Annotated in this window: 400 protein-coding genes, 1 tRNA gene, 6 pseudogenes and 2 riboswitches (2 of these 409 running past the window's edge); of the genes and pseudogenes, 205 read left to right on the top strand and 202 right to left on the bottom strand. The window is 58.9% G+C overall.

Features of this window, described 5'->3' with window-relative positions:
* The 3 genes from AABC73_RS23335 to AABC73_RS23325 form a co-directional block, all read left to right on the top strand.
* A protein-coding gene (locus AABC73_RS23335; RefSeq protein ID WP_341524314.1) for a CoA-transferase subunit beta crosses the window boundary here: on the top strand, window positions 1–108 show its 3' portion. Its footprint begins 675 nt before the window's first position; only the last 108 of its 783 coding nucleotides appear in the window; its start codon lies off the left edge, out of view; the stop codon is at window positions 106–108.
* Window positions 105–1,307 (top strand): 3-oxoadipyl-CoA thiolase, encoded by a 1,203-nt coding sequence (gene pcaF / locus AABC73_RS23330; RefSeq protein WP_341521156.1) that lies wholly within the window; start codon window positions 105–107, stop codon window positions 1,305–1,307. The genes AABC73_RS23335 and pcaF overlap by 4 nt, the downstream gene beginning before the upstream one ends.
* A 311-nt stretch (window positions 1,308–1,618) precedes the next feature.
* Window positions 1,619–2,908 (top strand): MFS family transporter, encoded by a 1,290-nt coding sequence (locus AABC73_RS23325; protein WP_341521155.1) that lies wholly within the window; start codon window positions 1,619–1,621, stop codon window positions 2,906–2,908.
* 83 nt (window positions 2,909–2,991) lie between these two features.
* On the opposite strand, the gene adeC is transcribed toward AABC73_RS23325, so the two are convergent.
* From adeC to AABC73_RS23310, 3 genes are read right to left on the bottom strand one after another with little or no spacing between them, the layout of a single operon-like run.
* A complete protein-coding gene (gene adeC, locus AABC73_RS23320; protein WP_341521154.1) occupies window positions 2,992–4,452 on the bottom strand; it encodes an AdeC/AdeK/OprM family multidrug efflux complex outer membrane factor in 1,461 nt (486 codons plus the stop codon).
* A complete protein-coding gene (locus AABC73_RS23315) occupies window positions 4,449–7,583 on the bottom strand; it encodes an efflux RND transporter permease subunit (protein WP_341521153.1) in 3,135 nt (1,044 codons plus the stop codon). The genes adeC and AABC73_RS23315 overlap by 4 nt, the downstream gene beginning before the upstream one ends.
* Before the next feature lie 3 nt (window positions 7,584–7,586).
* On the bottom strand, window positions 7,587–8,747 hold the full coding sequence (locus tag AABC73_RS23310; RefSeq protein WP_341521152.1) for an efflux RND transporter periplasmic adaptor subunit: 1,161 nt from the start codon (window positions 8,745–8,747) through the stop codon (window positions 7,587–7,589).
* Window positions 8,748–8,994: 247 nt separating this feature from the next.
* On the opposite strand from AABC73_RS23310, the gene AABC73_RS23305 reads away from it, so the two are divergent.
* The 3 genes from AABC73_RS23305 (at window position 8,995) to AABC73_RS23295 (ending at window position 12,158) form a co-directional block, all read left to right on the top strand.
* A complete protein-coding gene (locus AABC73_RS23305; RefSeq protein WP_341521151.1) occupies window positions 8,995–9,627 on the top strand; it encodes a TetR family transcriptional regulator in 633 nt (210 codons plus the stop codon).
* Between the two features lie 448 nt (window positions 9,628–10,075).
* Window positions 10,076–11,200 carry a DUF3396 domain-containing protein gene (locus tag AABC73_RS23300; protein ID WP_341521150.1) on the top strand — a complete coding sequence of 375 codons (1,125 nt, stop codon included), beginning with the start codon at window positions 10,076–10,078 and terminating at the stop codon, window positions 11,198–11,200.
* A gap of 154 nt (window positions 11,201–11,354) precedes the next feature.
* Window positions 11,355–12,158: a cache domain-containing protein gene (locus AABC73_RS23295; protein ID WP_341521149.1), complete on the top strand. Its 804-nt coding sequence runs from the start codon at window positions 11,355–11,357 to the stop codon at window positions 12,156–12,158.
* Between the two features lie 71 nt (window positions 12,159–12,229).
* Here AABC73_RS23295 and AABC73_RS23290 read toward each other — a convergent pair whose 3' ends face one another.
* From AABC73_RS23290 to AABC73_RS23280, 3 genes are all read right to left on the bottom strand, one after another.
* On the bottom strand, window positions 12,230–13,738 hold the full coding sequence (locus AABC73_RS23290; protein ID WP_341521148.1) for an MDR family MFS transporter: 1,509 nt from the start codon (window positions 13,736–13,738) through the stop codon (window positions 12,230–12,232).
* 261 nt (window positions 13,739–13,999) lie between these two features.
* A complete protein-coding gene (locus AABC73_RS23285) occupies window positions 14,000–14,170 on the bottom strand; it encodes a hypothetical protein (RefSeq protein ID WP_170826353.1) in 171 nt (56 codons plus the stop codon).
* Between the two features lie 120 nt (window positions 14,171–14,290).
* Window positions 14,291–15,181 carry a LysR substrate-binding domain-containing protein gene (locus AABC73_RS23280; RefSeq protein ID WP_331151481.1) on the bottom strand — a complete coding sequence of 297 codons (891 nt, stop codon included), beginning with the start codon at window positions 15,179–15,181 and terminating at the stop codon, window positions 14,291–14,293.
* Window positions 15,182–15,344: 163 nt separating this feature from the next.
* Here AABC73_RS23280 and AABC73_RS23275 point away from each other — a divergent pair, with 163 nt between their 5' ends.
* From AABC73_RS23275 to AABC73_RS23250, 6 genes are all read left to right on the top strand, one after another.
* Entirely contained in the window at window positions 15,345–16,979 is a 1,635-nt protein-coding gene (locus tag AABC73_RS23275; protein WP_341521147.1) for a 5-guanidino-2-oxopentanoate decarboxylase, read from the top strand.
* Window positions 16,979–18,427 (top strand): aldehyde dehydrogenase family protein, encoded by a 1,449-nt coding sequence (locus AABC73_RS23270; RefSeq protein WP_341521146.1) that lies wholly within the window; start codon window positions 16,979–16,981, stop codon window positions 18,425–18,427. The genes AABC73_RS23275 and AABC73_RS23270 overlap by 1 nt, the downstream gene beginning before the upstream one ends.
* Before the next feature lie 226 nt (window positions 18,428–18,653).
* Window positions 18,654–19,757, top strand: a complete 1,104-nt coding sequence (locus AABC73_RS23265; RefSeq protein ID WP_341521145.1) for an ABC transporter substrate-binding protein — start codon at window positions 18,654–18,656, stop codon at window positions 19,755–19,757.
* 169 nt (window positions 19,758–19,926) lie between these two features.
* Window positions 19,927–20,835 (top strand): ABC transporter permease, encoded by a 909-nt coding sequence (locus AABC73_RS23260; RefSeq protein WP_341521144.1) that lies wholly within the window; start codon window positions 19,927–19,929, stop codon window positions 20,833–20,835.
* Window positions 20,832–21,689 carry an ABC transporter permease gene (locus tag AABC73_RS23255; protein ID WP_065834437.1) on the top strand — a complete coding sequence of 286 codons (858 nt, stop codon included), beginning with the start codon at window positions 20,832–20,834 and terminating at the stop codon, window positions 21,687–21,689. Before AABC73_RS23260 ends, AABC73_RS23255 begins: the two co-directional genes overlap by 4 nt.
* Window positions 21,690–21,712: 23 nt before the next feature.
* Window positions 21,713–22,768, top strand: a complete 1,056-nt coding sequence (locus AABC73_RS23250; protein ID WP_341521143.1) for an ABC transporter ATP-binding protein — start codon at window positions 21,713–21,715, stop codon at window positions 22,766–22,768.
* A gap of 11 nt (window positions 22,769–22,779) precedes the next feature.
* Here the strand turns inward: AABC73_RS23250 and AABC73_RS23245 are convergent, their stop codons facing one another.
* Window positions 22,780–23,709, bottom strand: a complete 930-nt coding sequence (locus AABC73_RS23245; protein ID WP_341521142.1) for an AraC family transcriptional regulator — start codon at window positions 23,707–23,709, stop codon at window positions 22,780–22,782.
* 323 nt (window positions 23,710–24,032) lie between these two features.
* On the opposite strand from AABC73_RS23245, the gene AABC73_RS23240 reads away from it, so the two are divergent.
* Complete coding sequence (locus AABC73_RS23240; protein WP_341521141.1) at window positions 24,033–24,374, top strand: putative quinol monooxygenase; 342 nt, start codon at window positions 24,033–24,035, stop codon at window positions 24,372–24,374.
* A gap of 64 nt (window positions 24,375–24,438) precedes the next feature.
* Window positions 24,439–24,678 carry a hypothetical protein gene (locus AABC73_RS23235; protein WP_341521140.1) on the top strand — a complete coding sequence of 80 codons (240 nt, stop codon included), beginning with the start codon at window positions 24,439–24,441 and terminating at the stop codon, window positions 24,676–24,678.
* 14 nt (window positions 24,679–24,692) lie between these two features.
* Here AABC73_RS23235 and AABC73_RS23230 read toward each other — a convergent pair whose 3' ends face one another.
* The 6 genes from AABC73_RS23230 to bglX all read right to left on the bottom strand — a co-directional run bounded on the left by AABC73_RS23230 (window position 24,693) and on the right by bglX (window position 33,415).
* Window positions 24,693–25,316, bottom strand: coding sequence for a flavin reductase family protein (locus AABC73_RS23230; RefSeq protein WP_341521139.1), 624 nt, complete (start codon window positions 25,314–25,316; stop codon window positions 24,693–24,695).
* A gap of 148 nt (window positions 25,317–25,464) precedes the next feature.
* Window positions 25,465–25,857, bottom strand: a complete 393-nt coding sequence (locus tag AABC73_RS23225; RefSeq protein WP_080482199.1) for a hypothetical protein — start codon at window positions 25,855–25,857, stop codon at window positions 25,465–25,467.
* A 355-nt stretch (window positions 25,858–26,212) separates the two neighbouring features.
* Window positions 26,213–27,538, bottom strand: a complete 1,326-nt coding sequence (locus AABC73_RS23220; protein ID WP_341521138.1) for an MFS transporter — start codon at window positions 27,536–27,538, stop codon at window positions 26,213–26,215.
* 321 nt (window positions 27,539–27,859) lie between these two features.
* A complete protein-coding gene (locus AABC73_RS23215) occupies window positions 27,860–29,185 on the bottom strand; it encodes a sigma-54 dependent transcriptional regulator (protein ID WP_341521137.1) in 1,326 nt (441 codons plus the stop codon).
* Window positions 29,179–30,948 carry an ATP-binding protein gene (locus AABC73_RS23210; RefSeq protein ID WP_341521136.1) on the bottom strand — a complete coding sequence of 590 codons (1,770 nt, stop codon included), beginning with the start codon at window positions 30,946–30,948 and terminating at the stop codon, window positions 29,179–29,181. Before AABC73_RS23210 ends, AABC73_RS23215 begins: the two co-directional genes overlap by 7 nt.
* A gap of 157 nt (window positions 30,949–31,105) precedes the next feature.
* Window positions 31,106–33,415: a beta-glucosidase BglX gene (gene bglX / locus AABC73_RS23205; protein ID WP_341521135.1), complete on the bottom strand. Its 2,310-nt coding sequence runs from the start codon at window positions 33,413–33,415 to the stop codon at window positions 31,106–31,108.
* A gap of 259 nt (window positions 33,416–33,674) precedes the next feature.
* Here bglX and AABC73_RS23200 point away from each other — a divergent pair, with 259 nt between their 5' ends.
* The 13 genes from AABC73_RS23200 to AABC73_RS23140 all read left to right on the top strand — a co-directional run bounded on the left by AABC73_RS23200 (window position 33,675) and on the right by AABC73_RS23140 (window position 47,765).
* Window positions 33,675–34,301, top strand: a complete 627-nt coding sequence (locus tag AABC73_RS23200) for a LemA family protein (protein ID WP_341521134.1) — start codon at window positions 33,675–33,677, stop codon at window positions 34,299–34,301.
* Window positions 34,301–35,062 carry a TPM domain-containing protein gene (locus AABC73_RS23195; RefSeq protein ID WP_341521133.1) on the top strand — a complete coding sequence of 254 codons (762 nt, stop codon included), beginning with the start codon at window positions 34,301–34,303 and terminating at the stop codon, window positions 35,060–35,062. The genes AABC73_RS23200 and AABC73_RS23195 overlap by 1 nt, the downstream gene beginning before the upstream one ends.
* A 26-nt stretch (window positions 35,063–35,088) precedes the next feature.
* Entirely contained in the window at window positions 35,089–35,706 is a 618-nt protein-coding gene (locus AABC73_RS23190) for a TPM domain-containing protein (protein WP_341521132.1), read from the top strand.
* A 263-nt stretch (window positions 35,707–35,969) separates the two neighbouring features.
* Entirely contained in the window at window positions 35,970–39,692 is a 3,723-nt protein-coding gene (locus tag AABC73_RS23185) for a hypothetical protein (protein ID WP_341520541.1), read from the top strand.
* On the top strand, window positions 39,689–40,759 hold the full coding sequence (locus tag AABC73_RS23180; RefSeq protein ID WP_341521131.1) for a hypothetical protein: 1,071 nt from the start codon (window positions 39,689–39,691) through the stop codon (window positions 40,757–40,759). Before AABC73_RS23185 ends, AABC73_RS23180 begins: the two co-directional genes overlap by 4 nt.
* 2 nt (window positions 40,760–40,761) lie before the next feature.
* Window positions 40,762–41,217, top strand: coding sequence for a hypothetical protein (locus AABC73_RS23175; RefSeq protein WP_341521130.1), 456 nt, complete (start codon window positions 40,762–40,764; stop codon window positions 41,215–41,217).
* Window positions 41,218–41,276: 59 nt separating this feature from the next.
* Window positions 41,277–42,266, top strand: a complete 990-nt coding sequence (locus tag AABC73_RS23170) for an IS5 family transposase (RefSeq protein ID WP_341521129.1) — start codon at window positions 41,277–41,279, stop codon at window positions 42,264–42,266.
* Between the two features lie 294 nt (window positions 42,267–42,560).
* Entirely contained in the window at window positions 42,561–43,037 is a 477-nt protein-coding gene (locus tag AABC73_RS23165; RefSeq protein ID WP_341521128.1) for a hypothetical protein, read from the top strand.
* Window positions 43,038–43,151: 114 nt separating this feature from the next.
* On the top strand, window positions 43,152–44,369 hold the full coding sequence (locus AABC73_RS23160) for an SAM-dependent methyltransferase (protein ID WP_341521127.1): 1,218 nt from the start codon (window positions 43,152–43,154) through the stop codon (window positions 44,367–44,369).
* Window positions 44,370–44,554: 185 nt separating this feature from the next.
* Window positions 44,555–45,052 carry a hypothetical protein gene (locus AABC73_RS23155; RefSeq protein ID WP_341521126.1) on the top strand — a complete coding sequence of 166 codons (498 nt, stop codon included), beginning with the start codon at window positions 44,555–44,557 and terminating at the stop codon, window positions 45,050–45,052.
* Between the two features lie 134 nt (window positions 45,053–45,186).
* Window positions 45,187–46,335 carry an L-threonine dehydrogenase gene (gene yiaY, locus AABC73_RS23150; protein ID WP_341521125.1) on the top strand — a complete coding sequence of 383 codons (1,149 nt, stop codon included), beginning with the start codon at window positions 45,187–45,189 and terminating at the stop codon, window positions 46,333–46,335.
* Window positions 46,336–46,391: 56 nt separating this feature from the next.
* Complete coding sequence (locus tag AABC73_RS23145) at window positions 46,392–46,715, top strand: DUF2025 family protein (RefSeq protein ID WP_341521124.1); 324 nt, start codon at window positions 46,392–46,394, stop codon at window positions 46,713–46,715.
* A 534-nt stretch (window positions 46,716–47,249) separates the two neighbouring features.
* Window positions 47,250–47,765, top strand: coding sequence for a Bro-N domain-containing protein (locus AABC73_RS23140; RefSeq protein WP_341521123.1), 516 nt, complete (start codon window positions 47,250–47,252; stop codon window positions 47,763–47,765).
* Window positions 47,766–47,875: 110 nt separating this feature from the next.
* On the opposite strand, the gene AABC73_RS23135 is transcribed toward AABC73_RS23140, so the two are convergent.
* From AABC73_RS23135 to AABC73_RS23075, 13 genes are all read right to left on the bottom strand, one after another.
* A tRNA-Gly gene (locus AABC73_RS23135) sits at window positions 47,876–47,949 on the bottom strand.
* 154 nt (window positions 47,950–48,103) lie between these two features.
* Window positions 48,104–48,997, bottom strand: a complete 894-nt coding sequence (locus AABC73_RS23130) for an alpha/beta hydrolase (RefSeq protein ID WP_341521122.1) — start codon at window positions 48,995–48,997, stop codon at window positions 48,104–48,106.
* A gap of 297 nt (window positions 48,998–49,294) precedes the next feature.
* The gene (locus AABC73_RS23125) at window positions 49,295–49,990 is read right to left on the bottom strand and encodes a pseudouridine synthase (RefSeq protein ID WP_341521121.1); all 696 of its coding nucleotides are present in this window, start codon (window positions 49,988–49,990) and stop codon (window positions 49,295–49,297) included.
* Between the two features lie 43 nt (window positions 49,991–50,033).
* Entirely contained in the window at window positions 50,034–50,258 is a 225-nt protein-coding gene (locus tag AABC73_RS23120; RefSeq protein WP_341521120.1) for a cysteine-rich CWC family protein, read from the bottom strand.
* A complete protein-coding gene (locus tag AABC73_RS23115; RefSeq protein ID WP_341521119.1) occupies window positions 50,255–51,736 on the bottom strand; it encodes a sensor domain-containing diguanylate cyclase in 1,482 nt (493 codons plus the stop codon). The genes AABC73_RS23120 and AABC73_RS23115 overlap by 4 nt, the downstream gene beginning before the upstream one ends.
* 117 nt (window positions 51,737–51,853) lie before the next feature.
* On the bottom strand, window positions 51,854–55,015 hold the full coding sequence (locus tag AABC73_RS23110; protein ID WP_341521118.1) for a DUF6543 domain-containing protein: 3,162 nt from the start codon (window positions 55,013–55,015) through the stop codon (window positions 51,854–51,856).
* 62 nt (window positions 55,016–55,077) lie between these two features.
* Window positions 55,078–56,901, bottom strand: a complete 1,824-nt coding sequence (gene atzF / locus AABC73_RS23105) for an allophanate hydrolase (RefSeq protein WP_341521117.1) — start codon at window positions 56,899–56,901, stop codon at window positions 55,078–55,080.
* 36 nt (window positions 56,902–56,937) lie between these two features.
* Entirely contained in the window at window positions 56,938–60,603 is a 3,666-nt protein-coding gene (gene uca / locus AABC73_RS23100) for an urea carboxylase (protein ID WP_341521116.1), read from the bottom strand.
* A 285-nt stretch (window positions 60,604–60,888) separates the two neighbouring features.
* Window positions 60,889–61,509: an urea amidolyase associated protein UAAP2 gene (locus AABC73_RS23095; protein WP_341521115.1), complete on the bottom strand. Its 621-nt coding sequence runs from the start codon at window positions 61,507–61,509 to the stop codon at window positions 60,889–60,891.
* An 11-nt stretch (window positions 61,510–61,520) separates the two neighbouring features.
* The gene (locus AABC73_RS23090) at window positions 61,521–62,246 is read right to left on the bottom strand and encodes an urea amidolyase associated protein UAAP1 (protein ID WP_341521114.1); all 726 of its coding nucleotides are present in this window, start codon (window positions 62,244–62,246) and stop codon (window positions 61,521–61,523) included.
* Between the two features lie 12 nt (window positions 62,247–62,258).
* Window positions 62,259–63,023, bottom strand: coding sequence for an ABC transporter ATP-binding protein (locus AABC73_RS23085; protein WP_341521113.1), 765 nt, complete (start codon window positions 63,021–63,023; stop codon window positions 62,259–62,261).
* Window positions 63,020–63,835, bottom strand: a complete 816-nt coding sequence (locus tag AABC73_RS23080; protein ID WP_341521112.1) for an ABC transporter permease — start codon at window positions 63,833–63,835, stop codon at window positions 63,020–63,022. The genes AABC73_RS23085 and AABC73_RS23080 overlap by 4 nt, the downstream gene beginning before the upstream one ends.
* 27 nt (window positions 63,836–63,862) lie before the next feature.
* A complete protein-coding gene (locus AABC73_RS23075; RefSeq protein ID WP_341521111.1) occupies window positions 63,863–64,933 on the bottom strand; it encodes a putative urea ABC transporter substrate-binding protein in 1,071 nt (356 codons plus the stop codon).
* A gap of 60 nt (window positions 64,934–64,993) precedes the next feature.
* Window positions 64,994–65,099, bottom strand: a riboswitch (guanidine-I (ykkC/yxkD leader).
* Window positions 65,100–65,482: 383 nt separating this feature from the next.
* Between AABC73_RS23075 and AABC73_RS23070 the strand changes: the two genes are divergently transcribed.
* Entirely contained in the window at window positions 65,483–65,863 is a 381-nt protein-coding gene (locus AABC73_RS23070) for a hypothetical protein (RefSeq protein ID WP_341524313.1), read from the top strand.
* A 519-nt stretch (window positions 65,864–66,382) separates the two neighbouring features.
* Here AABC73_RS23070 and AABC73_RS23065 read toward each other — a convergent pair.
* Window positions 66,383–67,342: a phytanoyl-CoA dioxygenase family protein gene (locus AABC73_RS23065; RefSeq protein WP_341521110.1), complete on the bottom strand. Its 960-nt coding sequence runs from the start codon at window positions 67,340–67,342 to the stop codon at window positions 66,383–66,385.
* A gap of 483 nt (window positions 67,343–67,825) precedes the next feature.
* Here AABC73_RS23065 and AABC73_RS23060 point away from each other — a divergent pair, with 483 nt between their 5' ends.
* A complete protein-coding gene (locus AABC73_RS23060; protein WP_341521109.1) occupies window positions 67,826–67,990 on the top strand; it encodes a BrnA antitoxin family protein in 165 nt (54 codons plus the stop codon).
* A gap of 118 nt (window positions 67,991–68,108) precedes the next feature.
* Here the strand turns inward: AABC73_RS23060 and AABC73_RS23055 are convergent, their stop codons facing one another.
* On the bottom strand, window positions 68,109–69,221 hold the full coding sequence (locus tag AABC73_RS23055; RefSeq protein ID WP_341521108.1) for an enoyl-CoA hydratase/isomerase family protein: 1,113 nt from the start codon (window positions 69,219–69,221) through the stop codon (window positions 68,109–68,111).
* Between the two features lie 184 nt (window positions 69,222–69,405).
* On the opposite strand from AABC73_RS23055, the gene ung reads away from it, so the two are divergent.
* A complete protein-coding gene (gene ung, locus AABC73_RS23050; RefSeq protein WP_341521107.1) occupies window positions 69,406–70,098 on the top strand; it encodes a uracil-DNA glycosylase in 693 nt (230 codons plus the stop codon).
* A gap of 114 nt (window positions 70,099–70,212) precedes the next feature.
* On the opposite strand, the gene AABC73_RS23045 is transcribed toward ung, so the two are convergent.
* The 4 genes from AABC73_RS23045 to AABC73_RS23030 all read right to left on the bottom strand — a co-directional run bounded on the left by AABC73_RS23045 (window position 70,213) and on the right by AABC73_RS23030 (window position 74,282).
* Complete coding sequence (locus AABC73_RS23045; protein ID WP_341521106.1) at window positions 70,213–71,247, bottom strand: AbrB family transcriptional regulator; 1,035 nt, start codon at window positions 71,245–71,247, stop codon at window positions 70,213–70,215.
* On the bottom strand, window positions 71,240–72,754 hold the full coding sequence (locus AABC73_RS23040) for a tripartite tricarboxylate transporter permease (RefSeq protein ID WP_341521105.1): 1,515 nt from the start codon (window positions 72,752–72,754) through the stop codon (window positions 71,240–71,242). Before AABC73_RS23040 ends, AABC73_RS23045 begins: the two co-directional genes overlap by 8 nt.
* A gap of 3 nt (window positions 72,755–72,757) precedes the next feature.
* Window positions 72,758–73,216 carry a tripartite tricarboxylate transporter TctB family protein gene (locus AABC73_RS23035; RefSeq protein WP_341521104.1) on the bottom strand — a complete coding sequence of 153 codons (459 nt, stop codon included), beginning with the start codon at window positions 73,214–73,216 and terminating at the stop codon, window positions 72,758–72,760.
* Window positions 73,217–73,277: 61 nt separating this feature from the next.
* Window positions 73,278–74,282, bottom strand: coding sequence for a tripartite tricarboxylate transporter substrate binding protein (locus AABC73_RS23030; protein ID WP_341524312.1), 1,005 nt, complete (start codon window positions 74,280–74,282; stop codon window positions 73,278–73,280).
* A gap of 473 nt (window positions 74,283–74,755) precedes the next feature.
* On the opposite strand from AABC73_RS23030, the gene AABC73_RS23025 reads away from it, so the two are divergent.
* Both AABC73_RS23025 and AABC73_RS23020 read left to right on the top strand, forming a co-directional pair.
* A complete protein-coding gene (locus tag AABC73_RS23025; protein WP_341521103.1) occupies window positions 74,756–75,433 on the top strand; it encodes a response regulator in 678 nt (225 codons plus the stop codon).
* Window positions 75,420–76,808 carry a sensor histidine kinase gene (locus AABC73_RS23020; protein WP_341521102.1) on the top strand — a complete coding sequence of 463 codons (1,389 nt, stop codon included), beginning with the start codon at window positions 75,420–75,422 and terminating at the stop codon, window positions 76,806–76,808. Before AABC73_RS23025 ends, AABC73_RS23020 begins: the two co-directional genes overlap by 14 nt.
* A 75-nt stretch (window positions 76,809–76,883) precedes the next feature.
* Here the strand turns inward: AABC73_RS23020 and AABC73_RS23015 are convergent, their stop codons facing one another.
* Window positions 76,884–77,705: an HDOD domain-containing protein gene (locus AABC73_RS23015; RefSeq protein WP_341521101.1), complete on the bottom strand. Its 822-nt coding sequence runs from the start codon at window positions 77,703–77,705 to the stop codon at window positions 76,884–76,886.
* Between the two features lie 103 nt (window positions 77,706–77,808).
* Entirely contained in the window at window positions 77,809–78,750 is a 942-nt protein-coding gene (locus AABC73_RS23010; RefSeq protein ID WP_341521100.1) for a folate-binding protein YgfZ, read from the bottom strand.
* 143 nt (window positions 78,751–78,893) lie between these two features.
* On the opposite strand from AABC73_RS23010, the gene AABC73_RS23005 reads away from it, so the two are divergent.
* Both AABC73_RS23005 and AABC73_RS23000 read left to right on the top strand, forming a co-directional pair.
* On the top strand, window positions 78,894–79,148 hold the full coding sequence (locus AABC73_RS23005) for a succinate dehydrogenase assembly factor 2 (RefSeq protein ID WP_341521099.1): 255 nt from the start codon (window positions 78,894–78,896) through the stop codon (window positions 79,146–79,148).
* Window positions 79,132–79,599, top strand: coding sequence for a protein YgfX (locus AABC73_RS23000; RefSeq protein ID WP_341521098.1), 468 nt, complete (start codon window positions 79,132–79,134; stop codon window positions 79,597–79,599). Before AABC73_RS23005 ends, AABC73_RS23000 begins: the two co-directional genes overlap by 17 nt.
* On the opposite strand, the gene nadB is transcribed toward AABC73_RS23000, so the two are convergent.
* Complete coding sequence (nadB, locus tag AABC73_RS22995) at window positions 79,568–81,184, bottom strand: L-aspartate oxidase (protein ID WP_341521097.1); 1,617 nt, start codon at window positions 81,182–81,184, stop codon at window positions 79,568–79,570. The two genes, AABC73_RS23000 and nadB, sit on opposite strands and share 32 nt — an antisense overlap.
* Window positions 81,185–81,682: 498 nt before the next feature.
* Here nadB and rpoE point away from each other — a divergent pair, with 498 nt between their 5' ends.
* From rpoE to pdxJ, 11 genes are all read left to right on the top strand, one after another.
* Window positions 81,683–82,264, top strand: coding sequence for an RNA polymerase sigma factor RpoE (gene rpoE / locus AABC73_RS22990; protein WP_020288878.1), 582 nt, complete (start codon window positions 81,683–81,685; stop codon window positions 82,262–82,264).
* Between the two features lie 31 nt (window positions 82,265–82,295).
* On the top strand, window positions 82,296–82,889 hold the full coding sequence (locus AABC73_RS22985) for an anti sigma-E factor RseA C-terminal domain-containing protein (RefSeq protein WP_341521096.1): 594 nt from the start codon (window positions 82,296–82,298) through the stop codon (window positions 82,887–82,889).
* 8 nt (window positions 82,890–82,897) lie between these two features.
* The gene (locus tag AABC73_RS22980; protein WP_341521095.1) at window positions 82,898–83,860 is read left to right on the top strand and encodes a MucB/RseB C-terminal domain-containing protein; all 963 of its coding nucleotides are present in this window, start codon (window positions 82,898–82,900) and stop codon (window positions 83,858–83,860) included.
* A 332-nt stretch (window positions 83,861–84,192) separates the two neighbouring features.
* Entirely contained in the window at window positions 84,193–85,596 is a 1,404-nt protein-coding gene (locus AABC73_RS22975) for a DegQ family serine endoprotease (protein WP_341524311.1), read from the top strand.
* A 171-nt stretch (window positions 85,597–85,767) separates the two neighbouring features.
* Window positions 85,768–87,564 (top strand): translation elongation factor 4, encoded by a 1,797-nt coding sequence (gene lepA / locus AABC73_RS22970; protein WP_065835464.1) that lies wholly within the window; start codon window positions 85,768–85,770, stop codon window positions 87,562–87,564.
* 9 nt (window positions 87,565–87,573) lie between these two features.
* The gene (gene lepB, locus AABC73_RS22965; protein WP_341521094.1) at window positions 87,574–88,428 is read left to right on the top strand and encodes a signal peptidase I; all 855 of its coding nucleotides are present in this window, start codon (window positions 87,574–87,576) and stop codon (window positions 88,426–88,428) included.
* A gap of 113 nt (window positions 88,429–88,541) precedes the next feature.
* The gene (locus AABC73_RS22960; protein ID WP_341521093.1) at window positions 88,542–88,919 is read left to right on the top strand and encodes a DUF4845 domain-containing protein; all 378 of its coding nucleotides are present in this window, start codon (window positions 88,542–88,544) and stop codon (window positions 88,917–88,919) included.
* Complete coding sequence (gene rnc, locus AABC73_RS22955) at window positions 88,916–89,605, top strand: ribonuclease III (RefSeq protein ID WP_020288886.1); 690 nt, start codon at window positions 88,916–88,918, stop codon at window positions 89,603–89,605. The genes AABC73_RS22960 and rnc overlap by 4 nt, the downstream gene beginning before the upstream one ends.
* Window positions 89,598–90,500 carry a GTPase Era gene (era, locus tag AABC73_RS22950; RefSeq protein ID WP_020288887.1) on the top strand — a complete coding sequence of 301 codons (903 nt, stop codon included), beginning with the start codon at window positions 89,598–89,600 and terminating at the stop codon, window positions 90,498–90,500. Before rnc ends, era begins: the two co-directional genes overlap by 8 nt.
* Before the next feature lie 92 nt (window positions 90,501–90,592).
* Complete coding sequence (gene recO / locus AABC73_RS22945) at window positions 90,593–91,276, top strand: DNA repair protein RecO (protein ID WP_341521092.1); 684 nt, start codon at window positions 90,593–90,595, stop codon at window positions 91,274–91,276.
* A 50-nt stretch (window positions 91,277–91,326) separates the two neighbouring features.
* Window positions 91,327–92,073, top strand: coding sequence for a pyridoxine 5'-phosphate synthase (gene pdxJ / locus AABC73_RS22940; RefSeq protein ID WP_341521091.1), 747 nt, complete (start codon window positions 91,327–91,329; stop codon window positions 92,071–92,073).
* A gap of 114 nt (window positions 92,074–92,187) precedes the next feature.
* Here pdxJ and cmoB read toward each other — a convergent pair whose 3' ends face one another.
* The 4 genes from cmoB to lon form a co-directional block, all read right to left on the bottom strand.
* Window positions 92,188–93,147 carry a tRNA 5-methoxyuridine(34)/uridine 5-oxyacetic acid(34) synthase CmoB gene (cmoB, locus tag AABC73_RS22935; protein ID WP_341521090.1) on the bottom strand — a complete coding sequence of 320 codons (960 nt, stop codon included), beginning with the start codon at window positions 93,145–93,147 and terminating at the stop codon, window positions 92,188–92,190.
* A complete protein-coding gene (cmoA, locus tag AABC73_RS22930; protein ID WP_341521089.1) occupies window positions 93,144–93,887 on the bottom strand; it encodes a carboxy-S-adenosyl-L-methionine synthase CmoA in 744 nt (247 codons plus the stop codon). Before cmoA ends, cmoB begins: the two co-directional genes overlap by 4 nt.
* An 89-nt stretch (window positions 93,888–93,976) precedes the next feature.
* A complete protein-coding gene (locus AABC73_RS22925) occupies window positions 93,977–94,372 on the bottom strand; it encodes a protease inhibitor I42 family protein (protein WP_065835457.1) in 396 nt (131 codons plus the stop codon).
* A 152-nt stretch (window positions 94,373–94,524) separates the two neighbouring features.
* Window positions 94,525–96,945: an endopeptidase La gene (lon, locus tag AABC73_RS22920; protein WP_341521088.1), complete on the bottom strand. Its 2,421-nt coding sequence runs from the start codon at window positions 96,943–96,945 to the stop codon at window positions 94,525–94,527.
* 265 nt (window positions 96,946–97,210) lie between these two features.
* Between lon and AABC73_RS22915 the strand changes: the two genes are divergently transcribed.
* The 4 genes from AABC73_RS22915 to AABC73_RS22900 are packed head-to-tail and all read left to right on the top strand — an operon-like array spanning window position 97,211 to window position 101,533.
* Window positions 97,211–97,882: a methylamine utilization protein gene (locus AABC73_RS22915; RefSeq protein ID WP_341521087.1), complete on the top strand. Its 672-nt coding sequence runs from the start codon at window positions 97,211–97,213 to the stop codon at window positions 97,880–97,882.
* Window positions 97,879–100,233, top strand: a complete 2,355-nt coding sequence (locus AABC73_RS22910) for an EAL domain-containing protein (protein WP_341521086.1) — start codon at window positions 97,879–97,881, stop codon at window positions 100,231–100,233. Before AABC73_RS22915 ends, AABC73_RS22910 begins: the two co-directional genes overlap by 4 nt.
* 3 nt (window positions 100,234–100,236) lie before the next feature.
* Window positions 100,237–101,112, top strand: a complete 876-nt coding sequence (locus AABC73_RS22905; RefSeq protein ID WP_341521085.1) for a DUF3034 family protein — start codon at window positions 100,237–100,239, stop codon at window positions 101,110–101,112.
* Between the two features lies 1 nt (window position 101,113).
* The gene (locus AABC73_RS22900; RefSeq protein ID WP_341521084.1) at window positions 101,114–101,533 is read left to right on the top strand and encodes a group 1 truncated hemoglobin; all 420 of its coding nucleotides are present in this window, start codon (window positions 101,114–101,116) and stop codon (window positions 101,531–101,533) included.
* A 156-nt stretch (window positions 101,534–101,689) separates the two neighbouring features.
* Here AABC73_RS22900 and AABC73_RS22895 read toward each other — a convergent pair whose 3' ends face one another.
* From AABC73_RS22895 to AABC73_RS22885, 3 genes are all read right to left on the bottom strand, one after another.
* Entirely contained in the window at window positions 101,690–104,104 is a 2,415-nt protein-coding gene (locus AABC73_RS22895) for a glucose/quinate/shikimate family membrane-bound PQQ-dependent dehydrogenase (protein ID WP_341521083.1), read from the bottom strand.
* 132 nt (window positions 104,105–104,236) lie between these two features.
* A complete protein-coding gene (locus AABC73_RS22890; protein WP_341521082.1) occupies window positions 104,237–105,619 on the bottom strand; it encodes a carbohydrate porin in 1,383 nt (460 codons plus the stop codon).
* 356 nt (window positions 105,620–105,975) lie between these two features.
* Window positions 105,976–108,012: a TonB-dependent receptor gene (locus AABC73_RS22885; protein WP_341521081.1), complete on the bottom strand. Its 2,037-nt coding sequence runs from the start codon at window positions 108,010–108,012 to the stop codon at window positions 105,976–105,978.
* Window positions 108,013–108,307: 295 nt separating this feature from the next.
* Here AABC73_RS22885 and AABC73_RS22880 point away from each other — a divergent pair, with 295 nt between their 5' ends.
* The gene (locus AABC73_RS22880) at window positions 108,308–108,535 is read left to right on the top strand and encodes a VF530 family protein (RefSeq protein WP_020288901.1); all 228 of its coding nucleotides are present in this window, start codon (window positions 108,308–108,310) and stop codon (window positions 108,533–108,535) included.
* Between the two features lie 41 nt (window positions 108,536–108,576).
* Window positions 108,577–109,272, top strand: a complete 696-nt coding sequence (locus tag AABC73_RS22875) for a Pr6Pr family membrane protein (protein ID WP_341521080.1) — start codon at window positions 108,577–108,579, stop codon at window positions 109,270–109,272.
* Here the strand turns inward: AABC73_RS22875 and AABC73_RS22870 are convergent.
* The 3 genes from AABC73_RS22870 to AABC73_RS22860 form a co-directional block, all read right to left on the bottom strand.
* Window positions 109,239–110,009: a siderophore-interacting protein gene (locus AABC73_RS22870; protein ID WP_341521079.1), complete on the bottom strand. Its 771-nt coding sequence runs from the start codon at window positions 110,007–110,009 to the stop codon at window positions 109,239–109,241. The two genes, AABC73_RS22875 and AABC73_RS22870, sit on opposite strands and share 34 nt — an antisense overlap.
* Window positions 110,006–110,590, bottom strand: coding sequence for a PadR family transcriptional regulator (locus tag AABC73_RS22865; RefSeq protein ID WP_341521078.1), 585 nt, complete (start codon window positions 110,588–110,590; stop codon window positions 110,006–110,008). The genes AABC73_RS22870 and AABC73_RS22865 overlap by 4 nt, the downstream gene beginning before the upstream one ends.
* Window positions 110,591–110,794: 204 nt before the next feature.
* Window positions 110,795–113,905 (bottom strand): transglycosylase domain-containing protein, encoded by a 3,111-nt coding sequence (locus AABC73_RS22860; protein WP_341524310.1) that lies wholly within the window; start codon window positions 113,903–113,905, stop codon window positions 110,795–110,797.
* A 248-nt stretch (window positions 113,906–114,153) separates the two neighbouring features.
* Here AABC73_RS22860 and AABC73_RS22855 point away from each other — a divergent pair, with 248 nt between their 5' ends.
* Window positions 114,154–115,047 (top strand): hypothetical protein, encoded by an 894-nt coding sequence (locus AABC73_RS22855; protein ID WP_341521077.1) that lies wholly within the window; start codon window positions 114,154–114,156, stop codon window positions 115,045–115,047.
* Between the two features lie 53 nt (window positions 115,048–115,100).
* On the opposite strand, the gene AABC73_RS22850 is transcribed toward AABC73_RS22855, so the two are convergent.
* The 5 genes from AABC73_RS22850 to AABC73_RS22830 all read right to left on the bottom strand — a co-directional run bounded on the left by AABC73_RS22850 (window position 115,101) and on the right by AABC73_RS22830 (window position 120,198).
* Entirely contained in the window at window positions 115,101–115,853 is a 753-nt protein-coding gene (locus AABC73_RS22850; RefSeq protein WP_341521076.1) for a hypothetical protein, read from the bottom strand.
* Between the two features lie 48 nt (window positions 115,854–115,901).
* Window positions 115,902–116,600 (bottom strand): hypothetical protein, encoded by a 699-nt coding sequence (locus AABC73_RS22845; RefSeq protein WP_341521075.1) that lies wholly within the window; start codon window positions 116,598–116,600, stop codon window positions 115,902–115,904.
* 115 nt (window positions 116,601–116,715) lie between these two features.
* Complete coding sequence (locus tag AABC73_RS22840) at window positions 116,716–117,858, bottom strand: OpgC domain-containing protein (protein ID WP_341521074.1); 1,143 nt, start codon at window positions 117,856–117,858, stop codon at window positions 116,716–116,718.
* A gap of 179 nt (window positions 117,859–118,037) precedes the next feature.
* Window positions 118,038–119,651 carry an FMN-binding glutamate synthase family protein gene (locus tag AABC73_RS22835; RefSeq protein ID WP_331150800.1) on the bottom strand — a complete coding sequence of 538 codons (1,614 nt, stop codon included), beginning with the start codon at window positions 119,649–119,651 and terminating at the stop codon, window positions 118,038–118,040.
* 181 nt (window positions 119,652–119,832) lie between these two features.
* Entirely contained in the window at window positions 119,833–120,198 is a 366-nt protein-coding gene (locus AABC73_RS22830) for a hypothetical protein (RefSeq protein ID WP_341521073.1), read from the bottom strand.
* Between the two features lie 196 nt (window positions 120,199–120,394).
* Between AABC73_RS22830 and AABC73_RS22825 the strand changes: the two genes are divergently transcribed.
* The 3 genes from AABC73_RS22825 (at window position 120,395) to AABC73_RS22815 (ending at window position 122,334) form a co-directional block, all read left to right on the top strand.
* Window positions 120,395–120,676, top strand: a complete 282-nt coding sequence (locus AABC73_RS22825) for a type B 50S ribosomal protein L31 (protein WP_341521072.1) — start codon at window positions 120,395–120,397, stop codon at window positions 120,674–120,676.
* A 162-nt stretch (window positions 120,677–120,838) separates the two neighbouring features.
* Window positions 120,839–121,930, top strand: coding sequence for a D-alanine--D-alanine ligase (ddlA, locus tag AABC73_RS22820; RefSeq protein ID WP_341521071.1), 1,092 nt, complete (start codon window positions 120,839–120,841; stop codon window positions 121,928–121,930).
* On the top strand, window positions 121,927–122,334 hold the full coding sequence (locus tag AABC73_RS22815; RefSeq protein ID WP_341521070.1) for an NUDIX domain-containing protein: 408 nt from the start codon (window positions 121,927–121,929) through the stop codon (window positions 122,332–122,334). The genes ddlA and AABC73_RS22815 overlap by 4 nt, the downstream gene beginning before the upstream one ends.
* Before the next feature lie 139 nt (window positions 122,335–122,473).
* Here AABC73_RS22815 and metR read toward each other — a convergent pair whose 3' ends face one another.
* Window positions 122,474–123,391 carry a transcriptional regulator MetR gene (metR, locus tag AABC73_RS22810; RefSeq protein WP_065835433.1) on the bottom strand — a complete coding sequence of 306 codons (918 nt, stop codon included), beginning with the start codon at window positions 123,389–123,391 and terminating at the stop codon, window positions 122,474–122,476.
* A 107-nt stretch (window positions 123,392–123,498) separates the two neighbouring features.
* On the opposite strand from metR, the gene metE reads away from it, so the two are divergent.
* The 3 genes from metE (at window position 123,499) to AABC73_RS22795 (ending at window position 127,650) form a co-directional block, all read left to right on the top strand.
* Window positions 123,499–125,808 (top strand): 5-methyltetrahydropteroyltriglutamate--homocysteine S-methyltransferase, encoded by a 2,310-nt coding sequence (gene metE, locus AABC73_RS22805; protein ID WP_341521069.1) that lies wholly within the window; start codon window positions 123,499–123,501, stop codon window positions 125,806–125,808.
* 145 nt (window positions 125,809–125,953) lie between these two features.
* Window positions 125,954–126,946: an alpha/beta hydrolase gene (locus AABC73_RS22800; protein ID WP_341521068.1), complete on the top strand. Its 993-nt coding sequence runs from the start codon at window positions 125,954–125,956 to the stop codon at window positions 126,944–126,946.
* Between the two features lie 56 nt (window positions 126,947–127,002).
* Window positions 127,003–127,650 (top strand): DsbA family oxidoreductase, encoded by a 648-nt coding sequence (locus AABC73_RS22795; protein WP_341521067.1) that lies wholly within the window; start codon window positions 127,003–127,005, stop codon window positions 127,648–127,650.
* A 130-nt stretch (window positions 127,651–127,780) separates the two neighbouring features.
* Here the strand turns inward: AABC73_RS22795 and AABC73_RS22790 are convergent, their stop codons facing one another.
* The 10 genes from AABC73_RS22790 to AABC73_RS22745 form a co-directional block, all read right to left on the bottom strand.
* On the bottom strand, window positions 127,781–129,106 hold the full coding sequence (locus AABC73_RS22790) for a sigma-54 dependent transcriptional regulator (protein WP_341521066.1): 1,326 nt from the start codon (window positions 129,104–129,106) through the stop codon (window positions 127,781–127,783).
* Between the two features lie 131 nt (window positions 129,107–129,237).
* Complete coding sequence (locus tag AABC73_RS22785; RefSeq protein WP_065835429.1) at window positions 129,238–131,121, bottom strand: ATP-binding protein; 1,884 nt, start codon at window positions 131,119–131,121, stop codon at window positions 129,238–129,240.
* 66 nt (window positions 131,122–131,187) lie between these two features.
* Entirely contained in the window at window positions 131,188–131,922 is a 735-nt protein-coding gene (locus AABC73_RS22780) for an amino acid ABC transporter ATP-binding protein (RefSeq protein WP_065835428.1), read from the bottom strand.
* Complete coding sequence (locus AABC73_RS22775; RefSeq protein ID WP_341524309.1) at window positions 131,919–132,587, bottom strand: ABC transporter permease subunit; 669 nt, start codon at window positions 132,585–132,587, stop codon at window positions 131,919–131,921. Before AABC73_RS22775 ends, AABC73_RS22780 begins: the two co-directional genes overlap by 4 nt.
* Window positions 132,584–133,330: an amino acid ABC transporter permease gene (locus AABC73_RS22770; RefSeq protein ID WP_341521065.1), complete on the bottom strand. Its 747-nt coding sequence runs from the start codon at window positions 133,328–133,330 to the stop codon at window positions 132,584–132,586. The genes AABC73_RS22775 and AABC73_RS22770 overlap by 4 nt, the downstream gene beginning before the upstream one ends.
* Before the next feature lie 89 nt (window positions 133,331–133,419).
* Entirely contained in the window at window positions 133,420–134,334 is a 915-nt protein-coding gene (locus AABC73_RS22765; protein ID WP_341521064.1) for a glutamate/aspartate ABC transporter substrate-binding protein, read from the bottom strand.
* 342 nt (window positions 134,335–134,676) lie between these two features.
* Complete coding sequence (gene glpD / locus AABC73_RS22760) at window positions 134,677–136,215, bottom strand: glycerol-3-phosphate dehydrogenase (protein ID WP_341521063.1); 1,539 nt, start codon at window positions 136,213–136,215, stop codon at window positions 134,677–134,679.
* Window positions 136,216–136,489: 274 nt separating this feature from the next.
* On the bottom strand, window positions 136,490–137,245 hold the full coding sequence (locus AABC73_RS22755; RefSeq protein WP_331150334.1) for a DeoR/GlpR family transcriptional regulator: 756 nt from the start codon (window positions 137,243–137,245) through the stop codon (window positions 136,490–136,492).
* Window positions 137,246–137,358: 113 nt separating this feature from the next.
* Entirely contained in the window at window positions 137,359–138,864 is a 1,506-nt protein-coding gene (gene glpK, locus AABC73_RS22750; protein WP_331150335.1) for a glycerol kinase GlpK, read from the bottom strand.
* 54 nt (window positions 138,865–138,918) lie between these two features.
* Window positions 138,919–139,782 (bottom strand): MIP/aquaporin family protein, encoded by an 864-nt coding sequence (locus tag AABC73_RS22745; protein ID WP_331150336.1) that lies wholly within the window; start codon window positions 139,780–139,782, stop codon window positions 138,919–138,921.
* 352 nt (window positions 139,783–140,134) lie between these two features.
* Here AABC73_RS22745 and ybaK point away from each other — a divergent pair, with 352 nt between their 5' ends.
* The gene (gene ybaK / locus AABC73_RS22740) at window positions 140,135–140,605 is read left to right on the top strand and encodes a Cys-tRNA(Pro) deacylase (protein WP_331150337.1); all 471 of its coding nucleotides are present in this window, start codon (window positions 140,135–140,137) and stop codon (window positions 140,603–140,605) included.
* A gap of 123 nt (window positions 140,606–140,728) precedes the next feature.
* Here the strand turns inward: ybaK and AABC73_RS22735 are convergent, their stop codons facing one another.
* Both AABC73_RS22735 and argF read right to left on the bottom strand, forming a co-directional pair.
* Window positions 140,729–141,808, bottom strand: a complete 1,080-nt coding sequence (locus AABC73_RS22735; protein WP_341521062.1) for an ABC transporter ATP-binding protein — start codon at window positions 141,806–141,808, stop codon at window positions 140,729–140,731.
* Window positions 141,805–142,725 carry an ornithine carbamoyltransferase gene (argF, locus tag AABC73_RS22730; RefSeq protein ID WP_341521061.1) on the bottom strand — a complete coding sequence of 307 codons (921 nt, stop codon included), beginning with the start codon at window positions 142,723–142,725 and terminating at the stop codon, window positions 141,805–141,807. The genes AABC73_RS22735 and argF overlap by 4 nt, the downstream gene beginning before the upstream one ends.
* Window positions 142,726–143,174: 449 nt before the next feature.
* On the opposite strand from argF, the gene AABC73_RS22725 reads away from it, so the two are divergent.
* From AABC73_RS22725 to grxD, 3 genes are all read left to right on the top strand, one after another.
* Window positions 143,175–143,465, top strand: coding sequence for a hypothetical protein (locus AABC73_RS22725; protein WP_065835418.1), 291 nt, complete (start codon window positions 143,175–143,177; stop codon window positions 143,463–143,465).
* Window positions 143,466–143,599: 134 nt separating this feature from the next.
* On the top strand, window positions 143,600–145,708 hold the full coding sequence (locus tag AABC73_RS22720; RefSeq protein WP_341521060.1) for a molybdopterin oxidoreductase family protein: 2,109 nt from the start codon (window positions 143,600–143,602) through the stop codon (window positions 145,706–145,708).
* Window positions 145,709–145,801: 93 nt separating this feature from the next.
* Complete coding sequence (gene grxD, locus AABC73_RS22715; protein WP_341521059.1) at window positions 145,802–146,143, top strand: Grx4 family monothiol glutaredoxin; 342 nt, start codon at window positions 145,802–145,804, stop codon at window positions 146,141–146,143.
* 147 nt (window positions 146,144–146,290) lie between these two features.
* Here the strand turns inward: grxD and bfr are convergent, their stop codons facing one another.
* The 4 genes from bfr to pyrC form a co-directional block, all read right to left on the bottom strand.
* Entirely contained in the window at window positions 146,291–146,761 is a 471-nt protein-coding gene (gene bfr / locus AABC73_RS22710; RefSeq protein ID WP_020288938.1) for a bacterioferritin, read from the bottom strand.
* A gap of 200 nt (window positions 146,762–146,961) precedes the next feature.
* The gene (locus AABC73_RS22705) at window positions 146,962–147,180 is read right to left on the bottom strand and encodes a bacterioferritin-associated ferredoxin (RefSeq protein ID WP_341521058.1); all 219 of its coding nucleotides are present in this window, start codon (window positions 147,178–147,180) and stop codon (window positions 146,962–146,964) included.
* Window positions 147,181–147,386: 206 nt separating this feature from the next.
* A complete protein-coding gene (rnt, locus tag AABC73_RS22700; protein ID WP_065835415.1) occupies window positions 147,387–148,061 on the bottom strand; it encodes a ribonuclease T in 675 nt (224 codons plus the stop codon).
* Window positions 148,058–149,104, bottom strand: a complete 1,047-nt coding sequence (gene pyrC, locus AABC73_RS22695) for a dihydroorotase (protein ID WP_341521057.1) — start codon at window positions 149,102–149,104, stop codon at window positions 148,058–148,060. The genes rnt and pyrC overlap by 4 nt, the downstream gene beginning before the upstream one ends.
* A 148-nt stretch (window positions 149,105–149,252) precedes the next feature.
* Here pyrC and AABC73_RS22690 point away from each other — a divergent pair, with 148 nt between their 5' ends.
* Both AABC73_RS22690 and AABC73_RS22685 read left to right on the top strand, forming a co-directional pair.
* A complete protein-coding gene (locus AABC73_RS22690) occupies window positions 149,253–150,158 on the top strand; it encodes an OmpA family protein (protein ID WP_341521056.1) in 906 nt (301 codons plus the stop codon).
* Between the two features lie 129 nt (window positions 150,159–150,287).
* Window positions 150,288–151,505, top strand: coding sequence for an argininosuccinate synthase (locus AABC73_RS22685; protein WP_020288943.1), 1,218 nt, complete (start codon window positions 150,288–150,290; stop codon window positions 151,503–151,505).
* A 102-nt stretch (window positions 151,506–151,607) separates the two neighbouring features.
* Here AABC73_RS22685 and AABC73_RS22680 read toward each other — a convergent pair whose 3' ends face one another.
* The 3 genes from AABC73_RS22680 to AABC73_RS22670 form a co-directional block, all read right to left on the bottom strand.
* Window positions 151,608–151,862, bottom strand: coding sequence for a hypothetical protein (locus tag AABC73_RS22680; RefSeq protein ID WP_341521055.1), 255 nt, complete (start codon window positions 151,860–151,862; stop codon window positions 151,608–151,610).
* Window positions 151,863–152,121: 259 nt separating this feature from the next.
* Window positions 152,122–152,502 (bottom strand): hypothetical protein, encoded by a 381-nt coding sequence (locus tag AABC73_RS22675; protein ID WP_341521054.1) that lies wholly within the window; start codon window positions 152,500–152,502, stop codon window positions 152,122–152,124.
* A gap of 274 nt (window positions 152,503–152,776) precedes the next feature.
* On the bottom strand, window positions 152,777–153,298 hold the full coding sequence (locus tag AABC73_RS22670) for a hypothetical protein (protein ID WP_341521053.1): 522 nt from the start codon (window positions 153,296–153,298) through the stop codon (window positions 152,777–152,779).
* 1,354 nt (window positions 153,299–154,652) lie between these two features.
* On the opposite strand from AABC73_RS22670, the gene AABC73_RS22665 reads away from it, so the two are divergent.
* Window positions 154,653–155,279 (top strand): response regulator transcription factor, encoded by a 627-nt coding sequence (locus AABC73_RS22665; RefSeq protein ID WP_020288947.1) that lies wholly within the window; start codon window positions 154,653–154,655, stop codon window positions 155,277–155,279.
* A gap of 80 nt (window positions 155,280–155,359) precedes the next feature.
* On the opposite strand, the gene AABC73_RS22660 is transcribed toward AABC73_RS22665, so the two are convergent.
* The 8 genes from AABC73_RS22660 to metG all read right to left on the bottom strand — a co-directional run bounded on the left by AABC73_RS22660 (window position 155,360) and on the right by metG (window position 162,497).
* Window positions 155,360–155,542, bottom strand: coding sequence for a hypothetical protein (locus tag AABC73_RS22660; protein ID WP_341521052.1), 183 nt, complete (start codon window positions 155,540–155,542; stop codon window positions 155,360–155,362).
* 106 nt (window positions 155,543–155,648) lie between these two features.
* The gene (nth, locus tag AABC73_RS22655; protein ID WP_341521051.1) at window positions 155,649–156,287 is read right to left on the bottom strand and encodes an endonuclease III; all 639 of its coding nucleotides are present in this window, start codon (window positions 156,285–156,287) and stop codon (window positions 155,649–155,651) included.
* A 33-nt stretch (window positions 156,288–156,320) separates the two neighbouring features.
* Entirely contained in the window at window positions 156,321–156,902 is a 582-nt protein-coding gene (locus AABC73_RS22650) for an Rnf-Nqr domain containing protein (protein WP_341521050.1), read from the bottom strand.
* A gap of 26 nt (window positions 156,903–156,928) precedes the next feature.
* Window positions 156,929–157,549, bottom strand: a complete 621-nt coding sequence (locus AABC73_RS22645; protein ID WP_341521049.1) for an RnfABCDGE type electron transport complex subunit G — start codon at window positions 157,547–157,549, stop codon at window positions 156,929–156,931.
* Window positions 157,546–158,565 (bottom strand): RnfABCDGE type electron transport complex subunit D, encoded by a 1,020-nt coding sequence (locus tag AABC73_RS22640; protein WP_341521048.1) that lies wholly within the window; start codon window positions 158,563–158,565, stop codon window positions 157,546–157,548. Before AABC73_RS22640 ends, AABC73_RS22645 begins: the two co-directional genes overlap by 4 nt.
* The gene (gene rsxB, locus AABC73_RS22635) at window positions 158,552–159,595 is read right to left on the bottom strand and encodes an electron transport complex subunit RsxB (protein WP_341521047.1); all 1,044 of its coding nucleotides are present in this window, start codon (window positions 159,593–159,595) and stop codon (window positions 158,552–158,554) included. Before rsxB ends, AABC73_RS22640 begins: the two co-directional genes overlap by 14 nt.
* Window positions 159,592–160,179 carry an Rnf-Nqr domain containing protein gene (locus AABC73_RS22630; RefSeq protein ID WP_341521046.1) on the bottom strand — a complete coding sequence of 196 codons (588 nt, stop codon included), beginning with the start codon at window positions 160,177–160,179 and terminating at the stop codon, window positions 159,592–159,594. Before AABC73_RS22630 ends, rsxB begins: the two co-directional genes overlap by 4 nt.
* A gap of 269 nt (window positions 160,180–160,448) precedes the next feature.
* Window positions 160,449–162,497 carry a methionine--tRNA ligase gene (gene metG, locus AABC73_RS22625; protein ID WP_341521045.1) on the bottom strand — a complete coding sequence of 683 codons (2,049 nt, stop codon included), beginning with the start codon at window positions 162,495–162,497 and terminating at the stop codon, window positions 160,449–160,451.
* 175 nt (window positions 162,498–162,672) lie between these two features.
* Between metG and apbC the strand changes: the two genes are divergently transcribed.
* The gene (gene apbC / locus AABC73_RS22620) at window positions 162,673–163,767 is read left to right on the top strand and encodes an iron-sulfur cluster carrier protein ApbC (protein WP_065835403.1); all 1,095 of its coding nucleotides are present in this window, start codon (window positions 162,673–162,675) and stop codon (window positions 163,765–163,767) included.
* A gap of 205 nt (window positions 163,768–163,972) precedes the next feature.
* Here the strand turns inward: apbC and AABC73_RS22615 are convergent, their stop codons facing one another.
* The gene (locus AABC73_RS22615; RefSeq protein WP_002554837.1) at window positions 163,973–164,182 is read right to left on the bottom strand and encodes a cold-shock protein; all 210 of its coding nucleotides are present in this window, start codon (window positions 164,180–164,182) and stop codon (window positions 163,973–163,975) included.
* Between the two features lie 309 nt (window positions 164,183–164,491).
* On the opposite strand from AABC73_RS22615, the gene dcd reads away from it, so the two are divergent.
* Window positions 164,492–165,058 carry a dCTP deaminase gene (gene dcd / locus AABC73_RS22610; RefSeq protein ID WP_020288957.1) on the top strand — a complete coding sequence of 189 codons (567 nt, stop codon included), beginning with the start codon at window positions 164,492–164,494 and terminating at the stop codon, window positions 165,056–165,058.
* A gap of 123 nt (window positions 165,059–165,181) precedes the next feature.
* Window positions 165,182–165,397, top strand: coding sequence for a hypothetical protein (locus tag AABC73_RS22605; RefSeq protein WP_065835402.1), 216 nt, complete (start codon window positions 165,182–165,184; stop codon window positions 165,395–165,397).
* A 113-nt stretch (window positions 165,398–165,510) separates the two neighbouring features.
* Here AABC73_RS22605 and pdeM read toward each other — a convergent pair whose 3' ends face one another.
* From pdeM to AABC73_RS22535, 14 genes and pseudogenes are all read right to left on the bottom strand, one after another.
* Window positions 165,511–166,167: a ligase-associated DNA damage response endonuclease PdeM gene (gene pdeM, locus AABC73_RS22600; RefSeq protein ID WP_341521044.1), complete on the bottom strand. Its 657-nt coding sequence runs from the start codon at window positions 166,165–166,167 to the stop codon at window positions 165,511–165,513.
* Window positions 166,164–168,656 (bottom strand): ligase-associated DNA damage response DEXH box helicase, encoded by a 2,493-nt coding sequence (locus AABC73_RS22595; RefSeq protein ID WP_341521043.1) that lies wholly within the window; start codon window positions 168,654–168,656, stop codon window positions 166,164–166,166. Before AABC73_RS22595 ends, pdeM begins: the two co-directional genes overlap by 4 nt.
* A gap of 213 nt (window positions 168,657–168,869) precedes the next feature.
* Window positions 168,870–169,634, bottom strand: coding sequence for an ATP-binding cassette domain-containing protein (locus AABC73_RS22590; protein ID WP_341521042.1), 765 nt, complete (start codon window positions 169,632–169,634; stop codon window positions 168,870–168,872).
* A gap of 12 nt (window positions 169,635–169,646) precedes the next feature.
* Window positions 169,647–170,765: a succinylglutamate desuccinylase/aspartoacylase family protein gene (locus tag AABC73_RS22585; RefSeq protein ID WP_341521041.1), complete on the bottom strand. Its 1,119-nt coding sequence runs from the start codon at window positions 170,763–170,765 to the stop codon at window positions 169,647–169,649.
* 9 nt (window positions 170,766–170,774) lie between these two features.
* A complete protein-coding gene (locus tag AABC73_RS22580) occupies window positions 170,775–171,485 on the bottom strand; it encodes an ABC transporter permease (RefSeq protein WP_341521040.1) in 711 nt (236 codons plus the stop codon).
* Window positions 171,482–172,210 carry an ABC transporter permease gene (locus tag AABC73_RS22575; protein ID WP_331152029.1) on the bottom strand — a complete coding sequence of 243 codons (729 nt, stop codon included), beginning with the start codon at window positions 172,208–172,210 and terminating at the stop codon, window positions 171,482–171,484. Before AABC73_RS22575 ends, AABC73_RS22580 begins: the two co-directional genes overlap by 4 nt.
* A gap of 84 nt (window positions 172,211–172,294) precedes the next feature.
* The gene (locus tag AABC73_RS22570; RefSeq protein ID WP_341521039.1) at window positions 172,295–173,077 is read right to left on the bottom strand and encodes a transporter substrate-binding domain-containing protein; all 783 of its coding nucleotides are present in this window, start codon (window positions 173,075–173,077) and stop codon (window positions 172,295–172,297) included.
* 389 nt (window positions 173,078–173,466) lie between these two features.
* Window positions 173,467–175,182 (bottom strand): annotated as a pseudogene (locus AABC73_RS22565) (ATP-dependent DNA ligase).
* Complete coding sequence (locus AABC73_RS22560; protein ID WP_341521038.1) at window positions 175,179–176,228, bottom strand: ligase-associated DNA damage response exonuclease; 1,050 nt, start codon at window positions 176,226–176,228, stop codon at window positions 175,179–175,181. Before AABC73_RS22560 ends, AABC73_RS22565 begins: the two are co-directional and overlap by 4 nt.
* Window positions 176,229–176,393: 165 nt before the next feature.
* Window positions 176,394–177,642: pseudogene (locus AABC73_RS22555) on the bottom strand (IS256 family transposase).
* A gap of 136 nt (window positions 177,643–177,778) precedes the next feature.
* Window positions 177,779–180,241 carry a penicillin acylase family protein gene (locus tag AABC73_RS22550; protein WP_341521037.1) on the bottom strand — a complete coding sequence of 821 codons (2,463 nt, stop codon included), beginning with the start codon at window positions 180,239–180,241 and terminating at the stop codon, window positions 177,779–177,781.
* Window positions 180,242–180,449: 208 nt separating this feature from the next.
* Window positions 180,450–181,094, bottom strand: coding sequence for a glutathione binding-like protein (locus AABC73_RS22545; RefSeq protein WP_341521036.1), 645 nt, complete (start codon window positions 181,092–181,094; stop codon window positions 180,450–180,452).
* 113 nt (window positions 181,095–181,207) lie between these two features.
* Entirely contained in the window at window positions 181,208–181,423 is a 216-nt protein-coding gene (locus AABC73_RS22540; RefSeq protein ID WP_020288970.1) for an SEC-C metal-binding domain-containing protein, read from the bottom strand.
* 5 nt (window positions 181,424–181,428) lie between these two features.
* Entirely contained in the window at window positions 181,429–181,917 is a 489-nt protein-coding gene (locus tag AABC73_RS22535) for an LEA type 2 family protein (protein ID WP_065835385.1), read from the bottom strand.
* 99 nt (window positions 181,918–182,016) lie between these two features.
* Here AABC73_RS22535 and AABC73_RS22530 point away from each other — a divergent pair, with 99 nt between their 5' ends.
* The gene (locus AABC73_RS22530; RefSeq protein WP_341521035.1) at window positions 182,017–182,556 is read left to right on the top strand and encodes a hypothetical protein; all 540 of its coding nucleotides are present in this window, start codon (window positions 182,017–182,019) and stop codon (window positions 182,554–182,556) included.
* Window position 182,557: 1 nt separating this feature from the next.
* Here the strand turns inward: AABC73_RS22530 and AABC73_RS22525 are convergent, their stop codons facing one another.
* Both AABC73_RS22525 and AABC73_RS22520 read right to left on the bottom strand, forming a co-directional pair.
* A complete protein-coding gene (locus tag AABC73_RS22525) occupies window positions 182,558–183,031 on the bottom strand; it encodes a YchJ family protein (protein ID WP_341521034.1) in 474 nt (157 codons plus the stop codon).
* Between the two features lie 3 nt (window positions 183,032–183,034).
* A complete protein-coding gene (locus AABC73_RS22520; protein ID WP_331152043.1) occupies window positions 183,035–183,532 on the bottom strand; it encodes a DUF6231 family protein in 498 nt (165 codons plus the stop codon).
* A gap of 301 nt (window positions 183,533–183,833) precedes the next feature.
* Between AABC73_RS22520 and AABC73_RS22515 the strand changes: the two genes are divergently transcribed.
* The 3 genes from AABC73_RS22515 to AABC73_RS22505 all read left to right on the top strand — a co-directional run bounded on the left by AABC73_RS22515 (window position 183,834) and on the right by AABC73_RS22505 (window position 185,757).
* Complete coding sequence (locus AABC73_RS22515; protein ID WP_341521033.1) at window positions 183,834–184,535, top strand: OmpA family protein; 702 nt, start codon at window positions 183,834–183,836, stop codon at window positions 184,533–184,535.
* 195 nt (window positions 184,536–184,730) lie between these two features.
* On the top strand, window positions 184,731–185,006 hold the full coding sequence (locus AABC73_RS22510; RefSeq protein ID WP_341521032.1) for a DUF1145 domain-containing protein: 276 nt from the start codon (window positions 184,731–184,733) through the stop codon (window positions 185,004–185,006).
* A complete protein-coding gene (locus tag AABC73_RS22505; RefSeq protein ID WP_341521031.1) occupies window positions 184,999–185,757 on the top strand; it encodes a collagen-like protein in 759 nt (252 codons plus the stop codon). The genes AABC73_RS22510 and AABC73_RS22505 overlap by 8 nt, the downstream gene beginning before the upstream one ends.
* A 116-nt stretch (window positions 185,758–185,873) precedes the next feature.
* On the opposite strand, the gene AABC73_RS22500 is transcribed toward AABC73_RS22505, so the two are convergent.
* Window positions 185,874–186,338 (bottom strand): DUF2269 family protein, encoded by a 465-nt coding sequence (locus AABC73_RS22500; protein WP_020288978.1) that lies wholly within the window; start codon window positions 186,336–186,338, stop codon window positions 185,874–185,876.
* Window positions 186,339–186,471: 133 nt separating this feature from the next.
* Between AABC73_RS22500 and dinG the strand changes: the two genes are divergently transcribed.
* From dinG to AABC73_RS22465, 7 genes are all read left to right on the top strand, one after another.
* Window positions 186,472–188,616, top strand: a complete 2,145-nt coding sequence (gene dinG / locus AABC73_RS22495) for an ATP-dependent DNA helicase DinG (RefSeq protein WP_341521030.1) — start codon at window positions 186,472–186,474, stop codon at window positions 188,614–188,616.
* A gap of 195 nt (window positions 188,617–188,811) precedes the next feature.
* Entirely contained in the window at window positions 188,812–191,109 is a 2,298-nt protein-coding gene (locus AABC73_RS22490) for a beta-galactosidase (RefSeq protein ID WP_341521029.1), read from the top strand.
* A gap of 80 nt (window positions 191,110–191,189) precedes the next feature.
* Window positions 191,190–192,338 carry a serine hydrolase domain-containing protein gene (locus AABC73_RS22485; RefSeq protein WP_341521028.1) on the top strand — a complete coding sequence of 383 codons (1,149 nt, stop codon included), beginning with the start codon at window positions 191,190–191,192 and terminating at the stop codon, window positions 192,336–192,338.
* Between the two features lie 153 nt (window positions 192,339–192,491).
* On the top strand, window positions 192,492–193,604 hold the full coding sequence (locus tag AABC73_RS22480; RefSeq protein WP_341521027.1) for an OmpA family protein: 1,113 nt from the start codon (window positions 192,492–192,494) through the stop codon (window positions 193,602–193,604).
* Window positions 193,605–193,673: 69 nt separating this feature from the next.
* Entirely contained in the window at window positions 193,674–194,321 is a 648-nt protein-coding gene (gene pdxH / locus AABC73_RS22475; protein WP_341521026.1) for a pyridoxamine 5'-phosphate oxidase, read from the top strand.
* A 155-nt stretch (window positions 194,322–194,476) separates the two neighbouring features.
* Window positions 194,477–194,941 carry a glycine zipper 2TM domain-containing protein gene (locus tag AABC73_RS22470; RefSeq protein ID WP_341521025.1) on the top strand — a complete coding sequence of 155 codons (465 nt, stop codon included), beginning with the start codon at window positions 194,477–194,479 and terminating at the stop codon, window positions 194,939–194,941.
* 399 nt (window positions 194,942–195,340) lie between these two features.
* Window positions 195,341–196,204, top strand: coding sequence for a hypothetical protein (locus AABC73_RS22465; RefSeq protein WP_341521024.1), 864 nt, complete (start codon window positions 195,341–195,343; stop codon window positions 196,202–196,204).
* 56 nt (window positions 196,205–196,260) lie between these two features.
* Here the strand turns inward: AABC73_RS22465 and AABC73_RS22460 are convergent, their stop codons facing one another.
* From AABC73_RS22460 to AABC73_RS22440, 5 genes are all read right to left on the bottom strand, one after another.
* The gene (locus AABC73_RS22460) at window positions 196,261–197,037 is read right to left on the bottom strand and encodes a hypothetical protein (RefSeq protein WP_341521023.1); all 777 of its coding nucleotides are present in this window, start codon (window positions 197,035–197,037) and stop codon (window positions 196,261–196,263) included.
* A gap of 180 nt (window positions 197,038–197,217) precedes the next feature.
* Window positions 197,218–198,399 (bottom strand): Na+/H+ antiporter NhaA, encoded by a 1,182-nt coding sequence (nhaA, locus tag AABC73_RS22455; protein WP_341521022.1) that lies wholly within the window; start codon window positions 198,397–198,399, stop codon window positions 197,218–197,220.
* A gap of 198 nt (window positions 198,400–198,597) precedes the next feature.
* Window positions 198,598–200,208 (bottom strand): NAD(P)/FAD-dependent oxidoreductase, encoded by a 1,611-nt coding sequence (locus AABC73_RS22450; protein ID WP_341521021.1) that lies wholly within the window; start codon window positions 200,206–200,208, stop codon window positions 198,598–198,600.
* Window positions 200,209–200,573: 365 nt separating this feature from the next.
* Window positions 200,574–201,251 (bottom strand): hypothetical protein, encoded by a 678-nt coding sequence (locus tag AABC73_RS22445; protein ID WP_341521020.1) that lies wholly within the window; start codon window positions 201,249–201,251, stop codon window positions 200,574–200,576.
* Between the two features lie 62 nt (window positions 201,252–201,313).
* Window positions 201,314–201,913: a short chain dehydrogenase gene (locus AABC73_RS22440; RefSeq protein WP_341521019.1), complete on the bottom strand. Its 600-nt coding sequence runs from the start codon at window positions 201,911–201,913 to the stop codon at window positions 201,314–201,316.
* Window positions 201,914–202,025: 112 nt separating this feature from the next.
* Here AABC73_RS22440 and AABC73_RS22435 point away from each other — a divergent pair, with 112 nt between their 5' ends.
* Window positions 202,026–202,961, top strand: coding sequence for a LysR family transcriptional regulator (locus AABC73_RS22435; RefSeq protein ID WP_341521018.1), 936 nt, complete (start codon window positions 202,026–202,028; stop codon window positions 202,959–202,961).
* 33 nt (window positions 202,962–202,994) lie between these two features.
* Here AABC73_RS22435 and AABC73_RS22430 read toward each other — a convergent pair whose 3' ends face one another.
* The 5 genes from AABC73_RS22430 to AABC73_RS22410 all read right to left on the bottom strand — a co-directional run bounded on the left by AABC73_RS22430 (window position 202,995) and on the right by AABC73_RS22410 (window position 207,987).
* The gene (locus AABC73_RS22430; protein WP_065831684.1) at window positions 202,995–203,696 is read right to left on the bottom strand and encodes an ABC transporter ATP-binding protein; all 702 of its coding nucleotides are present in this window, start codon (window positions 203,694–203,696) and stop codon (window positions 202,995–202,997) included.
* The gene (livG, locus tag AABC73_RS22425) at window positions 203,697–204,464 is read right to left on the bottom strand and encodes a high-affinity branched-chain amino acid ABC transporter ATP-binding protein LivG (RefSeq protein ID WP_341521017.1); all 768 of its coding nucleotides are present in this window, start codon (window positions 204,462–204,464) and stop codon (window positions 203,697–203,699) included.
* Window positions 204,461–205,717 (bottom strand): high-affinity branched-chain amino acid ABC transporter permease LivM, encoded by a 1,257-nt coding sequence (locus tag AABC73_RS22420; RefSeq protein WP_341521016.1) that lies wholly within the window; start codon window positions 205,715–205,717, stop codon window positions 204,461–204,463. The genes livG and AABC73_RS22420 overlap by 4 nt, the downstream gene beginning before the upstream one ends.
* Window positions 205,714–206,643, bottom strand: coding sequence for a high-affinity branched-chain amino acid ABC transporter permease LivH (livH, locus tag AABC73_RS22415; RefSeq protein WP_020288995.1), 930 nt, complete (start codon window positions 206,641–206,643; stop codon window positions 205,714–205,716). The genes AABC73_RS22420 and livH overlap by 4 nt, the downstream gene beginning before the upstream one ends.
* A gap of 216 nt (window positions 206,644–206,859) precedes the next feature.
* Complete coding sequence (locus AABC73_RS22410; protein WP_341521015.1) at window positions 206,860–207,987, bottom strand: branched-chain amino acid ABC transporter substrate-binding protein; 1,128 nt, start codon at window positions 207,985–207,987, stop codon at window positions 206,860–206,862.
* Window positions 207,988–208,313: 326 nt separating this feature from the next.
* Here AABC73_RS22410 and AABC73_RS22405 point away from each other — a divergent pair, with 326 nt between their 5' ends.
* Window positions 208,314–208,622 carry a DUF2288 domain-containing protein gene (locus AABC73_RS22405; protein ID WP_341521014.1) on the top strand — a complete coding sequence of 103 codons (309 nt, stop codon included), beginning with the start codon at window positions 208,314–208,316 and terminating at the stop codon, window positions 208,620–208,622.
* 206 nt (window positions 208,623–208,828) lie between these two features.
* Here the strand turns inward: AABC73_RS22405 and AABC73_RS22400 are convergent, their stop codons facing one another.
* Both AABC73_RS22400 and AABC73_RS22395 read right to left on the bottom strand, forming a co-directional pair.
* A complete protein-coding gene (locus tag AABC73_RS22400) occupies window positions 208,829–211,018 on the bottom strand; it encodes a hypothetical protein (protein ID WP_341521013.1) in 2,190 nt (729 codons plus the stop codon).
* A 330-nt stretch (window positions 211,019–211,348) separates the two neighbouring features.
* Complete coding sequence (locus AABC73_RS22395) at window positions 211,349–213,577, bottom strand: EAL domain-containing protein (protein ID WP_341524308.1); 2,229 nt, start codon at window positions 213,575–213,577, stop codon at window positions 211,349–211,351.
* 387 nt (window positions 213,578–213,964) lie between these two features.
* Here AABC73_RS22395 and AABC73_RS22390 point away from each other — a divergent pair.
* A pseudogene (locus AABC73_RS22390) lies at window positions 213,965–214,717 on the top strand (MFS transporter); the annotation flags it as partial.
* A 101-nt stretch (window positions 214,718–214,818) separates the two neighbouring features.
* On the opposite strand, the gene rapA reads toward AABC73_RS22390, so the two are convergent.
* Window positions 214,819–217,665, bottom strand: a complete 2,847-nt coding sequence (gene rapA, locus AABC73_RS22385) for an RNA polymerase-associated protein RapA (RefSeq protein WP_341521012.1) — start codon at window positions 217,663–217,665, stop codon at window positions 214,819–214,821.
* Between the two features lie 215 nt (window positions 217,666–217,880).
* Between rapA and AABC73_RS22380 the strand changes: the two genes are divergently transcribed.
* The 3 genes from AABC73_RS22380 (at window position 217,881) to ccoM (ending at window position 218,737) form a co-directional block, all read left to right on the top strand.
* Window positions 217,881–218,219 carry an aspartate-semialdehyde dehydrogenase gene (locus tag AABC73_RS22380; RefSeq protein WP_341521011.1) on the top strand — a complete coding sequence of 113 codons (339 nt, stop codon included), beginning with the start codon at window positions 217,881–217,883 and terminating at the stop codon, window positions 218,217–218,219.
* 100 nt (window positions 218,220–218,319) lie between these two features.
* On the top strand, window positions 218,320–218,481 hold the full coding sequence (locus tag AABC73_RS22375) for a hypothetical protein (RefSeq protein ID WP_341521010.1): 162 nt from the start codon (window positions 218,320–218,322) through the stop codon (window positions 218,479–218,481).
* 145 nt (window positions 218,482–218,626) lie between these two features.
* The gene (ccoM, locus tag AABC73_RS22370) at window positions 218,627–218,737 is read left to right on the top strand and encodes a cytochrome c oxidase subunit CcoM (protein WP_020289004.1); all 111 of its coding nucleotides are present in this window, start codon (window positions 218,627–218,629) and stop codon (window positions 218,735–218,737) included.
* Window positions 218,738–218,939: 202 nt separating this feature from the next.
* On the opposite strand, the gene AABC73_RS22365 is transcribed toward ccoM, so the two are convergent.
* The gene (locus AABC73_RS22365; RefSeq protein ID WP_020289005.1) at window positions 218,940–219,410 is read right to left on the bottom strand and encodes a MaoC family dehydratase; all 471 of its coding nucleotides are present in this window, start codon (window positions 219,408–219,410) and stop codon (window positions 218,940–218,942) included.
* 55 nt (window positions 219,411–219,465) lie between these two features.
* Window positions 219,466–220,410, bottom strand: a complete 945-nt coding sequence (locus AABC73_RS22360; RefSeq protein WP_341521009.1) for a lysophospholipase — start codon at window positions 220,408–220,410, stop codon at window positions 219,466–219,468.
* 209 nt (window positions 220,411–220,619) lie between these two features.
* Here AABC73_RS22360 and fadD2 point away from each other — a divergent pair, with 209 nt between their 5' ends.
* Together fadD2 and fadD1 are read left to right on the top strand one after the other, a co-directional pair.
* Window positions 220,620–222,308: a long-chain-fatty-acid--CoA ligase FadD2 gene (gene fadD2, locus AABC73_RS22355; RefSeq protein WP_341521008.1), complete on the top strand. Its 1,689-nt coding sequence runs from the start codon at window positions 220,620–220,622 to the stop codon at window positions 222,306–222,308.
* Between the two features lie 415 nt (window positions 222,309–222,723).
* The gene (fadD1, locus tag AABC73_RS22350) at window positions 222,724–224,415 is read left to right on the top strand and encodes a long-chain-fatty-acid--CoA ligase FadD1 (RefSeq protein ID WP_341521007.1); all 1,692 of its coding nucleotides are present in this window, start codon (window positions 222,724–222,726) and stop codon (window positions 224,413–224,415) included.
* Window positions 224,416–224,461: 46 nt separating this feature from the next.
* Here the strand turns inward: fadD1 and AABC73_RS22345 are convergent, their stop codons facing one another.
* Window positions 224,462–224,752: a type II toxin-antitoxin system RelE/ParE family toxin gene (locus AABC73_RS22345; protein WP_341521006.1), complete on the bottom strand. Its 291-nt coding sequence runs from the start codon at window positions 224,750–224,752 to the stop codon at window positions 224,462–224,464.
* The gene (locus AABC73_RS22340; RefSeq protein ID WP_341521005.1) at window positions 224,742–224,987 is read right to left on the bottom strand and encodes a type II toxin-antitoxin system Phd/YefM family antitoxin; all 246 of its coding nucleotides are present in this window, start codon (window positions 224,985–224,987) and stop codon (window positions 224,742–224,744) included. Before AABC73_RS22340 ends, AABC73_RS22345 begins: the two co-directional genes overlap by 11 nt.
* Before the next feature lie 182 nt (window positions 224,988–225,169).
* Between AABC73_RS22340 and hrpA the strand changes: the two genes are divergently transcribed.
* The 4 genes from hrpA to AABC73_RS22320 all read left to right on the top strand — a co-directional run bounded on the left by hrpA (window position 225,170) and on the right by AABC73_RS22320 (window position 240,766).
* Window positions 225,170–229,081, top strand: a complete 3,912-nt coding sequence (gene hrpA / locus AABC73_RS22335) for an ATP-dependent RNA helicase HrpA (protein WP_341521004.1) — start codon at window positions 225,170–225,172, stop codon at window positions 229,079–229,081.
* A 324-nt stretch (window positions 229,082–229,405) separates the two neighbouring features.
* Window positions 229,406–230,527, top strand: coding sequence for a beta-ketoacyl-ACP synthase III (locus AABC73_RS22330; protein ID WP_341521003.1), 1,122 nt, complete (start codon window positions 229,406–229,408; stop codon window positions 230,525–230,527).
* 123 nt (window positions 230,528–230,650) lie between these two features.
* Window positions 230,651–235,654 (top strand): NEL-type E3 ubiquitin ligase domain-containing protein, encoded by a 5,004-nt coding sequence (locus AABC73_RS22325; protein ID WP_341521002.1) that lies wholly within the window; start codon window positions 230,651–230,653, stop codon window positions 235,652–235,654.
* A gap of 135 nt (window positions 235,655–235,789) precedes the next feature.
* A complete protein-coding gene (locus AABC73_RS22320) occupies window positions 235,790–240,766 on the top strand; it encodes an NEL-type E3 ubiquitin ligase domain-containing protein (RefSeq protein WP_341521001.1) in 4,977 nt (1,658 codons plus the stop codon).
* Window positions 240,767–240,908: 142 nt separating this feature from the next.
* On the opposite strand, the gene AABC73_RS22315 is transcribed toward AABC73_RS22320, so the two are convergent.
* The gene (locus tag AABC73_RS22315) at window positions 240,909–242,171 is read right to left on the bottom strand and encodes a putative porin (RefSeq protein WP_341521000.1); all 1,263 of its coding nucleotides are present in this window, start codon (window positions 242,169–242,171) and stop codon (window positions 240,909–240,911) included.
* A gap of 341 nt (window positions 242,172–242,512) precedes the next feature.
* On the opposite strand from AABC73_RS22315, the gene AABC73_RS22310 reads away from it, so the two are divergent.
* Together AABC73_RS22310 and AABC73_RS22305 are read left to right on the top strand one after the other, a co-directional pair.
* Window positions 242,513–247,591, top strand: coding sequence for an NEL-type E3 ubiquitin ligase domain-containing protein (locus AABC73_RS22310; RefSeq protein WP_341520999.1), 5,079 nt, complete (start codon window positions 242,513–242,515; stop codon window positions 247,589–247,591).
* A gap of 79 nt (window positions 247,592–247,670) precedes the next feature.
* Complete coding sequence (locus tag AABC73_RS22305; protein WP_341520998.1) at window positions 247,671–248,801, top strand: GNAT family N-acetyltransferase; 1,131 nt, start codon at window positions 247,671–247,673, stop codon at window positions 248,799–248,801.
* Window positions 248,802–249,088: 287 nt separating this feature from the next.
* Here the strand turns inward: AABC73_RS22305 and AABC73_RS22300 are convergent, their stop codons facing one another.
* The 4 genes from AABC73_RS22300 to AABC73_RS22285 all read right to left on the bottom strand — a co-directional run bounded on the left by AABC73_RS22300 (window position 249,089) and on the right by AABC73_RS22285 (window position 253,464).
* The gene (locus AABC73_RS22300) at window positions 249,089–250,921 is read right to left on the bottom strand and encodes an ABC transporter ATP-binding protein (RefSeq protein ID WP_341520997.1); all 1,833 of its coding nucleotides are present in this window, start codon (window positions 250,919–250,921) and stop codon (window positions 249,089–249,091) included.
* A gap of 114 nt (window positions 250,922–251,035) precedes the next feature.
* On the bottom strand, window positions 251,036–251,605 hold the full coding sequence (locus tag AABC73_RS22295) for a peptidylprolyl isomerase (RefSeq protein WP_341520996.1): 570 nt from the start codon (window positions 251,603–251,605) through the stop codon (window positions 251,036–251,038).
* 133 nt (window positions 251,606–251,738) lie between these two features.
* On the bottom strand, window positions 251,739–252,527 hold the full coding sequence (locus AABC73_RS22290; RefSeq protein ID WP_341520995.1) for an alpha/beta hydrolase: 789 nt from the start codon (window positions 252,525–252,527) through the stop codon (window positions 251,739–251,741).
* 13 nt (window positions 252,528–252,540) lie between these two features.
* Window positions 252,541–253,464: a LysR family transcriptional regulator gene (locus AABC73_RS22285; protein WP_065831760.1), complete on the bottom strand. Its 924-nt coding sequence runs from the start codon at window positions 253,462–253,464 to the stop codon at window positions 252,541–252,543.
* Window positions 253,465–253,522: 58 nt separating this feature from the next.
* Here AABC73_RS22285 and AABC73_RS22280 point away from each other — a divergent pair, with 58 nt between their 5' ends.
* The 6 genes from AABC73_RS22280 (at window position 253,523) to AABC73_RS22255 (ending at window position 257,698) form a co-directional block, all read left to right on the top strand.
* A complete protein-coding gene (locus AABC73_RS22280) occupies window positions 253,523–253,837 on the top strand; it encodes a 3-phosphoglycerate kinase (RefSeq protein ID WP_065831759.1) in 315 nt (104 codons plus the stop codon).
* Between the two features lie 162 nt (window positions 253,838–253,999).
* Window positions 254,000–254,599, top strand: a complete 600-nt coding sequence (locus AABC73_RS22275; RefSeq protein ID WP_341520994.1) for an FMN-dependent NADH-azoreductase — start codon at window positions 254,000–254,002, stop codon at window positions 254,597–254,599.
* Between the two features lie 206 nt (window positions 254,600–254,805).
* Entirely contained in the window at window positions 254,806–256,020 is a 1,215-nt protein-coding gene (locus AABC73_RS22270) for an aldose 1-epimerase family protein (RefSeq protein ID WP_341520993.1), read from the top strand.
* A gap of 183 nt (window positions 256,021–256,203) precedes the next feature.
* Window positions 256,204–257,067 carry a carboxylate/amino acid/amine transporter gene (locus AABC73_RS22265; RefSeq protein WP_341520992.1) on the top strand — a complete coding sequence of 288 codons (864 nt, stop codon included), beginning with the start codon at window positions 256,204–256,206 and terminating at the stop codon, window positions 257,065–257,067.
* Between the two features lie 41 nt (window positions 257,068–257,108).
* Window positions 257,109–257,408, top strand: a complete 300-nt coding sequence (locus AABC73_RS22260; RefSeq protein ID WP_341520991.1) for a type II toxin-antitoxin system RelE/ParE family toxin — start codon at window positions 257,109–257,111, stop codon at window positions 257,406–257,408.
* A complete protein-coding gene (locus tag AABC73_RS22255; RefSeq protein WP_341520990.1) occupies window positions 257,405–257,698 on the top strand; it encodes an addiction module antidote protein in 294 nt (97 codons plus the stop codon). The genes AABC73_RS22260 and AABC73_RS22255 overlap by 4 nt, the downstream gene beginning before the upstream one ends.
* On the opposite strand, the gene AABC73_RS22250 is transcribed toward AABC73_RS22255, so the two are convergent.
* Window positions 257,670–258,944, bottom strand: coding sequence for a mechanosensitive ion channel family protein (locus AABC73_RS22250; protein WP_341520989.1), 1,275 nt, complete (start codon window positions 258,942–258,944; stop codon window positions 257,670–257,672). The genes AABC73_RS22255 and AABC73_RS22250 overlap by 29 nt on opposite strands.
* Before the next feature lie 181 nt (window positions 258,945–259,125).
* Between AABC73_RS22250 and AABC73_RS22245 the strand changes: the two genes are divergently transcribed.
* Window positions 259,126–260,472, top strand: a complete 1,347-nt coding sequence (locus AABC73_RS22245) for a DEAD/DEAH box helicase (protein ID WP_065831754.1) — start codon at window positions 259,126–259,128, stop codon at window positions 260,470–260,472.
* A 61-nt stretch (window positions 260,473–260,533) separates the two neighbouring features.
* Here AABC73_RS22245 and AABC73_RS22240 read toward each other — a convergent pair whose 3' ends face one another.
* Window positions 260,534–260,806 (bottom strand): hypothetical protein, encoded by a 273-nt coding sequence (locus tag AABC73_RS22240; RefSeq protein ID WP_341520988.1) that lies wholly within the window; start codon window positions 260,804–260,806, stop codon window positions 260,534–260,536.
* 182 nt (window positions 260,807–260,988) lie between these two features.
* On the opposite strand from AABC73_RS22240, the gene AABC73_RS22235 reads away from it, so the two are divergent.
* Window positions 260,989–261,384: a transcriptional regulator gene (locus AABC73_RS22235; protein WP_341520987.1), complete on the top strand. Its 396-nt coding sequence runs from the start codon at window positions 260,989–260,991 to the stop codon at window positions 261,382–261,384.
* A gap of 69 nt (window positions 261,385–261,453) precedes the next feature.
* On the opposite strand, the gene AABC73_RS22230 is transcribed toward AABC73_RS22235, so the two are convergent.
* The 4 genes from AABC73_RS22230 to AABC73_RS22215 all read right to left on the bottom strand — a co-directional run bounded on the left by AABC73_RS22230 (window position 261,454) and on the right by AABC73_RS22215 (window position 264,165).
* Window positions 261,454–262,323 carry a DUF6279 family lipoprotein gene (locus AABC73_RS22230; RefSeq protein ID WP_341520986.1) on the bottom strand — a complete coding sequence of 290 codons (870 nt, stop codon included), beginning with the start codon at window positions 262,321–262,323 and terminating at the stop codon, window positions 261,454–261,456.
* A 62-nt stretch (window positions 262,324–262,385) separates the two neighbouring features.
* Complete coding sequence (locus AABC73_RS22225; protein ID WP_341520985.1) at window positions 262,386–263,111, bottom strand: TorF family putative porin; 726 nt, start codon at window positions 263,109–263,111, stop codon at window positions 262,386–262,388.
* A 158-nt stretch (window positions 263,112–263,269) separates the two neighbouring features.
* A complete protein-coding gene (locus AABC73_RS22220) occupies window positions 263,270–263,782 on the bottom strand; it encodes a hypothetical protein (protein ID WP_341520984.1) in 513 nt (170 codons plus the stop codon).
* 194 nt (window positions 263,783–263,976) lie between these two features.
* On the bottom strand, window positions 263,977–264,165 hold the full coding sequence (locus AABC73_RS22215) for a hypothetical protein (protein WP_341520983.1): 189 nt from the start codon (window positions 264,163–264,165) through the stop codon (window positions 263,977–263,979).
* 339 nt (window positions 264,166–264,504) lie between these two features.
* Here AABC73_RS22215 and AABC73_RS22210 point away from each other — a divergent pair, with 339 nt between their 5' ends.
* Complete coding sequence (locus tag AABC73_RS22210; protein ID WP_341524307.1) at window positions 264,505–265,341, top strand: S1-like domain-containing RNA-binding protein; 837 nt, start codon at window positions 264,505–264,507, stop codon at window positions 265,339–265,341.
* Between the two features lie 218 nt (window positions 265,342–265,559).
* The gene (locus AABC73_RS22205) at window positions 265,560–265,961 is read left to right on the top strand and encodes a DUF2177 family protein (protein WP_341520982.1); all 402 of its coding nucleotides are present in this window, start codon (window positions 265,560–265,562) and stop codon (window positions 265,959–265,961) included.
* 50 nt (window positions 265,962–266,011) lie between these two features.
* Here AABC73_RS22205 and AABC73_RS22200 read toward each other — a convergent pair whose 3' ends face one another.
* Window positions 266,012–266,392, bottom strand: a complete 381-nt coding sequence (locus AABC73_RS22200; protein WP_341520981.1) for a hypothetical protein — start codon at window positions 266,390–266,392, stop codon at window positions 266,012–266,014.
* A gap of 260 nt (window positions 266,393–266,652) precedes the next feature.
* Between AABC73_RS22200 and AABC73_RS22195 the strand changes: the two genes are divergently transcribed.
* From AABC73_RS22195 to def, 3 genes are all read left to right on the top strand, one after another.
* Window positions 266,653–266,844 carry a CsbD family protein gene (locus AABC73_RS22195; protein ID WP_020289037.1) on the top strand — a complete coding sequence of 64 codons (192 nt, stop codon included), beginning with the start codon at window positions 266,653–266,655 and terminating at the stop codon, window positions 266,842–266,844.
* Window positions 266,845–267,076: 232 nt separating this feature from the next.
* Window positions 267,077–268,039 carry a YihY/virulence factor BrkB family protein gene (locus tag AABC73_RS22190; protein WP_331149351.1) on the top strand — a complete coding sequence of 321 codons (963 nt, stop codon included), beginning with the start codon at window positions 267,077–267,079 and terminating at the stop codon, window positions 268,037–268,039.
* Between the two features lie 45 nt (window positions 268,040–268,084).
* Entirely contained in the window at window positions 268,085–268,624 is a 540-nt protein-coding gene (gene def, locus AABC73_RS22185) for a peptide deformylase (protein WP_341520980.1), read from the top strand.
* 1 nt (window position 268,625) lies between these two features.
* Here the strand turns inward: def and AABC73_RS22180 are convergent, their stop codons facing one another.
* Both AABC73_RS22180 and AABC73_RS22175 read right to left on the bottom strand, forming a co-directional pair.
* Window positions 268,626–269,453, bottom strand: a complete 828-nt coding sequence (locus tag AABC73_RS22180) for a methyltransferase domain-containing protein (RefSeq protein ID WP_341520979.1) — start codon at window positions 269,451–269,453, stop codon at window positions 268,626–268,628.
* Window positions 269,454–269,677: 224 nt separating this feature from the next.
* Complete coding sequence (locus AABC73_RS22175; protein ID WP_341520978.1) at window positions 269,678–270,091, bottom strand: GNAT family N-acetyltransferase; 414 nt, start codon at window positions 270,089–270,091, stop codon at window positions 269,678–269,680.
* Between the two features lie 332 nt (window positions 270,092–270,423).
* Here AABC73_RS22175 and AABC73_RS22170 point away from each other — a divergent pair, with 332 nt between their 5' ends.
* From AABC73_RS22170 to AABC73_RS22150, 5 genes are all read left to right on the top strand, one after another.
* Window positions 270,424–271,215, top strand: coding sequence for a PhnD/SsuA/transferrin family substrate-binding protein (locus tag AABC73_RS22170; protein ID WP_341520977.1), 792 nt, complete (start codon window positions 270,424–270,426; stop codon window positions 271,213–271,215).
* A gap of 119 nt (window positions 271,216–271,334) precedes the next feature.
* On the top strand, window positions 271,335–272,348 hold the full coding sequence (locus tag AABC73_RS22165; RefSeq protein ID WP_341520976.1) for an ABC transporter substrate-binding protein: 1,014 nt from the start codon (window positions 271,335–271,337) through the stop codon (window positions 272,346–272,348).
* 22 nt (window positions 272,349–272,370) lie between these two features.
* Window positions 272,371–272,913, top strand: a complete 543-nt coding sequence (locus AABC73_RS22160; protein ID WP_341520975.1) for a GNAT family N-acetyltransferase — start codon at window positions 272,371–272,373, stop codon at window positions 272,911–272,913.
* 128 nt (window positions 272,914–273,041) lie between these two features.
* On the top strand, window positions 273,042–273,503 hold the full coding sequence (locus tag AABC73_RS22155; RefSeq protein WP_341524306.1) for a hypothetical protein: 462 nt from the start codon (window positions 273,042–273,044) through the stop codon (window positions 273,501–273,503).
* A gap of 29 nt (window positions 273,504–273,532) precedes the next feature.
* Window positions 273,533–273,970 carry a nucleoside deaminase gene (locus AABC73_RS22150; RefSeq protein ID WP_341520974.1) on the top strand — a complete coding sequence of 146 codons (438 nt, stop codon included), beginning with the start codon at window positions 273,533–273,535 and terminating at the stop codon, window positions 273,968–273,970.
* 125 nt (window positions 273,971–274,095) lie between these two features.
* Here the strand turns inward: AABC73_RS22150 and AABC73_RS22145 are convergent, their stop codons facing one another.
* The 4 genes from AABC73_RS22145 to AABC73_RS22130 form a co-directional block, all read right to left on the bottom strand.
* Complete coding sequence (locus AABC73_RS22145; protein ID WP_341520973.1) at window positions 274,096–275,094, bottom strand: diaminopimelate epimerase; 999 nt, start codon at window positions 275,092–275,094, stop codon at window positions 274,096–274,098.
* A gap of 104 nt (window positions 275,095–275,198) precedes the next feature.
* On the bottom strand, window positions 275,199–275,804 hold the full coding sequence (locus tag AABC73_RS22140; RefSeq protein WP_341520972.1) for a LysE family translocator: 606 nt from the start codon (window positions 275,802–275,804) through the stop codon (window positions 275,199–275,201).
* 50 nt (window positions 275,805–275,854) lie between these two features.
* Window positions 275,855–276,691 (bottom strand): AraC family transcriptional regulator, encoded by an 837-nt coding sequence (locus AABC73_RS22135; protein ID WP_341520971.1) that lies wholly within the window; start codon window positions 276,689–276,691, stop codon window positions 275,855–275,857.
* A gap of 136 nt (window positions 276,692–276,827) precedes the next feature.
* A complete protein-coding gene (locus tag AABC73_RS22130; protein WP_341520970.1) occupies window positions 276,828–277,931 on the bottom strand; it encodes a DNA alkylation repair protein in 1,104 nt (367 codons plus the stop codon).
* A gap of 326 nt (window positions 277,932–278,257) precedes the next feature.
* Here AABC73_RS22130 and AABC73_RS22125 point away from each other — a divergent pair, with 326 nt between their 5' ends.
* Window positions 278,258–278,584 carry a hypothetical protein gene (locus AABC73_RS22125; protein WP_341520969.1) on the top strand — a complete coding sequence of 109 codons (327 nt, stop codon included), beginning with the start codon at window positions 278,258–278,260 and terminating at the stop codon, window positions 278,582–278,584.
* Between the two features lie 23 nt (window positions 278,585–278,607).
* Window positions 278,608–279,756 carry a PQQ-dependent sugar dehydrogenase gene (locus AABC73_RS22120; protein WP_341520968.1) on the top strand — a complete coding sequence of 383 codons (1,149 nt, stop codon included), beginning with the start codon at window positions 278,608–278,610 and terminating at the stop codon, window positions 279,754–279,756.
* 678 nt (window positions 279,757–280,434) lie between these two features.
* On the opposite strand, the gene AABC73_RS22115 is transcribed toward AABC73_RS22120, so the two are convergent.
* Window positions 280,435–280,740: a PepSY domain-containing protein gene (locus tag AABC73_RS22115; RefSeq protein WP_341520967.1), complete on the bottom strand. Its 306-nt coding sequence runs from the start codon at window positions 280,738–280,740 to the stop codon at window positions 280,435–280,437.
* A gap of 115 nt (window positions 280,741–280,855) precedes the next feature.
* A complete protein-coding gene (locus AABC73_RS22110) occupies window positions 280,856–281,302 on the bottom strand; it encodes a PACE efflux transporter (RefSeq protein WP_341520966.1) in 447 nt (148 codons plus the stop codon).
* A gap of 112 nt (window positions 281,303–281,414) precedes the next feature.
* On the opposite strand from AABC73_RS22110, the gene AABC73_RS22105 reads away from it, so the two are divergent.
* From AABC73_RS22105 to AABC73_RS22065, 9 genes are all read left to right on the top strand, one after another.
* Window positions 281,415–282,299 (top strand): LysR substrate-binding domain-containing protein, encoded by an 885-nt coding sequence (locus tag AABC73_RS22105; protein ID WP_341520965.1) that lies wholly within the window; start codon window positions 281,415–281,417, stop codon window positions 282,297–282,299.
* A gap of 261 nt (window positions 282,300–282,560) precedes the next feature.
* Entirely contained in the window at window positions 282,561–283,436 is an 876-nt protein-coding gene (locus AABC73_RS22100) for an NAD(P)-dependent oxidoreductase (protein ID WP_341520964.1), read from the top strand.
* A 137-nt stretch (window positions 283,437–283,573) separates the two neighbouring features.
* Window positions 283,574–284,884, top strand: coding sequence for an MFS transporter (locus AABC73_RS22095; RefSeq protein ID WP_341520963.1), 1,311 nt, complete (start codon window positions 283,574–283,576; stop codon window positions 284,882–284,884).
* A gap of 86 nt (window positions 284,885–284,970) precedes the next feature.
* The gene (locus AABC73_RS22090; RefSeq protein ID WP_341520962.1) at window positions 284,971–286,239 is read left to right on the top strand and encodes an RNA polymerase sigma factor; all 1,269 of its coding nucleotides are present in this window, start codon (window positions 284,971–284,973) and stop codon (window positions 286,237–286,239) included.
* Between the two features lie 115 nt (window positions 286,240–286,354).
* The gene (locus tag AABC73_RS22085; protein ID WP_341520961.1) at window positions 286,355–286,726 is read left to right on the top strand and encodes a YciI family protein; all 372 of its coding nucleotides are present in this window, start codon (window positions 286,355–286,357) and stop codon (window positions 286,724–286,726) included.
* Window positions 286,727–286,750: 24 nt separating this feature from the next.
* Window positions 286,751–287,203, top strand: coding sequence for a nuclear transport factor 2 family protein (locus tag AABC73_RS22080; protein WP_341520960.1), 453 nt, complete (start codon window positions 286,751–286,753; stop codon window positions 287,201–287,203).
* A 33-nt stretch (window positions 287,204–287,236) separates the two neighbouring features.
* Window positions 287,237–287,701: a VOC family protein gene (locus tag AABC73_RS22075; protein ID WP_341520959.1), complete on the top strand. Its 465-nt coding sequence runs from the start codon at window positions 287,237–287,239 to the stop codon at window positions 287,699–287,701.
* Between the two features lie 311 nt (window positions 287,702–288,012).
* Entirely contained in the window at window positions 288,013–288,183 is a 171-nt protein-coding gene (locus AABC73_RS22070; protein ID WP_341520958.1) for a LuxR C-terminal-related transcriptional regulator, read from the top strand.
* A 131-nt stretch (window positions 288,184–288,314) separates the two neighbouring features.
* On the top strand, window positions 288,315–289,025 hold the full coding sequence (locus AABC73_RS22065) for a hypothetical protein (protein ID WP_341520957.1): 711 nt from the start codon (window positions 288,315–288,317) through the stop codon (window positions 289,023–289,025).
* 120 nt (window positions 289,026–289,145) lie between these two features.
* Here the strand turns inward: AABC73_RS22065 and AABC73_RS22060 are convergent, their stop codons facing one another.
* Window positions 289,146–290,237: a diguanylate cyclase gene (locus tag AABC73_RS22060; protein WP_341520956.1), complete on the bottom strand. Its 1,092-nt coding sequence runs from the start codon at window positions 290,235–290,237 to the stop codon at window positions 289,146–289,148.
* A gap of 165 nt (window positions 290,238–290,402) precedes the next feature.
* Window positions 290,403–291,599 (bottom strand): MFS transporter, encoded by a 1,197-nt coding sequence (locus AABC73_RS22055; RefSeq protein WP_341520955.1) that lies wholly within the window; start codon window positions 291,597–291,599, stop codon window positions 290,403–290,405.
* 110 nt (window positions 291,600–291,709) lie between these two features.
* Between AABC73_RS22055 and AABC73_RS22050 the strand changes: the two genes are divergently transcribed.
* The 4 genes from AABC73_RS22050 to AABC73_RS22035 all read left to right on the top strand — a co-directional run bounded on the left by AABC73_RS22050 (window position 291,710) and on the right by AABC73_RS22035 (window position 294,484).
* Window positions 291,710–292,618: a LysR family transcriptional regulator gene (locus tag AABC73_RS22050; protein ID WP_341520954.1), complete on the top strand. Its 909-nt coding sequence runs from the start codon at window positions 291,710–291,712 to the stop codon at window positions 292,616–292,618.
* 96 nt (window positions 292,619–292,714) lie between these two features.
* Entirely contained in the window at window positions 292,715–293,353 is a 639-nt protein-coding gene (locus AABC73_RS22045) for a LysE family translocator (protein WP_331149388.1), read from the top strand.
* A 105-nt stretch (window positions 293,354–293,458) separates the two neighbouring features.
* Window positions 293,459–294,052, top strand: coding sequence for a nucleotidyltransferase domain-containing protein (locus AABC73_RS22040; RefSeq protein ID WP_341520953.1), 594 nt, complete (start codon window positions 293,459–293,461; stop codon window positions 294,050–294,052).
* 3 nt (window positions 294,053–294,055) lie between these two features.
* Window positions 294,056–294,484, top strand: a complete 429-nt coding sequence (locus AABC73_RS22035; protein WP_341520952.1) for a HEPN domain-containing protein — start codon at window positions 294,056–294,058, stop codon at window positions 294,482–294,484.
* Window positions 294,485–294,657: 173 nt separating this feature from the next.
* Here AABC73_RS22035 and AABC73_RS22030 read toward each other — a convergent pair whose 3' ends face one another.
* On the bottom strand, window positions 294,658–295,257 hold the full coding sequence (locus AABC73_RS22030) for a polyribonucleotide nucleotidyltransferase (protein WP_341520951.1): 600 nt from the start codon (window positions 295,255–295,257) through the stop codon (window positions 294,658–294,660).
* A gap of 231 nt (window positions 295,258–295,488) precedes the next feature.
* On the opposite strand from AABC73_RS22030, the gene AABC73_RS22025 reads away from it, so the two are divergent.
* Both AABC73_RS22025 and AABC73_RS22020 read left to right on the top strand, forming a co-directional pair.
* Window positions 295,489–296,661: a hypothetical protein gene (locus tag AABC73_RS22025; RefSeq protein ID WP_341520950.1), complete on the top strand. Its 1,173-nt coding sequence runs from the start codon at window positions 295,489–295,491 to the stop codon at window positions 296,659–296,661.
* Complete coding sequence (locus AABC73_RS22020; RefSeq protein ID WP_341520949.1) at window positions 296,661–297,044, top strand: hypothetical protein; 384 nt, start codon at window positions 296,661–296,663, stop codon at window positions 297,042–297,044. Before AABC73_RS22025 ends, AABC73_RS22020 begins: the two co-directional genes overlap by 1 nt.
* Before the next feature lie 368 nt (window positions 297,045–297,412).
* On the opposite strand, the gene AABC73_RS22015 is transcribed toward AABC73_RS22020, so the two are convergent.
* The 9 genes and pseudogenes from AABC73_RS22015 to AABC73_RS21975 form a co-directional block, all read right to left on the bottom strand.
* Window positions 297,413–298,336: a restriction endonuclease gene (locus AABC73_RS22015; RefSeq protein ID WP_341520948.1), complete on the bottom strand. Its 924-nt coding sequence runs from the start codon at window positions 298,334–298,336 to the stop codon at window positions 297,413–297,415.
* A 241-nt stretch (window positions 298,337–298,577) separates the two neighbouring features.
* Window positions 298,578–299,103, bottom strand: a pseudogene (locus tag AABC73_RS22010) (Bro-N domain-containing protein).
* Window positions 299,104–299,161: 58 nt separating this feature from the next.
* On the bottom strand, window positions 299,162–300,058 hold the full coding sequence (locus tag AABC73_RS22005) for an HNH endonuclease (protein ID WP_341520947.1): 897 nt from the start codon (window positions 300,056–300,058) through the stop codon (window positions 299,162–299,164).
* Window positions 300,059–300,293: 235 nt separating this feature from the next.
* Window positions 300,294–300,617: pseudogene (locus AABC73_RS22000) on the bottom strand (ribonucleotide-diphosphate reductase subunit beta); the annotation flags it as partial.
* 7 nt (window positions 300,618–300,624) lie between these two features.
* Window positions 300,625–301,086, bottom strand: a complete 462-nt coding sequence (aac(6'), locus tag AABC73_RS21995) for an aminoglycoside 6'-N-acetyltransferase (RefSeq protein ID WP_341520946.1) — start codon at window positions 301,084–301,086, stop codon at window positions 300,625–300,627.
* A gap of 211 nt (window positions 301,087–301,297) precedes the next feature.
* Window positions 301,298–302,545, bottom strand: a complete 1,248-nt coding sequence (locus AABC73_RS21990; protein ID WP_065835089.1) for a ribonucleotide-diphosphate reductase subunit beta — start codon at window positions 302,543–302,545, stop codon at window positions 301,298–301,300.
* 612 nt (window positions 302,546–303,157) lie between these two features.
* On the bottom strand, window positions 303,158–303,757 hold the full coding sequence (locus AABC73_RS21985; RefSeq protein WP_341520945.1) for a putative adenosine monophosphate-protein transferase Fic: 600 nt from the start codon (window positions 303,755–303,757) through the stop codon (window positions 303,158–303,160).
* Window positions 303,757–303,927 carry a YhfG family protein gene (locus tag AABC73_RS21980; protein ID WP_139110554.1) on the bottom strand — a complete coding sequence of 57 codons (171 nt, stop codon included), beginning with the start codon at window positions 303,925–303,927 and terminating at the stop codon, window positions 303,757–303,759. The genes AABC73_RS21985 and AABC73_RS21980 overlap by 1 nt, the downstream gene beginning before the upstream one ends.
* A gap of 219 nt (window positions 303,928–304,146) precedes the next feature.
* Window positions 304,147–307,059, bottom strand: coding sequence for a ribonucleoside-diphosphate reductase subunit alpha (locus AABC73_RS21975; protein ID WP_341520944.1), 2,913 nt, complete (start codon window positions 307,057–307,059; stop codon window positions 304,147–304,149).
* A 730-nt stretch (window positions 307,060–307,789) separates the two neighbouring features.
* Here AABC73_RS21975 and AABC73_RS21970 point away from each other — a divergent pair.
* From AABC73_RS21970 to fhuF, 3 genes are all read left to right on the top strand, one after another.
* Window positions 307,790–308,515: a response regulator transcription factor gene (locus AABC73_RS21970; RefSeq protein WP_341520943.1), complete on the top strand. Its 726-nt coding sequence runs from the start codon at window positions 307,790–307,792 to the stop codon at window positions 308,513–308,515.
* A gap of 227 nt (window positions 308,516–308,742) precedes the next feature.
* The gene (locus AABC73_RS21965) at window positions 308,743–310,353 is read left to right on the top strand and encodes an ATP-binding protein (protein WP_341520942.1); all 1,611 of its coding nucleotides are present in this window, start codon (window positions 308,743–308,745) and stop codon (window positions 310,351–310,353) included.
* A complete protein-coding gene (gene fhuF / locus AABC73_RS21960; protein WP_341520941.1) occupies window positions 310,311–311,033 on the top strand; it encodes a siderophore-iron reductase FhuF in 723 nt (240 codons plus the stop codon). Before AABC73_RS21965 ends, fhuF begins: the two co-directional genes overlap by 43 nt.
* A gap of 153 nt (window positions 311,034–311,186) precedes the next feature.
* Here fhuF and AABC73_RS21955 read toward each other — a convergent pair whose 3' ends face one another.
* Window positions 311,187–311,912 (bottom strand): 4'-phosphopantetheinyl transferase superfamily protein, encoded by a 726-nt coding sequence (locus tag AABC73_RS21955; RefSeq protein WP_341520940.1) that lies wholly within the window; start codon window positions 311,910–311,912, stop codon window positions 311,187–311,189.
* Window positions 311,913–312,106: 194 nt separating this feature from the next.
* Window positions 312,107–312,901 carry a dienelactone hydrolase family protein gene (locus tag AABC73_RS21950; protein WP_341520939.1) on the bottom strand — a complete coding sequence of 265 codons (795 nt, stop codon included), beginning with the start codon at window positions 312,899–312,901 and terminating at the stop codon, window positions 312,107–312,109.
* 205 nt (window positions 312,902–313,106) lie between these two features.
* On the opposite strand from AABC73_RS21950, the gene AABC73_RS21945 reads away from it, so the two are divergent.
* From AABC73_RS21945 to AABC73_RS21925, 5 genes are all read left to right on the top strand, one after another.
* Window positions 313,107–313,541, top strand: coding sequence for a hypothetical protein (locus AABC73_RS21945; protein ID WP_341520938.1), 435 nt, complete (start codon window positions 313,107–313,109; stop codon window positions 313,539–313,541).
* An 82-nt stretch (window positions 313,542–313,623) separates the two neighbouring features.
* A complete protein-coding gene (locus tag AABC73_RS21940) occupies window positions 313,624–314,301 on the top strand; it encodes a response regulator transcription factor (RefSeq protein ID WP_331150307.1) in 678 nt (225 codons plus the stop codon).
* Window positions 314,298–315,635, top strand: coding sequence for an ATP-binding protein (locus AABC73_RS21935; protein WP_341520937.1), 1,338 nt, complete (start codon window positions 314,298–314,300; stop codon window positions 315,633–315,635). The genes AABC73_RS21940 and AABC73_RS21935 overlap by 4 nt, the downstream gene beginning before the upstream one ends.
* Window positions 315,636–316,288: 653 nt before the next feature.
* Entirely contained in the window at window positions 316,289–317,647 is a 1,359-nt protein-coding gene (locus tag AABC73_RS21930; protein WP_341520936.1) for a dicarboxylate/amino acid:cation symporter, read from the top strand.
* Between the two features lie 117 nt (window positions 317,648–317,764).
* On the top strand, window positions 317,765–318,946 hold the full coding sequence (locus AABC73_RS21925) for a CaiB/BaiF CoA-transferase family protein (RefSeq protein WP_341520935.1): 1,182 nt from the start codon (window positions 317,765–317,767) through the stop codon (window positions 318,944–318,946).
* Between the two features lie 114 nt (window positions 318,947–319,060).
* Here the strand turns inward: AABC73_RS21925 and AABC73_RS21920 are convergent, their stop codons facing one another.
* Window positions 319,061–319,555 carry a SprT family zinc-dependent metalloprotease gene (locus AABC73_RS21920; RefSeq protein WP_341520934.1) on the bottom strand — a complete coding sequence of 165 codons (495 nt, stop codon included), beginning with the start codon at window positions 319,553–319,555 and terminating at the stop codon, window positions 319,061–319,063.
* 218 nt (window positions 319,556–319,773) lie between these two features.
* The gene (locus AABC73_RS21915) at window positions 319,774–320,376 is read right to left on the bottom strand and encodes a Yip1 family protein (RefSeq protein ID WP_341520933.1); all 603 of its coding nucleotides are present in this window, start codon (window positions 320,374–320,376) and stop codon (window positions 319,774–319,776) included.
* 336 nt (window positions 320,377–320,712) lie between these two features.
* On the opposite strand from AABC73_RS21915, the gene ttcA reads away from it, so the two are divergent.
* From ttcA to AABC73_RS21900, 3 genes are all read left to right on the top strand, one after another.
* Window positions 320,713–321,537, top strand: coding sequence for a tRNA 2-thiocytidine(32) synthetase TtcA (ttcA, locus tag AABC73_RS21910; RefSeq protein ID WP_341520932.1), 825 nt, complete (start codon window positions 320,713–320,715; stop codon window positions 321,535–321,537).
* 100 nt (window positions 321,538–321,637) lie between these two features.
* On the top strand, window positions 321,638–321,928 hold the full coding sequence (locus AABC73_RS21905) for a type II toxin-antitoxin system ParD family antitoxin (RefSeq protein ID WP_341520931.1): 291 nt from the start codon (window positions 321,638–321,640) through the stop codon (window positions 321,926–321,928).
* A gap of 2 nt (window positions 321,929–321,930) precedes the next feature.
* Complete coding sequence (locus AABC73_RS21900; RefSeq protein WP_341520930.1) at window positions 321,931–322,287, top strand: type II toxin-antitoxin system RelE/ParE family toxin; 357 nt, start codon at window positions 321,931–321,933, stop codon at window positions 322,285–322,287.
* Between the two features lie 74 nt (window positions 322,288–322,361).
* Here the strand turns inward: AABC73_RS21900 and AABC73_RS21895 are convergent, their stop codons facing one another.
* The 17 genes from AABC73_RS21895 to arsC all read right to left on the bottom strand — a co-directional run bounded on the left by AABC73_RS21895 (window position 322,362) and on the right by arsC (window position 337,073).
* On the bottom strand, window positions 322,362–323,279 hold the full coding sequence (locus AABC73_RS21895) for a dihydrodipicolinate synthase family protein (protein WP_341520929.1): 918 nt from the start codon (window positions 323,277–323,279) through the stop codon (window positions 322,362–322,364).
* A 213-nt stretch (window positions 323,280–323,492) separates the two neighbouring features.
* Window positions 323,493–324,530, bottom strand: coding sequence for a proline racemase family protein (locus AABC73_RS21890; RefSeq protein WP_341520928.1), 1,038 nt, complete (start codon window positions 324,528–324,530; stop codon window positions 323,493–323,495).
* A 15-nt stretch (window positions 324,531–324,545) separates the two neighbouring features.
* The gene (locus AABC73_RS21885; protein ID WP_341520927.1) at window positions 324,546–325,268 is read right to left on the bottom strand and encodes an amino acid ABC transporter ATP-binding protein; all 723 of its coding nucleotides are present in this window, start codon (window positions 325,266–325,268) and stop codon (window positions 324,546–324,548) included.
* Complete coding sequence (locus AABC73_RS21880) at window positions 325,261–325,911, bottom strand: amino acid ABC transporter permease (RefSeq protein ID WP_341520926.1); 651 nt, start codon at window positions 325,909–325,911, stop codon at window positions 325,261–325,263. Before AABC73_RS21880 ends, AABC73_RS21885 begins: the two co-directional genes overlap by 8 nt.
* Window positions 325,912–325,923: 12 nt before the next feature.
* Window positions 325,924–326,589, bottom strand: a complete 666-nt coding sequence (locus AABC73_RS21875) for an amino acid ABC transporter permease (protein WP_341520925.1) — start codon at window positions 326,587–326,589, stop codon at window positions 325,924–325,926.
* Window positions 326,582–328,354 carry an aconitase family protein gene (locus AABC73_RS21870; protein WP_341520924.1) on the bottom strand — a complete coding sequence of 591 codons (1,773 nt, stop codon included), beginning with the start codon at window positions 328,352–328,354 and terminating at the stop codon, window positions 326,582–326,584. The genes AABC73_RS21875 and AABC73_RS21870 overlap by 8 nt, the downstream gene beginning before the upstream one ends.
* A 319-nt stretch (window positions 328,355–328,673) precedes the next feature.
* A complete protein-coding gene (locus AABC73_RS21865) occupies window positions 328,674–329,447 on the bottom strand; it encodes a transporter substrate-binding domain-containing protein (protein ID WP_341524305.1) in 774 nt (257 codons plus the stop codon).
* A 216-nt stretch (window positions 329,448–329,663) separates the two neighbouring features.
* Window positions 329,664–330,443 carry an AraC family transcriptional regulator gene (locus AABC73_RS21860; RefSeq protein ID WP_341520923.1) on the bottom strand — a complete coding sequence of 260 codons (780 nt, stop codon included), beginning with the start codon at window positions 330,441–330,443 and terminating at the stop codon, window positions 329,664–329,666.
* A gap of 174 nt (window positions 330,444–330,617) precedes the next feature.
* Window positions 330,618–331,859 carry an FAD/NAD(P)-binding oxidoreductase gene (locus AABC73_RS21855; protein ID WP_341520922.1) on the bottom strand — a complete coding sequence of 414 codons (1,242 nt, stop codon included), beginning with the start codon at window positions 331,857–331,859 and terminating at the stop codon, window positions 330,618–330,620.
* Window positions 331,856–332,092: a (2Fe-2S)-binding protein gene (locus tag AABC73_RS21850; RefSeq protein WP_341520921.1), complete on the bottom strand. Its 237-nt coding sequence runs from the start codon at window positions 332,090–332,092 to the stop codon at window positions 331,856–331,858. The genes AABC73_RS21855 and AABC73_RS21850 overlap by 4 nt, the downstream gene beginning before the upstream one ends.
* Window positions 332,085–333,206: an FAD-binding oxidoreductase gene (locus AABC73_RS21845; RefSeq protein WP_341520920.1), complete on the bottom strand. Its 1,122-nt coding sequence runs from the start codon at window positions 333,204–333,206 to the stop codon at window positions 332,085–332,087. The genes AABC73_RS21850 and AABC73_RS21845 overlap by 8 nt, the downstream gene beginning before the upstream one ends.
* Window positions 333,203–334,135, bottom strand: coding sequence for a 4-hydroxyproline epimerase (locus AABC73_RS21840; RefSeq protein ID WP_341520919.1), 933 nt, complete (start codon window positions 334,133–334,135; stop codon window positions 333,203–333,205). Before AABC73_RS21840 ends, AABC73_RS21845 begins: the two co-directional genes overlap by 4 nt.
* A gap of 98 nt (window positions 334,136–334,233) precedes the next feature.
* Window positions 334,234–334,905, bottom strand: coding sequence for a GntR family transcriptional regulator (locus tag AABC73_RS21835; protein ID WP_341524304.1), 672 nt, complete (start codon window positions 334,903–334,905; stop codon window positions 334,234–334,236).
* Between the two features lie 100 nt (window positions 334,906–335,005).
* A complete protein-coding gene (locus tag AABC73_RS21830; protein WP_341520918.1) occupies window positions 335,006–335,677 on the bottom strand; it encodes a DNA-3-methyladenine glycosylase I in 672 nt (223 codons plus the stop codon).
* Between the two features lie 31 nt (window positions 335,678–335,708).
* The gene (locus AABC73_RS21825; protein WP_341520917.1) at window positions 335,709–336,125 is read right to left on the bottom strand and encodes a DUF2069 domain-containing protein; all 417 of its coding nucleotides are present in this window, start codon (window positions 336,123–336,125) and stop codon (window positions 335,709–335,711) included.
* On the bottom strand, window positions 336,118–336,723 hold the full coding sequence (gene wrbA, locus AABC73_RS21820) for an NAD(P)H:quinone oxidoreductase (protein ID WP_341520916.1): 606 nt from the start codon (window positions 336,721–336,723) through the stop codon (window positions 336,118–336,120). Before wrbA ends, AABC73_RS21825 begins: the two co-directional genes overlap by 8 nt.
* Window positions 336,720–337,073 carry an arsenate reductase (glutaredoxin) gene (gene arsC, locus AABC73_RS21815; RefSeq protein ID WP_341520915.1) on the bottom strand — a complete coding sequence of 118 codons (354 nt, stop codon included), beginning with the start codon at window positions 337,071–337,073 and terminating at the stop codon, window positions 336,720–336,722. Before arsC ends, wrbA begins: the two co-directional genes overlap by 4 nt.
* A gap of 118 nt (window positions 337,074–337,191) precedes the next feature.
* Between arsC and AABC73_RS21810 the strand changes: the two genes are divergently transcribed.
* Complete coding sequence (locus AABC73_RS21810) at window positions 337,192–337,659, top strand: TlpA disulfide reductase family protein (RefSeq protein WP_341520914.1); 468 nt, start codon at window positions 337,192–337,194, stop codon at window positions 337,657–337,659.
* A 181-nt stretch (window positions 337,660–337,840) separates the two neighbouring features.
* On the opposite strand, the gene AABC73_RS21805 is transcribed toward AABC73_RS21810, so the two are convergent.
* From AABC73_RS21805 to AABC73_RS21790, 4 genes are all read right to left on the bottom strand, one after another.
* Window positions 337,841–338,245: an META domain-containing protein gene (locus AABC73_RS21805; RefSeq protein ID WP_341520913.1), complete on the bottom strand. Its 405-nt coding sequence runs from the start codon at window positions 338,243–338,245 to the stop codon at window positions 337,841–337,843.
* Window positions 338,242–338,679: a hypothetical protein gene (locus AABC73_RS21800; RefSeq protein ID WP_331150278.1), complete on the bottom strand. Its 438-nt coding sequence runs from the start codon at window positions 338,677–338,679 to the stop codon at window positions 338,242–338,244. The genes AABC73_RS21805 and AABC73_RS21800 overlap by 4 nt, the downstream gene beginning before the upstream one ends.
* 54 nt (window positions 338,680–338,733) lie before the next feature.
* Complete coding sequence (locus AABC73_RS21795) at window positions 338,734–339,723, bottom strand: 2-hydroxyacid dehydrogenase (RefSeq protein WP_341520912.1); 990 nt, start codon at window positions 339,721–339,723, stop codon at window positions 338,734–338,736.
* A 132-nt stretch (window positions 339,724–339,855) separates the two neighbouring features.
* Entirely contained in the window at window positions 339,856–342,609 is a 2,754-nt protein-coding gene (locus tag AABC73_RS21790) for a response regulator (RefSeq protein ID WP_341520911.1), read from the bottom strand.
* Between the two features lie 216 nt (window positions 342,610–342,825).
* Between AABC73_RS21790 and AABC73_RS21785 the strand changes: the two genes are divergently transcribed.
* The 7 genes from AABC73_RS21785 to AABC73_RS21755 all read left to right on the top strand — a co-directional run bounded on the left by AABC73_RS21785 (window position 342,826) and on the right by AABC73_RS21755 (window position 351,805).
* Window positions 342,826–343,557 carry a response regulator transcription factor gene (locus AABC73_RS21785; protein ID WP_341520910.1) on the top strand — a complete coding sequence of 244 codons (732 nt, stop codon included), beginning with the start codon at window positions 342,826–342,828 and terminating at the stop codon, window positions 343,555–343,557.
* The gene (locus tag AABC73_RS21780) at window positions 343,550–344,914 is read left to right on the top strand and encodes a sensor histidine kinase (RefSeq protein ID WP_341520909.1); all 1,365 of its coding nucleotides are present in this window, start codon (window positions 343,550–343,552) and stop codon (window positions 344,912–344,914) included. Before AABC73_RS21785 ends, AABC73_RS21780 begins: the two co-directional genes overlap by 8 nt.
* Window positions 344,915–345,483: 569 nt before the next feature.
* Window positions 345,484–346,386, top strand: coding sequence for a cysteine synthase CysM (gene cysM, locus AABC73_RS21775; protein ID WP_341520908.1), 903 nt, complete (start codon window positions 345,484–345,486; stop codon window positions 346,384–346,386).
* On the top strand, window positions 346,386–347,741 hold the full coding sequence (rlmD, locus tag AABC73_RS21770) for a 23S rRNA (uracil(1939)-C(5))-methyltransferase RlmD (RefSeq protein ID WP_341520907.1): 1,356 nt from the start codon (window positions 346,386–346,388) through the stop codon (window positions 347,739–347,741). Before cysM ends, rlmD begins: the two co-directional genes overlap by 1 nt.
* Before the next feature lie 158 nt (window positions 347,742–347,899).
* On the top strand, window positions 347,900–350,143 hold the full coding sequence (gene relA, locus AABC73_RS21765) for a GTP diphosphokinase (protein WP_341520906.1): 2,244 nt from the start codon (window positions 347,900–347,902) through the stop codon (window positions 350,141–350,143).
* A 258-nt stretch (window positions 350,144–350,401) separates the two neighbouring features.
* Window positions 350,402–351,235: a nucleoside triphosphate pyrophosphohydrolase gene (gene mazG, locus AABC73_RS21760; protein WP_341520905.1), complete on the top strand. Its 834-nt coding sequence runs from the start codon at window positions 350,402–350,404 to the stop codon at window positions 351,233–351,235.
* Window positions 351,236–351,265: 30 nt separating this feature from the next.
* Entirely contained in the window at window positions 351,266–351,805 is a 540-nt protein-coding gene (locus AABC73_RS21755; RefSeq protein WP_341520904.1) for a DUF2058 domain-containing protein, read from the top strand.
* Window positions 351,806–351,868: 63 nt separating this feature from the next.
* Here the strand turns inward: AABC73_RS21755 and AABC73_RS21750 are convergent, their stop codons facing one another.
* The 4 genes from AABC73_RS21750 to purM form a co-directional block, all read right to left on the bottom strand.
* Window positions 351,869–352,048, bottom strand: coding sequence for a hypothetical protein (locus AABC73_RS21750; RefSeq protein ID WP_020289123.1), 180 nt, complete (start codon window positions 352,046–352,048; stop codon window positions 351,869–351,871).
* A gap of 557 nt (window positions 352,049–352,605) precedes the next feature.
* Window positions 352,606–353,319, bottom strand: coding sequence for a DUF3108 domain-containing protein (locus AABC73_RS21745; RefSeq protein ID WP_065832064.1), 714 nt, complete (start codon window positions 353,317–353,319; stop codon window positions 352,606–352,608).
* 8 nt (window positions 353,320–353,327) lie between these two features.
* A complete protein-coding gene (gene purN, locus AABC73_RS21740; protein WP_341520903.1) occupies window positions 353,328–353,978 on the bottom strand; it encodes a phosphoribosylglycinamide formyltransferase in 651 nt (216 codons plus the stop codon).
* Complete coding sequence (purM, locus tag AABC73_RS21735; RefSeq protein WP_341520902.1) at window positions 353,978–355,036, bottom strand: phosphoribosylformylglycinamidine cyclo-ligase; 1,059 nt, start codon at window positions 355,034–355,036, stop codon at window positions 353,978–353,980. The genes purN and purM overlap by 1 nt, the downstream gene beginning before the upstream one ends.
* Before the next feature lie 346 nt (window positions 355,037–355,382).
* On the opposite strand from purM, the gene AABC73_RS21730 reads away from it, so the two are divergent.
* The 6 genes from AABC73_RS21730 to AABC73_RS21705 all read left to right on the top strand — a co-directional run bounded on the left by AABC73_RS21730 (window position 355,383) and on the right by AABC73_RS21705 (window position 360,645).
* A complete protein-coding gene (locus AABC73_RS21730; RefSeq protein ID WP_341520901.1) occupies window positions 355,383–356,450 on the top strand; it encodes a DUF2066 domain-containing protein in 1,068 nt (355 codons plus the stop codon).
* A gap of 51 nt (window positions 356,451–356,501) precedes the next feature.
* Window positions 356,502–357,575, top strand: coding sequence for an AI-2E family transporter (locus AABC73_RS21725; RefSeq protein ID WP_341520900.1), 1,074 nt, complete (start codon window positions 356,502–356,504; stop codon window positions 357,573–357,575).
* Between the two features lie 218 nt (window positions 357,576–357,793).
* Window positions 357,794–358,498 carry a DnaA regulatory inactivator Hda gene (gene hda / locus AABC73_RS21720; protein WP_065832059.1) on the top strand — a complete coding sequence of 235 codons (705 nt, stop codon included), beginning with the start codon at window positions 357,794–357,796 and terminating at the stop codon, window positions 358,496–358,498.
* Window positions 358,492–359,256, top strand: coding sequence for an NAD-dependent deacylase (locus AABC73_RS21715; RefSeq protein ID WP_341520899.1), 765 nt, complete (start codon window positions 358,492–358,494; stop codon window positions 359,254–359,256). Before hda ends, AABC73_RS21715 begins: the two co-directional genes overlap by 7 nt.
* Window positions 359,257–359,330: 74 nt before the next feature.
* Window positions 359,331–360,011, top strand: a complete 681-nt coding sequence (locus AABC73_RS21710) for a C40 family peptidase (RefSeq protein WP_341520898.1) — start codon at window positions 359,331–359,333, stop codon at window positions 360,009–360,011.
* A gap of 94 nt (window positions 360,012–360,105) precedes the next feature.
* Complete coding sequence (locus AABC73_RS21705; RefSeq protein ID WP_331150263.1) at window positions 360,106–360,645, top strand: C40 family peptidase; 540 nt, start codon at window positions 360,106–360,108, stop codon at window positions 360,643–360,645.
* Window positions 360,646–360,781: 136 nt separating this feature from the next.
* Here AABC73_RS21705 and AABC73_RS21700 read toward each other — a convergent pair whose 3' ends face one another.
* Window positions 360,782–362,107 (bottom strand): sorbosone dehydrogenase family protein, encoded by a 1,326-nt coding sequence (locus AABC73_RS21700; protein WP_341520897.1) that lies wholly within the window; start codon window positions 362,105–362,107, stop codon window positions 360,782–360,784.
* A gap of 107 nt (window positions 362,108–362,214) precedes the next feature.
* Window positions 362,215–362,436: riboswitch (cobalamin riboswitch) on the top strand.
* Between the two features lie 98 nt (window positions 362,437–362,534).
* Between AABC73_RS21700 and cobO the strand changes: the two genes are divergently transcribed.
* The 12 genes from cobO to AABC73_RS21640 all read left to right on the top strand — a co-directional run bounded on the left by cobO (window position 362,535) and on the right by AABC73_RS21640 (window position 373,696).
* Complete coding sequence (cobO, locus tag AABC73_RS21695; RefSeq protein ID WP_331150261.1) at window positions 362,535–363,146, top strand: cob(I)yrinic acid a,c-diamide adenosyltransferase; 612 nt, start codon at window positions 362,535–362,537, stop codon at window positions 363,144–363,146.
* Complete coding sequence (locus AABC73_RS21690; RefSeq protein WP_341520896.1) at window positions 363,143–364,438, top strand: cobyrinate a,c-diamide synthase; 1,296 nt, start codon at window positions 363,143–363,145, stop codon at window positions 364,436–364,438. The genes cobO and AABC73_RS21690 overlap by 4 nt, the downstream gene beginning before the upstream one ends.
* Window positions 364,435–365,085: a 5,6-dimethylbenzimidazole synthase gene (gene bluB, locus AABC73_RS21685; RefSeq protein ID WP_341520895.1), complete on the top strand. Its 651-nt coding sequence runs from the start codon at window positions 364,435–364,437 to the stop codon at window positions 365,083–365,085. The genes AABC73_RS21690 and bluB overlap by 4 nt, the downstream gene beginning before the upstream one ends.
* On the top strand, window positions 365,082–365,990 hold the full coding sequence (gene cbiB, locus AABC73_RS21680) for an adenosylcobinamide-phosphate synthase CbiB (protein ID WP_341520894.1): 909 nt from the start codon (window positions 365,082–365,084) through the stop codon (window positions 365,988–365,990). Before bluB ends, cbiB begins: the two co-directional genes overlap by 4 nt.
* Entirely contained in the window at window positions 365,983–366,987 is a 1,005-nt protein-coding gene (cobD, locus tag AABC73_RS21675) for a threonine-phosphate decarboxylase CobD (protein ID WP_341520893.1), read from the top strand. The genes cbiB and cobD overlap by 8 nt, the downstream gene beginning before the upstream one ends.
* Window positions 366,984–368,444, top strand: coding sequence for a cobyric acid synthase (locus AABC73_RS21670; protein WP_341520892.1), 1,461 nt, complete (start codon window positions 366,984–366,986; stop codon window positions 368,442–368,444). The genes cobD and AABC73_RS21670 overlap by 4 nt, the downstream gene beginning before the upstream one ends.
* Window positions 368,445–368,621: 177 nt before the next feature.
* Window positions 368,622–369,143, top strand: a complete 522-nt coding sequence (cobU, locus tag AABC73_RS21665; protein ID WP_341520891.1) for a bifunctional adenosylcobinamide kinase/adenosylcobinamide-phosphate guanylyltransferase — start codon at window positions 368,622–368,624, stop codon at window positions 369,141–369,143.
* A complete protein-coding gene (cobT, locus tag AABC73_RS21660) occupies window positions 369,140–370,192 on the top strand; it encodes a nicotinate-nucleotide--dimethylbenzimidazole phosphoribosyltransferase (protein ID WP_341520890.1) in 1,053 nt (350 codons plus the stop codon). The genes cobU and cobT overlap by 4 nt, the downstream gene beginning before the upstream one ends.
* Complete coding sequence (gene cobC / locus AABC73_RS21655; RefSeq protein ID WP_341520889.1) at window positions 370,189–370,761, top strand: alpha-ribazole phosphatase family protein; 573 nt, start codon at window positions 370,189–370,191, stop codon at window positions 370,759–370,761. Before cobT ends, cobC begins: the two co-directional genes overlap by 4 nt.
* Before the next feature lies 1 nt (window position 370,762).
* A complete protein-coding gene (locus AABC73_RS21650) occupies window positions 370,763–371,491 on the top strand; it encodes an adenosylcobinamide-GDP ribazoletransferase (RefSeq protein ID WP_341520888.1) in 729 nt (242 codons plus the stop codon).
* Window positions 371,492–371,701: 210 nt separating this feature from the next.
* Window positions 371,702–372,910, top strand: coding sequence for an MFS transporter (locus tag AABC73_RS21645; protein WP_341520887.1), 1,209 nt, complete (start codon window positions 371,702–371,704; stop codon window positions 372,908–372,910).
* A 234-nt stretch (window positions 372,911–373,144) separates the two neighbouring features.
* Window positions 373,145–373,696 carry a glutathione peroxidase gene (locus tag AABC73_RS21640; protein WP_341520886.1) on the top strand — a complete coding sequence of 184 codons (552 nt, stop codon included), beginning with the start codon at window positions 373,145–373,147 and terminating at the stop codon, window positions 373,694–373,696.
* An 88-nt stretch (window positions 373,697–373,784) separates the two neighbouring features.
* Here AABC73_RS21640 and AABC73_RS21635 read toward each other — a convergent pair whose 3' ends face one another.
* From AABC73_RS21635 to AABC73_RS21625, 3 genes are all read right to left on the bottom strand, one after another.
* Window positions 373,785–375,059: an outer membrane protein transport protein gene (locus AABC73_RS21635; protein WP_341520885.1), complete on the bottom strand. Its 1,275-nt coding sequence runs from the start codon at window positions 375,057–375,059 to the stop codon at window positions 373,785–373,787.
* 151 nt (window positions 375,060–375,210) lie between these two features.
* A complete protein-coding gene (locus tag AABC73_RS21630; RefSeq protein WP_341520884.1) occupies window positions 375,211–375,690 on the bottom strand; it encodes a hypothetical protein in 480 nt (159 codons plus the stop codon).
* Between the two features lie 294 nt (window positions 375,691–375,984).
* A complete protein-coding gene (locus AABC73_RS21625; RefSeq protein WP_020289155.1) occupies window positions 375,985–376,209 on the bottom strand; it encodes a hypothetical protein in 225 nt (74 codons plus the stop codon).
* A 912-nt stretch (window positions 376,210–377,121) separates the two neighbouring features.
* Between AABC73_RS21625 and AABC73_RS21620 the strand changes: the two genes are divergently transcribed.
* The 4 genes from AABC73_RS21620 (at window position 377,122) to AABC73_RS21605 (ending at window position 380,431) form a co-directional block, all read left to right on the top strand.
* The gene (locus tag AABC73_RS21620; protein ID WP_341520883.1) at window positions 377,122–377,544 is read left to right on the top strand and encodes a tetratricopeptide repeat protein; all 423 of its coding nucleotides are present in this window, start codon (window positions 377,122–377,124) and stop codon (window positions 377,542–377,544) included.
* Window positions 377,545–377,759: 215 nt separating this feature from the next.
* Window positions 377,760–379,124: a DNA recombination protein RmuC gene (rmuC, locus tag AABC73_RS21615; protein WP_341524303.1), complete on the top strand. Its 1,365-nt coding sequence runs from the start codon at window positions 377,760–377,762 to the stop codon at window positions 379,122–379,124.
* A 50-nt stretch (window positions 379,125–379,174) separates the two neighbouring features.
* Window positions 379,175–380,104 (top strand): DMT family transporter, encoded by a 930-nt coding sequence (locus tag AABC73_RS21610; protein ID WP_341520882.1) that lies wholly within the window; start codon window positions 379,175–379,177, stop codon window positions 380,102–380,104.
* 195 nt (window positions 380,105–380,299) lie between these two features.
* Window positions 380,300–380,431, top strand: coding sequence for a PA1414 family protein (locus AABC73_RS21605; protein ID WP_341520881.1), 132 nt, complete (start codon window positions 380,300–380,302; stop codon window positions 380,429–380,431).
* A gap of 80 nt (window positions 380,432–380,511) precedes the next feature.
* On the opposite strand, the gene AABC73_RS21600 is transcribed toward AABC73_RS21605, so the two are convergent.
* From AABC73_RS21600 to speB, 4 genes are all read right to left on the bottom strand, one after another.
* Window positions 380,512–380,814 (bottom strand): hypothetical protein, encoded by a 303-nt coding sequence (locus AABC73_RS21600; RefSeq protein ID WP_341520880.1) that lies wholly within the window; start codon window positions 380,812–380,814, stop codon window positions 380,512–380,514.
* Window positions 380,815–381,033: 219 nt separating this feature from the next.
* Window positions 381,034–382,557, bottom strand: coding sequence for a cytosine permease (locus tag AABC73_RS21595; protein ID WP_341520879.1), 1,524 nt, complete (start codon window positions 382,555–382,557; stop codon window positions 381,034–381,036).
* Window positions 382,558–382,601: 44 nt separating this feature from the next.
* The gene (locus AABC73_RS21590) at window positions 382,602–382,988 is read right to left on the bottom strand and encodes a nuclear transport factor 2 family protein (protein ID WP_341520878.1); all 387 of its coding nucleotides are present in this window, start codon (window positions 382,986–382,988) and stop codon (window positions 382,602–382,604) included.
* 131 nt (window positions 382,989–383,119) lie between these two features.
* A complete protein-coding gene (speB, locus tag AABC73_RS21585) occupies window positions 383,120–384,070 on the bottom strand; it encodes an agmatinase (protein ID WP_341520877.1) in 951 nt (316 codons plus the stop codon).
* A gap of 283 nt (window positions 384,071–384,353) precedes the next feature.
* Between speB and AABC73_RS21580 the strand changes: the two genes are divergently transcribed.
* Both AABC73_RS21580 and AABC73_RS21575 read left to right on the top strand, forming a co-directional pair.
* The gene (locus AABC73_RS21580) at window positions 384,354–385,247 is read left to right on the top strand and encodes a LysR family transcriptional regulator (RefSeq protein WP_065832034.1); all 894 of its coding nucleotides are present in this window, start codon (window positions 384,354–384,356) and stop codon (window positions 385,245–385,247) included.
* A gap of 24 nt (window positions 385,248–385,271) precedes the next feature.
* Window positions 385,272–385,862 (top strand): DTW domain-containing protein, encoded by a 591-nt coding sequence (locus AABC73_RS21575; protein ID WP_341520876.1) that lies wholly within the window; start codon window positions 385,272–385,274, stop codon window positions 385,860–385,862.
* Window positions 385,863–385,865: 3 nt separating this feature from the next.
* Here the strand turns inward: AABC73_RS21575 and AABC73_RS21570 are convergent, their stop codons facing one another.
* Window positions 385,866–386,078, bottom strand: coding sequence for a DUF6316 family protein (locus tag AABC73_RS21570; RefSeq protein ID WP_341524302.1), 213 nt, complete (start codon window positions 386,076–386,078; stop codon window positions 385,866–385,868).
* A 158-nt stretch (window positions 386,079–386,236) separates the two neighbouring features.
* Between AABC73_RS21570 and AABC73_RS21565 the strand changes: the two genes are divergently transcribed.
* Window positions 386,237–387,196, top strand: coding sequence for a DMT family transporter (locus AABC73_RS21565; protein ID WP_341520875.1), 960 nt, complete (start codon window positions 386,237–386,239; stop codon window positions 387,194–387,196).
* Window positions 387,197–387,203: 7 nt separating this feature from the next.
* On the opposite strand, the gene AABC73_RS21560 is transcribed toward AABC73_RS21565, so the two are convergent.
* Together AABC73_RS21560 and AABC73_RS21555 are read right to left on the bottom strand one after the other, a co-directional pair.
* Window positions 387,204–387,818, bottom strand: a complete 615-nt coding sequence (locus tag AABC73_RS21560; RefSeq protein WP_065832030.1) for an NAD(P)H-dependent oxidoreductase — start codon at window positions 387,816–387,818, stop codon at window positions 387,204–387,206.
* Window positions 387,811–389,205, bottom strand: a complete 1,395-nt coding sequence (locus AABC73_RS21555; protein WP_341520874.1) for a class II fumarate hydratase — start codon at window positions 389,203–389,205, stop codon at window positions 387,811–387,813. The genes AABC73_RS21560 and AABC73_RS21555 overlap by 8 nt, the downstream gene beginning before the upstream one ends.
* 178 nt (window positions 389,206–389,383) lie before the next feature.
* On the opposite strand from AABC73_RS21555, the gene AABC73_RS21550 reads away from it, so the two are divergent.
* The 7 genes from AABC73_RS21550 to AABC73_RS21520 all read left to right on the top strand — a co-directional run bounded on the left by AABC73_RS21550 (window position 389,384) and on the right by AABC73_RS21520 (window position 397,287).
* Entirely contained in the window at window positions 389,384–389,908 is a 525-nt protein-coding gene (locus AABC73_RS21550; RefSeq protein WP_341520873.1) for a DUF2059 domain-containing protein, read from the top strand.
* Window positions 389,909–389,932: 24 nt separating this feature from the next.
* Entirely contained in the window at window positions 389,933–390,226 is a 294-nt protein-coding gene (locus AABC73_RS21545) for a BolA family protein (protein WP_341520872.1), read from the top strand.
* A gap of 149 nt (window positions 390,227–390,375) precedes the next feature.
* Complete coding sequence (locus AABC73_RS21540) at window positions 390,376–391,314, top strand: rhodanese-related sulfurtransferase (protein WP_341524301.1); 939 nt, start codon at window positions 390,376–390,378, stop codon at window positions 391,312–391,314.
* A gap of 36 nt (window positions 391,315–391,350) precedes the next feature.
* Window positions 391,351–391,953: a DsbA family protein gene (locus tag AABC73_RS21535; RefSeq protein WP_331150317.1), complete on the top strand. Its 603-nt coding sequence runs from the start codon at window positions 391,351–391,353 to the stop codon at window positions 391,951–391,953.
* Entirely contained in the window at window positions 391,883–393,766 is a 1,884-nt protein-coding gene (locus AABC73_RS21530; RefSeq protein WP_341520871.1) for an ABC transporter ATP-binding protein, read from the top strand. Before AABC73_RS21535 ends, AABC73_RS21530 begins: the two co-directional genes overlap by 71 nt.
* A 238-nt stretch (window positions 393,767–394,004) precedes the next feature.
* Window positions 394,005–396,467, top strand: coding sequence for an EAL domain-containing protein (locus tag AABC73_RS21525; protein WP_341520870.1), 2,463 nt, complete (start codon window positions 394,005–394,007; stop codon window positions 396,465–396,467).
* Window positions 396,468–396,504: 37 nt separating this feature from the next.
* Entirely contained in the window at window positions 396,505–397,287 is a 783-nt protein-coding gene (locus tag AABC73_RS21520) for an iron-containing redox enzyme family protein (protein WP_341520869.1), read from the top strand.
* A 3-nt stretch (window positions 397,288–397,290) separates the two neighbouring features.
* On the opposite strand, the gene AABC73_RS21515 is transcribed toward AABC73_RS21520, so the two are convergent.
* The 5 genes from AABC73_RS21515 to AABC73_RS21495 all read right to left on the bottom strand — a co-directional run bounded on the left by AABC73_RS21515 (window position 397,291) and on the right by AABC73_RS21495 (window position 402,150).
* A complete protein-coding gene (locus AABC73_RS21515) occupies window positions 397,291–398,232 on the bottom strand; it encodes a GGDEF domain-containing protein (protein ID WP_341520868.1) in 942 nt (313 codons plus the stop codon).
* 233 nt (window positions 398,233–398,465) lie between these two features.
* Entirely contained in the window at window positions 398,466–399,206 is a 741-nt protein-coding gene (locus AABC73_RS21510; RefSeq protein WP_341520867.1) for a YciK family oxidoreductase, read from the bottom strand.
* A gap of 166 nt (window positions 399,207–399,372) precedes the next feature.
* Window positions 399,373–400,044, bottom strand: coding sequence for an N-acetylmuramic acid 6-phosphate phosphatase MupP (gene mupP, locus AABC73_RS21505; RefSeq protein WP_331150233.1), 672 nt, complete (start codon window positions 400,042–400,044; stop codon window positions 399,373–399,375).
* Window positions 400,045–400,047: 3 nt separating this feature from the next.
* Window positions 400,048–400,746 (bottom strand): bifunctional 2-polyprenyl-6-hydroxyphenol methylase/3-demethylubiquinol 3-O-methyltransferase UbiG, encoded by a 699-nt coding sequence (gene ubiG / locus AABC73_RS21500; RefSeq protein WP_065832019.1) that lies wholly within the window; start codon window positions 400,744–400,746, stop codon window positions 400,048–400,050.
* A gap of 63 nt (window positions 400,747–400,809) precedes the next feature.
* Window positions 400,810–402,150, bottom strand: coding sequence for a TRZ/ATZ family hydrolase (locus tag AABC73_RS21495; protein WP_341520866.1), 1,341 nt, complete (start codon window positions 402,148–402,150; stop codon window positions 400,810–400,812).
* A gap of 119 nt (window positions 402,151–402,269) precedes the next feature.
* Here AABC73_RS21495 and mtnA point away from each other — a divergent pair, with 119 nt between their 5' ends.
* The 10 genes from mtnA (at window position 402,270) to AABC73_RS21445 (ending at window position 415,528) form a co-directional block, all read left to right on the top strand.
* Window positions 402,270–403,346, top strand: a complete 1,077-nt coding sequence (mtnA, locus tag AABC73_RS21490; protein WP_341520865.1) for an S-methyl-5-thioribose-1-phosphate isomerase — start codon at window positions 402,270–402,272, stop codon at window positions 403,344–403,346.
* Window positions 403,347–403,651: 305 nt separating this feature from the next.
* Window positions 403,652–406,471, top strand: coding sequence for a DNA gyrase subunit A (gyrA, locus tag AABC73_RS21485; protein ID WP_341520864.1), 2,820 nt, complete (start codon window positions 403,652–403,654; stop codon window positions 406,469–406,471).
* Window positions 406,472–406,615: 144 nt separating this feature from the next.
* Window positions 406,616–407,701, top strand: a complete 1,086-nt coding sequence (serC, locus tag AABC73_RS21480) for a 3-phosphoserine/phosphohydroxythreonine transaminase (RefSeq protein ID WP_341520863.1) — start codon at window positions 406,616–406,618, stop codon at window positions 407,699–407,701.
* The gene (gene pheA / locus AABC73_RS21475; protein WP_047572351.1) at window positions 407,701–408,795 is read left to right on the top strand and encodes a prephenate dehydratase; all 1,095 of its coding nucleotides are present in this window, start codon (window positions 407,701–407,703) and stop codon (window positions 408,793–408,795) included. The genes serC and pheA overlap by 1 nt, the downstream gene beginning before the upstream one ends.
* Before the next feature lie 11 nt (window positions 408,796–408,806).
* Window positions 408,807–409,919, top strand: a complete 1,113-nt coding sequence (gene hisC / locus AABC73_RS21470) for a histidinol-phosphate transaminase (RefSeq protein ID WP_341520862.1) — start codon at window positions 408,807–408,809, stop codon at window positions 409,917–409,919.
* A 28-nt stretch (window positions 409,920–409,947) separates the two neighbouring features.
* The gene (locus AABC73_RS21465; protein ID WP_341524300.1) at window positions 409,948–412,155 is read left to right on the top strand and encodes a bifunctional prephenate dehydrogenase/3-phosphoshikimate 1-carboxyvinyltransferase; all 2,208 of its coding nucleotides are present in this window, start codon (window positions 409,948–409,950) and stop codon (window positions 412,153–412,155) included.
* A complete protein-coding gene (gene cmk, locus AABC73_RS21460; protein ID WP_065832011.1) occupies window positions 412,152–412,841 on the top strand; it encodes a (d)CMP kinase in 690 nt (229 codons plus the stop codon). Before AABC73_RS21465 ends, cmk begins: the two co-directional genes overlap by 4 nt.
* Window positions 412,842–412,961: 120 nt before the next feature.
* Window positions 412,962–414,653, top strand: coding sequence for a 30S ribosomal protein S1 (gene rpsA, locus AABC73_RS21455; protein WP_020289191.1), 1,692 nt, complete (start codon window positions 412,962–412,964; stop codon window positions 414,651–414,653).
* 317 nt (window positions 414,654–414,970) lie between these two features.
* Complete coding sequence (gene ihfB, locus AABC73_RS21450) at window positions 414,971–415,267, top strand: integration host factor subunit beta (RefSeq protein ID WP_020289192.1); 297 nt, start codon at window positions 414,971–414,973, stop codon at window positions 415,265–415,267.
* 24 nt (window positions 415,268–415,291) lie between these two features.
* The gene (locus AABC73_RS21445; protein WP_341520861.1) at window positions 415,292–415,528 is read left to right on the top strand and encodes a LapA family protein; all 237 of its coding nucleotides are present in this window, start codon (window positions 415,292–415,294) and stop codon (window positions 415,526–415,528) included.
* Between the two features lie 395 nt (window positions 415,529–415,923).
* On the opposite strand, the gene AABC73_RS21440 is transcribed toward AABC73_RS21445, so the two are convergent.
* Window positions 415,924–417,027, bottom strand: a complete 1,104-nt coding sequence (locus AABC73_RS21440) for an IS5 family transposase (RefSeq protein WP_341520860.1) — start codon at window positions 417,025–417,027, stop codon at window positions 415,924–415,926.
* Window positions 417,028–417,158: 131 nt separating this feature from the next.
* Between AABC73_RS21440 and AABC73_RS21435 the strand changes: the two genes are divergently transcribed.
* The 7 genes from AABC73_RS21435 to fabF all read left to right on the top strand — a co-directional run bounded on the left by AABC73_RS21435 (window position 417,159) and on the right by fabF (window position 426,707).
* On the top strand, window positions 417,159–418,136 hold the full coding sequence (locus tag AABC73_RS21435) for an IS5 family transposase (RefSeq protein WP_341520859.1): 978 nt from the start codon (window positions 417,159–417,161) through the stop codon (window positions 418,134–418,136).
* Between the two features lie 277 nt (window positions 418,137–418,413).
* Entirely contained in the window at window positions 418,414–419,859 is a 1,446-nt protein-coding gene (locus tag AABC73_RS21430) for an MBL fold metallo-hydrolase (protein WP_341520858.1), read from the top strand.
* A gap of 685 nt (window positions 419,860–420,544) precedes the next feature.
* The gene (locus AABC73_RS21425) at window positions 420,545–421,525 is read left to right on the top strand and encodes an SDR family oxidoreductase (protein WP_341524299.1); all 981 of its coding nucleotides are present in this window, start codon (window positions 420,545–420,547) and stop codon (window positions 421,523–421,525) included.
* Window positions 421,518–422,534 (top strand): glycosyltransferase family 4 protein, encoded by a 1,017-nt coding sequence (locus AABC73_RS21420; protein WP_341520857.1) that lies wholly within the window; start codon window positions 421,518–421,520, stop codon window positions 422,532–422,534. Before AABC73_RS21425 ends, AABC73_RS21420 begins: the two co-directional genes overlap by 8 nt.
* 111 nt (window positions 422,535–422,645) lie before the next feature.
* Window positions 422,646–424,640 (top strand): nucleoside-diphosphate sugar epimerase/dehydratase, encoded by a 1,995-nt coding sequence (locus tag AABC73_RS21415; protein WP_341520856.1) that lies wholly within the window; start codon window positions 422,646–422,648, stop codon window positions 424,638–424,640.
* 168 nt (window positions 424,641–424,808) lie between these two features.
* Window positions 424,809–425,138, top strand: a complete 330-nt coding sequence (locus tag AABC73_RS21410; RefSeq protein ID WP_341520855.1) for a helix-hairpin-helix domain-containing protein — start codon at window positions 424,809–424,811, stop codon at window positions 425,136–425,138.
* Window positions 425,139–425,432: 294 nt separating this feature from the next.
* A complete protein-coding gene (fabF, locus tag AABC73_RS21405) occupies window positions 425,433–426,707 on the top strand; it encodes a beta-ketoacyl-ACP synthase II (protein WP_341520854.1) in 1,275 nt (424 codons plus the stop codon).
* Here the strand turns inward: fabF and AABC73_RS21400 are convergent, their stop codons facing one another.
* Window positions 426,708–427,271: a TetR/AcrR family transcriptional regulator gene (locus AABC73_RS21400; RefSeq protein WP_341520853.1), complete on the bottom strand. Its 564-nt coding sequence runs from the start codon at window positions 427,269–427,271 to the stop codon at window positions 426,708–426,710. It abuts the gene before it with no gap.
* A gap of 207 nt (window positions 427,272–427,478) precedes the next feature.
* Here AABC73_RS21400 and AABC73_RS21395 point away from each other — a divergent pair.
* Window positions 427,479–428,066: pseudogene (locus AABC73_RS21395) on the top strand (GNAT family N-acetyltransferase); the annotation flags it as partial.
* Between the two features lie 54 nt (window positions 428,067–428,120).
* On the opposite strand, the gene AABC73_RS21390 reads toward AABC73_RS21395, so the two are convergent.
* On the bottom strand, window positions 428,121–428,666 hold the full coding sequence (locus tag AABC73_RS21390; RefSeq protein WP_341520852.1) for an RNA polymerase factor sigma-70: 546 nt from the start codon (window positions 428,664–428,666) through the stop codon (window positions 428,121–428,123).
* Window positions 428,667–428,926: 260 nt separating this feature from the next.
* Between AABC73_RS21390 and AABC73_RS21385 the strand changes: the two genes are divergently transcribed.
* From AABC73_RS21385 to AABC73_RS21375, 3 genes are all read left to right on the top strand, one after another.
* The gene (locus AABC73_RS21385) at window positions 428,927–429,145 is read left to right on the top strand and encodes an MbtH family protein (RefSeq protein ID WP_341520851.1); all 219 of its coding nucleotides are present in this window, start codon (window positions 428,927–428,929) and stop codon (window positions 429,143–429,145) included.
* 1 nt (window position 429,146) lies between these two features.
* Window positions 429,147–429,911 (top strand): alpha/beta fold hydrolase, encoded by a 765-nt coding sequence (locus tag AABC73_RS21380; protein ID WP_341520850.1) that lies wholly within the window; start codon window positions 429,147–429,149, stop codon window positions 429,909–429,911.
* Between the two features lie 83 nt (window positions 429,912–429,994).
* Window positions 429,995–444,031 (top strand): non-ribosomal peptide synthase/polyketide synthase, encoded by a 14,037-nt coding sequence (locus tag AABC73_RS21375; RefSeq protein ID WP_341520849.1) that lies wholly within the window; start codon window positions 429,995–429,997, stop codon window positions 444,029–444,031.
* 52 nt (window positions 444,032–444,083) lie between these two features.
* Here AABC73_RS21375 and dsbG read toward each other — a convergent pair whose 3' ends face one another.
* The 3 genes from dsbG to dsbD are packed head-to-tail and all read right to left on the bottom strand — an operon-like array spanning window position 444,084 to window position 447,420.
* Entirely contained in the window at window positions 444,084–444,854 is a 771-nt protein-coding gene (dsbG, locus tag AABC73_RS21370; RefSeq protein ID WP_341520848.1) for a thiol:disulfide interchange protein DsbG, read from the bottom strand.
* Window positions 444,851–445,684 carry a TlpA disulfide reductase family protein gene (locus AABC73_RS21365; protein WP_341520847.1) on the bottom strand — a complete coding sequence of 278 codons (834 nt, stop codon included), beginning with the start codon at window positions 445,682–445,684 and terminating at the stop codon, window positions 444,851–444,853. The genes dsbG and AABC73_RS21365 overlap by 4 nt, the downstream gene beginning before the upstream one ends.
* Window positions 445,684–447,420, bottom strand: a complete 1,737-nt coding sequence (gene dsbD / locus AABC73_RS21360; RefSeq protein ID WP_341520846.1) for a protein-disulfide reductase DsbD — start codon at window positions 447,418–447,420, stop codon at window positions 445,684–445,686. The genes AABC73_RS21365 and dsbD overlap by 1 nt, the downstream gene beginning before the upstream one ends.
* A gap of 251 nt (window positions 447,421–447,671) precedes the next feature.
* Here dsbD and AABC73_RS21355 point away from each other — a divergent pair, with 251 nt between their 5' ends.
* From AABC73_RS21355 to AABC73_RS21335, 5 genes are all read left to right on the top strand, one after another.
* The gene (locus AABC73_RS21355; RefSeq protein WP_341520845.1) at window positions 447,672–448,361 is read left to right on the top strand and encodes a response regulator; all 690 of its coding nucleotides are present in this window, start codon (window positions 447,672–447,674) and stop codon (window positions 448,359–448,361) included.
* Window positions 448,358–449,689 carry an ATP-binding protein gene (locus AABC73_RS21350; protein ID WP_341520844.1) on the top strand — a complete coding sequence of 444 codons (1,332 nt, stop codon included), beginning with the start codon at window positions 448,358–448,360 and terminating at the stop codon, window positions 449,687–449,689. Before AABC73_RS21355 ends, AABC73_RS21350 begins: the two co-directional genes overlap by 4 nt.
* Before the next feature lie 142 nt (window positions 449,690–449,831).
* On the top strand, window positions 449,832–451,322 hold the full coding sequence (locus tag AABC73_RS21345) for a DASS family sodium-coupled anion symporter (RefSeq protein WP_341520843.1): 1,491 nt from the start codon (window positions 449,832–449,834) through the stop codon (window positions 451,320–451,322).
* Between the two features lie 114 nt (window positions 451,323–451,436).
* Complete coding sequence (locus AABC73_RS21340; protein WP_341520842.1) at window positions 451,437–452,849, top strand: aspartate aminotransferase family protein; 1,413 nt, start codon at window positions 451,437–451,439, stop codon at window positions 452,847–452,849.
* Window positions 452,850–453,142: 293 nt separating this feature from the next.
* Window positions 453,143–454,417, top strand: coding sequence for an aromatic amino acid transport family protein (locus tag AABC73_RS21335; protein ID WP_341520841.1), 1,275 nt, complete (start codon window positions 453,143–453,145; stop codon window positions 454,415–454,417).
* A gap of 126 nt (window positions 454,418–454,543) precedes the next feature.
* Here the strand turns inward: AABC73_RS21335 and AABC73_RS21330 are convergent, their stop codons facing one another.
* The 6 genes in view from AABC73_RS21330 to AABC73_RS21305 are tightly spaced (at most 37 nt apart) and all read right to left on the bottom strand, a layout consistent with a single transcriptional unit that may run on beyond the window.
* The gene (locus AABC73_RS21330; protein ID WP_341520840.1) at window positions 454,544–456,139 is read right to left on the bottom strand and encodes a gamma-glutamyltransferase family protein; all 1,596 of its coding nucleotides are present in this window, start codon (window positions 456,137–456,139) and stop codon (window positions 454,544–454,546) included.
* 37 nt (window positions 456,140–456,176) lie between these two features.
* Complete coding sequence (locus AABC73_RS21325) at window positions 456,177–457,049, bottom strand: ABC transporter permease (RefSeq protein WP_341520839.1); 873 nt, start codon at window positions 457,047–457,049, stop codon at window positions 456,177–456,179.
* On the bottom strand, window positions 457,046–457,993 hold the full coding sequence (locus AABC73_RS21320) for an ABC transporter permease (RefSeq protein ID WP_020289224.1): 948 nt from the start codon (window positions 457,991–457,993) through the stop codon (window positions 457,046–457,048). Before AABC73_RS21320 ends, AABC73_RS21325 begins: the two co-directional genes overlap by 4 nt.
* Window positions 457,994–458,021: 28 nt before the next feature.
* Complete coding sequence (locus AABC73_RS21315; RefSeq protein ID WP_341520838.1) at window positions 458,022–459,524, bottom strand: ABC transporter substrate-binding protein; 1,503 nt, start codon at window positions 459,522–459,524, stop codon at window positions 458,022–458,024.
* Window positions 459,521–460,669, bottom strand: coding sequence for an oligopeptide/dipeptide ABC transporter ATP-binding protein (locus AABC73_RS21310; RefSeq protein ID WP_341520837.1), 1,149 nt, complete (start codon window positions 460,667–460,669; stop codon window positions 459,521–459,523). Before AABC73_RS21310 ends, AABC73_RS21315 begins: the two co-directional genes overlap by 4 nt.
* Window positions 460,666–461,373 carry the 3' portion of an ABC transporter ATP-binding protein gene (locus AABC73_RS21305; protein ID WP_341520836.1) on the bottom strand. It continues 297 nt past the right edge of the window, so the window shows 708 of its 1,005 coding nt (coding positions 298–1,005); its start codon lies off the right edge, out of view; the stop codon is at window positions 460,666–460,668. The genes AABC73_RS21310 and AABC73_RS21305 overlap by 4 nt, the downstream gene beginning before the upstream one ends.

The raw sequence follows: 461,373 nt of genomic DNA, 5'->3' as shown, positions 1-461,373 counted from the left end.
GAGAAGGTCGAGTTTTCCGCTGACCCGACTGATATTGAATTGACTGCCCTGCGTGATCTGGAAGCGCGAACCGCTGCCGCTCACGGCCAGGCGCCGGGAGAAGCGTGATGCGTGATGTCTTTATCTGTGATGCGATTCGAACCCCGATTGGTCGCTTCGGCGGCGGCTTGGCCAGCGTGCGCGCCGACGATCTGGCCGCCGTGCCGATCAAGGCGCTGATGGAGCGCAATCCTTCGGTGAACTGGAACGAAGTCGACGAAGTGTTCTTCGGCTGCGCCAACCAGGCGGGCGAAGACAACCGCAACGTCGCGCGCATGGCGGCGTTATTGGCGGGCTTGCCCGAGACGATTCCCGGCGTGACCCTCAACCGGCTCTGCGCTTCGGGGATGGATGCCATCGGTACGGCGTTTCGCGCCATTGCGGCTGGCGAGATGGAGCTGGCGATTGCTGGCGGCGTCGAATCCATGTCCCGCGCGCCCTTTGTCATGGGCAAGGCCGATGCGGCGTATTCGCGCAACATGAAGCTGGAAGACACCACCATCGGCTGGCGCTTCGTCAATCCGCTGATGAAGGCGCAGTACGGTGTCGATTCGATGCCACAAACCGGCGATAACGTCGCCGATGATTTCAAGATTTCTCGAGCCGATCAGGACGCTTTCGCCCTGCGCAGCCAGCAGCGCACTGCCGCTGCCCAGGCTGCGGGCTTTTTCAAAGAGGAAATCGTTGCGGTACGCGTGGCGCACAAGAAGGGCGAAACGGTGGTCGAGCAGGATGAACATCCTCGTGCTGACACCAGCCTGGAAACCCTGAGCAAGCTCAAGCCGGTCAATGGTCCTGACAAGACCGTCACCGCTGGCAACGCTTCAGGCGTCAACGATGGCGCCGCAGCGCTGATTCTGGCTTCCGCCGATGCGGTCAAAAAACACGGGCTAACCCCGCGCGCACGGATTCTTGGCATGGCCAGCGCCGGTGTTGCGCCACGCGTCATGGGTATCGGCCCGGTGCCAGCAGTACGCAAACTGGTGGAGCGCCTGGGTCTGGCAGTGGCGGATTTCGATGTGATCGAACTCAACGAAGCCTTCGCCAGCCAGGGTTTGGCGGTGTTGCGCGAGTTGGGTCTGGCCGACGATGCGCCGCAGGTCAATCCTAACGGCGGCGCCATTGCCCTGGGCCATCCGCTGGGCATGAGCGGTGCGCGCCTGGTGCTGACAGCCTTGCATCAATTGGAAAAAAGCGGCGGCCGCCGAGCCTTGGCGACCATGTGTGTCGGAGTAGGGCAGGGCCTTGCACTGGCGATCGAGCGGTAACGCTACACCCGTAAATCACACTCACCCGAGTCGTCGACTGCCTCCACGAAAAGGCAAATCGACGGCTTGGGTGATTGTTTTTGTGCAGCGCTTACTACGACCGTAGGAGCGAATTCATTCGCGAGGGCGTCAGGCCTGACATCGAATGGTGCCAAACAGAGACTTGGCGACACGCCTGGCCCTCCCGGATAAATCCGGTCCTACAGGTAATCAGGCAGCCGGCTAATTCTTTTCAAATTGTTGCGCGCGCTTCGGTGACAATGTTACAGGTTATGTCTTGAAATGCTGTTTAACACTTATGGGGAAAAATAATGACAACGACGCATTACACAGGTGAAGAACGCAGCAAGAGGATATTCGCGATTGTCGGTGCTTCTTCCGGTAACCTCGTCGAATGGTTCGACTTTTATGTCTATGCCTTCTGCGCAATCTACTTTGCGCCAGCTTTTTTTCCGTCAGACGATCCAACCGTGCAATTGCTCAATACCGCTGGCGTGTTTGCCGCCGGGTTTTTGATGCGGCCTGTCGGTGGCTGGCTATTTGGCCGAGTGGCGGACAAGCATGGCCGCAAGAACTCGATGATGATTGCGGTGCTGATGATGTGCGGCGGCTCGCTGATCATCGCCTGCCTGCCGACTTATGCGTCGATTGGCGCCTGGGCACCGGCGCTGCTGTTGCTGGCGCGGCTGATTCAGGGCTTGTCGGTCGGCGGCGAATACGGCACGACCGCGACCTACATGAGCGAAGTGGCCTTGAGCGGGCAGCGCGGTTTTTTCGCCTCGTTCCAGTACGTGACCCTGATCGGCGGCCAGTTGCTGGCGGTGCTGACGGTGGTAATCATGCAGCAGTTCCTCAGCACTGAAGAATTGCGCGACTACGGCTGGCGGATTCCGTTTGTCATCGGCGCCATAGCAGCGGTGATTTCACTGTTTCTGCGTCGCAGCCTGGAAGAAACCACCACCGCTGAAAGCCGCAAGGATAAAGACGCTGGCAGCATCAGCGCGTTGTTCCGCGATCACAAGGCAGCCTTTATTACGGTGTTGGGTTACACCGCTGGCGGCTCGCTGATTTTCTACACCTTCACCACCTACATGCAGAAATACCTGGTGAACACCGGCGGCATGCATCCCAAGACCGCCAGTTACATCATGACCGGCGCGCTGTTCCTTTATATGTGCATGCAACCGTTGTTCGGCATGCTGGCGGACAAGATTGGTCGTCGTAATTCGATGCTGTGGTTCGGCGCGCTGGGCACGCTGTGCACCGTGCCGATTCTGATGACCCTGAAAACCACCACCAACCCGTTCATGGCGTTTGTCCTGATCACCCTGGCGCTGGCGATTGTCAGCTTCTATACCTCGATCAGCGGCCTGGTCAAAGCCGAGATGTTCCCGCCACAGGTACGCGCTTTGGGTGTTGGTCTGGCCTATGCGGTGGCCAACGCAGTGTTCGGCGGATCCGCCGAGTACGTGGCTTTGAACCTGAAGAACATGGGCATGGAGAGCAACTTCTACTGGTACGTAACGGTGATGATGGCCATCGCGTTCCTGTTCAGCCTGCGTCTGCCGAAACAGCCGGCGTATCTGCACGAAGATCATTGATGAGTCGCGTGGCTGCTTGAGGCGTACTTTTAAAGATCAAAAAAAACCCACCTGAATTGGTGGGTTTTTTTACGGCGCGGCGATCAGAACAACTGAACGCTCGGCTTCTCTTGCGAGATTGGCTTGGCCTGTCCGGTCTGCTCGTACCAGCCACCGCCCAAGGCCTTGTACAGATTGACCTCGCTGGTGAGTTGGGACAAACGGTCGGTGATCAACGACTGCTGCGCGCTGAACAACGAGCGTTGGGCGTCGAGGAAGGTCAGGTTGCTGTCGATACCGATGCGATAACGACGCTCGGCCAGACGGTAGTAGTCCTGGTTGGCGGCAACGAAATCACTTTGCGCCTGCAACTGCTCGTTGAAGGTTTTACGTGCGGTGAGACCGTCGGAGACTTCCTGGAACGCCGTCTGAATCGCCTTCTCGTAGTTGGCGACGCTGATTTCTTTCTGGATTTTCGAGTAATCCAGGCTGGCGCGCAGGCTACCGGCGTTGAAGATCGGGATGTTGATGCTCGGCTGGAACAACCAGGTACCCGAACCGCCGTTGAACAGGCCGGACAAGTCCGGGCTGATCGTGCCGGCATTGGCCGTCAGGCTGATGCTCGGGAAGAACGCCGCACGTGCCGCGCCGATATTAGCGTTGGCAGCCTTGAGCTCATGCTCGGCCTGCAGAATGTCGGGACGACGCTGCAACAGCTCCGAAGGCATGCCGGCTGGTACCAGACTCAGCAGGTCCGCGCTCAGAGGCTGAGCGTGTGGCAGGTTGTTCGGCAGACCGGAACCGAGCAACAGCGTCAAGCTGTTGAGGTCCTGGGCAACCTGACGCTGGTAGCGCGCCAGGGAAACCCGCGCACTTTCCACCGAGGTCCGCGACTGGCTCAGGTCCAGTGCCGACGACACGCCGACTTCATTGCTGCGCGAAGTCAGGCGATAGCTTTCTTCGAACGCCTTGAGGGTGTTCTGGGTCAGCTTGAGCAGTTCCTGGTCGGCTTGCCACGTCAGATAAGCATTGGCAACGTTGGCCACCAGGCTGATCTGTGTGCTGCGGCGCGCTTCTTCGCTGGAGAAGTAAGTCTCCAGCGCTTGTTCGCTAAGGCTGCGTACGCGACCGAACAGGTCCAGCTCGTAGGCGCTGACGCCCAGTGTCGCCGAATACTGGCTGGTAATGCGCGATTCGCCGCTGGTGGACAGGTTCGCCGGAACCCGCTGACGGCTGCCACTGCCGGTAGCGGAAACCGCCGGGAACAGATCGGCCCGCTGGATGCGGTATTGCGCACGGTAGGCGTCGATGTTCAGCGCCGCAACACGCAGGTCACGGTTGTTGACCAGTGCCGTCTGGATCAGCTGTTGCAGGGCCGGGTCATGGAAAAACTGACGCCAGCCTTGTTCCGCCGCCGCAACGTTGGCCGCGTCGGCCGGCGAGTACGCCGGGCCTTGCGGATACTGCGCCGCGACCGGCGCTGCAGGTTGATTGTACTCAGGGATCAACGAGCAGCCGCCGAGAATGAACGCGGTAACCGCCAGAGAGATCAGGGACTTGCTCATTGGCCAGCCTCGTCATGTGAAGTTTCTTTCTGTTTGCCCTTGAACAACGAGGATACCGAGACGAAGAACAATGGTACCCAGAAGATCGCCAGGACAACGGCCGTGATCATACCGCCGATTACGCCGGTACCGATCGAATGTTGACTGCCCGAACCTGCGCCGGTGGAAATCGCCAGCGGCACAACGCCGAGGATGAACGCCATGGACGTCATCACAATCGGTCGCAGACGCATCCGGCAGGCTTCAATGGCTGCATCCACAAGGCTCTTGCCCTGTTCATGCAGTTCCTTGGCGAATTCCACGATGAGGATCGCGTTCTTCGCCGCCAAACCTACCGTCACCAACAGGCCCACCTGGAAGAACACGTCGTTGGACAAACCACGCAGGCTGGTTGCCATCAACGCACCGATAACCCCGAGCGGAACCACCAGCAACACGGCGATCGGAATCGACCAGCTTTCATACAAGGCCGCCAGACAGAGGAACACCACCAGCAGCGACAGCGCATACAACGCAGGCGCTTGCGAGCCGGACAGACGTTCTTCGTATGACAGGCCAGTCCACGAATAACCGATACCCGGAGGCAGTTTCTTCGCCAGGGCTTCGACTTCAGCCATCGCTTCACCCGAGCTATAACCCGGCGCCGGAGTACCCAGCACTTCCTCTGCGGTCACACCGTTATAACGCGACAGTTTGGGTGAACCGTAGACCCAGGTACCGGAAGCGAACGATGCGAACGGCACCATTTCACCCTTGGCGTTACGCACGTACCATTTCTTCAGGTCTTCGGGACTCATGCGGGCACTTGCTTCACCCTGCACATACACCTTCTTGACTCGACCACGGTCGATGAAGTCGTTGACGTAGTTACCGCCCAGCGCGATGGACAGCGTGGTGTTGATGTCCGACAACGTCACGCCCAAGGCACTGGCGCGTTCGTCGTCGATGGTCAGCTGATACTGCGGCTCGTCATTCAAACCGTTGGGACGTACGCCCGCCAGAATCTTGCTTTGCGCCGCCATGCCGAGGAACTGGTTGCGAGCTTCCATCAACTTGGCATGGCCGACACCGCCCTGATCCTGCAGGAAGACGTCGAAGCCCGTGGCGTTACCCAGCTCCAGAACCGCTGGAGGAACCACGGCGAACACCATTGCATCGCGGAAGCCGAAGAAGTGCGCCTGCGCCCGCTTGGCCAGCGCAAACACGCTGTTTTCTGCGGAACGATCGCCCCATGGCTTGAGCATGATGAAGGCCAGACCCGAACTTTGACCGCGACCCGCGAAGTTGAAGCCGTTTACGGTGAATACCGAGGCAACGGCGCCGCTTTCTTCTTCAAGCAAGTACTTGCGCATGTTGTCGATCACGCCCTGCGTACGCTCGGACGAGGAACCCGCAGGCGTCTGCACCTGAGCAAAGATCACGCCTTGGTCTTCTTCCGGCAGGAATGCCGCTGGAATGCGGGTAAACATCCAGATCATGCCGGCAAAAATCAGGATGTAGACCAGGAACGCCGGAATGCGGTGCTTGAGCATATTGCCCACGCCACGCTCGTAGCTTTGCACGCTGCGGTCGAAGGTCCGGTTGAACCAGCCGAAGAAACCGCGTTTTGGCTGACCGTGTTTCTCATGGTCGATGGGCTTGAGCATGGTGGCGCACAAGGCCGGGGTGAAGATCAAGGCAACCACGACCGAGAGGGCCATGGCCGAAACAATCGTGATCGAGAACTGCTTGTAGATCACACCGGTGGAACCGCCGAAGAACGCCATTGGCAACAGAACCGCCGACAGCACCAAAGCGATACCGATCAGCGCGCCCTGGATCTGCTCCATGGACTTGATGGTGGCATCTCGAGGCGAAAGTTTCTCCTCTGCCATCACCCGCTCGACGTTCTCCACCACCACAATCGCATCGTCCACCAGCAAGCCGATGGCCAGGATCATGCCGAACATGGTCAAGGTGTTGATGGTAAAGCCGAAGGCCGCGAGGATGCCGAACGTACCCAGCAATACTACTGGCACGGTCATCGTGGTGATGATCGTGGCGCGGAAGTTTTGCAGGAACAGGTACATCACCAGGAACACCAGCACAATCGCTTCGCCCAGCGTGTGAACCACGCCGGAAATCGATTCACTGACCACTGGCGTGGTGTCATACGGATAAACGACTTTCATGCCCGGCGGAAAAAACGGTTCAAGCTTGGCAACTGTGGCGCGAATCGCCTTGGCGGTGTCCAGTGCGTTGGCACCGGTCGCCAGCTTGATTGCCAGACCGGAAGCGGCCTTGCCGTTGAACTGCGCGTCGATACTGTAGTTTTCGCCACCCAGACCAACACGGGCGACATCACGCAAACGAACCTGCGAGCCATCCTGATTCACTTTCAGGAAGATGTTGCCGAACTGCTCGGCGGTCTGCAGCCGCGTCTTGCCGATGATGGTTGCGTTGAGCTGCTGGCCCGGCATTGCTGGCAAACCGCCCAGTTGGCCGGAAGATACCTGCACGTTCTGCGCGGCAACGGCGGTTTTTACGTCCACTGGCGTCAGCTGGAAGTTGTTCAGCTTGGCCGGATCGAGCCAGATACGCATGGCGTACTGGGCACCGAACACCTGGAAGTCGCCCACACCGGAGGTACGGGAGATCGGGTCCTGCATGTTCGAGACGATGTAGTTGGCCAAGTCTTCCTTGCCCATGCTGCCGTCTTCAGACACCAGACCGATAACCATCAGGAAGTTTTTCACTGCCTTGGTTACCCGGATGCCCTGCTGCTGAACTTCCTGCGGCAAGAGTGGCGTCGCCAGGTTCAGTTTGTTCTGGACCTGAACCTGCGCCGTATCCGGGTTGGTGCCCTGGTTGAAGGTTGCAGTGATGGTCATGCTGCCGTCGGAGTTACTTTCCGAGCCAACATAACGCAGGTTGTCGATACCGTTGAGCTGCTGCTCGATCACCTGAACCACGGTGTCCTGCACGGTCTGTGCAGAAGCGCCCGGGTAAGTCACCTGAATCGCAATGGCCGGTGGCGCAATGCTCGGGTACTGGTTGATCGGCAACTTGAGGATCGATAAAGCCCCGACCAGCATAATCACGAGGGCAATTACCCACGCGAAAATCGGGCGGTCGATAAAAAATTTCGACATGAATTACTCCCCTTTACTGCCTGCGGCTTTTTCAGTTGCCGGGGCAGGTGCCGGGTTTGCCGACTTGACGTTGGTGGCTTCCGCGACCTTCACTTCTGCGCCCGGCTTAACGTACTGCAGACCTTCAGTGATGATCCGGTCTCCGGCTTGCAGGCCACTTTCGATCAACCAGTCGCTACCCACGGTGCGATTAGCCACCAAGGTGCGCAATTCGACCTTGTTGTCCTTGTTGACGATCAAAGCGGTCGGCGTGCCTTTCAGGTCACGCGTTACGCCTTGTTGTGGCGCCAGGATCGCGGTGGCGTTGACGCCGGTTTGCAAGCGAGCGTGCACAAACATGCCCGGCAGCAAACGGTGGTCCGGGTTAGGGAACACGGCGCGCAGGGTCACCGAGCCGGTGGTTTGATCCACGGAGACTTCAGAGAATTCCAGTTTGCCTTCAAGGGCGTACTTGCTGTTGTCTTCCAGGGTCAGATTGACCTTGGCCGCGTTCTCGCCAGCTTTCTGCAACTTGCCGCTGTCGAGTTCGGCGCGCAGCTTGAGCATGTCCACCGAAGACTGCACCACATCGACGTAGATCGGGTCGAGTTGCTGAATCGTCGCCATGGCATCGGCCTGAGCGCTGCTGACCAGCGCGCCTTCAGTGACCGACGAACGACCGATACGGCCGGAAATCGGCGACAGCACTTTGGTGTAGCGCAGGTTGATCTGAGCGGTTTGATACGTGGCTTGCGCAGTCAGGCTGTCGGCCAGGGCCGTGTCGTATTCCTGACGGCTGACGGCTTGTTCGCTGACCAGTTGCTTGTAGCGATCGGCCAACGACTTGGCTGATTGCAAGGCGGCCTTGGCGCTGTTGGCAGTGGCTTCGTAAAGGGCCGGATCAATCTGATAGAGCTGCTGACCGACCTTGACCTCGGACCCTTCAGTGAACATGCGCTTGAGAATGATGCCGTTGACCTGCGGGCGAACTTCCGCGATGCGGAACGCCGTGGTTCTGCCAGGCAACTCAGAGGTCAGCGTGTACGGCTGGGTTTTCAGAGTGACCACACCAACCTGAGGTGGCGGCGGAGCAGGGGCCGCCTCTTCTTTTTTACTGCAACCGCCGAGCAGGGTGGCCAGGGCGACGGCAGTGACCAGAACGGTAACAGCTGGCTTGAATTGCATGAAGATCCTCGGGTCAGGAGCCTGAGTGCTCAAGAAGGTTAAAGGTTAAAAATGTATTCCGGCTGGATAAGTAGGAAGCTAATGAATATACTTACATTCACGGTTGTTTGTAAATACCCATCCCTGCATCAATACGCCGCAGGAATCGGGAATTGTAGGTTCGGGACAAGGCAATACAAATGCCGCCCGGTTCTGCTTGGGAGCTGTCAATTCGCAGCTCCAGGCAATTTGATGAGGTTTTACTGCCATGGTCCGTCGTACCAAAGAAGAAGCTCAAGTTACCCGCAGCCAGATTCTGGAGGCTGCCGAGCAGGCATTCTATGAGCGAGGCGTGGCGCGTACGACCCTGGCGGACATTGCCTCGATTGCCGGCGTGACGCGCGGCGCGATCTATTGGCACTTCAGCAACAAGGCCGATCTGGTGCAAGCGATGCTCGACAGCCTGCAGGAGCCGCTTGAAGAAATGGCCAGGGCCAGCGAGAGCGAGCACGAAGAAGACCCGCTGGGCTGCATGAAAAAACTTCTGATTCATTTGTTTCATCAAGTTGCACTGGACCCGAAAACCCGTCGCATCAATGAGATTCTGTTTCATAAATGCGAGTTTACCGATGAAATGTGTGACTTTCGCCGTCAGCGTCAGGCCAATGCCCTGGAATGCAACGATCGAATCGGCGTTGCCCTGAATAACGCGGTTCGCAAGGGACAGCTTCCCGCCAACCTGGACAGCGTGCGAGCATCGATCACCTTGCATGCCTATATCGATGGCATGCTTGGCCAGTGGTTGCTGATTCCTGACAGCTATTCGCTCAACAAACATGCTGAACAGTGGGTAGAAGCAGGCCTGGACATGTTGCGCCTGAGTCCTGCGTTGCGAAACTGATCGGCTGTCGCAGGTTTTACCACCGTATATGCAGCGCATCTATCGCGAACTCCACGCGCATGGACAGAGAGTTTACCCTCCGTGCGCCAGCTTCTGGCGCAATGCCAGTATGAAACTTCATGACATTTGTGAGTGATGTAGTCCCGCCTTGTAGGACGTCAGTAGGACATTTCTTGAAACGTGTGGCTGATTTCCCAAACTAATTCCTACGTATTGCTCCTGCGTACAACTCTCTTCATTCTTTGCTGCAAGCAAACATGAACGGGAAGAAATTGCATGTTTTCGGGCACCCTTGCGCTTATATGCCCTGTCGTTGGCGACAAATTCCTCGCAACCTCACACAGCCTCGAAGTCGCTCCTGATACCCGAAGCCCTGCATGGGCATTGTGGGAAGTGTCCAGTGAAGGTCTTTCACGCCGCACCACCGGGATGAAGAGGGGGATCGTTCGTGTCGGAAACTCTTTCTGAAGCTGTGCGTTTGTTGGGGCGGCTCAGGGACGGAGCCGCGCGTGTGAGAATTGACTCTGCACGAGCCGTGCCCATTGTCCGTATGGGCCTGATCACCACCCTTTATTTCAGGCAGGGCCATACGCTGGATGCCAGGTCCCGGATTGACGCCTGCTTCGTGCGTTTCTATAAGGCATTCCGGCCTTTACTAAAATGGCAGCATTACCAGCATCTGCGCAAACTGGCGCCGAGCAGCTTCGCCAGGTGTCGACGGCAGATTCTCGACAGCTCGCCTCACGAGCCATTGTCGTGGTCGTTATCCAGCGCCGACGCTTCGCAAGTGGCCAGCTATCAGCTTTTACTGACCTGCACGCCCCAGGAGCAGGCGGATACCGATCTCTGCTGCTTGAAAATGGTCCTGCCGTGGACGTACCTGACCGAGAACGGTGGCGTCGGCCTTTACGAGGGCTGGATCAAATTCCTCTGCAGCCAGCTCCATGCGGAGCACGGCTATGGTGGTCTGGGGTGCATTCTTCCGTCGGATGCTCATTGTCATCTGTCGCTGGAATACCGCCTGGCGCTCAGTCATAACGGGCTGATGGTCGACTCGGGGCCGCATATGGAAAGCCTGCGTCTGCTCAATCGCATCAAAGGCGTCAGTTGGTACACCGTGCTTGGGCAGCGCTTTGTCCGGCAGTTGGGCGGCAACGACCGTTTGCGAGGCACGCTGAGTCCGCACAGCGATATCACCTTTCACGCCTACGACGGCGGATTGTTGATCCGTACCGGAATCCTCCCGGACGTGCTCCCCGCGACCGAAACGCCACCATTGGCCTACAGGGCGCTAAACAAAGTGCTCAAACCGATCCGTTTACAGGACACCGGTTGCCTGCATCCTTATGCGATTCCCGGTCCCTGCTTCACTAAAGAAACGACCGCGCAGTGGTATGCGCGCTATGACGACAAACCCAAGCCCGCCGTCAACGCGGGTCAGCCTTGCCCCGAAACCGGTAACTGGTTCAGCAATGCCCAGGCGCGCTCGCGACGGTTTTTCCACCAGGGCGAAGTCATGCCCACCTTCGAGCATCTCAAGCCAGAGCGCACGCAATGGTTCTGGGCTGACTGACCGCACAACCGCTCTGGCAGCGTCCTGTGAATAGTTCGTCATCGTCTGATTATTGGCTAAGCTCTGTCCAAACCAATATAAAGAGGGATCGGCAATGCCGTCGTCGCCACGCAGTATCGGGCTCGGAAAAGTGCTCTTGGGGTGGGTGTGTCTAATGTGGTTGGGGCAAGTCTGGGCCGGGGCAGAAAGTCCCGATCAAGGGCCAGCGGCCAAAGCGCTGCTGGAAAAAGCCGTGCAGCGCTATCAGCGGGAAGGCGACAAAGCCTTCGCCGAATTCAGCCGTCAGGGTGAGTTTGTCGACGGGGAGCGTTACGTATTCGTGGTCGATACCAAGGGTGTGATGCTCGCCAGTGGCGGGCCATCCGTGGTGCTGATCGGCCGGGACGTTTCCAAGGTGCTGGAACCGGATATGCAAAAGGCTTTCAAGCAAGTGCTGCAAACGCCCGAAACCAAGAGTGTGCAGCAGGCGGAATACCGCTGGAACAACTGGGCTGACGGCAAGGTAGAACGCAAACGCGTGTACTTTCAGCGAATCGGCGAGCGCATCCTGGCGGTGGGCTATTACGTACCGCGCGCGTCACCCGAGCAGGCAAGGGCGTTGCTGGACAAGGCCGTCAGCGAACTGGCCCGCGACCAAAAGGGCACGCTGACTGCGATAAACAGCCTTCAGGGCGGATTCCTCCAGGACGATCTGTATGTGTTCGTGGTCGATCTGAGTAACGACCGCTACGTCGCTCACGGCACCAATCTGCGCCTGATCAATACCGACTTCAGAAAGGTCAAGGATCCCGAAGGCAAGCCCGTGGGCGAGCCAATCCTGACGCTGATCGCCCGGCAGGACGCAGGCGAATACGAGTACCGCTGGCGTAACCCGGTCACCAATAACGTGGAAAACAAGCACGCCTATGTGCGCAAAGCGGGTAACTATCTGGTGGCTGTGGGTTACTACAGCAAATAGTCGGCGGCGCAGGAGCGAACTTGTGTGGGAGCGAGCTTGCTCGCGAATAGGCGCGACGCCTCGCCAACAAGTCACCGCTCCTGATGCTCTCTACCGCGCAATAAATTATTGGGCATCGCCAACGCGGCAGCCAGGCCGAACAGGGACACCGCCGCGCTGATCATCATCAGGTGTTCGAACGTCAGCGCCAGTTCACTGCGCAGGTTTTGCAGCGCGGGGCCGCTGGCGGCGTTGAGGCTGTCCATCAACACATTGCCGGAACCGCCTTCAACACCTGCCACCGCGCCGCCGACATGAGCCAGTTCTGTGCCTTGCAACATGGCCAGCAACAACGCGGACATCACCGCCACGCCCACGGCGCCGCCCAATGAACGAAACAGGTTGGTGGTGCTGGTGGCGACGCCCATGTCTCGTATCGCGACGGAGTTCTGCGTGCCGACCAGCGACGTGGGAAATTGCATGCCGCTGGCAAAACCGGTCAGCACCATGAACAGACCGGTCAGCAGCACCGACTGCGGCGAGGTGAACGCCATGCCGAGGATCGCCAGCGGCATCAGCAGCGCACCGGTCAGGATCAAGGGTTTGTAGCGTCCGGTCAGGGACGTGCGGCGGCCGGCGAAATAAGCACCCATCGGCATGCCAATCGCCAGCGGCAGCAAGTGCAGGGCGGCGCTGTCGGCACCGCCGCCGGTGACTGTCTGAAAACGCAGCGGCACCAGCACGATCAGCGAGATCGCCTGGAAACTGGTGAAGAACACCGTGCACCAGCACAGCACCGCGCTGCGATTGGCGAACAGGTGCATGGGCAGCAACGGCTCTGGCGCGCGCCGTTCGTAGAGCACAAACACCACCAGCGCCAACAGCGCGATGCCCAGCAGGGCGACGACTTGATCATCGCGCCAGCTGCGACCCTGGCCAATCTCGGTGATGCCCAGCAACAACGAGCTGAGGCCGACGATCATCAGCACGGTGCCGAGGTAATCAATGATGGGTTTGCGTTGCGGGACGGGCAGGCCGATCAGCGTGCGTTTCGCGACCCACCAGGCGAGCAGGCCAAGTGGCAGGTTGATCAGGAACACCCAGCGCCACGACAGGTATTCGGTCATGAACCCGCCCAGCACCGGGCCGGCAACGCTGGCGGCGGCATACATCCCGCTGAAATAACCCTGATAACGCCCGCGTTCGCGTGGCGGAACTATGTCACCGATGATCGCCTGGCTCACCGAAACCATGCCGCCCGCGCCAATACCCTGAATAATCCGTGCCAGCACCAGCTGTTCCATGCTTTGCGCCATGCCGCAAAACAGCGAAGCCAGGGTAAACAGCCCAAGCCCGAACAGCATCAGATTGCGCCGCCCGTACAAATCGCCGAGCTTGCCGTAGATCGGCACCGCGACAGTCAGCGCCACCATGTAGCCTGAAATCACCCAGGCCAGCAGGTCGAAATCCATGAATTGCGCGGAGATCGCCGGCATCGAGACGGCGACGATGGTTTGGTCCAGCGCACTGAGAAATACCGCCATCATCAACGCAAACAAGACGCTGCGGATGGACGGCGTGGTTTGATTAAGGTTGGTCAAGGCAGAACCTGATCGACAGTGTTTACCCGCCGCAATTGCGGCAGAAGAAAGCCGTCAGTCTAATCCGATAGCTTGCTAATCGATAGCTGCCTTATGCATGGTCTGTGGAGAAACCCTGGAGGGACTCTCGATCACAAACACCGGCCCGTTGGAGCGAGGCTTGCCCGCGAAGCAGACGCCTCGGTAGAACAGACGTTAATCGCGTTAACGTTCTTCGCGGGCAAGTCGGAGCGCCGCCCGCTCGCTCCAACGGTTCGCGTTTCATCGCAACGCGCTGAAGGTCGCATCAGTGGGGACGCAATGGCCGAAGCTGCAACTGGCCACGCGGGGTGCTTCGCGGATCAGCTCGATCCGGTATGCGCCAGCTGCGTAAAGGGCGACGATGGCGCTGGCGCCCAGTACAGCCAGGCACTTTCTTGTTGTTATGTTCATGACGCTTTCCTCATTCCGACCACAGAGCAGTTCTGAAAGGGACTGAGGAAATTGTAGGACACGTTCTGCGGCGGCGTAGGAAATAAAAGGTCTAGGAAATGGCCAGTTCGCCGCCAACGGTTATAGGTCCGCCCGTTGCGCCGCTTGCGCCAGCAGCCAGTCAATCAGTTCGCGCAACTGTGGCGAAGCGCCTGGTCGGGTAGGGAACACAAAATAATAGGCCGCGCCGGTGCGGACTTTCAGGTCGAAGGGCATGACCAGGCGGCCGGTGCTGAGGTCTTCCTCAATCAGCGCCCAGTCACCAATCGCGACGCCAGTGCCTTGCGACGCCACCGACATCGCCAGGTCCAAGGTGTCGAAATGCTGCCCTTTGCTGATATTGCTGACGGTCGCGCCTGCGGCTTTCAACCACTGCTCCCAGTCGCGCTGATCCCGGGTTGGATGCAACAGCATGTGCTGTTCCAGGTCCGCATAGGTTTTGAGCGGCACCGGCCCGGCCAACAATTGTTGGGAGCAAACCGGCGTTAGTTGCTCATCGAAAATGTGATGGACCTGCATCGAGCTGTCCGGGCGGGCGCCATAAACCACGGCGGCGTCGAATTCCTCGCGACGAAAATCCACCGCATGTTGCACCGTGGTGGTCAGCTCGACGGGCACATCCGGGCGTTCCTTCTGCCATTGCAGCAGGCGGGGAAGAAGCCAGCGCATCAGGCAAGTCGGCGCCTTGAGTTGCAACGCGTCGCGCTTTACGCCCACTTGTTCCACGGCTTCGTCGATCAGCGCGAAGACCTGCTGAATGCGCGGAAACAATTCCCGGCCCTGCGCAGTGAGGCTCAAGCCGCGTGCCTGGCGCTGAAATAACGAATAACCCAGATGACTTTCCAGCCCGGAAATCTGTCGGCTGACCGCGCCCTGAGTGATGTGCAACAGTTCGGCGGCGCGAGTGAAATTGCAGCACTGGGCCGTGATCAGGAAGGTGTGAAGCGCAGGAAGTGGCGGCAAACGTTTCATGGGATTTCAGGCATGCATGAGGAACATGCCTAAGCATGACATTTTATGCGTTGTCACAACCATGCCTGGCAGTTCCAATTACCCTCACAAACTGTGCCCACTCGCGCCTGGCCTGATGCGCGAACGTCGGACAGTTCTCGAACCGATGAAGGATAAATGGCAAATGGCGACTTGCGGCGAAGTGTTGGTGAAGTTACTGGAAGGTTATGGCGTCGAGCAGGTGTTCGGTATTCCGGGGGTGCACACGGTCGAGTTGTACCGTGGCCTGGCGGGTTCGACGATCAACCACGTCACGCCCCGCCACGAGCAGGGCGCGGGGTTCATGGCAGACGGCTATGCCCGCACCAGCGGCAAACCCGGCGTGTGTTTCATCATTACCGGCCCCGGCATGACCAATATCACCACGGCGATGGGCCAGGCGTATGCCGACTCGATCCCGATGCTGGTCATTTCCAGCGTGCAGTCGCGCAATCAACTGGGCGGCGGGCGCGGCAAGCTGCACGAGCTGCCTTCGCAAAGTGCGCTGGTGGCGGGCGTCGCGGCGTTTTCCCATACATTGATGTCGGCGAGTGAATTGCCAGGTGTGCTGGCGCGAGCGTTTGCCTTGTTCCAGGCCGGTCGCCCGCGCCCGGTGCATATTGAAATTCCGCTGGATGTCCTGGTCGAGGAGGCCGATGAGCTGCTGCAAAGCAAACCGGTCAGCGTTTATCGCTCCGGCGCGGCACCTGCGGCCGTGACGCAAATGGCCAGTTTGCTGGCCAAGGCCAAGCGCCCGTTGATACTTGCTGGCGGCGGGGCCATCGATGCGGCACAAGCGTTGATGAAACTGGCGGAGCAGCTGGACGCGCCGGTTGCGCTGACCATCAATGCCAAAGGCATGCTGCCATCGCGGCATCCGCTGCTGATCGGTTCGACACAATCCCTGGCGCCGACACGGGCGCTGGTCATGGATGCCGACGTGGTCCTGGCCATCGGCACCGAGCTGGCGGAAACCGATTACGACATCACCTTCACCGACAGCTTCAAGATTCCCGGCACGCTGCTGCGTATCGATATCGATCCGGATCAGACCGTGCGCAATTTCCCACCTGCGGTCGCGCTGGTTTCTGACGCTGACATCGCAATCAACGCCTTGCTTGCCGAGCTGGTCGGCCAGCATCGGGAAGAGCGCCTTGAAGATTGGGGTCGCACCCGCGCCGCAGCGTTGCGTGAAACCCTCGAAGCATCCTGGGACAGCGCAACACGCGGGCAAACCCGATTCCTGCAAACCGTGCTCGACGTCCTGCCTGACGTGGTGCTGGTCGGCGACTCCACGCAGCCGGTGTATACCGGCAACCTGACCCTGAATCTGGAGCACCCGCGCCGCTGGTTCAACTCCTCTACGGGTTACGGCACTTTGGGCTACGCCTTGCCCGCAGCCATCGGTGCCTGGCTGGGTTGCGCCGATTCCGGGGCGCGCAATCCGGTCGTCTGCCTGATTGGCGATGGCGGTTTGCAATTTACCCTCGCGGAACTGGCCAGCGCGGTGGAAGCCCGCACGCCGGTCATCGTGCTGCTGTGGAATAACCAGGGCTACGAAGAGATCAAGAAATACATGCTCAACCGCGCCATCGAGCCGGTTGGCGTGGACATCTACACGCCGGATTTCGTCGGTGTGGCCAAGGCCCTGGGCTGCGCGGCTCAGGCGGTGTCCGGTGTTGAAGAATTGAAGGTCGCGTTGCAGGCCGCCCATGAGCGTCCGGGACCGACTTTGATTGAAATCGACCAGCAGGTCTGGATGAACGGGATGCAAGACTGATGAGCATGATGACTGTGCAACACGGCCTTTATATCAACGGACAATGGCGTTCGGGCAGCGAATTGCTGACCGTGATCAACCCGGCGACCGAAGCGCAGCTGGCGACGGTTGCCGGCGGCGATGCCTGGGCGGTGGATCAGGCGGTGCAGGCCGCGAGCGTGGCTTTTGCCTCGTGGTCACAGACCTCCGGCGCGGCGCGGGGCAGAATTCTGCGCGCAATCGCCGCTGGCGTCGCCGAACAGCGCGCGACCTTGATGCAGCTGCAATCGAGCAACAATGGCAAGCCCGAGTTTGAAGCGGCCATCGACGTCGATGATGTCATCGCCACGTTTGAATATTACGCGGGCCTCGCCGAAGCGCTGGATGAGCAGCAGGATCGGCCCGTCGCGTTGCCCGGCGACGATTTCACTGCGCGCTTGCGGCGTGAACCGTGTGGTGTGGTCGGGCTGATCGTGCCGTGGAATTTCCCCATGGTGACCACCGCCTGGAAACTCGCCCCGGCGTTGGCAGCCGGTTGCTGCGTGGTCCTCAAACCTTCCGAAGTCACGCCGTTGGCCGAACTGCAACTGGCGAAGATCATTGCCGCCAGCGGCCTGCCGGACGGCGTGTTCAATCTGGTCTGCGGGACTGGCCTTGCCGTTGGCGCGCCCATGGCCGCCGATCCGCGCATCGCGAAAATTTCCTTCACCGGCAGTAATGCCGTTGGCGTGCAGGTCATGCAGCGCGCCGCCGAAACCGTCAAGGGTGTGAGCCTGGAGCTGGGCGGCAAGTCGTCGTTATTGGTACTGGCCGATGCGGATCTGGATCTGGCGGTCGAACTGGCCAGTGGCGGCGGCTATTTCAATGCCGGGCAAATGTGTTCGGCCACCAGCCGGGTACTGGTCGCCGAGGCATTGTTGCCGGAGTTCCTGCAACGCCTGACAGCTCGGGCCGAGGCGATTCAAGTGGGCGAGCCGTCGCAAGAGGGCGTGGAAATGGGCCCGCTGGTCAACAAGGCGCAATACCTGCGCGTGATTGCCCATATCGAAGCCGGAAAACAGGCCGGTGCGCGGCTGTTATGCGGCGGCGAACGCCCGGCTGATCGTCCGTTGGGCTATTTTTTGCGGCCCACGGTGTTCACTGACGTGCCCCTGGACAGTGCATTGTGGCGCGCGGAGATTTTCGGACCGGTGCTCTGTGTGCGGGGTTTTGCCTCGGAAGCCGAAGCCATCGCCCTGGCCAATGACAGCGAATACGGGCTGGTGGCCAGCGTGGTCGGCGCCGATCCGCAGGCCACCGAACGGGTCGCCAATGCCCTGCAAGCCGGACTGGTGTGGATCAACGCGCCACAGGTGATTTTCCCGCAGGCGGCCTGGGGCGGTTACAAACAAAGCAGTCTGGGCCGCGAGTTGGGGCCTTGGGGCATGCAGGCTTTTCAGGAAATAAAGCACGTCATTCGCGCCGCCTGATCGGGCACGAACGGCTCACGCATGCCTCTTGGCGAGGCATGCGTCGGACACATGGCTTCAATGACAAATTTTCGATTGTTGAGGGTTCGGCGGGCACTCAGGATGACCTCGCCGACTCAGCTGATGCGCCCGGATCACGGGCCTTTGGTGAGAGCTTCGGGAACGCGGTTCGCCTGTCGCGACGATGCGTCACCTTCAACATGCAGCAACGAAAATGGAGTCCAGAATGGGCCAGCATGATCTGAACAGAAGACAGTTCATCAAGACAGTGGGCGTCGCATCGGTAGCCGCGGCAGCCATGTCGATGCCGTTCATCCGCGCCAACGCCAGCGACACCAGATTCCAGGGCAAGACCCTGCGTCTGCTGACCTGGTCCGATGACACCGGCCTGGCCGCGTTGCGCAACATTGCGGCGACCTTTGAAGCCAAGACCGGCGCCAAGGTCATTGCTGACCGCACCGGCAGCACCTCGGAAATGGTCGCCAAGCTCAAGGCTGGCGGTGATCGCCCGCAATACGACGTGATTACCCTGGCGGGCGTCGGCGCTGAAGGCCTGGCCGCCGCCGGTCTGCTGGAAAAACCCGATCTCAACCGCATCCCGAACATTGTCGACGTCCCGGAGAAATACCGCACCGGCGCCAATGGCCACGGCATCGGTTACCTGTTGTGGTGCAACAGCCTGATCTACAGCACACGCACCGTAAAGGAAGCGCCGGACAGCTACGCCGCATTGTGGGACAAGGACCTGGCGCCGAGCATCTTCCTGCCGCCGCCGAACTGGACCGAGGCCATGGACCTGATCATCATCGCCGCCAAACTGGCCGGTGGTGACGAACACAATATCGAACCGGGCTTCAAGAAGCTCGCCGAGCTCAAGGATCGCGTGGTGACCTTGGGCGAGAACCCGAACCAGATCGCCGAACTGTTCCGCACCGGCTCGCTGGACATGGGCGGCCTGTACGCACCCGCGTTTTTTCCGAATCAGATCCGCGACCCAGCCTACGGTCTGGGCGCTACTTTCGGCATGAAAGAAGGCTTCTATACCGACTTGATGCAGTCGGTCCTGCCGAAAAATCGTCCGGGCGATACCGATCTGGCCTACGCCTTCATCAACCACTCTCTGGACCCACTGGTGCAGGGCAAGATGGCTGAAGATATTTACAACGGCCCGGTCAACGCCAAGGCGATCATTTCCGCCGAAGCGCGCAAGAGCCCGTACATCCTCACCCCCGAGCAAATCGCCGACAAAGCGATCATGCACGACAACGCTTTCCTGGCTTCAGTGCATGACCAGTGGATTCGCCGTTACACCGAGATTTTCTCTTCCTGAGAAAAAGACGCGATCTGTGGGAGCGAGCTTGCTCGCGAAGAGGGCAGGTACATCAGACGCTTTACTGCGTCTGAAACATCGTTTTCGCAAGCGAGCTTGCTCCCACAATCCCGGGTTTCATTGCAGAGCGTCGGGTGATCCCTCGGTTACTAATAAAGAGAACACCACCATGGAACACCAACCCTTGATCCGCCCGGTAGACGTGGTTGTTGCACGCAAACCGAGGACATTTTCTCCCACCGCCCGCGCCTGGCTGTTCCTCACGCCATCGATGCTGTTCATGGCGGTCTTGATTGCCGCCAGCCTGTTGGTCCTGCGCATGAGTGTTGGCACCAAGGGCGCGGAGTGGACCGGTTTCAGCCTGGACAGTTATGCCCAACTGCTGGAACCCTATTACTTGAAGTCGCTGCTGCTGACCTTGCGCCTGGCACTGATCAGCGCCGTGATTGCCGTGATCCTGGCGATTCCGGTCGGCTACACCATGTCGCGGCTGCAATCGCCCTTCATCCGACGCCTGTTTCTCGCTGCCGTATTGCTGCCGTTGCTGGTCAACCTGCTGCTGCAAAGCTATGGCTGGCTGGTGATTCTCGGTCCGGGCGGCATGCTTAATCAGGCGCTCAAAGGCATGGGCCTGATCACGCGGCCGATCATGATGCTCTACAACCAGAACGGCGTGTTGATGGGCCTGGTGCAGACCGCGTTCCCCCTTGCAGTGCTGCCGATTGCCAGCGCCATGCGCGGCGTTTCCCGCAGCTACGAAGAAGCGGCCGCGACCCTTGGCGCCAGCCGCTTTCAGGTGTTTCGTCAGGTTGTCCTGCCCATGAGTCTGCCGGGGATTATTACCGGTGCCACCTTGGTGTTCGCCTACAACGCCAGCAGCTTTGTCGTACCGCTGCTGCTGGGTGGCAGGCGTGTACCGATGCTGGCAGTCATGGTTCACGACCAGATCGCGCCGTTGATGAACTGGCCTGCGGCCTCGGCAGCAGGTGTGGTGCTGATTGTCACCACGCTGGCGATCATGACCCTTTCGGAATACATCACCGGGCGTCGACGCCGCATGCTGGAGGCTTCGCAATGAGTCTTTCGACGAAAAAACGCTTTCGCCTGCAACCGGTTTTACCGGGCGATACCGGCCGTTTCGCCGCGATTCTTTCCGGTTTCATCCTGCTGCTGGCGGTCATGCCGATCCTGACCATGATCGTCATGTCATTCAGCGGCGCATCGAACCTGGATTTCCCGCCTTCCAGTTACAGCCTCAAATGGTATGAAGCGGCCTGGCGCACCTTTGTGTCGCCGGACTCCAGCGATGTCCTGAGCCTGGGCAAAGCCATGACCACCAGCCTGTTGGTGGCCTGCCTGACCATGGTTTTTGCGACGATTATCGCCGTGCCTGCTTCCTACGCGCTGACCCGCTGCGAATTTCGCGGCAAGGCCGTGGCCATGCAATTGATGTCGCTGCCGCTGGTGTTTCCCATGGTGGTGTTGGGCCTGGCGCTGTTGCTGATATTCGACAGCCTGCCATTCCACATGGACACCTCGCGACTGGTGATTGCCCATGTGATTCTGGCGCTGCCCTTTGTGGTGAAAAACTGCACGGCGGCGATGATGTCCATCGGCAGCGAAGTCGAGGAGGCCGCGCAAATGCTCGGCGCCTCGCCGCTGCGGGCGATTGTCGATGTGGTGGTGCCGCTGATGAAATCGGGGATTCTCGCCGGCATGCTGCTGGCGTTCATCGTCTCGTTCAACGAATTCACCGTGACCTACTTCCTCTACAACATTGACGTGATGACCGTGCCGATCTGGATGTACAGCCGCACCGTGTCGTCGCTGGATCCCACTGTTTTTTCCTTCGCCGTGCTGATCGTGCTCATCGACTTCGTCCTGATCTGGGCGCTGGAGAAGCTGGTTGGCGAAGGTGGCGTCTCGTTCTGATTGCCCATTGAGGTTTACAAAAAATGACCGGATTGATTCTGGAAAACGTAGAGAAATACTACGGCTCGGCGTGTGCGGTAACCGACGTCAATCTGCACCTGCCGGAAGGCAAACTGGTGTGCTTTCTCGGCCCGTCGGGCTGCGGCAAGACCACCTTGCTGCGCATGATCGCCGGGCTGGAAACCCTGACCAGCGGCGAAATCCGCCTGGACGGTGAAGACATCAGCCATACGCCAGCGCATCAGCGCAATTTCGGCATGGTGTTCCAGTCGCTGGCGCTGTTCCCGCACATGACCGTCGGCGAAAACATCGCTTACCCGCTCAAGCTGCGCGGCGTCGGCAAACCCGAGCAAAAAGCGCGGGTCAGCGAGTTGCTGGAGTTGATCCAGCTGCAGCAAATGGTTGATCGCCCAGTGGCGAAATTGTCTGGGGGCCAGCGTCAGCGGGTCGCGATTGCCCGGGCCATCGCTTCACATCCCAAGCTGCTGTTGCTCGACGAGCCTTTGTCGGCGCTGGACGCCAAGCTGCGCGAGTCCATGCAAGTGGAAATCCGCCAGTTGCAGAAGCGCCTGAATATCACCACGATTCTGGTCACCCATGACCAGCGCGAGGCCATGACCATGGCCGATATCGTCGTGGTGCTGGGCGAACATCGTGTGCAACAGGTGGGCACGCCTATCGAGATCTACCGCAATCCGGCTAACGAATTTGTGGCGGACTTTATCGGCTCCGGCAATATCTTTGCGGCGACGGCGCTGGGCAACGGAAAGGTCGGCATGCCAGGCGGGGAAGCGCTGAATGTGCCGATCAGCGACAGCATCGTCGTGGGCTCTAACATCAAAATGCTGGTCCGCCCGGAAGACTTGCAGCTGTCACTGCCGCGAACCGGAGCGGCCAATCAGCTGGCGGGCACCGTGACCTTCATTCGTGACATTGGCGCGACTATTGAAACCACGGTCGATTGCTCAGGCGTGTCGTTGACTGCGCTGAGCACGCCGAATCAGTGTGTGGGGTTGAGCATTGGCAATCTGGTATCGGTAACGATTCCAGCCGAAGCCTGCCGGGTGTTGAGCGCCTGACTCCAAACCGGTCAAACGATCTTGCGCAGGCGCGCCAAATCCCGAAGCGGCGGCGCGCCGAACTGTCGGCTGTATTCGCGGCTGAACTGCGACGCGCTCTCATAGCCCACTTTGTAACCGGCGGCGGACGCGTCCAGGCCGTCGGCCAGCATCAAGCGTCGGGCTTCCTGCAGGCGCAGCTGCTTCTGGTATTGCAGCGGGCTCATGGCCGTCACCGCTTTGAAACGGTGATGCAGGGTCGAGACACTCAAATTGACTTCCCGCGCCAACTCCTCGATGCGCAACGGCTCGCCGAAGTGCGCATTCAGCCAAGTGATTGCCTGGGTTACGCGATGAGTCTGGCAGTTGGCGATGGCAATTTCGTACAAGCGATGCCCTTGCTGACTGCGCAGCAGGCGATAAAGGATTTCACGCTTGATCAGCGGCGCGAGCATGGCGATGTCTTTCGGGCTGTCCAGCAAGCGCGACAGGCGCAGCACCGCATCTAACAATTGCGTGTCGATGCGCTCGATATACAGGCCGCGCCCGCTTGGGCGGGTTGGCACGCTCATGGGGCCGGCTTCGGCAATCAGCGCATTGATTTCAACGGGGTCGATATCCAGGCGCAAGGCCAGGTTGGGGTTATCCACCGTTGCGTTGACGATCTTGCCGCTCAATGGCATCGCCACCGACACCACCAGATAATTCAGCGGATCATAGGTGTAGGTTTCATCGCCGAGACGCACTTGCTTGCTGCCGTGGGCGAAGATACATAAAGCCGGTTGGGCTACGGCTGGCAGGCTTTCCGATGGATTTTCATAGCGGGCCATGAACAGTGGCGCGATAGCGGTCTGGAACGAACCTTCCTTCGGCGCATAGCGGCGAATAAGGTCAGCCAGCTCGGCGCGCTGCTTTTCCATGTCTTCGCTTAGCGTCTCAACGTGGCGTTCGAGCTGCGACATTATCGAGTCCTTTGATCCTTGGTGAATGCGCCCAGCTTATTTTTGTGCAAGCCAAAGCGCTACGCGATTCCTGCCGGATGATTGCCTGATCCTGCCGGGCGGCGTCGCGCGAGGCGATGCGACGGCCGGTTTGCCAGCATTTACGGTAAATCATGGGTTGCCTGATAGCCCAAAGACTTAGTGCAGAAAACTGCCTCCGTGCAGAATCAGGCAAGAACCTGGCAGGAACTGTCTACCGGGTAGTTGCAAGCAACCTTTAATCTCGGTTCCTGTCGCAGCACTGCGAATTTTTCACGCGGCACGTAAAACAAGGAGCCAGAACCATGCCTCAATCAACTTCGGTGAGCCATCTCGTTTTCGCCCGTGCCCGGATCGGTCAGAGTGACCAGCTCGGTGCACGCCTGGACAGTCTGATCGCGCCTTCGCTCAACGCTCCTGGATGCCTGGAGTTTGCCTTGCAGCATTCGGCGCGGGATCCCGACGTGTGGCTGATTTCCGGTTCATGGGCGGACGAACAGGCCATGAGCGCCTGGTTCAATACCCCGCATTTGCAGGTGTTTTCCGAGATCGTTCAGGAACTCATCGTCAGCAGCCTGGATTTTCATACCTTCGCTACCGACGACGGTGCCGATGCCAATGTGCAACAGATGCTGCGCGCAATCTAGGTAACCCAGCGCAGCCCCGAGCGTTTAGAATCCCCTGCTTTCCACGCACAGCAGGATCGCATTCATGGCCCGTAAAGAATTTCAGGATTTCGAAGCTGTTACCGCAATGGTCCCAGGCGAAGGCGGTTACGACGCAGCGATTGCCGTCAAAGCCCTGCACGCTGTCGGAGCGCCTGTGTTTCATCGGGTGCTGGACGGGCAGAAGTTCAAGACCGCTCACGACTCCGACCTTGCCGCCACCGCAGAACTGGAGCGGCTGACCGATATCGACGCCGAGGGCAATCTGGTTTTCGCTCCGCAGTGAGCAACCTGCCTTGATCAGGCTTTCGGGCGGAACATCTGGAACAGCGCTTCCGGCCCGAGCTGGAAATAATCCGCAGGACCGCCGCCACGCAGGATCGGCTCGCCCGCCGCTGTGTCGTAAACACCGTCCTTGAGCAGCCGCTTGGCGATGTGTACCGCAACCACTTCGCCCAGAATCAGCCAGCTGGGCACCCGTTCCTTGTCGGCGCGTTGCAGCTGGATGATCTGGGTAACCTTGCACTCGAATGACACCGGCGTCTCCTTGACCCGAGGTACCGCAACGATCTGCGATGCCAGCGGCGTCAGGTTGGCCAGTTCAAATTCGTTCACCTCCGGTGATACCGGCGCGCAGCTCTGATTCATGGCTTCGGCCAGCGGCCGCGTGGCCAGGTTCCAGACGAACTCGCCGGTCTGTTCGATGTTATTCAGGCTGTCTTTGCGGCCGATACTGCAAAAGCCGATGATCGGCGGAATGTAGTTGAAGGCATTGAAGAAACTGTACGGCGCCAGATTCAATTTGCCGTTGGCGTCCTGCGACGAGATCCAGCCGATAGGACGTGGGCCAACAATGGCATTGAATGGGTCGTGAGGCAGGCGATGGCCTTGGGAAGGTTCGTACGAGTGGATGTCATCTGACATTGGCGCAATTCCTGTTACCGCGAAGAGAGGGCAGAGTTGCGTCATAGTGCAAGGCTGGCGCTGGACATTCCAGAGTTGCCGGCAGATTTTCGGGCCCGGAAACGATTAAGCCCGGCATTAAGCCGGGCTGGGTGTAGCCGTTGAGCGATTAGCTCAGACGGTTTGCACCAACATGATCGGCGCCGTCAGCCGCCAGACGATTTGCACCGACGTGATCAGCACCATCGGCAGCCTGTCGATTTGCACCAACATGGTCGGCACCGTCAGCAGCCAGACGATTAGCACCGACGTGGTCTGCACCATCAGCAGCCTGGCGATTTTGACCTACTCGGTCAGCACCATCAGCGGCCAGACGATTTGCACCGACGTGATCAGCGCCATCAGCAGCTTGAGGGTTGTGGGTCGCGTTGGTGTGCGACGAACCGCCTTCAGCAACAACGGTGGAATTGAGCAGGTTGCTGGTATCGACGGCAGGAAGGGCGAAAGCGCTTGATGCCAGTACAGAGAAGGCCAGGCCAAAAATCAGTTTGTTGGTTTTCATGATGAGTTACTCCACATCGAATTTGTTTGCGACTCGGTATGAAGCTAATGCTACGCGCCTGACTTTTATTAAGAAGTTAATAGGGTTGCTAGCGATCATCGCCAAAAATGATAGTAGGCCGCAGGGCGCGGTTTTCGGGCATGTTGCGGGTTATTGCGCGGTGGTGGTGCATTTCTCTGAAAACTCTTGCGATAAGCTGACTTGACAAAATAAATAGTTAACTCTGATTGCGGTATTTTCTGATTTTTCAGTGAAAAATTGCACCAGAATATCTGCGTCCTTGCTAAAGCCACTCGCAGAAAAAAGGGCAACCCCATCAAATGGGGCTGCCCTTGATCAATCAGGCTGATATGACTCAGTCAGTTTCGATGCGCGAATGCTTGCGCGTGTCCTTCATGAACACATAAACCAGCAGCGAAACGGCGATGCAGGCGGTGACATACCAGTAATACCCTGTCTCCATACCGATGCTCTTGAACCACAGCGCGATGTATTCAGCGGTGCCGCCAAAGATCGATACCGTCAATGCGTACGGCAAGCCAACACCCAGGGCGCGGATTTCAGTTGGGAACAACTCAGCCTTGACCACGGCGTTGATCGACGTGTAACCACTGACGATGATCAGCGCCGCCATGATCAGGAAGAACGCGCCCCACCAGCTTTGCACGGTGTGCAGCGTGGTCAGGATCGGCACGGTACACAGCGTACCCATGACCCCGAAGGCGATCAGGATGGGACGGCGACCGATCTTGTCGGACAGCGCGCCGACTAAGGGTTGCAGGCACATGAACAGAAACAGCGTTGCCGCCGAGATGGTCGTCGAGTCGGTGATGCTCATGCCGACCGTGTTCACCAGGTATTTCTGCATGTACGTGGTGTAGGTATAGAAGGCCAGGGTGCCGCCCATGGTCAGGCCGACCACGGTCATCAGTTCCTTGGGATGGCGCATCAGCGTGCGCATCAGGCTTTCTTTCGGCTTCTCTTTCTTCTTGCGTGTGAACGACTCGGTTTCTTCCATGCCACGACGCAGGAACAGCGCAACCACTGCGCACAGCGCGCCGATCACGAACGGCACACGCCAGCCCCACGCGTACAGCTGTTCGGTGGTCAGGGTTTGCTGCAGCACGATCAACACGGCCAGAGCGATGAGCTGCCCGGAAATCAGCGTCACGTACTGGAAGCTGGAGAAGAACCCGCGACGCTCCTTGGTCGCCATCTCGCTGAGATAGGTTGCCGAGGTGCCGTATTCGCCACCCACCGACAGACCCTGCAACAGACGGGCGAAAACCAGCAGGATCGGGGCACCGACGCCGATCATTTCATAGCTCGGTGTCAGGGCGATGATCAGCGAACCGAAGCACATCAACAGCACCGAAGCCATCAAGGCAGCCTTGCGCCCTTTGCGGTCGGCGTACAAACCCATGAGCCAGCCACCAATCGGGCGCATCAAAAAGCCCACGGCGAAGATCGCTGCGGTGTTGAGCAGTTGCGCAGTGGTGTCGCCCTTGGGGAAGAAGGATTTGGCGAAATACAACGAGAAGGCGGCGTAGACGTACCAGTCATACCACTCGACCATGTTGCCGACCGAACCGCTGAAGATTGATTTGAGACGACTTGAGGTGGTCTTCACAGCGGCAGGCGCGCTGGTCGACCCTTGCGACAGGGAGGTAGGGATTTCCATCATGTTCCTTACATTCATTGTTTTTAGAAGGGCACGTCAAAATGCGGCCGTGCTTTCCTATAGCAGGAGCTGTGCCAGCGGACAGAGGCCCGGTTTAGAAGGGTTTGCGGAGATTTATGAGCGGGAATCCGCTTATGGTGCGGATGTCAGTGAGCGGAAAGTTGCCGAGGGCTGCGTTCGGCACCCCTTCCGTGGGAGCGAGCTTGCTCGCGAAAACATTCTTCCACGCGCGGGAGATGTCAGGAAAATTGGAATTTGGGTCTTTGGTATTCGCGAGCAAGCTCGCTCCCACACAATTTCGCTCCAACAGAATGCGAGGTTTTACACAAACATCTCGCGCAACAAGCCATGCCGCTGCATCTTTTCGTTCAAGGTGCGGCGTGGCAGTTGCAGTTCGTGGAGCACAGCCTTGATCTCGCCTTTGTGCCGGGTGAGGGCGGCGCGCAGGCAGTGGGCTTCGAACGCTTCCTGCTGCGCCGCGAGCGATGGTCCGGCGTCCAGCGCGACCGGTTCCGGCGTGCTCAGGCCCAGTGTCTGGCGTTCAGCGGCGTTGGCCAGTTCGCGTACGTTGCCGGGCCAGTCGTGGGTCAGCAACTGGCTTAACTGCGCAGCGCTGAGTTCCGGCGCCTTGCGGCCCAGGCGTTGCGCAGCCGCCTGCGCAAAATGGTTAAACAGCTGCGGAATGTCTTCGCGGCGCTCGCGTAATGGCGGCAGGCGTAGTTCAGCGACATTCAGCCGGTAGGCCAGATCCTCGCGGAAACGTCCGGCGCGGGCTTCTTCGAGCAAATCGGGCTTGGTGGCCGCGATGATCCGCAGATCCACCTTGATCGGCTTGTTGGAGCCCAGGCGTTCCAGCTGTTTGTCCTGCAAGACGCGCAGCAACTTGACCTGTTGGGCCAGCGGCATGCTTTCGATTTCATCGAGAAACAAGGTGCCGCCATCGGCGTATTCCAGCTTGCCGATGCGCTTGCCCTGGGCGCCGGTAAACGCTCCGGTTTCATGGCCGAACAGTTCGGCTTCGAACAACTGTTCGGGGATCGCCGCGCAGTTCAAGGCGACGAAGGGCTTGTTGGCGCGCGGACCAAAGTCATGCAGGCAGCGCGCAACCAGCTCTTTGCCGCTGCCGGTTTCACCCCGAATGATCACGTTGACTGGCAGTTGCGACAGATCCAGCACCTGTCGGCGCAAGGTCTGCAAGCCAGGCGAAACGCCGAGCAGCGTCGCGTCCAGTTGCGAGCGGGCATCGGCCTGTTCGTGCAGACGACGGTTTTCCAGAACCAGTTGGCGCTTTTCCAGTGCCCGACGCAGATTGCTCAGCAGGGTTTCCGGGCTAAAGGGTTTTTCCAGAAAGTCATAGGCGCCGTCGCGCATCGCATCCACCGCCATCGGCACATCGCCATGCCCGGTCAGCAGGATGACCGGCAGGTCGGCGTCCAGCGCTTGCAACCTTGCCAGCAACGCCAGGCCGCCCATGCCCGGCATGCGCACGTCACTGAGAACCACCCCCGGAAAATGTTCCGGCAGATTCGCCAGACAATCCTCGGCGCGGCTATGAACCTGCACCTGGAATCCGGACAGCGTCAGCCATTGCTCCACGGCCTCACGGATCGGCGCTTCGTCGTCGACGACAATGACGGAATTCAGCATGCGGGTTCAGCCTCCAGGAAGTCGTTGGGCAGACTGAACGAGAAGCGCGCGCCATGACCATGGTTTTGCGCCGCAAGTCGTCCGCCCAGTTCATGCACGATGGCGTAGGACACCGCCAAGCCCAGTCCAAGGCCGTCGCCGACCGGTTTGGTGGTAAAGAAAGGGTCGAACAGGCTGACCATATGCTCATCGGCGATACCTCCGCCGCTGTCGATGACGCTCAGGCACCAGCGATTCTCCTGCGCGCTGATCACGATTTCCAGACGCTTGAGCGGTTTGTCGCTCATGGCATCCAGGGCATTGCGCAGCAGGTTGATCAGCACCTGTTCCAGGCGAATGGCATCGCCGCGAACCCACGCGGGCCGGGTCAGGTGCAGCACGCACTGGATGTGTTCGTCACGGATGCGCGAATCCAGCAGCAGCAAGGCTTGATCGACCACTGCGGCCAGATCCAGGCGCTCGCGCAGGCCTCCAGGGCTTTTGCGGGCGAAGGTTTTCAAGTGCCCGGTCAGCGCCGCCATGCGCGTCAGTTGCTGGTCCAGCGGCGCCAGAGCTTTATAGGCATCATCGATGCGCCCGTGATCGAGCAACAAGCGCAAGGTGGCGAGTTGCATGCGCTGGGCCGTCAGCGGTTGATTGATTTCGTGCGCCAGTGCTGCGGACATCTGCCCCAGCGCCGCGAGTTTGGTTGATTGCACCAGGCCGTCTTGAGCCGTGCGCAGTTCCACAGTGCGCTCCAGCACCTGACGCTCCAGTTCGTCGCGGCTGCGTTCGCGCATGCGCGCCAGACGCCAGCGCTGATAAAGAAATAACCCAAGGAACACCAGCGTCAGCCAGGCACCGGCGGCGGCAATGCCTGCATTGCGAATGTCTTCGCTGGCCATCTGCGGTTTGCGCAGCAGATGCAAGGTCCAGTCTTCGGCAGGCAAGGGCATTGATTGCCAGAGGTAATCCGCCGTTTCGTCAGGGCCGTCAATACGGGTCAAATGGCTGTTTTCGCCAAACTCGCGCAGTTCACGGCGGCGCAATGGGGATAGCGGTTGCCGGTCGTATTGCCGGGTACTGAGCAGCTGCGCGCGGTCCTCAACCGAAATCGGCTGCAACTCGCGATAACGCCAGCCAGGCTGGTTGGCGATGAACACGATGCCCTTGGCATCGCTGATCAACAATAGATCGTCGCCCTGCGCCCATTGATGCTCGAGGTCGGGAAACTCCAGCTTGACCACCATTGCACCGAGAAACCCGCCTTTATCGTTCACCACTGCGTTGGACAAAAAATAACCAGGAATGCCGCTGGTAACACCTACCGCGTAAAAGCGGCCGACGCCCTTGGCCCTGGTTTGCTGAAAGTAAGGACGAAAGCCGTAGTTATGGCCGACGTAACTGCTGGGTAAACGCCAGTTGCTGGCGCCGACGGCGAGGCCATCACGGTCCAGCAGCTCAAGGGTCGAGGATTGCGCCGCACCGTTGATACGCTCCAGCTTGCGATTCAGCGCATCCTGGGACAGCGCCGTGATCGGGCCGTTGAGTGCCGCGCGTATTTCCGGGTCCAGCGCCAACACCGCAGGCAGCGCCCGATAGCGTTCAATCCAGGTGTGCAGCGTGTTGGCGTAAAGGGACAGCTGAACGCCAGCCCTTGCGGCATCGTCCGACAACGCATGTCGCTGCGCCTGACGCATCGCCAAGCCCGCCGACACGCCTGCACCGGCGAGAATCAGCAGTGCATAAAGGACGATGCGTAAGGTGCGGGAGGTGAATGGCATAAGGGGCTTGCCTGATTTATGGCGGGCAGAAGACACAAAACTTGTGGGAGCAAGCTTGCTTGCGAAGGCAATATTTCAGACGCAGAAAAATGCGCTGTTCCTACTGCCTTCTTCGCGAGCAAGCTCGCTCCCACAGAATTACTCTGCAGTTGCAGCCTTACAACAAATTGAAACTGGCCTGCTTCAACGCTTCCGAATCAAGGCCGATCATGACCTTGAATTCGCCGGCTTCTGCGGCGTATTTCAGGCTCGGATCATAGAACTTCAAATCGTCTTCGCTGAGGGTGAAGCTCACGACTTTCTCTTCACCGGGCTGCAGCATGACTTTCTCGAAGTTCTTCAGCTCCTTGACCGGACGACTGATGGACGCGGCAACGTCGCGCAGATACAGCTGAACCACCGTCGCGCCAGCAACCTTGCCGGTATTCTTCACCGTCACGCTAGCGGTCAACTTGCCTTTGCGGGGCATGTCCTTAGCCGACAGGATGATGTCCGATACGTCGAACTGCGTGTAGCTCAAGCCGTAACCGAACGGGAACAGCGGGCCGTTGGTTTCCTCGAAGTAGTGCGACGTGTAGTTGCCGACCTTGTCCGGAGAGTAAGGGCGACCGGTGTTCAAGTGCGCGTAGTAAGTAGGAAGCTGGCCAATTGAACGTGGGAACGACATGGCCAGTTTGCCGGACGGGTTGTAGTCGCCGAACAGCACGTCTGCCACGGCGTTGCCGCCTTCGGTGCCGGGGAACCAGGTTTCCAGCATCGCGTCGGCCTGAGCCAGTTCGTCGACCAGCACCAGCGGGCGACCGTTCATCAACACCAGGACCAGCGGCTTGCCGGTTGCCTTCAGCGCCTTGATCAGGTCGCGTTGTTTGCCGGGAATGTTCAGGCTGCTGCGGCTGGCCGCTTCATGCGACATGCCACGGGACTCGCCAACCACGGCAACGATTACATCGGCCTGCTCGGCGGTCTTGACCGCTTCGTCGATCATTTCCTGGGCAGGACGTGGATCGACATCGACTTCGTGCTCGATGAAGTTCAGGTATTCGTTGATATGGTCGTTGTCACTGACGTTGGCGCCACGGGCATAAACCAGTTTGGCCTTGTCGCCTACGGCATTGGCCAGACCGTCATACACAGTGACCGACTGATTCGGCCGGCCGGCGGCAGACCAGCTGCCGAGCATGTCCAGCTGACTCTTGGCCAGGCTGCCGATCACGGCGATGGTGCCCTGTTTTTTCAGCGGCAGGGTTTCGTCCTTGTTTTTCAGCAAAACCAGGGTCTTGCGCGCAACATCCCGTGCTTCAGTGCGGTGCAGGCGGTCGTCGGAATAGGTATCGGCCGGGTCCTGTGCTGCTTTGCCGATGCGCAGGTACGGGTCGGCGAACAAGCCCATGTCGTATTTGGCGCCCAGCACTTCACGTACGGCGTTGTCGATTTCCTTGACGGAAACTTCGCCATCTTTCACCAGCCCTGGCAGTTCTTCGCCGTAGGCCTTGTCGTTCATGCTCAAGTCGACGCCAGCCTTGATGGCCAGCTTGGCGGCTTCGCGGAAATCTTTCGCCACGCCGTGTTCGATCAGTTCCTTGATCGCGCCGTGATCACTGATGGTGACGCCCTTGAAGCCCCAATCCTTGCGCAACAGGTCTTGCAGCAACCATTTGTTGGAGGTCGCAGGCACGCCGTTGATCGAGTTGAGGGCAATCATCACGCCGCCCGCGCCGGCATTAACCGCTGCGCGATAAGGCGGTAGGTAATCCTGGTACATACGCGTAGGACTCATGTCCACGGTGTTGTAATCCCGGCCACCTTCAACTGCGCCGTACAAGGCGAAGTGCTTGACGCTGGCCATGATGTTGTCCGAGGCGGCTGTGCTCTTGCCCTGGAAGGCTTTGACCATCACGTCGGAGATTCGCGACACCAGATAGGTGTCTTCACCGAAACCTTCGGAGGACCGGCCCCAGCGCGGATCGCGGGAAATATCCACCATTGGCGCGAAGGTCATGTCCAGGCTGTCGGTACTGGCCTCGATGGCTGAAATGCGACCGCTCAAGGCGATGGCGTCCATGTCCCAGCTGGCAGCGAGGCCCAGGCTGATCGGGAAAATCGTGCGATGGCCGTGGACCACGTCGTAGGCGAAGAACATCGGAATCTTCAGACGACTCTTGGCGACAGCGGCTTCCTGCAACGGGCGGTTTTCCGAGCGTGTGATGGAATTGAACGTACCGCCAATCCTGCCTGCGGCGATCTCCTTGAGAATCATCGGCTGTGGCATTTCCGAACTGATACTGATCAGCCGCAATTGCCCGATTTTTTCATCGAGGGTCATTTGCTTGAGCAGATTGGAAATGAACGCGTTTTTCGCCTGCAACGTGGCCTGATTAGGGGCGACCGGCGCACTGACATTGCTTGCAGCCAACACTGGCTGGCTGGCCAGACTGACCAGAAGACCGAGTAAACACAGCTTATTCATGAATAATTTCTCAAGGCTTTTGCCTGCAACTTACGTTAAATGTCAGGCAGCCATATTTTGGGTTTTAGACCTTTGGCGCTTATTGTCGGTCAGGGGCGATGGGATGCCGCTGAACTCTTTGTCATTACCGGCATCTTTGTAGCGCAGCCACTTTTTATCCGATGATCCGGCGTTGGCGACGGATTATGCCGGGGAACTTCTGTTTTGGCTAAAATCACTTGAGCCATACGGAATAAATAGCCATTACAGGAGTTACATAATGATTCTTTTACAGCGTTGCCAGCCTCACAGCGGACGTCGCTATACCTGGGCAACCGGCGTTTTACTGCTGCTCACCAGCCTGTTAAGCGGCTGCGGCATCAACAACATCCCCACTTACGACGAACAGGTGAAAGCGGCCTGGGCTCAGGTGCAGAACCAGTATCAGCGTCGCGCCGACCTGATCCCCAATCTGGTGGAAACCGTCAAAGGCTACGCCAAACACGAGCAAGACACGCTGACGGCGGTCATCGAAGCCCGGGCCAAGGCGACGTCGATCCAGGTCGATGCCAATACCTTGAACGATCCGGCCAAACTCAAGCAGTTCCAGGACGCCCAAGGTCAGCTGACGGGTGCATTGAGCCGCTTGATGGTGGTTTCCGAACGCTATCCGGACCTCAAGGCTAACCAGAACTTCCTGTCATTGCAGTCGCAACTGGAGGGCACGGAGAACCGCATCGCCGTTGCGCGTCGTGACTTCATCGCCTCGGTCGAGCGCTATAACACTGAGATTCGCACCTTTCCGGGTCGTCTCTGGCACACCGTGATGTACAGCGACTTGCCGATTCGCCCGAACTTCGAGGCGACAACGCCAGGTTCCGAGAAAGCCCCGGAAGTGAAGTTCTGATGAAGGCGTTGCGGCTCGCGCTGCCGGTCCTTCTACTGTGGGCCTGCGCCTTGTCGGCGCAGGCCGCGCTGGTATTTCCGCCGCTGACCGGGCGCGTGGTCGATAACGCGCAGTTGCTCGACGCGCAGAGTTCAGCGCAGTTGACGCAGATGCTTGAGGCCCACCAACAGGCGTCCGGCGAGCAAGTGGTGGTGGTCACGCTGCCGGATTTGCAAGGCACCAGCATCGAGGATTTCGGCTATCAGCTGGGCCGGGCGTGGGGGATTGGCGAGAAGGGCAAGGACAGCGGCGCGCTGCTGATCGTCGCCCGTGATGATCGCAAGGTGCGAATCGAAGTGGGCTACGGCCTGGAAGAGCGCCTGACTGATGCGCAGTCTTCGGTGATCATCAATCAGGTGATCACGCCCGCCTTCAAAACCGGCAACTTCGCCGGCGGCATTACTCAGGGTGCGCAGGCGATCATTCAGGTGCTGGGCGGCAATCCACTGGCGCAACCGCAAGCGGCGACCGACGCTGAACAGCAGGGCACGGGTTTCGACAATGTGCCAGTGCTGATCATCGTGGTGGTTTTCCTGATCCTGATTTTCCTGAGGTCCGGGCGTGGCGGCGGTGGTCGGGGCGGCAGAGGAGGCTTTATTACTGCCGGTGGGCTGGGCGGTCTGGGTGGACTCGGTTCCGGTGGCTCAAGTGGCGGTGGCGGCGGTGGATTCAGTGGCGGCGGTGGCAGCTTCGGCGGCGGCGGTGCGTCGGGCAGTTGGTAATCGATGGATCAATGAGTGACGCAACCATGGCTTTACTGAATCAAGACCAACAGCGCCAGGTCGCCGAGGCAATCGCGCGGGTCGAACTGCGCACTGATGCTGAACTGGTGACGGTGCTGGCCCGCCAGGCCGACGATTACACCTATGTCCCGCTGATCTGGGCCGGGCTGGTGGCTTTGCTGGTGCCAGGCCTGCTCAATTATTTTTCCGGCTGGTTGAGCGCCAACGAACTGCTCTTGACGCAAATCGTGACCTTTATCGTCGTGGCACTGATCTGCCGTTTCGGCCCGCTGACCATGTATCTGGTTCCCGCCTCGGTTCGCCATTGGCGCGCGGGCAATCTGGCCCGTCGCCAGTTCCTGGAGCAAAACCTGCACCACACGGCAGGCGGCACCGGCATCCTGATCTTCGTCTGCGAAGCCGAACGCTACGTAGAAATCCTCGTCGATCACGGCATTTCCAGCCGCCTGCATGACGACACCTGGCAAGCCCTGATCGACGTTTTCACCCAGCACGTGCGCAACGGTCAGACCTTGCAGGGCTTTCTCGACTGTATTGAAGGCTGCGGGGAAGTGCTGGCGAAACATGTGCCGGTTACCCAGGTCAGGAATGAGTTGCCGAATCGGTTGGTGGTGTTGGGGTGAGCCGATTGATTGGTACAAAGATGGGAGTCTCAAGTTCGACGATGCGGCGGTGCGTGTTAGCTGGGGTTCCAGCGTTCTAACGACGTCGCAATCCAGCCGGAAATGACGTCACAAATCTCGGAAATTTCCCACGGTTTTACCCGTTCCTTGCTGACTTACTCTTCAGCCATCAAGACGCAAAGTTCTGTGCTTTTACGGCCAGGACTTGACCATGCCTATCGCATCTCGCTGCTCGCATTTCGTGACAGGACAGGAGTCCTGACATGCCTAATCCCGTTGGCACCCTGAGCCGTGGCCCGTGCTGCGAAATCAACAAACTCATCGTTCAGGTGGTTGGCACGCATCATCCTTCGACCCAACGCCTGGCTTTCTACGAGAAAGACGCCAGCAAACGGCTGGATGCAGTTACCGCGCAAGACCGTCCCGAAATCGTCACCGCTTACATGTGCGCGCCCAGCGCCTTGCATGTCTGGGACTGGTCCGGCGAGCCCAAGCATCGCCTGATGCTGGAAATCGAGACCACACAGGGCAAGCCGATCCTGTTGCCGCTTCCGGAAACCCGCATTACGAAGAGGCAACTCGATCAACAGTGGAACCAGATCGTCCCGGTGCTGCCCTTTGTGGCCCTGCCCGGCGTCAACAGCGCTCACGATCATGGCACTCCCGTGTTGTGCCGCGCCGGGTTTATTTATGTCTTCGTCGACGGCAGGCTGTGGCGTGAACTGGAAGTCCGGATCAGCGACGAGCGCACCACCTATCACGATATCGAACTGGAGAAATTTCGCGAGGGTGAGGGATTCGGCGACGAAGCGCGCCTCGCTACCGGCAAGGCTTTGGACGACATCTGGTTACCATCCAACTGGAATGATCGACCGGTAGACGCGCAACTGTGTTTCAGCGAAGTGCAGCTGAGCGGGGCTCGATTGCAGCGTCTGGAAAGCGACTCGGCGTTGCGTCGTCAGCGCTGTCAAAGCCCGGACCTGCGGGTCTCGAAAGAACGCTCCAAAACGGTCTTTGCCAACCGACCGGATGGCGTGGCCATGCTGGACGCTTTCAGCAATTTTGATGTGCGTGACAAGGAGAATCAGGCTGCGGCCAGTAGAGCCCATATCACCTGGTTGAACCTCAATCGCGGCGCTTTTCCGCTGTCAGTCCCGGCCCCGCAACGCGCGCGCCAGACCGGTTTTGAGTGGATGATCGACCAGCCAGCGCGCTACCTGTGCGACCTGAGCGGAGAGTTTCTGGCAAATGCATTCAGCGCTGCCCGCAAACATGTGCGGCTATGTGAAGCGGGGACCGCGCCTTACGTGCCATTGCCGCTGGAAATCGGCGCCTGGGCACAATGCCTTGAGCACATCGTCGACCCGAATACCCAAGGCGATGCGGGCCTGTGGACGGCTCAACCGCCTGCGGCAGACGTGTTGCAAACGGCGCGATCCCGCGCGCTCTACGGCGTGATGCTGCTCGACACCCAGTACCGCCTGCGGCATCTGAGCACCCGGATTTATGACCAGCGTCACCTGCTGGAACTGTGCGGCGAGCGGGCGCAGCGCTATCCGCATCACGCCAGCGCCTTGCTGGTGCAACAACTGATTGTTCCGCAATCCATCGGCGGCAAGAAGAACCCGCTGCATCAGCAACTCGACATGCTCAAGGAAAAGAGCCGGCTGGATATCAACCGCTTCACCGCCAGCAGCGAACGCGCCCAGCTGTGGCGTCAGCAGGAAATGAGCCAATCGCTGCTCAGCGAGTGCCTGCAACAACGGCAGACTGAACAATGCCTCGCCGACCACCTGAGCCTCGATGGCTTCAAATACGCGGCGGCTTTTCATTTTGTCAGCCAACTGTTCGTCACCCTGGCGCTGGGCCCGTCGGGCTACGACCCGTTGGCCGCCAGCGGCGACATCACCGACGCCATGACCGGCCTCAGCCTCTACAGCCCCGACGCCAGCGTCGGCCAACAGTGGATCGCCCACGTCAGCAATGACCCGCAACATCCAATGCACCGCATGCTCTGGCCGGATGCCGGGCAACAGGATCTCGACGCGCCATATCAGGCACCCGCCAACCCGGAGGTCAATCAAGGCGACGGCACTTTTCGGGCGACGGAACTGGCCAGTACCGAACAGGACAGTGTTGCTCCCGCTGGTGCGTACTCGACGATCGATGCAATGTTTTTGGCGAGTTTGCTGAAAAGCGGGGGCCTCAATACTACCCTGACCCTTGAAGCGAAGGCCGGCGCGGCTGCGCTGGTCGCGATCAATGAAAACCTGCAAGGCGCCCTCGAAGCCGCCGAACGAGCGGTCCATGGCGCGCAACACATTGCACTGCAAGACCCTGCTGCCAAACGCTTTCGACTGAACGAAGCGGCGCATCGACGCAGCCTCGCCCAACTGCGCGGCATGTTGCCGCAAACCTTTGGCGACCTGCACTTCCTGTCTCACGCTGACGCCCGGAGAAAGGCCTATTACGTTTTCGGCCTGGACGACATGCCCGAGAACATCGGCCGCTCTGCACAGGCATACGGGGTTTATCGCAACCAGAATGGCGTCATGAAATCCCCCGCCGAGGATCACGGTTTTGCTCGGCCGCAGCCGGATCTGCCCCCAGAACGAATCGTGCTCGGCATCCCGCGCAACCACCGTACGGCCATGACAGTTAGCCGACTCAATCAACGGTTTAACGACGCTTGGCAACAAGACGTGGCCAAGCGCGCGGCGGACAAGGCAGACAAGCTGAGTGGGCTGGAGAGTGCGATCAAGCTGCGGGATTCGATGCGGGACAGTACGGCTTTTCGCGTGTTGGATTCGGTGATCGTGGCGGGTCTGATTGTGGGGTTGGAGATTTACAATCTGAGTAATGAGTTTGACGGATGGGAACAGACGGTTAGGGAGAAGGAGGGGCTTCGTGGCTTTGTCGGGGTTGCGGGCGCGGGACTTGATTTGGCTATCGCATTCGAGGCGCTGACTGTGAAGCTGGCTGGTAGTAATTCTGTCTTGGCAGCTGGACGCAAAACTGTGCTTACCATTCCGGAAGCATTCGCGGAGCGGCTTCTGGGTCCCTTAAGCGAGTATCTAGTTAAGGAGTACAGCGCTCGCTTGTTCAGCCAGATTGGAGCAGGTTTGCTTTTTACCGGGATCAGTATTTACGACGCGTGGCATTCCTACAGGTGGGGTGATGATGCCTATATAGGCCAACTAGTCATGGCTTCCGGCGGGTTGACGGCGGCTTTGGGTAGTGTTGTCGCTGGGGGCAGCACCTTCCTTGGTTTGAGTCCTATGGGTTGGGCTGCGCTGTTATTGATTGCCACTGGCGCAGGATTGTCGTACTGGCTGAGCAGCAAGCCCATCGACGACTGGCTAAAAAAAGGGCCCTTTGGCGACGATCAGCATAATGTCGCGCCACACCTGCAAGACCCTCAGAATGCCTTCTACTATCTGGTCAGTCTGTTCGCCGATATCCGAATCAGTATCGACCGCAACCCTGAATACGTTGCTGACGGCCTGCTGGATTTTCGCGCCACGGTACCTTTTCCGGTGCGCAGCGCCAATACGCGAATTCGTATTGAAAGTAATTTGAGCGGGTTATTGAATGGACCGGGCGAGTTCGGGACTCAGGCTTTCCTCAATCTGAAAAGCTTTGAAGTCTTTTTCGATCAATACAGCGACCGCAGCAAGACCAGCAGCTCGCAGATAGCTGTAACGCCAGTTGCCTATCGGCTATTGCCGGGCGCCCTGGAGCTGTTCGTCAAAACACCTTTCTCCTATAAGGCGGAACCTGCGCAAAACTTGCCCGAGGTCTATCACGTATGGCGCGTGCGCGCTCAATTGTCGCTCAATGACGGGCAGCGTACCTGGGTCTTTCCGGCGCCACCGCCCAAAGATCCAACCCCCTTCGGGTCGACTTACGCCAGACCCGATTTTGAAGTTACCAAACGGCTGTTCTGGGCCGACGAAACCGAGAATCGGGCGAAGACCGCGAAATGAGTACCCAGAAGACGCCTTACTATGCAGATACCGCTTATCGTTCAGACGGCATTCCTAAGCAACAAGCTTCAACGGAGCGGTCATGGCTCAGGCGTTTTAGCAAAAAGCGCTTACCGTGGGGGCGGGCGCTGAGCCTTGCACCGGACGCATTTATGCGACGGCGCTCGCCGAACAACCTACGTTTTCGTGAAGATATGCGTAAAGAACGCCAAGAGAAAATTGCGGCCGGTACTTACGTTCCTGCGCCTTACGAACATGTAGATTTTCATGATCGGCACGACCATGAGCGGTTCAGGTTTTCGCTCTGGTCTTCACGCTCCCAATTTTGGTCGTACTTGTATATTTTTGGGAAAGGGTGGTCTCTGATATTTACTCCCATATACATTCTTACTGCGCTTGCATTAGCAGCAAAGTCTCGCGAGCCTTATTTCGAGGCATTATGGGGTTTGTTCGATGAAACGTTTTACGTGACGATGCTTCCGTTATATGTAGCATGGGCCGCAGCCTCATTAATCTTGAGGAAATTCCCCAAGCTCTGGGTAAAACCCTCCCGAGGCCCCATCTGGGAGCTAAACCGCCGCACCGGTCTGGTCACGCTATTCGATTACAACAATAACGGCGAATACAAAAAGAACGGCACTATTGGCGAAATTACTGCGCCGTTTTACGAGTTCGATGCTTATCTGGAGTCGGGGCCGGATCGGCAGGGTTCGATGAATCATGTGTTGTGTATTGCCCATCGTTATCGGGATATCGTCATCAATTTCTCTTCGCTGGTGAACGTCGATAACCGCTGGCAAATGCCCTGCGCGTTGTGGGACTTCCTGCAGAACTACATGGACACCAGTCGCCCGCTGCCGGATCTGCCGCGCTATGAAGAGTTTCGCCACCTGGACCCGACCACCGCCGCCCACGACCTGAAAACCGGCCGCAACCCGCGCTTCTGGATTGATATGGACGATGAAACCTACAAGCAGCAGCTCAGCCAGTTGCTGGAAAACATCGATAACATCGACACCTTCAAACGCCCAAACTTGATGGCGCGGCATGTGCGGTATATGGATTGATAATGACAAGTTTGAATAACGGTAACATGTATTTCTACGCCGCTACGGCTTATCGTTCAGACAGCATTCCCAATCAAGCGCCCTCCACGGAGCGCTCTTGGCTAAAACGGTTTGCCAAGAAACGTCTGCCTTGGGGGGAATCTCAAAACGTTGCCCCAGATGATTTTCTGCGTGAACGTGCGCCTGAGAAGTTACGTTTGCAAGCAGATATGCGGAAAGAGCGCGAGGAGAAACTTGCGTTGGGTACCTACGTTGCCGCGCCTTACGAACATGTAGATTTCCATGACAGACACGACCATGAGCGGTTCAGATTTTCGCTTTGGGCAGCGCGTGCGCAATTCTGGTTGTATATGAATATGTTTGGGAAGTGGTGGGCTTTATTGTTTAGTCCTGTCGTAGTTTTGGTCGGTGTTATTTTTGAGTTTGATGCTCCTACTCCCTCTCTAAGGAAACTCTGAAAAAGACTTCCAAATCTGGTGAAATACGCCAGTCCCAAACACTGAACGGTTGAGCCCCGATGAAGCAAATCTCCTTCGCTGACGCCGAATATGCTGGCAAACGCAAACAAACCCGCCGTGAGCGCTTCCTGAACGAGATGGATCAGGTCGTGCCCTGGAATGGCTTGATCAAACTGATCGAACCGCACTATCCGAAGGGCGAAGGTGGTCGTCCGGCCTATCCGTTGATGGCGATGTTGCGGGTTCATTTGATGCAAAACTGGTTCGGTTATAGCGACCCGGCCATGGAAGAATCGCTCTACGAAACCACAATTTTGCGCCAGTTTGCCGGGCTGCATCTGGATCGGATTCCGGACGAAACCACGATCCTCAATTTCCGCCGACTGCTGGAAAAACATGAGTTGGCCGGCGGGATTTTGCAGGTGATCAATGGCTATTTGGGCGACCGTGGTTTGTTGCTGCGCCAAGGCACCGTGGTCGATGCGACGATCATTCATGCGCCGAGTTCGACCAAGAACAAGGACGGAAAACGTGACCCTGAGATGCACCAGACGAAGAAAGGAAATCAATATTTCTTCGGGATGAAATCGCACATCGGTGTCGATGCCGAATCCGGTTTGGTGCATAGCGTAGTGGGCACTGCGGCGAATGTGGCGGACGTAACCCAGGTCGATCAGTTACTGCACGGAGAAGAAACTTACGTCTCTGGCGATGCCGGTTACACCGGCGTCGAAAAGCGTCCCGAGCATCAAGATCGCCAAATGATCTGGTCGATTGCGGCGCGGCCCAGCAGCTATAAAAAGCATGCAAAGAAGAGCCTGATCGGGCGCATGCGTCGCAAAATCGAATACGCGAAAGCTCAGCTGCGTGCCAAGGTTGAGCATCCGTTTCGAGTGATCAAGCGTCAGTTTGGTTATACGAAAGTGCGCTTCCGGGGCCTTGTTAAAAACACCGCACAGCAGACCACGCTGTTTGCGCTGTCGAACCTGTGGATGATGCGAAAACGATTGCTGAATGCAGGAGAGGTGCGTCTGTATTGCGGACAATGAGCGCTGAAAAGCGCTCATACGCAGAAAAAAGGGGAATTAATAGAGGAAAAGGTCTGATTTTCGATTGAGTCGACATTTTTTGAGCCTCAAGCAACGGGGCCGTTGAAAACGTCTGCCTATTTCAGACCTTCCCTAATGGGGTTTCTCTACGGCATGCTAGACACGGCTTATTTAACTATTCTCCCTTGTTCGGCGGCTTGGGCATTAAGTAGCCTCGTCATCTACAAATTCCCCAAACTCTGGGTAAAACCCTCCCGAGGCCCCATATGGGAACTAAACCGCCGCACCGGACTTGTGACATTGTTCGATTACAACAATAACGGCGAATACAAAAAGAACGGCACCATCGGCGAAATAACCGCGCCGTTTTATGAGTTCGACGCCTACCTCGAATCCGGGCCGGATCGGCAGGGTTCGATGAATCATGTGTTGTGTATTGCCCATCGTTATCGGGATATCGTCATCAATTTCTCTTCGCTGGTGAACGTCGATAACCGCTGGCAAATGCCCTGCGCGTTGTGGGACTTCCTGCAGAACTACATGGACACCAGTCGCCCGCTGCCGGATTTACCGCGCTATGAAGAGTTTCGCCACCTGGACCCAACCACTGCGGCCCACGACCTGAAAACCGGCCGTAATCCACGCTTCTGGATCGATATGGACGACGAAACCTACAAACAGCAGCTCAGCCAGTTGCTGGAAAACATCGATAACATTGACACCTTCAAACGCCCAAACTTGATGGCAAGGCATGTGCGGTATGTGGATTAGGAATGACGACGCTGAGTGATTTACACAGAATTAAATTAACCCCCACCCCACAACCCGCCTAAAATACCCGGCTTCGCTGCTTTCCAGCTTCAGCCCGCCCCGAGGCGTTTTTCGATGTCAGTCACTGCAACTCCCGCCCAGTCTGCCCAGGACCACCATGCCCAGTTTCTCGGTTTGCTGGAGAACAGCCTGTCGCAGAACTCATTTATCAAGCTGGTCCTGGCCAAATACGTCGGTGACGAAGCCGAGTTGCAGCGGGTGATTATCAAGCAGCTGACCGTCAAGGATCAGCCGTGTCTGTCGTTCGTCTATCGCTACAAGACTCGCGATATCACCAAGAATCTGCCGCTGGCCGAGGCTGTTCAGCTGATCGGTGGCTTGCTGCCGGAGTCATTCAAGAACGCGCATTTGCTGTCGCTGACCGACGAAGTGCAGTTCGAATACGGCAAGAAAGGTAAAAGCACGCTGTTCAAGAGCAAGGCCCAGCAAGAGCGTGAAGCGCCAACGGCCGGGCATGATCGGGAGAAGAAGCGCTATCTGGAGCTGACCCGGCCATTCCTGACGGATCTGGGCGTGACCAATAAACAGCATGAACTGATCCCTTCCATGTCGCGCAAGTGGAAGCAGATCAACAAGTTCATCGAGGTGTTCTCCCACGCGCTGACGTCTTCGCCGCTCAAACTCGATCAGCCGATAAAGGTCGCGGACTTCGGTTCGGGAAAGGGTTACCTGACGTTCGCCATTCATGACTATCTGCGCAATACCTTGCAGGCCGAAGGGCAGGTGACTGGCGTCGAACTGCGCGAAGACATGGTCACGCTGTGCAACAACGCCGCTGCTCGCCTTGATCATCCGGGCCTGGTGTTCGAGTGCGGCGATGTGCGCAGCGTGGCGCCGAGTGCGCTGGACGTGATGATTGCCCTGCATGCCTGTGACATCGCCACCGATTACGCCATTCATATGGGCATTCGTTCCGGGGCGTCGATCATCATGTGTTCGCCGTGCTGCCACAAACAGATTCGTCTGCAAATCCAGAGCCCGGCGCTGCTCAAACCCATGCTGCAATACGGCCTGCACATGGGCCAGCAAGCGGAAATGGTCACCGACAGCCTGCGCGCGCTGCTGCTCGAGGCCTGCGGTTACGAGACCAAAGTGTTCGAGTTCATCTCGCTGGAACACACCAACAAAAACAAGATGATCCTCGCGGTAAAACGCGCCGAACCGCTCAAGTCCAGCGACATCCTGGCCCGCATCCAGGAGCTGAAAACCTTCTACGGGATTCAGGAACAATGCCTGGAAACCTTGCTGGTGGCAGACGGTTTCATCAGCTGACTGTCAGCACAGTCTCGGGTTGTCGAGGTACGGGTCTTACGAGCGTGTAGGACTCGGCTGAAAATCATCCACCCCCGACATCTGTCGGATTCTCGCCGAGCCCGCCGGCGGGCAAAGTCCTGCGTTACGAAGCTGGCGCAGGGGATGAATATTCAAGCGCTGGCGCCCTTTGCGCAGGTTCCAGCATGTCCATTCAGATCAGAAAAGCCCATCGCCCCTTGTTGCTCGCAGTGATTGCCGCGTCGCTGCCGGCTTGCACCGTCAGCACTGCCTCGCAACACGATTATTCAGGCTTGCCCGATGACCCGTTCGCGGAGGTCGTGATGCAGGTTCGAGGCGGCGGCCGCGATCTTTTCAACAATATCGAGCGCGGGCAGATCATCTCGCAACAATTTGTTCGCGGTAAGAACCCGGAGCAAATCCGGGCCCTGTTCGCGGCGGCGCAGGGTGTCTGCATGACTGAGGCAGATGCCCCGCAACTCGTTTGCGTGGTTGATCGCTGGTGGAAATACGCGATGTCTCGCTCGGCCGCCGATTCGAGGACCCGCTGCAATCCGGGGATTCAGCTGAGGTACCGCTTCAGTTTCGATGAGCCGAGCCCGCCGGCTGCGACCTGGTCCAGGTATGACTTCGATGTCATTCACCTGGCGCACTGCAACCGTACGCGCACCATTCCCGAGTAAACGCCGGTCGAGAACCTGTCGGTTCCTTGAGCTGGATCAACCTCATGCTCGTTGCCAGCGCTCATGCTGCAAGCATTCCCCCCGCCGGGTTGTTGTGCAATCGCTCGGCTGATCGTTAGCAATGAGGATCCGTCATGAGCAGCACTTTTTTCATACCCTCCGTGAACATCATGGGCCTGGGTTGCCTCGATGAGGCCATGCAAGCCATCCGCAATTACGGCTTTCTCAAGGCGTTGATCGTTACCGACGCCGGCTTGGCCAAAGCCGGACTGGCCGCGCAGATCGCCGGTTTGCTGGTGGAGCAGGGCATCGACTCGGTGGTCTACGATGGCGCCAGGCCCAACCCGACCGTCAGCAATGTTGAAAATGGCCTGGCCATGCTGCGCGAACGTGAATGCGATTTCGTGATTTCCCTGGGAGGCGGTTCGCCCCATGACTGCGCCAAAGGGATCGCGTTGTGCGCCACCAATGGCGGGCACATCAGTGATTACGAAGGTGTGGACCGTTCCACCAAGCCGCAATTGCCGCTGATCGCCATCAACACCACCGCCGGCACCGCCAGCGAAATGACCCGTTTCTGCATCATTACCGATGAAGTGCGCCACGTGAAAATGGCCATCGTTGATCGCAACGTCACGCCGCTGTTGTCGGTCAACGACCCGGCGATGATGGCCAAGATGCCGAAGTCACTGACTGCGGCTACCGGCATGGACGCCCTGACTCACGCCATCGAAGCCTATGTCTCGACTGCCGCAACGCCGATCACCGACGCCTGCGCACTCAAGGCCATGGCGCTGATCGCCGAAAACCTGCACAAGGCCGTGGTGGATGGTTCGGATTTGACCGCACGGGAAAACATGGCCTACGCACAATTCCTCGCGGGCATGGCTTTCAACAACGCGTCCCTGGGTTTCGTGCATGCCATGGCGCACCAGTTGGGCGGCTTCTATGATCTGCCGCACGGCGTGTGTAACGCGGTTTTGCTGCCCCACGTGCAAAGCTTCAACGCCAGCGTTTGCCCGGCCCGCCTGAGCGACGTTGCCCACGCCATGGGCGCAGACACCCGCGGCCTGTCCCCTGAAGAGGGCGCCCGTGCGGCGATTGCGGCAATCCGCAGCCTGTCGAGCTCCATCGACATTCCACCGGGCCTCACCGCGCTGGGCGTCAAGGAAGAAGACTTCCCGATTCTGGCCGCCAATGCCCTCAAAGACGCCTGCGGCCTGACCAACCCGCGACCTGCCGATCAACTGCAGATCGAAGACATCTTTCGTCGCGCACTCTGATCGCCATTGCCCGCGATTCGGCGAATCGCGGGCTCGAACTTCTCCAGAGGTCATCGATGAAAACCACCTCCAGCGCTATCTGTGAAGCAGCCGACCGACTCGCCGGGTTCGTCGGCTACCACCACAAGGCCCATCGCCATATCGTGCGCTTCAGCGAAGACTCCTTCGGCATGGACGTCGCCGACGACAGCATCACGCCCACCTGCGAATTCGTCTGGTCGCCGGCAGACAACGAACTCATGACCCTGAGCCGGGAACGCCTGCAACTGCTGCTCGAACAAAACATTGACGACCGCCTGCGCATCACCGAACCGCTGCGCGTCTACATGCGCCGGCTCGACCTGCCGGAAATCGTGGTGGAGCGGCGGGTGAAGGTTTAATCCCGGCTGTTGACCTTGCCCGCGCGCGTTTGGCGGTGTCTGCGAAATCGCATTTCACTGAGCGAACTTATTCGCGAGGTGATATGCCAGATTTGAACACGACTCCGTTGGAGCGAGGCTTGCCCGCGAAGAACCATAACGCGATCGTCTCGCCTACCGCGGTGCCTGGTTCGCGGGCAAGCCTCCAACGGGTTCAGCGAACGGGTGGTTTGATTTGCCAAAACATAGAATGCAGTCGGCAACTCCCACACCTTGCGGCGGCGCGTCCTACATTTGTCAGCTTGTTCCGGCAGGGCGGGGGATTTAACCTCGTCGACTGCTGAAAACTCAGCACCGGATTTGGCGATCTGGTTACGGAACCTGTACATCAACCTGCATTCGCGGCATGTTTGTGCCTGCGTTTTGTTATGGCTGTTGTGTGTGGGAGACCTTCGGGTCTGCCGGGTGTCCGTACCGGTTCGCCAACCCGCACACAGCTGCCACCTTTGTTTGGCGACGAGGGTACTGGCCTTAGGCTGATACGGAAATATTCAAATGGATTACACGACGTCCCATCCTCACATCCCAACCCTATTCACCCGCCACCATATCCAACTGCACGCGCTGCTCCTGGAAAACCAGGTCTGGTTCTGCGCTCGGGATCTGGGGCATCTAATGGGCCTGTTCCTCGACGAACGCAAGACGCGCAAGCTCGACCATGATCAACGCCGCACCCTGGTCCTGCATCGTCACGGCCTGACTCAGGATGCGCTGATGATCAGCGAATCGGGCGCTTATGCCTTGCTGGTCTACCACCATGGCCCACAAAACCGCGAGCTGCGTGAATGGCTGACGCTACAGGTCGTCCCGGCGCTGCGTGACGCCAATCACCTCGGCCACCCTGAACGCCCGACCATCGGCCTGCTGGACTGGGCTGGCGTTTCCTTGAACTTGCTGCATTGGCAAGACGAACCCTGGATCCGCCTGCGCGACATGCCCAACGTGCTGCTGCACGAAGCCCGCACCAAACGTCCCTGGTGGAAAAAAGCGACGCGTTTTCTGTCGATGTGAATAGCGCGGCGGTGGCAGGGTACGGATGGTTTGCTTCGGGGACCAAGGCCCGTAACGGCTGGGCTGTAGGTCATTTCAAACGATAGGGGATGGTGCGGGGAAGAGTGATATGGAGCGGGTGAAGGGAATCGAACCCTCGTTATCAGCTTGGGAAGCTGGAGTAATGCCATTATACGACACCCGCTCTGAGCGGCTGACTTTGTACCAGAATGGGCGGCTGAATTGAAGCGCTAATTTCTTGTCGGCCGTTAAACCCGACTTAGATCCACGGAGCCCATTCGCCGATTACGGCGTTGTCGCGCTGGCGAATGGTTTCCCGGCTCGGTCGAGCGTTGGGTTCAGAGGGCGAAGGCATGTTGTGTCTGGGCCTGTCTGTAGTGGAAGGTCTGACGGTTGCGTGTTGGCGTTGGGGGTGTGAGGTAGTCCAGCAACGCGAAACGCGAGTCGCGGCAAGCGGCTTTGTGTTCCATGTCGAGGAAATGCCCCGTGGCGCGTATCGTCGTGAAGGTGCTGTCTTTCACTACCTGGTCAAAGAGCCTGGCATCGGCGGGGGCGGTGTATTCGTCCCATTCGCCGTTCATGAACAGCACCGGCACATTGATGTTTTTCGCCGCGTTCAGGTACTCGTTCTGATCCAGGTTCAGGACGTGGCTGATGTGAAAGTGCATCTGGTCATACTCATGGGTTTCCAGGCTGCTGACATGCCGATAGTTGAAACGCTTGAACAATGGCGGCAAGTGCTTGCCGATCGTGTCGTTGACCAGGTTGCCCACTTCATAACGCGCGTGAGCACCCAGGTGCAGGACGCCGCGCTCCAGATAATCTCGCATGTGCTCGTTGACGACCGGCGAGAACGAACTGATCACAGCCTTCTCGATCCGTTGTGGTCGGAGCGAAAGCGCAATCAGCGCCGCCGCGCCTCCCCACGAGAACGACATGATGTGTTCGGCGTTGAAATGGTCGATCAGCTCCAGCAGGATCTGGCCTTCTGCTTCTTTGGTCAACGGCGTTGCGTTGACGTTGTGGGGCTTGGATTTGCCCGCGTAGGGCTGATCGTAAAGCACCACGTTGAATTGGGGATGAAGGTTACGCACGGTCTGCGCAAATGACGCAGTGGTGGCCAGTGAGCCGTTGACCAGGATGATGGTCTTCTCTGCGGCATCTGCCCGATAAAACTCCGTGTAAACCCGAAACTGTCCCTGTATATCAAGCACAGCGATTTCTGGCCTCATATCGTATGTCTCCTGGCGTAAACAGTTTTGCGCGCAATCGAAATTGCACGAGTTTCGTGACAGGTTGGCATTCGCCTTAAGGGGCCCAGGTCGATCCGAAACTATCTGTTCGACAGGTATTGTTATTGGCGGGCGATTTGTCGGGAGCCGGGGCTCTGGTCGACAAAAGGATTTCTTAGAATGCGTTCATGACTCATCGGTCACATGTGGACCGACGATTGGATTCAAGCAGGGGAGAGGCAAACCCGCAAGTGCCGTTCGTACATTGAACTGCGTGTTCTGCCCGGCGGTAGTCGTTTAGCCGATAGCCGCGATTTCCGCGGGATGCAGCGCGCGGTACTGGCCTGGCTCCAGGCCGGGGTCCAGGCTCAGGCTGGCGATGCTTTCACGATGCAGGCGCAGCACTTTGTTATCGAAGTGGCCGAACATGCGCTTGACCTGATGGTAGCGCCCCTCGACGATTTCCAGTCTGGCCGAGTGCGTGCCGAGCAGGGTCAATCGGGCCGGCTGAGTGGTGATGTCCTCGAAGGCGAAGTAAAAACCGGCAGCGAATTTCTCGACGTAGCGGTCGTTGATAAGCTGCTCGGTTTCAACATAGTAGATCTTCGGCAACCTGGTCTGGGGCAGCGTCAGCCGACGCGACCATTGCCCGTCATTGGTGATCAGCATCAGACCGGTGGTGTTGAAGTCCAGCCGGCCGGCAATGTGCAAGTCGTGTTTGTCCGGCTCGTCCAGCAGGTCGATAACGGTCGGATGCTGCGGGTCGACGGTGGCGCTGACGCAGCCCTGGGGCTTGTGCAGCATGAAGTAGCGGGCCGGTTTGCCAGCCTGCAGGATTTCGCCATCAAACTCGACACAGCTGAACTCACGCACATCATGGTGCGCGTCGCTGATCACGTGACCATCAACCTTTACCCGTCGGCCTGCCAGGGCGAGGCGTACGTCCTTGCGATTGAAGCGCGGCAGGTTGCTGAGGAAACGATCAAGACGCATGGGTTTGGCAATATGAGTGGGGAAGGGCGACAGGGTACGCGATCTACGAAGCCGATTTGTCAGCGCCCGCGTTTTCGATGCCGGCGCAGCGTGGGCACAGGCACGCTTTGGCGCGCACCTCCGGCGGCAGCGCCTCGATGATTGCCGGATCGATGTCCACCGAAAAACACCAGCAGGCCTGATCGGCGGTGCGTGGGTCGGCCAGAGAGCAGCGGTTGCTGGATCCGCAGGCAGGGCAGCGGTCCGGATCGACGCTTGAAGTGCTCATGCGCTCGCCGTTTCCTCGGTAAACACCTGATTGCGCCCATTTTGCTTGGCGGCGTACAGCGCGCGGTCGGCCCGGGCGATCAGGGTTGGCAATGTGTCGTCGTCTTGCAGTTCGGCCAGACCGACGCTGACGGTGACCTGCAAGGGTGTGCCGGAGAAGACATAGGTGTGTTGTTCAGCCAGCAGACGAATTTTCTCGGCAATGCGTTGGGCGCTTCGGGTGTCGCTGCCCTTGAGCAGAATGATGAACTCTTCACCGCCCCAACGACAAATGATGTCCGACTGGCGCAGGCAGCTTTTCAGATCCTCCGCGAATCCGGCCAGCACCTCATCGCCGGCCAGATGCCCATGGCTGTCGTTGAGTTGCTTGAAGTGATCCAGGTCCAGCAGCATCGCTGTGAGCGGCTTGGTCTCGCGCTGGGTGTCCTTGAGGGTTTTCGACGCCAGCAGGTCGAAGCCGCGCCGATTGGGCAGGCCGGTCAGGCTGTCGAGGGTGGCCTGGGTTTCTATCTTGTATTTGAAACGGTTGATCAGGCGATGCAGCAGCAACACGACCACCAGCGTGACCATCAGGCAGATCAGCAGGTTCAGGTACAGCGATTGGCGAATATCGGTGAGTGCTGTGTCTTCGCGCTTGTCGACGAACAGGTACCAGTTCAGTTCGGGAATGAAGCGCACGTTAAGAAAGTGCTCGTGACCTTCGGAGCGGTATTCATAAGTGCCACTGTGCGGTTTGGGCAGTTGCTTGTGCAACTCGCTCATGCTGGGCAACTTGTTCAGTGACTGGCCGATGACAGCGCCATTCGGACCGCCCTCGGCACCGGTCAGGACGATGCGCCCGAAGGTGTCGACGAAGTACACGCTGCGCTGATAACGCTGTTGATAGCGGTCGATCAATTTGATGACGGCATCAACCGTCAGCCCGACACCGGTCGCGCCGATGAAGCGGTTGTCGTAATCAAACACTTTGTAGTTGATGAAGAAGGTCAGGCTGTCTTTGTTGGCCATGTCCGGGTCGACATTGATCTCGTACGGCGCGGCCATGTCCCGGACCCGGTAATACCAGACGTCCCGGGGTTCGCGGGCGTCGATTTTCTTCAGCACGCCTTTGGCCTGGTAATACGTCAGGCTGCTGTTGGAAACAAAGAACGAAGTGTAGGCGCCGTAATGATCCATGACCTCTTTCAAATAACGGGTCATTTGGTCCGGGTTGCGTTCGCCTTCCACAATCCAGTCGCGCATGAAGGTGTCGCGGGCCATCATCGACGAGATCAGTACCGGGCGCACCAGGTCTTTCTGGATCTCGGAATAGACGGTGTCGGACGTCAGCGGCAGTTCGGTGTTGATGATGTTGTCGCGAATAGACGCCCGCGACGCGTAGTAACTGAGCATTGAAGTCAAGAGAAAGCCGCTCCCTAAAAGAATCACTAACGTCACCAGCAACGACCGTTGTGAAGTAATAGCGGAGCGAAAAGGCATGGAGTGTCCGGAGAAGATAATGTTCAGGGCTACATGCTAGCTTGCCGCCACTACTCACGCTATCGAGAATTTGTTCCGCCCGACAGTGGTCCGGATTTACATGGGCAACACCCTAGGTCAAGGCGCCGGGTAAACATGCGCGGTACCAGTGATTGATTGAAACGCCGAGCATCGGCAGTGCAGCAGCAGGATCTTGTCGTAGTGAATACCGTGATCGAACAAACCCTTGAACAGTTCTTCCAGCGTTGGATCAGCCATGCCCAAGCGCTTTCTCACCGTCAGTACATCCATGGGTGTACGCAGTAGTTGCCCGCTGAACGGCGACAGATTGGAATCGCGAACCACATGGCTGATGTACTGGTAACTCTCGTCGTCGGGGGACTGGAATTTAGAGAGTTTGTAATTCTTGATTTTCCCCGTCTGCGATGTGCCCGCCAGCAACTTGTCGGTGAGGGTGTAAGCGCGTGTGGTGTTTGATGCAGCAACCAGCGTGTTGGCCTGGTTATCCAGAATGCCAAAGGGTTTTACCTGTTGTTGAATCACGCGATGCAGCGAGGGATCGATCAATGCATGCCCATGAGGTGCATAGACGCGCAGTTCGGTGCCGTTGGGGATCGGCGTGTTCTTGCTCCACGGCAAGTAATAGCCGTGCGTGCTGACCACCAGCGTGCGCGCCTTGCCTCGGTCTGATGTCCACAGCAGAAACTTGTGTGTCAGTTTCCATACTTTGACCGGCACTGTTGCGAATCGCGGATCGCCGGGGATATTCCAGGTTTTAAGCAGGCTGTCGGTCTCGAAGAATTTTTCCAGACGGGTATGCCGAGTCTGCATTGACCGATTGAGCAGCGAACTGAAGCCACGGGTCTTGCTGATCGCTGCGGCTGAAGTTTTCAAGGCTTTGCTGGCGCTCACAAGTTTGCCAAATGAGCGCAGCAACAGCGGCGTGTAAGGCGCCAATTGGAGAAAACCCAACGATAAGGCCACGAGCATCGCCTGCCGCTTTTCTTCATAGCGTGCGCCCGGCAAGTTCGCCGAGGCGATGTTCAATGATACGACACCGATTTCCGTAGCCAGCGTTGCAATCAACGCCGGGGTCAGCAAAAAGGACATGGGCGCCAGCAGGATCTGGAGATGAGTGAGTTGCCGGGTCCAGTATTTAAGCAGCACCTCATTGGACGTCACGATAACGTCCTGCGCGTCCATGAACCCGTTCTGCCTGAGGGTTTCAGCCATGTAGCGAAACGGCGAAATGGTCAGGTGTCTGATGCAGAGTTTATGGGTCGCAGCGATATGAGCATCCTGGTTGTACAGCGTGTCGGTCCAGGGGCGCAGTATGGATACCGGTTCTTCGGGATCTCGCTGGCCAGCCCATATCTGCAGAATATAGGTCAGCCGTCGGTGGTGGCGCAGCGGAACATGGTTCAGGACAGACTTGCGCCACTGCTGGTTTTTCGCAGCGTTTTTCAGGTAGCGATCGATGGCCTCATCGCTGTCGAACTCAATGAGGGCTTTATGTATGCCAGCCTGGTACAGCACCTTTTGCGGTCGGCCAGGTTCCGACAGGATCAGCAGACCTGGACAGTAGACTTCCTGCACGCCTTCAAATACCGAATGTTGCAGGTAAAAGCCCAGCACTGTGCGCTCGATGGTCTCGCTGCGGGGTTTAATGTAAAGCTGTTCGAGGGTTCTTATGACCATGTCGAATCCGCTTTGCAATAGCAGCCGTGATTTGAGGCACAGCACGGCTTGCATCATGAAGTTGGTTTTTAAACATTGCTCGACACTGTCCTGATGCCGGTTCCAGAAGCGTTCGACGCGGCGGGTCATAAGTGGCAGGAAGTCAATTTTCCGGATGTGATTTTCGATGGCCTGTGGGGTGATCGGCAACTCCTGGATATTGGCGGCGTGACCTTTTTCAGTGGGGTCGATATACACCATCGTGCGTGCGTCATGATCCAGATAACCCTCGGCATGCTCGACCCGGTAATTGCCTATCAGTGCCTGGCTCAGGCTGATGGGTAAACCGTCAGGCGTATTGAATTGGGTAACCGGAACGCGAGCGCTACCCAATGGCGTAAAAGATTTACCCCGGATATAACGAATGAATACCTGGTCCGGGTTTATATCCAGCCCATGTTCATCTTTCATTACTGAGCGCATGAGCCGTGCGGCGGTTTTGTTCGGCGATGGTATGCGCGGGAGGATGTTCGGGCGTGTTTGCCAAAGATCGACCGCGCTGATCAGTTTCAACGCAGGCTGGATTGGCTTGAGCCAATCAGTACTGACTGAGTTGTCCAGCAGATAACCCAGGGATAACTGCTTTTGCACAGTCGTGATCGCGGCAAAAATATCGCCTTCGATACTGCTCAATTCAACCTGCAAAACGTTGTCGTCTTCGGCTGCGTCGGGTGCCCGCGGCCCGCCGAGTTCGTTCAGCGCATTGAGCAGCATATGAGTCATTCGTTGCGCGTCATCGCTGATGTATTCGATGGGCTCGGCGGCGCTCCCCGGTTGGTGGATAAAACAGTGTGAGGTGTTGTGCGATTTGAGCTGAAAGGCCCCCGCAACCCGGCGCCCGTTGAGGGACAACATGCTGGCGCTGGACAGCGTGCCGGTTGCGGGTGATTCAAGGCATTCGGCATTCTCGGGAAACGCCGTCAGGCCCAGGATGTCTAGCCCCAGACGATAACCGTCCAGACTGATTCTTCTGCGCGAAAAGTACGTGTTCAGGTCATGCAGGAACGACAGCTTGGCCAAGGCGCAGTAGGTCTGTTCGTGTCTGGCCCAGAAAGCCCTGGTCAGAGCTGCGTAATCGCTTGCCAACGGCGCGTTGAGAATCATGTCCATGGCGCTGCTGGCGGTAAATTCTGGAAATGATTCATCCAGAATCCTGTCGTCCAGGGTTGAACCCATCAGTGCCAGCATGGCCGGAACATCGAACGAAATAATCGCCAGTTCCGTCAGGGAGAGTTTTTTTACATAGCGTTCCCGTCCATCACCTTCAACAGCGGGCTGATCATCATGGGTGAAGCGGATAAACAGCTGGTCAGGCTCCAGTGCCCTGGCGGTACGTCGGCGTAACAGTCGGACCAACTGTTCGCGAACATACTCATCCAGCTTCGGCGGGCAATCCATGTCCTGTTGATAAGCCTTGAGCAGCAAAGGCGAGCTGACGACCAGTTTCATCGCAGGGCTTCTGCGCAATGCCTTGAGTTTTTTCAGGTCGATTGCCGGGCTGCTGTTGGTCGAGTTCGGAGAGGGGGTTTCAGTTACGTTCATAGTGGCGGGTCACGATAAATGACCCGCTACTATGTCATTTGGAAGTTGCTTGTTTCGGGTAACTATTTATTGGCTCCGGCGTTTAGATACGCGCGCCAGCCGCCCAAATGGCTGATGTTGGTTGCCCCTGCAAGACCATAGGGTTCGCAGATGAATCCGCATTCCCAACTCCCGTCAGCCAGTTGCACTTTGCCCAGGCCCAACGGTGCCGGAATGCCGGTCAGGAAAGAGCCCAGTTCGCGACTCGGCAGCTCCCAGACTTCCACCGCGATCGCCACGCCGTCCTGCTCGACCCGAACCATCCCTGGGCGAAACGGCGGACCACCGGCCAACGCATAGAGCTGATAATCCGATGAGCTTTGGGTCGCTTCCACCAGGCGCGCGCCGCGTTGCTTGAGCTGCCAGTTCAACGGCAACCCGTCCAGATGCGCGCCGCACACCACGATTCTGGCCATGTCATTGCGCGCGCTGCCGGCCGGTTTTGCCAGCTGTCCGGCCAGCCCGCCAATCAAGGGCAATTCGGTGTGGCGTTGCAGTGCGTCGGCGATGCTCAGCAAATACTGATCGGTGAACACTCGGCCGAACACCGTTACGCCCCACGGCATGCCGTTGTCCATGAACGCGCTGGGCACGGCGACGGCGGCGTAGTCCAGCAGGTTGACGAAGTTGGTGTAGTAACCCAGTTCCGAGTTGCGCAGCACGGGTTCGGCTTGCAGCTCTGCCGACGTGACGGGGCGGCCGATGCTCGGCGTGACGACGAAATCCACGCCATCCATGACGCGGTCGCAGACGGCCTTGAGTGCTTGCAGACGGTACTGCGCCTTGAACGTTTCGACACCCGTCACCAGCGGCGCTTTGCCCAGCACTGCGCGGATGACCGGCAGCACCGCTTCCGGGTTGCTCTGCATCAGTTCGCCAGCAACGCTGTAGCGCTCGGCCACCCAGGGGCCGTTATAAAGCAGGCCTGCGGCTTCGAGAAATGGCGACAGGTCGATGGTCACGGCTTCGCCGCCCATGGCGGTCAGGCGGTCGATGGCATCACCGAACAACAGCGGTCCTTGTGGGCAACCGAAGTATTCGAGGTCCTGAGCACGCGGTACGCCGAAGCGGAACGGTCGCGGCGCACCGAAGGCCGAGGCATCGTTCCATGACGGATTGCTGCGGCTGTATTCGTCGCGCGGATCAAGTTTCGCGACCAGGCCCAGCAACTGGCTGGCTTCCCGTGCGGTGGCGGTGAAAGTCGTGACGCAATCCAGCGTCCGGCAGGCCGGAACCACGCCTGCGGTGGAGATCAAGCCCTTGCTGGCCTTCATGCCCAGCAAGTTGTTCAGCGCGGCGGGCACGCGTCCGGAGCCCGCCGTGTCGGTGCCCAGCGCAAAGCTGCTGACGCCAAGGGCGACTGCCAGGGACGAGCCGGAACTTGACCCGCCGGACGGATATTCCTTGAGCACACTGTTGGGGCAGGCGCCAAACGGCGAGCGACTGCCATTCAAACCGGTGGCGAACTGATCCAGATTGGTCTTGCCCAGGGGAATCGCGCCCAGGGCGATCAGTTGCTCGACGATGGTCGCCGAGCGCTCGGGCTCATAGGTATAAGCAACGCAGGCAGCAGTGGTCGGAATGCCGACCAGATCGATGTTGTCCTTGATCGAAAACGGCACGCCATACAGCGGCAGGTCGTTGATGTCCCGGCCTTCCAGCGCGGCGAAGTAGGGCTCCAGTTCGGTCGGATCAAGCAGGTAGATGAACAGATGATATTCAGGGTTCAGCGCAGCGGCTTTTTCTCGCAGCGCAAGAATCAGCTCGCGGGGCGTGAGGTTGCCGGACTGGTAGGCGGCGCGGACCGACTCCAGGCGCAGGTCGCTCAAGGTGATTTCAAGGCTCATGGCGAAATTCCATAAAATTGATAAGAGCAGACCACATCAAACGGCTTCTATGACTACGACTCGCTGTCCCGCACGCACGGCCGAACCCGGTTGTACGCGCACGTCCCGCACCACGCCGGCGAGTGTCGCCAGCAGCGGGATTTCCATTTTCATCGACTCCAGAATCACCAACACATCGCCAGCGGCGACCTGTTGGCCCACCTCCACCTGCACTTGCCAGAGATTCCCGGCAATGTGACTGTCGATACTGTGTTCACCGGCACTGAGCGGTGCTTCATCGGTCAGCGGCGCCACCGCTTCATCGCTTTCGAAGTTGGCCTGACCGCTGGCAATCCAGCGCTCACGCTCGGCCTGAAATGCGCTTTGCTGCTGGCTGCGGAAGGCCGCGATACCTTCGGCTTCACTGCTTAAGAACGCCTGGTAGTCCGCCAGGTTCAAGGTGCTGTGTTCAATGTGCAGCGGATAGCGGCCCAGCGGGAAATCCCGACGAATGCGCAGCAACTCTTCGGCGCTGACCGGGTAGAAGCGAATCTGATCGAAAAAGCGTAGCAGCCAAGGCTTGCCATCGAAGGCCGCCACTTCCCGATAGCGGTTCCACATCTGCAACGTACGCCCGACAAACTGATAACCCCCCGGACCTTCCATGCCGTACACGCACATGTAGGCGCCGCCGATGCCGACCGAGTTCTCCGCCGTCCAGGTGCGCGCCGGGTTGTACTTGGTGGTCACCAGCCGATGGCGCGGGTCCAGCGGCGTGGCGACCGGCGCGCCAAGGTAGACATCGCCCAGGCCCATGACCAGATAACTGGCTTCGAACACCGTGCGCTGCACTTCGTCGAGGTTGGGCAGGTCGTTGATGCGGCGGATGAACTCCAGATTACTCGGGCACCACGGCGCGTCCTTGCGCACGGTGGTCATGTATTTCTCGATAGCCAGCTGACAGGCCGGATCGTCCCAGGAGAGCGGCAGATGCACGATGCGCGACGGGACTTGCAGGTCCTTGGCCGCGCAGACGGCATCCCATTCCCCAGCGACGATCTCCAGCAACTGTTGCAGCGGCAATTGCTCAGGCTGGTAATGCACTTGCAGCGAACGAATGCCCGGCGTCAGGTCGATCACGCCGTGCAGGTTTTTGGCCTCCAGCGCCTGCATCAGCGCATGGCCGCGAAAGCGCAGCACCAGATCCAGCTCCGGCGCACCGATTTCCAGCAGCAGATGGGTGTCGCCGGAAAGCCGCGCCACCAGGCGCGTGTCGTCGCGGCCGATGTCGAGCATGATGGGTGAGGTAAGCTCAACCCCCTTTAGAAGCGAATTCATTCGCGAAGCCAGTGTTTCAGCCCCCTGTGGGAGCGAGCTTGCTCGCGAAGGCGTCAGATTCTGCACCGCGTCGCCTGCTTCGCGAGCAAGCTCGCTCCCACAGATCAACTGTCGGGCAGCCTGGATGCTGACCGCTTCAAACATCACCTTATCGCCGGCCTTGAGCTGCCCCAACTGCCACAGATCCGCTTCGATAATGGTTACCGGACAGACGAAACCGCCGAGGCTCGGGCCGTCGGGGCCGAGGATGACGGGCATGTCGCCAGTGAAATCCACGGCACCGATGGCGTACGGATTGTCGTGAATGTTCGACGGATGCAAACCCGCTTCACCGCCATCCGCCCGCACCCATTCCGGTTTCGGGCCGATCAGGCGCACGCCGGTGCGGCTGGAATTGAAATGCACTTCCCACGCCGTGGCGAAGAACGTCTGCATGTAATTTTCGGTGAAATACTCCGGCGCGCCGTGCGGGCCGTAAATCACGCGAATTTGCCGAACGTCCGCCAACTTATCGAGCTGATCCGTTGCGATGTGCTGCCCGACGCTGCGCTCAACCAGTGGCGAAATGTGCAGCACATCCCCCGCGCGCAAAGCCCGGCCGCCATGACCGCCAAACTGGCCCAGGGTGAAGGTGCTTTTGCTGCCCAGATAATCCGGCACATCCAGCCCACCGCGTACGCATAGATAGCTGCGCGCACCCGCTCCAGCGATGGTGCCCAGCGCCAGACTGGAACCCGCCGCGATAAACAACGCGGTATTCATCGGCTGCGCCTGGCCATCCAGCGTCAGGGGAATTACCGCGCCGGTCACCGCAATCACCGCATCTGTGTTGAAACGCAGCAACGGCCCGCTCATGGTGATTTCCAGCGCGGCGCAGCCTTCGGCGTTGCCCAGCAGGCGATTGCCCTGACGCAAGGCGCGGCTGTCCATCGGCCCGGACGGCGGTACACCGACTGCCCAATAACCCAGACGTCCCGGATAATCCTGAATGCTGGTTTGCGTACCGCCGCTGAGCACTTCGAAGGTGTCGGCGTGATAGACCAGACCTTCCAGGCAGCGGGTCCAGGGCTGGCCGCTGGCAAACGGCGCGTCGGCGATGATCTGCCGCAGGTAATCGCGGTTGGTCTCGACGCCGTACAGTCGCGTGTCGCTCAAGGCTTTGGCCAGGCCAGCGCTGGCCCGCTCGCGGTTCGGCGCCCAGCTGATGACCTTGGCGATCATCGGATCGAAGAACGGTGGAATCTCACAACCGGCTTCAACCCAGGTATCAATGCGCAGGCTTTTGCCATCGACGGCAGGGAAGTTCACCGCCGTCAGCAAACCGGGACTTGGCTGGAAATCCCGACCGGGATCTTCTGCGTACAGACGCGCTTGAATGGCATGGCCGCTCGGCCTCAGCGCTGCCTGTAATTCGCTCAACGGCGGCAGGTCGCCAGCGGCCAGTTGCACCATCCAACTGACCAGATCGACGCCCCAGACTTGCTCGGTCACACCGTGCTCGACCTGCAAGCGGGTGTTCACTTCGAGGAAATAAAAGCGCTGATCCTCGCTGTCAAAGACAAACTCCACGGTGCCGGCGCTGCGATAATTCACGGCCTTGGCCAGCTTGATCGCCGCCATGCACAGCGCTTCGCCCATGCCTTCTGGCAGGTTTGGCGCAGGGGTTTCTTCGAGGACTTTCTGATTGCGGCGCTGCACTGAGCAATCGCGCACGCCCAGCGCAAGCACTTCGCCACGCCCATCACCGAACACCTGAACTTCAAGGTGCCGGGCGCGCTGGATGTACTTCTCGATGAACACCCCAGCGTCGCTGAAGTTGTTCTGGCCGAGGCGTTTCACCGCGTCGAACGACTCGCTCAACTCGGCAGCGCTGCGGCACACGCGCATGCCGATCCCGCCGCCACCGGCGGTGCTTTTGAGCATCACCGGATAACCAATGATTTCTGCGGCGCCCAGCGCGGTGTCGAGGCTGTCGAGCAATTCGGTGCCTTCGAGCATCGGCACGCCGTGCTGTTTGGCTAAGGCGCGGGCGGTGTGCTTGAGGCCGAATACCCGCAGTTGCTCTGGCGTCGGGCCGACAAAGGCAATGCCCGCGTCTTCGCAGGTTTGCGCGAAGGCAGCGTTTTCGGAAAGAAAGCCGTAGCCGGGATGAATCGCTTGCGCGCCGCTGGCTTTGGCGATGGCGAGGATTTTATCCACAGCCAGATAAGTCCCGGCCGCGCCGCCTTCACCCAGGCTGTGGGCTTCGTCGGCTTGCAGCAAATGCAGGCTGGCGGCATCGGCTTCGGAGTACACGGCAACGCCTTTGACGTGCAGGGCACGCAAGGTGCGCAGGATGCGGCAGGCAATGGCGCCACGGTTGGCGATCAGCAGTGTGTCAAACATGGCTTGAACCCCGGAAGTCGATGGTGTCGACCTCAAACTTGGGAAGCGGGCCGTCCCGCTATTGATGTGTCTGCACGAGGGTCGTCCGTCGTGGTCAGGTTGCTAGTCCGCTCGCGGCTGAAGCCGCTCCTACGAAACGCCGTCCGTAGGAAACCGCCGAAGCCGTTCCCACGAAACACCGTCCGCAGGAGCCGCCGAAGCCGTCCCCCGAAACACCGCCCGCAGGAGCCGCCGAAGCCGTTCCCACGAAACACCGTCCGTAGGAGCGGCTTCAGCCGCGAGGGCTTAATTCCAGACGTGCAATTCAGCCGGCGTCGGGTTGTAGCCATTGCACGGGTTATTCAACTGCGGACAGTTGGAAATCAGCACGATCACGTCCATTTCGGCGCGCAGTTCCACGTATTTGCCCGGCGCGGAAATGCCGTCCTCGAAGGTCAGTCCGCCGTCAGCGGTAACCGGCACGTTCATGAAAAAGTTGATGTTCGGCCCGATGTCGCCTTTGCCCAGGCGCCCGTCATGCACGCAAGCGCGCAGATAGTTGTCGCGGCAGCTGTGCATGTGGCGCTTTTCCAGGGCGTAACGCACGGTGTTGCTCTCTTGGGCGCAGGCACCGCCGAGGGTGTCATGGCGTCCGCAGGTGTCAGCGACGATGGTCAGCATCGGTTTACCCAGGTTGGAATACAGCACGCTGCCGGTGGTCAGGTAAACGCTGCCTTGGCGGCGCAAGGTGCGCTGCACGTCGTAACGCTCACGGGGGTTGGCGAGGCTGAAGAACAGCGTGTCGACCGCCTGATTGCCTTCCAGATCGAGGATGCGCAGGGTTTGCCCGGCCTTGAGTTCCGTCAGCGACGGTTCGCCGGCCGCAATGAAGGTGGTGGATGCAGCAGTAGCGGAAGTCGGATTCATGGACGTGCTCCTCAGGCGAACAGGCGATCGGTATTGATAAAGCCGCGCTGGTTTTCCGGGCGGGACGTGCGGCAATGCTCAGCGACGCTGGCGTCGGCTTTCATCCAGCTCAGTTGCAGCGGCTGCGGGGCGTATTCAGGATTCGGGTCCATGGGATGTTGCAGCGCGGTGAGGACGACCAGGGTATCCATCGGCGCGTACAGCTCGATGTAATCCCCGGCTTGCGAGTTGCCCGGCACAAAATGCAGGCGGCCCCCGTCGTCAACGTTGACGCGGCTGAACAGGTTCAAGGTCATCAGCAGGTCCGACAGGCCCAGGCCCCATTTGCCCAGTTCCACCAGCAGGTTGTCGGTGCCGTTGCGAAAGAAGCCGTTGCGCAATTCCTGATAGCGGCCCTGGCCGTATTTCTCGGCGACTTCTTCAGCGCAGAGCACGCCGCCGAGGCTGTCGCTCCAGCCGCAGGTGTCAGCGGTAATTGCTGCCAGAACACGGCCCATGTCCGAATACAGGCAATGGCCGCTGGTGAGTTTGGCGGTGTGCTGGCATTTGAGGCTGTCCGGCAGGTTCAAACGCTCGGTTTTTTCGTGGGCGTTGAGCAGCGTCAGGCTGACGTTGGCGTTGCCGTTGAGATCAGTCAGGCGCAGCAGTTCGCCGCGTTTGAGTACGAACGAACGGTGGCCGCCGCCGGGCAGCAGCTCTTCGGCGAAGACGGGGAATAGCGTGTTGGATGGTGTCATGAGCAGAATCCTCTAAGCCTGTTGCAGCGAGTCAAGCGCGGCGCGTGCTGCGCGGCGGTCGCTGTTCAGGGGAATGTCATAAGTGATACGCGCGCCATAAGCGCCGGGGGCGTGGGGGTCGATGCGGACTTTGTCGAAGACCAGCAAGCGGGTGCCGAGGTTGAAACCTTCGGACAAGTCATGGGTAACCATGAACACCGTCAGCTGCGTCTCGCGCCACAGTTCCAGCAGCAAGGCGTGCATGTCTTTGCGGATGCCCGGATCCAGGGCGCCGAAGGGTTCGTCGAGCAGCAACACCCGAGGTTTCATGATCAGCGCCTGGGCAATCGCCAGCCGCTGTTGCATGCCGCCGGACAGCTGCGTCGGGTATTTATCCAGCGAATGACCCAGGCCGACTTTCTTCAGCAATACCGCCGCCTGTTCGCGCGCTTCGCGTTTGGCATTGCCGAACAATCGCCCGAGCAGCGCCGAGCGCGGCAGTTCCAGGCCCAAGGCAACGTTGTCCAGCACTGACAGGTGCGGGAACACCGAATAGCGCTGAAACACCACGCCACGGCTGGCATCCGGCTCGCTGGCCAGGGCCTTGCCGTCGAGCAGAATCTTGCCCTTGCTCGGCACTTCCTGACCCAGCAACAAGCGCAGGAAGGTGGATTTGCCGCAACCCGAGGCACCGACCAGCGTGCAGAATTCACCCTCGGCGACGCTCAGGTTCAGGCCGTCGAGCACCACTTGATCGTCATATTGTTGCCAGACGTTTTGCACGGAAATAAAACTCATCCTCGCACCCCCTCATACCAAGGGAAAGCTTTGCGGGTCAGCGCCTTGAGGCCCCAATCCATCAGCCACGCCAGCAACGTGATCCAGACCACATAGGGCAGAATCACGTCCATTGCCAGATAGCGCCGCACCAGAAAAATCCGGTAACCGAGGCCATCGGTCGAAGCAATGGCCTCGGCAGCGATCAGGAACAACCACGCCGAACCCAGCACCAGTCGCAAGGCAATCAGCAAACGTGGCAGCAATTGCGGCAGGATCACCCGCAGGATCAGCGTCCAGGTTGAAGCGCCCAAGGTCTGCGCCTTGATCAGCAGCTCTACCGGAATTTCCCGGGCGCGCTGCTCCAGATCACGGGCCAGGATCGGCGTGATGCCGATCACGATGAGCATGACTTTCGACAGCTCGCCCAAACCGAAGACGATGAACAGAATCGGCAGGATTGCCAGCGGCGGCACCATTGACAGCACCGTCAACAAGGGCGACAACGGCGCGCCGAACAACGGCAGGATTCCCGAGGCAATCCCCAGGCATAAACCCAGCAACGCACTGATGCCCAGGCCAATCGCCAGCCGTTTCAGGCTGGAACCGGTGTCCTGCCAGAGCAGATATTCGCCAGTGCGGCTGTCGGCTTTGAACGCCATACGATTGACTGCATCAGCCATCTGCACGGCGCTGGGCAGCAGCTTGTCGTTGGGATTTTCCGTCAACCGGGTCGCCGAGCCGGTGAAATAGGCGAACAGCAGCAGGGCAAACGGCAGGATCACCAGAATCAGGCGGCTGGCGCGATCCGGGCGGCGATTTATCAAGCGCATGGCAATGACCTTTGTGCGAAACGCGGATTACAACGTGCCGTCGGCGGCCATTTGCACGTAGCTCGGGTCGAAATGCAGCTTGAGATTGGTCTTGTCGCCAGACATCACGCCGTTGGCGAACGACATGCCTACGGCGCTGGAATCCTTGGCACCTTCACCCAGCAAGCCATGCTCGAAGGAGAAGTTGGCAACCTTGCGCATGGTGTCCGGCAGCTGTTTGCTGTTAGCGAATTCCAGGGCTTCTTTAGGCGTGGCGAACAGCTTGGTGGTGTCCAGTTGCGCCTGGAAACCGGCCAGATCCGTGCCCGAGGCCTTGGCCATGTGCTCCAGCGCGACCTTGCTTGCGGCGGACTTGGCGTTCATCAGCGCAACCACTTCAAACCAGGCACCGGTCAACGCTTTGCCCAGCGCCGGGTTGTCTTTCAGGGTCTGGGTGTTGACCACCATCATGTCCATGATTTCGCCGGGGATCTTGCTGGAGTCGAACACCTGGGTAACGCCGGGCTTGGCCTTGATATCTGCCAGCATCGGGTTCCAGGTGGTCACCGCCTGAACGTCGTCGGTGTTGAAGGCCGCGGAGATGTCGGCATCGGACGTATTGACCACTTTCAGGTCTTTCTCGGACAGGTCAGCCGTATCCAGCGCGCGGGCCAGCAGATAGTGGGAGACAGAGAGCTCCACCAGATTGACGTTCATGCCCTTGAGGTCGGCGACTTTCTTGCCCGCACCTTTGATGACGATGCCGTCGTTGCCGTTGGAGAAGTCGCTGACGATCAACGCGGTGCTGTCGACGCCGCCCGCCGCCGGGATGGTCAGCGCATCCATGTTGGTCATGGTGCAGCCATCGAACTGGCCAGCGGTGTATTGGTTGATGGATTCGACGTAATCGTTGAGCTGGGTGACATCGATCTTGATGCCGTATTTTTTCGCCCACTTGTCGACAATGCCTTGGGTTCCTGCGTATTCCCAGGGCATCCAGCCGGCATAAATGGTCCAGCACACGTTGAATTCTTTTTTGACGGCGGCTTGCGCCGAAGAAAGGCTCAATGCAGCGACGAGACCTGCAGCGAGCAGGCCGAACAGACGGGATTTTTGCATATAACAACCTCCAGTAGCGAAAAGGGGCGGCCAGGAGCAACGCGACACCACTGGTGTCCTGTCTCCCGGGCTTTTATCCCGCCGTGTAACCTCTACTGGAGGTCGCCAACTCTCGGACCAGCCACTCGTCATTTATTGACGAGCCGGAACCCTAGTCGGCTATTGCAAATTGTGGTGCCGCGAACCTGTTTTGACTCCTGCACGGGTTTGTTAAAGCGAGAGTTGTGCCAACTTGCCACAACGCCCGATACAGAGGGGCTACATCGTGGAGGGAGGTTTCGTGCTGGCCTGTATCGGCTGATCATGGTGCGCGGATGCACCGGCTTGGGGCGTGGCGGCACAAATATAGTTCGCCCCACGGGGCACTTGAAGGGGGTTTTCGTGTCTTATTTTCTGTCCGCCAGCTATTGGCGAACGCCGACCAGCGTCGCTGGTTTGTGCCCTATCGCGGTCCGGGAGGCCGCCATGTATCGACGACCCTTACTGCTTGTTTTACTGGCTCTGACTCTTGCTGGTTGCTATGGAGGTCCCGGTTACTACGAATCCGATGTGTATACCCAGCCCGCAACCGTCGTTGGAGGTGGATATGCTTATGACAATGGCTACCGTTCAAATTATTACCAGGAGCGGCGAATCTATGTAGCGCCGCAGCCACGCTACTATGCCCCGGCGCCGCGCTATTACGCGCCGCCGCCCGTTCCACGTTATTACCAGCCCGGCAGACCGCCCGGCTATGGCTGGGGTGACAACCGCTATCGCGGCGGCAATCCCGGTTATCGCAACGATCCACGTCGCGACTACCGCGGTGGCTCTTCGTGGGGGGATCATGGCGGCAACCGAGGCCATGACGGACGAGGTCCGGGTCGAGGCGACGGACGCGGCGATGGCCGTGGCGGTCGCGGAGGGGATGGCCGAGGCGGGAATCGCTGATCGGTAGTTGAAATAAGAACGGTACTCCATGGAGTGCCGTTTTTTTATGTCCGGGGTTTTCTCAATGGATGCTGGCAATCCTCCTTCAGATATTTCTGATAGGGGCGTGGGAGCATTCCTGAAATACATATCTAGCCTCAGAAACGGGTTCGACATTGATAGGGTTTCGTACCCAAAAATGGAGATTGCCCATGCGTTTAGTTTTGCTTGCCCCCGTTGTTTTGAGTGTTTCTGGCTGCGCCATGACTAACGATATGCACAACAACAATTTCCCTGCAGTGATAGCCGTCCCTGCTCCACCAAACCTGGTCGGCACCTCGGCACACTTCCCTGATTTTGCTCATCGGCCTGTGCGTCCGACCCAATCGAAAGTGCGTCTACCCAGATAATGCTTTTATGGGCTCTATACTTGGTTTCTCCCAGTGCTTCAGACCATCGCCGACCTCTGAGTATACGGCCGGAGCCTGGCATGACCAAACTCAGGAGGTCGGACCTCTGTGGTCCGACCGCGAACATCGGTTAGCGATTGGCTGTCGTTTTGAAGTCTCTTACTGGAATTAATTCGACGTGAGCGAAATCTACTTCCGTGTGTTTCACAAAGTAACTATCACGGTGCCTTCCGTAAGAGCGATCAGAGTCTAATTCAGCCGGAGCCTCTGGATTGAAAAATTTGTCATGATGATAAACGGGAGTTCCAGCCGGCGTTGTGTGCATCACAAAACTGAATCTGCTTTTCGTGATGTCCTGTATCGCTCCCCCGCCATGCGGGAGCTGTGGATGCCAGATGATAGTGTCGCCTGCTTGCACAGATAATTGTTCCTTTTGCACGCAAGCTTCAGCGCAAAGGCGCTGAACCTCACTTTGAAAGCCATCCCATAGCGCAGCAGAACTACTCGGAACTGCGTCGAGGCTGTCGAAGTATTTCAATGCAATCGCGGCACGGTCGGGCTCAGGGATATTGTGCCCCCCGCGCATTACATCCAAAGCGCCGTTTTGCTCGTTCGCATCTTCAAGTGCAACCCATACGCCCAAGTAAAACATCTCAGGTTTCGTGGTGAAGTATGGCGTGTCGCGATGGATAGGCTGAGCTGAACCGCGTTCATAAAAAAGCGATGTATAAAGGCTGGGTGGTGCACCGAACATTGCTTCTTGAACGTCATAGGCCGTTTTATTCATATCAAACAGGTCGATCAATTCAGGAAAGGCAGCGTGCAGGTTAACGATACGCGGGTAGTGTCCGTCGCGATCAAGGAATTTTGCAAATTTGTCATTATTAAGATTGGCAAATTTCTTAAAGTTTTCGATCACCGAGACACATTTGTCCTTATGCAACGATCCCTTGATGACAGTGAATCCGTCACGTATCAGATCTTCAACATGCGTTCGTATAGGACTGGGTAGGGTGGGCAGCCTGCGAGCTGACTCAGCGGAGTTCATGAACCAAGGGGCTAAATTTTTGACGGGGTTCTCAAATTTCATACTTCTATCCATCTTTGATATAGATATATGTTTATGTTCAGGGGCTGGCAGTGGTTTTCTGTCGGAAAAAAACAATTTTAGTTTCCGGTACTTAATTTCGGCAAACAACTATTTGTATCTGATTGAAACAGCAGTCCTTCCACAAATGTATTTTTATTAGCTGCGAAGATAAGCGTAATAAATAAACATGGGGGAAATGTGCTGCACTCAATCTCGGCACTATGGCGTCTGCCGGTCGATAATATCTGCAGCGGTTGTTGACGAGAGCGGGGATCTTGTTGTTTCTCTATATATTTGATCGGCCCTATGGCGGTGCTTTCATGGGAGCAAATGCTGAGGAAACGCTATGCCGACTTCCAGCAAGACTGACTGGGATCGCATCAAACGCGAAGCCCACGCAGAAACGCCGGTTGCGCATGATGCCGAGTCTCATACGACCCTAATGATCCAGCGGCGGTAGACGATTTTTGGGATACGGCCACTGTGCGCCGACAAGGTGAGCGAGGCCCGCAGAAAGCGCCCATCACAGAGCGTGTGACACTGCGTTTGTCGCCTGATGTCGTGGATTATTTCAAAGCCGGCGGCAGTGGTTGGCAAACCCGGGCGAATCAAGCCCTCAAGGACTATATTCACGAACATCAGCGTTAGATGAACCTGCAGGCAAACTCATACCCAACCAAACGCCGGTTTTTTGCATCTGACGACACTTCCACTGCCGCGCATTCGGAATCCCTCCGTTCGCCTCTTGATCAGTCCAATTTATTGCTCAATACCCCGACAAATCCGCCAACGGATGCCGGCCTTCCCACGCCTTGGCGAAGTGTGCGTCGATCACTGGCTGCGGGACGTTGGCCACATCCTGCCAGTGCCAATGGGGTTTGCTGTCCTTGTCGATCAGTCGCGCGCGGACGCCCTCGCTGAATTCGGGATGGCGGCAGCAGTTGAGGCTCATGGTGTATTCCATCTGGAATACTTCGGCCAACGACAGGTGGCGGGCGCGCTGGATTTGTTCCCAGATCAGGTGCGCAGTCAGCGGGCTGCCTGCGGTCAGGGTCTTGGCGGCGCGGGCCAGCAGGGCGTCGTCTTTGTGTTGCAGGTGGCTGATGGCACTCCATGCGCAGGGCAGGTTGCCGACATCGAGCAATTCATCGATCTGCTTGCGACGCGGCAGCCACTGCGCGGCCGGCAGCTGGCCGATGGCTTCCTGTTGCAGCGCCTTGAGCAGACTGTTGAGCTGGATCGAGGTCTGTTCTTGCCAGTTGAGCTGTTGCAGGCCGTCGATCAACTCGTCCTGCTGTTCATCAAGCAGGAAGCGGTCGGCGAGGTCCAGGTCCAGCGCGTCGTGGCCGTTGATGTGCGAGCCGGTCAGGCCCAGAAACAGACCGAGCTTGCCCGGCAGACGTGAAAGGAACCAGCTGGCGCCCACATCCGGGTACAGGCCGATGCTGATTTCCGGCATCGCCAGGCGGCTGCTCGGCGTGACGATGCGAATGCTGGCCCCTTGCAGCAGGCCCATCCCGCCACCGAGCACGTAGCCGTGGCCCCAGCAGATCAACGGTTTTGGATAGGTGTGCAAGCTGTAGTCGAGGCGGTATTCAGCGGAAAAGAAATGCGCCGCCAATGGCGGCACTTCGCCGGGATGCTCACGGCAGGTTTCCACCAGGGTACGTACATCTCCGCCTGCGCAGAACGCTTTGGGTCCGTTGCCGCGCAGTAATACGCAAACAATGCTGTCGTCGCTGGCCCAGGTGTCCAGCTTGTCTTGCAGCGCGAGAATCATCGGCAGCGACAAGGCATTCAATGACTTCTCCGCGTCCAGCGTGGCCACGCCAATTCGGGCGCCGTCCTGAGCAGGGAGTTCTTCAAAGAGCAGATTCATCGTGACCTCTCGAGGGCAATACATTTATCCAACAGGGTTTTGATTGCCTCATGTCGGGTTAAGTTGCGATCAAGTGTAGGAAACGGCAGCGCGGGGCGCGCTGTATTTGACATTGACGACGCGCTTTCATAGGGTCTGTTCCCGTTTCAGCAAAGCCGCGCCCATTGTTTTGCAAGGTATGACCATGACATCCGACGACCGCATCAAACTCGAACCCAGCTGGAAACACGCGCTGCGTGACGAGTTCGAAAAACCTTATATGGACCAGCTGCGGGAGTTTCTGCGCCAGGAGCATGCGGCCGGCAAGGAAATTTACCCGCCGGGGCCGCTGATCTTCAACGCGTTGAATTCCACACCGCTGGATCAGGTCAAGGTGGTCATCCTCGGCCAGGACCCTTATCACGGCCCCGGCCAGGCCCATGGTTTGTGTTTCTCGGTGCAACCCGGCGTGCCCGCGCCGCCGTCGCTGGTCAACATCTATAAAGAGCTCAAGCGCGACCTGAATATCGACATTCCGGCCCACGGCCATTTGCAGTCCTGGGCCGATCAGGGTGTGTTGATGCTCAACACGACCCTGACCGTCGAACGCGCCAATGCTGCGTCCCACGCAGGCAAGGGCTGGCAGCATTTCACCGACAAGGTGATCGAAACGGTCAGCGCCCATCAGCCGCATCTGGTGTTCATGCTGTGGGGCGCCCATGCGCAGAGCAAACAGAAGCTGGTCGATGCCACCAAGCATCTGGTGCTGACCTCAGTGCATCCTTCGCCGTTGTCGGCTTATAAAGGCTTTCTGGGCTGCGGGCATTTCAGTCGGGCCAACAAGTATCTGGAACAGAACGGCATGGCGCCGATTGAGTGGCGATTGCCTGCGGTTTGAGTGTGGGCAAGCTTGCTTGCGAAAGCGATAGTTCAGTCAACGAAGATGTTGGGCGTTCTGGCGTTTTCGCGAGCACGCTCGCTCCCACGCAGTCTGCACGGGGTCTGGTGTTATTCAGGATTGCTCTCGCCGATCCCAATACCGAAACACCGGTTCCGCCAGAAACAACACAAACAACAACCGCATCACCTGCATCGCCGTCACCAGCGGCACAGACAGTTGCAGCACTTGCGCCGTCAGGCTCATTTCGGCGATGCCGCCGGGCATCATGCCCAGGGTCAGTGAGCGCAGGTCCAGATGGGTTGCGGCGCTCAGCCCCAACGCGGCGAGGGCGGCGATGAGCATGGTCAGCGCGGTGGCGAGCAGCGTCTTGCCGATAAACGCAGGTGCGCGGCGGAAAAACTGACGATTGAAATGACAGCCCAAACCGCTGCCGATCAGCCATTGGCCAATCTGACTGCCGCCGTCCGGTAAACCGATGTGCAGATCCCAGACAATGCTGACCGTCGCGCTCACCAGTAAAGGGCCGAACAGCCATGGATTGGGTTGCTTCAAGCGTTGCCAAAGCCAGGCCACCGCCGCGCCCAGGGGAAATAAAACCGCAAGCCACCGCCAGTCAACGGAACCCGCATGGAAGGTCGGCGTGCCATCGCCCAACAAGTATTTGAAGATGGCCGGAACGCAGAGCACCACCGCCAGTACGCGCAAGCTTTGCCCGGCGGCGACGCTGCTGAGAATGGCGCCGTTACGCGCGCCGAGGTTGACCATTTCGCCGGAGCCGCCGGGCATGCTCGAGAAGAACGCGGTAGCACGATCTTCCCCGCTGCGCCGCATCAACCAGACCCCGACGACGCTGGAAACACTGGTGACCAGTGCGCCGAAAAAGATCAGGCCGAAATGCGCCATGACCTGGGCAATCACCAGCGGGGTGAAGTGCAGGCCAATGCCGATGCCGACCACCCATTGCCCGCATTTACGGCCTCCGGGGATTTCCGCCAGTTGCCATGGGGTCAGGCAACGCACCAGGATGATCGCCAGTAACGAGCCGACCATCCAGGGCAAAGGCCAGCCGACCTGGCTGGCGAGGTAACCGCCAAGCAGACCGACCAGCGGGGTTGCCCACCAGGTTTTGAAGGGTCGATCAGACACTGGTCGCTGCACTGCGCTGCAATGCACGTTTGCGCCAGATACGGATCAGCGGGAACACCAGCATCAGGATGGTCAGTACCCAGACGCCGATGGTGATCGGGCTTGACCAGAGAATCTCCATCGCGCCATTGGAAATCGACAGCGCGCGACGCAGGTTCTGTTCCATCAGGCCGCCTAGGATGAAGCCCAACAGGATGGGCGACAATGGGAAGTCCAGCTTGCGCAGGATGTAACCGAAGATACCGATGCCGACCATCAGGAACAGGTCGAAGGTCGTGGCGTGCACCGCGTAGACGCCGATCCCGGTGATGATCGCGATAACCGGCACCAGCGCCCAATTTGGCACATTGAGGATGCGGGTGAAGATGCGGATCATCGGAATGTTGAGGATCACCAGCATGACGTTGGCGACAAACAACGAGGCGATCAGGCCCCAGACGAGGTCCGGTTGCTGCTGGAACAGCATCGGGCCAGGGGTAATGTTATAGAGCGACAAGGCACCGATCATTACCGCAGTTGTGCCCGATCCGGGAACCCCCAGTGTCAACATTGGCACCAGAGCGCCGCAGGCCGCGCCGCCAATGGCGGTTTCCGGTGCTGCCAGACCACGCATGTCGCCCTGACCAAACTTGCCGGTTTTGCCCGCGATGCTTTTTTCTGTCATGTAAGCGACAGCGCTTGCCAGCGTCGCACCGGCACCCGGCAGCACTCCCATGATAAAACCCAATACGCCGCAGCGCAGGTTCACCACGAATACCGAACTGGCTTCCTTGAAGTTGAACATCATGCGCCCGGTGGCTTTCACCGCTTCCTGGCCGCGATGGGTTTTTTCCAGCAGCAACAGAATCTCACTGACGGAGAACAGACCCAGCACCAGCACCACAAACTGAATGCCGTCGGTCAGGTGAATATTGTCGCCGGTGAAGCGATACACGCCGCTGTTGGCGTCGATGCCGACGGTCGACAAAAACAAGCCTATCAACGCGGCAATGAATGTCTTTAACGGCCGATCACCGGCCATGCCGCCGAGACAGACGATGGCAAACACCATCAGCACGAAATATTCCGCCGGGCCGAAGGCGATCGCCCATTTCGCCAGCAGCGGGGCGAACAGCACCATGCCGCACGTGGCAATCAGCGCACCGATGAACGAACTCCATGCCGACAACGACAGCGCTACACCCGCCAGACCCTGGCGAGCCATTGGGTAGCCGTCGAGGGTGGTCATGACTGTAGATGCTTCGCCCGGAATGTTCAGCAGGATCGAACTGATCCGGCCGCCATATTCACAGCCCAGGTAAACCGCCGCCAGCAGGATCAATGCCGACTCCGGAGGCAGACCCAGCGCGAAGGCAATCGGGATCAGCAGCGCAACGCCGTTGATCGGGCCCAGACCCGGCAGCAGGCCGACGACGGTGCCGATCAAGGTGCCGCAAAAGGCGGTGACCAGGTTGTAAGGCGTCAGCGCAACGCCGAAGCCCTGGCCGAGATAGCTGAAAGTATCCATTGATCAGTTCTCCAGAACGTCAAGCAAGCCCAGGGGCAACGGAACGTCCATGGCTTTATCGAATAGAAGGTAAAGGCCGATGCTCATCAAGATCACCACGATCACGCTTGGCACCCAGCGCCCGCCATACAGGCGCGCCATGGGAATGCCGATCAGGATGCTGCTGATAATGAAGCCCAGCGGTTCGAACAGGCCGGCGAAAATCAGCAGCAAGATCACGCAAGCGGTGATCTTGATAATGGTTTCGCGGTCCAGCTTCGGGTCTTCTTCGGTGTGAATGATGGGCGTCGGGCGGAACAGCATGTAGACCAGCGCCAGGCCCATCAGGCCCAGCATCAGCAGGGGAAACGCCCGTGGGCCGACCGGCTCGTAGGAAAACGGTGCTTTATAGGGCCAGGCCATCAACGCCAGACCGGCGCAGACCAGCAGCAGAAAAGCGGCAAAAATTCGTTGGATCAACATGGTGCAAGCTCCTGGGTTGCGCCGCCTCGCTGGCGAGCGCAACCGCTAGTCAGTCAGGCGATCACTGAATCAGGCCGAATTCCTTGGCCAGGGTCTTGTAGTCGGCGACTTGCTTTTTCACGTAGGTGTCCAGTTCCTGGCCGGTCATGGCAAACGGGAACAGTTCACGCTGGCCGCGCAGCTTGGCGAAGTCTTCCGAGGCCAGCAGCTTGTCGAAAGCGTCTTTCCACCAGTTGTATTCGGCGTCGGTCACTTTTGGCCCGAGGTAGAAACCACGTACTACCGGCCAGACGATGTCGTAGCCTTGCTCTTTGGCGGTCGGGATGTTTTTCATTTCCGGATCGTCCAGGCGCTTGTCGGCGAATACGGCAAGCAGGCGCATGTCACCGCTGAGGATGTGCGGCATGGAGTCGGAAATGTCGGTGCTGCCCACCTGAATGTGGCCGCCGAGCAGAGCGGTGGCAATTTCACCGCCGCCTTCAAGGGCGACATAACGCAGGTCACGCGGGTTGATACCGGCGGCCTTGGCGATCAGTGCGGTCTGCATCCAGTCCTGGCTGCCGACGGTGCCGCCAGAGCCGATCACGACTTTGCTCGGGTCAGCCTTGAGAGCCTTGACCAGATCATCGAGGTTTTTGTACGGCGAATCGGCTTTCACCGCGATGGCGCCATAGCTGGTACCCACCGCCGCCAGCCAGCGCACGGCGTTTTCATCGAAACGACCGAATTTGCCTTGGGCCAGGTTCAGCAGCGAGCCGCTGGACCACGCCACCAGCGTGCCGGCATCAGTAGGGCGCTGAGCGACCACCGCGTTGTAGGCCACTGCGCCAACGCCGCCGGGCATGTAGGTCACGCGCATTGGCTTGGAAAGAATTTTCTCGTCCATCAGCGCGCTCTGCGCCAGTTTGCACGTCAGGTCGAAACCACCGCCCGGCGAGGCGGGCGCAATGCATTCAGGGCGCTTGGGTTCCTTGGCTTCCTTGGGTTCATCGGCGAACAGCTGGGTAGCGAGCATCATGCAACCAGCGGCTACAGCGAAACGACGCAAAGACAAGTTCATGGTCAGTCTCCAGAAGAGTTGTTGTTTTTGGATGTTGCTTTTTAGACGTTGAAGCAGTGACGCAGTGCAGCAACCGACGGTTCAGGCGAAACGCTTCATCGGAGGCGATCAGACGAACTCGCAGTCGGGCGAGCGGACGCAGAAAGTCCACGCTGCAAGCTAACGCTGGCAAAGGTCGAGGAGGAACGAGAAGAGGGGGGTGAATTCGAAACAGCTGACAACCCAGGCTTGGTCATGGGTTTGCTCATGGGTAACTCCGTTTTTCATTTTTTGTTCTTATTGTGAAAGCGCATCGTGGCGCTTTGCTTTCGGTCCCGACTTGCGGGCCTTTTTGCGATGCTAAACAGCGAAGCTTTCACAAACCTTTCAGCTACCTTTCAAGTGCCAACTAAAATGAGTTCGCAGGCGGTTCGTGCTTCACAGGTCGCGGCGCGCCTGTAAACTCCGCGCTCTTAATGTCACGCAATCAGGAGAAGTCGATGCGTGTTCTGCTCGTCGAAGATCATCCGCAACTGGCTGAAAGTGTGGCACAGGCGCTCAAAAGCGCGGGCTTGACCGTGGATGTCCTGCACGATGGTGTTGCCGCCGATCTGGCGCTGAGCAGCGAGGAATATGCCGTCGCCATCCTTGATGTCGGCTTGCCGCGACTCAATGGTTTTGAAGTGCTGGCGCGTTTGCGCGGGCGAGGCAAAAACCTGCCGGTGTTGATGCTGACTGCACGCAGCGATGTGAAGGATCGCGTCCATGGCCTCAATCTGGGCGCCGATGACTATCTGGCCAAGCCGTTCGAGCTTTCCGAGCTGGAAGCGCGGGTCAAGGCGCTGCTGCGCCGCAGTGTATTGGGCGGCGAGCGCCAGCAACGTTGCGGCGTATTGGTCTACGACCTCGATACCCGGCGTTTCACCCTCGGCGAAGAACTACTGACCCTGACTTCCCGGGAGCAGGCCGTGCTGGAGGCACTGATTGCGCGGCCCGGTCGAGTGATGAGCAAGGAACAGCTGGCTTCCCAGGTGTTCGGCCTGGATGAAGAAGCCAGCGCCGACGCCATCGAAATCTACGTGCATCGCCTGCGCAAGAAACTCGACGGCCAACCGGTGGGCATCGTGACTTTCCGCGGCCTGGGCTATCTGCTGGAAAGTCGCGATGAGCCGGTATAACAGTCTTCGCTGGCGCTTACTGTGGAATCTCGGGCTGTTGTTGACGGTGTTAATGCTGGCCAGCGGCCTGAGCGCTTACTGGAATGGCCGGGAAGCCGCTGACACCGCTTACGACCGGACGCTGCTGGCGTCGGCGCGAACCATCGCTGCCGGGGTTTCCCAGCGCGATGGCACGCTGAGCGCCGATGTGCCCTATATCGCCCTGGACACCTTTGCTTACGACAGCGTCGGGCGCATTTATTACCAGGTCAATGACATCAATAAACAGTTGATCTCGGGCTACGAAAATCTGCCGCCGCCGCCTCCCGGCACTTTGCGCACCGATGACTACCCGGCGCTGGCCAGTTTCTACAGCGCCCGCTATCAGGGCCAGGATGTGCGGGTGGTCAGCCTGCTCAAGCCGGTCAGCGAGCCGAACATGAACGGCATGGCGGAGATACGTGTCGCAGAAACCGAGGAAGCTCGGGTCAGAATGGCGCGTGGTCTGATGGCTGATACCTTGTTGCGTCTGGGGATGCTTGGCGCGGGGGCGTTGTTGCTGGTCTGGTTCACTGTCAGTGCGGCATTGCGCCCGCTAGAGCGGTTGCGCACCGAGGTTGAAGAGCGTCAGCCGGATGATTTGCGGTCATTGCCTCTGGTCGAAGTCCAGCACGAGCTGCGCCCGCTGGTCAGCGCGCTCAACCACTTCACCGAGCGTCTACGGCAGCAGTTCGAGCGTCAGGCGCAGTTCATAGCCGATGCCGCTCACGAACTACGCACGCCGCTGGCCGCACTCAAGGCTCGGGTCGAGTTGGGTCTGCGCTCGCAAGAGCCCGCCGATTGGCGCACGACCCTCGAAAGCGCGGCCCAAGGCACGGATCGACTGACCCATCTGGCCAATCAATTGCTGTCGCTGGCACGTATTGAAAACGGCGCCCGAGCCATTGCCGAAGGTGGCGCACAACTGTTGGACCTGAGCCAGCTGGCCCGCGAACTCGGCATGGCCATGGCGCCGTTGGCACACGCGCATGGTGTTGCATTGGCGCTGGAGGCTGATGATCCGGTCTGGCTGCGGGGCGAACCCACCCTGCTCAACGAATTGCTGAGCAACCTCATCGACAATGCCCTGGCGCATACGCCGTCGGGTGGCAATGTGATTCTGCGGGTCAGCGCTCCGGGCATTCTCGAGGTTGAAGATGACGGCCCCGGCATACCTGAAACCGAGCGCGACCGTGTTTTCGAGCGCTTCTATCGCAGCCGCCAGCAGGGCAGCGGATCGGGGTTGGGGCTGGCCATCGTTGGCGAGATTTGCCGGGCGCACCTGGCGCAGATCAGTTTGCATGACGGCGCCCAGCAGGGTTTGAAAGTGCGGGTCAGCTTTGTAGCGGCCCAGTAAAACCAGCCTCAAACACCAGCTCCAACAGGTCGCTTTTCAATCAGAAGGTGTGTGTTGTTCGACGAGAGATGCAGCTCAATAAAGCATGAGCTTGGCTTCATCCATTTCGGCGCTCAGGTGACCGCCGCTCAGGTTCAGCCCCAGCTGATGAAACGCCGGCAGGCTGTTCAACTCGATCTGGCTGTACGGATGCCCGGTTCCTTGATGCAGATGCACCGTAGCGACCTGCACCAGGTCGATGTAGTCGGCACGTTGCGAGACGCGGGTGAAGTCCTGGAATCTGGCGGGCACCAAAGCCAACGGCTCGGGGAAGTCCCATGAGCGCAGCAATCGTTCGCCAATCACTGGATGAATCTGCTCGATCACATGATTGAGGCTGACCTCGTCGGACAGCAGCTCATTGTGGTCTTCGGCATAGGTCAGGATCGGCAGCACGCCGATCAAATGTATCAGACCGGCCAGCGTCGCCTGATCAGGTCGGAGGTGCGCGCGTCGACTGCTGAGCGCGTAGCTGATGCCCGCCACTTGCAGGCTTTGCTGCCAGATTTCCCGCATTTTGCGTTCGACCACGGACGACTTGGCGTGGAACATTTGCTCGACCACCAGGCCGATGGCCAGATTGCAGCTGTAAATCACGCCCAGCCGAGTGATGGCAGTGTTGACGTCACTGACTTCAAAGTTGGGGCGCAGCAAGGGGCTGTTGACCACCTTGATCAGTCGCGCGGAAAGCGCCGTATCGCTGCCGATGACTTTGCTCAGGGCAGCAATACTTATCTCCGTGTCCTCTGCGGCGAGACGAATTTTCAGTGCTACTTCCGGCAGGGTAGGCAGAAACAAGGCATCTCGATCGATGGCCTTGATCAAGTTCCTCTGCACTTCGTCAGCCATTTCACTCATGTCGCATCTCGTTGGCGAAGGGGAGTCTGGGGCCTCCAGACCCGGAGGGGCGGAGGCGGGGCAGATAAGCAGACATTGACCGAACCCAGGCGTTCGTTTGGTTTCAGCGCTGGGTTTCGAGTTTGCTGTCCAGGGTATAAGGCAGTTCGGCCAGTTGCAGCGTCGGGCCTTCAACCGATCCCAGATGGATATCGCCACTTTCAGCCGCATCGGCCTGCAAAACAGCCAGTAATTCGACGCCTTCCTGCGTCCGGGCAGCGAGCACGACGTTACCCACGGCGCTGGCATGAACCGGAGAAAACAGCGCGGTGCCTGGCTCTGGAGCGCTCTGTTCCGAGAGTGTCAGCCGGTACAGGCGTCGCTTGAGCTTGCCCAGGTATTGCATGCGCGCAACGATTTCCTGGCCGGTGTAGCAGCCCTTTTTGAAGCTCACGCCACCGACCGCTTGCAGGTTCAACATTTGCGGAATGAACTCCTCCCGCGTGCTCCCTACCACTTGTCCGATACCTGCACGAATCTGCCCCAACAACCAGTCGTTGAGCGTGCCTTCGGGCAATTGTGCTGCCAGACGCGAGCGGATATCGGCGGCTTGCTCGGCGCGAACCCAGAGTTCGGCTCTGGCCGGTGAGACGCGGATGGCGATCAGGTCGTTGTCGCGAACAACCGAGTCGGTGTCCTGCGGCAGATCCAGGCCCAGGCTGACCAGAGCGCCGTCACCGTCCTGCAGGCCAAAGCGCAGCCAGGAAGCGCTCTCGTCGCTCAGTTTCGACTTGGAGAACACCGCGTATTTCTTCAGGTCGGCCAGCTGTGGCTCGATCAGCTCACTGGCCATCGCCAGGAGGCACCCGTCACCTTCAAGCAGGATGCGGAAGCTCGACTGCATGCGGCCTTTTTGCGTGCAGCGCGCACCCAGGGTCGCTTTTGCGTCGCTCAGGTAATCGAGGTTGCAGGTCAGTTGTCCTTGCAGGAATTTGCTGGCGTCCACGCCGCGTACGGCAAGGACCCCTTCGTGGGAAAGCGGGCAGAAGAAAGCTGAATCGGACATGGGTCTTCGCGGGCCTTAAAAGTCTGGGGCACATGATAGTGCCCAGTGTTCATTATGTGTACATGAAAACTACTGCGACCATTGTGCGGTTCGCGCCGCTGGCCTGCGGTTGTATACTCGCCGCCTATTTTGAGGAGCGCTCCATGGTCGAAGACGTCGAACTCAACCGCCTTTACTGGCACAGTCGCCGCGGCATGCTTGAACTGGATGTGCTGCTGGTGCCCTTTGTCCGGGAAGTCTACCCAACGCTTGATGATGTGGACCGCGATCTGTATCGCCGCCTGCTGACGTGTGAGGACCAGGATATGTTCGGCTGGTTCATGCAGCGCGCGGAGTCCGAAGACGCCGAGCTGCAGCGCATGGTTCGCATGATTCTGGATCGTGTCCAGCCTGCATGATCGTTTCGAATGCCGCTGGCAGCCGTCCCGTTGGCTGCTTGCGGCTTATCTTGGCGCCCAGTTGCTGGCTTTGATTGCACTTTATTTACTGGATATCCCGACGTGGGCTTTGCTCGGCGGTGTCTTGCTGTGCGTCGCTCATGCGTGCTGGATCATTCCGCGCCGGATCTCGCTTGGCAGTTCTTCGGCATTTACCGCGCTGCGGCGTAATGCCGAAGGGTGGCAGCTGTGGAATCGCCGTGATGGCTGGCAAGCTGTGCAGTTGCGCCGTGACAGCATGGCGCTGCCGCTGCTCGTGGTGCTGCGTTTTCGGCTGGCGGGCAAGGGCGGTTCAGGTTCGCGATGGGTGCGCGGGCTGTGCATTCCCCGCGATGCAATGGCGCCGGACGAGCACCGGCGCCTGCGTGTGCGCTTGAAGTTCAGCCGACGTAGGTGGGCGGCACCAGAATAGTGTCCAGCGCCTCGGGCAGCATGTCCGGGTAATCCAGGGTGTAATGCAAGCCACGGCTTTCCTTGCGTGCCATGGCTGAATTGATCATCAACTCGGCTACTTGCGCCAGATTGCGCAACTCAATCAGATCGCGGCTGACCCTGTAATTGCTATAGAACTCGTCGATTTCATCCAACAGCATGCGCACCCGATGGTGGGCGCGTTGCAGGCGCTTGTTGGTGCGGACGATCCCGACGTAGTCCCACATGAAGCGCCGCAGTTCATCCCAGTTGTGAGCAATGATCACGTCTTCATCCGAGTCGGTCACCTGGCTGGCGTCCCAGCTGGGCAGGCTTTGCGGGTCCGAGCTTTCGGGCAATTGCCGCAGAATATCGGCCGCTGCGGACCGCGCGTAGACAAAGCATTCCAGTAGCGAATTGCTGGCCATGCGGTTTGCGCCATGCAGGCCGGTGAAGCTGGTTTCGCCGATGGCGTACAAGCCCGGTACATCGGTGCGCCCATGCTCGTCGACCATTACGCCGCCGCAGGTGTAGTGCGCAGCCGGAACCACCGGGATCGGCTGGCGGGTGATATCGATGGAAAATTCCAGGCAGCGTTCGTAAACCGTCGGAAAGTGGCTCTTGATGAAGTCTGCCGGCTTGTGACTGATATCCAGATAGACGCAATCGATACCCAGGCGCTTCATTTCATGGTCGATGGCCCGGGCCACGATGTCGCGCGGCGCCAGTTCGGCGCGAGGATCGAAGCGCTGCATGAAGCGTTCGCCATTGGGCAGCTTGAGGTAGGCGCCTTCGCCACGCAGCGCTTCGGTCACCAGAAAGCTCTTGGCCAGCGGATGGTAGAGGCACGTTGGATGGAACTGGTTGAACTCCAGATTCGCCACCCGACAACCCGAGCGCCAGGCCATGGCAATGCCGTCGCCACAGGCGCCGTCAGGGTTGCTGGTATAGAGATAGACCTTGGCCGCGCCACCGGTCGCCAGGATTGTGAAGCGAGCGCCATAGGTGTCGACTTCGCCGCTGCTGCGGTTGAGGACATAGGCGCCGAGGCAGCGTTTACCATCCAGGCCCAGACGTCGTTCGGTGATCAGATCGACCGCGACACGTTGCTCCAGCAGCTCGATGTTCGGCCGCTCCTTCGCCCTTGCCAGCAATGTCTTGAATATCGCGGCACCGGTCGCATCCGCCGCGTGGATGATGCGTCGATGGCTGTGACCGCCTTCGCGGGTCAGGTGAAATTCAAATCCGCCGTCTTCCGTGCTGGTCTGGTCGTCACGAGTGAACGGCACGCCTTGATCGATCAGCCACTGAATCGATTCACGACTATGCTCAACGGTGAATCGCACGGCGTCTTCGTTGCACAAGCCGCCGCCCGCATCGAGGGTATCTTCGACGTGGGATTGCACGGTGTCAGTGTCGTCCAGCACGGCAGCAATGCCGCCCTGAGCCCAGAATGTGGAGCCATTGGCCAGCTCACCTTTGCTCAAAACCGCAACGCTCAGATGAGCGGGCAATGTCAATGCAAGGCTCAAGCCTGCCGCGCCGCTGCCGATCACCAGTACATCGTGTTGGAAATGTTGGCTCATGTCTGAATTCCGCATCAAGCGGCCACTAGTATAAGTATGGGTGGATCGGCACAATGGCCGCACTTTTATGGCATTGTGAAACCATAGCGGCTTGGGATTGTGCGCCAGTCCAAAGCGTCGTGCATACCCATTTCCTGTTGGTTGTGACGCCGAGTAATACGGCGTTAGGTAGTTTTTCCTACAGGAAAGGTAAAGTGGGTCTTACACCTGATTGTTAAATCTGGGAACTTTTTGATATGGCCCGGGCTCAATAGCAGGTTGCCTTTAAAAGGACAGCGTCGGCTTAATGCGGGGCTATTTACAGCCACTGCCAGCGATTTCGACGACAAGATTATTCGCGCAGCCGACCTAGTTCGAGCTGCGTTTTTCGTGCAGGCCTAGAGTGTCAGCCGGAAACTTGCTTGGAGGGGGAGAACTTTTGCGAGAAGCCCGAGTCTATATATGCAAGCCGATACAATGGCCGCTGCAATGCTCCTTTAAGCTCAATGAGGAGTGTTCATGCTAACCCAGGAAGAGGATCAGCAGCTGGTCGAGCGCGTACAACGCGGCGATAAGCGAGCTTTTGATCTGTTGGTGCTGAAATATCAGCACAAGATTCTCGGGTTGATCGTGCGGTTTGTGCACGACACCCATGAAGCCCAGGACGTTGCGCAAGAAGCCTTTATCAAGGCTTACCGCGCGCTTGGAAACTTTCGCGGAGACAGCGCCTTTTACACTTGGCTGTACCGCATCGCCATTAACACGGCGAAAAACTATTTGGTGTCCAGAGGTCGGAGGCCACCAGATAGCGATGTAAGGTCTGAAGATGCGGAGTTCTACGACGGCGATCATGGCCTCAAGGACATCGAGTCCCCAGAGCGAGCATTGCTGCGGGATGAAATCGAAGGAACTGTCCATCGAACCATCCAGCTGCTGCCAGAAGATTTGCGTACGGCTCTAACTTTACGTGAATTCGATGGTCTGAGTTACGAGGACATTGCCAGCGTCATGCAATGTCCGGTGGGTACCGTGCGATCTCGGATTTTCCGCGCTCGGGAAGCCATCGATAAAGCCCTGCAGCCTTTGTTGCAGGAATCCTGAGACAGCGGCGATAGCCAAGAGAGGAACCGCCATGAGTCGTGAAGCCCTGCAGGAATCGCTGTCCGCGGTGATGGATAACGAAGCGGACGAATTGGAATTACGTCGGGTATTAAATGCCATTGACGATGCGGACACACGTGCCACATGGTCTCGTTATCAGATTGCCCGTGCAGCCATGCATAAAGAGCTTTTGATCCCTCATCTGGACATTACGGCTGCTGTATCCGCCGCAATCGCCGATGAAGTCAGCCCACTCAAGGCCGGTCGTGGTCCTTGGCGTAGCCTGGGTCGTTTGGCAGTCGCTGCCTCCGTCACCGTTGCGGTATTGGCTGGCGTTCGCTTGTACAACCAGGACGAGATTGCCGGTGCGCAACTTGCACAGCAGACTCAACAACCTGCTGCCCTGTCTACCCCGCAAGTGAAGGGTCCGGCAGTGTTGGCTGGGTACACGGAAAGCTCTGAGCAGGCACCTGGCCCGATGGCTAACGGTGTATTGCAGAACCAGGCTGGCTGGCATGATCAGCGTTTGCCGGGTTACCTGCGTCAACACGCTCAGCAAGCTGCGTTGAAGGGGACTGAAAGCGCTCTGCCTTACGCTCGCGCCGCCAGCCTGGAAAACCGTTAAGGAGGATCATGCGCGCCGTCCCTCTACTGCCGTTGCTGTTGGGTGGGTGGCTTGTCCTCCCCGCTCATGCCGATGATGCGCAAGATATGCTCAAGCGTCTTGCGCAGGCGCAGCAACAACAAAGTTTTCAAGGTACTTTCGTTTACGAGCGCAATGGTAGTTTTTCTACCCATCGGATCTGGCACCGCGTCGTCGGTGGCAAGGTCAGGGAGCATCTGCTTCAGCTGGATGGCTCCGCGCAGGAAGTGTTGCGCGTCGACGGTTTGACCCAATGCGTCAGCGGTACTCTTGAAGCGGGCGTCAGCAATCTGCCTGATTCCCCGGCAAGAACATTCGATCTCAAGAAGCTTTCGGCCTTGTACGACATGAAAACTGTCGGCAAGTCGAGAGTGGCTGGCCGTCCGGCGACAATTATCGCCATGACGCCCAAGGATCAGCATCGATTCGGTATCGAATTGCATCTGGATAACGAAACCGGATTGCCACTCAAATCGCTGCTGTTAAGCGAAAAGGGGCAGTTGCTGGAGCGTTTTCAGTTTACCGAACTCGACACAGCCGATATCCCGACCGATCAGGTCTTGCAGCCAAGCGCAGATTGCAAGCCAGTCGATTTGGCCAAGGCCAAGCCTGAAGTACCCGGCAAACCCGGTCCGTGGCGTTCCGAATGGACACCGCCCGGCTTCGAGCTGACCAGCAATACATCTCGTATGGACCCGACCTCAAAAGTGCTGGTCTCCAGCCTTATGTATGACGACGGTCTTTCGCGGTTCTCGGTGTTTATCGAGCCGGTAAGTGCCGCGACGGTCACCGACATCCGCACGCAGCTCGGTCCAACCGTGGCAGTATCACGACGCCTGACGACGCCCAAGGGCGATGCCATGGTGACGGTTGTCGGCGAAATACCGATTGGTACTGCCGAGCGTATTGCGCTTTCCATGCGCAGCGCCGACGTCCCGCCGAGCAAAAAGTAGTCTGCGTGACGATGATCCAGGCCCAAGATGTAAAAGCTTTCATCTTGGGCTCGATACGCCGTATAGACTGGCTTTTCGAGGCCTTTGAGTCACTCGCTGAAACGTTTGGTGAGGTATGCAAGTTGCAAAAATCTTCGTTTTTTTCTATAGGTCACAGCTTCGCAGCTCTGGCCTTTGTTGTTTCCGAGCCAAAAAATGCTGACTGATGGTCGCGCGCTTTTTCCGAGTGCTTCATGCGGGCCATTGTGTCGTTCGATCTGTATTGCTTAACCATGCTCGTCGTTAACGGGAGCCGTATGTTAATACCAAGCTTTAAGTCCTACCTTTCACTGATGGCCGCCGTGCTGATGTTGGGGCAGGTTGCTACTGCCCAGGCCGAGGCGTTGCCGGATTTCACCACGCTCGTCGAGCAAGCGTCGCCCGCGGTGGTGAACATCAGTACCCGTCAGAAATTGCCGGATCGTGCGGTCGCCGGACAGATGCCGGATCTCGAAGGTCTGCCGCCGATGTTGCGCGAATTCCTTGAGCGCAGCATGCCTAACCAAGGCCCACGCGCGCCGGGCTCGCCAAAAGGGGATCGCCAGCGTGAAGCACAATCCCTCGGTTCAGGTTTCATCATTTCCGCTGACGGCTATGTCCTGACCAACAATCACGTGGTGGAAGGCGCTGACGAAATTCTGGTTCGCCTGTCCGACCGCAGTGAGCTGAAAGCCAAGCTGGTCGGCACTGATCCACGTACCGACGTGGCAGTGCTGAAGATCGAAGGCAAGGATTTGCCAACGGTGAAACTGGGCGACTCCGAGAAGCTGAAGGTAGGCGAGTGGGTACTGGCTATCGGTTCGCCGTTTGGTTTTGATCACTCGGCGACCAAAGGGATCGTCAGTGCCAAAGGGCGCAGCCTGCCCAACGACACATACGTGCCGTTCATCCAGACTGACGTTGCGATCAATCCGGGCAACTCCGGTGGTCCACTGTTCAACATGTCGGGTGAGGTGGTCGGGATCAACTCCCAGATATTCACGCGCTCCGGCGGCTTCATGGGTCTTTCGTTCGCCATTCCGATCAACGTCGCGATGGACGTAGCCAATCAGCTCAAGGCTGGCGGCAAGGTGAATCGCGGATGGCTGGGCGTCGTCATTCAGGAGGTCAACAAGGACCTGGCTGAATCGTTTGGTCTGGACAAGCCGGCCGGTGCACTGGTTGCCCAGGTACTTGAAGACGGCCCTGCTGCGAAAGGCGGCCTGCAAGTGGGCGACGTGATTCTCAACGCCAATGGTCATCCGATTGTGATGTCGGCTGACTTGCCGCAAATCGTCGGTAATCTCAAGGACGGCAGCAAGGTCCAGTTGGACGTGATCCGTGAAGGCAAGCGCAAGATGCTGGACATAACGGTCGGCGCCCTGCCGGATGAAGGTCAGGAGATGGCTGCGGCAGACGGTGCAGGCGCGGAGCGCAGCAGCAATCGTCTGGGCGTTTCCGTAGCTGATTTGACCGCCGAGCAGCAGAAAAGCCTCGACCTGAAGGGCGGCGTCATCATCAAGGAAGTGCAGGAAGGTCCTGCTTCCCTGATCGGCCTGCAACCTGGCGATGTGATCACTCACCTGAACAATCAGGCGATCTCCTCGGCCAAGAACTTTACCGAGGTGGCAAAAGGCCTGCCGAAGAATCGTTCGGTTTCCCTGCGTGTACTGCGTCAGGGTCGCGCCAGCTTCATTACCTTCAAGCTTGCGGAGTAGCCGCTTGCGTTAGCCAGAGAGGGCGGTCATTACCGCCCTTTCTTATGCGCGCCACCAAGGCTAATGCCGATCCGCTCGCCTGTGAACGTGACGCCCCGGCGTTACTTCAGGTACAATTCCCGGCTATTTTTCGGCGGGTAAACTGCCTGCAACCTTTTTGAGTGTTGATCCGTGAGTGATTTGAGTCATATCCGCAATTTCTCCATCATCGCCCACATTGACCATGGCAAGTCGACGCTGGCCGACCGTTTCATTCAGATGTGCGGCGGCTTGTCCGAGCGCGAAATGGAAGCCCAGGTACTTGACTCCATGGATCTCGAGCGCGAGCGCGGGATCACCATCAAGGCCCATAGCGTCACGCTGCACTACAAGGCCAACGACGGCAAAACCTACCAGCTGAACTTCATCGACACCCCGGGCCACGTGGACTTCACCTATGAAGTCAGCCGTTCCCTGGCCGCGTGTGAAGGCGCGCTGCTGGTGGTCGATGCGGGCCAGGGCGTTGAAGCCCAGTCGGTAGCCAACTGCTATACCGCCATCGAGCAGGGCCTTGAGGTCATGCCGGTGCTGAACAAGATGGACTTGCCGCAGGCCGATCCGGACCGCGTCAAGGAAGAAATCGAGAAGATCATCGGCATCGATGCCACTGACGCCGTGGCCTGTAGCGCCAAGAGCGGCATGGGCGTCGACGAAGTGCTGGAGCGTCTGGTTCATACCATTCCGGCGCCTACCGGTAATATCGAAGCGCCATTGCAAGCCTTGATCATCGACTCCTGGTTCGACAACTACCTGGGCGTTGTTTCCCTGGTACGTGTGCGTCACGGTCGGGTCCGCAAGGGCGACAAGATTCTGGTCAAATCCACCGGCAAGATGCACCTGGTCGACAGCGTGGGCGTGTTTACCCCCAAGCACACGGCCACGGTTGACCTGAAAGCCGGTGAAGTAGGCTTCATCATCGCCGGTATCAAGGACATTCACGGCGCGCCGGTCGGCGACACCCTGACCTTGAGCACCACGCCTGATGTCGAAGTGCTACCTGGCTTCAAGCGCATTCAGCCGCAGGTTTACGCCGGTCTGTTCCCGGTCAGCTCCGACGACTTCGAAGACTTCCGTGAAGCCCTGCAGAAGCTGACGCTGAACGACTCGTCGCTGCAGTATTCGCCGGAAAGCTCCGACGCACTGGGCTTCGGCTTCCGTTGCGGCTTCCTCGGCATGCTGCACATGGAGATCATCCAGGAGCGTCTGGAACGCGAATACGACCTGGACCTGATCACCACCGCGCCGACGGTAATTTTCGAGCTGCTGCTCAAGACCGGGGAAACGATCTACGTCGATAACCCGTCCAAGCTGCCGGATCTGTCGACCATCGAAGATACGCGCGAGCCGATCGTGCGGGCCAATATTCTTGTGCCCCAGGAGCACCTCGGGAACGTCATTACGCTGTGCATTGAAAAGCGCGGCGTTCAGCACGACATGCTGTTCCTCGGTACTCAGGTGCAAGTGAGCTACGACCTGCCGATGAACGAAGTGGTCCTGGACTTCTTCGATCGTCTCAAGTCGGTCAGCCGTGGTTATGCGTCGCTGGACTATCATTTCGATCGTTACCAGTCCGCAAACCTGGTCAAGCTCGATGTGCTGATCAACGGTGAGAAAGTCGATGCCCTGGCATTGATCGTTCACCGCGACAACGCGAACTACAAAGGTCGCGCGTTGACCGAGAAGATGAAAGAGTTGATTCCTCGGCAGATGTTCGATGTGGCAATCCAGGCCGCCATTGGCGGGCAGGTTGTGGCGCGTACCACTGTCAAGGCGCTGAGAAAGAACGTACTGGCCAAATGTTATGGCGGCGACGTCAGCCGTAAGCGTAAATTGCTGGAGAAGCAAAAGGCCGGTAAGAAACGCATGAAGCAGGTCGGCAACGTGGAAATTCCACAGGAAGCTTTCCTTGCAGTGCTCAGGTTGGAATAGTCAGGTCCTATGTCACTAAATTTCCCGCTGTTGTTAGTCATCGCTGTTTTTGTCTGCGGTCTGCTGGCATTACTCGATCTGATCGTCCTGGCGCCTCGTCGCCGGACGGCCATCTCGACGTATCAAGGCAGTGTCACCCAGCCGGACATTGAGGTTGTCGAGCGCCTGAACAAAGAGCCTTTGCTGGTTGAATACGGCAAATCGTTCTTTCCGGTGCTGTTCATCGTTCTCGTCCTGCGTTCGTTTCTGGTTGAGCCGTTCCAGATTCCGTCGGGCTCGATGATCCCGACGCTGCGAGTGGGTGATTTTATTCTGGTGAACAAGTTCTCCTACGGCATTCGTTTGCCGGTGCTGGACCAGAAAGTCATTCAGATTGGCGATCCACAGCGTGGCGATGTGATGGTGTTTCGCTTCCCGAGCGATCCGAGCGTCAACTACATCAAGCGCGTCGTCGGCTTGCCGGGCGACCAGATCCGTTACACCAGTGACAAGAAGCTGTACGTCAATGGTGAGCTGGTGGCCAAGCAGTTGATCGGCACCGAGCCGGGCACCCTGGGCAGCGCAGAGTTGTATAACGAGCAACTGGGCGCCATCGAGCATCAGATCCGCCAGGAAATGACCCGTTATCGGGCACCACCTGATCGGGAGTGGACGGTTCCGGCCGCGCATTACTTCATGATGGGCGACAACCGGGACAACTCCAACGACAGCCGTTACTGGGATGATCCGAGTATTCCCAAGGACGAACTGGGCATGGTCCCGGACAAGAACATTGTTGGCAAGGCGTTCGCCGTATGGATGAGCTGGCCTGAGCCTAAACTGAGTCACCTGCCCAACTTCTCGCGGGTAGGGTTGATCAAGTAATCGATGCGGCGCTGTGTGATACAGCGCCGTATGTCATTTGGGCTGGCTCGAATCGGTGTCGCATTGGAGCAATCCTGTCGACCGCTTTCGACGGGCTATCCTTGAGGTTTTATATGAAAGTCGCCGGTTCGCAGAAAGGGTTGTCGTTTGTGGGATGGCTATTGGCGCTGGCGCTGTTAGCGTTTGTCGTCAATGTGACATTCAAGTTGATCCCGCATTATCTCGACCACCGGTCGCTCAAAAGCGCCATTGAGGCGGTCGAGACCAACCCTTCCCTGGATATCAGTACGGTCAGCGATTTCTACAGTTATGTCGGTAAAAGCATGCAGGTCAACAGTATTCGGGATTTGGATTTGAACAAGGTGTTAAGTGTGACGGTGGAAAACAACAAGTTTCTCGCCCATTTGAAATACGAGAAGCGTGAAGCACTGATCCAGAATATCGATCTGGTGGTCAAGTTCGACGACACATTCAGCGTGGGTAAACCGTGAGCGTTTCGTTGAGTCGCCTGGAGCGTCAGCTCGGCTATACCTTCAAGGATCAGGAGTTGATGGTCCTGGCCCTCACTCACCGCAGCTTCGCCGGGCGCAACAACGAGCGTCTGGAGTTCCTCGGTGATGCCATTCTCAACTTCGTGGCCGGCGAAGCCTTGTTCGACCGCTTCCCTCAGGCTCGCGAAGGCCAGTTGTCACGCCTGCGGGCGCGGCTGGTCAAAGGCGAGACCCTGGCCGTGCTGGCCCGTGGTTTCGATCTGGGCGAATACCTGCGTCTGGGTTCCGGCGAACTGAAGAGCGGCGGTTTTCGTCGCGAGTCGATTCTTGCCGATGCACTTGAGGCGCTGATCGGTGCGATCTACCTCGATGCCGGCATGGACGCGGCGCGTGAGCGGGTTCTGGACTGGCTCACCACCGAGTTCGACAGCCTGACGCTGGTCGACACCAACAAAGATCCAAAGACCCGGCTGCAGGAGTTTCTCCAGTCGCGTGCCTGTGACCTGCCGCGTTACGAAGTGGTGGATATCCAGGGCGAACCGCATTGCCGAACCTTTTTCGTCGAATGCGAGATCACCTTATTGAATGAAAAAAGCCGGGGTCAGGGTGTCAGCCGTCGTATTGCCGAACAGGTAGCAGCGGCCGCAGCACTCATTGCCCTTGGCGTGGAGAACGGCCATGAATGATTCAATCGCAACACGCTGTGGCTATGTCGCCATTGTCGGCCGCCCGAACGTGGGCAAATCCACGCTGCTCAACCATATTCTGGGTCAGAAGCTGGCGATCACTTCGCGCAAGCCGCAGACCACCCGTCACAACATGCTGGGCATCAAGACCGAAGGCGCCATCCAGGCGGTCTACGTCGATACCCCTGGCATGCACAAGAACGGTGAAAAAGCGCTCAACCGCTACATGAACAAGACCGCGTCAGCAGCGTTGAAAGACGTCGATGTGGTGATTTTCGTGGTTGACCGTACGCGCTGGACCGACGAAGACCAGATGGTGCTGGAGCGCGTGCAGTACGTGCAGGGCCCGGTGATCCTCGCGATCAACAAGACCGACCGCCTGGAAGACAAGACCGAACTGATGCCGCACCTGGAATGGCTGCAGGGTCAGCTGCCCAATGCGTCGATCATGCCGATTTCCGCGCAGCACGGGCACAACCTCGAAGCGCTGGAAACCCTGATCGCCAAGCATTTGCCGGAAAACGAGCACTTCTTCCCGGAAGACCAGATCACCGACCGCAGCAGCCGCTTCCTGGCCGCCGAGCTGGTTCGCGAGAAGATCATGCGTCAGTTGGGTGCCGAGCTGCCGTACCAGATCACCGTTGAAATCGAAGAGTTCAAGCAGCAGGGCAAAACCCTGCATATTCACGCCTTGATCCTCGTCGAACGTGACGGTCAGAAGAAAATCATCATTGGCGACAAGGGCGAGCGCATCAAGCGTATCGGCACCGACGCGCGCCGCGACATGGAGCTGCTGTTCGACTCCAAGGTCATGCTCAATCTCTGGGTCAAGGTCAAAGGCGGCTGGTCCGACGACGAGCGCGCCCTGCGTTCGTTGGGCTACGGCGACCTGTAAGCTCAATGCCCAATGGTGGAGCCTTTGCTGCGCTCTGCCATTGGCAGTCACAATCCTGCGTTGTCTTCGTCTCTTTCGAGCCTGCCTGAACAATGAGCGCGCCCATCGGCCAACTTGCCTACGTGTTGCACAGCCGGGCGTACCGTGAGAACAGCGCACTCGTCGACTTCCTCACGCCGCAAGGTCGCTTGCGGGCCGTGCTGCGCAGTGCGCGTGGCAAGGCTGGCACGCTGGCGCGCCCGTTTGTGCCGCTGGAAATCGAGTTTCGTGGCCGTGGCGAACTGAAGAATGTCGGGCGTATGGAAGCCTCGGGCGTTGCCAGCTGGCTGGTGGGCGAGGCGCTGTTCAGCGGCCTTTACCTCAATGAGCTGATCATCCGCCTGCTGCCCGCTGAAGATCCTCATCCCGCCGTTTTTGCTCACTACGCTGCAACTTTGCTGGCTCTGGCCGAAGGTCGTCCGTTGGAACCGCTGTTGCGTTCTTTCGAATGGCGCCTGCTCGACGATCTGGGCTACGGTTTTGCGCTGGATATGGATATCAATGGCGAACCGCTGGCCAGCGACGGCATGTACCGTCTGCAAGTGGACGCCGGGCTGGAGCGGGTGTATCTGTTGCAGCCCGGTCTGTTCCAGGGCGTCGAGCTGCTGGCCATGGCCGAAGCCGACTGGAGCGCGCCGGGTGCGTTGTCCGCCGCCAAGCGGCTGATGCGTCAGGCATTGGCCGTGCACCTGGGCGGCCGTCCATTAGTCAGTCGCGAACTGTTTCGCAAGCCGTAAACAGGCTTTATGCTCACCGACCTGTTCCGCCCATCTTTCAGGAGACACCCGTGACTCACAGCACTCGCATCCTACTTGGCGTAAACATCGATCACGTCGCCACGTTGCGTCAGGCCCGGGGCACGCGTTACCCGGACCCGGTCAAGGCCGCGCTGGATGCCGAAGAGGCGGGTGCCGATGGCATCACCGTGCATTTGCGTGAAGACCGCCGCCATATCCAGGAGCGTGATGTGCTGCTGCTCAAGGATGTGCTGCAAACCCGCATGAATTTCGAAATGGGCGTGACCGAGGAAATGCTGGCTTTCGCCGAGCGCCTGCGACCGGCGCATGTCTGCCTGGTTCCGGAAACACGTCAGGAATTGACCACCGAAGGCGGCCTTGACGTCGCAGGGCAGGAAGCGCGCATTCAGGCGGCGGTTGAACGCTTGAGCAGAATCGGTTGTGAAGTGTCGCTGTTCATCGATGCCGATGAGCGGCAGATCGCCGCGTCAAAGCGTGTTGGCGCGCCTGCCGTCGAGCTGCACACCGGCCGTTACGCCGACGCGCAAACCCCGACGGAAGTCGCCGACGAGCTGCAACGCATTGTTGATGGCGTCGCCTTTGGTCTGGCTGAAGGTTTGATCGTCAACGCCGGGCACGGCCTGCATTACCACAACGTCGAAGCAGTTGCGGCGATCAAGGGCGTGAATGAGCTGAACATCGGCCACGCACTGGTTGCTCACGCGCTGTTCGTGGGCTTCAAGTCGGCGGTGGCGGAGATGAAAGCGTTGATTTTGGCAGCGGCTTATAGAGGTTAACCTAGCCTGTGGGACCGGCTTTAGCCGGGAAAGCGTCAGGTATGCCGAGGAAGATCTTCAGCGCTTGCACTGGCGTCTTCGGGGACAAGTCCCCTCCTACCGGATCTGCAGAGATCAAGGCTTACGCCCCACAATCACTGCCCGCATCGGCGCGGGCAGGCCTTCCACGGTTTTGCTGTGATCATCCGGATCAAGAAAGTCGCTCAGGGACTGGAAACGCATCCATTCCGTGCCGCGCTGTTCCTCGACCGTGGTCACGCTGACGTCCACGCAGCGCACATCGACGAAGCCGGCACGGCGCAGCCACAGCTCCAGCGCGGGCACCGAAGGCAGGAACCAGACGTTGCGCATCTGCGAGTAGCGGTCCTCCGGGACCAGCACTTGATGCACGTCGCCCTCGATCACCATGGTTTCCAGCACCAATTCGCCGCCTTTGACCAGGCAGTCCTTGAGGGCCAGCAAGTGATCGATGGGTGACTTGCGGTGATACAGCACGCCCATGGAAAATACCGTGTCGAAGCCTTCGAGCCGTGCTGGCAGATCCTCAAGCGTGAATGGCAAATGCCAGGCTGGAAGGTCGGGCAGAAAGCGCTGCATGGCCTGGAACTGACAGAAGAACAGCCAGTTCGGATCGACACCAATCACGCTGTCAGCCCCGGCGCCGAGCATGCGCCACTGGTAATAACCATTGCCGCAGCCGACGTCCAGGACGCGCTTGCCCTTGAGGTCCAGGTGCGGGGAAACCCGCGACCACTTCCAGTCCGAGCGCCATTCGGTATCCACATGCACGCCGAACACATCGAACGGCCCTTTGCGCCACGGCGACAGGCCCAACAGCGCCTTGCGCACCTGAGTGCGGGTTTCGCCGTCGCATTCGGCGTCCAAGGTAAAGCTGTCCGCCAGATCGACGCGGGTCGGCATCAAGTCGGGCAGGGCATTGAGCGCACCTTGCCAGCGTTCCAGATCGCCGTGGCCCTTGGTCATCTTGGTATCGAGCTGCGCTTGCAGGCCATTGGCCCATTCAGCCAGAGGAGTGCCCGCCAGGCGGCGGACCAGAGGAGCGAGATCAATCATGGCAGGGCAATCAACGAGGCAAAGTTAAGGCATTGGAACCAGGGCACTACCTTGGAAAAACCTGCATCAAGCAGGCGCTGGCGGTGTTCGTCGAGGCTGTCGGGCTTCATCACGTTTTCGATGGCGCTGCGTTTCTGGGCAATTTCCAGTTCGCTATAGCCGTTGGCGCGCTTGAAGGCGACGTGAAGATCAGTGAGCAGAACGTGTTCCTGTTCGTCATTGAAGCGCAGCTTCTCCGACAGAATCAGCGCGCCGCCCGGTACCAGCGCCTGGCGGATGCGGCTTAACAGGGTAAGACGCAGCTCGGGGGCGATGAATTGCAGGGTGAAATTGAGCGCCACCACCGAGGCTGGCTGGAACTCAAGGGCCAGAATGTCGCCTTCGATGACCTGCACCGGCAGCAACTCCTGAAACATCGAGTCCTGCCCATTGAGGTATTCACGGCAGCGCTCAACCATGGCCGCCGAGTTATCCACAGCAATGACCTTGCAGCCTTCGGTTCGCACATGGCGGCGCAAGGCTTGAGTCACGGCACCCAACGAGCTGCCCAGGTCGTACAGCACGCTATTGGGTTGCGCGAATTGCGCGGCGAGCACGCCGAGGTTCTCGACAATCGTCGGATAACCCGGCACCGAGCGCTTGATCATGTCCGGGAACACCCGCACCACGTCCTCGTTGAAGGCGAAGTCCGGCACCTGGGCAAGGGGCTGGGCGAATAGGCGGTCGGGTTCTTTGCTCACGGCAGTTCCGGCGTAGGGCTGAAAAGTGCGGCATTTTAGCCAATTCCACGGCCAGGCCGAAACCTCATCTGCGCGAAGTGGGCTAAAACTCACTCATTGACGGTAATCACGCAGTCGAAAGTGCGTTCTGGTGCGACTTCCGGAGCCCACGGCTGTTGATAGACCATCATCAGGTGACCGCTGCCAGCGTCCGCCGCCCGATAACGCCATACCGACTGACCGGCACTGCCGACCATGTTTTTGTCCTCGGGGTTGCTGTACACCTCGGGGCCCATGCTGCGCAAGATGCCCTGCGCCGGGTTCTGGATCTGCCAGCGGTAGCCAGTGGTTGGCGTGCTGGGCAGGGTCAACAGCAGGATCTGCCCGGTTTTCAAGGTCAGCGGGCATTCGCTTTGTTTTTCGAGGGTGACGATATGGCGCGGTTGCTGTGCACAGGCAGCGAGCAGGCAAAGGCTTAGCGGGGCGAGTAGACGGGCGGGGGTCATGGAGGCTCCAGTCTCGTTTGACGAGACTGGAGGATAGCCGATTCCGTTGGAGCGAGGCTTGCCCGCGAACCAATCGACGCGGTGCGGCAGGTATACCGCGTTATCGGCATTCGCGGGCAAGCCTCGCTCCAACAGATGTAGGGCAGCTCTTTTTAGAACAACACCTTCGCCACATCCGCAAAGCGCTTGGCGAAGTGCACGGTGATGCCTTCTTTCAGGTAATCCGGCAGTTCTTCGAAGTTGCCACGGTTGGGTTCCGGCAGGATCAACTCGTTGATCTTCTGCCGACGGGCCGCAATCACCTTCTCCCGCACGCCGCCAATTGGCAGGACATGCCCGGTCAGCGTCAGCTCGCCGGTCATGGCCACGCCTTTTTTCGGTGCCTGATTGCGCGCCAGAGACAACAAGGCGCTGGCCATGGTCACGCCAGCACTTGGACCATCCTTGGGCGTCGCGCCTTCGGGTACGTGCAGGTGGACAAAGGCTTCGTCGAAGAAACGCGGGTCGCCGCCAAATTGCTCAAGGTTCGAGCTGACATAGCTGTAGGCGATTTCTGCGGATTCCTTCATCACATCACCCAACTGGCCGGTGAGTTTGAAGCCACGGTTGAGCGTGTGAATTCGCGTCGCCTCGATCGGCAAGGTCGCGCCGCCCATGCTGGTCCAGGCCAGACCGGTAATCACGCCGGTCCCGGACAGCACCTGCTCGTTGCGAAATACCGGCATGCCCAACGATGCTTCGAGGTCTTTCGGACCGATCTTGATGACTGACTTCGGTTCATCCAGCAGTTTGACCACGGCTTTACGCACCACTTTGCTCAGCTGTTTCTCCAGCTGCCGCACACCGGCTTCTCGGGCATAACCGTCGATTACCGCGCGCAATGCGTTGTCGCTGATCGCCAGGCTGCCTTTGGAAACGCCGGCTTTGGCCAGCTGTTTAGGCCACAGGTGACGCTTGGCGATGGCCAGTTTCTCTTCGGTGATGTAACCGGAGAGGCGAATCACTTCCATCCGGTCGAGCAGCGGGCCAGGGATCGAGTCCAGGGTGTTGGCGGTGCAGATGAACAGCACTTTGGACAGGTCCAGACGCAGGTCCAGATAATGGTCGAGGAATTCGACGTTCTGTTCCGGGTCCAGGGTTTCCAGCAATGCCGAGGCCGGATCGCCCTGGTAGCTTTGGCCCATCTTGTCGATTTCATCGAGCATGATGACCGGGTTCATCACTTCCATATCTTTGAGCGCCTGCACCAGCTTGCCCGGTTGGGCGCCGATGTAGGTGCGACGATGGCCCTTGATCTCGGCTTCATCGCGCATGCCGCCGACGCTGAAGCGATAGAACGGCCGACCCAGGGATTCGGCAATGGAACGGCCGACACTGGTTTTACCGACGCCCGGCGGACCGACCAGCAGCACAATCGAGCCGCTGATCTCGCCTTTATAGGCGCCGACTGCGAGGAATTCGAGGATCCGCGCCTTGATGTCGTCCAGACCGGCGTGATGCTGGTCGAGCACTTTGCGCGCGTGCTTGAGGTCCAGCTTGTCCTTGCCGAACACGCCCCAGGGCACCGAACTCGCCCAGTCCAGGTAATTACGGGTGACGGCATATTCCGGCGAGCCGGTTTCCAGAACCTTGAGCTTGCCGATCTCTTCGTCGATGCGCTTGCGCGCCTGCGGTGGCAGGGTCTTGCCTTCCAGGCGGGCTTCGAACTGTTCGATGTCGGCGCTGCGGTCGTCCTTGCTCAGGCCCAGCTCTTGCTGAATGACCTTGAGTTGCTCCTTGAGGAAGAACTCGCGCTGGTGCTCACCGATCTTGCGGTTCACCTCGGCGGAGATTTCCTTTTGCAGGCGCGCAACTTCGACTTCCTTGCGCAGCATCGGCAGGACTTTTTCCATGCGCTTGAGCATGGGGACGCAATCGAGCACTTGTTGCAGCTCGACGCCGGTCGCCGAGGTCAGCGCAGCGGCGAAATCGGTCAGCGGCGACGGATCGTTGGGGCTGAAGCGATTGAGATAGTTCTTCAACTCTTCGCTGTACAGCGGGTTGAGCGGCAGCAGCTCCTTGATCGCATTGATCAGGGCCATGCCATACGCCTTGACCTCGTCGGTCGGCTCATTGGGCTGATGCGGGTACTCGACTTCCACCAGGTACGGCGGGCGATGGTGTTTGAGCCAGTTTTTGATGCGCACCCGGCTCAGGCCCTGGGCGACGAATTGCAGCTTGCCGTTTTCGCGACTGGCGTGGTGCACCTTCACCAACGTGCCATATTCGGGCAACGCATCGGTATTGAAGTGGCGCGGGTCTTCCGGCGGGGTGTCCATAAAGAACAGCGCCAGGGAGTGGTGCTCGGACTTGCTCACCAATTCCAGCGTTTCGGCCCACGGTTCTTCATTGACGATGACCGGCAGCACCTGGGCCGGGAAGAAAGGGCGGTTGTGAATCGGGATGATATAGACCTTGTCCGGCAGGTTCTGCCCAGGCAAGGCGAGCGAGGTGCTGGTGGAACTCAGGGTTACTTCGTGCTCAGCGTCTACTTCATCTGGCAAATCGTGTGAGTCTGCTTGCTGGTCGCTCATGGGGCACCTGCACAATTGAACATGGCTCTTAGATGGGGCGGTCTCCCTTAGGTTTCAATGGCTGCGGTCGATAGCATTCGTGAGAGGGTTAAAAACGAGGCGTTCGGCCCTCGAAAAATCTGCTTCTCGTTGAGACGCGGGCGTTGATGACGCCTGACATTTTTCACCTGTGAACCCGCGTGCCAACGCATTCAACCTGCGACGAGCACCTTGATGCCAAGGCTGGCGCTCTATTTACCGGCTCGCCGTTGCGGAATGACACTGCATGAATAAATTTTCTGCTTCACTGATCCTGTCGGCACTGTGCGCATGTTGCGCTGCTTCGGCGGTCGCCGCGACCTTGACGGGCCAGCTCGTCAACCAAACCGGCAAACCGTTGGTCGGGGCGGTGCTGACCCTGCAAGGACCGGCGGGCAAGAACGTATTGGCACTCAAGGCCGACATGGACCAGCGTGACAAGGAATTCGTCCCGCATGTCCTCGCCGTACACACCGGCACCGAGGTCAAATTCCCCAACAGCGACAACATCCGGCATCAGGTTTATTCCTTTTCGGCCGCCAGGCGCTTTGAACTGCGATTGTATGGCGGTACGCCGTCCGAGCCGCTGCTGTTCGATAAACCTGGCGTCGTGGTGTTGGGCTGCAATATTCATGACTGGATGCTCGGTTACATCTATGTCACCGACGATCCGTGGTTTGTCGTTAGCGACAGCAATGGCAGCGTAATCCTGGATCAACTTCCGCCTGGCCATTACGTGGCAACGCTCTGGCACCCGAAGACCCCTGACATGCGCCCGGTATCCGGGGGCGAATTCAATATTCCGGCCTCCGGCCTGACCCAACGCTTCAGCCTCAAGGTTGAGAGCAGCGATGAAGAACCGGCCAGCCCCGCGTCGACAGCGTTTGGTGATGCTTTCCATAAGGCGACCCATGAATGAACCTGCGCACCAGTTTTCAGGCGCGCATTGCTTTCGTCTTGATCGCGCTGTTGGTCATTGTCTTGGGTGCGGTGTTCCTCGCGGTCAAAGCCGCGACCGGCGATGCGGTTCGCTCCCAGGCCCGGGTCCAGCTTGAGGTCGGTCGACGGGTCTTCGATGGCTTGATGGACATGCGTGGCAAGCAATTGCGCGGCGGTGTGCAGCTGCTTTCGGCCGATTTCGGTTTTCGCGACGCCGTGGCCAGTGACGATGCATCGACCATTCGCTCTGTGCTGCTTAATCATGGCGGCCGAATCAATGCCTCGGACATGTTCTTGCTGGGCATGGACGGCAAGGTGATTGCCAGCACTGTGCCGGCAGTCGTCGAAGGCACGCCGTTCCCCTTCGATCAGGCACTGCGTGAGGCCAAGCGCAACAAACAGTCGATGGTCATCGTTCCCGGTGGCGGGCAGCCCCATTTACTGGTGGAGAGCTCGGTTCTCGCGCCGTTGCCCATCGGCCGGGTCGTCATGGGCTTTGTGATGGATGAAGCCTTCGCTCAGCAATTGCGTTCGCTGAGTGACCTGGAAGTCTCGTTTCTGGCCGTGGAGCACGGCGTGCCGGGCAGGCTGATCAGCACCCAACCGGCCGAAATGCGGCAGAGCCTTGTGGATTTGATGCTCACGGCTTCGGTCGAACAGGTGCGCAAGACCGAGCATTCCGGGCAGAGCTTTCTCAGCCAGACGATTGTGGTCGACAACGTGACCGATGGCCGCGGCGAGCAGGTCATCGCGTTGCTGCAAAGCCCAATTGACAAGGCCATGCTGGCGTTCGCGCCGCTGGATCAGAAAATTTTCTGGATCTCCATCATCGCGCTGTTGGCGTCGTTGATCGGTACGTTGATTCTGGCCCGCAGCGTCTCAATGCCGGTGCAGATCCTGGCACTGGCGGCCAGACGCATCGGCAACGGCGATTACAAGACGCCAGTCAGCATGGCGCGCAGCGACGAGCTGGGCATGCTGGCCGGGGCAATCAACGCCATGCAGCAAGGCATTGCCGTGCGCGAGCACCAATTGGCGCATAACGCGCTGCATGATTCGCTGACAGGTTTGCCCAACCGGGCGCTGGCCATGGAGCGTCTGGGCAGTTCCATTGCCGCGCAGCGTTCCATGGCGCTGTTGTATCTGGGCATCGATAACTTTCTGGCGATCAACCAGAGTTGCGGCGCGGCAGGTGTAGACGAGTTATTGCAGCAGGTCGGCCAGCGTCTGCAAGCCAGCCTGAACCCCGGCGATACGGTCGCCCGCCTGACCGCCAACGAATTTCTGCTGTTGCTGGACCACAAGGCCAGCGACGGCGCCGTGGCCACCGCCGACCAACTGCAACGTCTGCTGAGCCAGGCACAACGCATCGACAGCCACGACGTGACACTGGAATGCAGCATTGGCATCGCGGTGTACCCGGATCACGGTGACTCAGCGCTGGAGTTGCTCAAGCGCGCGGCCATCGCCCGCCAGGATGCGGCAGGCATGCAGGGACGTTTGCAGGTTTATCAGGACGGCAGCGATCTGGCTCACCAGCGCCAGATCAATCTGATTCGGGATTTACGCCACGCGGCCCGCAACGGTGAGCTGGCTTTGCATTACCAGCCCAAACTGGACATTCGCCAAGGCCACGTGCGCCAGGCCGAAGCGCTGTTGCGTTGGCAGCATCCGCAGTTCGGCAACGTGTCGCCGGCCGAATTCATCGTTCTGGCCGAGCGCACCGGCAGCATCCAGCTACTGACCAGTTGGGTGATCGAAGAGACCATGCGCCAGTTGGCCGATTGGGCCAGACGCGGCCTGCACGTGCAGGTTTCGGTGAATATCTCCGCCGACGACCTGCTTGGCGCGGACTTACCGAGCCGAGTCGTCAGCTTGCTGCGCTTGTACAAGGTTGCGGCGCAACAGCTGGTTTTTGAAATCACCGAAAGCGCGATCATGCGCGAGCCAGAGCATGCACTGACGGTACTCAACAAGCTGCGCGAGTGCGGTATCAGCCTGTCAGTGGATGATTTCGGCACCGGTTATTCGTCCCTCGCGCATCTCAAGCGGCTGCCGGTGCAGGAACTGAAAATCGACCAATCCTTCGTGCGTAACCTGGATGAAACCAGTGAAGACGCAGTCATCGTGCGCTCCACCATTGAGATGAGCCACAACCTGGGCCTCAAGGTGGTCGCCGAAGGCGTCGAATACGAGCACAGCCTGCGTCTGCTTGAGCGCTGGCATTGCGACACGGCGCAAGGCTATCTGATCAGTCGTCCGTTGACGGCTGTGGCCTTTGAAGCATGGATGAGCGCCTCTACTTATTCACCCAGCCTGATGGTTCATTGAGACATGTCGTACAAAAACTCGGTTGTGCTGAGCTCTGTGTTGAGCTGTGTTCTGGGCGCCGTTGTGCAAATAGCCGAGGCCGACAATGGCCGTCTGATTGCCACCGGCGGTGCCTCCAGCATTGAAGGCGCGGCAGGCGGCGGGATTATTCCGTGGGCGGTGTTGACCGGCTACGGGGAGCAGGGCGAATGGGGCACCAGCGCGTTCGCCACCCACATTGATCTGCCGGATTACACCCTCGACGTCGCAGGTATGTCGGTCGCGTATGGCAATCGTGTGGAGTTGTCCTACGCCCATCAGCGATTTGATCTGGGCACATTGCAGCGCAGGCTCAGCCTGCCGGAAGACAACCTCACTCAGGACATCTTCGGCCTCAAGGTCCGGCTGTTCGGTGACTTGATCTACGACAGCTTGCCGCAAGTGGCCCTGGGCCTCGAATACAAGCACCAGAATGATTTCCTGATTCCCAGTCTGATCGGCGCCAGGCGTGACTCAGACGTCGAGGGTTATCTGACCGCCAGTCGCTTGTTCATGGGCGCTGCCTTTGGTTACAACGTGGTGCTCAACGGCGGTTTGCGTTACAGCCGCGCCAACGAAACCGGGTTGCTCGGTTTTGGCGGCGACCGCCGGGATACTCGCAGCGTATTGAAGGAAGGTTCGGTGGCCGTGCTGTTCAATCCGCGCTGGGCGATGGGCGTGGAGTATCGGGAAAAGCCTGACAACCTTTCCTTTGCGGGCGAAAGCGATTGGGCTGACTTGTTCGTAGGTTATTTCCCCAGCAAGCATTTGTCAGTGGTGCTGGCCTACGCCCGCTTGGGCGAAATCGCCACGCTGGATAACCAGAACGGGACGTATCTGTCGATTCAGGGGAGTTTCTGAGATGCGTCTGCTGAGCTGGTTTTTGATTGCATTGCTGGCCGGTTGTGCGCAACAGCCGCCTGAAGATGACAGCCTGTACCTGGCACTCGGCGAGCGGCCGGGCATCCAGCGCATTGTCGAAGGCATGTTGCTCAATGTCGCCAGGGACCAACGCATCGTCGAACACTTCAGGAAAGTCGATATCGTGCGTCTGCGGGACAAACTGGTCGAACAGTTATGCGTTGAAGCGGGCGGCCCTTGTCGTTATACCGGCGACAGCATGGCTGAATCCCACAAGGGCCAGAACCTGACCCGCAGCGACTTCAACGCTTTGGTGGAAGACCTGATCGACGCCATGGACGCCGAAGGCATTTGCGTGCCCAACCAGAATCGCCTGATCGCGCGTCTGGCGCCGATGCGTGGGGAAGTGATCGAGAAGTAGTCTGTACAGGCCAGGTTCGGCGCGGACTTTGTGGGAGCGAACTTGTTCGCGAAGCGATGTTCCAGGTGCTGAATCTGCTGGGATCAGCGTTTATTGCAGGCACAAAAAAAGCGGCCATCTCTCGATAGCCGCTTTTTTCATTGCCTCAGCGAATCATCAATCCGGCAGTTTGAACGCCATCACGTAGTCGCCTTGCTTGGTGCCCAGCGAGCCATGACCGCCAGCCACGACCAGCACGTATTGCTTGCCGTCCTTGCCGGTGTAGGTCATCGGCGTGGTTTGCGCGCCTGCTGGCAGGCGGCCTTCCCACAACTGCTTGCCGTTACGCACGTCGTAGGCGCGCAGGTATTGATCAAGCGTGCCGCTCAGGAAGCCGACGCCACCGGCTGTGGTGAACGTCCCGCCCAGGCTTGGCACGCCCATGGACAGCGGGACTGGAACCGGCGAGCTGTCACGCACGGTACCGTTTTTGTGCATCCAGATGGTTTTGTGGCTGGTCAGGTCGACAGCCGCGACATAACCCCAGGCCGGAGCCTGGCAAGGCAAGCCCATTGGCGACAGCAGTGCTTCGAGGATCACGCCATATGGCGCGCCCTTGTTCGGCTGCACGCCTTCGGTTTCGCTTTTGCGACCCGGGCCACCTTCGACTTCGACCGCTGGGACCAGTTTCGAACGGAAGGCCATGTAGCTCGGATTCACGAACGCAATCTGGCGCACCGGATCGACCGAAATGCCGCCCCAGTCGAATACACCGAAGTTACCTGGATAAACCAGCGAGCCTTGCAGCGACGGCGGGGTGAACGGGCCGTCGTAACGCAGGGATTTGAAGTCGATCCGGCACAGCATCTGGTCGAACGGCGTCACGCCCCACATGTCGCGCTCCTTGAGGGGCGGTGGCATGAAGTTCAGGTCGGATTTCGGTTGCGTCGGCGATGTGTGATCGCCGGCCACTGCGCCCTGAGGGACCGGGATTTCGTTGATCGGGATGATCGGCTGACCGGTGCTGCGGTCCAGCACATAGATGCTGCCCTGCTTGGTCGATACCAGCACGGCTGGTTTGACGCCATCCGCCGTTTTCATGTCCAGCAAGGTCGGCTGACCACCCACGTCCATGTCCCACAGGTCATGGTGAGTGAGCTGCATGTTCCAGCGCACTTTGCCGGATGCGATGTCCAGCGCGACGATACTTGCGCTGTACTTCTCCGACTCCGGCGTGCGATTGCCACCCCATTGATCCGGGGTCTGGTTGCCCATCGGCAGGTAAAGCATGCCCAGCTTTTCATCGACCGCGAACATCGACCACATATTGGGCGAGTTGCGGGTGTACTTCTGGCCTTCTGCCAGGGGCGTGGTGTTGTCCGGATTGCCGCTGTCCCAGTTCCACACCAGACGGCCCGTGTGTACGTCGAATGCGCGGATTACGCCGGAAGGCTCGTCCAGCGAAACGTTATCGGTGACGTGGCCGCCGATCACGACCAGATCTTTGGTCACCGCCGGTGGCGAGGTGGAGTAGTAACCGCCCGGCGCGAAGGTGCCAATGTTGGCGCTCAGGTCGATGGCGCCTTTGTTGCCGAAGTCTTCACAGACCTTGCCGGTGTCGGCGTTCAGCGCGATCAGGCGAGTGTCGGCAGTCGGCAGGAAGATGCGACGTGGGCATGCATTGCTGCCGGTAGTCGCAACAGCCGGAGTGGCCGGGCTTTGCGCTGGCGCGGCGGCATAGGCGGCATCATCGTGATACGAGACGCCACGGCAGGTCATGTGCGCCCAACCTTTGAAGTTGGCGGCATTCTGGGTACTGATCTTTGGATCGTAGCGCCAGATTTCCTTGCCGGTATCCGGGTCCAGTGCGATCACCTGGCTGTGCGGCGTGCACACATACAGCATGCCGTTGACCTTGAGCGGGGTGTTTTCCGCCGTGGTTTCACCTGGATCGTTCGGGCCAGGGATATCGCCGGTGCGATAGGTCCAGGCCGGAACCAGCTTGTTGGCGTTTTCCGGAGTGATCTGCGCCAGCGGCGAATAGCGGTCGCCGAAAGCGGTGCGACCATAAGACTGCCAGTCACCGTCGGGCATGGCCGGCGCGGTGTTGCTGGTGCCTGCAGTGTCGCGGTCCAGTTGACCCTTGATTTCGCCAGGGCTGGTGAACTGGCTGGCCAGCGCGGCAACGCCGGCCAGAACCACGGCCACGCTCAACGCGCCGGTCGCCAGGCCGCCGGGTTGGTCACGCAGCACAGGGCGGCGGAACCAGGGCAGCAACAAGACGATACCGAGGGCAAACCACAATGCCAGACGCGGCACCAGTTGCCACCAGTCCAGACCGACTTCCCACAAGGCCCAGACCGTGCTCGCGAACAGAATCACCGCATACAGACCCAGCGCAGCGCGGCGTCCGGTGATGAGCAGCAGGCCCGTCACGGCGAAACCGATACCGGCCAGCAGGTAATACAACGAACCGCCCAGTTGCAGGAGTTTGACCCCCCCCGCCAACATGATCAGGCCCATCAACAAGATCACCAGCCCGAGCAATGTCGGTAGCAAGCGATATCGACTGAAAGCACCATCAGTGCTCATAGTGTGAATCTCCGTGACAGATTAAGTGATTGAAACCTTGATATTCGTGACGCCGATTCCTGGCGAATCGTGTGGCGATACTTTGACGCTAGTTGCTGAAACGTATTACCGACAGTTCAAATCAACCGTTGGTCAGAACGATGACTGGATTTTCAAGCCCGCGACCAGCGCGTCGTCGACCTTGTCCACACCGCCCGGATGACGGATGAACTGCAGGTTGGGACGTACGGTCAGCCAGTTGGTCAGGTGCACGCCGTAATACAGCTCGGCGTTGTATTCGGTGTCTTGCAACGGCATGAAGGCCGGGTCGCTATAGTCGTAGACCGCCGCTGCCCGATTTTGTGCGTCAGAATTTTTGCGATAGGCCGGGTTGACGTGGATGCGCGCGACGGCCAGACCGATGTCGTCCTGAGGGCGGGCATCGAGCGGGCCTTTATAGAAGCCGCCCAGCGCCACATAGTTGTCGACCCTGTTGGTTTTCTTGTCGTGCATCGTGCCGTTGACGAACAGGCTCAGGCCGCGGCTCGAATCTCCGTCGACGGCCGTGACTTGCTGGCGCAGGTTGAGCCACATGCCGTGTTTGCTCGAAGCGCTGCGATAGGCGCCATCGGTGGCGGCAGCAGATTGACCGTTGCTGTTCTTGTACACGTCCTGGCTGTCGGCGGTGCTGTAGTAGTAACCGGCGCGATACTCGCCCGGCAGCCCGGCAACTTTTGGCGCCCACACCAGTTCAACCGGCAATACCGCGCCTTGAGTACCGCTGCCGCTGAGCTTGAAGCCGTTGTCGTTTTCCAGGTTCGACGGGTTCTGTTCGAACACGCCGATCTGCGCAAACACTTCAGGCGTCAGCTGGTACTTCACGCGCATGGCCCATTGGCTGATCGGCCAGTTGTAGACGATACCGCCGTCCCAGTTGCCGACCTGGGAACCGCATAACGCCAGGTTCTGGAAGTCGCACGGGAAGGTGCCGAAGTCTTCGCCCTGGTTAAAGCGGCCGAGTTTGAGGCTCAAGGCCTGATCGAGGAATTTCTGCTGGTACCACATCTGCGTCAGACGGGTGACGCTGCCCCGGCCCCAGACTTCCTGGGACGAAGAAAGCGTGCCGGTGCGCGGATCGCCGACGCGGTCGTTGCTGATGTTGTCGCCATTGCGATTGCTCACCGTCAGCTGAAACTCGGCATCGTGCCAGCCGAGAATCTTCTGCAGATCAAGGTGCGCGCCCAATGCCCATTGATCGCTGTAACGAACGGCTTTGTCATGGTTGTAACCGCCGTGCAGGTTGGAGCCTGTCTCGGAGGTGTAGTCCAGCTTGAAGTCATACCCTTGCTGCGCAAGCTCGCTGCGCTTGCCATTCCAGTCGCCCAGCATCCACGGCGAGTCGGCGTCGAATGCGGGGGCTGCCTGCGCGCAAGTCGCAAGGCCCAGTGCCAGCAGGCCGCATACGCCATTGATGGTTTGCAGGCGCGGCAGCACAGGCACAGCGATGGCGGCAGATCGTCTCGGGTAATCGGACATTAGGAGCGTTCTTTTTAAGTTATTGAGTGAGGGTCGAAAGCGGCATCTCGCGCTTGAAGAAACGAGAGAAGGGATCGAAAAAACAGGATTAATCGATTCAGCCGTTGAAGGTGGCAATGATAGGGGGCTAACGACTCAGCAAACAGCGGGGAAATTGACATGGATCATTGCAAAGGCTGCAACAGTGAGGCAAAGCGTCGCACCTGAAGCAACCCAAGACTTTTAGGAGAATCTCCAGGGGCCGTTGGAGCGAGGCTTGCCCGCGAAGAACGATGGCGCGGAGGATCTGGGGCCACCGAAGCGTCTGATTCGCGGGCAAGGTGGATCGCCACCCCGGTCGCTCCAACAGAAAAGCTTTAGAAGGCTGTGCGCAACCCCACCTCAACACTTCGCCCCTGAGCCGGAGCGATGTCGCGCAGGATCGAACTGGCGTAACGCACGGTCTGGTTGGTCAGGTTCTCGGCATTGACGAACGCCAGCCACTGGCTGCTGCCCATGTCGAATCGGTACCCGGCGCTCGCTCCCAGCGTAGTGTAGCCGTCGGTGCCGGTTTCGTTATCCGGGACTTTGCGTTGCGCGCTGGCGTGTTCGATGTCGATCCGCGCCTGCCATTTATCCAGTTCCCACAACAAACCGCTGTTCAGGCGTAACGGTGCAATGCGCGGCAAGGCTTCGCCGGTATCGAGGTTTTTGGCGCGGGTGTAATCACCCGACAATTCCAGCGCGAGGCTGCCGTAACGGTTTTGCCCCAGCTTCCAGTGATCCTGCGCCTCGAAGCCGCTGAAGCGGGCGCGCACGCCTGAATAGTTATATTCCGGGATGCCATCGGCGGCGTCTTCACCGTCATCGTTCAGCGTACGACCACTGCCGAGCAAACCGATGTAATTGGAAAAGTGGCTGTAGAACACGCCCACGCTGCCTTTATGCGTGCCGTTATCGAAGCGCAACGCCAGATCGCTGGACACGGCTTTTTCCTTCGACAGGCCTGCATCGCCGCGCTCGTAGGTGCCGGTGGCGACGTGTGCGCCGTTGGCGTAAAGCTCATAGAAGGTCGGCGCGCGCTCGGTATAACCCAGGGTTGCAGCCAAGGACCAGATCGGCGTCAGGCTGTAAATTGCCCCGGAAGAAAGGCTGTCTGCGGTAAAGCTGCTGGAGTTTTCGGCATTAGAGAAACGCTCGTTGCCCTTGGCGTCCGGATCGACGCGGGTGTGTTCGACGCGCCCGCCAAGGCTCAACTTGAGGCGCTCAGTGGCTTGCAGTTCTTCAAGGATGAACAAGGCGCCAGCGTTCGTATCGGTCTGTGGTACGAACGCTTCTTCGCCCAAGGCGGAAAATTCGCCACGGGTCACTTGCGCGCCGACCACGCCTTGCACAGGGCCGATCGACTGATGACGCGCTTCGATTCGAGCTTCGTAGCCCTTGTTTTTGAACGTGGTGCCGACTTCGCCGCCTTCGATTTCACGGTGCTCGTAATCGGTGTAACCCGCGTCCAGTTTGACCGAGGTAAACGGCCCGGCCAGATTGCGAATTTCCGAAGCGAACGCGTAATGCTCCTGTTGCATACGAATTCGCACGTCCTGCTCGGCGGGCGAGCCGTAGTTGGCGTCGTAATTGCTGTAGGACACACCGGCGTAACCGTCATCCCAAGTGTAGGAACCGCCGACCGCACCACCGTCCTGACGACCGTCGCTGTTGCTCAGCCGGTGTTTCTTGTCATCGCCTTCTTCGCTGGCGCGCTGATCATGGGTGCGCGCATAACCGGGAATCCGCAGGTCATTGAACTCCCGGGCGTTGGCGTCGATGTGCAGCGCGAACTGCCCATTGCCAGCCTCCAGTTTGCCTGCGCTGCTGCGCGTGGTATCTGCGCCGCCGTAACGCAATTCGCCTGCGCCATGGATGCCTTCGATGGCTTCGGTAGGAATGCGGTTGTCGAAGGTGTTGACCACGCCGCCAATGGCGCTGCCGCCGTACAAAAGCGCTGCGGGGCCGCGAACGATTTCGATGCGTTCGACATTGACCGGATCCAGCGGCACCGCGTGATCGTAGGACAGCGACGAAGCATCCAAGGCGCCGACGCCGTTGCGCAGAATACGAATACGATCGCCGTCCTGACCGCGAATGATCGGGCGGCTGGCGCCAGGGCCGAAGTAGGACGAAGACACGCCAGGCTGCTTGTTGAGTGTTTCGCCGAGGCTGCCTTTTTGCAGAAAGGTCAGCTCATCGCCCTCGATTATGGTCGCTGGCGAAGCGAGCTGGCTGCTGCCCAGCGGGTTTGCGGTGATCACCTGCGGTTGCAGATCCACCACGTTTGCCGCGTGGGACGGGGAAGCGAGCAGCATGGTGGTTGCCAGTGGCGACAGACGCCAGAGCAGTTTGCTGGAAGGGCGAGACATGTTGATTTCCTTGGCAGTGCGGATGCGCGAAGCAACGCAGGGGTCGAGCGATGGGATGTTATTTGTTGTTATAACATAACATTTATCGCATCAAGCGATCCATCGCCAATTTGCCGTGCTGCCTCGGTCAGGTGCTTATCCGTCCTGTGTTCAGGATGCGTCCTACACTTTTAATGGCCATTAGCAGTGCGACAATCCGAAGCCTTCGCACGCTAAGCTCTTCCCGCTGTCAGAAGGCTCGGCTAAGGTGCGCAGCTCTTTGAACGCCATTGATCATTCAACTCGAAGGTTCCGCATGACAACACAGCATTCCAACCCTCTGCATGGCGTGACGCTGGAACAGATCCTCAACGCTCTGGTTGAGCATTACGAGTGGTCCGGCCTGGCTGAACGCATTGATATTCGCTGCTTCAAGAGCGACCCGAGCATCAAGTCCAGCCTGACTTTTCTGCGCAAGACCCCTTGGGCTCGGGAAAAGGTCGAAGCGTTGTATGTGAAGTTGCACCGCAGCAAGGGTTGGTAACACCGTCCGGCCTGGAGTCAGGGCCTCAAGGATTAACACTGATGTACGCCGAGCACACGCAACCCGCGCAAGGACAGCGCCGCTACACGATCATTGCCGCGAGCCTGGGCTGGTCGGGACTGGTCATTCAGCTGTATCTGATTCTCTTCGCGCGCTGGGCAGACGACGCCAGTCTGGTCGGCGGCCTGGTGCGGTTTTTCAGCTTCTTCACGGTATTGAGTAACACGCTGGCGGCAGTTGCCCTGACTTGTGCGCTGAGCCGCAGCACCGCAGCGGCGCAGCGTTTTTTTCGCCATCCAGTGGTATGCAGCGGTATTGCGACCAGCATTGTCCTGGTCGGCCTGGCCTACAACATTCTGTTGCGCCATTTGTGGCAGCCCGAAGGCTGGCAATGGGTCGCGGACGAATTGCTCCATGACGTGATGCCGCTGCTGTTCCTGCTTTATTGGTGGCTGTACGTGCCCAAGGGCGTGTTGCAACTCAGACATGTGCTGCTGTGGATTCTTTACCCAATTGTCTACTTTGCCTACGTGCTGCTACGCGGCAATTCCCTCGGCGATTACATGTACCCCTTCGTTGATGCGGGAACCATCGGCTTTGCCAGGGCCTTCATCAATGCAGGCGGAGTGTTGGCGGGGTTTGTGGGGGTTGGTTTGTTGCTGGTGGGCGTGGATCGATTCAAGGGGCCTCGCTCCAACGGAGATTACCCCTCATCCCGTTCATCAAGCCGCCAGTAACCCGAACACTTGACCAGGGCTTCATCCAGGCCGAATTCACCGAGCAACACGCGCCGAATCCTGCGCGACAATGCCGCTTCGGTGGCGACCCAGGTGTACAGCTGGCCTTCGGGCATTTCCAGGCGCCGGGTGACGTCCACCAGATCCTGCTCGCCGCGCACGATCCAGATCACATCCACTTGCGCCTGACTCTGGAACACCTGCTGCTCGCCCATATCCGCAACTTCGACCACCACCAGCGCGCAGCGATTGGCCGGCAGGCCTTCAAGGCGCCGAGCGATGGCGGGCAGGGCGGTTTCATCGCCGATCAGCAAGTAGCTGTCGAACATATCCGGCACGATCATCGAACCACGCGGGCCACCGATGTACAGGAACTGCCCCGGCTCAGCCTGTGCTGCCCAGGTTGCGGCCGGGCCTTCGCCGTGCAGCACGAAATCGATGTCCAGTTCGCCGCTTTCGGCGTCATAACGACGCGGCGTGTAATCGCGCATGGCCGGGCGCGGGCCGTCATCCGGCGCGCCGAGCTTCATGGTTTCCATCGCTTGTTGTTCTTGCGGGGTGCGCGGAAAAATCAGCTTTACGTGATCGTCGGTTCCCAGGCTGATAAAGCCCGTCAGCTCCGGCCCGTGCAGCGTAATCCGACGCATCTTCGGGGTGATGTCTGTTACGCGCAGCACCTGCAACTTACGCCGTTTGATTTCATGGCTGACGCGATGGATCGATTGTTGCGAATTCATACGGACTTCTCCGACGCTTGGGGGCCATCGACGATGGCTTTGGCAGTGTTGTTGAGCAGGTCGCAAACCCGCAGGATTTCTTCCGGGCTCCAGCGGCCGTCATGCAGATGCATGGCGTGACGCAGGTTGTTGACGGCTTCATGGATTTCCGGCGGCCGTTCGTGACCGCGCAAGGAACGCTTGCTGACGTCGATGCGCATACGCACGCCGTCCAGCGCCACGGCTTGTTCGGTCAATGAGGCGCGACCCGCTTCGGTGATGGCGTAGTGTTTTTTGCCGCCGTGGGCGCTGCCTTCGATCAATTCGCTTTCTTCAAGAAAGGTCAGGGTCGGATAAATCACGCCGGGGCTTGGGCTGTAGGCGCCATCGAACATGCTTTCGATCTGGCGGATCAGGTCGTAGCCGTGGCAAGGCTGTTCGGCGATCAACGCCAGCAACAGCAACTTCAGATCCCCCGGCGCAAACACCCGAGGCCCACGGCCACCGCGTTCGCCGCGAGGACGCTTCTCAAAACCGTCACGACCTTCGCCATGGTCGCGGTGATGGGGGCGGTGTTCATTGTGGTGATGGTCATCACGCATTTCGCTATCTCCTGTGCAAGTTAGATATACCTTAAGATATATCTTAGCCATTAAGCAAGAGATAAAGACGAACGGTTCTCATCTGCCACACATCAGCATTTGTGTGGGAGCGAGCTTGCTCGCGAAGGAGTCTTACATCCGACACATTTTTGAACCTGAAATATTCGCAAGCAAGCTTGCTCCCACCAAATCTCTGGTGGAGGCCTACAAAGATTGGGTATTAATCACACTGCACTGCGTATGCATCCCAGGCTCAAGATAAGGACTCAGGATCGGTGCCATGCCCTTGAGCACCTGCACCGGCAGCGCCGAGGTGAAACGAAACCCTTCTGCTGCCTTGCCTGGCACGAAGGCGGTAAGCGTGCCGAAGTGGTTGTCGCCCAGATAGAACACGAAGGTCGCCGTGCGGTTTATCGCCCTGGAGCTGAGGATGCGACCACCCGCGCCGATGCTTTCGATGCGGTTGTCGCCGGTGCCGGTTTTGCCGCCCATCGGCAGCGGGCTGCCATCCGGCAATTTGAAACTGCCTAGCACGCGCTTGGCCGTGCCGCCTTCTACCACTTGCGACAAGGCTTCGCGCATGGCCGTCGCCACTTCGGATGGCAATACGCGCTTGCCGAGTTCCGGATTATTGGCGAAGCGCGTTTCGTAGGGTGTGTCGGCGGCAAAATGCAGGCTGTCGATGCGCAAGGTCGGCAAGCGAATACCATCGTTCTGGATGATACCGATCAACTCCGCCAACGCCGCAGGACGGTCGCCCGAGCTGCCGATTGCTGTCGCCAGGGAAGGCACCAGATGGTCGAACGGGTAGCCGACCCGCTGCCAGCGTTGATGAATATCGAGGAACGCTTCGATCTCCAGCATGGTGCGGATGCGGCTGTCGCGGGCGCTTTTATGCCGGCTTTTGAACAACCAGCCGTAGACTTCCTGACGCTCGAAATGGCTGGCCGCAACCGCATCCTTGAACTGCGCCTCCGGGTTTTTCAGCAGATAACCCACCAGCCACAGATCCAGCGGGTGAACCCTGGCGATATAGCCCTGATCCGGCAAATCGTAGGCGCCAGGGCCGTAGCTCTGATACAGCTCGGCCAGGCGCTTTTCGTTCAATTTCGGGCCAATTTTTGCTTCCGCCATATGTGCCCGAACAAACAAGTTGAATGCCGTCTGATCGGCTTCCGGCAGCAAGTAGCGATGAACTGCCGCCAGTCGCGGCGCTGTGGGATGCACGCCGTCGAGGAAGGTGTCCAGCCGCTCCTGGGTGGTCTTGTCCTTGTAGCGTTTCCAGAATCGCAGCAGAAAAACCGTGCCTTCCCGATCCGCGAAGCGTGCGAGGTATTCCTGGCGACGCGGGTTGTCATCGTCCTTGAGCAACTCGGCGCTGTTGCTGGGCGCCTGGTACGTGCTGTAACGCACCAGATCGCGCATCAAACGAATGAACGGCAAGTTGATCGACTCACGCAACGCCTCGCGAAGCGTTGGATTGCGCCCGTTATCCTCTTTGCGGAAGTTGTTGAAATGATGCAGGCCTCCGCCGGTGAAAAAGCTTTCCCCGGGGCTCGCCGAGTAATGCCGATCCAGGGCCGCAGAAAGCATCTTCGGCAAACTGCGGTCCTTGTTCTGCGCCAGATAATCCACCGCCCAGCGAGTCAGGCGATCCTGTTCTTCTACCGGGGTTTTGCTCAGTTGCGCCGAGGTCAGCCCCGAGTAGCGCTCGTGCAACTCGGCGATCATTTCCAGATAAGTCGTCAGCACCCGCATCTTCGCCGTGGAACCCAGTTCCAGCTTGCTGCCTTCGTTGATATCGAACGGCTGGTCGGTGCTGTCGGTTTGCACCCGCACCCGCGAACCGTCCGGGCCCCGCTCGAACAGGGTGAAGCTGTAACGCACTTGCGCGGTACTGGCGGGTGTCAGCAAACGCTCGCCCAGCAGCCCGACGTTCGCTGCAAAAGCCGGGTCAGCCAAATCGCGCAGGTACTGGCCGACACGCGTCTGCAACTCGCTTTGCAAGGTGGTGGTGGCTGACAGGTCCAGGCGATCCAGATCGTAGAGCGGGCGATTGAGCATCCCCGACAGGCGACTGCGCGCCACACTGATGCCCTTGTTGGTTTCAATCGGCTGGATGGTCGGCTGCTGAATCCAGTTGCGGTAAGTGACCGTGCTGTTCAGCGCCGCATCCGCCAGGCTCTGATCAATGACTTTATTCTGCGCCAGCAGGCGGATATGGCTATCGGTCAGGTCAGCCAGTTCCGTGCGGCCCTTGGCCAGATAGTGCGACGGGCGCCGCTGGGCAATCACCAGTGACAGCACTTCACGCAAAGCCAGGCCTCGCGCGGCCAGGCTTTGCGGGTCGCTGGCGGTGGACGCCAGCAACTGGTTGGTGCGCAAGAAATCCGCCCCATACCAGACCCGCAAACCTTCGGCCAACCCATGCACTTCGCCATGGCCCGGCACGGCCGACAACGGCACGCTATTCAAATAGTCGCGCACCACCCGTTGCCGGGCCTCCAGGGTTTGTTCGCCGGGTTGATAAGCGCGCACGCTGGCGGAAACCATCTGCCGCAGCTTCTCGGAGCCCGATTGAGTCAAGCCATCGGGCGAGTGACGGTATTTTTCCAGCTGCGTGGCCAGCGTGCTGCCGCCTGCCGATTGACCGGGCAACCCGATCATTTTCGTCAGCTGCGACACGGCGGCCTTGGCAAACCGTGGCCAGTCCACCGCCGGGTTGGCCATAGGCTGTTGCGCGTCCAGCAAGTCACGGTTCTCGATGAACAACAGGCTGTGCACCACTAACGGCGGAATCGAGGCATAGCTCGGATAGAACTGCTGCGGATAGCGGAACTGGTAGAGATCAGTACCCCGACAGTCGGTGATCGACAGCCCTGCCTGAATTTTCTCTTCGTAAGGCACGAAAAATCCGCGCCGACCGTAAGCGAGAAGTTCGGGAGAGAAACGGGTCTGTTCAGTGATCAGGTAATCGCGCTTGAGCAGGCGCGGCAGAAACTCATCCAGCGACGAATAACCCAGGCGCTTATCAAACGGTCCGTCCCCCGGATACAACACCGCATCGCTGGGGCCAGGTTGCAGCGAGTAGCTCAGGCTTGCCGCAAAACGGCTGAATTCCCGGGCTTGCAGCCGTGAACTGCGCGACTCGGTAGCAACGGCAAAACCCAACGCCACCAGCCCCATGACCAACAACACCCAGAACACGCGCCACGCATAACGCCTGTGGCGAGGGCTTTTCGGCATTGATGGCTGATCCTGACTGTCGACGTTCAGCGCAGTCTGCTTCGTATCGGAATGCCGTAATACACCCATATCCATTGGCCCGGTTAAACCTGTTAATCGCACCTGACACAAGCTTAGTCGCTGGCAGACGTGGCAGCAGAAATCTTTGCTGAAGGCTGGGGTAGGGCATTGGCGGAAGCGTTTGTAGGAACAGTCTGTTTATAAACGTCGGTGGTTGACGATGGGTAGGTCGGGTGGTTACGTCCGGTTTTGTCAGTGGCCTAAACGCTCTGTGTAAGTGAATTTATATATTGATTGAATCTCATCAAGGATTTGTGATGAACAAAAATAAAAAGATCATTCTCGGTACGCTTGCGTCTGCTGTTTTGTTGGCGGGGTCGTGCGGGGTGAATGCGCAAGGGGATGTAGCAGGTGTTGTGGGGAATGGATCTGATGTGCCCGTATGTCAGGCTTTGTCGGATCAGGTTCATTTGTTGACTAATGCTTTAACAAATAAATATGACGTGCATTGTTACAGCTTCCAGGCGATACGTGGGCAAAAGGTATTATTGGTAAATCAAATGCCCGATACGGAAAGATTTATGAAAATTGAATACTCTGTTGACGGACAGTGGAGGACGAGAAGCCAAAATGAAACCACTGTGGTCTCTGATTTGAATCCTGGTGACAGTGTGAAGGTCAGGGTCACGCACCGGCATGATCAGCCTTACCAAGCCGCTAGTTATAAACTAAGCTTTGGGTCGTACCCCATCATGTCGGATGTAACGCTGATAGGCCCGCCCGTTGTAAACCGCGTGCCAGTGGCAGATACCGGATGGGTGGTTGGCCTGCAAACCCATGGAGAACTGACGTATCAGCTCCAGTATTCGGACTCAGTGGGTGCACCTCTGAAAGGAAGTCAGGCTGTCTTGACGATGTATTCAAATCTAAAAGCAGAAGAGCCTGACTTATATAAAGTTGCCCCGGCAGACGATGCGGGAAAGGCTCGCCTGACATTCAAACTAGACAAATGCTACAGCGGAGAGCACTTTTCGGAACGAAATGACATTCGCGGCACTCATTATTGGTTATCCAATTACAATGTTGTTCGCTGGTTTGTGTATGACGGTTATATCGGCCCGGAGGACTTGAAAGAGAAGTCCAAGGTGCCGGCCGCATTTGCGCATATCTGCAGTCAGCAGTTGAATCGGGGGCGTGCGGGCCGCTGGTGAATTAATGAGGGCAGGCGCTCTCGCCTGCCTTCATTAAAAAAGCGTGGCATTTTTCACGCTTTGATATCGACGAAATTTGGCGGGTAGACTGATTTCTTCATCGCGCTACCGTTTCCGTACATGTCCATAAAATTGGTTGGATTCGAGAGCAGTGCTCCATAATCAACGCGCCTGCTGAAGTTTTTTAAAGTCAGTGGTTCCTCATCTGCTTCGGGTTTGAAGTAGCTTGAGTACTGGATAAGAATTTTAGCGTGGTACTGGATGGCCGAACTCAGAGATTTATAGTCGCGTATCGCTTGGGTCAGTATTGCTTTTTCGATTGGATTTAGCTCATTGGAGTCAACAATGCATACCTCCCCATCCCCGTCGACTGTGAAGAGAAATGGTTTTTCCGAAAGGTCTGATTGGCTTAGAGCCAGAAACGCTTTAAAGTTGACCAGTTCGGACTTGATGTCCTCAAGAGCAACTTGCGCAATGGTTCTCACCACCATCGCTTCAATTGTTCGACACGTCCAACAGCATTCGCTATCCATAAGATCAACCATTCGTCCATATCGGTCCTCACGCGATAAATTTTCCTCTGCCGTCATTCCGGTAATCGCCCCGAACAGGCAGTTCGGACGCCGGAATATTACAGCGTCGCTTATCACTGAAGCAGGTTTGCTCGATAGTGCTCCGGAAGCTCTCACTGCTTTGGAATCTATCGATTCAGGTGGTTCATTGCGCGTGGCCTCTTTTTGTAACTTACCTGACTGGGTTGATGATTCTAAGCCAGGGGATCTATAGCTGGGGCTGGAAATGTTCATAGACTTCTCACCAGAATTAGTTTTGCAACAGACACTACTGATGGGCGGCTACACAGTTGCCTCGAACAACGGTTCTGTCCGCGCGCTGCATCGCCTGATAACCTGGTCCTCCAGCCCCCACATGAAGTTGCCTCTGGGATTGCGTGCTAGCAACTCGACGTAGTCAATCGTTGCTTCGTAGTTCTCCAGTCGGAGCATGAACCGGTTGTCAAATGTTTTGCTGTTGTGATCAACGTACGCCATGACAGCGCGTGCATGGTTGTGCATCTTGTCTTTCAGGGTGGCACGTTGGCTGAATATCTCCTGAAGGTAATCTAGGTCGCTGGGCGTCAACACCTTATCGGGGTCAGTGACTTTGATATTGCCTTCTGCATCCAGCGTAAAACTGAAATATTTTTCTGCCAGTTCCGGGTTTAGAAACTTAAGATCATGTTTTATTTCAAAGTATTCTTTGAAGATGCCGTCTAGTGCTGTCTCGGCGGATCCACGAAGCGTGTTTAGGTACTCTTCCTTTATATTGTCCCGCTCTTGGTCCGTCTTGCTCTCCCAGAGTTCACGACCGGCAGCTGATTGATAAGGCTTCATCCAGGGAGCGTGCTCATAGACGTAGAACGGCTTGTCGATTATGTATCGGCCAGAAATTTGCGCTGTGCGCTCGCTGGTTATGACCTTTTCGTCTGGATCAGCCTTTTGTGGCGTCGGAAGCGGATAGATTACGCTTGGGTGGGCGGTCGGATTGATATTCACACTATCTCCCTCTCTAATTAATCCATTCCCCTTCCATAACGGCCAACTGCAAAAAAACTTGGCCTGATAAAGTTGTGGGAAACTTCCGAGAAGGAGTTTCAGTGCGACGCCGTTCTCAAACAGCAACCACCTGGGCAGGTTTGGATTTGCCCAGGCGTTTGTTGAGATCAAGCCAGGCGGCCATGAGTACCATCAGCGCCAGACCGATGAGGGCGGTGCAGACTTGCATCGGCCAAGTGTCGCCCGCCAGGGCGTTGGCCATGTCGGCGAGCGGGGCGAGGAGTACGCCGAGGCAGAAGATTTCCAGCGAGTAGCGCCCCATTCGACAGGTCTGTTGCGCCGGCCAGTTGTCGAGCCAGTTCTGGCCGACGGGCAGCAGTTTTGCCACGCAGTAAGTCAGGGCCAGGAAGTGCAGCAGGCGCACGGGGGCAAGGTCGGTCTTGCTGATGGGGTAGAGCATATCGGCGATGATCTGCGGCACCAACTCGGCGTGCAGCTCAGGGAATTTCCAGAGGACGGTCAGCACGCCCGCCAGCAACACGCAGGCGGCGCAGAGCATGAACAGCGGTTGGCGCAGCAGCGCAACCGGCTCGGCGCTGGTGGCCGATTTCGCTTGTGACTTCAGCGCACACGCGCCGCCGAGAACGAACAACAATTGCCAGGCCACCGGATTGAAATACCAGACGCCGCCACCTTCGTAGGCTGAAAGGTTCCAGCCGTACAGCGGCACCATCATGTACAGCGCCAAAGACAAGCCGACTGCCAGTGCAACACTGCGCAGCATCAACGGCAGGATCAGCGGCAGGGCGAGCAGCAGCAGAATGTACAGCGGCAGCGGGTCAGTCAGGTTGGGTTTGAAGCGCAGCAGTAATTCATCGGCCAGCGCTTGCTGTGGATTGCCGACAAAGTATTCCAGACCCATTTCCCGGACCATGTCCCGGGTTTCGACGTGATTGTTGGCGACGAACACGATACCCATCAATAAAGTCAGCAAGAAGATATGCACCACGTACAGCACCCAGGTGCGGCGCAGGATGCGGATGCAGGCGACGACAAAACCGTCGCGTTGGGCGATGCGGCCGTAGGCCAGGATCGCGGCGTAGCCGGCCAGGAATACGAAAATTTCCGCAGCGTCGCTGAAGCCGAAATTACGTACGGTCAATTGGGCGAAGGGATTGTCCGGCACGTGATCCCAAAAAATGAAGATCAGCGCCAGGCCTCGAAAGAAGTCGATGCGCAGGTCGCGTCCGTTGGTCATAACGGTGGGCTCTTGAAGTCGTAAAAAGTAGAGGTCAATACACGGGCATGGTTCACGCCGCCGGTCCAGCAGAGCGGCGGCGCGGAAGGTTGGCGGGTTATAGGTGCAAATGCAAAACGGGGCTATTACAGAATGTCTCAATGGGCACCTTGCATGCCCATCGAGGTTTTTGCGGGCAATCAGGCAATCGCGTTGGGCTCGAAACTGTCTGCCCGAGCCATTTGCCACATATTCGAATAGAAGCTGCCATCAATGGGGCCGGTGAGTAACTGGCCGGGCTGCAGGAATACATGGGACTGCGAGAACAGCTTCACTTCCGTCGCCGACATGCGCCGCACCAGGTGCCGAGCGCCCAGTTGCGAGGGGTGATCCAGCCCGGCTGCTGCGATCATTTCTGCCAGGGCCTTGAGCGTGTTGCGGTGAAAGTTGAAGACGCGTTGGGCCTTGTCCGGTACCACCAGCGCACGCTGGCGCAGAGTGTCCTGAGTCGCGACGCCGGTCGGGCATTTGTTGGTGTGGCAACTTTGCGACTGGATGCAGCCGATGGCGAACATGAAGCCACGCGCCGAGTTGGCCCAGTCGGCGCCGATGGCCAGCACGCTGGCGATGTCGAACGCACTGACGATCTTGCCGCTGGCGCCGAGCTTGATCTTGTCCCGCAGGTTCAAGCCCACCAGCGTGTTATGCACGAACAACAGGCCTTCGCGCATCGGCACGCCCATGTGATCGGTGAATTCCACGGGAGCAGCGCCGGTGCCGCCTTCGGTGCCGTCAACCACGATGAAGTCGGGCAGGATGCCGGTTTCCAGCATGGCCTTGGCGATACCCATGAATTCCCACGGATGGCCCAGGCAAAACTTGAAACCCACCGGCTTGCCGCCGGACAACTCGCGCAACTGTGCGATGAACTGCATCATTTCGTTGGGTGTGGAGAATGCGCTGTGCCGTGATGGCGAGACGCAATCCTCGCCCATCATGATGCCTCGGGTTTCCGCGATTTCCTTGGTCACCTTGTCCTTGGGCAGGATGCCGCCATGGCCGGGTTTGGCGCCCTGGCTCATCTTGATTTCGATCATTCGCACTTGTGGATCCTGCGCCTGTTTGGCGAAGCGCTCGGGATCGAATCGTCCGTCGGCGGTGCGACAGCCAAAATAGCCGCTGCCCAGTTCCCAGGTCAGGTCGCCGCCGTTTTCCCGGTGATATGGGCTGATGCTGCCTTCGCCGGTGTCATGGGCGAAGTTGCCGAGTTTGGCGCCCTGATTCAAGGCGCGGATAGCATTGGCGCTGAGCGAGCCGAAACTCATCGCGGAAATATTGAACAACGAAGCCGAGTACGGCTGCGTGCACTGCGGGCCGCCGACGATGACGCGAAATGAGTTCGGATCGCTCAACGGCGCGGGGCGCATGGAATGGCTGATGAATTCGAAGCCGGTCTGGTAGACATCGATCAGCGTACCGAAAGGCCGGTCTGCCGACTCATTCTTCGCTCGCGAATACACCAGCGAACGCTGCGCCCGGGAAAAGGGCAAGGCGTCGCTGTCGGATTCCAGCAGGTATTGGCGAATTTCCGGGCGGATGGCCTCCACGGCGTAGCGAATGTTGCCCAGGATTGGATAATTGCGCCGCACCGAATGCGGTGATTGCAGCAGATCGAAAATGCCGACTATCGAAAGCAATCCGGTGACCAGGGTAAATGGCCATAACCATTCGTGATGCAAGAACGGCAAGCTGAACAGCGTGAACAACACACAACCTACAAAGAAAGCGTAACGACTGAGAAGGGACAGGCTCATACGTATTCCTGGGCTAATAACGGTGATTTATTGGCGCGCTCGATCTTTGTCGCTGCGGGCTCATAACGGTGATGCGCATACTGCTCGCTGAGCCAATGAGCAGGCCAGCATTTGTTGCGCTAACGGTCGAGCGATGAGCGTTTATCGCTCACTCCAACTAATCTGCATCGGCCTATAAAGATCAGCTCTCCAGTACCCAGGGTTTCACGCGGCGGGTTTGTAGCGCCATTTGATGGATATCTTCCCGTCCTTCGAGGCTGGTCCAGCGCAGATGCTCGATCAGCTTCATTTCCATGGGGTTGAGCGCCACGAAGCCGAGTTCGTCGGCCTTGCGCATGAACGTGTCACGAGGTTCAGCAGCTTGACTGGCGGCGATCACTTCCTGCAAGGCGCCTTGCAGCATCGAGACGTAGCTCACCAACATTGAGGGGTTGCACAGCACATCGGTTTTATTGACATAGCCATCCAGCAGACGCAGCGAGTCGCGGGCTTCAATCAGGCGGTTGTACGCGTAGGAGGGGAGTTGAAAATGATCGGGTTGAGACATGGCTTGTTTCCATCCGGCCTGTACGCCAGGAGACCAATCCCGGGTCATTGATTGAGCAGCAGCGGCTCGAACCTTAGCGACTAGCGCCTGCCTAATCAAGTTCGCGAATGATGCAAGTCACGACAATCGATGGTGGTTCACATTGAATGTTATGTTACTGTATAACACATCGTTTACGTACTCATCTGGAGGCAACATGAAACCTGATATCCACCCTACGTACCGCACCGTACTGTTCCACGACACCGCTGCCGATGTCTTTTTCCTGATCGGCTCCACAGTTGATACGGAGCGTACGCAACAACACACCGACGGCAAGACCTACCCTTACGTAGCCCTCGATGTTTCCAGCGCTTCGCACCCGATGTACACCGGGCAGCAGCGTAAAACCACGACCGAAGGCCGTATCGCGGGCTTCAACAAACGCTTTGCAACGTTCGGCTCCGGTGGCAAGAAAGACGCTGAAGCCGCGCAATGAAGCCGCGTGGTCCCGCGCGTTGGACGATCAGGTTCTGTTCGTCCGGCGCGCGGGATTTTTTTGCCTGGATTTCAGCCCGGATGACAACCGGCATGCTTCGTCGCTGGACTAACGCTTCAATTTGCTTTTGACTCTGCGGCCTGAAAACCTGGAGTTGTCGTTTTGAAAACATCAGTCGCCATCCTCTTCGGCGGTCAATCCAGCGAACACGAAGTCTCGCTGCAGTCAGCCAGGAACGTGATCAACGCGATCGATCGCGGCAGTTATGACCTGACCTTGATCGGCATCGACAAGCAAGGTCGCTGGCTGCGTTTCGATGAGCGTGATTACCTGCTCAACGCCGATAACCCTGCGCAGATCAAACTCAGCGAGTCGGGCAAGCTTTTGTCATTACTGCCGGGAAGTCTGGCCGGGCAGTTTGTCGACGTCGCGTCAGGCGTCGAGTTGCCGAGAATCGATGTGGTGTTCCCGCTGATTCACGGCGCGTTCGGCGAAGACGGTTCATTGCAGGGCTTGCTGCGCCTGCTGGCGATCCCCTTTGTCGGACCGGACGTGCTCTCCTCGGCGGCCTGCATGGACAAGGACGTCACCAAACGTTTGCTGCGCGATGCCGGGATCGCCGTCGCCCCTTCAGTGGTGCTGGTTCGCGGGCAATCGGTGCGCTTCGAAGAAGTGGCGGCGAAGCTGGGCCTGCCGATGTTCGTCAAACCGGCCAGCCAGGGTTCGTCCGTGGGCGTCAGTAAAGTCAGCGACGAAGCGGGCTTTATCGCGGCGCTGGCGCTGGCTTTCGAGTTCGATCACAAGGTGTTGATCGAGCGGGGCATCGTCGGTCGCGAAGTGGAATGTGCGGTGCTGGGTAATCGCCAGCCACAGGTCAGCGTATGCGGCGAAGTCATCGCCAATGACGAATTTTATGCCTACGACACCAAATACCTGAACGGCGATCAGGCGCGGATCGCCATTCCCGCCGAGCTGGCGCCGGAACTCAGTGATCAGGTGCGGGAAGTGGCTCTGCAGGCTTACCTAGTACTGGAATGCGCGGGGCTGGCCCGGGTGGATTTCTTCGTCACCGAGGCGCGGGACATCATCATTAACGAGGTCAATACCCTTCCGGGCTTCACCTCCATCAGCATGTATCCCAAGCTCTGGCAGGCCAGCGGCTTGACCTATGCAGGCCTGATTGACCGGTTGATCATCCTGGCGCTGGAGCGCGCCGATGAAGCGCGCCAGCTGAAGGTCGAGATATTTTCATGAAGGTCATTCAGATCGCCGCAGCACTGTTGATCGGTACGGATGGCCGCACGTTATTGGTCCGCAAGCGCGGGACCACGGCCTTCATGCAACCGGGCGGCAAGATCGAGCCCGGCGAGCCGCCTGCGGTGGCCTTGGCGCGAGAGCTTGAGGAAGAACTGGGTTTGGTGATTGATCCCGTCCAGGCCGCGTATCTCGGCTCGTTCGCCGCACCGGCTGCCAATGAGCCTGGCTTCGAAGTGCGCTGCGAGCTTTTTGAAGTACGCATCGACGGTGATGTGATACCGGCGGCAGAGATCGAGGAGGTGGTCTGGATCAGCGCCCACAGCCATCCCGAACTGCCATTGGCCCCACTGACCCGGGACTCGATATTGCCGATTTATCGGGGGATGCTGGCGGCATATTGAAGCTCGGCCCTGCTTGCTGGCTCAAATATGAAGTGCATTGTGTAGGAGCTGTAGCCGGGAGGAGGCCAGACCATACGCCGCACCTGTATCGTCAGAACGCTCGCCCTCCCGGCTGAAGCCGGTCCTACGAATCCCATATTTACCGCACTGCACTGACCCCATCCAGCGTCGAGAACGAGGTGTCCTTGGCGGTCAGCAGGAAGTCGCGCATGTACGGCGCGTCGAGCATGTCGGCGCGCACGGCGGCGTACAGCGTAGCGAACAACCCTTTCTCGCCCAGGCGCTTGGCTTTCACATAACCCCGCGAACTGTATTCATGCAGCGCCCAGTGCGGCATGCCGCACACGCCACGACCGCTGGCGACCAGCTGCATCATCATCACCGTGAGTTCCGACGTTCGCACCTGCGCCGGTTCGATGTCGGCGGGCTCCAGAAAGCGCGTGAAGATATCCAGCCGGTCGCGTTCCACCGGATAGGTAATCAGCGTTTCCTTGAGCAGATCCTCGGGCACGATGTAAGGCTTGTTCGCCAGCGGGTGCTGGTTGGCAACGGCTAACATCGCTTCGTAAGTGAACAGCGGTACATAAGTAATACCCGCCAGTTCCAGTGGATCGGAAGTCACCACCAGATCCAGATCACCACGGGCCAGGGCAGGCAGCGGCGCGAACGCGAAGCCCGACGCCAGATCCAGCTCCACTTCCGGCCAGGCATCGCGAAACTGATCGATGGTCGGCATCAGCCACTGAAAACAGCTGTGGCATTCGATCGCCATGTGCAGGCGCCCAGCTGTGCCGCCCGCCAATCGGGCGATGTCTCGCTCGGCACTGCGCAATTGCGGCAGTACCGAGTCAGCCAGTTGCAGCAGGCGCAGGCCGGCGCTGGTGAAGCGCACCGGCTTGGTCTTGCGCACGAACAGCTGCATGGCCAGACGCTCTTCCAGTTCCTTGAACTGGTGGGACAGAGCCGATTGCGTCAGGTGCAGGCGCTCGGCGGCCTCCACGAGGCTGTCGGCTTCGCGCAAGGCGTGCAGGGTTTTCAGGTGGCGTATCTCAAGCACCGCAGACGCTCCATGAATGGATTTTGTGATCAACACGAAAACAATGAGTTTGTCTCATGTTGCCTTCGCTGTCGACAATAGCGCCATCTTTTATGGAGGGACGCATCATGGCCTTGGCCCACACACTTGGTTTTCCGCGCATCGGCGCTGATCGCGAATTGAAAAAAGTTCTGGAAGCCCACTGGAAGGGCGATCTGGACGAGCAAGGCCTGCGCGACGCCGGTCGCGAACTGCGCGCCGCTCATTGGCAGCTGCAAAAGGATGCGGGTATCGAGCTGCTGCCGGTGGGTGACTTCGCCTGGTACGACCAGGTTCTGACCCATTCGCTGACCTTCGGCGTGATCCCCCAGCGTTTCGCCGACACCACCGACGCCCGGGGCTTGCCAACTTTGAACACGCTGTTCGCCATGGCGCGGGGCGCGACCACGTGTTGCGATGGCGCTCACGGCAAAGGGCAATACGCGCAGGAACTGACCAAGTGGTTTGATACCAACTATCACTATCTGGTCCCGGAATTCACTCAGGATCAGCGTTTCAAGTTGAGCTGGGAACAGCTGTTCGAAGAAGTCGACGAAGCCCGCACGCTGGGCCATAAGGTCAAGCCGGTGGTGATCGGCCCATTGACTTACCTGTGGCTGGGCAAGGCCAAGGGTGACAGCTTCGACAAGCTTGATCTGCTGGAGCGCCTGTTGCCGCTGTACGGCGAAATCCTTGGGCGTCTGGCTGCCCAGGGCGTCGAATGGGTGCAGATCGATGAGCCGATTCTGGCGCTGGATCTGCCGCAGGACTGGAAGAACGCCTTCGAACGTACCTATCACAGCCTGCAATATTCGCCGCTGAAAAAACTGGTGGCGACCTATTTTGGCGGTCTGGAAGACAACCTCGGCCTGGCGGTTTCCCTGCCAGTCGACGGTTTGCACATCGATCTGGTGCGCGCGCCGGAACAATTGGCTGCGGTGCTCGACCGTCTGCCGACTTATAAAGTGTTGTCCCTGGGCGTGGTCAATGGCCGTAACGTCTGGCGTTGTGATCTTGACCAGGCGCTGGCGCAATTGCGTGAGGCGCAGCTGCGCTTTGGCGATAACTTGTGGGTTTCCGGCTCCTGCTCACTGCTGCACAGCCCGGTGGATGTGCAGCGCGAAGATAAACTCGATGCCGAGCTCAAGAGCTGGCTGGCGTTTGCCGTACAGAAGTGCGAAGAAATCTCGCTGCTCAGCGCGGCCTTGAACGCGCCGGAATCTTCCGAAGTGCACGCCGCCCTGGCTGAAAGTCGCGCGATACAGATCAGCCGCGGGCAATCGCCGCGCATCCATAAACCTGAAGTGCAGGCACGTCTGGCGGCAATCACCGCTGCCGACAGCCAGCGTCAATCGGCCTTTGCCGCGCGTATCGAACAACAGCGGACGCGCTTGAATCTGCCGGCATTTCCGACAACGACTATCGGCTCATTCCCACAAACGCCGTCCATTCGTCTGGCGCGTCAGTCCTGGAAACAGGGCCGCCTGTCGGCCAACGATTACACCGATGCGATGCGCCACGAGATCCGCCACGCGGTGCAAACCCAGGAACGCCTGGGGCTGGACGTGCTGGTGCATGGCGAGGCCGAACGCAATGACATGGTTGAATACTTCGCCGAGCAGCTGGACGGCTACGCCTTCACGCGCTTTGGCTGGGTGCAGAGTTATGGCTCACGCTGCGTCAAGCCGGCGGTGATCTTCGGCGATTTGAGCCGTCCGCAGGCCATGACCGTGGACTGGATCAGCTACGCCCAAAGCCTGACCGACAAGGTTATGAAAGGCATGTTGACCGGGCCGGTGACCATGCTGATGTGGTCTTTCCCTCGCGAAGACGTGTCGCGCAAGGTGCAGGCGCAGCAACTGGCCCTGGCGATTCGCGACGAAGTGGTGGATCTGGAAACCGCCGGTATCAAAATCGTACAGATCGACGAAGCAGCATTCCGCGAAGGACTGCCGTTGCGTCGGGCGAACTGGCAGGAATATCTGGACTGGGCGGTGGAAGCATTCCGCCTGTGCGCGTCGGGCGTGCGCGACGAAACGCAGATCCATACCCACATGTGCTACAGCGAATTCAACGACGTGATCGAGTCAATCGCCGCCATGGACGCCGACGTCATCACCATCGAAACCTCGCGCTCGGACATGGAATTGCTGCAAGCCTTCAAGGCGTTCGATTATCCGAACGACATCGGTCCCGGCGTCTACGACATCCATTCGCCACGGGTGCCAGACACTGAAGAAATGGTCCGCTTGATGTCCAAGGCCGTACAGCGCATTCCGGCCGAGCGCTTGTGGATCAACCCGGATTGCGGCCTGAAAACCCGCGCCTGGCCGGAGACCGAAGCGGCATTGGTGAACATGGTGGCGGCGGCGCGGCAGTTGCGCAGTCAGCTCGCCTGATAGTTGTCCCACGAGGCCGATGTTTGTTGATCCAGAATGACCGCTCAGCCCTCTTCATCAAACTGTCACGTAACTGTGGCAGCGCGCTTTGAAAAACATCATCAAACTCGTTGCCTACTGGGGATCTGTTTTTTGGTGTTTTTTCATGCGCGTGTTTCTCTTCCTGGCCGCATTTTTGTGCGGCTTGCCGTCTTTTGCGGCCTCTCGATGCGACGTCAACGTTCCTACGCAGATAGCTGAACTCCAGCAAGTGCGCCTGGCTTACCAAAGTATCGGCCGGGAATCCGACCCTGCATTGCTGCTGGTCATGGGCCTGGGTGGGCAGTTGATTCACTGGCCGGACGAAGTGGTGGTCGCCCTGTGCGAACAAGGCTATCGGGTCATCCGCTACGACAATCGCGATGTCGGCCTGTCGAGCTGGGTCCAACCGCCCGCCAATGCCAACCTGACCTACGAAGTGCTGCGCTTCAAGCTGGGCTTGCAGGTTTCGGCGCCGTATTCGTTGACCGACATGGCCGATGACGCGCTGGGTCTGATGGATGCGTTGCACGTCCGGCAATTTCATGTGCTGGGCGCGAGCATGGGCGGCATGATTGCTCAGCATCTGGCGGATCTCGCACCGCAGCGGATCGAAAGCCTGACCTTGATCATGACCAGCTCCGGCGCCCAAGGCTTGCCGATGCCCAATCCGGCGTTACTGCAACTGCTCGCCAAACGTGGCGCGCCGAACCGCGAGGCGGCGCTGGAACAGCAGGCGGATTTGCTCGCCGCGTTGGGCAGCCCGCAAGTGAAAGATGATCGTGCGCTGCTGCTGCAACAGGCTGCGACTTCCTACGACCGGGCGTTCAATCCGGAAGGTGTGAAGCGGCAGATCCTGGCGATCCTGGCTGAGCCGAGTCGCGTCGAACTGCTGGATCGCCTGCGCTTGCCGGTGCTGGTGGTGCACGGCACGGCGGACCCGTTGTTGCCGGTGATGCACGGCGTGCATGTGGCCGCGCATATTCAGGGCAGCCAGCTGCGGTTGATTCCCGGCCTGGCCCATCGTTTCCAGGAAGCCTTCAAGGCGCCGCTGCTGGGCGCGGTGTTGCCCTACCTGCGCGCGCAGCATGAAGACGGTCGGCATATGGCGCAGCTTTGAATATCACCGGGAGTTAGGCGTATCGTGGCAGCCTGTTTCCTTAGAGTGAGCCTGCCATGACGACTCCCCTGAAAATCGATTTTGTCTCGGACGTTTCTTGCCCCTGGTGCGTGGTCGGTCTGCGCGCCTTAAACGAGGCGCTGGCTGAGCTGGGCGATGAAGTCCGGGCGCAGATCCATTTCCAGCCGTTCGAACTGAACCCGAACATGCCCGCTGAAGGTCAGGATATCGACGAGCATATCCAGCAGAAATACGGCTCCACCCCAGAGCAATCGAAAGCCAATCGGGAAAACATACGCCTGCGTGGGGAAGAATTGGGCTTTACGTTTTCCCAGGGTAATCGGCGCATTTACAACACTTTCGATGCGCATCGGTTGCTGCACTGGGCCGAGCTGGAAGGTAAGCAGCAGGCGCTGAAAGAGGCGCTGTTCACGGCCTATTTCACCGATCTGGCCGACCCGTCCAGCCATAAGGTTTTGGCGGATGTGGCGCAGAAAGTCGGGCTGGATCGACTGCGCGCCGAAGCCGTGCTGAGCGGCAACGAATACGCCACCGAAGTTCGCGAGCTGGAGCAGTTGTGGGTTTCCCGAGGTATCAGTTCGGTGCCGACCATCGTGTTCAATGATCAATACGCCGTTTCAGGCGGCCAGCCGGTGGATGTGTTTGTGGGGGCGATTCGGCAGATTCTGGCAGGGGATGCGTAACTACCGCCCTGGTCCCCATCACACAACCCATATAGGACCGGCTTTAGCCGGGAGCAGGCCGGTACATTAACAGCAGTTGCGTCGTCAGACCTTCCGCCCTCCCGGCTAAAGCCGGTCCTACGGATCCTGGCTAACCAAGCCCATACTTCTTGACCTTGTCGAACAGCGTGGTCTTGGCCATGCCCAGTTCCTGGCTGGCCTGGCTCAGGTTGCCGCCGCTGCGTTGTAGCGCCTCGCTAAGCAGGTTTTTCTCGAAGGCTTCCACGGCTTCGGTAAAGCCCAGGCTCTGGCTGTCGATGTGGGTGCTTGCGGTCTTGAAGGCTGGCAAGCCGAGGGCGAAGCGCTCGGCGACGTTGCGCAGTTCGCGCACGTTGCCGGGCCAGTCATGGCTCATCAGGCTGGAAACGGTTTGCGGGTCCAGTTGCGGCGGTTCCCGGTCGAAGCGTAATGACGACAACTGCAAAAAGTGCTCGAACAGCTGCAAGATGTCCTCGCGGCGTTCGCGCAGCGGCGGCAACTCCAGGGTCACGACGTTCAGGCGGTAATACAAGTCGCTGCGAAACTGTCCGGCCTTACCCATCTCATTCAGGTCTGATTTGGTTGCCGCGATCACCCGGCAATCCACCGCCACGCTCTGGTTGGAGCCCAGACGTTCCAGGGTGCGTTCCTGCAAGACCCGCAACAATTTGATTTGCAGGTTGATCGGCATGCTTTCCACTTCATCGAGGAACAGCGTGCCGTTGTGCGCGTGTTCGATCTTGCCGATGCGCCGTTTGCCCGCGCCGGTAAAGGCGTTGGATTCATGGCCGAAAATCTCGGTTTCAAACAGGCTTTCCGGCAATCCGCCGCAGTTCAGCGCGACGAACTGCTGGGCATGACGACGACTGAAATCGTGCAGGCAACGGGCAACCAGTTCCTTGCCGGTGCCGGTCTCGCCTTCGATAAGCACGTTGGCCGATGTGTCGGCGACGTTGGCGATCAAGGCGCGCAGGTTTTGCATGGCTGGCGAGCGACCGATGATCTTGCCTTCCAGTGAATCACGCTCGGCCAGCTGCTTGCGCAGCGACCAGACTTCCCGGGCCAGCCCGCGTTGCTCCAGGGCACGACGCGTGACTTCCACCAGACGTTCGGGGGAGAAGGGTTTTTCCATGAAGTCATAGGCGCCGTCGCGCATGGCATTCACCGCCATGGAGATATCGCCATGGCCGGTAATCAGCACCACCGGCAGGCTGCGGTCGCGGGCCTTGAGCCGGGTCAGCAGTTCCAGACCGTCGATGCCGGGCAGGCGAATATCGCTGATGACGATCCCGGCAAAGTTGTCGCCGATACGCGCCAGGGCTTCTTCGGCACTGCCGACGCCTTCGCTGGGAATGTCCTCCAGCGCCAGCGCCTGCTGGCAGCCGAGCAGGACATGCGGGTCGTCTTCGACGATGAGTACGGTCAGGTCAGTGTTCATTTGGGGTTCTCATCAAGCGACGCAAATTCTGATTCGAGCTGTACAGACTGTGTAGGAGCCAACTTGTTGGCGATGCGTCGGGCCTGCGCAGTGAACGAAATCGCCTTCGCGAGCAAGCTCGCTCCCACCGGTCACACCGGCACCAATGGCAAACACAACACAAACGCCGTGCCGCCCGTTGTGGGATGCTCGGCGCCCAGGCTTCCGCCGGCGGCTGCGGCGAGGCTCGCCGACAAGGTCAAGCCGAGCCCCAGCCCTTGTTCACCGGGCTTGGTGGTAAAGAACGGTTCGAACAGGTGCTTGCGCGCTTCGTCGTCGATGCCATGGCCGTTATCCCGCACCAGCAGGCGATAGCGACCGTCTACCAGCGAACCTTCAAGCCACAATTCAGGCAGCGGTTGCGCGCTCATGGCATCCAGCGCATTGCCGATCAGGTTGACCAGAATCTGTTCGAGACGCGTCTGGTCGATCATCAGTTGCGCGTCGACAAAATCCTGATGCAGATCCAGCGAAAAGTTTTCCAGGCGTCCGGCCAGCAATTGCAACGCGGCCTCGACCGCTTTGCTCAGCAAGGCCTGGCCCTTGTCATCGCCGCGTCGGGCGAAGGCGCGCAGGCTGGCGGTGATGCGGCCCATGCGGTCGACCAGATCATTGATGGTGCGCAGGTTAGCGCTGGCCGTATCCAGCGCGCCGCGTTCAAGGAAGCGCACGGTATTGCCCGACAAGGTGCGCAAGGCCGCGAGCGGCTGATTCAGTTCGTGGGCGATGCTGGTGGACATCTGGCCGATGGCCGCCAACTTGCCAGCCTGCACCAGTTCATCCTGGGCCCGTCGCAGTGTGTCTTCCGCCTGGCGTCGTTCGCGAATCTGGCCTTTGAGCCGTTCGTTGCTGGCGCGCAAGTGCTCGGTACGTTCGGCAATCTTGCGTTCCAGTTCGTTATTGGCTTGTTGCAAGGCTTCCCGCGCGGCAAGCCGTGTCGAGAGCACTTTGCGCCGCTCATTCCAGGCGATCAGCAAGAAGGCCACCAGCGCGCAGATCACTGCCACCAGCATGCCCTGGCTGCCCGCTTCCCGGCGCAGGTCTTCCAGCGGGGTCAGCAAGGTCAAATGCCAGGGCGTGTCGCTCAGTTGCCGGGTCTGGGCCAGATAACTCACTTGTTTGTGTTCGTGATCGACGCTGACGTTGGCCGGAAAGGTCAGTTTCTCCACGCCTTCGGCCAGGGATTCGCGCTCCAGCGGCACCAGCTCGTTCAGCGGGAACCAATAATATTGCAGGCTGCGCGCCAGGCGTTCCTTGATTTCCGGCGTCAACGGACGCACCGATTTCAAGCGTCGGGCCGGATCGCTGGAAAGAATGATGATGCCGTTCTCGTCACTGACGAATGCCTCCAGACGCGCCCGTTGCCAGCGCTGTTCAAGGGCTTCGAGCTGAACCTTGATCACGGCGACGCCGATGATCTTGCCTTGCTCTTCCAGGCCATGGGCCAGGTAGTAGCCGGGTTCGCCGGTGGTGCTGCCGATGCCATAGAAACGGCCGGGCAAGCCACGCACGGCGTCCTGATAATAGGCACGGAACGACAAGTCTTCGCCCAGATAACTGTCGGCGTCGCGCCAGTTGCTGGTGGCCAGTACGCGACCGGTGGTGTCCAGCACATAAATGGCGCGGCTGCGGCTGCGGCGGTTCAAACCTTCGAGGTAGTCGTTGACCTTCTGCCGCAGCTCGGGCGTCGGGTCTTTGAGCAGCGCCGAAACGTTGGACTCAAGCTCCAGCACGCTGGGCAAATAGGTGTATTTGTTGATTTCACTTTCAACGGTGCGCGCGTGCAGCTCCAGCTGACGTTCGCCATTCTCCTTGAGCGCCTTGATACCGTTGTGTTCACTGAACAGATAGGCGATGTAGCCCAGGCCGATCATCAACGCAATGATCAGCGGCGGCAAAAACAGGTGGCGTATCAGGCGGGGTTTCACGGCGAGTGATGGCGGCGCGGCGCGATAAAGATTGGGGTCGCATTTCATCACAGTCGTCCTGAGCCGAACAGCGGCCTGACTCGCTAAAGAGCCAGGCCGCCGCCGGGGTATCGCTTAGTGCTGAAGGATCTTGGCGAGGAAGTGCTGCGCACGCTCGGAGCGGGCGCTGACATCACCGAAGAATTCTTCTTTCTCGCAGTCTTCGACGATCTGTCCCTGATCCATGAAGATCACGCGGTTCGCCACTTTGCGGGCGAAGCCCATTTCGTGGGTTACGCACATCATGGTCATGCCTTCGTGGGCCAGTTGCACCATCACGTCGAGCACTTCGTTGACCATTTCCGGGTCCAGCGCGGAGGTCGGTTCGTCGAACAGCATGACAATCGGGTCCATGGCCAGGGCGCGGGCAATGGCCACACGTTGTTGCTGACCACCGGAAAGCTGACCCGGATGCTTGTTGGCGTGGGCGGACAGGCCGACACGCTCCAACAGTTTCAGGCCTTTCTCGGTGGCTTCGGCCTTGCTGCGGCCCAGCACCTTGATCTGCGCGATGGTCAGGTTTTCCACGATGGTCAGGTGCGGGAACAGCTCGAAGTGCTGAAACACCATGCCGACCCGCGAGCGCAGCTTGGGCAGATTGGTCTTGGGATCGGCGATCGAAGTGCCATCAACGGTGATGTCGCCTTTCTGGAACGGTTCCAGCGCGTTGACGCATTTGATCAGGGTCGATTTGCCGGAGCCGGACGGTCCGCAGACCACCACCACTTCGCCTTTCTTGACCTCGGTGCTGCAATCAGTCAGTACCTGGAAGTCCCCATACCACTTGTTGATGCTTTTGATGGAAATCATACGGCGAACCTTTTTTGCAGACGCTTCACCAGCAGCGAGGCGGCAAAGCTGATCGTGAAATACACCAGACCGGCGATGATCAGGAACTCATTGGAGCGGCCGATGATGTCGCCACTGGAGCGCGAGGCATTGAGGAAATCCACCAGGCCGACGGTGTAGACCAGGGAGGTGTCCTGAAACAGGATGATGCTTTGCTGCAGCAGCAGCGGGGTCATCTTGCGAAACGCCTGAGGCAGAATGATCAACCGCATCATTTGCCCGTAGGTCATGCCCAGCGCTTGCGCGGCGCCCATTTGCCCCTTGGAAATCGACTGCACACCGGCACGGACGATTTCGCAGAAGTACGCAGCCTCGAACATCATGAAAGCCACGACGCAGGAGGTGAACGCACCAATAGGCGTGTCTTCGCCGGTGATCCAGCGCAGCACGAACGGCACCGCCAGATAGAACCAGGTGATGACCAGCAGCAGCGGGATCGAGCGGAAATAGTTGACGTAAGCGCCCGCCACCCGGGACATCAGCTTGCTCGACGACAAACGCATCAGCGCCAGCAAGGTACCGAGGATGACGCCGCCGACAACGCCCATGACCATCAACTGCAAGGTCATGACCATGCCGTTCCACAGGCCGGGTATGGCCGGGATGATTCCTGAGAAGTCCATTATTTACCCCCCACGGAAATCAAACCGGGCACCGCGACTTTCTTCTCGATCACGCGCATCAGCAACATCAGGCTCATGTTCAAGGTGAAGTAGATCACCGTCGCCAGAGTGAAGGCTTCGAACAGGTTCGCAGAAAACTCGGCGGTCTGTTTGGTCTGGGCGAGCAATTCCATCAAGCCGATCAGCGAGGCCACCGATGAGTTCTTGAACACGTTGAGGAATTCGGAGGTAAGCGGCGGAATAATGATCCGGTACGCCTGCGGCAGCAGCACGTTCCAGTAGATCTGCGGCAGCTTGAAACCCATGGCGCGCGCGGCGGACTCCTGCCCACGCGGCAACGCCTGAATACCAGTACGCACCTGTTCGCAAACCCGGGCAGCGGTAAACAGACCCAGACAGACCACCACGCTCAGGAACGCTGAAGTCGTCGGGTTGAGGTCTTGTTTGTACCACTCCTGAATGTGTTCAGGCAGCAGGTCCGGTACCAGGAAGTACCAGATGAACAGCTGCACCAGCAGCGGCACATTACGGAAGATTTCCACGTATACCGTGGCGATGCCCGATACCCAACGGCTCGGTACGGTGCGCATGACGCCGAGCACGGAGCCCAGCAGCAAGGCGATGATCCAGGCGGCAACGGCAATCGCGATAGTCCAGCCCAGACCGGAGATATACCAGTCCAGATAGGTTTCGCTGCCAACGCCGGTGGACTTGAAGAATACGCCCCAGTCCCAGTTGTAATTCATCAGGGTCTCCCCTCTGATCGATCCAAATGCTTGCAACGACATCCTGAGAGGACCGATTGGCCCCTCAGGAAAACAGTTTGATCAGGCCATCAAGCCTTTTTGTCGTCAGCTGCTTTGTCGGTCGGATTGGCGATCAGCTTTTTCAGCTCGTCGCTCATCGGGAAGTTCAGGTTCAGGCCTTTTGGTGGAATCGGCGACTGGAACCACTTCTGGTAGATGGTGTTGATTTCGCCCGACTTGTAGGTCGCCACGATTGCGTCGTCGACCGCTTTCTTGAACGGTTCATCGCCTTTGCGGACCATGCAGCCGTAGATTTCATAGGATTGTGCGGTGCCGGTCACAGCCCAGTCATCCGGCTTCTTGGCCTTGGCCATTTCGCCTGCCAGCAGCGCGTCGTCCATCATGAACGCAACGGCACGGCCGGATTCCAGCATCTGGAAGGATTCGCCGTGGTCTTTGGCGGAGATGACGTTCATGCCCATTTGCTTGTCGGCGTTCATCGACTTGATGATGCGCTCGGACGTGGTGCCCGCAGTGGTCACGACGTTCTTGCCTTTCAGGTCAGCGAAGTCCTTGTAGGCGGAATCTTTCTTGGCCAGCAAACGGGTGCCGATTTCGAAGATGCCTACCGAGAAGTCAACCTGCTGCTGACGCTCAACGTTGTTGGTGGTCGAACCACATTCAACGTCAACGGTGCCGTTCTGTACCAGCGGGATACGTGTCTGGGAAGTGACCAGGTTGTACTTGACCTTCAGGTCCGGCATGTCCAGGTCTTTCTTGATGGCTTCGACGATTTTCAGCTGGATATCGTGGGAGTAGCCAACCGGAACGCCGGAAGCATCAGCGATATAGGAAAACGGAATCGAAGCATCGCGGTGCCCGAGGGTGATGGTGCCGGACTCTTTGATTTTCTTCAGTGTGCCGGTGAGTTCGGCGGCGAAAACTGGAGTGGTAATCAGAGCAGCAGCGATTGCTGCGCCCAAAAGATGGGGGACGATGCGCATCTGTAATTCCTCGACTTTGTTTTTTTTATGGGGCCCAAACAGGTGTGGCCCTCTTGTTCGGCGAATGCTTCAACGGCGGCCGACAGGGGCACACGTTACTGTCGAAGCGATCGACAAGTAGTGTAGAGCAGGAGCCGTGCCAAGCACGCGACATAGAGTTAAGTCGTTGGTTTTAAAGGGTTTAAAATTTTATCGAAGGAGATGCGGGGTGTTCGGACGTCCGGGATGCCGAACCCTGCGTCGAGGAGTGTTCGGAAAACCGAATGGATTGGCGGCTGTTGAAATGCAAAACCCGTGGGAGCAAATTTATTCGCTCCCACGGGTTAGTCCTGCTCAGCGCAATTACGCTGCTTCGATAGCGCCTTTTCTACGCGCCACAACATCCAGGTATTGCTGAACGCCAGCACGCTCTTCAGCGGTCATGAACAGGCCCAGTTTGCTGCGACGCCACAGAATGTCTTCAGCGGTGGTCGCCCATTCGGTGCTGCACAGGTAATCGACCTCGCGGGTGTACAGGCCGGCACCAAGGCTGTCGCCCATGTCCGCAAGGCTTTGCACGCCTTCCAGCAGGCGCCAGCTGCGACTGCCGTAGGTGCGCGCCCAACGTTGGGCGATGTCTGCCGGCAACCAGGCGCAGCGCTGAGTCAGTTCGGCGCTCAACGCGGCCGGGGTGCTCATGTCTTCACCGCCGGGCAGGCTGGCCTTGGCGGTCCAGCTTGGCTTCATGTCCTTGAAGAACGGTGCAAGCTGCGCCAGCGCCGATTCCGCCAGCTTGCGATAAGTCGTCAGCTTGCCGCCGAATACCGACAGAATCGGTGCTTCATCGCCGCCACCGGACAGCGCCAGGGTGTAGTCGCGGGTAATCGCCGACGGGTTGTCCGACTCGTCGTTGCACAGCGGGCGCACGCCGGAATAGGTGTTGAACACATCGTCGCGGGTCAGCTGCTTCTTGAAGTGATCGTTGGCGACTTTGAGCATGTAGTCCATTTCGCCATCGGTGATTTCAACCTTGCTCGGATCGCCCTGATATTCGCGGTCTGTGGTGCCGATGATCGTGAAGCGTTCCAGATACGGAATCGCAAACACGATGCGCTGATCTTCGTTTTGCAGGATGAACGCGTTTTCGCCTTCATACAGCTTTGGCACGATCAAGTGACTGCCTTGAATCAGGCGGATGCCATACGGCGAAGTCAGTTTCAGATCATCGCGAATGAACTTGGCGACCCACGGGCCGGCGGCATTGACCAACGCCTTGGCGCGAATCGAAAACAGCGTGCCGTCGGCGCGTTCCATGTGCAGATGCCACAGGCCATTGCTGCGCCGGGCATTCAGGCAGCGGGTCTGGGTGTGGATATGCGCGCCGTGTTCCCGCGCAGCCATGGCGTTGAGCACCACGAGGCGAGCGTCGTCGACCCAGCAATCGGAATATTCAAAACCGCGGGTGATAGTTGTTTTCAGCGGGCTATCGCTGCCGAAACGCAAGCTGCGTGAGCCGGGCAGTTTCTCGCGCTTGCCCAGGTGGTCATACAGAAACAAACCGGCACGAATCATCCACGCCGGGCGCAAGTGCGGGCGATGGGGCAACACAAAGCGCATCGGTTTGACGATGTGCGGTGCCTTGGCCAACAGCACTTCACGCTCGGCGAGGGCTTCACGGACCAGACGGAATTCGTAATGTTCGAGGTAGCGCAGCCCGCCGTGGATCAGCTTGCTGCTGGCAGAAGAGGTGTGACTGGCAAGGTCGTCCTTTTCACAAAGGAACACTGAAAGACCACGACCGGAGGCATCTGCGGCAATTCCGACACCATTGATACCACCACCAATGACGGCGATGTCGTAGACCTCGGAAAGGGGCGGTACAGGCAAGACGGAATGGGGCATCGGATGGCCTCCTGATATTTGTTCGAACAACAAATTCGAACATTTATGTTCATTTCCGAAAATCATAGCTCAATAATGAAGGTCTAGCCAGTCAAGACTGATTGAAAATACTGATCATGGGGAGGGAAAAGGAACAAAAGTGAACATGGGGCCAGCCAGGCGGCTCTAGCTCGTGGGAGCAAGCTTGCTTGCGAAGGCCATTTGTTCGGCGCAAAACAGGTGCCGGATGAAATTGCCTCTTCGCGAGCAAGCTCGCTCCCGCAGCGGGCTGGTCTTAAACCACTTCCAGTCGGATCTTGTTCTGCGCCAGCAACTGCATCAACGCCGGTACCGGTGCCTGATCAGTCACCAGACAATCGATCAAACTGATAGGTCCGAGGCGCACCATGGCGTTGCGGCCGAATTTGCTCGAATCCGCCGCCAGCAAGACTTGCCGCGCATTGGCGATGATCGCCTGGGAGACCCGCACTTCCTGATAATCGAAATCCAGCAGGCTACCGTCTTCGTCGATACCGCTGATGCCGACCAGGGCGAAGTCGACCTTGAACTGATTGATGAAGTCGACGCTGGCCTGACCAACGACGCCGCCATCACGGCGTACGTTGCCGCCCGCCAGCAACACCTCGAAATCATCCTTGGCGCTGAGAATCGACGCCACATGGAGGTTGTTGGTGATGATTTTCAGGTTGTTGTGATTGAGCAGGGCGCGGGCAATGGACTCGGTGGTGGTACCGATATTGATGAACAGCGAGGCGTGATCGGGGATTTGCGCGGCGATGGCCTCGGCAATCCGTTGTTTCTCATCGCGCATCTGATCCGCACGCATGGCGTAGGCGGTGTTTTCGATGCTCGAATCATAGGCCGCGCCGCCGTGGTAGCGGCGCAACAGGTTCATTTCCGCCAGCTGATTGATATCGCGGCGGATGGTTTGCGGGGTCACGACGAACAGCGTGGCCATTTCCTCGATGCTGACATAGCCGCGCTCACGGACCAGTTCGAGGATCTGCTGCTGACGGGGGGGCAGATTCATTATTGTTGAGTGTCCTTTCAGGCTGCCAAATGCGGCCCATGATGCCGCAGGCACAGGCTGCCTGTCAGCCGGAAACTCATGTAACTCAATACTGCCCCCCGATCAGGCGCTGCTTATTCTTCGTTTTCGTGGGGTTCCCAGTCACGGGTGCGCGCCACGGCCTTCTGCCAGCCTGCGTAGAGTTTCTCGCGCTTCTCGGGGTCACACTGTGGTTCGAACTCGCGCTCGATCACCGCCTTGTTGCGCAACTCATCCAGGCTGCTCCAGAAACCAATGGCCAGGCCGGCAAGGAACGCTGCGCCCAGGGCCGTGGTTTCGCGCATTTGCGGACGTTCCACGTGGGTGCCGAGGATGTCCGCCTGGAACTGCATGAGGAAGTTGTTGGCCACGGCGCCGCCGTCGACACGCAGAGATTTCAGGCGCTCGCCGGAATCCTGTTGCATGGCGTCGAGTACGTCGCGGGTCTGGTAGGCGATGGATTCCAGCGCAGCACGAATGATGTGATCGACTTTCACGCCACGGGTCAGGCCGAACAGTGCGCCACGGGCATACGGGTCCCAGTACGGCGCGCCCAGTCCGGTGAAGGCCGGGACCAGGTAAACGCCGTTGCTGTCCTTGACCTTGGTGGCGAAGTACTCGGTATCCACCGCATCGGTGATGATCTTCAGTTCGTCACGCAGCCACTGCACGGTAGAGCCGCCGTTGAAAACTGCGCCTTCCAGTGCATAGGCGACTTCGCCGCGCGGGCCGCAACCGATGGTGGTCAGCATGCCGTGCGCAGATTTCACTGCCTTCTTGCCGGTGTTCATCAGCAGGAAACAGCCGGTGCCGTAGGTGTTCTTGGCCTGGCCTGGCTCGACGCACATCTGGCCGAACAGCGCAGCTTGCTGGTCGCCTGCGATGCCGGCGATAGGAATGCCGCTTTTGCTGTGGCCGTAGACTTCCGACGAAGACTTCACTTCCGGGAGCATTTCACGCGGGATATCCAGCACGTCCAGCATGCGCTGGTCCCATTCCAGCTTGTGAATGTTGAACAGCATGGTCCGCGAGGCGTTGGTGTAATCGGTGACGTGAACCTTGCCGCCGGTGAATTTCCAGATCAACCAGCTATCGATGGTGCCGAACATCAGCTCGCCGTTGCGCGCGCGTTCGCGGCTGCCTTCGACGTTATCCAGAATCCACTTGATCTTGGATCCGGAGAAGTACGGGTCGATGACCAGACCAGTGGTGTCCCTGATGTAATCTTCCAGGCCATCACGCTTGAGCTGCTGACAGATTTCCGTGCTGCGGCGGCACTGCCAGACGATGGCGTTGTAGATCGGCCGGCCGGTTTCCTTCTCCCAGATCACCGTGGTTTCACGCTGGTTGGTGATGCCGATGGCGGCGATCTGGTTGTGATGCAAATCTGCCTGGGCCAGCGCCTTGGTCATGCAGGCCGTCTGGGTGGCGAAGATTTCCATCGGATCGTGTTCGACCCAGCCTGCTTGCGGGTAATGCTGGACGAATTCGCTTTGGGCGGTGCTCACCACATTGGCGTCGCGGTCGAAGATGATCGCCCGTGAGCTGGTCGTGCCCTGGTCAAGCGCAATGATGTAGTTCTTGTTCTGTGAGTCAGTCATGTCGATTGCCTTGCAATAATGGGTGAGTTTCAAGAGAGCGGGTGAGGTTCAAGCTCAAGCCCGGACTTTCAGGGCAGCAACATCAGCATCCTTTTTTACAACGGGTGCGGCACTGGCAGGGGTGGCGTTGGGCAGATGGCGCGCGATCAACGCACGATAGCTGGCAGCGCCGAGGCAGGCACCAAGAATTGGTGCAAAAATCGGAACCAGGAAGTAGGGAATATCGCGTCCGCCGGTGAAAGCCATTTCACCCCAGCCCGCAATGAACGTCATCAGTTTAGGGCCGAAGTCCCGTGCAGGATTCATGGCAAAGCCGGTCAGCGGGGCGGTGGAGGCGCCGATCAATGCAACCAGCAAGCCAATCAACAAGGGTGCCAGGGCGCCGCGTGGCAGGCCGTTGTTGTCGTCGGTCAGCGACATGATCACCGCCATCAGGATCGCGGTAATCACAAATTCCACCAATGCCGCCTGACCGATTGAAATCGCCGGATTAGGGTAGGTGGTGAACGCCGAGGCCAGCTCGAGGCTTTCAAGCGTGCCGCGCACCATGTGGTGAGTTTGTTCGAATTCGAAGAAAAGACTCACATACAGCAAATACACCAGACCGGCACCGCAAAAGGCTCCAGCCGTTTGCGCGGCGATATAAAACGGCAGTTTGCGCTTTTCAAAACCGGCAAACAGACTCAGCGCGATGCTGACCGCCGGATTGAGGTGAGCTCCGGAAACTCCGGCGCTGAAATAGATCGCCATGCTGACCGCCAGGCCCCAGATGATGCTGATTTCCCATAAGCCGAACGTGGCACCCGCGACCTTGAGCGCCGCAACACATCCTGTGCCGAAAAAAATCATCAGGGCTGTGCCCAGAAATTCGGCCACGCATTGGCCTTTCAGCGTCGGTTGTTGTAGAGCGATTGTCATGAAGTACCTCGTTTTTTGTTTTTGTGCAGCGCCGTGTGCAATTCACCGGTGCTATCTTTTTCATCGTGTTGGCGAAACCCCATCGCCGACCGAGATTCGACCGTGGCTAGAAATATAGTTCCGATGATATTCGTAAACGAAAAAATATAGACAAGAATGAATACTGTCAAAGGTCGAATGTGAACCATAGGCCATATTGTGACCAAAGGGCTGAAGCGGGTTGCGATTTGTGGCGCATGAGGCGTCCTTGAGCAGTCATCACCCAGGATTCAGGCGCTGATCAAGACGCGCTGACGGCGGATCGCTTAAAGTAGCGGCCTGAATCGATCTGCCCGCCACCCTGGAGTGCTGCATGACCCCCGCACTGGATCTGCTGAAAAAAGTTCGCGCCGAACATCGTGTCCACAGTTACGAACATGACCCGAAAGCGGCATCGTATGGCCTGGAGGCCGCAGAAAAGCTTGGGCTGAATCCGCAGCAGGTCTTCAAGACGCTGCTGGCGAGTACGGAAAAGGGCGAGTTGCTGGTGGCGGTGGTCCCGGTGGTCGGAACGCTGGATCTCAAGGCGCTGGCCCATGCGGCGGGTGCCAAGAAGGCGGAAATGGCCGATCCTGCCGCCGCTCAGCGTTCGACCGGCTACTTGCTTGGCGGGATCAGCCCGTTAGGCCAGAAGAAGCGTTTGCGCACATTCATCGACCAAAGCGCCGAGGCATTCGCAACGATTTACGTCAGCGCCGGACGGCGCGGGCTGGAGGTCGAGCTGGCGCCAGCGGTGCTTGCCGAGCAGACCAAGGCGATTTTCGCGCCGGTTGGGCGTAGCTGACTGGTGGTGCGAGCTTGCTCGCGAAGGCAATTCCTGACGCGCTAACCTGCTGGTGATGTAACTACCTCTTCGCGAGCAAGCTCGCTCCCACACAGTCTGCACAGGTAGTGCGTCTCCAGTCTGTCAGCTCAAGCCAGCGCTCTGCGCGGAAATACTCCCCGCCGCCGGAAACACCACCAGGTGTTCAGCCGCGACGCGAATCCCGACTTCTTCACCTGCGAGGTAATCAGCATGGCTCGGAAAGATCGCCTCCAACTGGCTGCCGGTGGAAAGTTGCAAGCGGTAGAGCGTTGATGCGCCCTGGAATGTCTTGCTGGTTACCCGCGCCTTGAGCGCACTGTCCCGGTCATAAACGATATCGTCCGGGCGCAGCAATACATCGACGGCGCTGCCTTTGATTGAGGGATACGCACGGTTGCCTTGCAACACGCCCAGTTCGGTTTGCACCGATTGTGGGTCGACCATCAGGCCACGAATGAAATAGCCCTGGCCAATGAAGCTGGCAACGAACGGCGTAAGGGGTTCGTGATACAGGTTGTAGGGCGTATCCCACTGCTCAAGACGACCTTCCTTGAAGACCCCGACATGATCGCTGACCGCAAACGCCTCTTCCTGATCGTGCGTGACCAGAATCGCACTGGTGCCGCGCGCCTTGAGGATGTCGCGAACTTCATGGCTCAACCGGCGCCGCAATTCCCCATCCAGGTTGGAGAACGGTTCATCGAGCAATAACAACTGCGGCTCGGGCGCCAATGCACGCGCGAGGGCGACGCGCTGTTGCTGGCCGCCGGACAACTCATGGGGATGACGCTTGCCCAGTGCGCCGAGGTTGACCAGTTCCAGCAGTTCTTCGGTTACCTGCTTGAGACGCGGATGTTTGCGAATGCCAAACGCGATGTTCTCGGCGACGCTCAGGTGTGGGAACAACGCGTAGTCCTGGAAGACCATGCCGATGCGGCGCTTCTCCGGCGCAAGGGTAAAACCCGGTCGGGAAATGGCTTCCCCGGCGAGGGTGATTTCCCCTTCATGCACCGGTTCAAAGCCGGCAATGGCGCGCAGGGTCGTGGTCTTGCCACAGCCGGAAGAACCCAACAGGCAGCCGATATCGCCGGCGTTCAGGTGCAGATTGAGATTCTGCACCACCCGTTGATCCTGATAGCCGCATGCCAGATTGCGCAGATTCAGCAGAAGCGGCTGGCTCATTCTGGCTGGCAGGATGGCGCGACAAGAAATTCGAGCAAGGCTTTCTGCGCGTGCAGACGATTTTCCGCCTGATCCCACGCCACGGCGCGCGGATCGTCGAGCAAATCGACGCTGATTTCTTCGCCTCGGTGTGCGGGCAGGCAATGCATGAACAGTACGTCTTCGGCAGCCAGGTCCAGCAGTTCCCGGGTCACCTGGAATGGACGGAACTGCGCGATGCGCTTGGCGGTTTCTTCTTCCTGGCCCATGGAGGTCCAGACGTCCGTGCTGACCAGATGCGCGCCAGCGACGGCTTCGCGAGGATCGCGCACCACCGTTACCCGCTCGCCGGCCAGGGCCAGGAATTCAGCGTTGGGTTCATAACCGGCGGGGCAGGCAACCCGCAGCTGAAAGTCGAACTGAATCGCCGCTTCTATATAGCTGTTGCACATGTTGTTGCCATCGCCGATCCAGGCGACTGTCTTGCCTTTGATCGAGCCGCGATGCTCCAGGAAGGTCTGCATATCGGCCAGCAATTGGCACGGGTGTAAATCGTCAGACAAACCGTTGATGACCGGGACGCGAGAGTTGGCTGCGAACTCGAGCAGATTGCTGTGGGCAAACGTACGAATCATCACCACGTCGAGCATGCTCGAAAGCACGCGTGCGGCGTCGCCAATGGGTTCACCACGGCCCAATTGAGTGTCACGAGGCGACAAAAAGATCGCCTGGCCACCCAACTGGATCATGCCGGCTTCAAAGGAAACACGGGTACGTGTCGATGATTTTTCGAAAACCATCCCCAGCACCCGGCTTTTCAGTGGCTCGTAAAGCACGCTGCGATTTCGCAGCTCCTTGAGCTCCACGCCGCGTCGAATCAGGCGCACGAGCTCTTCCGGCTGGTAGTCCATCATCGAGAGAAAGTGCCTGGCGTTCATCATTAACTACCTTTTTGCAACAGACCGCAGATGCTCAAAGCCGGGTTTTATCGGGAAAACGGGCGAGATCTACGGCGGAGGCCGCACGAGGCGGCGAATAGGAAAGGCGCGATGGTATAAAAAAATGTCGCCTCTTACCAATAGCGGCATTGATTTATAAGCCTTTAGCAATGTTTTGAAACATGCTTGGGCCGATCGTGAGCCGTTGTGGGATTGTCAGCGTCGGCTAGACTCTTTACATCCTCACGAGGATTTCACCCTGCTGGAAGCGGGGAAGCACATTTGTACACCGACCTCACGAGCCAATGCAATTGCTGCCGACCCCAGCGTTGTTATGCGTAGCATATGCGACCTGCTTCACGTGGCTGACACGTCGCCCGTTTCATTACGTTTCATAAAATGCCGCGCTGAGTTATAAATGGCTGGCGCGCAATCAAGAGGCTCGGGGAATGGATTCAAAAGAACATCAACTGACGGAGTTGCTCGGTCTCACGGCCCGCACCCTCACACATCTCACAGCTTCCATGACTTCAATGTCATTCGAGCTGCTGCGCAGCGAAGACGAAGTGACCCGCTCTGCCGGTCGTCGCATGATCGACCGTATGGCGACCATCAGCTCCGGTCTGGATGAACACTGGCGCCTGATCGGCGAACTGACCGGCGTTCATGTGGCTCAGGAACAGATCGAAACCGTTCACGAAATCCAGCTGCAACGCAAGATCACGCCCATCGGCGGCTGATCCTCCGTCCCATCGGCGCGCCTGATGCCCGCCGATTCACGGGATGAACGACTCTGGCGAACTCGCCTGCCACGCCCCATAGTTTGGTTTGCTCGATCAGTTCAGATCGCGACGACAAAAATATGAGGCTGGCGATGACCAAGACCCTCCACCACCGTGCCTGTCACCTGTGTGAAGCCATTTGCGGCCTCACCATCGAAACCACTTCGACTGCGGAGTCTGGAACGCAAATCACCTCGATCAAGGGTGATGCGCTGGACACATTCAGTCGCGGGCATATCTGCCCCAAAGCGGTGGCATTGCAGGATATCCAGAATGACCCGGACCGACTGCGCCAGCCGATGCAGCGCATTGGCGATCAATGGCAGCCGATCAGCTGGCACGACGCGTTCGAGCTGGTGGCCGAGCGTCTGCTGTCCATTCAGCAGCGGCATGGGCAAAACGCCGTGGCGGTGTATCAGGGCAATCCCAGCGTGCATAACTATGGGTTGATGACGCACAGTAATTATTTTCTCGGCCTGCTCAAGACCCGCAATCGTTACTCCGCGACTTCCGTGGATCAACTGCCGCATCACCTCACCAGTTTCCTGATGTACGGCCACGGGTTGCTGCTGCCGATCCCCGACATCGATCACACCGATTTCATGCTGATCCTGGGTGGCAATCCACTGGCTTCCAACGGCAGCATCATGACCGTTCCGGATGTGGAAAAACGTCTGAAAGCGATCCAGGCTCGCGGCGGCAAAGTGGTGGTGGTCGATCCCCGGCGCAGCGAAACGGCGGCGATTGCCGATCAACATATGTTCGTTCGGCCTGGCGGCGACGCGGCCTTGCTGTTCGGTCTGCTCAATACACTGTTCGAGGAAGGTCTGACCCGCGTCAGCCATCTTCCAGTGGACGGCCTGGATGAAGTACGCCAGGCGATTGCTGCGATGACGGCCGAAGCGATGAGCCCGCGTTGTGGTGTCCCTGCGCAGCAAATCCGGCAACTGGCGCGGGATTTTGCCGCAGCCGACAAAGCCGTGTGTTACGGGCGCATGGGCATATCCACGCAAGTGTTCGGCACCTTGTGCCATTGGCTGGTGCAGTTGATCAATCTGGTCAGCGGCAATCTTGATCAAACCGGCGGCGCCTTGTGCACCGAACCGGCAGTGGATCTGGTCAGTACGACGTCCGGTGGGCATTTCAATCAGTGGCAGAGCCGGGTTTCCGGTCTTCCTGAATACGCTGGCGAGTTGCCGGTATCGGCGCTGGCCGAAGAAATCCTCAGCGAAGGGGAAGGGCAGGTCAAAGCGTTGATCACCGTGGCGGGCAATCCGGTGCTGTCGACACCCAATGGCCGCCAGCTGGATCAGGCGCTGGACGGGCTTGAGTTCATGCTCAGCATCGATTTGTACATCAACGAAACCACGCGCCACGCCGACTTGATCCTGCCTTCAACGTCGGCGCTGGAAAACGATCATTACGACACGACGTTCAACATGTTCGCCGTGCGCAACGTGACCCGTTTCAATCGGGCGATTCTCGAAAAACCGGCAGGCGCCTTGCATGACTGGGAAATCTTTGTCGGCCTGGCCAAGGCTTTTGCTGCCAGGGCCGGACGCGAGTTGAAACCGACCATGGCTCCGGCACAGATGATCGATCGGGGTTTGCGTGGCGGATTGTATGGCGACGCGTCGCAATACCAGCTGTCCGTGGATCGCCTGCTTGATCATCCCCATGGCGTGGACCTTGGCGCGCTGAAGCCGAACCTGGCGTCACGCTTGAAAACTGCGAATGGGCACATTCAGGCCGCGCCCGAGGTGATCATGGCTGATCTTGCGCGTTTCGCCGCCGCCAGCGCCCCAGTCGTCGGCGAATTGTTGCTGATCGGTCGCCGTCATGTGCGCAGTAATAATTCCTGGATGCACAACTATCACCGGCTGGTGAAAGGCAAGCCGCGCCATCAGTTGTTCATGCATCCCGACGACCTTGCCAGTCGTGGGCTGAGCGATGGACAGCAAGTGCGCGTCAGTTCCCGGGTGGGTGTCATTGAAGTGCAGGTGCTGGCCAGTCTCGACATGATGCCGGGCGTGGTCAGCCTGCCTCACGGTTGGGGTCATGCACGGCCTGGCGTACAAATGGGCATCGCGCAAAGCCAGCCTGGCGTCAGCGCCAACGACTTGACCGATGAGCGGCAGCTCGACAGCCTGTCCGGCAATGCGGTGTTGAACGGGGTTTGTGTGCAGGTTGCTGCTGCCTGAGGGCAGGGAAGGCTGAGCGTCCTGCTCGGGATTCCGTTACAATGCGCCACCGTGTCGACAACTGAGTCGGAAAAAGTTAAGCCGAGGTGCTCCATGGATATCATCGAAACGATTAAAGAGCAGATTGCCAACAACACCGTTCTGCTTTACATGAAAGGCTCTCCGAATGCCCCGCAGTGCGGTTTTTCGTCGAAGGCTTCCCAGGCATTAATGGCATGCGGCGAGAAATTCGCGTATGTCGATATCCTGCAGAACCCGGAAATCCGCGCCAACCTGCCAAAGTACGCCAACTGGCCGACTTTCCCACAACTGTGGGTAGCAGGCGAACTGGTTGGTGGTAGCGACATCATCACCGAAATGATGGCTGATGGCTCGCTGCCAACGCTGGTCAAGGAAGCAACCACCAAAGCTGCGGCCAGCAAGACCGAAGCTTGATAGAACCTGTTGGCGGGTATTTCACTCGCCAACCGCAGGACCGGCTTCAGCCAGGAGTGGGTTCTCCCGGCTGAAGCCGGTCCTGCAACAAAAAGCCCCGCTCTCGTTAGAGACGCGGGGCTTTTTTGTATCGGTCGATCAGGCTGTTCAGTCGCCCATTTGCGACTGCAGGTAGTTTTCAATCCCTACCTTGTCGATCAGACCGAGCTGGGTTTCGAGCCAGTCAATGTGCTCTTCCTCGGATTCGAGAATGTCTTCCAGCAGTTCGCGGCTGCCGAAGTCGCCAACCACTTCAAAGTGCGCAATGGCAGCCTTGAGGTCGGCCAAGCCTTTTTGCTCTATCTTCAGATCGCACTCAAGCATTTCCTTGGTGTGTTCGCCGATCAGGATCTTGCCCAGCTCTTGCAGATTAGGCAGGCCTTCAAGGAACAGGATGCGCTTGATCAGCTTGTCAGCGTGTTTCATCTCGTCGATGGATTCGTGATACTCGTGCGCACCCAGCTTTTTCAGACCCCAATCTTCGTACATGCGGGCATGCAGGAAGTATTGATTGATCGCGACCAGCTCGTTTCCGAGGATCCTGTTGAGATGCTGGATGACTGTAATGTCGCCTTTCATGTTCGAGGTCCTGCCAATGGCTTGTGTCTATAAAAAGCAAGTTTGAGCCGCAGTTATAACTCTGTCAAACCTAAGTTATTGAATACTAAGTGAAAATAAATAGTAATAAGAATGTTTGTGTTCCGCATCTTGGTCCTAAGCGTTTGAATTACAGGCATAAAAAAACCGGACACTGGGTCCGGTTCTTTGAATTCGTTTGATCAGGCGACTGAAAATTCTGCGGGGTAAGCCAGCGAGGGCTTGCTGATTTGCAGTTCGCTGAGCGTATTACGCACGACTTCCTTGGCGAGGCACGCGCATTTCCCACATTGGCTGGCTACGCCCAGGGTTTGGCGGACGTCGCGATAACTGCAGCAGCCCTCGAGAATTGCATCCCGGATTTGACCGTCAGTAACACCTTGGCAGAGGCAGACATACATAAGTGAGAACCGTCGCTGTTCATTGCTCGATGCGGAGGATACTAATGTTAATGAGAATGCTTGTCAAAACTCTTTGAGAGACTTTCGCGCACCACCGATGAATGGTAAATCACGGAATATGCTTAGCGTTGAATGGCCTAAGGCTTATATCGCGGCGAAAAAAAACCGGCCTGTAAAAGGCCGGTTTTTCTCAAGCAGACAACGACTCAGTCGTTGAAGTCTTCCCAGCCGCCCATCTGTTTCCAGCGATTGACGATGCCGCAGAACAAGTCAGCGGTCTTCTCGGTGTCGTAGCGAGCCGAGTGCGCCTCGCGGCCGTCAAAGTCGATGCCGGCCGCCTGACAGGCCTTGGCGAGCACGGTCTGGCCGTAGGCAAGTCCGGCCAGTGTCGCGGTATCAAAACTGGAAAACGGGTGGAACGGATTGCGCTTCATGTCCAGCCGCGCCACGGCGGCATTGAGGAAGCCCAGGTCAAAGCTGGCATTGTGTCCGACCAGCACCGCGCGCTTGCAGCCATTGGCCTTGAGCGCCTTGCGCACGCCACGGAAAATGTCGGTCAGGGCAGTTTCTTCACTGACGGCCATGCGCAGCGGATGGTCGAGTTTGATTCCGGTGAATTCCAGCGCTGCCGCTTCGATGTTCGCGCCCACGAAAGGCTCGACCCGAAAGAAGTAGGTGTGCTCCGGGAAGACAAAGCCCTTTTCGTCCATGCCGATGGTGACCGCTGCGATTTCCAGCAGGGCATCGGTGGCGCAGTTGAAACCACCGGTTTCAACGTCGATGACGACAGGCAGATAGCCACGGAAACGGGCAGCCATCGGGTGACGCGAGCCGCCTCCGCCGTGACCTTCCTGTTCGTCGTCGAAATGATCTTCACTCACGTGTGTGTCTCCAGCAGGCGCCAGCGCAGTTTTTCACCGGCACGCAGGGGTATTACGGACAGCTCGCCAAACGGCAGACTGGTGGGCGCGGTCCATTCATCACGGACCAGCGTTATGGTGTCTTGGTGAACCGGCAGGCCGTAGAAGGCCGGGCCGTGGAGGCTGGCAAATCCCTCCAGTTTGTCCAGGGCATTGCGCTGCTCGAAGGCCTCGGCGTACATCTCGATCGCCGCGTAAGCGGTGTAGCAACCGGCGCAACCGCAGGCAGCTTCCTTGGCATGCTGGGCATGAGGTGCGGAGTCGGTGCCCAGGAAGAACTTGGTGCTGCCGCTTGTTGCGGCATCCAGCAAAGCACTCTGGTGCGTGTTGCGCTTGAGAATCGGCAGGCAATAGAAGTGCGGACGGATGCCGCCGACCAGCATGTGGTTGCGGTTGTAGAGCAAGTGGTGGGCAGTGATCGTCGCCCCGACATTCTCGGAAGCCTGATTGACGAACTGCACGGCCTCGGCGGTGGTGATGTGTTCGAACACCACTTTGAGCGTCGGGAAACGCTCGACGACGCGGGTCAGTTGTTCATCAATGAACATCTTCTCGCGGTCGAACACGTCGATTTCGCCCCGGGTCACTTCGCCATGCACTAACAGTGGCATGCCGACTTCGGCCATGGCCTCAAGCGCCGGGAAGATCTTGTCGATGCTGGTCACGCCGGAATCGGAGTTGGTGGTCGCGCCGGCCGGGTACAGCTTGGCCGCGTGAACGAAGCCACACGCCTTGGCCGAGCGGATATCTTCCGGCTGGGTCAGGTCGGTGAGGTACAGCACCATCAAAGGCTCGAAACGGCTGCCGGCCGGACGTGCCGCGAGGATGCGCTGGCGATAAGCGTCAGCTTCCTGTGCATTGCGTACGGGTGGCACGAGGTTCGGCATGATGATTGCGCGACCAAAAGTGCGCGCAACGTCGGCAACGGTGTGAGGCAAAACAGCTCCATCGCGGAGGTGAATGTGCCAGTCGTCGGGACGCAGGAGGGTCAGGCGGTCAGACATTGGGGATTCCAGGCGGGTCAAACTCGCTGGGAATGCTACCGGAAAAGACTCTCTCAGGCACTCGCTATCAAGTTTTGTAGGAAGTTACCGATAGCCAGTTGTAGGAAGCCATTTTTTGGTAACGCCGTATTTTTTTGTGGAGCCTCCCGTGCGCCAGCGATATTTAGCCTTGCTCAGCCTTTTCGCCAGCCTGCCGGCGATGGCTATTACTTTCCAGACGCGTCTGGAAAGTATCGAGTGGAAGGTCGAAGGCGATCAGTTCGAGTGTCGTCTGAGCCAACCCATCACCGATTTCGGTGCGGGCGAGTTCGTGCGCCGGGCGGGTGAGCAAGCGATCTTCCGCATCAAGGCGTCCGGGGCAATGATGGGCCCAGGCTCCGCGACTCTGCTGGCTGCCGCTGCGCCCTGGCAGCCGGGACGCGGCGATATCAATCTGGGCTCGGTTCGGGTCAGCAACGGCGGCTTTCCCTTCAACAGCTCTCAGGTGCAGGCCGGGCGGTTGATCAATGGTTTGATGGACGGCCGCAGCCCGGTCATCCGGCATTATTCCCGTGACGGCGGCACCATGGAAGTGCGCTTGCTGCCGGTCAAGTTCAACAAAGCGTTCAGTGACTATCAAATGTGTGTCACCAAGCTGTTGCCGATGAACTTCGACCAGGTCAAGCAGGCCGAGGTCGGCTTCCCCGGTGGCGGTATCGAACTCGACACCCGTGCCAAGTCACAGCTGCAAACGGTAGTGGCTTATCTGAAGGCTGACCCAACGGTCAATCACATCGAGCTAGACGGACACTCCGACAACAGTGGCAATCGCCTGACCAACCGTGACCTTTCCCGACGTCGCGCATTGGCGGTGATGGATTTCCTCAAGGCCCAGGGCGTTCCAGAAGAGCAGATCACCTTGCGCTTCCATGGCGAGCGTTACCCGCTGGCGCCGAACACCAATAACGCCAACCGCGCCCGCAATCGCCGGGTGAACATTCATCTGGAGCGGGTTACTCCCGACGAGAAGCCCGCGCCCGTTGCCTCGGCAGGCAGCGCAGCCAGCACTTCCTGATCGAGCGAGATTCGTCGCGCCCTCGACATAAACTGTCGCTTCATCGTCAGAAGCTGTCGCGCCACTGTAAAACGCTGCCCATGAGCGGTAGAATCCCGGGTTTTCCGTACAACCCGGTGGAGTGATGGCATGGCGGACGTAAACAAGGTAGTTCTCGCGTATTCCGGTGGCCTGGATACTTCGGTAATCCTCAAGTGGCTGCAAGATACGTACAACTGCGAAGTGGTGACTTTTACCGCTGACCTGGGTCAGGGCGAAGAAGTCGAACCCGCACGTGCCAAGGCTAAAGCCATGGGCGTGAAAGAAATCTACATCGACGATCTGCGCGAAGAGTTCGTGCGTGATTTCGTATTCCCGATGTTCCGTGCCAACACCGTCTACGAAGGCGAGTACCTGCTGGGTACTTCCATCGCTCGCCCGCTGATCGCCAAGCGCTTGATTGAAATCGCCAACGAAACCGGCGCTGACGCCATTTCCCACGGCGCGACGGGCAAAGGTAACGATCAGGTTCGCTTCGAACTGGGTGCTTACGCGCTCAAACCAGGCGTCAAAGTGATTGCCCCTTGGCGTGAATGGGATTTGCTGTCCCGTGAAAAGCTGATGGACTACGCCGAGAAGCACTCGATCCCGATCGAACGTCACGGCAAGAAGAAATCACCGTACTCCATGGACGCCAACCTGCTGCACATTTCCTATGAAGGCGGCGTTCTGGAAGACACCTGGACCGAGCACGAAGAAGACATGTGGCGGTGGACCAAGTCCCCGGAGGACGCACCGAATGTTGCGACCTACCTGGAACTGACCTATCGCAATGGCGACATCGTCGCGCTCGACGGCGTTGAAATGACACCTGCCACCGTGCTGGCTACGCTAAACCGCATCGGCGGCGAAAACGGCATTGGTCGTCTGGATATCGTTGAAAACCGCTATGTGGGCATGAAATCCCGTGGCTGCTACGAGACGCCAGGCGGCACCATCATGCTGCGCGCTCACCGCGCCATCGAGTCGATCACCCTGGATCGCGAAGTCGCTCACTTGAAAGACGAGCTGATGCCCAAGTACGCCAGCCTGATCTACACCGGCTACTGGTGGAGCCCTGAGCGTCTGATGCTGCAACAGATGATCGATGCCTCCCAGGCTCATGTGAACGGTGTCGTGCGTCTGAAGCTGTATAAGGGCAACGTGATCGTGACCGGTCGCAAGTCCGACGAGTCGCTGTTCGATGCCAATATCGCGACATTCGAAGATGATGCCGGTGCCTACGACCAGGCTGACGCAGCAGGCTTCATCAAGCTCAACGCCCTGCGCATGCGTATCGCGGCCAACAAAGGCAGAAAGCTGTTCTGACCTGACGTAAAAAATGCAGCACCTTGAACGGGTGCTGCATTTGAAATTCTTACTGAGCGGCATCGTATTCCTCAGGCTAGCGTGTTGTTACCAAGGCGCTGACTATCCGGTTTTTTTGCTTGAGGCCTTTCCATAAGGTCGTCTGTTCTCCTGTGCTTGCAGGCTGGCCCCGAGCGCCGGTTTGACGAACGCGAGCAAATCCTCCGTTCTCTTGCTATAGCGCTTTAACAGCGTCATCAGTCTTTTTTCGAATTCCAGCTCCTTGATAAGCTCAGGATTATTCTTGAGGTCTTCAAGGCGTTGCAGGTTTTCGTCCAGCGCACGCTCTGCGTCGCGGTAATCTTTTAGTTTTGACATGATATTTTCCGTCGTCTGTCCTTGGGCTGGATTGAGTCATGTAAAAAGCAGTTTTCATAAACGTTTTGTCCTTTGTTGATTTCGTTAAACATTAGCTCTTTTTTTTTGGAGCGTATTTGTTGCGTCTGCAACATTTGAAGGTTGGGCCAGTACAGTAGATTGATTGAAGTGCTTGATTACACAGTGTTTAAATGCTTTCGCTTTTCTGGCATGGATCAAGCTGTCAGCTTAATTGTATTATTCCTACAAAATCCATCGCTTAAGTCTGTTGGTTTTTGTCCGTCTGCGGCGGGCTACATGACGTTTTCCTACAGCTATATTCTTCTTTGCTGAAACTCAGGTTCAACGCCATTGCCTCTTTCGAAGTGTTGCTTTGAGAGGGCGGCGGTTCAGGATTGTTCTCGTCTTCAAGGCGCAAGTGTTTCAGTTCCGTGGGCGTGTATAGCACTTTATTGTTAAAATTCAATGTCAGAAAAAATAACACTACCAAGGTTGAAGGGAAGGCGATCAGAAACCAGATATATATCTGGCGGTTTTCGTCATCCAGGTAAGGCAGTACCGTGGTCGCTGATGCTTCAGATAAAGCTGCAAATGCCGCAATGACGCTGATGGGGTTTACAATCCGGTTTAAACGTTTCATTTTTGTTCCTTTCAGGTACGGGGATAAGTACGCCGATAGGCGATAGAGAACGTTTAATCAGATTGAATTTTTTTTCGCAATATCCGAAAAGGGGTCAAGAGTCGAGAGCTATCCCTTTCGATCCGGGCGAAGGTAAAAGCGGGGAGGCGTGCGGCGGCGCAAGAGCCGCTTGCCGGGGAGCTGGGTTGTTCAGGGCGTAAGGCCGGTACTGACGGGGTGTCGGCTGTCATTGCGATCAGATGGGTACCGGCCATAGGTTGGGCGCGAGCGAGGCTCAGGGAATGTCGCCGTCTTCCCTCTGCTGAAACTCGAATCGATAAGCCTTGCCTATATCCCAAACCTGCCGCACGGTCAGATCAAGCAAGCGAGCGATTTCCACCGCCGTATAACCCAGGCTGGAGTAATGCATGGCATGACCCGCGACCAGATCATCTATCTCCATGGGGTCTTGTAATGCTTCGCGCTTGATTTCGCAGATAGGTCGGCTGAACGCTATTTTTATACCGTGTTCGAATGCCAGCTGTTTTATGTCTTTCCTGTTCATCCTCAGTGAATATTGAAGCGCAGACATTCCTGCGCCTTTGGCGACCAGATCTTTGAGGAGATGAACTTTGCTGTTTTGCTCCTGAGCCTCATCCGGGGTGTCGGCGGAGGCAGGGGTAGATCGCGGCGGCGAAACATTCCCTTCCTTTATGACATCAATCACACCGCCTTCAGCGACGAATCGTTCGACGGCTGCGGTCAGGTCCATGGTACTTCGCTGATCGGGAGAGCGGTGGGTAGTCTTGTTATTCATGGTATATCCTTTTTTGAACATGGTTATACACATGGCCAATTCAAAATGAATCTACAGGCCGGACCCAGGTCTGTCAGTGTTGAGCAGTGTCTGATTGACCTTGCCTGCACTGTTCGAGTCCCTTCAGTTACTTTTGAATGGGATCCATACAATAAAAAATCTAATAATAGGGAGTCAAAGTGACATTGCCTCATAGGCGGTTACTCAATTAATTCAGCATGCTTCACGCTAAGATTAGTGAGTTGGTTGTTAAAAAAGTAACGACTGGTAATAGATTTTGCAAGTAAAAATGGACGCTTTACATGAATTGATTTGGCTTGGGGCACGGTGTCTTACATGCTTTTATTTGGCGTCTGTGAGTTTTGTAGTACATTTCCTCTTTAAGTAGAGGAGTATGGCGTCAGGTAGCAATATAGTATTAGCTATATGTCGGATGAGCGGTTTTAAACCCTTTGAGAGCGCTGCGTAGTGATGCTTTGGGTGATTAGATAGTTTGGCAATAAATAGTTATGCATCTGTCGCGCTGTGTATTTGATAACAGCAGAGCTCCGTTGTCGGGTGATAGCCGGTTCAGGACGGGCGAAGCCAAGGTGCTCCCGTTGATTGGGATTTGTCCGAAATGTTTGTAGGAAATCTCCTGAAATATATATATCTACAAAAACAGTGCTGCAATATGTGTAGTTTTTCAACAGAGGCGACGGGCGGTTTTGAGGTAATTATGTGTGCAACATTTTCTGGCTCTGGTCTCTGGCGTCCTCATCGATACCACATATCATGACTAGACAAAGAATACGCGGCCGCAGGCAGGCGCAATGAGATTACCGTACGCAGGGTGACGTGTTCGATCCGGCGGTGTTTAAACCCGGGGTTGAATGGGGTTGGTCTGTTTATTCGTCCATCGATCCCGCCAGCGTCCCGGTAATCCGACGCAAGAAATCGATCTGAAAGTAGTGGCGAGACGCTATCTAGCCTGGGGTCATCTTAAGTCCGCCGGATGCGTAGGAGTGAACCGTGGTTTGAATGAGAAATATTCATCGGTTTCCGTTGCGTCCGGTTCATTAATCATAAGAGGTGGCAGGTCCAATGCTTGTTTTGACTGTAACGATTGTCCTTGCGCTGCAATGCTCTATCCCGGTCTTTTTCGGGATGAACTATTCGTCAATTGTCAGGGAGGATATATTTTGAAAAAATTCTGGAATGCCGTAATGCGGCTGAATTTTGTAGGACTATTCTGTTGTAAGTGTACGAATGGTCTTTGGCTGTTAGTCCTAAGGGGTGAGCGCCATGCAAAGCACTAAACGACTAGGCTATTGTGCTGACTCTGAAAATTCGAATAGCGAAAAATGGACTGCCCATGAATAAAGTGCTGATCGTGGATGATCATCCCGTCATTCGCCTTGCCGTACGTATGCTGATGGAGCGTCATGGCTATGAGGTCATCGCCGAGACGGACAACGGCGTGGACGCCCTGCAGTTGGCACGCGAGCATTTGCCCGACATCGTGATTCTCGACATTGGAATTCCCAAGCTCGACGGGCTTGAAGTCATCGCTCGTTTATCGGCGATGACGCTGCCCTTCAAGGTGCTGATACTCACCTCGCAGGCGCCCGGGCATTTTTCCATGCGCTGCATGCAGGCTGGCGCGGCGGGCTACGTCTGCAAACAGCAGGATTTGACCGAACTGCTGAGCGCTATCAAGGCGGTATTGTCCGGTTACAGCTATTTCCCGAACCAGGCGCTGCACACCGTTCGTTCGAGCATGGGTAACGCCAGTGAGGCCGATATGGTCGATCGTCTTTCCGGGCGGGAAATGATGGTCTTGCAACAGCTCGCCAGGGGGAAAACCAATAAGGAGATAGCCGACGGTATGTTTCTGAGCAATAAAACTGTCAGTACTTACAAGACACGCCTGCTGATGAAGCTCAATGCTCACTCATTGGTGGACTTGATTGAGTTGGCCCAGCGCAACGGGTTGGTCTGAGACCCTATAGCCTCTCGAGCATGAGAGGCTTTGGCGGCCCGGGTGTAGCGATTCCTGCATGGCGCGTTGCGTCTTCGGTCTTAAAGATCGAAGTCGTAATCCGCCAATTGCTTTTGCAGTCGCCGCTCTTCCAGCAGGTTATCGATGGTGCGACGTTTGCTCAGGTTGGTCTTTGCCTGCTCGGCGGGCGTAGGCTCGGCCTCGTCCGACTCGACGGCAACAAAGTCGTCGTCTACGTCTATTTGCTCTTTGTCAGTGCTCATGAAGTTGACTCCAGGCTTGGGGCATTCATGGCGCACCTTATAGCGACAAAGCGGGAGCGGGTAAAAAAGATTTTTTCAATCGATCAGCCGCTGAAACCTCTATCGCTCAATCGTCCGAGGTTTTGTATTTGTAATCGCACAGGTCTTCGATTCGGCAACTGCCGCAGCGGGGCTTGCGTGCCTGGCAAACATAACGGCCATGCAGGATCAGCCAATGGTGGGCGTCGAGCAGATAATCTTTTGGTACGAATTTCATCAGTTGCTTCTCGACTTCGACCACGTTCTTGCCGGGGGCGATACCGGTTCGATTACTGACGCGGAAAATATGCGTATCCACTGCCATTGCGATCTGGCGAAACGCAGTATTGAGCACCACGTTGGCGGTCTTGCGACCCACGCCCGGCAGGGCTTCCAGCGCCTCGCGGTTTTCCGGCACCTGGCCGCCGTGCAGCTCAACGAGCATTCGGCAGGTCTCTATGACATTTTTGGCTTTGCTGTTGTAGAGGCCGATGGTCTTGATGTACTCGGACAAACCTTCGACACCCAGGTCGTATATCGCCTGCGGCGTATTGGCAACCGGGTAGAGGCGGCCCGTGGCCTTGTTGACGCTGACGTCCGTAGCCTGCGCTGACAGAATCACCGAAATCAACAGCTCGAACGGCGACGCGTAGGCCAGTTCGGTTTTCGGGTCCGGATTGTCTTGGTGGAGTCTGCGGAAAATTTCCAGGCGTTTCGCGGCATTCATGTACGGAGTGTTTCCCTGGAGGCCTGTGCCTCGTTAAATACGGGTGTCTTTTCGGCGCAGCCGTAGCGCGTTGGCCACGGCGAGCACAAGGCCTAGAAGGATAAAGCCTCCTGGAGCAAGAACTGCAAGATGAAGGCCGGACGCTGACGCAAATAGGTCAATCTGCCATCTTGATGCGCTGCTGCCAAACAACCATTGTGCGTTGCTCAACAGCGAGGCCTGACCTAGCAGTTCTCGAACCGCTCCGAGCAACATGAATGTCGCGCCGTAGTAACCGCTCAGGCGTAGCAAGCCCCGGGCGCTGCCGTGCTGGTCAGTTTCGGTACTCGATAACAGCAGACACTGAACACCGATGAGCGGCAAGTAAATGCCCAGCGCTTGATATAGCTCGAGGGCGTGCGCTTGCAGCAGCAGTCCGGCGATAGTGACCAGGGTGGCAGCAATTGTTGCGCCGATCAGCAATCGGGTAGTTGAGCGCAGCAGTGGCGCGATGGTCTTCATCAGAACGAAGTAGAGCAATCCGACCGATCCCAGCACCAACAGGAATCCCACGGATTTAACCAGCGTGTCGCTAACGCCGATCATAGGCGCGAGGCTCAAGGGGCCAATCAGCATGAACAGAACCGGGCGATTGCTGGGGTTCAAGGCCGTTCTCCTGTCAGGTTGGGCAGCAAGCGGGTTTTCTCGGTATCGAAGTAGCGCAACGTCTCGCGGATCGCGTCGATGGCGCCTCGCGAAGTCATGGTCGCGCCGGCGATTTGATCGAAGGTCCCGCCATCCTGTTTCAGTTTCCAGCCTGCATCATCCGGGTTGCTCAACGATTTGCCGAGAAAACCATTGAGCCACTGCGGTTCGGAGACTATCCGCCCGCCCAGTCCGGCTGTCTCGGCGTGACTCAGCACCTTGATTCCATTCAGCCTGCCATCCACCGACACGCCAATCAGCAGTTCTATCGGACCTGCATAACCTTGCCCTCGACTGTGAAAAATGATCGCCACGGGGCGGCTTTCCTGCGTCGCCAGAAAACCTTCGAGTACGGCCGAATCTGGCGTGCGACCGGGCAACTCCAGGGGCTGTTGCAATGGCTGGTTGTCATAACTTCGTGCAGGAATGACATCGAGCAACACCTGATTGCGCAGCGCATCCCGGCTCGCCCGGATGGCTGGCGCAGAAGTTTTCTCAAGCACCATCGTGACGCCGACGCTCAGGCATATGACGACTACGAGCAGTAGCCCGGCAAGTGGCCTGGAGAGCGGTTTCATGAATGTTCACCGGGCGTCGCTGGCGATGCGGTCAGGCGCTCCAGTGCCGGCACGGCGAGGTTCATCAGCAGTACCGCGAATGCAACACCGTCCGGGTAAGCACCCCAGGTGCGAATGACATAGATAATCAGGCCGGTGCCGACACCGAAAAGCAGGCGCGCCCTGGGATTGTCCGGCCCGGAAACCGGCTCGGTGACAATGAAAAACGCGCCGAGCATTGTCGCGCCGGTGAACCAGTGAAACAGCGGCGAGCCGTTGGAGTCAGACCCCGAACCGTTCCAGCACAGCAAACTGATCAAGAACAGGCTACCGAGCATGCCAACCGGCGCGTGCCAGCCGATCAGGCGACGTTGCAACAGCAGCGCCCCGCCAGCGAGGAAAGCCAGGTTGACCCATTCCACGCCGCGCCCGCCCAGGCTGCCGAACGCCGGACTGCGCGCGAAGAGTTCGTCGACGGTGAAACTCTTGTTGATGCGAAGTACATCGAGTGCGGTCGCCTGAGACCAGGCATCCGGGTTTGATAGGCCGCTGAGGTCGAGACCGAAGATGTGCTGCAGGCCACCCGCCAGGCTCAGGCCGTGCGTCGCGGGCCAGTGGTTCATCTGTTGGGGGAACGAAACAAGTACGAAGGCATAGCCCAGCATCGCCGGATTGAAAGGGTTATTGCCGATGCCGCCATATAAATGTTTGCCAAACAGCAGCGCAAATCCGCTGGCCAGCGCAGTCACCCACCAAGGTGAATAGGGCGGCAGCGCCAACGCCAGAAGGGTTGCACTCACCAAAGCGCTGTAATCATTGAGTGTCGGCAGCAGCGCTTGCCTGCGCAGGGCGAGCACGGCAGCTTCGACCAGCAGCGCTGCACCCGCCGCTATCAGCCAGGTGATCAATACGCCCCAACCGAAGAACCAGAAGAGGGTCAATGCCCCCGGCAGTGCGGCAATCAGCACCCACAGCATGGTTTTTTGCAGGCGCTCGTTCACCTGTTCCAGGTGGAGGGCGTTATCAGGCGTTCGCACGAGTATCCATCAATGCAGATGAGGGCTGCATTGCCGAATCAAGCGCCACCTCGGCTGTGTGCAGTGCTGTTTGCAGGGTTGCCAGTTGCTCGGCGGTGGCCTGAGCTGACAACGCTTTGTTGTAGGCGGCGCGGGCCATGGCCAATTGAATTTTTGCCCGTTTCAGGCTGCTGTCGTCGCGCGGGGCTACCGGCGTTTGCGCCGGCACGGGTGTCCGATCCTGCAGGCTCGCCAGCGCTTGCTCGGCGGCTTCGAACTCTTTTTGCATCTCCACCAGCTGCGCAGCCTGCTCGGCGATAGGCGGATGACCGAAAGCCTTGAGGGATTTGTTCAGCTGCGCCCGGCTCATGGCCAGGGTGCTGCGCGCTTTTTTCAGCGCATCTTCGGTTGTTGCCAGTTTTTGCGCGCGGATACGTTCGATAGCAGATTGCAGCGGACTCTCAAGGGTGTCTGGCTGCGCTACAGGCTTTTGCGCGCGGGCCAGCCGTTCCGCGTGACGCTGTTGCTCTTCGTGGCGCAGGCGAGCGTTGCGGGCTTCGAAGCGATGGCGGGCGTGATTGCGTTTGCGCGTTCGGGCCTGGGTTTGCTGTTCGGTCACTGCAAGGCCGCCGACAATCGGGATTACCCCCGTGAGCGGCAGGGGGAGCATATCGATGCAGTCCACCGGGCAAGGCGCCACACACAGATCGCAGCCTGTGCATTCGTCGACGATGACGGTGTGCATCATCTTTGCCGCGCCAAGAATTGCATCCACCGGACAGGCCTGAATGCACTTGGTGCAGCCAATGCACTCCGCCTCGCGGATGAACGCAACTTGCGGCGGGGCCGGGCCGCGTTCGGTGTCCAGCGCCAGAATCGGCACCTTGAGCAGCTGCGCCAGGGCCGCGATGGTTTCTTCGCCGCCGGGAGGGCATTTATTGATTGCTTCGCCGTCGACGATACCCTGCGCATAGGGCTTGCAACCCGGATGGCCACATTTGCCGCACTGGGTTTGCGGCAGCAGCGCGTCGATGCGTTGAATGAGAGTCATGGTTTGACCAGTCCGCTGAAACCAAGAAAGGCCAGCCCCATCAGACCAGCGCCAATCAGTTGGATGGGCAGACCTTGAAAGGGTGTGGGAATGAATTGCTGTCGCAGTCGTCCGGTCAGGTCGTCGAACAGGCTCAACACCAGCCAGAATCCCAATCCGCCTCCCAGACTCAACGCGACTGCATGGATCAACCCTTTATCCGGCTCGGTGCCAAGTACCATCAGCCCGAGTACGCCGGCGTTACCGATCAGCAGCAGATGCAGGCCATCCAGTGGCAAACGTGGAAATATTCGGCCGAGGGCCCGCAACGTTGGATTGATCAGCAGCACAACTGTAGGCAGGAACACGAACAGCGACAAAAAACCGAAGCCCTTGGGCAGCAAGACGTACCGGTAAACCCCGTAGCCAACCAGACTGCTTACCAACATCAGACTGAGTGTGGCGATGCCCAATGCATGCACGCGAGCACGGGTATTCGCCGTCTGCACGGAGGTGGCCAGTACCGGATCGACAGCAATCGGCTGCTGCAACACGAAGTTGTTGACCAGTGCGGCGCTGATGAAGATAAGGATGAAGTCGGTCATGTGCTTGCCGGATGTGCGAACAGGCTGAAGAGCCTTTCTAAAGGGTAGACAGTATCTGGCAAGAAACCGGTTCGTTTCGTTGGACGTTGCCGCAAAGCCTGGCGGGATATCGCCCGTTGTCCAGACTTCGCGCTGTCGCGCGACAAGCGCCAGCCCCGTTGGAGCGGTGCTTGCCCGCGAAGAACGATAACGCGGTGGATGGGTCACCGAGGCGCCTGATTCGCGGGCAAGCCTCACTCCAACGAATCGCACTTCAATTCGAATGACTCTTACTTGATACGCTGACCCGGCTTTGCGCCGCTGTCAGGGCTGAGCAAGTAGATTTCTTCGCCGCCAGGGCCCGCTGCCATCACCATGCCTTCCGATATGCCGAAACGCATTTTGCGCGGCTTCAGGTTGGCGATCATCATGGTCAGGCGACCTTCCAGCTCGGAAGGGTTCGGGTACGCGCTCTTGATGCCCGAGAACACGTTGCGTTGCTCGTCACCGATATCCAGCGTCAGGCGCAGCAGTTTGTCGGCACCTTCCACATGTTCAGCCTTGAGGATCAAGGCAACCCGCAGGTCAACGGCCGCAAAGGCATCGAACTCGATCTCGGCCGCCAGTGGCTCCTTGGTCAGCTCGCCGTTGCCTGCTGGTGCGGCATCGGTTTCGGTAGCGCTGGTGCTCAGGTCTTCTTTCGAGGCTGCGGTCATGGCTTCGACTTTTGCCGGATCGATGCGCGTCATCAGGGCCTGGAACGGATTGAGCTGATGATTGCTCAGCAGCGTCTGGTGGTCGTCCCAGGTCAGCGGCGCAACATTGAGGAATTTTTCCGCATCGGCGGCCAGCAACGGCAGCACCGGTTTGAGGAAAATCACCAATTGCCGGAACAGATTGACGCCCAGCGCACAGACAGCCTGGACTTCATCCTGTTTGCCTTCCTGCTTGGCCAGCGACCACGGCGCCTTTTCGGCGATATAGGCGTTGGCGCGGTCGGCCAGACCCATGATTTCACGCATGGCGCGGGCGAAATCACGGGCTTCGTAAGCTTCGGCGATACCTGGCGCAGCAGTCAGGAACGCATCGGTCAGCTCGGGTTCCGGATTGCCGGCCACCAGCACACCCGCGTTGCCTTTATGAATGAAGCCTGCGCAACGGCTGGCAATGTTGACGACTTTGCCGATCAGGTCCGAGTTGACCTTCTGTACGAAATCTTCCAGGTTCAGGTCCAGATCGTCGACACCTTTGCCCAGTTTGGCTGCGTAGTAATAACGTAGGTATTCCGGCGACAGGTGTTCCAGATAGGTCCGGGCCTTGATGAAGGTGCCACGGGATTTGGACATTTTCTGACCGTTTACCGTGACGTAGCCGTGCACGTTGATACCGGTCGGCTTGCGCAGGCCAGCACCTTCGAGCATCGCCGGCCAGAACAGGGCGTGGAAGTTGACGATGTCCTTGCCGATGAAATGGTAAAGCTCGGTCGTGGAATCCTTGGCCCAGTACGCGTCGAAGTCCAGGTCCGGACGGCGCGCGCACAGGTTCTTGAAGCTGGCCATGTAGCCGATAGGCGCATCCAGCCAGACATAGAAGTACTTGCCCGGCTCATCCGGAATCTCGAAGCCGAAGTACGGCGCGTCGCGGGAGATATCCCACTGCTGCAAGCCGGCATCCAGCCATTCGGCGATCTTGTTGGCCACGGCATCCTGCAAGGAGCCGCTGCGGGTCCAGCTTTTCAGCATGGCGTCGAACGCAGGCAGATCGAAGAAGAAATGCTTGGATTCTTTCAGCACCGGAATCGCGCCGGAAATAGCTGAGCGCGGGTTTTTCAGGTCGGTCGGTGCGTAAGTGGCGCCGCATTTTTCGCAGTTGTCGCCGTACTGGTCCTCAGTGCCACATTTCGGGCACGTGCCCTTGATGAAGCGATCGGCCAGGAACATCTTTTTTTCCGGGTCGAAATACTGGGTGATCGAACGCGTTGCGATATGCCCGGCATCGCGCAGGCGCTTGTAGATCATGCTCGACAGCTCGCGGTTTTCGTCCGAGTGCGTCGAGTGGAAGTTATCGAAGTCGACCAGGAAATCGTTGAAGTCCGCGCTGTGCTCGGCCTTGACGTTGTCGATCAACTGTTCCGGGGTGATGCCTTCTTTTTCGGCGCGCAACATGATTGCCGAGCCGTGAGCGTCGTCCGCGCAGACATAAATGCACTGATTGCCGCGATGCTTCTGGAAGCGCACCCACATATCAGTCTGGATGTACTCAAGCATATGGCCAAGATGGATGGATCCATTGGCATAGGGCAGGGCGCTGGTGACGAGAATCTTGCGTGGCTCGGACATGGGGCTCGGCTACTTGAAGTGAAACGGAGGTCGACCACTATAACGGTCTGGCCAACTTTTTTCACCCCGCGCAGATGTAGGAGTCGTCTGGCATGCGCAGCGAAACCATGCTGCCAATCAATAGAAGGGGTAGGATAGCCGCCTGTTTTAGTCTGCCTTTATTCGGGAGTAGCCCATGAGCGCTGTAAATCGCGCAGCGGTGGAAGCCGTCCTTCGCCAATATACCGATCCCTATTTGAATCAAGACCCGGTCACGGCCGGTTGCGTACGCGCCATCGACATCCAGGGTGAGCGTGTCAACGTCCAGCTGGAATTGGGTTACGCCGCCGGGTTGTTCAAGAATGGCTGGGCGCAGATGCTGCAAATCGCCATCGAAGGCCTGGATGGCGTGACGTCGGCCAAGGTCGAGATCAACACGGTCATCGCCGCGCACAAGGCCCAGGGGCAAATCCCCGGCCTGGCCAATGTCAAAAATATCGTTGCCGTGGCGTCGGGCAAGGGCGGTGTCGGTAAGTCCACGACGGCTGCCAATCTGGCCCTGGCGCTGTCGCGGGAAGGCGCGCGGGTCGGGATTCTCGACGCCGATATCTATGGGCCAAGCCAGGGCGTGATGTTTGGTATCGCCGAAGGTACCCGGCCGAAGATCAAGGATCAGAAATGGTTCGTGCCCATTGAATCCCACGGCATCGAAGTCATGTCCATGGCGTTCCTGACCGATGACAACACGCCGATGGTGTGGCGCGGGCCGATGGTCTCCGGCGCTTTATTGCAGCTGATTACCCAGACCGCCTGGAATGATCTGGATTATCTGGTCATCGACATGCCCCCGGGTACCGGTGATATCCAGTTGACCCTGGCCCAGAAAGTCCCGGTTGCCGGCGCGGTGATTGTCACGACCCCGCAGGATCTGGCGCTGCTGGATGCCAAGAAGGGCGTGGAAATGTTCCGCAAGGTGAATATTCCGGTGCTGGGCGTGGTCGAGAACATGGCGGTGCACATCTGTTCGAACTGTGGCCATGCCGAGCATTTGTTTGGCGAAGGCGGTGGCGAGAAGCTGGCCAGCCAGTACAACGTCGAGCTGCTGGCTTCATTGCCGCTGTCGATGTTGATCCGCGAACAGGCCGATGGTGGCAAGCCAACGGTCATTGCCGAGCCGGAAAGCCAGATTGCCATGGTTTATCAGGAATTGGCGCGGCACGTTGGCGCGCGGATCGTCCTGCAGGAAGCAGAAAGCCCGGCGATGCCGAATATTTCGGTTAGCGATGACTGAAAAGGGTTTTCTTTGCTCGTGATTGCGGCGTAGGGCCGGCTTTGGCCGGGAGTCGGTTGGTCTATGCACTGCAACGGTGTAGACAGTAACGCCGCTCTCCCGGCTAAAGCCGGCCCTACCGTTTCTTCGCTGGCAGCGCGGAAAAACAGCAGGCATAAAAAAACCCCGCTTTTGGCGGGGTTTTTTTTAAGCGATTCAGTACAAGTTAGATAACTTGAACTTCTTCAGCTTGCATACCTTTCTGACCGCGGGTAGCGATGAAAGAAACCTGTTGGCCTTCTTTCAGGCTTTTGAAGCCGTCGGATTGGATAGCTTTGAAGTGAACGAACAGGTCGTCACCCGATTGTGGAGTGATGAAGCCGAAGCCTTTTTCATCGTTGAACCACTTAACGGTACCAGTTTGGCGATTAGACATGGTGTATCTCCTTGGACAAAGTTAACTGCGACTCAGGAAATGCCCTGGCCGAGACTGAGTGCAAAGAGCAGGAAAAATTCTTGGAGATGGTTGGATCGAAATTCAACATCGTGTAGAGATTCTCAGTGACACAAGCAACACAGTGACGCCACCTTAACGCTTTTTTTTGAACGTGCCAACACTCTGTGCAGGAATATTTCTATTCGTGTCCAAAGCATGACCTGCATCATGCCCACAGTCTTTGAACCCGGCGCCCCGGCCCGGTAAGATGCCGGACATCTTTTTCACCTCGCTATTCAGGACACCGCCATGAGCATCAAATCGGACAAGTGGATTCGCCGCATGGCGCAGGAACACGGCATGATCGAGCCTTTCGTGGAGCGTCAGATGCGCGGCGAAGGCGCCGACCGGCTGATCTCGTACGGCGTTTCCAGCTACGGCTACGACGTGCGTTGCGCTGCCGAATTCAAGGTATTCACCAATATCAACTCGGCGACCGTCGATCCGAAGAACTTCGATGAAAAAAGCTTTGTCGACGTTACCAGCGACGTCTGCATCATCCCGCCGAACTCCTTTGCCCTGGCGCGCACCGTCGAATATTTCCGTATTCCGCGCAATGTGCTGACCATCTGTCTGGGAAAAAGCACCTACGCGCGCTGCGGCATCATCGTCAACGTGACACCGCTGGAACCTGAGTGGGAAGGACACGTGACTCTGGAGTTCTCCAACACCACGACCTTGCCAGCGAAGATCTACGCCAATGAAGGCGTGGCGCAGATGCTGTTCCTGGAATCTGACGAGGAATGTGAGATTTCCTATAAGGATCGCGGCGGGAAATATCAGGGCCAACGTGGCGTGACCCTGCCGCGCGCATAGGCCTCGGTGTATTTGTTACCGTTGATCCTGGCCGGATTGAATTAGTCTTCATTTCGGCACTCTATTGAGCTGAACTGTTTCCCCTCGCGTCATGCGAGCGGGGCCAACGCTCAGGAGTGCCCTATGAAGATAGAAATGAAGCCCAGTCCCCAAGGGGTTGACCCGCATGCCAATCAAGTCGGTCTACTCGCCTGGTCGTTACTAGCGCATCCACAATTCAATATGGTTGGCGGTATTCCCGGCCAGCCAGGCCCTGATGGGCCGGGAGAAATCCCAGAGCCGACTGAACCGGGCAGCCCGACTGTTCCGGACGAGCCACCACCAGCCCCGGTCGTCTGATTTCCCTCATGCTTCTGCTGGCGCATGCACTGGCCGGCAGAGTCGTGTCTGATCGGCCACGAAAGTGGCTGAACGGGCTAAAAACCGGCTAAGTTGAATCGATTCAGCTGCGCCTATCCTGCAGCCCAGACCGCGCCATCGCCGACGACATATATTTGCTTGTCAGGGCTTTGTTCGATGGCGAAGCCGCCGGTAAAACCACCAAAAGCTGGCAGCAAACTCACCCTTTCTCCCATGTAAAAGCAGGCCAGTCGCAGGCTTTGCCGTCCCCGGCCCTGCAAGCGATAAACCGGATGCACATGCCCGGCCAACACGTGATGGGTTGCGTGTGGATCGGGCTCATGTTGCAACGCGAACGGACCCAGTAGCAGCGGTTCGGTTACCACTTCGATTGCAAGACTGTCAGGCGGATCGCCGGCGCGTTTGTCGTGGTTGCCGCGAATCAGCGTCATGCGCAGGTCAGGACGCGCCCTGCGCCATTCGCCAAGCGCGTTCAGCGTGGTGGCCGTGTGAGATTCAGGCGCATGCAAAAAGTCGCCGAGAAAGATCAGCCAGTCGCAGTTGTAAGCAGTCAGCAGTCGATCAAGACGCTCAAGATTGCCTTGAGTCGTGCCGTGTGGCACCGGTTGGCCGAGTTTTCGATAGGCCGCAGCCTTGCCGAAATGCACATCAGCGATCAACAGCGCGCGGTGTTCCGGATAATAGATCGCTTTATCGGCCAATAACCAAAGCTCGGCACCAACCAGATTGATCGCAAGGTACGGCTTCATGGGTTCGCCTCGGGACCGGCCGCCTTCTCAAGGTCGCGCACCATGCGCGCGATGCGGTCGGCGAGTTTCTCCGAGCTCAGGCTTTCGCGCATGCGTTCGACCAGCAATGGAAAGGCCAATGGCGTGGCGCGTTTGATCAGGTGTACGTCAAGCGTGCGCTGATTGATGCGTTGCAGGGTGTGTTCGAGCCGCTGCACGTCCAGTTCCTGGCGCAACACTTCCTCCTCGGCCTGAGTGAGCAGCAGATTGCTGGCGTCGTATTGTTTGAACACTTCAAAGAACAGGCCGCTGGAAGCCTGTAGTTGTCGATTACTCTTGGGTGCGCCCGGATAGCCGGAAAACACCAGTCCGGCGATCCGGGCGATTTCCCGGAAGCGGCGCAGTGCCAGCTCGCCGGCATTCAGGCTGGCGATGATGTCGGCCATCAGATTGTTTTCGGTGAACAGATCCTTGCGCAGTTGCTCGGCCCAGTCGATTGGCGTGGCGCTGAGCAGTTCAAAACCGTAATCGTTGACCGCGATGGAGAAGGTCAGCGGCGTGTCACGACTCAGGCGCCAGGCCAGCAGACTCGCCAGCCCAAGATGCACATGGCGCCCGGCAAACGGATAGAGAAACAGATGCCAGCCTTCCCGGGATTTGAGCACTTCGGCGAGCAACGTGTGCTGTTGTGGCAAGCCCGACCAATGCCGCTGAACCTCCAGCAGAGGTTTGACGGCTTGCATCTCAGGGCTGACAAGCTCGCCACGGGCAGCGGCGTCGAATTTGGCCACCACCGCGTCAGCCAGTTCGTTGGAAAGCGGCATGCGTCCGCCGTTCCAGCGCGGCACGGCGGCCTTCTTGCTGGTGGCGCGCTTCACGTAGGCGGTCATGTTCTCGACCCGCACCAGTTCCAGCAGGCGCCCGCTGAACAAGAAGCCATCGCCGGGTTTGAGGCGGGCAATGAAGCCTTCCTCAACGCTGCCCAGCGAGCCGCCGCCACCGCCTTTCGACCAATACGTCACATTGATGCTGGCGTCACTGACGATGGTGCCGACGCTCATGCGATGCCGACGTGCCAGCCGCGCATCCGGCACGCGCCAGATGCCGTGCTGGTCGGGTTCGACGCGTCGATAATCCGGATAGGCCGTCAGCGAGTGGCCGCCATGCCGGACAAACGCCAGTGCCCATTGCCATTCCTCGTCGGTCAGCTCGCGGTAGGCCCAGGCGGTGCGTACTTCTGCAAGCAGCTCGTCAGGCAGGAACCCGCCGCCCAGCGCCATGCTGACCACGTGCTGCACCAGGACATCGAGGGGTTTGTGCGGCGATTCCCGAGGCTCGATCATTCGTGCTGCTATTGCGTCATGCGCCGCTGCGGCTTCGACCAACTCAAGGCTATGAGTGGGCACCAGCGTGACGCGTGACGGCCGCCCCGGTGCGTGCCCGGAACGACCGGCGCGTTGCATCAGGCGCGCCACGCCTTTGGCCGAGCCGATCTGCAACACCCGCTCGACGGGCAGGAAATCCACGCCCAGATCCAGGCTGGAGGTACACACAACTGCTTTAAGCTGTCCTTCTTTCAAGGCGCGTTCGACCCAGTCGCGCACTTCCCGGGACAACGAGCCATGGTGCAAGGCAATCAGGCCAGCCCAGTCCGGTCGCGCTTCGAGCAAGGCCTGATACCAGACTTCCGATTGCGCCCGGGTATTGGTGAACAGCAAGCAACTGGCGCTGCTGTCCACCTCCGCCAGCACTTGCGGCAACATCCGCAGGCCCATATGCCCGGCCCACGGAAAACGTTCGATTGCCGGCGGCAACAGCGTATCGACCAACAACTCTTTGCTGATCTTGCCTTGCACGCTGACACCGCCGTGGCCCAGCAACACCTGCTGCGCATGGTCTTGATTGCCCAGGGTCGCAGAAACGCCCCACACGATCAGTTGCGGATTCCACTGACGCAAACGGGCGAGGGCTAATTGCAGCTGCACGCCACGCTTGTTGCCGATCAGCTCATGCCATTCATCAACGACTACCATCTTCAGCGTCGACAGCGTGCCCTGCGCGTCGGCACGGGTGAGCAGCAAGGTCAGGCTTTCCGGCGTGGTGATCAAGGCGGATGGCAGGCGTCGGCCTTGTCTGGCGCGTTCGCTGCTGCTGGTGTCGCCGGTGCGCAGGCCGACGCTCCAGGGAATGTCGAGATCCTGCAATGGCGCTTCGAGCGCGCGGGCAGTGTCGGCGGCGAGGGCGCGCATCGGGGTTATCCACAGCACGCCCAGCGGCGCGGCAGGCGGTTTGCGTTTGCGTGGTTTGTCTTCAGGCGGGGCTTTGTTGGCCTGGGCAAAACAGTTCAGCGCCGCGAACCACACCGCGTAGGTTTTGCCGGAGCCGGTACTGGCGTGCAGAAGCCCTGACTCGCCACGTTTCACGGCCGACCAGACTTCTTTCTGGAAAGGAAAGGGCTTCCAACCGCGCGCCGAAAACCATCGCTGAGCGAAATCGGTGGGTCTGCTCATGCGCTCCGTGTGCTCTGAATGGGTTAAATCAGAGACAGCAACGGGTCGCGAATAGTTTTACGGCGATGCGGAGCATCAAGGTTTCGAAATATTTGTAGGACCGGATTCATCCGGGAAGGCGTCAGTCCGGCCGATGCATCTTCGCGCCTGAAAAAATGCCTTCGCGGATAAATCCGCTCCTACGATGGTTTTTCATGTCATCCGGTTAACGGCCTACTTCAAATTCCCGCTCAAGAATTGCTGCAAGCGCTCGCTTTTCGGATTGCCCAGTACTTCTTCCGGATGGCCGGATTCTTCGATCTGGCCTTGGTGCAGGAACACCACCTGGCTGGCGACTTTGCGGGCGAAGCTCATTTCGTGGGTGACCATGATCATGGTGCGGCCTTCTTCGGCCAGGCCCTGGATCACCTTGAGCACTTCGCCGACCAGTTCCGGGTCCAGCGCAGAAGTGGGTTCGTCGAAGAGCATGATTTCCGGTTCCATCGCCAACGCCCGGGCAATCGCCACGCGCTGTTGCTGACCGCCAGACAGAAACGCCGGGTATTGGTCGGCGACACGGCCGGGCAGCCCGACTTTGTCCAGGTACTTGCGGGCGCGCGCTTCGGCTTCGACCTTGGAAACTCCCAGCACCCGGCGCGGCGCCATGGTGATGTTTTCCAGAACCGTCATGTGTGCCCACAGATTGAAATGCTGGAACACCATGGCCAGACGCGTGCGAATGCGTTGCAGCTCATCGGGATCGGCAACGCGCATGCCGCCGGCATCGCTGACCATGCGTACTTGCTGACCGTCCAGGGTCATGGCGCCGTCGTTGGGTTGTTCGAGGAAATTGATGCAGCGCAGAAACGTGCTCTTGCCCGAACCGCTGGCGCCGATCAGGCAAATCACGTCGCCTGTGCTGGCCTTGAGCGAAACGCCTTTGAGCACCTCATGGTCGCCATAGCTTTTATGCAGGCCATCAATGGTCAGTTTGTACATGACGGGCAGTCCTTAAGGAGAGAGTAGGTAACCGCTGCGGTAGGCTTCGGTGCCTGCAACGTGAGCGATGACCATTCCGGCAGTCGCCATGCGCCGTAACGAACGGGCGTAGAGCAAACCGGAATTAAGAGTATGGATGGGGGTGACGAGGTCGTTGATCGGGTCGATGATCTCGGCGATCAACTGCCCGGCCTCGACGTACTCGCCCGGCTGAGTGCAGAACACCAGCAAGCCGCCCACTGGCGTCGCCACCGGTTCCACCGCGGCCAGCGGCGTGGCGGGATAAAGCAACTCAGGCGGCGGCGTGGCCTCGGCGGCGATTGCACCAAAATGACTGAGGTAACTGATCAACGCCTGACAGTCGCGGCTGGCCAGGGCGTGATTGACGTCGCCCTGGCCGCGCAGTTCGAGCGTCACCGAAAAGCTGCCCATCGGGATCTCGAAGCGATTGCCGAAGCGTTGCTGCAATTGCCACCAGACCAGGGTGAAACATTCGTCGAACGACTGGCCGCCCGAATCGGTTGCCAGCAGACTGGCCTGCGCGCCGAGATACCGCGACAGCGCCTCCACCTGGGGCCAGGCTTGCGGCGTCGTGTACAGATGTTCAACCGCTTCGAAGTCGCAATGCAGGTCCAGGACCATGTCGGCATCGCAGGCCAGGCGTTGCAGGGTCAAACGCTGTGACTGCAATTGCGTGCTGGCGACCTGCGCCTCCAGCGCGTTGCGCAGGCTGCGGCGGATCAGCTGGACATTGTGCTGCGGGTCGCCATTTAACTGCGCCTCGATGGCATCGCCCACTTCCTGGCCGAGATCCACAAACCAGCGGTTGAAGTTCTGTCCGCTCTCCAGTTCATAGCGGCCCAGCGGAATGTCCATCAGGATCTGTTCCAGGCCCACCGGATTGGCCACGGGCACGATGACGATTTCGCCCAGCAGTAAGCCGGCGTTTTCCAGCTCGCTCAGACGCTGCTTCAGATACCAGGCGAGCAGCATGCCGGGCAGTTCATCGGCATGCAGCGAGGCCTGGATATAGATCTTGCAGGCGCCGTTTTGCGGTCCGTAGTGAAAGCTGTGGATCTGTCGCGCGGTACCCGGCATCGGGGCCAGCAAATCATGGGTTTCATGGCGCATATGCAGGTCCTAGTGAGCCGGGCCGAGGAAGGCCAGCCAGCGACGTTCGGCCAGACGGAACAGGCCCACCAGGATGAACGTGACGCACAGGTAGATCAGCGCCGCGATACCGAAGGACTGGAAGGTCATGAACGTGGCCGAGTTGGCGTCCCGTGCAACTTTGAGAACGTCCGGCACCGTGGCGGTGAACGCGACGGTGGTCGAATGCAGCATCAGGATCACTTCGTTGCTGTAATAAGGCAGCGAGCGACGCAACGCCGACGGCATGATCACGTAGGCGTACAGCTTCCAGCCGGTCAGGCCGTAGGCTTTGGCGGCTTCGACTTCCCCGTGAGCCATGCTGCGGATCGCCCCGGCGAAAATCTCCGTGGTGTAGGCGCAGGTGTTCAGGGCGAAGGCCAGGATCGTGCAGTTCATTGCATCGCGAAAGAAGGCGTCGAGCATCGGCTGTTCACGAACGGCGGCGATGCTGTAGATGCCGGTGTAGCAAATCAGCAGCTGTATATAGAGGGGCGTGCCGCGAAACAGGTAGGTATAGAACTGAACCGGCCAGCGCAACCAGGCTTTGCTCGATACCCGGGCGATCGACAGCGGGATCGATACGCAAAAACCGATGGCAATGGAAGCACTGAGCAGCCACATGGTCATCGCCAGACCGGTCACGTGCATGCCGTCGCTATAAAGGAAGGGCCGCCAGTATTCCTGAAGCAGTTCGATCATCGCTGAGCCTCCCGGCTGCCGGCTGCGTAGCGGCGTTCAGCCCAGCGCAGCGCGAAGTTGGAGGCGCTGGTGATCAGCAGATAAATCACCGCCGCGAGCACCAGGAAATAAAACAGCTGATACGTGCTCTTGCCGGCATCCTGTGCAGCCTTGACCAGATCCGCCAGGCCGATGATCGACACCAGGGCCGTGGCCTTGAGCAATACTTGCCAGTTATTGCCGATACCCGGCAGGGCAAAACGCATCATTTGCGGGAACACCACGTAGCGAAAACGCTGGCCGCGCTTGAGCCCGTAGGCAGTAGCGGCTTCAACCTGGCCGCGAGGCACGGAAAGAATCGCACCCCGGAACGTCTCAGTGAAATACGCGCCATATATAAAGCCGAGAGTGATCACGCCTGCACTGAAGGGATCGATTTCGATGTAGTCCCATTCCATGGCATCTGTCAGCTGGCTCAGCCAGGTTTGCAGGCTGTAGAAAATCAGCAGCATCAGAACCAGGTCGGGAACGCCACGGATCAGCGTGGTGTACATCTGCGCCGGCACGCGCAGGATAGCGCTGCTCGACAGTTTGGCACTGGCACCAATGAGGCCGAGCAGAATGCTCACCAACAGCGACAGTACCGATAATTTGATGGTCATCCAGGTGCCTTCGAGCAACAGCGGGCCGAAGCCTTTCAAGCTGAACGCCGAGAGTCCCAGGTTTTGTATAAGGGCATCGAACATGGATAAAGCCTTTAGCGGTCAATAAAACAAAACGCCCATCGACACGGCGCAGGATTGTCGCCGGAATCGATGGGCGTCGGGGTGTTATTTACCGCTGTACAGAATCAGATCGTCGAAGTGTTTCTTCTGGATCTCGGCGTACTTGCCGTCGTCGTGTAACGCTTTGATACCTTTGTCCAGCAAGGCTTTCAGCTCTTTGTTACCTTTGGCGATACCGACCGCGGTCTTGGCAGGCAGCAGCGGGTCTTCGATTGGCTTGCTGACTTCATAACCAGCGCCGGCCGGGGTTTTCAGGAAGCCCAGTTCGGCTTGCAGCATGTCCTGAACCGAAGCGTCGAGACGACCGGAAGTCAGGTCGGAGTAAACCTGATCCTGGTTCTGATAAGCCTTGGTGGTCACGCCAGCCTTGTCCAGAATGGCCTTGGCATAGGCTTCCTGAATGGTGCCTTGCTCGTAGCCGACGGTTTTGCCTTTCAGGCTGGCCACTTTTTCACTGATGCCCGCGCCTTTCTTGTAGACGAGCGAGGTTGGACCGGAGAACAGTTCGTTGGAGAAATCGATAACTTTCTCGCGAGCTGGAGTGACGGTCATCGAAGAAATCACGCCGTCGAATTTCTTGGCTTTCAGGCCAGGAATCATGCCGTCGAAATCGCTTTCGACCCAGACGCATTTCACTTTCAGCTCGGCGCAGATCGCGTTACCCAGGTCGATGTCGAAGCCGACCAGGCTGCCATCAGCGGCTTTGGATTCGAAAGGTGCATAAGAAGGATCGACGCCAAAGCGCAGTTCCTTGTATTCCTTGGCCATTGCATTACCAGCGGCTAGACAAATAGCCAATGCAGAGAGGGTCAGCCATGCTTTTTTCATCGTTCAGTCCTTAAAACCAAATTGAGCGTTGGGAACACGCGAGGCTTGCTACCGGCGGGTGCCAGACTCGAGAAGATAGCAATTTCCGAACCAAAGATACGAACGTGCGTTTTAAATGTACGCAGTTGTCGCAATGCTGTCTTCGAGCCTGATTGCGCGCGGCTGCAAGAGTGTAGCTTGTTCGCGAAAGGTCTCGATGGGGCAAAAAAACGCCTTGCGCAACGCTTGACTGCGGCAGATGCGCTCTCGGGTGTGTGCGTTCGTCTGTAGCAAGCGCGCTCGCGGGAGTCATTCAGTAACCATTGAGTAGCAATGCGCACATACGCGCACACAAACGGAGCATTCAGCCGGGCACAGGAAAATCGGCGCCCCAAAAAAGAGCGCGCATCCTAACTCAACAAATCCTGCAGCGTCGACAGGCTGTCAGCCTCGGCCACCGGTTTGTCATGGCGCCAGCGCAGCATTCGCGGGAATCGCACGGCAATCCCGCTCTTGTGCCGCTTGGACAGCGCGATGCCTTCGAAACCCAGTTCGAATACCAGGCTTGGGGTAACACTGCGCACCGGGCCGAATTTTTCCACGGTGGTCTTGCGGATAATGGCGTCGACCTTGCGCATTTCTTCGTCGGTGAGGCCGGAATAGGCTTTGGCGAAGGGCACCAACGTGCGTTCGCTGGATTGCGGCGGTCCATCCCAGACGGCGAAAGTGTAGTCGCTGTAGAGGCTGGCCCGCCGACCGTGACCGCGTTGCGCATAAATCAGCACCGCGTCGACGCTGAATGGATCGACCTTCCACTTCCACCAGACGCCCATGTCTTTGGTGCGGCCCACACCGTACAAGGCTTCCCGGGCCTTGAGCATCATGCCCTCGACGCCCAGGCTGCGCGAGGCTTCGCGCTGTTTCTGCAGATCCAGCCAGTCGTTGCCGGTCAGCACCGGTGACGGCAGCAAGACCGGGCTGTTGCAGTTTTGGATGACTTTTTCCAGCTGAGCTCGCCGCTCATGTTGCGGGCGACTGCGCCAGTCATGACCCTGCCATTCGAGCAGGTCATACGCCAGGATCACTACCGGTACCTCTTCGAGGATTTTCTTGCCCAAGGTCTTGCGGCCGATACGTTGCTGCAACAGCGCAAAGGGTTGCACCGAAGGTTGCGCTGGCCCGGCTTTGATCTGTTCCTCGCTGCTCAGGGCAAACTCGCCGTCGGCGACCGTTTCGCCTGGCGGCGCTTTCCAGACCACGATTTCGCCGTCGATCACGGTCCCGTCGGGCAAGCTCTGGGTCAGTGCGTGCAGCTCCGGGAAGCGATCGGTGACCAACTCTTCGCCCCGCGATCAGAGCCAGAGCCGGCCTTCGCGCTTGACCACTTGTGCGCGAATGCCATCCCATTTCCATTCCACCTGCCAGTCATCCACCGGGCCGAGCAGGGTTTCGAACTGATCCACCGGCTGTTGCAGGGCATGGGCGAGAAAAAACGGATAGGGCTGGCCGCCACGCTGGGCGTGTTCGTCCTCGGATTCTTCGGCGATCAACTTGAGAAAGCCCGCGGCGGTCGGCCGGTGGGAAAGATCGGTATAGCCCACCAGACGTTGCGCGACCCGCTTGCTGTCGATATCCGCCAGGGCGGCGAGGGCACGGGTTACCAGCAACTTGGACACGCCGACCCGGAAACTGCCGGTGATCAATTTGATGCAGACCATCAGGCTGACGCGATCCAGTTGCGTCCAGAAGCCAGACAGACGCTCGGCAAGTTCTTCGGGCGGCAGGCCGCGCAAAGGCAGCAAGTGTTCCTCCATCCAGATCGCCAGGCCCTGATCCGAGCTGTGCACCGCTTCCGGCAACAGCAGCGACAGGGTTTCCGCCAGATCACCGACCGCCTGATAGCTTTCCTCGAACAGCCATTCGGGCAAGTGCGCCAGAGTCATGGCCTGTTCGCGCAGCAGTTTGGTCGGCACCAACTGGCGTGGGCGCCCGCCGGCCAGAAAGTACACCGCCCAAGCCGCATCTTCTGGCGGAACCTCGGCAAAATATTCGCGCATGGCGGCGAGTTTTGCGTTGCTGGAGGTGGTTGCGTCGAGGCGGGAATAGAGTTCGGCAAAGGCTTTCATGGCCTCACCTCGTCAGATTGCGCCAGCGCAGGCTGTTCGATTTTAGCCTCGCCCGTGTCCTCTTCGTCGCCATACTCGGTCACGAAACCTTGGGCATCCAGGCCGGCTTCGCGCAAATAACGCACGAGAGTCGCCACCGAGCCGTGGGTCACCATGACCCGTTCCGCGCCGGTATTTTCAATCGCCCACAGCAAGCCGGGCCAGTCGGCGTGATCGGACAGCACAAAGCCGCGATCCACGCCGCGCCGTCTGCGGGTGCCACGCAACATCATCCAGCCGCTGGCGAACGCATCGCTGAACTCGCCAAAACGGCGCATCCAGGTGCTGCCACCGGCGGAAGGCGGTGCGAGGATCAACGCCTGACGCAGCGCCGGGTCAGTCTTTTTGAAATCGCCAGCGTACTGGGTTTCAGGGATACGTACGCCTGCTTCGCGGTACACCCGATTCAGCGGCTCGACCGCGCCATGCACGAGGATCGGACCGATCTGCGGATCAATGCCGTGCAGGATGCGCTGGGCTTTGCCGAACGAATAGGCGAACAGCACACTGGTTTTGCCGACCGCCGCGTTGGCCCGCCACCAGTCGTTGATCCCGGCGAAAATTTCCGCCTGCGGCTGCCAGCGGTAGATCGGCAGGCCGAAGGTCGATTCGGTGATGAATGTGTGGCAGCGCACCGGTTCGAAGGGCGCGCAGGTACCATCCGGTTCGACTTTGTAATCCCCGGATGCGACCCAGACTTCGCCTTTGTATTCCAGGCGCACTTGCGCCGAGCCCAGCACATGGCCAGCCGGATGCAGGCTCAGTTTCACGCCGTGGTGCAGCAGGCTTTCGCCATATTCCAGGGTTTGCAGGTTGATGTCCTGGCCCAGCCGCGCACGCAGAATCCCTTCGCCGGGAGCCGCCGCCAGATAATGCTCGTTGCCGGTACGGGCGTGATCGCCATGGCCGTGGGTAATTACCGAGCGTTCCACCGGGCGCCATGGGTCGATATAAAAATCCCCGGGCGGGCAATACAGACCTTCGGGGCGAGCGATAACAAGATCCATGGGATGACCAATGCGATGGGCTTGTTAGTTATGAGGTGGAGCGGGAGAGGAAGTTCGAAGAAGAAAACGCTCGGGTAGTGTGGGAGCGAGCTTGCTCGCGAAGGGGAGTGTCAGATTTTTTGTGTGCGGGCCGGTAACGGCGTGCCGTTAGGCAGGCCGTGCTTTTTACCAGGCCGGCCTGATAAATCGATCTCCGTACAGAATCGCAAATTGATTCATCGCACTTTTCCAGTCATGGGCTGCAGAGCCCCAGTTTGCAGTGATATTGCGCAGCCCAAGCCAGATCAGTTTGGTTGCTGCATCGTCAGTTGGGAAGTGGCCGCGAGTTTTGATGATCTTGCGTAGCTGAGCGTTGATGCTCTCGATGGCATTGGGTGTAAATCACCTTTCGGATCGCTGGCGGGAAAACGAAAAATGGAATGACTCGATCCCAAGCCCGTCGCCACGCAGCTACTACCGTCGGATATTGCTTGCCCCAAGGCCCGGTTTCAAAGGCATCCAGCGCCTGTTCAGCTGCTTCGGCGGTGACCGCCTGATAGATCGGTTTAAGCGCCTTGGCCAGCTCGCGGCGCTTATCCCAAGCCGCATAATCAAGGCTGTTGCGAATCAGATGAACGATGCAGGTTTGCAGTGTTGTGGCTGGAAAGACAGCGCCAAGGGCTTCCGGCATGCCTTTTAGCCCATCTGTTACGGCGATCAGTACATCTTCAACGCCGCGTGTTTTAAGGTCGTTGAAAACCTTCATCCAGAACTTGGCACCTTCGGTATTTTCGATCCAGATGCCGAGAATATCCCGTGTGCCGTCGGGCAGAACACCTAGTGCCAGGTAGATCGCCTTGTTACGCACCAGTTCTTCTTCACGGATTTTGACCCGCAGGGCGTCGAAGAAAATAACCGGATACATCGGTTCCAGAGGCCGCTGCTGCCACGCACCGATTTCTGCCATGACCTCGTCGGTTACAGAGCTGATGAAGTCGGGCGAAACGTCCGTACCGTACTGCTCGGACAGGAACGCACGGATTTCTCTGACCGTCATTCCTCGGGCGTACATGGCGATGATCTTGTCGTCAAAACCGGTGTAACGGCGCTCGTGCTTGGGAATCAGAATGGGCGAAAAGCTACCGTCCCGGTCGCGAGGGATATCCAGCCGGATCGGGCCGTCACCCGTTAAAACCGTCTTGCCGCTTTTGCCATTACGCTGGTTGGTTTCATCCTCTGGGCGCTGCGCGCCCGGCGGATAGCCCAAGTGGTGACCGAGCTCAGCATTAAGGGCTCGCTCGATCAATGCCTTCTTGAACGCCGTAGAAGCGTCTTCGATGGCTTCAGCGGTCATCAGCCCGCCGCCGAACTGCTCAAGCAGTTCTTTAGGGATTTTTGGTAGCTCGCGCAGCGCAGGTTTCTTTTTGGTTGGCATATATGCACCTCTTACTCATGTTATGCCCGAACACAAAATTTCTGACACCCCCTCGCGAAGGGGCCAGCGTATCCAACCCATTCATGAGTCAGGAACACCCGCTTCGCGAGCAAGCTCACACACTCGTCGTGGCGTTCTATTTCCCCGGAATCAACGTCAACCGCTGCTTGCCATAGGCCTTCTCAAGATTCTGCTGTTGCACCGGAATCGTCTGATACAGGCCCTTGAGCGAAGGCTCGATGGCGTCGCTGTAATTGGCGCTGGCCGGGTTGCCGGACTGGCCGATGTTGACCTGGCCCATCATCGGTTCGGCCTGGCTGAAGTCGACGATCATGCGCATGCCTGGTGCTACCGGGCTGTCGAAATTCGTGCCCCATGGATAAGCCGCGATGTTCAGCGTGCTGTGGTCACCGCCCGCCGCAACTGCGCCATGCTCAATGCTGTTGCCGACTAATGGATTGCTCTGCCACAGGTAGCGATGCAGTTTGCCCCATTGCCAGCCTTTGTGATCGCCGCCCAATTGACTGTCGCCTGCGGTGATGGCCGCTGCGAGGCTGCGGGCCAGAATCGTCGGCTTGTCTTCTTTCTGCGGAGTTTTCACGTCGTCCCAGTACAGACTGTCTTCGCGTCCCAGCAGGTGATCGGCCTGCGGCGAGTAAGACAGGCTGGCGTTCTGCACCAGCGCTTTCCAGGCCGGGCTGCTTTCCGGACCCAGCTCGTCGAGAAAGATCTGCCTGGCGCTTTCCTGCAAGAACAGCTCATACAGCGCCGCGTCAGCGGACGTTGCCGTCAGCTTGCCGTCGAACGCCATCAAGCGCGTATAAGCCTCGCGTGCTTTGCCGCGCTCGGTTTCAGGCAAGGCGTCGATGGCTTGTTTAAGCGGTTTGACCATGCCCGGCGCTTCGAGCATTTTCTTCAGCTTGGTGGCAAAGGTGGTGGTCTGGTCGTATTGCATGGCAATCACGCTGCGGCTGTCCTGCTTGCCGCTGTTGGCCAGTTCGGCAATACGCTCGGCGCGTTCCGGGGTCTTCCACGAGTTGGACAGCTGCATGCCGTAACCCTTGGGGAAGGTGCGCTGGTTGGCCGTGCCGATCCAGCCTTGGGTCGGGTCCTGATCGTAAGGATGCAGCATCGCGTCGGCGAAACCGTCCCAGTCGTAGCGGCTGTCCCAACCCGGCGACGGCAGCAGGCCCAGGCCTTCACGACGATTCGGGAAGCGGCCGGTGACTTGCCAGCCGATGTTCGAGGCGTCGGCGAATACCATGTTCAGGGCGATGGCGCGGATTTCCCGACTCGCGTCGAAGGCTTTTTCCACTTTCGACGCGCGGGACAGGTCGAAGAACGCATCCAGGCTCTTGTCATCCTTGTAATCCGGGGTTTGCAGCGCGAGGCCAAGCCCGTTGCCGAGTTGTCCGCCCATATTGCTGTTGAGCAGCGGGCCGTGACGCGTCTCGTAGACCGCTTCGCGCACCGGGCTGCCGCCTTTGACGAAAAAGGTCTCTTCGTGGGAAGTCGCAGGCAGCCATTTGCCATCAGCCATGTACATCAGGCGATTGTTTTCCCGCTTCAGTTTCTCCAGGAACACGTCCTGGTTGTCGCCCATCACCGAGGCCATGGACCATGCAAGCTTGCCGTTGAAGCCTGACAGGATCAGCGGCAGACCGGCGATTGAAGTACCGGCGGCCTGATATTTCGGCGCGCGAATCTGCACGAACGTCCACGCTGAGGCCAATGCAGCGGGCAGTTGCATGTCGTTGGCCAGCAAACTGCGGCCATTGCGCGCTCGCTGCGGTGCAATGGCCCAGTTGCTGGACGCAGCAACGCCGAGCATGTTCAAGTCCGAGAGTTGCAGGGCGACTTTATTCAGATCGCTAAGCCCTGATACTTGCCCGCCGAGGTTCAAACCCTTGAGCTTTTCTGCTTCGGCGAAGGGCAATTCTTCATCCGGATAGGTCGGAATCAGCCAGGCCAGTTTGTCGGCCCCGACTTTCTGCGCCAGTACCAGCGCGGACAATTCTTCCTGCAAGTTAACCGACTGGCTGAAGTTCAGCAGACTGAAAATCAGCGCCGAATCTTCGGCTTTCCAGTATTCCGGGCGATAGCCGGAGGAGGCCAGATCGGCAGGCAGCTTGTCGCGATAGCGGAATAGGTAGGCGTTGACGCCTCGGGCATAGACTTCGAAGAAGCGCTTGAGGCGTGGCGACGCGGCGTTGTACAGCTCGCCGGCGTTGCGCTTGAGGTTGGCCGCACGCATCAGACGGTCGACGTCCAGTGCGCTGGAGCCGACCATTTCCGACAGACGACCCTGCGCAAGCAGGCGCATGCCGACCATCTGCGTGATGCGGTCATTGGCGTGTACGTAGCCCAGCGTGAACAGCGCGTCGTGGAAGGTGCTGCTTTCGATCAGCGGCATGCCTTGTGGCGTGCGGCGTACCGAAACGTTTTGCGCCAGGCCCTTGATCGCAACCGTGCCTGAATTCGGCATCAGCGTATCGGTGTCACCACCGCCGAGTTGGCAGCCCGCGAGACTCAGGAAACCCGCCGCAGCGGCGGCAGCGCCGAACCGGGGTAGAAATTTGGAAAGGGCTGGCGAGGCCATGGGCGGAGCTCCTGCGGGGGTGGCGTATAAAAGGCGCTACGTTAGAGAGCAGTCGCGCGGCACGCAAGCGGGGAGCAGGAGTTTATTTTCGCAACGTTGAGATCGTTGGAGCGAGGCTTGCCCGCGAAGGCGGCGGGTCAGGCTATACATATGTCTGCTTACGGACGCTTTCGCGGGCAAGCCTCGCTCCAACAGATTCCAACAGGCTTCAAGCCTTCGGCGGATTCACTTGATCGACCAGCGCATAAGCACGCTGGGTGGCTGGGCGATTGGCGACGGTTTCGAACCAGCGTTTGAGGTGCGGGAAGTCGTCGATGTTCTGCTCCTGCAAGGCGTGCGTCACAATCCACGGGTAGATCGCCATGTCCGCGATGCTGTACTCACTGCCCGCCACGAAGTCGCGGCCGTCCAGTTGCTTGTTCAGCACGCCGTACAGACGAGCGGTTTCGTCGACGTAGCGCTTGATCGCGTAGGGGATTTTTTCCTTGGCGAAGCGGTTGAAGTGATGATTCTGGCCCGCCATCGGCCCCAGCCCGCCCATTTGCCAGAACAACCACTGCAAGACTACCTGACGACCGCGCAGATCCTGCGGGATGAACTTGCCGGTTTTTTCCGCCAGGTACAGCAGGATTGCGCCAGATTCGAACAGACTCAGCGGCGCGCCGCCATCGGCAGGCTCGTGATCGACGATGGCCGGGATGCGATTGTTGGGCGCGATTTTCAGGAATTCAGGCTTGAACTGATCGTTCTGGCCAATGTTCACCGGAAAGATCTTGTACGGCAGTCCGGCTTCTTCAAGAAACAGCGAGACTTTGTGACCGTTGGGCGTGGTCCAGTAATGCAGGTCGATCATTGAAAGCTCCGAATGAGTTCAGCGCAAAAAAGACCACCTGTTTTACTCTGACTTCAGCGGATCGCACAAATGAAAACGGCCCGCAAGGCAGGCCGTCGGCAGTGCTCGACACGTTACGCGCCGTGGCACTTCTTGAATTTCTTGTCGCTGCCGCAAGGGCAAGGATCGTTGCGGCCAACGTCTTTCAAGGCGTTGCGCACCGGCTCCTGGTGAGCATGACCGCAGTTCGGGCCATGAACATGGCCGTGCTGGTGGTCGTGATGGTCATGGGCGTGATCGTCGTGATCGTGATTGCAATCAGGGCCATGCACGTGGTCTTGCTGGGTCATCGGGGTTACTCCGGAATAAAGTCGCCGGGGATTATCTCCCCATCGCGACCGATACGCACGTTGTGCCGGAACAAAAAGCCGGTCTTGAGTTTGCCTTCAAGGCTGTAGTGAATCGCCTGATCAGGCTTTTTCAGCAGCCTGGCGATGTATTTCATGTGCTGCCAGAGGTTGGTCCTGATCGGCACGACAAAGTTCTTGTGGCCTTCACCATCGACCACAAACCAGTCGGTTGACTCGCCATCGGCCAGCATCACGTCACCGAGCATGACCTTATAGCGCAGGCTGCGTACCAGCATGCTGCCGCTGTTAGGGTTGTCGACGCGAAAATGCAGCTTGAAATCCTGCTGCATCAGCTTGGCCTTGACCACTTCGACGCGGGTCAGGCGCACCACGGGCTCCTTGTAGTCGCTGACCACCAGGCTCGAGCATCCGGCCAACACCGAGAGCAGCAGCGCCAGGCTAATTGTTCTGATCACATGCGCCTGTAAAAACATTGTCGTGCTCCATTTGAGGCCTGAGTTTAGCAGGACGGCCTGCTTGTTCCATTTGCTGAGCGTACGCATACTCATGCCACGAGCTACAGAGTCTGACCCATGAATCTTTATGAAATTGTATTTAATGGCCAATTGATACCCGGCGCTCAGCTTGAACGAGTGCAGGCCAATCTGGGGAAATTGTTTCAGGCCGACGCCCAACGGCTGGCGCTGCTGTTCTCCGGGCGGCGCCTGGTGCTCAAGAACAATCTCGATGCAGCGGCCGCTGAAAAATATCGCGCGACCCTGGAACGCGCCGGAGCGTTGGTCGACGTTCTGGCCATGGCGCAGCAGATCGAAGAGGTGGAGCTGGCGCCGCCACCGGACGAACCCGCTTGGTTGCGCAAGCCGTCAGCCCGCAACGGCCGCTTGCAGGTCGCGCCGCGGGATGTGTACATGGCTGCTTTCGTTGACGTCGATGCGCCGGATTTCGCGCTGTTTGAAACCGGCAGCGACTTGCAGGACGCCAAGCCCGAGGCCGTTGCGCCGCGCCTGGATCTTTCCCGCATAAGCCTGGCCCCGGCCGGCAGCGACATGGGGCAGGATGAAAAACCCAAGGCCGGGCCAGCACCGGACACTTCGCACCTGAGCCTGAAGTGAATCAGGCCATATAGCTGGCGCAGCACTTCTTGAACTTCTGTTCACTGCCGCACGGGCAGGCATCGTTGCGGCCGGCCTTGAGCGGCACGGTCGAGTCGATGAAGTACCAACGGCCCTGATTCTGCACGAAGGATGAGCGTTCGCGATGGCTGTGCTCGCCGGCGCCGTCGTGCCAGCGCGCCGTGAATGTCACGAATGCATGTTCAGGTTTGCCGCCGAACACTTCCGTGCTCTCCACCTCCAGTCCCAGCCAGGTACTTTGCAGGCTCCACTGGCTGATCGACTCTCGATCCAGCCCGGCTTTCTGCGCCGGTAACGTGGTATCCAGCAAGTAATCGACCAGGCCCAGCACGTAGGCGCTGTAGCGCGAACGCATCAGTTTTTCGGCACAAGGCGTAGGCTGGCCAGTGTGAAAAGGGCCGCAGCAGGAGATCAACAAATCTCCGCTGCCGCATGGGCAGATAGCGCTACTCATGGGTCACCACCAATATTTGCCAAAATTCTCCGGGTTGGCCCAGAACCGCGCGTTGAGCCAATCCGGCACTTGTTTGTATTCGCGCAGATCGTACGTAAACAACGTCAGCACTTGTTCGTCCCGGCCGAAGCGTTCTGTCAGTTGCAAGGCCAGGGAATAGAAGTCCGTGTCCTGCCAGCCGCAGGCCGGTAGGTCGGCGAGCACCGCGATGCGGCTGGCGTTCAGGTTACGAATGCCGCCCAGCAATTCCAGCCCGGCGCGCTTGGGTATGTGCTCCAGGCAATCGACGACCAGCGCCAGATCAAATCGCAGGGCGGCCAGTTCGGCAGTCAATGGTCCGGGCACCGCGTGAAACACTTCGGTGTCCGGATGCGCGTCCTTGAACGCCTGAAGCGCCGGAAATGTCTGCGCGCCGATCATCAACAGGCGGCGCGGCGTCTGCTGGTCGAGCAGGGCGGCCAGCGCTTGCTGGGGCGTGCGGGTGGAAAAGCCTTCGCTCATCGAAAATCCTCGTATTGACCTGCAAGACTAGCGCGCTCTCGGCGGTGGGCCTAGTCCTGAAATTGTCGAAACAGGATGATTGTGTGGGACCGGATTCATCCGGGAAGGCGGCATTCCATTTCACGGACATGTATCGAATGTACTGACCATTTCGCGAATGAATTCGCTCCCACGGGACCGTGATGCAGGCGCGAGATCCGGTTTCTCCCCAATAAATACGGGCTCAAGCTGGCGAAGTGGCGATGTGATGTCTTTACTTGAGAGGCGGCGCATTGAGCCGAACCCTTGGGAGAAGAAATTGATGAGAATAATCCGGACGGCGTTACCTCTGATTCTTGTAACCAGTGTCTTGACCGGTTGTGCCGGTTTGCAGAAGACCGACTGGCCATTGTGTGCGGCTGGCGGCGCTTTGGCGGGCGCGGCGGCGGGGGCGTTTCAGACCGCAGCGGTGGCGGCCAGCCTGGGCGGCGCGGTGGGCGTGATGGCAGGCGCATATTGCTGGGTGCATGGCGACGGCGACGATGATGGCGATGGCGTGAAAAACAGCATCGACAAATGTCCCGATACGCCCAAAGGTGTTCAGGTAGACGCCACCGGTTGTCCGCTGGTAGAGCCCGCGCCCGCGGCAGTGGTTGAAGAAGTGGTGGTCGTCAAGGAAGAGGTGATTGTCATCAACGATGTGCTGTTCGAATTCGACTCGGCGCGCCTGACCGCTGCCGACAAGTCGAAACTCGACCTGATCGCGACTCGCCTGAAACGCGAAGCGCCGAGTGCGCAATTGCGGGTCAGCGGGCACACCGACAGCGTCGGCCGTGATGCCTACAACCAGAAACTGTCCGAGAAACGCGCGATTTCGGTGACGGATTATCTGGTGAGTTCGGGCATTGCGCGCAGTGCGTTTGTGTCTGTCGAAGGCGATGGCGAAGCGCGTCCTGTGGCTGACAACAAAACGGCGAGCGGCCGCTCTCTCAACCGTCGTGTAGAGATCAAGATCAACCGCTGATTCTCCCCTCTCGATGCGGGCTCGGCGTAGTAGCCGGGCCCGCATTTCCTGCGCCGTTCGGCAGCTCAGTGTGACTGCGTGAAGAATTTTCATCACCCCGCTGGCATATTCGGCAGGCAAGCCGTCTACTGTGCGCGCGGAAAACGCACGCAATAATAAGCGTTCGCATAAAAAAATCATGACCAGGGGCGAGTAATGAAGGTGTTTTGGGGATTGGGGAAGCTGCTGACGTCAGGGTTCTGGCTGGTGGTGGTGCTGAATCTGGTTATCGTGTTACCGACGCCGTTCGGCATGCTGATCAAGCTGGCGGGCAGCTTGCTGATCTTGACGCATGTCGCCGAGCTGCTGCTGTTCAATGGCAGCCTTCGCGGGCGCAAGCATCCTTGGCGTGATCGCCTGCAAATTCTGGTCTTCGGCATTTTTCACCTGCAATCCTTGCCTAAATCGTCCTCGGAGGCCGCTCATGCGTAGTCTTTTCCTGCTGGCCGCGCTGTGCAGTCCTTTGGCGATGGCGCAGACCATCACTGTCGAAAGCCATTCCTTGATGCGCCTGCCCAACGCTACCAGCGTGCTGCAACTGGAGCGTCTGGAAGTCTCGGATTACGGCACTTTGCTGATTCCGTCCGGCCTTACCGAAGTCAAGGTCGATCAACTGGTGCTGGGTCATGAAGCGCGCATTGCGATTGTGCCCGGCAGCCAGCCATTCAGTCTGGTGGTGCGTCGCGGTCAGCTCGGCGAAGGCAGCCAGATCACTGCGCGTGGCTCGCCTGGCACTTATGAGAAAGCGCCGTTGCCAGGGCGAAATCTGACGCTGCGCCTGGAATCCCTGAGCGCAGCCGAGCTGTCGGTTGATGCGCGCGGCGGCACCGGTGCGCCCGGTTATGTCGGCCTCGATGGCGCTAACGGCGAAGCGCCGGGTTGCACCTGGGGTCAGGCGGGGCGTGGCTTCAATGGCGACGACGGCGGCAATGGTCACGATGGCGCTGCAGGTGGTCAGGTACGTCTGGAGCTGCCGTTGGCGTTCCCTGCCGCGCACATCAAAGTCAATGTCGAGGGCGGTGCCGGTGGTGCGGCGGGTCAGGGCGGTCGTGCCGGCAAGGGCGGAGCGTCCAAAGGTTGCATCGTCTATCGCGCCGATGGCGGCAAGGCTGGACGGGAAGGTCTGCCAGGCCAGCCGGGTGTTGCCGGGCCAGCCGGCGCGTTGAGTGTTCAGCGGCTGTAAGCACGACAGTGTGCGAGCTTGCTCGCGAAGGGGTTACTGCAGTCAGCATAAGTGTTGAACTCAGACAGCCTTCGCGAGCAAGCTCGCTCCCACAAATACATTGGCTAGCCGGATTGTCAGAACCCCGGTCTTGCCGAAGCAATCACCACCACGGCCAGGCCCACCAGCAGGTTGATCCCCACCAACCGGCGAATCCGGCCCAGTGCGGCAGCGCCTTCGGCCCAGTTTTCAGCGTCCACCGCGCGGCGCAGTTCCGGCAGCTGCAATGACTGGATACGAATAAACAGCGCAGTCATGACCACGTACAGCCCCATCATCACTTGCACGTAGCGCGGCGCGCCGTCGAAGCCGCCGAAGTGCAGGTGCATCATGCCCACGCCGGTGATCGGCAAGACCACGACCGTGGCCCAGACCCAGACGAAAAACCGGGGAAACACCTGGACCCACAATTTCAGTCGGGAGGGGCCTTCCAGCGCCGCGCCGACCGCCGGTCGCAAGACCATCCAGGCGAAAAACATGCCGCCAACCCAGACCAGGGCGGCCAAAACATGCAGCGTGTAGACAAGGGCGAAAGGTGTCATCAGGTACTCCGTTCTGCGCGGATGGAATTTGCGGGGTATGATAGCCGCCCGTGAGAACTACTGAAGATATATCCAGCAGTTTTGCGTTTTAATTGTCATTGATGCCCAGCAGCGCCCGAGCCCGACCGAAGCCATGATCAGTAACGAACTCAAGTCCCAGATTCAGGGCGCCTACTCGCGTTTCCTCGAAGCCAAGAGCCTCAAGCCGCGCTATGGCCAGCGTTTGATGATCGCCGAGATCGCCAAAGTGCTGGGCGACGTGGACACCGATGAGGAAGGCCGGCGCACGGGCGACCCGGCAGTCGTGGCGGTCGAGGCGGGCACGGGTACCGGCAAGACCGTGGCCTATGCCATCGCGGCGATTCCCACCGCCAAGCTGGCGGGCAAGCGGCTGGTGATCGCCACCGCAACCGTGGCCCTGCAAGAGCAGATCGTCTACAAGGATCTGCCCGACCTGATGCGCAACAGCGGGCTGAACTTCACCTTCGCCCTGGCCAAGGGGCGCGGTCGCTACATGTGTCTGTCCAAGCTCGACATGCTCCTGCAGGAAGGCGACGCAACCAACGCCACTGCACAGCTTTTCGAAGAAGAAGGCTTCAAGATCGAAGTTGATGAGGCCAGCCAGAAGCTGTTCACGTCGATGATCGAAAAACTCGCCGGCAACAAATGGGACGGCGACCGCGACAGCTGGCCCCAGGAATTGCCCGATCAAGACTGGGCGCGCCTGACCACCGATCACAGCCAATGCACCAACCGGCATTGTCCGAACTTCCAGCAGTGCGCCTTCTATAAGGCACGGGAAGGCATGGGCAAGGTCGACGTGATTGTCACCAACCACGACATGGTGCTGGCCGATCTCGCGCTGGGCGGCGGCGCTGTATTGCCCGATCCGCGCGAGACGCTGTACGTGTTCGACGAAGGCCATCACCTGCCCGACAAGGCCATCGGCCACTTCGCCCATTACACGCGCTTGCGCTCCACCGCCGACTGGCTTGAGCAAACCGCCAAGAACCTGGCCAAATTGCTCGCCCAGCACCCATTGCCGGGTGATCTGGGCAAGTACATCGAACAAGTGCCGGAACTGGCCCGTGAGATCAAGGGCCAGCAGCAATTCATGTTCACAGCCTGCGAGCAACTGGCGGATTTCCGTGCCGGCGAAGACATGCAAGGTCGCGAACGCCCGCGTCATCGTTTCGTCGGTGGCGTGGTGCCCGAGCACATTCGCGAGATGGGCATCGAACTGAAGAAAGGTTTCGCGCGCCTGGACGATCTGTTCACGCGCCTGACCGATCTGCTCAAGGAAGGCATGGACGGCGAGGTCAACATCGGCATCGCTAGCCATCAGGCCGAAGAATGGTATCCGCTGTTCGGCAGCCTGCTGGCCCGCGCCCACGGCAACTGGGAATTGTGGACCGCGTTCACCGCCGAAGACCCGGAAGACAGTCCGCCCATGGCGCGCTGGCTGACCCTGGCCGACAGCGCCTCGTTGTTCGACATCGAAGTCAACGCCAGCCCGATCCTCGCCGCCGAAATGCTCCGTCGTAATTTGTGGAACATTGCCTACGGCGCCCTGGTGACTTCGGCGACGCTGACTGCGCTGGGCAAGTTCGACCGCTATCGCATGCGCGCTGGTTTGCCCAAGGGCGCGGTGACGGCAGTGGTGCCGAGCCCGTTTCATCACGCCGATGCGGGCGTGCTGCGGGTGCCGGACCTCAAGGCCGATCCGCGCGACTCGGTCGCGCACACCGCCGCGATCATCCGCGAATTGCCGAATCTGGTGGAAGGCTCGCGGGGCACGCTGGTGTTGTTCTCGTCGCGCAAACAGATGCAGGACGTGTTCGACGGTCTGGAGCGCGATTGGCGCAAACAAGTGTTCATCCAAGGCAACCTGTCCAAGCAGGAAACCCTCAACAAGCACAAGGCGCGGGTCGACAGCGGCGAATCCAGCGTGTTGTTCGGGCTGGCGAGTTTCGCCGAGGGCGTTGACTTGCCCGGCGCGTATTGCGAGCACGTAGTGATTGCCAAGATCCCGTTCGCGGTGCCGGACGATCCGGTCGAAGCGGCATTGGCCGAATGGATCGAAGCCCGTGGCGGCAATCCGTTCATGGAAATCGCCGTGCCCGATGCCTCGTTGCGTCTGGTCCAGGCCTGCGGACGTTTGCTGCGCACCGAGGAAGATCGCGGCACCATCACGCTGCTTGATCGCCGCGTGGTCACCCAGCGCTACGGCAAGGCTATCCTCAACGCATTGCCGCCATTCCGCCGCGAAATTTCCTGAAAAATCCTCGGCATCATTGGCGCCGGATCGGGTCTTAACCTGGTCCGGGTGTCTATGCACAACCGCCTGACCGTAGGACCGGCATTAGCGGGGAGAGGGTTCTCGCGGCTGAAGCCGCTCCTACGATCGGATATCGGCCAAGTGCAGCGCTCCCACAGGCCACAGGATTCAGATCATCAAGGAGAACCTGATCACATGATTCGCCGCTCACTGTCTGCCGTGCTGGTCATGGCCTGCGCTGGACCTTTATTCGCCGAGCCGGCTGGCCAGCAGACGCTGTTCAGCTTCGTGCGTCCGGCCGACGTGGTGCAAGTCGCCACGGATAACACCAGCCTGCCGCAATCCAATGCCGAACAGACCGCCGAGGGCGAAGTGTTGCGGCGTGTGGTGTTCAATCCCGTGGCCCGGCCGAGCCTGCGCCTGACGCCACAAAGCGGTGTGTGGGACTGGTCCGCCGACAGCGCCATGACCTTGCGCATCCAGAGCGCGATGGATTGGGCGCTGACCCTCGATGTGCAGATTCAGAGTGCCGACGGCAAGGTGATCAACAGTCGCGTGGACCTGCCAGCTGGCCCGGCGCAAACGCTGTTGGTGCCGTTGCAGGCCAGTTCGCCGTTGACCCAGGGCATGCGCGCCGGACCGCCGATGCCGTGGACTTACGAAGGGCAGCGCGTGTTGCTCGCCAATGCTCAGGGCGAGCTTGATCGCAGCCAGGTGGTGTCGGTCACGCTGTCGATGACGCAGCCGAACGTCGCGCAGAGCATCTTGCTCGAACGTTTCGGCGTGCAGCAAGGCGATGGGGTTCAGCAGGCGGTCTATGCGGGTATCGTCGATGGCTACGGCCAGTTTTCCCGTGGCAAATGGCCGGAGAAAGTCAGCAGCGACGAGCAACTCAAGGCCGCTGCCGCCAAGGAACAGCAGCAAACCAAAACCTGGCTGGCGGATCGCCCCGGGCTGGACAAATTCGGTGGCTGGCTCGACGGCCCGACGTTCGATGCGAAAGGCTTTTTCCGCACGGAAAAGCGTGCGGATCGCTGGTATCTGGTAACCCCTGAAGGCCACCCGTTTTACTCGCTAGGGATCAATGCGGTCGCGGTGGACGACAGCCCGACCTATGTTGAAGGCCGCGAATCCATGTTCGCCAACCTGCCGCAAGAGAATGAGCCGCTAAGCGCGTTCTACGGCAAGGGCGACAATCACAGCAACAATGGCTCGGGCAAGGACCGCCAGTTCGATAAAGGTCGCTGGTTCGATTTTTACGGGGCCAATCTGCAGCGCATTTACGGCGCGAAAACCTGTGAGCCGGCAGCGCCAAACCCTGCCGAACCGGTTGCTGCTGCTGTGGAATGCAAACCCGCGCCATACGATCTCCAGCATTGGGTCGATCGCACCCTCGATCGCCTGCAAGCCTGGGGCTTCAACACCGTCGGTAACTGGAGCGAGCCGTTGCTTGGCTCCCAGGATCGGGTGCCTTACACCTTGCCGCTGTCGATTTATGGCGACTATTCAAGCATCAGCACCGGCCAGGACTGGTGGGGCGGCATGCCTGACCCGTTCGATCCGCGTTTTGCCATGGCTGCCGAACGGGCCATCGCTATCGCCGCCCGCGACCATCGAGATGATCCGTGGCTGGTGGGCTTTTTCGCCGATAACGAACTGGCCTGGGCCGGGCCGGGCGATGATCCCAAAGCCCGCTACGCGCTGGCCTACGGCACCATGAAAATGACCACCGATGCGCCGGCCAAGCGTGCGTTCCTCAAGCAGTTGCGCGACAAATACCGTAATCAGCAAGGTCTGTCCCAGGCCTGGGGCATTGAGCTGACCGCCTGGGAATTTATGGAAGACCCCGGTTTCGAGCCGCCGCTGCCCAACCCGGAACATCCGGACATCGAAGCCGACTTCAAGTATTTCCAGCAAGTGTTTGCCGAGACCTACTTCAAGACCATCTCCGACTCGCTGAAATGGCACGCGCCCAATCACTTGCTGCTGGGCGGCCGTTATTCGGTCAGCACGCCTGAGGCTGTCGCGGCTTGTGCCAAATATTGCGACGTGTTGAGTTTCAACTTCTACACGCCAAAACCGCAGGACGGTTACGACTTTGCCGCGCTTCGTGAGCTGGACAAGCCAATTCTGGTCAGCGAATTCCATTTCGGTTCCCGTGATCGAGGGCCGTTCTGGGGCGGGGCGATGGAAGTGGCGCGGGAAGAAGACCGCGGTCCGGCGTACGCCAACTTCCTCAAACAGGCGCTGGCCGAGCCGTCGATTGTCGGCGTGCACTGGTTCCAGTATCTGGACCAGCCGGTCACCGGGCGTTTGCTGGATGGCGAGAACGGTCATCTCGGTTTGGTGGGCGTCACTGATCTGCCCTTTCAGGGGTTCGTGGAAACCGTGCGCAAGAGCAATCGCCAGGTGGCTGCTGTGTTGAACAAGGCAGCGGCCGGGAAAAAGGCCGCTGCCGATCCCGCCGCAACGCCTCAAACCACGCAACCTTGAGCTGAGCCAGTTCCCAAAGCGCTCAATCGCTGAAACAATGCAGGCCATTTTTTCAGATCAGTCGTTTCGGGAGCCAGCGGGTGCAGATTCAGGGTCATTTCGAGCTTAAATTCGAAGCGGTGCGCGAAGCGTTCGCGGCACTCTTCGAAGATCCTCAAGAGCGTGGCGCTGCGCTGTGTATCCAGATCGGCGGGGAAACCGTGGTCGATCTGTGGGCTGGCACTGCCGACAAGGATGGCGCTGAGGTCTGGCACAGCGACACCATTGCCAATCTGTTCTCCTGTACCAAAACCTTTACTGCGGTCACCGCGCTGCAACTGGTGGGCGAGGGCAAGCTCAAGCTGGACGAGCCTGTGGCTCGGCTTTGGCCGGAATTTGCCGCTGCCGGTAAAGACGCTATCACCTTGCGTCAGTTGCTGTGCCATCAGGCCGGATTGCCCGCGTTGCGCGAGTTGCTTCCCGCTCAAGCGCTGTATGAATGGGAAACCATGACTGGCGCGCTCGCGGCGGAACAACCCTGGTGGACGCCGGGGCAGCGGCACGGTTACGCCGCCATCACTTATGGCTGGCTGGTGGGTGAAATGCTGCGCCGCGCGGACGGTCGCGGGCCGGGCGAGTCCATCGTGGCCCGCGTGGCGCGGCCGCTGGGCCTGGACTTTCATGTCGGTCTGGCCGATGACCAGTTCCACCGCGTTGCCCACATCGCACGGGGCAAAGGCAACACCGGCGACGAGGCTGCGCAACGGTTACTGCAAACCACTATGCGTGAGCCCAATTCCATGACCGCCCGTGCGTTTACCAACCCGCCTTCGATCATGACCAGCACCAACAAGCCTGAATGGCGGCGCATGCAGCAACCGGCAGCCAACGGCCATGGCAACGCGCGCAGCCTCGCCGGTTTTTACAACGGCCTGCTCGATGGCAGTTTGCTGGAGCCGGAACTGCTCAGCGAACTGACCCGCGAGCACAGCCTTGGCCAGGACAAAACCCTGTTGACCCAGACGCGTTTTGGTCTGGGTTGCATGCTCGATCAGTCCGCTGTTCCCAATGCTACTTATGGCCTGGGCGCCAAGGCGTTCGGCCATCCTGGGGCTGGCGGTTCCACCGGTTTCGCCGATCCTGAACGCGAAGTGGCTTTCGGCTTCGTTACCAATACCCTGGGGCCTTATGTGCTGATGGATCCTCGCGCGCAGAAGCTGGCTCGGGTGCTGGGTGAGTGTTTGCTCTAAGTTGTGTACATAAGTACTTGTTTCTTACCGACTGTCGATTAATTGGCCCGAACAGGAACCGTGTGACGGTTTCCTTTTCCAACAGTCTGTTTATGCGTGTTATATGGGCTCTGCCAAGTCCCCTTGTCTGTCTACTTTTTTTGTGGGTCACCCATGTCGTCTAATAAAAGCCTCGCTATCGCCCTTTGTCTTGCTGTTACGGGCTGTGCTCAAACGCCTCAAAACGATTCTGCCGCCACTGGCTCCAACTGGTGGCCGTTCGGTGTGGACAAGGTTGCCGAAGCATCGTCGCCAGGTGCAGCGCCAGCCAAGGCTCCGGAAGCCAAGCCTGCGCCAGTAGCCGCGGCTGCCCCTGCCGAAGGTGGCACCCACTGGTACTGGCCGTTCGCATCCAGCGACAGCGCTGCACCAAAAGCCGACAGCGCCGCCAAGCCCGCTGAAAAAACCTTGCCGCCACTGGTTGCCAAGTCCGAGACGGATACTCAGTGGTGGTGGCCGTTCAGCAGCGCCAAGAAGGACGGGCCGCAGGCCGCGCCAAAGATCGACCCTAAAGTGACCCAGGCCTGGCTTGACGAATATGAGCCGCGCCTGCGCCTGGCAATCAAGGACACGCCGTTCGAGATCGAGCGCCGTGAAGACCTGTTGGCGATCACTGCGCCAGTGGACAGTTCTTTCAACCCGGATCGTCCGGCGATGTTGCTGCCGGTTACTCTCGGCCCGATTACCCGTCTGGCGAAAATCGTCGAAGGCGATCCGAGAACCGCCGTACTGGTACTCGGCCACGCTGACACCACCGGTGCGGCGGTCGCCAACCAGAAAATCAGCCAGGAACGCGCGCAATCGATCGCCGCGATTTTCCGCCTCAGCGGTCTGGAGCGTAATCGCCTGAGTCTGCGCGGCATGGGTGCACTTGCTCCGCGTGCTGCCAACGACAGCGCTGAAGGTCGCAAGCTGAACCGCCGTGTGGAAATTCTGATGACGCCGCAGAACACCATGGCGGCGCTGATGGCCAAATATCAATTGCCACCGGCACCGACCATGGTTGCGTTGCAAGACGCCAAGCCTGCTGCAGCAGTAGCGCCGGCGGTTGCACCCAAGCCCGCCGTGAAGGCAGCCCCGGCCAAAGCCGCTGCCAAGAAGCCGGTCGCCAAGGCACCGGCTGCGAAAAAAGCAGCACCGGCGAAAAAAGCCGCTCCCGCCAAAGCCGCGCCAGCCAAAGCTGCCGTGAAGAAGAAGCCTGCTGCGACGGATCAGGCCAGCAACTGAGTACCGGTCTGACTCGCGCTTGATCGGGCGAGTCAGCCCCAGGATTTTTTTCAGCGAAGGATGGACGTCATGACCCAGTCTCTGGCCGATATGCGCCGTGACTACGCCCGCGATGGCTTGACCGAAGCGCAGTCGCCCGATGAGCCGTTTGCCCTGTTTCACCAATGGTTTGCCGAGGCGGTGAAAACCGAGCAGGCACCGGTTGAAGCCAATGCCATGACGTTGGCAACGGTGGACGAGGACGGGCGTCCTCACTGCCGGATTCTCTTGCTCAAGGGCCTTGATACTCAAGGCTTCACCTTCTTCACCAACTACGACAGCGCAAAGGGCCAGCAACTGGCGGCGCGTCCGTTTGCGGCCATGACGTTCTTCTGGCCAACGCTGGAACGCCAGGTGCGTATCGAAGGGCGCGTGGTCAAGGTCACGGCGCAAGAGTCCGACGCGTATTTCCAGGTCCGCCCACTGGGCAGTCGCCTCGGCGCCTGGGCTTCGCCGCAGAGCCGGGTGATCGCTGATCGCGCCGAGCTGGAAGGCATGATCAAGGCAACCGAACAGCGCTTCATCGACGCTCAGCCACATTGCCCCGAGCATTGGGGCGGATACCGGCTGTTGCCCGAACGCATCGAATTCTGGCAAGGACGGCCGAGTCGTCTGCATGATCGTTTGAACTATCGCCTGCTGGATAACCAGTGGACGCGGGAACGACTTGCGCCCTGATCCTGTTCTTTGAATTTTTCGTTCGGCCCGTCGTCATACGGCTATGAAGGCGCTGCTGTATAACGCCTGAATGATCTTAAATTAACGAGGAGGGGGCCGTGACAGCGCAAGTCGCGCGGAGTCTAATGGCTACCTGTTCCTCTGGAGATACCGATATGCGTAAGTCTGTTCTGTTGGCTGCCTCTTTCACCGCGATGGCGCTGACACTGGGCGGTTGTACTTCGAATCTGACCGGCGATTCCTATTCCCGTGATGAAGCGCGGACAGTGCAGTCCGTTCGCCTGGGCACTATCGAGTCGCTGCGTCCGGTCAAGATCGAAGGCACCAAGACGCCTATCGGTGCAGGCGCAGGCGCGGTTGTCGGCGGCGTGGGTGGCAGCGCCATTGGTGGCGGTCGCGGCAGTATCGTCGCGGCAGTCATTGGTGCGGTAGCCGGCGGCTTGCTGGGCTCGGCAACCGAAGAAGGCTTGACCCGCACCCAGGGTGTGGAAATCACCGTCCGCGAAGACGACGGCTCGATGCGCGCCTACGTGCAGCAGGTCCAGGAAAACGAAATCTTCCGCGTCGGCGAGCGCGTACGCATCATGAGCGTCAACGGCACGAGTCGTGTGACGCACTGATGGTCTGACAGCAGGTCCGGATGGATCTGTAAGAAGTAATAAAAAATGCCCGCGTCTTTGGATGCGGGCTTTTTTTGTCGTAATTTTATTTCGGTGCGCGTGAGTATTCGAATGCGGATTCATTGGCTAGCGATCTGGTTGCATGTAGGAAAGTGCTTGTGCGTGAGTAAGTGGTTTCGGAATTAATCAAGAATCCAACTAATTTCTAATAATCATCGCGTTTAGTATTGACCGCAGGTCGTGCGATTGATTACGTCCTGGTTGTCAGTTGATAAGCAGCTGTCCGTCGGCGTCGCATCAACGATGCCTGCGTTTATTTTATTAACGATTAATAGCCGGTGACGGTGTGGTTTTCCATCGTCCAGAGAATAACGGCTGAAAATAAAAGGAATCTTAATCATGAATAAATTTTTGTTTGGCAAGCGTGCCTTATATATGGCTGTGGCCTTTACTTTATTAGGCGGAATGGGGAATGCAGTGGATGTTATGGCTACGCAAAATCTGGGTGATACAGTCGTGGCGGAACAAGTCGGGGAAACTCCGGTTGTTTTGGTAGATAAGTTGAATGTTTTTAACGGTTTTCTGCAAAATAATGTGGAGGTAAAATATTATAGTTTTACGGCGGTACGTGGACAGAATGTAATGTTCAGGGGTGCGCGCCCGGCAAGCTGGCCATCAGGGGTTGCTTATGAATATAAAGCCGGAGATGTCTGGCAGTTGCTGCCGGCTAACGGTGTCCATATTTTCGATAGTCTGACGCCTGGCGATGAAGTGTTGATCAGGGTGTTCAAACGCCCAAACAGTAATACGGTGTCCCGTGCTTATGGCTTTCGATTTGGTTCTGCGCCTTATCACGCCAGTGCGGACTTGATCAGAAGTGACGCCCAAGGTCTCCCGCTGTATGCCGGGATTTTTCAAGCCTTTCGGGAAGTAACCTGGTCTATCCATATCCATGATTCAACCGGACATCCGCTGGAAGGTGCCAAGGCAAGTATAGAAGTTGGAGTTGCAGAAAAAGTCGACGTGTACACCGCTGCGGATGGTCGGGCCGCAGCCACGATAGCTTTGCCCGCCTGTGAAGGCAGCATGGTCTCCAACTCATTTTCTACGGGTAGCGGGACGTTAAAACGCTGGTGGAACCTTAGGTATAACCCGGGCCGATTGGTCGCAAAACTGGAGGACGATGATCGAGGTTATCAATGGAATTCAGGGGCCATTGATAGTACTTTTGGACATGTTTGCAAGCAGTGGCTGTTGTATTGATTTAATGGTTTTAACCGGGCGTATACCTGTATGCGCCCGGTTTGCTGCAGTACGCGTTATTTCTTCGGTTTGTTTTCAGCTTGCTGCTGTTCAAGTATTTTTTCGGCCTGCACCTGTAATTGCTCAATCCACGAAAACCCTCTTGCGGGGCTGGTGCCGCCATTTTGAAGCAGTAAACCGTAATCAACAAATTGGTAGATGTTCTTCAACGTGACAATACCGTCATATTTGGTCAGTTCTGGTACGTGCTTCAGGCTGTGAACAACCAGTTTTGCATGTTCAAAGGTCAGTTCTTTAAAATCGTCCAGATCATTGAGCCAGCCGTTCAGCTGGTTGATCTCTTTGTCAGTCAGCGCACCTTCCGGTGAAGTCACCTCCAGGATCCCATGTTCATTGACGGTGAATCCGAAATTTTTATCAGCCAGATCAGGCAGGCATACACGCAACTGGTCTTTGAAACCAGTAAATATATCCTGCATTTGCTCCATCCTCAAGTGCATCATCCAGTTGAGGGTGTATACGGCATCGTCTTCGTAGTGGCTTAATGATGTGGCCAGCTTATCGCTTATTTCGGGAGGAAGATTTTCAATGTCCTCCAGAGAGGCGTCCAAACCTATTTTGTTATAGGGGGCGCGAACGGTGGTGTACTTGAATCCCTCTGTAGAAAGCAGTGATTTATAGGTTTCTTCCCGCTCAGGTGTAATCGTTCCTTCTACCAGTTCGGTTTGATAGTCCTGTTTGATAGATTGCCAGTAGTCAAGGCCAGGACGATACCGTGGGGCTACAAAAGCGTGTTGCTGAGTGTTGGGGGAAGGTGCAATGGTAGAAGACATAATTTCATCCTGCTTTAGTTTGTTTTTATGTTTTTACATTCCCCTTCTATAACGGCAATCCCTACAAGTCCGTGACCTGATTCAGTCGTGCGTTCTGTCTGCATAATTTGTATGAAATCGGCTACATGCGCCCCGATAGACGAGGCGCTGGCTAACCGTGAGTGTGCAACGAAGGTTTGGTTACTGGCCCTGATTCCTCCGGCTGGCAACCACCATCACCCCGTAACCGACAAACGCCGCCAGTATCGACCCGGTGAGAATGCCCATGCGGTCGACGCCTGCGTATGCGCTGCTGCCCGGTTCAAAGGCCAGGGAGCCAACGAACAGGCTCATGGTGAAACCAATGCCGCACAGGATCGATACGCCCAGCACTTGCCCCCAGTTCGCGCCTTGAGGCAGGGCGGCGATGCCCAGTTTGATCGCCAGCCAGGTCAGGCCGAAGACGCCGAGGGTTTTGCCCAGCAGCAAACCTGCCGCGATGCCCATGGGTACCGGGTGGGTGAAGCTCTCCAGGGTCACGCCGCTCAGGGATACCCCGGCGTTGGCGAAGGCGAACAGCGGCAGGACGCCGTAGGCGATCCAGGGGTGCAGCGCGTGTTCCAGAGTAAGGAGTGGCGAGGATTCTTCGTTGCGGGTGCGCAGTGGAATGCAGAACGCCAGCACCACGCCAGCCAGGGTCGCATGCACGCCGCTCTTGAGCACGCAGACCCACAGCAGCAGGCCGATCAGCAGGTAAGGCCCGAGCTTTACCACGCCGAGTCTGTTGATGACGATTAACGAGACGATGGACGCCGCCGCCAGAATCAGCGACAGGTTCGACAGTTCGCCGGAGTAAAACAGCGCGATCACTACAATGGCGCCCAGGTCATCGATGATCGCCAGGGTCATCAGGAACAGCTTCAGCGATACCGGCACGCGCTTGCCCAGCAGGGCGAGGACGCCAAGGGCAAATGCGATGTCGGTGGCCATCGGGATCGCCCAGCCGCTCAAGGCGGTGGGATCGTCCTTGTTCAGCGCCCAGTAGATCAACGCCGGAATGACCATGCCGCCGATGGCCGCCGCGCCGGGCAGGACAATCTGCGAAGGTTTGGAAAGATGCCCTTCCAGAACCTCACGTTTGACTTCCAGGCCGATCAACAGGAAAAACAACGCCATCAAGCCGTCGTTGATCCAGAGCAAAAGCGGTTTGGCGATTTTCACTGCGCCAATCTGGGCGACGACGGGAACGTCGAGAAAGGCGTTATACAGCCAGGACAAAGGGGAGTTGTTGATGATCAATGCCAGAGCGGCGGCGGCAATCAGTAATAAGCCGCCGGCTGCTTCAAGCTGAAAAAAACGGGTGACAGGACTACGTAGAGGCAAGGTTCGCGCTCCATTCTTGAACAAAAGGAGCGACACCCTAACCTGTAGTTCCGACTGTTAAAACAAAAGTTATATTCGTTTTTGTTATAAGAAATATAGCGGGATTAGAGTGTTTCCAAGTCTGTCGGCAACATGATTTATTGCCGTCAGACTGTGTCTTTATGTGTCGTAGGACAGTTCCGATATCGAAGCCGGAACCTAGATTTCGATGCCTAACATATCCCTTGCCAGTGCCTCGGCAATACGAATTCCGTCGACGCCTGCGGACAAAATCCCACCGGCATAACCTGCGCCTTCCCCGGCCGGATACAGGCCTTTGGTGTTCAGGCTTTGCATGGTTTCGTCACGGGTGATGCGCAGCGGTGCCGACGTGCGGGTTTCAATGCCGGTCAGGATCGCGTCGTGCAAGGCGAAGCCTTTGATCTGTTTGTCGAACGCGGGCAATGCTTCACGAATGGCTTCGATGGCATAGGCGGGCAGGGCGTCGGCCAGATCCACGAGTTTTACGCCGGGTTTGTAGGACGGTTCGACGCTGCCCAGTGCGCTGGACGCTTTGCCCGCAATGAAGTCGCCGACTAACTGCGCTGGCGCTTCGTAGGTGCTGCCGCCGAGCACATAAGCGTGGGATTCCAGGCGCTCCTGCAACTCGATGCCCGCCAGCGGTCCGCCAGGATAATCTTCCGGGGTGATGCCGACGACGATGCCCGAGTTGGCGTTGCGTTCGTTACGCGAATATTGGCTCATGCCGTTGGTGACCACACGATTGGGCTCGGAAGTCGCCGCCACCACGGTGCCGCCTGGGCACATGCAGAAACTGTAGACCGAGCGACCATTCTTGGCGTGATGCACCAGTTTGTAGTCGGCAGCGCCCAGTTTCGGGTGCCCGGCGTATTTGCCCAGCCGCGCCCGGTCGATCAGCGATTGCGGGTGTTCGATGCGGAAACCTACCGAAAACGGTTTGGCTTCCATGTACACACCACGGCTGTGCAGCATGCGGAAGGTGTCGCGGGCGCTGTGGCCCAGGGCCAGGATCACATGACGGGACTCGATGCGTTCGCCGCTGTCGAGCACCACGCCCTGCATCTGGCCGTTGTCGATAAGCACGTCAGTCACGCGCTGCTCGAAGCGGACTTCGCCACCGAGGGCCTTGATCTCTTCGCGCATGGTTTCCACCACACCGGTCAGGCGGAAGGTGCCGATGTGCGGTTTGCTGACGTAGAGGATTTCTTCCGGCGCGCCGGCTTTGACGAACTCGTGCAGCACCTTGCGACCATGGAATTTCGGGTCTTTGATCTGGCTGTAGAGCTTGCCGTCGGAGAATGTCCCGGCACCGCCCTCGCCGAACTGCACATTGGACTCCGGGTTCAGGACGTTCTTGCGCCACAGGCCCCAGGTGTCTTTGGTGCGCTGGCGAACTTCACGGCCGCGTTCGAGGATGATCGGCTTGAAGCCCATCTGCGCCAGCAGCAGCCCGGCGAAGATCCCGCAAGGTCCGAAGCCGACCACCACAGGGCGCTCGGTCAGACCTTCAGGTGCATGGCCTACGACTTTGTAGCTGATATCCGGCGCTGGATTGAGATGGCGGTCATCGGCGAGCCGCAGCAGCAGCGCCGCTTCGTCCCGGACCTGGAAGTCGATGGTGTAGATGAAGCACAGCTCGGAGGATTTCTTGCGCGCGTCGTAGCTGCGCTTGAACAGCGTGAAGTCGAGCAGTTCTTCGCTGGCGATGCCCAGGCGCTGCAAGAGTGCAGGTCGCAGGTCTTCTTCCGGGTGATCGATCGGCAGCTTGAGTTCGGTGATTCGTAACATGAAGGGATCCAGTTTCCGGGCCGCAGGTTCAGCCCGCCAGCACTACAAGAACCGGCGATTATAAGCCACATTGAGGGGAAGTCGCGAAGCAAACCAGGATCGTTGGAGCGAAGCTTTCCGGGAATCGTCTTTGCCGCCGAAATATTGCTGACAGAGCCGACGCCTTCGCGGGCAAGCCTCGCCCAACGGCCATTTCAACCTGTGGGAGCCGAGCTTGCTCGCGAAGAACGATTACGCGGTGTATCTGGGCCACCGAGGCACCTGATTTGCGGGCAAGCCTCCAACGGGCGTCATTTCAATTCGCGGCGGATATCGCCTCGCGAGCAAGCTCGCTCCCACTCAAGATCGCTCAGTATCAGGTTCGGTCAGTCATTGCGCCCGCCGCCGTAATAACCGCAGCCGCGCTGGGTCTGGCCATTGAGGCGCAGTTCGGCGGTCAGGTGTTGCACGGCGCCGGTGACGCTGTCGACGCACCGCTGTGGCGCAACCCACAGTTCCATGGTCTGGCCGTTGGCTTCGCTGCTGACGCTGAAGCGTCCGTCCGGCAGTTGTTCTTCGAGGTAAGGTACGGCAATCGGTTCTTTGCCCAGGCGTTCGATGACCATGCCTTTACCGCTGACATTGACGTTCCAGGCCGGTTTATTGCCGTTGACGTGCAGGTTCAGGCGTTTGAAGTTCGGGTCATCGCAAGCCTGGCCGGCGCGCTCTACGCGATAGAGCTGCTGCAGGTCGAGCTGGCCGTCGCTGTTGGTTGCCTTGCCGGCGACGAAGCTGCCACGCAAGTCGGCGAAGACCTTGCCGGAGCTGTCGGCCAGGGCCGCGGATTCCTGCAGGACGCCGGTATTGCCGACGTCCTTGACCACGAAGCGGCGTTGTTCATTGCACGGCTGAAACATCAGCTTGCCGCCTTCGCCGCTCAACGAACCCTGCATGCGTGTCCAGTTCGCCTTGGATACCGAAGACTCGGGCTTGGCGCCGAGCATCTGGCATCCGGCAAACAGCGGCAGCAGGGCAAACAACATAATGGAACGGGCAGCAAACATGGGATGGTCTCCAGACAAGTGCCGCCACGTTACTCAGCCTGTCGCGCCATCACAAGGGGCAGTTAGCCAACGCGGTACGTCTGACCGGTCTGTAGGCCTTCGACACTTTTCGCGTAGGCAAGCGCGACCTCGGCTGCGGGAACCGGTTTGAAACCTCGAAAATAAGGCGCATAGCTGCCCATGGCTTCCAGCAGAACATTCGGGCTTACCGAATTGACCCGCATGCCGCGTGGCATTTCGATGGCTGCCGCGCGCACGAATGCGTCGATGGCGCCGTTGACCAGACTGGCCGAGGCACCGGAGTGAATCGGGTCATGGCTGAGGATGCCGGTGGTGAAGGTGAATGAAGCCCCGTCATTGGCAAACTCGCGGCCAATGAGCAGCAAATTGACCTGGCCCATCAATTTGTCCTGCAAGCCGAGGGTGAAGTCGGTTTCTTTTATGTCGGCCAACGTGACGAAGTTCACATTTCCGGCAGCGCAGACCAGCGCATCGAAGCGACCTATCCGTTCGAACAGTTTCCGGATTGAAGCGCTGTCACTAATATCGACCCGTTCCTCGCCACTGTTGCGACCGATCCGCACAATTTCGTGGCGCGGCGCCAACTCGTCGGCAATGGCCGAACCGATCGTACCGCCTGCACCAATCAATAAAATTTTCATCGTGCTGCTCCGAGCAAGTCATTCAGGGAAATTGAGCACGAAGTTTAGGTGGACTAATTGCAGTCGATAAGAGCGCTAATAGGCAACCTTTGGTTCTCATAAGGAAACGATAGTGAGTGAAATAGACGACCTGGCGGCGTTCGCTGTCTTGATCGATGCCGGTAGCTTCACCGCTGCGGCGGCGCGCATGGGCTGTAGTAAAGGCTATCTGTCCAAGCGCATCAGTCATCTGGAGGAGACTTATTCAGTCATGCTGCTGCATCGCAGCACTCGCAGCCTCAATCTGACTTCTGCTGGCGCTGCGTTACTGCCCCAGGCGCAACAGCTACTCGCCAGCATGAATCGGGCGCGCAATATCGTCGCACTGATGCGCGATGACATGGTTGGGCAAGTTCGCCTGACCACTCCGGTGTCCCTGGGGGAAACCTTCTTCGACGGCTTGCTCACGGAGTTCGCCGAAAAGTATCCGCAAGTGACGATCGAGCTGGACCTCAACAACAGTTTTCGTGACCTGCGCCGCGATGGCTTTGATTTGGCAATACGCTCGTATGTCGCCCCCGACGAGCGCCTGATTGCCAAGCCATTGCTGGCCATTCAGGAACTGACGTGCGCCAGTAGCGCTTACCTTGAGCAGTACGGCCAGCTGCATACGCCCCATGAACTGGTCACGCACAAATGTCTGCTCAACAGCCATTACAACGGGCGCCACGAATGGCTGTATCACCAGAATCATCAATTGACCCGCGTGCAGGTCAATGGCTCGTTTGCCAGCAATCACTATGGTCTGTTGAAGAAAGCGGTGATGGTGGGCGCCGGCATCGCGCGTCTGCCGTCCTACATGGTGCATGCCGAGATCAACGACGGGCGATTGCATTGGCTGTTTCGCGATTACCAGACGAGCATTTTGCCGCTGTTTCTGGTGCATCCTTATGAAGGCGAATTACCCAAGCGTATCCAGGTTCTGGCGGACTATCTGTTGGGCTGGTTCCAGCGCAGCACCGAGGCTCTTGAACGCCTCGCGACTCTGGAAATAAAAAACGGCCCGTAGGCCGTTTTTTGATCAAGGGGCAGTCGCGAAAGCTTAGCCGCCGAGGTAAGCGTCGCGTACTTTCGGGTCGACCAACAGCTCTTCCCCGGTGCCTTGCATGACTACCCGGCCGTTTTCCAGCACATAGGCGCGATCAGCGATTTTCAGCGCCTGGTTGGCGTTTTGCTCCACCAGGAACACCGTTACGCCATCACGACGCAGCTGTTCGACGATCTCGAAAATCTGCTGGATGATGATCGGCGCCAGGCCCAGCGACGGTTCGTCGAGCAGCAACAGCTTGGGCTTGCTCATCAGCGCCCGGCCGATGGCGAGCATTTGCTGTTCGCCGCCGGACATGGTGCCGCCGCGCTGGTTGAAGCGTTCCTTGAGGCGCGGGAACAAATGCAGAACCTTGTCCATTTGTTCCTGATAATCGCCTTTCTCGGTGAAGAAACCGCCCATGGCGAGGTTTTCTTCCACGGTCAGGCGAGCAAACACGCGACGGCCTTCCGGCACGACGGCGATGCTCTTGCGCATGATCTGCGCCGACTCCAGGCCGACCAACTCCTCGCCCATGTAGCGAATGCTGCCGCTGTGGGCGCGAGGTGAACCGCACAAAGTCATCAACAAGGTTGATTTACCCGCGCCGTTGGCACCGATCAGGGTCACGATTTCGCCCTGGCGCACCTCGACGTTGACGCCGTGCAGCGCCTGAATCTTGCCGTAGAAAGTGGAAACGTTTTCGAATTGCAGCATTTACGCTTCCCCCAGGTAGGCTTTGATCACTTCGGGATTGTCCCGAATCTGTTCCGGCGTACCATCGGCCAGCGGCGTGCCCTGGTTGATCACCACGATGTGGTCGGAAATGCTCATCACCAGTTTCATGTCGTGCTCGATCAGCAGGACCGTGGCGTTGTACTCATTGCGCAACATGCCGATCAGCGCCTTGAGGTCCTCGGTTTCCCGTGGGTTCAAGCCCGCTGCCGGTTCGTCGAGCATGAGAATCCGCGGACGGGTCATCATGCAGCGGGCGATTTCCAGGCGGCGTTGCTGGCCATAGGCCAAGGTGCCAGCCGGACGGTTGGCGAATTCCTTGAGGTTCACCGCTTCCAGCCAATGCTCGGCGTACTCCATGGCTTCGCGTTCGCTGCGACGGAAGCCCGGCGTGCGGAACAGACCGGCGAAGAAGTTGGTGTTCAGGTGCCGGTGCTGTGCAACCAGCAGGTTCTCCAGTGCGGTCATTTCCTTGAACAGACGCACGTTCTGGAAGGTACGCACCACGCCTTTACGGGCGATTTCATGTCCGGCCAGGCCTTGAATCGCCTCGCCGTCGAGCAGGATGGTGCCCGACGTTGGTCGGTAGAAACCGGTCAGGCAGTTGAATACCGTGGTCTTGCCGGCACCGTTGGGGCCGATCATCGACACGACTTGTTTCTCATTGACGGTCAGGCCTACGCCGTTGACCGCCAGCAGACCGCCAAAGCGCATGCTCAGGCCGCTGACTTCTAATAGCGGGCGGCTCATTTGCGCAGCTCCATGTGAGGACGTTGCATGGGCAGAAGACCTTGAGGACGCCAGATCATCATCAGCACCATCAGGGCGCCGAACATCAACATGCGGTACTCACTGAAATCACGCATCAGTTCCGGCAGCAGGATCATCACCACAGCGGCGAGGATCACCCCCAGTTGCGAGCCCATGCCGCCCAGCACCACGATGGCGAGGATGATGGCCGACTCGATGAAGGTGAAGGATTCCGGTGTGACCAACCCTTGGCGAGCGGCGAAGAAGCTCCCGGCGAAACCGGCGAACGCAGCACCCAGGGTAAAGGCCGACAGCTTGATAATCGTCGGATTCAGGCCCAATGCGCGGCAGGCGATCTCATCTTCGCGCAACGCTTCCCAGGCACGACCAATGGGCATGCGCAGCAGGCGATTGATCACGAACAGCGCTGCCAGCGCCAGCAGCAAGGCAACCAGATACAGGAAGATGACCTTGTTGACGGAGTTGTATTGCAGGCCGAAGAACTCGTGGAAGGTTTGCATACCTTCCGCCGCCTTGCGTTCGAACGACAAGCCGAACAGCGTTGGTTTTTCAATGTTGCTGATGCCGTTCGGGCCGCCGGTGAGGCCGGTCATGTTACGCAGCAGCAAGCGGATGATTTCACCGAAGCCCAACGTCACGATGGCCAGATAGTCACCGCGCAAGCGCAATACCGGGAAGCCCAGCAGGAAGCCGAACGTCGCCGCCATCATCCCGGCAATCGGCAGGCAGATCCAGAAACCCAGGCCGAAGTAGTGAGACAGCAGGGCGTAGCTGTAGGCACCGACCGCGTAAAAGCCCACATAACCCAGGTCCAGCAGACCCGCCAGACCGACCACGATGTTCAGGCCCAGGCCGAGCATGACGTAGATCAGGATCAGCGTGGCGATATCCACCGCGCCCCGGGAGCCGAAGAACGGCCAGACCAGTGCGACCATGATCAGGCCGAGCATGATCCAGCGCTGGGTGCTCGGCAGGGTCAGGAAGACGCTGGCCTTGGCGGGCATGACCGGGATGCTCGGTGACGAACGCCACGCGGCGCTGATCTGCTCATGGAACAGCACCCGCAGGAACATGGCGATGGCACAGGCAAAGATAATGCTGACGGTGGTGCTGCTGGCGCCGATGACTGCCAGTTTGACGCCGACGATTTCCAGCTTCAGGCCGAGTATCGGGTACGCGACAGCCAGCACCAGCAAGGCGCTGAACAACGCCGATTTGAGTTTCCTGGTCATACTTTTTCAACCTCCGGGCGGCCAAGCAGGCCGGTCGGCCGGAACAACAACACCAATACGAGAAGACCGAACGCCACCACATCCTTGTACTGGTCGCCGAAAATATCGGCGCCAAAGGCTTCGGCCACGCCCAATACCAGACCACCCAACATGGCGCCCGGAATACTGCCGATCCCGCCCAGTACGGCGGCGGTGAAGGCCTTGATGCCGACCAGGAATCCGGCGTTGGGGTTGATCACGCCGTACTGCATGCTCAGCAATACCGCAGCGACCGCCGCCAGCGCGGCACCGATGACAAAGGTCAGGGCGATGATGTTGTTGGTATTGATACCCAGCAGGTTGGCCATCTTGATGTCTTCGGCGCAGGCGCGGCAGGCGCGGCCCAGACGAGAGCGGGAGATGAACCAGGTCAGGCCGAGCATCGCGATCAGGGTCACGATGAAGATCAGCACTTGCATGTAGGAAATCACGACTTCATGAGTGCTGGTCGAGCCAAACACGAAGTTGCCGGGAATCAGGTTGGGAATCGATTTGTCCTTGGAATCCTGGGACAACAGAACCGTGTTCTGCAGGAATATCGACATACCGATGGCAGAAATCAGCGGGATCAGACGGTTGCTGCCGCGCAGCGGGCGATAAGCCACGCGCTCGATGGCATAACCGTAGGCACTGGTCACGACGATACTGGCAACGAAGGCGGCGGTAATCAGCAGCGGCAGGCTGTCCAGCCCCATCATCGTCAGGCCGGCGAGGGCGATGAACGCGACGTAGGAACCGATCATGTACACCTCGCCATGGGCGAAGTTGATCATGCCGATGATGCCGTAAACCATCGTGTAACCGATGGCAATCAAGGCATAGGTGCTGCCAATGGTCAGGCCATTAACCAGCTGTTGGAAAAAGTGATAGATGTCTATCTCGGGCATTACAGCGCTCCTGAAAACCTGCTCGGTGTTCCACTGGTGGTCGTCTTGCTGCCCGTGCGTCGTGATATGGGTCCACGTTGGCATCGAGCCCAGTGAATCACTGGTAACGGTTTTGAAGATATGTTCAGTGCCTGGCACTCTTTTGAAGTGCCCGCACTCGTAAAACAAAGCCCACTGCGGTAGCAGTGGGCTCTGGGTTCAACTGACAGCGATTGCTTACTTCACAGGCGCTTCAGTCTTGGTGCCGTCTTTGTGCCAGGTGTAGACCACGAATTTGAAGTCTTTCAGGTCGCCTTTGGCGTCGTAGCTGAGGTCACCCATCGGGGTCTTGAAGGTCCCGTCGTGAATTGCCGCAGCAACCTTGGTGGTATCTTCGCTGTTGGCCGTTTTGATCGCCTCGGCAATCACTTGAACCGCGGCGTAAGCCGGGAACACGAACGGACCGCTTGGATCTTCTTTCTTGGCCTTGAATGCCTCAACCAGCGCCTTGTTGGCAGGGTCTTGGTCGAACGAAGCAGGCAGGGTTACCAGCAGGCCTTCGGAAGCGTCCTGGGCGATCTGGGAAATCGACGCGTTACCCACGCCTTCCGGACCCATGAAACCGGCTTTCAGGCCTTTTTCTTGCGCCTGGCGCAGGATCAGACCCAGCTCAGGGTGGTAGCCGCCGTAGTAAACGAAGTCGACGTTGGCTTGCTTCATCTTGGCGATCAGCGACGAGAAGTCCTTGTCGCCAGCGTTGATGCCTTCGAACAGAGCGACTTTGACGCCGTCTTTTTCCAGGGTCTGCTTGACGGCGGTCGCGATGCCTTCGCCGTACTGCTGTTTGTCGTGGATGACCGCAACGATTTTAGGCTTCACCTGCTTGGCGATGTAATTGCCTGCCGCCGGGCCTTGAGCGCTGTCCAGGCCGATGGTACGGAAAATCATCTTGTAGCCACGAGCGGTGATTTCCGGGCTGGTTGCAGCCGGAGTCACCATGATGATGCGTTCGTCTTCGTAAATGTCCGAAGCCGGTTGGGTGGAGCTGGAGCACAGGTGACCCACCACAAACTTGACGCCGTCGTTGACGACTTTGTTGGCGACCGCTACCGCTTGTTTCGGATCGCAGGCGTCGTCGTATTCAACCGCTTCGAGCTTCTTGCCATCTACGCCACCTTTGGCGTTGATCTGTTCAATGGCCATTTTGGCGCCGCTGAACTGCATGTCGCCGTACTGGGCGACTGCACCGGTTTTCGGGCCGGCGATGCCGATCTTGATGGTGTCTGCTGCGAATGAATGGCTGGCAACCCCCGCCATAACCAGTGCGGCAAACAGCTTGGAAAGCTTCTTAGTACCCTTAGTCATGATGCTCCACTCTTGTGTTTTAATTTTTATAATCCTGACGCCAAAGCTGCAGGACCGGATTGATAGATTCCGATCTTCCCCCCGGCAACTGTACCGGAACAGTTTAGAGCGCCGATTGATCGCTTGGAAAGCTGGCTGCGGGGGGCAAAACCGATTGATGTCGCTAAATTGTACGAAAGATACAGAATCAAGCGGTTCGACTTGCCCAATCGACCTTCAAACCCTTGGTTTTCCTGATCTTCCCTGCAATCAATTACTTGTATCTGGGTTTGTCTGGAGCAGACTCGGCGCTATCATTTGCGTCGATTTTCTTTTCGGTGGAACCCATGAGCGAAGAACCAAGCACCCTCTATGCCAAACTGCTCGGCGAGACGGCATCAATTACCTGGACGGAGTTGCAACCGTTCTTTGCGCGCGGTGCCCTGTTGTGGGTCGAGCAGACGCTGGATTTGATCGAGGTCGCCCAGGCTGTTGCTCGGAACGAGGCAGATAAAGTCAGCGCATGGCTTGCCAGTGGCGAGGTCGGCAAGGTGGCTGAATCGCGGGCGCTAGAGCTGGTGGAGCGGGATCCGACACTTTGGGCAGTCGTAGTGGCGCCTTGGGTGCTGGTCCAGGATAGGGCGCCAGCTTTATAGATGGTCGATTTTGGTGCGTATTGGCTCGGGGGATGGGTAGTCTGGTAACTGGCCTGGAACTTGGGTAGCGAAAAATCTCACTGTTGGTGCTGTAGTCGTAGGTCCGGCTTTAGCCGGGAGAGCCGCACGCGCGGCAATGCAGATGCCTGGCATGCAATGCAGCCCTCCCGGCTGAAGCCGGTCCTACGGGACTCAATTGAGCTCCGTTACAAGCCGTAGCCCGTCTTGCCCGTATGTTGATTCAGCGAGATGACCCGGGTCTTGCCGATGCGATGACGGTAGATTTCGCGCAAGTATTTGATGGCCTTCTTCACGCTTTCGCGAGAAATCCGGATGTCATTGATCGAGACAAACTTGGATTTGTCTTCGATCAGCTCGCGGTACTTCTTCTCGTACATAGGCTTGATCGCATACCAGTTGGTATCGAGGATCCTGGCCGGATTTTCGTATTCGTTGAGCAAGTCATCAATACGCTCTTCATCAAATTCGTCGCTGACGATGAAGTCTAGAATCGCATTGTCCAGCGTGTCGTCGAAACGGAACTGGTTTTTTGCGAAGCAACGCTTGATGAACGCCACGATCAGCGTCAGGAAGTCATCCGACAGGCACGGACTCTTGGCGATCAGGGTAGTCAGCGACAGGTTGGCCGACGCGCCGATCACCAGCGCGTAACGCTTGAGCGTGGTGTTGGGGAACAGGCTGTTCAAGTGTGTCTTGAGGCGGTTCAGGTCCATGTAGGACAGCTTGTAGTCCTTGGGCAACGAAACGATGGAGACCACCGACGAGCAGTTCTTGAAGAAGTGCAAGTCATGCAGCGCCGCGGCGTCGTAGCCGGAGGTCTTGTACTGATCCAGTGCGGCGCGATAACGCTTGGACTCGATCGGCAGCAGGCTGATGCCTTCGATGGCCTGGGTCACTTTATTGAAGTGCGGCAAGTCAATGGAGCGGAAGAACAGGTCGTCGATGTTCAGGCGTGGCGGTTCTTTCTCGAACACCTTGAATTTGTCCGAACCGGGAGCCGGGCTTTCCGGAACCACTGACTCGGCGTAGGCAATCGCTACCGGGCCCGCCAGGCTCATGAACAGGTCGTTGGCATCCAGGCGAATGGTTTCGCCGATATCAATTCCGGCACGTCGGAAATAGTTCTGATCGTAATCGGTGGTCACCGCCTGGGCAGTGAGGATGTTGAAGATCTGCTGCGAGATGTACTGGTTGGCGTGACGCTCCATGGCGTTCACATCGATGTTCTCTATGTTGCCGTCGTCGCTTTCCTCGGCGTAACGCATGATGTCGTTGGAGATCAGCATCATGGCGTTCCATGGGCGAATACGGCCCATGACGCTGGCTTCGCTGCTGTCTTCATTCTCGAAGTTGTACGAAAAGTCCCATTCCTCAGCTAGATACTTGCAGAGCAGGCGACCGGCATTGATGTGCAGGGCTTCGGACATTTCGCTGCGATGATCGGAAATGTTCGGCAGCACACAAATGCCGCTGGTGAAGATCGGTTCGAACACGAAGGACCGGCCGCGTTTGCTGTCGTTTTCGTCGGTTGGCCGAGTGTCGAAAGTCTTGTTCATGTACGAGAACTGCTGCGCCAGGCCGAACTCCGAGGCCATGCCCGAACCCGTACCGCCGCCCGCACTGAAAATGTAGAAGTACAGGCGTGACTGGTTGGCCTTGATCCCGCATGAGTCGATCAGGTACGAGTGGATCAGCTTCCAGTCGGTGCTGGAGAATTGGCTGGTGTCCTTGTTGAGGATGATCTTGGCCAGGTACTGGCCGAGGATCGGCGCGTTACCGGCGCCTCCAGCATGGACCTCGGACAAGTCCATGATTTTCATTTTGCTGTAGTCGTTGATGAACCCGCTTTTCTCGCCCTTGCGCGAGAAGCGGATACGGCCAGCGATGTCTTTGTCCAGGTCGCCGAGCATGACCAGCGGCTCAACCAGAAATACGGGCTTGCTGGCTTTGTTCTGCACCAGCCGCAGATTGTTACGGATCCAGTGCGCCGGGCTGTAGCGCTTGTCATCGCGCAGGCGATCTTCGTTTTCGAATTGATTGAGGTAGAACTTGCGCGCGTTGTAGACCAGTTCGGCAACATCCAGAGCGATGTTCGAGCCGCAGCGGCCCAGGCCGATCAGGCATACCGAGGGGAACTGCTGTTCGCTGCGCAGGATGCTTTCATCGATGTGCATCGAAGGCGGGAAGACCGTGTCGCGCAAACCGTCGAGATTATCCAGGATGCGGTCAGTGTCGGTTTCCGTGAAGTACATGTACTGCTGAACGGGAATTGGCTTGGGCCGATAGTGGGTACTGGGTACGCCATCTGCCTTTGCGGCAACGGCTGCACTCAATGGTCCGGGTATCGCACCAGCAGAATCGTTTTTATTGGTCATCGTGGGCCATTTGCCTAAGGAGGCTGCGATGCGGTTGGGGTCATCGCGCCATCACGGAAAGAGAAGTTACGACATCGCAGTGCAATTATTTCCAGGGGCGATTGGGAATGAACCCGAGCAATGACCAAGGCGCTCCCTGTCTGGTTCAATAGTGAATCGGCGGGCTCACGGAAATCTTTAGTGATTCTGACCGGTGGGTTGAACCTCGGTAATTGACTGTTGTCATTGCGCCGCATCCTGGACGTCGCCGTGCCTGGATATTTGCCTGGCGAATGTTTACAGGCCGCCGTGGGGGTATCGTCCTTTACCCCCCAAAAGCTCGAAGGCGTGTCAGTACCCTTTCTTTGCGGTTTTCTGTTTGAGGGGGACAACACGCGCGGCGGGCTTCGACACTGGCGAGTCACTGGCAGTCCGTTGTTGACGCAGTTCGCCGGACAGTTGCCCGAGCGGTTGAGGAGCGGTAAATAGATTGCCCTGCACATAGTCGCAGCCGTATTGCTTGACGTAATCCAGCTGCTCGGGGGTCTCCACGCCTTCAGCAACGACCTTCAGGCGCAGCGTGTGGGCCATGGCGACAATCGCCTGCACGATTTCCATGTCCTGGGGCGATTTCAATGTGTCGACGATGAATGAACGGTCAATCTTTACCGTATCCAGCGGCAGGCGCTTGAGATAGGCCAGCGACGAGGCTCCGCTGCCGAAGTCGTCGATGGACAGCGATATGCCCAGGTTGCGGATCTGTTTGAGCTGACTGATCACGTTGCTGATATTGCCCATCAAGGCGTTTTCGGTCACTTCCAGTTCCAGTCGGGACGGGACAATGCCGGTTTCTTGCAGCACCGCCAGAACCTCATCAACCAGATCTGGCCGGCCAAGGTTGATGGCAGACCAGTTCACCGCGATGACTAGCTCGTCCAGACCAACGCGGGCCAGTTCGCTCAAGTCCTGGCAGGCGCGGCGCAGCACCCAGAGGTCAAGATCGACGATCAGGCCATTGGCTTCGGCAATGCGCAGAAATCGATCAGGCGTGAGCAAGCCATGTCGGGGATGCTCCCAGTGCAGCGACGCTTCCAGCTTGCTGACCTGTCCGTTCCGCAGATCGACAATGGGTTGGTAATAAAGCTGCAGCCCGGAGCCTTCGTGCAAGGCGTTGCACAGTTCTTGTTCAAGATTCAGCTCCAGGCAGGCCTGGGTCTTGAGGCTTGGGATGTAGAAGTTCACCCGATTGCGACCGTTGTCCTTGGATTGATAAAGCGCCAGATCGGCATGCTTGAGCAATTCTTCGCAGGTCTGACCGTCCTTGGGGAACGTGCTGACGCCAATACTGGTGGTCATCACCATGCGGCGCCCAGCCAGCACGATAGGTTGCGTCATCTTTTGCATGATCCGCTCGGCCAGACTTCGGGCTTCCTCGGCGTTGGGCAGGTCGATGAGAATGCAGAACTCGTCGCCACCAAAGCGCGCGACCACATCCTGCACGCGGGTCGCGCTGTGAATGCGCTCGGCGATGACCTTGAGCAATTCATCACCGGCATCGTGGCCCAGGCTGTCGTTGATGCGTTTGAAATGGTCGATATCGAGGAACATCACCGCCAGCATGCCGCCCTCGGAACTGTATTCCAGCAGCTTTTCGGCAAAGATCTGATTGAAACCACGACGATTGAGCAGATTGGTCAGCGGATCGTGATGAGCCACTTGCTGCAATGACACGCGAGCCTGATCGAGTTGGTCAAGCAGCAGGTTGACCCGTCGCAGGTCGATTTCCTTCTCCTGCAGCTTTTTGTCGGCCAGCGATGCACTGATACTGCCGCCGACGATCAGTAAGGCGATCAACGCAATCGTCAAGCCCAGTTGCAGGCCGTTTTCGGGCTGGGTCGAGTGCATCGCCATATTCGTGGTCATCGTCAAATGCAGCGACCAAATACCAGTCATGTGCGTGCACAGCAAGCCCGCACCGATAAGCACGCTCGCTACCCCTCTGCGGAACTGATACAGCGCATCGCCCCCGTGCCGAAGCTCGCGGGCCATCAGTAACAGGACGAGACTGCTGAGAATTGCCAGCAGGACGGAAAGTGCGAACGACTTGGGTTCGTAGTATTGCGCTGCCTCGGAGCGCAGGGCTGACATGCCCAGGTAATGCATGGTGACGATGCCGAGCCCGATCGCTGTCGCATTCAGGATGCTGCTTGGCCGATTCAGGGTTTCCTGGGTAATGGCCTTCATTGCCAGAGCGCCAGCAACCAATGCAATCAGCAGCGAGGCGATGGTCGCGGTCAGGTCGTAGCGCATCGGCATCGGCACTTCGAGTGCCAGCATGGCAATGTAATGCATGGCCCACACGCCGCCCGCCAGGCAAAACGCACCCAGCACCTGCCAGCGTTGCCGACTGTGGTAATTCTCGACTTGTATTGCGCGCTCACTGACGTGCAGCGTGGCAAAGCACGCGGCACACATCACCGCGTAGGCCAGAATCATCAGGAATTGATCATGAGAGCAATCCAGAGGCAGCTGTCCTTGTGCCGGCGGCCCGAAAACGGCCTTCAACCCCACCCAATCCATAGCGAACCCCATCTATTCCATCCCAGTGTCACCAAGGGTTTATAACCAATGGCGATATGAGCTGATTATAGGGAGCTAAAAACCGACGAGTGGGAGTATTGCCGGCTAGTTGCAACTAATTTGGAATAGGCCCGATAACTAACGGATCTATCCCCTCGAACGGGGTAAGAGAACACTCTTTACGAATGTTTACAGACATTGCGCAGTATGGGTTCTAAATTGTTCTGCACTGCTCTGACCAATAACAAGACGTCCAACAATAAGAACAAGGGATCGTTTACGCGCAGCACGTTACCGAAAAACTCTTCCCAGGCGACCAATGCCTGGCGCGTCCTGTTTCTGCTGTTTCTGGCCAACCTGTTCAATTTCTTCGACCGCACCATCCCGGCGATCATCATCGAGCCGATCCGTCGCGTACTGGCGATCCCGACCTTTGGCTGGCTGGTGCTGGCCGGATTGACCTTCAACTTCGCCACTTATGCGTGCAACTCATTCATGGTGCCGATGCTGCAACGCTATTTCCGGTTGCCGTTGCAGGAAACAGCGGTCGCCACCGGGATCATCGTCGGAGTTACGGGGTTGGTCGGTCTGACCGCTGGAGGCTGGATCGCTGACAAACTGCACCAGCGTTTTGCCAATGGACGCTTGATGTTCGCTGCAGTGAGCATGCTGGTGGCGACGCTGGCCACGGGCTATGCCTTGCACGCGGGACGGATTGAAATCGGTGTGTTTGTCGCCGTGTTCGGCCTGGGCTGGTTGTTCGCCTACAACTTTTATACTTGCGTCTACACCGCGATTCAGGATGTCGTGGAACCCCGTTTGCGCGCGACGGCCATGGCGCTGTTTTTTGCCGGTTTGTATCTGCTGGGCGGCGGTTTAGGGCCGGTGGTGGTGGGGTTGTTGTCCGATCATTTTGCCCATTCGGCGATGGCGGCTGCCGGCGCCCTGGAAATGGCCGAGGCGTTCAAGGCGGTGGGGCTGCATGACGCCATGTACCTGATCCCGGTAGCGTTGTTCATGACCTTGCTGTTTCTGCATCAGGCGTCACGCTGCTTTAGCCGCGACGCGCAGAAGATGAGGGTGGGGATGGCGGCGGATGAGCCGGAGGAGATTGGAGCGGGGAAAGCGACGGTTGCCTGACGTGCCGCCTTCCCGGAAGCCGAAGGAGCGACTTTAGTCGCGAAGGCGTCATTGCCCTCCCGGCTAAAGCCGGTCCTACAGCGAGGCATGCCTTTATCCGATCAACCCGCCACCAGCACCCGAATCGCTTCCAGACGCAGCGCGGCTTTATCCAGCATCGCCAGGCCTTGCTCGCGTTGCGCGCGCAGGGCGATCAGTTCGCTGTCGCGCACCGTCGGGTTGACGGCTTGCAGGGCGGTGAGGCGCGCCAGTTCTTCGTCGGTGTCGGCAGCCAGGCGACGCTGCGCCTCGGCTACGCGTTCGGCGTGTTTCGGTGCGATCCTGGCTTCGCCGGCGTTGATCTGCGGATTGAGCACGTCGCGCTGGGCCTGGATGAACTTGTTGGCACTGGCGCGCGGCACGCTTTCCAGTTGTTCATTCAGGGTCACGAACGACACTCGGCCTGACAAGTCATTGCCGTTGGCATCCAGCAGGCAGCGCAAGGCGGCCGGTGGCAGGTAACGGCCCAGTTGCAGCGAGCGCGGCGCAACCACTTCGCTGACGTAGAGCAGTTCCAGCAAAACGGTGCCTGGCTTGAGTGCCTTGTTCTTGATCAGCGCCACGGCGGTGTTGCCCATCGACCCGGACAGCACCAGATCCATGCCGCCCTGAACCATCGGGTGTTCCCAGGTAATGAATTGCATGTCTTCGCGAGACAGCGCCTGGTTGCGGTCGTAAGTGATGGTCACGCCTTCGTCGTCGCCCAGCGGGAAGCTGGCGTCGAGCATTTTTTCGCTTGGCTTGAGGATCAGGGCGTTTTCCGAATGGTCTTCGCTGTCGATGCCGAACGCATTGAACAGGGTTTCCATATAGATCGGCAGGGTGAACTGATCGTCCTGCTCAAGAATCGCCTCGACCAGCGCCTCGCCTTCGCCAGCGCCACCGGAATTAAGCTCCAGCAAGCGGTCGCGACCGGTGTGCAGTTCACTTTCCAGGCGCACCCGCTCGGCGCGGGCTTCATCGATCAGCGCCTGCCATTCATCGTCGTCGCCGCTTTCCAGCAACGGCAGCAGGCGTGGGCCGAACTGGTGTTGCAGGGCGTTGCCGGTCGGACAGGTGTTGAGGAACGCATTGAGCGCTTCGTGATACCACTGGAACAGCCGCGCTTGCGGGCTGGTTTCCAGGAATGGCACGTGCAGTTCGATGGTGTGTTTTTGGCCGATTCGGTCCAGGCGACCGATACGCTGTTCCAGCAAGTCCGGGTGCGCAGGCAGATCGAACAGCACCAGGTGGTGGGAGAACTGGAAGTTGCGGCCTTCGCTGCCGATTTCCGAACAGATCAACACCTGGGCGCCGAACTCTTCATCCGCGAAATACGCCGCAGCGCGGTCGCGTTCAAGGATGTTCATGCCTTCATGGAACACCGTGGCCGGGATGCCGGAACGCACGCGCAAAGCGTCTTCCAGATCCATCGCGGTTTCGGCGTGGGCGCAGATCACCAGCACTTTGACGCGCTTGAGCATTTTCAGCGTGTCGATCAGCCAGTCGACGCGCGGGTCGAAGCGCCACCAGCGTTCTTCTTCAGTGACGTCCGGTTGCGCCTGGAAGCTGACTTCCGGGTACAGGTCAGCGTGTTCACCCAACGGCAATTCAAGGTATTCGGCCGGGCAGGGCAGCGGATACTGATGCAGCTTGCGCTCCGGGAAGCCTTGCACGGCGGCCCGGGTGTTGCGGAACAGCACGCGGCCTGTGCCGTGGCGGTCGAGCAATTCGCGGATCAGGCGCGCGCTGGCTTCGGTGTCGCCATCGTTGACGGCGGCCAGCAATGCTTCGCCCTCGCTGCCGAGGAAGCCTTGAATGGTTTTGTGAGCTTTAGGCGACAGGCGACCCTTGTCGAGCAACTCCTGCACCGCTTCGGCCACCGGGCGATAGTTTTCGCTTTCAGCGCGGAAGGCTTGCAGGTCGTGGAAGCGGTTCGGGTCCAGCAGGCGCAGACGCGCAAAGTGGCTGTCCTGACCCAGTTGTTCCGGAGTCGCGGTGAGCAGCAGTACGCCGGGAATCACTTCAGCCAATTGCTCGACCAGGGAATATTCAGGGCTGGCCTTTTCTTCGTGCCAGACCAGGTGGTGAGCCTCATCGACCACCATCAAGTCCCAGCCCGCAGCAAACAGCGCGTCCTGGGCTTTCTCGTCTTCGACCAGCCATTCCAGCGCCACCAGCGCGAGCTGGGTGTCTTCAAACGGGTTGCTGGCATCGCTTTCGATGAAGCGCTCGGAATCGAACAGCGCGACCTGCAGGTTGAAACGGCGGCGCATTTCCACCAGCCATTGGTGCTGCAGGTTTTCCGGGACCAGAATCAACACGCGATTGGCACGACCGGACAGCAACTGGCGATGGATCACCAGACCGGCTTCGATGGTCTTGCCCAGGCCGACTTCGTCCGCCAGCAAAACCCGAGGCGCGATACGGTCGGCGACTTCCCGGGCGATGTGCAACTGGTGCGCGATAGGTTGCGCACGCACGCCACCCAGGCCCCAAAGGGACGACTGTAACTGGCGGCTGGTGTGTTCCAACGTGTGGTAACGCAGCGAGAACCAGGCCAGCGGGTCGATCTGCCCGGCGAACAGGCGGTCGGTGGCGAGACGGAACTGAATGAAGTTCGACAGCTGGGTTTCCGGCAGGGTGACCGGTTCGTTCTGCGCGTTGAGCCCGTGATAGACCAGCAGGCCGTCGACATCGTCGACTTCGCGCACGGTCATCTTCCAGTTTTCGAAGTGAGTGATCACGTCGCCGGGAGAAAAGCGCACGCGGGTCAACGGCGCGTTACGCAAAGCGTATTGACGCGTGTCGCCAGTGGCCGGATAGAGCACGGTCAACAAGCGGCCGTCCTGTGCCAGAACGGTGCCTAAACCCAGCTCGGCTTCGCTGTCGCTAATCCAGCGTTGCCCCGGTTGATACTGCTGCGCCATGCTGCCTGTCTCCCGCCTTGAAAAAGCCGACTATCTTAACGGAACACACTGCCCAGGCCAAAGGCGGAGTGAACTTTCAACGCGATTTCTCCTGTATTTCCGGCTAAAACCGCGTTTTGCGGCACTACTTGCAGCAAACATAGTCGAATCTTTCTCATTCAACGGTTCAAGTCGACGAAACGGCGGCCGACAATTACTCAACAGGAGATCAAATCATGCTGCAGCCGACGCTTCCCTTGAGTGTGGTGCCCGTGACTTCCCAGTTGGATGCGGCCAGACAAGTGCCGGATATTCCGCCTGTTGCGCCCGTGCAGCCCAGCTCCACCGAAACCACCATCGACTTGCGCAATCATGACGCTGAACACAGCGCGTTATTGTTGCGTGAAGAACAGCAACGTCATCACGAGCAGCAAAAGCGTCGTGAGCAGAGTTCGGACGAGCCGGAACACCTGGCGGTGCCCGGTCATTCGCTGAACGCCGATAACACCGTGCCGGTGGTGCCGCTGATGGATGAAGCGCCGCGCCAGGGCATGTGGGTGGATGTGGAAGTCTGAGCGTGATCAGCGTGCGCGCCCGTGAGCGCTGCTGCGCTGGTCATGGCTCTTGCGATTACGCATTATTAGCCTCACTTCCATGTGTTCGAGAGTGCAGGCCATGAGCGGAGACGAAAAACTGATCGACCTGGGCGCCGAACGTGCCAAGCGGGTACACGATCTGAACGACAAGCGATTGAACGAAGTGCGCAACGCCTTCGAGCAAGCCATGCCCTTGAGTGCGGGCAGGAAAAAGTCGAAGAACAAACCGAAAAAACGCTGAATCCCCCCCAATTCTGTTGACCCAGATCAGTTGTCCACGCGCTTGGTGATCGAGCGTGTGGCGCTATTGATTTGGGTCAATTTCCATCGCCGCCGCTGTGGGTAATCTTGCTCCATCGAACAGGGGCAGAGCAGGAGGCGCGGTTATGTTTTTCGACAATGTGGTTGTGGCCGGTGTCGTTACCGTTGGCCTGATGCTGGTGTTCTTCGCAGGCTTCGGACTATTTATCTGGAAGGACTCGCAAAAGCGCAAGTGAGGCTGAGGCCTTCTATAACAAGAGCACGCAAGGCATTTTGGGCGACTTCGGTCGCCCTTTTTTTTGTGATGGTTAATTGCATCTATGCAACCTGTGTGGGAGCGAGCTTGCTCGCGAAGGCGATTTGTCAGGCTCTGCAGATGCTTCGAATGCAAAGCCCTCTTCGCGAGCAAGCTCGCTCCCACGTTCTGATCCAGCAGAATCAACCGATGCTGATTGCCGGCAATTGAGTCAGGGTCACGGTCTGCTGTTTACGCGGGGCGATGATCTCTGCTTCGCCATCGACCACCAGTTCTTCACGCTGGTTGAAGACGCGAGTCGCGATGCGTACGCGGAATTTCGGCATTTTTTCCAGGATCTCCAGGCGCACGGTCAGGGTGTCGCCCAGTTTTACCGGCTTCTGGAACGTCATCTGCTGGCCCACATAAATGGTGCCCGGCCCAGGCAGCTCGCAGGCGACGGCCGCGCTGATCAGTGCGCCGCTGAACATGCCGTGGGCGATACGCTCCTTGAACATGGTCTGCGCAGCGTATTCGGCATCCAGGTGCACCGGGTTGTGATCACCGGACATCGCCGCGAACAGCTGGATGTCGCGCTCTTCAACAGTCTTGCTGTAACTGGCGGTCTGACCGACTTCAAGGGCTTCGTATGGGGTGTTGGTAACCTGGGTCATGGGTGATCCTGAATATTGAAAAGAGGCCTGGCGATGACGGGCAAAAGTGGCGTGGTCATTCTGCCCGACGCGGTCTTGGCTGCCGCAGTGTCTGCTCCAGCCAGTCGAGTACATCCCCCGTGACTTCATCGCGATTGGTTTCGTTGAACAGCTCATGCCGCGCCTGCGGATAGATCTTCATTTGTAACATTTGATGACCTGTCTCGGCCAATGCATCGGCAAGATCCTTGAGACGCTTGCCTTCGCTCACCGGATCACATTCCCCGCCAATTATCAGCAACGGCAGGCCTGGATCGATCTGTTTCAGGTTCGACGGCTTGCTGATCTGCTGCAGGCCGCCGAGCAGATCCAGCCAGAATTGGTTGGTGCAACGAAAGCCGCACAGGGGGTCGCTGATGTACTGGTCGACTTCCTGGGCATCCCGGCTCAGCCAGTCGAAGCGTGTCCGTCCCGGCTTGAACGCCTTGTTGAACGAGCCGAATGACAGCCATTCGATTAGCCGACTGCGCCCGGTCGGGCCTTGCCGCCAGCGCTCCAGGCGGGCGATGGTGCTGGCGCTGCGATACAGGGAAACCGGCTGGAAATTCGAACCGCTGAGTATCGCGCCCTGCAAACTGGCGCCGTGATGCAGCAGCCAAGCCTGCGCTATATAGCTGCCCATGCTGTGGCCGAGCAGAAATACCGGTGTATCGGGATGACGTTGGCCAATGGACTGATTCAGGCTCGCCAGGTCATCCACGACTTTGCTCCAGCCGTCTTCATGGCCGAAATGGCCCAGCATGCCCTGGGCGGCGGTCTTGCCGTGGCCGCGCTGGTCGTGGGCATACAGCGCAAATCCGGCATCGCACAGCGCCGCGCCCAGACGCGCGTATCGTCCGCTGTGTTCGGCCATGCCATGAGACACCATGACCACCGCCCTGGGCGCAAGCGGCGGCAGCCAGGCATTGACGTACAAGCGAGTGTGATCGCTGGCGTCAAGCCAAAAGACTTCGTGTTTCATGACGGCTCCTTTCGCCTGAATCTGCTGATATTCGGGCTCTGTTCATGGAGTGTATAGCCGATGGTCGATTGCAGCCCGATCAGCAAGGAGATTCACGCCGATGATGACGCATTGGCCGGTATTTGCCTTCCTGGCGATTGCTGCTAACGTCCGCCAAGCCCCGCGTTACAGCAGCGGACCAGACACTCTCAGGTAAGAGGACAATAACAATGCAACCTGATTTCTGGAATGACAAACGCCCGGCGGGCGTACTCCCTGAGGTGGATCTGCACGCCTACAAGTCGGTCATCGAAGTGTTCGAGCGCAGTTGCCGAAAATTCGCCGATCGCCCGGCGTTCAGCAATATGGGCGTTACCTTGACTTACGCCGAGCTGGATCGGCATTCGGCGGCATTCGCTGCATTCCTCCAGCAACACACCGAACTCAAGCCTGGCGACCGCATCGCCGTGCAAATGCCCAACCTGCTGCAATACCCGATCGCCGTGTTTGGCGCCCTGCGCGCCGGTCTCATCGTGGTCAACACCAACCCGTTGTATACCGCGCGGGAAATGCGTCACCAGTTCAAGGACTCCGGTGCCCGGGCGCTGGTGTATCTGAACCTGTTCGGCAAGCTGGTCCAGGAAGTGCTGCCCGACACCGAGATCCAGTACCTGATTGAAGTGAAGATGGGCGACATGCAATCAGCGGCCAAGGGCTGGCTGGTCAATATGATTGTCGACAAGGTCAAGAAGCTGGTCCCGGCCTACGACTTGCCCCAGGCCACGCCTTTCAAAAGCGCGCTGCATCTGGGCGGCGCTCATCATCTGCAACCCGTGACCCTTGGGCTTGAAGATATCGCGGTCCTGCAATACACCGGCGGAACCACCGGGCTGGCCAAGGGTGCGATGCTCAGCCACGGCAATCTGGTGGCGAACATGCAACAGGTCTACGCCTGCATGCTGCAGCACGGCGACGACGGCAGCCCGGTATTTCGGGAGGGCAAGGAGATCATGATCGCGCCACTGCCGCTCTATCATATCTATGCCTTCACCGCGAACTGCATGTGCATGATGGTCAGCGGCAACCACAACATCCTGATTACCAACCCACGCGACATCGGCGGCTTCATCAAGGAACTGGGCAAATGGCGCTTTTCGGCCATGATCGGCCTCAATACGCTGTTCGTGGCCTTGATGAACCATCCGGATTTCAAATCCCTGGATTTCTCCAGCCTGAAAAGCACCAACTCCGGCGGCACTGCCTTGGTCAAGTCCACCGCCGAGCGCTGGGAGCAGCTCACCGGTTGCCGCATCGTTGAAGGTTACGGGCTGACCGAGACGTCTCCGGTGGCCAGCGCCAACCCCTATGGTGCCAGCGCGCGCCTCGGCACCGTAGGGATTCCGATGCCGAGTACGGCGATGAAAGTCATCGATGATGATGGCCACGAGTTGCCGTTGGGCGAGCGCGGCGAGCTGTGCATCAAAGGCCCGCAGGTGATGGTGGGTTACTGGAAGCGCCCGGATGCCACCGCCGAGGCCATCGACGCCGAAGGCTGGTTCAAGACCGGGGACATTGCCGTCATCGATGCCGACGGTTTCATCAGCATTGTCGACCGCAAGAAAGACCTGATCATCGTTTCCGGTTTCAATGTCTACCCGAATGAAATCGAAGACGTGGTGATGAGCCATCCCGGCGTTGCCAACTGCGCCGTCATCGGCGTACCTGACGAGCGCTCCGGGGAAGCGGTGAAGCTGTTCGTGGTGGCTCGCGAAGGCGGAGTCAGCATTGAAGAGCTGAAGACGTTCTGCAAGGAAAACTTCACCGCCTATAAAGTGCCGAAACACATCGTATTGCGCGAGTCGCTGCCAATGACACCGGTGGGGAAGATTCTGCGGCGGGAGTTGCGGGATATTGCGTAAAGGTTCGTAGGAACCGTCTTGACCCTCATCACGCAACCATTTGAACACATTCCGTAGGACCGGCTTTAGCCGGGAGGCGGCGGTACATTCGCAGCGTCCCGTCGCCAAACCTTCCGCCCTCCCGGCTGAAGCCGGTCTTACGAAGTCAATCAGCGGCTCTAGCCCAACAATTTCAGGCAGATTTGCGACAAATAGTATGATTGCTCTAAATGTGACTACTGGATAATCAAGAGTCATTTTAGTGACTGTAGAGGCCCTTGTTGGCTCTATGCGACCCTCGGCAAAGCTGCTACTCTCGGCGCGCTTTTGGACCAGTCCGTAAGTCAAAAGCGTGAACCGCAAAATTCCAAAACACAAGAAAATCACCGCGATCAAGCGGTGTGAAGAATTCGCTGTCGCTGAGGAGCCGGCTTCCATGATCGAAAATTTCTGGAAGGACAAGTACCCGTCCGGCATTGCTGCCGATATCAATCCAGACGAGTATCCCAACGTCCAGGCGGTATTGAAGCAGTCTTGCCAGCGTTTCGCCAATAAACCGGCCTTCAGCAACCTGGGCAAGACGCTTACGTACGGTGAGCTGTACGAATTGTCCGGTGCTTTTGCTGCCTGGATTCAACAACACACCGACCTGCAACCCGGCGACCGCATCGCCGTGCAGCTGCCCAATGTGTTGCAGTACCCGATTGCCGTATTCGGTGCCATTCGTGCCGGTCTGATCGTGGTCAACACCAACCCGCTGTACACCGCGCGGGAGATGGAACACCAATTCAACGACTCCGGTGCCAAGGCCCTGGTGTGTCTGGCGAACATGGCGCATCTGGCGGAAAAGGTCGTGCCCAAGACCCAGGTCAAGCACGTCATCGTCACCGAAGTGGCCGACATGCTGCCGCCGCTCAAGCGTCTGCTGATCAACAGCGTCATCAAGTACGTGAAGAAGATGGTCCCGGCCTTTCACCTGCCCAAGGCCGTCAAGTTCAATGACGTGCTGAGCAAAGGTCGTGGCCAGTTGGTCAACGATGCTTCGCCAGACGCCAATGACGTCGCAGTTCTGCAATACACCGGCGGCACCACGGGCGTGGCCAAGGGCGCGATGCTGACCCACCGCAACCTGATCGCCAACATGCTGCAGTGCAAGGCGCTGATGGGTTCCAACCTTAATGAAGGCTGCGAGATCCTCATTACGCCGTTGCCGCTGTATCACATCTACGCGTTCACCTTTCACTGCATGTCGATGATGCTGATCGGCAACCACAACATCCTGATCAGCAACCCGCGCGACCTGTCGGCGATGGTCAAGGAGCTGTCGAAGTGGAAGTTCAGCGGCTTCGTCGGCCTGAACACGCTGTTCGTGGCGCTGTGCAATAACCAGGAATTCCGCAACCTGGATTTCTCGGCCCTGAAAGTCACCCTGTCCGGCGGCATGGCGTTGCAACTCGCGGCTGCCGAGCGCTGGAAAGAAGTGACCGGCTGCGCGATCTGCGAAGGCTACGGCATGACCGAAACCAGCCCGGTAGCCACGGTCAACCCGATCCAGAAAAACCACGTCGGCACCATCGGCATTCCGGTGCCGTCGACCTTGTGCAAAGTCATCGACGACGCGGGCGTTGAACAGCCGCTGGGCGAAATCGGCGAGCTGTGCATCAAGGGCCCACAGGTCATGAAAGGCTACTGGCAGCGTCAGGACGCCACCGACGAAATGCTCGACGCCGATGGCTGGCTCAAGACCGGCGACATCGCGATCATTCAGCCCGATGGCTACCTGCGCATTGTCGACCGCAAGAAAGACATGATTCTGATCTCCGGTTTCAACGTCTACCCCAACGAACTGGAAGACGTGCTGGCAACCTTGCCCGGCGTGTTGCAGTGCGCAGCCATCGGCGTTCCGGACGAAAAATCCGGCGAGGCGATCAAGGTGTTTGTGGTGGTCAAACCCGGCGTGACGCTGACCAAGGATCAAGTCATGGAACACATGCGCGCCAACCTGACCGGCTACAAAGTCCCGCGCAGCGTGGAGTTCCGCGATGCGCTGCCCACCACCAACGTCGGCAAGATCCTGCGCCGCGAGTTGCGTGATGGCGAATTGAAGAAGTTGGGGTTGAAGAAGTAAACATACACCGCGGTCCAGGCCTCGCCCAGTGCGCTGGCCTGGTTTCTCAGGTTGGCTGCCTCACCTTGGCCGAGTCGTAAATTGCCCCTCGTTCGCGCTTACCAACGGCGACTACTGTTACTACCACCCGGTCATCTTCAACTCTATAAACAAGTCGATATCCTGCACTGCGAAGCTTGATCTTGTAATGGTCCGGCATGCCGTGCAGAGCATCGCTTGCAACCCTGGGTAGCCCAAGCCGCTCTTTGAGTTTTTTCTTGAGTTGATCGCGGATGGTATGGCCCAGCTTGTCCCACTCCTTCATTGCCGAAGGCAGGAACTCAAGTTTAAAGGGCATCTAGATCTACTGGTATCGGCGTCTCGTGCTGGCGTGACTTGATCAGATCCGCCAGATCGAGATCATCAAGGCGCTCCATCATTGCTTCGAACACCTCAGCAGGAACCATGTAACCCATTACCTTGTTATGGTTGAGTACAGCAACGGGCAAGCCGTGTGCGCCACTCAATACCGCAGAAGGATTTTTTTTCAGTTCCGATACGCTAACAGCCATATCAGCAAGAATGCTTTGCATAATTTGATACTCCAATTTGGGCGTTATATTGGTCTTTTTGTAAGTGGCGTGCAACCGGAACGGCAATCTCCGATTTCAGCGCCACTATCTGCGCTTGAGCCAAAACGCAGACAATCGTCACGACCGGCCCCAATCTGCGACAATCCCCCCTTTTGTACCCTTCAAAAGACCCTGCGCACCTGATGACCGATCAAACGCCTTCTATCGACCAACTGCTGAAAAACCTCGACCACGCGATGATCAGCGAACGGCATCGTTTGCGTCGTCAGTTGCACGATCTGCGCAAGAAGCCCGATGAGGCGAAGCTGGCGCAGTGGGTGGCGAAGGTGCAAGCCTCGTTTGCCCAGGTGACGGCGCGCCGCGACAGCGTGCCGGTGATTCGTTACGACGACAGCCTGCCGATTGCCGCCAAGCGCGATGAAATCAAGGCCGCGCTGCTCAAGCATCAGGTGCTGATCATCGCGGGGGAAACCGGGTCGGGGAAAACCACGCAGTTGCCGAAGATCTGCCTGGAAATCGGTCGCGGGCAACACGGCTTGATCGGCCACACCCAACCGCGCCGTATTGCGGCGCGCAGCGTTGCCAGCCGGGTCGCCGAAGAACTCGGTACGCCGCTGGGTGCGCTGGTGGGTTATCAGGTTCGTTTCGAAGATCAAAGCGACAGCAACACGCTGATCAAGCTGATGACCGACGGCATTCTGCTCGCAGAAACCCAGCACGACCGGTTTCTGGAACGCTACGACACGATCATCGTCGACGAAGCTCACGAACGCAGCCTGAACATCGACTTCCTGCTCGGCTATCTGAAAACCCTGCTGCCACGTCGCCCGGACCTGAAAGTCATCATCACCTCGGCGACCATCGACTTGCAGCGCTTTTCCGAGCACTTCAACGATGCGCCCATTGTCGAGGTGTCCGGCCGGACCTTCCCGGTTGACCTCTGGTATCGCCCGCTGACGTCCGAACAGGACGAGGAGGGCAACAGCGTCGAAGAAGACCTGACCGTGGATCAGGCGATTCTCGCCGTGATCGACGAACTGGAAGCCTTCGAGCGCAGCGAACGCAAGAGTCCCGGCGATGTGCTGGTGTTCCTGCCCGGCGAACGGGAAATCCGTGACGCGGCGGAAATGCTGCGCAAGGCGCAACTCAGGCACACGGAAATCCTGCCGCTGTATGCACGTCTGTCACCGGCCGAACAGCAGCGGATTTTCCAGTCGCATCCAGGCCGTCGCGTGGTGCTGGCGACCAACGTTGCCGAAACTTCCCTTACCGTGCCGGGCATCCGCTACGTGATCGACACCGGCACCGCGCGGATCAGCCGCTACAGCTATCGCGCCAAGGTCCAGCGTTTGCCGATTGAAGCGGTTTCCCAGGCCAGCGCCAATCAGCGTAAAGGTCGTTGCGGCCGGGTCGAGCCGGGGTTGTGCGTGCGGCTGTACAGCGAAGAAGATTTCAACGGCCGGCCGGAATTTACCGATCCGGAAATCCTGCGCACCAACCTCGCGGCGGTCATCCTGCAGATGCTGCACCTGCGTCTGGGTGAGATCACCGATTTTCCGTTTATCGAACCGCCGGATGGCAAGGCCATCAGCGACGGTTTCAACCTGTTGCAGGAACTCTCGGCGGTCAATCGCGAAAACCAGCTGACCCCGCTGGGCCGTCAGTTGGCGCGCTTGCCGGTGGATCCGCGCATGGGCCGCATGTTGCTCGAAGCGGCGAAGCAGGGCAGCTTGCAGGAAGTGCTGATCGTGGCGAGCGCGATGTCCGTGCAAGACGTGCGCGAACGTCCGCCGGAGCGTCAACAGGCTGCGGATCAGGCCCATGCGCAGTGGAAAGACGCGGACTCGGATTTCGCCGGTCTGGTCAATCTGTGGCGTGGTTTCGAAGAACAACGTCAGGCGTTGACCGCCAGCCCGTTGCGCAACTGGTGTCGGCGTAATTTCCTCAATTACCTGCGTCTGCGCGAGTGGCGCGATTCCCATCGGCAACTGAGCCTGATCTGCCGCGACCTGCAACTGACGGTGAATAAAGAACCGGCCGACTTTCCGAAATTTCACAAGGCTATTCTTTCCGGTCTGCTTAGTCAGGTCGGCCAGAAAGCTGATGAAGGGGATTATCTGGGCGCGCGGCAACGACGCTTCTGGATTCACCCGTCGTCCGGCCTGGGCAAGAAGCGCCCGCAATGGTTGATGGCGGCAGAGCTGGTGGAAACCACCAAGCTTTACGCACGCATGGTCGCCAAGATCGATTCCGACTGGATAGAGCCGCTGGCCGGGCATTTGATCAAGAAGAATCACTTTGAACCGCATTGGGAGAAGAAGCGCGGCCAGGTCGTTGCGTTCGAACAGATCACTCTGTTCGGCCTGATTGTGGTGGGTCGTCGGCCGGTGCATTACGGCCCGATTGATCCTGTGGTGTCCCGCGAGCTGTTCATCCGTGAAGGTCTGGTGCGCGGCGAAATCCAGTCCCGGGCCAAGTGCCTCACGGCCAATACCAAACTGCTGGAAAGCCTCGACGAACTGGAAGCCAAGGCACGCCGTCGCGACATTCTGGCCGACGAAGACACGCTGTACAGCTTCTACGAAGCGCGCATCCCGGCCGAGATCCACCAGACCGCGACGTTCGACAGCTGGTACAAGACCGAAAGCCAGAAAAACCCGCAGCTGTTGATCATGCGCGAGGAAGACGTGCTGGCCCGCGAAGCCAGTGAAGTCACCGCCGCGTATTACCCGGACACCTTGCGCCTGGGCGATCTGACCCTGGCGCTGACCTATCACTTCGAACCGAACCATCCCCGCGACGGCGTGACGCTGCGCGTGCCCGCACCATTGCTGCTGTCGCTGCCCGCCGAACGCCTGGAATGGCTGGTGCCCGGTTTACTGGAAACCAAATGCATTGCCCTGGTGCGCAACCTGCCCAAGGCGATTCGCAAGAACTTCGTCCCGGTGCCGGACTTCATAAAGGCCGCCTTGCAGCGCATGACCTTCGGCGAAGGCTCGCTCCCGCAAGCGCTGGGCCGCGAACTGCTGCGCATGACCGGCGCCCGTGTCACGGACGAAGCCTGGGCCGAAGCCGCGCAGCAGCTGGAAAATCATCTGAAGATGAACCTGGAAATCGTCGACGCCGAAGGCAAGTTCCTCGGTGAAGGGCGTGATCTGGATGAGCTGACTGCGCGTTTTGCCCAAGCCAGCCAGGCCGCCTTGGCCGTGCCGCAAACGGCTAAAAGCCAGCAGCCGGTTGAAGCGAAGGTGTTTGCTCCGGTCGCCGAGAAAACCCAGCAGAACATCGCCGGGCTGTCGATGACGGTGTATCCGGCATTGGTCGAGGAATCGGGCACGGTCAAGGAAGGACGTTTCTCTACGCCGGCCGAAGCCGAGTACCAACATCGTCGCGCCTTGCAGCGCTTGTTGTTGCAGCAACTGGCCGAGCCCGCGAAGTTCCTGCGCAGCAAACTGCCGGGGCAGACCGAACTGGCGTTGTTGCATCGGGAATTGGGGCGCATTGATGCATTGGTCGAAGACATCCTCTTGGCGAGCCTCGACAGCTGCATTCTTGAAGGCGAAACCAATTTGCCCCGCGACGGCGCCGGGCTGCTGGCATTGGCCGAACGCAAGCGCGGCGGCTGGACCGAACACGCCGAGCGTCTGGCGAAGCTGACCCTGGAAACTCTCAAGCTCTGGCACGGCCTGCAAAAGCGCTTCAAGGGCAAGATCGATCTGTCCCAGGCCGTGGCCCTCAACGACATCAAGTCGCAGCTCAGCCATCTGGTCTATCCGGGTTTCGTCCGCGAAACCCCGGCGCAATGGCTCAGGGAGTTGCCGCGCTATTTGAAAGCCATCGAAATGCGTCTGGAAAAACTTCCCGCTCAGGTCCAGAAAGACCGGGTCTGGAGCACCGAACTCGCGGGCCTGTGGGCGCAATATCAGGCCCGTGCCGGCAAACACGGCCAGGAAGGCAAGCGCGATGACGAGCTGGTGGCTTATCGCTGGTGGCTGGAGGAATACCGGGTTTCGCTGTTCGCCCAGCAGCTGGGCACCAAAATGGCGGTTTCGGATAAACGCCTGAGCAAGCAGTGGAGTCTGGTGGAGGGGTGACTTGTGCAGTCTGTGTGGGAGCGAGCTTGCTCGCGAATAGGCCAGTACACCCGGCACATTTTCCGAGGCTGAGACATTGCCTTCGCAAGCAAGCTTGCTCCCACACGTGATAAGTCGTTGTGATGCCTTATCACCCGCCCGGATAGCGCCAAAAGCCGGCAGTTATGGCACACTTCGCGACTTGAGCCCGATGCGTTGCCCGGATTTTCTTGCGCCTTCGGCAGTTATTATATGTAGGCATTGGTACGTTGGTTCCATGAGTGAGCCAACCCGCCGTGCTCGAGCAGGTCGCTACCTGCGTTGATCAATAAGAGAGGAACGACCGTGCACAATGTCGTCATCAGCGGCACAGGCTTGTACACCCCGGCCAACAGCATTTCCAACGAAGAGCTGGTGCAGTCTTTCAACACTTACGTGGCGCAGTTCAACAGCGAAAACGCCTACGCCATCGAGCGCGGCGAAGTGCAGGCCCTGACCGAATCCAATGCGGCCTTCATCGAAAAAGCGTCCGGCATCAAAAGCCGTTTCGTGATGGACAAGGCCGGCATTCTGGATCCGCAGCGCATGAAGCCGCGTCTGCCCGAGCGCTCTAACGAAGAGTGGTCGATCCTCTGTGAAATGGGCGTCGCCGCTGCCAATCAAGCCTTGCAGCGCGCCGGCAAGACCGCTGCTGATATCGACGGTGTGATCGTCGCCTGTTCCAATCTGCAACGCGCCTATCCGGCCATTTCCATCGAGATTCAGGCGGCATTGGGCGTTCAGGGTTTTGGCTACGACATGAACGTTGCCTGTTCTTCCGCGACCTTCGGCATTCAGGCTGCGAGCAATAGCGTGCAACTGGGTCAGGCGCGTGCCGTGCTGGTGATCAGTCCGGAAATCTGCACCGCGCATTTGAATTTCCGCGATCGTGACAGCCATTTCATTTTTGGTGACGGCGCGACTGCCGTGGTGGTGGAGCGTGCTGATCTGGCCACTTCGGCGTATCAGTTCGATATCGTCAGCAGCAAACTGCTGACTTCGTTTTCCAACAACATTCGCAACAATTTCGGCTTCCTCAATCGTACCGCCGACGAAGGTGCGGATTCGGCGGACAAACTGTTCGTTCAGGAAGGCCGCAAGGTCTTCCGCGAAGTCTGTCCGATGGTGGCCGAGCTGGTGGGCACCCATCTTGCTGATAACGGTTTGATTGCCAGCGACGTGCAGCGCTTCTGGCTGCATCAGGCGAACCTGAGCATGAACCACCTGATCGTCAAGAAGCTGCTGGGCCGTGAAGCGACCATTGTAGAAGCGCCGGTGATTCTCGATACCTACGCCAATACCAGCTCGGCGGGTTCCGTGATTGCCTTTCACAGCTATCAGGACGACTTGCCCAAAGGCGCGCTGGGTGTGCTCAGTTCATTCGGTGCCGGTTATTCCATTGGCAGCGTAATCCTGCGCAAGCGTTGATCGCAAGGCAGGCAACAGGACGGCGCGTCTGCGTCTTGCCCGGGTATTAGCCGGGTATGTCACTTTTGTGTGTCGGATAAATACCGTGAATGACTTCATTGTGAGTCATTCAAGGATTTACCGATGTCTGCGACACCTACCCTCAGCGACAACCCCGAAATCCTCTCAGCCCCGGCAGACTCTGTCGAGGCTGACGGTTCTGCGCCATTCGGCACGGACCACGCCAATCTCGAGTTCCTCAAAGCCACTCTCCCGGAGTGGTACCGAAACTCATCAAAACCCATGCGCGAGGCATTGCGCGAGAGTCAGTTGAAGAGCCAGCGCTCCTGCCGCGCCCTGGAGCCGATACGCAACCGGCTCATGCCGATCCAGACCTTCGCCACGCCATTGCTGGAACAGGCCTTGTTTGATCGCTTCAAGCTGCGACTGGACGTGATGGCCAATCAGTTGGTGACCATGGAGGTCAAGAGTCTACTGCTGCTGGAGACGCGGACGCCGGTGAAACAGACGCTGCTGCACGCCGCCTTGCAAAATTTCGAAGCCAGCGAGAGCGTCGAAGGTGGCCTTGGGCAAGGTGCCGCGCTGTTGCCTGCTGAAGGTTTGCAGGTTGAACTGATTTATGGCTCCGGCCTGCTGCCCGATGTTCCGCGCTTTCGCTATCGCTATAACGGCACGCTGGACATCAAGCCCGAACAGTTTGTCGAGCTGAGTCGCACGCTGGATCTGGGGGCGCGATATCAGATGCATCTGGACAGCGTGTTCAAGCCCGTCACGCCTCAGGGGCAAGCGCCGGGCTCGGCAGCACAGGCAGTGGCGGACGCGTTCATGACCAGCGAGCGTGATGCGTTTGAGGTGCTGGTGCATACGGCGCGTATGAAATATCACCTCACCGCCGACACCCATAATTTGCTGCTCGAAGTGCTCAAGCCCGAGGGCAACCCGCGCTGGCACGGCAGCCCGGTGCGCTATCGCCAGTTGCACATGCTTGATACCTATGCGTTTCCCGGCAGCACGTTATACGGTGCGTTGCTGATTGAGCCCGACCAGCCCGCTGATGACTTGCCGTGCGTGGTCTACCTGCCCGGTGATCCCGAAACGCCCTTGAAGGAATATGCATCGTTTGCCGCATTCACCGACGTGATGCGTCGCAAGTTTTTCAACATGAAGTATCAGGAATACTTCCAGCGTTTCGTCAGCCTCGAGCAGAGCCATGTTTTTTTCCACAAGCTCAATGAACGGCTGACCCCGCTGCGTCCGATACCGGGTGACGAGAACTCGCTGGCGCCAAAGTTCGACGTGTATCTGGAAAAGCGCGCAATCGACAAGCCGCCGTTCGAGGCGCTTTACGACCATCTGCTGACCAAGACCTACGCGGATTCGCGGATCGTTGCCGTGCCCACCCGTGACGAAGATCGCAAAAGCCGCCTCAAGCGCTGGAACGCCTTCGAGTCGGCGGGCATGGACTTGCTGATGGTGGCGGGTTTTTTCGTCCCGGTCCTGGGCGCGATGCTGGCCGTGATTGCCGTCGGTCAACTGCTGCACGAAGCCTTCGTTGCGGTGGAGGACTGGACCCACGGTGAAACCGAGGAAGCCCTGAATCACGTGTTCGACATCGGTGAAAACCTCGCGGCGATGGTGGTGCTGGGCGCGGCGGTGCATGTTGCGCCGCGCGTGCTGCCCTCGTCATTCGTCGAAAGCCTGACTGCGGTCAAACTGCCCAACGGCCTGACGCGGTTGTGGAGACCCGATCTCGCCCGGTTCCGGCAGAAAGTCGTGCTGCCTTCCCGGGCGGCCGCCGACGCCCAGGGATTGATCAAGGTCGACGGCAAAACCTGGCTGCCCCTGGCTGGAGAGCTTTATCGCGTGGAGTTCGATACCGCCTTGAACAAGTGGCGCGTCCAGCATCCCAGCGATCTTCAATCGCATTCGCCGGTGCTTGAGCACAACGGCAAAGGAGCCTGGCGGTTCGAAGGTGAGAACCCCATGGGTTGGGACGAAATCCTTGCATTGAAACGCCTGAGCGCAACCCATGAAACCCTTGCCGATGAAACCTTGCGGCGAGCGCTGCGCGCTACTGGTGCCGACGAGGCGCTGTTGCGTCAGGTGCATGTGGATAATTTGCCGGCGCCTGCGTTGCTGAGCGTGACCCTGCAGCGCTTCGGCATCGAGCAGCAAGTGGAAGACTTCATCACGTTGATGAATGGCAGCGACCTGGATCAGGTCAATACGGCACGCATCGAACCCTTTCTGAAAGTGCTCACGTCTACGCGGCGCTGGCCCTCCCTCCGAGGTTTGCGCCTGCTGGATGGACAAGGCGCGGCGCTCGAAAGCTGGAACATCAGCAGCAAGTCCACGTCGGTGATTCAGGTCACTTACAAACCGGGCGGGATGGCAGCCTTGCTCGACGCTGTGCTCAAAGGCGTGCTCCCGGACGAAGTCGCCAGTTTGCTGGGTGAAGAGGTCGAAGGCAGCCAGGCGCAGATTTCGCGCCTGGCCCGCAACCTGTCCGAACTGGCTCAGGCCCATAGAGGCCAGCTGCTTGATGAGCTTTTCGCGTTGGACCAACCCCTCGATGATCCGTTGATCAAGTTGATTCGCCGGGACTTTCCCGACATGCCGAACGCCGTCGCCCGGGAGCTGCTGGACGCTGCCAACCCGGCACAGCGGCAGCGCCTGGCCGCGACCAAACGCATCCCGTTGCCGGTCGCCGAACAGGCTCGGGAGTATCAGCAGCAGCTGCGCCTGAATCGGGTGAACGAGGGGTTTTACCGCGCGGTGACCCATGATCCGGACACCTTCAAGGTGGGATTTGGCCTGTTGCCGGGTTTGCCGGGCTGGCCCGCCGACCTTGCTATTGAACTGCGCGATGCCACTCTCGAGGGTGAGCAACTCGACATACTTGGCGATAGCCAGAGCGCGCAGATTCATCAGGTGCTGGTCAGGACGGATGCGGGGTATCAAACCTTCCGAAGCGACAACAACCGGATCGGCGGTTCCGACCAGACTTTCTTTGAGGCTTTGTTACAGGCCTTGCCTGATTCGGTGCGCCGGGATATCGGCCTGCCAGCGGTGCCTGACGAGCGCGACTTGCGGGTCTTGCTAGGCGATTACGCTGCCAGCCGGCGCAGCGAGGTCGCACGCCTGTTAAAGATGCGGCCCATCAAACCGGGCTTCATCTGGCCGTATCGTTTGGCCGATGGGCGTGTGGGTTATCCCATGAGTGGACGTATGCGCGGCATGTTCAAAATGCTTGGGATGGGCGCTCATGACTATTCGCCGGAGCTGGCGATCAAGGCGCTCTATCCTGGGTTCATTGATGACGAAGTGCAGGCGTTCCTCAATCAGATGCGTTCGGGGTACACCGGCGAGCCCTGGGGCTTCAACGCCTTCGCCAAGGCGCGGCTGAAACTCCTGGGACGAGAATACAAAACCCTGGAAAAGAAACTGGATGCCTGGCTGGGCAGCGACAGAACCGCGCCAGGCAACGGCTCCGCTGTTTCGGAGTCCACTTATGAAGCCAGGGCCGCGGTCGCCATCCGGCTGAAACTGGGCTGGAAAAAAATGGGCATGCGGCGCTACAACGGTATGGGCGAGTTCATCGGTTACGAGCTTGATCTGAGCGACCTGAACGTTGCCGGCCTTCCGGAGTTGCCGGCCAGTTTCGACCACATCGGCGTATTACGGGCCGAACGCCTGGGACTGACCACGACGCAGGCGCAACGGTTGCTCAAACCGTTCAAGAACCTGCACCGCCTGGAACTCGACAGCAACGAACTCACGGCCGTGCCCGCCGCGCTGGCGCAACAGGGCAACCTTCAGAAACTGTCCTTGCGCGACAATCCTCTGGTAGTGGACGAAGCCTCTGTGCATCACCTGAGCAACCTGACCTCGCTCAAGACCCTGCATCTGGACAACTGCCCTGTTGGATCGCAACTGGATCTGCGTCCGTTGACCGCACTCACGACCCTGGGCCTGCGTTCCACCGGCATCGATGCCTTGCCGAGCGGGTTGTGGGATTGCCGGCTGTTGCGCAGTGCGGATTTGCGCGACAACCAGATCGTCGATCTTTCTGATACCCATCTGGCGAACCTGAGCCGTGCCTATGCGAGGGTGCAGCTGCATGATAACCCGCTTGCCGAGGACAGCCTGCTGCGCGCCTCGGTTCTGCTCAGCGAAACTGCCCGAGCGCGCATGGGCATCAGTGACGCGCGCGTCCATGCCGAACAACCAGCCGGGGCGGATGCAGGCTGGATGGAGAATGTCGCCGTTGCTGACAAACAGGCCAGAATCGGGCGCTGGGAGGATCTGGAAGCGGAGCCCAATTCCGAAGATTTCTTCCGGGTTTTACATGACCTGACCCACAGCTCCGATTTTGCTCATTATCAACGGGCCTTGAGCCTGCGGGTGTGGGCATTACTCGACGTTATCGCGGACAACCGGGCGTTGCGCGAGGAGGTCTATAGCCTGGCGACGCATCCGCAGACCTGTTCCGATGGTGTGGCGATGGTGTTCAGCGATCTGGAACTGCATGTGCGGATCTTCACTATCATGGCCTCGCCCAGAGTTGCCGAACATCCCGCCAGAATGTTCAAGCTGGTCAGAGGCTTGGCGCGTCTGGACGAGATTGAAAAAATTGCGCTGGAGAACATCAGGACCAGGGAGCTGCTTGGCGAAACCGTGGATCACGTCGAGGTACGGATGGCATTTCGAACCGGGCTCGAGCAGCGACTGGAATTGCCCGAGCAAGTACGCAGCATGATGTTTTTAGCCGTCTCGGGGGTATCCAGACCCATGTTGGCGGCTGCCGAGGTGCGAGTATTGGCTCGGGAAGGCGGGTTGACTTTCATCCAATCAATGGTCCAGCGCGACTTCTGGAAGCAATTTCTCGAGAAGCGTTTCAGTCAGCGATTCGAGACCCTCAACGCGCCGTTTTACGAGCGTCTTGATGCGTTGCATGACCGCCGCAGCGAGCTTTCGGACGGTGAGTACCTGGACCAGGTCAGCGCCATTCAGCGCGAGCGCGAGTTGGCAGTCGCGGCCGATGCCGAGCAGTTGACCCAGGATATCGCCCGGCATATAGCGCCCCGGGAAAGTGTGATTGCTGGTCCTTCGACCCGTTTAGAGTGAATCGCACCACTGCGTGGCGTCATTCTGCGTCGGTTAAACGGCTGAATGTCGCCATGCGGTAGCCTGTTATGTCACACACCTCTGCCAGATAAATACCGTGAATGACTTCCTTTCGAGTCATTCAAGGTATTTGTGATGTCAACAGAATCCGCCCACTCGCCTTTGGCACAATCCCCGCCAGCGTCCAGCGCCGGTGAGCATTTTGGTGCCTCGCCTTTTGAGGCGGGGCACACCAATCTCGAGTTTCTCAAGAAAAGCCTGCCAGCCTGGTACATCAGTGCGTCCAAGGCATTGCGCGAGGCGCTGCGCCTGAGCCAGCTCAAAAATGAGTCTTCTCGACGTACCCTGGAACCGATCCGGTCGCGCCTTGTGTCGATCGAAAACTTTGCCACGCCTTTGCTGGAGCAAGCGTTGCTCGACCGTTTCAAGCTGCGACTGGATGTAACAGCCAATCAGTTGGTGACCATGGAGGTCACCACTTTGCTTCTGGTTCAAACGCTCAAGCCAGTGAAACAGACGCTGCTGCACGCCGCGTTGCAAAATTTCGAAGCCAGCGAGAGCGTCGAAGGTGGCCTTGGGCAAGGTGCCGCGCTGTTGCCGGCTGAAGGTTTGCAGGTTGAACTGATTTATGGCTCCGGCCTGCTGCCTGATGTTCCGCGCTTTCGCTATCGCTATGACGGCACGCTGGACATCAAGCCCGAGCAGTTCGCCGGGCTGAGCCGCACGCTGGATCTGGGGGCGCGATATCAGATGCATCTGGACAGCGTGTTCAAGCCCGTCACGCCTCAGGGGCAAGCGCCGGGCTCGGCAGCACAGGCGGTGGCCGACGCCTTCATGCGCAGCGAACGCGATGCCGTCGAGGTGTTGGCGCACATCGCTCGCATGAAAGAACACATCAGCGCCGACAGCTATCAATTGCTGCTGGAACTGGTCAAGCCCGACGGCAAACCGCGCTGGCACGGCAGGCCGGTGCGCTATCGTCAGTTGCACATGCTCGATACCTACGCGTTTCCCGGCAGCACGTTGTATGGCGCGCTGCTGATCGAGGCTGATCAGCCCGGTGATGACTTGCCGTGCGTGGTCTACCTGCCCGGTGATCCTGAAACGCCCTTGAAGGAGTACGCTTCCTTCGAGGCATTCACCGAAGTTATGTGTCGCAAGCTTTTCAATATGAAGTACCAGGAATACTTCCAGCGTTTCGTCAGCCTCGAGCAGAGCCATGTTTTTTTCCACAAGCTCAATGAACGGCTGACCCCGCTGCGACCGCTACCGGGTGACGAGAGCCTGCTGGCGCCAAAGTTCGACGCCAACGCCGAGCTGTATCTGCAAAAACGCGCAATCGACAAGCCGCCGTTCGAGGCGCTTTACGACCATCTGCTGACCAAGACCTACGCGGATTCGCGGATCGTTGCCGTGCCCACCCGTGATGAAGATCGCAAAAGCCGCCTCAAGCGCTGGAACGCCTTCGAGTCGGCGGGCATGGACTTGCTGATGGTGGCGGGTTTTTTCGTGCCGGTTCTGGGCGCGATGCTGGCCGTGGTTGCGGTGGGCCAATTGCTGCACGAAGCGTTTGTGGCTGTGGAGGACTGGACCCACGGTGAAACCGAGGAAGCCCTGAACCACGTGTTCGACATCGGTGAAAACCTCGCGGCTATGGCGGTGCTGGGCGCGGCGGTGCATGTTGCGCCGCGCGTGCTGCCCTCGTCATTCGTCGAAAGCCTGACTGCGGTCAAACTGCCCAACGGCCTGACGCGGTTGTGGAAGCCCGATCTCGCCCGGTTCCGGCAGAAAGTCGTGCTGCCTTCCCGGGCGGCCGCCGACGCCCAGGGATTGATCAAGGTCGACGGCAAAACCTGGCTGCCCCTGGCTGGAGAGCTTTTTCGCGTGGAGTTCGACACCGCCTTGAACAAGTGGCGCGTCCAACATCCCGACGATCTCCAATCGCACTCGCCAGTGCTTGAGCACAACGGCGCAGGGGCCTGGCGTTTTGAAGGCGAAAACCCCATGGGCTGGGACGAAACCTTCGCATTCAAGCGCCTGAACGCCAGCCATGACGTTTTAACCGATGAAACAGTTGGCCAACTGCTGCGCACCACCGGGGTAGATGATGGGGTGTTGCGTCAGGTGCACGTGGATAATCTGGGCTCGCCAGCCTTGCTGAGCGATGCGGTGCACCGCTTTAGCGCCGATCAACAGGTGCAAGCGTTTATCGCAAAGGTCGCCACCGAACCGGACCGCGTGACTGCGCCGCATATCGAGCCGTTCCTCAAGCTGCTGACGTCGATGCCACGCTGGCCAGAAAAGGTGGCGCTGCGCTTGCTCGACGAGCAGGGCGCGGTATTGGAAACCTGGAATGCTCATTCCGGCGTGCATTCGGTCATCCACGCTACTTACACGCCGGGCAGCATGACAACCTTGCTGGAAGCCGTGCTCGATGGCCTCTCTTCGCAGGAGGCTGAAACGTTGTTAGGCGAGCGTATCGACGCGAAGGAGGAGAAAGTCCTGGGCCTTGCCCGGCTCTTCTCCGAGCAGGCTCAAGCCAGTAGCGGACGGGTGCGTGACGATATCCATGCCTTGCAAAGCGTATCCAGCGATCCACTCGTCAGGCTGATCCGGCGTGATTTTCCGGCGCTGCCGGAGGTGGTCTGTAGGGAGCTGCTCGGTACGGCGATGCCAGCGCAGCAGACGCGCATGCTTTCCGCCCGGCGTGTGCCGCTGCCCATCGCCGAGGAGGCACGTGAGTACCTGCAGCAGTTACGCCTGAACCGCGCCAACGAAGGGTTCTTCCTCCATACAGCGGATAACCCGGACACCGTTACGGCAGGCTTCAAGCTGCTGCCCGGATTGTCAGGTTGGCCGGCAGGCATGGCCGTTGAGATGCGTAATGCCACATTCACCGGGACGCTGCTCGACAGCGTGGGCGACATCAGCAATGCCGATGTGCGTTCCATTCTCACCAGGACCGAAACTGGTTATCAGGCTTTCGACTCCCATGGCAATGCACTGGGTCAAGCCGGTCAGTCATTCTTCACGGCACTGCTTGACGCATTGCCTCACCCCGTTTTACGCGACATCGGTTTCCCGGATGGCGTAGGCGAGCAGATGCTGCGTGCCCGGCTGGGGGATCTGGCGGTGCAACAGCGCGAATCGGTCGCCAGGATGCTGGGCATGCAGGCGATCAAACCCGGCTTCAAATGGCCGCAGCGTCTGGCTGACGGACGCACCGGTTACCCCATGAGCGGGCGGTTGCGCGGGCTATTCAGAAGGATGGGGATAGGCTCCAGCTCTTATTCTCCCGAGCTTGCGGTCAAGAATCTCTACCCGACGTTTACCGAGGATGAGACCAGAAGCTTTCTCGACCGGCTGAAAGCACGGTACGCGGGGCCTGCCGAACAGTTTCAGGCGTTCGTCCGAGGCCGTCTTGATGGACTGGCGGTCGAGTACAAAACTCTAGAACAACAGCTTGAACAATGGTCGGAGTCGCGGCATATCCCAGCCAATACCAGGGATGCCCGACGTGTGGCGGCGTTTCGTCTACGCAACTGCTGGCGGCACACAGGCGATCGAGTCTACATGGAGAATTCCGTGGATTTCGCCTACAAGCTGGTGTTGAACGATCTGCCCATCGGGGAGTTGCCGCCACTCAGCGGTAACTGGAGTCATGTTGGCGCTCTGGAACTCAAGCGGCTCAGTCTGCATGCAGCTGAAATCGACGCCTTCCTGGCGCATTTCAAGGGGGCGTTCTGGGTAAGCCTGCGCGACAACAACCTGACGACGGTACCGGTAGCTGTGACCCAAATGACGCATCTTGAACGTTTGTCGCTGGCTGAGAACCCTCTGGTTCTGGATGAGAGTTCCGCCCTGCGTTTGAACGGTTGCACCGAGTTGAGAGCGCTTGACCTCGGTGACTGTCCGGTCGGTGACCAGCTGCATAGGCTCAGGCCCTTTTTCCTGTTGCGCAGTCTGAACCTGCGCGCCGCTGACATTGAAACGCTGCCGGCCTGGATCTGGCGTTGTGCGCGGTTGAGGTACCTGGACTTGCGCCATAACCGCATAGCGGAGCTCAACGAGGTAACGCTGCGTAATCTGGTCCAGCCCGGTCTGGAGGCTCAGCTGCATGACAACCCGCTCAACGAGCCAAGCCTGACCAGGGCCCGCCGGTTGTTGACCGGTGAGGAGCTGCGACGTATGGGGATCGACGCAGCAAGAACGCATATCGATGAGCCTTTGCCGCCCGTTACCTTATGGCTGACAGGTATACCTGCAGGAGAACTGCAAGGCCGACTTCTCAAATGGAGTGATCTGGAGGCGGAACCTGACGCCGCGGAGTTTTTTCGGGTGCTCAATGAGTTGCGGGCTTCAGCTGACTTCGCCACTGACCGGGCAATGCTGACACGACGCGTCTGGGCCTTGGTCGACGTGGCCAGTGAGACGACGGAACTGCGAGAGGAGTTGTTCGAGATGGCCGCTCACCCGGTGACCTGTGGTGATGGGGTGGCCATCGTCTTCAGTAACCTGGAAACCCATGCGCAGGTATTCAGGATCAAGACGACTGTCTCGGCCGACGACCAGCCTGAGCGAGTGTTCAGGTTGGTCAGAGGGCTGGAGCGGCTGGATGAAGTTGAAAAACACGCCCTGCGGTTGATTACTCTGCGCCGGTCAGCCGAGGTTTCTGTGGATGAAGCTGAGATCCGCTTGGCGTTTCGAGTGGGGCTGGCGAGAACACTGGACCTGCCCAACCAGCCTGAAGGCATGCTGTACAACCGCTTGGCGGGAGTGACCCAAGAGATGCTCGATGATGTTTATGCCCAGATTCTTGGTAAGGAAAGCACGCCGCAATTCTTGCAGGCGCTGATCGCCCGTGAGTTCTGGATGACGTTTCTGGAGCAGCGTTACGCACAGGATTTCGAGCCGCTCAAGGCGTTTTTTCAGGACCGAATGGGCGCATTGGACAACAACAGATCAGATCTGACGGATGAACACTATCTGGCGCAGATCGACACGATTCAGCGTGAGCGCAGCGAGGCTCTGGATGCGTTGGCGTGCAAGTTGTCACTGGATATTCAAGTGGCTGTTGTGCGCGAGGAACTGGCTGGGCTTTCCACGGACTAGCAAGGGGAGGTGACGCAGAGTGTTGAAAGCTCAGGCTGAACGTAGGGCAGATGACGGATGTGATGGGGATCAGCCGCCAACGCCAGCCTGAAAAACAACCTGCGCTGAGTGCACCTCAGCGTAGGTTTTTTCAGCAGGGTGCTTAGAACTTGGCTTCAACGTCCAATTGCAGGGTGTTGGCATCTGCATCGCGCTGGCTGGCCACGGCGTAGTCAGCCTTGGTCAGGAAGTAAGTCGCGCCGACCGAGAAGTTCTTGTCGATTTCGTAACCGACCTTGAACTTGTGACCGCGCGAGCCAGTGGTGCCGTTGGCGAAGTCAGAATCGGTGAAGGCACCGACTACAGCGTTACGCTGTGTGTCGCGGTAGTTGTAGTCCAGGCCGAAACCGAACACCTTGGTCTTCACGCCCGCCAGCCAGGCAGTGTCCTGATCGTCAGTGCTGTCATTGTTGACGATGTACTGGCCGTACAGCGCCAGTGGCAGGCCAAGACCGCTGATATCGATCTGGCCGAAACCTTCGTACAGACGGAATTGATTGGTGGTGTTGCCGTTGACGCGCAGGGCCGCACTGTTCTTGTCATTGTCGAAGGCATAGACGCTACCGCCCAGCGTGACTTTCAGGTTGTCGGTCGGTGCGAAGCGTGCGCCCAACTGGCCAGCGGTCATGCTCAAGTCGTGACGGAACTGGGTACCTTCGCCGTCGATGTTGTCCTTGAGGGTGTAGTAACCGGCGCTGCCGAACAGCTCGGTCTTGCCGCCCAACGGCAGGCTGTAGGTCGTGGCCAGACCTTCAGGGTTGATGTCGCCATCCCAGATCACGTCGCCCATGCTGACCCACGGCTGGTTCATCTTGCCGCCGATCACGTGCAGGTTCTTGACCGCTGTTGGCGCGTAGTCGATGAAGCCCAGGTCCAGCCACAGATCCTTCTTGACGAAGTAGCCGTCCAGATCCTGGTTGGTGGAGCGCGCATCGCTGCTGCCGCCGGTGGCGATACGAATACCGGTGCTGACCTGCGGATTGATTTCGGTATAGGCGCCCAGACGAGCACGAATTCGCTGACGGTCCTTGTCCTGGCTGTTGGTCTGGCCATCGATATTGACGGTTTCCTGACGAACACGCACATCACCCTTGAATTGGGTCTTGGTCGCCCAGGCAACTTTCTGTTCGAAAGCGGCCTGAGAGGCTGATTTAGTGTTCTGGACGTCGGCGAGCGCTTGCTTCTGGGCCTGCTGGTCTTTTGCCAGTTCAGTTTGTAGCTCGGCGTACTGGGCCTGATTGATCGAGCCGTTGGCCCTGAGCATGTCGAGCAGTTTAGCGTCGACTGCGGCATTGGCTGGAACACTCATGGCCAATACCAGGCCACCGCAAAGGGCCGCCGCAGTGTGTGCAGAAACAAGACGCATATCAATCTCCATAACTTGATAAAGGATGACGGCAGGCCATCCCGGAAAAACCGCTCCACGGTCAGAGCGCGAATAGGGGTTAGTGCCCCCGGTTCTAAAAACTGGCGCCAGTATCGCTGTGAGTTATTACAGAAAAGTGGCAATGCAATGGCACGTCGATGACAATGCAACCTTTCGGCAAAGGTGCGGTCCAGAGCCTCCGCCGAGATGTTGGCGGGGCAGCCGGTTCTGCATGGCGACGCGATGATTGATAAGAATGAGATGCACTACCCGGCTATGTCACAACCGGTCAGCGGAGTAAGTACCGTGGGGTTATTACCAAATACCTCGTGGAATAAACCATGTCAGACACACCTGTTAACGATCAAACGCCGGATATCACTTTCTACGGTGAAGGCTTTCCCAATCAGGAAATTCTAAAGCGGCGCCTGCCGGAGTGGTTTACCCGGAATAGTTCGGAAACCGCGCGCTTACAAATGGAACTGCACAAGAGTCAGTTGAAAAGTCTGGCGACGCAAAAAGCATTTCGCGCGTCGATTAAACCGCTCAAATCCGTACAGGAGTTTGCCCGGCCGCTATTGAATCAGAAGATGTTTGAGCAATTCAAAGTCAAAGCGGATTGCACGCAGGTCAGCCTCGAAGAAGTGGTCTCCATCGCACCACTCGACGTGACAAGAACCCCAATACTTTCGGCTGCCTTGTTTAATTTTGACGCTAATAAAGTCCTCATCGAAGGGTCGGTGTTGCGCTATACGCCGCCTGCTAATCCGGCTGCTGCCGCCTGGTTTAATAATGGCGTCAGAGACGATGTCTGCGGCGCACAAATCTCCTGCTCTTCCGGACTCGTTAATGTCAATCCGAACGCTTTCGCACGGATGTGCCGATCACTGGATCTTGGCGGCAAGTATCAGACTCATCTGGACAGCGTATTTAAAATGGCGACTACCGCCGGGCAAATTGCCGAAGCGTTTACCTCCAAGGAGCGTGCTCGATTTGAAGTGCTGAGCCACATTGCCCGGATGAAAGGCGACGTAAGCCAGGAGGCCTATGAGGTCATGCTCAAGGTGGCAAGGAATGACGACAGGCCCGTGTGGCGGGGAGGTCCGGTTTTCTACAGTACCTTCGAACTTCTGGATCGACACTTCACCGGCGGTTTCATGGGCGGTGTTTTTCAGGGTGTGCTCATGGTTGAGTCCCATGCGCAGGTCGTCTGGCCCGCCTACAATTCCCACCCTGTTCCCTCTGAGCACATGTTGAGTTTTGGCGAGCCTGGCCATGATTTTCCGGTGGTCGTGTATATGCCTGGGGACCCTGCTCATCCGATAAAGGAATACCCAACAGCCTGGCATTTTTTTGCAGAGTTGATGAACAAGTTTAAAGATCCATCTTTTCGCAGCCACTTCGAACGGTACATTCGATTACAGTATCGCAGCCTATTTCTCGACAAAATAACCAGGGCGGCAGAACGTAGAGAACCGTCGGACGATATTTGGCCGAGATGGATGCGCCAGCAAGGTCAGCCATTTCAATTACTCTACGATCAGGCAGTGAGTAAAATTTATGCCGAGGCCGAAGTGCTTGCAGTGCCCGTGAGTGACAAGGAAAACGCCTCCACGACTGGCGCCTGGCAGACATTCAAATCAGTTGCCCATGTCGGGTTCGATCTGGCTGATGTTTTTTTACCGGCTTCTGAAGTTCGAGACCTGGTAGAGGATGCCTTCATTGGTGTCGAGAACTGGAGCGACGGCGAAACCGAGAAAGCACTGGGTCAGCTTTACATGATCGGCAAGGATATCGTTATTGCCGCTGCACCCAAAGCAGCCAGGGAAGTCGAGCGGCTTGAAAAAATCTATGAAGATGGGAAACAGGCGCTTGAGTATCTTCAGGGGTTACTCCAGCTCTCAGCGAATAACTCCGACAACCCAACGGCCGAACAGTCGCGAATCGAACAGGACGAGATTGTCGAACTTGAACGCAATGAGGTGCAACCGGTACTGAACTCAGCGAAGCCTTCAGCATTTGTCGAGAGTCTGGTTCAAGTCAAATCCGGGCAGGCTTCGACTCAACTGTGGAAACCCAGCCTGGATGTTTTCGAACAGCACCGTTTGCCAAAGGGCACCTTCCTCAACAGTCGCAGCCTGTTCAAGGCCAGCGGCAAAACCTGGGTGGCGATGGGAGGCCATCATTACGAGCTTGGATTCGATTCGGCATTGAACAAATGGCGCATCCTCAATCCTGACGGCGTGCAACCCTATTCACCCGTTCTGGAAACCAACGATGTCGGTGCCTGGCGTTTTGAAGGTGAAAACCCGATGGGGTGGGATGTCTACACGGCCTTCCGCCGTTTGCACGGTGACCTGGTGCCGCTTGCGGATGACACCATCCGGCAGATTCTGCGGGTTACCGAGGTTGACGAAGCCCTGCTACGTCAGATCCATGTGGATAAGCTGGCCCCGCCGGCGTTGTTGATTGATTGCACCCAGCGCTTTCTTCTTGACCATCAAGTGACTGAGTTCATCGGCTTGATGGTGGAAATAAGTACGTTTGATCGGGATCGTGAAGACGATGATTTTATCGTGCGCACGATCGAACCGTATTTCGACTTTCTGGTGAAACTGCCGGGCTGGCCGGATGATCGAGTACTGCGCCGCGTGGATGGGCAAGGGACCGTCCTGAGTGTTCATGCACCGACCAACACCACAGCGCGCACGATTGATGTGACGTATACCCCCGGAAAAATGAAGGCATTTCTGGATGCGGTGGTGATCGGGCTGTCGCCGGAGGAGGTCGAACTGTTGCTGGTCGACTACCAGGGACCGCAAACCCGCAGCCAATACCTGGCAATGCGTATTGCCTTCGAAGCAGAGGGCAGACGAGCGCTGCTTCTTGAATCGTGCTATGCCGCCAGAGATCGCTCGACTGACCCTTTTGTCCGACTCATGAAGCGCGACTTTCCAAGCCTGCCCTATTGCGTTGCGAGAGAGATTGTCAGCTGTGCCGACCGCGCGGAGAGTCGCCGTATGGCAAACGCCGGGCGTATCCCGCTGCGCCTCGGCGAACTGGCGCGCGAATATCTTCAACAACTGCGTCTGAACCGGGCGCTTGAGTGTTTTTATCTGCACATCGAGAATGCCGACAGCGCCACCCTGGCCTTGGGCCTGATCAACTCGGTACCCGATTGGCCGCAGGAGGCGGTGGTCGAAGTCCGCAACAACACCTTCGATGGCGAGAGGATTTTTCACTCCGCAGGCAGTGATGCAACACAAGGCAACCCGCCGCTGGTGTTTGTCAAAGTCGGCGGCGATTATCAGATGTTCAATGACCAGGGCCAACGCGTTCACCTCGATAGCAAAGGGTTGCATGACAGCCTGGTGAGGGCATTGGCCAATCAGGCGCGCCTGACCCACGACGTGAACAAGCTGGAGCTCGTTCTGGGAGACATTGCAACGACGCAGCGCAGCAGGGTCAAAAGGCTTCTGGGCATGCAGCAGATAAAACCGGGGATTAAATGGCCTTCGCGTCTGGCTGATGGACGTGTGGGTTATCCATTGAGCGGTCGTCTGCGAGGGCTGTTCGGCAAGTTCCGCAGCAACGCGCAAGGTTTTTCGCCGGAGCTGGCGGTAAAAAATCTGTATCCGCAGTTCACGCCTCGCGAGGTCAGGAAGTTTCTTGAAAAATTATCGCTGGCGTTTACAGGCACGGCACGCGAGAAACAGAGCCATGTCAGAGCCCGGTTGAATGAACTGACAGAGCAATACACCCGACTGGAAAGCGCGCTGGACAGTTGGTTGACCGAGGTGAAACTGGCGCCGGTGGGGCAACTGGCAGGTGCCACTATCGATGGGCGCGAAGTCGCCAGAAGGCGGATATTGTCCTGCTGGCGAAGGGAGCCGGCGTCGGTGATCAATCCAGCAGCCCAGGATTGGGTGCATAGACTCGACCTCAGCGGCCTGGCGATTGGATCGCTGCCTGTGATCGAGGCGAACTTCAACCACGTCCACGCCTTGACGCTGGAGAATATGGCGCTGACTGCCGACAGTGTCGAGGCATTCCTCAAGCGGTTTCCCCAGGCGCGCTGGCTATCGTTGAGAGGGAACCTGCTGAACTCGGTCCCACCGACATTGGCCAGCTTGTCGACGCTCAAACGTCTGGTACTGAGCAATAATCCCATCAGTATCGATGCCGAAGGCATGCAATACCTGCAACGCTTGACCGCGCTGGAGACGCTGGTGCTGGAAGGCCAGAGTATCAATATCCCGGTGGCCATCGACGTCAGCCGCTGGCCGGCACTGATGGAACTGAAGCTCAGGAACTGCGGGCTCGCCATCATGCCGTCCGGGTTGGGTGTACACGAACCGCTACGCCACGTCGATCTGCGTCATAACTGGATCGCCGACATCGATGAAGCGACCTTCAGCGCCATTGCCTCGCGCTCCCAACTTTATGTGCGACTGCATCAAAACCCTCTCAATGAGCAAACAATTGCCCGGGCCGAAGGCCTGTTTGATCCTGTGAGGCTGGTGCGCATGGGCATTGTGAGCTTGCCCGAGCCACCTGGGCGAAACCAGACAGTGGCCCAATGGCTGGAAGAAACCGGCAGGGAAGAGCAGCGCCGGCACTGGGCAGACCTGCAGCTCGAAGCCGGTGGGGAGGCGTTTGTCCAGTTGGTCAGTGACATGTTCCTGACCGCTGACTACCGCGACAATCGCCGGGTATTGACGGGGCGGCTCTGGCGAATGATCGATGCAATGGCCAATTCCTACCAGTTGCAGGAGGAGTTATTCGCCTTGGCTGCTCATCCACAAACATGTGGTGATGGCACCATGATTGTCTTCAACCAGCTCGACGTTCGTGTGTTGGTTTTCGAGCTGGAATCCAGGCATGGAAGCGTCTCGCCTGTCGATATGTTCAAACTGATCCGTGGGCTGGAGCGCCTGTCAGAACTGGAAAAAATTGCCCTGGATGACTTCAATGCGAGGATTGCAACGGAGCCGGGCCTGGACCAGATCGAGGTCAGCCTCATTTACCCTACGTTGTTGCGTGAAACGCTTGAACTGCCGGGGCAGGCGCAGACGATGCTGTTTCAATCCATCTCGGGAGTCACCCAGCAGATGCTGGATCGCGCCAGAGATCGGGTGCTTGCCAGGGAAAACACGCAGGAGTTCTTTGACTCCATGATCGCTCGCAAGGACTGGATCGCGTTTCTGGAGGAGCACTATCCGCAACGCTTCGAAAGAATGAATCAGCCGTTCCATGATCGTCAGGATGCCCTCGACTCCTCACGGGAAACCCTGACCGACGAGGCGTATCTGCGTGGTACGAACAGGTTGGTTCAAGAGCGGCACGAGTCGATCTCCGTTCTGGCGTTGCTGTTGACCAGACAGATAGCCCAGGCCGCCTCGGCACCGGCCGGACGCTAGATCGGACACGGTGGTCGTGAACAATCGGCGGCAATGAGGGATACTCCCGGGCACGTCTGCTGCTCTTGGGGAATTGCGCATGTCCGTACAGACCACCGACAGCCTGAGCACGATCGCGCCCTCGCAATGGGACGCGCTCGTGTCGGGTGACTCGCCTTTTCTGCGTCATGCTTTTCTCAGTGCTCTTGAGGACAGCGGCAGCCTCGGCCCGCGCTCGGGATGGCGGGCCGAACACCTGCTCAACTTTCAGGACGGGCAACTGGTCGCAGCCATGCCTGCCTATCGCAAGTGGCATTCCTACGGCGAGTATGTGTTCGATCATGGCTGGGCCGACGCCTGCCGTCGCGCCGGCATTGCCTACTATCCGAAACTGCTGGTGGCGGTGCCGTTCAGTCCGGTCAGCGGGCCGCGAATCCTGTGCGCCTCACCCGAAGCCGGTATCGAATTGCTCAACGGCTTGCCGGGCTATTTGCAGGCGCAGGAGCTGTCCAGCGCCCACGTCAATTTCACCGACCCGCTGGCGGATGCGTTCCTGGCTGAGCAACCCGGCTGGCTGCAACGTTATGGCTGCCAGTTTCATTGGCAGAATCGCGGTTATCGGGATTTTCAGGATTTCCTCGACGCCTTGAGTTCGCGCAAGCGCAAACAAATGCGCAAGGAACGCGAGCAAGTGGCGGGGCAGGGCATCGAGTTCGAGTGGCTTGAGGGTCAGCAACTCAGCGAAGCGTTGTGGGATTTTGTCTACGCCTGCTATTCCAATACCTACGAGATTCGTGGGCAGTCGCCGTACCTGACGCGGGAATTCTTCAGCCTGCTCGCTGAGCGCATGCCGGAAGCGATTCGGGTGGTCCTGTCGCGTCAGGGCTCACGGCCGGTTGCCATGGCGTTCAGCCTGTTGGGTGGCGACAGTTTTTATGGCCGCTATTGGGGATGCCTGGCGGAGTTCGACCGTCTGCATTTCGAGACGTGTTTCTATCAGGGCATGGATTACGCCATTGCCAATGGCTTGCAGCGCTTCGACGCGGGCGCCCAGGGCGAGCACAAGCTGATTCGCGGCTTTGAACCGGTCATCACCCGTTCATGGCATTACCTGACGCATCCGGGTTTGAAAGACGCCGTGACCGATTTTCTCGAGCAGGAACGCGTGGGCATCCTGGCCTACGCCGAGGATGCCCGCAGCGCGTTGCCGTATCGGCAGGTTGAAGGATGAGCCGTTGGAGCGCGGTCAACGTGTGGGAGCGAGCTTGCTCGCGAAGAGGGCAGCCCATCAAACAATGATCGTCGTTTGAAATACAGCCTTCGCAAGCAAGCTTGCTCCCACAAAATTTGACTGCGGCGGTTTAATCAATCGGCAGACCTTGGGATGAGCCGTTGGAGCGCGGTCAACGTGTGGGAGCGAGCTTGCTCGCGAAGAGGGCAGCCCATCAAACAATGATCGTCGTTTGAAATACAGCCTTCGCAAGCAAGCTTGCTCCCACAAAATTTGACTGCGGCGGTTTAATCAATCCCTACAAACCCACCGGTCTGATGCTGCCACAGCCTTGCATACAAACCGCCATGTGCCAGCAGTTCGGCATGGGTGCCGCTTTCGGCGATCTGGCCGCGTTCCAGCACCACCAGGCGATCCATGCGGGCGATGGTGGACAAGCGGTGGGCGATGGCGATCACGGTCTTGCCGCGCATCAAGGTTTCCAGGCTTTCCTGAATAGCCGCTTCGACTTCCGAATCCAGCGCTGAGGTGGCCTCGTCCATGATCAGAATCGGCGCATCCTTGAGCAGTACGCGCGCGATAGCGATCCGCTGGCGCTGACCGCCGGACAGCTTGACGCCGCGCTCGCCGACATGCGCATCAAACCCGGTGCGACCTTCGGCATCCGACAGCAACGGGATGAACTCATCGGCGCGGGCCTTGTACACGGCTTCCCATAATTCTTCGTCGGTTGCATCGGGCTTGCCGTACAGCAGGTTGTCGCGAATCGAGCGGTGCAGCAGCGACGTGTCCTGAGTGATCATGCCGATTTTTTCCCGCAGACTTTCCTGTGCTACGTGGGAAATGTCCTGGCCATCGATAAGAATCCGGCCGTCCTGCACGTCATACATTCGCAGCAACAGGTTCACCAACGTCGATTTGCCCGCGCCGGAAGGGCCGATCAAACCGATTTTTTCACCGGGTTTGATATCCAGGTTCAGGCCGTGAATGATCCCGTTGCCATTGCCGTAATGGAAATCAACGCCGTCGAACTTCACGCCGCCTTTGTCCACTTCCAGGCGCGGCGCGGTTTCACGGTCGGTGACGCTGACCGGTTGCGAGATGCTTTGCAGGCCATCCTGGACCATGCCGATGTTTTCGAAGATCCCGTTGACCACCCACATGATCCAGCCCGACATGTTGACGATGCGAATCGCCAGGCCGGTCGCCAGCGCGATAGCGCCCACCGAGATCAGTGATTGCGTCCAGAGCCACAGCGCCAGACCGGTAGTGGTGACGATCAGAATGCCGTTCATGGTGGTGATGACGGTGTCCATGGACGTCACGACGCGGCCTGCCAACTGACTTTTTTCGGTCTGCTCGCTGATCGCTTCCCGAGCGTATTGCTGCTCGAAATTGGTGTGCGCGAACAGCTTGAGCGTTGTGATGTTGGTGTAGCCGTCGACAATGCGCCCCATCAACTTGGAGCGCGCATCGGATGACACCACCGAGCGCTCTTTCACACGTGGCACGAAGTAGCACAAGGCCAGAATGTAGGCGACGATCCACGCCAGCAGCGGGATCATCAGGCGCCAGTCGGCCTCGGCAAACAGCACCAGCGCGCTGATGGCATAAATCAACACGTGCCACAGCGCGTCCACCGCCTGTACCGCCGAGTCGCGCAGCGAGTTGCCGGTCTGCATGATGCGTTGGGCGATGCGCCCGGCGAAGTCGTTCTGGAAGAACTTGATGCTTTGTTTCAGCACATAGCTGTGGTTCTGCCAGCGAATCATGCTGGTCATGCCGGGGCTGATGGTCTGATGCACCAGCAGGTCATGCAGGCCGACGAAAATCGGCCGCAGTACCAGCGCGACCACGGTCATCCAGATCAGCTCGGTGGCATGGATGCTGAAGAAATTCTTGTCGGGCGTGCCTTGGGCAAGGTCGATGATGCGGCTCAGATAACTGAACAGCGCCACTTCGATCAGCGCGCCGATCAGGCCCACCACCAACAGCGCGGCGAAGCTTGGCCAGACCTGTCGCAGGTAATAGATGTAGAAAGCGAGGACTTTATTCGGTGGGGCGTCTGTTGGTGCGTCCCGGAAGATGTCGATCAGTTTTTCGAAACGACGATAGAACATTGGCTGACGCCTGCTTGCGCGCAGGCTCTCCTTGCTTGAAGAAAACTCCCACAGTCAGACCGCGTGATCCTGACATTGCTCAGAACAATTTCACGCGGCCTGGCACATCTCGACTCAGTCGACGCGCTTGGCGGACTTGATCAGGATCGGGTCCAACGGCACGTTTTGCATGCCACCTTTGATGCCGGCCTGGGCGTTGACGATCTGGTCGACCACGTCCATGCCCTTGACCACTTTACCGAATACGGCGTAGCCGTAATCACGCGCGCCATGATCAAGCATAGCGTTGTCATTGGTGTTGATGAAAAACTGGCTGGTGGCCGAGTTCACATCCGACGTCCGCGCCATGGCCAGCGTGCCGCGTACGTTGTGCAGACCGTTATCGGCTTCGTTCTTGATTGGCGCCTTGTTCTGCTTCTGTTTCATCTGCGCAGTGAAACCGCCGCCCTGGGCCATGAAGCCGGGAATGACGCGGTGGAAAATGGTGTTGGTGTAGAAGCCGCTGTCGACGTAGCCCAGGAAGTTCTGGGTGCTGATCGGCGCCTTGGCATCAGCGAGTTCGATTTCAATCGCGCCAAAGCTGGTGTCGAGCACGACGTGGGTCGGCTTGGCGGGTGCGGTGGCAGCCATCAGATTGGCGGCAAAGAGCACGGAACAGGCGGCGATAGCGATTTTTTTCAACATGGGTCAGTTGATCCTGATTGATGGTTTCGACTGCGATCAGCAATGCGGACATGCTGTGATCCAGTGCGCAAGGTAAGCACGTTTGGCTTTTTTTGCCCAGATCCCTATGCAAAGGGCTTAGCCGCGGGTTGCTTCAGACCGGCACGGCATCGATGAATTCCAGCACGACGCGATTGAATTCATCGGCTTGATCCAGCGGCGTGGCGTGCCGGGAATCCTGGATGACGACCAGCTTCGCATTGGGGATCAGGCCGACGTAAGCCTGTTTTAGCGCGACGGGCGTGTAATCCCGGTCGGCACTGATGATCAGCGTCGGGCAGGTGATCCGCGAGAGTTTTTCCTGCACGCCCCAGCCGACGATGGCATCGAAACTGGCCAGGTACGCCCGTTTGTCATTCTCGGCCCAGCGCGTGGCCATCTTCGTGCGCAGATGCGGCTGTTCAGGTTTGGGAAACAGATTCTTGCCCAGCGCCTTGCCCAGGGTTTCCATGCTCAACAGCCGGGCCAGGCTCCAGCGTTTGGCCCATTGCCAGACATCATTGGCGCTCTTGACCTTGACCTGGGGCGCGCTGTTGACGATGCACAGGCTCTTGATCAGCGCCGGATGATCCACCGCCAGTTGAAAACTGATCATGCCGCCCATGGACAGCCCGACCAGGTGCACCGCCGGCAGGTTCAAGTGCTCGATCAGCGCCAGCACATCGCCACTGAAGCCGCGCATGCTATAGCGTTCCCGGGGCTTGTCCGAGCGACCATGGCCGCGCATGTCCATGACGATAACGTGATAGCGCGCTGCCAGTGCCGGGATCTGGTATTCCCAGTCCCGGCAGCTGGAGCCCAGGCCGTGCAGCAAGAGCAATGGAGCGCCCTGGCCGTATTCCTCGTAATGCAGTGTGCAACCGTCATGTTCGAAATACGCCATGGACATCTCCTTGTCAGGCTTGTTGAGGTGCTGCGAAAGGTGCGGTCAGTGGCGCGGTGTCGAACGTGCGGATCAACTCGATGAGGATCTGCGTCGCCGGGCCCAGGGGTTTGTCCTTGCTGGAATAAAGGTAGAAGGTCGGGCTGCGGCTGCCGCCTTTATCCAGCGGCAAGGCTTTGAGCACGCCTTCCTTGAGTTCCCGTTCGATCAGGTGGCGAGGCAGCCACGCAAAACCCAAGCCGCTGCTGACGAAGGTTGCGGCGGTGGCCAGGCTGCCCACCGTCCAGCGTTGCTCGGCGCCGAGCCAGCCAACATCCCGAGGCTGATTGCGGCCCGAGTCGCGAATCACCACTTGCAGTTGGCTTTCCAGATCCTGGAAATTCACCTCGCGCTGCAACTGGTGCAAGGCATGCTCCGGATGCGCGACGGCGACGAACTCCACGGTGCTCATTTCCGTGCCCAGATAACCCGGAATGCTGAAACCACTGATCGCCAGATCGGCAACGCCTTCGAGCAGCACTTCTTCCACGCCGGACAGCACCTCTTCGCGTAGCCGCACCCGACAACCACGGCTCTGGGGCATGAACGCGGTCAGGGCCCTGACCAGTCGCGCGTTGGGATAAGCCGCGTCCACCACCAGACGCACCTCCGCTTCCCAGCCTTGCTCCATGTGATGCGCGAGGTCTTCGAGTTGACTGGCCTGCTTGACCAATTGCCGCGAGCGACGCAGCAACACGCCGCCTGCTTCGGTGAGCACGGCCTTGCGCCCGTCAATACGCAGCAACGGCACGCCGAGTTGGTCCTGCATGCGCGCCACGGTGTAACTCACCGACGACTGCGACCGATGCAGGGCTTCGGCCGCCTGGGCGAAACCGCCATGGTCGACCACGGCTTGCAAGGTGCGCCATTGATCAAGGGTCACGCGGGGCGCTTTCATCTGTAGCTCCTTCTTACGCTTTGTCCTAATCTGCCAGTCCCCTCTTGGAGACTGCCCGATGAACAGAATCTGTTGTGTGTTGCTGGCCATGCTGCCGCTGAGCGCCTGGGCGTATCCCATCGAAGTGGAAAAACACTATCAGGGCGTCGAAATCGACTACACCAGCCATGACACGTTCTACGATACCGGCGCGATCACCGTGAACAACTACGGCAGCGTCCCGGCCAAATGCAGCGTGGTATTTCAGAATGGCCCGGAGGCGCCCAAGACGCGCCGCGTGACCGTCGCCGCGAAAAAAAGCGTGGACGTGTCGGCCAAGTTCAACCGCAGCATCATCAAGCTGCGGATCAAGCTCAACTGCGAACCCGAATAATCGCTCGTTGGGCGTCAGACTGGGTAAGAGAGTAGAGCGCCCCTTTCGATAAAACAATTTTTTAGATGTTTAGCAGCGGATTTTTACGCTTTTTAATCGATACAGCCTTCTCTACGCTGCACTCCATCGACTCAAGACATTCTTCGATGGAGGCACCGCCCCATGTCCCGCGTACTGATCATTGAAAGCAGCGCCCGTCAGCAGGATTCCGTTTCCCGCCAATTGACCCAACAGTTCATTGGCCAGTGGCGAGCGGCTCATCCCGACGATCAACTGACGGTCCGCGACCTTGCCACCGAGCAGGTGCCGCATCTGGACGCCACGTTGCTGGGCGGCTGGATGAAGCCTGCGCAGCAGCGCACCGCGAGCGAGCAGGCCGCGCTGGACCGTTCCAACCGGTTGACCGACGAATTGGTCGCGGCGGATGTGCTGGTGCTCGCGGCGCCCATGTACAACTTCGCCATCCCCAGCACCCTGAAAGCCTGGTTCGACCATGTGCTGCGTGCCGGCGTCACCTTCAAGTATGGCGAAACCGGTCCGCAAGGCCTGCTGGTCGGCAAGCGCGCCTTTGTCCTGACCGCTCGCGGCGGCATTTATGCGGGCAGCAGCCTCGATCATCAGGAACCGTACCTGCGTCAGGTGCTGGGTTTTATCGGCATCCATGACGTCACGTTCATTCACGCCGAAGGCCTGAACATGGGCGGCGACTTCGTTGAAAAAGGCATGAATCAGGCCATCGCCAAACTCGCCCAGGTCGCCTGACCCGCGCGGCACTACCGATTTCCCCTTGGCGCCCGCCGCTCCTGGGTGCGTGGCCCGATTGACCCCTCTTTGGCGGTCATCGGGCTTTTTTCTGTCTGGAATTTAACGGGCCGCTCAACATTTTTGCGAAATATGACTAGACTCGGTTGCTAGCTGAATCGATTAACCCGTTGCGCAAAATCATAATTCCAATAAGGACTGCCCTCATGAAACCCCTTTCCCTGCTGCTCGGCCTCGGCGCCATTACCGCCGCTTCCAATGTTTTCGCCTGGGATTACGTCTTGCTCGATGCCGACAAGGCCGCGCAGAACCAGCAAATCACCAGTGCCCAACTCGGCGTCAAGACTGACAAACCTTTTTCCGTGACCCTGCGCACCCTGCACGGCGGGCGTCAGGAAGGGGTGAGCATCATCGATATCGACAACGGCACGATGAAACTTTCGGTAGTGCCCACGCGCGGCATGAACGTGTTACGCGCTTCGGTGGGCGACGTGCGCCTGGGCTGGGATTCGCCGGTCAAGGACGTGGTCAACCCGGCATTCATCGAGCTCAACGGCCGTGGCGGACTGGGTTGGCTGGAAGGCTTCAACGAGCTGGTGACGCGCTGCGGTTACGAATGGGTGGGGCATCCGGGCATGGACAACGGCGAACTGCTGACCTTGCACGGTCGCGCGGCAAATATCCCGGCAAGCAAAGTCACCCTGCACATCGACGAAAAGCCGCCGTATGCCATCAGCCTCAAGGGTGAACTCCAGGAACAGGCATTCAAGAAAGTCGACTTCACGGTGCAGACCGAACTGGTCACCGAACCCGGCAGCGTGCGCTTCACCCTCAATGACACGCTGACCAACAATGGTGACTATCCGAAGGAATATCAGGCGCTGTATCACAGTAACTTCAGCACGCCATTCCTGGAGCAGGGCGCGCGTTTTGAAGCACCCGTGAAGCAGGTCTCGCCATTCAACGAGAAGGCCAAGGGCGATCTGGCTGACTGGCAGACCTACCGCGCGCCGACACCGGACTACGATGAAACCGTCTACAACGTGGTGCCTTACGCGGATGACAAGGGCGACACGCTGACCGTGCTGCACAACAAGGTCGGCAGCCTTGGTGTCGCGGTGGGCTTCAATACCCAGCAACTGCCGGTGTTCTCGCTGTGGAAAAACACCGACACCCAAGGCCAGGGTTACGTGACCGGGCTGGAGCCGGGCACCAGTTTTTCCTACAACCGTCGCTACCAGCGTCCACTGAACCTGGTGCCGACCATCGGCCCGAAACAACAGCGTCAGTTCCAGATCAGCTACAGCCTGCTGGCTGATAAAGGCGCGGTCGACCAGGCTTTAGGGCAGATCAAAACCATTCAGGCCGGGCGCAGCACCGAAGTGCGCAATGAGCCGTTGGTGGATTTGACCAAGGAGTAAGACGCAACGTCGGACTCGTAGGACCGGCGTTAGCCGGGAGGGCGCCCGTCCTGCCGACGCAGTTGCTGCAAATGGGCTGACCTCCTCCCGGCTAAAGCCGGTCCTACGTATTCCAGCTCCCACAAAAAAATGACACCGAAACCCCAAAACCGCTAAGGTCGCCGCCTGAAAATGGGGGCATTTATGGGTTATTTACTTTTTGTGACGCTGATTCAGGCGTTTTCTTTCAGCCTGATCGGCGTTTATCTGGCAGGCCATGTCGACAGTTACTTCGCCGTACTGATTCGCGTGGTACTCGCCGGGCTGGTGTTCATTCCGCTGACCCGCTGGCGTCAGGTCGAGCCGCGTTTCATGCGCGGCATGTTGCTGATCGGCGCGCTGCAATTCGGCATTACCTATGTGTGTCTGTACCTGAGCTTTCGGGTATTGACCGTGCCGGAAGTCTTGCTGTTCACCATTCTTACGCCACTGCACGTGACGCTGATCGAAGACGCGCTCAACCGACGCTTCAACCCTTGGGCCTTGCTGGCGGCACTGGTCGCAGTGCTCGGCGCCGGAGTGATTCGCTATGACGGCATCGACGGCAATTTCCTCGGCGGTTTCCTGCTGCTGCAAGTCGCCAACTTCACCTACGCCGCCGGGCAAGTGCTCTATAAGCATCTGGTCGCGCGTTACCCAAGCGACCTGCCGCACTACCGACGCTTCGGCTATTTCTACCTTGGCGCACTGATCATCGCCTTGCCCGCGTTCCTGATATTCGGCAACGCCCAACACCTGCCCGACGCGCCGCAGCAATGGCTGGTCTTGCTGTTCCTGGGTTTGTGTTCGACGGCGTTGGGGATGTATTGGTGGAATAAAGGGGCGTGCCTCGTATCGGGCGCCACGTTGGCCGTGTTTAACGTCTTGCATGTGCCTGTCGGCCTGCTGATAAATCTGATGATCTGGAATCAGCAGGAGCCACTAAGCCGCCTGTTCATCGGCGGTGCGCTGATTCTGGTGTCGCTATGGATCAGTCGGCTGACACGTTCCATTAGAGCCACAGCTTAAGGGGCTTGCATTTGTGTAATTTATAAACTACAAATTGGCAAATGATCGAAATCAAACAGACCGCCACTTACATGGCATGGGAAAAAAAGCTCCGGGATGAGAGGGCGAGGGCGGCCATTGCTGCGCGAATCTTTCGCCTTGCCAATGGCCTTGCAGGTGATGTCCAGCCTGTAGGCCATGGCATCAGTGAGCTGCGGATACACTATGGGCCTGGCTATCGGGTGTATTTTCAACTGCGTGGTAATGAACTTGTCATTCTGCTATGTGGCGGCGACAAAGGCAGCCAGAGCCGTGACATTGAAAGGGCCAAAGACCTCGCGAGTAATTGGAGTCCAAAATGACTGAACAACTTTACGCTTATGATCCCGCCGAAGCGCTGGGCTCGCCGGAAGCCATCGCCGAGTTCATGACTGATGCATTCGCCAGTGGTGATGCTGGCTACATTGCTAAAGCGTTGGGAGTGGTTGCTCGTGCGCGGGGCATGACCGACATGGCCCGCGAGACAGGGCTTTCTCGCGAACAACTCTATCGGTCCTTCAGCGAGGAGGGGAATCCGACACTCAAAACCCTGCTCGCCGTGATGCAGGTTCTGGGACTGGATATCACAGCTCAGCCCCACGTGGCTTCGTGACCGCCAACCCCGCGCGCATGTCCATCCCGCTCGGTTGTTGATACAGGCTCAGGCCAAACTCCGGCAACACTGCCAGCAGGTAGTCGAAGATATCGCCTTGAATGCGCTCGTACTCGGCCCACACCGTGGTGCGGGTGAAGCAGTAGATTTCCAGCGGTACGCCCAATGCCGAGGCTTCCAGCTGGCGGACCATGCAGGTCATGTCCGGGTGCACCTCAGGGTGGCTTTTCAGATAGGCCAGCGCGTAGGCGCGGAAGGTGCCGATGTTGGTCATCCGGCGCCGGTTGGCCGACAGCTGCGCCACGTTGCCCTGCGCCTGGTTCCAGGCCAGCAGTTCGGCCTGTTTGCGGCTGATGTAGTCGGTCAGCAAATGCACCTGGCTCAGCTGCCGTTCCTCGTCGTCGCTTACGAAACGTACGCCACTGGCATCGATGAACAGACTGCGCTTGATGCGCCGGCCGCCTGACTGCTGCATGCCGCGCCAGTTCTTGAACGACTCGGACATCAGGCGCCAGGTCGGGATCGAGACGATGGTTTTATCGAAGTTCTGCACCTTGACCGTATGCAGCGTGATATCCACCACATCGCCATCAGCACCGACTTGCGGCATTTCGATCCAGTCGCCGACGCGCAGCATGTCGTTGCTGGTCAACTGCACGCTGGCGACGAACGACAGCAGCGTGTCCTTGTAGACCAGCAGGATGACCGCAGACATGGCGCCAAGCCCGGACAGCAGCAACAGCGGCGAGCGGTCGATGAGGGTGGCAACAATGATGATTGCGGCGAAGATATACAGAATCATCTTCGCCAGTTGCACATAGCCCTTGATCGAGCGCGTGCGGGCGTGGGCAGTGCGCGCGTAGATGTCGAGCAACGCATTGAGCAGCGCGCCCATGGCCAGGGTCATGAACAGAATGGTGAAGGCCAGCGCGATATTGCCGATCACGTTCTTGCCGGTGGCGCTCAGGTCGGGCACCAGATTCAGGCCGAACTGGATCACCAGCGACGGCGTTATCTGCGCCAGGCGCTGGAAAACCTTGTTGTGCAGAAAATCATTGAGCCAGTGCAGCGCCGGCTGTCTGCCGAGCATCTTCATCGCGTAAAGGATCAGGAAACGCGCCACCCGGCCGAGCACCAGCGCCGCGATCAGCAGCAACAGCAGGCCGAGACTCGCATGCAGCAATGGATGTTGATCCAGCACACCCCAGAGTTCCTGAACGCGCAGCCATAGCGATTGAATTTCCATGTGACTCTTTAAAACTCCTGAAGAAATGGGCTGCCGATTAGAGCATTCATGGCCCCGACTTGGGCGACGTATGGCAAATCGAGTAACAAAATAAGCAGTTAGTCGTAAAGAAACTCGGCCCCGGCGCTCGAAACCGTTAGGCTATGCGCCTGTATTTTTGTATTTCGTCGAGGTAGCACCCGTGTTTTCCCAATTCGCCCTGCATGAACGCCTGCTGAAAGCCGTGGCCGAGCTTAACTTTGTCGAGCCTACGCCTGTGCAAGCAGCGGCCATCCCGCTGGCGCTGGAAGGGCGTGACCTGCGGGTGACTGCGCAAACCGGTAGCGGCAAGACTGCGGCTTTTGTATTACCGATCCTCAATCGCCTGATGGGCCCGGCCAAGGTCCGCGTCGACATTCGCGCCGTGATCCTGCTGCCGACCCGCGAGCTGGCGCAGCAGACGCTGAAAGAAGTCGAGCGTTTCTCGCAGTTCACCTTCATCAAGGCCGGTCTGATTACCGGTGGCGAAGATTTCAAGGTCCAGGCCGCCATGCTGCGCAAGGTGCCGGACATCCTGATCGGTACGCCGGGTCGTCTGCTGGAGCAGCTCAACGCCGGCAACCTGGACCTCAAACAGGTTGAAGTGCTGGTCCTGGACGAAGCCGACCGCATGCTGGACATGGGTTTTGCCGAAGACGTCGAACGTCTGGCCGGCGAATGCCCGAACCGTCAGCAGACCTTGCTGTTCTCGGCCACCACCGGTGGTGCGGGCCTGCGCGAGATGATCGGCAAAGTGCTGACCGATCCGCAGCACTTGCAGGTCAACAGCGTCAGTGAGCTGGCTTCGGGTACGCGGCAGCAGATCATCACCGCTGACCACAACAGCCACAAAGAGCAGATCGTGCACTGGCTGCTGGCCAACGAGACGTATCAGAAAGCGATTATTTTCACCAACACCAAGGCTATGGCTGATCGCCTGTATGGCCGTCTGGTGGCGCTGGACTACAAAGCGTTCGTGCTGCACGGCGACAAGGACCAGAAAGACCGCAAGGCGGCGATTGATCGCTTGAAGCAGGGCGGCACCAAGATCCTCGTGGCGACTGACGTTGCAGCGCGCGGCCTGGACGTTGAAGGCCTGGATATGGTCATCAACTTCGACATGCCACGCAGCGGCGACGATTACGTGCACCGCATCGGCCGTACCGGTCGCGCGGGTGGCGAAGGTCTGGCGATTTCGTTGATCTGCCACGGCGACTGGAACCTGATGTCCAGCGTCGAGCGCTACCTCAAGCAGAGTTTTGAGCGTCGCACGATCAAGGAAGTCAAAGGCTCTTACGGCGGACCGAAGAAGGTCAAGGCGTCGGGCAAGGCTGTGGGCGTGAAGAAGAAAAAGACTGACGCCAAGGGCGACAAGAAGAAAACCGGCGCCAAGGCCCCGACCAAACGCAAAATCGCCAATCGTCCAAAAACCGATGCCTTGTCATTGGTGAGCAAGGACGGCATGGCACCGTTGAAGAAGCGCAAAACCGAAACGCCAGCGGCTGAATAAATCTCCACACCTGTTGGAGCGAGCGGTCGGAACGCCGCCCGCTCGCTCCTGCGGATCCTAGCTACTCCGTCTTCTTCTCCGCCGTATTCATTTCCTTGAGCCGCTGATCAATCAGTTGACACTTGTCTGGCAGGTCCCTGGACGCTGTCTCCAGATCCATCTTCTGCAACTCGTCGTTGATCTCTTTGGCCTTGGTCGGATTCTGTTCGGTAAGTTTCTGCACTTCCTTGGCCAGTTGCTCACGCTTGGCGGTTGCCTCCTCAGGTGTGCACGCCCATGACGGCACGGCACTCAAAAGGGTCAACGCGGCGGTAATGCTCAACAGGATTTTCATGGCTGCCTCTATTTCCTTTGCGGGCTTGAACGGTTGAGCGCCAATTTCCCGAAAAAGTTCAGCCGAACCGCTCAGCCGCCAGGGCTGAACGGCCAGTGTTGGCGCGTGTCACAACCTTCAGTAGCAAGCCTGATGGCGGGACGTCACGGGCCATTTATCCACGCTGGATGGAGGTAAGAAAAATGGAACTGCCTTATAACTGGGACCTTATCGAACGTCTGCTGCACGAAGTGCAAAACAGCGCCGACGCCAGCTTCGCGCCTCGCAAATACGCTGAAGAGCACGCAGCTGCCCTGGCTGCCGCTGGCGAACCAGTCGAAAATCTTGACCATCTAAAAGCGATTGCTGGCGAATACGAGCAGTTGCTGCTGAGCCGTGGCTTCATTCAGACGCGCCCGGAAGACGAGGGCGGCAACGGTGAGAATTTCATCCTCAGCCCGCGTGGTGCAAGCCTGCTGGCATTGATCGACAGCGCCATTCCCGGCAACGACCATCCGCGTCAGGTGCTGGATGAACAGGCTGATCCGCTTGATCCGGAGACCTTTGACGAGGTAGCGGCCAAGGCGCAGATTGCCTGAGTCTGTCCGCAACCCTGTGGGCAAATTGTGGGAGCGAATTCGCGCCCACAATTTCAACTTGCGCCGTTACTAAGCAGCCTTTGCCGCTTTCAGACAGCTCAAATCCGTAAAATCCTTACGCGTGCTGGCGATTTTCTCCAGCAACTGCTCACGCTGGTCTGGCGTACTTTGCGCCATCAGGTCCGCCAGCAGTGAAATAGCGGCTTTTTCGGTCTGGTCATACGCCACGCGGTATTGCGGCGTCCAGAACGTTTCCCGATCCTGCAACAGCTTGGCGATTTTCTCCGGGAAGTCGCTGGCTTGCCGATTCTGCACGGTGCTGACAAACAGCGCTTGCCAATGGGTGCGGTTATCCAGCCAGGCGCGGTTCTGTTCGCCCAGTGACGCCGACCAGCTTTGCACGCGTTGTTGCTGCGCCGGGCTCAACGAGCCGAGCCACGGGCTCAGGCGTTTTTCCATGCGCTCGGCGCGTTCGCTGATCTGCTTGTCCAGCGGCTGCTTGAGGTATTCGTCCTCATGTTTGCGGCGATCCTTGGCGAAAGTCTCCTGCATTTCCGCGACCTGCTTGTCGTCGAGCTGCGCCAACAGCTCCACCGCCGACGGGGTGATCTGCCGCGAGATTTGGGCAATGGCTTGTTTGGCTTCTTCAGTGCGGGCGCGCAGACCCTGCTCGGTCACCTGATTGGTCTTGACCATTTCCTCCAGGCGATCCAGCCAGGTGAGATAGCCCGGCAATTGGGTGCTGCAATGCCAGCTCAAATGCTCCTTGAGTCGCCCGTTCAACCAACCTTTCTGCGTGGAATTCATCCCGAGATAGTCATTGAGCGACCAGGGAATGATGACGTCCAGATTCCGATAAGCGAGCCCGATGCGGGTGCATCCGCCCAGTACAAACAGCGCCATCAACAACGTAATGAAGGCTTTGAACGGGGTGTGCATGAAGACTCCTCGATTGACCTGCTTATCCTGTAGAGCGGGCCTGAGGATAGCAGTTCAGTCGATCAGAAGAACGCGCGCACGGCCTTTACCGTGAAGGTGCCTTCACACTGCGGGTTGTGGCCGCTGTAGGCGCTGCAATCAGTGCCGCTCAGGCTCGATCCGCTGTAGATCAGGTTCATGTCGATGCCCATCCACGGCCGCGTGATGTTCAGTGACCAGTCGTTGAACATGCTGACCATACCGCCGTCGGTGATCTGCTGCGGCGTATCGAACTGATGATTGGCGTATTGCATGCGTACGCCGATACCCAGCCGTTCGATACCGCCCAGATCAACGAACAAGGTGCTGTCGCGGCGGCCGACGTCGTTGCTGAACGCGGCGCCGACGCGACTGTTCAGCACGCGCAGACCGGCATAGAACTCATGGCTGTCGAGCTGGCTGGTGTCGGGATAGCTGTAGCGAATGATGCCCATCTCGTAGCCGAGGGTTTTGTCGAAGGGCTTCTTGAAGCCCATGTACGAGTCGACTTCCAGCGTTGTCTCGTCAGTAATGCCGACGCTGGGTGTCCACTGCCCGACGTAGAAACCACTTTCGTGCGTCAGGTCCAGGCCGCCATGGAACGAGCCGTTGCCGTTTGGTGTGACCAGGCCCTGGGCCATGCTGCGCGCGGGTGAAGTGCCGAGCTTGAGATCGAAGGCACCCAATTCCCGCTCCAGCACCTGGGCAGAAGCGGACTGACAGATAACCAGGGCGCCCAGCAACAGGACGTAATGACGAATATTGAGCATGTGCTCACTCCTGGAGTTGAGGAGTGGGATCGGAGCAGTCGTATCGAAAACGGCGCTTCGGCAAATCGCCGGCGACCCAACAGAAACCGCGAGCTAGAGCCTCGCAAGCATACCGGCGAATGCGCGCGGGATCGGACCGTTCGTCGATCCGCGCAAGATCAGTTGGAAGCGGTGGTCTGCGGCGAGGGAATAATCAGGCCGCGAATCACCACCAAGGCCTGTTCGAAAGACGGGTAGCCGCTCTTGGCGACATCCAGTTCGGCGTAGTCGGCGCGGTAGCGTTCGGACTGTTTCTGGTCGCTCATGCTCAGCTGTTGGGCGAGCAGGGCAATGGCCAGCGGGTGCTTGCTTCGGGCAGCATCCTGCAGCAGTTCGATGACGCGTGGCTGGTCGCGTTGTTGACGAATCAACAGTACGGCCTGGTAGAACTCGGCTTCACCGGAGGCGTCGTCGATGCCGGCACGGCGCAGCATGGCTTCGGCCAGTTCGTAATTCTCCCGGTCGGCTTCACTGATCAACAGCTTGGCCTGCAGCATGTCGTTCCGATACAGCAAATGCTGTTCACGACAGGCGCTGCCTGCGGGATAACCGTCATTGAGCGTGGCGTCGCAGCCGTGCGATGCACAACCACCCAGACAAATCAGTGCGCCGAAAAGCATCCAGTTCTTCATTCGTGCATTCCGCAAAGGGGGCTGGCTCCAAGGGCTTCATCCTGCCCGTCGCAGCGTCAGTGCGCAACGAGCTGAGCATCATAATGGTATGCCAAGAGGCTGAGCGAGGAGTCTAGCTGATGCAGCGAAGGATCAATCCACTAGCGCCCTGAAAATCAAAGCGCATAGAGATCGACAACTGGAGCGGGGAAAAATTACTTTTTGCCGAGGGTGATTTGCTTGGATGGGCCGAAAGTCTGGCCGCTGACGCCTTTGGCGATTTCCTGGATTTCACCACCAGACTTCAGAAAAACCGCAATCTGGGCGTTGATCGAATCGCTCGTTTCAACGGCTGGAGCTGGCTTTGCTTTGGAGTTGGATGCTTTTACGCGCATGGCTGCCATTAACCTATATAAACTTGATACGGCCAGCAATTGTATATGAATGGCTTGACAATTGCTTTAGAAATATAGCCCTAAAAGCTGTTCCCGCAGCGCTGCCAATTATTTATATCGGCCGATAATTAGCTCGCTAACTTGCTGTTTTACGGCTGAAAAGTTGTTTCTGGGCGGAATTGGGCAAGACAAAATCCTCTATTCACGACTGAATCAGTCTGACGAATGGGGAGCAAATTGTTGAATTTCATGGGGGTTTCAGCATCCCGTTGCCCAATGCTTTGCGCGTCGCGATCCTGATCAGCAAACTCGGGTAGAATGACGCCCACGTAATGAGGGTATTTGGAAATGGCGTTAATCGGGCGTTACAACAGCTTGCAAGTCGTGAAGCACACTAACTTTGGTCTGTATCTGGATGGCGGGGCGGATGGTGAAATCCTGCTGCCCAACCGTTATATCCCCAAGGATATTCCCAGCGAAGATGAGGACTGGCTCAATGTTTTCGTTTATCTGGACAGCGAAGACAAGCTGTTGGCCACCACTGAAACACCCAAGGTTCAGGTCGGTGAATTCGCCAGCCTGAAAGTCCTTGAGGTCAACAGCATTGGCGTGTTCCTCGATTGGGGCCTGCCCAAGGATTTGCTGCTGCCGTACTCGGAAGAGAAACGCACCTTGCAGGCCGGTGATTATTGCGTGGTGCATGTCTACCTGGACAAACACACCCGACGCATCACCGCGACCGCGCGCCTGGACCGCTATCTGGACAAGACGCCGGCCACCTACACCGTTGGCCAGGAAGTCGATTTGCTGGTCGCCGAAGCCACCGATATGGGTTTCAAGGCAATCATCAACAACAAACACTGGGGCTTGATCCACAAGAACGAAGTGTTCAAGTTCATGCGTGCCGGCAAGCAGGAGAAGGGTTTCATCAAGGAAATCCGTTCCGACGGCAACCTCAGCCTGAGCCTGCAACCGGTCGGCGCAGAGGCCTCCAGCAGCCTCAATTCGAAAATCCTCAGCAAGCTGCGGGAAAACAACGGCACGCTGCCGGTCAGCGACAAGAGCGATCCGCAGATAATCAGCGGTTTGTTCGGCGTCAGCAAAGGCAACTTCAAAAAGGCCATTGGTGCCCTTTATAAGTCGGGCCAGATCGTGATTCATGTAGATCGTATCGATCTGGTGTGATCTCGCGTGATGGTTCTGTAGGACCGGCTTCAGCCGGGAGGGCTTGAGTTCTGGCGACGCAGTTGTTGCGTCTCCCGGCTAAAGCCGGTCCTACGGATCCCACGGCGCGCACGGTCATCGCGCAGAAATTTCACTGCACCGGGACATTGTGCCCGCAATCAGGGTCTGACCTTTTCAGCAGTCCCTGCGCGCAATCGCGTTTAAAAAACGGATGACCCATGAAAAGAAATCTGACGGCTTACCTGAGCACACTGGTGGCGTTCCTGATCCTGGACGGTGTCTGGCTCGGCTTGCTGATGGGCCCGACTTACCGCAGCTGGCTCGGTTCGATCATGGTCGACAAGCCTATGGCGGGACCGGCGGTGGTGTTTTACCTGCTGTATACGGCGGGGCTGGTGTATTTCGCCGTGCAGTCGGCCTTGCGTCGCCACAGTCTGACCCATGCGATCCAACGCGGTGCGATGCTGGGACTGGTGGCTTATGGCACTTATGACTTGAGCAACTGGGCCACGCTGCAGGGCTGGCCGGCGCAGATGGCGTTGGTGGATCTGGCGTGGGGCACCGTGGCATCGAGCGTTGCGGCAACGGTCGGTTATCTGGTGACCAAGCGTCTGGCGTGATTTTGTTGGACCTGCTCGTGGCTGCAACGGCAACGAGCAGGTCGGTCACATCAGGGTTGCAGGAACCCGGCAAAGCTCAGGTTCGCGCCGTCTGGACGCACATCCTTGAGGAATGAATCCTTGTCGGCGCTCAGTTCCAGGCTCACGGTGGATTTGCGTTTGCCTCGGTTGCGCACAACCAGGCCTTCCATGTGATCGCGCAAAAAGACCGTGGTGACCTTCAAATGCAGCAATTGGTCGGTGCTGGGCGTGTGCAGCAGCAGATGAACCCATTCGTACTGACCCACCGCCAGCCGCCCGAGCGGCAGATCGAACCACCAGATGTTCTTGTTGGTGTTCAGCTCCGTGAAGTGGGTGTTATTGGTACCGAGCACGGCCCCGCCCAGTTCCAGATTGCGGCGTGCGATGGCCTGCTTCTTATCGAGTTTCATAATGTTCCTGTGGATCTGAATAGTCGGCGCACTGACCCGAGTCAGCGCAGCCTGATTGCGTGCCGCATTCTCGGGGGTTGCCGGGCAAACTTAAAGTCAAAGTTGCTGCCTGGCCTGAAAAAACTCCGCGGGTTTCCCGTGTTACCTGGCCTGACGAGCGGCAGCACAGCCGGTAAAAATAATTGAAACTCTGCGCAAAAGAGGCGGGTCAATCTTTATGTCGAGGTTACGACACCCGAATTTTACTCTGGAGAGTACCTATGAGCAGCACTGGCGATAAAGTTAAAGGCATGGCTAACGAAGCTGTCGGCAACGTCAAGCAAGGTGTTGGTAAAGCTACCGACAACTCTAAACTGCGTGCAGAAGGCAAGGCTCAGGAAATCAAAGGCGAAACTCAACAAGCGGTAGGCAAAGCCAAAGACGCGGTGAAAAAGGGCGTCGACAAGGCATGAAGCTGTCAGTCCCGAATAGGTATTCGGGGTTGATACTTAAATAACGGTCATCCTCGGATGGCCGTTATCATGTCTGGCCTGGGTGATTTGAAACTTTTTTGCCGGACAGTCGGTCCATTAAGCTCTAAAACGCCTGCCAGAGCGGCAGGGCCTTGATCAACGCAGAACTGCCGAATGTGAACCTGGTCGTTTCGGCACTATAGTTTCAGCACCATTAAGCGAAGGAAACGCCATGATTTTTTCGGAATTGCGCAAACTTTCGCCGTTCAAGGTAATGGTGCGAACCGTCAGCGAGTTCCTCGATGACGAGATGTCGACCTACGCGTCGGCGCTGGCGTACCAGATGCTGTTTTCGTTATTCCCGTTTTTACTGTTTCTGATCGCCCTGATCGGATTCCTGCATCTCCCCGATTTTTTCTCCTGGTTGCGCCTGCAATCGGAGCTGGTTTTGCCGCCTCAGGCGCTGGAACAGGTCAACCCCGTCATCGACCAGCTGCAACAGTCCAAGGGCGGCCTGCTGTCCATTGGTATCTTCATTGCGCTGTGGACCGCGTCGGCTGGCGTGCGCCTGATGATGAGCGCCATGAACGCCGCTTATGACGTGGTCGAGGGCCGGCCGGTGTGGAAGCGCATTCCGCTGTCGGTGCTGTACACCATCGGCATCGCCATGATGTTGCTGGTTGCGGCGGCGCTGATGGTGACTGGCCCGCAAGTCATGAACTGGCTGGCGTCGCAGATCGGCATGGAAGATTTCATTGTCACGTTGTGGACGATCCTGCGCTGGCCGTTGATCGTCGCGCTGCTGATGGTCTCGGTGGCGCTGATTTATTACGTCATGCCTGACGTTAAACAGGAATTTCGCTTTATCACGCCTGGTTCCGTGCTGGCGGTGGTGGTCTGGATCATCGCGTCGCTGGGCTTCGGTTATTACGTCAAGACCTTCGCCGACTACAACGCCATGTATGGCAGCATCGGGGCGATCATTGTTCTGTTGCTGTACTTCTATATTTCGGCGGCAGTGCTGTTGCTGGGCGCGGAAATGAATGCTGTGGTCGAACACATGTCCTCCGAAGGCAAGGACGTCGGCGAGAAGGAAGCGGGCGATGGCGGTGTGGCGTCCACCGAGAAACAACACGTTTCCGGGCTGGGCCGCGACCATTCCGTGCCGCTGCCAGCCAAGGCCGACGAATCCTGATCAAAGCTGTGGCAGGATGACGTTTTTGTTGATGGAGGCCAATCCATGATTCGCGACATTCTCAAAATGGGCGATGAGCGTTTGCTGCGCATTGCCCCCGCTGTGCCCGAAGCGATGTTCGGTACGGCTGAGCTCAAGACCCTGATCGCCGACATGTTTGAAACCATGGAAAGCGTCGGCGGCGTAGGGCTGGCGGCGCCGCAGATTGGCGTCGACCTGCAATTGGTAATCTTTGGTTTCGAAAGCAGCGAGCGCTACCCGGACGCTGAAGCGGTGCCGCAAACCATCCTGCTCAATCCGCTGATCACGCCCCTGAGCCCGACCCTCGAAGAAGGTTGGGAAGGCTGCCTGTCCGTGCCCGGTCTGCGCGGCGCGGTTGAGCGTTATCAAAGCATTCGTTACGAAGGTTTCGATCCCGACGGGCAACCGATACAGCGCATCGCCCACGGTTTCCACGCCCGGGTGGTGCAACACGAATGCGATCACCTGATCGGGCGCTTGTACCCGTCGCGTATCACCGATTTCAGCAAGTTCGGTTTCATGGACGTCATGTTTCCGGACATGGACCCGAATGCCGATGAATGACTCAGTGCCCCGCCGGTTTGATAAAGCGTAACGTCAGCCGGTCGGATTCGCCGATTGCCGCATATTTGGCGCGGTCCTGATCGCCCAGCCGGAAGGTGGGTGGCAAGGTCCAGACGCCTTGGGCGTAATCCTTGGTGTCCTTGGGATTGGCATTGATTTCACTCTGGCCGGCCAGTTCGAACCCCGCGTCCTTCGCCAGTTTCACGATGTAATCCGTCGGCAGGTAACCGCTCTGCTTGATCGCCTCCACGGAAGCCCCGTCCTTGGCGCGATGGTCCACCACGCCCAGTGTGCCGCCCGGTTTCAGCACGGTGTAAAAGGCCTTGAACATCGCCGAAGCATCGTCGGCCAACACCCAGTTATGCACATTGCGAAAGGTCAGCACGGCGTCCGCTGATGCCGGTTTGCCAAACGCCGGGGTCTGCGGGTCGTATTCGATGACCTGGGCTTTGCCGTAATGCACGGGATCTGCGGCGAATTTCTGTTTCAGGCTGTCGGCGGCCTTGCGTGCGTAATCACTGGCTGCCGGATCGACCACTGCGGCGATGTACTGGCCGCGATCCTTGAGCAGCGGCGCCAGCAGTTCGCTGTACCAACCGTTGCCGGGGGTGATTTCGATCAGGGTTTGCTCAGGCCGCAGGCCGAAGAACTGCAGGGTTTGCTGCGGATGACGATAGCCATCACGCGCGCTGTTTTGCGGGGCCCGCCAGTCGCCTTTCAACACCTCGGCGAATTGAGCGTCGGTGACGGTAGAAACGGGCGCGGCAGCCATAGCCAGAGGAGCGGCCAGTACACCGAGTAAAGAGCAGGCGATAAGCGCAAACTTCATGGTCCGTCCTTGAGGCTTGAAAAGGTCAGGCCGCAGGCTAGCACGGGGTTTTGCGGGACGGATCACACATTTTGTGCGGTGGTTAGTGCTGGATGATCTATGCGCCAGGGCAGTGCAGTGTGGGAGCGAGCTTGCTTGCGAAGGCATTTTTTCAGGCACAGAAAAAGGGCTGGATGCGCCGACCCCTTCGCGAGCAAGCTCGCTCCCACAGGGCTGTGGCGCGTTCAATCTTCAGCCCGCACCAACGCCACTAATGTCTTGTTCCGCCCATAACGCATCAGTTTCTCGCCCAGCGATTGGGGCAGTGCGCCGGCTGGGGTGAATCCGGAAGCCTCGTAGAATCCCAGCAAATCAGGATGGCAAAACAACCAGACCGGTTCGGCCAACGAAGCTGTGGCGTGAGCCATCAACTGTCTGGCGACTCCCTGGCTGCGCGATTGCGGCGCGACGAACAGCCCGGTCAGCCAATACCCACCGGCAACGGGCGTCAGGGACAGCGCGCCGATGATTTCCCGTTGTCTGGCAACCCACGACTGCGCCGTGCTGGACGAGCGCATGTTCGAGCGGTGTTCGCGATAGAACTTGTCCAGCAATGGCAGGCAGTCTGGTTGCAGGATCGAAAACTCAATGTCGGGCATGGCGATGCGTGGGCTCCACAGGTAATCGCACGATGGCTTGGCGGCGCATGATACAGCGGCTTAAACGGCGCGGCGCGCCCGGCTTAGGTGTATAACTGAGGTCAGATCCTTCATCTGGAGCACGCATCATGAGCAAAGGCATGGATTCAAAGAAAGCCGCGAAGAAAAAACCGACGAAGACCCTCGATGAAAAGCGCGCCGACAAAAAAGCCAAGAAATCCGATACCGGGCTTTTCGGTCACTGATCTATCAGAGTTGCGAAAAATGGAGCCTATGCAGGCTCCATTTTTTTGATCTATTGTTGGCCGCTAACGCCTTCGCCGAGTCCGCGCATGATCCAGGGTTTCGCCCAGTTATCGATGTACACCGCGCCCGTTCGCGTCCGTCAGGCCAGTGAAACCTGGCTGGCGCGCATCGTTCAGTTGCTGGGTGCCGGTCGTCTGCCAGACGAGCTTGAGTTGCCGCAACTGTGGCTATCGCCGCAGCTGCTGCTGGCTCAGACCTGCGGCTATCCGTTGATGACCCTGCTGCGCGACAAGGTGCGGCTGATCGGTCGGCCGGTCTATGAATTGCCCCACAGCGCCGATGGCAATCACTGCAGCCTGCTGATGGTGCGGGCCGACGATCCGCGCACCCGGCTGGTGGAGTTTCGCGACAGCCACGGGCTGATCAACAGTGAAGATTCCAACTCCGGCATGAACCTGTTGCGGCATCAGATCGCGCCCTTGCAGCAGGACGGTCGCTTCTTCGCGCGCGTTTCCGCTACCGGCGGCCATCGCAACAGTTTGCGCTGGCTCAAAGAGGGGCGCGGCGATCTCGCCGCCATCGACAGCGTGACCCATGACTATCTGGCCCGCGATTCCAGCGAAGAGCTCTGCGGCCTGCGGATTCTGGTGCGCAGCGCGGTCAGCCCGTGCCTGCCGTACATCACCGCCTTGGCTGTGAATGCTGTGCAGGCAGAGCAGATTCGCGCAGCGATGAATCAGGCACTGGTGGATTTACCCGAGGTTGCCCAGGTGTTGGCGATTCGTGAAGTGCTGAGCACCAGCGCAGCGGATTACCAGATTTTACTCGACTACGAACATCAGGCCCGTGAGTCGGGTTTGCCGTGGCTGCGCCCCTGATCGGCTTGCCGCACAACTAATCTGTAATCGGCGCTGTCGATACCTTTTACCAACACAAGCTAACTGACTTCCGGGCGAGCTGATCACGGCATCCCATAACCCGCCACCTAGAGGTGATCATGACAACCATTAAAAACCTGCTGGGCTGCTCGCTATTGGCGCTGGGCCTGCTCGCTCAACCCGCTTCTGCGGCGGACAAAACCGCAACGATCCATTTCGGCGACCTCACCTGGGAAAGCGGCAGCCTGATTACCCAGGTGCTGCGCACTATCGTGGAAAAAGGCTACGGCTATCCCACTGATACGCTGCCGGGCAGCACCGTGAGCCTGGAGGCCGCGCTGGCCAAAAATGACGTTCAGGTTGTTGGCGAGGAATGGGCCGGGCGCAGTCCTGCGTGGGTCAAGGCTGAATCCGAAGGCAAGGTGCTCGGCCTGGGCAATATCGTCAAAGGCGCGACCGAGGGGTGGTGGGTGCCGGAGTTCGTGATCAAGGGTGATCCCGCCAAAGGCATCAAGCCGTTGGCGCCGGACCTCAAATCGGTGGCCGACCTGCCGCGTTACAAAGACGTGTTCAAGGATCCCGAACAGCCGGACAAAGGCCGTTTTCTGAACAGTCCTACCGGCTGGACTTCCGAGATCGTCAACACCCAGAAGCTCAAGGCCTACGGCCTGAACGACACGTTCGTCAATTTCCGCACCGGCTCCGGCGCGGCACTGGACGCGGAGATCAGTTCGTCGATCCATCGTGGCAAGCCGGTGTTGTTCTATTACTGGTCGCCGACCCCGCTGCTGGGTCGCTTCAAACTGATCAAGCTCGACGAGCCGCCGTTTGACGCCGAAGCCTGGAAAACCCTGGCCGACGCCAGCAATCCCAATCCCAAGGGCAGCCGTTCTCTGGAGCCGCACCTGAGCATTGGCGTGTCGGCCGAGTTCCATAAACAGTACCCGGAGCTGGTGGCGTTCTTCGAGAAAGTTGATCTGCCCATCGACCTGCTGAACCAGACGCTGGGCCAGATGAGCGAAAAACGCCTTGAACCCAAGACCGTCGCGCAGGCGTTCCTCAAGGAGCATCCGGAAGTCTGGAAGGCCTGGGTGCCAGCGGATGTGGCCACCAAGGTCAGCAGCAGTCTTTGAGCGCAGAGGATAAGTGCCACTCATGAGCGAACCGCGCGTCATTCTGCACACCGAGCGATTGACGCTGCGCGAGCTGAGTCTCGCCGATGCTCCCGCCCTGGCGGCGATTCTCGGCGATCCTGAGGTGATGCGCTTTTCAGTGCGCGGGCCGCTGAGCGAGAAGGCCACGACCGAGTTCGTGGAGTGGGCGAATCGTTGCTACGTGGCTGACGGCTTTGGGCCTTGGGCAGTGATCGAGGTATCAAGCGGTCTGCTGGCAGGTTTTTGCGCCCTCAACCGCGAAGAGGTGGATCGCGCCGACGAAGTGGAAATTGGCTATCGCCTTGCGCCGGCGTTCTGGGGTCGCGGGCTGGGCACAGAAGCTGCCATGGCGACCCTGGCTTACGGCTTCGAAAACCTGAGGCTGGATTCGATCATTGCCATCGTCCAGCCTGCCAATGTCGCCTCGGTAAGAGTCATCAATAAAGTCGGCTTCAGTGATTTCGTCTACAGCCAGTACCATCGCTTGGGCGTCAGGATTTACCGCATGACGCTCAAGCAATGGCTGGCCCGGCGTTCCTGTTAGCGTCACCAAGAGGTTCGGTTACGACCGCCGGGCTGTTAAAGGCCGCCTGGACTGCTAAGTTCACAGCGTGCAAGGATTTTTCACCGGGAGGCCTCATGACGTTTCGCAGCTCGCTCGCTGCCTTGAACATGCTGTTCGCGCTGCTGGCGTTCGTACTTCCTGACGCATCGCGCGAGGCGTACGCGGCCGAGGTGGATGACAGCGCGCAGGCCTTCGTCCAGGATCGACATCTGGGTGACAGTCTGGGTTGGCTGGGTTATCAAGTGGCCTCGCGCACGGCAACGTTCGCCAGCATTGTCGAGGCCATCGGCAAAACCCAGGCACAGGCGCTGGTCAAGAGTGAGCTGGAACGCCTGCAACCCGAATATCAAGCGCAATGGGATAGCAATCTGGCCGCCGCCTACGCACAGTTTTTTACCGCCGAAGAACTGCGTGGCCTGAATTCTGGCGATGGGGCGCAGATGTTGGCCAACAAGCTGCGGGCCAAACAGAACGACGTTGGCATGGACATGAAGGCGCGCTCGGCAGAACTGCTCAAGACCTTTGTCTCCCGCGCACTCGATAACGCACAGCAGACCCTTGAACACTGATTTTTCATTATTCGCGATGAGGTAAAACCATGGACCCATTCATGCAGGCGGCAATCGACGAAGCGCAACTCGGCCTGGCCGAGGGCGGCATTCCCATCGGATCGGTCATCGTCCATGACGGCAAGATCATCGGCCGCGGCCACAATCGCCGGGTGCAGGAGGGCAGTGCGATCAAGCACGGTGAAATGGACGCTCTGGAAAACGCCGGCCGCCTGCCCGCACGGACCTATCGCGATGCGGTGCTTTACACCACCTTGTCACCTTGCGCGATGTGCAGCGGCGCGATCCTGTTGTACGGCATCCGCAAAGTCATCGTCGGCGAAAACGAGACCTTCCTGGGCGAAGAAGAACTGCTGCGCTCGCGCGGGGTAGAAGTGGACGTCATCCACAACCCGGCCTGCGTGCAGATGATGAAAGGCTTCATCGCCGACAAGCCTGAATTGTGGAATGAGGATATTGGCGAGTAACGCGGTTCACTTAGGACCGTTGGAGGCTTGCTGTAGGACCGGCTTTAGCCGGGAGGGCAATTGAGGTTCTCGCGACTAAAGTCGCTCCTACGGCCTAATCGCGGGCAAGCCTCGCTCCCACAGTCTCAGGTGCGCCGCGCCACCCCAAACAACGCAACCTCCTGCAACTCCCCGCCTTCCTCGACCAGACGCACCGGGGCCGTGCCGCCGGGCATTTCGATTTCGATCAGCCCGGCGCTGACCCGTCCGGCGTGCCAGGCGGCGCAGGCAACCGCGCTGGCGCTGGTTCCCGACGACGCGGTCGGGCCTTCGCCACGTTCGAAAACCCTTGCGACAATCCGCTCTGGCGAGGCAACAAACGCCCATTGCAGGTTCACGCCTGAAGGGCAGGGGTCGCCAGCCCCCAGATCCCCTTCGGCAAAGGCAATGCGGGTCAACGCGCTGTTCAGCGCCGGCTCATGCAGCGCTTCAAATGTGGGCAACTGCGTGTTGTCCGTGACCAGTGTGACGCAATGTGGATTGCCGATCCTGACAAACACGCTGTGATCCCACTTCGGTTTGATGTGAGACAGCGCGTTGACCCGGCTGAGCGCGCGGCCATTGAGTGAAACCTCGCCCAGACCATTGGCCTGCGCACCGACCGCCGCCGGACCAAACGCGGGTTTGCCCAGATCCAGCCAGAAACCGGCCTGGCCCTGCAGGAGCGCGGGTTCTACCCAGGTCGATACGGGCGAGGCCGAATCGCCTTTGTCATGATGCACTTTCAGCTCGAAACGCTCTTGAGCGCCGACATGGCCGGTTTCGGTCAGTGCCTGGGAAAAAATCGTCAGCCCGTTGCCGCTGCGTTCGGCCAAGGTGCCGTCGGTGTTGACGATCAGCACGTCAAACGGCGCGTGCTGTTGAAAAGGGCCGATCAATAGGCCATCCGAGCGATGAGCCTTGGCATCGGCCGGACGTGTGCCCGGCGGCCAGTCACAAAGCGCACTGATGGCATCTTTCGCCCAGGCTGCGCGACCAGCGCTCGCTTGCGCAGCCGTGTGCGGAATGGCGATGCCCAAGTCTCGCAAGGCATCCGGCGTGCTGACGGCGTAGATGTTGGCGCGTGCATCGTAAAGACGGGTCATGGGGCGTCCAGGCGGGTTCGGGCTATGGAGAGTCCAGGAGGCTTTTTAACCTGTCGAATGCATGTCTGTCAGCATTTGGCCGCGAATACCGCGCCCATCGATGCTCAAACCACCAACGTCAGCCACGCCGAAACCAGCAGCAACACGGCCATGCTGCGGTTGAAACGCTGCATGCCTTGCGCTGATCGGCAAAACTTTGCGGCGCTGATCCCAAGCCACGCCCACGCGCTCATGCAAGGGATAGCCACCAGGAAAAACGCCAGGGATAAATAGACCACTTTGAGACTGCGGTCGGCTTCGTTGCCAGCGAAAACGCTGACTACCGCCAACGCCATCATCCAGGTCTTGGGGTTGACCAACTGCAGGCTCGCCGCGCCGAACAGGCCCAAGCGCGGGCCTTGAGCGGTTTGCTTGGCGGGATCGATCACCTGGGCCGGGGCGCTGAACAGCTGCCAGGCCATCCAGCTCAGCCAGGCGATGCCGATCCACGACATTGCGGTCTGCACCACAAGATGGTGGACGAGAAAATCCCCCACACCGGTGCCCACCAGCAGCACCAGCCCGGCCGCGCCAGCGCAGGCGCCCAGCACGATCGGCGCGGTGGCGCTCAAGCCATGACGCGAACTGTTGGTCAGCACCAGAATGTTGGTCGGGCCGGGGGTAATCGAAGCAACGAACGCGAACAGCAGGAAGGGCAGTAACTGGTCCATGACACACTCGAATGATTGATCGTCAGTCGATCATCCGGCTCGGCAGTGCCTCAGTCTGGAAGATTTGAGCAACGCTTGCGGTAGTCCGCCGGCGTCATCCGGTAGGCACGCTGGAACCAGCGCCCCAGATGGCTCTGATCCGCGAAACCCAAAGCCGCCGCGACCTGGGCCGCAGATTCGCCGCTGGCCAGCAGACGCCGCGCCTTGGCCAGTCTCAGCTGGATCAAATAAGCGTGGGGCGCCAAGCCGAATGCGGCCTTGAACGCTCGGGTCAGGCGAAAACGGTCTACGCCGGTGGCCCGCGCCAAGTCGTCCAGGCCGATGTCCTGCGCCATGTGACTGTGCAGGAAATCCCGGGCATTGAGCGCCACCAGCGGCAGGCGCGGGTCCGGGGTGATCAGCGTGCGCCAGCGCAAGTGGCTGGTGAGATTTCCCAGCAGATCGTCCAGAGCGGTCTGGCGCACGATGCGCATTTCCTGATTGTGCAGGGTGCGAAAGGCGTTGGCTGTGGCGCGGGCCAGGCGCGGATCGTCGGCCAGGGTCGCGGCGACACTCAGCTGACAATCAGCCGGCGCGTGCTCGAACAATGAGCGTAATTCGCGATCCAGCCATTTGGGGTCCAGATACAGGGTTTGATAGGTGAAACCTTCCGGCGCGGGCGCGTCACCGTCGTGAATCTCCCCCGGTTCAAGCAGAAATACCCGACCTGGCGTACTAATGTGCCGCTGGCGACGGCAATTGAATTGCTGAACGCCTTGCTCCGTTACCCCCACCAGATAGCTGTCGTGCCAATGCGGGTCGTAAGCGTGGCCTTCAAAATGCGCCCGAATCGTCTCGATGCCGGACTCATTGTCCTGCTTGAGGTCGATCCAGTTGGCAGAGTGCATGGATTTTCACTCCAAAAAGGCATGCAAAGCATCTTTATTGCATTCATATGAATGTTTTTGAAATTTTAGTGCTGCAACAGTTTCAGCGCGGCCCGGGAGAAAAGTCTGGAAGATTTGTGCAGCGCTCCAAGGTACTTCAGTCCGTGAGATCGAAAAAGGTTCGGGCCAGGCACTCGCCGTTGATCAGGATATCCAGCTCATGCTTGCCCGCATAATGCGCCCGGGTCGTGAAATCGCGGATCTGCTGCTCGCGGCTGACCCTCACGGACTCGCCGGGCGCCAGGTTCAAGGTCTTGAGTTTGAACACCTTGGCCGAAGTGCCGCCGGCTTTTTTCACGTAATGCAGGGCGTAATCGATGATCAGGCGCTGGCTGTGCGCCGCAGTGGAAGTCAGACGGAATGACAGGTTGATCCGATCACCCAGGCGCACTTGTTCGGGGCTGACGCTCAGCTGTTCGATGCGCACCTGGGCTGCATGGCCGGCACCCATGATGGTCAGGGCGCGGCGGTCGCCTTTCTTGATCAGCGAACGCAGGGCGTGCCGGGCAATCCACGCCGTATGAGGGTTGTCCAGCGACCAGCTTTCAATCTGATCCAGCACCCAGTCCGGATTGTCCTTGGTGATGTCATTGAAGTGATTGGCCACCGATTTGCGCACGTACAGGCTGCTGTCAGCCTTGAGCGCATCAAGAATCGGCAATACCGGTGACGGATCGCGCATCAGCGTTTCGATGCGAAACGACCAGGGCAGCCGAGGCCGGCTGCCTTCGCTGGCCAGACGCCTGACGTGCTCGTTATCGTCCTGCGCCCAATCCTGCATCAGTTGCAGCGCGCGCCCGAAGTCCAGGCGCAGAAAGTGCCGCACGGCAAATTCCGAAGAGCCGAAAGCGGTGAAGTATTTCAGCGCCTGCATGGATCGCTCGAAATCATGCTGACCATACAACGCCACGTATTCAGGCAGAACGAGGGTGACAAAACCACTGTTCAGGCGTGGGGCAAGCTTGTAAAGGATGTCCAGCGTCGCGACGTAGTCGTCCGGCAGACACGCATGCAGGCCGCGACTGACGCGGTTCAGGCGCTGCATGAGCGACAGATTGTCCAGATCCTTGCTGACATGGGTCAGAAACGCCGGGACGTCGAATGCGGGGTAGACCGCAGCGGTCTGTTCGGCGATGTGCTGGAGGCGTGCCCGGTTGAAGATTTCCTTCAAGGCCGGTGCGGCCTGGGTGACTTCGGTCATGTCGTAAGGGTCTCTGACGTGAGTATGAAATGCGATTTCGTGACGCGACGGGTAGGAGGGGACTTGTCCCCGAAGAGGCCCGCCCAGTCGACCTTGATTTACCGGGTATAACGTCATTGTTGGGTCGGAGCGACTGCCGCCTTCGGGGACAAGTCCCCTCCTACAATGATATTTGGGGAAAACCCCAGCCCGTTTATCCATCCTGACCATCCTTGTTACAAACCTGTTGCCGCAATCGTTGCTCATCAAGGGCCCAGCGCCGAACCTAGGTCGGCAACCGCCATCAAAGGCCTGAGTCCTTACCGTTTCTGAACAGAAGGTAACTGATGAACATTTTCTTGCGTAGCGTTGCAGTGCCCTTGCTCGGCGGCCTGATGCTGGCCGGCCTTGCCAGTGTTTCCCACGCGCAGACCTTGCCCAACAGCACACTGAACAACAGCAATCCCCACAACAGCCCCATCCATCGGGCGAATCCGAACAGCCGCCAGGGCACCGAATCGAGTATTCCACCGCTGCGGGGGCCGAACACCGTGCCCAATCCTCGTCCGCCAACCCTCGAGAATGGCGGCGTCGGCAACGGCTATCCGACCCGGCAACAGCCTGCCCGACCTTCGACCAATGACACTCAGCGCCCGCGCAACACTACTGACTGATCCCTCTGCATAAGGAATTGTTCATGTTCCGCAAAACCTTGATTGCAACGCTATGTACCACAGCATTATTGACCGTACCGCTGACGACCTACGCTGCGGATATCCAGGAATTCAAAAGCGAGCAGGGCAGCGTCACTGTCGAGCAAGTGAGCAAAGGCCTGGCGCACCCATGGGCGCTGGCGTTTCTGCCAGATAAACAGGGCATGCTGGTGACTGAACGCCCCGGCAATCTGCGGGTAGTGGCGGCGGATGGCAAGTTGTCGCAGCCGATTTCCGGGGTGCCGCAGGTTTGGGCCAACGGGCAGGGCGGTCTTCTCGACGTAGTGCTCTCGCCGGACTTCGCCAACGACCGGCTGGTTTACCTGACGTACGCCGAAGTGGGCAAGGACGGTAAAGCCGGCACTGCCGCCGGACGTGGTCGTCTGTCCGCCGACCTGAGCAAACTGGAAAACTTCACGGTGATCTTCCGCCAGCAACCGAAGTTGTCCGTGGGCAATCACTTTGGTTCAAGAATGGTATTTGATCGTGATGGATACCTGTTCATCGCACTGGGCGAAAACAACAATCGCCCGACTTCGCAGGATCTCGACAAACTGCAAGGCAAAGTCGTGCGCCTGTTCCCGGACGGCAAGGTGCCGCCCGACAATCCCTTTGTCGGCCAGAAAAATGTGCGTCCGGAGATCTGGTCCTATGGGCACCGCAACCAACAGGGCGCGACGCTCAATCCGTGGACCGGCACGCTGTGGACCAACGAACACGGGCCGCGCGGCGGGGATGAGGTGAACATTGTCGAACGCGGCGGCAACTATGGCTGGCCGCTGGCGACCGACGGGATTAACTATTCCGGCGAGCCTATTCCCGAGGCGAAAGGCAAGGTGGTCGAAGGTACGATCCGACCTTTCCATGTCTGGGAAAAATCCCCGGCCATCAGCGGCATGACCTTTTATGACGCGTCACGTTTCAAGGCCTGGGACCACAACCTGTTCATTGGCGCACTGGCGTCGCAAGAGTTGATTCGGTTGCAATTTGATGGCGACAAGATCGTCCATGAAGAACGACTGCTGGGCGATCTGAAACAGCGTATTCGAGACGTACGCCAAGGACCGGACGGCTACCTTTATGTGCTGACTGATGAGGATAACGGGCGGTTATTGAAGGTTGGGTTGAAGTAACGTCAATTGCAGAATCCGTAAGACCGGCTTCAGCCGGGAGGGCCAGAGTTCTGACAACGCATCTTCTGCGAATGTACTGGCCTCCTCCCGGCTAAAGCCAGTCCTACGTAATGCATTCTGTCTTTCAATGATGAAGTAACGTCAATTGCAGAATCCGTAGGACCGGCTTCAGCCGGGAGGGCCAGAGTTCTGACAACGCATCTTCTGCGTATGTACTGGCCTCCTCCCGGCTAAAGCCAGTCCTACGTAATGCATTCTGTCTTTCAATGATGAAGTAACGTCAATTGCAGAATCCGTAGGACCGGCTTCAGCCGGGAGGGCCAGAGTTCTGACAACGCATCTTCTGCGTATGTACTGGCCTCCTCCTGGCTAAAGCCAGTCCTACGTAATGCATTCTGTCTTTCAATGATGAAGTAACATCAATTGCAGAATCCGTAGGACCGGCTTCAGCCGGGAGGGCCAGAGTTCTGACAACGCATCTTCTGCGTATGTACTGGCCTCCGCCCGGCTAAAGCCAGTCCTACGTACTGCATTCTGTCTTTCAATGATGAAGTAACGTCAATTGCAGAATCCGTAGGACCGGCTTCAGCCGGGAGGGCCAGTGTCTGACAACGCATCTTCTGCGAATGTCCTGGCCTCCTCCCGGCTAAAGCCAGTCCTCCGTAATGCATTCCTGCATTACGTATCTTGCTTGTCTTTCAATACTTCACCGGTCTTGGCGTCCAGGTCTACATCCCATTCCACGTTTTTCGCATCACGCAGTTCAACCTGGTAAATATAACGCCCGGCCTGGTTTTCCAGCTCGGTGTCGTGAATGGTGAAGCCAGGGTGCTTGTCCAGGGCCAGTTTGTTCAGCTTTTCGAAGTCCATAACAGTACCGGCTTTATGCAGGCGTACCACTTCATCAGGGCCGATATCGGCTTGGGCAACACCGGCAGCGGCGGTAAGGGCAAGGGCGGCGAACAGGGCAGGTAAAGTTTTCATCGGGTCTTCCTTCTGGTTTTATCTGATGCAGTAGATTCATCAGCAGCTGGAACGTTCAGCTGTCTGGTTGAAGCCAGATTAACCAACCAGACTTAATTCACGCTTAATTCTGCGTTCACACTGAACATTCAGTGGGCAGCGATTGTTTAGCCGACTCTGGAACATCGAACAGCCGATCAAACGCCCACTGAAAAACCAACGCGTAAAAGAAGAAAAATACAAACAACGCCAGATTGGTCGCCAGCGCCTGCCACCAGGAAATCGCCAACCACCAGGCAATCAGCGGCAACAGAAGCAACGTCAGGCCGCCTTCGAACCCCAGCGAATGCAGCAAGCGCCGTTGCCAGGTTCTGCTGCGCTGGGCCTGCCGCGCTTCCCAGTACTCAAACCCATAGTTGAAGAGCATGTTCCACAGCAGGGCGGAGGCCGAAAGCATGACCGACAACGCGCCGGAATAGGTCAGGCTCTCGTCGTACAGCCATGACAGCGCTGGGGATAACACGCCGATGGCAATCAGTTCGTAAAGCGTTGCCTGCACAATTTTGCGTGTCGGGCCTTGCATGGTGGTCTCCAGATGCATATCGATAACCCATCCTGACGTCGGGCCGAACCTGGGGAAAATGAGATAAATTAAGGTCCGATCAATTCAATTGACGTCCACCACGGGGCCGCCCTTGTTTTCGAAAATACCGTTAACCGCGTATCGCACGTTTGAGGCGGCTGCGCGAACAGGAAGTTTCAAGGCGGCGGCCTACGAGCTTTTCGTCACGCCGGCGGCGGTTTCTTATCAGGTCAAGGCGCTGGAAGCCTGGGTGGGCACGTTGCTGTTCGAGCGCACCGGCAAAGGCGTGCAACTGACGCCGGAAGGTGAACGCCTCTATCGCGACGCCCATCGTGCGCTGCTGGACATCCGCGATAGCCTGGCAGGGTTTCGTCCGCAACCGGACATGCACACGCTGGTGCTCTCGACCACGCCGGCATTGGCGGCGGCGTGGTTAATCCCCAGACTTGGCGATTTCTATCGCGCCTGGCCGCATATCAATGTGCGGGTTGAAACCAGTAACGACCTAGTGGATCTGCTGCGTGATTCGAGTATCGACCTGGCGATTCGTACCTCATCACGCGAAGAACCGGGGTTGATCAGCCAGCCGTTGATGGATGAACGTTTCGGTGCTTACGTTGCGCCTGATTACAGCGACCCAACGCCGCAGACTCGGGTTGAGCTGATCAACCTGCGCTGGCAGATCCCCGGCGGTTTCAGGGTGGATTGGCCCACCTGGTGCGCGGCCGCTGGCCATACCGACTGGCTGACGCAAGCGGTGTTGCGCGAGTATGACGACGAGCATTTCGCCCTGAATGCCGCCATCGCCGGTCATGGCTTCGTGCTGGCCAGCAATGTGCTGGTGGCAGACAGCCTGGCCAAAGGCCTGCTCGTGCCTTATCGCCCCGACATCAGCTTGCCGGGCCCGAGCTACCTGGCCGTTTGCGCCCCCGGACGGGAGCGGCAGTCCCCGGTTCGCGAGTTTCTGGGGTGGCTCAAGGTGCAAATAAATACCTGAGTGAATTGCATCGTTGGAGGCTTGCTGTAGGACTGGCTTTAGCCGGGAGGGCAATTGATGAGGCTCGCGACTGAAGTCGCTCCTACAGTCGCTCCTGCGGCCGATTCGCGGGCAAGCCTCCAACGGTCCCTCTGTTTGCCGCGCGATGGAAGACATCCGAAGTTAGCCTGTCGTTACTACCCGCCAGACCAACACCTATTTTTTTCAGTCCGGCAAAAGCGCACTCTAGGGCACTTGATTCGACCTGGAGAGAGCACATTCATGAACATCGGTTTCGTAGGACTCGGCAACATGGGGCAGGCCATGGCGACCAATCTATTGAAAGGCGGCCATGAAGTCTGGGTCTGGAATCGCTCGCCAGAGCCGGTACAGGCGATGGTTGCGCTGGGTGCCAAGGCCGCCGCCGATCCGGCCCAGGCCTTTGGCAATGACGTGGTGTTCAGCATGCTCGCCGATGATCACGCGCTGCGTGAGGTGTTGCTTGAATCCGGCCTGCTCGACACGCTCAAGGCGCCGCTGATTCACATCAACATGGCGACTATTGCCGTCGCCTTCGCCGAGGAACTGGCGGCCCTGCATGCTGAACGTGGCGTCGCTTATATCGCCGCACCGGTAATGGGGCGTCCGGACGTCGCTGCCGCTGGCGCGCTGAACATCCTGGCGGCCGGGCCCGGTGCGGCAATCAAGACCGTGCAACCGCTGTTCAACCTGATCGGCAAGAAAACCTGGCCCTTGGGCGAACAGGCATCGCGGGCCAACGTACTGAAACTGGCGGTCAATTTCATGCTCGCGTCCGCCATCGAAACCATGGGTGAAGCGGCGGTGCTGGTGGATGCCTACGGGATCGAGCCCGGTACGCTGATCGAGCTGATTTCCGGCAGTATCTTTCCCGGCCCGATCTATCAAGGCTATGGCGGCATGATCGCCGAGCGTCGTTATGAACCGGCCTTGTTCAAGGCCTCATTGGGGCTCAAGGACATCAGCCTGGCATTGGCGGCCGCCGAGCATGTGGCGGTGCCGTTGCCCGTGGCCAATGTGGTATATGGCAGCCTGCTCGATGCCCAGGCCAATGATGAAGGTCACATGGATCTGGCCGTTCTGGGTCAGGTGGCCGAACGCCGCGCCGGACGCAATTGAAGTCCGGCCCAGGGCGGCAATCGCGACCACTGAGCTCAAGCGCGGTGCAGTGACAAACTCATCGCGCGCGAGTTTGCTATTCTTCGCGCCCTGCGACCTGATGTCGCCCCCTTGTCTTTCACCGTTTCGGGTTCTTTATGACGGCCATTGTCCGATCACGTCCCCAGCCGCTGTCGCGCGCTGACTACAAAACCCTGGGCCTTGCGGCTTTGGGCGGGGCGCTGGAAATTTATGACTTCATTATTTTCGTGTTCTTCGCGCTGACCCTCAGCCAACTGTTTTTCCCGCCGGAAATGCCCGAATGGCTGCGTCTGCTGCAAAGCTTCGGCATTTTCGTCACCGGCTATCTGGCGCGGCCGTTGGGCGGCATTCTGATGGCGCACTTCGCGGACAGGCTCGGACGCAAACGCGTGTTCAGCCTGAGCATTCTGATGATGGCGCTGCCGTGCCTGTTGATCGGCATGATGCCCACCTACGCGCACATCGGTTATTGGGCGCCGTTGATCCTGCTCGGTTTTCGCATCCTGCAAGGCGCGGCAGTCGGTGGCGAAGTGCCCAGCGCCTGGGTATTTGTCGCTGAACATGCGCCGCCCGGTCATCGTGGTTATGCCCTCGGCGTGCTGCAAGCCGGGCTGACCTTTGGCTATCTGTTGGGCGCATTGGTCGCCACCTGGCTGGCAAAAGTGTTCACCCCTGCGGAAATCCTCGATTACGCCTGGCGCATCCCGTTCCTGCTGGGCGGCGTGTTCGGCATCTTCGGCGTGTGGTTGCGCCGTTGGTTGAGTGAAACGCCGGTATTCATGGCCTTGCACGCGCAGCGGAGCGAAATGGCGGAATTCCCGCTCAAGGCGGTATTGCGCGAGCATCGCCAGTCCTTGCTGCCGGCGGTCTTGTTGACCTGCGTGCTGACCTCCGCCGTAGTCGTGCTGGTGGTCATCACGCCCACGGTCATGCAGCAGCGTTTCGGCATGAGCGCCAGCCACACCTTCGCATTGAGCAGCCTGGGCATCGTGTTTCTCAATATCGGTTGCGTGCTGGCGGGACTGCTGGTGGACCGAATCGGCGCGTGGCGCGGCGTGATGCTGTACAGCCTGTTACTGCCGCTGGGCATCGGTTCGTTGTACGCCAGCCTGATCGGTGAGTGGCTTACGCCGGGCATCGCCTATGCCATCGCCGGTCTGGCTTGCGGCATCGTCGGTGTGGTGCCCTCGGTCATGGTCGGGCTGTTCCCGGTAAAAATTCGCGTCTCCGGTATCTCGTTTACCTACAACATCGCCTACGCACTTTGGGCCAGCACCACGCCGTTGATGCTGATCGCGCTGATGCCCTGGAGCCCATGGGTGTGTGTCGTCTACTGCGCGGTGATGGGCACGGTGGGCGTGTTGACCGCCGCAGTGTACGGTCTGCGCCGAGGTGTGCAGGTCGACGCGGTGCTCGCGGGGCGTTAAGCCTGGTTTGTGCATTTGGTCTGGAGCGGCAGTCACGCTGATGCCGCGCAGGCTACGCTCTCTCGTACGCCACGCGAGAGTCAGGCATGAAGCAGCATCGTGAGCACAATAATAAAAACACGCGAACCATCAACGCCGAAGTCGAGAGTCTCTACCGTCAGGAGTCGCGTCGGGTTCTGGCCACGCTGATCCGCCTGCTGGGCAGTTTCGAACTGGCCGAGGAAGCCTTGCAGGATGCATTCATCGCCGCGGTCGAGCAATGGCCGCAAACCGGCCTGCCACAAAGTCCCAGGGCCTGGCTGATATCGGCGGGCCGCTTCAAGGCTATCGACAGCCTGCGCCGTCGCTCGCGTTTCAACGCTTCACTGATCCAGATGGCCCGGGAGCTGGAAGACCGAGTGCAGACACCCGATCTGGACAGCGTCGAAGACGACCGGCTGCGCTTGATCTTTATCTGTTGCCATCCAGCCTTGACCGACGACGCCCAGGTTGCGCTGACCTTGCGTGAAGTCTGCGACCTGACCACTGAAGAAATCGCCCGGGCCTTCCTGACCAAACCGTCCACTGTGGCGCAGCGCATTGTGCGGGCCAAAAACAAGATTCTTGACGCCCAAATTCCCTATGAAGTGCCGTCCTTCGCCGAGTTGCCCGAGCGCCTGGATGCCGTGCTGCGCGTGGTCTATCTGGTGTTCAACGAAGGGTATTTCGCCTCGTCCGGCGATCAATTGACCCGCAATGACCTGTCCAGCGAAGCGATTCGTCTGGGTCGGCTGTTGCTGGATCTGCTGCCGGAGCCGGAAGTCGCCGGGTTACTGGCGTTGATGCTGCTCAACGAATCCCGGCGCCCCGCGCGAACCACGGCCAGTGGCGAACCGGTGATGCTGGAGCAGCAGGATCGCAGCCTGTGGGATCGGCGATTGATTGAAGAGGGCGAGGCGCTGGTCGAGCAAGCCCTGCGTTCCGGGCGGCACGGCGTCTACAGCGTGCAGGCGGCAATCGCCGCGGTGCATGCTGAGGCCTCCAGTGCCGACCACACTGATTGGGCGCAAATCGTCGGACTGTATGACGTATTGCTGCGTCTCACCGACTCGGTGGTGGTTGAGCTCAATCGAGCGGTTGCGATTGCCATGCTGCGCGGTCCGCAGGCGGGTCTGGCGCTGATCAATGCGCTGCTCAATCGTGAGGAGTTGCGCGATTACCACCTGGCCTGGTCGGCGAAGGCTGACTTGTGTCGGCGTGCAGGCCACCTCGATGAAGCGCGCCTGGCGTATCGCATGGCCATCGAAAAATCCCGGCAAAGCGTCGACCGGCAGTTTCTCGAAGGGCGTCTGCACGAACTTGAATCCCAGGCCTGACTCTTCGGTGACCGTTTATCGGCGTGGAAAAATCAGCTGCTGATCCTGTCGATTTCCACTGGCCCTGTACGACTAATCCTGTGCATAGGGCAGAAAGCCCGTAACGGAGGACGCCATGAAATACCTTTGCCTGATCTACAGCAACGAACAGATCCTGCATACGCATCCGGACAGTCCGCGTGATGACGAGTGTTTCGCCTATGCCGAGTCCGTCCACGCCAGCGGCCACATGCTGGCCGCCGAGCCGTTGGAATCGGTGCAGACCGCAACCACCGTGCGCATGCGTAACGGCAAAGTGAGGATTACCGACGGGCCATTTGCCGAGACCAAGGAACAGTTGGCCGGTTTTTACCTGATCGATGCCAAGGACCTCAACGATGCCCTACACATCGCGGCGCATATTCCTGCCGCACGTGTGGGCAGCGTCGAAGTGCGCCCGGTTCGAACCCTGAATTTGCAGCAGTCTGCTCAGGCGGCAAGCCGCTGAGCGCAACGACCACAGGAGAACGTCATGAAAGCTGCTACCAACCTGAATACCCCGAGCGCCACCGAGGCAATCGGTGCGCTTATCAAACAATGGACCGCTGCGGTCCGGGACAAGAATCTGGATCGGATCATGGCCTATTACGCGCCTGACATCGTCGCTTATGACGCGATCATTCAGTTGCAGTTCAAAGGCGCCGAGGCCTACCGCAAACATTGGGAGTTCTGCCTGGGCCTGTGCGAAGGAGCGATGCTTTTCGAACCGCGGGATCTGCTGATTTACGCCGATGACGATCTCGCTTTCGCCCACTGGCTGTGCAGTTGCGGCGGGACCGATGACAAGGGCGAACAGAAATCATCCTGGATGCGGGCGAGCGCAGGTTATCGGCGCATCAACGGTGAATGGAAAGCGGTGCACGAGCATTTTTCAGCGCCGTTCGACATGGAAAGCGGCAAGGCACTGTTCGATCTGAAGCCTTGATGGACATCTTGCCAAACACAGAGGAGAACAAAAATGAGTGTTCAAACCATACCCGAGGGCTACCACAGCCTGACGGTTTATCTGGGCGTCAAGGAAGCCGCGCAAGCCATCGAGTTTTATAAAAAAGCGTTCGGCGCTACCGAGGACTTTCGCCTCGACACCCCCGACGGTCGCGTCGGCCATGCAGCGCTGCGCATTGGCAGTTCCATGTTGATGCTGTCCGAGCCCTGCGAGCAAGGCGCGCTGGGCAGCCCGGAGAAAACCGGCAAGCCGCCGTTCGGAATGCACCTGTATGTCGACGATGCCGATGCCGTCTACCAGCGCGCCGTCGATGCGGGTGCAGAATCACTGACGCCGGTAACCGACATGTTTTACGGCGACCGAACCGGCACCCTGAAAGATCCGTACGGGCACTGCTGGTTCATTGCGACTCACAAGCAGGATCTAACCCCAGACGAGATTCGCAAACGCGCGGAAGAGATGTTCAAACAGAATTGAAGTTTAATATCTGTCAGCCCGTTTCTATTCAAGATGCGGGCTGTTTCCTGTTTCTGACATGTAGTTAGTAGTGTCTTATGTAAGAAATTTCATCGCCGAATTTATTTATTACAGATGATTGTAATTATCATTTCGCGCGTTTAATCTCGCCGTCTATACGCCTGGTAGCCATTTTGTTCTGCGTAGTGTAAGTCGTGAGTTTAGATTTTCTGCGTTGGCTGTAGGAGTATTCGCTATGAAACGTTCTTTTTCGGATTGATCCTACCTTTCAGTCGTGGATTAAATTAATCGCAAAAGGGTACATCGCGGAGATGACGAGTAGAGAGAGGGACGTCTTGAATCTGCTATTGCGAGGATTTACCAACAAACAAATTGCCGGTCATTTCCAGATAAGTGCTTATACCGCGCGGGATCATGTTTCTTCGCTGTTGAAAAAGAATAATGTCCGCAGTCGGGGCGAACTCATGGCTTTGCACAGGTGAGCGGTCGTACGCAATAAGTTTGAAATTTTCGAGTGGCACAAGAGTTAAGGTACATCATAGATCCCGGTCCAGGGACGATAAGCGCTGCACAACACAATAACAAAAGTTCTGTATAGATTAGGGAGTGATTCATGAGCGTTTCGTTTATCAAGGAAGACGGTTCGTTACGGTGCCTGTCCGGACATTATTTGCATGAAGGCCGGGGAGATCTTCATGCATTCCATACACTGGCGGCCAGGCAGGCTGCGCTGTCAAAGGCTCAACTGAGCGATCAGCAGGCGCAACTGCTGGGGCCGCAGGGATTGCTGATGAACTTCAGCCGACAAATCGCGCGGTTTGGGAGACAGGCCCCTTTATTGGAGGACGTACTGGAACTTAACGATGGCGATAGCATAGAGTTGGCCGAGCAATCGATTCGTTTCGTACTTGGCCAGCATGAAAGGTGCGCCGCGTGCGCCAACCCGTTCAGCGGCAATACACGCGAGCTCCTGTGTTGTGTGGTTTTCGACGATGGCGCGCCTTATACCCTGGCCGAACGTTACGCCGCGTCCGAAGCCCTGCGTCAGCAAGACGCCCAGTTTTTTTTCAGACTTATCGCGACTACGTTGAATACCGTCGAGCGCCGCTTTGTATTCCAGGGGCTGCTTGAACATTTTGATCGCCTGCTGCCCATCGAACAGAGTATCTATCCGCCCGATTATCGTCAGGTGCAGCAGAAACACCTTGACCGGGAAGAAACCCTCTACGGCAAGCTCGCACTGGATAAACCGGTCAGCAAACTCCTTGAAGAACACTCGCCGGAATGGCTGTTGGAGAATATATCTACCGTTAATGAAGGATGATACTTGTTGGAGCGAGGCTTGCCCGCGAATAAGCCGGTATATTCAATTCATAACTTATTTTTAATTAATAACTAAGCCTTCGCGGGCAAGCCTCGCTCCAACAAAGTTTCCCTTTCGGGCTCAGGACGCGGAAGCTTCCATATCCAGTTCTGGCTCGTCATTGGCGGCTAACGCAGGTTCAGCGGCGCAGATTCGATTGCGGCCTGTGGTCTTGGCCACGTACAGCGCCTTGTCGGCTTCGTTGAGCCAGGCGGCGGCGTCGATCATATAGGGCTGATAAGTTGCGATGCCGATGCTCAGACTGATGTGCAGGTCGGGCAATATGCTGTCGCGGTAGTTGGAGACTTCGTGATTGAGCCGTTCCAGAATTTCCCGGGCCAGGGCTTCGCTGGTATTGGGCAGAATCACGCAGAACTCATCGCCACCATAACGGCCGGCCAGGTCGCATTCGCGCAGGTTGGCGACCAGTGCGGCGCTCATCTGCTTGAGGACTGCATCGCCAGTGATGTGGCCATGGGTATCGTTGATTGACTTGAAGTGGTCGATATCGATCAGCGCGACGGTGGTCTGGCGTGCCAGCGTCTGGCAATTGCCGAACTCGATCTGCAGCAGATCCTTCCACGAGCCGTGGTTGATCAAACCGGTCAGGCTGTCGGTACGGCTGAGTTTGCCTAGGATATGTTTGTGTTCGCTCAGTTTTACCGCGAGCCGGTAGCTGGAATGGCCTACAAAAAGCGGATAAATCACCAGCACCGGCAGGCAGGCGTAGATTTGCAGGGCGGTGCTTTCAGGTACGAACGAGGGGGAAACCAGCAGCATGGCGATTAGTGCGCCGAAGGCCTGGGCGACGCAGCCCAGCAGAAACAGGCGTTGACCGCCTGCCGCCATGTTGTGCATGCCCATCATCGCCAGGACGGTGACGGTAGGCAGCGGGCTGAAGCCCATGGCCGCAGCCCAGAAGCCGCCCGCGATGGAGTCGCAAAGAATGTTGCGATGTTCCGCGTAATACGGCTGCGAGGAGCGTTTTGCCAGCCTCAGCGCAATGTGGGGCCACAGAAAAACATTGCAGGCCATCAACACCCAGATCCAGGTCGGCGGGTTCAATGGGTAAAGCGTAGCCGCGACGCTGAAGCAACCGATGCTTACGCCGACAGTGCGTGACCAATAGATGCGCTTGGCAAACGACAATCCTTTGCCTTCGTAGTGCTTCATCACGTTCACCGGTGTAATGTTGACCGGCCTGAAACCTTGAACAAGACCGAAAGACCGGAGTTTGAGCCTCCGGCGGCCGTTATGGGAAGGGCCTTTTGCCATAATTAAAAAAACCGTCACAAAACATAGTGATTTGCGACGGTTAGAGGGGTTATTGCGACGTTCCTAATTGGATTTCATTCGCAGGGTCAGCACGGCGGTAATGACTGCGAGAACGGCAATCGCCGCTGCGACATAACCTACATCATGCAAACCGAGGTGTTCGATGGTCACGCCGCCGATGACCGAACCCAGACCGATCCCGGCATTGGCCGCTGAAACGTTGAGCGTACCGGCGAGTGCCTGAGCTTGCGGCGCAGCTTTCATGACGCGAATCTGGCAGATCGGGAACAGCGCAGTGTGGGCAACGCCCCAGACAAACAGCACCGCACACAACAGTGGCAACGAACCCGCCGCAGGAACGCTCGCGGTCATGCCCAGAGCCAGCAGCACGGCGAAAACGATGGTCGAACCCAGTGGGCTGCGATCAACGTAACGCCCGCCAAGGCCGTTACCAATCAGGCCGACCGCGCCAAAACCCATCAGCCACCAACCCACGTGGGCGGAAGGCACCAGCGCAATGCGTTCCAGAGTGTCGGCGAGGTAGGTATAAGCCGCGAACATCGCCGTGAACAGCAGGATCGACAGCACGAGATTGGCGATAAAACGCGGATCGCCGAGGATTTTTGCCTGTTTGGCCAGGCCGACTTTTGCGGTCGGTGCCAGCGATGGCATGGAGATCCACAGCAGCAACGCCATCAACATCGACAACACGGTCAGCGCCCAGAACGCGCCACGCCAGCCCACCGCATCGGCAAACAACGTTCCCAGCGGAATGCCGAACAGCATGGCAGCTGAAATACCCAGATAAACCTGGGCGACCGCCTTGCCTGCGCGCTCGGGCCCGGCCAGCAAACTGGCGGTCTCGCTGGCGGTGCCCCAGAACACCGGCAACGCCAGCGCCGGAATGAAACGGGCGAAAGCCAGCACCCAAATGTTACTGGAAACCGCCGCCAGGGCATTGGCCGCAGCGAAGATCAGCAAAATGATGACAAAGGTACGCTTGCGATCCAGGTGCGAGAGCATTGCAGTCAACGGCGGGCCAAACAGCATCACCGTAAAGGCAAACAGCGTCACCAGCAGCCCGGCGTCGGAGATGGAAATGCCCAGATCCCGTGCCATTGATGGCAGCAAACCGATGATCAGGAATTCCGTCGTAACGATCACAAAACCTGCCAGGGCCAGGATGGCAATGGACAATCCAGCGCCCGTGGATTTCTCGCCGCTGGCTGTGCCAGTGGCAGTGGTGTCAAAAGAAGGCATAAACAAGACCCGAAATTAAGAATGCCGCTAGGTTATTAGAGAAACGACTTCTTATCTTTGGTGGTTTTTCCGGGCACTATGGAATCTATTTCATCAATTGACGCTCAGCCATGATCTCTACCGACCGCCTCAAGGGTATCGTCACCTTCGTCGCCGTGGCCAACGCCGGCGGCTTCACCAGTGCCGCAGAGCGCCTGAACCTGACCAACTCAGCGGTCAGCAAAAGTGTGGCGCGTCTGGAGAGCCGCCTGGGCATGCGTCTGTTCGAGCGCACCACCCGCAGCCTGTCCCTGACCGAAGAGGGTTCGGCGTACTACGCCGTTTGCCGACGCATCCTCGATGAGCTTGAAGATGCCGAGACCGCACTGGCTGCGCAGCGCTCCGAGCCGGCCGGCCATCTGCGTGTGGATTTGCCCGCATCCTTTGGACGGTTGCAGGTCTTGCCGCTGATTCTGCAATTTGCCGAGCAACATCCGAAGCTGCGGCCGCACGTGTCCTTCACCGACCGTTTTGTAGATCTGCTGGAGGAGGGCGTCGACCTCGCGGTCAGGATCGGCGGCCCGTCGGCCTGGCCTTCAACCTTAGGCCATCGTTATTTGGGCACCGAGCGGGTGATTTTCTGTGCCGCCCCGAGTTATCTGCAACGGCATGGCGCGCCGCAAACCGTTGACGACCTGGCCGATCACGCGTGCATTCTGTATGGCAAGTCTTACGGCAGCACCAGCCCGTGGCTTATCGTCGATGCCGCCGGACAGATTCAAATGCGCATGATGGACGGCCGCATCATCGTCGGCGACGCTGAAGCCCAAGTCGCAGCCGTCGTGGCGGGCAGCGGGGTTGCACAACTGGCGACCTGGCTGATCACGGAACAATTGCAGCGCGGCGAACTGGTGGAAATCCTCCCGCACCTGGCCACCGAAGGCCTGGATCTGCACCTGGCGTGGCCGCGCAATCGCGAGTCGTTGCCCAAGGTGCACAAGCTGGTTGACTGGCTTTCGGCGGCGTTGCGGGTGGACTGACCCGTGAAATGAACATTGACCCGCGTGCAGCCTTAAGCTGCAATGCTGCTCGCCGGTTCTACACGCCAACAGGAAGTCGCCATGCCCGGACCCTTTATGCCAGAACTCTCAAGCCTCATCGCGTTTTCGCTCATTTGCCTGGGCATGGTCCTGACACCCGGGCCGAACATGATCTACCTGATTTCCCGATCGATCTCACAAGGGCGCAAGGCAGGCCTGATTTCCCTGAGTGGAGTGGGCGTGGGTTTCCTGTTTTACATGCTCTGCGCGGCGTTCGGCATCACCGGGCTGGTCATGGCCGTGCCTTACGCCTACGACACCCTGCGTTACGCCGGGGCAATGTACTTGCTGTACCTGGGCTGGCAAGCCGTCAAACCCGGCGGTCGCTCGCCGTTTCAGGTCAAGGACTTGCCCAAGGACAGCAATCGGCAACTGTTCCTCATGGGCCTGATGACCAACCTGCTGAACCCGAAAGTGGCGGTGCTCTATCTTTCGCTATTGCCGCAGTTCATCACTCTGGACAACGGTGCCAGCGTGTTGAGCCAGTCGCTGATCCTCGGCAGCTGCCAGATCGCCGTCAGCCTCAGCGTCAACGCCCTGATCGCCATGGGCGCAGGCTCTATCGCCGTATTTCTCACCCAGCGCCCGACTTGGGCCGTGGTCCAGAAATGGCTGATGGGTACGGTGATGTTCGGGTTGGCGGTGCGGATGTTGGTGGAAGGGCGGCGGGCTTGAATCCAGACTGACCCACACGTTTAGTGTCAAAAAACACTTTTAGTGGAATTCTGCTGCTTTTAGGGCTTCAATTGCTGCTTTTAAAGCAGCGATCGGGATGTCCGCATGTCTCTAGGGTCTTTTCTGTTCTCGGAGTACCGCCGCAAGGTGCTGTCCTTACTGCTCTTGAACCCTGCGGAGCAATACCACCAGCGAGAAATCGCGCGATTGACCGGAACCATCTCCGGCACCTTAAGTCGCGAATTGGCAAAGATGGCGGAAGCCGGAGTTCTACAAAAGGTTCGCGTGGGCAATCAGGTCCATTACCGAGCGAATCCTGATTGCTCGATATTCACTGAACTCGCGAGCATCCTGCGTAAAACCGATGGATGGCTGCAGACCCTGTCCGTAGCGCTGCAGCCACTTGCAGGCCGAATAAGCGCTGCATTTGTTTTTGGCTCCATGGCCAGCGGCAAGGCGGGTCCCGGCAGCGACATGGACCTGATGGTGATAGGTGACGTCAGTTTTAGCGAGTTGATTGCCGCACTTTACCCGCTACAAGAAACCCTCGGGAGAGAGATAAACCCCAGGCAGTATCCCGCCAGCGAATGGTTTCAAATGGTAAAAGATCAAGGTGGTTTCGTCCGTGATGTGCTCAGCAAGCCTAAGCTGTTCGTGGTTGGCTCCGAAGCGGAGCTCGGTGCAGTTCACAGGGAGTGAGGCATGACGCTTGAAAACCTCTTGGGCACAGCCCTCGAAAGTATCCAGAAAGATACAGATAACGTCCGTCGCCTGCTGGCAGCTGCGAAACGCAGTCTGGCAGATGCAAAGCTTGCGCAAATGAGCAGCGAAGGCCGATTTGACATGGCTTATAAAACCATTATGCAAGCGGCCAATGCGGCACTTCAGGCGAGTGGCTTTCGGACGTTGACCAGCAAGCCAGGTCATCACGTAACGATGATTCAAACGCTGCCCATCACCATTGGCCTGGATAGACAGTTCATGATCATGTTGGACGCTCTTCGGAAAGTTAGAAATCTCAGCGACTATTCCGGGGATCCGGTGAGCGAGGCAATGGCGAACGAAGCGGTAGCGCATGCCGAGAGGTTGCTCGCAGAAGTGGAGGCGGGGTTAAAACACCAGAACCTGTAGGAGCGAATTTATTCGCGAAGGATTTGTGCCGCGCTGAAGTTCTGAGGTGGGTTACGGACTCTCCTTAGGGGAAAATCCGGTGTCACGTTGGATCACATCCCATTCCCGCTTCTGCTAGGTCGAAAAAAAACGCTGCTTTTAAGGCTTCAGTTGCTGCCAAAAAAGCAGCAACCTTACTTCTTGTTATCAGTAATCGCCTTCAGCAATTCCCCATGAACCTTGGCGTCTTTCTGCAGAGAAATCACATTGACCATCGCCATGCGCTTGCCCGACGCAGCCGCTACGGTCGTGCTCAGCACCTTGCCACCCTCGACGCTGCCGGCAATATCCAGCTGCCGCACGCCCAGGCCACGGCGTACCATCTTCTTCTCGCCCAGTTCTTTGAAGTCCTTGTAACTGGCCTTCTGTTGCTCACGGGTGGCAGCGATGACGCCGTCCAGGGTCGGGCCGTCATTGCTCGACACCTTCTCGCCAGACTCCAGCGGCGTTTCGGTCACGATCACCACGCGTTTGGCGGCCTTGTTCATGTACAGCGAACCGGTCACCCCAGCCGCCTTGGCCTTGGCGTCGATCTCCGGCATCGGGCTTTTCACGTATTCCTTGGGCAACCGAAACACAAACTTGCCGCCCAACATCGAGACCTTCTGCCCCGTTGGCGCCTTCTGTGTCTTCTGCGCCGCATGATGCTTGGTCGCTGCATAAAGGCTGGCGCTGCTCAGACCGAGGGTAATGGCGGCGATGAACAGAACGGTTTTACAGCTGAAAAACCGCATTGGGTTTCCTCATGAAGAGCATTCGAATAGGCGTGACAGATGGCAGGCCAGCAAGTGCTGGCATCCTGCCTGAATGGGGGGAGGGATGTCGAATGGCTGCGTGTTTCCGCATCAATGAACTGACATATCGAGCTAGCAATCTTGTAGGAGATTTCTGTTTTATCACTCACACGATCTCCGTCGAATTGAGGCTTGTTAGGCTTCGGGCTTTGCCAAGCAAGGAGCCAGCTGATGAGTAGCAAGCCCCCAAGGTCGCCCCATAACGAAATCATCCAAAAGTATTACGCGATGAGGTCTGCGGAGCCTAAACCAAACATACTCACCAGTGATCCATCCGGTCCGCGAAGTTATCCCTTCGACCAGCAACCGCGACGTAAACTGATACGTCCAGACCCGGTGCCTGCTGCTGAACCGGGCTTTTATGTGGTGCCGCGCAGCATGTCGACGTACGACTTGTATCACGGCCTTTTCGATGACATGCCGTCATCGGCGTTGAGAAAATTCAGCACGCTTAACCCCAATTTGGAAAGCACTGTCAAGGCAGGCACCTTGATTGTGCTTAGTGATCCGGAGAACACTTCGTGCACCTATGCCGAATCGCAGCTGATGCTGGCCGCGCAAGAAGTCAAAGTCGCACTTGAACCATTGACCCCCGACGAGGCGGACTTTATGCACCGCCATGCCGCTGAGATCGCAAGCTTTACCGGCCAAACCTCGACCTGGCTCGGCGTGAGTGCGGCGGTACTGGAAAAACACTTGGACAAACTGCGCGATACCCTGAAAAACATCGAAAGCCTGCACCAGACCAGCTACCGCCAGCATGGCCACCTCAAGTCCGCCGAATTCTTCGCCGAGCGTAAACGCATGCTCACCCAGCTGGACGCGCACCTGCTTAACTCCACCCGCCTGCGCGGCCAAACGACTCTCGGCGACCATCCCAAACTGAAGACTGCTCTGGGCATTTCCAGCCGCAGTCTGGTCCATCACTGGGATCATGCGGGCGCTCCCAAACAAATCCCCGGTTACGCGACCCACGTCCAATCCATAAGCCGGGCCGCCAAATATATGAAGGCTGGAGGTTATATCGGCATTGGCATCGGCGGAGTGTCCGGGCTGCTGGCTATTCAGGAGGTCTGCAAGGCAGATGGCGGCGAGCCTTGCAGGAAGGTCAGGTACATGGAAGGGGGGAAGTTTGTAGGATCGGCGGGCCTTGGATACTTCGGCGGTGAATTTGCGTTTGCGGCCAGCCCAACTGTCTGTGCAGCACTAGGTGCCACAACCGGAATTGGGGGAGTGATTTGCGCTGCGGTTGTCGTAGGGGCTGGAGCGTGGGCAGGTACAACAGTAGGAGGTATGGGTGGTGAATCGGCAGGCGAATTTCTATATGAGAAGAATCAGCAATGATGAGTGGGTCGTTTTGGAAATCCTGGTGGTCATTGGCGTTTATGGTCGGACCGTTGTTACTGGTCATCGCCAGCTTCACGCTCAGCATTTACATAGGCAGCCGCCATTTAAATGAGATGGTTGACGCCTTGAAAAACAGTCGTCATGTCGTTAGTCATGCCGGGCTGCGCCACCAGGGCTGGTTTGGACGGCAGATGTTGGTGGCGAAGATAACCGGTGTATTATTTTTTTCTGGGCTACTGGTACGACGAGGAGAAGTGGATGCCGATGACCTCCATAACTTCCCTTTGCACCTCAGAAAATTTCTCAAAGCAAAGATGACACTGAGCTGTGTGATTGGAGTATGGGCTGCGATGGTTTTCGTGGCGCTGAAGTTAAAGTGACCCAAAACACCGCTTCAGTGACTTGCGGGGTCATGCGGGGTTGAAGCGTAAAACTCAATGTAGTCTTCTGCGCTGCTGATGCTCGGTTGCTGCGTAGAGGCTGGCGCTGCTCAGACCCTAGGTGATGGCGGCACGTCCAATCGACCGCTTGGCACCTTAATAGGCGCTTAAAACAGTAGATAAGGATGTGTCACCACTGGTGTCACCTTTGCTTGAATCGGGACAGGGCAACGGTCGAGGCAATTGTCTCACCAGGGGCGAGACAATTGTCTCGAATAAAAAATGACACCATTCCAGGACGCTTGACACTTCTAAACGTGTTTGTGTCAGCACTGCTGACACTTTCTCGTCCCTATACAGCAGTCCTGCTACTTAACCACCATCGGCGCAAATATCGCCCGAATCCCCCGACACTTCGGATACGCCGAACACCCCCAAAAATTACCCCCGGCATTCGCCCCGGTCCGGGCGACGCGCATGACCATCGCTTTGCGGCAATGTGGACAGGCCGGAGCTTCGGGCTCGACGGGTTCTTCCTTTAAAGGCGTAGCGATTTTGACTTCAGGCTCGACAACCGGCTCGACCCGAGGCTCAAGGTTGACCGGCTCTGTTATCGGTGCGGGTGCAACGCGCTTGGCATCGGCAATCCAGCGATTCAATAACTCGCCATCCACCAGCTTCAGATTGCGCCCCGAGGCAAATTCCTTTGCCGCTTTGGTAAATCGCCCACTGCTGATCACGAAACCGCCTACAGCACCTTCAGCCGCCATCGCGCCATACAGTTCACGAACCACCGGCACACCGACCTGCACTGAGCGCCACTGCTTGCACTGCACCAGGTACTTTTCGCCATCCTTGCGTGCCACCAGATCAATCCCGCCATCCGGCCCGGCGCCGCCCGCTTCCTGCACGCTGAAACCCTGACGCCGCAGTGCTTCGCCCACCAATAATTCGAATTCGCGCCAGCTGATGCTCAGCAGCGTATTGCCACCGGGCGTAGCGGCTGTATCCAGCAGCTCGCGGCGCTTACGCCGCCCCAACACCGAAACCAACGCGCCGCCGAGGAAGATCATCGGCAGCAGAAACTGGCCAACCAACGCCATGTTTTTAAAGACTGAATTGATCAGCATCGGGCTCAACTGGCGCGTACCGGCATACGTCGGCAGCGGCTCGATGGCGACCGAATGCAGATACAAGCCCGATGCAACGGCCAGAATGATGCCAAGCCACCAAGGCAATTTGCTGGCGGCCAAGAGCAGGGCGGGGAGGTTTGACGCGTTTTTGCGGGACATGTCCGTTGCCTTTTAGCGAGCAGAGCAGAAAGCTTCCTGTGCGAATCGGCAATGGTGCGCAATTGTCCCGCTTGAAGTAAAGGCCTAAAGCCATGCTGTGATTTAGAGGAACCTGCTTAGAGGTCGTAACGGACGGCAAACGCAGAGCCCGCTCGCGCCAACGGACTTCAATTAATCTGTGGGAGCGAGCTTGCTCGCGAAGAGGTCGGCACTTCCACGTCAACCCCGCCGCCGAACAGACTCAACCAAACCCAACCCCCCGCCAAACCGCCCGCCACCAAGGCAACGGCCCGTTTCCCCGCGCCGAATCCCCGCACAACTGCCCATGGGGCAACATCCTCGGCATATCCCGCAAGCGAATCCATGGCTCGCTCTGCCAATGCAGCAAACACACCGACAACTCCTGCCACTGCAACACACTCAGGCTCGGCGAACCGTCATTGCCCGGCGCCCGATCGTCACGCAAACAAGGCACCACTTCATTGGTAACCCAGCGCCGCAAATGCCGATTCTCCGCATGACAGTGATGCACCAGCATCTCGTAAATCCCCGACTCACTCACCATCAACTCCTCCTCAGGCCCGTAATGATTACTCAGCACCATCACCCGCCGCTGAGTCATCCAGCTTGCGAGTCGTGCGCTCATTCAACGGCCAACCCATCAAACGACTGAAATCCCGAGCACAGAACCAGACCTAGGATTCCAGGAGCAGCGTGCGTAGTTGGCGGTTGTGGCGCAGGAAGGTGGTGGGGCGGGCAAGGGGCAGGGTTGTAGGGGGATTCTGAAAATCAGATAGGCCGGACCTGCGTCCGGCGAACAGACGCTTAGAGTAATCGCAACGTATCAAGATGGGACTGCAAAGCTTTAGCGCTTGGCCGGTCAGCCAGAGCTGCGGGGAGGGACAGAGGCTTTTGTTCCAGCGAGCTGTATTCACTTTTCTTCAGTCCGTCAGCAAGTTCCACAAGGAAACTCTCGGGGCTGACCCATAAAAGACCTAGGTCAAAAAGGGTGTGAATGTCTGCGCGAAGCAATAAACCGTTGCTGACCACGTTTGTATCCGTACCCAGATAAGGGACGATATGCGCTGCTTCTAGTAAGGCCCCAATGGTGCAACCTGTCACCGCGCATTGGCCTGAGTACGCTTTGAGCAATTTCTTACGAAAAGAGCCTTGGCCTTGACGGCGAACGATGCTCGCGAGAGTGCGCTTGCGCGCATCGACGACATCATTGGGATCGAATTCCCCTTGTTGCTCTAGCTCTGCTTCGATGTCGGCGATTATCAGCGCAGGGCTGCGTTCCCGATGCAGTATGAATTTGGTTGGGGCTGAGCCTTGACTATCGTGGTAGCGAAAACGCCCTTCGAAGGTAAAGCCAGCGCCGGGATGCTCGTATTTTTTCTTGCGATAGAACAGCAGCAATTCCAGGCCGCGCTCGTCGTGTTCTTTAATAAGGAGGTCCGTGCCACCTTTTAGCTGGCCTTCAATGCGAAGCACATCGTCGATAAGAAGGTCTTCGTATTGTGTTCGGTCTGCGGTCTTGTGTTCTGTGACGAAAATCCACACAGAGTCAAACGCTGCTGGTTTGAAAATACCGTTATTGATGCTCGATGCGCTGATTTGGAAAAGGTTTCGTAGGTCATCGCGGGTGTAGACCTTGCCTGCTTCCAGTTGCTGCGATGCGAAAGCCCCTGTACGTACCTGTTGTGAGACTTTTTTGACCACTTGGTAATCCTTTTCCATTTCTTTGTAGGAAAAGGGATAGTGCAATAGGGGCCATCTTGTTACAAATCTAATTCAAGTCAAAACGCCAGTATTGTTTCGCAGCTAATGATTTAATTTTCGCTAGCTAATTATTGGTTAGTTCAGGAGCCGAGCGGCAAGCGTCTAAGCAAAAAAAGCCAGAAGCATCACTTCTGGCTTTCTCATTCATCAAATCAGCGCCTCACAGCTCCAACCATCAATCCCAGCTAAGCGCGCCGCCGGTTTGATACTCAATAACCCGAGTCTCAAAGAAGTTCTTCTCTTTCTTCAAGTCCTTGATTTCGCTCATCCATGGGAACGGGTTGGTCGTACCTGGGTACTCTTCTTTCAAACCGATCGGGCTCAGACGACGGTTCGCGATGAATTTGAGGTAGTCCTCCATCATTGCGGCGTTCATGCCCAGTACGCCGCGCGGCATGGTGTCGCGGGCGTATTCGATTTCCAGTTGGGTGCCTTGCAGAATCATCTGGCTGGCTTCTTCCTTCATCTCGGCGTCCCACAGGTGTGGGTTTTCGATTTTGGTCTATCTAGTTGTCACCTCTCCCGGTCAGACGCAACCGCTTCAAAAAATAAACAACCCGCTCAGTCTCCTCGAACCCCAAAGCCTCATGCATCGAATGGCTCACCTGATTCTCCACTAACGCATCGGAAGCCAACTCTGTGCATCCCATTTCTACAGCCCACTGTTCAATGCCTGCTACGAGTTTGCGCGCAATACCTTGGCCTCGGCTGGCAGGCTGGACGTATAAGCCTTCGAGAAAGGCCACGGGCGAGGAGTGGGTGCCGTTGACGTAGTCGGCTCGGATTGAGGCTTCGGCAAAGCCTGGAACGTTGTCATTTTCGTCCGTGAAGACGAGGACAAGGTAGCGTTCTGGTTCGCTGAGGATGGTCTGTTTGTCGTGATCACTATCAGCGGCGGAGTCGGGCCACAGGGCTGTGCGTAGGGGTAGCCAGCCGTTGTAGTCAAGTAAAGTGCAGCGCTTGATCATCGAGGAAGTCTCGAGGGATTAACGGACCAAGATCATAAGGCAACCTTAGTCAGACCTGATAGGTTGCTTTTGGGCTGTAGATCGCATCGCGACCAAGTTCGCTCTGACAGGGGGGCTGAGGATCAGGTTATTTTTCGCGGTCATAAAAAAGCCAGAAGCATCACGCTTCTGGCTTTTTGGTTACCGCATCAGGGCTGAGCAGCGCTGATTGTCAATCCCAGCTCAAAGCCCCACCCGTCTGATACTCAATAACCCTAGTCTCAAAGAAGTTCTTCTCTTTCTTCAAGTCCATGATTTCGCTCATCCATGGAAATGGGTTAGTCGTACCCGGATATTCTTCTTTCAAACCGATCTGGCTCAGACGACGGTTCGCGATGAATTTGAGGTAGTCCTCCATCATTGCGGCGTTCATGCCCAGTACGCCGCGAGGCATGGTGTCGCGGGCGTATTCGATTTCCAGTTGGGTGCCTTGCAGAATCATCTGGCTGGCTTCTTCCTTCATCTCGGCGTCCCACAGGTGTGGGTTTTCGATTTTGATCTGGTTGATCACGTCGATGCCGAAGTTCAGGTGCATGGATTCGTCGCGCAGGATGTATTGGAACTGCTCGGCGACGCCGGTCATTTTGTTGCGGCGGCCCATGGAGAGGATTTGGGTGAAGCCGCAATAGAAGAAGATGCCTTCCAGAACGCAGTAGTAGGCGATCAGGTTGCGCAGCAGTTCTTTGTCGGTGTCGACGGTGCCGGTTTCGAACTTCGGATCGGAGATCGAACGGGTGTATTTCAGGCCCCAGGCGGCTTTTTTCGCGACCGATGGGATCTCGTGGTACATGTTGAAGATCTCGCCTTCATCCATGGCCAGCGATTCGATGCAGTACTGGTAAGCGTGGGTGTGGATCGCTTCTTCGAAGGCCTGGCGCAGGATGTACTGGCGGCACTCCGGGTTGGTGATCAGGCGGTACACGGCCAGCACGAGGTTGTTGGCAACCAGGGAGTCGGCGGTGGAGAAGAAGCCCAGGTTGCGCATGACGATGCGGCGCTCGTCGTCGGTCAGGCCTTCCGGGTCTTTCCAGACGGCGATGTCGGCGGTCATGTTGACTTCTTGCGGCATCCAGTGGTTTGCGCAACCGTCCAGATACTTCTGCCAGGCCCAGTCGTACTTGAAGGGCACGAGCTGGTTAAGGTCGGCACGGCAGTTGATCATCATTTTTTCGTCAACGGCAACGCGAGCGCTGGCGCCTTCGAGTTCGGCCAGGCCTTCAGCGACGTCCAGTGCGTCCAGCGCTTTTTTCGCGCGGATCAGGGCAGGGGAGTCTTTGTCGGTGATGTTGCGTGCTTCGGTCGCCGCAGCGCCACCGGCGCTGTCGAGGCGGTCCATGTTGGCTTCGTTGGCGTGACCGGCGTTGGTCGCTTTGGCGACTACTTCGCCGTCTTCTTTATCGAATTCGTCCCAGCTCAGCATGGTGGAAGCTCCTGAATTTGAAAGGATGTAGTGCCTGCGTCGTGTTGATGACGCTGGCAACGGAATTTTCGAGTGTGCACTCGGGTCTCGTGATTCGCCGGCTTATTAAGCAGGCGTTCGCTCACTGGATTTGCTGCCGCGGCGGCGGTGCCTCACAGGCGAGCAAAACGGGTAGAGGATGCTTTCAGGTAAGACGATATTGCTGTGGCAATTGGTCATTTGAGTACCCTGGAGCGAGCGCGGGATTATACAGATTTTGCCCGGCACTTGTTCATCCGTGACTGAGTTTTGGTAGGCGACTTTCGCTTTTTCTTTTGCGTTTGCGCATTCATTCCCAATTACAGGGAAATGAGCGAAAAACGAAGCGGAATCCCTTATGTGGTGTTTTTTTACATTTCGAAACGCAGCATATAGTGTGAGTCATTCGACGGCAATCGCTGTTGCGTACGTTTTCGGATAAGAATTCCTGGCTTGATCAAGGTCAATATTCCGAGGGGCCGGGGATAAAGGGCTTCGCAGGGGATGGGAGGTTTTTGCGCAAGGATTCAGTCGAGGATTCCGCCTTCAAAAACGACGGACGGTTTTCGCCGTATTTCAGATCGATGATGAAAGTTAACTACTGATTGGTTGTCCAACACACCGCTCAAACACACCCGTCAGCGCTTTGTAATCGCAAACCACCGCATCAATATTGGCTTGGAGCCACACCTGCGCATCCACTGCCCACCAGCTGATTTCGTATCCCGCATTGACGATGATGTGTTCGAACAGGATACGTTGTGCTCGGCCGTTGCCTTCTCTGAAAGGATGTACAACATTCAGGTCACCAAACAACTCTGCGCTTGCAGCGACCAGGGCTGAGCGATCAAGCCCTTGGAACCAGTTAGCCTGGGCAAGATGAGTGAATAGCTTTTTGGCTTCGGGTTCGATGCGGCTGGTTGTGCAGAAGTGGGTTGAGTCTTTGGATATGTCGACAGTGCGCAGCTCTCCGGCCCATTCGTAGAGATCAGCAAACAATCTGCGATGCACGGATTGCAGGTAAGAAAGGTCGTAGGGAGGTGGTGCAAATTCGATGGCATCCGCAGCGACCTCAGAAAGGGCACGCTCGGCTTCTGACAACGTTTGATCATCAGTCAGATCAAGAAGATTTCGCAGGACCGATGTGCCGGGATAGCAATAAGGATCCTGACCGACACCGTACTTGTCGAGCATCAGCTCTGCTTGTTGCGATAGGTTTTCAGCAGTTCTTCACGGGACGCGAGTGTGCGTTCAGCGTCGAGTGGTGTTGTATCAAAGCCTTCCAGGCGCAGGCTTGCTGCGTAGTTTGATCTGCGTGTTTTAGCGCAATAGGCTTTTTTTGCGGCGAGGGAGGGGGTGGGCATAGTGGCGACCTCCAGGTTCGAAAGAGGCTCAGTGTAGCGGAAAGGGTGGTGGGGCGGTAATAGGCCGGGAGGGTTTGATGCTCCCGGTTTTTGCGTATACCAACAGTTATAGCGTGCGGACCCTATTCGCGGGCAAGCCTCGCTCCAACGGGGCGGGGTTGGCCTTATTCGCGAGCAAGCTCGCTCCCACGGGAGAGTGGGAGCGGGCTGGGCTTTGCCTTACTGGCAAGCCTCGCAATCCGGCTCGTCGATGGCGCAGGCTTTCGGCACTGGCGCTGGACCGGCCGGGGCGGCTTCGGTTGGGTGCGGGGCGGTGATCGCCGTGTCGTCCGGGCCCAGGCCGCCGCTCGATACTGCGTTGAGCTTGCCGGTGTTGACGGTGGATTTCTCGGTGCTGGTCGCGGCCAGGGCACGGAGGTAGTAAGTGGTTTTCAGACCACGGTACCAGGCCATGCGGTAGGTCACGTCCAGCTTCTTGCCCGATGCGCCGGCGATGTACAGGTTCAGCGACTGAGCCTGGTCGATCCACTTCTGACGACGGCTTGCCGCGTCGACGATCCACTTGGTGTCCACTTCGAAGGCGGTCGCGTAAAGCTCTTTGAGCTCCTGCGGGATGCGTTCGATTTGCTGTACGGAACCGTCGTAGTACTTCAGGTCGTTGATCATGACCGAGTCCCACAGGTCGCGGGCTTTGAGGTCGCGGACCAGGTACGGGTTGATCACGGTGAACTCGCCGGAGAGGTTCGACTTCACGTACAGGTTCTGGTAGGTCGGTTCGATCGACTGCGATACGCCGGTGATGTTGGCGATGGTCGCGGTGGGTGCGATGGCCATGATGTTGGAGTTACGAATACCTTTCTGCACACGGGCACGTACCGGCGCCCAGTCCAGGGTTTCGTTCAGGTCAACGTCGATGTACTTCTGGCCACGCTGTTCAATCAGGATCTGTTGCGAATCCAGCGGCAGGATGCCTTTGGACCACAGCGAACCCTGGAACGTCTCGTAAGCGCCGCGCTCGTCGGCCAGGTCGCAGGAAGCCTGGATCGCGTAGTAGCTGACGGCTTCCATGGAACGGTCGGCGAATTCCACAGCGGCATCGGAGCCGTAAGGAATGTGTTGCAGGTACAAAGCGTCCTGGAAGCCCATGATGCCCAGGCCAACCGGACGGTGGCGCAGGTTGGAGTTCTTGGCTTGCGGCACCGAGTAGTAGTTGATGTCGATCACGTTATCGAGCATGCGCACGGCAACGTCGATGGTGCGCTTGAGCTTGTCGGTGTCCAGCTTGCCGTCGACGATGTGGTTCGGCAGGTTGATCGAGCCCAGGTTGCAGACCGCGATTTCGTCCTTGTTGGTGTTCAGGGTGATCTCGGTGCACAGGTTCGAACTGTGGACCACGCCCACGTGCTGCTGGGGGCTGCGCAGGTTGCACGGGTCTTTGAAGGTCAACCATGGGTGGCCGGTTTCGAACAGCATCGAGAGCATCTTGCGCCACAGATCCTTGGCCTGGATGGTCTTGAACAGTTTCACTTTGCCCGGGTATTCGGTCAGCGCTTCGTAGTACTCGTAACGCTCCTGGAACGCCTTGCCGGTCAGGTCGTGCAGATCCGGCACTTCCGATGGCGAGAACAGGGTCCACGGGCCGTCATCGAAGACGCGCTTCATGAACAGGTCAGGGATCCAGTTGGCAGTGTTCATGTCGTGGGTACGACGACGATCATCACCGGTGTTCTTGCGCAGCTCGATGAACTCTTCGATGTCCATGTGCCAGGTTTCCAGGTACGCACAGACAGCGCCTTTGCGCTTGCCGCCCTGGTTGACTGCGACTGCGGTGTCGTTGACGACTTTCAGGAACGGCACGACGCCCTGGGATTTGCCGTTGGTGCCCTTGATGTAAGAGCCCAGCGCGCGAACCGGCGTCCAGTCATTGCCCAGGCCGCCTGCGAATTTGGACAACATGGCGTTGTCGTGGATCGCGTGATAGATGCCCGACAGGTCATCCGGCACGGTGGTCAGGTAGCAGCTGGACAGCTGTGGACGCAGAGTACCGGCGTTGAACAGGGTCGGCGTCGAGGACATGTAGTCGAAGGATGACAACAGGTTGTAGAACTCGATGGCGCGATCTTCCCTGGCGTTCTCTTCGATTGCCAGGCCCATGGCCACACGCATGAAGAAGATCTGCGGCAGTTCGAAACGCACGCCATCCTTGTGGATGAAGTAACGGTCGTACAGGGTTTGCAGGCCCAGGTACGTGAACTGCTGATCGCGCTCGTGGTTGATCGCCTTGCCCAGTTTCTCAAGGTCGAAGCTGGCCAGGATCGGGTTGAGCAGTTCGTATTGAATGCCTTTGGCGATGTACGAAGGCAAGGCCTTGGCGTACAGGTCGACCATTTCGTGGTGAGTGGCGCTTTCGGCGACTTCCAGGAAACTCAGGCCTTCGGCACGCAGGGTGTCCATCAGCAGGCGGGCGGTGACGAACGAGTAGTTCGGCTCACGCTCGACCAGGGTGCGCGCGGTCATTACCAGTGCGGTGTTGACGTCTTTGAGCGCCACGCCGTCGTACAGGTTCTTCAGGGTTTCGCTCTGGATCAGGTTCGCATCGACTTCTTCCAGCCCTTCGCAGGCTTCAGTGACGATGGTGTTCAGGCGACCCATGTCCAGCGGCGCAACGCTGCCGTCGGCGCGGGTGATGCGGATCGACGGGTGCGCCTGGACCGGTGCTTCGCTGGTGCGGACGGCGCGTTCCTTGGCGCGGGAATCACGGTAGATCACGTAGTCGCGGGCGACTTTCTGCTCGCCGGCGCGCATCAGGGCCAGTTCGACCTGATCCTGGATTTCTTCGATGTGGATGGTGCCGCCCGAAGGCATGCGACGCTTGAAGGTGGCGCTGACTTGTTCGGTCAGGCGCGCAACGGTGTCGTGGATACGCGAAGACGCAGCGGCGGTACCGCCCTCAACTGCGAGAAACGCTTTGGTGATGGCGACGGTGATTTTGTCATCCGTGTACGGGACGACGGTGCCGTTACGCTTGATCACGCGCAGCTGGCCGGGAGCGGTCGCGGACAGGTCCTGTTGCGATTGGCCTGACTGCGGCGCCGGGTTCGGCGAGTTCTCGCGAGTTGTGTCTGTTTGCATGGGTGTCTCCACGTTCTTTAAGTTTGTTTGGGTACTGGTCCGTACCCACCGTTCCGTCTTGAAGGCATTCAGTCGACAAAGGTCGGCTGTAACGACTTCAAAATGGATAAAGGACGGCGGATCGCGCCGTCCCGGCTTTGAAGTCAAAAAAGGTAACGAATCATTGCTCGTTACCTCTGGGAAATCTCTGGAAGCGTGCTCGTTTTATATTGCAACAAATGTACTGATCTGCCGTAGTTAACGGGACGTGCAGCTCAGGCTCTGGCGGGAGAAGCTTTGGCCACCAATCGGGCCTTTGGTTCACCCCACAAACCATGAGAAAAATGCTTGAAATTCCCGTTCTACTTGTGTTGGGTTTTTATCGCAAAACCCTATATGTAGGGTTTTTTTTCGCGTCGGGCTACAAGATAATGCGTTTTGGACATCAATTGCAACGCATGATCTGTGGATAAAGCTGTGTGTAAATCCTGTATGAAATGCCCAAACTGCGTGTAGGCCGCAGAACTACTGGACCTGACCGTTTGTCATGCTTGTTAACGATTTTTGACAGCTGCCGAGGGTTTTTTGCGGGCGCGAACACTATCACAAAAAATGCATCTCGCAAGGCCGATCTGGCATGTGGTGTGCTTGGTGCGGACGGTTGCTACACTCGCTGGCAATTGCGCTCCGGTTTGGCCCATTTCGGTTGGCAAACGCTCATTAATAAGAACAACAGCTCAAGAGGCCCCCTGTGGAGCGAGAAGCCTGGCACGTATTGATTGTCGAGGATGACCGGCGTCTGGCCGAGCTGACCCGCGATTACCTTGAGAACAACGGTTTGCGGGTCAGCATCGAAGGCGACGGCGCCCTGGCGGCTGGGCGGATCCTTGCGGAACAGCCTGATCTGGTGATTCTGGACCTGATGCTGCCCGGCGAAGACGGCCTGAGTATCTGTCGCAAGGTGCGCGACCGCTTTGACGGGCCGATCCTGATGCTCACGGCGCGTACCGACGATTCCGATCAAATCCAGGGGCTGGACACCGGCGCGGATGATTTTGTCTGCAAGCCGGTGCATCCGCGGGTGTTGCTGGCGCGGATTCATGCGCTGTTGCGTCGCAGCGAACCGCCGCAGCCTCCGGCGGGCGAGTTGCGGCGGTTGGTGTTTGGTCCGCTGGTGGTCGACAACGCGTTGCGCGAAGCCTGGTTGCAGGGCAACAGCATCGACCTGACCAGCGCCGAGTTCGATCTGCTTTGGTTGTTGGTGGCCAATGCCGGGCGGATTCTGTCCCGGGAAGAAATCTTCACCGCGCTGCGTGGTTTTGGTTACGACGGCCAGGACCGCTCGATAGACGTACGCATCTCGCGCATTCGCCCCAGAATCGGCGACGATCCAGACCATCCACGCCTGATCAAGACCGTGCGCAGTAAAGGCTATCTATTCGTGCCGGAAGCGGCGCAGGCGATGCCGCTTTCATGATGGGCAATGCGTCGTTGGAGGCTTGCCCGTGAAGAGGTCGGGACAGGCTCCAACGCTCTCGCCGACTGCCCCGACGTCCTCCCGGATGAATCCGGTCCTACAGGATCGCGCCGATATCGAAATCGTAGGAGCGAATTCATTCGCGAGGAGGCCCGACCAGTGAATGCATCGTCGCCTGACACACCGCTTTCGCGAACACGTTCGCTCTCACAGAAAATCAAACGCCTATGAACTCAATCTTCCTGCGCATCTACGGCGGCATGCTTGGCGTGCTGGTTCTGGTCGCGCTGCTGGGCGTGTTGAGCCTGCACCTGCTCAATCAGGTCCGCACCGAGCAATACCGGGATCAACTGGCCCACGGCACGTTTGCGTTGATGGCCGACAATCTGCAACGGATGGATGCTATCGAACGCCATCGTGCCCTCGCGGTGTGGGAGCGGTTGCTGGGTATTCCGCTGAGCCTGCAAACCCCTGAGCAGGCGCAGCTGAGCGGCGGCACGCGCAATCGCCTGCAACGCGGGCAAGTGGAGGTGGAACAGACTGGCCCGCACGCCGCCAAGGTTTACCGGCAGATCAGCAACAGCGAACCGTTGCTGCTGACCGGCGAAGTGCAGCAGATCACCGAGCAGCTGGCGCGGGCGACGATTTTCTTATTGATCGATGAACTGGTGCGTTTCCCGGTCGCCGAGCAGCCGGCCCGCCTTGAAGCCCTGCGCCTGAGTAAGGGCTTTGGTTTTGATCTGCAACTGATCCCGCTGGACAAAGCTGATGTGGATGATGATCAGCGTCGCCGGGTTTACGAGGGCGATACAGTCATGGCGCTGGGCAAGGGCGGCGATTCGATCCGGGTGTTTGCCGGTATCGTCGACACGCCTTGGGTGCTGGAAATCGGTCCGCTGTATCAGATGAGCCCGTATCCGCCCGAGTTGTTGGTGGTGATCGCTTTTCTTGGGCTGTGTCTGATCGGTCTGGTGGTGTATTTGCTGGTGCGTCGCCTTGAGCGGCGTCTGTTGGAACTGGAAGCCGCCGCGACGTTGATCGCCCAGGGCAGCCTGGAAACCCGAGTGCCGGACTCCGGTGCGGATTCGGTCGGCCGACTGGCCGTGGCGTTCAATGGCATGGCCGAGCACTTGCAACGCTCGCTGACTATTCAGCGCGAACTGGTGCGCGCGGTGTCCCATGAACTGCGCACGCCGGTGGCGCGCCTGCGCTTCGGGCTGGAAATGATCAGCGACGCCACGACTCCTGAAACCCGGCATAAATACATGGTCGGCATGGACAGCGATATCCAGGACCTCGACAAGCTGGTGGATGAAATGCTGACTTATGCGCGACTGGAACAGGGCGCGCCGACCCTGAATTTCCAGAGCATTGATTTGCAGCGTTTGCTTGATCAGGTGATCGCCGAGCTGGCGCCACTGCGCGCCGATGTGCGCGTGTCGCGCGGCGTCTGTGCCGGGCTTGCCGAGGGTGAGACCGCCTGGGTTGAGGCTGAGCCGCGCTACCTGCATCGCGCGCTGCAGAATCTGGTGAGCAACGCGATGCGTCATGCCGAGTCCGAGGTGCGAATCAGCTTCGAACTGTCGCCGGATCGTTGCCGCATCGATATCGAAGACGACGGGCCTGGCATTCCTGAAAGCGCCTGGGGCCGTATTTTCACGCCCTTCATGCGCCTCGACGACAGCCGCACCCGCGCCTCCGGCGGCCATGGTTTGGGGCTGTCGATCGTGCGGCGCATCATCCATTGGCATGGCGGCCGGGCGTCGATCGGCCGCAGTTCCAGCCTGGGCGGCGCATGTTTCAGTCTGGCCTGGCCGCGCACGCAGGAGCCGCAATGAAGTTTACAGGTGTGCTGCAACCCTTCGGACGCACGCTGCTGGCCGCCGACACTGCACAGCCGTTGCATGGCATGCCGGAACTGCTCAGGCCCGAGGTGCTGGATGCGCTGCTCTTGAAGGTCTACGGCGCGGAATTGATGGCCAGCCATTTGCCGGTGCTGGTGTCCCAGTGGTCCAAGTATTACTTCATGCAACTGATCCCGCCGGTTGTGGCCGCTCGCTTGCTGGGCGACTGGCAATGGCCGCTGGCCCTTGAACAGGTGAGCCTGGCGCTGGATGAGCGCGGCTTGCCCGCAGGTATCTGGCTCGGTGCGGGCCGGGCTTGCCAACTTGAAAATCCTGAGCCTTTTGCCGAATTGCTTGATGATAATTTGCAGCCGTTCATTGCGGCATTAGCGGCGTACGGCGGCGTGGCGAGCCGCGTTCTGTGGGGCAACGCCGGGGATTATCTGGAAACTTGCCTTCACCAGTTGCGCCCATTGGCCGACAAATCACTGGATGACGGCTATGCGCTGCTCGATCTCAAACAGCGACCGGATGGACGACCTAACCCGTTGTTCAAGGCCGTGAGTGATGTTGGCAATCCGCCACGCCGGCAGCGTCGCAGCTGTTGCCTGAGTTATCAGGTGGAGTGGGTGGGGCGGTGTGAGCATTGCCCGCTTTTGGCGAGCAGTAAGTAGATCAAGACCGGCAGAGGGGACTTGTCTCCGATTGCAATGGGTCAGGCAACGAGATTGTCGGGGATTTGACGACGCCTTCGGGGACAAGTCCCCTCCTACCTGTTCATTGTCTGCTGCGCGACAACGCGGTGTCAGGGATCGGTGAAATCCTTATCAGGCCGCAATACTCACCAGACTCAACACATGCGCGTCCTGCACGCTGAATTGCCCCTCCAGCTCCTTGCCGTTGTGCCATTCGCTGGACAGGTCAGTCAGCAGGCGCAGGCGGGCGTGGCCGTCGTCGGACCATTCCAGCAGTTGCGCGTGTTCGAAATAGAAACGCTTCTGCACGATGGGATACAGCGCCTTGAACAGCGCTTCCTTGATGGAAAACGTCAGGGTGACTCGTAACGCAATCCGCTCGGCGGGGCCAGCGACCATTTGCGCCAATTCCTCAGGCGTGAGGATTTCCCCGGCCAGTCGCGTGGCGCGCTCCGGGCTGAGCATGTTTTCCGTATCCAGCCCCAGTCCGCGCCATTGCTGCTTGTGGGCCACGATGGCCGCTGCCCAGCCGGTGCTGTGGGTGATCGACCCGCAGATATCATTCGGCCAGATAGGCGCGCGGTCTTCACCGATGTCGGGCGCCAATTGCCGCCCGTCCAGTCGCCGCATGGCTTCCATGGCGCATAACCGTCCAGCGAGAAACTCGGTCTGCCGCTTGGCGACCGAGCGCTGAATGCTGGCGGGTTGGGAGATCAGGCAGCGCTGGAAATCGCCTTCCACCAGTTGCGCAGGATTGAAACGACCGCTCACCAACACCGCGCCATCCAGGATTTCAGGCAATGGCCAATGATGAGTCAGCGCGGGGCAGCAAGCGGGCAGTGTCGTGGTTTGAGTCATGGGCGGCATTTTGCCGGGGGAATGGGAAATGGGGAAGGGTGGTCGCCTTCGGCCAGGTTTTTGGAAGAGAAGCTAATTTCCGTTGGAGCGTGGCTTGCCCGCGAAGAGGCCTGGGAATCCTGACCTTGCCCCTGGAAATGGTCTTCGCGAGCAAGCTCGCTCCCACAAATATCGCTCCCATTTTGTTATGGACTTTAAACCCCAAACACCCGTTTCAAAAACACTTGCATATCCGTCCACGAACTCTGATCGGCCGCCTTGTTGTAGCCGATGTCCGGCCCGCCGTGGTCACCGTGGCTGAGGCGGTCGGCATCGGGGTTGGTGAAGCCGTGTTTGGCGCCTTCTATGCTGACGAACTTGTAGTCGGCGCCGGCCTTGTCCATTTCGTTCTTGAATGCCGCGACGTTTTCCGGGGTGACCATGCTGTCCTTGGCGCCGTGCTCTACCAGCATTGGCACTTTCACGCTGCCGGGTGTGGCGGGCGTGTCGGTGACCAGCGCGCCGTGGAAGCTGACCACGCCAGCCAGCGCTTCACCGCGACGGGCGGCGTCGAGGACGATCTTGCCGCCGAAGCAGTAGCCGATGGCGGCGACCTTGTCCGGGTTGGTCTGCGGCTGTTTTTTCAGTTGTTCAAGCCCGGCATCGAAGCGCTGGGCGGCGGCCTTGCTGTCCTTGAGCGCTGCCTGCATGAAGGCCATGGCGTCCTTGGGGTGCTCGGTATTCTTGCCTTCGCCATACATATCGATGGCCATGGCGCTGTAACCCAGCGCGGCCAGTTGACGGGCGCGATGCTTGGCGTAGTCGTTCAGCCCCCACCATTCGTGGACGACAATGATGCCGGGGCGCTGGCCTTTGATGGCGTCGTCGTATGCGTAATAACCCACCAGCTTCGTGCCGTCGGCGCTTTGATAGTCGACCTGCCGGGTCTTGATTTCCGCCTGGGCCAGGCTTGCCAGGCCCATCATCAGTAATGCAATCCAGAAACGCATGATCAGCTCCTTCTCTTGATAAGCGCGGTGGCGCGGGATGATGGGCAAGCCTAGTCGATTGTGCCCGTCGGTGTGGCAGTCGATGCGGTAGATATTTATTCAGCGGCCGTTCAGAACCTATGCGAGGGTGTTCAGGGTCGGTTCAGGGCGCCGGGATTAGTCTGAACCCGTACTCAGACAGCGCGATGCGCGAGCGGAGGTGACTATGCTGACATTCAACAAGTTTTTCCTGGCCCTGGCTTTTCTCGGTGGAAGTGCGGCTGCGCAAGCCGCCGATGGCGCGCTGGAACTGACACCGCCGCCGCCGGGCAAGACCAGCGAGCGCTTGGATCGAACCGAGAGCGAGCTGCGTCACGGGACGAGCAATGGGTGGAGCCAGGGCTTGAGCCAGCAGAATGCCGATCATCCGCATGCAAGCCAGCCGTATTATTCGGTCGCTAATCAAAATCTTTCCGGCACGCATAATGGCCTGCCGGTCGCGCAGGAAAACCTGTCGGGGCATTACGACCTCAGCTTGGCGCAGGTTGGCAGTACTAATCTGTTCAGGGCTGGCACAATCGGCCCAAGTGATTCGGTTCAGGCATCGACGAGTTTGACCGGCAGCCCGCAAGACTGGCTGCCGACCCAGTACCGGTTGTGAGGCACAGATCAGGCCTGCGGGAGATCCGACCCTCCCGAATTGAAATTTCATCAAATTGAGCTGGCATGCCCAGGAGAGCGTCATGAAGTTGTTGGTGGTTGAGGATGAGGCCTTGTTGCGGCATCACTTGCTGACCCGGCTGACCGAGTCCGGTCACGTGGTCGAGGCGGTGGCCAATGCTGAAGAGGCGCTTTATCAGGCCGGACAGTTCAATCACGACCTCGCAGTGATCGACCTTGGCCTGCCCGGAATGGGCGGTCTGGACCTGATTCGCCAGTTGCGCGCCCAGGGCAAGGCGTTTCCGATCCTGATCCTGACCGCGAGGGGCAACTGGCAGGACAAGGTTGAAGGCCTGGCGGCGGGCGCGGACGACTACGTGGTCAAGCCGTTCCAGTTCGAAGAGCTGGAAGCACGTCTCAATGCGCTGCTGCGGCGCTCCAGCGGTTTCATTCAAGCGACGATTGTCGCCGGGCCGTTATTGCTAGATCTCAACCGCAAACAGGCGTGCATGGACGAGCAGCCGCTGGCGCTGACCGCCTATGAATACCGGATTCTCGAATACCTGATGCGCCATCATCAACAAGTGGTGCCCAAAGAGCGCTTGATGGAGCAGCTGTACCCCGATGATGAAGAGCGCGATCCCAATGTGATCGAGGTACTGGTCGGCCGCCTGCGCCGCAAAATCGAAGGGGCCAATGCTTTCAAGCCTATCGAAACCGTGCGCGGGCTGGGTTACCTGTTTTCCGAGCGCTGTAAATGATTCGTTCGCTGCACCTGCGGCTGCTGATCGGTGCCGCGACCCTGGCGGTGATTTTCATGCTGTTGATGCTGCCTGCCCTGCAAGGCGCTTTCAGCCTGGCATTGCGCGGCTCTATCGAGCAGCGCCTGGCGTCGGATGTCACAACGCTGATTTCCGCCGCGCGGGTCGAAGACGGGCGCCTGTTGATGCCATCGGTGCTGCCGGGCGAGCAGTTCAATCTGCCGTCCAGCCGTCTGTTGGGTTACATCTATAACCGCCAGGGCCAACTGGTCTGGCGTTCGCTGGCCACTGAAGACGAATTCATCGATTACCAGCCGCGTTATGACGGCAATGGCAGCGAGTTCGCCAAGATCAAAGAGCCCAACGGCGAAGAATTCTTCGTATATGACGTCGAAATCAAGTTGCTCGGCGGTCGGAATGCCGCGTTCAGCATCGTCGCCTTGCAACCGGTGCGCGAATATCAGGAAACCGTGGCGGCGCTGCGGGAAAAACTTTATCTGGGCTTCGGCGCTGCCTTGTTGGTCTTGTTGGCGCTGCTCTGGATCGGCTTGACCTGGGGCTTGCGCGCGTTGCGCGGCTTGAGTCAGGAACTCGATCAGGTGGAGTCCGGCGCGCGGGACAGCCTGAGTGAAAATCATCCCAGCGAACTGTTGCGGCTTACCGGCTCGTTGAACCGTCTGCTGCTCAGCGAGCGCGAGCAGCGCATCCGTTATCGCGATTCCCTCGGCGATCTGGCCCATAGCCTGAAAACCCCGTTGGCGGTATTGCAGGGTGTCAGCGAAACCATGGCCAAACGCCCGGAAGATCTGGAGCAGGCGCGCGTTCTGCAATCGCAGATCGAGCGTATGAGCCAGCAGATCGGTTATCAATTGCAACGCGCCAGCCTGCGCAAGAGCGGGCTGGTGCGTCATCACGTAGCCTTGCGGCCGGTGGTTGAAAGCCTGTGCAACACGCTGGAAAAGGTCTATCGCGACAAGCAGGTCAAAGTCACGCTGGATCTGCCTGAAGAGTGTGTGGTGCCCATGGAGCAGGGCGCCTTGCTGGAAATGCTCGGCAATCTGCTGGAAAACGCCTATCGCCTGTGCCTGAGTGAAGTGCGGGTCAGTCTGCGTTCCGGTGAAAATGGCGAGGAGTTGTGTGTCGAAGACGACGGCCCGGGCGTACCCACAAGCCAACGCGAGCGCATTCTGCAACGGGGCGAGCGTCTGGATCGACAGAACCCTGGGCAGGGCATCGGTCTGGCGGTAGTCAAGGACATCATCGAAAGCTATAGCGCGCGTCTGACCCTGGAGGATTCGCCGTTGGGCGGCGCGGCGTTCAGGATTCACTTCTGAATTTCCCAGGCACTGTCTTGATTCTCATCGATCCCGTACAGACTGTGTGAAAACTACTGCAGGCTGGGCGACCTTCGGCGCTACGCACACAATACTGCGTTAAAAACAGGCGGAAAATGCTCATTTAGAACACCTAGACTCCGCTTTTCCGCCTGTTTTTGCCTTGTCTTGCCTTCGCTCGTGACGTTTTCACACAGTCTGCGTAGGACCGGCTTTAGCCGGGAGGAGGCCGGTACATTCGCAGCGGTTGCGTCGTCAGACCTTGCGCCCTCCCGGCTAAAGCCGGTCCTCCGGATCCTCTGTTGGTCTCACGTCGGGTTTTGTGCACCTGCTCATCGCTTCGCCAACAAGTTGGCTCCTACGAAAAAATCCCCATGAGGCGGATACCCGCCACCGCTGCCGATAATTTCCGGCTTATAGGCGGAAAACCGCCACGCTAATCGCGGCTCGGAAAGTCCATTGCGCAGCAACCCCCCGCATCCACTGCTTCTGCGCCGCTTTTGCGGAACTGGCACGCACCTTGCGATATGTGCGGTAGAGGTCTGCCCCGTGCAGCTCGCCAAAACAAATCCCTCCAGTTGCAGGAGGGTTAGCTCGTTAGGTGCCGCGTGCGTCAGTTGGATGATGCCGACGACACTCTTGAGGACTTCAACATGACGACTCGTCAGCCCCTGTATAAATCCCTGTACTTCCAGGTGATCGTAGCAATCGTGATCGGCGTTCTGATCGGCCACTTCTATCCGGAAACCGGCAAGGCCCTCAAGCCGCTGGGCGACGGTTTCATCAAACTGATCAAGATGGTCATTGCCCCAATCATCTTCTGCACCGTGGTCAGCGGTATCGCTGGTATGCAGAACATGAAGTCGGTCGGCAAGACTGGCGGTTACGCGCTGCTTTATTTCGAAGTCGTTTCTACTATTGCCTTGCTGATCGGTCTGGTCGTGGTCAACGTTATTCAGCCGGGCGCCGGCATGAACATCGATGTCAGCACGCTTGATGCCTCGAAAATCGCCGCTTATGTAACAGCCGGTAAAGACCAGAGCATCGTTGGCTTCATCCTTAACGTGATTCCGAACACCATTGTCGGTGCCTTCGCCAACGGCGACATCCTGCAAGTATTGATGTTCTCGGTGATCTTCGGCTTCGCGCTGCATCGCCTGGGTGCCTACGGCAAGCCGGTCCTGGACTTCATCGATCGCTTCGCTCACGTGATGTTCAACATCATCAACATGATCATGAAGCTGGCGCCACTGGGTGCTTTCGGCGCCATGGCGTTCACTATCGGCGCCTACGGTGTGAGCTCGCTGGTGCAGCTGGGTCAATTGATGATCTGCTTCTACATCACCTGCGTGTTGTTTGTACTGGTTGTGCTGGGCGGTATCGCTCGCGCTCACGGTTTCAACATCATCAAGCTGATCCGCTATATCCGTGAAGAGCTGCTGATCGTGCTGGGTACTTCCTCTTCGGAATCGGCACTGCCACGCATGCTGATCAAGATGGAACGCCTGGGTGCGAAGAAGTCGGTAGTAGGTCTGGTAATCCCGACCGGCTACTCGTTCAACCTGGACGGTACTTCGATCTACCTGACCATGGCGGCCGTCTTCATCGCGCAAGCGACCAACACCCACATGGACATCACGCACCAGATCACCCTGCTGTTGGTGTTGCTGCTGTCGTCCAAAGGTGCTGCTGGCGTGACTGGTAGCGGCTTTATCGTACTGGCTGCAACCCTGTCGGCTGTTGGTCACCTGCCGGTTGCCGGTCTGGCGCTGATCCTGGGTATCGACCGCTTCATGTCTGAAGCGCGGGCGCTGACCAACCTGGTCGGCAACGCTGTTGCTACGCTGGTGGTTGCCAAGTGGGTCGGCGAACTCGACAACGACAAGCTGCAATCGGAGCTGATCTCTGGCGGCCGTAGCATCGACAACACCGGTCCGGTAGACGATCTGGGCGTAGCAGAATTGGCTCCTGAGCCGCTGACTCGCCCTATCCCGACCCGTACACCTGTCTAAGGGATCGCGTCGCACCAAAAACCCATCTTCGGATGGGTTTTTTTATTCCTGCGATTGCCCGGCTGGATCTTCAACGGGGCTACGCTGAACGCACCTCAGTCTTGCCAAGGAGCGTTCATGCAAGGTCCGCTGTCGTCACTCAAAGTGCTGGATTTTTCAACCCTGCTGCCAGGGCCGTTCGCTTCGCTGTTGCTGGCGGACATGGGTGCCGAGGTGCTGCGCATCGAATCGCCGACCCGCCCCGATCTGCTGCGCCTCCTGCCGCCGCATGATCAAGGCACGGCCGCCAGCCACGCTTGGCTGAACCGCAACAAACGCAGTCTGGCGCTGGACCTGAAACAGCCCGCCGCGCGGGAGGTGATCAGGCGTCTGGTGCTGGATTACGACATCGTCCTGGAACAATTCCGCCCCGGCGTGATGGATCGGCTGGGGATCGGTTACGAAGCTCTCAAGGCGCTCAACCCACGCCTGATCTACGTCGCGATTACCGGTTATGGCCAGACCGGGCCGTATCGCGACAGAGCAGGGCATGACATCAATTACCTGGCGCTGGCCGGCGTTGCCAGCTACACCGGGCGACGTGAAAGCGGGCCGCTGCCGCTGGGTATTCAGGCGGCAGACGTGGCGGGCGGTTCGCTGCATGGCGTGATCGGTCTGCTGGCCGCCGTGGTCGCGCGCGCGCAAACCGGGCTGGGGCAATACGTTGATGTGAGCATGACCGACTGCGCTTTCAGCCTTAACGCAATGGCTGGCGCTGGTTATCTGGCCTGTGGGGTTGAACCTGAACGGGAGAATCAGCTGCTCAACGGCGGCAGCTTTTATGACTACTACCGCAGTCGCGACGGGCGCTGGTTTGCCGTGGGTAGTCTGGAACCGGCGTTCATGCAGGCTTTGTGCGCGGCGCTGGATAGGCCGGAGCTGGCGACGCAAGGCTTGTCTGCTTCGCCAGAGGTCCAGGCCGCGCTGAAAAACGAGCTGAGAATGGAGTTCGAAAAGCGTAGTTTCGCGCAGTTAGAGGCAGACTTTGCACAGATCGATGCCTGTGTCGAACCGGTGCTGAGCCTGTCCGAAGCCGTGCTGCATCCGCAATTACAGGCGCGGGAGCTGGTTACTCAGGTGTCGAAAGAGGATGGCACTACCCAGGCGCAAATCGCCTGTCCCTTGAAGTTCTCGGACGGACTGGCGGGACCCCGCCATATCGGTGCGCAGCTGGGCGCGCACAGCGAAGAGGTGCTGCTGGAGTTGGGGTTTTCCGCTGATGAGGTCGCCGCGATGCGTGATGCGGGCACTGTTTTGTAACGTGTGACTGGTGGGAGCGAGCTTGCTCGCGAAGGCTTTTTTCAAGCCAATACACGCATTGGGTGTACTGGCCTCTTCGCGGGCAAGCCTCGCTCCAACAAAGCGTAAGCTGTGCTACTCCACCCGCGTCTCGCCGCTGAATACCAGCGTCTCCCGACAACTCCGACATAGATAGCGCCGACCTTTCCTGACCAGTTGGTGGCGCTGGGCGGAAAACGGGAAGTCGCTGCCGGCGCAGGGGCAGCGGTAGATGTAGCGGGTTACGCTGCGGCGCTTGATGGCGTAGGTATGGCAGCGATTAGGCGGCAGTTCGTACACGCCGCGCATGATCAGCTGCCATTCTTCGCCATGGGGCTGAATACGATCGCCAAACAGTTGATGGGCAATCAAATGCGCGACTTCGTGAGGCACGGTCTGGCGCAGGAAATCTTCGCTGTTCTCGCGGTACAACTGCGGATTGAAACGCAGCAGGTTTTCGTGCAAATGAGCGACGCCCGCCTTCTGGCCGCGCAGCTTGAGGCTGACCACCGGGCGTTTGAAGGGGCGTTTGAAAAAAGCTTCGGCTTGTTGATAACAGACTTCGACACGGGTATTGATTTGCTCGGCCATGCTTTCTCGATCTCCAGAGAAGCCAAGTATGCCGCAAAGCCGGGCCTAGCCGAAAACCCGAGCTGCTGAATGGTTATAGAACGGGTGGATATTGTGAATGTGGGCAAATACCTTGTAGGACCGGACTTGTCCGGGAAGGCGTCGGTCCGGCCAGCATAATTGCTGCGCCTGCACCGTCCCCTTCCCGGATAAATCCGGTTCCACGATCTTTTCCTGTATCAATTGGTGTATTCCGGCCCTACGCCGATCCCCCACAGCACGACGGTAAAGGCCATGATCGCCACCAGCACCACCAATCCCACGGCCAGTACCGAGCTTGAGAACATGAAGCCTTCGTCAGCCGGTATGCCCATGAAAGTCGGCAGCCCGACGTACAGCAGGTAAACGGTGTAGCAAATGGCCGCCGTGCCGACCAGCATGCCCAGCCACATGTGCGGATAAAGCGCCGCCAGCCCGCCGATGAACAGTGGCGTTGCGGTGTAGGTCGCAAACGCGATGCAGCGCGCCAGGCTCGGCGTGGCGTCGTAGGTGCGGGCCATCCAGTGAATGAAACCACCCATGACGGCGACTCCGGCGAGCATGGCGATGTACGACATGATCGTCATCCACAGCGCGCTTTCATGGGTGAGCATCACCGGTGCTCGATCACCGATCACCCAGCCGATCTGGGTGGTGCCGATATACGCCGAAACCGCGGGGATCGCCGCAAGGATCAGGGTGTGGGTGAGGTACATGTGGCCGATACTTTCTTCCTCTTCGCCACGTATCTGTTGCCATTCTTGATCGGGATGCGTGAACAGTCCCCAGACGTGATGGATCATGCGTGTCACTCCTTCCGCTCGTGTATGCCGTGCCCAACAAGGGCGCCTGCGCAGGGCAAAGCCCTACAGGTACAACCCCGCAGGTAAAAGGCCACAGCCTGAATGGATCAACGGATGCGACCTCTTCAGGCAGTATAGGAAGCTGTGAACGCGGAAAACCGGGTTGCTTAGAGTTATTGGCAATGTCAGGCCCGCTGTTAATAGCCGATGGGTGCCGAATTGCCGTTTGCCTGCCATTAGTCGTCAACGGCGAGCATTCTTTATGCCTGAAATCTTTATGCGTAAAATAGCCGCCTTTGCAGCTTCCCCTCGTCACAGCAACCGGATATCAGCGCCATGGGCACCCTTTCAGTCAATCAGAACAAACTGCAGAAACGCCTGCGCCGCCAGGCCGGTGAAGCCGTGGCCGACTACAAGATGATTGAAGAGGGCGACAAAGTGATGGTCTGCCTGTCCGGCGGCAAGGACAGCTACACCTTGCTTGATGTACTGATGCATTTTCAGAAAGTCGCCCCCGTGCGCTTCGATATCGTCGCCGTGAACATGGACCAGAAGCAGCCCGGATTTCCCGAGCATGTACTGCCGGCTTACCTGAAAACCCTGGGTGTCGAGTACCACATCGTGGAAAAAGACACTTACTCGCTGGTCAAGGAACTGATCCCGGAAGGCAAGACCACCTGTTCACTGTGCTCACGCCTGCGTCGCGGCACGCTGTACACCTTCGCTGACGAAATCGGTGCGACCAAGATGGCCCTCGGTCATCACCGTGATGACATCGTCGAAACCTTCTTCCTCAATATGTTCTTCAACGGCACGCTGAAGGCCATGCCGCCCAAACTGCGTGCCGACGATGGCCGCAACGTGGTGATCCGTCCGCTGGCGTACTGCCATGAGAAAGACATCCAGGCCTATTCCGACTTCAAGAACTTTCCGATCATCCCGTGCAACCTCTGCGGCTCCCAGGAAAACCTCCAGCGCCAGGTGGTCAAGGACATGCTTCAGGACTGGGAACGCAAGACCCCCGGCCGCGTCGACAGCATCTTCCGCAGCTTGCAGAACGTCCAACCCTCACAGCTGGCCGACCGTAATCTGTTCGATTTCAGCAGCCTGCGCATCGATGAGACGGCGGCTTCGCGGTTTGTGAATGTGGTGAATGTCTAGGCAGCCGGGTTGATCGCGACAGAGCCTGTGGGTGAAAAAACTGCGGGATTGGCATAATATGCCAATTTTCCTGCCCGCAATCGCTTCCCAGGAGTAAATCATGGCGACTCGAAATGTTGTCCTCACTGCGCATCAAGAAAAGATCATCAATGATCTGGTGAGTTCCGGCCGCTATCAGAACGCCAGCGAAGTAATGCGCGAAGGTCTGCGTCTGTTGGAGCAGCGTGTCGCGCAGGACACCGCAAAGGTCGAGGCGTTAAGGCACGCCACGTCTCTTGGTCTCATGGATCTTGAAGAGGGCCACTTCTCGGCGGTAGAAAGCGGCGAGCTTGAGCAATTCCTTGAAGCGTTGAGTGTCGAAGCCGCCTCGGTGGTGGGGACCAAGCACTGACCATGTCGCAGTACCGAATTTCAAATGCTGCTCGCACTGACATTGTCGATATTCTTAGGGCCTCGCAGGCCCAGTTCGGCGATGCCGCCCGGCATCGATACCAGATATTGATCCTGACCGCTTTGCAAGAAATCGCTGCATTGCCGCAACGAATCGGAACCGCCGGTCGTGACGATATTGCACCAGGCCTGCGCAGTTACCACCTTACCCACTCGCGTCAGAACGCCAGGCAGTCCCGTTCTTATGTCAAAAAACCACGGCACATCGTTTTCTATCGGGTGGATGACGATGTGATCGACGTGGTCAGGTTGCTTCATGATGCAATGGACGTTCAGCTGCATTTTCCCGAAGAACAGTAAACTGATAGCTCGTCCTGTAGGAGGGAGTAAATCCGCTCCTACAGTCATCGTTCCCAAGGCAACCCGAGTCGCCTTTACAACCCCACCTCAGGCAGCACCGGCATATTCGCCATGGCCGTAGCCATCAAGCCCTCGACGTATTGGCGATCCGCATCCGGCAGGGCCAGGCGGGGTGGGCGGGTCAGGGCGCTGCCGCGTTCCATGATGGCTTCGCAGAGCTTGATGCACTGGACCAGATCCGGGCGGGCGTCCAGGTGCAGCAGCGGCATGAACCACTCATACAGTGCCATGGCTTCGGCGAAGCGCCCGGCTTTGGCCAGACGGAACAGGGTTTCGCCTTCTTTCGGGAAGGCGTTGGACATGCCCGAAACCCAGCCCACCGCGCCCACTGCGACGCTTTCCACCAGCACATCGTCCAGGCCTGCAAACAATATGAAGCGATCACCGACTTCATTGCGCACGTCGATAAAACGATTGGTGTTGCCCGACGAGTCCTTGAAACAGACGATGTTGTCGCAGTCGGCCAGGGAAATCAGGATGTCCGGCGTGACGTCGTTCTTATAAATGGGCGGATTGTTGTAGACCATCATCGGCACGTCGGTGGCGGCAGCTACGGTGCGAAAATGCGCGGCGGTTTCGAACGGCTTGGACGAGTACACCAGCGCTGGCATCAACATGATTCCGTCGGCGCCGGCCTTGGCCACCTGTTTGGCGACTTCGCAGGCGTTGTAGCTGGTGAACTCGGCAATTCCGGAAATTACTGGCACACGCCCGGCCGATGCATCCTTGGCGACTTCCACCAGACTGATTTTTTCGGCAACGCTCAGCGAGGTGTTTTCACCGACGGTGCCGCAAATGACCAGCCCCGAGACGCCATCGCGGACCAGATTGGCAATGACCGTATGAGTCGCTTCCAGATTGACGGAAAAGTCGGCGTTGAATTGCGTGGTGACGGCAGGGAAAACGCCGCTCCAGGATACGTGTTGGCTCATGAGTGACTCCGTTTTGGATGAATGGTATTTCGTATACGTTTAGGGTTAAGCAAATTTTGCCGTTGGAGGGTTGTTGTGGGACCGGCTTTAGCCGGGAGGGCAATTGACGCTCTCGCGTCTCTCGCGACTAAAGTCGCTCCTACGGTCGCTCCTACGGTCGCTCCTACGGTCGCTCCTACGGTCGCTCCTACGGTCGCTCCTACGGTGATCAATTCAAAGCTGCAACCCCACCGGCCAGGTGTCCGACAACTGATAGCCCTCGGGCCAAGGGTCGCTCGGATCCAGCAAATGTTGATGGGTGCCGGTAATCCACGCCCGGCCGGACAGCGCCGGGACGATGGCTGTGCGCCCGGCAACATCGGTGAGGCTGTCGATGCGGCAGTTGAATTGCGAACCGATGATCGACCGCCCGACAAACCGTTCGCCCACCGCCAGCTCGCCTTTGGCATGCAACACCGCCATGCGCGCTGAACAGCCGGTGCCGCACGGCGAACGATCGATCTTGCCGGGGCGAATCACCACGGCGTTGGCGGCAGTGGCGACGCCTTGTTCGTAGTGCAGCGGTGCGGCGATCTGGCAGAAGGAAATGTGTTTCCAGTCCGGATTCAGCGGGTGCTCGAAGCCCAGTTGTTCGTTGGCGGCGAGGGTGATTTTCAGGCCGGTTTCCACCAGATCCTTCGCCTCGTCAGCGGTCAGGGCAAAACCCAGCCTGGTCGAATCGACAATCGCGAAGCTGTCGCCGCCGTAGGCTGTATCGACCTGGACCGAACCGATACCCGGCACTTCGATCCAGGCGCCGAGCTTGTCAGCGAACGACGGCAGGTTGCGCACTTCGACGCTTTGCACTTTGCCGTCCTTGCACTGCGCCACGGCTTCGATCAAACCGCCTGGCGCTTCCAGCACCAGCCGGGTTTCCGGCTCGGTCATCGGCAGAATCCCCGTGTCCAGCAGCACCGTGGCGACGCACAGCGAATTGGAGCCGGACATCGGCGGCACGTCGGCGGGCTCCATGATGATCCAGCCCATCTGCGCCTTGGGATGTTTCGGCGGGACCAGCAGATTCACATGGCGGAATACGCCGCCGCGCGGTTCGTTGAGCATGAAGTTGCGCAGCACATTGTCGCGCTCGATCCAGCGTGACTGCTCCCAGATCGTTTCGCCTGGGGGGGGCGCGACGCCGCCGACGATCACATCGCCGACTTCACCTTCGGCGTGACAGCTGACCACATGAATGACTTTCGATGAACGCATCAGGCGGGCCTCCTGCTAGTTGATGGACTTGAGGAAATCAGCGGTTTCCGGCCGCTGCGGGTTGCCGATGACCTGATCCGGCGTACCGATTTCATGCACCAGGCCGTTGCGGAAAAACGCCACGCGGTCCGACACGTCCCGGGCAAAGCGGATTTCGTGGGTCACCAGAATCATGGTCATGCCGTCTTCGGCGAGCATGCGCATGGTGTCCAGCACTTCGCCCACCAGTTGTGGGTCGAGGGCCGAAGTCGCTTCGTCGAACAGCATGTAATCCGGCGACATGGCCAGCGCCCGGGCAATCGCCATGCGCTGTTGCTGACCACCGGACAGCTTGCCGGGGAATACCTTGAGCTTGTCCGCCAGCCCTACGTGGGTCAGTTGCCGGACCGCCAGTTCCTCGGCTTCGGCCTTGCTTTTGCCCAGCACGGTACGCGGCGCCAGCATCACGTTTTCCAGCACGGTGAGGTGCGGGAAGGCGTTCCACTGCTGGAAGACGATGCCGATCTTCTGCCGCAACTTGTTGATGTCGGTGCCTTTGGCGTGAACCTCGGTGCCATCCACGCGAATGCTGCCGCTTTTGATCGACTCCAGGCCGTTGATGCACATCAGCAGGGTGGATTTGCCCGAGCCCGAGCCGCCGATGATCGACACCACTTCGCCTTTGCTGACGGTCAGGCTCACGCCCTTGATCACTTCAAGTTCGCCGAACGATTTGTGTACGTTGTCGATCTCAATCATTTTCCTGCCACCTTGCTTCCAGTCGGGCGCCGAGGCGGGCAACCACCAGGCTCATCACGTAATAAATCGCGCCGGCGATGCACAACACCAGCAGCGGTTCCTGAATCCGGGTAACGATGGTTTGCGAGGCGCGCAGCAGCTCGACAATGCCGATCCACATCACCAGCGACGTATCCTTCATGACGCCCAGCAGCAGGTTGACCCAGCCGGGAAACGCCACGCGCGTCGCCATGGGCAAAACGATCTGGCGCAAGTCCTGCCAGTAGGTCAAACCCAGCGAGCGGCTGGCGCGGCGCACACTCAACGGCACCGACAACACGCCGCTGCGCACGACCTCGGTGCAATACGCGGTGACATACAGGCCGAGCACCACGCAGGCCACGGCAAAGGCCGACCAGTTCAGGCCGACGATGCTTTTCAATGCATTGAACAACACGAATTGAATCAGCAACGGCACGCTGCGGAATACGTCCAGCAGCCATGCCAGCGGGATCGTCGAACGAGGCAGCAGGGCGCGCAGGAAACCGCAGATCACCCCAGCGATAGTGCCGATGGCCATCGAAGCCAGGGTCAGCAGGATCGTCACTTTCGCGCCGTCCAGCAGGAACAGCATGTCGTTCCAGGTAAAGCTGCTAGTGAACATGTCGATCTCCCCTTAATACCGGAACAGCCGCCAGGACAGCAGCCGTGCGAGGAACACGATGGCCTTGGCGATCAGGTAATAGAGCACCGCCGCGATGGCGAAGAATTCGAAGGTGCGGAACGTCATCACGTTGTAGTTCTGGGTGACACCGGTCAGGTCGTCGTTGAGCCCGACGATCACGCCCATGGAGGTCATCAGTACCGCCCAGACCATTTGGTTGGTCAGCGGATAAAACACAATGCGCAGCAATTGCGGGATGACGATCAAGCGATAGGCTTGCGGCGCGCTCATGCCGAGAGAGCGGGCAGCACGCAGTTGGGTGTCAGGCACCGCCTTGAGCCCGCCGCGAAAATTCTCGGCCAGATAACCGGCGTTGTTGATGGTGATCCCCGCCAGCAACGCCGCCCACGAACTGATATGCAGGCCGAACGAACCCAAACCGAAATACAGGATGTACACCTGAAACAGCGACGGCGTGTTGCGCGCGATGGAAATCCAGGTGGCGGAAAAGCCACGCAGCAGTGGGTTCTTGCCCTGGCGCATGAAGGTCAGGCACAAGGCGATCAATACGCCGAGGATCATCGACAGGGCAGCGGTTTCGAACGTGACCCACGCGCCGCCGAGCATGTCCGGCAAAGCCTTGAAAGCGGCGCGCCAATGGAAGTTGTAATCAAACATAAGCAAGCTCCGCTGGCGCTTCCGGTTGGCTGAGCCAGGCCGGAAGTCGGCCGCTGGCCACGCCGCTGCACGCCGTCGCGACACATTCGGCGAGGCTGGCGAAATGCACCCTGCGGCCTACCAGACCCGGCGCGTAATGCGCGTATTTGCCGGAGTTGGTCATCAAGGTCCGCGCCGCGACCGGGACCACCGGTTCGCCGAGCATGCACCAGCACGTATCGGTGACAAGCTGCGCGCCGAAGGCTTCGAGCACGGCGATATCGCCCGCGCGCCGGGCTTGTTCCAGCACATCGCGGCCGCAGGTAATCACCATCGGCACGTCCGGATGGCGCTGTTTGCCCTGGCAAAGCTTGGCCAGCGTGGCGAATTCGCTGACTGAAAAATGCGGATTGCCCAGGGAAATCAAATCGACTTGCGGGTCCGGCGCGCTGTCCAGTTCCCGCCAGCTGCTCAACAGTTGTGCGTGGGTGACGTGTTCCGTGCGTGTCGGCGCATGCCCGCCCATGGCCAGTTCGGCAGTGTTGGCTTCTGGCGTCACGCCCGCGATGTGGAACATGGGCGCTGCGGAGGTGGTGGCGAACGCGGCACCGAAAGCTTTCAGGTCATCCAGACTCGGCCGCGCCTGTTCCAGACCGCACACCAGCGGGATTTCGCTGCGGCACAACAGCCCGACGTGATAGCCCAGCAGCGGGTAGAAGCTGTCGTCCAGATCGGCCAGCGGCGGCAACTCGATGCGTACTCGAGCGTGGCGTTGCTCGGCCAGATGGCAACCGGTCAACGGCGCGCGGCCGGTGAGGGCAATGCAGATGTCGAGATAATCCGGGTATTTCAGGGTGTAGGCGCCGATCACGCTGTTGGCGTAGACCACCGCGTTGGATTCGGCCCAGACGATTTGTTCGCCAGCCTTGGGCGCGCTGTCGAGCAGGTACGGCGCGCAGGTAAAGCTCAGGGTGGCGCCCATGTTCAGGTAGGCATCGCCCAGCTGACTGGCCGGCTCGCCAAGTGCGCTGTCAATGCCCAGCTCCCGCCAGCGGCGCTTGTCGACGGAAATGGAATTCAGGGTGGTCGGTACGCGCACGCTGGCGCCCCATTGCACCAGTTGTTGCGCAAAACGCAGGCTCGCCGGGCCGGTATAAATGCAGCCGTCGATGTGCGCCTGGGTGATGTTCAGCAATTCGCGGGCGCCTTGCAGTTCGGCCATGCGCAAGATGATGCCCATCGCCACCTGCGCCGCCTTGCCATGCCTGCCATCGAGAAAATGCTGATCGGTTTCGCTTAGTTTCAGGCTCGGCTGCCACTGTATTTCGGCGGGTGGTTGGGTTGATTCAAGCGCAACGGCTGGCTGTTCGGTAAAGCCGCTAAGCCGGTCCGCTTCGACCTGCACCCAGGCCAGTTCACGCAGTGCCGCGAAGCCTTCGCGGCCCACGCTGATGACCGGGATTGAGCGTTCGAACATCTGCTCGGCAATCACCACGCCCAGGGTCAGGATGTCGTCGACCTGCTCGAACACCAGGGCAGCCGGCGCATGGCCGTTAAGGATCAGCTCCAGTAACACGCTGCTGCCGGTGCAGGAACCGCGGCCGCTGGGGATCGCCAGAATGCGGCCGCTGATGATCTGCCCGCTGAGCGGGTGATGGCGGTCGATGACCTCACCGCTGAACGGATCGACACCGCCCCAGAAACTCAAGCCAACCTCGGCCCAAAGCAACTCGCCCTGGGCTGAGCCGCTGACCAGACAGCGGGCGTTGAGTGAAACATCCGGCATGGGTTGGCTCCTGAATGGGTAAGCAAAAACTTTTGTAACTTTGTGGGAGCGAGCTTGGTGGGAGCGAGCTTGCTCGCGAAAGGTCCGTTTTATACAACCCATTTTCATGGCCTGTAACAGTGTATTCGCGAGCAAGCTCGCTCCCACGCAGACTGTGTGAAAACTACTGCGCTCGACAATACTGCGTTAAAAACAGGCGAAAAATGCTCATTTAGAACACCTAGACTCCGCTTTTTCGCCTGTTTTTGCCTTGTCTTGTCATCGCTCGTGACGTTTTCACACAGCCTGCACGGGGCCCACAGCGTTACGGCGCCAGCAATCAGCGATAAACCCCCGGCACGGTCAAATCAACCGGCTTGCCGCCGACCCACTTTTCATACAGTTCAGCGTAGCGTCCGGTGCGTACTTGTTGGTTGACGAACAGGTTCAGATAGTTGATCAGGCCGTATTCATTGCGCTTGGCGGCCAGGGCTACGTAGTCGATGACATACGGCGCGGTGCCCGCGGTTTTCAGGCCTTTGTATTTGCCGGACTTGATGGTCGCGGCGGCCACCGTATTAGTCACCACCGACGCATCGATATGGCCCTGGGCAACGGCGAGGATCGTGTCGTTCTGCGTTTGATAGGCGCGGAAGCTGCCGCTGCCCCATTTCTTCTGGTCTTTTTCCAGGGCAATGGCTTCAAAGGTGCCGCTGGTATTACCGACGGGTTTGCCCTTGAGGTCTTCGTATTTTTCAATCTTGGTGTCTTCCCGAGTCAGCACCACCATGGAGAACGCGAAATAGGGAATGCTCATCGCCACGGTCTTGGCCCGCTCCAGGGTGTCGGACGTCGAGGCCACGATAATGTCGGCTCGGCCCGAGACCAGCGCCGGAATTCGATCAGGGAATGGCGTCTCGACAATCTCGGCGGTCACGCCCAGTACTTTCGCCAGGTCGTTGCAGTAATCGACATCAAAGCCGACCGGGACATTCTTCTCATCGCGCATGCCCATGGGCGGGAAGTCCAGCGTCACCGCACAGCGCAGCTTGCCGGAATCGATGATGTCATCGAGTTTGTCGGCCTGGGCGGTACTGATCAGAGAAACACTCATTGCGGCAAGGAGGGTTGCAGCGACAGCTGGATTTTTCATAAACGCCTCATGATGTGAGTGAAGAAATCAGGATAAGTAATTTCGTATACGATATTTGATATGCACAGGTTGTGCCTGTTTTGTCGGAATGACTATAAGCAGCGGCCTCAGCGGTTTACTGGGAAATTCGGCAAGACTTGGCTGTTACATAAGGGAGCAAATAGTGGGCGGGGTGCTTCATTGGTGCACAGGTGACCGGGCGTCTTCCTTTCCCAAATGCGACTCGCGGTATTGGCTCGGGGAAAATCCGGTCAGGGCGCGAAACTGACGGCTGAACGCGCTGTGGTCGGTGTAACCGCAGCGCAGGGCGATTTCGGTGATGGACATGTCCTGCAGCAACAGTCGCGAAGCCTCACCCAGACGCGCTTTGTGAATCATCTGTCGGGGCGTGAGCTGGAAGATGCGTTTGCATTGCCGTTCCAGTTGCGCGATGGACAGGCCCGCGATGCTTGTCAGCTCGGCAAGGGTGATGGGCCGGGCGAAATGCTCGCGAATATAGGCGTCGACCGCCACCAGCTTGGGGTAGGCCGGATGCGTCGATTGCGGCAGTTGCAAGTCACGGGAGGTGCCTGCCAGGCCGATGATGTCCCCGGATTGATTTCTCAACGCCAGTTTGTGGGTCAGGCACCAGACCGGCTGGTTGCCATAATAAAGGTGCAATTCCAGCTGATCGGTAAGCTGCCTGCCATCGGCCAGTACGCGCCGATCCTGTTCGGTGTATTGCGGGCCGAAGCGCGCCGGGAACACCTCTTCGGCAGTGCGCCCGACCAGATCACTCTTGTGCTTGAAACCCAGACGAAACGCCAGCGTGTGGTTGACCAGCGCATAGCGCGCCTGGGTGTCCTTGATGAAAAACACCACCCCCGGAATCGCATCCAGCAACGGCGCCACCAGTTCAAGACTGGCGAGCAATTGTTCAAGATTGCGCGGCGCGGGGGTTTGGGTCAGGTCGAGCATTGCGGGTGTCCCATGTCGATACCGTCTTGATCCTCATCACACAGCCCGTGGGACCGGCTTTAGCCGGGAGGAGGCCGGTACATTCGCAGCAGTTGCGTCGTCAGACCTTGTGCCATCCCGGCTGAAGCCGGTCCTACGGATCCGTCGGATTTGGCTCCTACAGTGCCCCGTATTTCAATCAAGTTCCATCAACGTCTCCACCCGCGCCGGGCTGAAGGGCGGGCGTGCTGCGGGTGGTTCCCAGCCGAACAGGGTTTGCGTGGCGGTTGAGCAGATGCGCCCCTGGCAAGCGCCCATGCCGCAGCGGGTGGCGAGTTTGGCGTGTTTCCAGTCGCAATGCCCCGCCAGCGCGGCGTAGGAAACGTCCTCGCAACGGCACACCAGGGTATCCGGCTCGGCGAGGTTTTTGATCGCGGGAGCAAGGGCGAAACTGCGCCGCAACGCATCGGCAAAACGCTGCCAGCGCTGACGTTGCGGCCACAGCGCTTGCGCCTGTTGCTGCCAGCCCATGGCCGCCAAACCGGCGATGCGACCCTCAACCAGTGCCAGTTCGCTGCCACCAAAACCGGTGCATTCCCCGGCTGCGTAATGATGCGCCAGGCTAGTCGCCTGCCATTGATCCACAACGATGGCGCGTTCAGCCACCTGACAGCCCAAGGCCTGACCCAATTCGACGTTGGGCACCAAACCGAAGCCGCAGGCCAGCCGTTCACAGGGGATTTCTTCGATACGTTTGCCGCTCTGGATGCACACGGCTTCCAGTTGATGGGTGCCCAGCGCGGCGATCACGTGGCTGCCCGCGCGATAATGCCCATCAAACAGCCCGAACGCCTGCCAGGCCTTGTTCGGCCATCGCCAGAGACTCGCCGCGAAACCGGCCAGCGCAATCATCGAGGCCTGCTCGGCAATGCGTACTACCTGCGCGCCCTTGGCATTGGCGGTCGCCGCACTGGCCAGCAACAACGGCCCGCTGCCCGCGATCACCACGCGTTGGTCCTTCACCGCAAGGCCGCCCTTGATCAAGGCTTGCAGCCCACCGGCCCCGGTGACGCCCGGCAAGGTCCAGCCGGGGAAGGGCAGCAGCAATTCACGGGCGCCGGTGCACAGGATCAGTGTTTCGTAGTTGATCAGCCAACCGCGCTCGGCGTTTTCCACCAGTAATTGCCAAGGGCCGCCACGGGCGATGACTTTGCAGGCACTGTGCAGACGGATGTTGGCAAAGGCCTGCAACTCATCACGCATGGATCGGGCCTGCGCGGGAATATCCGCCTGCGGACCATCGCGCCAGATTTGTCCGCCGGGCAGCGGGTTGTCATCGATCAATGCGATGCGCGCGCCGCCGGGAGCCGCCGCCAGTGCCGCTGCCAATCCTGCCGGACCTGCGCCGATGATCAGTAGATCGACTGTTTCGATCATGGCTGCGTCTCCACATTCATACCGTCCTGGCATAACGTCTGACAGGCCAAACGGCGTTTGCCGTCAATGCTGACCCTGCATTCCTGACAAATCCCCATGCCGCACAACGGCGCACGTCGCTGACCGCTCACCGAGGTGCGGCTGCAACCGTCGCCGATCAGCGCCAAAGCGGCGGCCACGCTTGTGCCGGGAATAACCTCAAGCAGGCGGCCATCAATACTCAATTCAGGCATGGGCGGTGGCTCCGATGAAACGTTGCGGCAGATAAGCGTCAACCGACAGCGGTGAAGGCTTGCGCAATAGTTGTGCGGCAAGCAAGCGCGCAGTGCCGGGCGCGGTTGTGACCCCCAGGCCTTCATGGCCGACCGCCAGCCACAGGCCGGGTTGTCGGGGATGTTCGCCGATCAGCGGCAGACCGTCCGGCGTCGCGGCGCGAAAGCCGGTCCAGCTGCGAATCGCCGTCATCTGGCTGAGATCCGGCAGGAATTCACTGGCCCGACGCAGCATTCGGCCGAGCATCCAGCCTTCGACCTCGGCATCCTGATTATCGAATTGCCGGGAGGAACCGACAAACAGCTGGCCGGTGGGCCGCTGTTGTACGTTGAATGCCACGGAAGGGCCGGTCGCGTTATGGGCGCTGGTGACGTAGCCCAGTTCGACCAACGTATGGCGGATCTGGACCGGATAACGATCAGTGATCAACAAGTGACCTTTCTTGCCATGCAGCGGCAGTTCCGGACATAACTCGCTGGCGTAAATGCCGTTGGCGAGAACCACTGCCGTCGCACTCAGCCACTGGCCGTCAGCCACGCGCAGTCGATTGCCTTGCACCTCAGTGACCTGCGCCGTGCGTTGGCGGATACGCGGCCCATGCCGTTGCAAGAGCCAGCGCGCGGCATTCGGCGCGTAGAGAATCCCGTCGCCACTGACTTTCAACGCGCCATGCAGACCGCTGCGCAAGGCAGGTTCCGCGTCGGCAACAGCTTGTGCGCCGAGCAGTTCGCAGCTCAGGCCGTAATCCTGCAAGGTCTGTTGTTTCGTTCGGGCAGCGTCCATTTCTTCAGCATTGCAGGCCAGCCACAGCGTGCCATTGGTGCGCATGGCGCAATCTTCCGGCAAGTGCGGGGCGAGTTCGCGCCAGGCACGCACCGAATATTCGCTGAGGGCCAGTTCGTCGCGATTGTCGTCCAGCACCACCAGATGGCCCATGCCTGCGGCGGTCGCGGCGGGTCGATTGCAATCGAGCACCAGCACGTCAAGGCCCTGGCTGGCGAGTTCATCAGCGCAGGCCGCGCCGATAATCCCGGCGCCAATGATGATCACATCGGCTGCCCGTTCCGCCGTCACGGGCGAATGCCCCAGGCGAACGGATCGTCGTTGTCTATCAGCAACGTCGCCTCGGCGCTGATGTGGGCGCGGCCGCGAATGGTCGGCACCACGCGTTCGCCCTGCCATTCATAGAAGCCTTCGAACTGGCTGCCAATCACGCTGGCCTGGCGCCAGATCTGCCCCGGCGCGAGTTTACCGTCGGCGGCCAGACACGCCAGTTTGGCGCTGGTGCCGGTGCCGCAAGGCGAGCGGTCATAAGCTTTGCCGGGGCACAGCACGAAGTTGCGGCTGTCGGCGTGATCGTCGTCGGCGAACAGCTCGATGTGATCGATTTCGCCGCCGTCTTCGCCAAGGATGCGCTGGGATTCCAGGGCCTGACGCACCGCCCAGGTGTAGGCGGTGAGCGCGTCGAGATTGTCGCTGCTGATGCTCAGGCCGTGTTCGGCAATCAGGAAAAACCAGTTGCCGCCCCAGGCAATGTCGCCGGTGACGCTGCCAATGCCGGGCACTTCAACGCTCACCGCCTTGCGATAGCGATAGGACGGCACGTTCTGCACGCTGACCGAACCGTCTTCATGGAGCGTGGCTTCGACCGTGCCCACCGGAGTTTCGATGCGATGCACGCCCGCGCTGATGCGACCCAGATGCGCCAGGGAAACCACCAGCCCGATGGTGCCGTGGCCGCACATGCCGAGATAGCCACTGTTATTGAAGAAAATCACCCCCGCACAGGCGTCGGGGTCAACCGGTTCGCAGAGCAGCGCGCCGACCAGCACGTCGCTGCCGCGCGGTTCCAGTACGGTTGCGGCGCGCCAGTCATCGTGCTGTTCAGCAAGGATCTGTCGGCGTTCGGCCATGCTGCCGGTGCCCAGCTCAGGGAAGCCTTCCAGCACCAGGCGCGTCGGTTCGCCGCCGGTGTGGGAGTCGAGGATGCGGATGCGTTTCATCAGGTCACCTGCCGTTGAGAGACGACTACAGGGTGACGCTGACATTGCCGACGGTCTTGAAGGATTTCACCGACGCCGATGACGAAATCGGCACAGCGTCAGACTTCGTGTATCGACTCGTTGGGCAGGTGCGCGTACAGCTCGCGGCACACGCCGATGATGTGGTGATCGATCAGTTCGGCGGCTTTGTCCACGTTGCGATCAGCACAGGCCTGGAGAATCTCCCGGTGTTCCTGATCGGCGCGCAACTTGCCTTCGGCGAAACTCATTTGCAGGCGCAGGTAGCGTTCGACCTTGTCGTGGATCGAGCGAATCAGGTTGAGCAGAAACGGCCGTTCGGCCGCTTCATACAGGCAGGTGTGAAATGCCCAGTTGAGTTCTGCCCAACGTCCTACGTTATCGTCGGTCATGAACTCATCGCAGATGGCCAATGCCCGTTTGATGTGGTCCTCGGTCATCTTTGGCACAGCGAGGCGAATCGCCTGCACCTCCAGCAGCACCCGCACTTCAAAAATCTGCGCCAGCTCCGGCTCGGAAATCCGCGTGACCACCGCGCCCTTGTTGCGCTGGAATTGCACCAGCCCTTCGGCTTCCAGGCGTTTCAGGGCCTCGCGCACCGGGATCTTGCTGACGTTGAAGACTTTGGCGATATCGTCCTGACGAATAGGCTCGTCCTCAGCGAAATGCCCGGAAATGATGGCTTCGCGCAGGTGTTTAGCAATCACTTCGGACGCCGAAGGGGCGACACCGAGGTTGGGAGCGTCAGGCAGAAGAAGGGGCACGCAGATGACTCATGTTGGATTGACTGGCGGATATGGTATACGAAGCGCGCGCTGGCGAGCGCTTCTGTCACGGTGCGTCTGAAAAAAATCAGTGGTTGACGGTAAACGCCAGCATCGCCGACAGCTGGCACAACGGTCGCCCGCTTTCGCTGTGCCACTGATTGAACACTTGCTGGACGATGGCCTGATCGCGCTTGCTGGTCGGCACTTTGTCGACGATTTTTTGCGCGTTCAAGGCGGCCACCACGTCCCAGGTCGGGATGAAAGTGTCTTTGCCGACCATGCGCAGGAAGCGCGGTGTGGACAGTCCGCCCATCTGGTTGCCATGTTTGGCGATGTACTGCCACAGCCCGGTGATGTCATCCACCGGCCATTGCGCGATAAATTGCCCGAAGCTGCCGTGTTCCTGCTCGATGTCGAGAATCAGCTGCGCGTTGCGCGGCACGCTCTTGAGCTTGCCCAGGTGGCGAATGATCCGCGCGTCCTGCATCAGGCGCTCCAGATGATCGGCGCCCATCAGCACGACTTTTTCCGGGTCGAAGCCGTAGAACACCTCTTCGAACGCCGGCCATTTCGCGTCCACGAGGCTGTGCTTCAAACCGGCACGAAACACCCGCAAGGCCATGGTCGACAGATAACGGTCGGCGCTGATGGCTTGCAGTTGTTTGGCGGTCTTGGGCGTCGGCAGATGTGCTTCCAGGGCTTTCGCTGAGCCGAAACGGTTCAGGCAATATTCATTCAGCCATTTGTAGTCTTGCATTCATGCTCCAACGCACGGGTCTGGGTAAAGCTCAGACCGAACCTTCACCCGCAAGTTTGCGGTTGTATTGAAAACGCCAACGCACGTACAGCAACGCGCTGGTGAACACGGCCAGGCTGGCGAGCATTTCCAGCACGCCGAACACCGAGCGGTTGGGATCGTAAGCCGCCAGCGCGCCCTTGATGAAGTACAGATTGACCACGAAGCAGGTCCAGGAATGACTGCGCGTGTTGCCGACCAGCATGCCGGGGGCGAGCAGCAACAAAGGCACCAGTTCGATGATCAGGATGACCCACGGTCGCGCGCCGTGCAGGTCGGCGACAAACAGGTAATAGACGGTCAGCAGGGCGATCAGGCCCAAAAAGCAGATCAGGCTGACGACCCGGCTGATGCGAACCCTGGGTTCAAGCCACTCCAGCGCGGGGAGGATCTTTGGCCGTTTAGCCACGAGGCGTCTCCAGCAGCCGGGCGGTTTTCGCCAGTCGTTGGCCTAACGCGCGACACAGTTCGGTTTCGTGCTTGTCCAGCGGACGCTTGCCGTCGGCACCGGCGTGATGGCTGGCGCCGTACGGAGTGCCGCCGCCGCTGGTTTCCACCAACGCCGACTCACTGTAAGGCAGGCCGGTGATCAACATGCCGTGGTGCAGCAATGGCAGCAGCATCGACATCAGCGTGGTTTCCTGACCGCCGTGCAGGCTGGCGGTGGACGTGAACACGCTGGCGGGCTTGCCGACCAGTGCGCCGGTCAGCCACAGGTTGCTGGTGCCATCGAGGAAATACTTGAGCGGCGCGGCCATGTTGCCAAAGCGCGTCGGGCTGCCCAAAGCCAGGCCGGAGCAGTTTTTCAGGTCATCAAGGGTCGCGTAGAGGGCGCCGCTTTCCGGAATGCCTGGCGCCACGGCTTCGCATTCGGTGGAAATCGCCGGCACTGTGCGCAGACGCGCTTCCATGCCGCCAGCTTCGATGCCGCGTCCGATCTGCCGGGCCATTTCGCTGGTCGAGCCGTTGCGGCTGTAGAACAGAACCAGGATGTAAGGCGCGCTCACGGCAGGATCTCCAATACGTTTTCCGGTGGGCGGCCGATTGCCGCCTTGTCGCCGGCGACCAGGATAGGGCGCTCGATCAATTTTGGATGAGCCGCCATGGCGGCGATCAAATCGTCGTCGCTGAGGCTTTTATCTGCAAGGTTGAGGGTTTTGTAGTCGTCCTCGCCGGTGCGCAGCAGTTGCCGGGCGCCGATGCCCAGCTTGGCCAACAGCTCGCGCAATTGCGCGGCATCGGGCGGGGTTTCGAGATACAGCAGGATGGTCGGGCTCAGGCCGCGGGCTTGCAGCAGTTCCAGCGCGCCGCGGGATTTGGAACAGCGCGGGTTGTGATAAAGCGTCAGATCGGTCATTTGCGGGTCGCATCTTGCGTAAGGTGGCGGCTATTCTAACCGTGTGATGGCACCGGCTGAACATGGGGTGGTGATCGGTCGCAGGTTTGGCTCTGATTCGAAGGCAGTGGGGGAAAACATGGCAAGGCGATTGGCAGCAATAGTGATGATTGTCGGCAGCCTGTTACTGGGCGGCTGCGGCGCGGATCTGGGCGTGGACCAGAATGGCCAGAAAGTGGCGAGCAATCGCATCGACAAGCATTGGCTGGTCATTAACTACTGGGCCGAATGGTGTGGCCCGTGCCGTACGGAAATTCCGGAACTCAACGCCTTGTCCGAGCAGCTCAAGGATCAACAGGTCAGCGTACTCGGCGTCAACTTCGACAACCTGCAAGGCGAAGACCTGAAAACGGCAAGCAACGCGTTGGGTATCAAGTTCACTGTCCTGGCTCAGGACCCCGCCGAACGCTACGAACTGCCGCCCAGCGAAGCCTTGCCGGTGACGTACATCATCGACGACAAGGGCAAGCTGCGTGAGCAACTGCTGGGCGAACAAACCTCGGCCGGTGTTGCGCAGCGGTTGAAGGCGTTGCGTGGGGAGGGGTAGCTCCAACGCCTGCGGGAGCGAGGCTTGCCCGCGAATCAGGCGCCTCGGTGGGCCAGATATACCGCGTGATTGTTCATATCCCGCAGGACCGGCTTCAGCCGGGAGGAGTCAGGTACATTCACAACAGTCGCGTCGTCAGACCTTGCGCCCTCCCGGCTAAAGCTGGTCCTGCGTATCTCAATCAGCTCTCTTCCCAAAACCGCAGCGGCTTGCCTTCGGCGGGCCACAGGCGCAGTTGATCGATGGGTGAGATGTCCCAGCGCTGGACTTTGTCCAATGCCTGCAGGAAACGCTGTTCCTGTTCCATCAAGGCCGGCGGGCAGAGTTTGCGGGTGCTGCCCACGGGGCCGAAGTTGATGCTTTTTTCGTCCAGGGTGTACGACGCGAACCAATGGTTACAGCCGCCCGTGCCGTAGGCGCGACCGTCCGCGCCGAGGGTCATGGTCAAATGGCTGCTGTCGATCAACGGCCGCTCACCGATCCACTCCAGCACATAGCTTTGATCCTGTTTGATGGGCAGCGGCTGAGCCGCACAACCGACCAGCAACGCGCCGCCAATCAGCCCCAGGAAAGCCAGCTGTTTCATGCGGCTTTCTCCTGGCACTTCTTGCACAAGTGTTTCTCGCCGACGGTTTTCCAGCCCAACTCGGCAATGCGTGCAGCGGCAGCCGGTTTTTGCGCCGAGACCCCTTGTTTGGCGTCAACCATGAACTCGAAATCCAGCACGGTGGCGCAACTGTCGCAGTTGACCTTCCACTGATGGATCGCCAGCTCGTCGAACACCGGACCGCTGGCCACGGCAATCCATTGGCCGGGCGGGTTGATCAAGTGCCGCACCTTGGCGACGGTCAGGCGCATGTGCAGGGTTTTGCTGCCCTTGATGGTCACCAGCAACTGATCGTTGTCGTGAATCGAGCCGCCATTACCGGTGACTTGATAGCGACCGGGCGCCAGGGTGCGGCACTCGGTCAGGGTGTGTTGCGGGTTGAGCATGCTGTAGCGAAAATCGTGTTCGGCCATGGGGTCCTCCAAATTGCGCGCATCCTAACATGCGTTCGACGCGCGCTGTCCCTGTTAACCGACCACCAGATTCTGCGCAGCGCCATTGGCCCAGGCGGCGATGTTGTCCAGCGTGGTCTGCGCGATGGCGCCCAGTGCTTCCTGAGTCAGAAACGCCTGATGAGCGGTAATGATCACGTTGGGAAAGGTCAGCAAACGGGCCAGGACATCGTCCTGCAACGGCAGGTCGGAGCGGTCTTCGAAGAACAACAGCGCTTCTTCTTCATAGACATCCAGCCCCAGGTAGCCCAGTTGCCCGCTTTTCAGCGACTCGATCAGTGCCGGGGTATCGACCAGCGCGCCGCGTCCGGTATTGATCAGCATCGCCCCGGTTTGCAGGGTGGCCAGCGACGCTTCATTTATAAGGTGTCGGGTTTGCTCGGTTAGCGGGCAGTGCAGGCTGATGATCTGCGCCTGGGCCAGCAGTTGCGGCAGGCTCACGTATTCGGCACCCAGTGCCTGCACTTGCGGATTGGGGTACGGATCGTAGGCCAGCAGCTTGCAGCCGAAACCCGCCATGATTTTCGCGAACGTCGCGCCGATCTGCCCGGTGCCGACGACGCCCACGGTCTTGCCGACCAGATCGAATCCGGTCAGCCCGTGCAGACTGAAATCCCCTTCGCGGGTGCGGTTGTAGGCGCGGTGCAGATGACGATTCAGCGCGAGAATCAAGGCAACGGCATGTTCGGCTACGGCGTGGGGCGAGTAGGCCGGGACGCGAACCACACTGATCCCCAGCTTCTGCGCGGTAGGCAGATCGACGTGGTTATAGCCCGCCGAGCGCAAGGCAATCAGTTTTGTGCCGCCCGCAGCCAGGCGTTCCAGCACTGGCGCGCTCAAGTCATCGTTGATGAACGCACATACCACCGGATGCTTGTCTGCCAGCGCCGCGGTTTCCACAGTCAGGCGCGCCGGTTGAAAGTGCAGTTTCAGTTCGGCGGGCAGTTTCGCGGCGAGAAAGCTGTCGCGGTCGTAGGTCTGGCTGCTGAAAATAAGGGTGTGCATGAAGGTAGAGGGTTCCTTGGTTTGTGGGCGCGAGCTTGCTCGCGAAGACCCCGTTTCAGGCTCGGAAGTTTTGAATCGACTGCTCTATTCGCGAGCAAGCTCGCTCCCACACATTGATTCCGGCAGCGCGCCTCAAACACTCACCCGCGCCTCGATGGTCAGGCGGTTGATGGCTTTTTCCAGGTTGTCCAGAGCCTCATGGACTTCCGGGGCATTTTGCTTGAGCAGGGTTTCGCTGCGTTGACATGCGGCACGTAACTGTGGAACTCCGCAGTATCGAGTCGCGCCATGCAGGCGGTGGACCCGTTCGATCAGACCGGCATGGTCATCCGTTTCCCGTGCCGTGCGGATCGCTTCGCGGTCGCTTTCCAGGGAGGCCAGCAGCATGGCCAGCATGTCGGCCGCCAGATCAGGCTTGCCGGCGGCCAGGCGCAGGCCTTCTTCATTATCGAGGACGTCCAGATCGGCGCTGCCTCGGGCTTTCTCGGCGCGCGGCTCCGGCATCTGATTGCGCAGGGCCAGCCCCGTCCATTTGAGCACCACCTGGGCCAGTTGCCGTTCGCTGATGGGCTTGGTCAGGTAATCGTCCATGCCGCTTTGCAGCAGGGCGCGCTTCTCGTTGGCCATGGCGTGAGCCGTGAGGGCGACGATGGGCAGCGATGAGCTCTGGCGCTCGACTTCCCATGCGCGAATGGCTTCGGTGGCCTGGCGACCGTCCATGCCCGGCATCTGCACGTCCATCAGCACCAGATCAAAGGTGTCGGCCTGCACCGCTTGCAACGCAGCATAACCACTGTCGACGGCGACCACTTCTGCGCCCATGTCTTCCAGCAGCGTCTGGACCAGCAACAGGTTCGCCGGGTTATCGTCCACGCACAGCAAGCGCGGAGGTCGGCTGGACAGCGGTTCGACGGCATCGCTGCGAATGACCTTGGGCATGATCAGTTCAGACAAGGTGCGGCGAAGCTTGCGGGTGCAGACCGGTTTGGCCTGCAGTTGGGTATAGATATCCGGCACCGACAGCTGAAACAGCGCCTGTTCGGTGGTCGGGCACAGCACCAGAACTTTGCAGCCGAGGTTTTCCAGATCCCAGATGTGCTGGCGCAGGCGTTCCGGCGGCAGTTCGTGGGCCGTGATGCCCAGCACCGCGAGGCTGATGGCTGCCGGAGTCTGGTGCGCAGCGGTCACGCCGTTGAGCAGGTTTTCCAGATTATTGAACACCAGCGTGTCCAGGCCGCAGTCTTCGAGTTGATGCTCCAGTGCCTGGCGCGCCAGGTCGTGGTGTTCCAGGACCGCGACGCGCAAACCGAGCAATGGCAGCGCTGGCAGGTCTTCGATATCGTCCCGTGCCTTGGGCAGATTGAGGCTGATCCAGAATTCCGAGCCTTCGCCGGGGGTGCTGTCCACGCCGATCTCGCCGCCCATCTGCTCGATCAGGCGTTTGGAAATCACCAGTCCCAGCCCGGTGCCGCCCGGCTGCCGCGACAGCGAATTGTCCGCCTGGCTGAAGGCCTGGAACAGCGCGCGCACATCCTGGCTGGAAAGGCCGATGCCGGTGTCCTGCACGCTGATGCGTAACTGCGCGCTGTCTTCGGTTTCGTCTTCGACCATGGCCCGGGCGACGATGGTGCCCTCGCGGGTGAACTTGATGGCGTTGCTGACCAGATTGGTCATGATCTGCTTGAGCCGTAACGGGTCACCCAGCAACGACAGCGGCGTATCGCGATACACCAGACTCACCAGCTCAAGCTGCTTGGCATGGGCGGCCGGGGCGAGAATGGTCAAGGTGTCCTGCAGCAGGTCACGCAGATTGAAGGGCACATTGTCGAGCACCAGCTTGCCGGCTTCGATCTTCGAGAAGTCGAGAATCTCGTTGATGATGCTCAACAGGCTGTCGGCGGATTTTTCGATGGTGCCCAGGTAATCAAACTGGCGCGGGGTCAGCTCGCTTTTCTGCAGCAGGTGGGTGAAACCGAGAATGCCATTGAGCGGCGTGCGGATTTCATGGCTCATGTTGGCGAGGAATTCGGACTTGATGCGGCTGGCCTCAAGGGCTTCTTTGCGGGCGAGGTCCAGCTCGATGTTCTGGATTTCGATGGTTTCCAGATTCTGCCGGACGTCTTCGGTGGCCTGATCGATGCTGTGTTGCAGTTCTTCCTGAGCGTTCTGCAACGTGGCGGCCATACGGTTGATGCCCGAGGCCAGTTCGTCCAGTTCCAGACTGCCCAGCGGCGGCAGGCGGGTTTCCAGATTGCCGTCCTTGAGTTGGGCCACGGCCTGCTTGATGCGGGTGATCGGCACGTTGATCGTGCGGCTCATACGCAACGCGAGCATGGCGGTCAGTGCCAGGCCGGCAGCGATCAGCAACAGGCTGGCAAACATGCTGCGATACCCGCGCAACAAGGTGCCGGTGTGGGACAGTTCCAGCTCTACCCAACCCAGCAGGCGATCCGCTTCTTCGGGCACCATGGCGCCGGTCAAATGCCGTTGGCGGCCAAACACTGGCAACAGATAGCGCGTCGCATCGTTGCCCGAGCGTTGCAGCAGGTGCGTGGCGCTGCCGATGGGTGCTTCGTTGATCATGCTCGGCCCGGCATGGGCGAGGATCTCGCGTTCCGGGCTGAGGAACGACACCGAACGCACATCGGTCTGTTCCAGGGTCTGAACGGCAATGCGCTCCAGCAAAACCTTGTCGCTGCGACCCAGCGCGGGTGCTGCCAGCGGCGCCAGTTCTTCGGAAATCATTTCCCCGCGCTGCAGCAACTGGTTTTGCAGGTCATAGAGCTGCATCCAGGTGAAATAGCCGCCCAGTACCGCAGCCATGAGGCTGGCGGGCAGGATGGTCAGCAGCAGTACGCGGCCTTTGATGCCCAGCTTGTTCAGCACGCTCTTTCTCCAGCAGGCCAGGATGTCCAGACTCGGTTCAGCATCGGCGCAGGCCAATACTCACGCAGTGTAGCGATTTTGAGCGCCTGCAATCTCGGCATCTTACAGCGCCACACGTCAGGCATGGACCTGCCATACGTCAACAGCCTTCAGCCTGCTTGCTCATCCCCCGTCAATCTTGAATAATCGGCGATTGAGAATTAGTCGCGAAAGATAATGAATCCCGAAACCATTCACCTCCCCAACATCCTGGTTATAGAAGACGACCCGGTGCTCGGCGCTTATGTGCATGAGCAGTTGGGCCGGTGCGGTTTTCAGGTGACCTGGCAGCAGAACGGCAGCCAGGGACTTGTCCAGGCGCAAAGCCAGCCATTTGACGTGGTGCTGATGGATATCCTGCTGCCGGGCATGAGCGGGCTGGAGATCCTGACTCATCTGCGCCGCAGTCATAGCTTGCCGGTGATCCTGATGTCGGCATTGGGCGCGGAAACCGACCGCATTACCGGCTTTCGCAACGGCGCCGACGATTACCTGCCCAAACCGTTCAGCATGGCCGAGTTGCGCGTGCGTATCGAAGCGATCCTGCGCCGGGTCGCCCTGGAACGCCGCCATGCGCCGGCGCCGGTGAAATTGCCGGGGCAGGGCAGTCGCGAGCTGGTGTTCGACGAGGCGCTGTACGATGTCAGCTTTGAGCAACGTCGCGGCGATCTGACCCGCAGTGAATATCGCTTGCTGGAAACCCTGTGGCGTAATCCCGAAGACGTGCTGAGCAAACCCTTCCTTTATCAGCATGTGTTGCAGCGCGGTTATGCCCAGCATGATCGCAGCCTGGACATGCACATCAGCCAGATCCGCCGCAAGCTCAAGGGCATCGGCTATCTGGAACGACAGGTGCAGACGGTATGGGGCAAAGGTTATGTGCTGACTGCTGCACAAGCCGATGATTGAGTCCTTTTCCCGTCTACCGGGCAAACATTCGCTGTTCTGGAAGCTGGCGTTCCTGCTGGTTGGTTTTTGCCTGTTGATGATCTGGCTGAGCCTGACCTGGGGTCGCTACGCCGAAAAGCGCAACGCGTATCTGTCCGACGAAGCTCGCTCCACCCTGACCGATTACGCCGCCGAGGCCGAACGCGCCTGGGTCACCGGGCAGCAGGCCGGCGTCGACGCCTGGCTGCAGCAGGTCGGTCGCAGCGAAAGCGGCTGGGTCGGGGTGATCGGCGCTGATCTGCAATCGTTGAGCAGCTATCCGCTGAGCGAAGTCGACAGCCAGCACATGACTTTTTTGCGCGGCCTGGACTGGCCCACCAGCAGTCGCTCGCGGACCACGCCCTGGCTGAAAATCCCGTTTCCCATGGACCCCACGGCGGGCAGCCTGGTCATTGAGTTGCCCAAACGCTTCGTGCCGGGCCATTACGTGATGCTCTGGCGGGTGCTGACCAATGGGGTGATTCCTGGGGTCTTTACCCTGCTGCTGTGCGTGGGGTTGTATCGCTTGCTGATCCAGCCGCTCAATCACCTGCGCGCCCAGGCCAACGCCTGGCATGCCGACCAATTGGCGCAACGCTTGTCCAGCCAGATGACCAATCGTCAGGACGAACTCGGTGAATTGAGCCGCGCCTTCGATCAAATGGCCGAACGGCTGTACAGCACCGTGACTGTCCAGCAGCAACTGTTGCGCGACATGTCCCATGAATTGCGGACCCCTTTGAGCCGCTTGCGGGTGGCCTGCGAGAGTGAGCAAAGCCTCGTCGATTTGCGGGGGCGCCTCGGCCGTGAGGTGGACGGCATGCAGCGTCTGGTGGATGACACCTTGCAACTGGCCTGGCTCGACACCGAGCGTCAGCAACTGCCCAAGGAAGACATTCAGGTACTGGCGCTCTGGGAAATGCTCGCCGAGAACGCCTGTTTCGAAAGCGGCTGGCCCGCCGCCCAGCTGCAGTGCGATCTCGACGCCGATTGCTGGGTCTGTGGCCACCTCAATACCCTGGCTCAGGCGCTGGAAAATATTCTGCGCAACGCCATTCGTCATTCACCGCCGCAAGGCATCGTGCGCCTCAGTGGCAAGCATGACGGGGAATTCTGGCAACTCTGGCTCGACGATCAGGGCGGCGGGGTGGACGAGGGCGAACTGGAGCGAATATTTGCGCCCTTCACTCGCCTGGACGGCTCCCGCCCCGGCAATGGAGGCTTCGGCCTCGGCCTGAGCATCGCCCGCAACTCCCTGGCCCTGCAGGGCGGGATGTTGTGGGCGGAGAACATCGAAGGCGGGTTGCGATTGAAGATGCGGTTGTTGGCGAAGAACTGAGGCTTTTGATCTCGCTTTTCCGTACGAAGATGTTGCAAACACCGCCAAACGCGCGTCGGGAGGCTGAGTGGAGGTGTCGTGGTGGGGTGCGCTCGGCATGGATGCCGAGCGAGCGCCGTTGCGCCAGGGATGGCGCGTCGGCGCGTCGCCCCACCACGACACCGGAGCGAAGGAACCGCTGCGAAGCAGGGGCCGGACGTCAGCGCAGAATGGTTTCCCCCCTTTGCCGAAACAAAGGGGGTCGACCGTCAGGGCGAAACCTCTATAAGCCGCACCGCAAATGCTGTTGTTGCTACCCAATTCAAAAAGCAATAGAACCTTAGCCAGCCGCGAAAACCCATCAGCTAGGTTGTCTGAGCCGGCCCCTTCCCGGATAAATCCGGTCCCACGATGATTTGCAAGTATCGCACCCGTTGGATATCCAAGTTCGCAGACAAGCCTTGCAACGAATAGCGGCGCGGCATAGCGCCTTATTCCTTTTAGCGATAACCCCCGCACTTTGCGTGATATGGGGTTTTGGCGTTTGCCGTTATGATAGGCGCCCCCGCAGTCTGGATTGCGAATACGCCATGACCCTGCAGTACCCAACCATTGCCGATTGCGTCGGCAACACCCCGCTTGTGCGTCTGCAACGTATGGCGGGCGATACCAGTAATATTCTTCTGCTCAAGCTGGAGGGTAATAACCCGGCTGGGTCCGTGAAAGACCGTCCGGCGCTGTCGATGATTACCCGCGCTGAATTGCGCGGGCAGATTCACCCCGGCGACACCTTGATTGAAGCGACTTCCGGCAATACCGGCATCGCCCTGGGCATGGCTGCGGCGATCAAGGGTTACCGGATGATTCTGATCATGCCCGACAATTCCAGCGCCGAGCGCAAGGCGGCGATGACCGCCTATGGCGCCGAGTTGATTCTGGTCAGCAAGGAAGAGGGCATGGAAGGCGCCCGCGACCTGGCTGAACGCATGCAGAACGAAGGTCGCGGCAAGGTGCTCGATCAGTTCGCCAACGGCGATAATCCCGAGGCGCACTACACCAGCACCGGCCCGGAAATCTGGCGGCAGACCGGCGGCACCATTACCCATTTCGTCAGTTCCATGGGCACCACCGGCACCATCATGGGCGTTTCCCGTTACCTGAAAGAGCAAAATCCACAGGTGCAGATCGTCGGTCTGCAACCCATGGAAGGCGCCGCGATTCCGGGTATTCGTCGCTGGCCGGAAGAATACCTGCCGCGCATCTATCAGGCTGACCGGGTTGATCGCATTCTCGATATGGCCCAGGCCGAAGCCGAAGACACCATGCGTCGTCTGGCGCGCGAAGAAGGCATCTTCTGCGGCGTTTCCTCCGGCGGTGCGGTCGCGGGCATGTTGCGTCTGTCTCGTGAAGTCGAAAATGCGGTCATGGTCGCGATCATCTGTGACCGTGGCGACCGTTACTTGTCGACCGGCGTCTACGACGCGCCCAACTGATGGCCAAACATGAAAGAGGCCTGCGCTTCCAACCAGCAGGCGGTGTTCGGGCGACGCAGATCCCCACCGGAAAAAAACAGCGGCTGACCATCGAGCGTCTGTCCAACGACGGGCGCGGTATTGCGTTTCTCGACGGGCGAACCTGGTTCGTCGCCGGCAGTCTGGCCGGTGAAGAAGTTGAAGCGCGGGTGCTCAACGCCCACGGCAAGGTCGTCGAAGCGCGCACTGAGCGGGTATTCCAGCCGAGCGCCATGCGCCGTCCGGCACCTTGCGTGCATTTCGGCCGCTGCGGTGGCTGTAGCGTGCAGCATCTGCCCCACAGCGAACAGCTCGCCCTGAAACAGCGCATGCTTGCCGAGCAATTGCAGCGAGTGGCCGGTGTCGAGCCGCAAGAGTGGGCGGCGCCTTTGACCGGTGCCGAATTCGCCTACCGGCGACGCGCCCGGGTCGCGGTGCGCTGGGATGCCAAGGCCAAACGCCTGGATGTCGGCTTTCGGGCCGCTGCCAGTCAGGACATCGTTTCCATCGAAGAATGCCCGGTGCTGGTACAGGCCTTGCAACCGATCATGATGCAATTGCCGGCGATGCTGAGAAGCTTCCGCAAACCGCAGGTGCTGGGTCATGTCGAGCTGTTCAGTGGTTCTTCCACGGCTGTATTGCTGCGCCACACCGCGCCGCTGGCCGATGCCGATCTGGCAACCCTGCAAACGTTCTGCAAAGACCATGACGCGCAACTCTGGCTGCATGGCGAAGGCGATCCGCAACCGACGGACGCTGCACAGGCTTTGGGCTATCGTCTGGAACCCTGGAATCTGGACCTGGCTTACCGGCCGGGAGACTTCATTCAGGTCAACGCGGCGATCAATACCGCGATGATCGAGCAGGCTCTGGACTGGCTCGCACCCAAGTCCGACGAGCGCGTTCTGGACCTGTTTTGTGGTCTGGGCAATTTTGCGTTACCCCTGGCCCGACTGGCCCGGGAAGTGGTTGCAGTCGAAGGTGTCGCGACCATGGTCGAGCGTGCGTCGGCCAATGCAATAAGTAATGATCTGCACAACGTAGCCTTTTTTCAGGCGGATTTGTCCCAGCCGCTGGCACAAGCGAACTGGGCCGCAGAGGGCTTTTCTGCGGTACTCTTGGACCCGCCGCGTGACGGTGCTTTCGAGGCGGTACGCAAGCTCAAGGCATTAGGTGCCGAACGGTTGCTCTATGTGTCATGTAACCCGGCAACTTTGGCGCGCGATACTGTCGAATTGGTCAAACAGGGCTACCGATTAAAACGTGCCGGAATCCTCGATATGTTTCCACAGACAGCTCATGTCGAGGCGATGGCTTTATTTGAAGCGAGTAAGTGAGCAGCGGCTTAGGGAATTGAGTCAGCGGTTCACATGGAGTCTCGTTTAATCCGACTGGCCCGCGAATGCCAGTCCTTGCTTGCCCGGCAAGGAGTGTTCGCTCAAGAAGGCCAGCGACTTTAGGCGCTATTCATCGCGCCGTAGGGAAGGTAAGCGACATGGTACAGGTGAGAGCACACCAGCCGATAAACACAGACGGCAGTATCAACCTCGACGCATGGCTGGATCATGTGGTCAGCGTCGACCTGATTTTGGATCGACAAGCCTTGAAAGAGGCCTGTGAGTTTGCCCGCAACGCCGAGCAACAGGACAACGCTTCAAAGAATCGCTGGGCCGAAGGTACCTCGAGTTTCCAGACTGGTCTGGAGATTGCCGAGATCCTGGCCGACCTCAAGCTCGATCAGGACTCGCTGGTTGCGGCGGTGCTTTACCGTGCCGTGCGCGAAGGCAAGATTCCGCTGCCCGATGTCGAGCAGCGCTTCGGCGCGACCGTGGCCAAACTGATCGACGGCGTGCTGCGCATGGCCGCCATCAGTGCCAGCCTCAGCCCGCGCCAGTCTTTGGTGCTGGGCAGTCAGGCGCAGGTGGAAAACCTGCGCAAGATGCTCGTGGCCATGGTCGACGACGTCCGCGTGGCCTTGATCAAACTGGCCGAACGGACCTGCGCCATCCGCGCGGTGAAGAATACCGACGAGGAAAAACGCAACCGCGTTGCCCGGGAAGTCTTCGACATCTATGCGCCATTGGCGCACCGCCTGGGTATCGGCCACATCAAATGGGAGCTGGAGGATTTGTCCTTCCGCTACCTTGAGCCCGAACAATACAAACAGATCGCCAAGCTGCTGCATGAGCGCCGCCTTGATCGCGAGCGCTTCATCAGCGACGTGATGTCCCAGCTGGAAAACGAGCTGCTGGCGACCGGCGTTACCGCCGACATCAGTGGCCGGGCGAAGCACATCTATTCGATCTGGCGCAAAATGCAGCGCAAGGGTCTGGAATTCAGCCAGATCTACGACGTGCGCGCCGTGCGTGTGCTGGTCCCGGAAATGCGCGACTGCTATACCGCGCTGGGTATCGTGCATACCTTGTGGCGACACATTCCGAAAGAGTTCGACGACTACATCGCCAACCCCAAGGAAAACGGCTATCGCTCGCTGCACACCGCCGTCATCGGGCCGGAAGGCAAGGTGTTGGAGGTGCAGATTCGCACCCACGCGATGCATGAAGAAGCCGAACTCGGGGTTTGTGCCCACTGGCGCTATAAAGGCACCGACGTCAAATCCGGCTCCAATCATTACGAGGAGAAAATCTCCTGGCTGCGTCAGGTGCTGGAATGGCACGAAGAACTGGGTGATATCGGCGGTCTGGCTGAACAGCTGCGCGTCGATATCGAACCGGATCGGGTCTACGTCTTTACCCCGGACGGCCACGCCATCGACCTGCCCAAGGGCGCGACGCCGCTGGACTTCGCCTATCGGGTGCATACCGAGATCGGCCATAACTGCCGTGGCGCGAAGATCAACGGCCGCATCGTGCCGCTCAACTACAGTCTGCAGACCGGTGAACAGGTCGAGATCATCACCAGCAAACACGGCACGCCGAGCCGCGACTGGCTGAACTCGAACCTGGGCTACATCACCACCTCGCGGGCGCGGGCCAAGATTGTTCACTGGTTCAAATTGCAGGCCCGGGATCAGAACGTCGCGGCGGGTAAAACCTTGCTTGAGCGGGAGCTGGCGCGTCTGGCCTTTCCTGCGGTGGACTACGACAGGCTGGCGGAAAAAGCCAATCTCAAGACCGCTGAAGACATGTACGCGGCCCTGGGGGCGGGCGATCTGCGCCTGACGCAACTGGTCAACCTGGCGCAGCAACTGGTCGAGCCGGAACGCGGCAACGAGCAGATCGAACTGGTGCCGCGCAAGGCTACTGGCTACAAGCCTGGCAAGCGCGGCGACATCCAGATTCAGGGCGTGGGCAACCTGATGACGCAAATGGCCGGTTGCTGCCAGCCGCTGCCGGGAGATGCCATCGTCGGTTACATCACCCAGGGCCGTGGCGTGAGCATTCACCGCCAGGATTGCGCATCGGTGCTGCAGCTGGGCGGTCGCGAGCCGGAACGGATTATCCAGGTCAGCTGGGGACCGATCCCGGTGCTCACCTATCCGGTGGATATCATCATCCGTGCCTACGATCGCTCCGGTTTGCTGCGTGACGTTTCCCAGGTCCTGCTCAACGAGCGGATCAACGTTCTGGCGGTCAATACCCGCTCGAACAAGGAAGACAACACCGCATTGATGTCGCTGACCATCGAGATCCCGGGTCTGGATGCATTGGGGCGTTTGCTGGGGCGGATTTCCCAGTTGCCAAATATTATCGAGACGCGGCGTAACCGGACGCCTTGAGCCGTATGGGCGGCCCATTCGCGAGCAAGCTCGCTCCCACAGAAACCACCTGGCACCTGTGCAGACTGTGTGAAAACTACTGCGCTCGACAATACTGCGTTAAAAACAGGCGAAAAATGCTCATTTAGAACACCTAGACTCCGCTTTTTCGCCTGTTTTTGCCTTGTCTTGTCATCGCTCGTGACGTTTTCACACAGTCTGTGTGGGAGCGAGCTTGCTCGCGAAGGACGTTCCGTAAATAAAGAATTGGAAACCCCAATGCACACTCTCGACGACCTGCTCCACCTCATGGCCCGGCTGCGCGATCCGCAGTTCGGTTGCCCATGGGATGTGCAGCAGAATTACGCCAGCATCGTGCCGCACACCCTTGAGGAAGCCTACGAAGTGGCCGACGCCATCGAGCGCGGCGACTTTGATGATCTAAAGGGCGAGCTTGGCGATTTGCTGTTTCAGGTGGTGTATTACAGCCAGCTGGCCAGGGAAGAAGGGCGCTTCGAGTTCGACGGTGTGATCGACGGGATCACCCGCAAACTGATCCGCCGCCATCCCCACGTGTTCCCAACCGGCGATTTGTACGCGCCGCTGGAAACCCCGCGCTTGAGTGAAGAGCAGGTCAAGCAGCGCTGGGAAGAGATCAAGGCCGAGGAGCGCGCCGATAAGGCCGCTGTGCCTGAACAGCTGTCCTTGCTCGATGATGTGCCGGCGGTATTGCCAGCCTTGTCCCGTGCCGCCAAGTTGCAAAAGCGCGCCGCGCGGGTGGGTTTTGACTGGCCTGCCGCGCTGCCGGTGGTGGACAACGTTCGCGAAGAGCTGGATGAAGTCCTTGAAGCCATGGCCAGCAACGATGCCGAGGCGATTGCCGAAGAAGTCGGTGATCTGCTGTTTGCCGCCGTCAATCTTGCCCGGCATTTGAAGGTTGATCCAGAAAGCGCCTTGCGTTCGGCTAACACAAAATTCGAGCGTCGCTTCCGATTTATCGAACAGGCATTGCGCCAGACCCATCGTCCCATCGAAGATTGCACCCTCGAAGAAATGGACGCTCTCTGGGGCGAAGCCAAACGTCAGGAAAAGAACGCGCCCAGCTGTGGCTGAGCCCGGTGTATCTGCATAAGTGAGTAGACAATGAGCCTTTCCCTACGCGACCAGTTGCTCAAGGCAGGTCTGGTTAACCAAAAGCAGGCCAAACAGGTCGGCAAAGACAAGCAGAAAGAACAGCGTCTGGCCCACAAAGGCCATATCGAGATCGACGACTCGCAAAAGCGTGCCGCCCAGGAAGCCATGGCCGAAAAGGCCAAGCGCGATCAGGAACTCAATCGCCAGCAGCAGGAGAAGGTCGAGCAGAAGGCCCGCGCCGCGCAGATCAAGCAACTGATCGAAGTGTCGCGCCTGCCGAAGCTGACCACCGAGGATTATTACAATTTCGTCGATGACAAGAAGGTCAAACGCCTTTCGGTCAACAGCCTGATGCGCAGCAAGCTGAGCAGCGGTTCGCTGGCCATCGTGCATCACGCCGGCGGCTACGAAGTCATTCCCCGGGAAGCGGCGCTGAAGATCCAGGAACGCGATCCACGACGCATCGTCTTGCTCAGTGAGCCGACTGAAGAAGTCGATGGCGATGATCCGTACGCGGCCTACAAGATCCCTGATGATCTGATGTGGTAAATGCCAAACAAACAAAACCCGCCAAGTGCGGGTTTTGTTTTGCAGCGATTCTGAAAGTGCGTCTTACTGGTTGCGTCTGCTTTCCAGTTCTTCGAGCTCAGCCTTGTAACGCTGGGCGTCGGACTCGACATGAAACATCCCTACCAACTGATCTTGCTGGTGTACATCCCAGATCTGAATGCCATCAGCGATGGTCTCGTGAGAGATATGGGCGTCGTCGCGTTCAGTAACTCGTACGGTCATGGTTCAGGCTCCTGACTTGAGGCTGCGGCGATGTGTCGCAGGTCTCTGTTATAGGATTTGTTAGGTTCCTGAGTAAATAGCCAGGACGGGCAAGAGTTTGTTGCGCAAATGGAGGGAATGCCGCAGGCCTTGAATTGTCTGGGTTGTGGGGGATTTTCGGGTAAATGAAGGTTTTTTCATGTGGTCGTTGCGCTCCTGGAAACCACCATTTATCACCGGCGCCGCGCTTCTAAATGGGTGGCACCAACAGCATTCGCGGTGCGGCGTATTGAGGTTTCGCCCTGACGGTCGAGTCCTTTTGTTTCGGCAAAAGGACGAAACCATCTGCGCTCAGCCTCCCGACGCGCGTTTGGCGGTGTCTGCCAGATAGCGGCAGGAAAAGCGAAAATCAAAAGCCGGATCAATTCCGTTGGAGCGAGGCTTGCCCGCGAATCGGTATTTCATTCGACACTTTTATCGCCGGAGATGACGCCTTCGCGGGCAAGCCTCGCCAACGGCGCCCATAAAAAACCCCGCTAAAAAAGCGGGGCTTGGTGCAGCGTTGAAGGGCTGACGAATCAGCTGCCTTTGACCGCTTTGCCATTCACCGTGCCGTCTTGCAGCATGATGTTGTATTCCTTGCCGTCGGTTTCGACCTGTTGCAGGCGAACCAGCAGGTAATCCCAATCCTTGGCGAACCAGAGGACGGTGATGCGCTTGCTTTGTGTCGGGTCGCGTACGCGCTCGACCTTGATGGCATCGACCTGGCCCGCTTTGGTGGCGACCTTTTCCGAGCCCAGCACGCGGAAGTCGTAAGTGTCGACTTCATCGCCGTCAACGACCTGATAGCTCATGCTCTTCTTGCCTGCGGCCACATCATGTTGCAGGGCCAGCTGGTAAGTCGATTTGTCGAGAATGCCGCGATTGAGTGGCAGCTTGATCGCATCACCGCGATCGGTGCCGGTCACGAACTTGGTGGACCAGTCGAACACCAGGTCGACCTTCTTGGATTTGCCCAGGCCGCCACGTTCAAAATTGTAGGTTTGTGGCAGCAGTACGTCTTTGTCGACCTTCAGCGTGCTGACTTCGGTCAGGCTGGCAATCATCATGGAAGCCTTGAAATTCAAGGTCCAGGTTCCGTTCGGGCCTGCCGCCAGGCTGCGCTCGGCAGTGCCGCTCATGGGCAATTGCTTCCAGTCGGCGGTATAGCTGGCGGAGAACGGTTGCAGGTCTGCGGCGTGAGCGGCAGGCAGTGCGAGCAAAGCGAAAGCGAACAGCAAAGCGCGACGCATAATATCTCCTAGGTTCGTATCAAGTGGCCATGAGCCGCGAGTAACTGACCGTCCAATAATGCACCTTCTTCGCCAAGGCTCAAGCGGCCTTCGGCAAACCAGCGGACGGCCAGCGGATAAATCTGATGTTCCTGGGCATGAACGCGTTGAGCCAGACTTGCCGCAGAGTCGTCGGACTCTACCGGAATTACTGCCTGTACGACCAGCGGTCCTCCATCGAGTTCCTCAGTGACGAAGTGCACGCTGCAGCCGTGCTCGGCATCGCCAGCCTCCAGCACCCGTTGATGGGTGTGCAAGCCTTTATAGAGAGGAAGCAGGGAAGGGTGGATGTTCAGCAGGCGACCTTGATAATGCCGGACGAATCCGGCACTGAGGATGCGCATGAAACCGGCCAGCACCACGAGTTGCGGCTGGAAGGTATCGATCAGTTCGATCAGTGCGGCGTCGAAGGCCTCGCGACCGTCATAAGCCTTGTGGTCGAGAACGCAGGCTTCGATGCCTGTATCGCGGGCGCGTTGCAGGCCGAACGCATCGGCGCGGTTGGAGATCACCGCGCGGATGCGGACGGGATGATTCCCGTCCTTGAAGCTGTCGATCATGGCTTGCAGGTTGCCGCCGGTGCCGGAGAGCAGCACCACCACATCACAGGTCGCAGGCATCAGTGCGCCTTGAGGTTTTTCAGCTCGACTTGTGCAGCGCCTTCGGCAGCGGTTGCGATCTGACCGATCACCCAAGGCTGCTCGCCGGCTTCGCGCAGTACGTTCAACGCGGTTTCAACGTGCTCTTGAGCGACGCAGATGACCATGCCCACGCCGCAGTTCAGCACGCGGTGCATTTCGTTTTCGGCCACGTTGCCTTGCTGCTGCAACCAGTCGAACACCGCTGGACGCTGCCAGCTGGCGACGTCAACGATAGCTTGTGCGCCTTTTGGCAGCACGCGCGGGATGTTGTCCAGCAGACCGCCGCCGGTGATGTGGGCCATGGCTTTTACCGCGCCAGTGTCCTTGATCAGTTTCAGCAGGGATTTGACGTAGATGCGCGTTGGGGCCATCAACAGTTCGGTCAGCGGCTTGCCGTCGAGCTGGATGTTTTCGATGTCGGCGCCGGCCACTTCGATGATCTTGCGGATCAGCGAGTAACCGTTGGAGTGCGGACCGGAAGACGGCAGGGCGAGCAGGGCATCACCGGCAGCGACCTTGGAACCGTCGATGATGTCGGCTTTTTCTACGACGCCAACACAGAAACCGGCCAGATCGTAGTCTTCGCCTTCGTACATGCCAGGCATTTCAGCGGTTTCGCCGCCTACCAGCGAGCAGCCCGCCAGTTCACAGCCAGCGCCGATGCCGGTCACTACCTGGGTAGCGGTTTCGACGTTGAGCTTGCCGGTCGCGTAGTAATCAAGGAAGAACAATGGCTCGGCGCCGCACACCACCAGGTCGTTGACGCACATGGCGACCAGATCGATGCCGATGGTGTCGTGCTTGTTCAGGTTCAAGGCCAGGCGCAGCTTGGTGCCGACGCCATCGGTGCCGGAAACCAGCACAGGCTGCTTGTAGCCAGCCGGGATTTCGCAGAGGGCGCCGAAGCCACCCAGACCGCCCATGACTTCCGGGCGCTTGGTGCGCTTGGCAACGCTCTTGATGCGTTCGACCAATGCTTCGCCGGCGTCGATGTCTACACCGGCGTCTTTGTAGCTCAGGGAGGGTTGCTTGCTCATAATCCAGGCCTTTAGGGGGGATTCGGGTGGGATCGACGGAAACGGCGGGGCCACTGGAAAACTGCACCTGCGTGCAATGCAGTTTTTCGGGCCGCCACCATCGCCAGTCTGCGAAGGCGCGCGATTTTATCAGGCTTGGGCGGCAGCGGCCATCCTTAGGCCGACGGGCAGGCTTGATCGATACAAAATAAACCGGGTCCGGAGCGCTCTGGCTCGTTTGGCGAGGCCTCTATAAGGTGTAGCCTGCATCTTGAATTTGAATGAATGGCCTTGCTCTGCGGTCTCAGGCAAGCCAGCCATCTAGTTACGGTTATTTTTCTGCCGCTTTTCTGTTCGGGAACTGTCCATGGGTCTCTCAAAAATATTCTTCGCCGGCTGCCTGTCGTTCATCTGCCTGCCGAGCTTCGCCGAAACCGTCAACAATCTTTATCAGGTGCGCGAGCCCGTCAGCGGCCAGACGCCGGATGAGCGCACCCGCGCTACCCAGGCGGCGCTGGATACGCTGGTGTTGCGCCTCACCGGCGACACCAAGTCAGTGCAAGGCCCGGCGCTGGCCGAGCTGCGCAAGAATCCGCAACAAATCATCAGCCAGTTCGGCTACGAGGCCGGTCCGCCGGAATCGCTGCTGGTGGATTTCGATCCCGCCAGCACTGACCGTTCGCTGCGCCAGGCCGGTCTGCCGATCTGGGGCAGCAATCGGCCGACCATTCTTGGCTGGTGGCTGAATGATGCAATCGATGGCTCGAATCTGGTCGGCGACGGTCAGAGCGCTGCCGAGCCGCTGCGGCGTGCGGCCCAGCATCGTGGCTTGCCGTTGCGCCTGCCGCTGGCCGATCTTGGCGAGCAAGGCGTCGGCACCGCAAAAAATCTTGAAGGCAGCGATGCGACGCCGCTCAAGGAGGCGTCCGAACGTTATGGCGCCGACGCGTTGCTGGCGGTGCACGCCAAGGAAGAAGGTGGCCAGTGGCAGGGCAAATGGCGTTTGTGGCTGGGCGAGCAACGCGAACAAGGCACCGCCACGGGCGCGACCTCCGACGCATTGGCTGATGCCGTGCTGTTGGCGGTTAGCCAGCGTCTGGCGCCGCGCTTCGTGGTCAAGCCCGGCGCTGCCAGCGGTTTGTCGCTGGAGGTGCAGGGCATGAACCTGGAGCGTTACGCACAGTTGATGCGTCTGCTTGAGCCTTTTGGCGCGCGTCTCAAATCGGTCGATGGTGATCGGATCACCTATGACGTCAGCGCCAACGCCGATCAACTGCGTTCGCAGTTGTCCCTGGCCAAGTTGCAGGAAGTGCCGGCCGCAGAGGTTGCACCAGCACCGGTAGCTGCCGCGCCAGTCGACGGTATGACCGCTGCACCGGGCGCCGCGCCGATGATCGTTCCGGCGACAGGACCACAATTGCACTTCCGCTGGTAAGTGGCGGTCTGTTTCAAACACTGCTGCATTTTATGAAGTTGAGGAACTTTGATGACTGATACACGGCGCTGGTTTTGGCTCGGCGGGATTGTCCTGCTGTTGCTGTTTGTTTACCTGTTGCACGCGATCCTGACGCCGTTTCTGGTAGCGCTGCTGCTGGCGTATATGGGCGACCCGCTGGCGGATCGCCTGGAAAAGGCCGGATTGTCGCGGACCTTGAGTGTGGTTGCGGTGTTTACCCTGTTCACCTTGATTATGCTGGCGTTGCTGCTGATCCTGGTGCCGATGCTGGCCAAGCAGTTGTTTCGTCTGTATGAGCTGGCGCCGCAAATGCTCGACTGGCTGCAGCACACGGCATTGCCGTGGGCGCAGGCCAAGTTCGGCCTTGCCGATGGTTTCTGGAAGTTCGACAAGGTCAAGGCGGCGATCTCCGAGCACATGGGCCAGACCGGCGACATCGTCGGTATCGTCCTGTCCAAGGCGACCGCGTCGAGTCTGGCGCTGATTGGCCTGATCACCAATCTGGTGCTGATCCCGGTGGTTTGCTTTTACCTGCTGCGCGACTGGGACGTGATGATGGGCAAGCTGCGCAGCCTGCTGCCGCGTCACCGCGAAGGCCAGATCGTCAAGCTGGCGGGCGAATGTCATGAAGTGCTGGGCGCATTCATCCGTGGCCAGTTGCTGGTGATGGTGGCGCTGGGCGTGATCTACGCGGCGGGGCTGATGCTGGTTGGCCTGGAACTGGGCCTGTTGATCGGCGTGATCGCCGGACTGGCGGCCATCGTGCCTTATATGGGCTTCGTGATCGGGATCGGCGCGGCATTGATTGCCGGGCTGTTCCAGTTCGGCGGCGACCTGTATCCAATGATGGGCATCGTTGCGGTGTTCATGGTCGGTCAGGCGCTGGAAGGCATGGTGCTCACGCCGCTGTTGGTGGGTGATCGCATCGGCCTGCATCCGGTGGCAGTGATTTTCGCGATCCTCGCGGGCGGCGAGCTGTTCGGTTTTACCGGCATCCTCCTCGCGCTGCCGGTGGCGGCGGTGATCATGGTTCTGGTGCGCCATGTTCATGACCTCTATAAGGACTCGGACATCTACGGCGGCATGGGCGACCCTGAGTTGTAGGGCAAATTGCTGCATCGCGAAGGACGTGGCGCACGACGAGTGCCCACGTCCTTTTTTATTGCAGGATTTGTCCCGGCAATTGTTCGGCGACCTCGCAAAGCACGCAAACCTTTGATTTTCCTTATGGTCTCGCGCATTGTGTGCCCAGCGTCACGGGTATAAACTTTGCACACTTTACACAGAGGCCCCTAACGGCTCACATGAGCTGTTCAGCCAGCATGAAACCGATTCAGCTGCCCCTCGGTGTGCGTCTGCGTGATGACGCCACCTTCATCAATTACTATCCAGGCGCCAACGCCGCCGCACTCGGCTACGTGGAGCGGCTGTGCGAAGCCGACGCAGGCTGGACCGAAAGCCTGATTTATCTCTGGGGCAAGGACGGCGTAGGACGCACGCATCTGTTGCAGGCCGCGTGCCTGCGCTTCGAACAGATGGGCGAGCCGGCGGTTTATCTGCCGCTGGCGGAAGTCATTGATGAAGGGGTCGAGCTCCTCGACAACCTCGCGCAATACGAACTGGTGTGCCTGGACGACCTGCAAGCGGTGGTCGGCAAGCCCGAGTGGGAAGAAGCCTTGTTTCACTTGTTCAACCGGCTGCGTGACAGCGGACGTCGTCTGTTGATCGCGGCGTCGCAATCGCCTCGCGAACTGCCGGTCAAACTCCCCGATCTAAAATCGCGCCTGACCATGGCTCTGGTGTTCCAGATGCGTGGCCTGTCGGACGAAGACAAACTGCGCGCCCTGCAACTGCGTGCCTCGCGACGCGGGCTGCACCTGACCGATGAGGTCGGGCATTTCATCCTGACGCGCGGCACACGCAGCATGAGCGCGTTGTTCGAGCTGCTTGAGCGCCTCGATCAGGCTTCCTTGCAGGCGCAACGCAAGCTGACCATTCCGTTTCTCAAAGAGACGCTGGGGTGGTAGATCAGGCGTTGGTGTCGCAGGTTGCAGCAGCGTTGCGACATGCCCGGCGAATTCTGATCATCACCGGCGCCGGGCTGTCTGCCGATTCCGGTTTGCCGACTTATCGTGGTGTTGGCGGCCTGTACAACGACAAGACTGCCGACGGTCTGCCGATAGAAATGGCCCTGTCCGGGCCGATGCTGCGTCGTGATCCTGCCCTGTGCTGGAAATACATCGCGCAACTGGCCAAGGCCTGCCTCGGGGCGCAGCCCAATGAAGCGCATTACGCCATCGCCGAGCTGCAACGCAAGAAGCCCGAGTGCTGGGTGCTGACGCAAAATGTCGATGGTTATCATCGCGCTGCGGGCAGCCCGCCGGAGCGTCTGATCGAGATTCATGGTCAGCTGGCACCTGTTTATTGCCAATCATGCGCTGCGCAAGACCCACAATGGACTGCCAACTTGGACCGGCCGTTGCCGCCGCTGTGCAGTCGCTGTGGTGGCATTCTGCGACCGTCCGTCGTTTTATTCGAGGAAATGCTGCCGGAGCTGGCGCTGGAAACCCTGCATCAAGAGATGGCAAAAGGCTTTGATGCGGTGTTGAGCATAGGCACCACTGCAAGCTTCCCCTACATCCATGAACCCCTGTTCAGGACAAGGGTTTGCGGCGGTTTTACGGCGGAGATTAATTTGACGCCTACCGACCAGAGTCCGCAGATGGACGCTTTTTTGCAGTGCCGGGCGGTACATGTCATGAGCGAACTGGTAAGTCACATATAGTTCGATTGAATTTGCAAATGAGGATCATAGTTGGCATAGTCTCGCCACCTTAACAGTCAGCCACGGTTGTGCCCATGCTAGCTCGCTTCGCACCCCTCGTGCCTCTCGCACTCGTATCACTACTGTTCGGTTGCTCGGCCAACATGCCGGTATCTCAACAAGATACGCAGCAACAGCAGTACAAGACGCAGATCACTGCGCAGTCCTCCGTAAGCCGCTCCGATCGCTCGGTGTTGCAGGAAGAACTGGCCACTGAAGCCGAACTGGCTCAGTTTGCCGACAACAAGCCTTATCAGCTGCCAGTCCTGGCTGACAGCATCCTTGAGCGTGGCAAATCCCTGATCGGTACCCGCTACCGTTTCGGCGGCACCTCAACCAGCACCGGTTTCGATTGCAGCGGTTTCATCGGTTACCTCTTCCGGGAGAAAGCCGGCATGAGCCTGCCGCGTTCCTCTCGCGACATGATCAATATCGATGCGCCACTGGTTAAACGCGACGACCTTGAGCCGGGCGATCTGCTGTTCTTCAGCACTGCCGGTCGCGGTCGCGTCAGCCACGCAGCCATCTACCTGGGCGACAATCAGTTCATTCACTCCAGCAGCCGTCGCAGTGGTGGTGTTCGCGTCGACAGCCTGGACGATGTGTACTGGAGCAAGACGTTCATCGAGGCCAAGCGTGCCCTGGCGATGGAATCGCCAAATATCGCGCCGCAGACAACTGCAATGACCACGACTACGCTCAAGCGCCACAAGTAATTGCTACCGTGTTACGCAAAAACAGGCTATAAGCCTGTTTTGCTCATTTAGCGCCCTCGGCAAGCAGCCGCATCCAGCTCAGGTTGTTGTATCCATGTCGATTACGATACGCCTCGCGGTCATTACTCTTGCTGCCTTGCTCGGCGCGTGCGCCAGCGCGCCTCCGCCTCCTCAGCCCCGGATCGTTCAGCGCCCGGTGCTTGCGGCGCCCCCCGAAGTTTTCTCCCCGGCTATCGAAGACGTGATGTTTCGCGCTCTCGGTCTGGTCGGCACGCCTTATCACTGGGGCGGCAACACTCCTGATTCCGGTTTTGATTGCAGCGGTCTGATCGGTTACGTCTACCGTGACGCGGCAGGCATTGCGCTGCCTCGTTCGACCCGCGACATGATCGGCATGCGTGCGCCGAACGTGGGCCGTGAACAATTGCAGACCGGCGACCTGGTGTTCTTCGCCACTGGCGGTGGTTCGCAGGTCAGCCATGCGGGGATTTACGTCGGGGAAGGGCGTTTCGTGCATGCGCCAGCCACGGGCGGCACGGTCAAGCTGGACAGCCTCGACAAGCCGTATTGGCAGCGCGCTTACCTGAACGCCAAGCGCGTGATTCAGCCGTCGAGTCTGGCGCGTAATCCGTAAGAAAGATTGCCTATCGGCTGTCCTGTGGGAGCGAGCTTGCTCGCGAAGAGGTCGGCCGGTTCAGACGCTGTTCCGCCGTCTGCTCCATCGCCTTCGCAAGCAAGCTTGCTCCCACACAGTCTGCACAGGTATTGATTTATTGCGCCGTCGCCGCAGTCACCCGCCAGATCTTGTTCCCCACGTCATCCGCCACCAGCAAACCACCCTGATGATCATTGACCACGCCGACCGGGCGACCCTGGGCTTTTTCGTCGGCATTCAGGAAGCCGGTCAGCAGGTCAATCGGCGCGCCGCTTGGCTTGCCGCCGCTGAATGGCACGAACAGGACTTTGTAGCCGCTGTGCGGTTTGCGGTTCCAGGAGCCATGCTGGCCGATGAACACGCCTTCATTGAACGGCGCCGGCAACGTCTTGCCATCGGCGAACACCAGGCCAAGTGACGCGGTATGCGGACCGACTGCGTAGTCCGGGGCGATGGCCTTGGCCACCAATTCCGGATTCTGCGGCGTCACGCGCACGTCCACATGCTGGCCATAGTAGCTGAACGGCCAGCCGTAGAAAGCCCCGTCCTGCACTGAGGTGATGTAATCCGGCACCAGATCGCTGCCGATTTCGTCACGCTCGTTGACCGCCGTCCAGAGTTTGCCGGTGGTGGGTTCCCAATCCATGCCGTTGGGGTTGCGCAAGCCCGACGCAAAGATGCGGTGGGAGCCACTCGCGGCGTCCACTTCCCAGATCGCCGCGCGACCTTCTTCGGCGGCCAGGCCGTTCTCGGCGACGTTGCTGTTGGAGCCGACCGTCACATACAGCTTGCTGCCGTCCTTGCTGGCGATAACGTTCTTGGTCCAGTGGTGATTCAGCGTGCCGCCGGGCAGATCGACGACTTTGGTCGGCTGCGCGCTGATCGAGGTCTGGCCTTCCTGATACGGGAAGCTGATGAGGCGGTCGGTGTCGGCCACATACAGCTTGTTGCCCACCAGCGTCATGCCGAACGGCGAGTTGAGGTTTTCCAGGAATACCGTGCGGGTTTCGGCAACGCCGTCGTGGTCCTTGTCGCGCAGCAAGGTGATGCGATTCGGGCTTGGAACACCGGCGCCGGCGCGGCCCATGACCTTGCCCATAACCCAGCCGCGAACGCCTTTATTATCGTCAGGCTTGGGCGGCGAATTGGTTTCCGCTACCAGCACGTCGCCATTAGGCAGCACGTACAGCCAGCGCGGGTGGTCCAGATGCTCGGCAAAAGCGGCGACCTGCGTGCCTTTGGCGGCGATAGGCTTGGCGTCTTTTTCCCAGCCCACCGCCGGCGCTATGTTGACGGTCGGGATCAGCGTCTTGTTCGGTTCCGGCAACTTGGGGGACGGCCCGGTGCCGTCGGTGACTTGCAGGGTCGAAGATTCGCCGCAGGCCGCCAGGCCTCCCGCAACCAGTAGCAAAACCGCGAACTGTGGTCTGAGCGTAAACATGATCGATCTCCATAACGGGCAGTGGTCCAGTAATAGATAGAGAAGTCTGGGCTTTCGAGGTTCAACCCGATGCTGAGTTGATTGACGCTCAAACCTCAACGCTCTAACCTGCGCCCTTTGTTTCAGGTGCTCAAAATCCCCGGATTGCTTGAGTGAAACAGGGAAACCGGTAAGGACGCCCATGGCGACCAATCCCGGTGCTGCCCCCGCAACGGTAGATGAGTGAAGCTGTGCTTCATGCCACTGTGTCCGCAAGGACATGGGAAGGCGCACAGTCGGGATTTTCCCGCTCATGAGCCCGGAGACCGGCCTGATCCATTCAATAGCATCACGGCGGGCGATGCTCTGGGCATGACGAAAGTCGTGCTGCCAGTCATTTTCTATTGCCAGCCGTCTGCTTTCGCGTGCCCTCAAGCGGAGAGCTGAGATGAACGAATCCCCCGAACGTGACGAACGCCATTTGGCGCGCATGCTGCGCAAAAAAGCCGTGATGGACGAGCGTATCGCCAGCGCACCCAATGAATGCGGGCTGTTGCTGGTTCTGACCGGTAACGGCAAAGGCAAAAGCAGTTCTGCATTCGGCATGTTGGCCCGGGCAATGGGCCACGGCATGCAGTGCGGCGTCGTGCAGTTCATCAAAGGCAGCAACAGCACCGGCGAGGAGTTCTTCTTCCGGCGTTTCCCCGAGCAGGTTCGCTATCACGTGATGGGCGAGGGCTACACTTGGGAAACCCAGGACCGCCAGCGTGATATCGCCGCCGCCGAAGCCGCGTGGGAAGTTTCCCTGGAAATGCTGCGTGATCCGGCCATTGGTATGGTGATCCTCGACGAACTGAATATCGCCCTCAAGCACGGTTATCTGGACATCGAGCGGGTGCTTGGCGACCTGCAAGCCCGCCCGCCGATGCAGCACGTGATCGTCACCGGCCGTGGCGCCAAACCGGAAATGATCGACATGGCCGATACCGTGTCTGAAATCACCGTGGTCAAACATGCCTTCCAGGCCGGTATCCGCGCGCAAAAAGGCATCGAGTTGTGAGTGAACCGCGTCATTGTCCGGCGGTTCTGATCGCCGCACCGGCTTCCGGCCAGGGCAAAACCACCGTCACCGCCGCGCTGGCCCGTTTGCATCGCAATCAGGGCCGCAAGGTTCGCGTGTTCAAGTGCGGCCCGGATTTTCTCGACCCGATGATTCTGGAGCGCGCCAGCGGTGCGCCTGTTTATCAGCTGGATTTGTGGATGGTCGGTGCCGATGAAAGCCGCCGCCTGTTGTGGCAGGCGGCGGGTGAAGCCGACCTGATCCTGATCGAAGGCGTGATGGGCCTGTTTGACGGCACGCCTTCCAGCGCAGATCTGGCGCGTTATTTCGGCGTACCGGTGCTGGGCGTCATCGATGGCACGGCCATGGCCCAGACCTTCGGCGCGCTGGCGTTGGGTCTGGCGCGCTATCAGCCGGACCTGCCGTTCGCTGGCGTTCTGGCCAACCGGGTCGGCACCGTACGGCATGCGCAATTGCTCGAAGGCAGCCTCACCGAAGGCCTGCGCTGGTACGGCGCGTTGTCTCGGGAAACCGGGATCGAACTGCCAAGCCGGCATCTGGGACTGGTGCAGGCCAGCGAGCTGAATGATCTGGATCTGCGTCTGGATGCCGCCGCCGCAGCGCTGGCCAGCACTTGCGAAGTTGAACTGCCGCCTGCGGTGACCTTCGCCGCGCCGGACCTTGTCCCGGCCGAACCTTTGCTGGAAGGCGTGACCATTGCCGTCGCCCATGACGAAGCCTTTGCGTTCACTTACGGCGCCAGCCTGGATCTGCTGCGCGCCATGGGTGCGCAGCTGGTGTTCTTCTCGCCGATCCGCGATTCAGTGCTGCCGCCTGCCGACAGCCTGTATCTGCCCGGTGGTTACCCGGAACTGCACCACCTGGCCTTGAGCCAGAACGCGTCGATGCTTAACGCAATTCGCCAGCATCATCAGGCGGGCAAACCGTTGCTGGCCGAGTGTGGCGGCATGTTGTATCTGCTGGACGCCTTGACCGATGTCGACGGCCAGCGCGCCGAGCTGGTGGGCTTGCTCGCCGGTGAAGCGGTCATGCAAAAGCGTCTCGCCGCATTGGCGCTGCAAACAGTCGCGCTGCCGGAAGGCGAGCTGCGCGGCCATACCTATCACCATTCGCTGACCAGCACCGAATTGCAGCCCATCGCCCGCGGCATCAGCCCCAACGGCGGGCGCGGCGCGGAAGCGGTCTATCGCGACGGGCGTATGACGGCGTCCTACGTGCACTTTTATTTCCCATCCAATCCTCAAGCGGTTGCGGCGCTTTTCAAGCCATGAATGACCAAGCCTTCAGCGCCGATGAGCGCGCTGCGGTGTATCGCGCCATTGCCGAACGCCGGGACATGCGTCACTTCAGCGGCGGTACGGTCGCGCCGGAACTGCTGGCGCGGCTGCTCGGTGCGGCGCATCAGGCGCCCAGTGTCGGCTTGATGCAGCCGTGGCGTTTTATTCGCATTACCGACCGGGCCTTGCGTTCGCAGATCAAGGCGCAGGTCGAGCAGGAACGGATGCGCACCGCCGAAGCGATGGGCGAGCGTGCCGACGATTTCATGAAGCTCAAGGTCGAGGGCATCGACGATTGCGCGGAAGTGCTGGTCGCGGCGCTGATGGATGATCGTGAGAAACACATCTTTGGCCGCCGCACGTTACCGGAAATGGACCTGGCTTCGTTGTCTTGCGCCATTCAGAACCTGTGGCTGGCGGCCCGGGCCGAAGGGCTGGGCATGGGCTGGGTGTCGTTGTTCGAACCCCAGGCGTTGGCTGATCTGTTGAACATGCCGGCCGGTGCCAAGCCGCTGGCGGTGCTGTGCCTGGGGCCGGTCAGCGAATTTTACCCGGCACCGATGCTGGTCATGGAAGGCTGGACGCAAGAACGTCCGCTCGACGAAATGCTCTACGAGAATCAATGGGGAGTCAGGCAATGAGTGTGGCGCTGTTGAGCGTCGCCGGTGTGGCGCTGGATGCGTTGCTGGGCGAGCCGAAGCGGTCGCATCCGCTGGTGGCCTTTGGGCGGTTTGCCGATCGCATCGAGCGGCGCTTCAATTCCGGCGGACGCGGCTGGCGCAGCCATGGCGTCACGGCCTGGTTTCTGGCCGTGGTGCCGTTGACGTTGCTGGCCACGGCGTTGAGCTGGTTGCCATACATAGGCTGGCTGGTGGAAATTCTCGCGCTGTATTGCGCACTTGGCCTGCGCAGCCTTGGCGAGCACGTCGAGCCGGTAGCCCAAGCGTTGCGCGCCGACGATCTTGACGAGGCGCGGCGGCGGGTCGGCTATCTGGTCAGCCGCCAGACTTCGGAACTGGATGCGACTGAAGTGGCCCGTGCGGCCACCGAATCCGTGCTGGAAAATGGCAGCGACGCCGTGTTTGCCGCGCTGTTCTGGTTTGCTGTCGCCGGTGCGCCGGGCGTCGTGTTGTATCGATTGAGCAATACGCTTGATGCAATGTGGGGCTATCGCAACGAGCGCTTCGAGCGTTTCGGTTGGGCAGCGGCCAAAATCGATGATTTGCTTAACTACATTCCTGCGCGTCTGGTGGCATTGACCTACGCGCTATTGGGCAAGACCCGACTCGCGTTGCGCTGCTGGCGAACCCAGGGTCCGACCTGGGACAGCCCCAATGCCGGTCCGGTGATGGCGGCGGGCGCCGGTGCGCTGGGTGTCGAACTCGGCGGCGCGGCGATTTATCACGGCGAGCTGCATCAGCGTCCGCAGTTGGGCGAAGGTGTGCCCGCCGACGCGCAATCCATCGACCGAGGCTGGCAACTGGTGCAGCGCGGCGTCTGGCTTTGGCTGCTGATTTTATGTGTGGGAGCTGAATTCTATGCTTGAACACGGTGGGCGACTGCGTGCTGCTGCGCGCGACTACGGCATTGCCGAAAGTGAGTGGCTGGATCTTTCCACGGGCATTGCGCCCTGGGCCTGGCCGATAGCGCCGATTACGCCGCAAGCCTGGGCGCGACTGCCGGAAACCGACGACGGCCTGGAACAAGCCGCCTGCGCTTATTACGGCGCTCCCCAAGTGTTGCCGGTGCCGGGTTCCCAGGCGGCGATTCAAGCCCTGCCGCGTTTGCGCGGTGCCGGTAAGGTCGGCGTGTTGTCGCCCTGTTATGCCGAGCATGCCCAGGCCTGGCGCAGCGCCGGCTTCCTGGTCCGGGAAGTGCTGGAACATGAAGTTGATTATTTTCTCGACAGCTTCACGGTGCTGGTGGTGGTCAACCCTAACAATCCCACCGGCCTGAACCTGACGCCTGAGCAATTGCTCAAGTGGCATGCACGGCTGGCGGAGCGGGGCGGCTGGCTGGTGGTGGATGAAGCTTTCATGGACAACACACCGGGCCTGAGCCTTGCCGCTGAAACCTGGCGCACCGGGTTGATCGTCTTGCGCTCGTTTGGCAAGTTTTTCGGTCTGGCCGGGGCGCGGTTGGGTTTTGTGCTGGCTGAACCGCATCTGCTCAAATTACTGGCCAAAGATATCGGACCCTGGGCAGTCAGCGGACCGACCCGGGAAATCGGCGCGGCTTGCTTGAGAGACACCGAAGGCCATTACCAGCAACGCCAGCGCACCGATCAGGCCAGTCAGCGTCTGGTGCAATTGCTGACGCGACACGACCTAACGCCACACGGCAGCTGCGCGTTGTTTCAATGGCTGGTCACGCCCCGTGCGTCAGCGTTGTATGAGTTCTGCGCCCGGCGCGGCATCCTGCTGCGCCTGTTTCTCGATGAAGGCCCGCATCACAGCAGCCTGCGCTTCGGCCTGCCCAGCGATGAAGCGGATTGGCAGCGCCTCGACAGCGCCCTTGGCGAATTCAATCAGGAAAATTCATGACCACCTTGATGGTGCAAGGCACCACGTCGGACGCCGGCAAAAGCACTCTGGTGACAGCATTGTGCCGCTGGCTGACGCGTCAGGGCGTCAGCGTTGTGCCGTTCAAGCCGCAGAACATGGCCCTCAACAGTGCGGTCACGGCGGACGGCGGCGAGATCGGCCGCGCCCAGGCGGTGCAGGCCCAGGCGTGCGGCCTGCAACCGCACACTGACATGAATCCCGTGCTGCTCAAGCCCAACAGCGACACCGGCGCGCAAGTGATTATTCACGGCCGGGCCGTTACCACCATGAATGCGGTGGCCTATCACGGCTATAAAGAAATCGCGATGCGAGCGGTGCTGGAGTCCCATCAACGGCTGAGCGAGCAGTATCCGGTGATCGTCGTCGAAGGCGCCGGTTCACCAGCCGAGATCAACCTGCGCGCCAACGATATCGCCAACATGGGTTTCGCCGAAGCGGTGGATTGCCCGGTGCTGCTGATCGCCGATATCAATCGCGGCGGGGTGTTCGCGCATCTGGTCGGCACGCTGGACCTGTTGTCGCCTAGCGAGCAGGCGCGGGTCAAAGGCTTCATCATCAACCGTTTTCGCGGTGACATCGCCTTGCTGCAACCGGGGCTGGACTGGCTTGAAGCGCGCACCGGCAAACCGGTGGTCGGCGTGCTGCCGTATGTCATGGACCTGCATCTGGAGGCGGAAGACGGCCTCGATCAGCGCCAGACTGACAAGGTCGAACAGGTGCTGAACGTCGTGGTACCGATCCTGCCGCGCATCAGCAATCACACCGATTTCGACCCGCTGCGCCTGCATCCGCAAGTCAATTTGCAGTTCGTCGGGCCCGGTCAGGCCATTCCACCAGCCGACTTGATCATCCTGCCCGGCTCGAAAAGCGTGCGCAGCGACCTGACTTATCTGCGCGCCAATGGCTGGGACAGCGCCATTGCCCGGCATTTGCGCTACGGCGGCAAGCTGCTGGGCATTTGCGGCGGCTTGCAGATGCTCGGCGAGCAACTCCACGACCCGCTGGGGCTGGAAGGCGCGGCCGGTTCAAGTCCCGGCTTGGGTTTGCTGGCCATGAGCACCGTGCTTGAAGAACACAAACAGCTGCGCAATGTGCGTGGCCGACTGTTGCTGGAAGATGTCGAGGTCAGCGGCTATGAAATTCATGCGGGTGTGACCACCGGCGCGGCGCTGGAAAATCCAGCGGTGCAACTGGATGACCATCGTTGCGACGGCGCACAAAGCGCCGACGGGCAAATCCTCGGTACTTATCTGCACGGCCTGTTTGAAACACCTGAGGCTTGCAGTGCGCTGTTGCGCTGGGCGGGACTGGAAAACGTGCAGCAGGTGGATTATCACGCCCTGCGCGAGCGGGACATCGAGCGGCTGGCGGATCTGGTCGAGCAGCATCTGGATGGCGCGTTGTTGCGCGAGTTATGTGGTTTGGGATGTGCCTGACATTGCGGGTGGTGCAGGAAATCCAGGGCTTGTGGAAGCGAGCTTGCTCGCGAAGGCGTTATTTCACGCTCCGCGAAGGCCCCGGATGGGCTGGCCTCTTCGCGAGCAAGCTCGTTCCCACAGGGCATATCGCGCTAGACAAGTAGTTCCGAGTTTTCTAAGAAGAGGCGCACACAAATGCTGCAACTGATCCTCGGCGGGGCGCGTTCCGGCAAGAGTCGTCTGGCGGAAAAACTTGCCAGCGAGTCGCGGCTGGACGTCATTTATATCGCCACCAGCCAACCGGTGGACGCCGAGCTCAACCAGCGTGTCGCGTTGCATCGCCAGCGCCGTCCGGAACACTGGGGGCTGATCGAAGAGCCGCTTGAACTGAACCGGGTGCTGCGGGAAAACGCCGCGCCGAACCGTTGCCTGCTGGTGGATTGCCTGACGTTGTGGCTGACCAATTTATTACTGCTGGAAAACCCCGAGCGCCTGACGCTGGAGCGCGAGGCGCTGCTCGATTGCCTGGCGCTGCTGCCGGGCGAAATCATTTTTGTCAGCAATGAAACCGGGTTGGGCGTCGTGCCCCTCGGTGAGTTGACCCGCCGCTATGTCGATGAAGCCGGCCTGTTGCATCAAGCCTTGGCCGAACGTTGCCAGCGCGTGGTGTTGACCGTTGCCGGCTTGCCACTGACGTTGAAAGGATCCGCATTATGAGTAATTCCTGGTGGCTCAATCCCGCACAGGCCGCCAACGTGGCGGTCCGCGAAGAAGCTCTGGCGCGTCAGCAGCAATTGACCAAGCCCACTGGCTCCCTCGGCCAGCTTGAGCGGGTTGCGGTACAGCTCGCCGGTTTGCAGGGGCAGGTCAAACCAAGGGCCGACGTGCTGTGGATCGCGATTTTCGCCGGAGATCACGGTGTGGTGGCCGAAGGTGTTTCGGCTTATCCCCAGGAAGTGACCGGGCAGATGCTGCACAACTTCGTCACCGGCGGCGCCGCTATCAGCGTGCTGGCACAGCAACTGGCCGCGCAACTGGATGTGGTGGATCTGGGCACCGTCGCGCCGCTGGATTTGCCGGGTGTACGCCATTTGCGGATCGGTGCGGGCACGGCCAACTTCGCCAAGGGCCCGGCGATGACTCAGGAACAGGGTTTACTGGCTTTACAGGCAGGACGTGACAGCGTGTTGCGTGCCAAGGCGGTGGGCAGCGAACTGTTCGTGGGCGGCGAAATGGGCATCGGCAACACGGCGTCGGCCAGTGCCGTGGCTTGCTCTTTGCTGGAATGTGCGGCACAGCTGTTGGTTGGTCCCGGTACCGGTCTGAACGCAGCAGGCATCGCCCATAAAACCCAAGTGATTGAAGCTGCGCTGGTGCTGCATGCCGAGCATGCGGGCGATCCGCTGCAAAGCCTGTTCAGTCTGGGCGGTTTTGAAATTGCCGCGCTGGTCGGCGCGTATCTGGCCTGCGCTCAGGAAGGCATCGCGGTGCTGGTCGATGGCTTTATCTGTAGCGTCGCCGCGTTGGTGGCGGTGCGCTTGAACCCCTCGTGCCGCGAATGGCTGCTGTTCGGCCATCGTGGTGCTGAGCCGGGGCATCGTCACCTGCTGGAAACCCTGCAAGCCGAACCGCTGCTGGATCTGGGCCTGCGCCTGGGCGAAGGCAGCGGCGCGGCGCTGGCGGTGCCACTGGTGCGTTTGGCCTGTCAACTGCACAACGGCATGGCGACTTTCGCTGAAGCCGCCGTGGCAGACCGCCCGGCATGACCTTGCACCTGGACCTGCTGCGCCACGGCGAAACCGAACTCGGCGGCGGCATGCGCGGCAGCCTTGATGATGCCTTGACCGATATCGGCTGGACGCAGATGCGCGCGGCGGTGGTCGAAGGCGGTCCATGGGACCGGATCGTCAGCTCGCCTTTGCAACGCTGCGCGCGTTTCGCCGAAGAACTGGCCGAACAACTGGCGCTGCCATTGAGCCGGGAACCGGCGCTGCAGGAACTGCATTTCGGCGATTGGGAAGGGCGCAGCGCCGCACAGCTCATGGAAACCGATGCCGAAGGGCTGGGATTGTTCTGGGCTGATCCCTACAGCTTTACGCCGCCCAATGGCGAGCCGGTGCTTGCGTTCTCGACGCGGGTCTTGGCCGCAGTGCAGCGCTTGCATGAGAAGTATCGCGGCGAACGCGTGCTGCTGATCAGTCACGGCGGGGTCATGCGTTTGTTGCTCGCTCAAGCGCGGGGTTTGCCTCGGGAACAACTGCTGCAAGTTCAGGTTGGGCATGGCGCGCTGCTGGCGATTACGGTCGCGGCGGGCGGTTTGCTCACGGAGGGTTGAGATGTTGCCGTTCTGGATAGCCCTGCAATTTCTCAGCAGTCTGCCGATTCGCCTGCCCGGCATGCCGCAACCGCAGGAACTGGGCCGCTCGTTGCTGTTCTATCCGCTGGTCGGTGGGCTGTTCGGCGTGCTGTTGCTGGCGTTGAATGCACTGCTCGACGGCGCACCGCTGATGCTTCATGCGGCGTTGCTGCTGACCGCCTGGGTGTTGCTCAGCGGTGGCCTGCATCTGGACGGTCTGGCCGACAGCGCCGACGCCTGGCTTGGCGGCTTTGGTGATCGCGAGCGCACGCTGACCATCATGAAAGACCCGCGCAGCGGACCGATTGCGGTGGTGACGCTGGTGCTGGTGTTGCTGCTCAAGTTCAGCGCGCTCATGGCGTTGATCGAAAATCATCAGCCGCTGGGTTTGCTGCTCGCGCCGTTGATTGGCCGCGCGGCGATGCTGGGTTTGTTCCTTGGCACACCTTATGTGCGCGCCGGTGGCCTGGGCCAGGCCTTGGCCGATCACTTGCCGCGCAAAGCCGGTCAGCAGGTCTTGCTGGTCAGCGCATTGGTGTGTGTGTTGATCGCGGGAGTCTCCGGATTGCTGGCGCTGCTTAGCGTTTTAGTCGGCTTCTTCTGGCTGCGGCATTTGATGCTGCAGCGACTGGGCGGCAGCACCGGCGATACCGCGGGTGCGATGCTGGAGTTGCTGGAAGTGGCGGTGTTGCTGGCGGTGGTGGTTTAAGCCCGCGGGAGCCGAGCTTGCTCGCGAAGAACGATAACGCGGTATATCTGGCCCGCCGCCGCGCCTGATTCGCGGGCAAGCCTCCAACGACATCGGCGTGACGCTGGGCGACGGCGCGGGTCGTCAACATTGACACCATCATCCCTTGCACACATCCTGTTACGGGTATATCCGCGTACCAACTTGGCCGGCTCTGCCTGGAGAATAAGCATGACATCGGTTTGGCGTACTAGTGGTTGGATCCTGTTGGGCAGCGCGCTGATTCTTGCGCTGTCATTGGGGACAAGGCATGGCTTCGGTTTGTTCCTGGCGCCCATGAGCGCCGATTTCGGCTGGGGCCGCGAGGTGTTTGCCTTTGCCATTGCCTTCCAAAACCTGATGTGGGGCCTGGCGCAGCCGTTTGCAGGTGCGCTGGCTGACCGTTTCGGCGCCGCCAAAGTGGTGTTCGTCGGCGGGGTTCTCTATGCCATTGGCTTGATGACCATGAGCATGGCTGACTCGCCCTTGAGTTTGTCTTTGAGCGCCGGCCTGTTGATTGGCATTGGTCTGTCAGGCACTTCGTTTTCAGTGATTCTCGGTGTGGTCGGGCGCGCGCTGCCTGCGGAAAAACGCAGCATGGGCATGGGGATCGCCAGCGCCGCCGGATCGTTCGGCCAGTTCGCCATGTTGCCCGGCACGCTGGGATTGATCAGCTGGCTGGGCTGGTCCAGTGCGTTGCTGGTGTTGGGCGTGCTGGTTGCGTTGATCCTGCCGCTGGTAATGATGCTCAAGGACGTTCCTACCGCCTTGGTCGGTGGCGAGCAGACCCTGCGTGAAGCGCTGCATGAAGCCTGTTCGCATTCCGGCTTCTGGTTGCTGGCCCTGGGCTTTTTCGTCTGTGGCTTCCAGGTGGTGTTCATCGGCGTGCATCTGCCGGCCTATCTGGTGGATCAGCATTTGCCCGCCAAGGTTGGTACCACGGTGCTGGCGCTGATCGGTCTGTTCAATATCTTCGGGACCTATACGGCGGGCTGGCTGGGCGGGCGGATGTCCAAGCCGCGCCTGTTGACCAGTTTGTATTTGCTGCGAGCGGTGGTGATTGCACTGTTCCTGTGGGTGCCGTTGAGCGAGACCACGGCGTATCTGTTCGGTGTGGCGATGGGCCTGCTCTGGCTCTCGACGGTGCCGCTGACCAATGGCACGGTCGCCACGCTGTTTGGCGTGCGCAACCTGTCGATGCTCGGTGGCATTGTGTTCCTGTTCCACCAGTTGGGCGCCTTTCTCGGCGGTTGGCTGGGTGGCGTAGTGTATGACCGGACCGGAAATTACGACTTGATCTGGCAGGTGTCGATCCTGCTCAGCCTGCTGGCGGCTGCGCTTAACTGGCCGGTTCGCGAGCGTCCCGTGGCGCGATTGCAAATGCAGGGGAGCGCGCTGTGAACAGGCTTTGGAGCTGGGGCGCCGGCTTCGGCATTGCGCTGTTGCTGACGCTGGTCTGGTGGGCGTGGCAAGGCGTCGGTCTGGCTGCGTTGCAGTTGGGCATGGGTGCTTGCTGACGCTGAAAGGCAGAATCCGCACGGCCGACGTTATCCGTTCGACTAGGCATTTATTGCTACGAAGGGTAGCGTGTCGACAGACAATAACTATCGCGCCTTCCGTGCGCTCAGGTGCCGTATGACCCTTCGCTGGCTTTCTCTCTCGCCGCTTATGCTTGCCATGGCTGGTCCGGCGCTGGCCGCCGAATGTCCGTCGTTGTTGCAGGGCGAGCTGCCCAAATTGCGCGCCAAGGAAAATATCGACTTGTGCCAGCGCTTCGCCGGCAAGCCGATGCTGGTGGTCAATACCGCCAGTTTCTGTGGCTTCGCGCCGCAGTTCAAAAGCCTGGAGGCGCTCAATCAACGCTTCAAGGGCCAAGGGCTGGAAGTGGTCGGTGTACCGTCCAACGACTTCAAGCAGGAATCCAGGGATGGCGAAGAAACGGCCAAGGTCTGCTACGTGAATTACGGCGTGACCTTCACCATGACCGAGCCGCAGATTGTCAAAGGTCCGGATGCGACGCACCTGTTCAAGGTGCTCGCCGAGCAAAGCAGCGCGCCGCGCTGGAACTTCTATAAATACGTCATCGATCGTCAGGGCAAGGTCATCGCCAACTTCTCCAGTCTGACCACGCCGGATGATCCGGAGCTGATCGCGGCCGTCGAAAAAGCGATTGCCTCCAAGCCTTGATCTGCTTGCCATGCAGCAAAAAGCCCCGCAATTGCGGGGCTTTTTGTGAACCGGACGGTAGCTTTTTCAGCCTGCCGGGTTCGCTGTATCAGAAGCGATAGGTGACCGAAGTACCCAGGCCGTGTGCGCTGTTCTGGAAGTCAGCGCTGTACACGCCCTTGGTCGAGCTGGCATCACGAATCTTGGCTTTGTCTTCGTGCAGGTACGAATACGCCACGTCGATGGTCATGTTGTCGGTCGGGCTCCAGCCAGCGCCCAGGCTGAGTACCTTGCGGTCGCCGGTCGGGATGCGTGGCGAACGGTTGGTGTTGTTGGTCGGCGCCTGATCCACCGAGAAACCGGTGCGCAAGGTCCATTCTTTGTTGACCTTGTACGAGGCACCGATGGCATGTGCCCAGGTGTCGTGCCAGTTCTGCTCTTCGGAAATCGTGCCGATGGCGCCAGTCGAACCACCGAGCTGACGTGGAACGCCATCGTTGTTGACGGTGATGTCTTCCAGACGGCTCCAGCGAGTCCAGGTGCTGCCAGCGTAGACAGTCCAGTTTTCGTCGAGCTGCTGCGTGATCGAGAAGTCGACCGACTCAGGCGTGCTGATGTCCAGCGAAGCATCGTACTTCTGGCCGCTGAACGGGCCGAAGCCAGCGCCCTGGACCTTGGTTTTGCCTTCGAGTTTGTAATCGACCTTGGAGTGGTAGGTCAGGCCCAGGCGCGTGGTGTCGGTGGCCTGAACCAGGATGCCGACGTTGAAGCCGAGCGCAGTGTCATCACCTTTGATCTTGACCTTGCCATCGTTGCGGCCCGGAGTAGCGGCAGTCAGCGTGGAGGAGGTCAGTTCACCGTCGATGCGGTTGATGGTCGGGCCGAATCCGATGGAAACCTTGTCGTTGAAGGCGTAGCTGACGGTCGGTTGAAAGGTAATTACCTGAACGTGGCTCTTGTCGGCCCAGTAACGGCCCGCGAAGCCGCTTTCATAGTCGGTAACCAGACCGAAAGGAACATAGACACCCACGCCAAATGCCCAGTGATCATCGATAGGTTTTACGTAGTAGCCCATCGGAACGCCGACGACCGGTACCATATCGCCATCGTTACTGCCGCCGAAAGTGCCACGACCGTGCTTGATATCGGTCTTGGCGATGATGGCGGCTGCGCCAACACTCACTTGTTCGCTCTTCAGGCGGGACATCCCGGCGGGGTTGCCGAATACAGTACTGGCATCATCTGCAGAAGAAGAGCGGCCGGCAAAACCGGTCCCCATCCCGCTGATACTCTGCTCGTTGATTGCGAAACCGGCAGCGAACAATTGAGAAGAGACCAGGCTGACTGCGAGGCTAAGTGTGGTCTTGAGCATTACTTTTTTCATTATTAGAACTCCGTGTTGATCACCGCGCGGAAATTACCAACATTTTTAGCAATGCGCTATAGCCTGAATGTCGCGAGTTAGAGCGATTCTTGTAGGACAATCCTCATAATGTGGTGGGATCTCCCGCTAACGTGATTTTCCACACGCCTGTTCACACGGGATAGGAAAGCGGTGCGACACAACTTTGCCACGCACTGATGAAGTCCCTCAAACGTCCCTGGGGCTCAAATATTTCTCGCCAGATTTTAGCCATCAGCAGCGGGTTTTCGTCGCTGGGCAGAAAAACCCCATGGGCTTCGACCATTAACCAGGCGATGGCGGTGGAGTAGCGCAGGTTGACGGTCAGCTCCAGGTGCGGCCCGGTGAGGAACGCATGCTGGCTGGCGAGGCCGCGCACCCGGCTGGCCAGTTCAGGATCGAGGGCCAGGTAGTTGTCCCAGATCTGTCGGTGTCGTAGTTCAGGGATGCAATACAGGCCATGGCCACGTCGGCTGTCGAGGGCGGCGCCCAAGGCTGACTGGCTGGCGGCAACACCAAGCAGGAAGGATTCGGCGCAAGCACTATGACGATCGAGATACATCAATGTCGGCCGAATAACGTGTCGAGATAGATCACCGGCTGCAATTCCCATGACACCCTCGGGAGCTAGTGGCCAACGAGCCTGGCGCGTGGCAGCGATGAATCGGATCAGGCTCGCCGGAAGCGGCATCGCCGCTCAAGTTGAAGTGTAGTGTCATCTATTGCGTCTAATATCCTGTTTTTAAATTATTTCCCGTTTAGCACTGCTCTCTATATATCCCTTGGCGATAGGCAGCTCGGATTTTCGACTGATTCATAACGCCGAAAAACGGACGAAAAAAAGCCCCGCCTTTCGAGGGGCGGGGCTTTCTTGACCGGCTGAGCGGCGCTCAGTGCTCGGTCTCTATCAGGCAACCAGTGCCTGACGGGTACGCTCGATCACGGCCTGCAGCGGCTCGGCGCTGGAGTATTGATCGGGGTACAGGCGTTCGCTGTGACGCGCGATGCCGTGTTCGTTGACGATGGTGAAGCTGAAGCAGCCTTTGCGAGCAGCCATGATCAGGCAGTTCATTGGTGCGAAAGCGTGAGTAAGGGTGCGGATGGCATCCTGAGTCTGTGTATGAGTAGTCATGGTTATGGTGTTCCTGAACAACACGGAATAAGGCCGTGCAAAAATAAAACGTCCCAGTAAACGCGGGCCGACACCTGTTATTTTCAGGTAGGGCAGGGCGAAGAACCTGACTGGAACAAAGCAGACAGTTGAAGCGCGCTGGATTGTATGGCGCTCGGGCTGACCGGTAGGTACTTAGGAGGGCAGGCAACACAACAAGAGCAAAGGTTCGCCGCTCTGGGTGCAGATCCTGATCAATTTGCAGGCTGGTTCTATCAGGCCATGAAACTTTTTACGCTACAGCTCCCGTAAGTGGGTAATCAGCGCGTAGGGTTCATGTCTGGAAACCATCGAGGTGGTCGATCCCTTATTGGCAACAACACCTTCGAATCGGAAGGATGCTTGTCGGGGGGATTATTCGACCAGAATTGACTTTCAGCTTGGTACTAACGGCGACAATGCTAACCGATCACCTTCTGCATTGAAAGGGGCAATGCAGAATAAATTTAAGGTGGGCAAAAAAATCTGCCACGCAAGCGCCGTCCTGATTGAAAACGAGTCGCGCTCAATGCCGATTTGCAATGACGAGAACCGTGTCTCATAGCGGTTGGAAATGGAGTTGTGCACATTGCGCGACGATGCTGCCACATCACTGTCACAACCGCTCCTAAGAGCTTGATTTACCGTGGTGAATTATTAAGTCAATGAAAAACATCGTTTTTTTTAACTGGTGAAAAAATCGTCAGTTTGAGCGCAGGCCCCATTCTGCCTACGTTTGCGAGAGTTAAAGTACGGTTGTCCACTGAGTTATCCACAGGTTCTGTGGATTGTCCCAAGCGCTTGCTCTATTTCGGGCATCTTGGTGTGCGGGACTTTACCTCTGCGAGAAAAAGTGTAGAGTTGCGCGCCTCCTGATTTGCCCCCGCAGTGTTTATGAAACCGCGTCCTGATCCATCTCCAGAGCCTCGAACTTCTTCAAACGAACCTCCACGGTTTTCGTTGCGCGTTGCTTTGTGGCTGCTGGACAGTCCGCGTCTGGGCAGCAAACCGAGCGTCAAGCATTTTGCCGGTCGCCTGCTCAAGCAGCCGGCGCGCCAAGGGGTCGTGGTGGCGCAGAGCCGCTTGGGTACGATGCTCTGCCATGATTGTGGCAACGCCCGTGATCGGCGCATCGGTCACGAACTGCTGCGTCAGGCCGCTCGGGCTGGCGATTGCAATGCGCAATACGAATACGGCCGCCTGTGTACGCAGGCCCCCATCAGCGAACCTCGCCAGGCCCGGCACTGGCTCGAACTGGCTTCAGCCAAAGGTTCACTCGACGCGCAGCGACTGCTCGGCCAACTGAACCGTTTCTGAGTCGCTGCTGGCGCAAACCGCTGTTCTGCGCATAATGCCGGGAATTATGAGTTCGGCATGCTTTTACTGTCAGTGGCTCGAGACAGACACCAGGAGTCTCTATGGCGATGGACTTGACCAGCCTTTTATTGGGGCTTGGTGCAGCGGCGATACCGTTACTGGCCTTGGCCTGGCAGTTCCAGCGCAAACTGGTTCGCCAGCAGGCTGAAAACGCATTGCTGGACGAACGTTTGAGCACGGCGCAAATGGCTCAGGACGGACTCAGCGCCCAACTGGATGCCAGTCGCGATGAAATCAGCGACTTGAGCCAGGCCAACGCGCAGAAGCAGGCCGATCTTGCGGCGCTGCGACGGGAAGTCGAACTGCTGCGTCAGGAACGCGACAGTGCCCATGACGCGGCGCAGGCCTGGAGCATCGAACGCTCCGCCAAAGAAGCCGAGTTGCGCCAGCTGGACGCGCGCGGCGCTTCACTGGCCGCCGAGCTGCGTGAGCAGCAGGAAAGCCATCAGCAGCGTCTGGATGACCTTCAGGGTTCCCGGGACGAGCTGCGCGCCCAGTTCGCCGAACTGGCCGGGAAGATTTTCGATGAGCGTGAGCAGCGCTTCGCCGAAACCAGTCAGCAGCAGCTCGGGCAATTGCTCAATCCGCTCAAGGAGCGCATTCAGTCGTTCGAAAAACGCGTTGAGGAAAGCTACCAGCAGGAGGCCCGGGAGCGATTCTCCCTCAGCAAGGAGCTGGAGCGTTTGCAGCAGCTCAATCAACGTCTGAGCGATGAAGCGACCAACCTGACCCGCGCACTTAAAGGCCAGAAGACCCAAGGCAATTGGGGCGAGCTGATTCTTGAGCGGGTGCTGGAACACGCCGGTCTGGAAAAGGGCCGCGAGTATCAGACGCAAGTCAGCCTCAAAGGCCCGGACGGCGAGCGCTTTCAGCCGGATGTGTTGATCATGCTGCCGGGCGACAAGCAGGTGGTGGTCGATGCCAAAGTCAGCCTGACGGCGTACCAGCAATACGTCAGCGCCGACGACGAGGTTATCGGTCAAGCGGCGTTGAAGCAGCATGTATTGTCACTGCGCAACCACGTCAAAGGCTTGTCCGGCAAAGACTATAAACGCCTGGAAGGCTTGCACAGCCTGGATTTCGTGTTGTTGTTCGTGCCGATCGAGGCGGCGTTTTCCGCCGCGTTGCAAGCCGAACCCAATCTGTTTCAGGAAGCCTTCGACCGCAACATCGTGATTGTCAGCCCGACGACGCTGCTGGCGACCTTGCGGGTGATCGACAGCCTCTGGAAACAGGAACGCCAGAGCCAGAACGCCCGTGAAATTGCCGAGCGCGCCGGCTGGCTTTACGACAAATTCGTGCTGTTCATTCAGGACCTGGATGAAGTCGGCAATCGCTTGCAGCAGCTGGACAAGGCCTACGGCGCGGCGCGCAACAAGCTGACAGAAGGGCGCGGCAATCTGGTCAGTCGCAGCGAGCAGCTCAAGTTGCTCGGCGCGCGTGCCAGCAAGAACCTGCCGGCGGATCTGCTGGAGCGGGCAATGACCGACGATGAAGGGCTGGCGCAGCTGCCTGAATAAAAGGTGTGAGATGATCCGCCGCTTCTCCTTTCCTGAATGGACTCGTTGATATGAGCGTGACGCGCAAGAGCGCCGATGGTTTCGCCCTGCAAGTCATGCTTGTGCTGTGCGTGATCTGGGGCCTGCAGCAAGTGCTGATCAAGTGGGCTGCACCCGACATCGCGCCGATCATGCAGGCTGCGGGGCGTTCCGGCATCGCTGCTCTGATCGTCGGCGCCGCGCTGCTTTGGCAAGGCGGACACCGGAAAATCAGCAGCACCTGGCGCGCCGGACTATTGGCCGGATCGCTGTTCGGCCTGGAGTTTTTGTTTATCGCTCAGGGTCTGGCGCTGACCAGTGCTGCGCATATGTCGGTGTTCCTTTATACCGCGCCGATTTTCACCGCATTGGGGCTGCACTGGCGCCTGCCCAGCGAGCGGCTACGACCGCTGCAGTGGCTGGGCATTTTTCTCGCTTTCGCCGGGATCGCCACAGCCTTCGTCGGTGGCCTGTCGCTGAGCGGCATGGACCGCAACATGCTCATCGGCGATGGCCTTGGCGTACTGGCGGGCATGGCGTGGGGTGCGACCACAGTGGTGGTGCGCGCATCCCGACTGTCCGAAGCGCCGGTAACCCTGACCCTGTTTTATCAATTGATGGTGTGTCTGGTCGGGCTGCTGCTGATTGCTGCGCTCAGCGGCCAGATCACTCACGTCGAGCTGACCCCGGTTGGCATTGGCAGCGTGCTGTTTCAAGGGTTGGTGGTCTCATGCGCGAGCTATCTCGCCTGGTTCTGGCTGTTGCGCCGTTACCTGGCGTCGAATCTGGCGGTGTTTTCGTTCATGACGCCGCTGTTTGGCGTGACCTTCGGCGTGCTCCTGCTGGATGAGCCGCTGAGCTTCAACTTTGTGATCGGGGCGATTCTGGTTTTGCTCGGGATTACGCTGGTGAGCGGTGAGCAATGGATTCGTCGCAAGTTGCGCGGGCTGATCCGATCCTGAACTGTGTCCGCGCATGTCCTGCGCTGCCGTTGGTCGTTTAAATACGTGGGATCAGCCTCAGAGCTGTCACATTGGGCACATCGGGAAAATGTTTTTCCGCGACACTCGGTAGCAGGCGTAAAGTGTGAAATAGCACTATTCTGTTGAAGCGGCTTGAAGATGTCGGTCGTCGAGTATTTCCCTGAAGGGGGCATTATGAATACCAAACTGCAAGAATGGCTTCACGATCTGGGCGTTGCCTTGGGTCTTATCGAACGGCCCAAACTGCAACCGATTCCGGTGCGTAGCATCGACAAGAACGATAAACACCGCCGTCCGCGTCGCTAGTCGAAACGGCGTCTTCTGCCGGGGCGCGTCTGCGTCCCGTCGCTGAGAGCAGGCCCTGTGTGGCGGCCTCACCCTCCTTTCTATTCCTTGGTTCTGCCCTTGGGCTCTGTGCCTGACCGCTGAGACTTGTCATGTATCAGCTTCAAAATCTGCGTGACCAGCCTGGCCAGCGTTAGCTCATGCGGTGAGTTGATGGCCTGCGCTCTGTGATCCGGCTTAAACACAATCCCGAAGTGGCTCTGCAGCTCGTTGTAAAGATCGTTCACATCGTCCTCGTCGAGCACCAAATCCTTGAAACTCGAACTTTCCTTAATTTTTGACTTGTCGACCAGGATGATGCCTATCGCGTCGAAGACGTGTTGCTGGATTTCGCTGCGCTTCATGAAAGCCCCTGTTATCCGTCATTTAGAGGATCAGCCCCAACGTCCATAAAACAGGGTGTTTCCATATCGATCCGTGCACATGTGGGCTGTACAGCATTCCTTGCCACTGCATCATCAAGGCTAGCTCAAATCCGCCGTTACTTCGGGCATTGAAAGCACCAGATGTAAAAAAGGATGTCCGCAGACATCCTTTTTTATAAGCGACGACCAGCGGCGGCTTCAGGCAGTCGTCTGTTCCGTTACCGGCGCAGCTTCAACGGGTTTCTGGCTGCGCGAATCGGTGGGGCCATACACAGCGGCAGGTTCCGGAAACAGGCTGAGCAGGGCCAGATACACCAGCGATGCCAGGCCAAGGGTCACCGGCAGGCTGATGTCGATGCCTTGGGCGAGATTGCCCAGCGGGCCGACGAACTGCCCCGGCAGGTTCACGAAGCACAGGCCAACCAGTGCGCTTGGAATCCAGGCACCCAGCCCGCGCCAGTTCCAGCCGTGGCTGAACCAGTAACGACCGCCTTTCTCGCCACGGGTGAAGACTTGCAGGTCATCCGGGCAATAAAAGCCGCGCCGCACCAGCAGGCCGATGATCATGATCACCATCCATGGCGTGGTGCAGGTGATGATCAGTACGGCGAAGGTCGAAACGCTCTGCACCAGATTGGCGGCGAAACGGCCGATGAAGATGAACGCGATGGACATCACGCCAATCAGCAGCGTCGCCTTGACCCGTGACAACACGCGCGGGAACACGCTGGACATGTCCAGCCCGGTGCCATACAGCGATGTAGTGCCGGTGGACATGCCGCCGATCACTGCGATCAGGCAAACCGGCAAGAAAAACCAGGTGGGCGACACCGCCAGCAGGCCACCGACATAGTTGTTGGCCGCGATGTAGTCCGGCGCCTTGATGGCGACGATGGTCGCGGTGGCCAAGCCGAACAGGAACGGAATCAGCGTGGCTGTCTGGGCGCCGATCACGGCCAGCATGATCTGCCGCTTGGGCGTATCCCGTGGAATGTAGCGCGACCAGTCGCCGAGGAATGCGCCGAACGACACTGGATTGCTCATGGCAACCAGCGCCGAGCCGATGAAAGCAGCCCAGAAACCTTCCTGACCCATGGCGACGGTGCCGGCAAAGCCCGAATCGAACGCTCCGGCAAACGGGAAGATCCCCAGCAGGAACAGCAAACTGGCCGCCCAGACGGCGATCTTGTTGACCCACAGCATGAATCGAAAGCCATAAATGCAGACGGTCAGGACCAATATGGCGAACAGGCCGTAGGCCAGGCCAAGGGTCAGGTCGGTTTCCGGCAGGTTGATCAGGCGTTTCGCACCGCCGATCAATGCATCGCCCGAACTCCACACCGACAGCGAGAAGAAGGCAATTGCGGTGAGCAACGACAGGAACGAACCGACAATTCGGCCATGCACACCGAAATGCGCGCCGGACGATACCGCGTTGTTGGTGCCGTTGAGTGGGCCGAACAAACCCATTGGCGCGAGGATGATCGAGCCGATCAATACGCCGAGGACAATCGCCCAGACACCAGCCTGAAACGACAAGCCGAACAACACCGGAAAGCTGCCCAGCACAGCGGTGGCAAAGGTATTGGCGCCGCCGAAAATCAGTCGGAACAAATCCCGGGGAGTGGCGCTGCGGGCGTGATCCGGAATCTGTTCCACGCCGAAGGTTTCGATGCTGCTGGTGGGACGTTGTGTGGGGGCACGCTGTTTATTGTTATCCATGACCTGCTCCGATCATTTGGTGCTTGTGGAGTACTGCTTTTTTATTAGGGAATAGCTGACAAATGCTCGTGAACGGCAAGCCAGTTCCCGGACGCCTGGCGGGCAAACACGATGGTTTCGCGTTCCTGGCTGATGCTTTGCTCGCCTGCTACGCGCAACTCGGTGGTTACGTCGTGGAGAAAAATCGCCACGTCGCCATAGACGCTGACATGGGCATTGCTGGATACGCACGACAGCACTTCAAATCCCTCTTCCCGCCAGCTGTCCCACATCGTTTGATAGGCGCTGCGGCTGAGCAGCGGTTTTTCCAGGGTGTAAAACACAAAGGTCGCTTCCGGGCTGAATGCCCCGAAATACGTTTGGCGTTTATTGCTGGCAAACGCCGTCACCAGATCGGCGGCGGCTTGCAGTACGTTGTTGTGGTCGCACATTGAATTCCAGGCTCTCAATCAAACTGAATACCGTGGGAGCGAGCTTGCTCGCGAATGCTACGTCACTCACTGCGAGAGTTTCGACGGATACGTTGGCTTTTTCGCGAGCAAGCTCGCTCCCACACGTGTTTCTAGCGGTGAGCTACACCCGGCAAAACACAGAGCATTTCGTAGAGCAGGTTGGCGCCCAGCAGGGAAGTGTTGCCGGTGGTGTCGTACGGTGGCGAGACTTCCACCAGATCGCAACCGACCAGATCCAGGCCCTGGCAGCCACGGATGATCTCGATACCCTGAATGGTGGTCAGGCCGCCAATTTCCGGGGTGCCGGTGCCTGGTGCCCAGGCCGGGTCGATGCCGTCGATATCGAAACTCAGATAAACCGGACCACCACCGACTTTTTCGCGAACTTCAGCCATCAGCGGCGCGAGGGATTTGTGCCAGCACTCTTCAGCCTGAACCACGCGGAAGCCCTGTTTGCGGCTCCAGTTGAAGTCTTCGGCGGTATAGCCCTGAGCACGCAGGCCGATCTGCACAACGCGATCACAGTCCAGCAGACCTTCTTCAACCGCGCGGCGGAAGGTGGTGCCGTGGGCGATTTTCTCGCCGAACATGTGATCGTTGACGTCAGCGTGGGCATCGATATGCACCAGACCGACCTTGCCGTATTTCTTGTGAATAGCGCGCAGGATCGGCAGGGTAATGGTGTGGTCGCCGCCCAGCGTCATCGGCACCACGTCGTGGGTGAGGATTTCGTCGTAGGCTTCTTCGATGATGCGCACGGCGTCCAGCAGGTTGAAGGTGTTGATCGCCACGTCGCCGATATCGGCCACTGACAGCGAGTCAAACGGTGCAGCACCGGTTGCCATGTTGTACGGGCGAATCATCACCGATTCAGCGCGAATTTCACGCGGGCCGAAACGGGTCCCGGCGCGCAGCGAGGTGCCGATATCCAGTGGCACGCCGACAAAAGCAGCGTCCAGACCGGCCGCGGATTGCAGGTGCGGCAAGCGCATCATGGTGGCAATACCGGCGAAGCGCGGCATTTCGTTACCGCCCAGTGGTTGGTGAAAAATCTTTTCCACGGGATTGCCTCATCGTTGGTTTGAATGCGTCGATTCTGGGAAGTGGGGCAGCAGGGAACAATCGCTGGGGCGAAATACTTAGTTTAGAGATTTCGAAACTAATGCGGTTTTGAGCTAAGCTGCGCGGCTTCGATTGACAGGGTCAAACCCGCGAGACGAGCTAATCGTGGGAGCGAATTTATTCGCGAAAGCGGTGTGTCATTCACCCAAGTCGTGTCTGATCGGGCCTCTTCGCGAATAAATTCGCTCCTACAGTTGCCAGATCAGCAATCCAGGAACCCCCATGGCCAGCGCTTTACCCGATCTTAAACTGCTGCGTATTTTTGCCAGCGTGGTGCGTCACCAGGGCTTTGCCAGTGCGCAGCAGGAACTCAACCTTTCCACGTCGGCGATCAGCACGTATATGAGCCAGCTGGAAGCGGCGCTGGGTATCGTCCTGTGTCATCGGGGGCGCGGCGGGTTCAGTCTGACCAGCAAAGGCGAACTGTTTCATCAGGAAACCCTGCGTCTACTGGGTGAGCTGGAAGGCTTCGAGTTGTATGCCGCCGCACTCAAGGGCGAGCTGCGCGGTACGCTCAACCTCGGCGTGTTGGACTCCACGGTGAGCGATCCGGCCTTGCCGTTTGCCGAAGTCATCGGTGCCTACAGCGAAGAACACCCGGCGGTGCATTTACACCTGTCGGTGATGAGCCCTTACGAATTGCAGCTCGGCGTGCTGGATAACCGGCTGGACCTGGCCATCGGTTCGTTCTCCACGCGGATGAACGGTCTGCTGTATCAACCGCTGTATCGCGAGCAGCATTGGCTGTATTGCAGCAACCGCCACACCTTGTTTGCCGAGCGGCGTATTCCCGAGCCGGTGATCGCCCAGCAACGCATGGTCGGGCGCGGCTATTGGAGCCAGGCAGAACTGGCCCGGCACGGTTTCAAACACAGCGCCGCAACCGTGGAAAGTATGGAGGCGCAGCTGATCCTGGTGCTGTCCGGCGCCTATATTGGTTATCTGCCGGAGCACTACGCGCATTCCTGGGTGGATTCGGGGCACTTGCGCGTGTTGTTGCCGGCGACCTTCGGTTATCAGGCGCCATTTTCGATGATCGTGCGCCGGGGCCGCAGCCGCGAGCCGTTGATTCAAACTTTCCGTGATCTGCTCAAAGCGCAGCTCAATCCTGTCTGACCCAATCCTTCCAAGGAGCCCCCGATGTCCCGCCCGCGCTGTGAACGGTGCCTGCGCCCCGAAAGCCATTGCCTGTGTGCGCTGATCCCGCAACTGGACAGCCGCACTCGTGTGCTGGTGTTGCAGCACCCCGGTGAAGTTCAGCATGCGTTGAATACCGGGCGGCTGGCGGCGCTGGGCTTGAACAACGCACAGTTGGTGGTCGGTGAAGTTTTTGAAGACATGCAGGAGCTGCTCAATCCGCCTGGTTATCAGGCACGACTGTTATTTCCCGGCAACGATGCCCAGCCATTGGTCATGCAGGACAAGGACGCGTTGCCGATGTTGCTGGTGGTGCCGGACGGTACATGGCGCAAGGCGCGCAAATTGTTGCATCTCAACCCGCTGCTGGCGGCGTTGCCCCGGGTCACGCTGGGGCAAGTGCCCGAGTCCCGTTACCGACTGCGCAAAGGACCGGGTCCGGATGCGTTGTCCACCCTTGAAGCGATCACGTACGCCTTGCAGATCCTTGAAGCACCGCAGTCATTCGCGCCGCTGCTGGCGCCGTTCGAAGCCTTGATCGAGGGGCAGATCAAGGCGATGGGCGCCGACACGTTCGCGCGCAATCACGGCTAGGCATCAGCCATTAAGAGACGTTTGCTGGATGCCTTTCAACGCCATCATGCGCTGAATATAAGCCTCGGTTTCGCGCTCGGCTTCAGTGCGATTGGGGTACGGACCTTCAAGGGTGTTTTCCCGCGTGCTGAAAAAATATTCGCCATTGACCCGCGTCACCCGGTCACTGCGATAGTGGACGGTGGGGGCCGGGTCCTGCTCACGCTTGCCGAACATGGTTTTCTCCTCCTGAAAAATGAATCTGGGGAACTGCACGGCGCGAAGTCCGACTAAACAGTTCTGGCCGTATTGCGCGCTCAACTGCAACTGTGCCGAGTCCCAATCCACGCCTACAATGATCGCCTGCACTCTTTGCACTTGCCTGGGAATTCTTCATGCACATCTCGTCTGGCCGATGGATCTACGGCCTATGTCTGGCGCTGTTGACTGCGCTGCTCTGGGGCATCCTGCCCGTCAAACTCAAACAAGTGCTGCAAGTGATGGACCCTGTCACTGTGACGTGGTTCAGACTTTTGGTGTCCGGATCGCTGCTGTTCATATGGCTGGCATCCGTCAAGCGCCTGCCGAGCTTCAAGGTGCTGGGCCGCAAGGGAAAGATTCTGGTCCTGCTGGCGGTATTGGGGCTGGTGGGCAACTACGTGCTGTATCTGATCGGCCTGAATCTGCTCAGCCCCGGCACTGCCCAGTTGATGATTCAGATGGGCCCGATCCTGTTGTTGATCAGCAGTATTTTTCTGTTCAAGGAGCGTTTCAGTATTGCGCAAGGCGTGGGCCTGGCGGTGCTGTTGATCGGGTTTGCGTTGTTCTTCAACCAGCGCCTCGGCGAGTTGCTGACGTCCATGAGCGAATACACCGCAGGCGTGCTGACGGTGTTCCTGGCGGCAGTGGTATGGACGTTCTATGGGCTGAGCCAGAAGCAGTTGCTGACCGTGTGGAATTCGGTGCAGGTCATGATGGTGATCTATCTGTTCTGCGCGTTATTGGTTACGCCGTGGGCGCATCCTGCCGAGGCGTTGCAGCTGAGCCCGTTGCAAGGCTGGCTGTTGCTGGCCTGCTGCCTGAACACGTTGGTCGCGTATGGCGCCTTCGCCGAGGCGCTGGCCCATTGGGAAGCTTCGCGCGTCAGTGCGACGTTGGCGCTGACCCCGCTGGTAACTTTTGCTTGCGTGGCAATCGCTGCCTGGTTGTGGCCCGAGTACGTACAAGCCGAGCAGATCAACCTGCTGGGCTACGGCGGCGCGGTGCTGGTGGTGGCCGGTTCGGCACTGGTCGCACTCGGCCCTTCGATGCTTGCCGGATGGCGCGCAAGGAAGGCGAGGCTGGCACTGGAATAGATATAAGCTATTTGCGCCCGAGCATTTCGGCCTGGCGCAGCCATTGCTGGCGCTGTTCTTCGCTCGAGATGCGTACGGGAGCGAATTCAGTCAGGCGCTTGGTCTTGATCCCGCAGAACGCGAGAACGGTACGCACCATCTGCCGATGTGCCGGCGCGCCATATACCCAGCGGAAATAGCGCGGCGGGGTGTCCATGGTTACCAACAGCTCAGCCGTGCGGCCTCTGAGCAACTCGTTGGAAATGTGCTTGCGACCGTGGGTCTTGAAGGCGAAACCGGGCATCAATACCCGGTCAAGAAAACCGCTGAGCACGCTGGGCAAACCGCCCCACCAGACCGGGTAGACAAACACCAGATGCTCGGCCCAATGGATCTCCCGTTGGGCTTCGAGCAGGTCGTGCTCCAGATTCTGGCTTTGTTCGTAACCGTTATGCAGCACGGGGTCGAAGTCCAGTTCTCCCAGCTTGAGCATCCGCACCACATGACCTTCGCTGCGCGCGCCCAAGGCATAAGCCTCGCCCAGCGCGTGGCCGAAGCTTGCGGATTTCGGCGTACCGAAAATCATCAGGATGCGTTTGCCATACCCTTCCAGGGGTGTCGCGCCGCTTTTCGGATCAACCATTGCTGCCAGCCTCGAGCATTTTTTCCGGGCGGACCCAGGCATCAAACTCGGCATCGGTCAGATAACCCAGTGCCAGCGCCGCTTCACGCAACGTCAGCCCTTCACTGTAGGCCTTCTTGGCGATCTGTGCGGACTTGTCATAGCCGATGTGCGGGTTGAGCGCCGTCACCAGCATCAGGCCGCGTTCCAGGTGTTCAGCCATTTTTTCCGCGTCCGGTTCCATGCCAGCGATGCAATGCTCGTTGAAGTTGCTGCAGCCGTCGCCGAGCAGGCGAATGGATTGCAGCAGGTTATGAATGATCACCGGCTTGTAGACGTTGAGCTGCAAGTGGCCCTGGCTCGCGGCAAAGCCGATGGTGACGTCGTTGCCCATGACCTGGCAGGCCAGCATCGACAGCGCTTCGCACTGAGTCGGATTGACCTTGCCGGGCATGATCGAACTGCCGGGTTCGTTGGCTGGCAGTCTGACTTCAGCCAGACCGGCACGTGGGCCGGAGCCCAGCAGGCGCAGGTCGTTGGCGATTTTCATCAAGGTCACGGCCAGAGTTTTCAGGGCGCCGGACAACGCCGTCAGCGGCTCATGACCGGCCAACGCCGCAAACTTGTTGGGCGCGGTGACGAAGGGCAGGCCGGACAATGCCGCCAGTTCAGCGGCAACCGCTTCGGCGAAACCATGAGGCGAATTCAGGCCCGTACCGACCGCCGTACCGCCCTGGGCCAGTTCATAGACCGCAGGCAGGGTGGCGCGAATGGCTTTCTCGGCATAATCGAGCTGCGCGACATACGCGGAAAGCTCCTGGCCAAAGGTAATCGGCGTCGCGTCCATCATGTGCGTGCGGCCGGTCTTGACCAGTTTCATATGCCGCGCCGACTGCTCGGCGATGCCATTGGACAGCTCGGCAATCGCTGGCAGCAGCTGCTCTTTCACTGCCTGGGCGGCAGCAATGTGCATCGCCGTCGGGAAGCAATCGTTGGAGCTTTGCGAGCGATTGACGTGATCGTTGGGGTGGACTGGCGTCTTGCCGCCACGGCCTTGTCCGGCCAGCTCATTGGCGCGCCCGGCAATCACTTCATTGACGTTCATGTTGCTCTGCGTGCCAGAGCCGGTTTGCCAGACCACCAGGGGAAACTGGCTGTCGTGCTCGCCCGCCAGCACTTCATTGGCGGACTGCTCGATCAGTCGGGCAATATCGGCGGGCAAGTCGCCATTACGGTCGTTGACCCGGGCCGCAGCCTTCTTGATCAGCGCCAGGGCGTGCAGTACCGGCAAGGGCATACGCTGATCGCCAATCGCAAAATTGATCAGCGAACGTTGAGTCTGTGCTCCCCAGTAGGCGTCATCGGGGACTTCGATCGGGCCAAGGCTGTCAGTTTCAGTACGACTCACGGGTTCACTCCTCAAAGTTCAGTGCGCATCAATGCGAAGTTTAGGCTTTGGTATCCATATTGGGTTCCCTAATTAGCGTTTTTAACCGCTCGGCGCGTCAGGGGTTGAGCCAAAAGCGGACATGGGCGCAGAATGGTCGGCCTTGAGGTATTGCCTCGCCTGCTAGAAAGGAAACTCGATGACCCGTCTTCGTGCCATTTGTACTGCGGTTGTACTGGCTTGTGCCAGCGGCCAGGTTCTTGCCGATACCGCCAGCCATAACGCCAGTGCCGAAACGTTCCTCAAGCTGGCTCATGCTGACAAGCTGGGCACCCCGGTCTACATGCAAGTGCAACAGATGTTTGCGCAGCGCTTTGCCGAAACCAAAGCCCCTGAAGCGAAAAAAGCGTTGCTTGAAACCTATCAGGCCAAAGCCAACACAGCGCTGGATCAGGCGATCGGCTGGAACAAGCTGAAACCCGACATGATCAAGCTCTACACCGCCAACTTCACCGAAAGCGAGTTGAAGGATCTGGTTGCGTTCTACCAGTCTCCACTGGGCAAGAAAGTACTGACCAAGATGCCTGAGATGACTCAGCAGTCGGCTCAGCTGACCCAGAGCAAACTGGAAAGCGCAGTGCCTGTCGTCAACAAGCTGCTGGCTGACATGACTGCGGAACTGGAACCTGCCAAGGCAGCTCCTGCTCCAGCCAAAAAGCCTTAACCGACTGATCGGGCGAGACCTGTCATGACCATGCAAAAGCGAATCGAATCGGCTCTGGCCGTGTTTCAGCCACAGCACCTGCAAGTGCTCGACGAGAGCCACATGCACAGTCGCGGTGAGCAGACTCACTACAAGGCGATTATCGTCAGCGAGCAATTCGAGGGGCTCAACGCCGTCAAGCGTCACCAGAAGGTCTACGGCATTCTGGGCGGCCTGATGGGTGAGTTCCACGCGTTGGCGCTGCACACCTTTACCCCGCAAGAATGGGCTAAAGCCGGTGCCGCACCTGCCTCGCCGACCTGCGCGGGTGGTCATTGACCGTCGACTGACGGGGGTTACCGGATTAACCCTGATTTTTGCTAGAATCCGCACGCGCCGCTCTGTCGGCGCGTTTTTCATTCTGAATTTTGATCCGGTAGGCCCTTTGCGAGGGTCGCCACCTGGAGAAGCACATGACACAACAGCCGATGACTCAACCGATCGTCGTGGCCGCGCTGTACAAATTCGTCACGCTCAGCGACTACGTTGCCCTGCGCGAACCGCTGCTGCAGGCGATGGTCGACAATGGCATCAAAGGCACGTTGCTGATTGCCGAAGAAGGCATCAACGGCACCGTCTCCGGTAGCCGTGAAGGCATCGACGGGCTGATGGCCTGGCTGAAGAACGACCCGCGCATGGACGACATCGATCACAAAGAGTCGTACTGCGACGAGCAACCCTTCTACCGCACCAAGGTCAAGCTCAAGAAAGAGATTGTCACCCTGGGCGTCGAAGGCGTGGACCCGAACAAATCCGTGGGCACCTATGTCAATCCGCAGGACTGGAACGCGATCATCAGCGATCCGGAAGTGCTGGTGATCGACACCCGCAACGACTATGAAGTGTCCATCGGCACCTTCGAAGGCGCCGTCGACCCGAAGACCACCAGCTTTCGCGAGTTTCCCGAGTACATCAAGGAACATTTCGACCCGGCGGTGCACAAGAAAGTCGCCATGTTCTGCACCGGTGGCATCCGCTGTGAAAAGGCCTCGAGTTATATGCTCGGCGAAGGCTACGGCGAGGTCTTCCACCTCAAGGGCGGGATTCTCAAGTATCTGGAAGAAGTACCTCAGGAAGAAAGCCTGTGGCGTGGCGAGTGTTTCGTTTTCGATAATCGCGTCACCGTGCGCCACGACCTGACCGAAGGCGACTACGATCAATGTCACGCCTGCCGTACGCCGATCAATGCCGAAGACCGCGCCAGCGAGCATTACACTGCGGGTATCAGCTGCCCGCATTGCTGGGACACGCTGAGCGAGAAAACCCGCCGCAGCGCCATCGATCGGCAGAAGCAGATCGAACTGGCGAAGCAGCGCAATCAGCCACACCCTATCGGCCGTAACTATCGCCTGCCAACCGAGGCTTGATCCATGTCTGCTCGTCTGCTCTATGTGATGGACCCGATGTGTTCCTGGTGCTGGGGCTTTGCCGATGTGGCCAAGGCGCTGGTGGAGCAGGCGCAGGCGGGTGGCATGACCTTGCAATTGGTGATGGGCGGGTTGCGCACCGGCAGCGGTGCCGCGCTGGAGCCGGCAACCCGTCGGTATATCCTCGAACACTGGCAGGCCGTGGCGCAAACCACCGGGCAACCCTTTCGGTTTGACGATGCGTTGCCTGATGGTTTTGTCTACGACACCGAGCCTGCCTGTCGGGCGGTGGTGGCTGCGCGCAGCCTTGATCCGGACAGCGCGTGGCGCCTGGTCAGACTCATTCAACAAGCGTTCTATCTTGATGGCCGCGATGTAACCCAGGCCGCGTTGCTGACCGAACTGGCCGAGCAGGCTGGCTTGCCACGCATTGAATTCGCCGAGGCGTTCGACAGCGCTGAGCAGCATGCCGCGACGGCTGCTGATTTTGCCTGGGTCCAGGACCTCGGTATCGCCGGTTTTCCGACCTTGCTGGCTGAGCGCAACGGTCAGCTGGCGTTGCTGACCAATGGTTATCAATCCCTGGAAGATCTCTCGCCGCTGCTCGGTCGATGGCTGGAGCGTGCCGCCTGTGCATGAACCCGAGCAACCTGGCAGCGAACAGTCCGGGCGCATTGATCGGCTGAGCTGGGCAGAAATTCGACGTCTGGCCACGCGCCATAAAAAAGCTTTGTGGATCGCCAATGGCGTAGCGGTGCTGGCGACCTTGTGCAGCGTGCCGATTCCATTGCTGCTGCCGTTGCTGGTGGATGAGGTGCTGCTCGGGCATGGTGACAGCGCCCTCAAATTCATGAACCACTTCCTGCCCGGCAGCCTGCAAACCTCGGTCGGCTATATCGGCCTGATGCTGCTCGCCACGGTGTGCCTGCGCCTGGGTGCGCTGGTGTTCAACGTCATTCAGGCACGGCTTTTCGCCCGGTTGTCCAAGGACATCGTCTACCGGGTTCGTATCCGGCTGATCGAGCGGCTCAAGCGGATATCCCTGGGTGAATATGAAAGCCTCGGCGGTGGCACCGTGACCACGCATCTGGTCACCGATCTCGACACCGTGGACAAATTCATCGGCGACACGCTCAGCCGCTTTTTGGTTGCCATGCTGACCCTGGCCGGAACTGCGGGGATTCTGGTGTGGATGCACTGGCAGCTTGCCCTGTTGATCATGCTGTTCAACCCGCTGGTGATTTATGCCACGGTCAAGCTGGGCAAGCGGGTCAAGCATCTGAAGAAGCAGGAAAACGACAGCACCTCGCGCTTTACCCAGGCCCTGACTGAAACCCTGGACTCGATCCAGGAAGTTCGCGCCGGCAATCGTCAGGGCTACTTTCTCGGACGGCTTGGGCTGCGCGCCCAGGAAGTTCGCGATTACGCCATCGCCTCGCAATGGAAAAGCGATGCTTCAAGCCGTGCCAGCGGGCTGTTGTTTCAGTTCGGCATCGATATCTTTCGTGCCGCAGCGATGCTCACAGTATTGTTTTCCGATTTGTCCATCGGGCAGATGCTCGCGGTGTTCAGTTACCTGTGGTTCATGATCGGTCCGGTCGAGCAATTATTGAATCTGCAATACGCCTGGTACGCCGCTGGCGGCGCACTGACGCGGATCAACGAGTTGCTGGCTCGCGCCGACGAGCCGCAATATCCGGGCGGTGTCGATCCGTTTGCGGAGCAGGAAACCGTCGGCGTTGAAATTCGCGGCCTGAGTTTCGCCTATGGCGAAGAGAATGTTCTGGACCAATTGAACCTGACCATCGCCCCCGGCGAGAAAGTCGCCATCGTGGGTGCCAGTGGCGGCGGTAAAAGCACGCTGGTGCAACTGCTGCTGGGGCTGTACACGGCGCAATCCGGCACGATCCGTTTCGGTGGGGCGAGCCTGGAGGAAATCGGTCTGGAAACTGTCCGGGAAAACGTCGCAGTGGTTCTGCAACATCCCGCGCTGTTCAACGACACGGTGCGCGCCAACCTGAGCATGGGCCGCGAGCGCAGCGACGAAGCCTGCTGGCGGGCGCTGGAGATTGCTCAACTGGCGCCGACGATTCGCGCCTTCCCCGATGGGCTGGACAGTATCGTCGGGCGTTCCGGGGTGCGCTTGTCGGGCGGGCAGCGCCAGCGATTGGCCATCGCCAGAATGGTGTTGTCCGACCCCAAGGTGGTGATCCTCGACGAAGCCACCTCGGCGCTGGATGCCGCGACTGAATACAGCCTGCATCAAGCCTTGTCGCGCTTCCTTCACGGGCGCACGACGCTGATCATCGCGCACCGCCTGTCAGCTGTGAAACAGGCGGATCGGGTGCTGGTGTTCGATGGCGGCAGTATTGCCGAAGAGGGTGTTCATCAACAGCTGATTGCCGATGGCGGACTGTACGCCAGGCTTTACGGGCATCTGCAACATATCTGACGCACGCCGATTCAGCGGCGCTCAGGATTTTCCCGAAACAATACCGAGAACTAACGTCCTCCTGATCCGTCTTCTTTATCAGGCGCTGCGTCATGATCGCGGCGTGGCGCCGGCCTGTTTCATAGTTGAGAAAATCCTCCGACCTTTTCATGGAATTAGCCTAGTCTGAGGCAAGGATGAAATTGATCAGGCCGCTTGTTGAGCATCTGGCAACGCTAACGCTTATGAAAGGGAAACCATGAGGCAAAAGCGGATACTCGAAAAGCCCCGGCTGCTGGGGGTCGTCTGGCCATTTATTGCTGTTGCGTTGTTCCAGGCTTTGCTTGGCTGCGTCAGCCTGTACACGCTGTCAGCCGTGCGCAGCTATGTCGCCGGCGAGAGCCTCTGGTCCAAAGGGCAAAAGGACGCCATCTTTTACCTGAGTCTTTACGCCAACAGCCGTGACGAGCTCGACTATCTCAACTATCAACAAGCCATCGCCGTGCCCAAGGGCGGCCATCTGGCGCGACTGGCACTGGACCAACCCAAGCCGGCACTCGATCTTGCGCGGCAAGGCATCTTGCAGGGCGGCAACGACCCCGACGATGTTTCTGGAATCATTTGGCTGTACCTGAATTTTCAGCACTATGGCTATATGCAAAAGGCCGTGGATCTGTGGGTTCAAGGCGACGACTACTTGACGCAACTGGATGATATTGCGCACCAGATGCATGAGCGCATCAACTCGGGCGAAGCCACTTACGGCGATGCCGTGCGCTGGCGAACCGATATCATTACGATCAATGAAAATGTGACGCCTACGGCGAAAGCCTTCAGCGACGCGCTGGGCGCAGGATCGAGGAGTATTCTGCGGCTGTTATTGATCGTCAATCTTGCGACTGCCGTGGTCCTGATCATTCTGGCTTTGTTGCGAACCGACAAGCTGCTCGCCCAGCGACACGCATTTGCCGATGCATTGCAGATCGAGAAGGAACGGGCGCAAATCACCCTGGAATCCATTGGCGAAGGGGTCATCACGACGGACGTCGAAGGCTCGATCGTCTACATGAACCCGGCGGCTGAAAGGTTGACGCACTGGAAGAATGGCCAGGCCAGCGGATTGCCTCTGGCGGCGTTATTCAGCCTGCTTGACGAAAATGATCAGAAGGACAGCCATAGCCTGATCGAGCGCATCCTCAGCGGCAAATTGATTGGCGGCAGCGAACATTCCAAGTTGATTCAGCGGCTCGACGGCAGCACGGTCTCGGTCGCTTTGGTGGGTTCACCGATCCAGACCGATGGCAATATCAGCGGTACCGTGCTGGTGCTGCACGACATGACGCAGGAGCACCAATACATTGCCAATCTGTCCTGGCAGGCCACCCACGATGCGCTGACCGGTCTCGCCAATCGACGGGAGTTCGAGCAGCGTCTGGATCTCGCGCTGATCGGTCTGACCCGTCAGCCGAATCGGCATTCGGTGATGTACCTGGATCTTGATCAATTCAAATTGGTCAACGACACCAGCGGGCATGCGGCGGGTGATGAGCTGTTGCGGCATATCTGCGCGTTGCTGCAGCAAAGCCTGCGTGAAGGCGACACCCTCGCCAGACTGGGCGGCGACGAGTTCGGCATATTGCTGGAAGACTGCCCGCCGCTACTGGCGGAAAAGATCGCCGAAACCCTGCGCCAGACCGTGCAAAGCCTGCATTTTGTCTGGAAAGGCCGGCCGTTTGTCACCACCGTCAGCATCGGCCTGGTGCATATCTCCCATGTTCCAACCACCCTTGAGGCTTCGCTGCGCGCCGCTGATATGGCGTGCTACATGGCCAAGGAAAAGGGCCGCAATCGCGTGCAGGTCTATCACGCAGACGATTCAGAGGTCTCCGTGCGTTTCGGCGAGATGGCCTGGATCCAGCGCTTGCATCTGGCCCTGGAAGAAAACCGCTTCTGCCTGTATGCCCAGGAAATCTCCGACATCAGCCAAGGCGGCGGCCAGGCGGGACATATCGAGATCCTGCTGCGGTTGCGTGACGAGTCCGGGCGGATGATCCAGCCCGACAGTTTTATCCCGGCCGCCGAACGCTATGGCTTGATGACCACACTGGATCGCTGGGTGGTGCAGAACGTGTTCAAGATCATTGCGCAATGCGCCGAGGATAAAAGCTACGACGGCCCGCTGGTGGTCTGTGCGATCAACCTGTCCGGTTCCAGTATTGGTGACGATGCATTTCTTGAATACCTGAAGCTGCAATTTCGCACTTATGAAATCGCACCTTCATCGATTTGCTTCGAAATCACCGAAACCAGCGCCATCGCCAATCTGGGAAGTGCAATTCGTTTCATCAATGAATTGAAAAGCCTGGGGTGCCAGTTTTCACTCGATGACTTTTGTGCCGGAATGTCGTCGTTTGCATACCTCAAACACTTGCCCGTGGACTTTTTGAAGATCGACGGAAGTTTTGTCAAAGACATGCTCGACAATCCCATCAATAGAGCTATGGTCGAAGTGATCAATCACATTGGTCATGTCATGGGCAAGCGCACCATTGCCGAGTTTGTCGAGACACCGGAAATTGAAGAGGCATTGCGGGAAATTGGAGTGGACTTTGCCCAAGGATTTCTGATCGAGCGTCCAGCATTGTTTACCTGTGAAAGTCTGCGCCCCCGGCCAGTGCGGAGCAAAACATTGCTGTTCAGCACGCCCGGAATATTTCGCTGACCCTTACTGAAACCTACAGCAAAAAAGGAGCCACCCAGTGATCGACGCTTTCAGCAGAAACGGTCCGCTTATGGAAGCCAGTAGTTATCCAGTTTGGGCACAGCAGCTAATCCAGGAATGCAGCAGTGCCAAATCGAAGGTCGTCGAACATGAGCTGTATCGACGTATGCGTGACGGCCAACTTAGTCCGAAGATCATGCGTCAGTATTTGATTGGCGGATGGCCGGTAGTTGAACAGTTCGCGGTATATATGGCTAACAATCTAGCCAAGACCCGTTTCGCCCGCCATCCCGGTGAAGATATGGCGCGGCGCTGGCTGATGCGCAATATTCGGGTGGAACTCAATCACGCCGATTACTGGATCAACTGGAGTGAGGCTCACGGCGTTTCTCTGGATGACCTGAAGGCGCAGCGGGTATCGCCGCACTTACATGCGTTAAGTCATTGGTGTTGGCATACCAGCTCGGCCGATTCGCTTATCGTGGCAATCGCGGCGACGAACTACGCCATCGAGGGCGCTACGGGGGAATGGTCGGCAGTGGTGTGTTCCAGCGGCGAGTACGCGGAGTCGTTTCCGCAAGAGTCAAGAAAGCGCGCCATGAAGTGGCTGAAGATGCACGCGCAATACGACGATTCGCATCCATGGGAGGCGCTGGAGATCATCTGCACCCTGGCGGGTAACAACCCGAGTCAGCACTTGCAGGCTGAGTTGCGGCAGGCAGTCATCAAGAGTTATGACTATATGTTCTTGTTTCTGGAGCACTGCATGCAACTGGACAAGGCGGCGCAGCGTACGCGGGCGGCCGAGCTTGAAAGCTGAGGATTAACTTGCCATGGCCAGCCGATTACGGCCTTCGCGCTTTGCGACATAGAGCGCGGCATCGGCACGACGCAACAGGCTGTCGGCAGACTCTGCCGGCAGCAGTGTCGAACATCCGAGGCTGACGGTCAGCTCCAGCGGATGGTCCAGAATCGGGTAGATCAAGTCGTGCGAAGCCTGACGCAGGCGTTCACCGATCATTGCCGCGGATTCGCGGCCGGTGTTCGACAGCACAATCAGGAACTCTTCACCGCCGTAGCGGAAGACCCGGTCGATATTGCGCAGCTGCCCTTTGATCGCCAGTGAAATAGCCTTGAGTACTTCATCACCCGAGGAATGCCCGTAAGTATCGTTGACCTGCTTGAAGTGGTCGATGTCCAGCATCAGCAACGACAACGGCTGCTTGTGGCGACGGGCGACTTCGATTTCCCGAGACAGGGTCTGGTCCATCGCAATCCGGTTACCCGCACCGGTCAACGGATCGCGCAGGGCGCTCTGCGTGGCAGAGCGGTACAGCAGCGCATTACGCATCGGGAACAGCAGGCAGGCCAGCAGCGACTCAAGGTCTGCGAGCTCTTGCTCGGTAAACCGTTGGTTACGCTGGAACAGCAGGGTTCCCAGGTATTCGCCTTCGTTACTCAGGCTGTAGTTCGCGCTGTGATGCGAGCGTTCGCCGAGCTGCAGATGCAAATCGCTGTCACGGTGGTCATAGGTCAGTGCACTGAGGGACATCCAGCGCTGCACGCCTTGAAAAAAAATCGAGAGGACCCGTTCCACTTCCAGACTGGTCTGTAAATGCAGGCCGAGTTGATGTATCAACTGGGGCAAGTCGACAGGCGGCGGTACGATGTGTTGACTTTGCCTATTACAAAAACCCAGTCGTTGCAATTTGGCGGCGTCGAAATCAATAGCGTTGGTATTGTTGGTCTGGGTAGGAGAAATCATGGTCTCACTCCTCAGCACATATTGCTGGCTTGGCTCGGTTAGAGCGAAACTTATGCAATCAAGTTCATTTATATATATGACTTTGAGTTCAGATAGATATTGAACCGAATTGCCAAAGGCTGGTCGTCAGGCGACAGTTAAATGACAGTAAGAGTGAGCCAGATATTTGACTGGCACTTGCCGGGGTAATGTGTGCCCGGGCAAATGCCTGTAATCATTGTTGATCAAACGGTTTATTGGGCGTTGTAAGCCTGGCCGTTTACCCCTGTGCTGTCGGGACCCATCAGGTACAGATAGACCGGCATGATTTCTTCGGGCGTCGGGTTATTCAGCGGGTTTTCGGCGGGATAGGCATGGGCGCGCATGCTGGTGCGGGTTCCGCCGGGGTTGATGCTGTTGGAGCGCACCGCCGCGACGGTGTCGAGTTCGTCGGCGAGGGTTTGCATCAGGCCTTCAGTGGCGAACTTGGACACGCCATAAGCGCCCCAGTAAGCACGACCCTTGCGTCCGACGCTGCTGGAGGTGAACACCACCGACGCATCCGTGGACAGTTTAAGCAGTGGCAACAGCGTGCTGGTCAGCATGAACATCGCGTTGACGTTGATCTGCATGACACGCATGAAGTTCTCGCCGGACAGCTGCTCCAGCGGCGTGCGCGGGCCGATGATCGACGCATTGTGCAGCAGGCCGTCCAGGTGACCGAATTCAGTTTCGATCATCGCTGCCAGTTCATCGTATTGATGAGGCTGGGCAGTTTCCAGGTTGAACGGGATTACCACCGGTTGGGGATGGCCAGCCGCTTCGATCTCGTCATAGACCTGAGTCAGATTGGCTTCGGTCTTGCCCAGCAGCAGCACGGTCGCGCCGTGGGCCGCGTAGGTTTTGGCAGCAGCTGCACCAATGCCGCGACCGGCACCGGTAATAAGAATTATCCGACCGGTCAGCAGGTCAGGACGAGGGGAGTAATCGAACATGGGTTACCTCTTTAATTCGTACGCGACGAAATTACTCCGTTGACGCAAGGCTCGCTGTAGGACCGGCTTTAGCCGGGAGGGCAAATGACGCCTTCGCGACTAAGTCGCTCCTACGGCCGATTCGCGGGCAAGCCTCGCTCCAACGGATCTTGCATTCAAATGAGCCTCAGCACCCGCACAACGCGTTATCCAGCACCTTGCGCAGGTCCAGCGGATGATCGACCACTACATCCGCACCCCAATGATCGGGATTGTCATGCGGATGGATATAGCCGTAGCGCACGGCGGCGGTTTTGGTACCCGCATCGCGACCGGATTCGATGTCACGCAGGTCGTCACCGACAAACAGCACGCTGGCCGGGTCCAGGTCGAGCATCTTGCAGGCCAGGATCAGCGGTTCCGGATGGGGTTTGCTGTGGGTGACGTGATCCGGGCAGATCAGCAGTGCCGAGCGTTCCGCCAGCCCAAGCTGTTCCATGATCGGCTGGGCGAAACGCACCGGTTTGTTGGTGACAACGCCCCAGATCAGATTGGCTTTCTCGATGTCCGCCAACAGCTCGGCCATGCCATCGAACAGTTTGCTGTGGACCGCGCAGTCGCGCTGATAGCGTTCAAGGAACTCCAGGCGCAGCGCCTCGAACTCTTCGGCGTTGGGCGACAGGGCGAACGTCGCGGCGACCATCGCCTTGGCGCCGCCGGAAACCTCGTCACGAATCAGCTTGTCGTCTACCGCCGGCAGGCCGCGTTCCGCCAACATCGCCTGACAGATGGCGATGAAGTCCGGAGCGGTGTCGAGCAGGGTGCCGTCCATGTCGAATAGAACCGCTCTCAAACGCATGGCTTACGCCTCCCGCAGGGTCTGAATCATGTAGTTGACGTCGACATCCGACGCCAGCTTGTAATGCTTGGTCAGCGGGTTGTAAGTCAGGCCGATGATGTCCTTGACCTGCAGGCCGGCAGCACGGCTCCACGCACCCAGTTCGGAAGGGCGAATGAATTTCTTGAAATCGTGAGTGCCGCGCGGCAGCAGGCCCATGATGTATTCAGCGCCGACAATGGCGAACAGATACGCCTTGGGATTGCGGTTGATGGTCGAGAAGAACACCTGGCCGCCGGGTTTGACCATGCGGAAACAGGCGCGGATCACCGAGGAGGGATCAGGCACGTGTTCCAGCATTTCCAGGCAGGTCACCACGTCGAACTGCTCCGGCAGCTCCTCGGCCAGGTCTTCGGCGGTGATCTGCCGATATTCGACGCTGACGCCGGACTCCAGCTGGTGCAGTCGAGCCACCGCCAGCGGCGCTTCGCCCATGTCGATACCGGTAACCGTCGCGCCGCGCAGGGCCATGGCTTCACTGAGAATGCCGCCGCCACAGCCGACGTCGAGCACCTTCTTGCCGGCCAGATTGACGCGCTCGTCGATCCAGTTCACGCGCAGTGGATTGATATCGTGCAGCGGCTTGAATTCGCTGTTGCGATCCCACCAGCGATGGGCCAAGGCTTCGAATTTGGCGATTTCAGCGTGGTCGACGTTGCTCATGGGAAGTCCTCTTAAACTTGAAAAATCGTGTCGCCGGCTGGCAGTTGTGTCGCCAGCTCGGCTTTATTCGGTGTGGCCGGTGTGGCCTGAAATGCGCTGGCCCCAGGCTTTGGCGGTTTCGCACAGCGCCTGTTCATCCATGCGCGTCAAGCGGCGGTTTTCCAGCAACTGCTGGCCGGCCACCCAGACATGACTGACGCAATCACGGCCGGTGGCGTATATAAGCTGCGAGACCGGATCGTAAATCGGCTGCTGGGCCAGGCCGCTCAGATCGAAGGCGACGATATCTGCCGCCTTGCCGATCTCCAGCGAGCCGGTGACCTGCGCAATACCCAACGCGCGCGCGCCATTCAGCGTGGCCATGCGCAAGGCGCGATGGGCGTCCAGCGCCGTGGCAGAGCCAGCGACCGCTTTCGCCAACAGCGCTGCGGTGCGGGTTTCGCCCAGCAAATCCAGATCGTTGTTGCTCGCCGCGCCATCGGTGCCCACAGCTACATTGACGCCAGCCTGCCACAGACGTTCGACCGGGCAGAAACCGCTGGCCAGTTTCAGGTTCGACTCAGGGCAATGAATGACGCTGGAGTTGCTTTCTACTAGCAAAGCCATGTCCTCATCGCTGATTTGGGTCATGTGCACAGCCTGAAAGCGCGGCCCGAGCATGCCCAGGCGGTTCAGGCGGGCCAGCGGCCGCTCGCCGGTCAGCTCAACAGCTTGCCCGACTTCAAAGGCCGTTTCGTGAACATGCATCTGAATCATCGCGTCGAGTTCATCGGCGATGACCCGGATCTTCTCCAGGTTGTCATCGCCGATGGTGTACGGCGCGTGGGGGCCGAATGCGACTGTTATGCGCGGGTGATGGATCAGGTCGTTGAACAGCTCGACGCCGGTGTGCAGTGCTTCGTCGGTGGTGCGGGCGCCAGGAATCGGGAAATCCAGCACCGGTACGGTGATTTGCGCGCGCATGCCGCTGATATGCACGCGATCGGCGGCAACTTTCGGGAAGAAGTACATGTCCGAGAAACAGGTGATGCCACCTTTTATCTGCTCGGCAATCGCCAGATCGGTGCCGTCGCGAACAAAGTCTTCGTTGACCCATTTGCCTTCGGCGGGCCAGATGTGTTCTTCCAGCCAGGTCATCAAAGGCAAGTCGTCGGCCAGGCCACGAAACAGCGTCATCGCCGCGTGGCCGTGGGCGTTGATCAAGCCGGGGCTGAGCAACATGCCCGGCAATTCCAGGGTTTCCAGCGTCGTTTGCTTCATCGCTTCGGCGCGGGGACCGATATAAACGATACAGCCATCGCGAATACCCAGGCCGTGCTCCTTGAGCACCACGCCAGCAGGTTCGACCGGCACCAGCCAGGTGGGCAGGAGCAGGAGATCGAGGGGCGCTGAGGGGTTGAGCATGACTGGGTTTCCAGAGCTTATTACAGGGACGGCGAAGTATACCCGAGCGTCTTCGCGGGCGGCTCGCTATAATCGGCGGCTTTTGGTGTCCGGCATTGGTTTTTAGTATGGGGTGTGCAATGCGCGATCGACTTATGGCTGCGGAGAAGGTGAAAGCCATCGATTGGCGGGATGACGCTCTTCATCTGCTGGATCAGCGGGTTCTGCCGTTCCAGGAAATCTGGCTGGCCTATACCAGTGCCGCGGGCGTCGCCGAGGCGATTCGCTCGATGGTGGTACGTGGCGCGCCGGCAATCGGTATCAGCGCCGCCTATGGCGTCGTATTGGGCGCGCGTGCGCGGATTGCGGCAGGCGGCGATTGGGTGGCTGCGCTGGAGGAAGATTTTCAGGTGCTGGCGGATTCGCGACCTACGGCAGTCAATCTGTTCTGGGCGCTGAATCGCATGCGTGATCGCCTGCAGCGCGTCAAAGACAGCAATGACGCACTGCAGGCGCTGGAAGCCGAGGCGGTGGCGATTCACCTGAGTGATCGGGAAGCCAACCTGACCATGGCGCAACTGGGCGCCGATCTGATTCGCAAGCATCAAGGCAATCTGCAAACCGTCCTGACTCACTGCAATACCGGCGCACTGGCCACGGGTGGTTTCGGTACCGCTCTGGGCGTGATTCGTGCGGCGTACCTGGAAGGCATGATTGAGCGTGTCTACGCCGATGAAACCCGGCCATGGCTGCAAGGTTCGCGACTCACCGCCTGGGAGCTGGCCAACGAAGGCATTCCCGTGACCCTCAACGCCGATTCCGCCGCCGCACACCTGATGCGCACCAAAGGCATCACCTGGGTGATTGTCGGCGCGGACCGGATTACTGCCAATGGTGACGTGGCGAACAAGATCGGCACGTACCAACTGGCCGTGGCCGCCATGCATCACGGCGTGCGCTTCATGGTCGTTGCGCCGAGTTCGACCATCGACATGGACACCGCCAGCGGCGAAGACATCGTCATCGAAGAGCGCGAGGGTCGCGAACTGCTGGAAATAGGTGGGCAGCGGGTTGGCGCGGATGTTGATGCGTTCAATCCCGTTTTTGATGTGACCCCCGCTGACCTGATTGACGCGATCGTGACTGAAAAGGGCATCGTCGAACGTCCGGATGCCGCGAAAATGACTCAATTGATGTGCCGCAAACGCCTGCATTGAGTGCTTTGTTGCGCCATCAGTCGTTTGTCCTGAGGGGGCTATGCGGTCCTGTAAGCGATTCTCAGGCGTCTTACAGGGCCATGGCTCATTTTCAGGGCTTCCAAAGGATAGGTGCGTGGCGGCGTTTGTGGTAACATCCGGCGGTTTCCAAGGGTGCTATCCGTAGCCGCCCTTACTGCGCAGATCCAGAGCTTAACTCGTTGATTTGTCGTAAGTCGTTGCCAGGCAAATGCCAGCAGCGGCGAGCTTCGTTCGTCCCGCATGGATGTGACGAAGTTTCACCAGAAAAAGGAATCAGGCTTCTCATGGGCGAACTGGCCAAAGAAATCCTCCCGGTCAATATCGAAGACGAGCTGAAGCAGTCCTACCTCGACTACGCAATGAGCGTAATTGTGGGTCGGGCATTGCCGGATGCGCGCGATGGCTTGAAGCCCGTGCACCGGCGTGTGCTGTTCGCGATGAGCGAGCTGGGTAACGACTGGAACAAGCCGTACAAGAAATCCGCCCGTGTGGTCGGTGACGTTATCGGTAAGTACCACCCGCACGGCGACACCGCTGTCTATGACACCATCGTTCGTATGGCGCAGCCGTTCTCGCTGCGCTACCTGCTGGTAGACGGTCAGGGCAACTTCGGTTCGGTGGACGGCGACAACGCCGCCGCCATGCGATACACCGAAGTGCGCATGACCAAGCTGGCGCACGAGCTGCTGGCTGACCTGCATAAAGAAACCGTGGACTGGGTGCCGAACTACGACGGCACGGAAATGATCCCCGCGGTCATGCCAACCCGTATTCCCAACCTGCTGGTCAACGGTTCCAGCGGTATTGCCGTGGGCATGGCGACCAACATTCCGCCGCACAACCTCGGCGAAGTCATCGACGGTTGCCTGGCGCTCATCGACAACCCCGAGTTGTCGATTGACGAGTTGATGCAATACATTCCGGGCCCCGACTTCCCGACAGCCGCGATCATCAACGGTCGCGCCGGTATCGTCGAAGCCTATCGCACCGGTCGTGGCCGCATTTATATGCGCGCCCGCTCGATGGTGGAGGACATCGACAAGGTCGGTGGCCGCCAGCAGATCGTCATCACCGAGCTGCCGTACCAGCTGAACAAGGCCCGCCTGATCGAGAAGATCGCCGAGCTGGTTAAAGAGAAGAAACTCGAAGGCATCACCGAGCTGCGTGACGAGTCCGACAAAGACGGTATGCGCGTCGTGATCGAGCTGCGTCGTGGCGAAGTGCCTGAGGTTATCCTCAACAACCTCTATGCCCAGACCCAGCTGCAAGCGGTGTTCGGCATCAACATTGTTGCGTTGATCGACGGTCGCCCGCGAATCCTGAACCTCAAGGATCTGCTCGAAGCCTTCGTCCGTCACCGCCGCGAAGTCGTCACCCGTCGTACCGTGTTTGAGCTGCGCAAAGCCCGTGAACGTGGGCATTTGCTCGAAGGCCAGGCGGTTGCCCTGTCGAACATCGATCCGGTTATTGCCCTGATCAAGGCCTCGCCGACGCCGGCTGAAGCCAAGATCGGGCTGATTTCCACCGCCTGGGAATCCAGCGCCGTAGTGGAAATGGTCGAGCGTGCCGGTGCCGATTCATGCCGCCCGGACAACCTTGATCCGCAATACGGCCTGCGTGACGGCAAGTATTTCCTGTCGCCGGAACAGGCTCAGGCGATCCTTGAGCTGCGTCTGCACCGTCTGACCGGTCTGGAACACGAAAAACTGCTGACTGAGTATCAGGAAATCCTGGCCCAGATCGGCGAACTGCTGCGCATCCTCAACAGCGCCACGCGTCTGATGGAAGTCATCCGCGAAGAGCTGGAGCTGATCCGCGCCGAATACGGCGACGTGCGCCGCACCGAAATTCTCGATGCGCGCCTGGATCTGACGCTGGGTGACTTGATCACCGAAGAAGAGCGTGTCGTCACCATTTCCCACGGCGGTTATGCCAAGACCCAGCCATTGGCGGTCTATCAGGCGCAGCGTCGCGGCGGTAAAGGTAAATCGGCTACCGGCGTCAAGGATGAGGACTACATTGCTCACCTGCTGGTTGCCAACAGTCACACCACACTGCTGATGTTCTCCAGCAAGGGCAAGGTGTACTGGCTCAAGACATACGAAATCCCTGAAGCCTCCCGTGCTGCGCGCGGACGTCCGCTGGTCAACCTGCTGCCGCTCAGCGAAGGTGAATACATCACCACCATGCTGCCGGTAGACCTGGAAGCCATGCGCAAGCGTGCTGACGAGGAAGAAGGCGAGGTCATCGAAGGCGAAATCGACGACGCCGATATGAGTGAAGCGGGCACCGAGACCGAAGAAGAACGCAAGGCGCGTATCAAGGCCGCAGACAAGAAGAAGGCGCCGTTCATCTTCATGTCCACCGCCAACGGTACCGTCAAGAAAACTCCGCTGGTGGCTTTCAGCCGTCAACGTAGCGTCGGCCTCATCGCGCTGGAGCTGGACGAAGGCGACATCCTGATTTCCGCTGCCATTACCGATGGCGAGCAGGAAATCATGCTGTTCTCCGACGGCGGCAAGGTAACGCGCTTCAAGGAATCCGACGTTCGCGCCATGGGCCGTACCGCTCGCGGTGTGCGCGGCATGCGTCTGCCAGCAGGGCAGAAGCTGATTTCCATGCTGATCCCGGAAGAAGGCAGCGAGATCCTCACTGCTTCGGAACGTGGTTTCGGCAAGCGCACCGCGATCTCCGAGTTCCCTGAATACAAGCGTGGCGGTCAGGGCGTTATCGCCATGGTCAGCAACGAACGTAACGGCCGATTGGTCGGTGCGGTTCAGGTGCTCGACGGCGAGGAAATCATGCTGATTTCCGATCAGGGCACACTGGTTCGTACCCGTGTCGACGAAGTTTCCAGCCTGGGCCGTAATACCCAGGGCGTCACGCTGATCAAGCTGGCCAGCGACGAAAAACTGGTCGGTCTGGAGCGCGTGCAGGAGCCATCGGAAGTCGAAGGCGAAGAACTCGAAGGCGTTGAGCTGGACGGTGAAGAGCTGGAAGGCGACGCTATTGAAGGCGAAATCCTCGATATCGCAGAAGAAGGCGATGCCGGCGACGACCTGCAAGCCGACGCCGCGCCGGACGACGAAGAACCGCAGAGCTGATCTGATGTGTAAATAGCAGGGATCCCAAGGGTTTCCTGCAGGAGTTGCCGAAGGCTGCGAACGGTTCAAAACCGTTCGCAGCCTTCGGCACTTCCAACTTCAAATGACCCAAGCCTGAGAAATCAGCGCGTAGTGAGAGTGGATATGAGCAAGCGAGCCTTTAACTTCTGCGCAGGTCCTGCTGCGCTACCTGAAGCTGTTCTGCTGCGTGCCCAGGCGGAATTGCTGGACTGGCATGGCAAAGGCCTGTCCGTCATGGAAATGAGTCATCGCAGCGATGAATTCGTCTCCATTGCCACCAAGGCCGAGCAGGATCTGCGCGACCTCCTGACGATTCCCTCGAACTACAAAGTATTGTTCCTGCAAGGCGGCGCCAGTCAGCAGTTCGCCCAGATTGCACTGAACCTGCTGCCTGAAGAAGGCACCGCCGACTATATCGACACCGGTATCTGGTCGCAGAAAGCCATCGAAGAGGCATCGCGTTACGGCCACGTCAATGTTGCCGCGACCGCCAAGCCCTACGACTATTTCGCGATTCCCGGTCAGAACGAATGGCAGCTGTCCAAAGACGCGGCCTACGTGCATTACGCGCCGAATGAAACCATTGGCGGGCTGGAATTCAACTGGATTCCGGAAACCGGTGACGTGCCGCTGGTTGCCGACATGTCTTCGGACATCCTTTCGCGTCCGGTGGATATCTCCCGTTTCGGCATGATCTACGCTGGCGCGCAGAAAAACATCGGCCCGAGCGGCGTGGTGGTGGTGATCATTCGCGAAGACCTGCTGGGTCGCGCGCGTTCGCTGTGCCCGACCATGCTCAATTACAAGGTCGCGGCCGACAACGGCTCGATGTACAACACCCCGCCAACCCTGGCCTGGTACTTGTCCGGTCTGGTGTTCGAATGGCTGAAAGAGCAGGGTGGCGTCGAGGCCATCGGCAAGCTCAATGAAATCAAGCAGCGCACGCTGTATGACTTCATCGATGCCAGCGGCCTGTACAGCAACCCGATCAACAAGTCCGATCGCTCGTGGATGAACGTGCCGTTCCGGCTTGCCGATGATCGTCTGGACAAGCCGTTCCTGGTCGGTGCCGACGCTCGCGGGCTGCTCAACCTCAAGGGCCACCGCTCGGTCGGCGGCATGCGTGCCTCCATCTATAACGCCGTGGACATCACCGCCGTCAATGCGCTGATTGCCTACATGGCAGAGTTCGAGAAGGAACATGGCTAATGTCCGAACAAGAACTTAAGGCGCTGCGCGTTCGCATCGACAGCCTGGATGAAAAAGTCCTGGAGTTGATCAGTGAGCGCGCGCGCTGCGCGCAGGAAGTCGCACGGGTCAAGATGTCGACTCTGGCCGAAGGCGAAGTGCCGGTATTCTATCGCCCGGAGCGTGAAGCCCAGGTGCTCAAGCGTGTCATGGATCGCAATCGCGGTCCGTTGAGCAACGAAGAGATGGCGCGGCTGTTTCGCGAAATCATGTCGTCGTGTCTGGCCCTGGAACAACCGCTGAAAGTGGCTTATCTGGGCCCTGAAGGCACGTTTACCCAGGCCGCTGCGATCAAACACTTCGGCAACGCGGTGATCAGCCTGCCAATGGCGGCCATCGACGAAGTGTTCCGTGAAGTCGTCGCGGGTGCGGTGAATTTTGGCGTGGTTCCGGTGGAAAACTCCACCGAAGGCGCGGTCAACCATACGCTGGACAGCTTTCTCGAACACGACATGGTCATCTGTGGCGAAGTGGAGTTGCGTATTCACCACCATCTGCTGGTCGGCGAAAGCACCAAGACTGAAAGCATCAGCCGCATCTATTCCCACGCCCAGTCCCTGGCCCAGTGCCGCAAGTGGCTGGACGCGCACTACCCGAATGTCGAGCGCGTCGCTGTCGCCAGCAACGCCGAAGCCGCCAAGCGGGTCAAGGGCGAGTGGAATTCGGCGGCCATTGCCGGCGATATGGCTGCTGGTCTGTATGGCTTGACCCGGCTGGCAGAAAAGATCGAAGACCGTCCGGACAACTCCACCCGGTTCCTGATCATCGGCAACCAGGAAGTGCCGCCGACCGGCGACGACAAGACCTCGATCATTGTGTCGATGAGCAACAAGCCCGGCGCGCTGCATGAGCTGCTGGTGCCGTTCCATCAGAACGGAATCGACCTGACCCGCATCGAGACGCGCCCTTCGCGCAGCGGTAAGTGGACCTACGTATTCTTTATCGATTTCGTCGGCCACCATCGCGATCCGTTGGTCAAGGCCGTGCTGGAGCAGATCAGTCAGGAAGCCGTGGCGCTCAAGGTGCTGGGTTCCTACCCGAAAGCAGTTCTCTAAAGGGGCCAGACATGACTGACGACTTCCTCGCCCTGGCCCAGCCAGGCGTGCAAAAACTTTCGCCTTACGTTCCGGGCAAGCCCGTGGACGAACTGGCGCGTGAGCTGGGCATCGCCCCGGCGCACATCATCAAGCTGGCGAGTAACGAAAACCCGCTGGGTGCCAGTCCCAAAGCATTGGCCGCCATTCGTGACGAGCTGGCCGAGTTGACCCGCTATCCCGATGGCAATGGCTTTGAACTGAAAAAGCGTCTTGCCGAGCGCTGCGGGGTGCAAGCGAGTCAAGTCACGCTGGGCAATGGCTCCAACGACATTCTTGAACTGGTCGCCCGGGCTTATCTGGCGCCGGGGCTCAATGCGGTGTTCAGCGAATTTGCCTTCGCCATCTATCCGATTGTGACCCAGGCCGTTGGCGCAGACGCGCATGTCGCGCCGGCTAAAGACTGGGGCCATGATCTGCCTGCAATGCTGGCGGCCATCGACAGCAACACGCGTGTGGTTTTCATCGCCAATCCGAACAACCCGACCGGTACCTGGTTTGGCCCGGATGCCTTGAACACGTTTCTCGCCGCGGTGCCCAGGCATGTGCTGGTGGTGTTGGACGAGGCCTACATCGAATACGCCCAGGGCGCCGAACTGCCTGATGGCCTGAATTACCTCGCCGATTTTCCGAACCTGCTGGTCTCGCGCACCTTCTCCAAGGCCTACGGCCTGGCGTCGTTGCGGGTCGGTTATGGCCTGTCCTCGCCAGCCGTTGCCGACGTACTCAATCGAGTGCGCCAGCCGTTTAATGTCAACAGCTTCGCGCTGGCGGCTGCGTGCGCCGCGCTGGATGACGTGGATTACGTCACCAAAAGTCGCCAGTTGAATGAAGTGGGCATGGAGCAGCTGGAAGGCGGTCTGCGTTTGCTGGGGCTGGACTGGATTCCATCGAAAGGCAATTTCATCGCCGTGGATCTGGGTCGTGAAAGCGCGTCTGTTTATCAAGGCTTGCTCCGCGAGGGCGTGATCGTGCGTCCGGTTGGCGGTTATGGCATGCCCAATCACTTGCGCGTCAGCATCGGTCTGCCGCAGGAAAATACCCGTTTCCTTGAAGCGCTGGCCAAGGTTCTGGCGCGTGATTGATGTCATCTCAATGCAATCTGCCCGGCCTATGATCGGCCGCCTGGTAGTCGTGGGTCTGGGTTTGATCGGCGGCTCCTTCGCCAAGGGTTTGCGCGAAAGCGGGTTGTGCGGCGAAGTGGTCGGTGTCGATCTCGACCCTCAATCGCGCAAGCTGGCGGTGGAGCTGGGTGTTGTTGATCGCTGTGAAGAAGATCTGGCAGTCGCCTGTCGCGGTGCCGATGTCATCCAGCTTGCGGTGCCGATTCTGGCCATGGAAAAAATGCTCGCATTGCTGGCCACTTTCGATCTTGGCGATGCCGTGCTGACCGATGTGGGCAGCGCCAAGGGTAACGTCGTGCGGGCTGCAACCAAGGCCTTTGGCGGCATGCCTTCGCGCTTCGTGCCGGGGCATCCGATTGCGGGTTCGGAGCAGAGCGGTGTGGAAGCGTCCAATGCCCAGTTATTCAAGCGCCACAAAGTGATTCTGACGCCGCTGGCCGAAACTGATCCACAAGCCCTCGCGCTGGTTGATCGGTTGTGGTCCGAGCTGGGCGCCGATGTCGAGCACATGCAGGTCGAACGTCACGATGAAGTGCTGGCCGCAACTAGTCATCTGCCGCATTTGCTGGCTTTCGGCCTGGTGGATTCGTTGGCCAAGCGCAATGAAAACCTGGATATCTTCCGTTACGCCGCCGGTGGTTTTCGCGATTTCACGCGTATTGCCGGCAGCGACCCGGTGATGTGGCATGACATCTTCCTCGCCAATCGCGAGGCGGTTTTAAGGACGCTGGATACGTTCCGCAGCGACCTCGATGCCTTGCGCGACGCGGTCGATGCGGGTGACGGGCATCAATTGCTGGGCGTATTCACCCGTGCTCGAGTGGCTCGCGAACATTTCGGCAAGATCCTCGCGCGCCGGGCCTATGTCGACGAACAGCCCGCCAGGGACCTGGTGTTTGTCGCCAGCCCGGGCGGTAGCGTTCGCGGCCGTATTCGGGTGCCGGGGGACAAGTCGATTTCCCATCGCTCGATCATGCTGGGCTCCCTGGCTGATGGCGTCACGGAGGTCGAAGGTTTCCTCGAAGGCGAAGATGCGCTGGCGACGTTGCAGGCGTTTCGTGACATGGGCGTGGTAATCGAAGGCCCACATCACGGTCGCGTGGTTATTCATGGGGTGGGGCTGCACGGGCTCAAGGCCGCGCCGGGTCCGCTGTATCTGGGCAATTCCGGGACATCGATGCGTTTGCTCGCCGGTTTGCTCGCTGCACAGGATTTCGACAGTTCGCTGACCGGAGACGCCTCGTTGTCCCGGCGTCCCATGAGTCGGGTTGCCGATCCTTTACGGCAGATGGGTGCTGTCATAGAGACTGCTGCTGAAGGTCGTCCGCCGCTCACGATTCGTGGCGGGCAGTCGCTCAAAGGTCTGACCTACGACATGCCGATGGCCAGCGCTCAGGTCAAGTCCTGCTTGCTGCTGGCGGGTCTGTATGCCGAGGGCAAGACCAGCGTGATCGAGCCCGCGCCGACTCGCGACCACACCGAGCGGATGCTGCGTGGTTTTGGCTATGCGGTGAGCGTCGACGGTTCAATGGTTTCTGTTGAATCAGGTGGAGGCTTGACGGCTACCAGGATCGAAGTGCCGGCAGATATCTCCTCGGCAGCGTTTTTTATGGTCGCGGCCTCGATTTGCGAGGGTGCCGATCTGCTGCTGGAACACGTTGGTATTAATCCGACCCGCACCGGCGTGATCCAGATCCTGCGTCTGATGGGGGCGGACATCACCCTGGAAAACCAGCGTGAAGTGGGCGGTGAGCCGGTGGCGGACCTGCGCGTGCGCTCGGCGAAGCTTAAAGGTATTGAAATACCTCAGGCGCTGGTGCCGCTGGCAATCGACGAGTTTCCGGTGTTATTCGTTGCGGCGGCCTGCGCAGAAGGGCGTACTATCTTGCGCGGCGCACAGGAGTTGCGGGTTAAAGAGTCGGATCGTATCCAGGTCATGGCCGATGGTCTGCTGGCGCTTGGCGTCAGCGTTCAACCTGTGCCGGACGGGATTATCATTGACTCGAGCCAAATGGGTGGCGGCGTAGTGAATGCCCATGGCGATCATCGTATCGCCATGGCCTTCAGTGTTGCGTCACTGCGGGCTTCGGCCCCGATTCATATTCATGATTGCGCGAACGTCGCTACGTCGTTCCCAAATTTTCTCGCGCTTTGCGCTCAAGTCGGCATGCGTGTAGTGCAAGAGGGACAGCTGTGAAGATTAAAGCACCGGTTATCACCATCGACGGACCAAGCGGTTCAGGTAAAGGCACAGTTGCCGGTTTATTGGCCAAGCGGCTGGGATGGTGCCTGTTGGATTCCGGCGCGCTGTATCGTTTGCTGGCGTTTGCCGCCCGCAACCATGGCGTCGACCTGACCAACGAAGAAGCCCTGAAGCTGTTGGCCGCGCACCTCGATGTGCAATTCGAAGCCGGGCCTGGTGGTCAGGGGCAGCGCATCATCCTCGAAGGCGAGGACGTGACTCAGTCGATTCGTAACGAGCAGATTGGCAGCGGCGCTTCGCAGGTCGCTTCTTTGCCGGCGGTGCGCGATGCCTTGCTGCAGCGTCAACGGGCCTTTCAGGAAGAACCGGGCCTTGTCGCAGACGGTCGCGACATGGGTACGGTGGTGTTTCCGGACGCCCCTCTGAAGATTTTTCTGACCGCCAGCGCCGAGGAACGTGCTCGACGCCGTTACTTGCAGTTGAAGGCCAAAGGCGATGATGTTAGTCTGTCGAGTCTGCTAGATGAGATATGTGCACGCGACGAGCGTGACACCCAGCGAGCGGTAGCGCCGCTCAAGCCGGCGCATGACGCCATACAGCTGGATTCCACGGAATTATCCATCGAGCAGGTGTTGGAACGCATCATGAGTGAAATCGCGCTTCGCGATATCGCCGGATGACAAAGAAGCGTGTGGGAGACCAGTCGAGTCCCGCAGGCTTTCTTTTACTTGAACGAAACCCACGTTGTCTGGAATGTGGCAGATGGGCGTATTCTTCGCCCTTGATCAACAGGAATTAAAATGAGCGAAAGCTTTGCAGAACTTTTTGAAGAAAGCCTAAAGACCCTCAACCTTCAGGCCGGTTCGATCATCACCGCGATCATCGTTGATATCGATTACCAGGCTGGATGGGTGACGGTTCACGCCGGTCTCAAATCTGAAGGCCTCATCCCGCTGGAGCAGTTCCACAACGACGCTGGCGAGCTGACCATCAAGATCGGCGACGAAGTTCACGTTGCTCTTGACGCGGTCGAAGACGGCTTTGGCGAAACCAAGCTGTCCCGCGAAAAAGCCAAGCGTGCCGAGTGCTGGATCGTTCTGGAAGCGGCTTTCGCAGCTGAAGAAGTGGTCAAGGGCGTTATCAACGGTAAGGTTAAAGGCGGCTTCACTGTCGACGTTAACGGCATCCGTGCGTTCCTGCCAGGTTCTTTGGTTGACGTCCGCCCTGTGCGTGACACGACTCACCTGGAAGGCAAAGAGCTCGAGTTCAAGGTCATCAAGCTCGACCAGAAGCGCAACAACGTTGTCGTTTCCCGTCGCAGCGTCCTCGAAGCCGAGAACAGTGCCGAGCGCGAAGCTCTGCTCGAGTCCTTGCAGGAAGGCCAACAAGTCAAAGGTATCGTCAAGAACCTCACGGATTACGGCGCATTCGTCGATCTGGGTGGCGTCGATGGCCTGCTGCACATCACCGACATGGCCTGGAAGCGCATCAAGCATCCATCGGAAATCGTCAATGTTGGCGATGAGATCGATGTAAAAGTCCTGAAGTACGATCGCGAACGCAATCGTGTTTCCCTGGGCCTGAAGCAACTGGGCGAAGACCCATGGGTTGCTATCAAAGCTCGTTACCCGGAAGGCACTCGCGTAACTGCCCGTGTCACCAACCTGACCGACTACGGCTGCTTCGCAGAGCTGGAAGAAGGCGTGGAAGGCCTGGTACACGTTTCCGAAATGGACTGGACCAACAAAAACATCCACCCTTCGAAAGTCGTTCAAGTCGGCGACGAAGTGGAAGTTATGGTTCTGGACATCGACGAAGAGCGTCGTCGTATCTCCCTCGGCATCAAGCAGTGCAAATCTAACCCATGGGAAGATTTCTCTGGCCAGTTCAACAAGGGCGATAAAATCTCCGGCACCATCAAGTCGATCACCGATTTCGGTATCTTCATTGGTCTGGACGGCGGCATCGACGGCCTGGTTCACCTGTCCGACATCTCCTGGAACGAAGTGGGCGAAGAAGCCGTACGTCGTTTCAAGAAGGGCGACGAGCTCGACACCGTTATCCTGTCTGTAGATCCAGAGCGCGAGCGTATCTCGCTGGGTATCAAACAGCTGGAAAGCGATCCGTTCTCCGAGTACGTCACTGTCAATGACAAAGGCGCAATCGTCCGCGGTATCGTTAAAGAAGTTGACGCCAAAGGCGCCATCATCACTCTGGCCGACGACATCGAAGCTACCCTCAAAGCCTCCGAAATCAGCCGTGACCGCGTTGAAGACGCGCGTAACGTTCTGAAAGAAGGCGAAGAGATCGAAGCCAAGATCATCAGCGTTGACCGCAAGAGCCGCGTGATCAGCTTGTCCATCAAGTCGAAAGACGTTGAAGACGAGAAAGAAGCGATCCAAAGCCTGCGTAGCAAGCCAGAAACTGCAGAAAGCACCGGTCCTACCACTATTGGTGACCTGCTTCGCGCACAAATGGAAAAACAGAACTAAGTTCTGATTGACCATTAAAAAGGGCGACTTCGGTCGCCCTTTTTTATGAGCGCGATTTGAGTGTGAGCTCCTGACGCTTCGGCAGGCCGCCTGATCGCCAGAGGCCGGTTCACCTGGCGTTCCTTGGTGTTTTCTCCTTGAAGAGCCTCAGGGGCGCTTCCTGGTCTCTAGCCTTGCACACGTTCATTCATCGCTCACAGACGTTTTTCCAACAGTAACAGCCTCACATAAGTCAATACTTGGGCTGTTCAAATCGATCCGGTCATGCTAAAACCTTCGGAGCGCTGATCTAGCTGCTTGAAAAAGAAGGGAAAAATATGACGAAGTCGGAGTTGATCGAACGAATTGTCACCCATCAAGGGCTGCTCTCATCCAAGGATGTTGAGCTGGCCATCAAGACCATGCTTGAACAAATGTCCCAATGCCTGGCCACCGGCGACCGTATCGAGATACGTGGCTTTGGCAGCTTCTCTTTGCACTATCGCGCGCCGCGTGTGGGCCGTAACCCAAAAACCGGCCAGTCGGTAACGCTGGATGGCAAATTTGTTCCGCACTTCAAGCCAGGCAAAGAACTACGCGACCGCGTCAATGAAGACGAAGAAGAAGGGCTCTAGGCCTTCAGAACGGAGAATAGATACATGCAGATTCTTGTACGCGCTCTGCTAGGCATCGTCGCTTTGGCCGTAGTCGCGACCACGATTATTTTCATCCTGGAAAATCAGCAGCCTGTTTCGCTGGCATTTTTAGGGTGGTCGGCTCCGCAACTTTCACTCGCGGTGCCCATAGTCCTCGCGCTTCTGGTCGGTATGCTCATCGGTCCGGTTTTGTCTTGGGCAGCGAGTCTGCGCAAAAAACGCAGAGTGGCGGCTATCTAGCGGTCCTGTTGCGGCACTCTGTAGTCTGCGTCGTCGGATTCTGAAATCTCGGAATCCTCCCAGGATGTGTCCGGGCTGTGCTTGATCCCCGGATCTGACCGCATACCCGGCAAAATTATTTGTTTGACCAGCATCTTTCTGCGAAAAGACCGACTGACTTTGTAATGGATGTCATCAAGTCTTGTAGGATCTTTCTTCTGATTTGCTCAGAAAAATAATTGATGCTTGTACGGCTTTGTAACTTGTTATACGGCTTATACGATTACCCCTTTGTTTACGGGGATGGATGTTTATTTCATATCTGACTTGGCCAATACACAGTGTTGTCAACCCAGTTGCAATAAATCTGTCCGCGAGCAGAATGCACCTCATTCCCTAAGAGGGTGTAGACAAAATCAAGTCGTGAGTCGGCGTGCGAGCATCCTGGCCTCGGCTAGCCACACCCAGGCCTCGCTCACAGCAAACAACCGGTCGTGGTGCATAATCAGCCGCCTAGCTCTCTCGTTCCAGGCATGTGTCCGCTCCACCACCCACCGCTTGGGCATCACCACAAAACCGGTCGGAGCAGGCGCCGCCGTGAACAAGTCACCTTGTTCTGAATGCCATTTCCCGGTGCGTCGATTGTTTGGCCCCCGGATGACCTGAACCTCAAGCGAATGAGTGTGCTGTATACGCTGGGCCCACTTTCCGGCGTAGGCGCTGTCGACGAACAGTGTATTCAATGACGGGTATTTGCCCATTGAGGACGTCACTGCCTCGTCCGCCGCGTCGCGATCCTGCACGCTGGCTGCACTGATGCTCACCGCCAAAAGCAGGCCCAGGGTATCGACGATCAGACTGCGCTTGCGCCCTTTTACCTTCTTGCCTGCGTCGTAGCCGCTTTCGCCGCCTTGAGGAGAGCTACGGGTCGATTGAGAGTCCAGAATAGCGGCTGACGGCTTTTCATCACGATCCTCCCGCTCTCGCCATTGGGCACGAAGCCGATCATGCATTTGCTCAAACTTGCCCTGCGCGCTCCATCGTCTGAAGGTTTTATAGACATTGTCCCAGTGCGGGAACTCGCGAGGCAGCATTCGCCACGAGCAACCCGTGCGCACGACATAGCAGCAAGCCTCGAGCAGTGTGCGCCGGGAGTGACGGGGCGGCACGCCACGCCCTCCTGAGATTTCAAACAAATCAGCGACCAGCGCCCATTCTGCGTCGGTAAGACAACTGGGGTAGCGTTGCTCTGGCGACTGACGTCGGTGTGCCTCGGTGTAGCCATAAGACTTACGAGGCTCGGGAGGCTGGAAGCTGCCCCTGGGCCGCTCCTTAACACGAATAATCCCGGCCAGTTTCAACGCCTTGGCGAACGTGTCGGGATGAGCGGTGATGCCCGTTTCGGCATGGAATGCTTGCGCCAATTCGGCCTGACTGGAATAGGGTTGCTCATGAGCAAGCCTGGTCAGCAGTGGGTGATGCTCCGCTGTAATTACGGGTGGGCGTCCAATTCGAGGCATGGCATTAACACTATGCTGGAAATAGGTAAGGAGTTTACTTTATTTTGTCTACACCCTCTAAGGAAACTCTGAAAAAGACTTCGAAATCTGGTGAAATACGCCAGTCACAAGCACTGAACGGTTGAGCCCCGATGAAGCAGATGTCCTTCGCTGACGCCGAATACGCTGGCAAACGCAAACAAACCCGCCGTGAGCGCTTCCTGAACGAGATGGATCAGGTCGTGCCATGGAATGGCTTGATCAAGCTGATCGAGCCGCACTATCCAAAGGGCGAAGGTGGTCGTCCGGCCTATCCGTTGATGGTGATGTTGCGGGTTCATCTGATGCAAAACTGGTTCGGTTATAGCGACCCGGCCATGGAAGAATCGCTCTACGAAACCACAATTCTGCGCCAGTTTGCCGGGCTGCATCTGGATCGAATTCCAGACGAAACCACGATCCTCAACTTCCGTCGACTGCTGGAAAAACATGAGCTGGCCGGTGGGATTTTGCAGGTGATCAATGGTTATTTGGGCGACCGTGGTTTGTTGCTGCGCCAAGGCACGGTGGTCGATGCGACGATCATTCATGCGCCGAGTTCGACCAAGAACAAAGACGGCAAACGCGACCCTGAAATGCATCAGACCAAGAAGGGAAATCAATACTATTTCGGGATGAAATCGCACATCGGTGTCGATGCCGAATCCGGTTTGGTGCATAGCGTAGTGGGCACTGCGGCGAATGTCGCGGACGTAACCCAGGTCGATAAGTTGCTGCACGGAGAAGAAACTTACGTCTCTGGCGATGCCGGTTACACCGGCGTCGAAAAGCGCCCCGAGCATCAAGATCGCCAAATGATCTGGTCGATTGCCGCTCGGCCCAGCCGCTATAAAAAGCATGCAAAGAAGAGCCTGATCGGGCGCATGCGTCGCAAAATCGAATACGCGAAAGCTCAACTGCGTGCCAAGGTTGAGCATCCGTTTCGCGTGATCAAACGCCAGTTTGGTTATACGAAAGTGCGCTTCCGGGGCCTTGTTAAAAACACCGCGCAGCAGACCACGCTGTTTGCTCTGTCGAACCTGTGGATGATGCGAAAACGATTGCTGAATGCAGGAGAGGTGCGTCTGTAATGCGGACAATGAGCACTGAAAAGCGCTCATACGCAGAAAAAAGGGGAATTAATAGAGGAAGAGGTCTGATTTTCGATTGAGTCGACATTTTTTGAGCCTCAAGCTACGGGGCCGTTGAAAACGCCTGCCTACTTCAGACCTTCCCTAATGGACGAGCGTGGTTGAACTAATCGAAGTTTGTTCGAAATGTCCCTAAGCGCATGTATCTGCACGACGGCATTTTGGCTTGCTGCGAGGAATCGGACCTACCGCTGAGTCAGGATTGAAGAGGTCATTCATGCAGTATCCCCAAATCACTCATCATGGCGGCGTTGCAAGTGTTACTGGCTCATGTCATGAGTTGCAGATGGATGAACATTACAGCCTGCTCATCGATTGTGGGGCTTTGTTGGAGTCTGTTGACGGAAAAGACCCATCCGCTGTTAATTCCATTCAGTTTGCTCTAGACACCATAAAGGCGTTGGTACTAACCCATGTGCATGCCGACCATGTGGGTCGCATTCCTGAGTTGCTGGCTGCCGGGTACACTGGTCCCATTTTGTGTAGCGAACCCTCTGCACATCTATTGCCAGTCGTCTTGCAAGATGCCTTCAGTCACCAGTTTGGTCGTTCTGCAGAAGAACTGGATGACTACCTGACGACTATCAATAAACGAATAGTCCCACTACCGTTTGACCGATGGTTCACGGTCGTCGAAACCGACCAATTGGTATGCAGCGTTCGCCTGCAGCGAGCAGGGCATATCCTGGGCTCTGCGTATGTTGAGTTCGATATCAATTATCCGCTGGAGAAGCGTAACAAGCGTGTAGTGTTTTCCGGCGACCTGGGTTCAAGCCATACACCCTTCTTGCCAGGTCCCAAGTCGCCTGAGCGGGCTGACATACTGGTCTTGGAAAGCACCTATGGTGATCGCCTGCATGAAGATCGCGCCAGCCGACAGCAAAGGCTCGAGGCAGTTATAGACCAGGCCTTGGCCGATAACGGCACCGTATTGATTCCGGCGTTCAGCATCGGCCGCACGCAAGAGTTGCTGTACGAAATCGAAGACATCCTGCGACGTAAAGTGCTTGCCGATGCGCCTTTCCCCACTAATCCTGAAGGCATCGAAGCCGGTCCAGCGGCGGGCTGGTCGCAATTGCCAGTCATTCTGGATTCTCCCCTCGCAGCAAGCTTCACCAGGATATACAGGGACTTCAATGATTACTGGGATGCCGAAGCTCAGGAGCGACTGAGCGAAGGGCGTAGACCCCTGGCGTTCGGACAGTTGATCACCATCGACAGCCACGACAAGCATCTGCAGGTCGTCAATTATCTATCCAGTACCAAACGCCCAGCGATTGTCATTGCCGGCCACGGCATGTGCGCAGGCGGCCGAATCGTCAATTATCTCAAGGCGATGCTGGGCGATAGCCGGCACAACGTCATATTCGTCGGCTATCAAGTCAAAGGCACGCCCGGCGCAGCCATTCAGAAGTACGGACCGCAGGGCGGCTACGTCGAGCTGGATCGGGAGCGTTTCGCAATCAATGCAGGCGTGACCACTGTGGGTGGCTATTCAGCGCATGCCGATCAGGGCGAGTTGATCGAGTTCGTTACGGGTATGAGTGAATGGCCGACAGAGATAAGGCTGGTTCATGGTGAGATCAATGCGAAAAAGACCTTGGGCGCCTCGCTGAATCGGAAATACGCAGCTAAAAAACGCGCTGTAATGATTACCAGCTAATAACTGTTGGCGTCGAATACATCCTGTGCTCATAGGTCCGCAAGGTCCATGTATTAAGTGGTATTGGCCTTGATCTACAGAGATATGTGTATTCGGCACCACCCTCTTGTGTAGTCAACGTTATTTTCGTGGGTAGTTTTCTGGCCGAAAAGGCGTACGAGAGTATGTAACGGCTGCGCGACAGGTAAAGCTCAGGTACCCCGCAGCCAAATTCTTCCTGTTAGCTGATCTGGATGAAGCTAATCCGGAAGCGCTGTCACGTGAGGAACTCCTACAGCTTATGCACAAGGGCATCGTCATACATCCCGGTCATGTTGAGGACGTGCGCAGCTGGCTTAAGTGTCTTTGTCTTGGCATCCTGCCCAGAAAGGGGTTCCCCGGAGTACCCAGGAAGCAATGGCGATAGGTCGGCCGGTCCTTACTACAAATGTGCCTGGCTGTAGGGACACCGTCGTTCATGGAGGAAATGGATTTATTTTTCCGCTATTTTCGGTTCCGGGCCTCGTAGATAGATGGTCTTTTTTATAGAAAATCCAGATCGGATCGAACCTATGGGGCCGGAAAGCTATAGCCTGGCCAAAGCCAGATTTGATGCAATAAAAGTGAATGCGAAGCTTGTTGAATATTTCAATTGAGTTTTGAAGTCCTGTCGGTAACATCCCTGAAATTTCCAGAGTACGGTCTTATGGTTGGTAAAACGACATTGATTGGCATTACTGGCGCGACAGGGTTTGTCGGTGGTGCTGTTTCGCGTCATTTGTCGGCTCGCTCCGATTTTTCGGTGCGTGTCGCCGTACGTGGTGATTACGCCGAGCCCGATGATGCTCTGGAAGTTGTACCGATCAAGTCGATTGAGCCGGACGTTCAGTGGGATAGTTTTGTAGACGATGTTGACGTTGTCATCCACACCGCCGCCCGCGTTCACGTAATGAACGATACCTCGCTGGACCCTGAAGCAGAGTATCTGCGCATCAACGTAGCCGGAACGCTGAACCTTGCCGAACAGGCGGCGGCGGCAGGTGTGAAGCGCTTTATCTTCATCAGTTCAATCAAGGTAAATGGCGAGGCAACAGCATCGACCAAACCCTTTAGCGCCGATCAGGTTGCCAATCCTTCTGATCCTTATGGCGTCTCGAAAGCCAAGGCTGAACAAGGACTTCGAGAACTCGCCGCTCGTACGGGCATGGAAGTGGTCATCATTCGCCCGGTGCTGGTTTACGGTCCCGGCGTCAAGGCCAACTTCCTGAGCATGATGCGCTGGCTCGACAAAGGTGTTCCGCTGCCGCTTGGTGCCATCAACAATCGGCGCAGTCTGGTTGCTCTGGATAATCTGGTGGATCTGATAGTCGCGTGCATTCAACATCCGGCCGCCGCCAACCAGACGTTTCTGGTCAGCGACGGCAATGATCTGTCTACATCCGGGCTACTGAGGCAAATGGCCAAGGCCTTGGGCAAGGCACCGCGCTTGATCCCGGTGCCGATGTGGTTGCTGACGACAGCCGCCACGCTATTGGGGAAGCGAGCTTTTTCACAAAGACTCTGCGGTTCCCTGCAGGTTGATATAACCAAAACCTGTACGATGCTCGGCTGGGCGCCTCCGGTCAGTGTCGAAGAAGCCATGAAGAAGACTGCGCAATATTATCTGGAACATAAAAACGATGAGTGAGTGGTGGTGGGTTGTATTGGCGGTGTTGTTGTCGCTAACGCTGACGGCCGGTCTTCGTCGCTATGCGCTTTCGCAAAGTTTGATGGATGTGCCCAATGCCCGTAGTTCGCATTCGGTGCCTACGCCACGTGGGGGCGGCGTTTCTATCGTTATTACATTTCTCCTGGCGCTGGTCTTGCTCGGTTTCCAGCAAAAACTGCCTACTGCCGCGTTAATAGCGATAGCGGGCGCGGGCGCTTTGGTTGCGGTGATCGGCTTCATGGATGATCACGGGCATATTGCCGCGCGTTGGCGGTTGCTTGGTCATTTTGCGGCTGCGGCATGGGCGCTGTTCTGGCTGGGCGGCCTGGCACCACTGGATCTTTTTGGCGTGCGGGTCGATCTCGGTTTTGTCGGTAACGTTCTCGCGGCGTTTTATCTTGTATGGATGCTCAATCTCTACAACTTCATGGATGGCATCGACGGCATTGCCAGTATTGAGGCGTTGAGCGTTTGCTGTGGTGCGAGCATCATTTACCTGATGTGCGGTTTTACTGAGCTGATCTGGATGCCAATGCTGCTCGCGGCGGCAGTTGCCGGGTTCCTGTTCTGGAATTTTCCGCCAGCTAAAATCTTCATGGGTGACGCAGGCAGCGGATTTCTAGGCGTCGTGTTGGGGGTGGCTTCGCTGCAGGCGGGTTGGGCTTCACCTCAGCTATTCTGGGCATGGTTGATTTTGCTGGGAGTGTTCATCGTCGATGCGACCTTCACCCTGATCCGGCGTTTGTTGCGCGGGGACAAGGTTTACGAAGCCCATCGCAGTCATGCTTATCAATTCGCATCACGGCGGTACGGTCGGCACCTGCCGGTCACGCTGGCAGTGGGCTTGATTAACCTGTTGTGGCTGCTGCCCGTAGCGTTGTGGGTGGTGACGTCCGGAATTGACGGGCTGTTGGGCATTTGCATTGCCTATGTGCCGTTGGTGTTGCTGGCAGTCAAATTCAGTGCGGGCGCGCTCGAACGTGATTGACAGCGCGGTACCCCGGTTTTTCAGATAAATTGAAACAATTCCGTGTTTGCGTGACAGTTCAAATTCGTTGTGTCGAAACAAGAGGGGGAGCAAGAGGTGCGGGAAGGAGTCATGAACACGTTACGGAATTTTTTAGTGGCGTTGCCACGTCGGCAAAAGCGTGTAATCCAGGTCGCCACTGATGTTGTGTTGGTCTGGTTTGCGCTTTGGATGGCGTTCGTCGTTCGTCTGGGAATCGACGACCTGGTCAATCCGCTGGAAAAACATACCTGGCTGTTCATCAGCGCGCCGATCGTTGCTATTCCGCTGTTTATCCGGTTCGGGATGTACCGCGCTGTCATGCGCTATTTCGGCAATGATGCGTTGATAGCGATCATCAAGGCTGTAAGCCTTTCCGCTCTTATTCTTGGTTGTATCGTATATTCCTACAGCAATCATCAGCCTGTGGTACCGCGTTCCATCATGTTCAACTATTGGTGGTTGAGCCTGGTGATGATCGGCGGGCTGCGCCTGGCGATGCGTCAATATTTCCTCGGCGACTGGTTTTCTGCCGCGCAGCACGTGCCGTTTACCAACCGTGATGACGGCTTGCCCAAGGTCGCGATCTATGGCGCGGGCGCAGCCGGTAATCAACTGGTCGCGGCCCTGCGAATGGGGCGGCTGATGCGGCCCGTGGCATTTATCGATGACGACGAATCCATCTCCAATCGGGTGATTTCCGGGTTGCAGGTCTACAAGCCCAAACACATCCAGCGAATGATCGAGGTCACTGGCGCTCAGGAAATATTACTGGCGATTCCCTCATCGACCCGTGGCCGGCGTCGCGAGGTTCTGGGCTATCTGGAAGGTTTTCCGCTGCACGTGCGCAGCGTACCCGGCTTCATGGATCTGGCCGCAGGCCGGGTCAAGGTGGATGACCTTCAGGAAGTGGACATCGCCGACCTGCTCGGGCGCGATTCCGTACCCGCCCAGGAGGAACTGCTGGAGCGCTGCATCAAAGGCCAGGTGGTGCTGGTGACCGGCGCGGGTGGGTCGATCGGCTCCGAACTCTGTCGGCAGATTCTGTTGCTTGGGCCAACGACGCTGCTGTTGTTCGATCACAGTGAGTTCAACCTCTACACCATTCTTTCCGAGCTTGAGCAGCGGGTTGCGCGCGAGTCTTTGTCGGTGAAGTTGTTGCCGATTCTGGGGTCGGTACGTAATCACTCCAAGTTGCTGGACATCATGAAAACCTGGCATGTGGCAACGGTTTATCACGCCGCAGCGTATAAGCACGTGCCTATGGTTGAGCACAATATTGCCGAAGGCGTGATCAACAATGTCGTGGGTACCCTTAACACTGCCCAGGCGGCACTTCAGGCGGGTGTCGCGAACTTTGTGCTGATTTCCACGGACAAGGCTGTCCGGCCAACCAATGTCATGGGCAGCACCAAGCGTCTGGCCGAGCTGACCCTTCAGGCCTTGAGTCGCGAAACGGCGCCGGTAATGTTCGGTGACAAGGCTAACGTCTATCAGGTCAACAAAACCCGATTCATCATGGTTCGTTTTGGCAACGTCCTGGGCTCATCGGGCTCGGTCATTCCGCTGTTCCATAAGCAAATTCAGTCCGGTGGGCCGTTGACGGTCACCCACCCGAAAATTACCCGTTATTTCATGACTATTCCGGAAGCCGCCCAGCTGGTAATCCAGGCCGGTTCCATGGGCCAGGGTGGCGACGTGTTCGTTCTGGACATGGGTGAACCGGTGAAGATCGTCGAACTTGCAGAGAAGATGGTGCATTTGTCAGGCTTGAGTATTCGGTCCGAGAAAAATCCCCACGGCGATATCTCGATTGAGTTCACCGGATTGCGTCCAGGCGAAAAGTTGTACGAAGAGTTGCTGATCGGCGATAACGTGGTGTCAACCGAACACCCGATGATCATGAGCGCTCACGAAGACTATCTGTCCTGGGAAGTATTGAAGGTGCGCCTCTCTCAACTTCTTACAGCCGTTGAAGACGATGATTACACTGCTGTCAGACAACAACTAAGGGAAACCGTCAGTGGTTATTCGCCGGACGGGGAAATTGTTGACTGGATATATCAGGAACGTCGCGGCGAATTCTGATAAGGATTGACTCGGTCTAACTGGACTTTTTATTTGTGAGCTATTTTTACAACTGATTCGAGTAATAACTCGAAACTCTTGTCGCCTTTGACAGCCCCCATTCATCAACTAATTTGAATGAGCGACTTTGGAAAGTTGCTAACTTTAATGATGTTATGGAGCCTGCTAATGCGTAAGTCTTTTCTGTCCTCGCTGTTGTTTGCTTTGCTGACCAGTGCCTCGGTCGCGGTTACGGCCGCGCCGATGTCGCCTGCAACAATGGATACGCCAAAGATGGCGAGCATGCAGCAACAAATGACCGATAAGGTCAACATCAACACCGCCGATGCGGAAACGCTGCAAAAGCAGCTGTCCGGTATCGGCATGGGCAAAGCCAATGCGATTGTTGCCTACCGCGAGACCAATGGTGCGTTCACTTCGGTTGATGAGCTCATTGAAGTGAAGGGCATTGGCAAAGCCATTCTGGAAAAGAACCGCGAAAAGCTTGTGGTTCAGTAACGCGTCCTGCCTCACTCCAACCCGGCCGATCAAGGATCGGCCGTCTTTCTCCCGCCTAATCGCAACCCCATCCGTCATCCCCGTTGCTCCAAACTCTCAACCCGCTTGACATGATGAATGTCGGCCGACATACAATGCGCTTAAATTATGGTCGTAATTTAATTGCAGCGCCTTTGAGGCCGGACCATCGAGATGGTTGGCGCGCGCCTTGCCTTGGCCCGAACCTGTCTCTGAGTCGCGCAGTTGCTCGTTACAAAGGCTGATCCCTTCGATGAAAACCAGGAGAACGAGTGTATGAGTGGTCCCCGAATCGTCGTCACCGGCATGGGCCTTGTCACGCCTCTGGGCTGCGGGGTCGAACCTGTCTGGCAACGTTTGCTGGCAGGTCGTTCCGGCATCGTCAGGCTGGCGGAAGAGGTTGTTGCTGATCTACCGGGCAAAGTCGGCGGCCGTGTGCCGTTGTTGGAGGAAGATGCCGAAGCGGGCTTTGATGCTGATTGGGCGGTGGCTGCCAAAGAGCAGAAGAAGATGGATCGTTTCATCCTGTTCGCCCTCGCCGCAGCCAAGCAAGCCATCGCCCAGGCTGGCTGGGCGCCTGATACGCTGCAGGCCCAGGAGCGCACGGCGACGATTATCGGTTCAGGAATCGGCGGTTTTGTGTCCATCGCCGAGGCGGTGCGCACCACCGATACACGCGGGCCGCGACGCCTTTCGCCGTTTACGATTCCGTCTTTCCTGGTCAATCTCGCGGCGGGTCACGTCTCCATCCAGCACGGTTTCAAAGGTCCGCTTGGCGCTCCGGTTACCGCTTGCGCGGCAGGTGTGCAGGCCATCGGCGATGCGGCGCGGATGATTCGCTGCGGCGAGGCTGACATTGCGATCTGCGGCGGGGCGGAAGCGGCTATAGACCGAGTCAGCCTCGCCGGGTTTGCCGCCGCCCGGGCGCTGTCCAGTGGCTTCAACGAAAACCCCGAGCGGGCTTCGCGACCGTTCGACCGGGATCGTGACGGTTTCGTCATGGGCGAAGGTGCCGGGATTCTGGTGATTGAATCGTTGGAGCATGCGCTGGCCCGTGGCGCCACGCCGATTGTCGAACTGGTCGGGTATGGCACCAGCGCCGATGCCTACCATTTGACCGCCGGACCGGAAGACGGCAGCGGCGCTCAGCGTTCCATGCAGACGGCAATTCGCCAGGCGGGTATTGAACCTGCGCAGATCCAGCACCTGAACGCGCATGCCACGTCTACGCCAGTGGGGGATAAAGGTGAGATGGCCGCGATCAAGGCGGTGTTTGGCGATCAGAACTCAATCGCGGTGACCTCGACCAAATCCGCAACCGGGCACTTGCTCGGCGCTGCAGGTGGCATAGAGGCGATCTTCACCGCCTTGGCGATTCGCGATCAGATAGCCCCAGCGACGCTCAACTTTGATAATCCTGACGAGGCTGCGCACGGGTTGGACATCGTGCACGGTGCCGCGCGGCCGATGGCGATCGAATATGCCTTGTCCAACGGCTTCGGCTTTGGCGGCGTCAACGCCAGCGTACTGTTTCGCCGCTGGCGTGACTGATCACGCCTCGCTCGGGGTCTTCTTCAACCATTCCCGGGCAGTTGCCAGGATCCGGTCCGACAGTTCCGGGTCCTGCACGCTGCGTGACAACATCAGCGCGCCGACCATGGTCGACAATATCATCATGCTCTGCGCTTCGGCATCAGGGCCGGACAGGGTGTTCTTGAGGGAATCCAGTCGGGCGAGAATAAGCTCGTCAGTGGTCGGGCTGGGTTGACCGCGCTGTCCCAGTTCGCAGGACATGGTCGGCAGCGGGCAGCCTTTGTCGGGGTTGCTGCGATGGCTTTCGGACAAATAGAAATCGATGTATTTCTCCAGCGCGTTTTCTTCAGCAAAAACCGGTGCGGTGCGTTCACGGGACTCGTCCACCGCGCAACGCAGGGCTTTTTCCACCAGATCGTCCTTGGATTTGAAGTGCGCGTAAAAGCCGCCATGGGTCAGGCCCAAGGCCTTCATCAAAGGTTGCAGACCTGTTGCGCCAATGCCGTCGCGCCGAAAACGTGCCGCCGCTTCGGTAAGGATGCGTTGATGAGTTTGAGCTTTGTGATCCTGTGCGTAACGCATGCTGAGCCTCCCGACCTGGCTCGTTAAATGGTGGTCGACATTTTCACATGGATGCGCCAGCCGATGCAGCATTCATTTCTGTTCCCGGCCAACGGTCGGCCAACACCGCTAAATTTCTCCGCGCGACTGACGTTTTCTCATGGAATACGTCTTTTTTCGTGAGCCCGGAACATGCCCTCTTCACTACCGCTAAGCCCCGTGCAATTGATCCGCCCGCCCAAACCGAGTGGCGAAGTCTATCGACGATTCGACGCGCGCCTCGATAGCTGGATTTCCCTGCGTACCCTGGACATCGACCAGGATCTTGAGCGTTTCAACCGCTGGCAAAACAACCCGCGGGTTCTGGCTTTCTGGCAGGAAGGCGGCACGCTTGAACAACATCGCGAGTATCTGCTCAAGCAGCAGGCCGATCCCCATACCGTGACCTTGATTGGCTGCTTCGACGATCAGCCGTTTGCTTACTTCGAGGTGTACTGGGCGCTGGAAGATCGCATCGCACCGTTCTATGACGCGGCCGAATCTGACCGTGGCATTCACATGCTGGTCGGCGAGGAAAGTCATCGAGGGCCGCATAAGGTCGCCAGCTGGCTGTCGGCGTTGTTGCACTACGTGTTTGGCGACGACGAGCGCACTCGACGGATCGTGTCGGAACCCCGTGCGGACAACGCAAAAATGATCGGCTACATGCAGGCGCGGGGTTTTATTCGCGAGAAAGAGTTCGACTTCCCACACAAACGCGCGGCACTCATGAGCCTGGATCGCGAGCGCTTTTTTGCGCAATGCGACTGGCTGTAATGGGGAAGGGTGGACGGGGCGCAGCGCGGGCAGGGATGACCTGCCCGATAGCTGTCAGCGACGTAGAGCGCGGGGTTCCTGGCGGGACACCTTGCGGCAATGCACCAGGGCATCGCGGATCATGAAGTTCACCAGGGTCGGTGACACGCCCAGTTCCTTGGCGATGTCTTTTTGCGGAACGCCGTGCAGACGATACATTTCAAAAGCATACCGGGTACGGCTCGGCAGCTCGGTCAGGGCATCGGCAATGGTTTCCAGGGTCGTGAAGTTGATGTGCGAGGCTTCAGGAGATGCGCCCTGGATGACCACATTGAGTCCTTCCTCCTCGCTGCCTGAATACTTCTGTTCCAAGGCCTGTTTGCGATAGTGATCGATGGCCAGATTGCGCACGATCTGGAACAGGTAGCTCAGTTGCGCCTTGATAGATGACGTGATCTGCGGCGCGGATTGCAGGCGGAAGTAGGCATCCTGCACAACGTCTTCGGCCCTTGATCGACAACCCGTGATGCGGGCAGCGATTTTGACCAGGATAAGGCGGTTTTCTACGAACGCCTGGAGTAACGGTGAATCGCACGTACTTGTGGATAATTGTTCCGGCATGGAAATCACCTTGCAGCAATGGGCAGCTGAAGCTTTGTAGGAGAAGCCTCCTACACACCGGGCAACAAATTAGGCTGGATGATAATTATTGTCAATTGAGAAATATAACTAACGGCAAGTTTTGCTGCTGGCTTTCTGATGGCTCGTGGACCGCGCAGAGTGAGCAGAACCACCTGTTACTAATTAATTCGCAATCCCATCCGTTCTCCTTGGTGACAGTGCCGGCTCACCGCCCGGCTCCCATGCAGCAGGAGAATGACATGGTATTTGATCGCGAAGACCTCACCTTCCAAGTGGTGTGCAATCACGAAGAGCAGTACTCCATCTGGCCCGACTACAAGGCCATTCCCAATGGCTGGCGGGCGGTTGGCAAGAAAGGCCTGAAGAAGGAATGCCTGGAATATATCGAGCAGCACTGGACGGACATGCGCCCGTTGAGCCTGCGACAGAAGATGGATCAGGACAAAGTGGTGGCCTGAAGTGAGCGCCTTCAACAGCTTGCGCCTGTTCTGCCTGCCGTATTCCGGCGCCAGCGCCATGGTCTACAGCCGCTGGCGGCGGGTATTGCCGCAGTGGCTTGACGTTCATCCGCTGGAATTGCCGGGACGCGGCACGCGCATGAACGAGCCGCTGCACACCGATATTCGCGGGCTTGCCAGGCAGCTGGCGCGGGAAGTCAGCCAGCAATGTACCCGAACGCCGGATCAGCATTACGCCCTGTTTGGTCACAGTCTCGGCGGGCTGCTGGCCTACGAGCTGGCCCACGCGCTGGACGAGCTGGGCGCACCTGCGCCGTTATGCCTGTTCACTTCGGCAACCGCCGGTCCGGCGCGGCGTGATGTCAGCGAATACCGCGTCGCCAAGACCGACGCCGAGCTCATCGAGCGCTTGCGCACGCTGCAAGGCACCTCCGAGGACGCGTTGGCCAACCACGATTTGATGGAGCTGATGCTGCCGATTCTGCGCGCCGACTTTCTGTTGTGCGGCAGCTTTGAATACCTGCCGCGCGAGCCGTTGCCGATGCCGGTCCATGTGTTCGGCGGCAAGCAAGACAGCGTGGGGGTTGAAGAGCTGCTTGATTGGCAGGATGAAACCACCGTCGGATTCTCCCTGGACATGTTCGAAGGCCATCACTTTTTCCTGCAGAAACAGGAAGGCGCGTTGCTGCGTTGTCTGCGGCGCTATGCCGAGCAGCATCTGGCGCGTGCCAGCCGCCAACGCTCACCCGCCGCAGCGGCCAGCTGATTCACACCGCGATACCCGGCGCGCATTCGGCGCGCCCATCCCCGGCATTCCCGATTGCAAGCCAGACTCAGGCAGGAACAACCATGATCGACGCATTCGAACTCCCCAACACTCTGGTGCAGGCCCTGCAACAACGTGCGGCCCGCCAGCCTGATCGAATTGCCCTGCGTTTTCTTGCCGAAGACGCCAGCGAAGGCGCGGTGCTCAGCTATCGCCAGCTGGATCTGAGGGCGCGAACCATCGCCGCTGCATTGCAGGCCCGGGCCAATCCCGGCGAGCGTGCGGTGCTGCTGTTCCCCAGCGGTCCGGACTATGTGGCCGCGTTTTTCGGTTGTCTATATGCCGGGATCATCGCTGTGCCGGCTTATCCGCCCGAGTCGGCTCGTCGCCATCATCAGGAACGTCTGCTGTCGATTATCGCCGACGCCGAACCGCGTCTGATCCTGACCCGTGCCGCGCTGCGCGATGCTCTGCTGCAAATGGAGCAACTGCACAACGCCAACGCGCCGCAATTGTTGTGCGTCGACAGCCTCGACGATGCGCTGGCCAATGACTGGCGCGCGACGCAGTTGCACGCCGACGATATCGCCTTTTTGCAGTACACCTCCGGCTCCACGGCGCTACCCAAGGGTGTGCAGGTTACCCACGGTAATCTGGTTGCCAATGAACTGTTGATCCGGCGCGGCTTTGGCATCGACCTGAACCCGGACGACGTCATCGTCAGCTGGCTGCCGCTGTATCACGATATGGGGCTGATCGGCGGGCTGTTGCAACCGATCTTCAGCGGCGTGCCATGCGTTTTGATGTCGCCGGGATATTTCCTGGCGCGGCCGGTTCGCTGGTTGCAAGCCATCAGCGAATACGGCGGAACCATCAGCGGTGCGCCGGATTTTGCCTATCGCCTGTGCAGCGAACGGATCAGCGAATCGGCCATGGCCGGTCTGGACCTGAGCAAGTGGCGGGTGGCGTTCTCCGGTTCCGAGCCGATCCGGCAGGACAGCCTCGATCAATTCAGCAGCAAATTTGCCGCCACCGGCTTTACCGAAGAAAGCTTCTTCGCCTGTTACGGCCTGGCCGAAGCGACGCTGTTTGTCAGCGGCGGGCAACTTGGAGCTGGCATCGGCAACCTTGAGGTGGACGCGCAAGCCCTCACGCAAAATCGCGCCGAACCGGGCAGCGGCAGCCTGTTGCTGAGCTGTGGCCGCAGTCAGCCGGAGCACGCGGTGCAGATCGTCGAACCGGCAACTGGCGAAGTGCTGGCCGACAATCAGGTTGGCGAAATCTGCGCTGCGGGCCCGAGCATCGCCCATGGCTACTGGCGCAATCCCGAAGCCAGCGCCAGTACCTTTGTCGAGCGCGACGGCCGCACCTGGCTGCGTACCGGTGATCTGGGCTTTATCCGTGATGGCGAAGTGTTCGTCACCGGGCGCCTGAAAGACATGCTGATTGTGCGCGGCCACAATCTTTATCCACAGGACATCGAGCAGACCATCGAGCGCGAAGTGGACGTGGTGCGCAAGGGCCGGGTCGCGGCGTTCGCCATCAGCGAAAACGGCGTGGACAGCATCGGTATCGCCGCCGAAGTCAGCCGCAGCGTGCAGAAAATCCTCGCCCCGCAGGCGTTGATCAAGGCCATTCGGCAAACCGTTGCCGAGGCGTTTCAGGAAGCGCCCGGCGTCGTGCTGCTGCTCAATCCCGGCGCGCTGCCCAAGACCTCCAGCGGCAAGCTGCAACGCGCCGCCTGCGCCAAGGGTTTGGCCGATGGCAGTCTCGACAGCTATGCGCGCTATCCGGATGAACAACATCTTGAGCAAGTGCTTGCCGGGGCGGTCGACGACTTGCAGGACAGCATCGCCGCGATCTGGCGTGAACAGCTGCATGTGGAGCAGATCGCGCCCGACGACCATTTCTTCCTGCTCGGCGGCAATTCCATCGCTGCGGCGCAGGTCATGGCCCGCCTGCGGGAAGTGCTTGGCCTGGAGCTGAACCTGCGCCTGCTGTTTGAGTCGCCGTCGCTGGCAGGTTTTGCCGCTGAAGTTGCCATTGAAGTCGCTCGCCAACAAGCTGCCGGCGTGCCGACGCAAAACGCCATTGAGGCGCTGCCGCGTGATCGCGACTTGCCGCAATCCCTGGCGCAGAATCGCTTGTGGATTGTCTGGCAACTGGAGCCGCAGAGCGCGGCTTACAACATCCCCGCCGCGCTGCGTTTGCGCGGCGAGCTGGATCAGGCGGCGTTGACTGCCAGCTTGCAGCACTTGATCCAGCGCCATGAAGCCTTGCGCACGCGCTTTCTTGAGATCGATGGACAGGCGTTGCAACGCATCGAGCCAGCCTCGGCCTTTGTCTTGCAGCATCTGGACCTGAGCCAGCTTGCCAGCAGCGAACGCGACGCGCTGGCGCTACAGGCGCGGGAGCAGGAAGCGCAAACCCCGTTCGACCTGCAAAATGGCCCGCTGCTGCGCGTGACACTGGTACGCCTCGACGATCAGGAACATCAGCTCTGGGTCACGCTGCATCACATCATCGCTGACGGCTGGTCGCTGAATGTGCTGATCGACGAGTTCTCCAGGCTGTACGCAGCTGCCAGTCAAGGCCAGACCCCGGCCCTCGCGCCTTTGTCGCTGCACTACGCCGATTACGCCCAATGGCAGCGCCAATGGCTGGCAGCGGGTGAATCCGTACGGCAACTGGCTTATTGGACCGAGCAGCTGGGCGACGAACAGCCGACTTTGGCATTGGCCACCGATCATCCGCGCAGTGCGTTGCACAGCCAGCGGGCGGCGCGTTACAGCGTGTTGCTCGATGAAGGCCTGAGCACCGCGCTGCGCTGCACCGCCCAGGAACATGACGCGACGCTGTTCATGGTCCTGCTGGCCGCATTCCAGGCATGGCTGCATCGTTACAGTGGCCAGACTGATATTCGCATCGGCGTGCCGGGCGCCAACCGCCCGCGTCTGGAAACCCAGGGTCTGGTGGGCTTTTTCATCAATACCCTGGTGTTGCGCGGTGCTGTGGATTCACGCAAGCCGTTCAATCAGTTGTTGCGCGAAGCCCGCGCGGCAGCCCTCGGCGCTCAGGCCCATCAGGACTTGCCGTTCGAGCAACTACTCGAAGCCATGCCCCATGCGCGGGAGCAAGGTCTGTTTCAGGTGATGTTCAACCATCAGCAACGGGACCTGAGCGCGTTGCGCCGTTTGCCGGGGTTGCTCGCCGATGAGCTGCCGTGGCATAGCCGCGAAGCCAAGTTTGATCTGCAATTACACAGCGAAGAGGATCATCGCGGACGTCTGGCGCTGCATTTCGATTACGCCGCCGAGTTGTTCGACGTGCAGACCGTGCAGCGCATGGCCGAGCATTTCACCGCCTTGTTGCAGCAGGTCAGCGATCAACCGACGCAATGCGTTGGCGACCTCTCGCTGCTCAGCGCTGCCGAGCAGGCCCAGCAACATGAATGGAGTCGCGCACCTTGCCCGCCTGCCACGCGCTGGTTGCCGGAGTTGCTCGCCGAGCAGGCGGCACTGACACCGGAACGTATCGCGCTGATCTGGGACGGCGGGCAACTGGAGTTCGCCAGCCTCGATACCCAGGCCAACCAGCTCGCGCATTACTTGCGCGACAAAGGCGTCGGCCCGGACGTGTGCGTCGGCATCTGCGCCGAGCGCTCGCCGCAACTGCTGATCGGCTTGCTGGCGATCATCAAGGCTGGCGGTGCCTACGTGCCGCTGGACCCGGAATACCCGCGCGAGCGTCTGAGTTTCATGCTGCGTGACAGCGGCGTTGAACTGCTGCTGACCCAAAGCCATCTGCTGGCCGATTTGCCGGTGGACGAAAGCCTTACCGCCATCACCCTCGATACCCTGCATCTGGACAACTGGCCACGCAGCGCGCCGGGTTTGCACCTCAATGGCGACAACCTGGCTTACGTGATTTACACCTCCGGCTCCACCGGCCAGCCCAAAGGCGTCGGCAACACCCACGCCGCACTGGCTGAGCGCCTGCAATGGATGCAGGCCACTTATCAACTGACGCCCGCTGATGTGCTGATGCAAAAGGCGCCGGTCAGTTTTGACGTGTCGGTGTGGGAATGCTTCTGGCCGCTGATTACCGGTTGCCAACTGCTGATCGCCGCCCCCGGAGAGCATCGCGACCCAAGGCGCATTATCGAACTGGTCGAGCAATTTGGCGTGACGACGTTGCACTTTGTGCCGCCGCTGTTGCAGCTGTTTATCGAAGACCCGCAAGTCAGCGTCTGCAGCAGCCTGAAACGGATTTTCTCCGGTGGCGAAGCCTTGCCCGCCGAACTGCGCAATCGGGTGCTGGCGCAGCTGCCGAACGTGCAATTGCACAACCGTTACGGCCCGACCGAAACCGCCATCAACGTCACCCATTGGCAGTGCCGGATTGAAGACGGCCCACGCTCGCCCATCGGGCGTCCGCTGGGCAATGTGTTGTGCCGGATTCTCGACAGCGAACTCAATCCGCTGCCGGCTGGCGTGCCCGGCGAACTGTGCATCGGCGGCATCGGCCTGGCCCGTGGTTATCTGGGGCGACCCGAGTTGACCGCCGAGCGTTTCGTGCCCGATCCATTGGGCGAGGAGGGCGCGCGTCTGTATCGCACCGGCGACCGGGCGCGTTGGTCCGCCGAGGGCGTGATCGAGTATCTGGGGCGTTTCGATCAGCAGGTCAAGTTGCGCGGCTTTCGCGTTGAGCCCCAGGAAATCGAAGCACGCTTGCTGGCCCAGCCCAACGTGCTGCAAGCGGTGGTGCTGGTCCGCGAAACCAACGCAGGCGCGCAGTTGATCGGCTGGTACACGGCGGACAGCGAGGTATCCCCCGAACAACTGAAAACAGCGTTGGCTGCTGAACTGCCGGACTACATGGTCCCGGCGCAGCTGATGCGCCTGGCGCAGATGCCGCTGAGCCCCAGCGGCAAGCTGGACCGCCGCGCCTTGCCCGAGCCGCACTGGCAGCAGTGCGTGCACGTCGAACCGCGTTCCGAGCTTGAGCAGCAAATCGCCGCCATCTGGCGCGAGGTCCTGGGCTTGCCGCAAGTGGGCCTGAACGACGATTTCTTCGCGTTGGGCGGGCATTCATTGCTGGCCACGCAGATCGTTTCCCGAGTGCGTCAGGCCTGCGATGTGGAATTACCGTTGCGGGTGTTGTTCGATGCCAGCGAGCTCGGCGCGTTTGCCGAGCAGGTTGCGCGGATTCAACGGGCGGGCGACAGCAATCGCCAATTGCCGATTCAACGGGTGGATCGCAGTCAGCCGGTGCCGTTGTCCTATTCCCAGCAACGCATGTGGTTCCTCTGGCAACTGGAGCCGGACAGCCCGGCCTACAACGTCGGCGGCATGGCGCGGTTGCGCGGCGTGCTGGACATCAGCCGCTTCGAAGCGGCCCTGCAAGCCTTGATCGCTCGCCACGAAACCTTGCGCACCACGTTCCCGAGTGTCGATGGCGTGGCCTGTCAGCAGGTTGCTGCTGAATCGACCGTGCCTATGCAGTGGCAGGATTTCTCCGCGCTCGACCAAAGCGCCCGCGAGCAGCAATTGCAGGCGTTTGCCGATGCCCAGGCGCACCAACCGTTCGACCTGGAGCGCGGCCCGTTGCTGCGCGCCTGTGTGGTCAAGGCCGCCGAGCAGGAACACTACTTTGTCCTGACCCTGCACCACATCGTCACCGAAGGTTGGGCGATGGATATCTTCGCCAGGGAATTGAGCGCGCTGTACGAAGCCTTCGTCGATGATCGCGAATCACCCCTTGAACCGCTGCCGGTGCAGTATCTGGACTACAGCGTCTGGCAGCGGCAATGGCTGGAATCCGGCGAGCGCCAGCGTCAGCTGGATTACTGGACCGCCAAGCTGGGCAATGAACATCCGCTGCTGGAATTACCCGGCGACCGCCCGCGTCCGCCGGTGCAAAGCCATCGTGGCGGCTTGTATCGCTTTGATCTGGGCGACGAGCTGGCCGCGCAAGTGCGCCGCTTCAACGCGGAACACGGCCTGACGTTGTTCATGACCATGACCGCCGCGCTGGCGGTGCTGCTCTATCGCTACAGCGGTCAAAAGGATTTGCGCATTGGCGCGCCGGTCGCCAACCGCATCCGCCCGGAAAGCGAAGGGCTGATTGGCGCGTTCCTCAATACTCAAGTGCTGCGTTGCCAGCTCGACGGGCAAATGAGTGTCGCGCAGTTGATCGATCAGGTACGCCAGACGGTCATTGAAGGTCAGTCCAATCAGGACTTGCCGTTCGATCATCTGGTAGAAGCCCTGCAACCGCCGCGCAGTGCCGCGTATAACCCGCTGTTTCAGGTGATGTGCAACGTGCAGCGCTGGGAATTCCAGCAAAGCCGCACGTTGGCGGGCATGGCGGTGGATTATCTGGTCAACGATGCCCACGCGACCAAGTTCGACCTGAATCTGGAAGTCACCGACCTCGATCAGCGCCTGGGCTGCTGCCTGACGTACAGCCGCGATCTGTTCGATGAGCCACGTATTGCGCGCATGGCTGCTCATTGGCGCAACTTGCTACAAGGTTTGATTGCCGATCCGGGCCAACGCTTGAGCGAATTGCAACTGTTTGATCCTGCCGAGCAAACGCGCTTGATTGCCGGTCTGGCTGAGGAGGCGGGCGAGCATGATCTGTCGTTGTGCATTCATGAGTTGTTCGAGGAACAGGCGCGCCAAACCCCGGAGGCTGGCGCCCTGACATTTGCCGGGCAGACACTCAGTTACGCCCAGCTCAACGGTCGGGCCAACCAGCTGGCCCGCGCCTTGCGTGAGCGCGGTGTTGGTCCGCAGGTGCGGGTCGGCCTGGCGCTGGAGCGCTCCCACGAAATGGTCATCGGCCTGCTGGCAATCCTCAAGGCTGGCGGCGCTTACGTGCCGCTGGCCCCGGAATATCCGCTGGACCGTTTGCACTACATGATTGAAGACAGCGGCATCGGTTTGCTGTTGGGCGATACGGCGTTGTTTGACGCGTTGGGCGAGTTGCCTGCGGGGGTAGCCCGATATCCCCTGAAGAAGTACGGAACTGTGGGAGCCGAGCTTGCTCGCGAAGACGGTGTTGCAGGTTGTGAGAATGCGGCGGATGTATCGGCCCTTTCGCGAGCAAGCTCGCTCCCACGGGAGGCAGAGTTTTATGAAGCCAGCAACCTGCCCAACCTCACTTTGGCGCAGCATCAAGCTTCTGCGGGGGTTGCCCGATATCCCCTGAAGAAGTACGGAACTGTGGGAGCCGAGCTTGCTCGCGAAGACGGTGTTGCAGGTTGTGAGAATGCGGCGGATGTATCGGCCCTTTCGCGAGCAAGCTCGCTCCCACGGGAGGCAGAGTTTTATGAAGCCAGCAACCTGCCCAACCTCACCTTGGCGCAGCATCAAGCTTCTGCGGGGGTTGCCCGATATCCCCTGAAGAAGTACGGAACTGTGGGAGCCGAGCTTGCTCGCGAAGACGGTGTTGCAGGTTGTGAGAATGCGGCGGATGTATCGGCCCTTTCGCGAGCAAGCTCGCTCCCACGGGAGGCAGGGTTTTATGAAGCCAGCAACCTGCCCAACCTCACCTTGGCGCAGCATCAAGCTTCTGCGGGGGTTGCCCGATATCCCCTGAAGAAGTACGGAACTGTGGGAGCCGAGCTTGCTCGCGAAGACGGTGTTGCAGGTTGTGAGAATGCGGCGGATGTATGGGCCCTTTCGCGAGCAAGCTCGCTCCCACGGGAGGCAGAGTTTTATGAAGCCAGCAATCTACCCAACCTCACCTTGCCGCAGCATCAAGCTTCTGCGGGGGTTGCCCGATATCCCCTGAAGAAGTACGGAACTGTGGGAGCCGAGCTTGCTCGCGAAGACGGTGTTGCAGGTTGTGAGAATGCGGCGGATGTATCGGCCCTTTCGCGAGCAAGCTCGCTCCCACGGGAGGCAGAGTTTTATGAAGCCAGCAACCTGCCCAACCTCACTTTGGCGCAGCATCAGGCTTCTGCGGGGGTTGCCCGATATCCCCTGAAGAAGTACGGAACTGTGGGAGCCGAGCTTGCTCGCGAAGACGGTGTTGCAGGTCGTGAGAATGCGGCGGATGTATCGGCCCTTTCGCGAGCAAGCTCGCTCCCACGGGAGGCAGAGTTTTATGAAGCCAGCAACCTGCCCAACCTCACTTTGGCGCAGCATCAGGCTTATCTGATCTACACCTCCGGCTCCACCGGCAAACCCAAGGGTGTGACGGTCAGTCATGGGGAAATCGCCATGCATTGCCGGGCAGTGATCCAGCGGTTTGGCATGCGCAACGATGATTGCGAGCTGCACTTTTATTCGATCAACTTCGATGCCGCGACCGAGCGCCTTCTGGTGCCGTTGCTCTGCGGCGCGCGGGTCGTCATGCGTGCTCAAGGACAGTGGGATGCAGAAGAAATCTGCCAGCTGGTCCGCGAACAGAAGATCAATATTCTCGGCTTTACCCCGAGCTACGGCAGCCAGTTGGCACAATGGCTGGCCAGCCAGCAGCAAACCTTGCCGGTGCGCATGTGCATCACTGGCGGCGAAGCGCTGACCGGCGAACACCTGCAACGCATCCGCGCAGCGTTCCAGCCGGAACAGTTCTTCAACGCCTATGGCCCGACCGAAACCGTGGTCATGCCGCTGGCGTGTCTGGCGCCGCAAGTGCTGGAAGAGGGCGCAGCCACGGTGCCGATTGGCAGCGTGGTCGGGGCGCGAGTCGCCTACATTCTCGATGCCGACCTGACCTTGTTGCCCCAAGGCGCCACCGGCGAGCTGTACATCGGTGGTGCCGGGCTGGCCGGCGGTTATCATCAACGGCCGGGCATGACCGCCGAGCGGTTTGTTGTCGACCCGTTCTGCGCCAACGGCGGCCGGATGTACCGCACCGGCGATCTGGTGCGCCAGCGCGCCGATGGCCTGGTGGAATACCTGGGTCGCATCGACCACCAAGTGAAAATTCGTGGCTTCCGCATCGAGCTGGGGGAAATCGAAAGTCGCCTGCTGGAACATCCTTCCGTGCGCGAAGCCGTGGTGCTGGCGCTGGATGCGCCAAGCGGCAAGCAACTGGTCGGCTATGTGGTCGGCGAAGGTGATACGGCCGAGCTGCGTGATGCCCTGCGGACTCACCTGCACAGTCAGTTGCCGGATTACATGGTGCCCGCGCAGTTGATCGTGCTGGACAGCATGCCGCTCACCGCCAACGGCAAACTCGACCGCCGCGCCTTGCCAGCGCCGGACCCGGAACACAATAGCCAACGGTTCATCGCCCCGCAAAGCGAGCTGGAGCAAGCGTTGGCGGCGATCTGGCGCGACGTGCTGAATGTCGAGCGGGTCGGCCTGGTGGATAACTTCTTTGAACTGGGCGGCGATTCGATCCTGTCGATTCAGGTCGTGAGCCGGGCGCGTCAGGCGGGGATTCACTTCAGCCCGCGTGACATGTTCCAGCACCAGACGGTGCAAACCCTGGCCAGCGTGGCGACCCGCGCGGAGCAGATCCTTGCCGAGCAAGGGCCGATCCTCGGTGCAGCGAAACTGACGCCGATTCAACACTGGTTCTTCGCCAGCGAAATCCCCCAGGCGCACCACTGGAACCAGTCCGTGCTGCTGCAACCCACGGAAACCCTCGACCCGGTCCGTCTGGAGCAGGCGCTGCGTGAAGTGCTGGTGCAGCATGATGCGTTGCGCTTGCGCTTCAAACGCGACGCTGACGTGTGGAGTGCCGAGCACGCGCCGATGGAGCAATGCGCCGTATTGTGGCGCGCGGAACACGCCTCGCCGGAGCTGTTCGCCGACGCGCAACGCAGCCTCAACCTGGAGCGCGGGCCGTTGCTGCGCGCGGTATTGGTCAGCGACGGCAAGGCGCCGCAGCAACTGCTGCTGGCCATTCACCATTTGGTGGTGGACGGCGTGTCCTGGCGGATTCTGCTGGATGATTTGCAATCGGCTTATCGCCAGCAAGCGTTGCCGGCGAAAACCAGCGCGTTCCGCGACTGGACCCAGCGTTTGCAGACCTATGCCGTCAGCGAGCCGCTGCGTGAAGAATTGCATTGGTGGCAAAGCCAATTGATCGACAGCAGCAGCTTGCCGTTCGATCATCCTCAGGGCCGTCAGCTGAACGCTCAGGCGCACACCCTCAGCGTACGCCTCGATGCCCGGCGCACCCGCCAGTTATTGCAACAGGCGCCCGCCGCCTATCGCACCCAGGTCAATGATTTGCTGCTGACCGCGCTGGCGCGGGTGGTCTGTCGCTGGACCGGGGACACGGCCGCGCTGATCCAGCTGGAAGGCCACGGCCGCGAAACCCTGTTCGATGACATCGACCTGACCCGTAGCGTCGGCTGGTTCACCAGCGCGTACCCGTTGCGCCTGGTGCCGCAGGACATTGCCGATGCCGCCGGTTTGGCGTCGTCGATCAAAGCCATCAAGGAACAGTTGCGCAGCGTGCCGCACAAAGGTCTGGGTTACGGCGTGCTGCGTTATCTGGCCGATGATGCGTGTCGGCAGGCGATGGCCGCATTGCCCCAGGCCTTGATCACCTTCAATTATCTGGGCCAGTTCGATCAGAGTTTCGCCGCTGACGCACTGTTCAAACCGCTGGACGCCGATGTCGGCCCGACCCACGACGAACAGGCGCCATTGCCCAACGCGTTGAGCATCGATGGTCAGGTGTACGGCGGCGAACTGGTGTTGCGCTGGACGTTCAGTCACGAGCGTTTTGACCCGGCAAGCATCGACGTCCTGGCCAATGATTATCTGACCGAGCTGCAAGGGCTGATCGCTCATTGCCTGGCCGACGATGCGGGCGGCCTGACGCCTTCGGACTTCCCGCTGGCCAGGCTCAGTCAGCAACAACTGGATGCGCTGCCGATCCCGGTGGCGGCCATTGAAGATGTGTATCCGCTGACGCCGATGCAGGAAGGCCTGCTGCTGCACACGCTGCTGGAACCGGGCACCGGGATTTATTACATGCAGGACCGTTATCGCATCGACAGCGAGATCGACCCGCAACGGTTTGCCCAAGCCTGGCAAGCGGTGGTTGCCCGCCACGAAGCCTTGCGCGCGTCGTTCTGCTGGGACAGCGGCGAGCAGATGCTGCAAATCATCCACAAGCCCGGCGCCACCCGCATCGAGTCTGTCGACTGGAGCAGCGAACCTGAGCAAGGCCATGAAGAGCGCCTGCAAGCGCTGCTCAAAAACGAGCGCGAGGCCGGTTTCGATCTGCTGCATGAAGCACCCTTCCACTTGCGTCTGATCCGCATCGGCGCCGGGCGTTACTGGTTCATGATGAGCAACCACCACATCCTTATCGATGCCTGGTGCCGTGGTTTGTTGATGAGTGATTTCTTCGAAATCTACACCGCGCTCGGCGAGGGACGCGAGGCTGCATTGCCCGCGCCGCCGCGTTATCGCGACTACATCGGCTGGTTGCAGCGTCAGGACATTGCCCAGTCGAAACACTGGTGGCGCACCAATCTGCAGGGCTTCGAGCGCCCCACGTTCATTCCGGTGGATCGCCCGTTGCTGCGTGAACACGCCGGTCACAGCGGCGGCATGATTGTCGGCGACCGCTACACGCGTCTCGATGCTCAGGATGGGCTGCGTCTCAAGGATCTGGCCCAGCGACATCAACTGACAGTGAATACCTTAGCCCAGGCCGCATGGGCCTTGGTGCTGCGCCGGGTGTGCGGCGAGCGCGACGTGGTGTTCGGCGTCACCGTGGCCGGACGTCCTGTGGACATGCCGCAGATGCAGCGCACGGTCGGGCTGTTCATCAACAGCATTGCGCTGCGGGTCAGCCTGCCTGCGGATGACGAAAGCTGCGCGGTGCTGGATTGGCTGCACGGCCTGCTCGACAGCAACCTGCAACTGCGCGAGCACGAATACATGCCGCTGGTGCAGATTCAGGATTGCAGTGAGCTGCCCAAGGGCCAACCGTTGTTCGACAGCTTGTTCGTCTTCGAAAACGCCCCGGTGGAAGTGTCTGTGCTGGATCGCGCGCAAAGTCTGAGCGCCAGCTCGGATTCCGGCCGGACCCACACCAACTTCCCGCTGACAGCGGTGTGTTATCCGGGCGATGAGTTGGGCCTGCATCTGTCGTTCGATCAGCGCTATTTCGATGGCGAAACCGTTGAACGCTTGCTGGGCGAGTTCAAGCGTCTGCTGCTGGCGCTGGCTGACGGCATTCAAGGCACGATGGCGGATTTGCCGTTGCTGGCCGATACGGAGCGCCAATTCCTGATTGAGGATTGCAACCGCAGCGAGCATGACTATCCCCTTGAGCAAGGCTATGTGCGGCTGTTTGAAGCCCAGGTCGAGGCTCATCCACAGCGCATCGCCGCCACGTGTCTGGAGCGCAAGTGGAGTTATCAGGACCTCAATCGTCACGCCAATCGCCTCGGCCATGCCTTGCGCGAGGCTGGTGTGCAAATGGATCAGCCAGTCGCTTTGCTGGCCGAACGCGGCCTGGATCTGCTGGGCATGATCCTCGGCAGCTTCAAGGCTGGCGCGGGTTACCTGCCGCTGGACCCCGGCCTGCCGGGTCAGCGCCTGAGCGGCATCATCGAACAGAGCGGCACGCCGCTGTTGGTCTGCACCGCGGCTTATCGCGAGCAGGCGCTGGGCTTGCTCGAAGGCTTTTCCTGCGCTGGCAAACCGCGCTTGCTGGTCTGGGAAGAAGTGCAGCAGGGCTCGCATTCGGTGCTCAATCCGGGGATTTATTCCGGGCCGGATAACCTCGCTTACGTGATCTTCACCTCCGGCTCGACCGGGCAGCCCAAAGGCGTGATGGTCGAGCAGCGCGGCATGCTCAACAACCAACTGAGCAAGGTGCCATATCTGCAACTGGATCAGTTCGATGTGATTGCGCAGACCGCGTCGCAAAGCTTCGATATTTCGGTCTGGCAATTCCTCGCCGCGCCGCTGTTCGGCGCGCGGGTGGATATCGTGCCGAATATCATTGCTCACGATCCCCAGGCGCTGCTGGAACATGTGCAGAGCAGCGGCATCACCGTACTGGAAAGCGTGCCGTCCCTGATTCAAGGCATGCTCGCCGCAGAGCGTCTGCCGCTGGAACGCCTGCGCTGGATGCTGCCGACCGGGGAAGCGATGGCGCCGGAACTCGCCCATCAATGGTTGCAGAGTTATCCACAGATCGGCCTGGTCAATGCTTACGGGCCTGCGGAATGTTCCGATGACGTGGCGTTCTTCCGCGTCGATCAAGCCGCGACCGAGGGCAGCTATCTGCCGATTGGTACGCCGACTGATAACAACCGCTTGTACCTGCTGGATGACGCACTGGAGCTGGTGCCTTTGGGTGCAATCGGCGAGTTATGCATCGCCGGCACGGGTGTGGGCCGGGGTTACGTGGGCGATCCGCTGCGCACGGCGCAGGTGTTTGTTCCCCATCCGTTTGGCGCGGCGGGGGAGCGGCTGTATCGCAGCGGCGATCTGGCGCGGCGTCGGGCGGATGGCGTACTGGAATACGTCGGGCGCATCGACCATCAGGTGAAGATTCGCGGTTTCCGTATCGAGCTGGGGGAAATTGAAGCGCGACTGCATGAGCAGCCGGAAATCCATGATGCTGCGGTTTCGGTGCAGGAAGGGCCGAACGGCAAGTATCTGGTGGGCTATCTGGTTATGTCGAAGGGGCCGGGTGCCGATCAGGCGGGCGAATTGCCGGAAATCATCAAGGCGCGTTTGCGTGCGGTATTGCCCGATTACATGGTGCCGCTGCACTGGTTGTTGCTTGAGCAGTTGCCGCGCAACGCCAACGGCAAGCTGGATCGCAAGGCACTGCCGGCCATGGATATCGGCCAGCTGCACAATCACGCCTACGTTGCGCCGGGTAATGAGCTTGAGCAAACCCTGGCCGATATCTGGGCGCAGGTGCTGAACGTCGAGCAGGTCGGCATCCACGACAACTTCTTCGAACTGGGCGGTCACTCGCTGCTCGCCACGCAAATCGCCTCAAGGGTGCAGAACGCCTTGCAGCGCACGGTGCCGCTGCGGGCCATGTTCGAGTGCAGCACGGTTTCCGAGTTGGCGAGTTATATCGACGGCCTGGAATCCAGCGTGATCACCGAGGAGAAAGTGGATCGCCTGAGCGATTTGATGGCGCAGCTGGAGGCTTTGGATTAACGACACGCCAGATCCGGGCATGCCGCTTCGGCGTATGCCCGGCTGACGGTAACTAAGGCTTAGCCCCGAGGATTTTTTCCAGCTGTGCGGTTTGTGGTGCGCCTTGCTGCTGTTGCAGTTGGCCCTTGGCATCGAGGTAGAAGATCGATGGCGTTGCGGAAAGGCCCAGGTCGTTCATCAATTGCAGATTGGCGTCGAGGCGGGTCTGAATCTCTTTGGGGATATCGCCCAAGGGCTTCAACTTGCTGCTTTTGCCGGCCTGTTCATGGGTTTTCAGCGCTGCTTGCGGATCGTTGTCGGCCAGTAAAGCAGCGGCCTTGGCGGCGCTGTCTTCGCGGATGATGCCGACCATGATGTGGCGCAGCTGCACCTTGCCCGCCTTGACCCATGGCCGCGCCTGTTCCCAGAACATGTTGCAGTACGGGCAATTGGCATCGCTGAACAGATACACCACTTTGGGTGCATCAGCGCTGCCATCGGCGATCCAGGTGCTTTTCTCCAGGCCGCTCCAGACCTCTTTGGACATGGGCTCGTAGACCAGTTTTTGCAGCGGTGCTTCGCTGAGGTCTTCGCCTTTTTCGTTGTAGAGATTGCCGGCCAGCACATGCTTGCCATCGCGGGTCAGGTACAGCGCCATGGCCTGTTTCTGGTATTCGGCGGCATAACCGCGCAAGCCGTCCGGCGCATCGAAACTGCCGATGATGCGCGCGCCTTTGTCTTGCAGTGCGCGAATCGGCGCAGGCAGTTCTTCGGCCTGCAACAACGGGCTTTGCAGAATCAGCAGGCTCAGGCTGAGCAGGGAAAGCGAACGGATTGAAGTCATTGGTCAAGGGTCCTTGAAGGCAGGGTCGTGCTCGGCAAACTGTCGAGGTAACGGGTCAGGCTGGCACGGGAAAGCTCGCCGAGGTGGCTGCCGATCAGGCGACCCTCGGCACTGTAGAAAACGGTGGTGGGCAGGGCCATGGAACCGACGCTTTGCGCCAGTTGGCCGCTGCTGTCGAACAGCACGTTGCTCAGGCGCAAGCCTTGGGCGCTGAGGAAACTTTCCACGGTCTGCGGCGATTCGGCCTGATTGACGAACAGAAACACTACGTCATCGCGCTCGGCCTGGGCGGCTTGCAGGACGGGCATTTCCCGGCGGCAAGGCGGACACCAGGTCGCCCACAGGTTAATCACCAAAGGCCGACCCTGATAATCGGCCAGCTGCACCGATTCCCCGGCAGCGTTGCGCAAGGTGATTTCTGGCAAGCGAACGCCTTGCTGATAGATATTCAGGCCCAGATTCGCCAGCAGCCAGAACAACAACCCGCTGCCCAGGCCCAGCCCCAGCGGGCGGCGCAAATCCAGACGTCGCCAGGCCATCAGCAGGCCGCCGAGGATCACCGCGAGCACGCCCGGCCAGATCAGAAAACCGCCGTCGCGAATGTCCAGCGTCTGCCACGGTTGCGCCTGATAGTGCGTCCAATAATCGATGACAAATCCCGCACGTGCGGCCAGCAAACCCAACAGGAACAGACCGAACAGCGCCGACTCCGGATTGGCGCCGGTGCGCCGCGAAGTCAGCCAGCCCACCAACGTCGCCAGCGCCAGTGCGCCGATCAGCAGCAGGTGCACGACGGCCAGGGCGAACGGCCCGATTGAAACACTCAACATCAACCGCGCTCCCGAGTGGCTTGCCAGTGTTGCAGGAAAGTCCCGGCGTCGACCTGACCGGTGATACGCCGGTCGCGTCGTTCGCTGCCGTCTGGCCCGATCCACAGCAGGCTGGGTGGCCCCGGCACCTTGTAACGTTGCAGCAGCTCGCGGCTGGCCGGGCTATTAGCGGTGACATCCAGGCGCAACAGTTGCACGTCTTGCAGCGCATTCAACACGTCGGGTTTGGCGAACACCTGTTTCTCCATGACTTTGCAGGACACGCACCAGTCTGCGTAGTAATCGATCAGCACCCAGCGTCCGCCGGCTTTGGCTGCTTCGAGTTCAGTTTGCAGCGCACTCGGTTCGCTGATCGTGATGAAGGCTTCCTTGGGCGTACCGTTTGATTCGAACCGTCCGGCACTGTAGACCTTCAGCGGTTGCCAAGGGTCGTCCGCGCCACCGGCTGCGCCCACCAGCAGCAACACGGACCACAGGCCGAGGATCAAGCCTGCGGGGGCGAAGATTTTTCTCGTGCTTTTCATCCGCTGGGTCAACGCCAGCGCACTGCAGGCAGCGATCAACAGCAGCACGCCCCAAGCGGCGACCCACAATGACTCATCCAGCAGCGGCCGCGCCATCAGCAATGCCGTGCCGAGGAACATGAAACCGAACACGCCCTTGAGCGCATCCATCCATGCGCCGGGTTTGGGCAGGAAACGATTGCCGACGGTGACCAGCAGCATCAGCGGCAAACCAATCCCGAGTCCCATTACGAATAGCACCAGACCGCCGTGCAGCGCATTGCCGCTTTGCGCGATATAGAGCAGCGCGCCCGCGAGTGGCGCGGTCATGCATGGGCCGACCATCAAGCCGGACAATGCCCCCAGCGCACCGGCGCCGAGCAGGCTGCCGCCGCGCGTACGTCGACTGGCGTTTTCCAGGCGATCACGCAGGGCTGCGGGCAGTTGCAGTTCGAAGAAACCGAACATCGGTAACGCCAGCACCACGAACAGTGCGGCGAAGCTGCCCAGCAACCACGGCTGTTGCAGCAGCGCTTGCAGATTACCGCCGAGCAATGCCGCGACCACGCCGAGCCCGGCGTAGACCAGCGCCATGCTCAGCACATAACTGCTCGCCAATACCAGACCGCGTCGTGGACTGGCGCCGCCACCCACCACTACGCCCGCCAGAATCGGCAACATCGGCAGCGAGCACGGGGCGAAGGCCAGCAGCAGTCCAAGACCAAAGAAAATCAGCAGACTCCAGCCCAGCGAGCGCTGCTGAAGTGAGCTGGCCAGCGTCTGGTCTTCGGCTTGCTGCACGTTTGGCTCGACTCCGGTGCCGCCGACCTCCAGCAACCGGCTTTGCGGCGGATAACACAAACCGGCATCGGCACAGCCTTGCCAGCCCAGTTTCACGGTGCCGCTGGCGGAGGCCGGGATCAACACTTCAAGACTGTTGCGGTACACCTGCTGTTCGCCGAAAAACTCGTCACTGTGGGCTTCGCCTTCGGGCAGCACCGGTTGATGGTCGGCGCTCAGCCCGGCCAAGCTGACGCGCTGCTTATACAGGTAATAACCCTCGGCGATACGCCAATGCAGCCGGGTTTCGCCGGATTCAAGGCGGTCGCTGGTCAGGGTAAACGCCTGATCAACCGGGAGGAATTCGGCTTGTCGCTTGAAGGGATCATTGCCAGGCAACGCCTGAACGAGCGCGGGCAGAAACAAAAAAATCAGCAGCAGAAAAATACGCATGCAAAAGCCTTGGGATGTACAGACCGGCCAAGGGTGGGGCAGGGGGATTAAGGTAGAGTTAACATTGCGCATTGATTTGGTAGGACCGGACTTGTCCGGGAAGAGTTTGGCTCAGGTACCAAATCACGACAGGTACCTTGATTTAGCCAGGCTGGCCTCTTCGGGGACGAGTCCCCTCCTACCGTTCCACACATGCATAATCCTGCCTTAATCCTGACCTGTTTCATTGGCCCATTTTCCCGAGCCCAAGCATGCACGTACTACTTTGTGAAGACGACGATCTGATCGCCAGCGGAATCGCCGCGGGTCTCAATGCCCAAGGCTTGACGGTGGATCGGGTCGCTACGGCGGCAGCGGCGCGGGGGATTTTGGCGGCGGCGCAATTCGATGTGCTGATCCTTGATCTGGGCCTGCCCGACGAGGACGGCCTCAAGCTCCTCAAGCAGCTGCGCGGGCAGGGCGTCGAGTTGCCGGTGTTGATCCTGACGGCACGGGACACGGTCAGCGACCGGGTCGATGGCTTGCAGGCCGGGGCCGATGATTACCTGCTCAAACCCTTTGATCTGCGCGAACTCAGCGCGCGCCTGCACACGCTGGTGCGGCGGGTGGCCGGGCGCAGCGTCAACCTGATCGAGCATGGTTGCCTGAACTACGACCCCAGCAGTCGCGAGGCGTTTCTGTCCGGTCAGCCGGTGGATTTGTCCCGCCGTGAGCAGGCGTTGTTGCACGCGCTGCTGCACGCTCGGGGTCGCGTGCTGTCCAGCGAGCAACTCAAGGATTGCATCTACGGCTTCGGCGATGAAGTGGAAAGCAACGCACTGAGCGTGCACATCCATCATCTGCGGCGCAAGCTGGGCAGTCACATCGTCGAGACGGTGCGCGGCCTGGGTTATCGACTCGGCGTTGCAGGCAAGGACCTGACCTCGGAGGATTGCCAATGAGCCTGCGTCTGCGTCTGAGCCTGACGCTCGGGTCGGCATTCGTGGTGATCTGGATGCTCGCGGCGGCCTGGATGTTGTGTGATCTGCGCGCCCAAATGATGGAATCGCTGGATCAACGCCTCGCGGCATCGGCGCGCATGGTCTCCGGGCTTCTCGAACAATTGCCCGTGCCCGCCAGCAATGAAGGCGCGGCCTTGAGCGCCGAGCAATTGGGCATCCCCGGCGGGCTGGCGTGTCAGGTCAGTTCATTACGTGGCGAAGTGCTCGCACGCAGTCACTCGACCCCGGATGAACCGCTGGCGGCCGATGCCAGCGGCTTTCACGACCAGCTCATCAACGGTGAACGCTGGCGCAGTTTCACCCTGACGCACGGCGAGTTACGCGTTACCACGGCTGACCGCCAGGACGAGCGCGACACCCTCAAGTATTCGGTTTTACTGGCTGCTTCGGTGCCGGTGGCAGTGGCCTTGCTCGGCAGTCTGGGCCTGCTCTGGCTGGGCATCGGCCAGGGACTGGCGCCGCTCAATCGCATGCGCGATGCCTTGAAACGGCGCAGCGCCGACTCGCTGGAGCCGCTGGATGTCTCGGGCATGCCCAATGAGTTGCAGCCGTTGCTGGACACCCAGAATCAGCTGTTCCGGCGCATTGCGCAGACCCTGGAACGCGAGCGGCGTCTGACCGGCGATGCCGCCCATGAACTGCGCAGCCCGCTGACCGCCATCAAGACCCACCTGCAAGTGGCGCGCATGACCCAGGGCGAAACCCGTGATCGTTCGCTGGCCCATGCGGAAGAGGGCGCGGATCGCCTGCACAGCACGCTTGAGCAACTGCTGTTACTGGCGCGCGTCGAGGGCAGTCTGTCGTTCGAGGATGGCGTGCAGTGCAGCGCCGATGAAGTCGCGCGTCTGGCGATGCACGACGCCAGTCACGGCCATGTGTCGCGCATTGATCTGTACCTGCCGGACGATTTGTCCGCAGCGGCGCTGGACATGCCATCAGTGCTGGCCATCGCTGCCTTACGCAATCTGCTGGAAAACGCCTTGCACCACGCGCCCCGGAACACCCGGGTTGAGCTGACCTTGAGCACTTCAGCCAGCCTGGCATGCTTTCAGGTGCGGGATCACGGCAGCGGCATCGCCGAGGAACAATTGAGCCTTGTCACCCAACGTTTCTGGCGGCAGGGCAGCGGCGAGGGTTCTGGTCTGGGACTGGCTATCGTGCAGGCCATTGTCCAGCGCTGCGGCTGCCTGCTGACTTTCGCCAATCAGCCGGATGGCTTGCGGGTCGAGCTGCGCATGCCGTTGAGTCGGGAGAGCATTGGCGAGTAAGTACTCGGTACAGCGCCAACGCTTGTATTGATCCATCTCAAGTGCTGTTGGCAGCGCTGCGTCATCATGCGCGCGATAGCGGGCTGCGCGTCCTGGATGCGCAAGCCATGCGTGCTGATTTCGACGGACCCAGGAAAAAATCATGAATGCGACTGTGACGACGCCCGAAGTACCGCCTGCGAAGGTCAAGTTGCCCATCGCACTGGCTGTTGCCGTACTGGTGATGGGCGGCGTGTTATTGCTGCCGCTGCCAGCGGGCCTGCCGGTTGCCGGGCACCGAATGCTGGCGATCCTGGGCTTCGCCGTCGTGGTGTGGATTACCGAAGCGGTTTCCTACGAAGCCAGCGCGATCATGATCACCTCGCTCATGGCCTTCCTGATCGGCACCGCGCCGACCTTGCCGGACCCGGCCGTGATCTATGGTTCATCCGCTGCGATCAGCATGGCGCTGACCGGTTTCTCCAATCCTGCCCTGGCGCTGGTAGCGGGGGCGCTGTTCATCGCTGCCGCCATGACCCACACCGGACTGGATCGAAGAATCGCTCTCGTGACTTTGGCGCGGGTCGGCACCAGCACCCGGCGCATCATGCTCGGCGCCATTGTTGTGACGATTCTGCTGAGTCTGGTGGTGCCCAGCGCTACCGCGCGCAGTGCCTGCGTGGTGCCGATCATGATGGGCGTGATTGCCGCGTTCGGGGTCGACAAGCGCTCGAACATCGCCGCCGCGATCATGATTATCGTTGCCCAGGGCACCAGCATCTGGAACGTCGGCATTCAGACCGCCGCTGCGCAAAACCTGCTCACGGCCGGCTTCATGGAGAAAATGCTCGGTGCGCGGGTGTCCTGGCTGGACTGGCTGATCGCCGGTGCACCTTGGGCGATCATCATGTCCGGCGTGCTGATTCTGCTGGTCCTGAAATTGCTGCCCCCGGAAAGCGACAGCATCCCCGGCGGCAAGGAAGCCGTCGCGCAATCCCTGGCGGATATCGGCCCGATGACCAGTGCGCAGAAACGCTTGATGGCGGTGTCCATCGGCTTGCTATTGCTGTGGGCCACTGAAGGCAAGTTGCACAGCTTCGACACCACGTCCACGACTTACGCCGGGTTGGTCCTGCTGTTGCTGCCGCGTTGGGGCGTGATGACCTGGAAGGATGTGCAGTCGCGCATTCCGTGGGGCACGGTGATTGTCTTCGGCGTGGGCATCAGTCTGGGCACCGCCCTGCTCACGACCCACGCCGGTCAGTGGCTGGGCGTGCAAGTGGTGGCCAACACCGGCCTGGATAAAGTCGGCCCGCTGGGAGTGTTCGCCATTCTCGGGGCATTCCTGATCCTGATTCACTTGGGTTTCGCCAGCGCCACGGCGTTGACCTCGGCCATGCTGCCGATCCTGATTGCGGTGCTGCAAACCCTGCCCGGTGATTTCAACCGGCTGGGCATGACCATGTTGCTGGGTTTTGTTGTCAGCTACGGGTTCATCCTGCCGATCAACGCGCCGCAGAACATGGTGTGCCTGGGCACGGAAACCTTCACCGCCCGGCAGTTCGCCCGTATCGGTCTGCCGGTGACGATCATCGGCTATCTGCTGATGCTGCTGTTCGCCGCCACGTACTGGAAGTGGCTGGGCTGGATGTAAGATTGATTTTGTAAATCCTCGCCGCGCTGGTGCGTTTCCCTAACAGGAAATCTGCAAGCGCTCGACGGCTTGGCAGATGTCCTTTTCTACTACCTGCTATCGAGGGTTTGAGGGATGTCGGTCGCCATCAGTCGCAACGAGAATTCGCCTGCCCGGTTCGTCAGTGAGCCGGACGAAGTGCTTTATCACTTCGAAGATTCGCCTTTGCTGCAACGCCAGAAACAGCAGGAATCCAACGCGCGCAGCTATCCTCGGCGCATTCCGCTGGCGTTGAAACGCGCCCAGGGGATTTATGTCGAGGACGTTGAAGGGCGCACCTTCATCGATTGTCTGGCGGGTGCCGGTACGCTGGCGCTGGGGCATAACCATCCGGTGGTGATCGCTGCCATTCGTCAGGTGCTGGATGATGGCCTGCCGCTGCATACGCTGGACCTGACCACGCCGGTCAAGGATCAATTCGTTCAGGACCTGTTCGGTTTACTTCCCGAAGGCTTGCGCCGCGAGGCGAAAATCCAGTTCTGCGGGCCGACCGGTACGGATGCCGTGGAAGCAGCATTGAAACTGGTGCGAACCGCGACCGGGCGCAGCACCGTGCTGTCGTTTCAGGGCGGTTATCACGGCATGAGCATGGGCGCGTTGAGCCTGATGGGCAGCCTGGGTCCGAAAAAACCCATGGCCGCGTTGCTCAACAGTGGCGTGCAGTTCCTGCCGTTCCCTTACGACTATCGCTGCCCGTTCGGCCTGGGTGGCGAGCAGGGCGTGAAGGTCAATCTGAGTTACCTGGAAAACCTGCTCAACGATCCCGAAGCGGGCGTTGAACGGCCCGCTGCGGTGATCGTCGAGGTGGTGCAGGGTGAAGGCGGCGTGATCCCGGCGGATCTGGACTGGCTGCGCGGGCTGCGACGCATCACCGAGCAGGCCGGTGTGGCGTTGATCGTTGACGAAATCCAGAGCGGCTTTGCCCGCACCGGCAAGATGTTCGCCTTCGAGCATGCCGGTATCGTGCCGGATGTGGTGGTGTTGTCCAAAGCCATCGGCGGCAGCCTGCCGTTGGCGGTGGTGGTGTATCGCGACTGGCTCGACACCTGGCTGCCCGGAGCTCACGCCGGAACCTTCCGGGGTAATCAGATGGCCATGGCGGCGGGCTCGGCGGTAATGGGCTACCTCAAGCAGCACGACATCGCCGCCCACGCCAAGGCCATGGGCGCGCGTTTGACCGAGCATCTGCGCATCCTCCAGCGGGACTACCCGCAACTGGGCGACATTCGCGGACGCGGCTTGATGCTCGGCATCGAGTTGGTGGACCCCGATGGCGCGCTGGATAGCCTCGGTCATCCGCCCGCGTACAGCGCCCTCGCACCGCTGATCCAGAACGAATGCCTCAAGCGCGGCCTGATCCTGGAACTGGGTGGCCGGCATGGCGCCGTCGTGCGCTTCCTGCCGCCGCTGATCATCAGCGCGGAACAGATCGACGAAGTCGCCCGCCGATTTGCCAAGGCGCTGGCTGCGGCGTTGAAGAGGGTTTGAGGTGGATTGGATTTGACACTGCGCTCGCAGGATCCGTAGGACCGGCTTCAGCCGGGAGGGCGATCGTCCTTACGATGAAGTCGCTGCGAATGTACTGGCCACCTCCCGGCTAAAGCCGGTCCTACGGAATGCGTTCAATTCCGCTGTTCAACACCTTCTCGTCAGACAAGCCTTTGATTTTCAAGCCTGATCCCGGACAATCGCGCCCCTGTTTTTGATGGGGGCGTTGAACTGCCAGGTTTTCCGATGCGTCCCCGCCTTGTTGTATTAACCGGCAACGGAGATTCGACCGGATGAATGATCAGGCCAATAGCGTCGAACAACGTTTCGACACGGCCCCCGCCAGCATTGCTGCGTGGAACCGCCACGACACCACCTGGATGCTCGGTTTGTTCGGCACCGCCATCGGCGCGGGCACCTTGTTTTTGCCGATCAACGCAGGTATCGGCGGCTTCTGGCCGTTGATCATCCTCGCGCTGCTGGCCTTTCCCATGACCTTTTTTGCGCACCGTGGGCTGACCCGCTTCGTGCTGTCCGGACGTGAAGGCGCGGACATCACCGAAGTGGTGGAGCAACATTTCGGCAAGGGTGCCGGGGCGTTGATCACGCTGTTGTATTTCTTCGCAGTGTTTCCGATCCTGCTGATCTACAGCGTCGCGCTGACCAACACCGTGGGCAGTTTTCTTGAACATCAGTTGCACGTCCAGCCGCCACCTCGCGCGATCCTGGCATTCGTGCTGATCCTCGGTCTGCTGGCGGTAGTGCGCTGCGGCGAGCGGGTGATCGTCAAGGCCATGAGCCTGATGGTTTACCCGTTCATCGTCGCGTTGTTGTTCCTTTCAGTGTTCCTGATTCCGCACTGGACCGGCGGCATCCTCGAAACCGCCACCACGCTGCCGGAGCCCTCGGCGTTCCTGCACACCTTCTGGTTGGCGATTCCGGTGATGGTGTTTTCCTTCAACCACACGCCGATCATCTCGGCGTTCGCCGTGGACCAGAAGCGTCGTTACGGCAAACAGGCTGAAGGTCGCAGCTCGCAAATCCTCGCTCGCGCCCATGGCCTGATGGTGGTGTTGGTGCTGTTCTTTGTCTTCAGTTGCGTGCTGACCTTGTCACCGGTACAGCTGGCAGAGGCCAAGGCGCAGAACCTGTCGATCCTGTCGTACCTGGCCAACCATTTCAGCAACCCGACCATCGCGTTCATGGCCCCGTTGATTGCGTTCGTGGCGATTGCCAAATCGTTTCTGGGCCACTACATCGGCGCCAGCGAAGGCTTGAAAGGCCTGGTGGCGAAAACCGGTTATCGTCCCGCGCCGTTGCTGCTGGATCGCATGACTGCCGCGCTGATGCTGGTGGTGTGCTGGGCGGTTGCCACGCTCAACCCGAGCATCCTGCGCATGATCGAAACCCTGGGCGGCCCGATCATCACCGCGTTGTTGTTTCTGATGCCGATGTACGCCATCCACAAAGTCCCGGCCATGCGCCAGTACGCTGGCAAGGCGTCCAATGTATTTGTGGTGATCGTGGGGCTGGTGTCGATATCGGCACTGGCTTATTCGTTGACGTAGGACCGGCTTTAGCCGGGAGGCAGTTGATGCCCTCGCGACTAAAGTCGCTCCTACGGTCGCTCCTGCGGCCGATTCGCGGGCGGGTCGGAACGCTGCCCGCTCGCTCCAACGAGTTGTATTGCTCAGTCAGTAAGCCGCCACCAACCCATCCTTCCTTGGATCAGTCCCGCCGACATAACCATGGGCAGTGCGCTGGATGATCTGCGCGCCGCCGAAGGCGAATACGCCGCTTGGTTCTTCAACGTCAATGTCGTGACCTTTGGCGCGCAGCGCTTCGACGACCTGCGGGTCGAATGCGCGCTCCACGGCGACGTTCAAACCTGACTCGATTCTCCAGCGCGGCGCATCGGCTGCGGCTTGCGGGTTCTGCTTGTAACGCAAAATACGCATCATCATTTGCAGATGACCTTGCGCCTGCATCGGACCGCCCATCAGGCCGAAGGACATCAACGGCGTGCCGTCGGCGTTCATTACGAAACCGGGAATGATGGTGTGGAACGGACGTTTGCGCGGCGCGACGACATTGACGTGTTGCGGGTCCAGCGAGAAGCCGGCGCCACGGTTTTGCAGGCTGATACCGGTACCCGGCACGACCACGCCCGAGCCGAAGCCCATGTAGTTGGACTGGATGAACGAGACCATCATGCCGCTCTCGTCGGCGGCGGACAGGTACACCGTACCACCGGCTTTCGGCGAGCCGTGGCCGGGGTTGGCGGCTTGATCGGTGACCAGACCGGCGCGTTCCATCAGGTAGGCAGTGTCCAGCAGATGCTCGGAGGCAACGCGCATGTGCGCGCTGTCGGCGACGTGTTCGTCGAGGTCGGCCAGCGCCAGCTTCATGGCTTCCAGCACCGGATGCACGGTGGCCAGGCTGTCGACCGGATGCTCGCCGACGCCCAGTGCTTCGAGCATGGTCAGGCCCGCCAGCGTGGCGATGCCCTGACCGTTGGGTGGCAACTCGTGCACCACCGCCCCTGCATACGGCACCGACAAAGTTTCGATCCAGTCCACGGTGTGGGTCGCCAGATCATCGAGGCTCATGACGCTGCCGTTGGCGTTGGCATGGGCGATGATCGCTTCGGCCAGCTCGCCGCGATAAAACGCTTCGCCTTTGGTCTGGGCAATCAGTTCCAGGGTGCGGGCGTGATCCTTGAGATGGATTTTCTCGCCAGCCAGCGGCGCTTTGCCGTTGGGCATGAAGCACTCGGCGAAACCGGGTTGCGACTTGAGCAGTTGCGAGCCGCGTTTCCACAACTCGGCAATGATCGGCGTGACTTGATAACCGTCGCGGGCATAACCGATGGCGGGTTCGGCCAGGGTGGCAAAGGGCAGTTTGCCGTAGCGCTCGGACAGTTCAACCCAGGCGGACACCGCGCCAGGCACGGTAACTGCGCCCCAGCCGCGTTGCGGCATCTCGCTCTGGCCTTCGAAGTGCTCAGGCGTCCAGGCTTGTGGCGCGCGACCGGAAGCGTTCAAACCCTGCAATTTGTTGCCGTCCCAGACGATGGCGAACGCGTCGCTGCCGATCCCGCAACCGGTGGGTTCGACCACGGTCAGGACCATGGCCGCAGCAATCGCCGCGTCAACCGCGTTGCCGCCACGGCGCAGCATGTCCAGCCCGGCCTGTGCGGCCAGCGGCTGGGAGCAGGCGACCATGTTGTTGCCCATGACCGGCGAGCGGGCCGATGCGTAAGGTTGGCTGTAATCCAGATCATCGAACATTAGCGTCTTCTCTTGGCAGAAATGGCAGAAAGAATGATTAGCCCTTGGGGTCCAGCGCATCGCGCAGGCCGTCACCCAACAGGTTGAAGCACAAGACCGTGATGTAGATCGCCACACCCGGCGCAATCGACATCCACGGCGCTTGCTCCATGAAATTTTTCGCGGTGTTGAGCATCGAGCCCCACGAAGGCGAGGGCGGTTGCTGGCCCAGACCGAGAAACGACAGGCTGGCTTCAGCGAGGATGGCCGAGGCGATGGTCAGCGTTGCCTGTACCACCAGCGGCGATGTCACGTTGGGCAACACGTAACGCAAGATGATCCAGCGATCCGGCAGACCAATCGCCCGGGCGCCTTCGAGATAATCCTCATGCTTGATCGACAGTACCTGACCACGGGTGAGCCGGGCAAAGATCGGCATCGCCGACAAGCCGATGGCGATCATCGCGTTGGTCAGACTCGGGCCAAGAAAAGCCCCGAGCGCAATGGCCAGCACCAGGAACGGGCAGGACAGCAATGCTTCCATGATCCGCGAGATGATTGCGTCGAGCTTGCCGCCGAAGTAACCGCCGAGCAAACCCAGCGGCACCCCGATCAACATGGCGATGGCGACCGAAACCCCGCCCGCCAGCAACGAACTGCGGGCGCCCCAGAGCAGGCGGGAAAACAGATCGCGGCCCAGTTCATCGGTGCCCAGCCAGTAGATCAGCGACGGCGCTTTGCGCACCGCGAGAAAGTTGACCTTGAGCGGATCATGGGGCGCGATCCACGGCGCAAACGCAGCCGCGAGGATAAACAGCAGCAGCACGGCCGCGCCGAGCACCGCGCCCTTGTTGGCGAGGAATTTCTTGACGAAGGGCGAGCGCGCGCGGGGCGCAATCGCCGTGTGAGTAACGCTGGCGATGGCGGTCATGACGCTGTCCTCAAACGCGGGTTGATCATGCGGTAGAGCACGTCGGCAAGCAGATTCAGCAGCAGAAACCCAATCGCCACACAGAGCACCACGCCTTGCACCACGGCGTAATCGCGGTTGAACACGGCATCGACAATCATCTTGCCGAAGCCGGGAATGCTGAACACCTGTTCGGTCAGCACCGCGCCGCCGAGCAATTCGCCGAACAGCAACGTGGTGAGGGTGACGATCGGCATCAGGGCGTTACGCAGCGCATGCTTGAGGATCACGGTACGCGGGAACAAACCCTTGGCCCGCGCGGTGCGCACATAGTCGGTGCGCAATACTTCGAGCATGGCGCTGCGGGTGTGGCGCATGAGAATCCCCGACAACCCGGCACCCAGCACAAAGGCTGGCAGAATCAGGGTTTTCAGGTTCTGGCCGAAATCCTCACCGATGGGCACGAAGCCCGAAGCGGGCAGCCATTGCAGCTTCACGGCGAAGATCATGATCAACAGGATCCCCAGCCAGAAGTGCGGAATGGAAATCCCCGACAGCGCAATGACATTCGCCCCGTAATCCACCGCCGTGCCTTTGCGCACGGCGGAAATGATCCCGGTGGGAATGCCGATCAGCAGCGCGATCAGCAAGGCGAACACCGCCAGCTCCAGCGTCACCGGCAGCTTGGACGCCAGCAACGTCGTGACCGGTTGCTCGGTGCGCAACGAAGTACCGAAATCCCCCGTCAGGACGTTGCCGACCCAGTGCAGGTATTGCAGCGGCAACGGGTCGTTGAGGCGGTATTTGTCCCGCAGGTATTCCATCACCGCCGGATCACGTTCTTCCCCGGCCATGGCCAGCACCGGGTCGCCCGGCAGCAGCTTCTGCAGAGTGAAGACGAACAGCGAAACCAGAATCAGCGTCGGAATCGCACTGAGCAGGCGTCGCAGGATGAACATCAGCATGCCGAACCCTCGCTGGTGTGCGCGTCAATCACGGCTTGAACGCGACATTGGTCAGACGAATCAGGCCATCCGGATTCGGTACGAAACCGGTCACGGTGTTACGCATGGCAATGATGCGCGGATCGAAATACAGGTACGCGGTCGGTACTTCGTCGGCCAGCAGACGCAGGGCTTCGTTGTACAGCGCCTGACGTTGAGCCACGTCGTTGACCGTGCGCGCCTTGTTCAGCAACTCGTCGAGCTTGGGGTTGCAGTATTTGCCGTCGTTCTGGCCGCCTTTGCAGGTGACGAACTGATGGATGTCGCCATCCGGATCAGGCCGACCGGACCAGGCGCTCATGCCGATCTGGAAGTTGCCGCCTTGTTGCTCGCTGAGCAGCGTGGCGTATTCAGTGGCAACCAGATTGACCTTGAAACCCGCTTCTTCGGCCATGGCCTGGATGATCTGCCCGACCTGCTGCGCGATAGGGTTGTTGGCAACTTTGAGGTCCACCGCCAATGGCAGCTTGACCCCGGCTTCAGCCAGCAACGCCTTGCTTTTCGCGACATCGCGCGTCGGGATCGGCAGGTCCTTGTCGTAGTACGGGCTGTTTTTCGGGAACGGCTGGGCGCTTGGCGCGTACAAGCCTTCGAACACCACCTGATTGATCGCGTCGCGGTCGATGGACAGCACGAACGCCTCACGCACCCGTTTGTCCTTGCCCATCGGCGTGTTGGCTTTTTCACCATTGGCGACGTTGAACATCAGCTGCATGTAGCCCAGCCCCGGCGTGTTGTAGATTGCCAGCTTGCTGTCCGACTTGACGGTTTTCACGTCGGTAGGCGCAACGCGCTCGATGATGTCCAGGTCCCCCGAGCGCAGGTTGGCCAGGCGTACCGAGGTGTCCGGAATCGGCAGGAAAATCACTTTGTCGAAGTGGTAGGCCTGCTTGTTCCAGTAATTGTCGAAACGCTCCAGCACGATCCGATCCTGCTGCACGCGCTGGACGAATTTGTACGGCCCGGAACAGACCGGCTTCATGCCGAATTCACCCTGTGCAGCCTTGGGCGCGAGCATCATCCCGGCGCGGTCCGACAGCTGCGAAACCAGCGTCGCGTCGGGTTGCTTGAGCTTGATCGCTACGGTTTTCGCGTCGATCACTTCCACGCTGTCCACCGAGGCCAGCTCACTTTTGCGCAACGAATCGGGCAGTGTGCGGGCGCGGTCCAGGTTGAACTTCACCGACGCCGCGTCGAACACTTCGCCATCGTGATAGGTCACGCCATCGCGCAGGGTCATGGTCAGGGTCTTGCCGTCTTCGCTCCAGTTCCAGGCCGTGGCCAGTTGCGGCGCGTAGGTCAGGTCCGGGTTGACGTCCACCAGCTTGTCACACAGCGCGGTGTAGACCAGACGACCGGAATAGGTCCGCGAGCGGTGCGGGTCGAGCACATCCGGGTCGTCCTGGATGCCGATACGCAAGGTCGATTCAGCGAAGGCGGCGTTGGCAGCCAGCAGTAACAACGTTCCTGTCAAAAGGCGTGCGGTTTTCATGGCTGGCTCTCCGTCGATAGGGATTGATGAGTCTTGAACAGGTTCAAGCGCTGGCTGTAAGCCGCGCTGGGGGTAGGAAGGATCAGCGTGCCGGTGCCCGCGTTGGCGATTTCGCGCCAGAAGTGGCACGCGACCTGCCGTTCGGCTTCGACGCTTTCCATGACCGGCGCAACCTCTTTGCACAGGGCGCGGGCATGGGGGCAGCGGGTGTGGAAACGGCAACCCGAAGGCGGGCGGCTGGGGCTTGGCATGTCGCCGCCGAGCACCGGGCGCGGGTGACGCAAATCCGGATGGCTGACCGGCACGGCGGCCATCAGCGCCTGGGTATAAGGATGCAGCGGGGTTTCGAACAGCGCGTTGACCGGCGCCAGCTCGACGATTTCCCCGAGGTACATCACGGCGACGCGGTCGCTCATGTGGCGAATCACTGCCAGACCGTGAGCAACGATCACCAGCGTCAGGCCGAACTGATGCTTGAGGTCTTCCAGCAGATTGACCACTTGCGCCTGCACCGAGACGTCCAGCGCCGACACCGGTTCGTCGCCGAGAATCAAACGCGGCTCCGACGCCAGGGCACGGGCAATGCCGATGCGCTGGCGCTGCCCGCCGGAAAACTCATGGGGATGGCGGCCACCGTGTTCCGGGGCGAGGCCTACCGTGCGCAGCAGCTCGGCGACCTTGGCCTGGCGATCACTGCGGCTGGCTTCGCTGTGCAGCCAGATCGGTTCGCCGATGATCGATTCCACGGTCATGCGCGGGTTCAGCGAGGCAAACGGGTCTTGAAAAATGATCTGCAAATCCCGGCGCACCTGGCGCAGCTTTTCCGCTGGCAGATTGGCCAGGTTGCGGCCTTCGTAAATCACGTCGCCTGCGGTGGGTTTAAGCAGGTTGAGCAGCAGTCGGCCGAGGGTCGATTTGCCCGAACCGGACTCACCGACCAGCGCCAGGGTTTCGCCTCTGCGCACCGACAACGACACATTGTTGACCGCCTGCACCGGTGGTTTCTTGCGCTGGAACAAGCCGCTTTCGACGCCAAAATGCTTGCTCAGGCCAACGCCTTCGAGGATGGGTTTTTGCGCAGTACGTCCCAGAGCGCTGCGCTCCAGGGTGATGCGTTCGACGATTTCGCGTTCAGAAGGGCTCACGCGCTGGCTCCCACATGCTGTTCCAAAGGCGCGCGAATGCACGCGGCGAAATGTCCGGGGGAAAGTTCAAGCAGCGGCGGGCGCGCATCGCGGCAGGCCTGAATCACAAACGGGCAACGCCCGGCGAAACGGCAACCGCTGGGCATTTCCGCAGGCGTTGGCACGCGGCCATTGATCGTGGCGAGACGACCTTCCCGTGGGCCTATGGAAGGCATCGAGCCCATCAACCCGATGGTGTAAGGATGCTGCGGATCGTCGAACAAGGTTTTCACCGAGCCGCTTTCCACCACGCGACCGGCGTACATGACCATGACTTCATCGGCGACTTCCGCGACCACGCCGAGGTCGTGGGTGATGAGGATCATCGCCGTGCCGGTTTCCCTTTGCAGGTTGGCCACCAGCGAAAGAATCTGCGCCTGAATGGTTACATCCAGCGCGGTGGTAGGTTCGTCGGCAATGATCAGCGCCGGATCGTTGGCCAGGGCCATGGCGATCATCGCCCGCTGCCGCATGCCGCCGGACAACTCGTGGGGATACGCATCCAGACGTTGCACGGCATCGGGAACACGGACTTTTTCCAGCATCTCCAGTGCCCGCTGCCGCGCATCCTTGGCTGACATGCCTTGATGACGGATCACGCTTTCGGCGATCTGCTCGCCAATGGTGAACACCGGATTCAGCGAGGTCATGGGTTCCTGGAAAAT

The sequence above is a fragment of the Pseudomonas sp. G.S.17 genome (assembly GCF_038096165.1).
Lineage (GTDB): Bacteria > Pseudomonadota > Gammaproteobacteria > Pseudomonadales > Pseudomonadaceae > Aquipseudomonas.
Note: the sequence above shows the minus strand (reverse complement) of the source record. Positions and strands in the feature narration are given on the sequence as shown.

Bases quoted from the DNA above. Each gene is read 5' to 3' on its own strand.
- serC (WP_341520863.1), top strand. From the start codon at position 406,616: ATGAGCAAGCGAGCCTTTAACTTCTGCGCAGGTCCTGCTGCGCTACCT.
- AABC73_RS22745 (WP_331150336.1), bottom strand. From the start codon at position 139,782: ATGACAATCGCTCTACAACAACCGACGCTGAAAGGCCAATGCGTGGCC.
- AABC73_RS23240 (WP_341521141.1), top strand. From the start codon at position 24,033: ATGCCTCAATCAACTTCGGTGAGCCATCTCGTTTTCGCCCGTGCCCGG.
- AABC73_RS22130 (WP_341520970.1), bottom strand. From the start codon at position 277,931: ATGACCGAAGTCACCCAGGCCGCACCGGCCTTGAAGGAAATCTTCAAC.
- AABC73_RS21810 (WP_341520914.1), top strand. From the start codon at position 337,192: ATGGCAAGGCGATTGGCAGCAATAGTGATGATTGTCGGCAGCCTGTTA.
- AABC73_RS22910 (WP_341521086.1), top strand. From the start codon at position 97,879: ATGAACCTGCGCACCAGTTTTCAGGCGCGCATTGCTTTCGTCTTGATC.
- AABC73_RS22470 (WP_341521025.1), top strand. From the start codon at position 194,477: ATGCGTAAGTCTGTTCTGTTGGCTGCCTCTTTCACCGCGATGGCGCTG.
- AABC73_RS23090 (WP_341521114.1), bottom strand. From the start codon at position 62,246: ATGACACCATCCAACACGCTATTCCCCGTCTTCGCCGAAGAGCTGCTG.
- AABC73_RS21400 (WP_341520853.1), bottom strand. From the start codon at position 427,271: ATGCGTTACGCACAGGATCACAAAGCTCAAACTCATCAACGCATCCTT.
- AABC73_RS21730 (WP_341520901.1), top strand. From the start codon at position 355,383: ATGGGTCTCTCAAAAATATTCTTCGCCGGCTGCCTGTCGTTCATCTGC.
- AABC73_RS21645 (WP_341520887.1), top strand. From the start codon at position 371,702: ATGACATCGGTTTGGCGTACTAGTGGTTGGATCCTGTTGGGCAGCGCG.
- AABC73_RS21870 (WP_341520924.1), bottom strand. From the start codon at position 328,354: ATGCCGGATGTTTCACTCAACGCCCGCTGTCTGGTCAGCGGCTCAGCC.
- AABC73_RS22175 (WP_341520978.1), bottom strand. From the start codon at position 270,091: ATGCCCGACATTGAGTTTTCGATCCTGCAACCAGACTGCCTGCCATTG.
- AABC73_RS22055 (WP_341520955.1), bottom strand. From the start codon at position 291,599: ATGCCTTCTTTTGACACCACTGCCACTGGCACAGCCAGCGGCGAGAAA.
- AABC73_RS21625 (WP_020289155.1), bottom strand. From the start codon at position 376,209: ATGACTACTCATACACAGACTCAGGATGCCATCCGCACCCTTACTCAC.
- dinG (WP_341521030.1), top strand. From the start codon at position 186,472: ATGATCAGTAACGAACTCAAGTCCCAGATTCAGGGCGCCTACTCGCGT.
- AABC73_RS22605 (WP_065835402.1), top strand. From the start codon at position 165,182: ATGAAGATAGAAATGAAGCCCAGTCCCCAAGGGGTTGACCCGCATGCC.
- AABC73_RS21700 (WP_341520897.1), bottom strand. From the start codon at position 362,107: ATGTTTACGCTCAGACCACAGTTCGCGGTTTTGCTACTGGTTGCGGGA.
- AABC73_RS22120 (WP_341520968.1), top strand. From the start codon at position 278,608: ATGTTCCGCAAAACCTTGATTGCAACGCTATGTACCACAGCATTATTG.
- AABC73_RS22270 (WP_341520993.1), top strand. From the start codon at position 254,806: ATGAAACCCCTTTCCCTGCTGCTCGGCCTCGGCGCCATTACCGCCGCT.
- AABC73_RS22060 (WP_341520956.1), bottom strand. From the start codon at position 290,237: ATGAAGCACTACGAAGGCAAAGGATTGTCGTTTGCCAAGCGCATCTAT.
- AABC73_RS21325 (WP_341520839.1), bottom strand. From the start codon at position 457,049: ATGACCGCCATCGCCAGCGTTACTCACACGGCGATTGCGCCCCGCGCG.
- AABC73_RS22255 (WP_341520990.1), top strand. From the start codon at position 257,405: ATGACTGAACAACTTTACGCTTATGATCCCGCCGAAGCGCTGGGCTCG.
- apbC (WP_065835403.1), top strand. From the start codon at position 162,673: ATGAGCGCTGTAAATCGCGCAGCGGTGGAAGCCGTCCTTCGCCAATAT.
- AABC73_RS22325 (WP_341521002.1), top strand. From the start codon at position 230,651: ATGTCTGCGACACCTACCCTCAGCGACAACCCCGAAATCCTCTCAGCC.
- AABC73_RS22360 (WP_341521009.1), bottom strand. From the start codon at position 220,410: ATGAAACACGAAGTCTTTTGGCTTGACGCCAGCGATCACACTCGCTTG.
- mazG (WP_341520905.1), top strand. From the start codon at position 350,402: ATGCACACTCTCGACGACCTGCTCCACCTCATGGCCCGGCTGCGCGAT.
- pdeM (WP_341521044.1), bottom strand. From the start codon at position 166,167: ATGAAGCCGTACCTTGCGATCAATCTGGTTGGTGCCGAGCTTTGGTTA.
- argF (WP_341521061.1), bottom strand. From the start codon at position 142,725: ATGAACGCCAGGCACTTTCTCTCGATGATGGACTACCAGCCGGAAGAG.
- AABC73_RS22515 (WP_341521033.1), top strand. From the start codon at position 183,834: ATGAGAATAATCCGGACGGCGTTACCTCTGATTCTTGTAACCAGTGTC.
- AABC73_RS21410 (WP_341520855.1), top strand. From the start codon at position 424,809: ATGCGTAAGTCTTTTCTGTCCTCGCTGTTGTTTGCTTTGCTGACCAGT.
- era (WP_020288887.1), top strand. From the start codon at position 89,598: ATGAATGATTCAATCGCAACACGCTGTGGCTATGTCGCCATTGTCGGC.
- AABC73_RS23245 (WP_341521142.1), bottom strand. From the start codon at position 23,709: ATGTCGCAGCTCGAACGCCACGTTGAGACGCTAAGCGAAGACATGGAA.
- AABC73_RS22395 (WP_341524308.1), bottom strand. From the start codon at position 213,577: ATGGATTGGGTGGGGTTGAAGGCCGTTTTCGGGCCGCCGGCACAAGGA.
- AABC73_RS23020 (WP_341521102.1), top strand. From the start codon at position 75,420: ATGAGCCGGTATAACAGTCTTCGCTGGCGCTTACTGTGGAATCTCGGG.
- rpoE (WP_020288878.1), top strand. From the start codon at position 81,683: ATGCTAACCCAGGAAGAGGATCAGCAGCTGGTCGAGCGCGTACAACGC.
- AABC73_RS22400 (WP_341521013.1), bottom strand. From the start codon at position 211,018: ATGACCAATAAAAACGATTCTGCTGGTGCGATACCCGGACCATTGAGT.
- AABC73_RS21560 (WP_065832030.1), bottom strand. From the start codon at position 387,818: ATGGTTGATCCGAAAAGCGGCGCGACACCCCTGGAAGGGTATGGCAAA.
- AABC73_RS23115 (WP_341521119.1), bottom strand. From the start codon at position 51,736: ATGCCTTTTCGCTCCGCTATTACTTCACAACGGTCGTTGCTGGTGACG.
- AABC73_RS21920 (WP_341520934.1), bottom strand. From the start codon at position 319,555: ATGGCCGAGCAAATCAATACCCGTGTCGAAGTCTGTTATCAACAAGCC.
- AABC73_RS22145 (WP_341520973.1), bottom strand. From the start codon at position 275,094: ATGACCCGTCTTTACGATGCACGCGCCAACATCTACGCCGTCAGCACG.
- AABC73_RS22240 (WP_341520988.1), bottom strand. From the start codon at position 260,806: ATGAAAATCCTGTTGAGCATTACCGCCGCGTTGACCCTTTTGAGTGCC.
- AABC73_RS23210 (WP_341521136.1), bottom strand. From the start codon at position 30,948: ATGCCATTCACCTCCCGCACCTTACGCATCGTCCTTTATGCACTGCTG.
- nadB (WP_341521097.1), bottom strand. From the start codon at position 81,184: ATGAGCCAACATTTCCAACACGATGTACTGGTGATCGGCAGCGGCGCG.
- AABC73_RS22680 (WP_341521055.1), bottom strand. From the start codon at position 151,862: ATGTCAAAACTAAAAGATTACCGCGACGCAGAGCGTGCGCTGGACGAA.
- AABC73_RS22660 (WP_341521052.1), bottom strand. From the start codon at position 155,542: ATGAGCACTGACAAAGAGCAAATAGACGTAGACGACGACTTTGTTGCC.
- AABC73_RS23125 (WP_341521121.1), bottom strand. From the start codon at position 49,990: ATGCGTCTTGATCGTTTCCTCAGCAACCTGCCGCGCTTCAATCGCAAG.
- AABC73_RS23110 (WP_341521118.1), bottom strand. From the start codon at position 55,015: ATGAACGTAACTGAAACCCCCTCTCCGAACTCGACCAACAGCAGCCCG.
- AABC73_RS22160 (WP_341520975.1), top strand. From the start codon at position 272,371: ATGAGCGAACCGCGCGTCATTCTGCACACCGAGCGATTGACGCTGCGC.
- AABC73_RS23160 (WP_341521127.1), top strand. From the start codon at position 43,152: ATGTCAGTCACTGCAACTCCCGCCCAGTCTGCCCAGGACCACCATGCC.
- AABC73_RS23025 (WP_341521103.1), top strand. From the start codon at position 74,756: ATGCGTGTTCTGCTCGTCGAAGATCATCCGCAACTGGCTGAAAGTGTG.
- AABC73_RS21345 (WP_341520843.1), top strand. From the start codon at position 449,832: ATGAATGCGACTGTGACGACGCCCGAAGTACCGCCTGCGAAGGTCAAG.
- ttcA (WP_341520932.1), top strand. From the start codon at position 320,713: ATGGGCACCCTTTCAGTCAATCAGAACAAACTGCAGAAACGCCTGCGC.
- AABC73_RS22070 (WP_341520958.1), top strand. From the start codon at position 288,013: ATGACGAGTAGAGAGAGGGACGTCTTGAATCTGCTATTGCGAGGATTT.
- AABC73_RS22065 (WP_341520957.1), top strand. From the start codon at position 288,315: ATGAGCGTTTCGTTTATCAAGGAAGACGGTTCGTTACGGTGCCTGTCC.
- AABC73_RS21850 (WP_341520921.1), bottom strand. From the start codon at position 332,092: ATGCCTGAATTGAGTATTGATGGCCGCCTGCTTGAGGTTATTCCCGGC.
- AABC73_RS21710 (WP_341520898.1), top strand. From the start codon at position 359,331: ATGCTAGCTCGCTTCGCACCCCTCGTGCCTCTCGCACTCGTATCACTA.
- AABC73_RS22780 (WP_065835428.1), bottom strand. From the start codon at position 131,922: ATGATTTCCATCAAAAGCATCAACAAGTGGTATGGGGACTTCCAGGTA.
- ccoM (WP_020289004.1), top strand. From the start codon at position 218,627: ATGTTTTTCGACAATGTGGTTGTGGCCGGTGTCGTTACCGTTGGCCTG.
- cysM (WP_341520908.1), top strand. From the start codon at position 345,484: ATGACCCTGCAGTACCCAACCATTGCCGATTGCGTCGGCAACACCCCG.
- AABC73_RS22440 (WP_341521019.1), bottom strand. From the start codon at position 201,913: ATGAAAATTTTATTGATTGGTGCAGGCGGTACGATCGGTTCGGCCATT.
- AABC73_RS21705 (WP_331150263.1), top strand. From the start codon at position 360,106: ATGTCGATTACGATACGCCTCGCGGTCATTACTCTTGCTGCCTTGCTC.
- AABC73_RS22100 (WP_341520964.1), top strand. From the start codon at position 282,561: ATGAACATCGGTTTCGTAGGACTCGGCAACATGGGGCAGGCCATGGCG.
- cobC (WP_341520889.1), top strand. From the start codon at position 370,189: ATGACCTTGCACCTGGACCTGCTGCGCCACGGCGAAACCGAACTCGGC.
- AABC73_RS22140 (WP_341520972.1), bottom strand. From the start codon at position 275,804: ATGGACCAGTTACTGCCCTTCCTGCTGTTCGCGTTCGTTGCTTCGATT.
- AABC73_RS22880 (WP_020288901.1), top strand. From the start codon at position 108,308: ATGACAACACAGCATTCCAACCCTCTGCATGGCGTGACGCTGGAACAG.
- AABC73_RS23120 (WP_341521120.1), bottom strand. From the start codon at position 50,258: ATGAGCACTTCAAGCGTCGATCCGGACCGCTGCCCTGCCTGCGGATCC.
- AABC73_RS22725 (WP_065835418.1), top strand. From the start codon at position 143,175: ATGGATTCAAAAGAACATCAACTGACGGAGTTGCTCGGTCTCACGGCC.
- arsC (WP_341520915.1), bottom strand. From the start codon at position 337,073: ATGACCGATCTGACGCTTTATCACAACCCGCGCTGTTCCAAATCCCGC.
- mupP (WP_331150233.1), bottom strand. From the start codon at position 400,044: ATGCGTTTGAGAGCGGTTCTATTCGACATGGACGGCACCCTGCTCGAC.
- AABC73_RS23010 (WP_341521100.1), bottom strand. From the start codon at position 78,750: ATGTCCGATTCAGCTTTCTTCTGCCCGCTTTCCCACGAAGGGGTCCTT.
- AABC73_RS22720 (WP_341521060.1), top strand. From the start codon at position 143,600: ATGACCAAGACCCTCCACCACCGTGCCTGTCACCTGTGTGAAGCCATT.
- AABC73_RS21525 (WP_341520870.1), top strand. From the start codon at position 394,005: ATGAGGCAAAAGCGGATACTCGAAAAGCCCCGGCTGCTGGGGGTCGTC.
- AABC73_RS22505 (WP_341521031.1), top strand. From the start codon at position 184,999: ATGCGTAGTCTTTTCCTGCTGGCCGCGCTGTGCAGTCCTTTGGCGATG.
- glpK (WP_331150335.1), bottom strand. From the start codon at position 138,864: ATGACTGACTCACAGAACAAGAACTACATCATTGCGCTTGACCAGGGC.
- AABC73_RS21755 (WP_341520904.1), top strand. From the start codon at position 351,266: ATGAGCCTTTCCCTACGCGACCAGTTGCTCAAGGCAGGTCTGGTTAAC.
- AABC73_RS21580 (WP_065832034.1), top strand. From the start codon at position 384,354: ATGGCCAGCGCTTTACCCGATCTTAAACTGCTGCGTATTTTTGCCAGC.
- AABC73_RS22110 (WP_341520966.1), bottom strand. From the start codon at position 281,302: ATGCAAGGCCCGACACGCAAAATTGTGCAGGCAACGCTTTACGAACTG.
- AABC73_RS22345 (WP_341521006.1), bottom strand. From the start codon at position 224,752: ATGCCCTTTAAACTTGAGTTCCTGCCTTCGGCAATGAAGGAGTGGGAC.
- AABC73_RS21725 (WP_341520900.1), top strand. From the start codon at position 356,502: ATGACTGATACACGGCGCTGGTTTTGGCTCGGCGGGATTGTCCTGCTG.
- AABC73_RS21330 (WP_341520840.1), bottom strand. From the start codon at position 456,139: ATGTTCGATGATCTGGATTACAGCCAACCTTACGCATCGGCCCGCTCG.
- AABC73_RS23055 (WP_341521108.1), bottom strand. From the start codon at position 69,221: ATGAATCTGCTCTTTGAAGAACTCCCTGCTCAGGACGGCGCCCGAATT.
- cmoB (WP_341521090.1), bottom strand. From the start codon at position 93,147: ATGATTGATCTCGCTCCTCTGGTCCGCCGCCTGGCGGGCACTCCTCTG.
- AABC73_RS22865 (WP_341521078.1), bottom strand. From the start codon at position 110,590: ATGCGTGATGACCATCACCACAATGAACACCGCCCCCATCACCGCGAC.
- AABC73_RS22895 (WP_341521083.1), bottom strand. From the start codon at position 104,104: ATGAGCACTGATGGTGCTTTCAGTCGATATCGCTTGCTACCGACATTG.
- AABC73_RS22510 (WP_341521032.1), top strand. From the start codon at position 184,731: ATGAAGGTGTTTTGGGGATTGGGGAAGCTGCTGACGTCAGGGTTCTGG.
- AABC73_RS22290 (WP_341520995.1), bottom strand. From the start codon at position 252,527: ATGGCGTATTTCGAACATGACGGTTGCACACTGCATTACGAGGAATAC.
- AABC73_RS21900 (WP_341520930.1), top strand. From the start codon at position 321,931: ATGTCGCAGTACCGAATTTCAAATGCTGCTCGCACTGACATTGTCGAT.
- AABC73_RS23255 (WP_065834437.1), top strand. From the start codon at position 20,832: ATGAGTCTTTCGACGAAAAAACGCTTTCGCCTGCAACCGGTTTTACCG.
- AABC73_RS22260 (WP_341520991.1), top strand. From the start codon at position 257,109: ATGATCGAAATCAAACAGACCGCCACTTACATGGCATGGGAAAAAAAG.
- AABC73_RS22320 (WP_341521001.1), top strand. From the start codon at position 235,790: ATGTCAACAGAATCCGCCCACTCGCCTTTGGCACAATCCCCGCCAGCG.
- AABC73_RS22570 (WP_341521039.1), bottom strand. From the start codon at position 173,077: ATGAAAAAAGCATGGCTGACCCTCTCTGCATTGGCTATTTGTCTAGCC.
- AABC73_RS22265 (WP_341520992.1), top strand. From the start codon at position 256,204: ATGGGTTATTTACTTTTTGTGACGCTGATTCAGGCGTTTTCTTTCAGC.
- AABC73_RS22830 (WP_341521073.1), bottom strand. From the start codon at position 120,198: ATGTCTCAACCCGATCATTTTCAACTCCCCTCCTACGCGTACAACCGC.
- AABC73_RS22250 (WP_341520989.1), bottom strand. From the start codon at position 258,944: ATGGAAATTCAATCGCTATGGCTGCGCGTTCAGGAACTCTGGGGTGTG.
- AABC73_RS23145 (WP_341521124.1), top strand. From the start codon at position 46,392: ATGAAAACCACCTCCAGCGCTATCTGTGAAGCAGCCGACCGACTCGCC.
- AABC73_RS23005 (WP_341521099.1), top strand. From the start codon at position 78,894: ATGGTCGAAGACGTCGAACTCAACCGCCTTTACTGGCACAGTCGCCGC.
- AABC73_RS23235 (WP_341521140.1), top strand. From the start codon at position 24,439: ATGGCCCGTAAAGAATTTCAGGATTTCGAAGCTGTTACCGCAATGGTC.
- AABC73_RS22045 (WP_331149388.1), top strand. From the start codon at position 292,715: ATGCCAGAACTCTCAAGCCTCATCGCGTTTTCGCTCATTTGCCTGGGC.
- AABC73_RS22665 (WP_020288947.1), top strand. From the start codon at position 154,653: ATGAATAAAGTGCTGATCGTGGATGATCATCCCGTCATTCGCCTTGCC.
- gyrA (WP_341520864.1), top strand. From the start codon at position 403,652: ATGGGCGAACTGGCCAAAGAAATCCTCCCGGTCAATATCGAAGACGAG.
- AABC73_RS21915 (WP_341520933.1), bottom strand. From the start codon at position 320,376: ATGATCCATCACGTCTGGGGACTGTTCACGCATCCCGATCAAGAATGG.
- AABC73_RS22125 (WP_341520969.1), top strand. From the start codon at position 278,258: ATGAACATTTTCTTGCGTAGCGTTGCAGTGCCCTTGCTCGGCGGCCTG.
- AABC73_RS21990 (WP_065835089.1), bottom strand. From the start codon at position 302,545: ATGCTGAGCTGGGACGAATTCGATAAAGAAGACGGCGAAGTAGTCGCC.
- AABC73_RS22890 (WP_341521082.1), bottom strand. From the start codon at position 105,619: ATGTCCGATTACCCGAGACGATCTGCCGCCATCGCTGTGCCTGTGCTG.
- AABC73_RS21335 (WP_341520841.1), top strand. From the start codon at position 453,143: ATGAATGATCAGGCCAATAGCGTCGAACAACGTTTCGACACGGCCCCC.
- AABC73_RS21420 (WP_341520857.1), top strand. From the start codon at position 421,518: ATGAGTGAGTGGTGGTGGGTTGTATTGGCGGTGTTGTTGTCGCTAACG.
- AABC73_RS22285 (WP_065831760.1), bottom strand. From the start codon at position 253,464: ATGAAAGCGCCCCGCGTGACCCTTGATCAATGGCGCACCTTGCAAGCC.
- AABC73_RS22835 (WP_331150800.1), bottom strand. From the start codon at position 119,651: ATGAGCCTGTCCCTTCTCAGTCGTTACGCTTTCTTTGTAGGTTGTGTG.
- AABC73_RS22230 (WP_341520986.1), bottom strand. From the start codon at position 262,323: ATGCACACCCCGTTCAAAGCCTTCATTACGTTGTTGATGGCGCTGTTT.
- AABC73_RS22015 (WP_341520948.1), bottom strand. From the start codon at position 298,336: ATGTCCCGCAAAAACGCGTCAAACCTCCCCGCCCTGCTCTTGGCCGCC.
- AABC73_RS23080 (WP_341521112.1), bottom strand. From the start codon at position 63,835: ATGCGCTTGATAAATCGCCGCCCGGATCGCGCCAGCCGCCTGATTCTG.
- AABC73_RS22705 (WP_341521058.1), bottom strand. From the start codon at position 147,180: ATGTATGTCTGCCTCTGCCAAGGTGTTACTGACGGTCAAATCCGGGAT.
- AABC73_RS22205 (WP_341520982.1), top strand. From the start codon at position 265,560: ATGAAAAGAAATCTGACGGCTTACCTGAGCACACTGGTGGCGTTCCTG.
- AABC73_RS21950 (WP_341520939.1), bottom strand. From the start codon at position 312,901: ATGCGTTTCTGGATTGCATTACTGATGATGGGCCTGGCAAGCCTGGCC.
- AABC73_RS23175 (WP_341521130.1), top strand. From the start codon at position 40,762: ATGACAAGTTTGAATAACGGTAACATGTATTTCTACGCCGCTACGGCT.
- hisC (WP_341520862.1), top strand. From the start codon at position 408,807: ATGACTGACGACTTCCTCGCCCTGGCCCAGCCAGGCGTGCAAAAACTT.
- fadD1 (WP_341521007.1), top strand. From the start codon at position 222,724: ATGATCGAAAATTTCTGGAAGGACAAGTACCCGTCCGGCATTGCTGCC.
- AABC73_RS22445 (WP_341521020.1), bottom strand. From the start codon at position 201,251: ATGTTTGCTGCCCGTTCCATTATGTTGTTTGCCCTGCTGCCGCTGTTT.
- AABC73_RS22520 (WP_331152043.1), bottom strand. From the start codon at position 183,532: ATGAGCGAAGGCTTTTCCACCCGCACGCCCCAGCAAGCGCTGGCCGCC.
- AABC73_RS22545 (WP_341521036.1), bottom strand. From the start codon at position 181,094: ATGATCGACCTGCATTACTGGACCACGCCCAACGGTCACAAAGTCTCG.
- AABC73_RS21540 (WP_341524301.1), top strand. From the start codon at position 390,376: ATGACTCAACCGATCGTCGTGGCCGCGCTGTACAAATTCGTCACGCTC.
- AABC73_RS21590 (WP_341520878.1), bottom strand. From the start codon at position 382,988: ATGTGCGACCACAACAACGTACTGCAAGCCGCCGCCGATCTGGTGACG.
- AABC73_RS22860 (WP_341524310.1), bottom strand. From the start codon at position 113,905: ATGGGTGTATTACGGCATTCCGATACGAAGCAGACTGCGCTGAACGTC.
- metG (WP_341521045.1), bottom strand. From the start codon at position 162,497: ATGTCCGAGCCACGCAAGATTCTCGTCACCAGCGCCCTGCCCTATGCC.
- AABC73_RS21795 (WP_341520912.1), bottom strand. From the start codon at position 339,723: ATGCACACCCTTATTTTCAGCAGCCAGACCTACGACCGCGACAGCTTT.
- AABC73_RS21435 (WP_341520859.1), top strand. From the start codon at position 417,159: ATGAAGCAGATGTCCTTCGCTGACGCCGAATACGCTGGCAAACGCAAA.
- AABC73_RS22170 (WP_341520977.1), top strand. From the start codon at position 270,424: ATGATCCAGGGTTTCGCCCAGTTATCGATGTACACCGCGCCCGTTCGC.
- AABC73_RS22430 (WP_065831684.1), bottom strand. From the start codon at position 203,696: ATGCTGCAATTCGAAAACGTTTCCACTTTCTACGGCAAGATTCAGGCG.
- AABC73_RS22040 (WP_341520953.1), top strand. From the start codon at position 293,459: ATGTCTCTAGGGTCTTTTCTGTTCTCGGAGTACCGCCGCAAGGTGCTG.
- AABC73_RS21385 (WP_341520851.1), top strand. From the start codon at position 428,927: ATGGTATTTGATCGCGAAGACCTCACCTTCCAAGTGGTGTGCAATCAC.
- AABC73_RS22305 (WP_341520998.1), top strand. From the start codon at position 247,671: ATGTCCGTACAGACCACCGACAGCCTGAGCACGATCGCGCCCTCGCAA.
- AABC73_RS22225 (WP_341520985.1), bottom strand. From the start codon at position 263,111: ATGCTCAATATTCGTCATTACGTCCTGTTGCTGGGCGCCCTGGTTATC.
- rlmD (WP_341520907.1), top strand. From the start codon at position 346,386: ATGGCCAAACATGAAAGAGGCCTGCGCTTCCAACCAGCAGGCGGTGTT.
- AABC73_RS21875 (WP_341520925.1), bottom strand. From the start codon at position 326,589: ATGTTTGATTACAACTTCCATTGGCGCGCCGCTTTCAAGGCTTTGCCG.
- purN (WP_341520903.1), bottom strand. From the start codon at position 353,978: ATGCCTGCGACCTGTGATGTGGTGGTGCTGCTCTCCGGCACCGGCGGC.
- mtnA (WP_341520865.1), top strand. From the start codon at position 402,270: ATGCGCGATCGACTTATGGCTGCGGAGAAGGTGAAAGCCATCGATTGG.
- AABC73_RS21515 (WP_341520868.1), bottom strand. From the start codon at position 398,232: ATGATTTCTCCTACCCAGACCAACAATACCAACGCTATTGATTTCGAC.
- AABC73_RS22550 (WP_341521037.1), bottom strand. From the start codon at position 180,241: ATGGCCTCGCCAGCCCTTTCCAAATTTCTACCCCGGTTCGGCGCTGCC.
- AABC73_RS21930 (WP_341520936.1), top strand. From the start codon at position 316,289: ATGACGACTCGTCAGCCCCTGTATAAATCCCTGTACTTCCAGGTGATC.
- AABC73_RS23220 (WP_341521138.1), bottom strand. From the start codon at position 27,538: ATGGAAATCCCTACCTCCCTGTCGCAAGGGTCGACCAGCGCGCCTGCC.
- AABC73_RS22340 (WP_341521005.1), bottom strand. From the start codon at position 224,987: ATGCAAAGCATTCTTGCTGATATGGCTGTTAGCGTATCGGAACTGAAA.
- AABC73_RS22310 (WP_341520999.1), top strand. From the start codon at position 242,513: ATGTCAGACACACCTGTTAACGATCAAACGCCGGATATCACTTTCTAC.
- AABC73_RS22195 (WP_020289037.1), top strand. From the start codon at position 266,653: ATGAGCAGCACTGGCGATAAAGTTAAAGGCATGGCTAACGAAGCTGTC.
- AABC73_RS23185 (WP_341520541.1), top strand. From the start codon at position 35,970: ATGCCTAATCCCGTTGGCACCCTGAGCCGTGGCCCGTGCTGCGAAATC.
- AABC73_RS22450 (WP_341521021.1), bottom strand. From the start codon at position 200,208: ATGTTACGAATCACCGAACTCAAGCTGCCGATCGATCACCCGGAAGAA.
- AABC73_RS22300 (WP_341520997.1), bottom strand. From the start codon at position 250,921: ATGTTCTATCGTCGTTTCGAAAAACTGATCGACATCTTCCGGGACGCA.
- AABC73_RS22090 (WP_341520962.1), top strand. From the start codon at position 284,971: ATGAAGCAGCATCGTGAGCACAATAATAAAAACACGCGAACCATCAAC.
- AABC73_RS21550 (WP_341520873.1), top strand. From the start codon at position 389,384: ATGACCCGTCTTCGTGCCATTTGTACTGCGGTTGTACTGGCTTGTGCC.
- AABC73_RS22075 (WP_341520959.1), top strand. From the start codon at position 287,237: ATGAGTGTTCAAACCATACCCGAGGGCTACCACAGCCTGACGGTTTAT.
- AABC73_RS22645 (WP_341521049.1), bottom strand. From the start codon at position 157,549: ATGAAACCGCTCTCCAGGCCACTTGCCGGGCTACTGCTCGTAGTCGTC.
- AABC73_RS23035 (WP_341521104.1), bottom strand. From the start codon at position 73,216: ATGTTGATCCAACGAATTTTTGCCGCTTTTCTGCTGCTGGTCTGCGCC.
- AABC73_RS22900 (WP_341521084.1), top strand. From the start codon at position 101,114: ATGCGTCTGCTGAGCTGGTTTTTGATTGCATTGCTGGCCGGTTGTGCG.
- AABC73_RS23130 (WP_341521122.1), bottom strand. From the start codon at position 48,997: ATGAGGCCAGAAATCGCTGTGCTTGATATACAGGGACAGTTTCGGGTT.
- AABC73_RS22765 (WP_341521064.1), bottom strand. From the start codon at position 134,334: ATGCGCATCGTCCCCCATCTTTTGGGCGCAGCAATCGCTGCTGCTCTG.
- AABC73_RS22155 (WP_341524306.1), top strand. From the start codon at position 273,042: ATGCTGTTCGCGCTGCTGGCGTTCGTACTTCCTGACGCATCGCGCGAG.
- dsbD (WP_341520846.1), bottom strand. From the start codon at position 447,420: ATGCGTATTTTTCTGCTGCTGATTTTTTTGTTTCTGCCCGCGCTCGTT.
- AABC73_RS22480 (WP_341521027.1), top strand. From the start codon at position 192,492: ATGTCGTCTAATAAAAGCCTCGCTATCGCCCTTTGTCTTGCTGTTACG.
- AABC73_RS21320 (WP_020289224.1), bottom strand. From the start codon at position 457,993: ATGCTGATGTTCATCCTGCGACGCCTGCTCAGTGCGATTCCGACGCTG.
- glpD (WP_341521063.1), bottom strand. From the start codon at position 136,215: ATGCCCCATTCCGTCTTGCCTGTACCGCCCCTTTCCGAGGTCTACGAC.
- AABC73_RS21855 (WP_341520922.1), bottom strand. From the start codon at position 331,859: ATGATCGAAACAGTCGATCTACTGATCATCGGCGCAGGTCCGGCAGGA.
- AABC73_RS23065 (WP_341521110.1), bottom strand. From the start codon at position 67,342: ATGAAATTTGAGAACCCCGTCAAAAATTTAGCCCCTTGGTTCATGAAC.
- livG (WP_341521017.1), bottom strand. From the start codon at position 204,464: ATGAGCCGCCCGCTATTAGAAGTCAGCGGCCTGAGCATGCGCTTTGGC.
- bglX (WP_341521135.1), bottom strand. From the start codon at position 33,415: ATGAATAAGCTGTGTTTACTCGGTCTTCTGGTCAGTCTGGCCAGCCAG.
- AABC73_RS22735 (WP_341521062.1), bottom strand. From the start codon at position 141,808: ATGAGCCAGCCGCTTCTGCTGAATCTGCGCAATCTGGCATGCGGCTAT.
- AABC73_RS21865 (WP_341524305.1), bottom strand. From the start codon at position 329,447: ATGAGTGTTTCTCTGATCAGTACCGCCCAGGCCGACAAACTCGATGAC.
- nth (WP_341521051.1), bottom strand. From the start codon at position 156,287: ATGAATGCCGCGAAACGCCTGGAAATTTTCCGCAGACTCCACCAAGAC.
- rapA (WP_341521012.1), bottom strand. From the start codon at position 217,665: ATGGCGCAGCAGTATCAACCGGGGCAACGCTGGATTAGCGACAGCGAA.
- AABC73_RS22200 (WP_341520981.1), bottom strand. From the start codon at position 266,392: ATGAAACTCGATAAGAAGCAGGCCATCGCACGCCGCAATCTGGAACTG.
- AABC73_RS23275 (WP_341521147.1), top strand. From the start codon at position 15,345: ATGGCGACTTGCGGCGAAGTGTTGGTGAAGTTACTGGAAGGTTATGGC.
- AABC73_RS22420 (WP_341521016.1), bottom strand. From the start codon at position 205,717: ATGACCAGGAAACTCAAATCGGCGTTGTTCAGCGCCTTGCTGGTGCTG.
- AABC73_RS22870 (WP_341521079.1), bottom strand. From the start codon at position 110,009: ATGAATTCGCAACAATCGATCCATCGCGTCAGCCATGAAATCAAACGG.
- AABC73_RS23305 (WP_341521151.1), top strand. From the start codon at position 8,995: ATGGTCCGTCGTACCAAAGAAGAAGCTCAAGTTACCCGCAGCCAGATT.
- AABC73_RS21955 (WP_341520940.1), bottom strand. From the start codon at position 311,912: ATGACTCAAACCACGACACTGCCCGCTTGCTGCCCCGCGCTGACTCAT.
- AABC73_RS21975 (WP_341520944.1), bottom strand. From the start codon at position 307,059: ATGCAAACAGACACAACTCGCGAGAACTCGCCGAACCCGGCGCCGCAG.
- AABC73_RS22085 (WP_341520961.1), top strand. From the start codon at position 286,355: ATGAAATACCTTTGCCTGATCTACAGCAACGAACAGATCCTGCATACG.
- AABC73_RS22165 (WP_341520976.1), top strand. From the start codon at position 271,335: ATGACAACCATTAAAAACCTGCTGGGCTGCTCGCTATTGGCGCTGGGC.
- cbiB (WP_341520894.1), top strand. From the start codon at position 365,082: ATGAGTGTGGCGCTGTTGAGCGTCGCCGGTGTGGCGCTGGATGCGTTG.
- AABC73_RS23280 (WP_331151481.1), bottom strand. From the start codon at position 15,181: ATGAAACGTTTGCCGCCACTTCCTGCGCTTCACACCTTCCTGATCACG.
- AABC73_RS21860 (WP_341520923.1), bottom strand. From the start codon at position 330,443: ATGCTCGACCTGACCCAAACCCCCGCGCCGCGCAATCTTGAACAATTG.
- AABC73_RS23310 (WP_341521152.1), bottom strand. From the start codon at position 8,747: ATGCAATTCAAGCCAGCTGTTACCGTTCTGGTCACTGCCGTCGCCCTG.
- AABC73_RS23040 (WP_341521105.1), bottom strand. From the start codon at position 72,754: ATGGATACTTTCAGCTATCTCGGCCAGGGCTTCGGCGTTGCGCTGACG.
- AABC73_RS21350 (WP_341520844.1), top strand. From the start codon at position 448,358: ATGAGCCTGCGTCTGCGTCTGAGCCTGACGCTCGGGTCGGCATTCGTG.
- AABC73_RS23085 (WP_341521113.1), bottom strand. From the start codon at position 63,023: ATGAGTTTTATTTCCGTGCAAAACGTCTGGCAACAATATGACGATCAA.
- AABC73_RS21575 (WP_341520876.1), top strand. From the start codon at position 385,272: ATGTCCCGCCCGCGCTGTGAACGGTGCCTGCGCCCCGAAAGCCATTGC.
- AABC73_RS22855 (WP_341521077.1), top strand. From the start codon at position 114,154: ATGAACAAAAATAAAAAGATCATTCTCGGTACGCTTGCGTCTGCTGTT.
- AABC73_RS21315 (WP_341520838.1), bottom strand. From the start codon at position 459,524: ATGAAAACCGCACGCCTTTTGACAGGAACGTTGTTACTGCTGGCTGCC.
- AABC73_RS21945 (WP_341520938.1), top strand. From the start codon at position 313,107: ATGCTGACATTCAACAAGTTTTTCCTGGCCCTGGCTTTTCTCGGTGGA.
- AABC73_RS22150 (WP_341520974.1), top strand. From the start codon at position 273,533: ATGGACCCATTCATGCAGGCGGCAATCGACGAAGCGCAACTCGGCCTG.
- AABC73_RS22030 (WP_341520951.1), bottom strand. From the start codon at position 295,257: ATGCGGTTTTTCAGCTGTAAAACCGTTCTGTTCATCGCCGCCATTACC.
- AABC73_RS21925 (WP_341520935.1), top strand. From the start codon at position 317,765: ATGCAAGGTCCGCTGTCGTCACTCAAAGTGCTGGATTTTTCAACCCTG.
- AABC73_RS21390 (WP_341520852.1), bottom strand. From the start codon at position 428,666: ATGCCGGAACAATTATCCACAAGTACGTGCGATTCACCGTTACTCCAG.
- AABC73_RS22215 (WP_341520983.1), bottom strand. From the start codon at position 264,165: ATGGCAGCCATGCGCGTAAAAGCATCCAACTCCAAAGCAAAGCCAGCT.
- purM (WP_341520902.1), bottom strand. From the start codon at position 355,036: ATGAGCAAGCAACCCTCCCTGAGCTACAAAGACGCCGGTGTAGACATC.
- AABC73_RS21980 (WP_139110554.1), bottom strand. From the start codon at position 303,927: ATGCCCACCCCCTCCCTCGCCGCAAAAAAAGCCTATTGCGCTAAAACA.
- AABC73_RS21355 (WP_341520845.1), top strand. From the start codon at position 447,672: ATGCACGTACTACTTTGTGAAGACGACGATCTGATCGCCAGCGGAATC.
- AABC73_RS23325 (WP_341521155.1), top strand. From the start codon at position 1,619: ATGACAACGACGCATTACACAGGTGAAGAACGCAGCAAGAGGATATTC.
- AABC73_RS21830 (WP_341520918.1), bottom strand. From the start codon at position 335,677: ATGCAAGACTACAAATGGCTGAATGAATATTGCCTGAACCGTTTCGGC.
- AABC73_RS21650 (WP_341520888.1), top strand. From the start codon at position 370,763: ATGTTGCCGTTCTGGATAGCCCTGCAATTTCTCAGCAGTCTGCCGATT.
- AABC73_RS23075 (WP_341521111.1), bottom strand. From the start codon at position 64,933: ATGCAAAAATCCCGTCTGTTCGGCCTGCTCGCTGCAGGTCTCGTCGCT.
- AABC73_RS21430 (WP_341520858.1), top strand. From the start codon at position 418,414: ATGCAGTATCCCCAAATCACTCATCATGGCGGCGTTGCAAGTGTTACT.
- AABC73_RS21510 (WP_341520867.1), bottom strand. From the start codon at position 399,206: ATGTTCGATTACTCCCCTCGTCCTGACCTGCTGACCGGTCGGATAATT.
- AABC73_RS22885 (WP_341521081.1), bottom strand. From the start codon at position 108,012: ATGTCTCGCCCTTCCAGCAAACTGCTCTGGCGTCTGTCGCCACTGGCA.
- fhuF (WP_341520941.1), top strand. From the start codon at position 310,311: ATGTTTCAGTCTGGCCTGGCCGCGCACGCAGGAGCCGCAATGAAGTTT.
- hrpA (WP_341521004.1), top strand. From the start codon at position 225,170: ATGACCGATCAAACGCCTTCTATCGACCAACTGCTGAAAAACCTCGAC.
- AABC73_RS21630 (WP_341520884.1), bottom strand. From the start codon at position 375,690: ATGGGAATTGCAGCCGGTGATCTATCTCGACACGTTATTCGGCCGACA.
- AABC73_RS21610 (WP_341520882.1), top strand. From the start codon at position 379,175: ATGAGCGTGACGCGCAAGAGCGCCGATGGTTTCGCCCTGCAAGTCATG.
- AABC73_RS21495 (WP_341520866.1), bottom strand. From the start codon at position 402,150: ATGCTCAACCCCTCAGCGCCCCTCGATCTCCTGCTCCTGCCCACCTGG.
- AABC73_RS22800 (WP_341521068.1), top strand. From the start codon at position 125,954: ATGCGCGTGTTTCTCTTCCTGGCCGCATTTTTGTGCGGCTTGCCGTCT.
- AABC73_RS22280 (WP_065831759.1), top strand. From the start codon at position 253,523: ATGAACAGAATCTGTTGTGTGTTGCTGGCCATGCTGCCGCTGAGCGCC.
- AABC73_RS21530 (WP_341520871.1), top strand. From the start codon at position 391,883: ATGGTTATCAATCCCTGGAAGATCTCTCGCCGCTGCTCGGTCGATGGC.
- AABC73_RS23260 (WP_341521144.1), top strand. From the start codon at position 19,927: ATGGAACACCAACCCTTGATCCGCCCGGTAGACGTGGTTGTTGCACGC.
- AABC73_RS21620 (WP_341520883.1), top strand. From the start codon at position 377,122: ATGAAACCGCGTCCTGATCCATCTCCAGAGCCTCGAACTTCTTCAAAC.
- yiaY (WP_341521125.1), top strand. From the start codon at position 45,187: ATGAGCAGCACTTTTTTCATACCCTCCGTGAACATCATGGGCCTGGGT.
- AABC73_RS22500 (WP_020288978.1), bottom strand. From the start codon at position 186,338: ATGACACCTTTCGCCCTTGTCTACACGCTGCATGTTTTGGCCGCCCTG.
- relA (WP_341520906.1), top strand. From the start codon at position 347,900: ATGGTACAGGTGAGAGCACACCAGCCGATAAACACAGACGGCAGTATC.
- AABC73_RS22590 (WP_341521042.1), bottom strand. From the start codon at position 169,634: ATGTACAAACTGACCATTGATGGCCTGCATAAAAGCTATGGCGACCAT.
- AABC73_RS21965 (WP_341520942.1), top strand. From the start codon at position 308,743: ATGAACTCAATCTTCCTGCGCATCTACGGCGGCATGCTTGGCGTGCTG.
- AABC73_RS21365 (WP_341520847.1), bottom strand. From the start codon at position 445,684: ATGTTGAGTGTTTCAATCGGGCCGTTCGCCCTGGCCGTCGTGCACCTG.
- AABC73_RS22785 (WP_065835429.1), bottom strand. From the start codon at position 131,121: ATGAAATGCGACCCCAATCTTTATCGCGCCGCGCCGCCATCACTCGCC.
- cobO (WP_331150261.1), top strand. From the start codon at position 362,535: ATGAACGAATCCCCCGAACGTGACGAACGCCATTTGGCGCGCATGCTG.
- AABC73_RS22675 (WP_341521054.1), bottom strand. From the start codon at position 152,502: ATGAAACGTTTAAACCGGATTGTAAACCCCATCAGCGTCATTGCGGCA.
- rpsA (WP_020289191.1), top strand. From the start codon at position 412,962: ATGAGCGAAAGCTTTGCAGAACTTTTTGAAGAAAGCCTAAAGACCCTC.
- ung (WP_341521107.1), top strand. From the start codon at position 69,406: ATGACATCCGACGACCGCATCAAACTCGAACCCAGCTGGAAACACGCG.
- AABC73_RS22190 (WP_331149351.1), top strand. From the start codon at position 267,077: ATGATTTTTTCGGAATTGCGCAAACTTTCGCCGTTCAAGGTAATGGTG.
- AABC73_RS23170 (WP_341521129.1), top strand. From the start codon at position 41,277: ATGAAGCAAATCTCCTTCGCTGACGCCGAATATGCTGGCAAACGCAAA.
- AABC73_RS21885 (WP_341520927.1), bottom strand. From the start codon at position 325,268: ATGATTGAGATCGACAACGTACACAAATCGTTCGGCGAACTTGAAGTG.
- AABC73_RS22630 (WP_341521046.1), bottom strand. From the start codon at position 160,179: ATGACCGACTTCATCCTTATCTTCATCAGCGCCGCACTGGTCAACAAC.
- recO (WP_341521092.1), top strand. From the start codon at position 90,593: ATGAGCGCGCCCATCGGCCAACTTGCCTACGTGTTGCACAGCCGGGCG.
- livH (WP_020288995.1), bottom strand. From the start codon at position 206,643: ATGCCCGAGATAGACATCTATCACTTTTTCCAACAGCTGGTTAATGGC.
- AABC73_RS22915 (WP_341521087.1), top strand. From the start codon at position 97,211: ATGAATAAATTTTCTGCTTCACTGATCCTGTCGGCACTGTGCGCATGT.
- ybaK (WP_331150337.1), top strand. From the start codon at position 140,135: ATGACCCCCGCACTGGATCTGCTGAAAAAAGTTCGCGCCGAACATCGT.
- AABC73_RS21750 (WP_020289123.1), bottom strand. From the start codon at position 352,048: ATGACCGTACGAGTTACTGAACGCGACGACGCCCATATCTCTCACGAG.
- AABC73_RS21905 (WP_341520931.1), top strand. From the start codon at position 321,638: ATGGCGACTCGAAATGTTGTCCTCACTGCGCATCAAGAAAAGATCATC.
- AABC73_RS22375 (WP_341521010.1), top strand. From the start codon at position 218,320: ATGAGCGGAGACGAAAAACTGATCGACCTGGGCGCCGAACGTGCCAAG.
- AABC73_RS21440 (WP_341520860.1), bottom strand. From the start codon at position 417,027: ATGCCTCGAATTGGACGCCCACCCGTAATTACAGCGGAGCATCACCCA.
- AABC73_RS22460 (WP_341521023.1), bottom strand. From the start codon at position 197,037: ATGTCTTCTACCATTGCACCTTCCCCCAACACTCAGCAACACGCTTTT.
- AABC73_RS22905 (WP_341521085.1), top strand. From the start codon at position 100,237: ATGTCGTACAAAAACTCGGTTGTGCTGAGCTCTGTGTTGAGCTGTGTT.
- AABC73_RS23285 (WP_170826353.1), bottom strand. From the start codon at position 14,170: ATGAACATAACAACAAGAAAGTGCCTGGCTGTACTGGGCGCCAGCGCC.
- AABC73_RS22095 (WP_341520963.1), top strand. From the start codon at position 283,574: ATGACGGCCATTGTCCGATCACGTCCCCAGCCGCTGTCGCGCGCTGAC.
- AABC73_RS22790 (WP_341521066.1), bottom strand. From the start codon at position 129,106: ATGAACACTGACCTGACCGTACTCATCGTCGAAGACGACCCGCATGTC.
- atzF (WP_341521117.1), bottom strand. From the start codon at position 56,901: ATGAGCCTTGAAATCACCTTGAGCGACCTGCGCCTGGAGTCGGTCCGC.
- AABC73_RS22025 (WP_341520950.1), top strand. From the start codon at position 295,489: ATGAGTAGCAAGCCCCCAAGGTCGCCCCATAACGAAATCATCCAAAAG.
- grxD (WP_341521059.1), top strand. From the start codon at position 145,802: ATGGATATCATCGAAACGATTAAAGAGCAGATTGCCAACAACACCGTT.
- AABC73_RS22975 (WP_341524311.1), top strand. From the start codon at position 84,193: ATGGCCGCCGTGCTGATGTTGGGGCAGGTTGCTACTGCCCAGGCCGAG.
- AABC73_RS23095 (WP_341521115.1), bottom strand. From the start codon at position 61,509: ATGAATCCGACTTCCGCTACTGCTGCATCCACCACCTTCATTGCGGCC.
- pheA (WP_047572351.1), top strand. From the start codon at position 407,701: ATGTCCGAACAAGAACTTAAGGCGCTGCGCGTTCGCATCGACAGCCTG.
- AABC73_RS21745 (WP_065832064.1), bottom strand. From the start codon at position 353,319: ATGCGTCGCGCTTTGCTGTTCGCTTTCGCTTTGCTCGCACTGCCTGCC.
- AABC73_RS22615 (WP_002554837.1), bottom strand. From the start codon at position 164,182: ATGTCTAATCGCCAAACTGGTACCGTTAAGTGGTTCAACGATGAAAAA.
- AABC73_RS23225 (WP_080482199.1), bottom strand. From the start codon at position 25,857: ATGAAAACCAACAAACTGATTTTTGGCCTGGCCTTCTCTGTACTGGCA.
- bfr (WP_020288938.1), bottom strand. From the start codon at position 146,761: ATGAAAGGCGACATTACAGTCATCCAGCATCTCAACAGGATCCTCGGA.
- AABC73_RS22815 (WP_341521070.1), top strand. From the start codon at position 121,927: ATGAAGGTCATTCAGATCGCCGCAGCACTGTTGATCGGTACGGATGGC.
- AABC73_RS21465 (WP_341524300.1), top strand. From the start codon at position 409,948: ATGATCGGCCGCCTGGTAGTCGTGGGTCTGGGTTTGATCGGCGGCTCC.
- AABC73_RS22220 (WP_341520984.1), bottom strand. From the start codon at position 263,782: ATGAAGAACTGGATGCTTTTCGGCGCACTGATTTGTCTGGGTGGTTGT.
- AABC73_RS23315 (WP_341521153.1), bottom strand. From the start codon at position 7,583: ATGTCGAAATTTTTTATCGACCGCCCGATTTTCGCGTGGGTAATTGCC.
- AABC73_RS22275 (WP_341520994.1), top strand. From the start codon at position 254,000: ATGTCCCGCGTACTGATCATTGAAAGCAGCGCCCGTCAGCAGGATTCC.
- AABC73_RS21805 (WP_341520913.1), bottom strand. From the start codon at position 338,245: ATGAAACAGCTGGCTTTCCTGGGGCTGATTGGCGGCGCGTTGCTGGTC.
- AABC73_RS21565 (WP_341520875.1), top strand. From the start codon at position 386,237: ATGCACATCTCGTCTGGCCGATGGATCTACGGCCTATGTCTGGCGCTG.
- fadD2 (WP_341521008.1), top strand. From the start codon at position 220,620: ATGCAACCTGATTTCTGGAATGACAAACGCCCGGCGGGCGTACTCCCT.
- AABC73_RS22925 (WP_065835457.1), bottom strand. From the start codon at position 94,372: ATGACCCCCGCCCGTCTACTCGCCCCGCTAAGCCTTTGCCTGCTCGCT.
- AABC73_RS22530 (WP_341521035.1), top strand. From the start codon at position 182,017: ATGAATCTTTATGAAATTGTATTTAATGGCCAATTGATACCCGGCGCT.
- AABC73_RS22875 (WP_341521080.1), top strand. From the start codon at position 108,577: ATGTACGCCGAGCACACGCAACCCGCGCAAGGACAGCGCCGCTACACG.
- AABC73_RS22410 (WP_341521015.1), bottom strand. From the start codon at position 207,987: ATGACTAAGGGTACTAAGAAGCTTTCCAAGCTGTTTGCCGCACTGGTT.
- AABC73_RS21605 (WP_341520881.1), top strand. From the start codon at position 380,300: ATGAATACCAAACTGCAAGAATGGCTTCACGATCTGGGCGTTGCCTTG.
- AABC73_RS22380 (WP_341521011.1), top strand. From the start codon at position 217,881: ATGCTGCAGCCGACGCTTCCCTTGAGTGTGGTGCCCGTGACTTCCCAG.
- AABC73_RS22985 (WP_341521096.1), top strand. From the start codon at position 82,296: ATGAGTCGTGAAGCCCTGCAGGAATCGCTGTCCGCGGTGATGGATAAC.
- adeC (WP_341521154.1), bottom strand. From the start codon at position 4,452: ATGAGCAAGTCCCTGATCTCTCTGGCGGTTACCGCGTTCATTCTCGGC.
- AABC73_RS21415 (WP_341520856.1), top strand. From the start codon at position 422,646: ATGAACACGTTACGGAATTTTTTAGTGGCGTTGCCACGTCGGCAAAAG.
- lepB (WP_341521094.1), top strand. From the start codon at position 87,574: ATGTCACTAAATTTCCCGCTGTTGTTAGTCATCGCTGTTTTTGTCTGC.
- fabF (WP_341520854.1), top strand. From the start codon at position 425,433: ATGAGTGGTCCCCGAATCGTCGTCACCGGCATGGGCCTTGTCACGCCT.
- AABC73_RS22020 (WP_341520949.1), top strand. From the start codon at position 296,661: ATGAGTGGGTCGTTTTGGAAATCCTGGTGGTCATTGGCGTTTATGGTC.
- pdxH (WP_341521026.1), top strand. From the start codon at position 193,674: ATGACCCAGTCTCTGGCCGATATGCGCCGTGACTACGCCCGCGATGGC.
- AABC73_RS22980 (WP_341521095.1), top strand. From the start codon at position 82,898: ATGCGCGCCGTCCCTCTACTGCCGTTGCTGTTGGGTGGGTGGCTTGTC.
- AABC73_RS22540 (WP_020288970.1), bottom strand. From the start codon at position 181,423: ATGACCCAGCAAGACCACGTGCATGGCCCTGATTGCAATCACGATCAC.
- cobT (WP_341520890.1), top strand. From the start codon at position 369,140: ATGAGTAATTCCTGGTGGCTCAATCCCGCACAGGCCGCCAACGTGGCG.
- dcd (WP_020288957.1), top strand. From the start codon at position 164,492: ATGAGCATCAAATCGGACAAGTGGATTCGCCGCATGGCGCAGGAACAC.
- ihfB (WP_020289192.1), top strand. From the start codon at position 414,971: ATGACGAAGTCGGAGTTGATCGAACGAATTGTCACCCATCAAGGGCTG.
- AABC73_RS22770 (WP_341521065.1), bottom strand. From the start codon at position 133,330: ATGAATTACAACTGGGACTGGGGCGTATTCTTCAAGTCCACCGGCGTT.
- AABC73_RS22685 (WP_020288943.1), top strand. From the start codon at position 150,288: ATGGCGGACGTAAACAAGGTAGTTCTCGCGTATTCCGGTGGCCTGGAT.
- AABC73_RS22560 (WP_341521038.1), bottom strand. From the start codon at position 176,228: ATGGATCTTGTTATCGCTCGCCCCGAAGGTCTGTATTGCCCGCCCGGG.
- AABC73_RS21895 (WP_341520929.1), bottom strand. From the start codon at position 323,279: ATGAGCCAACACGTATCCTGGAGCGGCGTTTTCCCTGCCGTCACCACG.
- AABC73_RS23250 (WP_341521143.1), top strand. From the start codon at position 21,713: ATGACCGGATTGATTCTGGAAAACGTAGAGAAATACTACGGCTCGGCG.
- def (WP_341520980.1), top strand. From the start codon at position 268,085: ATGATTCGCGACATTCTCAAAATGGGCGATGAGCGTTTGCTGCGCATT.
- hda (WP_065832059.1), top strand. From the start codon at position 357,794: ATGAAACCGATTCAGCTGCCCCTCGGTGTGCGTCTGCGTGATGACGCC.
- AABC73_RS21535 (WP_331150317.1), top strand. From the start codon at position 391,351: ATGTGTTCCTGGTGCTGGGGCTTTGCCGATGTGGCCAAGGCGCTGGTG.
- AABC73_RS21545 (WP_341520872.1), top strand. From the start codon at position 389,933: ATGACCATGCAAAAGCGAATCGAATCGGCTCTGGCCGTGTTTCAGCCA.
- AABC73_RS21670 (WP_341520892.1), top strand. From the start codon at position 366,984: ATGACCACCTTGATGGTGCAAGGCACCACGTCGGACGCCGGCAAAAGC.
- AABC73_RS23265 (WP_341521145.1), top strand. From the start codon at position 18,654: ATGGGCCAGCATGATCTGAACAGAAGACAGTTCATCAAGACAGTGGGC.
- AABC73_RS21635 (WP_341520885.1), bottom strand. From the start codon at position 375,059: ATGAAAAAAGTAATGCTCAAGACCACACTTAGCCTCGCAGTCAGCCTG.
- bluB (WP_341520895.1), top strand. From the start codon at position 364,435: ATGAATGACCAAGCCTTCAGCGCCGATGAGCGCGCTGCGGTGTATCGC.
- AABC73_RS22035 (WP_341520952.1), top strand. From the start codon at position 294,056: ATGACGCTTGAAAACCTCTTGGGCACAGCCCTCGAAAGTATCCAGAAA.
- cobD (WP_341520893.1), top strand. From the start codon at position 365,983: ATGCTTGAACACGGTGGGCGACTGCGTGCTGCTGCGCGCGACTACGGC.
- pyrC (WP_341521057.1), bottom strand. From the start codon at position 149,104: ATGTCTGACCGCCTGACCCTCCTGCGTCCCGACGACTGGCACATTCAC.
- AABC73_RS22825 (WP_341521072.1), top strand. From the start codon at position 120,395: ATGAAACCTGATATCCACCCTACGTACCGCACCGTACTGTTCCACGAC.
- AABC73_RS23215 (WP_341521137.1), bottom strand. From the start codon at position 29,185: ATGCTGAATTCCGTCATTGTCGTCGACGACGAAGCGCCGATCCGTGAG.
- AABC73_RS21425 (WP_341524299.1), top strand. From the start codon at position 420,545: ATGGTTGGTAAAACGACATTGATTGGCATTACTGGCGCGACAGGGTTT.
- AABC73_RS22135 (WP_341520971.1), bottom strand. From the start codon at position 276,691: ATGCACTCTGCCAACTGGATCGACCTCAAGCAGGACAATGAGTCCGGC.
- AABC73_RS22365 (WP_020289005.1), bottom strand. From the start codon at position 219,410: ATGACCCAGGTTACCAACACCCCATACGAAGCCCTTGAAGTCGGTCAG.
- AABC73_RS22315 (WP_341521000.1), bottom strand. From the start codon at position 242,171: ATGCGTCTTGTTTCTGCACACACTGCGGCGGCCCTTTGCGGTGGCCTG.
- AABC73_RS22465 (WP_341521024.1), top strand. From the start codon at position 195,341: ATGAATAAATTTTTGTTTGGCAAGCGTGCCTTATATATGGCTGTGGCC.
- AABC73_RS21570 (WP_341524302.1), bottom strand. From the start codon at position 386,078: ATGTTCGGCAAGCGTGAGCAGGACCCGGCCCCCACCGTCCACTATCGC.
- AABC73_RS21445 (WP_341520861.1), top strand. From the start codon at position 415,292: ATGCAGATTCTTGTACGCGCTCTGCTAGGCATCGTCGCTTTGGCCGTA.
- AABC73_RS23200 (WP_341521134.1), top strand. From the start codon at position 33,675: ATGATTCTTTTACAGCGTTGCCAGCCTCACAGCGGACGTCGCTATACC.
- AABC73_RS21985 (WP_341520945.1), bottom strand. From the start codon at position 303,757: ATGCTCGACAAGTACGGTGTCGGTCAGGATCCTTATTGCTATCCCGGC.
- AABC73_RS22585 (WP_341521041.1), bottom strand. From the start codon at position 170,765: ATGCGCCATGAAACCCATGATTTGCTGGCCCCGATGCCGGGTACCGCG.
- AABC73_RS22490 (WP_341521029.1), top strand. From the start codon at position 188,812: ATGATTCGCCGCTCACTGTCTGCCGTGCTGGTCATGGCCTGCGCTGGA.
- AABC73_RS22535 (WP_065835385.1), bottom strand. From the start codon at position 181,917: ATGTTTTTACAGGCGCATGTGATCAGAACAATTAGCCTGGCGCTGCTG.
- AABC73_RS22525 (WP_341521034.1), bottom strand. From the start codon at position 183,031: ATGAGTAGCGCTATCTGCCCATGCGGCAGCGGAGATTTGTTGATCTCC.
- AABC73_RS21595 (WP_341520879.1), bottom strand. From the start codon at position 382,557: ATGGATAACAATAAACAGCGTGCCCCCACACAACGTCCCACCAGCAGC.
- AABC73_RS22840 (WP_341521074.1), bottom strand. From the start codon at position 117,858: ATGACCAACGGACGCGACCTGCGCATCGACTTCTTTCGAGGCCTGGCG.
- AABC73_RS21375 (WP_341520849.1), top strand. From the start codon at position 429,995: ATGATCGACGCATTCGAACTCCCCAACACTCTGGTGCAGGCCCTGCAA.
- AABC73_RS22405 (WP_341521014.1), top strand. From the start codon at position 208,314: ATGAGCGAAGAACCAAGCACCCTCTATGCCAAACTGCTCGGCGAGACG.
- AABC73_RS21800 (WP_331150278.1), bottom strand. From the start codon at position 338,679: ATGGCCGAACACGATTTTCGCTACAGCATGCTCAACCCGCAACACACC.
- AABC73_RS23195 (WP_341521133.1), top strand. From the start codon at position 34,301: ATGAAGGCGTTGCGGCTCGCGCTGCCGGTCCTTCTACTGTGGGCCTGC.
- AABC73_RS22235 (WP_341520987.1), top strand. From the start codon at position 260,989: ATGGAACTGCCTTATAACTGGGACCTTATCGAACGTCTGCTGCACGAA.
- AABC73_RS21890 (WP_341520928.1), bottom strand. From the start codon at position 324,530: ATGCGTTCATCGAAAGTCATTCATGTGGTCAGCTGTCACGCCGAAGGT.
- AABC73_RS23015 (WP_341521101.1), bottom strand. From the start codon at position 77,705: ATGAGTGAAATGGCTGACGAAGTGCAGAGGAACTTGATCAAGGCCATC.
- dsbG (WP_341520848.1), bottom strand. From the start codon at position 444,854: ATGACTTCAATCCGTTCGCTTTCCCTGCTCAGCCTGAGCCTGCTGATT.
- rsxB (WP_341521047.1), bottom strand. From the start codon at position 159,595: ATGACTCTCATTCAACGCATCGACGCGCTGCTGCCGCAAACCCAGTGC.
- metE (WP_341521069.1), top strand. From the start codon at position 123,499: ATGGCCTTGGCCCACACACTTGGTTTTCCGCGCATCGGCGCTGATCGC.
- AABC73_RS23140 (WP_341521123.1), top strand. From the start codon at position 47,250: ATGGATTACACGACGTCCCATCCTCACATCCCAACCCTATTCACCCGC.
- AABC73_RS22295 (WP_341520996.1), bottom strand. From the start codon at position 251,605: ATGTTGAAAAAAATCGCTATCGCCGCCTGTTCCGTGCTCTTTGCCGCC.
- AABC73_RS22650 (WP_341521050.1), bottom strand. From the start codon at position 156,902: ATGCTGATTGGCCCCTTGAGCCTCGCGCCTATGATCGGCGTTAGCGAC.
- AABC73_RS22080 (WP_341520960.1), top strand. From the start codon at position 286,751: ATGAAAGCTGCTACCAACCTGAATACCCCGAGCGCCACCGAGGCAATC.
- AABC73_RS22180 (WP_341520979.1), bottom strand. From the start codon at position 269,453: ATGAAGTTTGCGCTTATCGCCTGCTCTTTACTCGGTGTACTGGCCGCT.
- AABC73_RS23295 (WP_341521149.1), top strand. From the start codon at position 11,355: ATGTGGTTGGGGCAAGTCTGGGCCGGGGCAGAAAGTCCCGATCAAGGG.
- AABC73_RS21935 (WP_341520937.1), top strand. From the start codon at position 314,298: ATGATTCGTTCGCTGCACCTGCGGCTGCTGATCGGTGCCGCGACCCTG.
- AABC73_RS22210 (WP_341524307.1), top strand. From the start codon at position 264,505: ATGGCGTTAATCGGGCGTTACAACAGCTTGCAAGTCGTGAAGCACACT.
- AABC73_RS23155 (WP_341521126.1), top strand. From the start codon at position 44,555: ATGTCCATTCAGATCAGAAAAGCCCATCGCCCCTTGTTGCTCGCAGTG.
- AABC73_RS22850 (WP_341521076.1), bottom strand. From the start codon at position 115,853: ATGAACATTTCCAGCCCCAGCTATAGATCCCCTGGCTTAGAATCATCA.
- AABC73_RS23270 (WP_341521146.1), top strand. From the start codon at position 16,979: ATGAGCATGATGACTGTGCAACACGGCCTTTATATCAACGGACAATGG.
- cobU (WP_341520891.1), top strand. From the start codon at position 368,622: ATGCTGCAACTGATCCTCGGCGGGGCGCGTTCCGGCAAGAGTCGTCTG.
- AABC73_RS23230 (WP_341521139.1), bottom strand. From the start codon at position 25,316: ATGTCAGATGACATCCACTCGTACGAACCTTCCCAAGGCCATCGCCTG.
- lon (WP_341521088.1), bottom strand. From the start codon at position 96,945: ATGAGCGACCAGCAAGCAGACTCACACGATTTGCCAGATGAAGTAGAC.
- AABC73_RS21640 (WP_341520886.1), top strand. From the start codon at position 373,145: ATGACCCTTCGCTGGCTTTCTCTCTCGCCGCTTATGCTTGCCATGGCT.
- AABC73_RS22795 (WP_341521067.1), top strand. From the start codon at position 127,003: ATGACGACTCCCCTGAAAATCGATTTTGTCTCGGACGTTTCTTGCCCC.
- AABC73_RS21840 (WP_341520919.1), bottom strand. From the start codon at position 334,135: ATGAAACGCATCCGCATCCTCGACTCCCACACCGGCGGCGAACCGACG.
- AABC73_RS22670 (WP_341521053.1), bottom strand. From the start codon at position 153,298: ATGAATAACAAGACTACCCACCGCTCTCCCGATCAGCGAAGTACCATG.
- AABC73_RS22960 (WP_341521093.1), top strand. From the start codon at position 88,542: ATGAAAGTCGCCGGTTCGCAGAAAGGGTTGTCGTTTGTGGGATGGCTA.
- AABC73_RS22580 (WP_341521040.1), bottom strand. From the start codon at position 171,485: ATGATCGAACTGCTTCAGGAATACTGGCGGCCCTTCCTTTATAGCGAC.
- AABC73_RS22755 (WP_331150334.1), bottom strand. From the start codon at position 137,245: ATGAATCTGCCCCCCCGTCAGCAGCAGATCCTCGAACTGGTCCGTGAG.
- AABC73_RS22115 (WP_341520967.1), bottom strand. From the start codon at position 280,740: ATGAAAACTTTACCTGCCCTGTTCGCCGCCCTTGCCCTTACCGCCGCT.
- AABC73_RS23190 (WP_341521132.1), top strand. From the start codon at position 35,089: ATGGCTTTACTGAATCAAGACCAACAGCGCCAGGTCGCCGAGGCAATC.
- AABC73_RS21340 (WP_341520842.1), top strand. From the start codon at position 451,437: ATGTCGGTCGCCATCAGTCGCAACGAGAATTCGCCTGCCCGGTTCGTC.
- AABC73_RS21940 (WP_331150307.1), top strand. From the start codon at position 313,624: ATGAAGTTGTTGGTGGTTGAGGATGAGGCCTTGTTGCGGCATCACTTG.
- AABC73_RS22595 (WP_341521043.1), bottom strand. From the start codon at position 168,656: ATGAGCAGACCCACCGATTTCGCTCAGCGATGGTTTTCGGCGCGCGGT.
- AABC73_RS22050 (WP_341520954.1), top strand. From the start codon at position 291,710: ATGATCTCTACCGACCGCCTCAAGGGTATCGTCACCTTCGTCGCCGTG.
- AABC73_RS21780 (WP_341520909.1), top strand. From the start codon at position 343,550: ATGATTGAGTCCTTTTCCCGTCTACCGGGCAAACATTCGCTGTTCTGG.
- uca (WP_341521116.1), bottom strand. From the start codon at position 60,603: ATGTTTGACACACTGCTGATCGCCAACCGTGGCGCCATTGCCTGCCGC.
- ubiG (WP_065832019.1), bottom strand. From the start codon at position 400,746: ATGAGCAACGTCGACCACGCTGAAATCGCCAAATTCGAAGCCTTGGCC.
- AABC73_RS22575 (WP_331152029.1), bottom strand. From the start codon at position 172,210: ATGTTCGATGCCCTTATACAAAACCTGGGACTCTCGGCGTTCAGCTTG.
- AABC73_RS21785 (WP_341520910.1), top strand. From the start codon at position 342,826: ATGAATCCCGAAACCATTCACCTCCCCAACATCCTGGTTATAGAAGAC.
- AABC73_RS21600 (WP_341520880.1), bottom strand. From the start codon at position 380,814: ATGAAGCGCAGCGAAATCCAGCAACACGTCTTCGACGCGATAGGCATC.
- AABC73_RS23180 (WP_341521131.1), top strand. From the start codon at position 39,689: ATGAGTACCCAGAAGACGCCTTACTATGCAGATACCGCTTATCGTTCA.
- AABC73_RS21880 (WP_341520926.1), bottom strand. From the start codon at position 325,911: ATGTTCACTAGCAGCTTTACCTGGAACGACATGCTGTTCCTGCTGGAC.